The sequence below is a fragment of the Paraburkholderia sp. JPY465 genome, assembly GCF_050436725.1.
Taxonomy (GTDB): Bacteria; Pseudomonadota; Gammaproteobacteria; order Burkholderiales; family Burkholderiaceae; genus Paraburkholderia; species Paraburkholderia youngii.
Map to the genome: position 1 here is coordinate 461,372 of NZ_JBNDMT010000007.1, position 343,970 is coordinate 805,341.

A 343,970-nucleotide genomic window follows, 5' to 3' on the forward strand; every position below is an offset into this window, starting at 1 on the left:
GTTATTCTTTCCGCAGTTGCCGGAGTTGTACGAGCTGGCCAAGTCGAATCCTCATACGCCTTTCATCATCAACCATTGCGGCGGCGTTCTCCGGATCGCCAGCTATGCAAAGCAGCGCGAGGAAGTATTCGATGCGTGGTCCCGTTCAATGCGCACACTCGCCGAACTGCCGAATGTCTATGTGAAGGTGGGTGGCCTTGGTATGCGCATCAATGGCTTCGAGTTCGAAAAGGGCGAACGCCCACCCTCGTCGGACCAATTGGCACAGGCGTGGAAGCCATGGATCTATACGTGTATCGATGCATTCGGTGCGGCCCGCTGCATGTTCGAAAGCAATTTCCCCGTGGACAAGGGCTCTTATCCCTTCAGCAACGGTTGGAACGCCTTCAAGAAGTTGACTGCGCAAGCGAGTCCCGCAGAGCGCGAAGCATTGTTTCGGGGCACGGTCACCAAAGCCTACCGCTTCGAATGAGTGCGTCCGATGGATCAGCGCGGCCGGCCCGGAAGCATCGTCATCACTGTCGGCCCAACAGCTGCGTTTGACAGCCTTTGTGTGTATGACAGGACCGGCGCGATAGCCGTCTGATGAAGCCGACTTGGAAGGAACTACCGTCCTTGCCAAGGACGCCATGCTGGCAGTTCAACTGCCAGCATCGGTACGCCTCGGACGCTTTTTGTCATCGTAGCGAGAATTTTCACCATCTGCAGTAGCAGTTTTCGGGTTACTTGCCGCCCATTTCCCTTTCTGTAGCATCGGGCATGCTCAGTTCTCCGCAGCAAGCTAACGGTAAGCCTGCCCCTAGGTTCTCTCGAATCCTCTCCCGAGTTCTCAGTCTGTTATTCGGCGATCATATTCCAACCGTTCCCACCGGGCCGCATGCACGTAATGCTTAACAACATCATCTCCCAGGACATCCCGCAGCCAGGCTGAATTTGATGCAACCTCGATCGATTCTCTTAGCGTTTTGGGAATATCCGGAAGATCGCGATCACGGTACGCGTCACCATGACATGGACCGGGCAGTTCGAGGTTCTCGGTAATCCCCGCGAGGCCGGCCGCGATCAACCCCGCGAAGGCCAGGTATGGATTGAGATCCGCGCCTCCGATCCGACATTCGACCCTAGCCGCGTACGAGCCTTCGCCGCAAACCCTGAAACCAGCCGTACGATTGTCTGGGCTCCAGACCGCCTTGTTCGGCGCGAACGTCCCTTTTTGAAATCGTTTATATGAGTTAACGTATGGCGCTAAAAACAGCGTGATGTCTCTCGAATACTTCAGAAGACCCGCAAGGTAGTGGCGCATAACATTGGCCATGCCATAGGGCGAATTTCTGTCAAAAAAAAGCGGAGCTCCATCTAGTGTCCACAGGGAGGAATGAATGTGGCTGGAAGAACCTGCCAACTGGTAGTTCCACTTGGCCATATACGTAATGGCTCTATTCTCCTGGGATGCAATTTCCTTGGTGCCGTGCTTAATTAGCGTATGTTGGTCAGCCATCACTAGCGGATCGGCGTAGCGTACATTGATTTCGCCCTGCCCAGGCCCCGATTCCCCTTTCGAGCATTCGATCGCGATTCCCGCACCGTGCAATCCGTTCCTTATCCGACGCATGACCGATTCCTGTCGCGAGGTCGACAGGATATGGTAGTCTTGGTTGTACGTTCCAGAGGTTAAGAGGTCGCGAAATTTCTTCATCGATATATACTCGTAAGACTCATCGAATAGGTAGAACTCTAATTACGATGCGAAGCACGCGGCCATTCCCCTCTCGTTCAGACGACGAAGCTGCTCCTGTAGAATCTGCCTCGGCGAATGAGCAACGGGCTCCTGACACTGGTCGAAAACATCGCAAATTACCAACGCCGTCGCTTCAAGCCAAGGAATGCGCCGCAATGTCGAAAGGTCGGGCTTGAGCACAAAATCGCCATATCCAGCTTCCCAACTTGAACACGTGTACCCTGCCACCGGTTCCATCTCGATATCATTGGCCAACAAGTAATTGCAGGCATGCGTTTCCAGATAGCCATGCTTAACGAAAAAGTCCCTTGAAACCGCTTCCCGACAAGCCGACCTTGCATGTCAACCATGCAAGCGATAACTGTATCAATAGCACCCGAAGCAACATCCCGTTTCAATTCTTCGAATTTCAGATTCATATTCCCTCCCGCGGAACGTAAATAAGCTCTTCCGGCACGCGCACCCAATCCACTATGCGCGGACAAATTTGACCCGGCAAACGAGTGATCTAATCTTGATGTGGCTTGATCATGCCAATTTGTTTTATCCAGTTTCCGAAAATTATGTTGGCGTGACTGCGCCAGCAATTGCGCGGCCGAAGATCTTCGCAATCCTCCGGAAAATAATTTGCCGGAATACTTACCCGACGACCAAGTGAACGGTCTCTGAGATACTCGTCTGCCAACGTTTGCGAATCGTACTCTAGGTGATTAAATATATGCAGGGAATGATGGTTCGGGTCATCAAGCAGACACAGGCCTGTTTCCGGCGATTCGATGAGCACACAGATACCGCTGCCTGGTGGGATGTCGGCGCGTCGCATTTCCGTCCATCGGGAGACGGGAACAAAGAGATCGTCTGACAGGCCCCGCAGATACGGTGATGTGGACCCCACGCCTTGGTGCCTGAAGACACCAAAAGCCTTCTCATTCAATGTGTACTTAGGCAGACCGTGGAAATGATATAGCGCCGCTTGTGCGGCCCAGCAGATGTTGAAGCAGCTCAGAGTGTTGGTTTGAGTCCAGTTGAGAATCTGAGTTAACTCGTTCCAATACGCCACTTCCTCAAACGGGATCAACTCAACCGGTGCGCCGGTAATAATAAAGCCGTCAAATATCCGCTCCTTTATCTCTTCCCAATCCTGGTAAAACGACGCCAAATGAATTGCTGGTGTGTTCTTGGGTAAATGACTGGCTATCTTTACCAAGGTGAGGTCAACCAATATGGGCGTTGCACCGAGGAGACGTGCAATCTGGATTTCCGTCTCTATTTTATTGGGCATCAGGTTTAGCAAACCAATATGCAAAGGACGTTCAATCGGCCGATACATAGCTTCGTGCTCCATTACCTTGATGCCTTCTTTTTGTAAAGCAATTGCAGCCGGCAAACCTTTTGGAACCTTGATCGGCATGGAAGCACAACCTCCGTTTCGAAACTACGCGATACCCGCAAGACTGTACGGCATACCAACAACACCACGTCTGACCGACTGCGAGCAAGTTTAGGTCTTCACCTGTTTAAGAAGATCAAGCTGGCTGCGACGCATGCGTAAAGTGCGCCCGTAATCTTCTCAAGCATGGATCTGTTGATCAATACCACGCTTGCGCGATCTGCAAGAAACATATATCCGCAATAGACCCCGACGGAGATCGCCGTTGCCGCAGCTCCCATCGGAACCGCCTGCCCAAGGTAGGAACCGGATGGGCTGATGAAACTGGGATACGTAACTAATGTGGCCAACCACCCCTTAGGGTTCGCTAGAGAGACAATGAGGGAATCGACAAACACCTGTCTGGAGTTCCAGCGCACCCCATCTTCTGTTCTTGACTCCCGTTTCCCACAAAAAGCAATAATGGCAAGACATCCAAGATATATCGCCCCTATCCATCAGACATAAAGTAACACCCATTGGTTATCCTGTATAAAAATCCCAACACCCGACAATACGACTGCTGCGTGAACGGCCGCACCAGTACCAAATCCGATCGCGCCAGGAATTGCGATTTTGAGCCCGTGCTTCAATGTTTGAGCAACGGCAAAAATGACGTTCGGACCAGGCAAAGCCACGGTGGCAGTAAAAGTAACAAGAAACAAAACAAATAGATGAAAATCCATGAAGCCCCGCCTCGATTTGCAAATCACTCCCGAAAGGAACAACTATCGACACAAAATCCGGCTAATCTCCGCATCTCAGTGGACCGCTGCGTTATATGCCTCACAGGCTCTCCCGAAGGCGCCCAGAATCTTCTGGCTGATTACATCGCTGGAAGCATGCCATTCTGGATGCCACTGCAGCGCCAGTTGAAAGGTGCGTGAATTCCTATATGACAGCGCTTCTACGACACCGTCCCCCGCTACTGCCTCCACTCGGATTCCTTCACCAAGCTCCGCGATGCCTTGCCTATGCAACGAATTGACGCATAACTCGTCGCCCTGGATAACGGACGACAGCAAGCCGCCGGAAGCGACCTTAACCGTATGGACCGGACGGTACTGTTCGTCGCGAGGAATCTCTGGATTTTCGCGATGCGAGATCCCCTTGTGCGTCAACGATAGATCTTCGTGCAATGTGCCGCCACGGTAAACGTTCATCTCCTGCAAACCGCGGCAAATTCCCAATACTGGCATATCCAGTTCTTCCGCCACCATCAACGCAACCATCGACAGCCTGTCTCGCGGACGATCCGTCCTGCAGGCGACAATGTCGTCTTCAGCAAGCGCCCAAGCGCCACCGTTCCTGTCAAAGATCCCGGGATCGAGATCTGATTCGTCGCCAGTTAGAACAAGGCCGTCAAGACGACGCATCAGGTCGCGTAATCTCTGGAAAATCGCGTCGCAAGGCAGATCGCGGTCGATCGTCGGTAAGATGACGCACTCGACCGACGCGTGTCTAGTCAGCGCCTCGATATATCGCCGCCGCAACCAGTCGCGGTGAACGCCGTCTTGAAGATGACGATTGGCTGTGACTCTAACGACGGCGCAGCCCAGATGGCGACGTGTATCACTCATTGACCACGCCCTCCCCTGCTAACCGTCCGCGCTGGGCCTCGTACAGCCGCCTGTTCCGCTCGAGCAGCTGGTTGATGACACTTGGCTGCCCTTTTGGTCCACTAGCGAAGAGTCCTCCCCATGACTCTGCAACCTCAGCATATCGCGGATCGCGCAACCTGATCTTCTGTGCCCGCTTCAGGTGCCAGAAAGGCACGCCTGGCGAAAGATGGTGTTCCAGATGATATTCATCAAGGTTCGCGCCGACCAGCAGTCGCTCGATCAAATTGCCTTTGCGGTTACGCGTCAAGTACACATCTTCGGTTTCGGTCTCACACATTGGCGAATGCTCAGCGAGTTCAATGAACCAGCCCAAGGCTTGGAACGTGGTTAGATATGGATATGGAACAAGCCAGAACAGCACAAGCAAATCCAGCGATTGCGTCAGGGCAAAGCCGAAAACGACAATCAGCCAGAATATCGCAAATCCATAGGTGTCGATGGCAGCACCCCGCCTGTCGATGTCTTTTTTCCCCTCACGAGAAATAAGAAACCGCTCACTCCATAGATACTTGAGATAGCGTACCGTCGCTCCGCCAAACATCGCTTTCCAGACAATGGCAAACGCGTATTCACGTGGCGGGCGCACATCATACACGCCCGATGATATAAAGAACTTCAGGTCAGGATCCCTTTCAGGGTCGCCGAGATATGGATGGTGCAGATGAACATGCGAGTAGCGATAAGCCCAGTGCCGCTGAAAAACAGGATATGCGGCGAAGACAATGCCGAGCACGTAGTTCCATCCGGTGCTCCTGGCAAGCGTCCGGTGCGCGGCATCATGCGCGATAGTTGTCAGTCCGCGTTGTTGCGCGCCGATTATGAGTACTGCAAGCGGGTAGAGCCACCACGAGATTCGTATCGTCGCATAAGCACACGCAAGAATGACAAGATAGTCCTTCACAATGTAAAGTGCGCCGGTCAAATTATCTGGCCTCAATTCGGACAGCTCTCGCATAATGTCGCGCGAGAATCGCCAGGTGGTGAAACGTTTGCCTCGCAATTGCCAAGCGTCATAAATTTCCATGATCAAATTCCCTCCCAGAAAGATCGACGTCAGACAGCGTCAAGTCCGCGTTGAAGATCGGCGACGATATCATCAATGTTCTCAATCCCAACGCAAAGCCGAATCGAACCGTCGAAAATACCAGCGGCCTCGCGCTTTTCCTTGGGAACCGTTGTGTGCGTTGTCGAAACGGGATGCGTGACCAACGTTCGCGCGTCACCGACATTCGATACGTGGTACATTAGCTCGATGTTGGTTATGAATCTTCGCCCTGCCGCTTCATCGCCCAGTTCAAACATAATCATTGCGCCGTAGCCGACGCGAGCGTCAACTAACTCGTCGACAAGCTCACGTTCGTATCCTGACGACAGTGATGGATATGAGACACGTGCGACCTTCGGATGGGCGTTAAGGAACTCCGCAACCGCGACGGCATTTTCGCAATGCCGCTGCATGCGCAGATGAAGGGTTTCGAGTCCTTGTATCAGCTGAAAGCTGGCGAGGGGACTGATCGCGGCGCCGGTGTCACGAAGCCAAGTCATCCGGGATTTAAGCAAATAGGGACTTGCGCCAAGATCGCCAAGTTTCAGAACAGCTTCTTTCCAGAGGATGTCGCCATGCGCTTCATCTCCGTCGTTGAACAACGGAAAGCGGCCTGCGTCGTCAAACGCGAAGCTTCCGTTATCGACAATCAGTCCGCCAAGTGTCGTTCCGTGGCCGCATAGATACTTTGTCGCGGAATACGTGGAGATATCCGCGCCCAGAGCTTTCGGACGGCAAATCAAAGGGGTTGTCGTGTTATCTACAATAACAGGAATCCCGCGCCGCTCACCGATTTCCACCAGCGCCGGAACAGGCAACGGGACAAGGCACGGATTGGAAAACGTCTCTCCAAACATAGCAATCGTCCTGTCGTCCAACATCCGCTCGAACGATGTTACGTCTCGTGGATCCGCAGATCGTGCCTCGATACCCAATCGTTTGAATGTATTGAAGAGCAGATTCCACGTATTGCCATATAGATACTTCGATGCGACAACGTTATCGCCTGGCCTTCCGCTGCACAGGTTAGCGATAGCGAGAAAGGTTGCGGACTGCCCTGAGGCTACCGCCAGGGCGTCGCTCGCACCCTCTACTGCAGCGAATCGCTTCTCGAGGATGCGCGTTGTAGGGTTGATGATCCTGCTATACGTGAACCCATCTTGTCGGACGTTGTAGATATCGGCAATTTTTTCAAGATCGCCGTCGAGTTCATAGGCGGTAGATTGATAAATCGGTACAGACACCGCTTTGGTGACGGGGTCATGACGATAGCCAGCGTGTAGAAGTGACGTCTCGCGGTTCATTTCGGCGTTGGCATTGTTTCTTGACATGTCAAATGGCCTTTTTCCATAAGTCGGTTATACGGCGGCCCGGGTGGCTTCCGGATTCATCGAATGAAGCTGAAAAAAAGTCTTCAAATGCTATTCCCAGCAGGCGGATCCACATCGGATCAATACATCCCATGCACCCGATCCTGAAACTGCGTGTCGGAAGATGCAGTTTGGTATAGATGTAGAGGTTGTACTCCACGAGATGGGCGTACAGCGCATCGAGATCTTCTTGCGTACGAACGATATCGCGTGCCGTCAGCGCAAGGCATACCGGCGATCGATCCCGCGGGTCCAACAATGGAGAGGCGTATGGCCCAGTTGCGCGGATGACAGCGTCACGGACAGAGGCGTATCGCTCTCCACGGCGAACCACCCCTTCAATAGCCAGTTCTTCGAGGGCCTTTGCGCACGCCTGAACAACATGTGTCGGTGGCGTGGAACGCCACTCGCCAGTCTGTTCGAAGTTACGCCATTGGTCCCGAACGTCCAACACGAACGAGTTGGTCTCTGAGGTCTTGCTATCGAGCGTTTCCAGCGAGGCAACAACAAAAGACACTCCCGGCGGACCCTCGATGCACTTGTTACTCGAGGTCACAAGGACGTCAAACGGAACTTCCCTGGCACTGGTTTCCACCGCACCGAAAGAACTCATTGCGTCGATAATGGTTCTTACACCATGACGCGTTGCCAACTCTACCATTGGCCGGAGCGGATTGACGACTCCCGTGGTCGTTTCACAGTGCACAAAACAAAGATGGGTGATCCCCGAATCCCCTTCCAGGCACGCAGCGACTTTTGTCACGGGGAAGGACTGATCACTCGGGGCAACGATGCTGACGGCATTAATGCCTCGGATCTGCAGCATTTTGAGGATCCGCTCGCCGTAGTTTCCATTAATGCATACGAGAGGCCGGTCTGACGTCCCAACGAACGAAGCCAATGCCGCCTCTACGCCGTAAGACCCGCCGCCCTGTATGGGTACTGCCGAGTACCCCCCGAGCGTCCAGCAAATCTACAATCAGGCCCCTTACTCGCTCCGTTATTTTCTTGAAACTCACGTCGCGGGAACCCATGTCAAACTGCATCTCAGCCTTTACTTCGGCGTCCAACGCCAATGGCCCCGGTGTCAATAAAAATGGCTGCCGTGCGGTCATAGGTCCACACTCCATAGTCGAAAACAGTTGTTTAAGGACGCGAAAGCGCCGCCCATGCTCCACCTGACACCCGTCGCGCACAGATATCAGAGATCAAAGTAGTTGGTTACCGATGCGGCCGAGCGCATCGCATTGGACTTCATGTCAATTGACGGACTGGAACTCTTGCGCAGGCCCGCTTCGAGTTATCTGCATTCTTCCGCAGCTGATAATGATCATGCCACAGCGAACCACCGCACCAATATGAGTTCTTCTTATGCAGACCGAATAAACGCTAATACTGCCGTCGTTCCACTGAGGAACCTGATATGACCACGGCGCGAACTGGTTTGCGCCGTGGTCACACAAGGCACGTGGCACGTGGACAATTTGTGAATCGTCCATGACAGCATCCGCGACGAGACCCAAACGCCGTCGTTGTATATCAGTATCGAATATCCGTTGCTGGCAACCTTCCTCGAACCGCTATGCTCGTATTGAAGTACACGCAACTTGGCGCTAGCCCTGTGCGGCACAACGACGGTATGCGACAGATCTTCCCCGCCGTCTGTCATCAAGCATATGTGCAACCGACAACACTCCAAATGCAGCTCGGGGCCTTCGGTTGATCGTGGTCAACGACAGGCCCTCTGTTGCTGCGGCAAACTAAACCCGTATTGTCACGTTGCAGCGTGGTACACCAACCCTACATCTCGCAGTTGCTCGCTCGCACCGTACGCGACAATTTATCAAGATGTTCAGCAGCTCTCGGGCATGCATGGCCCGAGGCCGCCACTGGTAGTCAGTTCCCCATCTCTGATCTTCATGAATCGCGACACACAGTTAGTACAGGCACAGCGCTCTCCCCCGTGAGATATCTCAGGCAGAGTGACGGTCCTTGTCGCGATCGTTTTGATAGCAGCACATCGACGAACGATGCGCATACGCTGGGAGATGAGAAATCAGCGAGTGATCCGCGGCGAGGTTCGCCGTTTCCTACGTCAACTAGGCGTGGAGAATATGTGTTCGGAGAATTTTCATGCGTCTTACCGTCCAGCTCGACATGTTTAATACTACCCGTCCGATGGCATTCGCAATCCTCTGGCTCGACACAGAAAAGCGGCAATGGTCGCGCGAGGCTCACTCCGGACTGGACTTACCCGAATGGGGCTCGTTGCATGTGGATTGCGGCAACACGTTAGTGTGCGGGCCCAGCGAAAACACACTCGCGTATGTTCTCGAAGGATTGAATCTCGACTGTCGTTACAGACTTTTCGAAGGCGACTCCGGATATGCGCTGCGGTATACAGAAGGACGTTGGGCTCCATCGAACGGCCACTGGCATATTCAGTGTATAGATAACCAACGGGGACAGCCTGAACATGAACTGTTCACCACCGGCAAGGATTCCTGACACCATCTGCGTTAAGCAAATGAGGCAATCGAACGACAGCACCTGCTCAGGAATCTGACCACTGTGATCGGCATATGTCTCGAATGGAGGTTGAGCCCCAATAAGTTTGCGGCTTGACCGATCGAGGCTCCATCATCAACGATCACCACCCGTCAGCTCGCCGTACCAGTTGAACGTCTCGCATCTGCGACGGATCTTTTTTTACTCCCCATGCCGCTTCACCGTGACGACTCCCGGTGTGTACGCCAGCTTCTCGTTGATGTCTTTCCAAATATGCGCCCATCCGCAACTGCACCGGCCTGCGTCGATAGCCCCGTCTGTCGGACTTACCCCTTCGCCGTTGAGCTGCTCGTTGCGCCCGGCCAAATTGCTCACTGGAGGACAGGGCCGCTTTGCCTAACTTGATACACCGAGCTTTGTCGCTAATTCGCGCGTTGTCGAATAGCCCGTCTCGCATCGGCATCTTGCAATCCAATTGCCTATCATCACGCCGCGGCAATCTTCCGTGCTCGAGCAATATGTCGCCAGCGCGCGCGCAATGGACGTCAGGGTCGCAGCCCCCTACAACCGACGTTGCGAATTAACGCGAGACCCCACGCGTTTCACGCTTGCCAAGACAGATTGCGGATCATAGTGCAGCGAAGAAGATGCGCATCAATTTCAGACAGAGATAATTTGTCGCTCCACGCCTCGTGGTTGCGCTTTCGACAACGCAGATGCGGTGGGATGGGCCGCGTTCGTTGATCCTGTAGCGTCGTAGCTCGGGAAGAAAGAAAGGCTCAATTGTTTCAATCGTCCGACTGATGCCGCTGGCCCTCAATGACCGACCAACCTACGCATGTCGAGCTCTATTCGACGCAGACAGGCTCCGACGCGCGAACGGCTACCCAAAGCGCATCATATTGCGCCAACTGCGGACCTAGAGCGTGTTAGGAACTTCGATTGAGATCTGTTATCCTGGCGGGATGAAAAGAATAGACCGCAAAGGGTATCCGACTGATGTGTCGGATGAGGAATGGAGTTTCGCGGCGCCGTATCTGACGCTGATGGACGTCGACGCGCCCCAGCGCAAATACGAACTGCGCGACATGTTTGATGCATTGCGCTGGATGGCTCGTGCTGGCGCGCCGTGGAGGATGCTGCCCAATGATTTCCCGCCGTGGGAGCTGGTGTATCAGCAGACTCAACGGTGGTTGCAGGCGGGCTGCTTTGAGAGCATGGTGAGCGACCTGCGCTCGGTGATACGCGTGGCACAGGGCCGTCGGGGACAGCCCAGCGCGGTCATCCTCGATGGCCGCACGATACAGTCGACCTGCGAGAGCGGCCCGCGTGCGGGTTATGACGGTTATAAGCGCAAGCGCGGTAGCAAGGTACATATGGCAGTAGACACGTTGGGACAGTTGCTGGCGGTGCACGTAACCCCAGCCAATGAACAGGAGCGCGCACAGGTAGCTGAGCTTGCGCGGCGGGTCCAGCAGGTAACAGGACGAACGGTCAAGGTGGCATTTGCCGATCAGGGATACACGGGCAAAGAGCCAGCGCAGGCTGCATTCGACGAGGGTATTGACCTTCAGGTGATCAAACTCGAAGAAACGAAAAAGGGTTTCGTTCTGCTCCCCCGGCGGTGGGTGGTCGAGCGCAGCTTTGGCTGGCTCAACCGTTTCCGGCGTCTCGCACGTGACTATGAACGGCCCCCCGAAACTCTCGCCGGGCTTCATTTTGTCGTCTTCGCAATGCTCATGCTTGTCCACGCCGTGCCAGTACTTCAAAGTTCCTAACACGCTCTAACCGCATCAACGCCTTAATTCATTGGATGACTCATATCGGCCAGGAACCCGCCTCGCACACCTCGTTGCCCACGGTGATTGGGCTACGGGAGATCTCAAATCTGGCCCTTCAGCGGTCCGCTTCCCAGTGCTAGCGGCATTTCACCTTGCCAGCAGCCGCCAATCTTTGCCATGCAGAAAGCAGCGACGAAGGGTGTTGCACCAGTTCGCGAGGAATCCGCCTAATGGTAGCCGTCAAAGAGATGGTCCGGATCGCTGCTTGGAACGAATATTAGGGGATATGCTACCTGACTACTGTCGGGAATCGGGTCATTGTTCCCCGCGCGTTCTATTTCGGAACTAATGACCGCCCAACGAACGGGTGGGCGACTGGCAAGGACAGCCGGGACACAGAAAAAAAGTGACCCATCGGAGTCGTCTATACTCTGACGGGTCGTCTAAAGTCCCCACAGTAGGTCGAGCGAGACGGTTCGACCCGCTGCAACACAAGTGTACGGGACGAACGCACGGCAACCCTTGATCAAGGTCAGACCTTTCTTGCATCAGGTAAGTAGCCAACATGGTCATCAATTGCTGGCAGCATAGGCTACGCGATGGAACGAATTCAGTGAGGACGTCCCGCCCAAATTGCCAACCGGCGCTGACGCCGTTGAAAGATTTCGTCTCTGACTGTTATCCGGGCGGTTTGAAGGATACGGAAAAGGATTTTTACTTAGAGTTGCCTCCTGTCATGAGCCACTTTTGTCATAGCGTCAAAGTGCCAGCCAATCTTTAGCAAGCCTGGCATTCGACGAAGAACGTCATTGGCACGGTTGCGCGGGGATGTGCGCTACCGCCCTCCTCAAACGCAAATTGAATATTTTCATCGCAACCGCTCGATTCATGAATACAAATTAAGCGTAAACCCACGACCCACAGCGTTGAGCAATATTCACCCCTTGCAGTGATAGATATGAACGACGGCCTCAATAGAATGGGCTGCAGAATCATTGCAGCGTGAGAGGCGCCGCATCGCACCGGGCAAAGGGGCGCCCGTTCGACGGCCTTCCGGTTCTGTCACCTGGCCACGAAGACATCGACAAGCGGGGAGCTTGCTCCTCGTGCGCGAATGCCATTGTCATGCGCTGTGTCTGACAAGGGATACCTTCGAGGCTCAAATGCATGATCACGTGATCAAGAAAGGTTGACATGCATTAAGGCGAAAGACGAAAGTCGTGAATAGTATAAAAGGACAATATCCGACGAGCGCACGCATGCGCCCGGCCCGTTCGCCTCTTTTGCCGACGCGACGGCTTCGGTGCGCATCAACTGGCGAGCGATCCGCAAACGTCGGTCGACCCCAATCCCAGCCATGAGTGGATACGTCGATACACGTTGCTTGCCTCGATTTCACATGTCAGTTTTTCTGCAATATCGTGAGCATGACAAATTACGACCTACCGAAAGACATAGCAAACCGTCTGGTTGATCCGCAGTCGTATACAAACCTCGACGGGCTCCATGAGATATACGCGTGGGCGCGTGCAAACAACCCCGTTGGACGAGCAATGGCGGACGCGCATGACCCATTCTGGGTGGTAACAAAACACGCCGACGTCTCAATGATTTCCCGGAACAGTGCCCTGTTTCGCAACGGCGATTATTCCGTCGTCTGCCGTCCGCAAGCATCTATCGCGCATGTTATAGGGGCCACCGGTAGTCCAAACATCGTCCGTTCGCTCGTCCACGTCGACGGCGACGAACACAAGAGTTTGCGCGCACTGACACAGTCGTGGTTTATGCCGAACAGTGTCGTTAAGCTTGAGGCTCGCATCCGATCATTGGCACATTTGATGATCGGGGAACTTCTGCAAAAGAGCGGCTCCGTAATTGACTTTGCGAACGATTTCGCCTCGCACTATCCGCTGAACGTGATCATGGATATTCTCGGAGTTCCGCAGGAAGAATCCCCCCGTATGTTGAGACTCACACAGGAGATGTTTGGAAGCGAGGATGCCGAATACAAGCGCGATATCAGTCGCCAGGGCGACGCCGGAAGTGCGATCGGCAAGGCGCTGCTGTCAGTTGTAGCAGACTTCAAGGGTTACTTTGATCGCCTGACCGAAGATCGCCGGAAAAAACCGCGTAACGACATCGCCACCTTGCTCGCCAACGCGGTTGTCGATGGACAGCCTATTGATGAGGCAACCCGACTCGGCTACTACGTGATTATCGCCGCCGCCGGGCATGACACCGTCTCGTCTTCCATATCGGTTGCGATGTGGGCATTGTGTCAATTCCCCCATTTGCTGCCGCGGCTTAAGGCTGACCCGTCGCTCATTCCGCAATTCATCGACGAGAGCCTCCGCTACGCATCGCCAGTGCGTCATTTCATGCGTACGGCGGCAGCCGACACGAATTTGCGAGGCAGGACTATCCGCAAGGGCGATTGGCTGATGCTCTGCTACGGGTCGGCCAATCGCGATGAGGAAGTTTTCCCCGACCCTTTCATATTCGATATCGACCGAAGGCCGAATCGGCACATTGCGTTTGGGGCAGGTGCTCACGTATGTCTTGGTCAGCATCTCGCAAACATGGAGATGCGCATCCTGTTCGAGGAACTGATCCCGAAGTTGCAGTTCGTCGAACCGGTGGGAGAGATCGAATTCACGACGTCTAATTTCGTAAGTGGGCCAAAGCACCTCCCAATACGTTGCGTGTTGCAATGATCGCATCTATGTAAAATTTGAACGCCACAAAATGACCTTGATCGGGACCGTGCTTTCGTCTACAAACTCACACATGTAGCATGTGACTGCCAAACATTTCCCCGGTTGCAGCCCCCAGTTACTATCTTCCCGCCTCGATAATTGAAGCTTTGGGCAGCCAGGCCCGGCATGATTCTCGCCCCCAGTCGCAGTTTCTGATCCGGGGGGTGTTGTCACCGGGCCTGGTGGGTGGCAGGTGATCGCTAATAGGGACTCGGCTGGAATATTCCAAGGCCGTCCGTAACGTAGATGCCGAGATTTGCCACCGTTGTCGCAGGCCCACTCGAATTCAAGACCCATGGCCGTCTTCTCTTCGTTGTCGACCAGCCCGCCACCATCGGCGCATTGCCGCTGGCCGTCGCACGCGATGAAGGCGTTCTGCTTGCCGATCTGCCCGAACTGGCGATGCGCCGCATTGCCGACCTGCATGCCGGTGAGGCCCAGACAGACGCCCGCGACGCCGCAATCATCGCCGAGGCCGCCGGTTCGATGCCGCATACGCTGCGCTCGCTTCGGTTAGCTGATGAACCGCTTGCCGAGCTGCCCATGCTGTGCGGCTTCGACGACGAGCTCGCCGCTCAAATTACCCAAACCAGTAACGGGATTCGCGGCCTGCTCACCCAGATCCATCCCGCGCTTGAGCGCGTTCTCGGACCGCGCCTCGAGCATCCCGCCGTGCTCGATCTACTCGAGCGCTACCCGTCTCCAGCCGCGCTTGCAGCAACCAGCGAGAAGACGCTTGCCAACCGCCTGACCAAGCTCGCGCCACGCATGGGCACGGGATTGGGGGCCGAAATCGTTCAAGCGCTGGGCGAACAGGCCGTGACGGTGCCCGGCACGCAAACCGCCACCATCGTCATGCCGCGCCTGGCTCAGCAGCTCGCCGCCTTACGCAAGCAGCGCGACGAAATCGCCGGCGAAGTAGAGCGGCGGGGCTTGCTCACCCTCTTTGGCCGGTCCTGACCAGCATGCCGGGGAGGGCGTCAGGACCGCCGCCAGACTCCTCACCGAGGTCGCGCACCAAGCCTTCGCTTCGGCAGGTCACCTGGCGGGCCTACGCTGGCCTCGCACCAGTTACCCGGCGCTCAGGCTCATCTATCCGGGGCGAGCATCCGTCCAAGCGCGGCAACAAGGTACTCAAGCGCGCCTTGTTCCTATCGCCTTCGCGGCCTCGCGAGACCCCCCGATTCGCGAGCGTATCACGCACGCAAGGTCCAGCACGGTAAGCGACATAACTAGGCACTCATCGCGCTGGCACGGCGACGCTGTGATGTCCTGTTCGCCATCCTGCGCGATGGCACCTTTTACGAACCCAAGTCAGCCCCTAACGCTTGACGAATTAGATAGGGCCCCCCATATGATGGCGTGCCGGAACCGGCCGAGGAACTCTCGAATTGGGCTCACGTTTCAGGATGAGCCCCAAAAAAAGCAGTACCAGGTGTGTGGACCGCAGGTCAACGCCGACGTGGTCTTCGCATGCCCGTTGGATTGTGGGCGTCGCCGTGATCACTTTAGAACTTTCAATCTACCTTCGATAGCCCTTCTGGCAGCGATCCGCAGCCGCTACAAGCATCTCAGTTGCGGTCTCGCATAGCATGCGCGACCCATTTCACAGATGCATGAAACCCCCGCCCCGCATTCGTCGTCTTATCGAGCTTGCCGCCGGAGTGGCAACGACAATAGTTGCGCTGGCCGCTCCACACGGCGCACGTCATCATGTCGTGGCTTCATTTATCTTAGGGCGCCGTGCCGACGGCACCGGCCTTCGGTTACTGTCACGTCGCGACGGCAGTGCACTTTGAGTGCAGTGCATGCTATGCCTTCGACCACCTCTTGAGTCTGTATTGAGAAAGTCATTTGTGACGCGAATGCGTCTTATCCAAACAATTGATTTTTGCGATTTCAGAAAATGGCGGATAGTGATGATGCTGCCGCGGCACAGTCACCGTGTTGGGGCGCCCTCAATAGACACCTTGCACGATCTTGTGGCGTGCAATGCCCATCGCCACGGATATCGATTGGCACTCCGAGTTACTACATTGGTGTACTTCTTAAGTCACGTAACTGCATGACACCCATGAAGAAGCCGGCCATTTTGACAACCAGCTTTTCGACCCGAGATCTCCGAATTCGATCTGTTCACCGGAGCAAACAATGAATGCTGTCGATATCCACCAGATGGTCCAGTTCGCCGTCCAATCGTTCAAATTGCTTGCGATTTTTGCCACGTTATGTGCAGCTCTTGAGATCGCGTTTCCGGCTTATCGATACAGCTTCGCATCGTACCTTCGCGGCGCACGGAACTGGGCGATTCGGATTGGATGCGGCGCGCTAATCTGGCACTTGTACGCTGTGGGCTTGCAATGGTTAGGCGTCAAGCCGCTCCTGACGGTCAATCTTTCAACAGTGCTTCACTCTGACAACGCAGTTATCAAGACGGCTTTCGCCATCCTTTCAGGCGTTGTGGTCGCAATTGCCGGTGACTTCTTTTACTACTGGATGCACCGTGCACAGCACGCCGTGCCATTCCTCTGGCGCTTGCACGCTACACATCACTCGATTCGCGAACTGACGGCATGGAATTGCAATCATCACATTTCCGAGCCGGTTATCTACGCCTTGTTTGTAGCATTACCGCTCGCGCTGATCCACTTCGAGTCTGGCGTGGTGCCGGCTGCTGCCATGACCCTCATTACCTTTCAGGCGCATCTGTCGCACTCCAGCACGCGCATCAACCTTGGGCCTCTGCGATATATCATCGGAGACGGTCAGTTCCACCGAATTCATCACTCAACTCAGCCGCATCATCGGCACCGAAACTACGGGTTCTTTACGACCATCTGGGACACTATCTTCAGCACGGCACACTGGCCGAAACGGGACGAATGGCCCGAAGTGGGCCTTCGCAATCAACCCGAGCCCCTCACCGTGCGCGACTACTTTATGTTTCCGTTTGGACAAAATCGCTGGTCCAAAGCCAAATCTGACAGCATAACGCAGGAGAGTTGACGATGATTGGTCGGGGCATTCGCTTGAATTGAGCGGCACTGGTAGACAAAACATTTGCCAATACAACGTCGCCTGAAACCATCGACGGTGAAGGCGAATCGCGGGCCGTCGAACTATAGCGGTAACGCTGAGATCGGTATCACTTGGCCGTCTCGCGCGGCGCCAACGGCGCAAGATTTTATGCTCGTGTTCAAGGACGTTCGGTGTACATGCGCTCTCTCGGCAGCGCTATGGAGATACCTGACATGAGCGCCCACTGGCGAGAGCCCCCCAGTCTAAGAGTACGTCGCCCCACACACGGTTTCTCTCTCGATCGGAAGGTTGCCCAAGCCGCTGACCTTCACCGATGCCGACCAACCCCTACTACCTGACAGGAGATCAGAAAGACCATGCCCCGAATCTTGATCCGCGCGACCCGTGCCGCCATTGCCACCGCCGCGCTGATGCTTTGGACTGCCAGTGCGCAGGCCCAGCCGTGGTCTGCTACTTCCCCCGAAACGTCATCCTGCTCTGCGGAAAATCTCTTCGCTTCTCGGATCTACGGTAGGTACACGATCAACAACGACGTGTGGTCACCCTGCAGTAATGTCACCGCGGGTCCCCAGACAATATGGGCTAACAGCAAGCTCGGAGAAGACAGCGAGGTCGACTGGAGCGTTACTTCAGATCAACCCAACACCAGTGGCATCAAGTCCTATCCGCACATCGGATACAAAGTCAACAAGACCATCGGCTCACTGAACTCGCTTTCCGCAATCGTCTCGGCTACTACGCCATCTGGTGGCGCCTGGGAGTCAACGTTTGATATCTGGGCCGGACGTGAGGCGCAGCATGAAATCATGATATGGCTGAACTACACCGGAACTGCGGAAGGTTGCGGCAATGTCAAGCCCATCTCCTACAACTGGACGCAAGCCGGATGCGCAATTCCACTTTATCGAAACGTATCGCTGTCCAACGGAAGTTGGAACGTGTACGTGGGCACCAACCGCCGCAACATCGTCTACACGTTCGTCCGCACGACGAAGACTGACAACGCCGCGATCGATGTGCTGGCATTTATGAAATATCTGCGCTCGCTCAACTATTTTGATGATGATCTTGAAATCGGTGACCTGCAGTACGGGTTCGAAATCACCTCTTCGCGCGGAAACCTGAGCTTTGCGTCCAAGAAGTTCACGGTCACTGCCGAGTGATCCCTTTCATCGCGTTGGGCAGGGAGCCGTCCAGGATGCCTGTCCAGACTACAAATCTCGACCCTTCTTCAGGCGAAGAAGCGGGCGGCGCAAGAGATAAAACGCAAATAGTGCTGCAACTGCGACAGCATCACCGGCTACCCGCGCTGCTCAAGGCGGCGGAGCTGGCGCGCAGTACGTTCTGCTATCAGTCGAAATTGCTTGACGGTGGCGAACGGAACAAGGACCGCTATGGCTACCGGCGCATCGCGGAAGCGATCCGGGTGGCAGGCCAGAGGGTGACACGCAAGACGGTGCGACGTCTGATGGTGTAGCTGAAGCTGAAGTCGCCGGTGCGCGTGAAGAAATACCGCTCATGGCGCGCCGAAGCCGGGTGTATTGCGCCGAACCTGTTTAATCGCGAACTTAGTGCGCCGCGAGCCAGTTCAAACAGAGGGCGCGTGTTCATCTGATAGGCCAGAATCTCGCCATTGTACAGATTGAGCTTCCCTCGGTTTTTCGCCTTCCAGAGGTCCGGGGTTATGCAGCCGTATCCTTTGTCCGCTGAGCCGCAAGCCAGTCTTGCATGAACTGAGTTGGCGACGTGAAGCCGAGCGATGAATGACGACGACTGCGGTTATAAAACACTTCGATGTATTCGAACAAGTCCGCAACGGCGTCGCGATGCGTGCGATACCGCGTGCCGTGTACCCGCTCGTTCTTCAAGCTGTTGAAGAAGCTTTCCGTCGGCGCGTTGACGCTCCTATGTCAAGAAGCGCGGGCCGAATCGGCCAAGTCGGCCAGAATGAGCGGGTACAACTCCCTGACGATATAGCGCTTCAGGCAGCGGTGAATTTCCTTGTTCGACATGCCTTCCTTGGTTCGTCGCTCGACGTACGCCCGGGTTCTCGGATCACTGCGCATGCGCACCATGGCGATGGTCCACAGGGCGTTGTTTGCAGCACGGTCGCCTCCGCGGTTCAGGCGATGCCGGACCGTTTTGCCAGAGGATGCTTGCAATGGGCTCGTGCCACAAAGCGCGGCGAGTGCAGCATCGCTTTTCAAGCGTTCCGGATTGTCGCCTGCAACGGCAACAAGCACAGCCGCCGTTTGAGGCCCAACGCCGAATCGTTCTCGAAGCCGTCTGGCATGCTTGAGGGTCAGGCGTTCGAGCATCGCGTCGAGCGTCTTGAGCTCTTCCGCGAGCGCGAGGTAGCGCTTTGCCAGCAAGCGCAACGTGGTTGCCAGAGTCTGCAACATAGGCGTATCACCCAACGAGCGCAGCCGTGCGCAGCTAGCAACGCATTCGGCAGTCTTTGTCTTCAGAAGACGCTCGCGGATGTCCTGCGGCGCGCTCACCAGCAAGGCCCGCAACTGATTGATCGCCTGCGTCTTGGCCTTGACGGCGCTACGACGAGCAACGGAAACAGTTCGCATCGCTTCGGCCGCTCCAGATTGCTCTTTGGGAATCGCCGTTGCTTTTTCGGCGAGGACCGCTCGCGCAGCGTTTTCCGCATCGGTCGGATCGGACTTTCCGCGCGATCGACGCGCAGCCCGATCAGGACGATTGACCTCCAGCACTTCGATCTCGTGATCGCGCAACACACGGGCAAGGCCTGCGCCATAGGTGCCGGTTCCTTCAACGCCAGCGCGGCGCAGATGACCAAGAGAATTTGCCCAGGTCAGCAGCTTGAGATATCCCGCCGTTTCGGCAGTCACCGACAGGGTTCCGAGGAGCTTCCCCGTTTCGCTGATTACTGCACCGACATGCGTATCGAGATGCGTGTCGACGCCAAGAATGACTTCGTGTTGTTCCATGCGTGTTTCCGTCGAAGTGGGCGCATCGCCAACCCCATTCGCTGGACAGGACACTCACGGTGCAGGACAAAGCTCCTATCAGGTCACAAACGCTGGGCCCGGCAACGCTCGGGGAACGACGGAGCCCGATCGACAGGTCAACGCCAAGGCAGCTCGGCCAATCCCAGCACGGGTCAGATCGGTCCGACGTTCGAGGCGTATTTTGGACTGAGTGTCCCAGCAATTGCCTTTGCGACTCATCGAGCAGCGCATCCCGTACGAGGCCAGCTTGCGCTGGAAGTCGTGGCTGGCGTATTGGGCGGATTCAACCGGTCGTCGCAACACCTTTGATCGAGGAGATGTTTATGGGACGACCAGCGGGTTGGATGCATAAGTTGACAGGGCGAGGAGCGATGCGCTCGCCCGGTGCGCCGTCGCATCGGCGCGAGATCGAGCGGCGATTCTGGGAGCAAATCGCAACAGGCATTACAAGCGAGAAGGCTGCAGAGGCGGTTGGCGTGTCGCAGGCAGTAGGCACTCGCTGGTTCCGACATAATGGCGGCATGCCACTTTCCATGTTGAGCCCGATATCCGGGAGGTACCTGTCGTTCGCGGAGCGAGAAGAGATTGGACTACTTTCGCATCAAGGCGTCGGGGTGCGCGAGATTGCTCGCCGTATTGGACGCAACCCATCAACGGTCTCCCGGGAACTGACACGTAACGCTGCAACGCGTGGCGGGCAGCTTGAGTATCGGGCTTCGGTTGCGCAGTGGAAGGCGGAGCTGGTTGCCAAAAGACCCAAACCTTCGAAACTGGTGACTAACTCGCGGCTGCGCCACTACGTGCAAGACCGTCTGGAGGGCAAGGTTCGCGACGCTGATGGTCGTGAGATTTCTGGGCCACGGCAAGCACCATTCAAAGGGAGAAACAAACCGCATCGCGGTGATCGCAAACGGGTCAATGGCTGGTCGCCCGAACAGATTTCCAATCGGCTGCAGATCGACTTCCCGGATGACGAATCCATGCGCATCTCTCACGAAGCCATTTACCAGGCTCTTTATATCCAGGGCCGAGGTGCTCTCAAGCGCGAGCTGGTCAACTGCTTGCGCACTGGGCGGGCGTTGCGCGTGCCGAGGGCCCGGGCACAGGCCAAGGCCTGGGCGCACGTTAGCGAGGAGGTGATGATCTCCAGCCGGCCTGCTGAAGCGCAAGATCGTGCTGTGCCAGGGCATTGGGAAGGTGACCTGATCATCGGCCTAAACCGGTCCGCGATCGGAACGCTGGTTGAGCGGTCAAGCCGGTTCACCATGCTCGTCCATCTGCCTCGCGAGGAGGGCTACGGGCTGATTCCCAGAACGAAGAATGGTCCTGCGCTGGCTGGCTACGGAGCTGTCACGATGGCCAATGCGCTCAAGAAGACCGTGACTGACCTGCCCGCCCAGTTGTGGCGGTCATTGACCTGGGATCGTGGCAAAGAACTATCCGATCACGCCCGTTTCACGGTCGAGTCCGGGGTACAGGTATTCTTCGCCGACCCGCACAGTCCATGGCAGCGCGGCACGAACGAGAACACGAACGGTCTCTTGCGACAATACTTCCCAAAGGGTACAGACCTGTCCCGGTGGAGCGCTCGAGAAATCCAGGCCGTTGCCAATGCACTGAATACCAGACCCCGGAAAACACTTGGTTGGAAGACACCTGCCGAAGCACTGGACGAATACCTGAGGTCTGCTCAATAATCGAGTGTTGCGACGACCGGTTGAATCCGCCTTGACTGCCTCTATCCGAATGATGCAGGACGCCGGGCGCGGGCCGGCGGCGGAACCACGCCATCGTCAATGCGTCGGTCACGAGGTCCGCCGTCATGCGCGGCTTGACGGACCAACCTACGACCTCCCGGTTGAACAGGTCCAGCGTGACCGCCAGATACAGCCAGCCTTCGTCGGTCCAGATGTACGTGATGTCCGAGGTGAACACCTGATTGGGCTCGGCCCGCGTGAACTGTCGGTTCAACACGTTTGCCGCAACCGGCAGCTTGTGTCGAGAATCGGTTGTCACCCGATAACGGCGCTTGTGGCGGGCTCGGATACCGTTGGCGCTCATCAGCCGCTCCACACGTGCTTTGCTGGCCGGAAAGCCGCGAGAGCGCACCTCGTCGGTCATGCGCGGCGAACCGTAGGCGCCTCTGACTTTGGCATGAATCGTTCGAATCAACGTGAGCAACTGGACATCGGTCAGCCGCTGTCGCTCAGGCGTGCCGCCGCGCTTCCACGCGCGATAGCCATTGACGCTTACTCCAAGGACCTCGCACAGCGCCGACAGCGGATAGTGCCGGCATTGCGTGTCAATCCAGGCGAACTTCACAGGAGGTCCTTCGCGAAGAACGCCGCCGCTTTTTTTGCGATTTCCAGCTCCATCTGCAAGCGCTTGTTCTCCGCCCGCAGACGCGAAAGCTCCGTCTGTTCCGCCGTGACGACCTTCGCCCCCGGGCCGTTCAGCTTGCCGGCTTCCGACGCTTTGAGCCAGTTGCGCAGCGTCTGTATCGACATACCCAATTCGCCGGCCACGGCGCTCACGCCTTGCCCGTCCTTGACTCGTTGCACTGCAGCTTCCTTGAACTCCGCCGTGTACACCTGGTGCGGTACCTTAAACATTTCTTCTTTCCTTCCTTTCGGTCGAGTTTATATCCGACCTGCTGGAAGGCGAAATTTCAGGGGAAGCTCATTCATCCATATGCCACCAAGCCGGTTTGCAGGCTTACCGGCAGTCACTCGCAGTACGCCAATGCCGACGCTACCTTTGGACGCATCATCGTAATCCAACGGCACCTTTACCGTAGTACAACTAGCCCTAGTCGATAGCGGACCCAGCAGGTCTTTGTTCACAATTTGAAAATTGTCAGATCCGCAGGTATGCCAAGTTATTGACTGGACGTAGTATGGCGTTAGTTCATCATCCACGCTGGAACCAACTGACGCGTGAGTCGGGTCGGTGACTGAACCGCCGTCCGAGCCACCGCAACCATTCAGCGCGACCGCAATCAAAAGAGCCCCTAAAACGCGAATCTTTTTTAATGTTTTTGTCATCATGTCTATGTTCAACAAATTGTCTATGTTCAACAAATTGTCTATGTTCAACAAATGTATCGATTCTTCATCGTCCGGCCAGCTAGAATGGTGCATTATGGTGCGGCTGTCATTTATGAATTTGAATCAGATTGACATTGATCAGAAATCAATACTCGCAGCAATAAAAAACGCCGATACTCGCAAAGGCTCCATCAACCTTCCTTATGCAGACTTAAACAATATCGAGTGATATCGCGCGTCCGAATGGCGTTATCATCTCCTTGGCAGCAGAGGGATGCGCAGACGAGCTGGATCGTTCTCATGTTGGCCCTTTTGGCGACATGCTCGAAAGGTCACACACTCTATTGCAATTGAGCTGAACAACGACCTTGCGATTGCTGTTCCGGCACCGGCGACCAGTCAGCTATTTTCCGTTGGAATAATCAATGTAAAGGATGCGGACACGCGTTACTGAGGGTAGTTGTGGCCATAGCGGCGGCTTAGTTTTGCTGGCCGCAATGAGCCCGACGAGGCTTCGCTGTCGACATCCCCGTTATGCAACAAGATGCGAGAACCAAATGATGCTACCGCTGCCAGCGGCAGTCATCGGTGAGCAGTACATGCGGCCAAGCTACGTGTTGGGAATATTGCAGCGATGGACGTTTGAGGACGTCGGCCTTGGTGTACAGTCGACCCGCCGGCGCAAGCGAGCAGCAGCAGATTGAGGTCGCCGGGCACAACCGCAACGTCCGCGCTGGTCGATCAGCTCGATGCATTCTCGAAAATTGTGGCACCACTGCCGGATTGCGATGTTCGCCGATGCCAAGTCCACCGTACCGCCGCACCCTGCGCCTGATCTTTGCCTACGACGGCGACGCGCTATCGCTCGCCTCAAAGCATCTGGTCGAAATGACCCTGCCACCCTCGCATGAGCTGTGCAGCTCCGAAGGCAAGGCGGGGTTCTGGTTCGAATTGCGCGACGCCCACGGCCGGCCGTTATACCGACGGATCCAGCATGATCCAATGCCGCGGTATCGCGAAGCGCATGCGCCCGGCGCGACCCCAACGCACGTTACAGCTCTGCGGCGCGGCGTTTTCGAAATTCTTGTACCGGCCTATTGGGAAGCGGCGACACTGGTTCTGTTGGCGACAGAGCACCCGCCGGTCGCACCATTCGGCACGATCCGCGCCGAACGAGCGCGCGGCGGTGGCCCGCGGGTTGGCACGGGTGCGGCGCGCGAAATCGCCCGATTCAGTTTGGATGACATCCTGAAATGACTACCGCAGATGGCGCCGTCATCGGCGTCAGCAAGATCATCGACCACGGTCCTGATGTATCGCGTTGGAATCTTGTGATCCTTGGCGACGGCTACCAGAGGGCCGAACTGGCGACCTATGCGACCCACGCGTGGAACTTCGCAAACGCTGTCGCCGGTACCGCGCCGTTCAACGAGATGTGGTCGGCCGTCAACGTACACCGCGTCGAGGTTTTCTCGACCGACAGCGGCGCTGACGACCCCGCGGGCTTGTGCAACGGTACCGGCGCGACGGCGCGCACCTATTTCGACGCGACGTTTTGCGAAGGTGGGCAAATACGGCGGCTGCTCAGCGTCGACGCCGCTACAGCGTTGAACGTCGCGCGCACGCAGGTGCCACAGACGAACATGACGGTAGTGATCGTCAACAGCACCATCTACGGCGGTTCCGGCGGGCCGGTCGCGGTGTTTTCGAAAGCAGACGGCGCAGAGCAAATTGGTATCCACGAAATGGGGCACACGGCATTCGGCCTCGCCGACGAATATTCGACGTACGCCGGTTGTTCAAGCGGTGAAACTGGCCACGACACCTATACGGGAACCGAGCCGGCACAACCCAACATAACCGCCAACACCGACCGCGCGACGATCAAATGGGGCGCACTGATCGCTGCGGCCACTGCGCTACCGACCACCGTCAACGCTAATTGTACGCAATGCGATACCCAAGCATCGCCTGCCCCGGCCGCTACGGTTGGTGCATTCACAGGCGCAGGGTATTTCCATTGCGGATTGTATCGTCCACAATACAACTGCCAAATGCGTACGCTCGGGAAACCGTTCTGCGCGGTCTGCCTAGAAGTCATCAGGAACACGCTTAAGCCATTCCTGCCGCTGCCGCCTGTCACGAGCCACTTCACCCCAACTTCTGGCAACCCCGGTGGCGCGAACGTTGATGCAACCACAGCGGATTCATCGGCCTGACTGCGGTCCGCGCGCGGCGTCGGTAGGTAGCGAACGTCGTTATCGAGTCCGGCCCACGGATCAGCACGCTTAGCCCTTCGGGCGCAGGCAGCAAAGCGGGCGCGATTGCGGCCTAGTTCAGCTACATCATAGCGAGACTGCCGTCGATCATGAACGTCAGCCCCAACACCGGTTGGAGCGCGGCCGGCAATGCTGACCATCAGAGGAATCGGCGTCACTCATGCGAGTGACGCCAGCTTTGGCAGCAATCCCACGCTATGGCCTCGACTCGGTCGCGCAGGCAACCTCGACAGGCCCCGGACGGTCGATAAGCATCGGCGCTACAATTACTACGCCATCGGGCACGTCAGGGGCCAATAGAGCGGCATCTTCGCCTATTGTTGATCGAGCTAAAATTCACCCAGTCTGGACCGCCACTTCGCCAGCAATGGTTACGTGCATAAGGCGCTGATCGTCCGTCGATCCGATGCGATCAGGGAATCACCAGGTCGGATGCGAGCATTCGTAAGCGGCTAGCCAAGCCGCCTTGACGGATTAACTAGTGGCTGGTCGCGGTCGGTCGCCAGCGATGCGGTAGTAATGCCGCGATATCGCTGGCCTTGTGGGTCGGCAGTCACGTGAGGACATCTTTCAGATAGGCGTGCGGCTCGTGCCCATTGAGTTGTGGTGAGCGCAACAGGCCCATGATGGCGGCAGCGCGTTGGCCTGCTCGCAGCGAGCCGGCGAACAACCAGTTACGCCGATAGCAAGTTCGCGATCATTCTGCCCATATCGGGCAAGAAGTTGAAGTCCATTACCGTTGACATCCCCTGTATGGGCGTCGCGTCAAGGTACGAGACGTCGAAGAGCGGAGCGGCGGTCGCGTGGTGCACGTTGAGGCCAGCCTAGGCGTAGTGAGGGTCGTGTCGGCGTGGATGCTGGATGCGCATCTCAGCCTGACGCACGTTCTTCATGTCGAATGGAACCGGCACGAATGCCGGCGCCCGGAGTCCCATTTGCCGGAAGTAATACAGCGTCGGACGCGCAGGTTGACATTCATCAAGGCGTATGTGATTGCGCCTGCCACAATAGAAAAAAGCGTAGGCCAATTGCAACCAGAAAATTCCATGTGGACCATGAAGTACTATATAAGACCTTAGCTTGTTGCGTTTTCGCGTTTGTGCACGACTGGCACCGCGTAGCGCTTCCCAGCGCGCGCAAACACAATGAGGTTCTCTTGTCGGCTTCGACCATATACCGAACATGCCGCCATGGACGGCATCATTGGCCACCGGCTGGTAGACCTGACGTTCGAGCGCCGCTGATGACTTGTTACATCTGCCCGCGACGAACGAAGGCTTGGTGCCCTATCCCTTCGCGCTACTGACTGGTGTACCTAAGCCGAAAATGCACAACACGCTGCCTGCCTAGGAAGCAGCTCATCTGCGCTTCCGCACCTACACGACGCACGTCTACGACCGGCTAATGTCAGACCATCATTGCGATGCGTGGCTCCTCGCGATCGCGACGCCGCATCGGAAGACTTTCTGCCCATTGCACGAGGACAAGGGTTATGACAATGCTACACGCCGAGCGTTACCACGACATCTCATGCGGTCACCGCCTAGTGGGACATGAAGGCAAGTGCAAGAACCTGCATGGGCACAACTACCGCGTTCATTTTGATTGCGAAGCTTCCTCACTCGACGATCTCGGGCGCGTCATCGACTTCGGGGCGATCAAGACACTGCTTTGCAATTGGCTCGAGGATCACTGGGATCACCGCATGTTGCTGTGGATCGAAGATCCGTTCTATGTCGGCTTGCGCGACCTCGATCCGTCGGTGGTCGGCGTGCCCTTCAATCCGACCGCTGAAAACGTGGCGCAGTGGCTGGTAACCGAGCTCGGCCCTGATATCTTGCAGGGAACCAGCGTCCGGTTGGTCGAAGTGCGAATCGAGGAGACGCGCAAATGCACTGTGACGTACCGGCGCTAACTGTGCCGCCCGTTGACATCTATCCCGTCAACGAGATTTTTGAATCGTTGCAGGGCGAAGCCAGCTTCACCGGCACACCGTCGGTGTTCATCCGCCTGCAGGGGTGTCCAGTCGGTTGTCCGTGGTGCGACAGCAAGCATACGTGGGAAATGGTCCCGGAGCGCGCGATCAGCGTGGGCGCGATGCGTCTGAAAGAAGCGTCACCGTGCGACAGCTATGCGTGGTACGGCGTACAGACGTTAGCCGATATAGTGCGGGCGTCAGATGCTGAGCACGTGGTCATCACGGGCGGCGAACCGTGCATCTACGATCTGCGCCCGCTGATCACGAAGCTCGAAGCGTGGCATCACCGGGTCCAGGTCGAAACCTCCGGCACTTACATACCGCTCGTGACGCCAAGCACTTTCGTCACCGTCAGCCCCAAGTACGCCATGCCCGGTGGCCGCACGGTGCTAGATGAAGCACTGTGGCGAGCCAACGAGCTCAAATGCGCGATCGGCAAGCAGCGCGACGTTGGCATGGTGCTCGAGAAACTTGACCCGCTCCACCAAGCGCGAGACATACCGATCTGGTTGCAGCCGCTGAGCCTGTCGTCTCGCGCCACGGATATCTGCATTCGGGCCGCGCAACGCTACGGCTGGCGCGTATCGTTGCAGATGCATAAACTCATCAACATCCGATAGCATCTCCATCTTGGTCTGGCAACGCGAGGTGAAGGTCCTCCCAGTTGATCAAGAAAAATATAGGGCGTCATCAGTTGCGTAGAGCTAGCCGGAACCTCGTCGGGGCATTCCGCCATGTCCGGGCATCGCGAACGCGCCCGTGTGGAATGGCATGAGTCATGGCGGAACTTTGAGCTGAAGTGCGCTTACACCGTACCGCGTCGAGGTAGGTGTCGACGTGCATCGGCAAGGCGTCGAGCAGGCCGCCCAAAAGTGCGCGTGCGAACGGTTCGCGCGCTGTCGGGCCACTGCATGCCTTACTCGCGCGGCGGCCCCGATGGGCAGTTCAAACTCCTCCACTTGTGGGCGGCTAAATTCCCCCAGGCAGGACGAGCGGATTATGCGTCGGATTCCTCAGTGACGGCAAGCCTGGCAGCAGCTTCCCGGAGTCGATAGCTCTTGCCTTCAAACTCGAGGAGTTTGGAGCGATGCAGCAGACGATCAAGGATCGTCGAGGCCATGGTGCTGTCGCGAAGGTAGCGCCCCCAGTCCTGGACGACACGGTTGGACGTGACGAGGATGCTGCGACGTTGCTTGTAGCGTTGATGGACCAGTGTCTGCAGCAATTCGGCCGCGGCATCGGGAATGCGTTTGGCGAGGAACAGATCGTCAAGCACGAGGAGTTCGGGCTCGACCAGGGCCTTGAGCAGCCGGTCCTGATCGGCACGTGTTTCCACGGCATAGCCGGCGAACACGGTGTCGGACTCGACGTATCGCACCTTCATTCCCTGCAGGGTGGCGTTGTAGGCGATAGCCTTGGCGATATGACTTTTGCCGGTGCCGGGTTTGCCGATCAGCAGCGCGTTGTCGCTGTCGGCGACGAACTTCAGCGTGTGTAGCTCGAAGCAGGCCTGCCGGGGGACTTTCGTGTTGAAGGACCAGTCGAAGTCGCTCAGGGTTTTGCGCTCGTCCAGGCCGGACTGCTGGAAGCGTCGTTCGAGAAGCCGGGACTGTCGTCGATCGAGCTCGTCCTGCAGAATCATGGAGAAGGTTTCAAGGAATGGCTGCTGGCTGGCCTGGGCTTGCAGCACCCGGGTTTCCAGTGTCGCGCTGATGCCGGACAGGCGCAGTTCGCGCAGGGCGCGGTCGATTTCGGCAAGGCTCATGCTCAAGAGAGATCTCCGTTGGGTGATGGCATGGCGGCGCTATGCTTGGCGCCGAGGGTGAACAGGTCGGCGTAGTCGTCGCCGTCCCGGATGAGGTGATGTTCCTGAGTCAAGGGCAGTTCGCCCTGGACGGGCGCGTCCAGTTCGGCCAGCGCCTGCTCCAGCAGACGCTCGGTCAGCGCCTTGACCTGTTTGTAGCTGGGCATGCCTTCTCTCATTGCGATCTCGCAGGCCGATTCGATCAGGCGGCGGGGATAGCGCCGGACCAGGCCGACGATGCCCCAGAGCTTGCGCTGACCGACTCGCCCTTCGGTGTCGAACAGATGCTGGCACAGGCGTTCGGCCGATGGCCCGATCGTCCTGGCCTGCGCGAGGATGCGGCGCGTTTCCCGGGAGGGATTGAACGGTCGCTCGTCGTGCGGCAGGATCACTGTTCCCGGCCTGTCGGCCAGAATGTGGGTGCGCAGCAATGTCTGTGTCTGGAGGTTGCGGATTTCCAGGTGACGGGCAAATTTACGCACCAGCACCTTGCTGCCAATGGGAGCCGGTTGGGCAGCGTAACTGCTGTGGTCGACCCGTACGCACGTGTCGTCGCAGACCGTGTAGACCTTGTCGGTGAAGTATTCGAAGTTGCGCGCCGGCAAGGCACGCAGATGGGGGCGCTCTTCCTCGAACATCGCCTGAACCTGGCGACGGGTACTGCCGTGGATCCTTCTGGCCGCCCAGTTCGATTCCCATTGATCAAGGAAGGCGTTTTGCTCCTCGATCGACTCGAACCGGCGCCCCTTCAGGGCCGTGCCTTGGGTATGCTGGATAGCGTTCTCGACGGTGCCCTTGCGATTCGGATCTCGTACGCGGGCTGGGTCCGCCACCACGCCGTAGTGAGCGAGCATGGCTGCATACACCGGATTGAGCTCCGGCTCGTACAGGTCCGGTTTGATCACGCCTTCCTTCAGATTGTCGAGGACGACGTATTGCGTTACACCACCCAGCTGGCGCCAGGCCTGCTCGTGCAACTCGGCCCAGACCTGTTTGCTGGACTTCCACACAACGCGGCGGAAGCTGCGTCGCGAGTACCGAAGCGTCATGACGAACAACCGCGGCTTGCGGTAACGGTTTGTGCCCGGCACCCTGGTCAGGGCCCCCTCGCCATAATCAACCTGGGCTTCTTCGCCAGGCTGGAAATCCAGCCGGTCAAACTGGGCCGGTTCATGCTGGCGCAATGTCCGCACCAACCGCTTGACGCTGTCGTATCCGGCAGCAAAGCCAAACCGGTCCACCAGATCCTGGTAGATGGCCATGGCGTTGCGCCGCAGCCGCAACTGGGCCTCTATGAACTCCCGGTGTGACTCGCAGGCCGATATCTGGTTGCTCTTTGCCGGTGGGCAGGGTGGAGGAATTTGCAGCCCGGAGCCGGTGGGCACCGTGGGGGAATTTGCCTGCGCCGCCGCGAATTGCTCCTGGTACTTGCGGATCGTCTTACGGTCGACTCCCGTAATCCGGGCAATCTCCCGCTGACGTTTGCCCGCGGCGATGAGCGTGGCGATGGTTGTTTGCAGATGCGGCTTCAAGACATTCACTCCAACAACCCCTCTTTTTCTTCATTCGAGGGGTGTAAGGTAACGTCCTGCCAGACCGCGCCAGCGTCATGCTCCGCGTGTCTCTAGGTGGGGGATTTTAGGTGCCCACAGGTGGGGGAATTTGCCCGCCCATCGGGGGCGGGCAGCATGCGGTGATATGACAAGCGCAAAGGCCAGCGACAAGCTCGCTTCCGCGATCATGTTCAGCCGAGCAACGGCAAGCGATTCTGAACGCGTCAGCCGGCGCAGAAGACTATGGATGATGTTCGTGCGGCACTCCGCCAATAAGTTCAGATCACCGGTCGCTACACTCGCGCCCGCTTTAAGGACGTCCAAGGCGCTAGCAATTCGCGAAGCGGTACGAAAACCAGCGTCTGGCTGGTTGAGCTTGTGCCTTACGAGGGTTGGACATCATGCTCGACGTTTGGAACTAGCGTTGCATTGCCACCCCTTGAACAGCGGCGCGCGGGATCTTGCGTAACGCTCTCGGGGGCGGCCGCGTTCTGCGCAGTCTGGCGCCGCCGCATTGGCCGACGGCTCGCACCGTCCCAGCAGACTCCAGCAGGAAACAACCCGATTAGGCCAGATTTAAGCACCTTGAGCTTGAACAGGCGTCCCCAAGCTGCTTCACAGTGCGGCATTGTCTCGAGGCGCCAACGGTATCTCGCCCCTGATTGACACATGTTAAGCGCGCTTTTGACGGATACGGCTATACTAAATGCACCGTTCGTGGCAAACGTTCGCTCAAGACCCATAGGCGTCGGCCGCGTCTTCACATTTAAGAATCCGCCATGACAGTACAACCCATTACATCGCTCAATCTGTGCGCTGCAACTCTCACGCTCGCCCTGCAAATGCAGGCGAGCTACCACGAAACCCTGAAACGAAATTGCGATCTGAGGTTACAGCGTATTAGGCGCGACATTGCAGCAGTGCAAGCCATTTGCGATGTTGCTGTGGCTGCGCGTGACTGCACCGAACTAGCAGCGTCATATCTGATCATGTCACGCGACTATGTAGCAACCACCAGGGATCTTTGGCAGCAAGGGCTGTGGAGTCTGGCCCCCGACACCAAAAAGACCTGACTCGTCGGCGCGGACCATTCACGTCAGGGCGCTCTGTCGAGTGGCCGTGCATATAAGCGTTTGCCGAACTTGACGCAGTAGATGTTCTGGCAAATGGCGCCGACATAACTCCGCACTGGATCCACACGAAGATGGCACGCGAGAATTAGGACAAGGAGGACAAGGTACTACGCGCACGAATCTCGACTCCTCGTCAATATAACCAAGCGTTCTTGCGGACGCAATCCCGTTAATTGCTAGTTTTATTTGTAGCTACAGGTTTGGTGCTCTTCGACGCCTCCGCGCCGACCTCAAGGTTACTTTTTGCGACTTCAACTTCTTGCCGACCAGCACTCCGTAGGCTTTCGCATAGAGAATCGGCAGCCGAAATCGCGGAATTCAAAGCGCTCGTGACTGGAACATTCTTGGCGACGTCCTCCACCATCGTCTGCACCTGACGGCGGCAGGCGCTACCTTGCACCTGCACAATTCGTGCGAACTCGGCCTGTGTTACCAACACGATGTCGACCGCCTGACGGCTATACGTCAGCACCCTCTCGGTCATCCGCTCAGCGAAGTTGTCTTGAAGCGCGAGCCAGTCCCGGTGCTCCTTCGACGATAGCGACTTTTGCACCAGTTCGAACATATCGACAAGCGTCGTGCAGGTCCATTGATTGTTCAATGCAGCCAGTTTCCCGACGCTCTCCACTGTCTTGTCGCCGAGATCAAAGAGGTAACCTACCGTTACGTTTTGGATTGCGGCAATCTGTTCCCGGTTCAGCATGATGAAGCTCCAGTGTGCGCGATCCGGACACGAAGGCGGCGCCTTCACGATCTTGCGACAGAGATCGCATAGTGGGTCAAAAAAGCGCGCCGGATGTGGTGCGCGTCAGAATGCTCCCGGTCCGGCAACCCGTTGCTCCGGCGAGATCGGCTCAGTTGCCTACAGAATATCAGGCTCTTCTCGATTGATTTTCATCTGCTTGAATGTGTCTTGACCACCATCAAGGACTGAATCTGCGGTAGAGACTTCTCGGCGCCCACATTCGTCGGTACAGACGACGAAGCAATCGTCGATGGGGACAACTCAAGCACGTCGCTTTCGATGCTCCGCCGGCTCGTGCCGACACTCATATACCGACGGCGCGCCTGAACTCGCGCGTGGCGTTTTGCGCGCGCGCGCTGGCGTCCGGTGCGTCGGGGAGAGCAATGCACCACGCCGCGATAGCTTTGTCGGCGAGCGGCTCCCACTTGCTCACCCAAGCCGTCAGCACCGCGCGGTTCTTTTGCTCCTCGAGCGCCATGCGAACGAGTTCGGCGGCCCAACGCCGATGGCGCTGGGCGTCGATCAACTGCGCATCGGTGATGAGGCCGAGCAGCGTATCGCCGTTGTGCCGCGCAGCCACTCCGAGGCTTCGCAAAACGGTTTCTTCCACCGCCGGGCGCGCGACGAGGTTCAGCGCGGCGAAGCTCTCCGCCCAGTCCCATGCTGTGAGTGCGTGCTCGACGAGATTGCGCCAGCCCTGCCATGCCGGATCGTCCTCCCAGTAGTGCCGCTCGTCAGTGCCGAAGCCGAGGTCGCCGAACGTCTGCGACAGCTCTTTGGTGCGATACGCCGTGTGAGTGAGCCAGCGCAGCGTGTCCGCTGTCTGGTAAGCGGCGCAGTTTGAGATCGTGGAAGCGGGCGCCATCTGGGTCAGATACGCCGAGCCCATTTGCAGTGCATGGAACAGGAAGCGGGCGGGCGTGTAGTGGCGCGCGAGCGTACCCGCCCAAGTGTGTGCGAGCATGCTGTCGTGACCGCGTGCGGAGAACTGGTCTAGCAGCCCGAAGACATACGTTTCCTGCCCGTCCTGGAGCATGTTGTAGGTGCGGTAGACGAGCTCGTCAGGATCGCGGAACGCATTCCAGTCGGGCCGAGTCAGCGGGGATGCATTGCGGTTTCGCTTGAACCATTGCGCCATTTCGAAGTTCGGATCGAGCTCGAACGGCGCATCGGGATTGTCGGTCGTGTAGTGCAGATTGGTCGTGACGATCTCGTACTCGCTTGGCTTGCGCCGCCGGGCCGCCAGATGGCTCCATGTTTTCAGTGGCTTGAGGACTTCTGTCATGATTGTCTCCAGTTAAGAAAAGGTCTGCAGAGGTCGTTTTCGCAGCGGTGACTCCACACTCATCGCAGTCTGAACGGCCACGACATTCTTGTGTTGAGATTTCCCAGCAGAGTCACCCATCAGGTGCCGTGCCGGTGAAACACATGACCGCACCGGCCAGATCTTCAGCGTTTCGCAAAGCTCTGCGCAACATCCATAAATCGCTCAGAGCAGACCGCGTCGTCTGGACAGCATTTTTTCACCAAACCCATATATCGGGCCCTCGTATAGCCGAACTGTCGCTTGATGATGGGAAAGGGATGCTTAACCTTGGCACGGGTCTCTGCCTTGAGCCGGTCGATGTGATCGTGTATAGCGTCCAGATGATCGCTCTGGTCCAGTGCACGATGCCGCCGTCGAGACCCCGGAACTCGCGATACAGCGCCTCTTCCATTGCAGGGTCCGACAGAGCGAACCTGTGCTGCATAAACCGAATTTGCGGCATCGTCGCGACCGGGAAAAGTGGTCGTCCGTTTTTGCCTCGCGGATAAATGCGGCTCGATCAGCACAAATCAGCTCCGACCAAGGCACAACACGCCGCATCGCCTCGAGAAGATTCGGACTTCCACGTGGTTGAAAGATCCAGGGAACTGCGACAATACACTTCTACCCAATTAATTCGCGATGCTTCCAAGATAGCTGAACGGGCGTCAATGCTAGGACTTCGACAGACCTTCCTTAAAGCGTCTTTTCGTAGTAGAAACGCACATACTCGTCGGTCGTCTCGATGCGGCCCGCGAACGAGCTGAGATTGACTTCGAGTTCGGACATCCTGAACGGCCGACCCAGCGCTTCCTCCAACGTCGCGCGGCATAGGATCAGTTCGCCGTCCGCGTCGATGCGTACATATGCGAGCTTGTCGTCCACGCGGATCACCTTGCCGGGGTTGTCCTCGTGCGCGGCTTCGATGACGCCGGCCGTGATGCTGCTCGCGCGAAGCACGGGACCCACGCGGTTGTTACGGTAAGCTTCGGCGGTCTTGTCAACGATCATGCTGTGTTCCCCTGCCGACTCAGGAATGGGCAAAGAGCGCATGAACGCCTTCTACGGCAATCAGAAGATCGTCGCCTTGGAGCTTCACGGCATATTCGGCGAGACGACAGTCACCCGGATTGATTCCTTTGCCCGTATTTGCGTCGAAGGTCCACTGATGAGCCCGGCACGTCAGCACGCGGCCATCGAATTTTCCTTCAACGAGCCGAATGTCGTGGTGCGGACAAATGCCCTGAAAGCCGCGCGGCTCGCCGCCTTCGGGACGTACCAACACGATCACGTGGCCATCCACTTCCACCTCGGTCATCTCCGCTTCCCACAGGTCATCGAGAGTGCAAACTTTCCGAAATTTCATGTCGCCCTCAATCATCGCAAAAGATGAATTCCAGCGTTTCCATCGGCTTGATGTCGGTCTCGGCGAGTTTCGCGTTGCGCGGATAGAACTGCTTGCTACCTTGGCGGCGCACGCGGATCACCTTGTCGGGTTGAGGCGCTACTCGCCGGCCCACCGAATGATGAGATGCTGCGGCGGCGATCTCGTCCATGGAATTGTCGGTATCCACGGTTACGAGTTGCAATACAAAGTCGTACTGAAAATTGGAAATCACAGGGACAAGAGCCATATCGCCCTCCATTGAATCGCCGCTCATGCAGCCTTTTCTTCGTAAAGCTTGTCGCAGTACGCCTTGACCCACGCGTAATGGTGCGCGTCATCGCCAATTTCGCCCGGTGCGAGTTCCATGTACTTCAACGCACCCCTCAGGTCGGGTGGCTGGATCTGCCCAGCCAGTAAGCGATCAACGAGCGCGAGGTGATTGCGGTAGCGAACGGGGTCCTGCTGGAACACCCAGCGATCAATTTCCGAGTTGAAGTGATACGTGCGGCCGTTGTAGTCGAGCGGATAGTCCTTTACATTCCAGCCATTGCCAGGGATCGCGCAGATGGGCAACTGGCTCATGTTGCAGACGATCGGCAGCGTCTCGGGAACGGTGAGCTCAGGCTTGCCGGCAAGCAGGTTATCGATTATGACATCCCACACTTTGCCGAACGTGTCGTTCCAGCCGGGATATTTTTCTTCGAGCCAGTCGCGGCACTCAGGTGTAATGCCGGCAGCAGGATTCCACCACACGGTAGGCCGCCAGAACCAGATAGCCAATTGGTACGCATGGTGCTGGTAGTCGAACTCGCTAACGATCTGTTCCCAGTACCATGGCAGGTCGAGTCCGAGGTCGATCAGGGTGCGTTCGAACTGACCTACGATCCATTCCCGCATGAATTCCTTGAACGACTGCTTGCGATGCACGAGTGGCGTGGCGTAATCCATCGAGGAGCCCGTGAGCAGGCAGAACAGACGCCACGCGCGCGCGATGGCGACATCAACGAGCTTTTGAGCATGCTCTTTACGGCCGTTGGCGATCAGGATCTGCAACGCGGGACCCCCGATTTGCGCATGGCGCGACTCATCTGTCTGAATGCTGGAAATCAGGCTTGCAAAAGTGAAGTCGCCCGCTTCGGCGGCATTGGCCGCGAGGCCGAGAAACTGCATGTTGGTAAAACCCGTCTCGAACGCGAAGGTTAGCATGACTGCGATTTCGATCGCACTGCGCGACATGAACAGGTCATCGAACGCGCTGCGCGCGGCAATCGCACCCCACGCGTTGGTGTGATACGCCTTGTGGGCCCAATCGAACTGCCGATCCTTGGGACAGTAGTCGTGAGGGAAGTAAAGCTGCAACTGACCATGACGATTCTCGTCGAGCATGCCGAAGGTGGCCATATTGCGCATGCCGGGCGCACGGCCGAAACGTACCATTCGGGCCTCGGCGCTCATCGCCGCATATTCGCCGAGCGCAATTGCCCCGTAGTGCGCCTTCAGAATGGAGAGCCACCCCGGATCGGCGTCCTCGAACATGCGGCTACGCTCAAGTGCCTCCTTGACTGAATATGCGCCAGCATCCTTCTCACGCTGGATGCGCACATACTCGGGATACGACGTCTTGTAGGGCTCGTCGTAGGTTTCCCAACTCGCCATGGGAATGCCTTGCGCCCCAGACATGAGATCGGGAAAGAGCTCCGACTCCGTCACATATCTTGGGGTCCAGTTGGTGGCACGTGCAATGTCATACCATGCGGCTCGTTCCAGTAACGCCATCGTGATGCCTCCTTTTGGAATGGGCGATGCGTCTTCCCGGCACGATGCGCACTCCACCGGGCCCCTTGGGAACGCAAGATCAATGCCAATCCGCGGCGTTGCTTTCTTGGCGATCGAGGCGACAAATCTGAGAGCCGCGGCGGAGCGAAAGGGGAACCAAAATTGCGCAGGTATAGCGAGTAGGACATGTACCACCGCATACACAGCATGGCCGCATCCACTGGGTGACGACAGCGTTTGGGCACCGTGGCGGCGCTATCAAGATGCGGGGGTGAATCTTACCGCAACGCAGCGCCCTACCGCGACACTGCATTGAGATGGTAAGCCGGCAGTTGTCGAGGTCCAGGACGATGAGTGACTTCCGCCGTAAAGGAGCTTTGATCGTTTAGTCCAGCACGGCCCCACTCTGCACACAAGCGCACAACGAGCATCGAGTTGATAAGCGTCGGGCGAAGTTAAGCGGTCGTTGCGAGATAACCGCCGCCTTAATTCTCCGTTGTCGGGGCAACCGCAGTGTTGCATCTCCGACGTTGTCGGACATGCAACATCTCCCAGCGCAAGAATGATACTTCACGCAACGCTGATCAAGTCGACCGCAGAGGTACTGCGAGCGTAGATCGGGGTGGATCCGGAGGACAGAACAGGATGAAGCCGCCGACGCTATCGACGGCCGCTGAAGGTGCTGCTTTCGAGACACACCACAAACGGACGCGACGCGATAAGTTTCTCGCGATGAATGCAGATTCGTCGTGTGGGCTGAGCTTTGCGCGGTGGTCGAGCCGTATTATCCGAGGTGCGGCAATGGCCGCCCGCCGATTGACCGGGAGCGAATGCTGCGCCTTCATTCTATCCGGCACTGCTTCAACCTGGCCGATTTCGCTTGTGAAGACGCTCTTTACGTTAGTGCTAGGCTGCGTCGCTTTGCGAGAGTCTGGATTGGAAGGCAGTACCAGACTGCCACCGCACTGCTGAAATTTCGTCGTCTTTTTGAAACCCTCAAGCTGGGTGAGAAATTGATTGCCGAAGTCGGGCCAAGTGGCGAGCGGCATGAAACTCCAGAGCGTCACGGTCGTGGATGCCAACATCATCGGTGCGCCAAAGTTTGAGGAAGAATGAACAGAATTCGCGCTCCCCCAAATGCACCAGACGCGCAAGACTAGCAATGGTACTTCGGCGCGAAGCTATACATCGACGAGGATAGCAAGAGTGGCCCGGTGCACAGCGTAGTACCGGCCAACGTGCATGAAAAGCTTCCACTGCCGCAATTGCTACACGGCCAGGAGCGGAAGGTCTACGCTAACAGCGCTTACGCCAGCCAGAAGGCTAATCCACAGCAAAGCAGCACACCCACCGCGCGTGTGAAGTCAATACGGTGCAGCGCGGCGAGAACTGCCACAAGTCGAGGATCCGCGCACGCGTGGAGCATGTCTTCGCAGTGGCCAATCGATGTGGGGTTTCACGAAGGTGCCTACCACGGTTAGCGCAGAGTACGAACCTGGCTTCATAGCTTTGGCGCGCGCCAATCTCTACCTGTCGGGCACGCGATTGATGGCACAAGTGCGTCCGTAATGGACGAAAGGCGCCCCAAAAGCCGAGGTGTATCTGGAGTATGGTCGGCGTCACGACCTGAACACCTCCACAATGCCGACACGTCGCAAATTCGGCGACTTTTTCAGCCTAGCCGTAACGTGACAACGCCGACATATGTCGTCGAGAATTGGACAAACAAGACAGGGCACTCGAAGAATTTATCGAGCTTTCTCGGCAATTTTTCCAGTTTCACGCCGTGCGAAAAGGTGGCGCATAGGTTGATTCGTGAACCTCCTCCCAGATATTTTGCTTCGTTCTCTGAAGATGCCGTACTGGCTGACCTTTGTCAGACGAACGGCCCGTCGCCACTATGAGAAGGTTTTGTCGGCGCAGCACGTGGTCCTTCCCGCTTCCGCCTCAATTATGGGAAGCGCCGCGGAACATTTTTTTCGTTAGGGAGCCGCGACGCCAAGGTCGGCACGAATCTTGTTATTTTCAAAACGCTTCACCGACAGCGAGACGCCGAAGACGCGGTCGTATGCCAGCTTCGCGGGGCCGAACGCCATCAAGGGACCACATAGTGATCGAAACGTTTTATGAAGTCATGCGACGCCAAGGGATCTCGCGCCGTAGCTTCCTCAAATTCTGCTCGCTGACGACAACGTCGCTCGGCCTCGGGCCTGCGTTCATGCCGAAGATTGTCCACGCAATGGAGACCAAACTGCGCACGCCGGTGCTCTGGCTACATGGACTCGAATGCACCTGCTGCTCAGAGTCGTTCATCCGCTCGGCGCACCCGCTGGCGAAGGACGTCGTGCTTTCAATGATCTCGCTCGACTACGACGACCTCTTGATGGCTGCCGCGGGACACCAGGCCGAGGCGATCCTCGAAAACGTGATGGAGAAGTACCGTGGCAACTACATCCTCGCCGTCGAAGGCAATCCGCCGCTGAATCAAGACGGTATGAGCTGCATTATCGGCGGCAAGCCATTCGTCGATCAGTTGCGCCGTGTGTCGAAGGACGCGAAGGCTGTGATCTCGTGGGGGTCGTGCGCGTCGTGGGGCTGCGTGCAGACGGCCACGCCGAACCCGACGCAGGCGGTGCCAATCCACAAGGGGATCACCGACAAGGCGATCATCAAGGTGCCCGGCTGTCCCCCGATCGCCGAGGTGATGACGGGCGTCGTCACCTACATGCTCACGTTCGACCGGATACCGGAGTTGGATCGCCAAGGCCGTCCGAAAATGTTTTACAGCCAGCGCATTCACGACAAGTGCTACCGCCGTCCGCATTTCGACGCGGGCCAGTTCGTCGAGTCGTGGGACGACGAAGCGGCACGGCGCGGCTACTGCCTCTACAAGGTCGGCTGCAGGGGCCCGACGACCTACAACGCCTGCTCGACCGTGCGTTGGAACGGCGGCACGAGCTTCCCCATTCAGGCGGGCCACGGCTGCATCGGCTGCTCTGAGGAAGGATTCTGGGACAAGGGCTCCCTCTACGATCGGCTCACCCGGATCGATCAGTTCGGAGTCGAAGCGAACGCCGACAAGATCGGCGCTACCGCGGCCGTCGTGGTGGGCGCCGCCACTGCTGCGCATGCAGCCGCTTCGGCAATTCAGCACGCCAGGTCGAAGCAGGACTCTATGGACGACCGCGACGGCCAATAGCTACGCCTCGCGTCGGGGTGCAGCCGACAAGCACAGGAAGCCGCAAAAGAAAAGCAACCATGACAGCCATTTCGAACCCAGGATTTCAGCTCGGTAGGAACGGACGCCGGATCGTCGTCGATCCAGTCACACGCATCGAAGGCCATATGCGCGTCGAGGTCAACGTTGATTCGAACAACGTGATCCGCAACGCCGTTTCCAGCGGCACCATGTGGCGTGGCCTTGAAGTCATTCTCAAGGGGCGCGACCCGCGCGACGCATGGGCGTTCGTCGAGCGTATCTGCGGCGTATGCACGGGATGTCACGGGCTCGCCTCCGTGCGCGCCGTCGAGGACGCGCTCGACATCCGCATTCCGCCCAACGCGCACCTGATCCGCGAGATCATGTCGAAGACATTGCAAGTGCACGACCACGTGGTGCACTTCTATCACCTGCACGCGCTCGACTGGGTCGACGTGTTGTCGGCGCTCAAGGCCGACCCCAAGTTAACGTCCGAGTTGCAACAGCGCATCTCGCCCAAGCATCCGATGTCGTCACAGGGCTATTTCCGCAATGTGCAGACGCGTCTACGCAAGTTCATCGAAAGCGGCCAGCTCGGTCCGTTCATGAACGGCTACTGGGGCAACTCCGCGTACGTGCTGCCGCCAGAAGCGAATCTGATGGCCGTGACGCACTACCTCGAAGCGCTCGACATGCAAAAGGAGTGGGTCAAGATCCACGCGATCTTCGGCGGCAAGAATCCGCACCCGAACTACCTCGTAGGGGGCGTGCCTTGCGCGATCAATATCGGCAGCGACCTAGCGGCCGGCGCACCCATCAACATCGAGCGCCTAAACTTCGTCAAGTCGCTCATCGACGATGCGATCACCTTCTGCCGCAACGTCTATGTACCCGATCTGCTTGCAATCGGCACGATTTACAAAGCACGCGGCTGGTTGCATGGCGGCGGCCTGGCCGCGACCAACGTGATGGACTACGGCGCGTATCCGCTCGTCAACTACAACCCATCCACCAACCAGATGCCGGGCGGAGCCATCATCAACGGCGACTGGAATACGCTCCTGCCAGTTGATCCGCGCGACCCCGAGCAAGTGCAGGAATTTGTCGCCCACTCCTGGTATCAATACCCTGACAACTACCGCGGGCTGCATCCTTGGGACGGCATTACCGAACCGCACTACGAGCTCGGACCCAACACGAAGGGCACGCGCACCGCAATCGAGTCGATCGACGAGAGCGCAAAGTACTCGTGGATCAAGTCGCCGCGCTGGCAGGGGCACGCGATGGAAGTCGGACCGCTCGCGCGCTACATCCTCGGCTACGCACACGCGGAGCAGAGCAATCCGCATTGCGGCCGTATCAAGGAACAGATTGAGGCCTCCCTCCTTGCCGTGAACCAGGGCATGCCAAAGCTGCTCGGCTTGCCGGAAAGCTCGCTTGGCGTGAAGCAACTGCTGCCGACCACCATCGGCCGCACGCTCGCCCGCGCGCTCGAAGCGGAGTATTGCTCCGAGATGATGGCGGACGACTGGCAAAGCCTCTTACAAAACATCCGCAACGGCGATACCTTGACCGTGAACCTGGACAAGTGGGACCCTTCGACGTGGCCAGCCGAGGCGAAGGGCGTGGGCGCGGTCGCCGCACCGCGCGGCGCGCTCGGCCACTGGATCAGGATCAGGGACGGTCGCATTGAGAACTACCAGTGCGTCGTTCCGAGCACTTGGAACGGCAGCCCGCGCGACGCGAAAGGGCAGATCGGCGCGTTCGAAGCGAGCCTCATGGACATGCCCGTGGCGAACGTCGAGCAGCCCGTCGAGATCCTGCGCTCGCTGCACTCGTTCGACCCTTGCATGGCTTGCTCGACGCACGTGATGAACGCGGACGGTGCGGAAATGACCGCCGTGACTGTGCGATAACCCCACCAGACCGCCACAGCGCCTGCGCTCGCCGGCGCCGCGCGGCAGGAAAGGATGATGACGATGCAATCGTATTCTCGATGCGAAAAGGCGGCTGACTTTGTTTCGTCCACCGAGGCAATTTACGTGTACGAAGCTCCGGTACGCGTCTGGCACTGGATCAACGCAGTGTCGATCGTCGTGCTGGCGTTGACCGGCTATCTTATCGGCGCCCCGCTTCTCACACAGCCCGGCGAGGCGAGCGCGAATTTTCTGATGGGATATATCCGCTTTGTGCATTTCACCGCGGCCTACCTGTTCGCAATCGGGCTTGCGGGCCGCGCGTATTGGGCGATTGTCGGCAATCGCCATGCGCGCGAAATGTTCTGGGTGCCGGTATTCTCGCGCGAGTACTGGATGGACATGCTCACCATGCTGCGTTACTACTCGTTCCTCGGGCCCACGCCGCGCCAGTTCAGCGGGCACAATCCGTTATCGCGATTTGCGATGTTTTTCGTGTTCTTGCTGATCTCACTCTTCATGATCGTGACCGGTTTCGCACTGTATGGCGAAGGCGCGCAGGCCGGCTCTTGGCAGCAGATTGCGTTTGGTCAGGTATCCACGCTGATCGGCCAGTCGCAGGCCGTGCACACGTGGCATCGCCTCGGCATGTGGGCGATCATGATGTTCGTTATCGTGCATGTCTATATGGCGATCCGCGAAGACATCATGGCCCGCCAGAACATGGTCGGCACGATGATATCGGGCTACCGTACCTTCAGGAAGTGAGGTTGCAATGCTGACTTGCCCAAAAACCGGCGTGCCTGCCATCGTCGTACTCGGCATCGGCAACTTGCTGTGGGCCGACGAGGGTTTTGGCGTGCGCTGTATCGAGGCGCTTGAGCAGCACTTCGAGTTTGCCCCGCACGTGAGCCTCATAGACGGCGGCACGCAAGGGCTGTGTCTGGTCCAGTACGTCCAGGCGGCCGACAGTCTGCTCATTTTCGACGCGGTCGATTACGGTCTCGCGCCGGGCACGCTGAAGATCGTTGAGGATGACGACGTACCGGCGTTCCTCGGCGTGCGCAAGATGAGCCTGCACCAGACCGGCTTCCAGGAGGTACTAATGCTCGCGCGCCTGACAGGCCGGTATCCACGCCGCGTGCTGCTGATCGGCTGCCAGCCGGACGAAGTGGCCGATTTCGGTGGCAGCCTGCGACCCACCATTAAAGCATCGCTCGAGCGCGCGCTCGAACTTGGCCTCGAGCGCCTTGCCGCATGGGGCGGAGAGCCCACGCCGCGCCACACCCCGTTACATGCCGACGATGCGGTCACGCTGCCGCATCTCGCGCTTTCGCGCTACGAAGGCGAGCGGCCCAGCGAGGCCGATGCGTGCCGCACCGGCGACGAGCGCGTGCTGCTGCGCATGCGCCGCAAGAAGCCGTCGTCGTGTGTATAGGCGTGCCGATGCGGGTGGTCGAGGTGCAGGGCTTGCGGGCGCTGTGCCACGGACGCAGCGGCCACCGCCGGATCGACACTTCGCTAGTTGGTCCATGCAGCGCCGGTGAATGGCTGCTGGTTTTTCTCGACACGGCGCGCGAGAAGCTCGACGGGACACGCGCGGCAGAAATCGACGCGACGCTCTCGCTCGTGGAACTGGCGCTGGAGGGAGATGCCGCCATGGCCCGAGCGAGCCCGAATTTTGAATTGCCGTCCGCGCTCGGCGTGGACGATTTGACCCGGTTGACCTCCAACGCGCAACCGGCGCATGGCCGTCACGGGTCCTCCGAGGAATCGCCATGACAAATACGAACGGTACCTCGCTTGACGCGACGTCCGTGGTGCAGCGGCTAACTGATGGCAGACACGCCGTGTCCGTGGACGAACGAAAGGTAGGCGATTGGGTTGCGGACGCCGGCGAATGTGTAGCGCTGCTCACGGCTGCCGGGACGCGCTTTCCCGACTTCCTCGACGTGGCCGTGGTGCTGCCCGAGCTCGCGCGCCGCGTGTGGCGGTGGCCGTGGTCCACGTTGCTGTGGCTGCACGCCGGCGCTTATGTCACAAGGCTCTCCAGTATGACGGACTGGAATGACTACGTGGCAAACGTCGCACATGCGCTCGGGCAGCCGACTACGCGGACGCCATGGGTCGGCATTCCCGGCCGCACCGTCGGCGCTTCGCCCGGCTGTCACGAATTGTCGATCAATCTTTGGGGTCGTTGATCGTGTCCATGAGTCCATTTCCCATTCCCGTCGCGCCTTTCCGCCCGGGAAACCAAGCCGAGAGCGATGCGGTGCTCGACTATCTGCCGATGCCGCAAGGCATGCGCATCTATGTGGCGCCGACGCTGCCTGAGCGCTGCAATGCGCGGGCACTCGACGGCGCGCGCGGCGTGCTTCGCAACGTATTAGGCGTACTGGCGGCATACGAACCTGGTACGCCGTCCGAAGCCATCGATCTGACGCCGTACGATCGAGCAACGCTGCGCGTTCTCAACGACGTGCTGGGCGAGGGCGAGGTCAGCGCGCACGTCGACGGCGCGCAGCGGAGCGGCGGGCTGATCCAGGAGACTGTGTTTGCCGGCCTGTGGCGCGTAGTCGAGCGGAATGGCGCGCGCCCGGTCGACCGGCTCGAGATCGGCGCGGCCCCCGCGATGCTTGCCCAGCCCAAAGACCCGGCGCAGCCGATGATGCCGTTGCCGGACATGCTGCCGCTCGACGTGATGAACGCGCCGTCGATCCTGAGCGAAGTACGCGATTCCGCCGCGCGCTGGCGCGCCGGGCATGCGCCCCACATCGTCAACCTTACGCTCCTGCCATTGTCGCCGGGGGATCAGCAACTGATCGACGCCGTGCTGGGCGAAGGCGCGGTGCAGATCTTGTCGCGCGGCTACGGAAATTGCCGGGTGGGCAGCACGGCGATCGCGAACTGCTGGCGTGTTGCATATTTCAACTCGCAGGACATGATGATCCTGAACACGATCGAGATCACCGATCTGCCAGAGGTCGTGCGCGCCGCGCCGGAAGACCTCGCGGATTCGCGCGAGCGCTTGACCCAGTTGATCAACTGGATGGGTGAGGTGTGACGATGGACGAGCGAACGAAGCAATTCGAGGGCTGCCATCTCGGCGCCAGCAGCCCAATCGCGACGCACACGTGCCTCGAATGCAAGTTCTGCTGGTGGATCCACCATCCCGAACAAGGCGATCCGGTCTTGCAGATTCCTCCGCACGCGAGGTTCGCGGCGCTTCAGGCACACTGGCGCTGCCGCGTTTATGGCCGCGCGCCGGATCAGGTCATTTTTCTTGTGGGACGCGGATTGACCGTGCGTGCAATCCAGCGAAAGGTCATACACGGCGATCCAAGGGTGGCTAGGCTTGTAGCGCACTTCGAAACGGCCGCAACCAGTACGATGCCTGACATGCCGGTCGTGAAACTCGCCTTGCGTATCGAGGGGACCGGCTTTGAGCCGGTGCCCGGCGAGACCGGGGCCCGATGCGGTTGGTTCGGGATACCGATCACGCCATGGTCCATGAGGCCCCTCTCGTTACCCGGCGCGGTGCGGGACTCGGTGGAATGTCCGCGGCCGGCCGGCAAAGCGCACTTGCGCGTTGGCGACGTCGATTTCAAATGGCTCGGCGCGCACGCGCAAGACGTCGGAGCCTATGCGTGCTGCTCGCTCTTTTTGCCGATGCTCGAATTCCCCAGACAGAAGAGCGCCACATCGGGCGGTGTCCCATGCGTGTCGCGTCATGCGCTCCTGCTGCGGCCGGCCGCGTTCGGGAGCGCTCCATGACCGCGGCGATGCTGGCAGCATTGGCCGCACAGTACCGGGTGCGCCCCGGCCGGCACGACAGCATTGCGGGCGGGCGTCCACCACTGGCCGCCGCGCTGCTGCGCGGGCAACCGGTAGCAACTGCTGCGGCGCGGCTGTCGGCGCTGTTCTCGTTGTGCGGACTCGCGCATAGGCTCTGCGCAGAACTTGCCGTCGGCGCAGCGGGCGCTTCAGTGGAGCACAAACGCGACGATGTGACCAACGCCGCTCATGCCGCAATGCTCATGCGTGAGACGCTCGCCGTGCATCTTCGCTGCATGTGGACCGACTGGCCGGTGCGGCTGGCCGCCGCCGCGCCGCATACGCTGCCCGACGTCGAGTCGGTTGACTCCTCCGACTGGCTGGAGCGGCACGTTCTGGGCATGCCTGCGCAAAAGTGGCTCGCGCACTGGACGGACGATCCGCGTGGCTGCTTAGCGGCGTGGTGCGCACGAGCCGCGACGTTCCCGGCCCGGTTGCTGGCAGCCTGCCGCGCGCACGCCGATACGATGCGCGCTACGCCGCGGCCGCTCATCATCGACGAAACGCGGTTAAGCGAACTGGCCGCGGCGATTGCCGAGAGTCCGGTGTTCGCGCACGCGCCCGTACAACGCGGCCTGCCCGCGGAGACCGGCGTGTGGACACGTAGCGACGATCCGCGCGCGCTGGAATACGACACGCCTTGGCTGCGGATTGGCGCGCGCGTCGCGGAGGTGGCGCGGCTGGCAGCGGGCGACGACGGGCCAAGTGCGCTTCGCTTTGGCGCGCGAACGTGCGCGCCCGGCGAGGCGCTCGGCTGGTGCGAGATGTCGCGCGGCGTGCTGCTCCATTGGGTGCGCCTCGCGCCAGGCGATGCGGCGCGCATCGAGGACTATCGCGTGGTCGCGCCGACTGAGTGGAACTTCCACGGCCAAGGCACGCTCGCGCAAGCCTTGTCGCGACTGGATCCGGCGTGCGGCGATGGAACGTTCGCCGCGCGCGTAGGCGCGTGGATGGGCGCGTTCGATCCCTGTGTCGCCTATGTGGTCGACACGGACGGCGCGTGAGCACAAGGATCGAGACAAGGCCCCGAATACTGAGCTGAATGGAAGCCAAGGTATGCATGAAGTAAGTCTGGCCGGCGGCGTGCTTGCGTTGGTCGAAGCGGCAGCCGAGCGTGAGAGCTTTGTCCGCGTGAAGGTGCTGAGGCTTGAAGTCGGACGCCTCGCTGGCGTCGATGTCGAGACGCTGCGCTTCGCCCTCGAAGCGATCGCGCCCGGCACCTGCCTTTGCAGCGCACGCGTCGAGATCGACGAACCTTCGGGAAGCGCGTGGTGCATGAACTGCAACGCGACCGTGGCGCTGGCCACGCGGGGCGCCCCCTGCGCGCACTGCGGCGGCTACTGGCTCCAGCCGAACGGCGGCACAGAGTTGCGCATCGTCGATCTGATCGTCGACGATGCCTGACAATCATCGGATTAGCGCAAGGAGAAGCAACATGTGCATAGGATGCGGGTGCACCACCACAGGCGATCGGCAAAACACCCCTCAGCGGCGCGAGTGCGCGTATGCGCAGGGCCAGTCCGACACTCATTCCCACTCCCACCGGACGCCACCGGGCAAAGACCTGCACTACGGCCTCGGGCCCGCGGGCCTCACGGTGCCCGGCCTAGACCAGGGCCGCACCATCAAGCTCGAGCACGACGTGCTAGGCGAAAACAATCGCCATGCCGCCGTCAACCGGCGGCACTTCGCGCAGCATGGCGTGCGTGCGCTCAATCTAGTGTCGAGCCCGGGCTCGGGGAAAACGACCCTGCTGTGTGCGTCGATCGCCGCGCTGCGCGAGCGCATACCCAGCTTGCCCATCGGTGTGATTGAGGGCGACCAGCAGACGGCAAACGACGCCGAGCGCATCCGCGCGGCCGGTGCGCCAGCGATCCAGGTGAACACGGGAAAGGGCTGCCATCTCGACGCCGCGATGATCGCCGCGGCCTTCGGACGGCTTCCGTTGCACGATCATCGCCTTTACCATGACCAAAAGCACGAGCGTGAATACGTACCGCTCACGCACGACGCCCCGTGCAGCGTGCTCTTCATCGAGAACGTAGGCAATCTCGTCTGCCCCGCGCTCTGGGACCTCGGCGAGGAGGCGAAGGTCGTGATCGTCTCGGTAACGGAGGGCGAAGATAAGCCGCTCAAGTATCCCGACATGTTCGCCGCCGCGAGCCTCATGATCGTCAACAAGATCGACTTGCTGCCTTATGTACACTTCGACGTCGAGCAGTGCATCGCGTATGCGCGCCGCGTGAATCCGTTCCTCGAAGTGATCTGGCTCTCGGCCACGACCGGCGAAGGCCTCGATGCGTGGCTCGACTGGATCACGAGTGCGCGCGACTCGATTGCCGAGCGCATTGGCGTGCTGGAGAGCAACCTTGCGGCGCAGCGTGCGCGAAAGCATCGCGCCGGAGGCGAGGCATGACGGCGCGTGTGCAGAACCTACCCCATACCCTCGGCGAACGGACGGTGCTCGCCACCGGCGCATGGCTGAAGAACGCTGCGTGCCTGTGCATCGGCGGCGACGTTCACTGGTCGATGCTACACGGCGATCTCGACGATCCGGAGCACTGTGTGGCGCTCGACACATCGGTGGCGGCGCTTGTTGAGAGCGCCGAGCGCGCGGGGCAGCCCGTGCGCATGATCGCGCACGATCTGCATCCCGACTTCTACAGCACGCGCGTCGCGCTCGAATTGGGTGAGCGGCTTGGCGTGCCGACCGTCGGCGTCCAGCATCATCACGCGCATATTGGCGCGGTTGCGGCCGAGCATGGGCTGCGCGAGCCCGTGATCGGCCTCGCGCTCGACGGCGTGGGCTTCGGCACGGACGGCGCCGCATGGGGCGGTGAGCTGCTGGAGGTGGCGCCCGCCTGCTGGCGGCGCCTCGGCAGTCTCACGCCACTCGCGCTACCCGGTGGCGACGTCGCGGCGCGCGAGCCTTGGCGAATGGCCGCCGCCGCCCTGCACGCGCTCGGGCGCAGCGCCGAAATCGGGCCGCGACTCTCGGCCGCCGTGGGCGCGACCGCGGCGCGCACGGTCGGCGTCATGCTCGCGCGCGGCCTCAATTGCCCGCCTAGCACCGGTGCGGGTCGCTGGTTCGATGCGGCGGCGGGACTGCTCGGCGTGTGCCTGCGCCAGCGCGCCGAATCCGAGGCGGCCATCGCGCTCGAAAGGCTCGCGAGCGGCTACCTCGTCGCGCACGAGGCCCCCGATGTGGCGGGCCTGTGGCGCATCGCGGACAACGGCGAGCTCGACCTTCGTCCGCTCCTCGTCAAGTTGCTCATGCTCGCGGACGCCGGCGAAGCCGCGTGCGGCGCGGCCGTCTTTCATGTTGCGCTGGCCAAGGCGCTCGCCCAATGGGCCGCGCTTGCCGCGCAGGGGCGCGCCGTTCTGTTTGGCGGCGGCTGCTTTGATAACCGGCTGCTCACTGCGCATATACGGGAGTCGCTCGCCGCGCACGGCGTGCGCACCCTCATGCCCGACACGGTGCCCTGCGGCGACGCCGGGCTAGCGCTTGGCCAGGCTTGGGTTGCCGCATATGGTCCGCAGATGTTGTCGATGCCTACGACCGCAAGAGGAGTCAGTCCATGTGTCTAGCAATGCCGGCACAGCTCATCGACCGGTCCGACGCCGAAACAGGCGTCGTCGAGCTCGGGGGCGTTCGAAAGACGGTCTCACTCGCGCTCGTACCCGACGTGCGCCTAGGGGACTTCGTGGTCGTGCATGTCGGCTTCGCGCTTGGCATGATCGATCCCGAAGAGGCCGAGCGCACGCTCGCGCTGTTCAGCGAGGTCGCTCGGTCGCTCGGCGACACACCCATCGTCCAGTCGGGAACGGCGCAATGAAGTACGTCGACGAATTCCGCGACGACGAACTCGCCGCGCGCATTTCTGGGCGCATTCAGGCGGAGACGCTGACCGAACGCCGCTATCACTTCATGGAGTTCTGCGGCGGTCACACGCACGCCATTTCCCGCTTCGGCGTGGCCGATCTTCTACCCGGTAACGTGTTTATGATCCACGGTCCCGGCTGCCCAGTTTGCGTGTTGCCGATCGGGCGCATCGATCTCGCGATTCGCCTCGCGCTCGAACACGACGTGATCCTCTGCACGTATGGCGACACGATACGCGTGCCTGCCTCGTGCGGTCTATCGCTCCAGCGCGCCAAGGCGCGCGGGGCGGACATCCGCCTTGTGTATTCTCCGCACGACGCGCTGCGCATCGCGCGCGAGCATCCGGAACGCGAGGTCGTCTTTTTTGCAATCGGCTTCGAGACCACTGCGCCGCCTACCGCGCTCGTCGTGAGGGAAGCGGCAGACTGCGGCGCGGAGAACTTTAGCGTGCTGTGCTGCCATGTACTCACGCCCGCGGCGATGACACATCTGCTCGCCGAGCCGTCCGCCGACGGGAACGCGGTGCTGCTCGACGGCTTTGTCGGTCCCGCGCACGTGAGTGTTGTGATCGGCTCGGCGTCTTACGAGGCGTTCGCGCAGAGGTATCGCAAGCCGGTCGTGATTGCCGGGTTCGAGCCGCTCGACGTGCTGCAGGCGATCCTCATGCTGGTGCGTCAAGTCAACGATGGTCGCGCGGAGGTCGAGAACGAGTTCACGCGCGCTGTCACACGCGCGGGCAACGCCGCCGCGCAGGCGCTCATACAGGAGGTGTTCGAAACGCGGGAGTCGTTCGAGTGGCGCGGCCTGGGCGAGGTCCCATTGAGCGGGCTGCGCATTCGCCCGAAGTACGCGCGCTACGACGCCGAGGTCCGCTATGAACTCGTCTACCGCCCGGTCGCCGATCACCTCAAATGCGAGTGCGGGGCGATCCTGCGAGGTCTAAAACACCCGCGCGACTGCACAATGTTCGGCACGGTCTGCACGCCCGAGAATCCCATGGGCTCGTGCATGGTGTCCAGCGAAGGCTCTTGCGCCGCGCACTATTCCTATGGTCGCTCGAAGGACATTCGAGTCGTCGAAGCATGAGCCCAGTCCACACATCCCCGGTGAAGCCCGCCTACGTGCGGCCCCTAGACTTTCGCGACGGCCGCATCGACATGGGCCACGGCGCGGGTGGCCGCGCATCGGCGCAATTGACCCGCGAGCTGTTCGTCGCGAGCTTCGATAACGAATGGCTGCGCCAAGGCAACGACCAGGCCACCTTCGCGCATCTCGCGCCCGGGCCCGGCGAGCGCATCGTGATGACCACCGACGCGCACGTCGTCTCGCCGCTTTTCTTTCCCGGCGGCGACATCGGCAGCCTCGCCGTGCACGGCACCGTCAACGACATCGCGATGGCGGGCGCACGGCCTTCGTATCTCAGCGCGAGCTTCATCCTGGAGGAGGGCCTCCCGATGGCGGATCTGCTCCGCATCGTCGAGTCAATGGCTGCTGCGTCGCGCGCTTGCAGCGCTCCGATCGTGACGGGCGACACTAAGGTCGTCGAGCGCGGTAAGGGCGATGCCGTCTTCATCACCACGACCGGGATCGGCGTCGTGCCCTCGGGCATTCACATTGATGGCGCGCAGGCGCGGCCCGGCGACGTTGTGCTGCTCTCGGGCACTATCGGCGAGCACGGCGTGGCCATCATGTCGCAACGTGAGGGCCTGGGCTTCGACACGGAGATCCGCTCGGACAGCGCCGCACTACACACGCTCGTGGCGGACATGGTTGCCGTCGCGCCCGGTGTGCGCGTTCTGCGCGATCCGACTCGCGGCGGACTGGCCACGACCCTCAACGAGATCGCCAGCCAGTCGGGTGTCGGGATGCACATTCAGGAGCGCGCAATTCCCGTGCTGCCGCAAGTCGATGCGGCGTGTGAGCTGCTCGGCCTCGATCCGCTTTATGTCGCCAACGAAGGCAAGCTAGTTGCAATCTGCGCAAGCGCCGACGCGCCGCAACTGCTCGCCGCGATGCGCGCACATCCGTTGGGCGCGGCGGCGGTTTGCATTGGTGAGGTGGTCGACGACGCCCACAGCTTCGTGCAGATCGAAACGAAATTCGGCGGACGGCGCATCGTCGACTGGCTTTCGGGCGAGCAACTGCCGCGGATCTGCTGATCCGTTTGCGGCGATAGGTATCGGGAGACTGAGAGTGCTTTTTGATCGTCAGGTCGCTAGTCGCGTTGCCTTCGCGGGAGCTTTGAATGATCCATCCCCTTACGGCATCGATCAAGCAATGAGGTCTCCAGTCCCGCCCTCGCTGCAGCAGCCGTCGACCGCGCTCGTGGTCGAGCCTACGCTACATTCAGACTCTATTACGAGGAATGCTCTCCAATTCATTGTTGCCTGAGCGCTTTATCTGCAGCGGACTGTACCCGCCTCTCCTAGCCGGACAATCTCGCCTAGAGGGTGTTAGGCACTTTATGTCGGACCTGGTATCCTGGCGGAATGAAAAAACGCAGGCCCTACCCAACGGATGTATCGGATGAAGAGTGGTACTTCGCCGCTCCGTACCTGACCTTGATGAACAAGGACGCACCGCAGCGCCGCTACGAACTGCGCGAGATGTTCAACGCGCTGCGCTGGATCGTACGTGCGGGTGCCCCGTGGCGTTTGTCGCCCAATGACTTTCCGCCGTGGGAACTGGTCTACCAGCAGACGCAACGCTGGATTCAGGCGGGCTGCTTCGAGGCTATGGTGAGCGATTTGCGTTCGATCATCCGGGTCGCCCAGGACCGCCGTGGTCAACCCAGCGCGGTCATCCTCGATGGCCGTACCCTCCAGTCGACGTGCGAAAGCGGCGCACGCGCAGGCTACGACAGATACAAACGCAAGAAAGCCAGCAAGGTACATATGGCGGTGGACACGTTGGGACAACTGCTCGCGGTGCATGTGACGCCGGCCAATGAGCAGGAGCGCGCGCAGGTTGGAGAACTGGCGCGTCAGGTTCAGCAGGCCACGGGCCAGACGGTCAAGGTGGCGTTCGCGGATCAGGGATATACCGGCGAAGAGCCCGCGCAGGCGGCGCTTGACGAAGGGATTGAACTTCAGGTCATCAAGTTGCCCGAGGCGAAAAAGGGCTTCGTGCTGTTGCCGCGCCGCTGGGTGATTGAGCGCAGCTTCGGCTGGCTCAACCGCTTCCGCCGACTCGCAAGAGACTACGAGCGATTGCCCAGAAACTCTGGCTGGCTTGCACTTCGTCGTCTTCTCCGTGCTTATGCTTGTGCACTTTGCACCCCCTTAGCAAAAGTGCCTAACACCCTCTAAGCAACCGCCACGAAGCGTTTAAGCGTCCGGTTACAGAACAGCAAGTCGAGATAAAGGCCATCATTATCGATCTGGAGTCGCTTCTGCCGGGCGAAGAAGGTAAAGCCATCTCCTAGTTCGAGGAGTAACTGTTCCATTCCCGAAGGACTGCATCTCATTCATGACGAAGCACGGCGACTTAGAAGTCATCTTCCCTGCCCCATCCGCAACTGCACCCGCCGAATTTCGCCAGTGCCTTTTCCTATCGGAGCGACGCATGCGAAGGCGTCGGTATGCCACGGCAGTTCGGCCATCGGCACGGCGGAGGGGAAACAGGCAACCGAGGCCACGGAATGGATCTCCGAAGACCCGCAACGCTTCGTCGCCACTGAGTTCGGATGGTGCTACATGGTTAGGTGCAGCTGCCCAAGGAAAGGCGCCAATGAATTGATACTAAAGATTATATTGTCTGCGAGCATTTCTGCATTTTAGTGGTGGGCGCACGCGATATGGGGCTCAACGAACCGTGGTGTGCCGGCACGGGATTGATTCACTCTAGCCAGACCAAAGGCAGAGACGGCCTAATGATTTTGTCAAGCAAGCGGCAGTCGTTCGGGCATTGGATTCCTGTTGCGGAGAATTGCCGACAGCACATTCACACGCCTCCTGGCAAGAGCAATGATGATCTGATGACGGCGCTTGGCTTCTTTACGTTTAAAGGCAGCGCTCTTGGGACAGCGCATGGATGCAAATGCCGACTGATAGAAGATCCGCTTCAAACGCTTGTCGCCCTTCTGGGGCCGTTTAAGGCAACTGGATTTGCCCGTGGGACCCCAGAACATTGCTACTCCCGATGTGCCGAATGAATTCCCATAGTCGGTGGGGCGTTCGACACGTCTGCGCCTGCGTCCTCGTTCTGCGCGATAAGCGGAAACGCGACACGGTGTCGTCAGCCACCGTATATTCGCGAGCGGCCGCTAACCTGTATGCGGGAAAAATAGCCTGCTGCAAGCAGAGGAACCAGGTCTGAGGCGCAGCGAGATACGCGCGATAGCCACCGTTCCGTCAAGCCGGATCTTTGGGTATTTGAGATGGCCCGTGAAATCACCGAATGACAGCACTAGACGGCATTGAGTAACGCTTGATCGCGGTGAGCCGCCGATTTTTCAGACACTGTCTGGAAAATCTCTCCCTCGGGCGAGGCGATATGGAAGTCGCGCATGCTAGCGAGATTGGCCCAGCCGATCTCGCGGCCAAAGCGGGGTGTTAAGGAAGCTCTGCAGAAGTCGTTTTCGTAGCGGCGATTTTCCACACGCATCGCAGTCTGAACGGCGACGACATTCCTTGTGCGGAGATCGCCCGGTACAGTCACCAGTCGGAGGCTGTACCGGTGAAACATATGCCCGCACCGGCTCCATCTTAAGCGTTTCGCAAAGCTCTGCGCGCCATCCACAAATTGCTCAAAGCGAACAACGTGGTGATCTGGGCAGTGTTTTTCATCAAACCGCGATAGCGGGTCTTCGCATAGCCGAACTGCCGCTTGATGACGCGAAACGGGTGCTCAACCTTGGCACGGATACCGGCCTTGAGCCGCTCGATCTGATCGTATATCGCGTCCAGAGGATTACTCTGGTCCAGTAGTCTGCGCTTGCCCGGTCTCATCGCAACATGCCAACGAGCTGCGTCGGCCTTACAATGCTTTTCGATTCCCTGATACCCGGCGTCAGCGTAGACATCCGTCTCCTTGCCGTGCAGCAACGCCTGGGCAACGGTGGTGTCGTGCACATTGGCCGCCGTTCCAATGACTGTATGAACCAGTCCGGAGTCTGCGTCGACGCCGATGTGCGATTTCATTCCGAAATACCAGTTGCCGCCTTTCTGCGTCGAGTGCATTTCCGGATCCCGGGTGCCGGAACCGTTCTTTGTCGAACTGGGCGCGGCAATCAGGGTGGCGTCGACTGCGGATCCAGCCTTTAGCATCAAGCCCTTCTCCGTCAGGATCTCATTGACCAGTGCGAGCATTTGCGCGGCCAGCCCATGTGTTTCAAGCAGATGGCGGAACCGGAGAATCGTGCTTTCATCCGGCAAACGCACCATGCCGCCGTCGAGACCCGCGAACTCGCGATACAGCGGCACGTCGTACAGCGCCTCTTCCATTGCAGGGTCCGACAGACCGAACCACTGCTGCATAAAATGAATTTGCAGCATCGTCGCGATCGGGAAAGGCGGCCGTCCGGTTTTGCCTGCCGGATAGTGCGGCTCGATCAGCGCAATCAGCTTCGACCAAGGCACGACACGCCGCATCTCATCGAGAAATTCCCGCTTGCGCGTGCGCTTGGTTGACAGATCCAGGTGAAGACCCAACTGCGACATTACTCTTCTCCTCAACTAATTCGCGATGCTTCCAGGATAGCTGAACGGGGCGTCAATGCCAGGACTTTTGCAGACATTCCTTAAGTCTTCGGCGAGGTATGCGATGATCACTTGCCACGATATCTGCATCGATCAGCAAGGCGCTTTGAGCGCAGCTGCCGTGGAGTTCATTGAACTGTGACGGCATGCGCGTCGGCATTTCGGACAGTAAGCTCAATGAATGAATGGCAGCGGGTTAGCGTGGTGGCAATCCGGTGAGCAGGTTCACAAGGGTTCCGTAGGGCCAGAATGTTGCTGGCGCTGTATGCGAGGAAGACTCTGTCAAAGGGCCTGGTCAACAGTGACTGGCGTGACGCATTTCTTCCAATCTCGCCGACGGATGTAGGCAATGGCGATTTCCAGACAAACGGTGTACGAATGCAGACAGGCCAAGCGCTGAGAGAACTGAGCCTCAATCCGACTTTCTGGAAACATCCTTCCACCCCAAGGGCCCCAACAATCTCACAACGGTGGTCGCGAGTCAGCGAATTGAGCGGCAGCTGACGTTCCTGAAGCGACCTGTGAAGGAACGTGCTGAGGCGCTCTTGCCTCTCGTCCTTGAACAGGTCTTCAGGCTGTTTAGCTATGCCCAGTCCTGATATTACGCCTCGATGATCCGCCGAATGGGGTATCTCGGAGCGAGACCTTCGTCAAGATGGTCTCGAGTTGCTTGCAATTACCCACATCTTTGCCGCGAAACCTGGTAACCTGGCATACGTCACGTTCCATGCGTAAGCGAGATGGCCGGCAAGCGACGGGCGGATGATCGGTCTTGGAGTCCAGGGAAGCGAATTCCAGGACACACGGTTGCGCCGTCGCTTCGCAACGCTGCTGGAAAAGCTCTGGGACGGCATGGGGCAGACTATTCCGTTCGCATGTCAGGACTGGGCTTCTACCAAGGCCGCGTACAGGTTTCTGTCGAACGACCGCGTCAGCGAACACGATTTCCTGAGCGGGCATTTCCAGGCCAGCGCCGAACGTGTGAAGGCCACCGATGGACCAGTGCTTATCCTGCAGGACACGACCGCATTCTCGTACCAGCGCGAGCGTCCCGAACTCATCGGCTACACGGGCAAGACGAGCCTGCGCACAGGGAAGAATGGCATGGGCCCGCGACGACCGCTCACGCAATGCGACTTCCTGATGCATTCGAGTCTTGCTGTTACTGCCGATGGATTGCCACTTGGCCTGGCGGCGGTGAAGTTCTGGACGAGAAAGCGGTTCAAGGGGGCTTCGGAGCTCAAGCGCCATATCAATCCCACGCGCGTACCGATTGAGGAAAAGGAAAGCTGGCGATGGCTGGAGAATATGCGCCAGTCGACCGAGCTTCTCGACGATCCTGTGCGTTGCATTCACATCGGCGATCGGGAAAGCGACATTTACGAGCTGTTTTGCACCGCATACGATCTTTGCACCGTAAGCGGCCAGCAAACCCGTCTTGGCGAACTGAACTAGCGGATGGGATCCGCCGGTTGCCAGCGATGAGGCAGCAATGCTGCGATGTCGCTGGCCTTTTGAGTCGGCAATCGGGTGAGAACGTCCTTCAGGTAGGCATGCGGTTCGTGCCCATTCAGTTGCGCTGAACGTAGCAGACTCATGATGGCTGCGGCTCGTTTGCCGGCTCGAAGCGAACCGGCAAACAACCAGTTCGACCTGCCGATAGCCCAAGGACGTATCTGGTTTTCGACCCAGTTGTTGTCTATGGGCACGTGACCGTCATCGAGATAGCGGGTCAGCGCATCCCATCGTTTAAGACTGTAATCCAGCGCTTTGGCAATTGCAGAACCTTCCGACACCAGCTTGCGCTGCGCCACCATCCATTCGTGAAGTGCGCCGCAGACCGGCTTGGCCCGACTCTGTCGAAGCTTGTGGTGTTCCTCGGCTTGCAGCACTGCAGCGTCGCGCTCGATGTCGTAAAGCGGAGCAAAGAACGGCAGCGCCTGCGCGGCGATCTGACTGCTGTGATTGGCGTGCAGATCGAAGAACTTGCGTCTCGCGTGCGCTGCATATCCAATTTCAGTGATGCCCTGCTGGAATCCAGCCTTGTACCCACTGTAGTCGTCGCATACCAGTTTGCCCTGCCAGTCAGCGAGGAACGCGCGGGCATGTTCGCCTGCACGGCTGTCGGCGAAGTCGTAGACCACGGCGCGCAGCTCACTGTAGTGCGTCGGCGTATACGCCCACAGATACGCGCGATGTGTCTTGCCTTTGCCGGGACCGAGCATCTGTACCGGCGTCTCATCCGCATGCAGCACACCCTGCTGCAGGATTTCCTGATGCAGCGCGTCGACCAGCGGTTGTAGCTGCACGCCGCACGTACCGACCCATGCGCCCAATGTCGAGCGCGGTATCGCGACGCCCGCTCGCGCAAAGATCTGCTCCTGACGATACAGGGGAAGGTGGTCAGCGTACTTGGCAACCAGCACTGACGCCAGCAGTCCCGCGGTCGGGATGCCCTTGTCGATGACGTGCGCAGGCACCGCAGCCTGCATCAGTGTTTCGCAGTTTCTGCACACCCACTTGCCACGGATATGCCGCTCCACGGTGAACACGCCCGGCGTGTAGTCCAGCTTCTCGCTGATGTCCTCGCCGATGCGCACGCGCTCGCAGCCACACTGGCATACGGTGCTCTCCGGCTCATGCCGCATCTCTGTGCGCGGCAATTGCGCCGGCAGCGCTGCACGCTTCGGTTGCAGGGGTAGCGGCTCGGTTGTGGCTTGTGGCTGAAGTTGCTCGAGCTCAACTTCAATGGCGGCGAGATCCGCGTCAATTGCCTCGTCCAGCAGGTTCATCTGATCGCTGCTGAGCTGCTCGCTGCGCCTGCCGAACTGATGGCGTCTGAGAATCGATATCTCGTGGGTCAACTGGTCGATGCGGGTCTGCCGATAGCGTAATTCCCGCTCCTTCTCACCGACCTCCCGGGTCTTCTCTTCAATCTCCCGGTCCCGGTCTTCGACGCGTGCAATCAGTTGCGTGGCGAGCGCACGCAGTTGTTCGGGGCTAAGAGTGTTGAGGTCGGCGGGCAGATCCATGCAGACGAGTCTGCCAGAACCCCGGAGAGCGCGAAAGCGCGACCGTATACGTCCCGAACGTCCTCAAACGACACGGATCACGCCGTCCGCGCCGATGCGCTGCCATGGCAAACCCACCACCAGACCGGCAAGTTGTTCCTGCGTGAGCGCATGCTGCTTTGGTTCGCTACCCGCGCGCGGCCACGCGAACTGCCCCTGATTAAGCCGTCGCGCTGCCAGCCAGATGCCAATTCCATCGTGAACCAGCACCTTCAGGCGGTTGGCCCGCCGGTTGGCGAACAGGTAAGCATGGTGAGGATGCGCGGCGCCGAACACGGAGATCACCCGACCCAGTGCCGTATCGAAGCCGGCCCGCATATCCAGCGGGTCAACTGCCAGCCACACCTGATCGATGCGGATCATGCAAGCCACTCGCGCAGCCAGGCAGCGCACTGCGCTGCCTCCGAGGTTGGCCAGCTAACCGTTATCGATTGGTCCGCGCGACGCACCTCGACGCGAATCTCAGATGTCCGCGTGTTTCGCGTCTCAAGTGGCAGCGGTACAAATTCCGGTGCTGGCGCCGCTGCCAATGGCGCTGCCAGGTCGCTACGCGCCACCAGCACGCAATCGTTCGTTTCGGCCTGCTCGACCCAACGTCGAAGCAGATTGGCGTTCAGTTTGTGGTGCAACGCGATCGCCGCGAGCGACACCCCGGGCCCCTGGCAAGCTGCCACAACCTGAGCCTTGAATTCGACGCTGTAGCGCCGGCGGCGACGGCGGCCAGGTGCCGCTGCTTCGTCAATAGTGTTCACGTGTCCACCTATTTAAGTGAACACGATGCTCCCAAGACTTTCACCGTGACTCAAGATGGGATGACCGGGCGCTTACTTTGCACCCACTTCCTTGTGCGTACCTGCGTTGACAGGCTCGCGGGAGACGGTCAGCACACGATCTCCAAAGCCATGCAGCATGGTTCAGGTCAAGGGGCTCCACCGCGTCGAGCTTCGCGACGCGAAAGGCCGTCCGATGACCGCGACGCTCGAACTGCGCTACCAGCCTATGACCGTTCTGCCGCCCATCGGCAAGCAGAACCGTTACCGTGCGCTACAGCTAACAGTCCTGCACGCACAGGAACGCGATCCGCCGCCCGGGCGTGCCCGCATCGAATGGAAGCTGATCACCAACCTGCCGGTCCGCTCTCGTGCAGAGGCAATCGAAAAGCTCGACTGGTACGCAATGCGCTGGAAGATCGAGACCTTCCACAAAATCCTGAAATCGGGCTGCAAAGCCGAGGAGTCCCGGCTTCGTACAGCCGAGCGGCTAACGAATCTGATCGCAATCTTCTGCATTCTGAGCTGGCGCATATTCTGGATTACCATGCTCGGCCGATCGGCGCCGCAGGCCGGCGCCGAACTCGCGTTCACGCACACCGAAATCGAACTGCTTGAACACATCGTTCACGATACGCCCCACAACGCGCAAGCTCCGCCGCTCGTGCGCAACGTTATCAGGCTCGCTCAGCTCGGGGGTTACCTTGCGCGCCCCAACGACCCTCCGCCGGGCAATACCGTAATGTGGCGCGGGATGCGACGTCTGACAGACATCCAGATCGGCTATAAGCTTGCGCTAAAAAGAAGTGGGTAATTGCAAGCTTGAGTTGGCGCTTACTATGCCGACGGCATGAATGCTCGTTTTGGCCCCCCGCCTCCTTCGCAGGCACCGGTCCGTAGCCGAGAATCGTCCAGGATCGCATCGGGCAGCGCCTCCGGCAAATGAAAATAGCACCGCTCTTTCAGACGAGATCGCGTTTCCCTATAACCGTCGCAGTAATTTGCTTAGAAGTAGTCGTTGGTTGGCCCTGGCTGATGAATGTTCTCTCGTGGCGCGCCTGACAACAACCGCACCACACCGCACACCTCGACATGGCCAAAAATTTCGTCCTCTACCTATCGAGACTATCGGTGTTCCAGAAGTGATTTCCACCAGCGAACTGACTTTCCGTAAGGATATCTCGTCACTCCGGTAAGTCGAAGGCAAGACCATCGGCTACCCTCCGAACTCGACGGCACAATACGCGCTGGACGCGGCCATCAGGGTATACGGGCTTGACCGCAGCAAAATCATACCAGTACCTCTTGCGCCTAGTGAAATTGTCGCAGCATGGAAGGGCGGCGACATCGACGGCGCCGATGCCTGGGATCCTGCAAGTCAACAGCTTGTCGCCAACGGTGGGCTTAAGATCTTTCCACAAAAGACTGCAGAAAGACGGATACCTCATCTATAACAACTTCGTTATCCGTAGGGTTTCTGCGGAAAAATACCCGTAGATTGTGGCGACCTTCCTGTAGACCTATGGGCTACACGGCGGAGAGGACTAGAAGCTTCGCATCGTCCATCGGCTTTACTGCTGCGCCGCCGTCAGGAAATTCATGCATCGATGCAACAACCTGGAATTTAATGTCGCGATTAACACGCAAAGTCATATCAATACCACCGAACCGCACGGCTGATGACGATAACAGGGAAGCGATGACCGTGATAAAGCGGTTTTGTCTTCTTCATTACGTCATTCTACGGCCCCATTCCATTAACCTGACAGAGCCGGGAGGCCTTGTCGATCTGCCGCATTTCACTGTATAGAATAACCATAGCGATAAGACCCGCTGCCATATCGGCAGCCGCTACCGAGAACAAAAGGCCGTCTTGCCCATAAGCGTGCTGCAGCAAGGCCATCAGGGGCATCAGAAACAAGCCATGCCGCAGTACCGCTACAAGCGTTGCCCAGACTGCGTTGCCCTTGGCCTGCATGAAAAGCAGGCACACCTGTTGCACCCCTAACACCGGCAACGCACAATGGAATAGCAAGATCGCGCGGCTGCCAATCTCTATCGTCGCCGACTCGTGCGCAAACCAGCCGATGATGGTTCTCGCTTGCCACACGACCCAGCCGGCATAGACTCCGGCGAACGTTAGCGCGACGGCAACCATAGCCCGAACCGCTTGCGCCACCCGTGTCCAGTTACCTGCGCCGACATTAAACCCAACAACCGACTGCGCCCCGCTGCACAGTCCATACAGCGGAAGTGCTGCCAGCATCGCCAAGCGGCTGGCCAAACCTATCGCCGCCACCGATGCCTCACCGTAGCGAGCAGCGAACCCATTGAGCATGGACATGGCCGCTACCGCGAGCAGCGTATTGAGCGCTGGCGGAATGCCGATGCGGGCGATGCTCGCCAGCCGGCACCCGCAGCGTCCCACCGATGGCCACGATAAGACGATGGCTCCGTGCCTGCCCGCGAAATGTCGCCAATACAAAGTTAAGCCGCACAACTGGGCCAGAAACGTTGCGATGCCAGCCCCTTCGATGCCCAGCCCGAACCAGAAAATCATCACCGGGTCGAGTGCCGCGTTCATTGCGAAGGATGAAACTTGGGTCGTCATGCTGAGCACGGTATTGCCATCCGCTCTCACGATGAAACCACAGACCATATTGAATACCACTGCCACATAGCCCAACAGCAGCCAATGAAGATAAGCCACCGCCAGTGGCAAAATCGATGGTCCAGCGCCTAGCCATGTCAGCAAAGTTGGAGCCAACTGCCAGCCCGCGATAGCCGTTATGCCAGCAATTACCATCGCAGACGATAACGCGTGCGATGCATAATCGTTGGCAGAGTGATCGTCGGCACGTCCCAGGCTTCGAGCAATCAACGAGGCGGCCCCTGCACCGAAGATCTGGCCTATTGCCGTGATGCACATTGCAAATGGGAACGACAATGCCATCGCCGCGAGTGCTGCTGTTCCGAGCCGCCCCACGAAATAGGCGTTGAGCAACTGATAAGCGGCACTGACAGTGACGCCAATGACGGACGGAAGAGCCAGCCGCAGGATCAGTGGCAACAGTCGATCGTGGGCCATTGACTGCATCCGTGATGCCGCAACTGCTGGCGTGTTCATACTGTGGCCCCGTCCTTCACGCTTGTTGCGTCCACATCTTCCTGATTGTCCCTGAGCCATCCGGCATAAGCCGCGAGACAATGCAGCAACTGACGTCCCAGCATATTCGTCTCCTCTGCGGAAAAGCAAGGCAACGCACAATGCATCTGGATACGAAGTTTACCGTCCACATTATCGATATCTAACCGCAACGTGTGATGACGGTTGGGCCCCATCCCATCACCCGTCCAGATCGTCGGTTGAGCAAGGCCGAGCAGCATGCGCGTACGAAGATTATCTAACACAGCGCGATAGTTGACGACAACACGCGGCCAGTCGAAATCCACCAATGCCTTCGCCTGATCATCCGGCAGCAGATACGCAGCCGCCCGTAGCCCAATGCCATGGATCCGTGCCGAATTGCGCTGACGACGCACCGCTTTCAGACGTTCCGCCACACTGAGTCGCCCCTCACAAATGATGGCCAGCGGGACAAGTTCCGCGGTAAAGCCCATAACTGTCGACAGATCCTGACCCGGCAGGATAGGCGTGCGCAGCATGTCCATGCTGTCCAGAAACAGCCCTCGTCGCTGGTTGCCCCGTCCTGCCACCTCCGCCAAGGCGCACAGGATGACGTCGAACGCGTCAAAGCCGTGCCGGTCCGGATGCAGATCGAGCAGAATCTTTGTCGATTCCGCATCCAGATCCAGATAGCGAATCCCCTTGTGCGCGCACAAGGCCTCGAAAGCAGCATCACTGTGCATCTGCCCAGTGTGGAGCATCTCGAACAAGCGCCGGCTGGAATCAGCGCCACTATCGACTGGCTCAACCTCGAAGACTGTTGCACCATCCTCACGCAGCAGTTCCCATGGCCGGCTTCGCCAATAAGCAATGTTGCTGTCCAACGAACCGCTCACATGTTCGCGCAGCGCCTTCACCCATCGATTCACCTGCGCGCGGCCACTGAATGCGGGATCCGGTGCTTGGTCATGCTCTATCGCCAGATAGTAGCGTTCTACTTCGTCCAGCAGCAGCCGGAACCCATAGCCGTCGACCAGGAAATGATGAATTATGATAAAAATCCATCTGTGCGGCCGCCCACCGACCTCCGCCTCGATCAATTGGAAACGCGACATCCAGGTACGACCATCGAACCGGAATGCATATTGCGCTTTCTCAGCGATACCAGATGCCTCTCGCGTGCAATCCCCGAGCTCTGAGTACGAGCCCAATGCAACTCGCTCCAGATGCAACGCTCCGACTCCGGTATGGAAGCGTAGATCCGCGTCATCTCGAGAGATCCTGGTGCGCAACAGTGGGTAGTCTTTCGCCAACCTAACGATAGCGGACTCCAATATGGCCGGATCCAAACGGCAGCTATCGTCCTGCCAGATCGCGCACATGTTGAAATGCTCGTCTAAACCCATGCGCCGATTCATGAAGCGTATCGTAGGCGTTACTTCCACTCCACCGTCGATTTCGCCATCGTGGTGCACCAGTTCGCCGGAGCGGGCATCGATCAGCCCAGCCAGTTCGCGTAACACTGGATAATCGTACAACTCGCTGACAGAAAAGCGGATTTCCATCCTGGCCGCCCGCGCCACACAGCGCACGCTCAGCATAGAGGTACCACCCAGTGAGAAGAAATGCGCGTCCGCACCAATCGTCGACATACCAAGCACTTCCTGCCAAACCGCGGCCAGTGCATGCTCGGTCGCGGTAACCAGCGGCGCGAATACGCCCACCGCGGTTTGCCGTGGCAACGGCAAGCGGGAACGGTCCAGTTTACCGCCCGGCAGCTTAGGCAAAGCCCGCAAGCGAACAAATGAACGGGGAATAGTATGGGGCAACAGCGAATGACGGAGCATTTGTCGGAACCCATCCTCTGTTGACGGCAGCTTCGCCTCCGTGCCCACCACGTAGGCAGTCAACAGCGGCTCGCCATCCGCAGCGCGGTGCAAATGCACCGCGGCCTCCTCGACCCCAGGACATTTTCCCAAGACGTGCGAAATCTCATCCAGTTCAACGCGCAAGCCATGGATCTTGATTTGGTTGTCACGCCTTCCGAGGAACTCCAAGCGGCCGTCGTCGCGGTGGCGCCCCAAATCGCCAGTGCGATAAGCCACAGTTCCGAAAGGCTGTAACTCTGGCACCGGATTAGCAACAAATCGCTCGGCTGTCAACTCCCTGCTGTCGTGATAGCCATTCGCCAGGCAGTCACCCGTCACCAGGATCTCCCCCACCGCACCTTGAACCACCGGCCGCAACCTGTCATCTACGACGGCTATGCCGACATTGGCCACCGGCTTACCGATCGGGACAGTTCGTTCATCAGCGCCCACTTCGCACACCTCCCCCCAAGCGGCGTTCGAGCTACACTCCGAGGAGCCGTAAAAGTTGAACAAACGGGCCTGCGGGAAAGCCTCGAGAAAGCGCCGAGCCAACTCCGGTGGCAACGCCTCAGCGCTTGAGGTGACCAGCCGCAAATCTGAAACCGACCGTCCGTCTGTCAATTGTGCCGTCAAAATGCCGGTGATCAACGGTGGCGAGCACAGCAGATGCGTTACCCGGTAACGATCTAGCTGCAATAGCAGCAGGGATGGATCTTGCAGTTCTTGCTGACTCAGCAGCAAACTAGGAACGCCTTGTAAGAGTGGCCCGAAGATTTCCCATTGACTGGCAACCAGCGCCGCCGACTTCTGCACTACGCAGGCATCGCCTGCCTGGAAGGGGAATTGCCCCCACATCCAGTGCAAACGATTTAGGCATGCTGTAGCGGGAACCACAACGCCCTTCGGTTTTCCCGTAGAACCAGATGTGTAGACGATCTGCAGCACTTCATGCGAACAAGATGGGGAAGGGGCGGCATCTGTTTCCTCATTGCCGCATGCAACTTTCTCCGACGGCAGTAAAACTAGCCCTCTGTCACGAAATGCTTCCCGCTGCAACGGCGTGGCAACGAAGGCCTTGGGGGCGACATCTTTAGCAATCTCAAGTATGCGACTTATCGGATAATTTGCCCCGATCACCGAGTAGGTTGCGTGCAGCTTAATCGCAGCTAGAATAACGATCAACGCGTTAATGCCGCGGTCAATGCCAAGCAGCACCCTGTCGCCGGCACCAACACCGGAGGCTGCGAGTCTGTTAGCAAAACGGTTGGCCGCAGTATCCAACTCCGCGTACGAAATGCGACCGCGCTCCCAGAAATAAGCAGTATCCACTGGCGACATTTTGGCACGCGCTTCGAACATTTCGCGTAGTGTACTAGCGCCCGTATAAGCGAGCCGTCCTCCGTTGTAACGCTTAAGAAAAGCCTTTTCAGCTGGGTGCCGCAGATCCAGCTCTGCAAGCGGCGCCGCCGGCGCCGCAATGATCATCTGAATAATTTGCTGCAGGTTGAGCAGCATTCTGGAAACGAGCTCGTCGGAGAACAGCTCAGTGCAATAGGACATCTGTAAGCGGCTCAGCTGGGCCGTTCGTCCATTCGCGTGCGCGTAAGGCAAGATGGTGACTGGAACTGCCAGTCAGGTAGAGGGATCTGGCGGACTGCTTGGTGTGTGCAGCTTGTCGGCCACACGCCAAGGCAGGAGTTCGTCGATGCGATTGATTTTGTGACCGGCGATATGGGTTAGCACGTAGTCGAGGTAGGCACGCGGATCGATGTTATTCAGTCTGCAAGTGCCAATCAATGCGTACATCGCGGCTGCCCGTTCGCCGCCGCTGTCTGAACCGGCGAATAAAAAATTTTTCCGACCCAGGCTTACACAACGCAGCGCGTTCTCCGCGATGTTGTTGTCGATCTCGAGCGTACCGTCTTCGCAATACAACGTCAGTGCACTCCACCGGTTCAGCGTGTAGTTGATCGCCTTGGCCGTATCGGACTTCGACGACAGCGTTTCAAGCTTTGCCCTAAGCCACGCTTCGTAGATTTGAAGCAGTGGTCTGGCTTTCTCCTGCCGTATTCGCAACCGCTCGGCGGCTGGCCTGCCGCGAATGGAGGCCTCGATTTCGTAGAGCCCGCCAATATATTCGAGTGCCTTTTGTGTTGTGTCCGACGGCGTGCGCACGTGGATGTCGTAGAACTTTCTCCTCGCGTGGGCATGGCATGCCGCCTCGCGTATCGAGCCATCGCGGAACAATTCGTCGAAGCCTGCGTACGCGTCCGCTTGCAGAATCCCTTTGAAGCTGGCGAGATGGGTTTGAGGATGGATGCCTTGCCGGTTCGGCGAGTACGCGAACCAGACCGAAGCCGGTTGCGCCGAACCCGAGCGACGATCGTCGCGCACGTAGACCCATAGCCGGCCGGTACGGGTCTTCCTGTTGCCCGGTGAGAGCACCGGGATCGGCGTGTCATCCGCGTGCAGCTTGGTAGCGGCCACGGTATAGCGGCGCAGCGCCTCTGTTAGCGGAGCGCACAGCGCCTCACACTGGCCAACCCAGCGCCCCATACTGGCCCGGTCAAGCGTCACGCCATTGCGCGCCGCGATCGTCGATTGCCGGTACAACGGCTGGTGGTCTGCATACTTCGAGACGAGGATGTCTGCCAGCAAGCTCGGATGGGCGATGCTCCGCTCGATCGGCAGCCCAGGCATCGGCAGCTGCGTGATAGTGCTGCAGCACGGGCAAACCAGTTTGCGCCGGATCGTGCGAATGACCTTGAACGCCGCTGCAACCCGGGCGAGTTGTTCGGATGAGTCCTCGCCGAGCGCCTGCATTGGTTGACCGCAATCAGGGCAGCTTGATTCAGGCTCGAGCACATGATCCTCGCGCGGCAGATGCGCGGGAAGCGCTTGCCTGGAAGCCGCTTCGTCCGCCGTTGTGTTCGAGGTGGACGCATTTGCACCGAGGGCCTGCGCACGCTGCACATCCACAACGCCGCGCCCGGCGGCCAGATCCTCAAGTTGAGTCTCGAGCGTCTCGATTTGCCGCTGCAGCTGCTCGGACTTGCGACCGAACTGCATGCGTCTGAGCTTGTCGATCTGCGCCTTGAGCTGCTCAATCTCGACATCGCGTTCGGCAAGCAGACTACGGGCCTCGACCAGCAAGGCCTTCAGCAGTTCGATATCGTCAGGGAGATCGGCGCCGTTCGACATGCGCCGTAGTTTACGAGTCTGCCTCGCCGTTTACAACATCGATAATGCGGCGGTGCGGCGGGGCTGTCGCCAGTCGATGCCCTCAAGCAGCATCGACAGTTGTGCAGAACTCAGATGGACCTTGCCACCGTCGGCCTTGGGCCATATAAAACGGCCTCGTTCAAGCCGCTTCGCGAGCAGCCAGATTCCGTCCTCCGTTGCCCAGAGAATCTTTACCAGATCGCCGCGACGGCCCCGGAAGATGTAGACGTTGCCGCCCAGCGGGTTCTCCTCAAGAGCTGTTTGTACCTTTGCGGCCAACCCCTGAAACCCGCAGCGCATATCAGTAACGCCCGCAGCGATCCATATGCGCGTGCCTGCCAGTAGGGAGATCATGAGCGCAGACTACCCAGCACGATCCGCAGCATATCCGCGTCAACCAGGCCATCCACTTTAACCACCGCACGACCGATCCGGATCTCGATCGTGCCGACAGGTGACGCGGACTTCGCGCCTTGCGCTTGCGGCTCTACCGGAGCTGACGCAATGACCTCCGTCGGCGTGTCGCTGAGCAATACGACCGGAATGAGCCCGGCAGATCGAGCTTGCTGATCGGCCAGATATCGCCGCCGCCAGGTGAACAGCATGTTCGCGTTGATGCCATTCTCCCGGGCCAGCTTCGCGACTGATACGCCAGGCTCGCAAGCTGCTGCTGCCAGTCGCTCACGCAGCTCCCGTGGGTAGTTCGGGCGTCCCGTCCGGGAACCAGGCTTCTTCTCCGCAGACTGTGTCAAAGTGGTGCCCATCAGATTGGAAATGATGGGCATCACTTTGATGTCGCCCTCAGCCACCGTCTATAACGGCCGGCACGAGCCGCTTACGGACATCTGCAGATAGATGCCGTCCCCCTCTTCCTGACAGTAAAGAGTGAGATCGTACTTGGTATAACCGTTTTCCAATTCGCGTGCGACAATTGACACATCGTGCTGCCCCTCAGAAATCAGCTCTGCCTTCTCCGAATACATGTTGAACATCACCTGGAATACGGGAGAAAAATTGCTTCCACGTACCACGTCAACTGTTTCCAACATCCGACTGAATGGATATGCCGCGTTGAAGGCAGCACCGATGACAGTTTGCTGCGTCGTGGCCAGATGTTCGATGAATGACTTGTCAGGATCCATCTTCGCCCTTAGCGGCAACATGTTTAGGAAGAACCCCAGCAGGTGTTCCGTACCTGACTGTTCGCGTACTACATTCGGAGTGCCGACGATGATATCGTCCTGTCCGCTGTACTCTCTCAATAAAACGTAAAAAGTCGTCAGTAACACGCTGAAAAGCGTGGTGCGATTGTCCGCAGCGAGTTCGCGAAGTCTGGACGCCGCGAGAGCCGGAATTTGTATGGCGTGTGACTTACCGGTGTAACGCATCCGCCTCGGACGAGGCTTATCGGAAGGCAGGGTCAGCACCGGCAACTCACCCGACAGCTGTTGTGCCCAGTACGAGCGCTGTCGCGCCCAGCAGTCCGATCGAAACTGCTCAGACTCCCATTTAGCGAAATCCGCGAACGAAATTTCGGCTTTGAGACCGTCCTCTGAACTGACTCCCGCCTGGTAAAATTCACGCAGTTTGCGCACCATCACCGAAAGCGACCACGCGTCCATAATGATTTCATGCGTCGTAAAGATGACAACATGCCGGTCGGAGCTCTCTCGTACTAGTAGTGCGCGATACAGTGTGCCTGCGGCGAGATCAAAGGCCGGTTGAAACTCGCTCGCCTTCAGTTCAGCCAACCTGGAGGCAGGATGGTCGCCGCAAAGGTCTATAAAGCGCAAACGACCCTTCGGCGGTGAATCGAAGGTCAAATATGGATTGCCGCTCTTTTCGACGAATCGGATGCGCAGTGTGTCGAAGTACTGCACCACCGCATCCCAAGCCCGACTAAAGCGATCTCGATCAAGCTCTCCGCAGCATTCGAGCGCCGTTTGCAAGGTATAGTTGGATGCTGTTGGATCAAGCTTCCACAAAAACCATAAGTGTTTTTGAATGTGACTGGCCGGAGCCTCTCCGCCCTCATCACGGCGACTGACGACAATGGCGGGGAGCGACTCATGCCCATCCTCTTTCTCGGCCAGGAGTTCGGTCAACTCATCTATTGTGCAATGGTACAGTTCAACCACAGAAACTTCGCAGGCGAATTCGCTCCGAATACGGTTGATCGCAAGCATGGCGCGCAGCGAGTCACCGCCCATCAGCAAAAAGTTGTCGTTTCGCCCCAGCCGGTCTAGATGCAGTATCTCGGCTAAGAGCCTGCACAACCGAACCTGAAGACCGTCAGCGGGCTCCAGATATTTCACATCGGACAAAGGACGCAAATTTTCTGGAGAAGGCAATTGGTTGTAATCAAGTTTGCCATTGGCGTTTAATGGTAATTTCGCCAGCTCGAAGAAAAGATCAGGCAGCATGTAGTCAGGCAACTGACACGACATGTGTTCGCGTAAAGCGCTCCGTGTAACCTCCTCTCGAAGCTTGACGAAAGCCACGAGGCGCGGAAGTCTTTCCGCTTCCCCTGGACTAGTCAGTGTTTCCCTTGCCGTCAGTTTCACCCGATTGTCAGCGGGATAATGCACCACTACGGCCGCGGCCTCGACGGCAGTATGTAACCCCAACAAACCTTCCACTTCGTTAAGCTCAATACGGTAGCCACGCAGCTTGACCTGGCGATCTGCTCTTCCGAGACACTCCAGCAAGCCATCCTCACGCAGCCTCACGAGATCACCAGTCTTGTATAATCGATCATATCCGCGCTTATCGCTGAAAGGGTTAGCCACAAAAGCCTGCTCCGTACGCGCGTCGTCGTTAATGTAACCACGCGCAACGCCAACGCCGGCTACACAAAGTTCGCCTACGTCACCTGACGCAACAAGCGTCAGCGCCGCAGCATCTGGCCTGACCACATAGATTTCCAGATTGCCTATCGGTTTCCCGATCGGCATAAATGCCTGACCTTCCGCCGGAGAGTTAGAGATCAGTGCATGCGTGACACCGTCGGCACATTCGGTTGGTCCATAATGGTTGAGGATGGGAATAGACGGGTACATCGCCAGCCAGCGTCGGCATACGTCGGGCGGCAATGCCTCTCCGACGGTGGAAATCCTGCGCAGCGCCGGCAGCGCGCGTGCATCGATCAATTCGACTTCGGCCACAAACGAGCGTAGTAGCGACGGCACAAATTGAATGACTGATACTTGGGATTCGCGCAACTCAAGCAGCAGCCTCGACGGATCGCATACGACGTCTCTATTAATGATCCGCGTGCACGCCCCCACTTGCAGCGCCGCCATAAACTGCCACAGAGAAATGTCAAAACAGTGCGATGCGGTCTGCGCCACCTGATCAGCTTTACTGATCTCCAGATCGTGTACTTTAGCGTGCAAGTGATTGATCAAGCTCCGCTGTTCAATCATTACGCCCTTTGGGTGACCGGTGGTACCCGAAGTGAAAATGACGTAGGCAAGATCACTACCTTTGCCTCTGGGCCCGGCAAAGGCTGCGCTCGATTCTTGCGCCTCCTCAATATCAAGAAGCACTAGTTCCGGTCTGGTTGTCTGCAAGTATGCCGCCTGTTCGAAGCAGTTACGGGCGGTCAGCAGCAGGCAGCATTTACTCTTCTCCAGCATGTAATCCAAACGTTCCGCTGGATACTGGCCATCAAGCGGCATATAGGTACCGCGAATCTTAAAAACGGCAAGCATCGCAGCCAATAAATCAATTCCTCGCTCCATCAACACGCCGATGACGGGCGCCTCGCGGCCACAGCGCTCGGTCAGCGCCATTGCGATGCGGTTGGACTGCTCATCAAGCTCCCGATACGTTACCGACTCGCTGCCATGCCTCGCTGCTATATGTTGCGGATAACGCCGTGCCGCTTCACAAAAGTAGTCCGCTGCCAATAGTTTTTTCATTTAAACCTCACTCACTCGCCTAAGTGCTTGAATTAACCGACCCTATACTAAAAGCAGCTCTCTCGGCGGGCGACCGCGCAAGTATCCGTGGAATGATCGCCGAAAGGTTCATTGCGTTTGGGTTGGATAACAGGCTAACTGGCAATCTTAAAATATTGAAAATCACATCTTCTTCGCATTCTGTACGTATTCAATATTTTGATATCTATTCACTTGGGCGTGTCACTTGCTCTGCTAAATTGAACCGCATTTTCATGCGGTCACCAATGCAACGGCCAAGATCACTGGTTACCATTAAAATCCATACCTATAACTGCGAAAGATGCGGCTGGCGCAGGCACGTCACTACTCGCCCGCGTCGCGTAACGGCGCTATATCGCGCCAGCCCCGCAGTTCTTCCCGATCCTCTGAGAGCGAGTTCCTGGCACGCTTCCGAAACGGCCACGCAGCGCTCACTGGCAAAAAAAACAGTATCGCGCTCGTAATGAAGGCTTTCGGATCATCGGAAAACAAGCGAGCAATCGTGGGAGACCACACAGTGCGTGATCTGTTCATCGTTAAAGTAACCGTCCTCAATCACAATCACGACCTGAACTCAAGCAAGCGATTTCAGGTGAAGAAGGGAAATATGCAATAAGTTCGCAGCAAGAAATTCACGAGCTATTGTCGAATCTGGTGTACAGCGGGAGCGGCGGGAATTTGAGAAGGCGGTGGCGGTCTAGCGAGAATGTTGCTTGTCAAAGGCACAACCAGCGAACCCGAGAAGGCCGGACCCGACCACCATGAAGAAGATTACGCAAGAAGCGAACAGCAGTAAAGCGCAAACGAAAAGCGTGCTAGATGAGCTGATCCAGCAAGGCGCGCGGCAGATCATTCAGCAGGCAGTCGAGGTGGAACTGGCGACCATGCTCGAACAGTACAGCAACGTGAAGTCGATCGACGGCCGGCGTGCCGTGGTGCGCAACGGCTACCTGCCCGAGCGCGAGGTCGTCACAGCGATCGGTCCGGTGACGGTTCAGGTGCCGAAGGTGCGGGATCGTTCGGGCTCGGGCATCCGGTTCAATTCGACGATCGTGCCGCCGTACGTGCGCAAGTCCGCGCGCGTGTCGGCAGCGCTGCCGTGGCTGTACCTGCGAGGCATCTCGACGGGCGACATGAGCGAAGCTATGGGCATCATGCTGGGCGGCCAGGTCAGCGGCATGTCGCCGAACGTCGTGAGCCGGCTGAAGGCCCAATGGGTCGATGAGCATGAGCAGTGGAATCGGCGTGAGCTGTCGTCGGCGCGCTGGGTCTACTGGTGGGCCGACGGCATTCACACCGGTGTGCGCAGCGACGATTCCGACGGCCAGTGCCTGCTGGTGATCATTGGCGTCAAACCGGACGGGACGAAGGAACGTGTGGCCATCGGTGACGGCTACCGGGAATCGAAGGCATCGTGGAGCGAACTGCTGCTCGATCTGAAGAAGCGCGGCCTGCCGTCGGGGCCACTGCTGGCCTGCGGCGATGGCGCGATGGGATTCTGGGCCGCGATGGAGGAAGTGTTCCCGCAGACGAAGCATCAGCGCTGCTGGTTTCACAAGATGGGTAACGTGCTCAATGCGCTGCCGAAATCGCAGCAGGCTCGAGGCAAGAAGGCGATGCAGGACATCTGGATGGCGGCCACGCGCGCTGATGCACTGGCCGCATTCAATCGGCGGATTCAACCGGTCGATGCAATAGTTTGGTTAAACCGCTCGGCTGGCGTTTCGTAATTCAGTGTCTTCCTCGGACGTTCATTGAGCCGTCTCGCCACAGCATTGAGCCTAGTCTGTGAATACACCGACAGGTCGGTACCTTTCGGGAAGTATTGCCTCAACAGTCCATTCGTGTTCTCGTTCGACCCACGCTGCCAGGGATGTTGTGGGTCGCAGAAGTAGACGGCAATGTCCGTGGCAACAGTAAAGCGTTTGTGGCTGGCCATCTCAGTGCCGCGATCCCAGGTTAGCGATTTGTAGAGTTCCTGGGGCAATTTGCAGGCATGTTTGATGAGCGCATCGGCAACCACCTCGCTGTCCTTGCTGGCAATCTTCACCAGCATCACATAGCGTGTCTGGCGCTCGACGAGCGTCGCAATCTGGCTGCTCCCGCTGCCGCAAAGCAGATCACCCTCCCAATGTCCCGGCACTGCGCGGTCCTCGATCGTGGCTGGACGTTCGCTGATCGACACCGTGTCGCGGATCCTGCCGTGGTCGCCCGTCTTCTGCGTGTAATGGCGGGAACGCCGCATGACCCGGGTACGCCGCAAATGTTCGAGCAATTCCTTCTTCAAGACACCACGGGCCTGGATGAAGAGACTGCGGTAGATGGTCTCGTGTGACACGTGGTAATCCTCGTTGTCCGGGTACGCGCGCCTGAGCCATCCCGCGATCTGCTCGGGCGACCACTCCAGTTGAAGTTTGTCTGCCACGATGCGTGCCAACATCCGGTGTTCGACCAGCTTACAGACTTTGGGCCGCTGCGCCCGATCCCAGGCAAGCTGATCGGCGTGACTTGCCCGATAGCCATCCTGCCCACTGTTGCGTTTGATCTCGCGGCAGATGGTAGAGGGAGCCCGCGCAAGCCGACTGGCGATTGACTGGATCGAATCGCCAGCAACAAGCGCGCTCGATATCTCTTCCCGCTCGGCTAATGTTAGCGCCAGCCGCGAACGATGTCGCTTTGCCGGCGGGATTCCACCGGCTTCGCCGATGATCCGCTGCACGGACGAGTGGTGGCGATCGAAGAGCTGGGCGATATGCTCGAGAGACTCACCCTTTCGCCAGCGCTCCCACATCAGCGCTTTCTGCTTCTCGCTGTAGTAAATCCGGTGTCGCTGTTTCATTTGCAACACTCCCGCCGCTCATGCAGCGTTCATTGTGTTGCATCGACCGGTTGAATCCGCCATCACTTCGTCGACGCGTACTCGGCAAAGTACCCGAAGGTCGCCGAAAAGCTGACGGAAGATCGTGACGAGCTGCTCGCGTTTTACGATTTCCCGGCTGAACACTGGCAGCATCTGCGCACCACGAACCCGATTGAATCGACCTTTGCGACGGTGCGCCATCGCACGAAACGCACGCGCAACTGTGTATCGCGCGCGACGTTCCTCGGGCTGGCGTTCAAGCTGATCGAGTCGGCCGAAGAATCGTGGCGGCGCATCCGCGCCCCGGAAAAGCTCACTTCGATGCTTGACGGGATGACGTTCAAGGATGGAGAACCGGTGACCGACAGCACACCGGCTCAGCAATCGCTAGCCGCCTGATTACGCCGAGACCGCATACACCAGATTTGACTTTAACTCAATTCACTTGATACAGGTTTCGAACTGTATGCTGCAATATAAAAACCATGGTAAAGCGCCCGAAGAATTGAAGGATGATTCGGCACTCGACGCTCCTGCAGCATAAGTTCAGAAGTATTCAACAGTCACATCATGGGTTAGGAGGTGCGACGAACTCTGCTGGTCGTCCTGACCGTCGCGTTGATGTCGGTCCTCCATGCTGCTCACTTCGCCGCACAGCTTCATTCTGTGCAGAGCCCTTGTATCTTTCTTTGTGAGATACATCGTTCGTCGGATTGCACAGCAACGCAGGAAAAAACTTCCTGCTCAGGGAACGGAATGGAACTGATGATCCAGAGCGCCGGTTCGTTAATAACGCGTAGCGCGGCACCTTGAGTGGACGCGGCAATAGAATGTCGACGATCATTTTTTGCAGATCTTGTCTGTGGTTCGTGAGGCTTTGGTGTGGTGTTCACGCTTCGTTACCTCCAGCTTCAATTTCCCCGCGACAGCAGATGCAATAGTTGAGCCAACGCCACGACACACCTGAGAGATATCTCAACACATTGCTGATCGGGATGATTGATGGGCACTTACCCTCCAAAACGCTTGCGGGATCTTCCGGCAAATATCATTTGTGGGATTTGCTGTGTTGCATATCCGACAATGTTGGATGTGCAACACCACGGATTGCCGCGACGAGGGGCGACCAAAGCGGCGAACTTACTGACGAGTGCATCAAATAGTGCATAGTTGGCTACGCGGCATACCGAACGTGCTTTTCCTTGGACAGTTTCCGGATCACGTGAGGCTCTCTTTTGCCGACGATGCAGATGCGCGTTAATGGAATGGGCGCGCCCCCCCACCCAGCGGCATGGATGTGCCAAATCTGGATCCACCCCATCTTTGCAACCCTGATTTTTTCGATGGCGAGTTGGCTTGCCCAAATCTATTCGGCGTCGTTTTGGGGATCGCTCCCCGCGCCTCGAGCGGGCAGGACGAGCAGGCGCCTGACATTTTTGTTGCTCCGCCGGCTGATCCTGAGAAGATTGGTCTTGCCGCCCGTACTGTATTGCCGCGGAACGAGCCCAACCGATGCCGCAAAATCGCAACTGCATCCGTACCGTTTTGCGTCGCCCATTTTCGCGGCCAACGCGCTTGCGGTGACCGGGCTCCCCAAATACGTTTCGATCCACTACACGGAGCGTCTGGCCGAAACCGGCGTCGAATCGGCAGTCGACACAGTTGGCAATTCGTACGACAACGCACTGGCCGAGACAATCAACGGGCTGTATAAAGCGGAGCTGATTCATCGGCGCGGCCCGTGGCGCAGGCAGCAAGCTGTCGACCTGGCAACGCTTGAATGGGTCGACTGGTTCAACATTCGTAGGCTGTTCGGCCCGATCGGCGACATCCCGCCGGCGGAAGCCGAGCAAGCTTACTATCGGCAGTTTCAGAACGTCGCCAAGGCGGCTTGACTCAAACAAAAACGGTCTCCCGGAAACCCGGGGCCGACTCATCAGTGCAGCGCAGATCTGTCCGGTGTTCGGGTCCATCGCCAAGTGCGACGTTTGGACCAGCCATGCTTGCGCACCTTCCACTCGCCTTCGCCATAGACCTTGGCCCGGTACTGTCGAGCACAAGGTGCAAGGAGTCTTTGGGCGTTGTGCCGGCACCGCGACCTTCAGCGTCTGTGTGCCTCGACGTCGTGTAGTTCGGCACGGGCAGGCTCGGGAAAGCAAGTTTGCGCAGACTCTGGGCGAAGCCTTGTAGTGCTCGCAGCGGCAGAAGAAAGACCTGCTTGAGTTCCAGCAGCATCTGCATGAGCGCATCCGCATAGACGCATCGGTGGCCCCGAGTGCGCGCACCTTGGATTCCGGTGCTGCAGCGAAAAGATCAGGGTCAATCCACATCGTTACATCCCCTCGAGCAATGGGTGACAATGGCGGCTGTCGTCGTGCAATGTCAAATAGAGGAGCGCGAGGACGGCGTCGTCAATCGCTGGTGTGGCATGTTCATCGCGGTATCGTTTGGACCCGTGCGCAAAACCGTTCACGACTCGACAGAATTTCATCGGCCGACTTGCGCCAGACGAAACGCACTTGATCCACAACCTGTTTCAGGAAAAGCATGTCCATATTTTGCCGCCTGAAAAACGATGCACTATTCGATGAACTGGTCAGTAACATCCATTCGGAGCAGTTCGGCTCGGGCTTGGGCACTTCTGTTCCTCGCGCGGCATAATCGCACAGGAACTGCCTGTTACCGTCACTAACAGAGTGGATTGATTCAGTTGTGGCGATCACTAACCTGGGATCGTGGCAAGGAGCTGTCCGATCACGCCCGCTTCACTATCGAGTCCGGCGTGAAGGTATTCTTCGCCGACCCGCACAGCCCATGGCAGCGCGGTACGAACGAAAACACCAATGGCCTTCTACGACAATACTTTCCAAAGGGCACAGACCTGTCCCGGTGGTGTGCTCGAGAGATCCAAGCCGTTGCTAACATATTGAATACCAGGCCCCGGAAAACGCTCGGCTGGAAGACGCCTGCGGAAGCGCTGGACGAGTACCTAAAATCTGTTCAACAATCCAGTGTTGCGACGACCGGTTGAATTCGCCCCGACTGCCACGGTCCGAGTGGTGCAGCGCGCCGGGCGCGGGCTTCCGGCGAAACCATGCCATCGTCAGCACGTCGGTCACAATGTCGGCCGTCATGCGCGGCTTGATGGACCAACCCACGACTTCTCGATTGAACAGCTCCAGCACGACCGCCAGATACAGCCAGCCCTCGTCGGTCCAGATATACGTGATGTCCGAACTGAACACCTGATTCGGCGCAGCCGGCGCGAACTCGCGGTTCAACAGGTTCGGCGCGACGGGCAGCTTGTGCCGGGAATCAGTCGTGACGCGGTAGCGGCGTTTGTGGCGTGCCCGGATACCGTTCTTGCTCATCAAACGCTCCACGCGTGCCTTGCTGGCCGGAAACCCGCGTGCGCGAATCTCCTCGGTCATGCGTGGCGAGCCGTAGGCGCCCTTGACCTCGGCATGAATCGACCGAATCAGCGTAAGCAGTTGCGTGTCGGTCAACCGTTTCCGCTCGGGCGTGCCGCCGCGCTTCCAGGCACGATCGCCGTTCACGCTCACCGAAAGGACCTCGCACAGCGTCGACAGCGGATAGTGCCGGCACTGCCCGGCAATCCAGGCGTACTTCACAGAAGGTCCTTCGCGAAGTACGCCGCCGCCTTTTTTGCGATTTCAAGCTCCATTTGCAGGCGCTTGTTCTCGGCGCGTAACCGCGAGAGCTCCATCTGCCCGGGCGTGACCACCTTCGCTCCGGGACCGTTCAGTTTGCCGGCCTGCTCGGCCTTCACCCAGTTGCGCAGCGTCTGCTCCGACACGCCCAACTCGCGGGCCATTGCGCCTACGCCTTGCCCGTCCTTGACTCGTTGCACGGCCGCCGCCCGGAACTCCGGCGTGTACGCCTGTTTTGGTACCTTGAACATCTCTTCTTTCCTTCCTTTGGGTCGAGTTTACACACGACCTGCTGGAAGGCGAAATTTCAGGGGAAGCTCAAACAGACCTTCCCGACGACATCGACGCCCTGAAAGCGATGGTGTTCGCTCGTGATGAGATCGCGCGGAAACGCGATGCACAGGTTGCCGAACTGCACGAGCAACGTAAGCGGCTCACGAGGGCCGTTCTGGCATAGCGATTGAGGTTTTGGATAGTTTGGTATCCACCAAATTTTGGACTGACCCCCAGAAGTTGGACACTTCTGCAGGGAGTCTTGTGGGCAAGTATTCGGAAGAGACGAAGCTCGCGGTCGTCAAGGATTATTGTTCGGGAACGGCCAGGCTCAAAGTCGTTGCTCGCCGCCATGATGTGAATGTTACGTCGCTACGCAAATGGGTGGCAGGCTATCGTTCGCATGGTGCTGCAGGCGTCAGGGAAAAGGCGCGGGCCGCTTACGAAGATTGTCTTGATCCGGGCCTTGAGGTCAGCATACTTGTCGGCCGCCTGCAGCGCCTTCTGTTGATAATAGAAAGTGCTGCGCGCCAAGCCTGCTAGCTTGAGCAGATCGGCAAGAGGGTATTGGTGCCTTAGCTCGATCACGATTTGTGCTTTTTGCGCTGCGCTTGCTGCGCGGTCGTTTGAACCAAGGCATTGAGCTTTTTAGATAGGCGTTCTCCATGCGGAGGTTGTCCAGTTCCTTTATCAATTCGTCGCGAGTGCGCCTAGCGTCACCCTTTGATGATCTCGGAGATTCTGTGGTCTGATGCTTTGTCATCTTCTTGCGGCGTGAGGAAGCGTGTGGTGACAAGGCCTCCAGTCCGCCCTGATCGTAGTTGCGCTCCCACGTAGCGATAATATTGAAGTTGCGAATATCAAACAGCGCGGCGGCCTGCCGATAGGAAAGGCCCTCGTGGCGGGAGGACCGTCTTGCTTTAGCATTTGGTCTTCTGACACGAGGGCCGACCGCATGCCGCTGGAGCCACTTTACGTTACCAATCGGGTTGTCGCGATCATTCTGCCCAAGGCGCCGTTCGTCGACTGGATCAAGGCGGCCGATCCTGTTCCTTCCAATGCCATCATCACGTTCGAGGATGCACGCGAGGAGCCGTCGGCGTCTCTGATCCCCACGGATGATGCCGATGATCCGGATCAGCCAGGCAAACGATGGATTCAGCGGAACTGGAAGGCAGTTTTCGAGCAGTTGCTGGGAGATTGGTATGTCGATCCGGATTTGTGGCCGCGTAATCGAACGCTCAGATGTTCCGCGATTGGTGTGAGGTTCGCATCCACACCGTTGTCCTGGACTACGCCGATACGCCGCTCGAGTGCGACGACTGATCCAGACGCCATGGCAGCAGTTCACCGATCCTGTTGATCGGGTGATCAGCGATGCGCTTGAGCACAATTCGCAGATGCGCCTCGGGATCGACGTCATTGAGCTTAGCTGTCCCGATCAAGCTATAGATGATAGCGGCACGTTCGCCGCCCGAGTCAGCGCCCGCGAACAGGTAGTTGCGCCTCCCGATGGCTACCCCGCGCAGGGCGCGCTCGACAGGCAGGTTGTCGATCTCAAGTCGCCCATCATCGCAATAGCGCGTTAGCGCCGCCCAACGGTTCAGCGCGTAAAGAATCGCACGACTCGCATCGGATTTGCGCGAAAGCGTGTCGAGCACTTCGCTCAGCCAGGTATGAAGCTGATCGAGTAACGGCTTGGCGTGCGCCTGGCGATAGGCTCGGCGCTCATCGGGCGGCCTGCCCCGGATAACCTCTTCGATCTTATACAGTGCTCCGATTCGCTTGAGTGCTTCGGTGTTGAAGGCGTTCGGTCGAGCTGCGTACAGCTCGTATATCTGTCGCCTCGCATGAGCCCAACACGCTGCTTCGACTACGCGCCCGGTTTCATAAATGGCCTGATAGCCGCCGTAGGCGTCGGCCTGTAGCGTGCCCGCAAACGCTGCAAGATGTTGCTGCGGATGAATTCCTTTGCGGTCAGGCGTGTAGGTGAACCACACGGCAGCCGGCGTTGCGTCTCCTGACGGTCGATCGTCGCGTACGTACACCCATAGTCGTCCGGTCTTGGTGGTGCCGTTTCCGGGCGCAAGCACCGGCACTGCTGTGTCATCAGCGTGCAACTTCGTCGCCGCCATCACGTGGCGCCGAATCGCTTCGACCAGCGGTTGCAGCAGGGTCGCGCTATGGCCGACGCCAGCGTCGAGCGATCAAGTTCAACGCCTTCGCGCGCATAGATGACCGATTGCCGGTAAAGCGGAACGTGGTCAGCAAACTTCAAGACGAGTATGTGTGCGAGCAATCCAGGCCCTGCCAAGCCGCGTTCGATTGGGCGGCTCGGCGCTGCTGCCTGCGCGATGTGATCGCAGCATGAACATGCGAACTTCGGCCGTACGTGCCGGATCACCCTGAAGCTTGCCGGTACGTATTCGAGTTGCTCCGAGACGTCTTCGCCGAGTTGCTTCATCGCAGCACCGCATTGCGTGCAACGCTCTGCCGATTCCGGCAGATAGGTGCGCGTGTCGCGCGGCAGATGCTCGGGCAACAGTTTGCGCTGCGGGACTTCCGGCGCGGTGCGCGCCGTCTTCGGGATCTCGATGGGAGCGGCGCCTTCGTCGGCCTGCAGATCCTCGAGGCGTAGCTCAAGCTGCTCGATCTGACGATCCAGCTTCTCCGATTTGCGGCCGAACTGCATGCGTCGAAGCTTGGCAATGAGCAGCTTCAGGTGCTCGACCTCGGCTGCCCGCGAAGCCAGCGCTGCTTCTTGCAAATCCACCCGCTCTTGTAGTTTGACCACTTGATCCTCGCGCTCGCGAAGCGTCGATGCCTGCTCGAGTAGCATGGCCTTGAGCGTTTCAACGTCGTCGGGAAGTGGGATCGCGCGCGTCATGGGCGCAATTTACGCGCCCGCGACGACATTTACAACGCTGACGTCGGGCGCACCGTTCTCGTGGGCTGCCGCCAGTCGATGCCTTCGAGCAGCATCGACAGTTGTGCAGGGCTCAAGCAAATGACGCCACTGTCGGCTTGCGGCCAGACGAAGTGTCCCTTCTCGAGTCGCTTCATCAACAAGCACATGCCGTCACCGCTCCACCACAACAGCTTGAGCAAATCGCCAAACCACACGACATTCAACATCCCGATCGCAAATTGTGGTGATCGCATACCGCTGGCACCCCGCCTACGGCCAGGAATACAGGCTGGTCCGCCGCACTGGGCGCCGCGGGAATCAGATGGTTCACCTCGACGTCCCGCAACAGATCTCCCGCGAACTGCCAGCCTGGATGCTCGATGCGTCGATATGCTCGGCGATGTCGCTTGGCGAACCGCAAGTGAGCGCCGAGGCGCTGGCCTTCTTGTGCCGCGTCCTGTCTGATCGGAAGCGCCACTCCGCCGCAGGAGGATCATCGAAGCCTCTGTCAACGGAGGGCCATTCCGATGAGACGACTGCAAAGAGAACCCGGCGTACAGCTTCCGCTGGAACTGCACCTAGATCCCACCTTCGACGCAGCCATAGTGGGGAATCGACGGGAGGAAGTGATCGACGCGCTCGCAGCACTTCTGCTGGAAGCGCTGGGCAAGCCGGAGAACATAACCGACCCAGGAGATCGCGATGAACCAGAAGATCTCCGCTGAACATCTCTGCCGAGGCGCGGTGGTCTACGTCCGTCAATCAACCATGAGCCAGGTGGTGGAGCACACGGAGAGCCAGAATCGTCAGTACGCGCTCGCGAATCTGCACGAACCATGGGCTTTGCTTCAGTGACGACGATCGACGATGACCTTGGACGTTCGGGCTCCGGCAGTATCGAACGTCCCGGGTTCCAGAAGCTGGTCGCGTCAGTGTGTGCAGGATCCGTCGGCGCCGTGTTCTGTCTCGAGGCTTCACGACTTGCGCGCAACGGCCGCGATTGGCACCATCTCATTGATCTTTGCGCGCTGGTCGGCACGGTCGTCGTTGATCACGACGGTATTTACGAGGACACACCTTGATACCCCTGTTCGACTGCTAACTGGGCGGTCGGAGCAGGTCACCGTCACTGATCATGCCCATCCACTGTATGGCCGTACGTTTGCTGTAGTGGCGCCAGCGAGCACGGTCGGTGCATCGGGGCAAGTCACTGTCGCTTATCGCAACGACATCCTGTTAAAGATTCCGGTAGTGGCGACGTCCCTCCATCCGGCGTCTCCACGTCTACCATCGAGCAAACTATCGACCGATAGCATCCGGGAGCTGGTTCGCATAGGCAGAGAATTCGGATCGCCAGAAACGCAAATATCAACCTGGAATTCTAATAAGGACTGCTTGATAATAAACGAGGATCAGAAAGCCAATGATCTGGTTTATTCTCCGAAGGAGAGGCCATGACATCGGAACTCGTCACAGCCCAACATCTTTGCCGTAAGGCCATGATCTATATCCGGCAGTCCACACCGAACCAGGTAGTGACCAATCAGGAAAGTCTGCGATTGCAGTACGCATTGCGTCAGCGCGCAAGCGACCTCGGTTGGGAGGAGGCGAACATCGAGGTGATCGACGTCGATCTTGGGCTGAGTGGTTCGACGCTCTCGCATCGTGAGGGCTTCAAGGATGTTATTGCCCGCGTGACCCTGGGCGAGGTCGGCATCATCCTCTCCTACGAGGTGACCCGGCTTGCGCGTAACTGCACGGACTGGTATCCCTTGCTGGATCTGTGCGGATTTCGTCAATGTCTTATCGGCGACCGCGATGGCGTATACGATCCTGGTTCTGCGAACGGACGCCTGTTGCTGGGTTTGAAGGGCACGATTTCCGAGGTCGAGCTACACACACTTCGCGGCCGTCTGACGGCCGGATTGCTGAACAAGGCTAAGCGTGGTGAACTTGCGTTGCTGCTACCTGCAGGATTCGAGCGTGACACCAACGGCATAGTGCATAAAGATCCAAACCAGGAGGTGCAAGATCGCGTATCCCTGATCTTTACGACGTTTCTGGATCTTGGGTCGGTTGGCAAAGTGATGCGCCGCTTCCGGGACCATGCCTTAACCTTGCCGCGGCGTGACCGGTTTGGTGACGTCGTATGGCGCGCACCAACGGCCGGTATGCTCACGGCGACCCTGAAGAATCCTGCCTACGCGGGTGCCTTCGTCTACGGCCGCACCCGATCCTGCCATTCGACTTATGCCAACGGCAAGCTGATTACGGAGCGCTGTCCTATGTCAGAATGGAAAATCGTGTTGAAAGACCGTTATCCTATGTATCTCGAATGGGACGGTTTCGAGAGGGTCCAGGCCATGCTGCGCGATAACCATGCGGAATACCAGCGAAACCAGACACGTGGGGTGCCCCGCGATGGCGCGGCCGTACTTCAGGGCATCGTCTGGTGCGGACAGTGTGGCCACAAGATGGCGGTGCAGTACAAGAACGCCAACAGCTACGTCTGTAACTATCTGCTGCGCAGCCAGGGCGGTTCGTTATGCCAGCACCTCCCCGCTGATTTGATCGATGCGCGGGTCGTAGAGGCCTTTCTCGCGGCAATAGGACCGGCCGAGCTCGAAAACTGGGCCCGTGCAAAAGATGCGAGACAACAGACCCGTGACGCCGCCAACCGGGCTGAGGCGCAGCAGGTCGAACGGCTACGCTATCAGGCGCTCCTGGCCGAGCGCCAATACAATCGGGTCGACCCCGATAACCGCCTGATCGCAGCCGAGCTCGAGCGAAGATGGGAGGCGGCGCTGCGCGAACTGCGGCAGGCGGAGGACTCGTTCGCCCGTCGTCAGGCGGAGGAGTGTAAGCCGGAGGCCCTGAGTGATGAAGAGCAAAATGACTTTCTCGCGCTCGGCGTCCAGTTACCGGAAATCTGGCAGCGACCGCAAGTTAGTCGCGAGAGCAAGAAGGCCATGCTGCGCTCCCTTATTGATAAAGTGGTCCTGCATCGGGTCACGCGTGACCGCATCACAATCCGGGTTGTCTGGAGAGGCGGAGAAGTCTCCGAACTGGAGGTCGAACCCCGGGTGCATGCCGTGTCGGCGCTCTCCCGGGGCGCCGAAATGCTGGCTCGCCTGCTGGAACTCGCGCGGCAAGGCATCGACGATGCCACGATCGCCGCAATACTGACTCAGGAGGGACACCACTCGGCACGATGCAGCCATGTGCCAGCCAGTACGGTACGGTCATCCGACAGCGGCACCGTGTGCTGCACGATGCCAGATCAATGCGTGCTCGCCACATCTCTGGCTGGTTGACGATGGCCGATGTTGCACAATGCTTGCAGGTTTCGACCTCGTGGGTCAAGCGGCGCATTCACAGCGGCGTCATCAAGGCAGAGCGCGACCCGCACGACAAGCGGTTCCTGTTTCCGGACACCGCAGAGAGCATCGCTGCACTGCAGGAACTCAAATCAGGGGTGCGGGACCATCTCGTTATCGCCCCGCGAGCAAACAGATGAGGGCATCAACATGACTGATCGTATGACCCCAGGCTGGTCAACGATCGGCTCCTGCTTGGACTCAAAGGCACGATGTCGGAGTACGAACTCAGTCTGCTGCGGCAGCGTGGCATTGCCGCGCGTGATTCGAAGGCCCAGCGTGGCGAATTGCGCTTTGCGCTACCTCCGGGCTACTGCTGGAATGAGCTTGGGCAGATCGAGATGGATCCAGACCAACGGGTTGCCGAGTCCATCCGGGTGCTCTTCCGTAAGTTTCGCGAACTCGGCAGTGCCCGTCAGGTGCTGCTATGGGCCATACAATCCGACGTGAAACTGCCGGTGACACGGCACGGCCCCGCGGGCATCCGGATCGAATGGAGCAGGCCTGCATATCACACGGTCGTCCAGATCCTGGAGCATCCGGTTTATGCTGGGGCGTATGTGTTTGGAAGGACGACCCAGCGCACCGCGGTCGTCGACGGACGGGCTCGTAAGACTGAAGGCCACTCCAAGCCAATGAAGGACTGGAGCGTCCTGTTGCGCGATCATCACCCAGGGTACATCACGTGGGATCAGTTCGAGGAGCATCAGAGGATGATTGCCGAGAACACACACATGAAGAAGCGGGCTTCCCGTCGATCTGCTCGTGGTGGGCGGGCATTGCTTACTGGCCTGGCGCGATGTGGCCGGTGCGGCCGAATGATGCGAGTCAACTACGGCATGAGAGCCGGCCACGCGCATCGCTATTACTGCCGTGGCGACGAAGCACATGTCGGAGCATTCCGCTGTATCGGAATCGCCGGAATACGTATCGACAAAGCAGTGGCGGCCGCAATTCTCGAAGCGGTTTCGGAGCATGCGGTGGAAGCGGCCGTTCGCGCTGCACAGCGAACATCGCGCGCAGGCGATGATGCGCGTCGCGCGTTAGCCTGCGAGCTCGAGGAAGCGCGCTACGATGCCTCTCTTGCCGCACGCCGGTATGAGGTTGTCGATCCGACGAAACGATTGGTTGCACGCGAGCTTGAAGCGCGTTGGAATGCGGCCCTCGAACGTGTCGCTCACCTCGAAGAGCGCGCTGCGCTTCTGGACCGCGAGGTTGCAAGCCGGCCCGCGATCGACCAGACGCAGTTGATGACGCTCGCACGCGATCTCCCGGCGGCGTGGAATGCGCCGGGCACCGATATGCGAACAAAGCAGCGGCTGACCCGTATTCTCATTCAGGAAGTCGTGATTGATCTGGACGACAATATGAATGAAGCAGTTGCAACGGTTCACTGGACCGGTGGTCGGCACACGGAGCTGCGCGTCGCACGCGTGAATGTTGGTCGATATCCATCTGGCCAACACTTCAGTGCTGTTGAGGTTATGCGCAAGCTTGGCGGGCAGTGGCCGGACAGGGAGCTTGCGGTGACCATGAACCGCATGCGATGCAAATCGCCAGACGGCAAGACCTGGACCACGGTTCGTGTTACCGAACTGCGTGAACGGCTGGGCATTGCGCCATTCGATCCGATGGCATCGCATGCGGAGACGATCAGCGTGGAAGAGGCCTCACGGCGACTGGGAATCTACGGCAGCTCGATTCACCGCCTGATCCGTGAAGGAATACTGCCTGCGACTCAACTCATGCCCTCGGTGCCCTGGCAGGTCCCTGTTGCTGAGCTTGATTCTGAAGCCGTCAGGGAAGGTGTACGGGCTATCAAGGAAAGGCGACCGCCTCACTTCAAGGCCCGACAGGAAGCAGAGAAGTCACTCAAGTTGCCGGGCTTCTAACCAAAGGATGCACTATGTCACGAGACTCCCGCGTTTGCCCCGAAACACGAACACGTGACCACAGAAGGGATCGCGTTCAAGGACCGTTTGCACCTTCGCGGCGAGACTGTTGAAGCCGGCTCGCATATCGGTCACGCCAGCAGCCAACCACACACGTGTTCCTGACGGCAGGCCAATCACGACGGCGACCGCAACGTTGCAAGTACGGTTCGCAGTACGCTCAGGTCCAGCGGACCGTCGAAGCGTACCCGCACAGCGCCACATTCGACGACGACACTTGAGGACGGTTGTGCCGGCGAGTGCACATGCACGGGGATGAATGTCTCGGTAGGCTGGACATTCGCAGTCGATTCGGCGCGCTCATGAGCGCGCCGCCAGCGGGCGACCATGTTGGCGTTCAAGCCGTGGGCGGATTCAACCGGTCGATGCAACACAATGAACGCTGCATGAGCGGCGGGAGTGTTGCAAATGAAACAGCGACACCGGATTTACTACAGCGAGAAGCAGAAAGCGCTGATGTGGGAGCGCTGGCGAAAGGGTGAGTCTCTCGAGCATATCGCCCAGCTCTTCGATCGCCACCACTCGTCCGTGCAGCGGATCATCGGCGAAGCCGGTGGAATCCCGCCGGCAAAGCGACATCGTTCGCGGCTGGCGCTAACATTAGCCGAGCGGGAAGAGATATCGAGCGCGCTTGTTGCTGGCGATTCGATCCAGTCAATCGCCAGTCGGCTTGCGCGGGCTCCCTCTACCATCTGCCGCGAGATCAAACGCAACAGTGGGCAGGATGGCTATCGGGCAAGTCACGCCGATCAGCTTGCCTGGGATCGGGCGCAGCGGCCCAAAGTCTGTAAGCTGGTCGAACACCGGATGTTGGCACGCATCGTGGCAGACAAACTTCAACTGGAGTGGTCGCCCGAGCAGATCGCGGGATGGCTCAGGCGCGCGTACCCGGACAACGAGGATTACCACGTGTCACACGAGACCATCTACCGCAGTCTCTTCATCCAGGCCCGTGGTGTCTTGAAGAAGGAATTGCTCGAACATTTGCGGCGTACCCGGGTCATGCGGCGTTCCCGCCATTACACGCAGAAGACGGGCGACCACGGCAGGATCCGCGACACGGTGTCGATCAGCGAACGTCCAGCCACGATCGAGGACCGCGCAGTGCCGGGACATTGGGAGGGTGATCTGCTTTGCGGCAGCGGGAGCAGCCAGATTGCGACGCTCGTCGAGCGCCAGACACGCTATGTGATGCTGGTGAAGATTGCCAGCAAGGACAGCGAGGTGGTTGCCGATGCGCTCATCAAACATGCCTGCAAATTGCCCCAGGAACTCTACAAATCGCTAACCTGGGATCGCGGCACTGAGATGGCCAGCCACAAACGCTTTACTGTTGCCACGGACATTGCCGTCTACTTCTGCGACCCACAACATCCCTGGCAGCGTGGGTCGAACGAGAACACGAATGGACTGTTGAGGCAATACTTCCCGAAAGGTACCGACCTGTCGGTGTATTCACAGACTAGGCTCAATGCTGTGGCGAGACGGCTCAATGAACGTCCGAGGAAGACACTGAATTACGAAACGCCAGCCGAGCGGTTTAACCAAACTATTGCATCGACCGGTTGAATCTGAACCGCCCCGGGTTTTCCGGAGACTCCACTTCTTGAGAAAATGGAGCTATGGAAAACACGAAGAAGAAATCCCCAAGATACTCGCCGGAAGTGCGTGAGCGGGCTGTGCGAATGGTGCTGGAACATCAAGGCGACCGGGAATCGCAATGGAAAGTGATCGCGTCGATTGCGGCGAAGTTTGGCTGCTCGGGCGAGACGCTGCGTAGCTGGGTGCGCAAGGAGGAGCGGGATCGGGGTTTGCGCCCGGGCACGAGTACGCAGGAGCAGGATCGGCTCAAGGAACTGGAGCGGGAAGTACGTGAGCTTCGGCAGGTCAATGAAATCCTGCGCAAGGCGTCAGCGTATTTCGCACAGGCGGAGCTCGACCGCCGACCGAAGTGATGATCACGTTCATCGATGATCACCGGCACGTCTACGGGGTCGAGCCGATCTGCAGGGTGCTGCCAATCGCACCGTCGACGTACTACACCCATGTGGCTCGCCGCGCCAATCCTGACCTGGTGCCGCCGCGGGCCCAGCGTGACAGGATGCTCAAGGATGAGATCCGGCGCGCGTGGGAAGAAAACTTCCAGGTCTATGGCGCAGACAAGGTCTGGACGCAATTGAAGCGCGAAGGCATTGTCGTGGCGCGCTGCACGGTCGAGCGGCTGATGAAGCAGATGGGCCTGCGCGGCGTGGTGCGGGGCAAGACGGTACGTACGACAGTGAGCGATGGTTCGACGCCGTGCCCGAAGGATCTGGTGAAGCGGCAATTCACGGCCGAACGGCCCAATGCGCTGTGGGTTTCAGATTTTACCTATGTATCGAGCTGGCAGGGCTTCGTCTATGTCGCGTTCATCATCGACGTGTTCGCCCGACGCATTGTCGGCTGGCGCGTGTCGAGCTCGGCGCGCACGGACTTCGTTCTGGACGCACTGGAGCAGGCCTTGTACGAACGACAGCCGGCGCAGCAGGACGGGCTGATCCATCACAGCGACCGCGGCGTGCAATACGTATCGATCCGCTATACGGATCGGCTGGTCGAGGCGGGCATCGAGCCGTCGGTGGGCAGCGTGGGCGACTCCTACGATAACGCACTGGCTGAAACGATCAACGGCTTGTACAAGGCAGAGGTCATCCATCGCCTCGGACCGTGGCGCAATCTGCAGGCCGTTGAAATGGCGACGCTCGAATGGGTGGACTGGTTCAACAATCGTCGGCTCTTCGGCCCCATCGGCAACATTCCACCCGCGCAGGCCGAAGCCGCTTATTATGCAAATCTCGCTGGGTCTGCCGCCGTGGCATGACTCAAGCAAAATAGTCTCCGGGAAACCCGGGGCGGTTCACAAGGAGGCCGAGTCGATTCTGGGCGAATCAGGCCTGGCCGGCCAACTAAAGAAGCAACTGGCCGAGCGCATGCTCGCGGCGGAACTCACGCACCACCTGGAGAGCGAGGCCGGACAAGGCAGGAGCAGCAATCACCGCAACGGCACCAGCCCCAAGACGGTCATCACGCCCAACGGCGAGCTGAAGCTGGACATTCCACGCGATCGGGAGGCGACGTTCGAGCCCCGACTGGTCGGCAAGTATCAACGCCGCCTGCCGGGCTTTGACGACCACGTCATCAGCATGTATGCGCGCGGCATGAGCGTGCGCGAGATCCAGGGCCATTTGCTGGAGCTGTACGGTCTGCAGGTGTCGCCTGATCTGATTTCGACCGTCACAGATGAAGTACTGGCCGAGGTCGAGCAGTGGCAGCAACGCCCGCTCGAAGCGATGTATCCGATCGTGTATTTCGACGCGCTTCGGCTGAAGATCCGCGACGAAGGCACGGTCAAGAACAAGGCCGTCTATCTGGCGCTGGGCATCCGGGCCGACGGCCGCAAGGAAGTGCTCGGCTTGTGGATCGAACAGACCGAAGGCGCCAAGTTCTGGCTGAAGGTCTTCAACGAGCTGAAGAACCGCGGGTTGCACGACATTCTGATTGCGGTCGTGGACGGCCTGCGCGGCTTTCCGGAAGCGATCGAGGCGGTGTATCCGGCCGCGCAGATCCAGACCTGCATCGTGCATTTGATCCGCAATTCGCATCCTGCTCGCCCATTCGTTTGAAACGGGGGGAACTCGGCCCGCTTGTCAAAGAAGTTGGTGTAGACGTGCTCAAGGTCCTTCAAGGCCTGCTGGAGCAGATGGACTGGCGCATCGTTGAGCCACGGTGCTTCCGCGCCGTTGCGCCACTCCGTGAGCAGCTTGCACAGGCCGGCGTAGCCGAGCTTCTTATCGCCGCCCTTGTGGCGTTCGACCTGCAACGCCAACGCCTCGTTATAGACGAACCGGCACGCGCCCGCCAACTCGCGCATATTGCGTTGCGTTTCGCCGTTGGGCATCGGTTCGAACTTGAAGGCCTAGAGTCGTTGCATGGCTCACGCGTATCAGAACCGAAGCGTCGTCAAGGACGCCTTTGGCGTCCGCGCTTTCCTTCCCCGCCGTGAACGACTGAGCTTTACCCACAAGTTACGGACCTGAATTAAAGATGCGGAACATCTCGGTGATTTCGTGCAAGACGAGGAAACCTCGCCAGATGACCGTGGCGCCGGGTGGTGGATCATGACGTCGATTCAGGTAGCCGCCCAGGGCGGCAATCCATCGTATCGCCTTATGCAGCGACGGCACCGTGTCCGGTGGCCGGGTGGTTCGATGCACTCGGCAATACAGGGCTTGCCATTCGACGGGCTGGAGGACCACCTCACAAGGCAGGTCACCGTCCAGCCGCGCCAGCAGCGTGGTGTAGAGAATGCGCCAGGCAATGACCGCGAACAGGGAGGTGGCCCGAACAAAGCGTTCGAGCGTGCCGAACTGGCGGGCCTCGATGCGGCAGCCACTCTTGAGTACCCGGTGCCAGGTTTCAATCGTCCAGCGCCGTGCATACCATTGCAGCCGCTCAAGTGCCTGCCCGGGCGAGTGAGTGGGCACTGAGGTGAGCAGCATCCATTCGAGTGGCTCGATACCGGCAGGCGGTTTGTCCTCGATGACGTGCACGGCGAAGACGTCCAGCTCGGGCAAACGGGTCCGCGTCTGAGGCGGTCGCAGACGTACGCATGCGTATCGCAATGTCAGGCGTGCAGTGCGCTGGGGCGAGTCCCTTTGGCCGGCACCAGCAACTCGGTGTGACCTGCTGCGGGGGTGTCCAGTACTGCTTTCCAGAGATAGCGCTGGGGGTGCCGCGCGCAGCGGTTCCACGCCGCGCGCACCAGCCAGTCCACTCCGTCCGGGCGTTGCGCAGCAAACAGTTCATAGACATCGCTTTCGCGATCACCGATGCCAATGACTTGCGTGTGCTCACAGCGCGACTTCAGCGCCGACAGGTGCGCAAGTCCCTCGATCCACTTGATGCTTTCCTTCTCGTGGATGGGCCGGGATTTGCGCTGCGCGGCGCTGCCCTGGGTCTCTTCGCGACGCGCCCACGTCTTCATGCCCAGTACGCCGAGTGGCAAGCCTTCCGGACTGACCGCCAGCAGGCTGTGCATCAGGAACCCGCGTTCATTGCCACCGGTACAGCGCCCCAAACCATCTGTGGCAGGCAGATGCGTCAGGTTGAATTCGGTGGTGTCCTGTATCGCCAGCACCACCGGGATCTGCTCCATACGGTGCAGCGTCTGCGCGATATGCGGCGCCAGTACACCGTCGGTGTCGATCTGGTCGTTGTCAAAGAACCGGTAGGCCGCCTTCAGTTCAGCAGGCGAGAGAGCCTGCGGCAGCGACGTGTGGGGGCTGCTCGCCAGTTGACGTGCTAACACAATCAGGCGATGCGATAGGCGAGCGTCTCCGAGATTCGCTTGCGCGAATTCCTCGCTCGCCCAGTCTGCCGTGTCGTCTCCGATCGCCAATCCGCAGCCGCTACATCAATTGAATGCGCGAAAGTTAACACCGTCCGATCCAGTTTACAAGCGGACTTGTGGGTAAAGCTCAGCCGTGAACGACGAGGCTTCACGCGCATCTGGGCCAATTTCGTTCAATCTGCCAAGCCTTTAGAGAGCCCGCATCTGCGCAACAATGCGCCAACCGAAGCCCCGTTCGAATCGCCGCGACATATCGGTACCGAGCGCTTAATCAGTGCCTCGCGGTATGCCGCCCCACCCTCGCCTCCCTCCTCAATCCCTAACGCCCCCGACCGATTTCCCCGTTGGTCGCCACCATCAAGGCATTGACGCTTCGCGCATCCGCCGTATGCATGAATTCTACTAAGTTGGCGATCTCTGTGTCGGGCCCATGGGCGGCCTGCGAAGTGTCTTGTTTCGTCATACCGCCTTCCATCATTGACAGAAGTCCTCTCGGACAGCCAGCCGCGCAGAATCCGGCAAGCTACAAATTACGTAATGTTCACTACGTCCGATGCGTCCGTGCGGCGAAGGCCCCGTCCGAGCGACAGCTCTTAGTCTTTTTGCCGATCATATCGAGGACCCAGCCGTGAAACAATTGCGGTCAAAGCCGCAAGAGCGCTGACAGACGGGGCTTGGGAGCTGCCAGAAATTGTTCGGCAATGTTTCACAGAGGCGGCGCGCAATTCTGCCGCGGGAATTTCGAGTTTCCAACTAAGCCTCAGGCCAACATGACGGCAACTCCTTAGTTATGCCAGGGATTTTGCTTTGCGCCGCCCGAGGGCACATTCTGCATCGACACCGAGAGTTCGCGAGAGTGGATGAGCGAGCGCGTCGGCGAGATACTGCGTCTAGCGCGGCGTGCCGCCGCAGACCAACCATCTCGCGCTTACGAGCTCGTCTCGAGAACTGCTTGTACGTATTCGCCATCCTCCTTGGCCTGAAGGCCGGAGATTCCTGCGGCGCTACGCGTGACAAGCATCATGCGTCGTCGCTTCGGCCGGGTTCCAGTTTCCCAGAGCGACCGGACTGCCGCATCTCTCTACAGATTAGCCGGGGCATGTCCAGCTCTTCGCTGCTGAAAGCGTTCCGCCGCGGCGCGGCATGTTAATTGTGTCATGCCATATCGACAGGGTTCCCTGTGGCCGTACGCAATACAAGCGGAATTTCGCCCATGTGTTGCGGTTATTTGCTGAGACGTGTCCGCCGGAAGGATGCGTCTCGCTTTTCTGCTCGGCACGGAAGCGAGCCAGCCACCCTCTCAGTCGTGCTTTTGCTCAAGTTGACGCGGAACGTCGCCCCAGTCCTACTGGAGAATCACTGTGTTCAGGACAGAGTTGGCCTGTATGTTCTGACCAAATACCCAAGCGTGCCCGCAGTCGACTTCGCCATGCTGCGCGTCTACAGGTCCTCCATAGCAAGCGCTGCGCAAGCGCGAGACGTCTCTAGTACCGCCTGATCCGTTGAGCGCCTCAAGATGCGAAACATCGGAGAACGCGGCAAACCGGTCAATGCCCAGTAAGCCGATGGTTGATGTCGCTTGCGGATCATGCCGCTCGAGTCGCGCGGCGTTTGGAACACTCAGTGACTGACCGGAACGTTGCCCTGTGCACCTTCCATGATGCGACTCTTGGAACTCCGCGGCGTAACCCTGAAATCGACCCGGCTCTGTCTTGGTGGGTAGGGGAAGCCGTCGTAGTGGCCGCGCTTCGTGATCTGCGTGAGCGCCACACTTCTCGCAGAAGCGGGCGCAACCACGCGCCTGATCATTCAGGCTCTGTTGCAGGGGTGAACGGGGCCTCGGCCGACGATGCCGCTTCTTCGCTATCGCGCCATGCGGCTAGTCCTTGGCACATCCCCGCGTGGCCAGCCTAGCGTCTGACCGGCTACATCAGCACGTCGTTATTGACGGACCGGCTAGGACCGGAAATGCGACAGAGGAAGCACTTGGGGCCACCTTTGGCATCAGTTCGATCGGTGCGCCTGAAGTTCGTTGCATGCAGGCAACCGTATCGGTGTTGACACAATGTCGAGACGCCTTTCGCGTCCGCGCTTTCTTCTCTCGCCGCAAACGGCGGGGCTTTGCCCGCGTCCGGCCAAACTGGATCTGTTGTCAGCGGCGAAGATCACGAATGGTCGCAACCGATGCAATGATGCTCGCCACCGTTCAGGAGCAGGCAAGAGCCGACGTTTAAGTCGCTTCCCGTTGCATCCAACGATCGCTTGCAGCGAGGGCGGCGTGGCTTATGCCCTCATGTGGGGCCTTCGCCCGGCGCGGTTATGCCGCGACGCGAGCCTTCGACCGCACATGCTGCGCTGTGTAAATCAATATTGACGGCGAGAGAGTGCCCGAAAAAACACGTGTCCCAACTTGGGACACTCGCTCGGCAAAAAGGATCGTCGCTGCCACCTTCAGTCCGCGACAACTAAAGTTCCGAATCTAGGGGATATGATCCCCCAAATTGCTGAGCCTTTCTACGACGGGGGACGCGTGTCCCAAGTTGGGACACGCGCACAGCCAGAAGTTGAGCAGGGATCGCCAAAAAAAGTGCCCTCTTGGGGCACCTTTATCTTACTCAGCAGTTGCTGCCCGAAAAAAGCTCAGCGATGAGCATCCGTATCTGCCTCTCTTTTTCGTCCGTAAGCATTCCGGCTCGAATCTTCACGGTAAATCCTACAGCATCTTTCGTAATCGACCCGGCCTGGTTCTTTCCCGCAAAAATTTTCTCGATGCTACGGTCACTGACACTACGCGATCCATTGTCACCGCTTTGGATGGCTTGCTTGATTGTTCTCGCCAGTTTCGATTGATCGAGTTCCCCAGCCACCACTCTTGCCCATACCTCTCGCGCCACTTCGACCGTTTTCGGGTTCTGGTCCCGCAAGACCGAAACGAGGCCCTCTGCGGCACTCGCCCCCAGGAGTCTCGGCTGTATATCTAGATCCTTGACCACAAAGTCTGGAAGATCCGAAAAAGCGAGGAAGCGATACAGCTCCGAACGAGATATACCCAGACCTTCCGCCATACGCTTCCGGTTGGGAAACTCTTTCTCGGTGCTACGAATAGAGCGAGCGATCTCATAGTCGGACAGGTCGTCGCGCACGACGTTTTCCACAAGGGCTAACATCGCCATCTCTTCATCCGAAAGATCGATGATGACAGCCTTGATCGTCTCTTTCCCGATCATCTTGTGGGCACGCCAACGCCTCTCGCCAGCAACAATCTGATGGCCGGGCGCCGCCCGTCGAACTACGATTGGTTGAACCAGCCCCGCTTCCCGAATCGATTCGGCGAGTTGTGTCATCTTGGCTTCGTTGAACACCTTCCGTGGCTGCCACGGGTTAGGAACGATGTCCGCAACGGCTACGTCCGACGCGGTGCCTGCCTTCTCAAGTTCGACTATTCGCTGTTGTGCCTGAGCTAACGCTCCTGCCATCCCAGGGGCGGTTCGCGGGCTGGTGGGTTTTTCTTGCTGCTGGTCAAGCTTGATGTCTTTCGCTGCCCGGACCTCAGCAGTCTTGCTCATCATGCGCTCACGCAAGTTGCTCATTGTCCGGCCCTCCATTGCGCAACATACTGATCATCGATCCACTTGCAGTAGTCCAGCAGCGGTTGCTTTACCCGGGCCAAAGTCTTCGCAACAGCATCAGAACGCGATAGGTCGAAGACCGTCGAGAAGGCTAACGCGCCGTTGCTCATAACGGAACTGGCCGGAACCTCCGTTGTATTAAGCCAGTCCCCATATGCACGTTGAGACCAGGAGCGGACAACCGGCGCTGATGATGTTGTTCCATAGTCGACTCGAGACAGGAGGACAGAGATGAAGTCGTACGTCTTATCGACCTCATGCTCCACGAACCCATGCGCGACTTCGGCGAACAGAGACCAGAAAGATACCGAGGAGATAAAGTCCAAGCTCTCCGGAACCAATGGCATAACCATCGAATCTGCCGCCATCAGGCCATTAAGGGTCATGTACGAAAGAGACGGGGCGGTGTCCAGAATGATGTAGTCGTATTGGGCCCGCAGCGGTTCAACTCCCTTGCGAAGAACAGACCAGAATTCGAAGCCTGGGTTTGTCTGTTGCGCCGTAGGAAGATGAAACTCCGCGTCATGAAGGTAATTGTGTGCAGGGATAACGTCGAGGCCATCCCAATATGTACTTTGAACCTTCCCGGCGAGTCCGCCTTCGATGTTCGGGTCGTAGATGAAAGGGAGGACCGTGTCCTCCCACGTCACGTCCTTTTCCGCATACAAGCCGCAGAGTTCCGAGAGGGACGCCTGCGGATCGAGGTCAATGACAAGGACTTTGCGACCGCGCAGGCTCAAACCTTGCGCCAGGCACATGGTCGTAGTGGTTTTGCAGGAGCCCCCTTTGAAGTTCGCAGTGATCAACACGCGGCCACGATGCTCACGAGTGCCGGTGACGAGCGGAGTCTGGTAGATGTCAGATACTTGCTGTACCCACGTGCGAACATCTTTAAGAGAGAAGATGCGCGCCCTGCCTGTGCCGTGCGCCATGCCCGGCGGAAGCTCCCCACCTTCCTTAGTCGCCAGATAATTAATCTTCTGGCGGTCGATACCGCATAGCTCTGCCAACTCCCCAATCGTGAAGACGGGAGGGTTCTTGCGAGGTCGCGGAGCCAGAATCTGGTCGCGTAGTTCATTCGCCATGACTGACAGACGCTCAGCGAACTCACCGAGATTGGAGAGCTTCACGCGCCTGTCTATCCCAGGCAATTCGCTCAAGTTCATTTTGCAGTTCCTATGTTTTGTCTAGGTGAGCTGATTTCTTCACGCTCACCATCGATTTCTACGGTTATTGGTGGATCACGCGTCGAACCGTAGAATACTCATCCCACTGCAGAATTGCCATTGAAATCTGACTGGAACAGCGAGTTCAATCGTCGCCAACGTTTATTTCCTTTTATTTCAACCACTTACCCGATCTGATTAGCGGAAGACTGTAACGGAAAATCGCCAAAGGGAGAGACGACTAACGGGCCCGGAGTCGAAAAATAAAACCCGCCAACACAGAACGCCTCACCTTATCCGGACTCAAAAGCCGCCAAATTTCGGCCCTCATTTGTGCGCCACACAATTCGCCTCACCTTCGCTGAAGGCCCGGCCGACGACGTTTTTGTCAAAGATCCCAGATCCCAGGTCTGTGCGTCAGCCCAATCCCACTTTCCCATTTACAAACGCAGACTGCATCGCTCCGCGGCAGCTTGTTCGTCGCGCACATTCGGCCCGCCGTGGTTAGTGTTTACAAAATAAACAAAAACCACAAACAACTAACGTAAAGCAGACTTTCTTTAAAAAACAGGAAGTTAGATACCCAAGGTGAGGCGAATTGTGTCAAAGGTGCTGTTAATTGAGAGCTAGGGTGAGGCGTTTACCACCCCAAGGTGAACCAAATTGAGCAGCAAGGTGAGGCGATTTGGCGCGAGGGTGAGGCGAATTGTGGCGAGGGGCGGGTGAAAGGTGAGGTGTTCTGTGTGGACCGCCGAGCAAGGTGAGGTGATCTGTGTTGACTTCGCACCTTCCCATCGGTACCGTACCGCTCCAGATATCCTTGACCGCAACCTTGGAGGCCGCATGACAACTGCAGGGCAAGTAGCCACATCTCGGCAACTGGCCTTGGCTTTGTTCGACGACGCAACCGGTCAGGATCTACCGGTCGACACAGCGCGATCCGATATTGGCTTCGCGCGAAAGAACGTCCTTATTCGAATTATCGATTTAGGCGTCGCAGCGCGACGTCTGATCGATGCGGCGTATTTCATCGTTGCCCAGGACGAACAGGTGCGTAGCCTCTATGACGTTGAGCTGGATTACTTCAAATGGCTTATGCGTTACTCGAGTCGCAACAACACCCATCTCGAGCAAGTCATCACAGAAGCCCAACGAGCATTGATCCAGGCGACCACTGCTCCGGACGCCGATGGCGAAAAGCCCTTTGGCTCAGTACAACTGATCGGACGCATCTCGTACTCTGGCGGCCGCTTCCAATTTCGAGTACCTCCGGATCTCATAGACATCATTCGTGGTCCAGGCAAGTCGCATTGGCTCAGCCTGCGTATTACGTCACTCTTCACCCTCAGCTACGCACGGGTCATGTACGACCACTTGCTTCCATACGCCGATGACGGAGAAACGGATTGGCTTACGCTCGATGAATTGCGTTTGTGGCAAGGGGCAATGGGTGCCAAGGCAAACGAGTTCAAGTACTTCAAACGAGACTGGCTAGTACCTGCTATTGAGCAGATCAACGAGGTCTCCGACCTGAGGCTTTCATACGAGACGCGCAACGAGCAGGGGTCTCGGAAAATCGGTCGCCTGAAGTTCCGCATTGAGCGCAAAGAGATGGCTGAGCGCATCCTTCATACTCACGAGCAGGCGCAAGCGATCTATCAAACGTTGAAGCAGGAGTTCGGGCTATCCAGCGCTCAACTCAACCAGATCGCGGCATCGCGCGACACCTACAACGATGAACGATTGGAGCAGGCAATCGAGCGCACGCGCTTCAGCTTGAAACTGGGTAAGGTGTCGAAGAGTCCGGCGGGATTCTTCATGAAGGCACTGAAGGAGGGGTGGATCATCTCCGACGCTGAGCGTCAGATGGTAGAGATCCAGGAAACGTTGGCGCTGACAGAACAACGCGAAGTCGAAGTGCAAGAAAAGGCTGTCAATCGGGCGGCGTTGCGGCTCGCCGCCCAGGATGTGCGTGCTCAGGACCGTAGAGTCGAAGAAGTCCGGCGCGGATGGGAAGCTTATGAAGCAGCGACACCTCGACAGCGAGAGGACTGGCGACGGACCTATAAGGTAACGCCCGCCGGCAAACTCACTTTGCGTCGACTGGGCATCGATCCAACCAGCGATTTGGCTGAACCGACGATCCAGAAGTACCCCGACCTAAAAGACGGATTCGCCGGCTACGTATTCAACAGGTCAAGGTCTGGCAAGTCTCGCTAGTCTCAGTTCGATACTTGTAACGCATGTTGGCCGCAGAACGTCTTGTGTTTCCGCCGGCGTCTTTCCTGTGCGAATTTTGCGGACATGCATTCCGACCAGGCGATGAAAACGACGAAGCTCAACGGACACGTCGTCCCCGACCGGCGGCCTATCAGATAAGTTGCAACACTCCAATCAAAACCGCGTTGATTGCCCTCTCAAGACGCGGAAGATCCGACGAAATGCTGGTCAACTGCGGCGAGTACAGCCTGATGTAACCTTCCTCTTTATGGCGTGTGAGCCTCACGACCTGTTGTCGGATCGGCGCCAGAAACCCAGTAGCCAGGCCCGCGAGTATCTCGTGCACCTTGAGGTCGGAACGGGCGCCAAAGCTCACGGCGCGCGCTATCAAGAGTATACGCCCAGTCCGCTTTTCAATCTTCGCGAGTGTTTCCACGGTTTCAAAGGAAATGCGATGTGCGTCGCCAAAAGTGTGGATAACTTCGTCTGGGACTTTTGCTGCGCGCAGCAACCGACTGACGTGTGGTTTCGAAATGCCCAAGGCTGAGGCCAATTCAGACTGCGATCGCCAAATTTCCCGATTCAAAAACGAGCGGCAAAGCCGCCCGAACATGATGATCGATGTCTTCCGTTGGCGCAGGCTGTTGTATTGGGCGAGAGCCTCTCGCTGAAGAAGCGTAAGTGAATCTGTCTGCATAATGGATCTTTCCAAAATGAGTTCAGGCTAACCCGGACGCTCGAATGTCAAGGAACCTCAAGCATCAACCGGGCGATCACATGTCGCGATTAAGGAACTTGGCATTTTGAATTGGACGTCGCCAAAACTTCCGTCAGCCGGCTGACACCGAAAGCTCGACATTCTCGTTTTAAATCAATGACGTGACTGTGCGGTTCCATGTAACCCATGTAAACAGCCACGATCCTATTCGATACGCTCGCAGTCGTTGCCCCGAAAGCTACCCCAAAATCGTCATCATTTCGGCTTAAGCCCGTTAGCCGGCTGACGCGACCCATCGCCGAGCCCCACAGCCCAGAAAGCGCCCACAAATCGCACCTCTTTTGCATGAGTTGCTTCCCATGCGGCTGATTCAATGGAGTCGGTCCAAATGGAACGAGCGTCATGCCTCTTTTCCGCAGCAAAAAGCAGATAGCACTGTCTACCGCCCCTGGGGGCTACTCCGAAGACGATCCCGAGAAGATCATCTTCGATAACGGCTCGCGCCTGCGCGTTGAAGCGAACCACTGGAAGACCTTCTGCTTCATCCTCGTGTTCATTGCTGGCGGTGCAATCTACACCCGAAATCCAGCGCCGTCCGTCGTGAAGGCCTATGGTGTGTGGGGGGACGCGAACGGCCATGCTGTCGTTACCCAACTGACGGCATACAAGCCAGACGATCAGGCTATCCGCACCTCGCTTCGTGAGACCGTCGAGCGATGGTTCACGATCGAGCCGGTCCTCACCGATGACATCCAGACATCGCGCATGGCTCGCAACATCAACGGCGTGAAGGCCATGATGGTCGGCAATGCTCGCAACCAGTTCGGCGACTGGGTCAAGACGGATGCACCGTTCCAGCAGATCACGCTCAACCCGAAGCTGGTGCGGGAAGTGCGCGTGACCAACGTCGCGATGCTCGAAGACTCGACCGCGGTGGTGGAGTTCACAACAAGCACGACGCAATCGCCGGCCGACAAGCCGGTGGTGCAGAAGTACGCGCTGACGTTCCGCTACCAGATCATTCCCCCGACTTCGGAAGACGCGCTCGGTACGAACCCGTTCGGCGTTTTCTATCCGTTGTTCTCCATCCAGAAAACGCAATGATGATCGACTCCCGCACGCTCGCCTCGTGGGTCGCGGCTCTTGCCTGCGTCACGGTGGTCTGCTCGCCAGTGTCTGCTGCAGGGAAGGGCAGCCCGGCTCCGTCCGCACCCTTCGATATCGCTACTGCGATTGGCGATCCCATGAGCCCGGTGAATCCCTATAACGCCGGTACCGACCCGATCACCATGCCGGGTGTGGTAGACGCCGCTCATCCACGCGTAGGCGATCCGCTGTACGCCGCGCGGCGCTCATGCAGAAGCATCAGGAAGGCCTCATCACCTACCGTCAGATGATCGACGAGATGTCTGCACTGCCTCACTGACCTTTCAACTCATTAACCCCTGTGGGAGCCGCTCCCGTAGGGGAGAGGGCTCCATTAACCCGGAGCAATCATGTTTGACGAGATTCTTCAAAAGATGGAGGCCGCGATCGCCGTTCTCATGGGCCTGATCTGTGCCGGCCATCCGTTGTGCGGCACGGCCAGCGGCAAGGACTCGACGTGCGCGACGATTCTCATGCTCGAAGCCGTGCGCCGCGTCGCGGAAAAAGGCCTCGCCCAACCCGCGCACTACATTTCATCGGCCAACACCACGATCGAAAACAGCAGTCTTGCGCGACATACCGAGACCATGCTGGAGGAGGTCGACGATCACGCGGCCGCACATGGGCTCGGCGTGACGACGCACATTGCCACGCCGTCACTGGCCATGCAGTTTGTCGTTTCCACCATCGGCCGCGGCACGCTGGTGCGCACCGTCGAAAACGGCGTGCGTGCCGGTAAACGCACGAGAGCGTGCGCGACGGACTGGAAGCTCATCCCACAGGGGCGGTTGCGCGCGGCGCTCGAGCGCGATGCGACGGCCCGGGGCGACCGCGAGATCTGTACCGTTCTCGGCAATCGCATCGCTGAAAGCGCCTCGCGCGGCGTTGCCATGCTGGCCCGAGCGGAAAGCGCGACTGCGCCTACGCGTGACGCCAACGATGCACTGTCTATCTCACCGTTGCGCGACTGGTCGGTCGATGACATCTGGCTGAAGCTGACGATGTTTGCTGACGAAGCGAAGCGTCCGTTTCCCTGCGCGTTTTCGGTGCGATCCATCGAACGTCTGTCGGACCTGTACCGCGCCGGTAACGATGGCATGTGCGGAGTGGTTCTCGGCGAAAGTGGGCAGCGTACGGCGTGCGGTTCGCGATTCGGATGCGTGTTCTGCTGCGTCGTTGGCGATCGGGACAAGTCGCTGGAATCCATGATCCGGGAGCCGGAGCATGCGTACATGGCGGGCCTCAACGATTTCCGCAATTACCTGCTCGCGACACAGTGGGATCTGAAGCGCCGCGAGCTGGTGGGGCGCTCGCTGAATTCTGCCGGATATGTGCGTGTGCAGCCCGATGTGCTGTCGTTTCGGGAGCGTATGAACCTGTTGCGCTACCTGCTCACGCTCGACGCGCTCGAAATTGAACGCGCCGAACAGCACGACGCGGATCTCGCGGCCGGTCTCATTCCTGATACGCCCGAGAACCGCGACCTCTGCGACGTGCAGTTCGAAATGATCACGCCGTCACAACTGGTCGCGATCGACTTCATGCTGTCCATGCACCACTACGCACCGCATGCGTTTCCAGCGGTATCAGCCTGGTACGAAGTCCACAGACTGGGGCGCCGATACCGCATCCCCAAAGTCGACACGTTTCCGAAGGTACCCATCACGAATCACGGATGGTTCCGCGTCGGACAGTTCGACGCGGAGGCGCCGGCCGAAGGTCTTCGGGATTTTGGCGCAGAGCAGTGGAATCGCTACCGGCATCCCGGTCGCGTGTCCACCTATGCACAAACGACTGCTGGTGAACGCGTTGTGTATTTCGAGCAAAGCGATCACCTCGACGTAGATGCGGGAAGAGCCTGTGAGTTCGTGACCTGCTCGTTTGATTACGAGTGGTATGCGCGTGTGCAGGCCAACGCAGGCATCGAATCGGCGCGCTTCTGGCTCAACGAGACGATCCTGACACTGCCTACCGGGAAGTCCCAGCGATATCAGGAGATGGCCGTGCGCGGGCAGTATTTCGCTCGCCTCGCCGAACGTCTGAACCTGACGCCGGCGGAGATGGATCAGTACCTGATCAGGAATTCGGTCAAGGAAGTGCAGCAGCTCGATCTCTTCTCGATGGCCGCGTGAGTCATCTCATTCACCCTTGCGGGGCACGCCCTCACAAGGGGCTGCTCCGCGCATCCATCTGGAGTAGCTTATGTACCTTGAAGCAGCTGAACCCGGCATGCCGGTTCGCCAGCGCAACGCTCATGTGGACGAAGGCCTGCTCGTCCGTGTCGGTATCCCGCACAGCGGCGGCCGACTCGCATACCACGCGTTCAATGAAGGCTACGCGGGCATGGTCTCCGCTTCTGCCTTCTGGAATCCGAAAACCGGGCGCTTCCGCGTCCCCGAAGCGACAGACCTGACAGAGATGGATTTCGCTCTGGACAGTGCGGGATTCACCGCCATGCGGCTCTTTCAACTGAAAGGCCGGCAGCGCGGCATCGCTGGCGTCTATCCCTGGACGATGGAGCAATTCGTAGAGCTCGCCTCGTTTTCCGGGGCGACGTGGGTCTCTCAGCCCGATTTATGCTTATGTGTTTTTGGTTTTGTCTGTCCGGGGTTGAACAATATCTCTCTCGAGAAGGGAGGGGGTGTGGGGGAGGGAGGTTGACCTGCGGACTTGAGCTAGCCAGTCGCATTCGTAGCTGCCGATAGGTGTCCGTATCGCGAGGCTTTCTTCGGATGCGGCCACTTTCTGCCGCTCGCCTGAGCCATGCGGTGGTCGCTCGAACGGCCGGCCCACTCCGAAACCCGCCCAAGGCTCAACGCGCAGTTGTCGGCCAGAGCCGACGGCGGCCGAACAGGAACGTTTGGCCGTTTTAGGGATATCAACAAGGTAAGCGTAAATCCCTATCATAAGCCTTGTAGTTATAAAGACTGCGCCGGTTATTACGATTTGTGCAGTAACGTCTGATTTTTCTTGCGCTAATCTGAGCGGCCCTCTGCGATCCGGACGATCCGCAATGGCTACCCTCGAACGCACCGCGTACCCGCGCTTCCCCGAGGTCCTGGCACCCCGGGAACTGCAAACCTGCTACACGCCACTGCCCGACGAGCTCGAATGGGCACGCCGGTCAACGCGCGGCGAGCGACCTTGACTGGGCCTGCTGGTGCTGCTGAAGGTCTTTCAGCAACTGCACTATTTCCCTCCGCTCGCTACCATTCCAGCCGGCGTCGTTGAACACGTTCGGGCAGCCGCCGATATCGGCGACACCGTGCAATTCGGCTACGACACTGAGACCTCCCCAACGCTGTTCCGGCATTACGCGGCGGTTCGCACCTGGCTCGACGTGAAACCGTATTACGGCACCGACGCGAACGCGATCGCGACACGGGCAGCGCATACGGCGTCGCTGACGATGGACCAGCCGGTGGACATCATCAACGCGACGATCGACGAGCTGATCGCGCGCGATATCGAGCTGCCGGCGTTCTCGACGCTCGACCGGCTGACTGAACAGATCCACGCCCGGGCGCAGTCCCGACTGTTCAAGCGCGTCACGCGACGCTTGACCGATGAACAAAAGCTCGCGCTTGACCGGCTGCTCGCGCGGGATCTGTCGACAGACTGCCTACCACAGGATCAAGCGTCATGCGAAACGCCCGTCGCGCCAGCATCTGGAGCTGCTGATCGACCAGATTGCCTGGCTCGATGAGCTCGGCGATTTTTCACTGGCCATCGCCGGGATTCCGGCCTCGAAGCTGCGCTCGCTCGCCAATCAGGCGATGGCGCTCGACGCGTCCGCGCTCAGGAACGACACTTTGCCCGAGAAGCGCTACACATTGATCGTCGCGCTGCTCAACCGCATGCGTGTACGCGCCCGCGACGATCTCGCCGACATGTTTGTCCGGCGCATGGGTGCCATCCACAAGCGCGCAAGCGACGAGCTGGACGCCATTCAGCGCAAACAGCGTGATCAGGTCGAAGACCTCGTAGGCTTGCTCGACGGCGTTGTCGACATCCTTGCCGACGAATCCGATGAGACGGCTATCGCCCGAGCGGTCAGGAAGCTGCTCGCGCCGAAAGGCGACCTGGAGCCGTTGCGCGAGAGCTGTGCGGCGATCCGCGCGTTCAGCGGCCGCAACTATCTACCGTTGCTCTGGAAGCACTTCAAGGCGCACCGTTCGGTCATGATGCGTGTCGCTCGTACGCTCGAATGGGATTCGACAAGCCCGGTCCGCTCGCTGCTGAACGCACTCGATGCGGTGCTGGAGAACGAATCGCTGCATCGTGAGTGGATCGATGCGGACGTCGACCTGAGCTTCGCCGCGCCGCGGTGGCGCAAGCTCGTGCGGCGCTCGCACGGCGACGGATCGCCGACCAATCGCCGGTATCTCGAGCTCTGCGTGTTCTCGTACATGGCCGAGGAACTGCGGGTCGGCGATCTGTGCGTATCGGGCTTTGACGCGTACGCCGACTATCGCGATCACCTGTTGCCGTGGCGGCAATGCGAGCAGCAGTTGCCGGACTATTTCGACAAGCTCGGCATGCCCACAACTGGCAGTGACTTCGTGCGCCAACTGCGTCAATGGCTGACAGACGCTTCCCACAAGCTCGACGCCGAATTACCGCGCAAGCGCGAGCACGTCGTGATCGACCGTCATGGCGAGCCGATACTGCGCAAAACCGTCGCCAAGGAGATTCCGCCGAGCGCCATCGCTTTGCCGGAGCGGCTCAGCGCCCGACTGCCGACGCGGAACATGCTGGACATCCTCGCGAACATCGAGCACTGGACCCATTTCACGCGGCACTTCGGGCCGTTGTCCGGGAGTGATCCGCAGATTCGCAAGGCTGCCGAGCGCTACCTGCTGACCATTTTTGCGATGGGCTGCAATCTCGGTCCGACCCAGGCGGCCCGCCATCTTGATTCCGATGTCACCGCGCACATGCTGTCGTTCGTGAATCGCCGGCATATGAGCCTGGACAAGCTCGAAACCGCACAACGCGAGCTGATTGAACTGTACCTTCGGCTCGATCTGCCGAAACACTGGGGCGATGGCAAGACGGTGGCGGCCGATGGCACGCAGTACGACTTCTACGACAACAACCTGCTGGCTGGCTATCACTTTCGCTACCGGAAAATGGGCGCGGTCGCATACCGGCACGTCGCCGACAACTATATCGCGGTTTTCCAGCACTTCATTCCGCCGGGCGTGTGGGAGGCGATCTATGTGATCGAGGGCTTGCTTAAGGCCGGCCTGTCGGTCAAGGCAGATACCGTTCATGCCGACACGCAGGGGCAGTCCGCCGCCGTTTTTGCGTTCACGTACCTGCTCGGCATCAACCTGATGCCACGGATTCGCAACTGGAAGGATCTCGTGCTGTACCGGCCGGACAGCAAGGCCAAGTACATGCACATCGACAAGCTGTTCACGGCGACCATCGACTGGGTGCTGATCGAGCAGCACTGGCAGGAGCTGATGCAGCTCGCATTGTCGATTCAGGCCGGTACCATCTCGTCGCCGCTGCTGCTGCGCCGGCTCGGCTCCGAAAGCCGCAAGAACCGGCTGTATCTGGCCGCGCGCGAGCTCGGCAACGTCGTTCGCACGGTATTCCTGCTTGAGTGGATCGGCAGCGTCGAATTGCGTCAGGACGTCACCGCGAACACGAACAAGATCGAGTCGTACAATGGCTTCTCGAAGTGGTTGTCTTTCGGCGGGGACGTGATCGCCGAGAACGAGCCAGAGGAGCAGCAGAAGCGACTACGCTACAACGACCTCGTCGCGTCGGCCGTGATCTTGCAGAACACGGTGGACATGATGCAGGCGCTACGCGAGATGGCGGCAAACCGCGAGAAAGTGCGCGCCGAAGACATTGAGTTTTTGAGCCCGTATCCGACCCACAACATCCGGCGCTTCGGCCACTATAAGCTACATCTAGATCGTCGGCCGGAAGCCTGGATCCGGGACCCGCTGTTCGGTCAAACTGCCCGTACCTACGCGTCCTGCTCATGACTGCACGCCCGGCCACAACTACGACTTACTTTGGCGACGTCGACACCGCTGCGCTGGAGCGGCTCGAATCGAGCTACGACACAACCCGCCTGCTGGCTGCAGTTGATATCGTCGATCGCATCCGCACCCAACTCCATGATCCCGAGGGGTTACGAGACGACATCCTGGAGATCCACAGCATGGCGCATTCCGTGTTGAATGGCGCACCATTGGTGCCGTCGCACCGCGAAGGCACACTGCCCGATCGGGTGCTGGACGCGCTCGATCGGATTGACGAATTTGTCGTGGAGTTCACGCGGGTGAGGACGAGCCTCGAGGCGCTTGAAGCGCTGCGCCCGGACGACGGGTTTGGCGAGGGTTGAACGGCGCCCGTCCAGTGATCGAGACCATGGGGGCTGGTCCCGGCAGGTGTTATGCGGCCGCAGACGGCCTGGCCAGAAGGCGACGTTCAACACCGTTCTCAACTAGCCGAACTTCCGGCTGGGTTCAGCCGGCAATGGGACATTCGAACCACCGCAGCAAAACTGTTAGCGAACACATGTGTCGAACAAATCTGTAGCAGTCGTCTTAAGCTCAATATCGAGGTATCCAGTGGATTCCACGATCTTGACCAGCCAAGCAACCTAGGTCCGCATGCGAGCTACCGATTCGAGTGCTTCCATGACCATGGTCTGCAGTGTTGCCTTGACCTGCTTTGCACGAGGAGAAATAAGCCTGAAAGGTGCGCTTTCTTCCATGTATGTTCTTTGGCTCATTTCAAGCTGGATTGCGTGGATGCCATTGCTCGGCGCTCCATAGTGGCGCGTGATGTACCCCCCCCTTGAACCTGAGCTTTACCCACAAGTTACGGACCTGAATTAAAGATGCGGAACATCTCGGTGATTTCGTGCAAGACGAGGAAACCTCGCCAGATGACCGTGGCGCCGGGTGGTGGATCATGACGTCGATTCAGGTAGCCGCCCAGGGCGGCAATCCATCGTATCGCCTTATGCAGCGACGGCACCGTGTCCGGTGGCCGGGTGGTTCGATGCACTCGGCAATACAGGGCTTGCCATTCGACGGGCTGGAGGACCACCTCACAAGGCAGGTCACCGTCCAGCCGCGCCAGCAGCGTGGTGTAGAGAATGCGCCAGGCAATGACCGCGAACAGGGAGGTGGCCCGAACAAAGCGTTCGAGCGTGCCGAACTGGCGGGCCTCGATGCGGCAGCCACTCTTGAGTACCCGGTGCCAGGTTTCAATCGTCCAGCGCCGTGCATACCATTGCAGCCGCTCAAGTGCCTGCCCGGGCGAGTGAGTGGGCACTGAGGTGAGCAGCATCCATTCGAGTGGCTCGATACCGGCAGGCGGTTTGTCCTCGATGACGTGCACGGCGAAGACGTCCAGCTCGGGCAAACGGGTCCGCGTCTGAGGCGGTCGCAGACGTACGCATGCGTATCGCAATGTCAGGCGTGCAGTGCGCTGGGGCGAGTCCCTTTGGCCGGCACCAGCAACTCGGTGTGACCTGCTGCGGGGGTGTCCAGTACTGCTTTCCAGAGATAGCGCTGGGGGTGCCGCGCGCAGCGGTTCCACGCCGCGCGCACCAGCCAGTCCACTCCGTCCGGGCGTTGCGCAGCAAACAGTTCATAGACATCGCTTTCGCGATCACCGATGCCAATGACTTGCGTGTGCTCACAGCGCGACTTCAGCGCCGACAGGTGCGCAAGTCCCTCGATCCACTTGATGCTTTCCTTCTCGTGGATGGGCCGGGATTTGCGCTGCGCGGCGCTGCCCTGGGTCTCTTCGCGACGCGCCCACGTCTTCATGCCCAGTACGCCGAGTGGCAAGCCTTCCGGACTGACCGCCAGCAGGCTGTGCATCAGGAACCCGCGTTCATTGCCACCGGTACAGCGCCCCAAACCATCTGTGGCAGGCAGATGCGTCAGGTTGAATTCGGTGGTGTCCTGTATCGCCAGCACCACCGGGATCTGCTCCATACGGTGCAGCGTCTGCGCGATATGCGGCGCCAGTACACCGTCGGTGTCGATCTGGTCGTTGTCAAAGAACCGGTAGGCCGCCTTCAGTTCAGCAGGCGAGAGAGCCTGCGGCAGCGACGTGTGGGGGCTGCTCGCCAGTTGACGTGCTAACACAATCAGGCGATGCGATAGGCGAGCGTCTCCGAGATTCGCTTGCGCGAATTCCTCGCTCGCCCAGTCTGCCGTGTCGTCTCCGATCGCCAATCCGCAGCCGCTACATCAATTGAATGCGCGAAAGTTAACACCGTCCGATCCAGTTTACAAGCGGACTTGTGGGTAAAGCTCAGCCCTTGAACCGACCGTTGGCGACCCAGGTGTATCCGCTTTCACTCGCCGCGTGGACAGCCGCTCGGAATACTGAACTGTCGCAGGTTCGGCCGTCTTGATTGCCCAGATTGAGTTCGTGAAGCGTTCCATCGAACAGTCGAGGCAGACAACTTGCGATGGAGTGCGCCTCCCATAACAGCACCTGTTGGTGCCGGTCACATAGCCTTCTGATCTCTTCAGCGAGGCACTCATGGTAGGGTCGCCAGTAAGTCCGAAGCCTGCGCGCTTTTTCATGCGTATCAGGAGCACGGCCGTCGCGGTACACCGATTCCCCTCGGAAAGTATGAACCGGATAGAGGCCTGTCGTTACTTGGCCGGGATATAGACTTTCATCAGACGGCGGTCTATTGAGGTCAATCACGTAACGCGAGACCTTCGCCGTAACGATGGTCGCGCCAAGGTTGTGTCCGAAATCGTATAGCTGGTCGAGATGCCAGTCCGTATCAGCCAAAGTAAGCGCAACATCTGAAAAGTCGTCGCGCAGATCTTCGGGGATGGTTATGCCGAGATGAGGGATGGAGATGATGAGCGGGGCGCCGCCGCGCACCAGTGAAAATATATCAGTCAATTTAAGGGCTCTGGTTCGTCGATCTTTGAAGAGCGGTAGCGGGCATCTGGGGGAAAAATCGCGTGAGTGCTGGCCGAATCAGACCGTCGATTACACGACCTGTAAGCGCGGCGACGTTGTCTACAAGGTCATGCCATTCTCCGCGGCGATGTAAGATGAAAAATTCCCTCCGGCTGAGGCTTCCCGGTGGTAGCGGGAGCACCACCAAGTCGTTGAGATAGTGACGTGCCTGCCATAAGCAAAGTGGAGTTGAGATGGCGAATCCCAAATTTGCGCTTACGAGGCTAAGCAATGGATCTGTTGCGTCGAACTCGTAGCGTCGGGGGCTATCGATGTTGAGATGTCGGGCAAGCCGCTCGACCTGTTGTCCGATCACAGAGCGCGCTGTATAGCGTATCAGCGGCAAGTCTCCAGATAAATGCGTCCACGCTGTGCTATCGCCTTTCCTGTTTTCAAACCACCGACGTGAGGCCACGGCCAGAAAAGCTTCCGACATCAGCGGCATCTCAGAGAGCCTTGTGTCGGTGATCGGCGTCTGCGTGCAGACGACAACATCAACCTCACCACGATGAATCTGCCCGGCGAGCGTCGGGGTGAGTCCTGACCAGAGCTCGATCTGACGAGCAGAATTAGACATGGCTCGAATCAACTCCGGTCCGACCGTCGCGGCAAAGGAATCAACACATCCAAGTCGGACAGGAAGCATCTCGCCCTGCGCCGCATCTTTCAGCCTGCTGCTGATATCTTGCGCCTGCTGAAGAAGCGGGCCGGCCATCTGTAGTAGGACTCGTCCTGCACGATTTGGCCGTGGGGGTCGGCTCTCCCGATCAAAGAGCTCTGTATTCTGCTCGCGTTCAAGAGACGCTATCGATTGACTTATCGCACTCTGACTGACCGCCAGCCGTTTGGCAGCCGCTGTCATCGTTCCTGTTTCGCAGACGGCGACAAACGCTTCAAGAGCGCGCAGGTCGATCGGCGGACGAGGTCGAGCCATGTGAGTTCCCATGCCTCTAAAAATGATGCGATGGAGGTACATCTGGCATGTAAAGAACGGGCGCAGGAGGTGCATCTTTTACCGATGGGGCTGGGAAGACTACCTCCTATGCTTGATCAGTGCTCGGAAAGAAGACGGCCAAACCCGTTCAGCCGATCCTCCATACCTGCGAGTCGCATGACATCCCATGCAACCGCCTGATTGCTCGTAATGACGGGTTTGCCGGTTAGTTTCTCGATCTCTTCGATCACCTCAATTGAACGAAGCGCGCCACAGCTGATGAAGATCGCATCTGCTTCCGGCTGATCAATGAAAAGCGCCATCTGCACGATGCTTTCAGGCGTCACTCGCACCATGTCGCTGTCTTTTTCCAGTTGCAAGCCATGGATTGCAAGAACCTCGAAGCCCTCGTTTTCGAGATAGACCTTTTCCATCTCGTTGATTTCATCAAGGTACGGGGTCCCGATGACGATCCGTTTGGCGCCTACAGCGCGCAGGCCACGAATGACAGCCGTTACCATGCTCGTGGTTTTTGCGTTGGGTGCGCCACGCGACAACTCTTCGAATACCTTCTTCTCGCCAACGACCAGACTTCCAGATGTGCAGCCATAGCAGATCACATCGAGGCTGCCGTCCGGAAGGATCCGTGCGGCTGATTCCGCGAGACTCGATGCGATGTTATCGAGCGATTCTCGTGTGATGCTATCGGGATTAGGGACTCTCGTGAAGTGGATCCCAACACCCTTTGGGAGAAGGGTGAACATGTCATCTTCGATTGTCTGCTCTGTGGCAAGCAAGACAAAACCCGCCTTGGCGCGATCATGTCGGCCCGCGTCAAAGTAAGGTCGAAACTCTGCCATTTCGCTCATAATAAGATGTCCTATTCATTTAATTTCATGTACCTACCCGGCACAGCTTGAATCAATTCGATTAACCGGTTATGAATCGAGCGATGCGCGCGAGGCCAAACGAGATGTAGTTGCGCTGAACAAGCCCCAACGCGCGCATATCGGCAGCTCGAAGAGCGCGACAGCACTCTTCGAGCTCTCGATTCAGGTATTCGACCTCTTCATCCCATAGGTCAGTGACAAAGTTGTACCAGACGCGAGACGCCTGAAAATAACACCGGTCATGTGTCTGGCGCAGTTCACGGTTTCTTATAAGTTCATTGATGGCGAAGTGGAGCTCGTGAAGGATCGACCAGAACTCGTCGTAATTCTTCGGTCCGCTCGACAGCTTCGCGGCTCGAGGAATCAGACGTTCGATCCGTTCAAGCGCTTGAGGGGCGTCGCCTGGCGAGCAGAAGTCGCCCAACATCTCGCTCAATCTCAAGCGAAAGTTGTATGTGTCCCGATACTCGCGAAACTCGACGCCGCTGACAATCGTCCCGACGCCGTTCTTGGTTTCAACCAAGCCTTCATATTCGAGCCTCTGCAGCACTTGGCGGATCGGGGTACGACTCACGTCGAACTCCTCAGCCAGAGCGCTCTCACCCAGCAACGTGCCTGGGGGGTAGTGAAGGCTGCAGATGCGATCACGCACGGACCGATAAATGTCCGGCGTCTGGCCACGGATCGACGGAGCTTTTGCTGTCGACCGAGACGATTGCTCCTTCAGCTTGACCACACGTGCCATTGATATTCCCCCGTAGAACGATGTCGCTAGCCCGGTGAGATCGCCCACTCAAGTTCCATGAAGAGGTGCACTCGATTGTAACGCCACCGTACGGCTATGTGCAACCTGTACACAGCTCTGCGACGAGCCCCTGTTTTCCCGAGGTAGCGGGCGTGGATTAATATGTCCCAGTGAAAAATGAAACGATGCAATTTTGAACGAGTTTTAGTAAATAGATATAGGAAAAATCGCCGAAATTGAGACTCGGGAGGGCAAAGTGACGCCACGCTCCTTCTGCGACAGGCCAGGCTAATTCCGCACTTGACAACAAAAATTGTCGTTCCTAAAGTGGACCTGTGTACATGCTGCATACAGCTAACCAAGAGGAGTTATTGTGGGCGAATACGAGAGTCGGGTAAGCAAGCTGCGCGTCGCACTGCGCGCAGCAAATGTCGATGTGGCGCTGATCAGTGACCCGGATGCGGTCGCATACTTCGCCGGCTTCTGGAACTACCTGGGTATGGATTTCGGTCGGCCGACCCTGCTGGTCATTCCACAGGACACGGACCCGGTTCTGATCACGCCTCTGATGGAATCGGAAATGTGCTCGCTTATGACGTGGATCAAGGACATCCGCCCGTGGGCCGACGGTATCGATGATGAGTGGCGCAAGCCGCTGCGAGAAGTATTGGAAGCGTCGAAAGTGGAACGCCTCGGTATTGAACGCGCAAAGATGCCACCGCTCGTGAGGGCTGCGTTGCCGGTTGACGCGGATCGCCTGACTGATATCGGACAGATCATTTTCGATCTACGTATGATCAAAAGCGAGAGCGAGATCACAACGATGAAGCAGGCCGGCCAGGTTGCCGTTGCGATGGTAAAGGCTGCGAAAGAAGTGATTCGCGAAGGCGTACCCGAGTATGAAATCGCGCTCGCAGTCATTGCCGGCGGTACGCGCAAGGCGGCGTCCTTTCTGGACGAACACGTCGATCGATTCGTGTCTCCGACGATCTATAACCTGCAGATTCTCCAATCGGGTCGAGACGTATGTCTCGTGCACCGTCGATCCTCCGTTCGCAAGCTACGGCGCGGGGACCCTGTATATCTGTGCTTCTGCGGCATCGCCAACTTCAAGAACTACAAGCTTGGATTTGACCGCGAATTTTTTGTCGGGTCAGTCACTGACGAACAGGCTCGCATATATGAAGCTGCGGTAGCAGCACAGCAAGCTGCCCTCGCGCAGATTAGGCCAGGCGTGCGCTGCGATGATGTTAATGCGGCGGCCGAACAGGTTTACAAGGACGCTGGCTTCGCACCCGGATACCGCACTGGTCGTTCGATCGGCTATTCGTTCCTCGAGACCCCAGAGCTCAAGCGCGGAGAGCAGCGCACCCTCGAAGCTGGCATGACGTTCGCAGTCGATGGTGGCATCACGATCGAAGGCGAGTTTGGTGGCCGAGTCGGCGATTCAATCGTCGTTACAGCGGACGGGTTCGAATACCTGACTGACTATCCGCGCAGCTTGGCGGTGGTGTAAGAGGCCATGACCGACACGATTTCGCTGAGAACCCTGGTCGCGGTGAACCGAGAATTTTTCGGCGGTCGCTGGACTGAAGGCGACCTTTCTGAACTCGTCGACCCGCGGTTTGGAGTCGTTTCCGACCTATCCAGTCTGGTCGGGCGGCTCGCCGCGATCCGCACGATAGACCTGGGCGACGTGGCGCCGCCTTGGGCTGAGGGCAACCGACCATGATGAGCGTAAAGAGCCAAAGCCTGAGAGGCATGTCTCAGGCGCTTGCGCGCGGCGACGTGTCGTCGTCAGGGATTGTTGAGCATAGCCTCGCGCTGGCCGAAGCCACTAACTCATGGATGAAGAGCCTGATTACGTTGACCGGCGAACACGGACTGGTTAAGGCCGCGGCGGCGGATGATCGCCGCCGCGGTGGAAAATCAATCGGGCTGCTTGATGGTGTTCCGTACGTTGCAAAGGATGCGTTTAAGACCGCAGGAATCCGAACAACGGCTGGAAGCAGAGTGTTGTCGGAACACTTTCCTGCCGAAGATTCCGCGGTGATTCGGAAGCTGGCGGACGCGGGCGCTGCCTTGGTTGGCAAAGCCAATATGCACGAATTTGCCTACGGGGCCACCGGCGAAAATCATTTCACTGGAACGACGGTTAATCCGTGGGATAGGGGACGGCTTGCGGGTGGCTCCAGCGGCGGGTCTGCAGCCGCAGTCGCTGCCGGGATTGTGCCGTTTGCATTGGGCACGGATACAGGCGGCTCGGTGCGCGTCCCGGCAGCGTTGTGCGGTGTCGCAGGATTCAAGCCGTCGTTTGGGTTCATCGACTCCAGCGGTGTCATTCCCTTCTGCTGGACGCTGGATCACGTCGGGGTCATTGCAACTAGCGCAGACGATGTATCAATCGTTTGCGAGTGCCTGACAGGGATCGATGTGTTCGAAGAAGCCGACTCAGCAGCATCGCTCCGTGTCGGCGTCCTGCCTGGTGCGGCGCTGACGCTCGAACAATCGGTCAGATCCGGCTACGAAAAGACTTTGGCTGCGCTTCGGGGGCTAGGAGCCACGTTTCATGAAATCGAGTTGCCGGACGCTGCGGAGTCGAGAACGGTGTCGCTCACAATACAGCTCGCCGAGGCGTTGGCTTACCACTCGCCGTTGATCGAATCATCTGGAGAGAAGTACGGCGCAGATATCAGGAGTGGTTTTGTGCTGGGGCAGCAACTGTCCGCCGAAAGTTACGTTCAGTGCCAAAGATTGCTGACGGCCTATCGGAGATCTTTCTCTCGTCTATTTGACATCGTCGATGTGATTGTCACGCCGACTTGCCCGATTGTTGCCCCAGAAATCGGAAGCACCAGAGTTCCAATCGGCGAGAGTCTTTATCCGGTTGGGAACGCATTAACGCTATACACCTCGTTTTTCAACGTCGTCGGAGCGCCAGCGATCGCCCTGCCTGCAGGGAGGGATGACAGAGGGCTACCGGTAAGCGTTCAAATCGTAGGTGCGGCAGGTGAAGACAAGTGGATTCTTCAGCTAGCCCAGCGATTGGAAAAGGACTTGCTGTAGAGGGTGCCCCGAAGGCCCGGCTGTATTCGAACTCTAACCTATCGTCAAGAGGAAATTATGCAACTCCGAAATACTTCAAAGCAAGCCCGGGCGTGTCTCTTCCTGCTGCTGAGTGCGGTCTTACCCACGACCTCGGCATATGCGCAACAACTGGTTGTAGCATCGTTCGGCGGCGCATACACGGCAAGCCAGTCCAAGGCGTTCTTCGAGCCGTATTCTGCAAAGACAGGCACTAAAATTCTTCCCGCCGACTATAACGGTGGCCTCGCGGAATTGCGCTCGCAAGTACAGGCCGGCTCCGGAGCATGGGACGTCATCGACCTCGAGTTTCAGGATGCTGCCCGAGCCTGTGATGAAGGGTTGATCGACCCTATTAAGGCTACCTCGCTAACTCCCGCGCCGGACAGCAAACCGGCGTCCTCAGACTTTGTGGAAGGCTCACTACTCGACTGCGGTGTCGGTACTATCCTGTGGTCGAATGTGATCGCGTACGACAAGCGAAAGTTTGCTGGCGCACAGCCCACAAGCATCGCCGACTTCTTCGATCTAAAAAAGTTTCCAGGGAAACGTGGCCTGAGCAACAAACCCAACGGGAACCTGGAGTGGGCATTGATGGCGGATGGTGTCCCCCGCGACAAGGTCTACGCGACGCTGCGGATGCCCGGCGGCCTTGAACGTGCATTCAAAAAGCTCGACACCATCAAAGCGAACGCGGTCTTCTGGGGCGCACAGGCGCAGTCGGTACAGCTTCTCGCAGATGGAGAAGTCGTGATGACCGAGGGCGGGAACGGTCGATTCACCGATGCAATCACCAAGGATAAAAAACCGTTCGGAATCATCTGGCAGGGACAAATCATCAACGGCGACGTCTTTGCAATTTCGAAGGCCAGCAAGAACAAGGCAGCCGCGCTCGACTTCATCCGTTACGCGACTTCTGCGCAGCAGCTTGCCATCCAAACGAAGTACATCAGCTATGCGCCCGCACGACGCTCGGCGCTCCCGTTTGTCGATGCTTCGTTACGCAATAACCTCCCGACGTCGCCAGCGAACCTGAAGGTTGGCCTTACAAGCGATATCGGGTTCTGGAATGATGAGCAAGATGAAATCAATCGTCGTTGGGCCGCCTGGATGGCTCAGTAAGGAGCAAGGTAATGCAAACGCTAAACGATTCCCAGCACCGGGCCCGTGCAACGTCAAGGGCAGTCGACGGCGATCACGTTGTTTTTTCTCAGGTCGAAAAGAGCTACGATGGGACGACGCAAGTAGTTAAATCACTTTCTCTTGCAGTCAGACGAGGTGAGTTTTTGACGTTGCTGGGACCATCAGGCTCGGGGAAGACGACAACCTTGATGATGCTCGCGGGGTTTGAGGCTCCGACTGCTGGGACGATTAGCATCGACGGCGTTAATTTGACCACGACTCCGCCCCACAAGCGGGGCATCGGCATGGTCTTCCAAAACTACGCCTTGTTCCCGCACATGTCGGTTGCCGACAACGTGGCCTTTCCGCTTTCTGCTAGGAAGGTCCCGAAAGCCGAGATCGCCAAGAAGGTGGCAAAAGCTCTGGAAATGGTGAAGATGCAGGACTTCGCGTCGCGCCGGCCGGCGCAGCTTTCCGGCGGACAGCAACAACGCATCGCGCTGGCTCGAGCGCTAGTTTTTGATCCTTCTCTCGTTCTGATGGACGAGCCGCTCGGTGCGCTGGACAAACAGCTTCGCGAGCATATGCAAACCGAGATCAAGCACCTTCACAAGATGCTGGGCGTGACCGTCGTCTATGTCACGCATGACCAGGACGAAGCGCTCGCGATGTCTGACCGGGTTGCCATCTTCAACAACGGCATCATTGAGCAAATCGGGCCGCCAACAGAGATCTACGAGTCGCCAAACACCGCGTTCGTGTCGCGATTCGTGGGCGATAACAATCTGTTGGACGGCATTGTGCACGCATGCTATGCGTCGGCCGATGGGGATTACCGCGCAAAGGTTACCCATGGCGAATGTCAATTCGAGGCTCTGACGTCAAAGCCGTTGACGTGCGGAGCGCGTGTCTCCCTCGTGTTGCGGCCCGAGCGCGTAGCAATTGCGTCTCAGGGAGCCATCCTCGAAAACCAGGTGAACTCTGAAATCATCGAGTCTACCTATTTCGGGGATCACGTCCGACTTACGTGCAAGATCCCGAGCGGCAACGAAATCTCGGTGAAGGTCGCAAACACGTCTAGCCTCGGATCGTTGCGATCGGGACAGAGCCTTCCCATTGGATGGCGCTCGGTCGATAGCCGCGCGCTGGCAGCCGCAGGGGAGCTGCGATGAGCCCAGTGACACTCGCCGAAGGTCAGACCGAAAGCACCAACGCGGACCGTTGGGGCGCAACGCTGAAGAGACGCGTCCAGAAGGCGAGGCGCCAGGAGACCCATAAATCGCTGCTCCTGGTTTTGCCAGTGATCTTGTTTCTGCTGCTTACGTTCCTCGTACCGATTGCGAAAATGTTCGAGGTCAGCATCTACGACTCGACACTACGCGATCTTCTTCCGGCTACTGCGCAAGCGCTAGACAGCGGCGGGAAGGGATCAAACGGCCAGGTCTGGACGGGGCTCGCTCGTGACCTCGTCTCCGCACGGGAGAATGGCAAGCTCGGCATGGTGGCGAGCAGGCTCAACGCTGAACGATCTGGACTCCGATCGGTTGTCGAGCGTACCGCAAGGCGCGCAGCTGCAACGGAACAAACGCCTGATCAGCAGTGGTTCGCTTCTGTTGACCCGGCCTGGAGTGACCCAGGCCTTTTGCCGATGCTCGCGCGCGCGACACGTCCGTTCACCTTCGACAACTACCTCGCTGCTCTCGATTTCCGCCGGGATGAGCACGGAAGTGTCGTCTCGCAGCCACAAGACAGCCGGGTCTACAGGTCGTTGTATCTCAAGACATTCTGGGTTGCCATCGTGGTGACCATGTTGTGCGCAGTATTGGGTTATCCGATCGCATACCTGATGGCGACGAGTTCGAAATCGACCGCGAACAAACTGATGGTCCTCGTTCTGGTGCCGTTCTGGACGTCCATGCTTGTTCGTGTAACTGCCTGGATGGTTCTCCTGCAGTCCCAAGGCGTGATCAACGATCTGCTCGTATTGGCGGGCGTCGTCAACGACCATAACCGGGTCATGCTGATCTATAACCTGACCGGTACATTGATCTCCATGACACACATCCTGCTGCCGTTTTTCATTTTGCCACTTTACAGCGTCATGGTTGCTGTTCCGCCCAGTTATATGCGAGCGGCCCAGTCGCTCGGCGCAGGGCGCTTCAGCTCGTTCTGGAAAGTTTACTTCCCGATCACGTTGCCGGGTGTTGGCGCCGGTGGCCTTCTGGTGCTCATTCTTGCGCTGGGCTTCTACATTACACCGGCGCTTGTTGGCGGCCAATCTGGCCAGATGATTTCTAACATGATTGCGTTCAACATTCAGGCGTCGTTGAACTGGGGACTGGCGGCCGCGCTGAGCATTGTTCTTCTCGTGGTCGTGTTGTCGCTTTATTTTGTGTACAACCGGTTGGTTGGCGCTGAAAATCTCAAGATGGGGTGAGCATGAACGTCCATAGCCAGCCATTTCGTTCTCCCCTTGAAAAGGGATGGAGCATTCTGTTTATCGTGATTTGTGCAGCGATCTTCGTTTTCCTCATTGCACCGGTGCTTGTCGTCATTCCTCTTTCGTTCAACTCGGAGCCATATTTCACGTTCTCCCGTGCCATGCTGCATTTACACTCTGATGCGTGGTCGCTGCGATGGTATGAATCGTTTTTTGACAATCCTCGATGGCTCTTGTCGGTCAAGAACAGTCTCATTGTCGGTGTCAGCACAACGATTCTTGCAGCGTCCATTGGCACGGCCGCAGCTCTCGGTCTTAGACAGCGCATGTTGCCCGGTAGGTCACTGATGATGAGCTTCATTCTCGCGCCGATGGTCGTGCCAACCATTGTGACTGGTGCCGGAACGTACTTTGTATTCGCGAAGGTAGGATTGGTGGATAACCTGTGGGGCTTGATTGCAGCCCACACCGCACTTGGGATCCCTTTCGTAGTTGTTACGGTTCTTGCGTCTGCGAGCGGGTTGGATCGCTCCTTCGAACGCGCCGGGGCGATCATGGGAGCCCCTCCATGGATGGTGTTTCGCCGGGTCACGCTTCCGTTGATCATGCCAGGGGTGACTGCGGGCGCTGTGCTCGCGTTCATAACCTCATTTGACGAGGTGGTGTTCGCGCTCTTCCTTCTCCCTAACCCGCAGTACTTCACTTTGCCGCGTCAAATGTGGTCCGGGCTCCGGGAACAGATCAGTCCCGCAATCTTAGCCGCGGCCACTTTATGGATCGCGTTGTCGCTGGTTCTGATGTGGGTGATGAGTGCGTTAAGAAAAAGAGCAGCAAATGTCCGCGCCGCGTCATAACGAGTTCCGGGAAGCGGGGCACGAGGCTTGTAGCATCCGGCACGGATCGACCCCGCTTTTGATCGTCCTGCCACATATCGGAACGAAGGTTCCACTTCATAGGAGCGGCGAGGGGTGGGACTCGCTTCGCTCCGGATGGGCCGATCCAGCCGCACACTTGGTGCTTAGCATCGCGCATGATATGGATGTGTCCACGATCGAAGGGATTTACCAACCCTAAGCTGATCGACCTGAACGTTGACGCCGAAGGTCCGCTGACCGATTCGTTCCAACGAGAGCATCTTTGTGCCCGAAGCAACCCATCGGGACTGCAACTGCGGGACCCTCTCGATTACCACGAGGTGCTAGGTCTCGTTACTAATATCTGGCAACCCTTTCACGACGCGGTGAGCTCTGAAATCTCTCGCCTTTCGATGTTGCATGACGAAGTTGTAGTCCTCGTCATTCACGCTGAGCAGCGTCTGAAAGGCTGGAATTTCGATGCATTCGAGAGTAGCTGCATTATCGCAACGGACTTGGGACAATCTACTGGTCGTCCTTTCCTAGAAGCGTTTATAGCGCCGCTGAACGTGAGCGGACATTCATGGGTGGTGAATCCCTGGTACTCTCGGGCTGCGACGGCGCATCGATATGGCGCTCCGGCGAATGGAGTTCACGTGATCGAAGCCGAGATAGGTGCCCGGCTGAGGAACCAATGCGAACTTACCGAGCGCTCACCTAGGAAGTGGAGCAATAGTGACGGCTATTTTGCCGGACATCTGCTTTTCAACATGCTTCATTCGATTTGCGCTGCCGCGGCAGCGTCACGGATGCCAGGTGTCTCTAGATTGCGTTTCCAGTTTATCGTTTGGGCGAACGCATATGCAGTGCGCCGTGTATGCCTATCAGGCCAACCGCGAGCCAGATGGGCGCATAAGTAGCGAGCTTCTGCTGAGTAAAAGATTCCCCCAACAACCCCAGGGAGACAAAGAGCAGCAACACAGGCTCGACATATCCTAAGAGCCAAAAAAGGCTCTGAACCGCCCCGGGTTTCCCGGAGACTATTTTGCTTGAGTCATGCCACGGCGGCAGACCCAGCGAGATTTGCATAATAAGCGGCTTCGGCCTGCGCGGGTGGAATGTTGCCGATGGGGCCGAAGAGCCGACGATTGTTGAACCAGTCCACCCATTCGAGCGTCGCCATTTCAACGGCCTGCAGATTGCGCCACGGTCCGAGGCGATGGATGACCTCTGCCTTGTACAAGCCGTTGATCGTTTCAGCCAGTGCGTTATCGTAGGAGTCGCCCACGCTGCCCACCGACGGCTCGATGCCCGCCTCGACCAGCCGATCCGTATAGCGGATCGATACGTATTGCACGCCGCGGTCGCTGTGATGGATCAGCCCGTCCTGCTGCGCCGGCTGTCGTTCGTACAAGGCCTGCTCCAGTGCGTCCAGAACGAAGTCCGTGCGCGCCGAGCTCGACACGCGCCAGCCGACAATGCGTCGGGCGAACACGTCGATGATGAACGCGACATAGACGAAGCCCTGCCAGCTCGATACATAGGTAAAATCTGAAACCCACAGCGCATTGGGCCGTTCGGCCGTGAATTGCCGCTTCACCAGATCCTTCGGGCACGGCGTCGAACCATCGCTCACTGTCGTACGTACCGTCTTGCCCCGCACCACGCCGCGCAGGCCCATCTGCTTCATCAGCCGCTCGACCGTGCAGCGCGCCACGACAATGCCTTCGCGCTTCAATTGCGTCCAGACCTTGTCTGCGCCATAGACCTGGAAGTTTTCTTCCCACGCGCGCCGGATCTCATCCTTGAGCATCCTGTCACGCTGGGCCCGCGGCGGCACCAGGTCAGGATTGGCGCGGCGAGCCACATGGGTGTAGTACGTCGACGGTGCGATTGGCAGCACCCTGCAGATCGGCTCGACCCCGTAGACGTGCCGGTGATCATCGATGAACGTGATCATCACTTCGGTCGGCGGTCGAGCTCCGCCTGTGCGAAATACGCTGACGCCTTGCGCAGGATTTCATTGACCTGCCGAAGCTCACGTACTTCCCGCTCCAGTTCCTTGAGCCGATCCTGCTCCTGCGTACTCGTGCCCGGGCGCAAACCCCGATCCCGCTCCTCCTTGCGCACCCAGCTACGCAGCGTCTCGCCCGAGCAGCCAAACTTCGCCGCAATCGACGCGATCACTTTCCATTGCGATTCCCGGTCGCCTTGATGTTCCAGCACCATTCGCACAGCCCGCTCACGCACTTCCGGCGAGTATCTTGGGGATTTCTTCTTCGTGTTTTCCATAGCTCCATTTTCTCAAGAAGTGGAGTCTCCGGAAAACCCGGGGCGGTTCACTCATCGGCAGAATGCGTCCCGCCATCAGATAACTTGCGAGGGCTGCCGTTGACAACGCTCCGAGGCCCGGCAATAACACGACCAGCAGGTTAATGTTGCCCGACACTGCTGTAAGGCCACGATGATCGAGCACCTGCCAGATCGCGACAGGAAGCAGTATCAGCACTTCGGCTGCGAACGAGGTTAATGCGTCCGCGTCGATCTTTCGCCTTAGGACAAAATATGGAGGGTAACTAAGCACGATAAGCGCGGTTGGCCATGAAAATGCCCCAGTGGACCAGAGTTCGTGGGCAACCCCAATCGCTGCACATCCGACAGCAGTCCATTGCATGCAATCGAGGCGTTCATGATAATAAAATCGCCCAACGAGCACCATGGCCAAGGGTAATAGAAAGTAACCCAGCGAAATTTCGAGCATGCGTCCATGTAGGTGCCCACATGAACACCCACAGTTGAACTCCAAGCAACGTGGTGTTGATGAGCATCGCCACGCCAAGCATCGGATGCTTCAGGCCTCGCTGTGCGAGGTCCCTGAGGGCGTGCAACCTTCCGGATAAAAGGAGGAGGATCACAGCAGCTGGGGCTGTCCAGATCAATCGCCAGGAAAAAATCTCCATCCCGGACAGGGGACAGAGAGGAATATTCGGAAAGAAAGCTTAGTACGACCGGTTCCGTAGCTTTGAGAGTTCGCTGGTAATTGTCGAGCCGCTTCGTTATTCATTCAATCAAGGAACAGGGAACCCGGTCCAGTTCACGGCGGCTACACATTTTCTCTTTTCCCGTCGGACAAGCGGAGGCGGGCTGCTGTGACTCTCAGGCAGCCCCAACGGTTAAAACGCCACTAGGAGACGTTACAGTGCGGCAGTCAATTGCGGAAGTACGGTGAACAGGTCCCCTACAATTCCGTAATCCGCTACGCCAAAGATAGGCGCCTCGGCGTCCTTGTTCACGGCGACAATCACCTTGGAGTCCTTCATTCCGGCCAGATGTTGGATCGCCCCGGAGATGCCGACCGCTACATAGAGTTGCGGCGCGACAATTTTGCCGGTCTGGCCGACCTGCCAGTCGTTCGGCGCGAAGCCAGAATCGACCGCCGCGCGCGACGCGCCGACCGCTGCGCCAAGTTTCTGTGCGAGTGGATCTAGCAGCGCGAAATTCTCCGCGCTTCCCATGCCGCGTCCGCCCGACACAACGATGCGCGCTGAGGTCAGCTCGGGGCGATCGCTATTTGCCACTTCACGGCGCACGAAGCGCGCGCGGCTGCTGCCTTCCACGGCGGAGCGCGTCTCGACCGACGCCTTACCGCCGGTCGCGGGCGAGGCATCAAACGCCGTGGTACGGATCGTCGCGACCTTGATCGTGTCGTCACATTGCACGGTAGCGATTGCGTTACCGGCATAGATTGGGCGGTCGAACGTATCGGCCGCACGAATGGCGATGACGTCGGAAATCTGCGATGCGTCGAGCTTCGCGGCGACGCGCGGCGCGACGTTCTTGCCCGCGGCCGTCGCGGCGAACAGCACATGCGTGTACGACGGTGCGAGCGTCAGCACCTGCGCCGCGACGTTCTCCGCGAGACCGTCCGCAAGATGCGCCGCGTCGATCAGGATCACCCTATCGACACCTTCGATGGACGCCGCTGCTTCTCCCGCTGCGCGCACGTCGTGGCCCGCGACTAGCACGTGCACGCCGTTATTCAACTGACGCGCGGCGCCAACTGTGTGCAGTGTCGCTGATTTGAGCACGGGGCCTTCATGTTCGGCAATGACAAGCGTGGTCATCAGATCACCTTTGCATCGTTCTTGAGTTTGTCGATCAGCGTGGTGACATCCGCCACGCGCACACCGGCCTTGCGCACGGCCGGCTCAATGACTTTCAGCGTCTTCAGACGCGGAGTCACGTCCACGCTGAGATCAGCGGGGGTGACGGTCTCCACCGGTTTCTTCTTCGCCTTCATGATGTTGGGTAGCGTGACGTAGCGAGGCTCGTTAAGACGCAGATCCGTCGTGACGATGGCGGGAAGATCCAGTTCAATCACTTCAAGGCCGCCGTCCACTTCGCGCGTAACGGTGGCTACATCACCCTTGATGTCAATTGCGCTCGCGAAAGTAGCCTGTGGCCAGTCGAGCAGCGCCGCGAGCAATTGACCGGTCTGGCCAGCATCGTCGTCAATGGCTTGTTTCCCGAGAATTACCAGTTGCGGCCGTTCTCGCTCCACGGCGGCCTTCAGCAGCCTCGCGACGGCGAGCGGCTGCAGCTCGGCGTCCGTTTGGATGTGCAATGCACGGTCTGCACCGATCGCAAGGGCGGTGCGCAGCGTTTCAGCGCTTTGCGTCGGCCCGCACGTAACGGCAACGACGTCGCTGGCGTGACCGCTCTCCTTTAGACGGGTCGCCGCTTCGACGGCGATCTCGTCGAATGGGTTCATCGACATTTTCACGTTGCTGATGTCGACGCCCGTTTGGTCCGCTTTCACGCGGACCTTCACGTTGTAGTCGACAACGCGTTTGACTGCTGCCATGACTTTCATATGCTTTCCTTGATACGCGGAAGAGTCTTTGCGCGGCGTATCAGCCGTGCGTCGTTGATCTTATGAGCACAAGCGCGGCATACGGCCTGTGCTCTTTGCTAGGCGTGGAAGAGTCAGATGCGTCGTCTGCTTCACGCTGTGCAGGCGATAGATCGAATGCCGCGCCGCTGGCGTTACGGGTGGCGACATGTGCTTCGGCAAGCGTGGTCGACGCCTTGGAGGCGGCGTCTTGTTTTGTCGGCAGCACAACGGTCGCGCCGTGCAACGTCAGCAGGAGCGCGAAACAGTCGGACGGCACGTGCCGTTCGGCGAACACCGGCACGATGCACGCAGAATAGCGCCCGCGGGTCACCATCGCGTTGAGCTTCATGACTGGACCATTGTGCAGGCTCGCGCGCCAATCGGCGTCGCCGTCGTAGGCCGCGGCGCGAGCAGGCAGAAGTTCGATGCGTGCCGAGCCGCTGTCGAGGGTAACGCCCGCACCATCTACGACGAGCGACACGCGCGTCATGTCCGCGAAGCGCGAGTAATGACCGTCGAGAGCGACATCCGCGAGACTGATACGCCAGCTGCCCGCGTCGTCGATGTTTTCCGCAAGTAATCGGGTGGTGCCGCCATCGTTGCGCCACGGCTGCGGCGTGAATGACGCCAGCGGACGAATCGCGAGGTGAGCGGACCTCATCGCATCAAGAAACTGCACCGAGGCCGTATTTTCCCGTCAAAAGCTCGCCGGTGGCGAAACGTTCGATTGAGTACGGCTTGAGCGAAACGTCGGTGGGCTGGCCAAGGGCTGCTTGCGCCAGGATTTTGCCGACCGTCGGCGACAGTTTGAATCCGTGGCCCGAGAAGCCGTAGCCGACCACCAGCCCGCTGATGCCGGGCAGTGTACCGAGCACCGGGTTCCAGTCTGGTGTCACGTCGTACACGCCGGTCCAAGATGACGCAATGCCTGCCGTCTCATACGCCGGGAAACGCTTCGCAACCTGCGCTCCGACATCGATAACATAGTCCATCGGAATGTCGCCCTGTTCGGTGTCCGCTGTAGTGAGCTTTTCGCCGACCACGCCCTCGCTCACGAGCATCTGATTGCCGCCGTAGCTACGGTAATACAGCATGCCTTGCGACGCGAGGTCCTTGAACACCGGCATCTGGAACGTGTAAGGCGCTTCCGCGCATTCGAGCGCGAGCACTGCGTGCCGCTCCGGAGCGATCGGCAGCGTCTTACCGGTCCAGCCCGCGAGCTCCGGTGTCCAGATGTTCTGCGTGCTGATTACGGTGCCCGCCGCGAAGTCGCCCACGTTCGTTGATACGCCGATCACCTTGCTGTTCTCGATCAGCAGCCGGTTGACGGTGACGTTCTCACGGATCGTCACGCCGCCGCGACGCGCAGCACGAGCGAAGCTGGTGGCGGTGAGGTACGCATCCGCGAAGCCGGCTTCCGGCTCGTAACCAATCAGCGCGGCGTCGTCGAAGGTGGCAATCGGCATGCGCTCCTTCGCCTGGCGCGCGTCCAGTAATTCGAGCGGTATGCCCTGTTGTTGTTGCTGGTCAAGAGCGGCCCGAAGCGGCTCGAGTTTGTCGTTGTCCGCGGACAAGATCATGTAGCCGCACTTCACAAGGCCGCTGGAGGCTTCGTCGTCGCCGACATAGTTGGCGAAATTGTTGAACACCGACCACGACTTGCGCGCGAGTTCAACGTTTTCCTTCACCGAGTAGTGCGTGCGCAGAATGCCCGACGACTGAGAGGTAGTCCCTGCGCCGATTGTTGCCCGATCGAGCACCAATACGTTTTTTGCGCCGAGCATCTGCAGGTGAAACGCGACCGAGCTGCCGATTACGCCCGCGCCGATCACGACAACGTCATAAGTGTTCACGGAAAGTCCTTGGATGAAGTGATGACTGGAGTCTGCGCTCGCGATGCGGATCCACGGTCTCAATAAGCAAATCTGATCGCAGTCCATAAGAGTCGCGAAAGCCGATAGGGCTGGCCCGCGTCGTGTCACCATTACCGAAATGATCGGTTTAAGACACATGCAGATCCAATGGCTCGCCTTCACAGATGGCGCTTTTGTGGCCGCTATTTCGATCGGCGTCGCTTTTTTGGCCGGCTTCTCAACACGATGCGCGCTGCGGCTGTTTATGTCGAAGGCCCCTGCGACAGCGCTCGGCGAGGTCGTGGGAATCCTCACGCTGATTGCGGCGGTTGCGTATTTTTATACTGGCTTCACCGTGTAAACGCCAGGCGCGCAGTGGCGGTCAGCCATCGCTTTTCTTCCCTGAACAACGATACCGCTGAGTGTCGTAGGTCGTAATCCCCGAAGATTTTCTTACTATGAATACTCTGCTTGCGCGTGCGCAGCCGCGCGAATCAATGGAATACGACGTCGTGATCGTCGGCGGCGGCCCGGCTGGCCTGTCCGCAGCGATCCGCCTGAAGCAGCTCGCGGCCAACAAAGGCGTCGAGTTCGGCGTGTGCGTACTCGAAAAAGGCTCGGAGATCGGGGCTCACATCCTGTCGGGCGCGGTCATGGACCCCCGCGCCATCACCGAACTGATTCCAGACTGGAAAGAAAAAGGCGCGCCGCTCACCGTCGACGTGACCGAAGACAGGTTTCTGTTCCTCACCGAAACCGGCTCGAAAGGCGTGCCGACCTGGGCGCTGCCGGATAACTTCAAGAATCACGGCAACTACGTCATTTCGCTCGCGAACGTGACGCGCTGGCTCGGTCAGCAGGCCGGGGCGCTGGGCGTCGAAATCTTTCCGGGCTTTCCGGCTGCAGAAGTGCTGTACAACGACGACGGCTCGGTCAAGGGCGTCGCGACCGGCAACCTCGGCATCGGCAAGGACGGCGAGCCGACCGAGAACTTCCAGCTCGGCATGGAACTGCACGCGAAATACACGCTCTTCTGCGAAGGCGCGCGCGGCCACCTCGGCCGTCAGCTGAACGACAAGTTCCGTCTGCGCGACGGCGTCGATCCGCAGGTCTACGGTATCGGCATCAAGGAACTGTGGGAAATCGATCCGTCGAAACACAAGCCCGGTCTGGTGATGCACACCGCCGGCTGGCCGCTGGAAAACGACACATATGGCGGCTCGTTCCTCTATCACATGGATAACAACCAGGTGGTGGTCGGCTTCGTGGTCGGCCTCGGCTATTCGAATCCGTATCTGTCGCCGTTCGAGGAATTCCAGCGCTACAAGACGCATCCGGCGATCCGCGCGATCCTCGAAGGCGGCAAGCGCGTGTCGTATGGCGCGCGGGCGATCACGGCGGGCGGGCTGATGTCGCTGCCGAAGCTGCTGTTCCCGGGCGGCGCACTGGTCGGCGACGATGCGGGCTTCCTGAACGCATCGCGAATCAAGGGCTCGCACGCGGCGATCAAGACCGGCATGCTGGCCGCCGAAGCCGCGTTCGACGCGGTGCAGGCGGGTCGTCAGAGCGACGAACTCACCGCGTACCCGGAAAGCTTCAAGACGTCGTGGCTGCACACCGAACTGCATCGCGCGCGCAATTTCAAGCAGTGGATGAGCAAGGGCCTCTACCTCGGCACGCTGATGGTCGGCATCGAGCAGAAGCTGCTGGGCGGCAACGTGCCGTGGACGCTGCATCATCAGCATTGGGACCATGAAATGCTGAAACCGGCGTCGCAGTGCAAGCCGATCGTGTATCCAAAGCCGGATGGCAAGCTCACGTTCGACCGTTTGTCGTCGGTGTTCATCTCGAACACGAATCACGATGAGAATCAGCCCGCGCATCTGACGCTGAAAGATCCGAGCGTGCCGGTGAAGGTGAACTGGCAGACGTACGCAGGTCCGGAATCGCGCTACTGCCCCGCCGCCGTGTACGAATTCGTGAAGAACGACGATGGCAGCGAGCGCCTCGTGATCAACGCGCAGAACTGCGTGCATTGCAAGACCTGCGATATCAAGGATCCGACGCAGAACATCGTGTGGGTCACGCCGGAAGGCGGCGGCGGGCCGAATTATCCGAATATGTAGCCAGGACCAGGGCTTCCGATAGGCTGCAAGCACCTGAAGTTCTACCCGGGTACCGATATCAGGCAAGAGCAGTTACAACCTCCTGAGGAACGCGAACATCGTGATCCTGTCAGGCTGTGTGGGCGGGTCTTCATTTCTGTGTTGATGCATTTTCGAATTACAGCATGGCGGCACCGACCAAACTACACGACCTGTCCGGCACACTATGAGATCAACCGAGCGATGCGTGCGAGACCGAACGAGATGTGGTTGCGTTGCACAAGTCCAAGAGCGCGCATGTCCCCAGCGCGCAGCGCCAAGCAGCATTCGTCCAGCTCCCTATTAAGACTCCTAAGTTCGTCGTCCCATAAAAGTTCCACAATATTCAGCCTGAGCCGTGAGACTTGCACGTAACAGCGGTTATGCGTTTGGCGCACTTGTCCGTTCGTTATGAGACCGTTGATTACGGAATGCAACTCATCGAGGACCTGCCAGAATGCTCCTGGATTCGGTGGCTTGTGTTGCAGCGTCGTCGCTTTAACCGCCAGCTGTTGCATCCGCTCGAGCGCGTGCGGAGCGTCTGCTGGAGAAAAAAAGTCGCCAAGGATCTCGCTCAACCTTAGCCGGAATGCGTAAGTGTCACGATATTCCCGGAGATCACCGCCCGTGACTATCGTACCGATGCCATTTCTTGTTTCCACGAGGCCTTCATATGCGAGTCTCTGAAGATTCTGCCGAATCGGTGTGCGACTGACGTGGAATTCATCCGCAAGCGCCGTCTCGCGCAGTACGGTGCCGGGGGGATAATACAGCGTGCAGATCCGATCACGTAACGTCTGGTGGATCTTCGATATCGGATAGCGGGTTGCCGGCGCTTTGTCCACGGTGCCAGCTCTTGACAGCCTTGTTTTTGCAACGTGTGACATCAAAGACCTCCCTCGGCGCCAGGCATTAAGACCGTCGCCTGCCGCACTTTAAAAAGCGTCTGCATCCGTTTCCGTGAATTGGGCTCCGCGGAACTGCTAGATTCGAAGGTGGTTGTGCCAACCGTGTGTATTTTCACATCCCACGGCGAAGCGTAGCCAACGGTCCCGCCCATCATGCGCTGTCGCAACGTAGTTAGCCTCTGGTTAAGGGGGCGGCAGCCAACTACCGAATTCTCAACAGCGAGGGGAAGCAAGAACGTTATGCGCGCCCCCGGCGCTCGCCCTAGGTCTCGATTATGTGAGCCGCAGCGTCGTCGATTGGTCGCTCAGATGACGACAATCTCGCTTGCGGAACAACAGATTCGTCGTCGCTGCGAATGACCCTGCTCAGGTCATGACGCAAATAGCCTTCATGACTCTTGGGAGCTATTCCTCGTTTCGATAACTGAAACGAAAGATATTCTTCCCACGAGAACGCATCAAGTCCAAGGTGATGATTAACGTGTTGCTGGTCCTTCATATGTGTTAGAACAACCCATTGATGCCCTAGTGGGTGCGGCGCATCGAGGAGGACGAGCTCTAATCCACATTCCTCCGCGAGCAAACGAAGAGTTGAAACCTTATAATACTGAACCTCCGGATACGTCCAGTGTGCGCAGCTGCTGTCTGAACCTCCCGACAGAAAAGCCGCCACAAATTTACCATTAGGTCGCAAACTCCGCGACACTGATTTTAAGCACCTTGTAATTTGCGTTTTACTCGCGTGCATGAATATGCCGGCGGCAATTATGTAGTCAAACTGGCAATTGAAACTGGTTGTATTCAAATCAGAACTGAATAAAAATCGTGGTCGCTTCAAAGTGACAAGTGCGGAGCCAACCTCCGCCTCGATGCCTTGCCGAAGACACCATTCTTCCGGTTCAATGCCGAAATAGCGATCGGGATTGAGGTACATCAAAGGGAACCTGCCTCCACGCAGTGAACCGCATCCGATATCCAATAAAAAGTGTTCCTCTCTCAACCCCAGCAGAAGCAATGTAACGAATTGCACGGCACCCAAGCGGTCGAAATAATCAGGTGGACCCACCCAGGCGCGATGATCCCTGTCCCCCATCACGTGCCGTTTACTTTGCATTTTGTAGTCCTCAGGTTATCCAAAACTGTTTTCGGCTTGCAGCCAAACGAACGGGTTCAATCGGCAAGCGGGTGTCATCGCGCGGCAACGCTATTACCGCAGTCTGGAGCGATATTCCACAACTCACGCATGACGCCAGCGAACACGCAAGAGACGTGCCGCGATGGTACGGGCAGGCAGGCGATTGCCAGATCGTGTCGGTATTGTCAGGTGTATGCCAACTCGCCATGTCAGTGTCGGAAAAGCGCCCAATGCGAGCGTCGCCGGGTGATTGCGCCAACTCTGTCTGCGGCGAGACTGACGGCCACGGTCGCTAGCACGATCACACCGGTTTTTGGGGCGGCGCCCGGGCTGACCGTGCGCGTTTTACGCACGACGTAAAAGACATAGACCGACCACTCCGGCCGGCATTGTCAACTTGTCGGCAGTGGCACGGACTACTGCGAAGAGTCAATCTCGCTCAGGAGACAGCCGACGGATTTTGAGCGATGCCGGTGAATTCGCGCCACGCAGCGAATCGGGATGCGAGTTGTTTGCGATAGCGTGAAGCCCGTAGCAGGTGTCGCTTGAGCGCGAAGTGCTGCCGGATCAGGCCGAAGCTGGAGAGAAAAGCCTGCGTGCGCTTCGGGTCACGAAATCCGCGCATGCGCCGCTCACGTTCACGCGCAGGCTGATGACTATTCTCTGCCCGGTTGTTCACCCGAACCGCAGCCTTGACGAACACATGTTTGACGTTCGCCAGTTCGGGGATGTCGGCCTTGGCTGCCGGGTGGCTGCGAAGCTGCTCGGTGACAATCCTTCGTGGCGCGTCGGCACAGGCGGCCAGCACGCGGTTGAAGAAGGGCTTTGCTGCGGCCTTATCGCGACGTTTCTGCAGCGGGATGTCGAGTTCGGCGCCGTGCTGGTCGACCGCCCGCCAGAGCAGATTAGGCTCACCGCGGCGCAACGTAACGAAGACTTCGTCAAGATGCCATGTGCGGCCAGGTTTGCGGCGAGCAGCTTTGACGCGACGTGCGAAGCCCGCGCCGAATTTGTCGCACCAGCGGCGTAGACCGCATTAAATGTGTCACCGTTGCGCTAATAATTTTGTCAACTCGCCGCGGGAAACCGTGTCCGTGCCGGCTCAGCCTTGAGGGGCAAGGATTCCCCGAAGCGAAATAATTGTGTCACCAGCGAAGGTTAGTTGGCAGGGTTGGGCGGCGGGCAGCACAGCAAGGTCTCAGTCCGGCCTATTTTGTTGAAAAACTCCCCTCTTCCGGTGACGGGGAGTGTCTGAATTTTTGTGTGCAAGGCGTCTGAACATTTCAGGCGTGGCAGGCGATCAATTTCATTCTAGCTGTTGGGTCGTGTGAAGCGATCCTCGTAGAGGATCGCGAACTGCCGCATGGCGGCCTTCCAGTCGTGGGCCGCACGGTGCCAGTCGCTGGTGATTTTGCGCAGCGCAAGCCAGAGCAGTTTGGTCGCCGCTTCATCGGACGGGAAGTGTCCGCGCGTCTTTATGATCTTGCGCAGCTGTGCATTCACGCTCTCCAGCGAATTGGTAACCGGCATGATATAGCCGGTGCCTCGCGTTCCCGCGCCCAGCGGTTTGAGCGTATGGTGTGACCATCCGGGACAGGGGCACTGGGGAGCACTTCGGGTGGGCAGGCCGTTGTTACATGATGAGCCGCGAGCTCGTGTTAGTAGTTGGCCGCCCCTGCGACCCGCCCGGTTGCGCTGTGAGCGCGAATCCGTAGTTGTCGTGCTGCCCCACCGGCTCCCAACAGTGATCTGATACGGGAGACGGTTATGCGAATCGTGGGATTTGATGTTTCGCGCTCCGTGGCCGAGATCGCGTACCTGGAGAATGGCCTGATGCATGCCGGCGGCCGTACCGGGTTGCGACGCGACCAGCTGGAACGCTTTGCCGAGAACCTACGTGCCACCGATCACGTGGTGCTCGAGGCAACCGGCAACACTGCCGCCATCGTCAACGTGCTCCGCCGTCACGTCGCGCGTGTGGCGATTGCGAATCCGCTGCAAGTCCGGCTGATCGCCGAAGCCCGCGTCAAAACGGACAAGATCGATGCGGCCGTGCTGGCACAACTGTATGCAAGCGGCTTTCTGCCGGAAGTCTGGATGCCAGACGAGCGCACGCTGGCGTTGCGTCGGCAGATCTCGCGCCGTTCGCAGCTGGTGCGGCAACGCACGCGGCTGAAGAACGAGGTTCACGCCGTGCTGGCGGCGCATCTGATCGAGCGGTGTCCTGCCACCGATCTGTTTGGCAGGAAGGGGCGTGCATGGCTCAGCGTTCAACCGCTGCCGCTGGATGAACGCCTGGGCATCGAGCAGCGACTGCGCGAACTGGACCGCCTCGGCGAAGATCTGCGTGAGGTGGAGCAGGCACTCGCGCAAGCGACCATCGACGACGCGCGACTACGCGTGATGCTGACGATTACCGGCGTCAATACCACGGTGGCGATCGGGCTGCTATCGGCCATCGGCGACATCGAGCGGTTTCCGAATCCGGAGAAGCTGGTGAGCTACTTCGGGCTCAATCCGTCGGTCTATCAATCCGGCCCAACACCGGCCAGGCACGGCCACATCACCAAGCGCGGCCGCTCTTACGCACGGGCGATGCTGGTCGAGGCTGCCTGGGGCGCCACGCAGGCGCCCGGGCCACTGCGCGCCTTCTTCCTGCGCGTGCGCGATCGCCGCGGCCAACAAATTGCCGTCGTAGCGACCGCTCGCAAGCTCGCCGTGATCGTCTGGTATGTGATGACACGTGGCGAACCGTTCGCGTGGGATCGTCCCGCGTTAACCGCGCACAAGCTGCGCGCGCTGGAACTGCAGGCTGGAATGCCGGCGCAGCATGGCTCGCGCAAAGGTTCGGCTGCCGCCTACAGTCTGAAGAGCGTCCGCCAGCAGGAGCGAGCCATGGCCGAGCAGTCCGAGCGAACCTATCAGAGACTGTTTAACCGATGGAAGCAGTCGCGCCCCAAATCAGACAGCGCGCCGATACGGTGGCCGGAAGCGCGGACATAGCGAACGAGCGAAGTACGGCGTGAGGGCTTGTGTATTTCATCCGTGGTGTAGATGACCTTGCGCACCTCAGGCGGAAACGCGAAGAACGGAATCACGCGAACCCATGCGCGGCGCCAGGCTGCCATGACCGTCGGGAACCTGCTTGCCCACGGGCCCCGTTCCAGGGCAAGCAACTCCGCCTCGGCTGCAGCAGCACTGGCCGCCGTGTAGATTGGACGCAGGGCTGCGGCCAGCTCCCGACGCTCCTTCCAGCCGGCATAGTCGAGCGAATTGCGGATGAGGTGCACGATACAGGTCTGCAGCGTGGTCGCCGGGAAGACCGCTTCAAGCGCGTCGGACATGCCCTTCAGTCCGTCGGTGACGGCAATCAGGATGTCCTGCACGCCGCGTGTCTTCAGATCGCTGAAGACCTTCATCCAGAACTTCGCGCCCTCGGTGTTCTCGATCCACAGTCCGAGAATGTCACGCGTGCCGTCGGGCAGGATCCCCAGCGCCAGATAGATCGCCTTGTTGCGCACCATCCCTTCGTCGCGGATCTTCACACGCAGCGCGTCGAAGAACACCACCGGATACATTGGCTCGAGCGGACGGCCCTGCCAGGCTGTGATCTCCTCAGTCACCGCATCGGTGACACAGCTGATGAACTCCGGCGATACTTCGGTGCCGTACTGTTCGGCCAGAAAGCCCTGTATCTCACGCACGGTCATGCCTCGCGCGTACATCGCAATGATCTTGTCGTCGAAGCCGGTAAAGCGGCGTTCGTGCCGTGGTATCAGGATCGGTTCGAAGCTGCCGTCACGGTCGCGCGGAATGTCTACCCGCAACGGGCCGTCCTCCGTCAACAGGGTCTTGCCGCTCCTGCCGTTGCGCTGGTTGGTCGACTCCGGCGGGCGTTGGCCTCCGCTCGGATAGCCCAGGTGATGTTTTAGCTCGGCGCCCAGCGCACGCTCGATCAGCGCCTTCTTGAACGCCATCGAGGCTGCCTGCACCGCTTCCGCCGTCATCGGACCCTTCACGAACTCATCGATGAGCTCCTCTGGAATCGCGGGCAGCTCAGGCGGGGGCGCAGACCCTGCTTTTGGTTTGCTTGGCATACATGCTCCTTTGGGTACATGTTATGCCTTGAACACAAAATTTCTGACAGGCTCCGGTGACGTGACCGGTTCGCGAAAAATCGACCTCTCAGATCGCTCCACAAACCGCTCGTGAGCCTCGGTTAGGGCTAAGAGGACCCCTGCAAACCTTGCCAAATTATTGAACGGAGAGTTTTTCAACACAATAGGCCAGAACCGGTCATTCGACATGCGACGACGGATCGTTGACAATTGTGCTCGGTACACAGAAACTCAATGCTGCCTTCAATATGCGCACCAACCTGTCAGTCTCCAATCCTTCCGCCCAATATCAAGCAATCGCTCTCGTAGTCGTTTCGATGTTTTGTTTCGCGGTCGTCGATGCGCTGGGCAAAGCGGTCGCACTGAACTATCCAGCGAACGAGGTGACTTTCTTCCGCATGTTGTTTGGCGTCGTCCCAGCGTTGTTGGTAAGTCTTCGTGGCGGGCCGTTAGGCAAGCGTATTCGAAACGTCGATCTTCGCGGACAAATGGCGCGTGCGATCACTCTTCTCGGCGCCTCTGCACTGTTTTTCGCGGGCTTGCCGTATCTGCCTCTAAGTGAGGCGGTGGCAATTGTCTACTCAGAGGCAATCTTTGTCGTCCTTCTCGCGCCCATTTTGGGGGTATGAACATGATAAGCGCGAATTCCTATCATAAGACTTTTTGTAATAAGGATTCGCCATATCATTACCATTTAACCTAGTAACGCCCGATTTTTCTTGCGCTAATCTGAGCGGCCCTCTGCGATCCGGACGATTCGCAATGGCTACCCTCGAACGCACCGCCTACCCGCGCTTCCCCGAGGTTCTCGCACCACGGGAGCTGCAAGCCTGCTACACGCCGCTTCCCGACGAGCTCGAATGGGCGCGCCGGTCCACCCGCGGCGAGCGACCTCGATTGGGTCTGCTGGTGCTACTGAAGGTGTTCCAGCAGTTGCATTACTTCCCCATACTCGGCAGCATTCCGGACGCTATCGTTGACCATGTGCGTGCCGCCGCTGACATCGGTGACTCCGCTCGATTCGGCTACGACACCGCATCGTCGCCCACGCTGTTCCGCCATTACGCGGCGGTGCGCGCCTACCTGGACGTGAAGCCGTACTATGGCACCGACGCGAACACAATCGCGACACGGGCGGCGCACACGGCATCGCTGACGATGGACCAGCCGGTCGACATTATCAACGCGACGATTGACGAACTGATTGCGCGCAATATCGAACTGCCTGCGTTTTCGACGCTGGATCGGTTGACCGAACAGATTCACGCCCGCGCGCAGTCGCGGCTGTTCAAGCGCGTCGCGCGACGCCTGACCGACCAACCGAAGCTCGCGCTCGACCGGTTGCTCGCGCGTGATTTGTCGAACCGGCAAACGGCCTACAATCGGATCAAGCGCCATGCGAAACGTCCGTCCAGGCAGCACCTGGATCTGTTGATCGACCAGCTCGTCTGGCTCGACGAACTCGGCGATTTCTCGCTCGCCGTCGCCGGCACTCCCGCGTCGAAGCTGCGTTCTCTCGCGCAGCAGGCGATGGCGCTCGATGCGTCGGCGCTCAAGAACGACATGCTGCCCGAGAAGCGCTACACGCTGATCGTCGCGCTGCTCAACCGCATGCGGGTGCGCGTTCGCGACGATCTCGCCGACATGTTCGTGCGGCGCATGGGCGCGATCCACAAGCGCGCGAGCGACGAGCTGGAGGTGATTCAGCGCAAACAGCGCGATCAGGTCGAGGACCTGGTGGGCTTGCTCGATGGCGTCGCCGACATCCTCGCCGAGGAATCCGACGAGACGGCCATCGCCAAGGCAGTCCGGAAACTGCTCGCGCCAAAAGGTGATCTCGAACCATTGCGCGAAAGCTGCGCGGCGATCCGCGCGTTCAGCGGCCGCAATTACCTGCCGCTGCTCTGGAAGCACTTCAAGGCGCACCGATCCGTCATGATGCGCGTCACTCGGGCACTGAAGTGGGATTCGACCAGCCCGGTGCGCACATTGTTGAACGCGCTCGACGCGGTGCTGGAGAACGAATCGCTGCATAGGGAGTGGATCGATGCCGACGTTGACGTGAGTTTCGCGGCACCGCGATGGCGCAAGCTCGTGCGGCGCTCCCACGGCGAAGGTTCGCCGACCAATCGCCGCTACCTCGAACTTTGTGTGCTGTCGTACATGGCCGAGGAACTGCGTGTTGGCGATCTTTGCGTGTCCGGCTCCGATGCATACGCCGACTACCGCGACAACCTGCTGCCTTGGGGCCAATGCGAGCGGCAACTGCCGGATTACTGCGAGAAGCTCGGCATGCCGACGACGGGCAGCGAATTTGTCCGCTACCTCCGGAAATGGTTGGCGGACGCCGCCCGCAAGCTAGACGAGGAATTGCCCTGCAAGAGCGAGCACGTCGTGATCGATCGCAACGGCGAACCGATCCTGCGCAAGACGGTCGCGAAGGAGATTCCGGCGAGCGCGATCGCGCTGCAGGAGCGGCTGAGCGCCCGCTTGCCGACACGGAATATGCTGGACATCCTCGCGAACATCGAGCACTGGACGCACTTCACGCGACACTTCGGGCCGCTCTCCGGGAGCGATCCCAAGATCCCCAAGGCCGCCGAGCGCTACCTGCTGACGATTTTCGCGATGGGTTGCAATCTGGGGCCGACCCAGGCGGCTCGCCACCTCGACTCGGACGTGACCGCGCACATGCTGTCATTCGTCAACCGCCGGCATATTAGCCTGGACAAACTCGCGACTGCGCAGCGCGAGCTGATCGAGCTGTACCTGCGGCTTGACCTGCCGAAGCATTGGGGCGACGGTAAAACGGTGGCGGCCGATGGCACACAGTACGATTTCTACGACAACAATCTGCTGGCCGGCTATCACTTCCGGTACCGGAAAATGGGCGCCGTCGCCTACCGGCACGTCGGGAACAACTATATCGCGATGTTCCAGCATTTCATCCCACCGGGCGTGTGGGAAGCGATCTACGTGATCGAGGGATTGCTGAAGGCGGGTCTGTCAGTCAAGGCCGATACGGTTCATGCCGACACACAAGGCCAGTCGGCGGCCGTGTTTGCCTTCACGTACCTGCTCGGCATCAACCTGATGCCGCGGATTCGCAACTGGAAGGATCTCGTCCTTTATCGCCCCGACAACAAGGCGAAGTACCAGCACATCGACAAGCTGTTCACGGCGACCATCGATTGGACCCTGATCGAACAGCACTGGCAGGAACTAATGCCGGTCGCACTGTCGATCTAGGCCGGCACGATTTCGTCGCCGCTACTGCTGCGCCGTCTCGGTTCGGAGAGCCGCAAGAACCGGCTGTACCTCGCCGCACGCGAGCTCGGCAACGTGGTGCGCACCGTGTACCTGCTTCAGTGGATCGGCAGCCTTGAGCTGCGACAGGAAGTGACCGCGAACACCAACAAGATCGAGTCGTACAATGGCTTTGCGAAGTGGCTGGACTTCGGCGGCGACGTGATCGCCGAGAACGAGCCGGAGGAGCAGCAGAAACGACTACGCTACAACGACCTGATCGCGTCGGCCGTGATCCTGCAGAACACCGTGGACATGATGCAGGCGTTGCGCGAGATGGTCGCGAACGGCGAGAAAGTACGCGCCGAGGACATCGCGTTTTTGAGCCCATACCCGACCCACGATATCCGGCGCTTCGGTCACTACAAGCTGCATCTCGACCGTCGACCGGAGCCCTGGATCCGAGATCCACTCTACGGCCACGCGCCTCGTCATTATTCCCCTCGCCCATGACTGCACGCCCAGCTACTACGACCACGTTTTTCGGCGACGTCGACACGGCGGCGCTCGCGCGGCTCGAATCGAGCTATGACACGACACGCCTGCTGGCCGCCGTCGACATCGTCGATCGCGTTCGAACTCAGTTGCACGATCCAGAAGGGTTACGCGATGACCTGCTCGAAATCCATTGCATGGCGCACTCGGTGCTGAACGGCGCGTCGATCGCGCCGGCGCGCGGCGACGGCACTCTGGCCGAGCGGGTGCTGGATGCGCTGGATTTAATCGACGAGTTTGTTGGCGAACTCATGCGTGTGCGGACGCTCCTTGAACCCCTCGCGGCGCTGCAGCCCGACGAGGATTTTGGCGAAGACGGAGCGGCCCTAAGCTGATAAACCGCAACGGCAATACAATCTTGCGGCATCAGGCTGAATTTACTTGGGGCGCAATTCCCTGCAGCCGCCGCGCGGGCTCGGTTTGATGAAGATAGACGGCAAAAGTGTCCCAGGGCGGAGTAATGGAAATCTGCCACAAAATTCGGCCAACCTCGCCCCGATGATAGCCGCTATGGACCACAACATGGGTCAGCATTTCGTCTCTGCTCATGTAGCCCTTGTCGCCGTCGGTGAAAACAAACGGGATGGTCTCGGATAGGGAGGTCGATGATGCGTTCCGGAGGTAGTCCAGATACCATTGATCGGTGGATGCGACGAGAGCGCGAAGTTCATCCAACGAAGGGATTTCGGTCGTATTGTCGGCCGTGTATTCATGTTGCGTGCCACTACGGTGTGCAACGAAGATTCGTGCGACCACACAAGAGTGGTTAATCAACCGCAAGATCGCATGCAGTTCGGCCTGATGCTTCTCCCTGTCTAGAGCTCCCAGCTTTTCAAATAGGTCGTTGTTGGCCCAAGCCTGATAGCTGTAGAGTTTATTGAGCAACGTGTTCAGGAGATCGATCCTTTCGTGCAAGAGAATGCGAGTAAGCTGTTTACATTTTATGCAGGAGACCTCCGTTGTCTACTCGCATTGCAAAGCAGCAGCCGAAGATGCGCAAGCAACCACGCCAAGCACGTTCCCGTGCCACGGTTGAGACGATCTTTCAGTCCGGTGCTCGCATTTTGAGCGATGAAGGATGGGCGGGATTCACGACCAACAAGGTAGCGGACCTGGCCGGCATTAGCATCGGCTCGCTGTATCAGTATTTTCCAGACAAGCTCTCGCTGGTTGATGCGATTCGTCAACGGCATCTCGACGACTGTCTTGCCGTCATCCGAAAGTCCAACATCAATCAACAATCGTCTGCAAAGTTCGTTGCGCATCTCGTTCATGCGATGGTCGCTGCCCACAGCGCTTACCCTGGGCTGCATCGGGTCCTGTTGGATGAGGCGCCGAGCTCAGACGAGTATCGGAATCCAAACAGTCAGTTTGAGATTGAATATCTCGCTTACTATGCAGAAGCCGTGGCCATCTTCCGAAATCGCTGCTCGCGCGAGACCGACCACATTGCAGCGATGGTCATGTCGGATGCTATTGACGGCGTGATTCACAATGCCGCGCGGCGCGGTACGTTGGACAGCCCTGCAATCCAAAGCGAGCTTATCCGGCTGATTAGCCTATACATCGAGGACGGGGAGAAGCCAGTCACGACGGGAAAAGCGCGTAGGTAGTGCACAGGGCTCTGGTCCAAGGTATGTGGATTTCGTTGGTAATGGGCGGATAAACTTTACTATCAGTCCATCACTGATTTTGTTCTAAACCGGCGATCGTGAAAACGCGTCAGACCGAACTCCTTGCCTTTCCCGACGACGCCGAACTGGCGGCGCTGCGCGCTTGGTACGCCGGGCTCGACGCCCGAGCAGCCGTCGCCCGCTCTCTGCGACCGCAAGGCGCCAGGAGCATCCGCGCGCGGCGTCCTCGGCCGTATCCGACGCGGCCTGATCGCATATGCGGCAAGCCGCCATCGCGACGATCTCGCGGAGGTATTCGGCGAAAGGGGTGGCGCGTCGGCCGACACCGTTGCGCGCGCGATCGAAGCGTTGCGCAGCCTGACAGTACCGATGCCACACATTGCCGACGAGATTGACCGGTGGTTGCCACCGCGCGCGGTGGCCGCCCTGCGGGCGCATGGCATCCGCACGCTTGCCGAGTTGACCGTGCGGATTCCGCGCCGGCGCCGCTGGTGGGCAGGCATCGCCGGGCTCGGTGTCGCCGGCGCACGCCGAGTGGAGGCGTTTTTTGCCGCCCATCCGGCGCTGACCGAACGGGCGCGGGCGTTGATCGTTGCGGCACCATCCGGGCACATCGTGCCGTGGGAGCAGTTGAGCGTGCCGCACGAAGTCGACGGTTCGCACGGGCAGTTCCGTGCACCGCGGGCCGCCTGCCTGCTGAATGCATCCAACGACTACGAGGCGATCCAGTCCTGGCTGTCGATGCATGAATCGGCCACGACGCAGCGCGCCTACCGCAAGGAAGCGGAGCGCCTGATCCTGTGGGCGATCATCGAGCGAGGCCGCGCGCTGTCGTCGCTCACCACTGACGACGCGATCGCGTACCGGGCATTCCTGCGCCGTCCCACGCCGCACGAGCGTTGGGTCGGGCCGTCGCGGCCGCGGCACAGCGTTGAATGGCGACCGTTCATCGGCGCGCTGTCGCCCCGATCGGTGGCGTACGCACTGAATGTCCTGTCGGCGCTATTTCGCTGGCTGATCGAGCAGCGCTACGTGCTGGCGAATCCGTTTGCCGGCGTGAAGGTCAAGAGCCATGCGCCGCGCGCGGGATTGGACGTGTCGCGCGGTTTCTCCGAGGGCGAGTGGCTGCTGATCCGCACCGTTGCCGACGGCCTCGAATGGTCCTATGGCTGGAGTGTGCCGGCCGCCCAACGCGTGCGGTTTCTGCTGGACTTTGGCTATGCGACGGGCCTGCGCGCCAGCGAGCTGGTCGGCGCGACGCTCGCCGACATTCGCCGGGACGAACACGGCGATCACTGGCTACACGTGCTCGGCAAGGGTGGCAAGCGCGGTAAGGTCGCGTTGCCGCCGCTTGCGCGAACCGCACTTGACCAGAGTCTCCTGCAGCGGGGGCTGCCGGTCACGCCCGCGCGCTGGAACCCGGCGACGCCGCTTGTTTCAAGCCTTGAGGAGGACGGCGCAGGCATTGAGAGCACGCGGCTCTGGCGCGTGCTGAGGCGATTCTTCGTGCTGGTGGCCGATGCCATCCAGGACGAGCGGCCCGGGACGGCCGAGAAATTGCGCCGCGCTAGCCCACATTGGATGCGTCACACGCACGCGTCACATGCGCTGGCGCGAGGCGCCGAGCTGATCATGGTGCGCGACAATCTGCGCCATTCGTCGATCTCCACGACGTCAGTTTGCCGCACGGGATTTCAAGCAGTAGGCCGTTTATACGGAGATCCACATAAGCGTACCAGTTTTCATAACTTCACCGCTTATGATAGGAATTTACGCTTACCTTGTTTGCCCCCCTTTTAGATCGGCGGACATTCGCGACCCGGCGTCGGCGAGTGTCAGCATTCCCTATTTGCGAACGAGTCTTCACGACCCATTGCGGTAGGTCGTCAGATCGCGGTCCCTTCGTCGCTTCTTGAAGTACTGCGGTCATCCGACGGCCGGTCTTGTCGGTCGGGCATCGGCCAACACAGTCAACAGCGCCGCAGAACCTTATCGACTTGGCGTACGCCAAGTTCCGAGTCATTGGATTTGAGGAAGCCGCGTCAGAGAGAGATTGGGCCGGAAGCTGCTTGTATTGCCGCAGCAATCTCGACGGTCACACCGCGCTCGAAGAGCAGTTCCTCGATCTCGCGCAAGCCCAACTGAAAGCGGAAATACCAGCGCAAGCCCAACTGATAACCTCGCCTGGGAAACGGTGACCGTGATCGAGCGATTTGGATTTCTTCATCATGCCACAACGTGAAAGCGCCGTCCGGCGCACTGCTGAAGTGTTTTAGACGATGATTTTTTTGGACGAGACGGCGTTGCGCCAGAAACAGGTTGGATCGGGTTTGCCACAGCGGCATCGATCGCCCCTTTAGCCCCATGATCCGCACGGACTAACGTTGCACCGCTCATGGAGACGACCAGGCCGGGAAATGTTTGATCAGGCGCCTCGGCAGTGTTCATCGAGATTCCTTTTACATCGAATTCAACGTTAAGTACCCAATGACCTTCATGAATATGCTGACTACGCAGTACACCAATTAGTAATTCCTGGAAAGAAAACTTGTATTCATTGTTCGACATCGTTATCCCCTGAAAAAGCCGTCCTTGCATAAACGAGGGAAGGTCGCCGAGTACATTTTCTTACCAACTGTAGCGTACGCCGAAATCACCCTTAACACCATTACGTCGAACGTTGCTGTCTCCACTTACGGCGAATTGATAACCGAACTGTGCATAGAGGTTCAGGCGCCCGGTAATCTTTGCAGTAACGCCACCGGCAAATTCCAAGCGCGTCGCCTGCATGATCAACGGCACTTGGTCACCACCAAACGTCGTGGTCGCCTGCGCGTTCCAATCCCGCCACAAGTTGGCACGCACATACGGCTGCCATACAACATGATTGCCGCCTTCGATGGTCCATTGTCCACGCACGCCGAGCCGGCCAGTAGCCCCAGACGTCGAACCCAATGAGACACTTCCAAGACTGTCATTCGTGTCGCTGAATGATACATGCTGCCAGATGATCTGCGCTTGAGGCTCGATCACGAAGCCCGGACCTAACGCAAGCGGTATTGGGTAGCCTGCCTCCAGGGATGTCACGAAACCAGAACCTTGAACCGATAGGCTGGCCGATTGTGTACTGGCGTCGCCATCATAGTGCGTGCCCTGCAATACGGCGTCAAGATACCAACCACTTGGTCCATAGTGCGTCCAGTATCCGGCGCCTGAATATGCATTCAGATTCATTGAACCAGTGCGACCGAATATATACTCGGTTGCGGCTGCGTTCGTCATGATGCCATCAACATCCGCACTACCGTGGCCATACGCAAAGTACACACCAGCGATGTCACGATGACCGGGCCAGAAACTGCCTCGCCAAACGTCAAGACCAGTCTGGACGCCGACCACTGAGCCGCTCGCGCGTGGATTGGCAAAAGCCTGATAGCGGTTATCGATTTGCGAACCAAACACACGCCCCCACGCGGAAGATGCCAATCCTGAACGATCCGCACCACCAGCCTGCGGTGTAAGCGTGTCGCCGATGCGCTCATGCAGCGTACCGAGCATTTCAAGACCTATTTGCCGAGCGATCGGTTGCATAACACCATAAGTGGCAAGCTCCGGGCCGATGATTGGATACGTTCCAGGCGGCAAAGGGCCAACCGCAGGCGGATCGGGAGGCACGACTTCGGGCTGCACTGGGGGTACAGGCGGCACAACTGGCGGTACAGGCGGCACAACTGGTGGGATGGGCTCCTCTGGAGTCGGAGGCACCACGAAATGCGAACGCAGGAACCAGTCTTCAGGATTACTACCATTGACGCCACCCCGGAACAGGTCGTAGGTAAATGCGCCGCCGCGTGCTTCGCCCGCGAGCGTAAAGGCGTCCCCATTCGTCGTGCCGCCGTTCGTGACGATCACGACCGGAATGCCATCGGCCCGCGTCAGCGCACCGGGACCGCCCGCGTTCCTGATCGCGAGCTTCGACGCTCCCGTGGCCGTGCCGGTGTCGATGACGAGCCTGTCCGACGGCGAGTTGTCCGCGCCCAGAAACGTGTCGAGCGCGATCGTGCCGTTATTGCCGACGTACTGCGTCGTGGTGAGCGTGGTGCCCGGATCGCCAGCGGTATGAATGAGTCCCGCGTTGACGACGCTGGCAATGCGCTGGTCGAAGCCGCGCAGGTCCATTTTCCCGGCCGATGCGATGTGATAGTCCGAATTCGCGCTGAAGACCTGGGTAGCGCCCGCAGCGAGCGTTCCGCCCTCGATCATGGTCGGGCCGGCATAGGTGCTGGCGCCGGTCATCACCGTTTCACCGTTCAGCACGTTGGCCGTGCCCGTGCCCGCGATGGCGGCGGGAAACGTGTAACTGCCGCTGTTATCCGTGTGGTTGAAAACGACATTGCCCGTGCCGGCGCCGAACGTCAGCGTGTTCGCAACGAGTGTGCCGGGAGCGACTGGCGCAGAGCCAGTGGGCGCCCCGATGTTCAGTGTCCCGGTCGAGCCGGCATTCTGCGCAACAGAGACGGCGTTCGCAGCAACCTGTGCACCGTTTTCGATTGTCAGGTTTCCCGTGCCAGATTGACCGACGGCGAGCGTTGCCGCACTAAGCACGGAACCCGGATCGGTGACCGTGGCGTTGCCCACCGCTCCTGCGGAGGCACCGATAATGGCGTTCCCGCCGACCGTCACGGTGCCGTTCGACTGCACGCGCATATCCGCCGTGCCACCCTGGGCGATCACCAGATTCGGCGAACTCATCAACCCGCCGTTCGACACGGTGACTGTTCCGCTCGCACCGGGATTGAAAGCGAGGTAGATCGTGGTTCCACTGCTAGCCATGCCACCATCGGTGACCGTCAACGCGCCAGCCGTGGCGATGCCGACGCTCAGACTGGTCGTGGAGCGGAGCGTGCTGCCGGGGCCGCTGACCAGCGCGGTAGCCGTCGTGCTGCCTCCGATCTGCAAACTTGTGCCCGTTGAAACCGAGCCACCATCAAGCACATTGATTTGTCCCGTCCCGCCATTCCCGGCGATAAACTGGCCGTCATTCGTGTACGTCGAGCCGTGCCCTTCGACTGTCAGCACACCGGCGGAGCCAGCGCGCTCCCCTAGGCGGCTTATAAACAGGCTGTGCACGCTACCGCCATCGCTCACCGTGAGCGTTCCCGAACCCTCAAAGCCGATGTAGTACTGCGATTCGGGGTTGGTGGTGTTGATCGACCCGCCGTTTACGGTGATGAGCCCCGTGCTTCCAGCGAACTGCCCAATCTGGATACCGGACAGTACAACGTTTGCGCCAGTCGGAACAATGAATGTCCCGCCCGGAGCACCTCCTCCATTATTCCCGCTGCTGGCGCCCGCGACGACATTCGTGAACGAACTCGGCCCGGCGGGTGCGGTCACGGTGGTGTTGCTGTCAATATTGAGGGCACTCTGTGCGAACCCAATCCTGGGAACAGACATCTCTCCGCACGCAAGCGCCACGGCCACAGCAGCGAGCCACAATTTACGATGGTTTGCACGTCTGGGACAACGCTTCATCGTGAACTCCAGAGAAACGGCAGTCTGGGAACTCCATTTATCGAAACAGAATCCGGGGCCATGGAAACGGGCTGCAGGGCGTTTCGCATTCGGATTCGTTCATCGGACGCACGAGTGCCTCTCCCTGCAAAACGGGTGACCAAGCTACAAAGCTTTTTCTATCAGCATGCCGCATGCACATAATTAGCAATCCTGCACACAACGCATTGGATTCAAATAATGCAAGATGAGTCGGTACGAAACGGCGCGCTATTTCGTCGGGTATGCCAGCTTGCTAGCGTACTGTTCGTCCGTTTGAAGGCGCATCATTCGCCTCGTTGCCGGACGATACATGCCATTCCACGTGCGACATCAATGCGACGTACCGTCCTGCCATCTCCGGACGACACACCGGAAAAGTTCTTGGCAAATAATCGAGTTTTAGGTTATACAACCTGTGAAATTTTTCAAGAAAACGCGCGGATCATTTCATAAAATGCCCAGTCCGATGCGGTTAATTAACCTATGTGGCGTCTGACTATCGAGATGCAGCTGTGAGTTACTCCAGGGCGGTAGAATTGGCATGAATGAAAGCCTACCAAGAAGAACGAAAAGAAGCGCTTCTCCGGTCGCCGGGGTGCGAGCACATAACGCAAGTTAGATAAAACTCGCGCTTTTCGGCGACTACCGAACTTCACATTTCAGTAGTCGTTCTTTCTTTCAGTGGTCGTTCTTCTGCTTGATAGGTATGCGTAATCGTTAGCATTCAGGCAAGGGAGGACGTATGCCAAGGGAATTCGCAACGGCTGTTTCGGAATATTGTCGTGCAGAACAATCGTCACTGCGATTCCTTGCCGTTGCCCACGCAACGATGGGTCATGGTGAAGACTCCAACGTGACCGCTAGCAGCGTACGACGACTGTCGTCAGCTCGACTACCCTGTCTGGTGTCTGTCGCTGGCTCTTCGGCGCCCTCCCCGGCCATCACCGTAAGCGAGGGAAATCCCGTTGTTTCGCCAGACTCGCTACCATGCCGGCTGATCGTCATCACATCCATCGCGTTCAATCGGCCCTGCGTTTACGCGACAGGCGGTGCCGTGAAACCTGAAAACGTCCTGATTGCAGTTTCTGCGACCGCAGCTGCATCCCTCACGCTGTGGATGAGGAACATCGATGTATCCACGGATTGACGTTTTGTACGCCGATCAGTGTCTGACCGAAAGTGCCTAACATGCTCGACCCTTAATTTATGAAGATGTCATGGGAGCATCCGGGAACATTCAGCAACGCAAACGACCGTCTAATGTATTGGCCTTCCGGTATCTGACCGGTTTCCGGCGCATCAAACCAGGTCATGCATTTCGGCTGAATGCGATCGCGGTTGCAACGCAGCTCCTGGCGGTTGCGCATGCGCAGACGACTATCAACCCGGGCACCATCACAACTTCGCAGATCCTGAATGGTCAGACCGTCACCGTCGTCGGCGGTACGAGCATTAACGTGCCCAACGTTCCGAATAACGGCTGGGCCATCCTCGCGCGCGAGGGTTCCCACGTCACGTTCGATCCCACTGTCGGCCCCGCTGCCGGTCCGATCCAGCTGATCGGCAACACGGCGTTGGGCCACGCGCTGCAGGTACAGCAAGAGTCGTCCGCGCAGGGCTCGGGGCTGGAGATCACGACCAACGGCCCCGGCGAATATGGGATCGAGTTGCATCAGAACGGCTCGGTCAACCTGAGCAACACGAACATCACGACGAATGGCGCCGCGTCCGGTGGCATCGGAGCCTACGGACTGGGGGTTTCCGATACGTCGTCCGCCACGCTGTCAAACAGTTCGGTCACGACCAAAGGCGACGTCGGCAATGGCGTGATTTCGTTCGGGGGCACCATCACGCTGATCAACGTCCCGGTGCGCACGGAAAGCAGCAGTACAACCCTGAGTGCGTATGGCGTCAACGCCCAGAGCGGCGGACAGATCACGATGAATGGCGGTTCTGTCCTGACCAATTCGTAGAGTGGCGTCGGTCTGCGCGCGTCCGGGTCATCCGCGCCGAACTCGGCCATTGTTGCCACCGATGTCGCAGTCGAGACGCACGGCAATACGGGCTATGGCGTGCTGGCCCTCGCCGGCGGCGCCAGGGTCGATATGACGGGAGGCAGCATTACCACCACCGGCCAGTCGGGTGCGGGTCTCATAGCACGCGAAACCGGACAGGTCAGGACGTCGGGTACCCCGATCAACACCAGCGGGCAAACGGGATACGGTGCCTATGCCTATGCCTATGCCTATTCCGCGGAGCGAATCAGCATGACCGGAGGAAGCGTCACCACGATTGGCCGGTCAGGCCGCGGGCTGACAGTCACGGACGCCAATTCCCTGCTCAGTGCCACCGACGTTCCGGTCCAGACGGCCGGCCTCTACGGCTACGGCGCTTATGCGGGCAATGGCTCGGTCCTTGACGTTACGCGCGGCAGCTTCAATACCACCGGCGATAGTGCGATCGGCGTTGTCGCGGTAGGCAGCAACACGTCGGCGACGTTGAACGGCACGACAATCGGCACCAGCGGCACGGGATCGGAAGGCATCGACGTTGAAAATGGCGCGACGTTGACGGCGTCGAATGTCACGGCCCGCGCCACTGGAGCCAGCAGCGCGGCACTGTACATGGGCGACAACACAGGTGGCGGTGCCCGTGTGAGCTTCACCGGCGGCAGCGTGACGAGTGCCGCGGTGCCGACCGTCACGATCGCCAGCGGGCTCTCGCACCTCTCGCTGACCGATACGACCGTGCATGGTGACGCGCTCTGGCTACGCGTCGCCGCCACCGATGCCTACAGTGCCCTCGCCCGCACACGCGTTACGCCGGGCGTGCAGCCCTCCGCCGACGCCGCAGCCGGACCCGAGGAGGCGGAGGCCACTGTGCCGCTCGCCCCGGATGTGGAGAGCGTCAGCGACAGCACGACCGGCGGGCAGGCGACCAGATGGGCGATGCGTTGCAATACTCGCTCGGCATCAACGGCACGTATACGCAGAGGCTCTCGCTCTATGGGCGCGTGTCGTACCAGCAGCAGATCGGTAGCGGCGGGTTCCGGGGTTGGCTCATCAATGGCGGGGCGCGGTACGTGTTCTAGCTATCTGCTGGACTTCCGGTTCATCCCGTTGGACCAACGGCGACTCGGGGGCGGCCGACAGCAGTAGGCGCGGCGGACCTTGCCCGAGGAAGGGCCACCACCCAGATTCGCGAATTGCGTAGCAGTCTGCATGCGGCTAACGCCCTGCTGGTGTCGGCCGCCCAGTTTGTATCGAAAGATGACCTGGCGCGGTTCGAACGGATGAAGGAGACCCGTCTGGCGGGAATGCGCACGTCACGCTTGGAGCACATCTTCGCCAGATTGCCTAACCTGCATACTGGCTGAGGCACAAAAATGGCAGTTGGCTGGCAACGCCTGTCGTCGGCGGCCACGATGTTTCTCAAGCCAACTAAATGTTTGCACCGCGCGTAGCTCAGCGAGTTAGACGTCGTGTTTTCTTGTTTCGTGCGCAGATACGCGCGCACGAAGTGTCCTCAATTCCAGTTGCAATTCAAGGCACAGGTACATCAACGCCTTTGTCAACCTGTCTGCTCGTGCTTTTGTCGCGAATCGCGCGTCTGCGTCAGAAGGCGTGCACGGAGTGGCCTGCGATGCCTTTTCGGACGCAAGAAGCTCGTCGACAAGGCGCCTGTGGTGGGCATACAACCCGGCCCGGCTCACACCCGCCAAGCGGCATACTTCGCTGATCGAGAGCCTTTCGCATGGGTTCTCATCTCGTTTCGCCCTCACGACGGCGCGAACCTTGTCTTCGACACTCAGACCTTCCTTCTTCATCTTCAACATCCTTCGAGCCAGTAACGCCATCTCCACGACCGCCTTCGTTGAGACCGCGGAGCAATCGAGCGGTGTTTTCTCGACGACGGGAAACCCACTGAACGGTTTGTTCCGGAAGATCTGTCCGTCTCAAAAACTCGTCGTCCCCAGAGAGCCGGCGCTCCCACGAGGCGCGGTGATGCTCGGTCACGGCAAAGTTCGAGCAGGTCGAGCAGATGTCTGGGGAACGCCTCGTTTCATCCGGCCCCTTTGCATCGCCACGACATGGAGACTCGCTTTGTGAATACACACAATACCCCCAATCGCATGGTGCCAGCTTTACCCCAGCATCGATCAGCTTCTCCGCCACAGCATTTATTCCCTTTTTTCCGCGGTAGTGTGTCGCGCCAGATCCCTTTAATGCTAGAAGTGCAGAACTCGCCCTGCCGCCGACGTGCGATGCCGTGAGAAGGTCGGTGAGCCCCTTCATAAGGTCAATCCGAGCTTCCTGATGGAGCAACTTCTGTGAGGCAGCTCGACGGCCGAATGCTGAATCAGCAGAGGAGGAGATAATGAAGCTCGTGACACTTATGTTGGCTGGTGCGGTTCTGACATGCACGTCAACGGCCTGGGCGCAGAACCAGTCGGCAGCGTCGGCACCCGTGCCTGCGAATGAAGTCGTCAGCAATGACGCGATCGCCCGGATGCGCGAGAACGAGGCGACCGAGGATCATGTTGACAGAAGGAAAGCGGAAGCGAAGAAGGAACGGGATGTGGCGATCGCTGCAGCGCGATCTGGAGCGACAGTGGAACCAATAGTCAGGAAAATAGATCGAGCTCCGCCTCTTGCGGTCAATCGTTCGAAAGCGGTGAGCCGGATGCTGTCAAAATTCAGCGCATGCAACGTCGCGACCAGATGTGTGCTGACGTCTGGTGCGAACGGTACTTTCCAAGGTACCGGAGCTCGCCAAGATGAAGGCAGACGCAGATCGTAAGCGATCCATCTTCGACGTCTGGCAGTTAGCGACCGTTGCGAGGAGTATAGGTGTCCAATTCGAGGTGGACACCTATGACTGGCAAAGACTCAGAGTTGGCAGTAGTGCGGCGTAGCAGCGATGGCCGTCGGCGCTATGACGAAAAAAGTAAGTGCGTTTTAATTGAGGCAACCTCTGGGCGCAGATGACCGGTTCGGGCGTCCCCATCCGCTGCTTTGCGGCGTGTCGCCCAGCCCTACTAATGGAATTAATGAGGTTCGGACGTGAACACTAATGGCTGGGACACCATTTCGGTTCTCGACATCAAGCAAGTCAATGCTCAATTGCAGAAACGGCTTGCCGAATTGGTGATGAAGTTCGATACGAGTTGGACGGACGCATTCGCCGGCCAGTTTGAGGCAAAGGGCAATTTCGGCCCATGGTCGATAACCGGTGGGTCCGGCGCGGACATCTACCTGACGCTTCCAATCAGGTCCGGAACGCTCAGTCAAAAAAACGTCACGGGGAAGATTATCGATATATCCGGAATGACCGTCGAGGTCGAAGTCAATCTTGAGTGGATCCCTTCGAGCGTTACGGCTGGCGTCACTAATTTGCAATTCGATCTTGGTGCAATCACGCCGCAAGGCGGCCAGCGCAAGCCGGGCGACATTTTTGTCAAAAACGTTTCCGATCCGAAGAAGACAGGCTTCGGCCTGGACGTCGGCAACGGGATCGCGAACGCGCTCCTCAGCAATCAGGACAAGATCTCCTTTATCTTCGCCCAGACCGGCATTGTGAATGCGCAAACGGCCACCTGGCTCTTGCCGAAGCGGTCGACCTACAGCTACCACACGCCGCAAGGCGGCAGCGAAAGCTATCTGGCGATCCTGAGCGTCACGACGGACCGAGACATTTCGCAGCTCAACTCGAACATCGATTCGGGAATCGTAAGCAGCCAGTATCCCTTGGCTTTCGTCATTTCCGGCGACCTGTTTCTTCAGAATGCGATCTTGCCGGTGCTGCCCGGCATTTTCCACACTCGAATGCGGGCAACTTCTCCTACGCGAACGGAAAGATCAGTCTCGTGAGGTCCTTCGACCTCGATTCGATCCGGGAAGGGGCGATCGACTATACGCCGACGATCGAATCACTCACCATCGAGATCGACGCCAACGCGCTGAACAGCTCCGCCTCGGGTAGCTGCGGGCTGCACCTGCCCCACGCTTACCTAAGCTTCTCCGCCGTCACCAACAACGTACTGGTGTACAACACGACGAACCAGACGTTCTCGTTCCAGAAGGACCCGAACCCCGTCAGCAATTCCCACAACCATGTACCGTGGTACGACTATCTGATCGGCCTCGGCGCGCTGGGCGCCGCGATCATCGCCATCGTGCTCGCGGCCGTCGAATCCGGCCTTGGCGACAGCCTCTCGGGCTCGAAGCTCGCGGGCAGCCTGTCCGCCGCGCCGGCGTCCACCGTGAAATGGGTGGGGCTGGACCAGGTCCGCATCCAGAATGGCGAACTCAACGACTGCTTGCTTTTCCACTCGGACGTCGCTTGACCGCGGCGAGCCGCGCGCCGCAGGAAAGGGCGCGACCAATCGCACATCACGCCTATCTGTGGGACGAACGACCAAAAAGAGGCCCTCACCATGGCACCGCTTTGCAAGGACAACACTACGCCGCCTTCGGCCGGCAGGGCATCCACCAACAACTGGGACACGGTTTTTGCCCTCAATTTTCTCAACGCGAACAAGGCGATCAAGAACCAGAAGTCCTCGCCGCCGGCCTTCGACGGCACCAAGCCGGGTGGCGGATTCAGCGGTCCGGCAATCAAGGTCGACGGCAAGTTCGGCGACTGGCAACTGAGCGGCGGCAGCGGTTCTATCGCGGAGTTGGGCCTGCCGGTTTCAGGCACCGCTACCGCCGAATCCACACCGCCTCAGAGCATTCAGTTCAACGGGACCGCCGTCATTCAGGTCTCGCTCGACTACTTGCCTCAGCCGGGCCAGGACGGCTCGTCCAAGTTCTCGGGCGGCAAGTCGAACGCACTGAAGGTCAAGACGACGACCCCGGACCCCAACACGCAGCCGATCGTGTCGATCATCAGCCTCACGCTGAACAAGGAGGCGAGCGATGCGCACGACGCCATCAGCGACGTGCTCGAGCAATGGCTGATCGCTAACCTCGGCAGCTTCAACCACACCTTTGCCGCGATCGACCTCGGCGCGGTGGCTGACCAGGGGCAGTTCCAGTGGCTCGTGCCTACGCATGTGGGATACGGGATAAACAATCCGGAGAATGCACCCGTCGACAACTATGTGTTCGCCGTCATGGCGATGACGGCGAACCGTCAGGGCGTCAATCTGGGCCACGAAGTCTCGCCCAACGTTATTCCCCAAGGTTGCAATGCCGGCTTCCTGATCTCCCAGGAACGCTTCATGACGAAGATCATGCTGCCTGGCATCGAGAAGATGTTCAAGAACGCCTCGGACAAGGACTTCCAGGTGACAGGCGATGGATCGACGATCAGCAACGTCAATGCGATTACGTTCCAGAACTTCGAGACATCGAACAAGGACGGCTCCGAAACGGTTGAGATCACTGGCGCGACACTCGATCCTGAGAAGTTCTCCCTGATCGCAGACGTCACGACGCTCAAGCTGAATTTCACGGATCTGCACCTTCCCTGGAAGGGCGGCCGCTACACCGTGCACATGCTGTACGACTCGGAGTGCGAACTCTACATGGATGCGAATAAGCACTTCCAGGCCTGCGTGGTCGGAACGCCATCGCTCTCCGTGGCGGTCACGGAATCCTCCGCGGAAAAGTGGACCAACATCATCGTCGGAATCGTCGAGGGAATCGGGTTTGCCGTTGCCGGTGCGGCAATCGGCGGCGCGCTCGGCCCGGCAGCCGAGGCGACGGGGGAGGGTATCGAGGGGGAGGCGACTGGTGCGGCAGAGGCTGTGGAGGGGACGACCGACACGCTCGAGTTCTCCTCGGATCTGGTGTCCGACACCGACATCGTAAATCTCGACGACGTGAATGCAGAGGACGACGCCGACGCAAGCGACGATATTGAAAACACCGAAGAGGAATCGTACTCGTCCAAATTCAAGGGCTTCCTAAGGCGTAACTGGCGAAAGATTCTCGGCATGGCGATCGGCGGCGCCGCGGGTGCGGTCACGGCCAAGCTCCCAGACATCCTGGAAGCCTATTCCGAGCAGGATCTCGCGAAGATGCCCACGCTCGACGAATTCGCGGATTACTCCGTCTCCCCCATCGCATGGCCCGGACAGACCGGCTATACGCTCGTGAGCATCGCGCTCAACGAGTCGCTGCAGATGGGGCTTAACGTCAACATCGCGGATTGAGGAGGCGCCAATCATGAGCACCTTGTCAACGGAAAACTGGGACACCGCCTTCGGCATCAAGTACAAGGATGCCAATGCCGCCATGGCGAGCGGGGGAAGCTCCCCACCAAACTTCTCGGGCTCGCACCAGGTCGTCGGCAACACGTACAAAGTGAGCGCCAGCTTCGGGACGTGGAAGATGACCGGAGGCTCGGGGTCCCTGCTTATCATGGCCCTGCCGCTGAGCAATGGGCGCGTCTCGGGCGGCGGGCAGGCCGAGGAGTCGTTCGAAGGCACGGCGCAGATCCAGGTGAGCCTCGGCTTCATACCCCAGCCGGGCTCTACCTCGTCGCGGGAACTGCGCCTCGACAATCAGCAGGCCGTCAGCGTGTTGCAGGTGACGCTTTCGTCGGGGCCGCCGTCCGCTCGGGATACGATCAAGGGCGCCTTGCAGGACTGGCTGAATGCAAATGTCAGCGAGTTCAACCATGTCTTCGCCGTGGTCAATCTTAACGAGTTCATCGACAAGAGCGACGCGTTTGCCTGGGTCAAGCCAACGCATGTGGGCTATGCGATCTATACCGAGAACATAGCGTCGGCCGATGACTATCTATTCGGGATTCTCGCCATGACGGAGAACCGGCCCGGGAGGAACCTCTCGCCTGTGATGGATCCAGGCATCGCATGGAAACTACTCGGCATCGTGATTGGCGCGGTGATAGGTGCGGGCATCGCGGGGATTGTCACTGCGCTCCAGGCCTACGCCGAAGAGAACACCGAGAAGCTCCCGACGCTTGACGGCTTTACCGACCGCTCGACAGGGAACGTCAACTGGGCGGGAGGCACCAGCTATAAGCTGAAATCCGCGCAATTGCGCGGCCCGATGCAACTGGGTCTCGTCAAGTCAAGCTGAGCCATGGCCAACTCGGATACGGATGGCCGGGACATGGTCCTCGCCACCCGTGCGAGCGTGCTCAACAAGGCGCTCGCCGGGCGAGAGGAAAGCCTGGGCGAGACGATCCCCCAACCGCAACGGGGCGGTAACCGTAAAGGGCAGCCTGAGCATCTGCCAGATTGCGACCGGAGGATCGGGAGCGCTGGTGAAATTCCTCATCCCCTGCAGTACGCTTACGCTCAGTCAGAAAGAGCAGTCGTTCACGTTGACCGACGGTTCGTTCCTCGTGAAGGCGACACTCGCGCTTGCGCCGCCGCCGGACCCGGCTGACTCCGATGCGCGTGCACGAACCATCAAGGCAGGAAAAGGGACGCTCACCGTGCAGTCATCGAGCTTCGACGATCCGCAATTCGGGGCTTCGAGGTCATGGCCGTGACCGTGTTGCAATCTTGGCTCGATGCGCGAGCGTCTTTTCCCTACACATTGGTCGCCATCAAGCTGACCATCGTGAGCGATCGCGGCCCGGTCGCGGCGCTCGTGCCCGTGAGCGCAAGCTACGCCTATGCCGACGCGGCCGGAGGCGACGGCGTGCTGGCACTGCTTTGCCGCGTTGCCGCCGGCGCCGACAACGCAGGGCAGCTTCTGCCGGAAGTGAACCCTTCTGCCCTTGGCGGCGGCGCAAGCGCGATGTTGCTGGGCAAGGATGTCGTGCTCAGGTTGGCGGATCTGGCTTTGTCGAGAGCGAGCTGGGCGGGCGCGGCCAAGGGCCAGTTCACCAGTGCACTCCTGATCCGGAGGGCGTATGATCGCGCAAAACGACGAAGGCCTGAAGGCCGATACCTATGGCTGGGACACGGTATTTGCCATTCGCGTCGACGACGTCAACGCGACCATCAAGCGCAAGGGAACCTCTCCGAACACTTTCGCCGCGTCCACGCAGGATCCTCACACCGCTATCGCGGTGGACGTATCCGGCACGTTCTCCGATTGGCAGATCACGCTTGGCGGCAGCGGCAAACTCATTCACATGCAGACGCCCGTGACCGCGCTGAAGGCGAGCGGCACCATTCCTGGCGCGGGACCTGTCGCGTTCACGTTCGGCGCCGGATCGTTCGAGATCGAGATCCAGCTGCAATACGTGCCCCATACCGAAACGCCCGCCACGGGCTCTGGAACGTTCCACGACCTCAAGGTCCGCCACACCGGCGCAAGCCCGCAAGAGCAGGTGGTCACGGTTCTTGACGCCTATGGCTTCGGCAGGAGCACCGATCCCTCGGCCACTCCGTTCGAGAGCGTAGTGGACGACGTCAAGGCTGCCATGCAAAACTGGTTCAACGCCAACCTGATCGATTTCGAGCACGTCTTCGCCACGGTGAATCTCAACCGTACCGCGGACCAGGGGCTGTTCGCGTGGCTGTTGCCGACCTATTCCAGCTACGCGTATGTGGACGGTCCGACGCTCGACTCAAGTGTGCTCGGCATTCTCTGCATGACGGAGAACCGTTCGGCTGACGGGCTCGACCAGGAGATATCTCCCAATGCGATTCCACAAGGGGCGCGGGCCGGCTTCCTGATCGCGCCCGAGCGTTTCGTGACCGAGATATTGTGGCCGTCTATGGCGATCGTCTACAAGGGCACTCAGCCCGGCAACTTCGCGCTCAACAGCGACAAGACGGGTCTCGACCTCGCCAACGGCGAAGTCACGATCGACTCGCTGAAAGACGGCGACGGCAACAGTCACGAGACTGTGCTGCAGAATTTCGAGCTGACCACCTCCGACCAACTCCTGACGGTCGATGCGACGACACGCGTGCAAGTGTCACCCGGCATCCACGCCTTTACCCATGCCGTGTCGTCCTACGGTCTCGCCCTGCACAATAACACCAGCTCGGGCAAGCAAAGCATCTACTACGTGGACAAGAGCAGCATTCCACCGGCGCACTGGCCGGAGGAGAGCGAGGGCGTAGAGATCACGAAGATTCTGGAGGGCGTAGCCGCGGCGCTGAGCACCCTTGCCATCGGAGTGGCGACTGACGGGGCGGCCTTCGCCGCAGCCGCAATCGTGATGGGCATCCTGTCGGGCGTGGGATCGAAGATACCGGACCTCATCGCCGCAGCGAATACGGATGACTCGCCTTCGATCGATCTTCTCGTGTTCAATTCGGTCGGCCCGCTGCAATGGACGGATCAGGCGGACTTCAACCTTGTGAACGTATCGCTGAATTACTCGGTCCAGATGGGCGGGACCCCGAACTTCAACGGATAAGGCTACGGGTGAACCGAAGATCCCAGAAAGGCCGCGTTAGCTAGTCCATTGAACCGGATGAATTGCACCGGATGCGTCGAGTTGGATCGGAATACTTCCATTTCAATGGGACAGCCCCCGGTTTCCGGGAGACCGTTTTGTTTGAGTCAAGCCGCCTTGGCGACGTTCTCAAACTGCCGATAGTAAGCTTGCCCGGCTTTCGCCGGCGGGATATCGCCGATCGGGCCGAACAGCCTACGATTGTTGAACCAGTCGACCCATTCGAGCGTGGCCAGCTCGAGGGCTTGCTGGCTACGCCACGGGCCGCGCCGATGAATCAGTTCGGATTTATACAGCCCGTTGATCGTCTCAGCAAGCGCGTTGTCGTACGAATCGTCCACCGTGCCGACCGACGACTCGACGCCGGCTTCGGCCAGCCGCTCCGTGTACCGGATCGCAACACCCCCGAAATCGAAGGGGGTGGAATGGGGAAGAAACACGGGCGGTGCCGCCGGGGAATCCGGCCGTTGGTAGGCTCTATCGGGCGCGCCCTGGCGTCAATCAGAAGCAGAACCTGCAAAGGTTCTGGAAAGCAATTGCACAGGGTCTGTCAAGCGAGGAAGCGGCAGTCATAGCCGGTGTGTCTTCTGCGGTCGGAGCTCACTGGTTCAGGCAAAGTGGCGGTATGCCCAATATCAGCCTTGCTCCGCTTTCAGCCCGGTTTCTCGCTCTTCAGGAACGGGAGGAAATCGCGCTCTTACGCGTCCAGGGGCATGGCATTCGCGAGATTGCCCGACGTGTAGGACGACATCCATCGACTATCTCGCGGGAACTGAGCCGCAATGCTGCGACGCGTAGTGGCTACGTTGAATATCGGTAAGCGGTCAATAAAAGACGCCCTTCCATCGAGGGGCAGAAGGTCAGAAGCTAGGTGTCCACGTGGACACCTGCACACTGACACCGATGACAGGGAACAAAGATCTCAAGAGCCGCCTGGTGATTGGCGCAAAACGCGACGGCCGTCGCGAGTATGACGAAGGCGCACGCGACGAATTGGTGAGGATGTGCCTGAAGCCCAGCGTGTCAATCGCGCGCACAGCAATGGAACATGATGTAAATCCGAATCAGCTTCGCAAGTGGATCACTCGTTACCGTCAGCAGCGAATGGCGCAGGCTCAGCAGATCTCGCCATCAGGAGTCACGGGTGGCGTGCCGATCGATACTCCGACACCATTGCGCCCGAGCGAGGCGCCGCCATTCATCCCAGTCGTCACCGCACCATTGCCACCGCCGGCTGTGCCTCAAGGGCCGTCGCAGTCGCCGCCACTGATGGTGGTCGCGTTTCATGTGCGGTTGCCGAATGGCGTCGAATTTGGGCTCGGCAACGCGAGTCTCGAGGAACTGGCGACGATCGTCCAGATGCTGGGGAGGCTGCCGTGTTCCGGTTCGACGATGGGCTGAAGGTCTACGTTCACCGCGATCCCGTTGACTTCCGGATGGGCATCAATGGTTTGTCGATCCTCGTCGAGCAGACGATGTCGCTAAACCCGCTGGACGAGGCACTGTATGTGTTCGGCAACCGGCGTCACGATCGTATCAAGATCATTGCCTGGGATGGCAATGGGTTCTGGCTTCTTCTGAAGCGGCTTGAGGGTCATGATCGCTTTGCATGGCCCAGCGATGCGGCGATCGTGACATTGAGCATCGAGCAACTACGCTGGCTTCTACAGGGCGTCGATCTCGCCGCCATCAAGAAGCACCCGAAACGATATTACGTCCGTGTGAGCTGAACGTCGGCGCAGCATGCCGGGTTTGTCGAGGAACGTACCGCGCTGGTGAATCGCCTGCGCGGACTGCTTGCCGAGTTTGGTGTGTTTCTGGCGCAAGGCATCCGCACATTACACCAACACATCGTCGACCGTATCGAAGACGGCAGCAACGAACTCGCTGGTCCCACACGCCAGGCCCTGATGCGTGGCTGGGCACAATGCCAGGCATTGGATCAGGAAATCGCGTGGCTTGACAAACAGATTGCCGAACCCGCCGGTCATGATCCTCAGGCACAGCGGTGCATGGACGTGTGCGGCGTGGGCCCTCTGACTGCATCCGCCGCTGTTGCGACCATCGTTGATGCGCGACAATTCAAAAACGGCCGGCAGATGGCTGCCTGGATCGGCACCGTAAAACAGCGGCTCGGACGCATCACCAAGCAAGGCAACGACTATCTCCGAACCCTGCTGTTTCAGGGCGCGCTCAGCGGTCCTGACGGCACACCGACGTGACGACCGGCTCTCGCGCTGGATTGTCCAGCTACAGGCGCGCGTCGGCTACTACAAGACGCTGGTCGCCGTCGCCAACAAGCATGCGCGTATTCTCTGGGCGTGCTCGCGAAAGGCGAGAAATTCGATCCATCGCACGTATGTATTGCTCCGCGCGCGGTGATTTGCGCAACAGACAGCTGAGTCAGCCATCAACCACGATCCACTTTGCACTCGAAGACGCAACAGGTAAAGGATAGCGACAGGTCAGACCGGCAGCGGGCGAACTCGATGAACCGTAAGGCGCCAAATCGCATCTATTCGCCGTCCCAGGGATGGAGTCCCGCTGCGCGGTTACTATCCGGGCCCGGGCGGAACCACAGCGCCCAGTAAGGCCGTTTATGGGCATGCAGTCTGTCTCGCCGCCGTCCGCACCACCAACGTCTCGAACGACACCGAAGCTTGGTCAGCGACGCATTAAAACCCGCTTGTCAAAATGGGGAGGTCCTTATAGGCGGGTCAGGCCTTCAGAACCTTCGCAACGCCAGCCGCCAACGTCTTTCGCAAAATTCGTTCCTTCTCCACTGGCTCTTCGGGCGAATTCTTCATGCCCTGCTTTTACAGTACCTCCTTAGCGCGACGGAGCCGGAAAACGAGGGTGTCGTCATCGCCAACCTCGTCAACCTGTGGAACGCGTTCGGCAAGTGCGTGTGCGTAAAAGATCTATAGTTGCGTCTGCAACAACATACGGGAATGTCTGGTGCCGCAAGAGCGGGACTGTTTTTGTAGCACCCCTCGTTTGGACTTTCTGTCCAGCCGGCGGGGCATGGACTAGGTTTAGCCATTTTCAGCTTAGCTAAATCGTCTTTATTTTTCAGCAATATCCAATCTTGAATAAATATTTGCGGCCCCACGGGAACTTGACCTTGAGGCCCAGGCTCCGAATTCGGAAGGTCAGGTGAATAAACGGATTGCTGCCACACTCGACAATCCGAATGAAATCCATTCTGTGCGCAATAGGCTGGATTATCGGCGGAATTAGTATTAAGTTGAAGCGAATAACCGCTCGCAGGTTTCGCTAAGCCGCTTACAACGGTTCCCGGGAAGCTCCCAATTGCCGAGGTCGTGAGCCGGTCGTCTGTGCGATATAATCGGGGTTCTGTCGCGCCAAGGTGCCGGGTTAAAATTTGGTTCATCGAGGATTACCGGGGAACGCGGCGCGGATTTTGAGGAAGAAGTACTCCTCGTCGCGGTACCCGTAAGCCCGGCGCTTGATGACCTTGATTGTGTTGTTGATCCCTTCAACGACACTGGTGTTGAGTGGGTGGCGGCAGCGCGCCAGGATTCCATGCCAGTAGCCTTGCAGGCGCTGTGCGAACAGTTGCAGGGCGGCGATACCGCTTTGCCTGGCCTGCTCAAACCACTGCTCCCAGGCCTTTTGCGCCCAGGCAGGCTTGCGGTAGAACCAGAGCCGTTTCAGTTCGTCGCGCAGCACGTAGACGCATAACAACGGCTGGTTTGCTGCCAGCAGTTCCTTCAGATGCACCGACTGCTCGGGTTTCAGGTTGCGGCGGTTGCGCAGCAGCAGCCAGCGACTGGACTTCAGGACCTTGCGCGCTGGTCTGTCATGGCGAAGCTGGTTGGCCTGATCGACGCGCACGCGATCGATGACTTCACGCCCGTATTTGGCGACGACGTGGAACAGGTCGTAGACAACTTCGGCCTGTGGGCAATGCGCGTTGATCTCCAGCTCATAGGCCGTCGTCATATCGATGGCAACTGCCTCGATGCGCCCAGCGACGCCTTCAGGAAGCTGCTCGAAGAAGGCCCGGGCCGTTTCGCGCGAGCGCCCCGGCCCGATCCATAGCACCTGGCGGCCGATCGGATCGACCACCACCGTGGCGTAGCGGTGGCCCTTATGCAGCGCGAACTCGTCCATCGCCAGATAGCGGATCGCCGACCAGTCCGGGTCGGCCACACGGGCACGCAGGCGCATCTTGTCGATCGACTTGACCGTGTGCCAGCCCAGATCGTAGAAGGCGGCCACCGCCTGTACGCTGGCCGCCTGCAACAACTTCTCGCACGCCTTGGCAAAGCGCTCCGTTACCCGCTGGTAGCGGCCCAGCCACTCCAGCTTCTCCAGCCGTGGACCACCACAGCTCTCGCACCAGACCCGGCGGCGGGGCACGTGCAGCACTACCCGATATTCGAACAGTGGCAGATCACGCACGCGTCGCACTGTCGTCTCATGAATCTGCGAACAACGCGCTCCGCATTGCTCACAATGCATGACCCGGCCCACCGGTTTCAGATAAAGCGAAAGCGTGTGGTTCTCGCCCTGTGGCCACTCTACGCGTTCCAGCCGGTAGCCCTTCCAGCAACCCAGCGCCTGCAGTGCCTTGCGATCGAGCAATCTCCCCCCTGATGTCCCCTGAATTCAGGTATCAGGTTACGCAATTGGTGAAAATCGCTCCACGCTTTTCTACGAAGAACCTAAAATTTGCGTTCGATCCTGAGTGACGAACAGCATGGGCCAGACGAAGAAGACACCACGCGCGACGTTGCCTCCGGGCATCGGCAAAGGTCTCAAGCGACTGCACTATCCGTTGGACGTGATCCTGCTGTGCGTACGCTGGTATGTGGCTTACTCGTTGAGCCCGCGAAATCTCGAGGAGATGATGGCAGAGCGAGGCATCGAGGTCGACCATTCGAGCGTGCACCGCTGGGTTATCAAGCTCGTACCGCTGTTTGAGAAGGCGTTTCGCCGCCACAAGCGCCCGGTGGGCAAGAGCTGGAGGATGGACGAGACGTACGTCAAGGTCAGAGGCCAATGGAAGTATTTGTACCGCGCTGTCGACAAGCAGGGCAACACAGTCGATTTCCTGCTGCGTGCCCATCGAGACAAGGCCGCTGCGCGCCGCTACTTTGAGAAGGCGACTGACCAGAACGGCGAGCCCGAGACGATTACCGTGGACAAGAGCGGTGCGAATCTGGCTGCGCTCGAGGCTCTCAACGCCGGGCGCGATACGCCGATCAAGATCCGCCAGAACAAGTATCTGAACAACATCATCGAGCAGGACCACCGAGCGATCAAACGCATCATCAAACCGATGATGGGATTCAAGGACTTTCGCTGTGCCCGCATCATTCTGTCTGGCATCGAAGTGATGCATATGATCCGCAAGGGACAGATGCAAGACGATCGCGTCGCCCGAACGGTTGCCGGGCAGTTCTACCTGCTGGCTATGTAAGCAATCCTATGTACATTCACTCATTTGATCTGCCATCGTTATCGCGACAGAACCCTAGCGATTCGTGACGCACTGTTCCCGCGTTAGGCTTACCGCAGAACCTGGGAGCAACTCGATGCCCGCATGTCACAACGCGACGCATGCAAGACGATGTCAGCCTGCTTGAGCTCGCGGGCCTGCACGGGGTGGGGCCGTACTGGCAGGGAAGCTTCATGCGAATGACAACTACCCCGTTGGGCCGCAGTCGAATTCAATGCCCGCGATCGTGCGAGTTTTGAGATGCGGAGCGGTACGCGTTCGGACAAATCGCAGCAGGTTGCGCGGTGGCCATTCAGTGAGCCTGTGCACGAGGTAGACGTACGGCTCAAGGTCTGAACCGCCCCGGGTTTCCCGGAGACTATTTTGCTTGAGTCATGCCACGGCGGCAGACCCAGCGAGATTTGCATAATAAGCGGCTTCGGCCTGCGCGGGTGGAATGTTGCCGATGGGGCCGAAGAGCCGACGATTGTTGAACCAGTCCACCCATTCGAGCGTCGCCATTTCAACGGCCTGCAGATTGCGCCACGGTCCGAGGCGATGGATGACCTCTGCCTTGTACAAGCCGTTGATCGTTTCAGCCAGTGCGTTATCGTAGGAGTCGCCCACGCTGCCCACCGACGGCTCGATGCCCGCCTCGACCAGCCGATCCGTATAGCGGATCGATACGTATTGCACGCCGCGGTCGCTGTGATGGATCAGCCCGTCCTGCTGCGCCGGCTGTCGTTCGTACAAGGCCTGCTCCAGTGCGTCCAGAACGAAGTCCGTGCGCGCCGAGCTCGACACGCGCCAGCCGACAATGCGTCGGGCGAACACGTCGATGATGAACGCGACATAGACGAAGCCCTGCCAGCTCGATACATAGGTAAAATCTGAAACCCACAGCGCATTGGGCCGTTCGGCCGTGAATTGCCGCTTCACCAGATCCTTCGGGCACGGCGTCGAACCATCGCTCACTGTCGTACGTACCGTCTTGCCCCGCACCACGCCGCGCAGGCCCATCTGCTTCATCAGCCGCTCGACCGTGCAGCGCGCCACGACAATGCCTTCGCGCTTCAATTGCGTCCAGACCTTGTCTGCGCCATAGACCTGGAAGTTTTCTTCCCACGCGCGCCGGATCTCATCCTTGAGCATCCTGTCACGCTGGGCCCGCGGCGGCACCAGGTCAGGATTGGCGCGGCGAGCCACATGGGTGTAGTACGTCGACGGTGCGATTGGCAGCACCCTGCAGATCGGCTCGACCCCGTAGACGTGCCGGTGATCATCGATGAACGTGATCATCACTTCGGTCGGCGGTCGAGCTCCGCCTGTGCGAAATACGCTGACGCCTTGCGCAGGATTTCATTGACCTGCCGAAGCTCACGTACTTCCCGCTCCAGTTCCTTGAGCCGATCCTGCTCCTGCGTACTCGTGCCCGGGCGCAAACCCCGATCCCGCTCCTCCTTGCGCACCCAGCTACGCAGCGTCTCGCCCGAGCAGCCAAACTTCGCCGCAATCGACGCGATCACTTTCCATTGCGATTCCCGGTCGCCTTGATGTTCCAGCACCATTCGCACAGCCCGCTCACGCACTTCCGGCGAGTATCTTGGGGATTTCTTCTTCGTGTTTTCCATAGCTCCATTTTCTCAAGAAGTGGAGTCTCCGGAAAACCCGGGGCGGTTCAGTCGCTGGCGCTGCATACGAGCACGACTTAGTCAACGGGGGGGCTGGCCATCTCCGTGTGCAGTGACGCATTTCCGCCAATCGGGCCGACGGTTGTAGGAAATGTTGGGTTGCGGACAAACAGAGGTGGCGCCGAGAATTCGGACAGTTCGTTGAGTGGAAAAGCAGGGGCGTGAGTCGGTCATAATGGGCGGCAACAAGGAACCAGAAGATGACGAAACGAAACCGACGGACACACTCAGCAGCGTTCAAGGCAAAGGTGGCACTCGCGGCGCTCAAGGGCGACAAGACGCTGGCAGAGCTGGCCCAGCAGTTTGATGTCCATCCGAATCAGATCACGGACTGGAAGAAGCAACTGCAGGAGCGGGTTGCCGATGTGTTCGAAGCGGGCAACTCGGCGCCAGCGGCACCGCCAGTCGACGTGAAGGTACTGCACGCGAAGATCGGGCAGTTGACGCTGGAGAATGATTTTTTAGAAAGCGCGCTCAGCAAGGCCGGGATTGCTGGGCGTAAGGCGATGATTGATCGTGGCGGCTGGTAGGCATCAGCCGGGCGAGCGCCTATTACCAATCGCGTGGGGTGCTGCGTCGCGAAGGCAGCAAGGTCGGGCGCAGGCACGCCGGCACCTTGATGAAGCGCATGGGCGTCGAGGCGTTGTATCGCAAGCCGAACACGAGCCGCAAGCATGCAGCCCACAGGATCTGGCCATACCTGCTACGCAACCGGAAGATCGACCGGGCCAATCAGGTCTGGGCACTCGATACGAGCTATATCCCGATGGCGCGCGGCTTCGTCTATCTGACGGCCGTCGTGGACTGGGCGAGTCGTCGGGTGCTGGCATACCGGGTGGCGATCACGCTGGAGAGCTGCCACGCTGTCGAGGCGCTGGAGGAAGCGTTTGCGAAATACGGGCTGCCTGAGATCGTCAACACGGATCAAGGCAGCCCCGTTCACCGCAACCGATTTACCGACGCGGTGCTTAGCCGGAACGTTCCTCTGTCCATGGATGGAAAGGGCGCCTGGCGTGACAACGTGTTCGTCGAACGGGTGTGGCGCAGCGTCAAATATGAAGAGGTCTATCTGAAAGCCTATGACTCGGTCAGCCACGCCCGCAGCTCAATCGGGCGATTACCTGAACGGGTATAACCAGAACCGGCCTGATGCCAGGCTGGCCGACCAGACACTGGATGAAGCATACTTCGCCACGCTGCCAGCGATAAAATCGGCAGCCTGATTGCCTCAGCGATTCCACTTAAAAACTCGCGGATCCTGTCTGAACGAACGAGGCCACCTGTCGCGGCGTCTTCGCTGGCTTATTCATCTGCCGACTTGCAGTTTCCAAGACCGGCCACTCTACTTCCCGTTATCGCGACAGAACCTCACCGGTCGCCTCGCTTGCGATCAGCGGACACTGATCATACCCACTCGCATTCACTGATGGCATAAAAATTGCAGCAAGGTAAGCCGACGACGTAACCTACATACTCAAGGCCAAACATTCATGCAACAAAATTGTCACCATCTTTCTGCTTCTAGTTTCCTACTGCACGTTGCTATCGGCTGCTGACAACCAGGGGAACGGAACCATGCCCCCCCCCTTTGCTCTTACCCCCTCAGACTTTCAGCGGGCTCTTAGAGTTCGTTATCAATACTCGGATAAAATTGTCAATTTCGTCGATACCCCCCCTTTCTGGCTTTCGCCCGAGACGTTTGCCTACCGACGGACGACACATGGCGAGCGCCAGTTCATTAAATTCAATGTCAAAACTGGGAAGAAGCAACCGGCTTTCGATCATAGTCGCCTTGCCGAAGCATTAAATAAGGCGGCCTCCTCCAATTTCCGAGGCACTTCGCTGCCCTTTGACCGCTTCGAAATCGGACAAGACGGCAACCAGTTGCTGTTCTCCATTGATTCCGTTCAGTGGAGTTGTGATCTTTCAAGCTACATCTGCACTAGGATCTCTCAGGGCGAAATCTTGTCATTTCATAACGACTTCACGCCAACGGCTGAAAGCGATAGTCGAATGACAAGCGATTCGCCGGACGGCAAGTGGAAAGCATATATCAAAAACTACAACGTCTTTCTAATGAGTAAGGACGGGTCAGTAAATGTACCGCTAAGTTCGGACGGGACAGAAGCGAACAATTACGTCTTCTCATCCCTAAAGTGGTCCCCTGACTCGAATCACCTCGCAGGTTACCGTGTCGCCGTCGGCCAACCGCGTCAAATCATGCTTGTCAATTCCTCAGCAACAAACCATCAAGCCAGGTATGAGCCATTAGCGTATCCCAAAGCGGGAGATATTCTTCCGCGACCGCAACCGGTACTATTCGACATAGTCAACAAGCGCACGGTCAATATCGACAATGCCTTGTTCCCGAATCCTTTTGACCTTTCCCAAATTAATTGGTGGAAGGATGGGAAAGGCTTTACATTTGAGTACAACCAACGCGGCCATCAGCTCTACCGAGTAATCGAGGTGGAGGCAGCCACCGGCCGTACGCGGTCTTTGATCGATGAGGTCAGCTCCACGTTCGTCGATTATAGAGATTTAAGAAATAACCAAAGAAGTGCCGGAAAGCGCTTTCGTTACAATGTTAATGATGGAGAGGAAATTATCTGGGCATCCGAGCGCGATGGATTTGAACATCTGTACCTATTTAATGGCCGTACCGGTGTTTTAGAAAACCAAATCACCAAAGGTGAGTGGATTGTCCGCGGGGTGGCCCACATCGATCCAGTTAGAAGGGAAATCTGGTTTGAAGCAAGCGGAATGAATTTCGGTGAGGACCCTTATTTCGTTCATGCCTACCGAATTGGCTTCGACGGAAAGGGGCTGACATCACTTACGCCAGAACCGGCCAATCATCACATCGAGTTTTCTCCGGACGGTAGATTCTACGTCGACCTCTGGTCGCGTATCGACCTTCCCCCACGCATGGCGCTTTTCCGATCTAGCGACAACGCTAAACTGATGCAGATCGAGAGCACCGACCTCTCCCAACTCGAATCTAATGGATGGAGAGCACCAATCAATTTTGTTGCCAAAGGGCGCGATGGTAAGACCGATATTTGGGGAATCATTCATCTACCAGATAGATTCGATCCACATCTGAAGTATCCTGTGGTGGAGCATATATATGCCGGCCCGCAAGGCTCTCACGTCCCAAAGTCATTCACAACCACAACAGAGCCCCTTACCCAGTTAGGTTTTATCGTTGTGCAAATCGACGGAATGGGCACTAACAACCGTTCACGCCTTTTCCATGATGTCGCGTGGAAGAATCTGAAAGATGCAGGTCTTCCCGATCGCATTCTGTGGCATAAGGCGGCTGCCTCTGTATATCCCTGGTACGACATCTCGAATTTGGGAATCTTCGGTACATCAGCTGGCGGCCAGAATGCCATGAATGCACTGCTATTCCATTCGGACTTCTATAAGGTTGCGGTAGCCAACAGCGGCTGCTATGACAACCGTATGGACAAGATATGGTGGAACGAACAGTGGATGGGCTGGCCCGTCGGCATTGAATACTCACAGTCCTCCGCCATCGACAATGCCGACAATCTGCACGGCAAACTTATGCTTGTTGTGGGCGAAATGGACCACAATGTCGATCCGGCCTCCACCTTTGCGCTCGCCGACAGTCTCATTAAGGCGGGAAAGGAATTCGAAATGGTCTATGTGCCCGGTGCTGATCATGGAGCCCCCGGTATCTTCACCGAGCGTAAGCTCATGGATTTCTTCGTTCGCAATGTTTTCGGGCAAGATCCGCCTAATTGGAATGCCACATCGACGCATTTTCCGTCGAGTTGATTTCCCTTTATACTGATCGCCGTGACATTGAGTTCTTAGGATTTTTCTATAGTCACATTCAATCGTTTACGTTGGGCTCAGGACTGCTATTGTTTGCCTTCGTTGAACGCAAGCCCGCAAGATTCGTGTGGGAGACCGGCGCAGTGTCATCGCCGGTCGCTGAGCGTCGCCGTCGTTCAGGCGCTACGCCGAAAGCAGTGGGGTCAATGCCGTTGCGCGTTGGCGATCGTACTCGCTCTGGCGCTTGAAAATTTCTCGCCTCAGCGGTCGTGGACCTGAGGATTGAAAGTGGCACGGCCATTGGGATGCCAACGAGATCATTCGCTTGTAGGGGTTATAAGCTGGAACCGCCGATTTTTTCGAAATTCTTCCAATTCAATAGTCGGCCCTGAACAATTCATTCTTCGATGCACCCGCATCAGGCCGGCGCAATGCTGCGGTCGAGCAAAGCAGCAAGAACGTATGCAAAAAAAAGCCGCAGCTTCCTGGCTTTGTTCAGCAGGGCATGGCTGCAGTTGGTTGCAGACGCAACTAGGCATTTTTGACGCAAACGGCCTTGCCGAAGCTGTTCCACAAATTCACGAGGTTCGCGATAATCACGCCCTCGCGCTGCTGAGATTCGGTTTTGCGCGTCAGTAGTCGGGTCTGAAAAATTCGAAGAGCCGTGTGCAACAAGGGTTTAAAGAGGAAAGTGGTTGATGCATTTGCAGGAACCTGGCATTTTATGGGTAATTTCCTGCAAATTCTGTCGAGGTCTGGATGGGTCCGAAGGCAGTGGTGAGCGAAGGCGATTTGTTCCGGCATCCTCTGCGCGAGCAGATCAACCTGAAGCATCCGCTGGTGCGTCTGACCGATCTGATCAACTGGGATGGATTGAATGCGTCGATGAGCGCGAGCTTCGTCTCACGCAAAGGTCGGCCGGCCACCTCACCGAGGTTGATTGCTGGTTTGTTGTATCTGCAGCATGCGTTCGATCTGTCGGACGAGGAAGTGGTCTGGCAATGGGTGGAAAACCCGTATTGGCAGGTCTTTACTGGCGAAACGTTTTTGCAGACGGAGCCGCCGATCGATCCGTCGAGCCTGACCCGCTGGCGCAAGCGCCTGGGTGAGGCCGGAGTTGAAGAACTGCTGGCCGAGACGATCGAAGCGGCGAAGCGCGCGGGCGTGATCAAGGCTTCAAGCGCAAAGCGCGTCATCGTTGACACGACGGTCATGCAAAAGGCGGTCGCCCATCCAACCGATTCGCGTCTGCTCGAACGGTGTCGCGAACATCTCGTGAAGGCTGCGGCACGGCACGGGTTGAAGCTGCGGCAGAACTACAACCGCGAGGCGCCGCACCTGGCGCGTCAGATTGGCCGCTACGCGCATGCGAAGCAGTACAAGCGCATGAAGAAGGCGCTGCGCACGTTGCGCTCGCGCGTTGGGCGGGTGATGCGTGATGTCGAGCGTCAGCTCGATTCAGTCGCCGACACTGGGCGCATCGCGCTGCAGGAATTGATCAGCCGCACGAGGCGGATCCTGTCTCAGAAGCAGAAGGATAAAAACAAGCTGTACGCACTGCATGCGCCAGAAGTTGAATGTTTGGCGAAAGGCAAAGCCCGCACGCCCTACGAATTCGGTGTGAAAGTGTCGATCACGACGACACACAAGGAAGGGCTTGTTGTTGGCGCCCGCTCGATGCCCGGTAACCCATACGACGGTCACACGCTGGCTGAAGCGTTGGAGCAGGCGGCGATCTTGAGCGATGTGAAGCCCGACGTCGCCATTGTGGATCGCGGTTACAAGGGTGTCGCTGTCGAGGGAGTGAAGATCTACCACCCGGGATTGCGACGCGGAATCACGAGGGGCCTGCGCGCGATGATCCAAAGGCGAAGCGCAATCGAGCCTGCCATTGGTCACATGAAGGCCGACGGCAAACTCGACCGGAACTGGCTCAAAGGCGCACTCGGCGATGCAATACACGCAGTGCTGTGCGGCGCTGGCCACAACCTGAGGATGATCCTCAGAAAGCTGAGGCTTTTTTACGCCCTTGTTCTGATCGCCTGGCTTAGCCGATCAATCATCGTCGCCTTCCAGGCTTGAGGGCAAGCGCCGACCAAAACGAATTATTCAGACCCGACTCAGTAGCCGCGCACCGATGCAACGCTTGATTCGCGAGATCTGCGCCTCGACCAGCGCACGCTGGCCATACCCGTATTTGTTGCGGAACGCATGGATGCCCTCGTCCTTGATGTACCGAACGAGATGGTCGCGCCAGCGCGTCGCCGGCTGATTGTGAACGACCGCATTGGCCGGTGGGGGAATCACCGGCAGCACGCCGCAGGCTGACCACGCCTCGGTCTGCGCAATACTGTAGTACGCGCCGTCGGCGATCATGCAGTCGGCGATCACGCAGTCGACGTTCGCGTCGACTGCCAGCATCGCATTCAGGCCCGCCTCGTCGGAGACGTTGTCCTCGGTAATCGCGATCCGGTGGACATTCATCTCCGGGTCGATCGACAGATGCATCTTGCGCCACGGCGTCTGGCTCGCGTCGCGCCCGTACTTTTGCCGATGCCATTCGCTGGCCCGGCCAAAGTTCATGCCGCTGCTGTCGACGATCAGGCTGATGGCTTCGCCGTTGCGCAGGCGTTCGGCCACGCGAGCGCAGCGTTGCTTGACCTGAACCTCGAGCGTACGGAACCGCTCGCTCAGAAGCCCGAAACTCGGTACCCCGATGTCGAGTCCGCGCAGCGCCCAGAATTCGTGCATGTGGCCGGTGATCTGCCGCATGCCCCAGCCGAACAGCCGGTAGAAGATGAAGATCGGTTCGAGGTACGCATCGCTGTACGTCCGGGACTGACCCGACACGCCCTTCTGGTAGGGCGTGTCGTTGATCAACAGCGCCTTCAGGTCTCCGTCGGGACAATACAGGCTGAGTTGCCCGCGCCGCTTCAGGCTTTCGTTGTACTCGTGCGCGTTTGTTACCGCATAGCCCGGCTTCGCTCGTTTGCGCGGTTCGCCCGTCTTCAGTCTTGTCTTGTAAGGCATGAAAGCTCGCTCGTCGGATAGATCACCGGACTCTTTCTACCCGACCCACGGCCGCCGCGCAAGCGGCCCTCTTGAACAAAGCCTGTCGATGTGAAGCCTTTCAGCTCGTCGAAACGCCGAGGATCGGGTTCACCTCGCAAGGTGGTCGACCAGATAAGGGCTTCGGCGCAGGTTGGCCGAGCAGAAAATGCGGAACTCGACGGGCCCGGGAGGCGCGGGCGCGTCCACCACGCCGCACGCATTGAGCGCATGCTGCAATGCTGAGATCACCTGCCCGTCAGGGTCCTGGTCGATGGCGATATCCATCGTGCCTTGCTCAATGTATTGCCTGTGGCGGTCGAGCATTTCATGGCCGACCCACACCGTCTTGCCCGCCGCGCCCACCCTGCGCAACGCCGCTTCGATCCCTTCCGATCCGTATCCGCTGTTGTAGATGCCGACCACGTTGCTGCGCTTGAGTGCGTTCAGTACGGCACGATGGCAACGGTCTGGGTCATCCAGCGTTTCCATCTCTTCGTGTTCGCAGACGAGGTGCGGAAACGACTCGACCAGCGTCGCGCGGCATCCGCTGATCCGGTCGACGTGCGCGCGGTAGTCCTTGTGCGAGCAAAGCAGCAGCACGCGACCGGGCTGCGTCGCGAGCCGTCCTACGAAATACCCAGCCGTGCGGCCTGCGCTTGCATTGTCGATACCGGCGTAATGCAAACGGCCGATGTCGGCGATATCGGTCACCATCGTGACCGCGGGGACGCCCTGGGCGATCACTGCGCGCAGCGCATCGCGCACCGCGGGTGTGTCGTGCGTCGTGACGATCAGCCCGGCACGCTTGTGATTCGGTCGAAGGATCGCATGCGTGATGACTTCGTCGTCGGCCTCCGGAACGATTTGCCGATGCAGGACGATTCTCCGATCGAGCATTTGCATCGACCGTTGCAGCGCGAGATTAATCCGCTGAAAGAGGGGCGTGTCGTTGCGCGGGATCAGCACGTCGATATGCAGGAGTCCGTGCCTTGGATTGGGCAGCACGCGAGGCACGCCGAGTTCGCGTGCGGCCGCCACAACGCGTGCCCGCATCGCGGCGGACACGCTGCCCCGTTCGTTCAGCACGCGGTCCACCGTTGCGGGGCTCACGCCAGCGGCTTCGGCGATATCGAGGAAGCGGGGCCCGCGCTTGCGGCGTGGTGAGGTTGGGTTTTGCATGACCCTGTATCCATGTTTTGCGTGTATGGCTGCGCTGTCGCAGCGTCCGGCCTTTGCTCATTGCAGCATGTCGGCTTTGTCCGGATGGGGGTATTGCAAAGATGCTGCGGGTTGTGTAGAAGCGCAACATCATGAAGCCAGCGTTGAATAATGCCATATAAAGCCAGACTAAAGACGGGTGAACCGCGCAAGCGCAAGAAGCCGGGGTACCGGGTGACGAACGCGCGGGCGTATAACCAGAGCCTGAGAAAGGGCGGCATGATCAGCCTGTATGTGCCGGGCGGCGATCTGAAGGCGCAGCTTATCAACGCAAAGATCCGTACGCCGGGCGTGTCGGGGCGTGAGCCGACCTACACCACGGCGTACATCGAGCTGATCTTTACCTTCTACCGGCTGTTCGGTTGGGGGATGGGGCAGATCACCGGCTATATGGAGGACTACTGGGAGACTCGCGGGCTGGACATCCCGGTGCCCAGCGCCAGTCAGCTGGGCGAACGGTTCGCTTCACTGGAGGTGAGCGTCACGCAGCGTTGCGAACAGCTGGCCCGACGTCTCGCGCGCGGCGGGACGATCAGTCTCATGGTCGACAGCACGGGATTGAGCTTTGGGCGGGCGAGCCAGTGGTACGAGGCAAAGTACGCCCAGAAGGCCGCGCGCACGCCGTGGCGCAAGATGCATCTGTCGATCGACGCTGACATGAACGTACACGCGATCCGCATCACCACTACAGAAGTATCGGACAGCGAACGAATGGACGCCGTGCTGCCCGCTGACGTGCCGATGGATCGGGTGATTGTCGATGGCGCGTACTACAGCATCGAGCGTACCGAAGCGCTTTCAGGCGCGGGCGTGACGCCCGTCATCCCACCGCCAGCTCACGCTGTCGTACACGGCGAGGAGCGAACCCGCCGGCATGACCGGATCGTCAGATACATCGAGGACAAAGGCATCTATGCATTTCACAAGAAATACGGCTACGGTGTGCGCTCGCTGGTCGAGGCACAGATCTCGCGCATCAAGCGCTGCATCGGCGAGCGCCTGCTGACGCAGGGGCTTGCGTCGCAGGAAGGTGAAGGCGTAATCATCGCCAACCTGCTGAACCGGTGGAACGCCTTCGGCAAACCGGTTTGCGTCAAAAATGCATAGTCGCGTCCATAGCACGGGAACTTGTACCCATCCGGACAAAGCGCGTTGCGCAGCAGGTACTGGAATGCTCCTTTTTCAACTGCCTTGGAACGGCCACGCGATTGCCGGCCATCTCGCGCTTACAGGACGATTGACGATATTTCATCAACGTTTCCGTTGATCCGACCGAGCCCGGCGCTTAACTTCGGGGTCGTGCCGTTGGCGATAACCGATCGATACGGAGTCAGGATGGCGCAACGACTGCTGGGGTTCGCCTTCGCTGGAAGAAGCATCTTCGCGGGCGGATCGCAAAAATAAACCGTTTAGAGCATATGTCCATAACCAATAACTACGAGAATTCGGCGGATACCGCCTGCATCGATCCCAAACTAACGCTCAGATACACGGGTGCGCTATGCGCGCAAGGTAAGTCAGCACAGGCGAAGTCAATGTGCCGTGCAATTTTCGCCGCCGACCCAACTCGTGCGATGCGCTTACTCTTCTCGCGACGATTGCCTTCCCGATGAAGGAACTACCGGTTTGCCCTTCCCCTTCCGTCGCCCCGCCGCCTTGCGTGCGCGGTACCTTTCGTGTTCGCCGCCGCTGCGGGGCATGCGACGACCGACTGGGTCGACACACCCACACGAAGGCCTTTCTGACCGGCCCGCAGCTGATGGCGCGCAACGCGGTGCCATTGCTCGAACTGGCCGACGGCGAGATCACGGACATCGTCCTCGGTCATCCGCGGGGAGCCATAGGCGCCTTTGACCTCGGCATGGATAGACCGGATCAGGGCGAGCAACTGTGCATCCGTGAGCCGCTTGCGCCCGGGCGTGCCGCCGCGCTTCCACGCCCGATAGCCATTCAGGCTGACCGACAGGACCCCGCACAGCGCCGACAGCGGATAGTGACGGCGATGCGAATCAATCCAGGCGTACTTCACAGGAGGTCCTTCGCGAAGGACGCCGCCGCTTTTTTTGCGATTTCAAGTTCCATCTGCAGGCGCTTGTTCTCGGCCCGCAAGCGTGACAGTTCCATCTGCTCCGGCGTGACAACCTTTGTCCCCGGGCCGTTGAGCGTGCCTGCCTCATCGGCCTTGACCCAGTTGCGCAATGACTGGTGTGAAATCCCCAGCTTTCGAGCGACGACCCGCGCGCTTTGCCCGTCTTTCACTCGCTGCACCGCGAGCGCCCTGAACTCCGCGGTGTATGCCTGCTTCGGTATTTTGAACATCGATTCTTTCCTTCCTTCGGGTCGAGTTTACACACGACCTGCTGGAAGGCGAAATTTCGAGGGAAGCTCATCATCGCCAACCTGCTGAACCGGTGGAACGCCTTCGGCAAACCGATTTGCGTCAAAAATGCATAGTCGCGTCTATAGCACGGGAACTTATACCCATCCGGACAAAGCCCATCGGCAGCAGCGCATTCCAAGGCGGTCTTACTCCCTATGCCACGAAACTAGGCGTCTAATCTGGTGCTGCGGGCACGCATCGCACTTGAGCGTCTTCGACCCGGGCGACGGTAGCCAATTGCAGGTTTTGACTCTGCAGCCGTCATTGGCAAACGACCGATTCTACCTGACCGGGAAGGACCGAGAGGTAAGCTGCGCTGTTTTCTGGCAGTCCTCCCAGCAAATCATGTAAGGGTAAACCTGCCGTTTCGTTGCTCTCACATGGAATGTGACCAGAACCAAACACATTTGGATGGCAAATACTATGGCTTTTCTCGCGTCGCAACCAGCATTGCTGCTGGCTGCACGGATCACCGCGCAAACTGCACACGCGCTCGTGTCCGAAAATTCGGTGCCTCAGGATCAGGCGCTCAAAACCCTGCAGTCCGCGCTGCGGATGCAGGGTTTCGCGCCCGTGCAGGATCATGGCGTGCTGAAAGTGGTGCCCGAGGCCGACGCCAAGCTGCAAGGCGTGCCGACCTACGTCGGCAACGCGCCGACTGCGCGCGGCGACCAGATCGTCACGCAGGTCTTCGCGCTGAGGAATGAGTTGGCCAACAATCTGCTGCCCGTACTGCGTTCGCTGGTCTCGCCGAACAACACGGTCGCGGCCTACCCCGCCAAAAATACGATCGTCGTCACCGACTACGCCGACAACGTGCGGCGCATCGCCCGGATCATCGCCGATTTCGATAGCGCGGCCGGCCAGGGGTTTGCAGTCGTGCCGCTGAAGAACGCGAACGCGATCGACATCGCGCAGCAGATGAACAGGATGCTCGATCCGGGCTCGATCGGCAGCACGGACGCGACGCTCAAGGTGTCGATCTCGTCCGATCCGCGCACCAACTCGCTGCTGATGCGCGCGTCGAACACCGCACGCCTCGCGGCGGCCAAGGAACTCGCGAAGCAGCTCGACATGCCGACCACGATGCCGGGCAACATCCACGTCGTGCCGCTACGCAATGCCGACGCGACGAAGCTCGCGCGCACGCTGCGCAGCATGCTCGGGAAGGACGGCGACGAGGGTTCGTCAGGCGGTTCGAACGATGCAAACTCGTTCAATCAGAACAGCACTGGCGGCGGTCTGTCGAACAGCAGCAGCTCGACGGGTACGTCGGGCTCGCCGCCGTTGCAGTCGGGCGGCCTCGGCAGCGGCTCGATGAACTCTCCGATGGGCGGCGGCGCTTCGGGCTCGAACAGTAATAGCGGCGGCTTTCTCGGCGGCGATAAGGACAAGGACAAGGAGGAGCACCAGGACCAGGGCGGCGGCATGATCACCGCCGATCCCACGACCAACTCGCTGATCATTACCGCGCCCGAAGCGATGTACCGGAACTTGCGCGCGGTGATCGACCAGCTCGATGCGCGTCGCGCGCGGGTCTATATCGATGCACTGATCGTCGAGCTCAACTCGAATACGAGCGGCAATCTCGGCATTCAGTGGCAGGTCGCGAACGACAACCTGTTTGACGGTACTAACCTCGCGGCTGGCACGGGCAACAGCATCATCAACCTGACGCCGGCCGCGGCCGCTGGCGCCGGAAAGGGTCTGCTCACGGCTCCCGCCACGAGCGCAGCGCCTGGTCTGGCCACGGCTCCCGCCTCCAGCGCAGCGCCTGTCCAGCAGGGTCCGAACATCGGCTGGCTTCACAACACGTTCGGCGTGCAGGGTCTCGGCGGTCTGCTGCAGGCGCTGTCGCAGACCGCCGATGCGAACGTGCTGTCCACGCCGAACCTGATCACGCTCGACAACGAAGAGGCGAAGATCATCGTCGGTAACAACGTGCCGATCCAGACCGGTTCCGACTCGAACCTGACGAGCGGCACGACCAGCGCGGCGTTCAACACGTTCGACCGCGCCGACATCGGTCTGACGCTGCACGTGAAGCCGCAGATCACCGACGGCGGCACCCTGAAGCTGCAGCTCTACACGGAAGGCTTGGCGATCGTGGACGGCACGAACAACGCGGCGACGAACCCGGCGGGCCCGGAATTCACGAAGCGTTCGATCCAGTCGACCGTGCTGTGCGATAACGGCGAGATCATCGTGCTCGGCGGCCTGATGCAGGACAACTACCCGGTCAGCAACAGCAAGGTGCCGCTGCTCGGCGACATTCCGTGGCTGGGCCAGTTGTTCCGCTCCGAGCAGAAGACGCGCAACAAGACTAACCTGATGGTGTTCCTGCGCCCGGTGATCCTGAGCGACCGCGACACCACGCAGGCCGTCACGGCGAACCGCTATGACTACATTCAGGGTGTGCAGGGCGCGTACCGTTCGGACAACAACATCATGAGGGATCGCGACGATCCGGTCGTGCCGCCGATGCCGCTCGGCCCGAGCCAGGGCGGGGTGCCGGCGCTGAACCTGTTCGAGCTGAATCAAATGCGCCGCCAGCAGATGATGCCGCAACAGGTGCCTCAGCAGGTACCGCCGCAGGCCGTGCCGCAAGCTGGCGCGCAGACCACCACCGAACCCGTGCCGCAGACGATGCCGCAAACCATGCCGCAACCGGCCGTCGTCGAGCCGGCAAGCGGCCCGGTGTCGAGCACGGTGTCGCCGGGAGCGCGTCCGTGACGCAGATGCCCGCGCAAACCGCGCCCTCGCAACGTCCGCTGAACGGCGATGCCGCGGCCGGCGAGCGCGCAGCGGCCAGATCCTGGTCGCGCATCAGCATGCCGATAGCCTCGAAGTCTGGATCAGCGAGCGCACGAGCGAAGCCGCGCTTGCTGAAATCGCACGCAACTACGGCGTGGTGTCGGTCGTGCGCGTGCCCGCCGACGATCTCGCGCAGGCCTATGCGCGCCAGGACGGCAGCGCCGCGCAGGTGGTCGGCGAAGTGGAAGGCGCAGTCGATCTGTCGCGGCTGATGCAGGACATCCCCGAGGTCGAGGATCTGCTCGAATCGGAAGACGACGCGCCGATCATCCGTATGATCAACGCGCTGCTCACGCAAGCCGCACGCGAGCAGGCATCGGATATTCATATCGAGCCGTTCGAGAATGCGTCGGTGGTGCGTTTTCGCGTCGACGGCACGCTGCGCGACGTGGTGCGGCCTAAAAAAGCGCTGCACGGCGCGCTGATCTCGCGGATCAAGATCATGGCGCAGCTCGACATCGCGGAAAAACGTTTGCCGCAGGACGGCCGCATTACGCTGCGCGTCGGCGGTCGTCCGGTCGACGTGCGGGTATCGACGCTGCCCACCGGCCACGGCGAGCGCGCGGTGCTTCGTCTGCTCGAAAAAGACGCGGCGCGGCTCAATCTCGAAGCGCTCGGCATGGCATCCGACACGCTCGGCCAGTTCGACAAGCTGATCGGCAAACCGCACGGCATCGTGCTGGTGACGGGCCCGACCGGCTCAGGCAAGACGACGACGCTATATGCGTCGATGTCGCGACTGGAGACGGCGACCACCAACATCATGACGGTGGAAGACCCGATCGAATACGACCTGTCCGGCATCGGCCAGACCCAGGTCAACGAGCGGATCGGCATGAGCTTCGCGCGCGCATTGAGCTGATTCTGCGTCAGGACCCGGACATCATCATGATCGTTGAAATCCGCGACCTCGAAACCGCGCAGATTGCGGTGCAGGCGTCGCTGACCGGCCACCTGGTGCTCGCGACGCTGCACACGAACGACGCGGCATCGGCCGTCACGCGTCTGACCGACATGGGTTACGCGGGACGCCGCGGCGTCTACGAGCTGTTGCTGATCGACGAAACGATCCGCTCGCTGATCCACCGCAACGCGGCCGATGCCGAAATTCTCGAAGCGGGCCGCGCCCAGGGCATGCGCACGCTGCGCGAGGATTCGGAGCGCTGGCTCGCGTCGGGACTGACGTCGCTCGAAGAAGTGATTCGCGTGACGGGCGGAGCATAAGCGCAGGCGGCATTCCGTGGAGAATGACATGAGATTCTCTTTTTCTGATGCGCGCCGTGCGGCTTCTGCGTTGCCTGCGGGACGAGGCTCCCGCCGGAAAGTGCAGCTACGGCAGCGCGGCGCCGCCATCATCAGCGCGTTGCTGGTGGTGACGCTATCGGCAATTCTCGTCTCCAGCATTTTGTGGCGCCAGCAGGTGCAGGTTCGACGGATCGAAAGCCAGCGTCTGCTCGCGCAGGCGCAATGGGTCGCGCGCGGCGCGCTGGACTGGACCCGGCTGATCCTGCGTTCCGAAGGCGATACGTCGGCGGGCATCACCTATCTGGGTGGCGTGTGGGGCGAGCCGATCGCGAAAACGCGGCTGTCGGATTTTCTCGGCCAGATCGGCGAGGTGCGCGCTGAGCAAGGCGCGGCCACGTACCTGTCGGGCTCGATCGAGGACGCTCAGTCCAGATTCAATCTGCGCAATCTGGTCGCGAGTCCGGCACCCGGCGTGACGCAGATCAGCGCCGAGCAGATGGCCGCGTATCAGCGCCTGCTGGTCTCGCTCGGCCTGAGCGGGCAGCTCGCCAAAGTGACCGCGCTGCACGTGCGCGCGGGGCTGTCACAATCGGCGACGCGCTTTCAGACCGGCACGTCGATCAGCAGCTCGCCGCAGGTCGGCGGCGGCGGGATGACGGGCGGCAACTTCACCAACCAGCCCGCCATCGAGGACGGCGAGGACAACGTGGCGGTCGCGCCGCTGCTAATGACGGGCGTCGATTCGCTGCTCGACATTCCGGGCTACACATCGGAGATCGTCGCAAAGCTGCGGCCGTTCGTGACCGTGCTGCCGACCGTCACCGCGATCAACATGAACATCGCGTCGGCCGAAGTGATCGCGGCGGTGGTGCCGGGCATGACCGTGTCGCAGGCGCAGGCGTTGGTCGCGCGGCGCCAGACCGTGTTTTTCCGCAACGCCGGCGACGTGCAGCTCGCGCTGACCGCCGCCGGCGTGCAATCGGCGTCGATCGATCCGAATCAGTTCGACGTCAATTCGAGCTACTTTTTAGTCCACGGCAGTGTGCAGCACGAGCGCGCCGAAGTGGATCGCACGACGCTCGTCTATCGCGATCCGCTGACTCACACTACGCGTATCGTGCGGGTACAAGACCAACTATGAATAACGCAATCCACAGAGAGAGTGGCCTTTGAGCACGCTGATCGTCCTATTGCCGCCGCGTGATCCGGCGGTGCCCTCGCAGGAGTGGCAACTGCCCGAGCTACCGTTCGTGCTGCTCGATAAGGCCGGGCGCACGCAGCGCGCCGGCCGCTCGGCGCTCGCGCTGCTGCCGCGCGCGAACACGACGGTGCTGACCCGGTGGTCGTCCGCAAACTGACCTCAATGAAGGTCGGACGCCACGAAAGTCAACGACTCTACAACTAACCTTGGCAAATCTGCCACGTTTGGGCTGAAAATGGTCATCATCGTCGAGCGCAATCGGCACGGCGGGAGAATCAGGTCGCGAACGGCCGGCGAACGACGCTTGGTTCGACGCAAGAATTGAACAGAATCAACTCGAACGCCGCCCCACCATCAGCATTGCCGCTGTGCCCCCGATCGCCCGTCCGCTGGGGTCCAGACGCGCGCGCAACCCGGACGCATAGGTGTGTGCGAAGAGAATCGTGAAGCCCAGCAACGCTCCCGACGCGGAATAGACCGAGAAGTCCACCGTATCCGTGATGTCAATTTCGAATACCGCCAGCAATAGAGGCATGACGGATATGACGGTGGTCGCGATAACCTTCCATTCGAGCAGCGCCGCGATCGGCGACGGAAACAGCGTGACGATACCGTACAGCACCAGAACACACGTCCAGCTTTGGCCGTGACGGAGGCCGCGCGCCACACAGATACGTTATAGACATCAAGGTAATGCCGGATCGCCTCTTCAAGTTGCCGTGTCGAGCGATGCGTGCCACGTCGAATGTACTTCTCAGTGAGCGTGGCGAACCAGCGTTCGCCCTGATTGAGCCACGACGCGGAAGTTGGCGTGAAGTGAACATGGAAGCGCGGATGACGAGCGAACCAGTTTTTAATCGAAGGCGTCTTGTGCGTACCGTAGTTGTCCATCACCAGATGCACGTCCATTCCGGCGGGCACGCTGGTGTCGATCGTACGCAGGAACTGCAGGAATTCGCTGCTGCGATGGCAGCCGATGCAATTCACCGATGACTTCGCCCGTGGCGATGTCCAGTGCAGCGAACAGCGTCGTTGTGCCGTGGCGCATGTAGTGGTGAGTACGGCGCTCGGGAATGCCAGAGGCCAACGGCAGTATGGGTTGTGTGCGATCCAGCGTCTGGATCTGGCTCTTCTCGTCCACGCACAACACCATTGCTTTCAGGGGTGGATCGAGGTACAGGCCCACGATATCGCGAACCTTGTCAACGAACAGCGGATCGCTCGAGAGTTTGAAGGTCTCCTGCCGATGCGGCTGCAGACCAAAGGCCCGCCAGATTCGGGACACGGCTGTCTGCGAGAGGTCCATCTCGCGAGCCATCGTGCGCGTACTCCAGTGCGTCGCTCCCGTAGGTACCGACTCGAGCGTCTTTGCAATAACAGCATCGACGCGCGTATCGTCAATCGTTCTCGGCGCGCCGGGACGCGGCGCATCGAGCAAACCATCGGGCCGATGCGCCACATAGCGCGCACGCCACTTCGATACCGTTTGCTGGGTGACCCGCAGTTTCGCCGCGACCGTCTTGTTGTCGATGCCGTCGGCGCAGGGCCAGCACGATCCGCGCTCGCAATGCCGCCGCCTGTGCTGTCTTGCGGCGCATCGTCAGGGCCGTGAGTTGCTCGCGCTCAGCTTCGCTCAGCACGAGCCCCGCCTTGGGTCTTCCGCTCATCGCCGCCTCTTCGAGTCCGTGGCATTCATTACACGGTACTACAGGCAGCAAATTATTTAACGAATTTTAAACTCACGAGACTAGTGTTCCGTCCCGGAAATAACTTTGCATAGCCGAGCCACTTTCTGAAGGATGGAATCGGCGGCTGCCGTCCAGACGAACGGACGGTTGTGCTGGTTGTACTGCACAACATAGCGCTCAATGCTGGCAATGAGCTGGCGTACATTTCTGAAGGAGCCGCGCCGGATAGCCTGCCGCGTGATCAGGCCAAACCAGCGCTCCACCTGATTGAGCCAGCTCGAATACGTCGGCGTGAAGTGCATGTGATAACGGGTGTGCTTCGCCAGCCATGCCTTGACCTTGGGGTGCTTATGCGTAGCGTAGTTATCGACAATCAGATGCACGTCAAGCTCCTCCGCAACAGCCTGATCAACGTGCTGCAGAAAGGCCAGAAACTCCTGATGTCGATGACGCGACTTGCATTGCGCGATGACTTCGCCCGTCACCGCATTGAGCGCAGCAAACAAGCTTGTCGTGCCATGCCGGATATAGTCGTGCGTAACACCTTCGAGGTAACCAGACCCATCGGCAACACCGGTTGCGTTCGCTCGAGTGCCTGGCACTGGCTCTTCTCGTCGACACACAACACCAGAGCGTTGGTCGGTGGGCTCAGATACAAACCGACAATATCGCGCACCTTCTCAACAAAGTACGGATCAGTAGAAAGCTCGAAGCTCTTCGAGCGATGAGGCTGCACGCCGAACAGCGACAGGTACCGGGCTACCGAGCTCTTCGAAATACCCGTTTGCGCAGCAGCAGAACGCACACTCCAGTGCGTTGCCCCGCCCGGCTTCTCATGCAGGACCTTCGCCAGCAACTCGGCCACCGCTTCGTCGTCATGCGCGCGCGGTCGCCCCGGGCGCGCTTCGTCATGCAGGCCGGCAAGCCCCTGGGCGACAAAACGCTTTTTCCAGTGCGTGATCGCAGGAGGCGTTACTTCACATTGCATCGCTATTTCCTGATTCGTATGGCCGTCAGCGGCCATTAACACAATTTTTGCCCGGCGCACCAGCGAATGAGGCAGCGACCGCGAGCGGCTCATCGACCGCAATTGCTCCCGCTCCAGTTCCGAGACCACCACCTCGATTCCCTTGCGCCCCATGATCGCCTCCACTCAACATCACTTGATCATAGAGCAACATAATTAAATGCAAAGTTATTTCTGGGACAGAACACTAGATAACAACGATCTCGCACAGACCACCTATTTGCACCATGTATGGACGACTCCCTGTTGTCAAGCAGTCTCAGTTTTCTGGCATCAGGTCGAGGTCGCAGCCATGTATCCGGGCTCAGTTGGCAGCACTCGCTGCGGGCCCACGATGAATATCCGCGAATGGGTACCCGATCAGAGCCTCGGGCTTGGTTGCCCTTGGTGCAAAGCGGGTTCGGCCCACCACGGTCCGACCGTTCTGCCATCGAATTGAAGTCTGCTCAAGCAACCTCTGGAAGTGAACGCTGTTTCACTGCTAATAGCGGGACCTGTCAATCTGTCACGCTGGTTCGCGTAGGCACATGGTCCGCCTGAAAGGGCTGATTTCGTATCAGCATGGCCCACGCCGTCCGTGCATTCTTTGCCGCGAGCGCCGCAGCAGCGATATTTTTGTGCCGGCGTCGACACAGTTTCATCACCCAGGAATCAGCCATTTCGGGTTTGCTGGCTGCCATACGAATAACCGCGCGGGCGCCGTGAATCAGAAGTGTTCGTAATGCCGTATCGCCGCGCTTGCTGATGCCCAGCAGACGCGGCGTGCCGCCCGAAGAATGCTGACGCGGCACCAAACCCAGCCATGCAGCAAGTTCGCGGCCGCTGCGAAAAGATCCGGCGTTGCCGATCGAGGCTGCGAGGGCCGACGCGGTAAGTGGCCCGATCCCGGGTATTGTTTCGAGAAGCCGACCGGGCGCATCCGTGCGATGGATCGCGCGGATACGACCTTCGAGCTCAGCCACCTTGCTGCCAAGTTCGCGCAAGTGCTTGACGAGCATCTGGATTAACGCCCGGAACGGCTCAGAATGCCCATCGTCAGAAGTGGAAAGAGCGGCCATGGCCCGTTGGCCAAGCAGTTGGATACCCTGTGGCAGCACGATGCCGAATTCGCCAAGAAGCCCGCGGATCTGGTTGGCAAGTGCTGTGCGTGATTTGACTAGGCCAGCGCGTGCGCGATGCAGCGACAGCACTGTCTGTTGCGCTGCGTCTTGAGCGGTACAAAGCGCATGTTCGGTCGCGTTATCGCCTCGCAGATTGCTTCGGCGTCGGCCGCGTCGGTTTACGTAAGGCCGGAGGAACTGCGGGGCGATCAGTCGAACGGTGTGTCCGAGCTTGGTGAGCTCACGGCCCCAGTAGTGCGACGAGGCGCACGCTTCCATGCCGATTACACACGGTTCGAGCGTAGCAAAATACCGAAGTACATTCGCGCGTCTGAGCTGTTTGCGTACAACGATTTCGCCTTGCGAATTCACTGCGTGAACCTTCATCACGCTCTTGGCCAGATCCAGTCCAACAGTCGCTATATTCATGATGAACGCTCCTTTGCCGTGGACGTCACGACTTCTCCACTTTGGCATAAACCGCTCGCTGGGTAGCGGGAGTCGTCCATCACATCAGAGCCCCAATCAGCGCTTCAAGGGTTTCACCGGCCAGCGCCCTGCTGGTGCCGGTCTTAGCGGCGACCGCATCGACGAATTCCTGCTTGTTCATGGTGGCTTCCGCAGACGTTGTGAAGATGCCGCCACGCTACCTGATCCACCGGTGTGTGCGCAATCGGCAGGCACCTCGACGCAGCTCGCGCTGTTTTCCCTCCGTCCGAGCCTGGCCCGCTGCCGGACGCGGGCGAAAGCTTGCGGGTTGCGCGGCCCCGGCTCGATTGACGCCGCGGCGCGAGGGTCAATCGGGCCGTCAACGACATCAATGCCGGGAACTGGCCCGATCGGGCGAACCTGCGAATCGCGCCTCCTTCAGCCGCACTCAGCCGGATGACCGTCGTGCACGACCCCGACGCCTGAAAGTCCGGTGAATTCGGAAACCGACGGACATACTGTCCCGAAATGAAGGCCCGGATAGCCCCAACTATCCGAGCCTCAATTTGCGGAGTATTGTTGACGCCCCGTTAGCCGGCCCCACTGTTTGAGGGTTCGTGGACAGCGCTGCGATGCCATTGAGGTGTGGCGCGGTCTACGCGAATTAGGTGCGCTACTGGGTTTGAACGGCACCCTCGAGGCGGCACACCCACCCGCCCCGAACCCATTCATTTGCGATGCGAATCAGTGTTATCCAAACAATCGATTTTGTAGCTTGAGGCGACATGCCGCATAGTTGCTTCCTGCGACGCGCGGCACAGCTTTCGACTATCCGCGCCAGAAAGAGAGCTTTCCTGACGTGCCCCGATGCAAGCGACTCCATTGGAGCGGGTATCCATCCGAACGTCAAAATTAATTTTCTGCGTGAGCGGATACGAGCAATCATCGGAGCCGTGGCAATGACTGTATCGATCGTGATAGTGGGTGCCGGCTTTTGCGGGACGATGACGGCCATATGGCTACTGTCGGATCAAACCGCGAAGCCCCTGTCGATCGCACTGGTCGATGACAGCTATAGCGTTTCGCGCGGTATTGCTTATCGGTCAGACGAAGAGGGCTGGCTCCTGAACGCCCCCGCACGGACCCTCAGTGTTGAGCGGGACAACGGCAACGGCTTTGTCGATTATTGCCGACTGCGGGGCCGTCCTGCCGAACCCGACGATTTCCTGCCACGTGCGTGGTACGGTGATTATCTTGCACATCTGCTAAAACAAGCCGTCGAAAACCCCGGGAAGCATCAGTTTTCTCAACATGACGGATACGCCGTCGCGCTGAAACCCGTCGAGGATGGCCGAACGAAGGTTCATTTGCACACAGGTGTGGAGATTTCTGCCGATCACGTCGTCCTTGCGACCGGGCACAGCGATGGCCGCCGCTCCATCACTGTAGCAGCGACCGGTGGCGCTTCACTCGATCAACGTTTCCTCGCGAATCCCTGGGACGCAGTTAAACTGCGGACCGTGCCGGATGACAGCCATTTCTTCATGTGCGGGTCCGGTCTAACGGCACTCGACGTTGTTTACGCGCTGCACCGGCGCAGCGAAAAGTTGCGCTTCACGCTTATGTCCCGCCGTGGTTTGTTGCCCCAACACCACTGCCAGTCACCGCCGAGACTTCAGCCAGAAGCGCGGCGGTCGCTTCTCGATCAACTGACTGCCGGCCCTAGGCATTGCATCACCGTCGTACGCAAAGTCATTGCTGAACATCGCGCGAGAGGCGGTGACTGGCGCGAGGTGATCGATAGCCTGCGTCCAGCGGTACCGCAGATCTGGTCAAACTGGTCTGAGGCCGACCGGCGCGCTTTCGTGCGCCATATTGCGCCTTACTGGGACACACATCGTCACCGACAGCCAGCTTCCACGGCAGCGCTTGTCGCGTCACTCAGGATGAGTGGGCGTCTCTCGCTTATGGGGGGGCGAATCGAGACAATCAGCGCACATGGCGACGGGCTGCTGCTGGCTATTCGCCCGCGCGCAGCAACGGGCTCGCGCGTTGTGCACGCATCGTATTTCGTGAATTGCACCGGTGTCGGGATGGCTCCGGCTCATCGAGCTACGGCGTCAGATACAGAACTGCATGCAGATTGCATACACCGGCCTATAGCACACGCGTGTGATTCTCTTTTCGATCAGTTACGGCGCGACGGGATTGCAAAATTTGACTGGGCGGGGTTGTGTGTTGATGAGTCTTACCGCGTGGTTCGAGTCAGTAGCTGTACGAATCCATCTCTGTTTTATATTGGCCCTGCGCTTAGAAGACGCTTTTGGGAGGCGACGGCGGTGCCCGAATTGCTAATGCATATCGAGCGGATGACGGAGATCATAATGCGGCAGGTTTCTGCACATTAAACGCGAGCGCATTGCTTGACAGGGGCGGGGATGCAAGCGGGTTCTGTCGCAGTAAGACCGAGAGGTCGGTCAAGACCGATATGGCATGGATTCCTTGTCCAGCCAGCGAATAGAACTGATGTGCGGGAGTTTGCCAAACGCCGCCATCGTTCACTTTCCCCTTGACGATCATGTGCATGACTTCGATGCCACCTAGATGCTATGTGGGAGGGCAGTGGCAGTAAGCCGGACTGGAGTAAAACGGGATTTCCAGACTCGTTTTCTCCGAGGGAGCACGCAAACGGGCACGCCTGACGCAGCCCTTCCACACAGCATCTAGGGGCCGTTTACATTCGATGAAATGTGCTTACATCTTGTCTTTTGCGCGAGCAGGCCAAGATGATTCGAACGTTATTGAGCGATGAAACGTCTTGCCGGGCAAGGAAGGCGATCCAGAGGACGGCTTCGACAATCGTTCGTCAGCGTAGACGGCCCGCCTTGGATCATTCGCCAGACATCGCTTCGCAACGACGCACGTTGGCTCGCATGCCATCATGCGCGAAATGGCGTGATGCGTTTTCAATAAGCGTAGGCACGTCAGGCGATACCAGCCGGTGTACGACGCACCTGCGTCGGACAAACTCTTGATGCCGCGTCCGGAGGCATGCATCAACGATCTGGTGACGACATGGACAAGAATGGGGTGATGACGGAAGAGGACGGCGGTGCGCCGCTTTCGCCGGGGGAAGCGGCCATCCTTGAGGAAGCATGCTGGCTGGCCGACTCGGGCCGCTACGCCGACTTCATAGACATCGAGAACGTGCTGCGTTTTGGTTACGGGCTGACCAATGCGCGGGCCCTGCTTGACCGGTATCCGGTTCGCAGGATGCTGAACCGCCGCTGCGCGGATGCCCGCGACGAGCGGCTGGTAGGGCGGTGCAGCATGACGGAGCTATTTCCTTTACTTCCTTAACAATTTCGCTATATTCGGGATAGGCTTGGCCGTTCCTTGGGAGAGATTGTATGTCTACGGCAACCATTCAGGCGTCTGAGTTTTCACGGCTGCTTGTGCGTGCTGCGAAGATGCTGGATCGTACTGGTGCGCGAACTCCGGAAGCGATCCGCAAGGTCGTGGCGAGCTCAATGCAGGCGGATATCGGTCAGCTTCCCGCTAAAAATCGCAGAGATTCGCACAGTCGATCGCGCTGTTCGCACAGGGCTTCGATGATGCGCTGACGGCCGTCGCCGACGCGGCGGGCGAGCTGACGCCGGCCACGAAGTCCGGAACGGGATCCAGCCGCCGTGTGCCCGCACAACGTGCTCGCTCGGCGCTGCATCACAGGGCCGGGCGCGATGCAGCCATGTCCTCCGTCGAAGCGGAAATGTTTACAGAGGCGATGGCCGCCCGCGCGAAGCTCGCAAAGGAAGGCTCATTGCTTGAGCCTGCGGAATTCATGCGACGTGCGGGGGTCACGCGGCAGGCAATCAACCAGCGGCTGAAGACGGGATCGTTGTTCACCGTAGACGGTCCGAACGGGGTCAGCTATTACCCGGCCTTTTTTTTGGACGAGAGCCTCGACCGGCGCACGGTTGCTCGCGTGTCTAGGGCGCTGAAAGAGCTTCCGGGCGCCAGCAAATGGGCATTCTTCACGAATCCGCGGCGCTCGCTGGGTGGCCTTACCCCGCTGGAGGTGATCGGCGGCAAGCAGCCCAAATGCAAGCAGGGCGGTGGCAGCACCCCGCTCGAGAAGGTCAACCTGTCGATGGTTCTGCGGGCCGCAGCCGGCTACGCGGAGGAATAGCGTTTGGCTGCTCGTGTCCTCAAGAATCCGGCAAGGAATTTCAGCACGCTTGAATTGCCAATCGTAATGATAAAAGCAAAGCGACTGGTCCGTATCTCGAGCTACAGCTCGGGTGAGCCGCATTTTGGGGGCAAGGCGGTGGCGGTCAAGACCGAGGCGCAGCAGGCCGTGCTGGCGCTGCACCGGATGCGACAGCAATTAGTGAAGTTCCGCACGATGCAGATCAACAGCATACGGGGTTTGCTGACCGAGTACGATGAAGTGATGGCTAAAGGTCGGTCCGCGTTGGATAAAGCGTGGAGCGGCCCCCTGAAACTCCGGACAGTCTCCCACTTACAATAGCGGGTAGGCATACGACTGTGTTTTTGACTAACAACAAGCAAGAATCTATGGTCCGCCCCAGTTTTGCAACCCTGACGCTTGATGCTGTGTTGGCTTGCTCGAATCTATCCGGCGTCGTTGTGGGGACTGTTCCCCGCGCCTCGATGAAGTTCGCGCCCGCGGCCCCCATGAAGTTGTGCGGCTTCAGGAGCCTCTTTGCTTGCCGGGGTGTTCCGCAGGCCGGTGTGCCGTTCACGTCATCAGGTTTCAGTCGTCGCAAAAGCAGAGAGGGTTAGCCTGCGTTGATTCAAGCCGATGCTGTCGCAACCCTTGGATCAAAGGTGGTGTGACGTGCCACGATAGCCCAGGCGGTGCGAGCCAGCTTGTTGGCCAGCGCGCACGCCACCACGTTTGAGTGGCGTCGCATCAGTAGTGCACGTGTCCAGTCCGCGAGGTGGCCGGCTCGCTTCTGCAGGCATCGCATATAGGCCCGGGCGCACTGGACGAGAAGACTGCGGATCTTCTTGTCACCCCGTCGGCTGATGCCGAGAAGTTTGGATCTGCCGCCTGTGCTGTACTGGCGGGGAACAAGGCCAAGCGAGGCCGCGAAATCGCGACTGCATCTGAACTGCTTGCCATCGCCGATTTCTGAGGCAAGCACACTTGCAGTGATCGGCCCGATACCAGGAATGCTCAACAGTCTTTGTCCGACGTCGTCGTCGGCGAGCTGCTGCGCCACCTCGCGATCGATCTCACCGATCTGCTGCTGCAGGTACTTGTAGTGCTCGTGAAGCCGCTCAAGGATCGCGACAAGCCGGGGCGGCAACGGATGGAAGCTGAGAAGCTCCGACAGTCGCTCGACGCCAGTCTTGCCGACCGGCAGACTGATGCCGAATTCGAGCAGAAAGCCATGCATCTGGTTGATCGTTCTCGTGCGATCGCGCACCATCGATTCACGCACGCGGTGTAGCACCGAAAGCGTTTGCTGTGACTCGGTCTTCGGCGTTACGAACCGCATGGCCGGGCGCGATGCAGCTTCACAGATCGCTTCGGCATCGACGAAGTCGTTCTTGTTTGACTTTACGAATGGCCTCACAAACTGCGGCGAAATCAGTCTGACTTCGTGGCCGAACGTGGCCAGCTTGCGTGCCATGAAGTGAGAACCTGCACACGCCTCCATGACGACCGTGCAGGTCGCATAGGTTGCAAAGAACTCGATCAGTTGCTTGCGCCCAAGCTTCTTCCGCAGCACAGCGTTACCCTTGCTGTCCTGACCATGGATGTGAAAGCTGTGTTTGCCAAGGTCGATCCCAACGAGCGTCGCATGGTCCATGATGGTCTCCAGTTACGAGTGAGCTCCTTCAGCGTAACCTGCCCGGTGAGGCGGGGCGGACCATGTCATTAGTGATGGAAGTGTTGACGGGGCCGGAGCGCCGGCGGCGATGGTCAGGCCAATCATCGGAGGACCCGCTCAAGGACCGGCGCAAGATCGTCGCGTCGGGCACGCCTTCGATCCGAAGTGACGTATTGCCATGCTGAAGCTGAATACTGCCATTTGCAGCCACGGCAGGTGCAGGCGTGTGTGGCGCATCCGGCTCCTGAGGTATCGCCCGTTCGGACTGTGCATCGACAACGACAGGCAACGTCGTCTGCGCCTGGGAGTCGTCCACCAGCAAACCCTGAGCGTACAGTTTGCGCCACGCCCACACCTGGTTGGCGTTGATGTTGTTCTCGCGGGCGATCCGGGCGACGGCGGCACCGGGTTCAAAGGTCTGCTCGACGACCGATCGCTTCCACTCCAATGGATGTCGTTGGTTCTGACGCCTGGCAGGTAATTCGACTGTCTGAGACACCGTGTCCATTCTCCGCTGTTTGTGGACACAGTCAGTCATTCGTGTCCGTTGCAGCCGATGATTGCATCTTCTACGCAAGGCGGGGAACGGTACAGATCAGATGCTTACGTTTGCTCAAGTGTTTTCGAACGAGCATTTGCGCATCGATACCATGCCGCTAGAAGCGGCCATTCCCTGTTAATCAGAAAGGAGTTAGTGCGATGCGCACGATCGGGCATTACACCGGGTTTTTCGGCGCGGACGATGTATTGAGCAACTGGCATCCGTGCCGTCTCGACTACCGCGGTGTCACCTTCACGTGTGCCGAACAGTTCGTGATGTACGCGAAGGCAAAGCTGTTTGATGACGAGACGTCCGCCGCGAAGATTCCCGCGACGACTGATCCGATGACGCAGAAGAAGCTCGCCCGTAAGGTCGCCAACTTCGTTCTGGATACATAGGTCGCGCGGCGCGAATCGATTGTCTTCGTTGGCTGTCGCGAGAAATTTGCGCAAAGCCATAAACTACGCTCCGTGTTGCTCGCGACGGCGCCGACGGTGATGGTTGACGCCAGTCCCTATGACCGGATCCGGGGCGTCGGCCTTGGCGAATGGGGAGTCGGCCCGTTGTTTCAGTTTTGCTGTTGGCAACGCAACATCTCATCGGCCCACACCGCGGTCGAAAACAGGAGTCTGCGCGGCGTATCGAGCTCGCGCGGTGGCTCAAGCAGGCGGAAGTCACCACGAATGCTCCGGTGCAAATAGATAGGGTGGTCGAATCTATCTTTATAGATCTGGATACAGAACACGATAGACGGGAAGTGTCGCACTTACGACATTTCGTATCTTCATTGTCGACCTTGTTCGTCGTTTAAAAACGAGGAATATCGATCCACGCGGTTATCTGGCTGTTGGCACGATCATCGCTGTTCGACCCCCGGGATTTTAGAGGCCCAGTTCCACACCTTCTGCATCCAGCAGACGGGAGAACAGCCAAAGGAGCTAAGAGTGAGTTCGCTTATCGAACCGAGCGGAATTTTTCCGACCCGGCTGCCGTACCCTCTGCGACGCTTGAGGAGGCCCTAGCTTGATACCCCGCTGGCGCAGTTCTGGACTGCGGGAATCGGAATCGTAGCCGCGATCGCGTAGAGGATCTTGGACGTTTGAAACGGACGACTGCCCTGCCTTGTGGTTCCGCTGTTCAGATGGCAAAGGTTATGGCTTTCCTAGGAAGTCAACGTCCTCTCGACGGATTTTTGACTTATCTCCAAAAAGTGTATTTGCTTTAATATGTTTGAACAGTCCGAAAGGAAGGCACATGATGAGCGTTAGACGTGCGGCATCCCATTTTCTGACGACTGCCATCTTCGCGACCGCACTAACGATGGCGGGGCCAAGTTCATGCGGCTTGAGAAAGTGGCGATGCATTCGTCGTACTGAAATACATTGAAAGCGTGCTCGAAATTGGTTCTCTAGGGCCAAGCATGGAACATAAGGGAGGCATGACAAGAGCGAAAAGTAAAGCCTATCCGACAGACGTTTTTCGACGAAGAAAGGAGCTTCGTGGCAGCGTCTAACGTTGATGGATGAGAGTGCACCACAGAGTGTACGAGGTGCGCGAACGGTCAATGCGTTGCGCTGGATGGCTCGCGCTGGGGCTGCGTGGCGAGTGCTGCTGACCGTTTTTTCGTCGGGAAAACTCGTGTACCAGCAGACGCACGATGGCTGGCGGCGGCTGTTTCGAGTGCATGGTGAGTGACCTTCGTTCGATTGTCCGTGTGGCGCAAGGGCGGCATGGGCAGCCGAGCGCGGTTATCGTTGATGGCCGCACGTTGCAATCGACATGTGAAAGTGGCCCACGCGCAGGCTATGACGGCTACAAGCGCAAGCGTGGCAGCAAGGTACATATGGCGGTCGACATTCTGTCAGTTGCTCGCCGTACACGTGACACCGGCCAACGAGCAGGAACGGGCGCAGGTGGCAGAGCTAGCGCGTCAGGTGCAGCAGGCAATGGGAGAAGCCGAAAAAGTGGTCTTTGCCGATCAGGGGGACACGGGCAAACATCCTGCGTAGGCTGCGCGCGCCTAAGGAATTGATCTCCAGGTGGTCAAGCTGGACGAAGCGAAAAAGCGTTTCCTGCTGTTGCCGCGGCGATGGGTAGTCGAGTGCAGCTTCGGATGGATCAACCGCCTTCGACGCCTCCCACTTGACTACGAACGCTTGCCCGAAACACTCGCAGGTCCGCATTTTGTCGTCGTAGCCGTGCTTGTGCTTGTCCGTGCAATCCTGGTACTTCGAAGTTCCTAACACCGTCTAATCTGTACAAGGACCAAGATGAAAAAATCGCTTCACCGCAACATACGTATCCGTCTACTAAGGACGTCCGTTTTTTCGACGGTAGCGTGCGCACTCGCACTGACAATGCTGAATGCGGCTGCACAGACCTGCCTCCCACCGGCGAACGGCAACTGGGCGCAGTGGCTTGGCCAGCAGGAATCCGCTGGTGGTCACGCAGTTAGGTGTCACGTCGGAAAATCAGAAAGCGGCTTAATCGGCCGCATCATCAATCGGGGCGGCGGTAAGGGTGACACTTGCGCGCCATATCCCGAAGCGGCAAGCTCCTTCACAGACGCGAAAACAATGCTCAGGGCGATATCCGACGCGATAAAGACAAGCGCTCCCGGCGCGGTGACCGGCCCCAACGGAAGAACCACCTTAACCGGGCGAAGCGAACAAAAAGTTGGTCTGGTAGTCGAGACGTTCACTGGAAAAGACCCCAGTAAGAACCGCTCACCGTGCAATGCAAACAAGGGCTTCGTCTGCCAAGGGACACGAAACTGGGTCGCAGTAATCGAGAAAAACGACGCTGACTGCTTTCTACTTACCGCATACCCGAAATAGCGTCTTCGTTAGCTCGAGCAAGGTGACGGATCGACGCGTAGTTTAAGGGACGAAATCAAAAAGACTCGTTGGGGCTGTATGCCTTTGCGGCAGGCAGTTCGCGACGAGGTCGTTGTACTTGATCACCTTGCGCTGCCAGTGACGGACGCTTTCGGCTATCGCGCCTTCGCCACCGAACATCAGCCACTTCGCGAAGTCGTTGAACTGCTCGCTCTTGTTGGTCGCGGCGTGAATCGTGCGACGCAGGTCTGGTTCACTGAGATATTTCAACCGGAACAGCGTCTGCGTCACTTGCTCCAGCTCACGGAATGTGAAGCGGAGCTTGTTTTTCGTGCTCTCCGATCCCAGGCGGCGCAGGACCGTCGACGGCGTCATCTTGCCTGCCTTGATCGACACTGCAACGCGCATCATGTCGGCATAGTGACGTTCGATGAGTGGCCAGTCCACCGGCTGACGGCACAAGCTGTCGATGTGCTTGTATTTGCGCAGCCGGTCCGCCTCGTACAGCACGAGATCCTTGATGTTGCGCATCTGCGGCATCAGGGTAAGCGCCCGGTCATCCCATCTTGAGTCACGGTGAAAGTCTTGGGAGCATCGTGTCCACTTAAATTGGACTGACCCCCAGAAGTTGGACACTTCTGCAGGGAGTCTTGTGGGCAAGTATTCGGAAGAGACGAAGCTCGCGGTCGTCAAGAATTATTGTTTGGGAACGGCCGGGCTCAAAGTCGTTGCTCGCCGCCATGATGTGGATGTTACGTCGCTACGCAAATGGGTGGCAGGCTATCGTTCGCATGGTGCTGCAGGCGTCAGGGAAAAGGCGCGGGCCACCTATAGCTTAAAATTCAAGCTGTCTGTGTTGCGACGCATGCGTGACGAGGGCCTTTCCTATCGGCAGGCCGCCGCGCTGTTTGATATTCGCAACTTCAATATTATCGCTACGTGGGAGCGCAACTACGATCAGGGCGGACTGGAGGCCTTGTCACCACACGCTGCCTCACGCCGCAAGAAGATGACAAAGCATCAGACCACAGAATCTCCGAGATCATCAAAGGGTGCCATCCCTAAAGGACAGGTCGAAGCGGCGAAGTCTCTTCAGTTGAGCCGCATCGACACGATAGCCTTCGTTGTTGCACCACAAATGCTGCGCAGCATCGCTGCGCCGATGGGCAGCTACTTCGTATCAATTCTGAAAACAACGCCGACGCTGGCCGTTCTGGCAGTTCCGGAAATGTTGGGTAGCGCATTCGATGTCGCATCAGAGACATACCGCTATGCCGAGCCGATGCTGGTGGCAGGAATCGCGTTCCTTGGGCTGGCGTTGCTTGTGACTGCGCTAGTGCACAGGCTTGAGAAGCGGCTGTTCCTTTCGAGCCGGCGCTAACAACCATCTAGGGGACATGATGCAAACACTTAGGAAGATTGAATTCGAAACGGCTCCGACTAACGAAGCCACAGGTCGACCTGCAATCCAGATTTCTGGCCTGAGTAAGTGGTACGGGAAATTCCAAGTTTTGAGAGATGTAAATCTGACCGTGACCACGGGCGAGCGCATCGTCATTTGTGGGCCGTCCGGTTCGGGTAAGTCAACACTGATCCGCTGCATCAACCAGCTTGAGAATCACCAGGTCGGTCAGTTGATTGTCGACGGAGCGGAGATCGGAGCCAAGGGCAGAAGCCTGACGGCAATCCGGCAAGATATCGGCATGGTGTTTCAACAGTTCAATCTGTTTCCCCACCTTACCGTACTTGGCAACTGCATGCTTGCACCAGTGCGCACAAAGAAGTACTCCAAGCATCAAGCGAGGGAAGTTGCGCTTCGCCATCTGGACAAAGTCCGTATTGCAGACCAGGCGAACAAGTATCCGTCGCAATTGTCAGGTGGACAGCAGCAGCGAGTAGCGATCGCTCGAGCGCTGTGCATGGAGCCCAAGATCATGTTGTTCGACGAGCCGACTTCCGCTCTCGATCCTGAGATGGTAAATGAAGTGCTTGAGGTAATGACAACGCTTGCCCGCGACGGTATGACGATGCTATGTGTAACACATGAGATGGGGTTCGCCCGGAGAGTGGCGGACCGGGTGATCTTCATGGACAAGGGCGAGATTGTCGAAGACGCAACGCCGCAAAAATTCTTCGACAACCCAGACAACGAGCGTAGCCGACGGTTCCTCTCGCAGATCCTCCACTGAGCGGGAGCTGTCGCCCAGAGGTTATGCAGGCATTAAGGATATAGGGTTAATTGCGATGGCTATGGCCACAGAGAAAACAGCGAGCCCAAAGGGCATGACTTCGTCAAGCTCCTCGCTTCACGAGAGCGTCAGAGCCGAGATCAGCAAACGGATCGAAAACGGCTTTTATAAGCCTGGCGACGCCATTGCGTCCACTGCTCAGATGAGCGAGGAGCTCGGCGTTAGTGCGATCACGGTCAAGCGCGCTGTACGCGATCTTCAGTCGGCAGGCGTGCTCGAATCTGTGCCGGGAAAAGGCACGTTTGTCAAGGAGAAGAGACGTTTCATCCGGGAGCTGGACGTCTGGATGTCCTCGATGGACAACGCGCGCCGACTTGGCTTTGAACCACGCATGGAGCTTGTCTCGATCACGAAGGAGAGGATCGCAGATCCCACCCTTGCACTCTTTGGACCTCCCGACAACGTCTATCTGTGCGTGAGGAAGATCATCTATGCCGACGGGCAACCCATCATGTACGACGCCGCATACGTTCCAACGTCGGTGCCAGATGAAATCGTCGACGAGTTCGGAGAGCACTTCATTGTCACCGCCCTGAACAGGCATGACGTAGCGGTAAAAGACATGTCCCTGGTCATCGATGCTGCTCCTGCATCGTCGGGCGCACAAAAGATCTTCGCTATCCCGAACACATATCCTATGTTGCGTCGCCTGTATCACATAAGTACGGAGACGCCAGGAATCGATGTATTCGGAGTTGTCGAGTCACCCTTTGATCGGCTCGCATGTTCGATCAACCTGTCCAAGGAAGCGATTTCTCGAATGGAGAAAAAATGATGACGGAAGCTACCCATGATACTGCCACTAAAGTTGGCATGGCGTTGCGGCCTGCCCCCGATGTGCCGTTAGCCGAACTGGAAGGGCGGCTCAGCCGTGTCCGTCGCGAGATGGAGCGCAGTCAGTTAGACGCGATCGTGCTAACAGACATCAAAAACGTCCAGTATGTTACGGACTTCTTCACGCTCTCGTGGATGTACAAGGCAAGGCCGGTGTTCGCATTGCTGACAGCGGACGATCTAATCGTGATAGGCAGCAAGACAGAACAGAAGAACGTCAGCTACAAGCCCCGTACGTTCAAAGCCGTCTACTACCATGGATATCTGAGTGAGGGTTTAGCTGCTCTGTCGGAAACCATTCAGGCGCATTTCAGCGGACGGACGGTTCGCCTTGGAATTGACTACGGTCAGGACATGACCGGCCTTGGCTCGCTTGAAATGATCGCCACGTTGAGCGGTTTGAGCGCGGGAGGGAAAGTAACCGATGCAACGCCCGAGTTGTGGAAGGTGCGGCTGATCAAATCGGACTTCGAAGCGAATCTGAAGAAGACGGCCTTCGCCATTGTGAATGACGCTTTCGATCGAACAATTGCCGACGCGTATCTTGGCATGACGGAAATTGAGCTATATCGTCGGATGCAGGCGCAGATGTTTCTGAACGGTGCCGAAAGGGCCGACCCGATAGCCATGCTTTTCGCGAAGGGCGATTTCGTCTATAGCCGGCCGCCGAGCGAGCGGAGATTAGAAGAAGGTCACTATATCTGGACAGACTTTCGAGCGACCTACGGAGGTTACCCGGCTGACAGAAACCGCACCGCTCGCGGCGGTCAGCCGTCGGACTGGGAGATAAAGACGTACTCGGCTGTCCGCGAACTGACCCATACACTGTGCCGCTTTGTAAAGGCTGGTATGACGTGCTCAGACGTCTACGCTAACTTTGCCCGTATGTGGAAGGAACTGGATGTGGGACAGGTGTACACGGCTGTAACCCGGATTGGCCATGGCGGCGGCTTCGACGTGACCGAACCTCCTTCGCTGTCAGCGACAGATACAACGGTGATCGAGCCGGGAATGATTTTCCACATCGAACCGAAGCTGGAGCGCGACGGAGCTGTTTTCCAGTTCGAAGAGGTAGTTTATGTCCGCGAAAGCGGGATCGAGTTTCTCAGCGATCTGTCACCCGCGGCCATTCCTGTCATCAGCTAATCAAGTCAATAATATGTCGACTCCCACCCGTATCTGGTCGCCTATCAGCTTTGAAAAGGAGGGCAAACAGGCAGGCTCGTTGCGCCTGCCGATTTCCAGTGATCTCTCAGCGTATGGCTGGATCCCGATTCCGGTAGTCTGCGTGAAAAATGGGAAAGGACCTACCGCTGTCTTGTTCGCTGGAACTCACGGAGACGAGTACGAGGGTCAGATAGCGCTGCTTGAACTTGCCCGGGAAATCTCTCCAGACGATGTCAATGGCAGAATCGTTATCCTTCCCTCGCTCAATTTTCCGGCGGTTGAGGCGGGACGGCGTGTGTCCCCCATGGACGAAGGCAATCTCAACCGTGTCTATCCAGGCAAGGCTCACGGCACGCCGACAGAGATGATCGCGCATTATGTGACGTCGGTTCTGCTGCCGATGGCGGACCTGGTTGTCGACCTTCACTCCGGTGGAAGGTCGCTGGAATACGTTCCATGTGCGCTGATCCGCCCATCGGCTGACGCCGAGCGGCACGCGCGATTGATGCAGCTCGTCAGTGTATTTGGCGCGCCAGTTAGCTATCTTACTGACGGTAAAGGTGGCGGAGGAAATACGACACTTCCCGCTTCCGCTGAAGCGCAGGGAGTTCCTGTCATTACCGCTGAACTAGGCGGCGGTGCGACGCTCCAATATGTCGGGAAGCAGATTGCCAGCAACGGGGTTCGTCGCCTCTTGCATCATATGGGCATCTACAGAGAAGACTCGCTTCATGTACCAGCGCCTACGAGATTCACGGAGGTGCCGACGCGTGACTACTTTGTTTATGCAGATGACGGCGGGCTATTCGAACCCGCCGTTGCGGTTGGAGCTGACGTGGTCGCGGGGCAGCTGGCAGGGTATCTCCACTCCATCCATCGTCCTACGTCCGCTCCGGTAGAGCTGTGTTTTCCTGTAGACGGCATGGTGGCATGTCGGCGCTTTCCCACGCTGACGAGGCGGGGGGATTGTCTTTTCGGTCTAGGCTATTTTTACCCATCCCCCGAAAACTGAAAATCCTTTCTAACCCATGCTGGGCAAGCTTTTCGGGGTTCCAAGCCGGAACCGCAGAAATTTTGGAAGTTCTTGAATTTCAGGTAGTTACAGGAGATCGAGGCCAGCGAGCATGGCGGCGATGTCGATCGGGTTCTCGTTGCGAAACGTGTAATGCCCAAGGAGGTGGATGTGCTGCCAGGCCACCGGAGAAATCTTTTTCAGCATCGCGAGCGCCTTCTCGTTACCCTCTCGCCGATAGCGTTCGAGTAGTTGAGAAAGCAGCACCGAGTTGAAGGCGGTTACGACGTTAGCCAGAAGCCGGCCACACTCGTTGTTGATCGCAATATCGTGATCGGTCTTGCCGATCAGGTGTTTCTTGCCACCGACCTCAGCGATGAATCCGCGCAGTGCGTGATACGCCTCGATGCGGTTCTGCGAACGATGGACGTTGCGCTGCAGCTGGGGGTCGCGCATGTAGCGCAGCGTGTAGATGCTGCACACGAGCTTGTCGAACTCGAAGACCGCACGGCGCGTGCGGTGATGCGGAGACAGCGCGCAAAGCTTGCGGACCAGTGCCTGCTGGCTCATTTCCTTCACGCTGAGCGATGCAATGATCTGTTCGATGGCGGACGGATCATCGCAGATGGCAGACCGGTCGATCTGTCCGGCGGGTTTGATCAGAAAGTTGCTGTACTGCCCGATGTCGTCGCCGCAGAACAGATGCTTCAGTTGCGCCTGCAGGTTGGTGAACCGCGGAGCGAAACCCATCTCGAACCAGTGCATGGCCGCGAAATTCATCTTGTTGATGCTATGCATGTCACCGGTGATGATCGTTGGTGCGATATCGGTCGTGTTGCGGTAACAGAGATCGAAGACGTAATGGCTTTCGTGCTCGTGCGCCCCGATGAGGTTGGTGAGCGTGGCGACGTGATTGGTGAGTGACGTAAAGGCGACGACACGCCGTTCGCGACCGAAATATTTGCGCGAGTGCCGTGCCTTTGCGGTAGGCGTGGCGGCAGCGAACTTCTGTCCGTCGACGGCGCCGAAGAGTGCGCCGAGATCGGACGAGTAACACTCGAAGATCGGTAGCTGTGCGATGAAGTTGGCAATCCGGTCGTTGGCGGCCCGCAGTGTCGCCAGACGGCAGTACTGCCGGTACGTCTCGTCGAACACGTGATACGGGATATCGCAGGTCTGGGACATGGCGAGATTGCCGAGGTTGGTGGCCTGCGCAATAATCACCGCCATCAGGCTGTCCGCGTCGGCAATCTTCTTCGCGTAACGGGGCTGCAGGGGCGTCATCGCCGACAGGAAGCCACAACGGTCATTCACGAACCGGATGATGTCCGCAATATCGCGTAGCGGCAGCTTCGCGTAGAAGCTTTCCTGCTGCGTGGCGTTTCTGTCCGCTTTGGGTTTGCGCCAGGTCAGGGTGCTGCGTTGCGCGTCGTAGTCGAGGTGTTTGAGCTTGCCCTGCCGCAGTTCACGATCAAAGCGCTGCCAGAGGTCGCGAAGCTCGTCGCACAAAGCGGCGACGGTGACTTGTACCGGTTGGCGCAGCCAGGCGAGATCCAGTTCGCCGAGGACGGCGGCCGTCCGATCGGCAGGAACAAGATGGTCGCTGAACTGTCGATGCTGGGTGCTGTCGTTCAGATGCAATTCTCCGCTATCGACGCGCTTGCGCAGTTGCCGGTAGATCCAGAATTCGTATCGGTCGCCACGCAGGCTGACAGGCTGGCCCTTGTCATCGAAGGTGAGCAGATACGGGCGCAGCCGCTCCGGGAGTGTATCGGGTGGTATGTCCGCGAGCGGTCGCCGTTCGAGCCGCTGCCTGCGTGAAAACACGCCGCGCATCTAGTGCAGGGCCGCAAGCCATCGATCGTCGTTGCGTGCGCTGGAGAATTCGAGTGCCATTGCCTGCGGCCTGAGTCGCGTGCGAATCTGCCCGGCGACCTCGTCAACGGCCCGCCAGCGCAGCTCCATCTGGCTGACGGGTTTGTTGCTTAACAGACCGGCGACCTGCTGCAGGTCAGCCCTGGGCAGGACGCTGAACGCCTGGCGTCGCACGGTTCCGAACGGCGTGACATCGTCGAGCGAGTCATCGACGTAGAGCTGCAGGAGCCTGCCGACCTGCGGAGTATCTTTCTGCCGCTGGATCTGGGCGTGTATGAAAGCGTCATCGGCACTGGCCTTGCTGTCGTCCTCGAACTTCTTCGTGTGATGGCGCAGGGCGTCGACCAGATTGTCGTTCAGTTGCCGGTAGCGTTGCCAGGCGTAGCACAGCAGGTACAGGAATGACTGCCCGGGTTGAAGCTGACGCAGGTCGTAGATGGTGTAGAAGTGTGCAAGGCTCGCGTAGTACGCGATATTCTGCTGGGAGATGCCGAGCTGGGGCAGGATTGACCGGGCGGCGTTGTAGACGGGTTCGAGCGTGGCGCGCTTGCGGCGTTCGCGGCCCATCATGTGAGGTCCGAAATATTTCGCATCCTGCTTGATCGCGGCCAGTTCGGACAGGGACTCATCGCGTACGAGCAGGCGTTGCAGCGCGGCCCTGACGTCATCGGTAACGCCCGCCTCGACCAGTGCGGCCAGTCGTTGCCGTTCTTCACGGAGTGCGGTACTGACGATCGTCTGGAAGGTGGTGGCGGATTCAACCGGTCGATGCAACACAATGAACGCTGCATGAGCGGCGGGAGTGTTGCAAATGAAACAGCGACACCGGATTTACTACAGCGAGAAGCAGAAAGCGCTGATGTGGGAGCGCTGGCGAAAGGGTGAGTCTCTCGAGCATATCGCCCAGCTCTTCGATCGCCACCACTCGTCCGTGCAGCGGATCATCGGCGAAGCCGGTGGAATCCCGCCGGCAAAGCGACATCGTTCGCGGCTGGCGCTAACATTAGCCGAGCGGGAAGAGATATCGAGCGCGCTTGTTGCTGGCGATTCGATCCAGTCAATCGCCAGTCGGCTTGCGCGGGCTCCCTCTACCATCTGCCGCGAGATCAAACGCAACAGTGGGCAGGATGGCTATCGGGCAAGTCACGCCGATCAGCTTGCCTGGGATCGGGCGCAGCGGCCCAAAGTCTGTAAGCTGGTCGAACACCGGATGTTGGCACGCATCGTGGCAGACAAACTTCAACTGGAGTGGTCGCCCGAGCAGATCGCGGGATGGCTCAGGCGCGCGTACCCGGACAACGAGGATTACCACGTGTCACACGAGACCATCTACCGCAGTCTCTTCATCCAGGCCCGTGGTGTCTTGAAGAAGGAATTGCTCGAACATTTGCGGCGTACCCGGGTCATGCGGCGTTCCCGCCATTACACGCAGAAGACGGGCGACCACGGCAGGATCCGCGACACGGTGTCGATCAGCGAACGTCCAGCCACGATCGAGGACCGCGCAGTGCCGGGACATTGGGAGGGTGATCTGCTTTGCGGCAGCGGGAGCAGCCAGATTGCGACGCTCGTCGAGCGCCAGACACGCTATGTGATGCTGGTGAAGATTGCCAGCAAGGACAGCGAGGTGGTTGCCGATGCGCTCATCAAACATGCCTGCAAATTGCCCCAGGAACTCTACAAATCGCTAACCTGGGATCGCGGCACTGAGATGGCCAGCCACAAACGCTTTACTGTTGCCACGGACATTGCCGTCTACTTCTGCGACCCACAACATCCCTGGCAGCGTGGGTCGAACGAGAACACGAATGGACTGTTGAGGCAATACTTCCCGAAAGGTACCGACCTGTCGGTGTATTCACAGACTAGGCTCAATGCTGTGGCGAGACGGCTCAATGAACGTCCGAGGAAGACACTGAATTACGAAACGCCAGCCGAGCGGTTTAACCAAACTATTGCATCGACCGGTTGAATCCGCCGGTATAACCCGGGCGCACGATGTGCTGCTGGTTCAGCCAGAGGATGAGTTCGGTGACTACGAACGCGGGCGTCACATCGCGTCGCACCAGTTGTGCCGCGCGTTGCATGAGCAACGGGCTGTCCTGCTTCGACTAGAGGCGAAAGCGGAACAGCGAAAGGATTTCGCGGCGCTGCGCGTAGATTTCTGCGGAGCGGATGGGTCTTGGCGAAAGCGCCTGTTGAGGAAAATAGCGTTCGCGCAGGTAGCCAGCATCTTCTGGCGGAAGTTCCGTGAGCGTGAAGAATGCGCGCGTGGCCTTGAAATAGCCGGTCTGCAGCAGGCACAGGATCTGTTCGGGCAATCCTTTGCGCTGGTGCGCGATGGCCAGCTCATCATCGGTGAAGGCGAAGTACTCTGCGCGCTGGAAATCGTCAACGCGTCAGACCCGGCGGCCAGCCGCAACGCCTGCCGAACCCGGGTTCCCGGATGCCGATTCGCTGGCCGCGCTACGGGGCTGGTATGCAGGCCTTAGCTCCCGTGCCGCCGTCCTGCGCTATCTGCCCGATCACAAGACGTCGGGCCAGTCCGCGCGGGGCATGCTCGGCCGCATCCGCCGGCAGCTCATGGCGTTCGCGCAAAGCCGCCACCGGCCGGATCTGGCCGCAGTATTCCAGCACCTCCCCGAAGAGCGGCAGCGTCGGGCCAGCGCAGTCGAGCGCGCAATCAGAACATTGCCGTCGCTGACTGCGCCCCAACCCCAGATCAGCGACGACATCGACCGGTGGCTTGTGCCCCGGACTGTGAATGCCCTGCGCGCGCACGGCATTCACACGCTTTCCGAGCTCACCGTACGTGTCCCGCGTCGGCGCGGCTGGTGGCGAGCAATCGAAGGGCTCGGCGAGACTGGGGCGCGGCAGGTCGAAATCTTCTTTGCCGTGCATCCTCACCTGACCGAGCGCGCCCGTGCCCTGATTGCCGTTACGCAGCCCGGTGGCATCGTGCCGTGGGAGCAGTTGCGTCTGCCGCACGAGGTCGATGGTTCCCAAGGTAGCTTCCGGGCCCCGCGCGAAGCCTGCACGCTGAACGCGGTGAACGATTACGAAGCCTTACAGGCGTGGCTTGCGCTGCACGAAACTGCGGCGACGCAGTGCGCCTATCGCAAGGAAGCTGAGCGGCTGATCCTGTGGGCCATCGTCGAACGCGAGCGGGCGCTGTCGTCACTAACGACCGACGACGCGATCGCGTACCGGGCGTTCGTGCGTCGGCCGACGCCGCGCGAGCGCTGGGTCGGGCAGCCGCGACCGCGTGATTCCGTCGAGTGGCGACCGTTTGCGGGCGGCCTCTCGGCACGCTCGGCGGCGTACGCCCTCACGGTGCTGTCGGCGCTGTTCCGCTGGCTGATCGAGCAGCGTTACGTGCTCGCCAACCCGTTCGCCGGCGTCAAGGTCCGCGGCCACACCACGCAGCCCGCGCTCGACACGACCCGGGGTTTTACCGAAGGCGAGTGGCTGCTGATACGTGCGATTGCCGACGGCCTCGAATGGTCCTACGGCTGGTCGGAGCCAGCCGCGCAGCGGCTGCGCTTCCTGCTCGACTTCGGTTACGCGACGGGTTTGCGCGCCAGTGAACTGGTCGGTGCCATGCTCGGCAATATTCGTGTGGACGAGCACGGAGATCACTGGCTGCATCTGGTTGGGAAGGGCAGCAAACCCGGCCAGGTGGCGCTGCCGCCGCTCGCCCGTACCGCCCTCGACCAGTATCTTGTCCAGCGGCAATTACCCGTCACGCCGGCACGCTGGAATCCGAAAACGCCACTGGTCGCGAGCCTCGGCGAGGACAGAGCCGCCGGCATTGTGGGTTCACGACTGGGGCGCGTGATGCGCCGCTTCTTTATGCAGGTCGCCGACGTGATCCAGACCGACCACCCGGTCGCCGCCGACAAGCTGCGACGCGCGAGTCCGCACTGGATGCGCCACAGTCATGCGAGTCATGCGCTCGCCCGCGGGGCTGAGCTCACGAGCGTGCGCGATAATCTTCGTCATGCTTCGATCGCGACGACGTCAATGTACCTGCACGGCGACAAGATCCAGCGGGCACGGCAGATGAATCAGGCCTTTGCCGCCCGGAAATAGCGGCTAACCTGCTGAATCAAAAAGACTTCGAAAATTTCTGCGGTTCCGGCTTGGGACCCCAACTCATCGACCACGAAGTCGAACAGCATCTGCCGCGTGGCCAGCACCGGACCCGCCAGCGCCAGAATGTCATGACTGAGCCACTGGGTGAGTGTGCGCACGTCACGGGCCAGTTCATCGGCGTGCGCCTGAGCGTGGCGCGCCTGCCTCAGCGCGGCAGCGAAGCGGCCCGCCCGTCCCCGCGCGCGGGCGCGATCTGTCCCGGCTTCGAGCTGCTCGCGCCGTGTGCGGGCACCCCGGGCGAGCTTGCCCAGCGTCTCGCACTGGTGCTGGATGTGAAACACATCGCCATGGCAGGGCGTGTCGCCCCAGGCGGCTTTCTGTCCGGCGCGCAGACCCTGGGCGGCATCGGCAATCGTGTAGTCGGGTGCGAGCCCCTGCCTTGACGTGTCGAGCAGGTTCACGCCCCAAGTGTCGGCGTCGCGATGTTTCTCGCCGGCAAGCAGGTAACAGTAGGTCGATTCGGCATCGACGCCGGTAAGCACCGGCTGCGAGCCCTGGAAGATCTCGTCGTGCAGGCCCACGCGAATGCCAGAGAGGTCCTGCTCGCGGTTGATCGCCCTGGCCTGCTGCGCGGCCCATTGCTGCAGGTTGTGAACGCTGCCCACACTGACGCATACGCCCAGCAGATCGCGCATGAACTCCACCACGCCGCGATACGAACTGCGACAGATCAGCGTGAGCCCGAGCATCACCTGACGCAGCCAGGGCCGGGTGACCGGCAACTGGAACAGAACCTCGTCATCGGGCGCCGTCAGAGAGAACGCAACATCGAGCGCGTCGCTCGCCTTGCCCCGTTGCGCGTAGACAAACTTGCGACTCACGCCGAGCCTGGCAGACAGTTCACTGATCGTTTCCGATCCCGCCAGCGCCTGAACGGCCAGTTGCTTGCGTTCACTCTCAGGCAGCCGCTTCGCTGCCACGCCAGCCGATTGATTCATGCATCCACCACGACTGAAAAAATGGGCTGTCATTATCGGCCATGACAGCGCCATCAGGTGGCTCGCGTGTTACCCTGGTTTGAACCTCTGCCCATTTTTTACTATTGGCAGAAACTCGAGCAAAATCTGAAGGAAGGACCGGTCGGGTATTTCGGCTCGAACAATACAAAAATCCTGGAGCTGACACAGCGATTGCCTAAGCGTATCTGGGTCTTCAAGACCCCGAGAGGAATGAAGGGCTCCATCCAACTAGTCGGGTCACTCCTTGTCAGCGAGACACCGTGCGTCGCAGTCAAGACTGACTATCCCAACGTGATTTACTACGACCCGTTCTCTTCCGAGTCGGTAATGTACATCGACTCGGGCACACCACAGCGCATCCAGGAGGTCTCTGGATACTTCCAGAACCGGTTTCACTCTGCCTTTAGCTCGAACTTTCAGGGAGACGCCGGTCTGCAGGCTATGGAGTCGAACGTCGCGCGCGGGTTCGAAGCGCTGGTCGCTGACTGGGACACATGTCAGATGCTCGACCGTGTTAAAAATCGCGAAAGGTTCAGCCCATCAATCCTTTCGCACAACATTCAGCGTAACAGAGGCTTTGTTGCGTGACCTGTCCGGTAGCTGAGTTGGCATGGCTAGCCGCACTTTCCCATATTGCCCAGCGAACACAGCATGTCGCACTGAAGCGATCACGCTTGCCGCGAGCATCGTGCTTTATCTCACGCGCGGCCGGCTTCGATTCATCTGCCCGTGCCCGCGGAGATGAATCGAAGCCGGGCGCTTTCATAGGCGCTCGGTCGTCAAATGAAAGCGCCGGTCGACCGTGGCGAGCAGGCGCTTCGACAGGCGAGTGGCGCGCCCCTGAATCAGCCGGTCCGACACGCGCGACAGACCGTAGGACACGAACAGCACTGCAATCAGCGTCGCCCCGAAAAGCATGAGCGACGTCTCGCCGTTCTCCTCGCTGAACAGGCCGTCGAAGAAATGAAAGGTCATATAGACGCAGATGAAGTGCCAGAGATAAATGCCATAACTTTCGCGCCCGAGGGCCGCGGCGCAGCGTCGAACCAAGGGCATGCTCGGCGTCGCATGCCCTTTCCCGCGCTCCTTGCGGGCATGGCGCGAGCACACGAACAGCAGGAACGCCACCGCACTGCACGCGGCGAATACAGGCGCGAGCGCAGGTGCCTTGTCGAGCCATACACCGAGCGCGGCCGTGACGAGCGCGAAGCCCAACGCAAGCAACAGATAGAGCCACGACACGCGCCCGGTCACATCGGATGCGCCGAGCAAATGCGAGCGGAACGCGTACCACGCCCACATGCCGACGATGAAGCACGGCCCCTGTACCGGCGGCCAGAAGTAGCTGAACGTATTGTTGGTCACATTGCATTCAAGCGTGCCGTTGCAATCGCTCATCGACAGTACCGCGAGCGACAGGCCCAGCATCAGGATGGTGGCCAGCAACAGGCGCGTGCGGTTCATCGCCAGAAAGAACAGCAACGGCGCGATCAGATAGAAAAGCATCTCCACGCCGATCGACCAGCCGCCCGGCACGACGTTGTTGATCGCGGTCGGCGACAGCGCATGAAGGAAGACCATGTTGAGCAATACGTCCATCGGGCCATGCGCGCCCAGAATCCATGCACGCTCGATGCCTGAGCGCATCGCGCCGTAGCTGATGAGGCCATAGACCGCGATCGCCGCGTAATACAAGGGCGCGATACGGAAGAAGCGCTTGATATAGAAGCGCAGCGTGACGTGACCCGCGCCCGCGCGCCGCTCGTGATCCATTTCGAGAGTCATGAAGATCGTGATCGCGCTGATCACGAAGAAAAGCTGCACGCCGTACTGGCCCATGTGCGCAAGCAGTGTCACGCCGCCCGGCAGATTGGGAAACTGAAACGACAGGTGTACTGCAACGACCCCGACGATCGCAAGCGCCCGGCCTGCATCGAGCGCGGCAACACGTTCCTTCTGCATCGATGATCTCCTTCGCGGTTGATTCCGACCTTCAAAGGCTCCAACCTCCAAAGGCCGAGAGGCCGGTGGACAAAGACGCTACCGGCGAAGTTCCGGCCAGGCCGTGTTTGATGCCCAAGTCTTACAAGAAGAAACGCGATACACGCATGGATACAATTTCCGGGCGTGGTTCAAAAAGCGCCGATTTGGGGTAACGCGGGCGAGCTGAGTCGCACCGCTCGCAGAACGGCGGGATTTTGATTTGTAATGAGCAGTCCGACCAAGGTGGAGGTCTTGAGTATCGACCTCCCACGCTCAGGCCTGCCGCGGTTGAAGCGGTCCGAGTCCCAGCATCGTGAGCCAGTGCGGGTGGTCCTGAACGGTCATCAACTCACACGGACTCCTGCCTTGACGCTCGGCCCGGCGGCTGCGCATGAAGCGCCGATGGTTCAGGAAGAAGCGCAGCAGGTCAAGATAAGGGGTGCCCAGATGGCGCCGCAGCGTGAAGTAGTTGCGCAGTCGCGAGTTGAGGTTTTCCACCAGCGAACTGCTGCGCGGCGTGTGCTCCGTGACCTGCGCCACGGCGGCGAAGACGGCGTGGAACTGGTCGCCCAGTTGGGATCGCAACCGGCCCCAGCCTTGCCAGTACGCGCCCGAGGTGGCGGGTTTGCGGTGCAGCACGCACGCGGCGCGCACGAGGACGCCGGGTACGTTCGCAGCCTGCGCGATGGTGGCGAGTTTTGCATTGAGCACGCCGGCGAACGCCAGCAGGTCATCGCGCTGGTTCTGCAGCGCCACGCGCACCGGGCGGATGCGGCGTGGATCCTGGCGTTCACGCTGTCGCAACTCATCGACCACGAAGTCGAACAGCATCTGCCGCGTGGCCAGCACCGGACCCGCCAGCGCCAGAATGTCATGACTGAGCCACTGGGTGAGTGTGCGCACGTCACGGGCCAGTTCATCGGCGTGCGCCTGAGCGTGGCGCGCCTGCCTCAGCGCGGCAGCGAAGCGGCCCGCCCGTCCCCGCGCGCGGGCGCGATCTGTCCCGGCTTCGAGCTGCTCGCGCCGTGTGCGGGCACCCCGGGCGAGCTTGCCCAGCGTCTCGCACTGGTGCTGGATGTGAAACACATCGCCATGGCAGGGCGTGTCGCCCCAGGCGGCTTTCTGTCCGGCGCGCAGACCCTGGGCGGCATCGGCAATCGTGTAGTCGGGTGCGAGCCCCTGCCTTGACGTGTCGAGCAGGTTCACGCCCCAAGTGTCGGCGTCGCGATGTTTCTCGCCGGCAAGCAGGTAACAGTAGGTCGATTCGGCATCGACGCCGGTAAGCACCGGCTGCGAGCCCTGGAAGATCTCGTCGTGCAGGCCCACGCGAATGCCAGAGAGGTCCTGCTCGCGGTTGATCGCCCTGGCCTGCTGCGCGGCCCATTGCTGCAGGTTGTGAACGCTGCCCACACTGACGCATACGCCCAGCAGATCGCGCATGAACTCCACCACGCCGCGATACGAACTGCGACAGATCAGCGTGAGCCCGAGCATCACCTGACGCAGCCAGGGCCGGGTGACCGGCAACTGGAACAGAACCTCGTCATCGGGCGCCGTCAGAGAGAACGCAACATCGAGCGCGTCGCTCGCCTTGCCCCGTTGCGCGTAGACAAACTTGCGACTCACGCCGAGCCTGGCAGACAGTTCACTGATCGTTTCCGATCCCGCCAGCGCCTGAACGGCCAGTTGCTTGCGTTCACTCTCAGGCAGCCGCTTCGCTGCCACGCCAGCCGATTGATTCATGCATCCACCACGACTGAAAAAATGGGCTGTCATTATCGGCCATGACAGCGCCATCAGGTGGCTCGCGTGTTACCCTGGTTTGAACCTCGCCCCCATCCGAACAAAGCCCATTCGCACTGGCTGACGCAGCTCGGACTCGGCCCGCTTCAACCCCGGCAGATCTGATGCCGGGAGGTCGTTGCAGGCCTCCAGTTTGCATCGCATTCCTTACCAATTCTGCATTTTTATGCAGGACGGTTCAGCTCGTCCGTGTAACGCAAAAAAGCGGGCTTTTGAACCACGCCCGAAGCGATGGCCGGAGGGCCCTCTGCAGCGGCCAACCCTCATGATGACTATAGCTATCACCAACAAACGCCGGAATTTCGCATCCCGGCGGCATTCACTTTGCACCTTAATGGCGAATTCGTGGTTCTTCCCGATGAGGTCGCGTATCTCGGTCAGCAACTCAACTACCTTCTCGTTTTCCATTACTTTTCCGTAGCGTGATGACCGAAGCAGCTCTTCGATCATCACGATTTGATTCTCGTCGACTTCGCTTGCCAGAGTGGTTCAAGGGGGCCCCAGCGCAAATCGTCGCGTTGCTTTCCTACGCAATGCGGTACGCTGCGACGATTCTGACAAGTAGCCACGCGCCGATGCAACCGCAAATAGCAGCGGGCATATGCCATGACAGCGGCAGAGAAATGGGATCGCCCCACGTCTCAGGGCCGGATCGATTCGCCAAAAGAACGCCCGCCGTGTTGTAAGACATGTGTATCAGGATACAAGGTAACAATGAGCGTGTACGCTGATACACAGCACCCAACAGTACCCCGATGGTAAAACCGCCGAAGAACTGGTACACATTCAGATGCGCCAAGCCGAACACTGCAGCCGAATGTACGACGGCCACCCCAGGCGTGTATTGCCGGAGAAAGCCGCGCAGTATGATGCCGCGAAACAGCATCTCTTCGACGACCGGTGCAATGAAGCACACCAACAGGACGGATCCGAGGCCACTCCCGATCATGGTCTGCATGGCATCGGCCATCGACTGGGTCATAGGGAAAAATACAAGCACTAGGCGCTCAATCATGATTTCCACCAGCACCAGTCCTGGTATCAACAGCAGTACTGGTAAGGCAAACGACAGGATTGTGTAGGTCCAGGAGTGCAGGTTGTCATGCACCAGTTCGCGATACGTGTATCGCCCATAGTGCATCAGCACGGGAAAGACCAGCCCGCATGCCAGCACTCGCCCGATGCTGTCAATTTCAATCTTCTGCAACCCCGCGTCGCGGCCGAAATTCCATATCAGTGCATCCACCAGATATTCCGTAAAGAAGAGCATGAGCACGATGATAAAAGCCTCGTACAGAAACGGAAAAGGGCGTCGGGTTGGCATCTTGAACAGGTAAAGAAATTTTAGTGGCCGCTAATGTTTAGCGTTTCCTGCGCCTGTAGTATCCCGACCAGTTCAGCGTCGCTAACACGAATCGCCATATCGACGGGCAAAGTCGGCGCTGGCTCTGAGATGAGAACCGGATCTTGATGGTCTTCGTAGAACTTCTTCACCCTTTCCAGAAGCTGCTCGCGTGACGACGTAGTAGCTCGCCCGCGATCTCCGTGGCTGAAATGGATGACATATTCGCTATGGAGCAGTTCTTCCAAACATCCTGAACATCCGTTGTTCGCCCCGCTCTCCTAGAGCCGGTAGGCATCGACCCAACGTCCATCCATGTTGGCTGCCTTGGTTGTGTCGCGATAAGGGAGTTGGGATGCGGAAGTTTCACTATGGTTAGGAGCACTTATATCACCAGTGAATAGAACTGCGCGGCAACCGTTCGGCTGACGCCATCGCCGTCACCTTTCATCTGCCCCTTGCGGATCATGTGCATGAGTTCGATGCCTGAGAGGATGATGCGCGCGCACCGGATTTCTTGAAGCCCATCATCGGCCGGATGATGCGTTTGGTGGCGCGGCGGTCCTGCTCGATGAGGTTGTTCAGATACTTGCTCTCGCGGATCTTGATGGGCGTTTCCCGCTCGGCGTTAAGCGCTTCAAGCGCGGCCAGATTGGCGCCACTCCTGTCCACCGTTATCGTCTCGGGCTCGCGGTTCTGGTCAATGGCCTTCTCGAAGTAGCGGCGCGCAGCGGCCCTGTCACGATGGGCGCGCAGCAGGAAATCGACCGTGTTGCCTTCCTTGTCGACGGCGCGGTACAGAAATTTCCACTGGCCTTTGACCTTCACGTAGGTCTCCGTCCATTCTCCAGCTCTTGCCTACCGGTCGCTTGTGCCGGCGAAACGCCTTTTCGAATAACGGCACGAGCTTGGTGACCCAGCGATGCACGCTTGAGTGGTCGACCTCGATTCCGCGTTCCACCATCATTTCTTCGATGGTTGCGCAGACTCAGCGAGTACGCCACGTACCACCGCACGCACAACAAAATCACGTCCACTGGAAAATGCAGGCGCTTCAGAACCTTCGCAACGCCAGGCGACAACGTCTTTCGCAAAATTCGTTCCTTCTCCACTGCTCTTCGGTCGAATTCTTCATGCCTTGATTTTACAGTAACTCCTTGGCGCGACAGAGCCAGATGTATCGCCTCTTCAGGCAAAACGAATAGCACGATCAGTCAACTTGTGGGTAATCCTAGGCCTCTGCAGGGGTGGGCGTTATTGAATAGATTCGGCAAGCGAACACGTTGAGGCTTCACACGAAACAGAGAGGCGCATGCCGCTGTAAACAATTAACATTCGGTTTGCTGCGTAGAATCTCGAATCCGATTCTATCGGAAGCACTCCGACGGCCCGAGAATTCATCCCTACCGCCCTGCTCCAGCCAAACTACCGCTCAAGCATTGTTTACGCCGGCCGGCGGCGTAACCAGACCAGCGCGACTACTTTGACAAACCCGGACAAAGCGCCTGATCCTCTAGGGAAGGTCCTTCCAACTAGTTTTCAGAGCGCTGATCTTTTGCCACTTGCGGCATATCAGTCGTAAGAGTTTGTTGGCAGGGTGGTCGCCCGGCTTTCCAACCATGACGACCTCCGTTTGCCGAGACCGATGGGCTTTTCACGTTTCGCGTAAAGCCTTGCGCGCCGTCCAACGGTTGGCCAGTGCAAACAGTGTCGTGATCTGCGCGGTGCTCTTCATCAACCCTCGATACCGGGCCTTCGTCTATCCAAGCTGCTGCTGGTTCCTTCTTCATCTGGTGCCTCTCCGGGCCCCGTGCATCAGAGCCGTTCTTTGTCGAACTGGGTGCCGAAAGCAAGATCGCATCGACCGCCGATTCAGCATCAAGCCTTGCTCGCTCAGGATCTCATTGACCAGTGTGCGCATCACGCGGCCAAGCCGTGTGTTGCGAGGAGGTGACGGAACCGGAGAATCGCACTCTCGCCAGCCAAACGCGTCATACCCTTGTCTAATCCCGAAAACCCACTGTGCGCACACAAGCAAAGATCGAGACTGCAGGCGCTATGGGATTGCTGCCATCATGCCACCGATCGCCCATCACATAGATATAAAATGTTTTTTTGATGTCCGCGTGATTCTCTAATACCTCCCAGGCGGGGCTTTGTTCAGCAGGGTATTCGCCCATTGGGTTGCGGGCGCAACTATGCCGTCCTGGCGCAGACCGCCTTGCCGAAGCTGTTCCACAGATTCACGAGGTTCGCGATAATCACGCCCTCGCGCTGCTGCGATTCGGTTTTGCGCGTCAGTAGCCGCGCGCCGAGGCAGCGCTTGATGCGCGAGATCTGCTACTCGACCAGCGCGCGCTGGCCATACCCGTATTTGTTGCGAAACGCATGGATGCCCTTGTCCTTGATGTACTGAACGAGATGGTCGTGCCAGCGCGTCGCCGGCGGATTGTGAACGACCGCATTGGCCGGTGGGGGAATCACCGGCAGCACGCCGCAGGCTGACCACGCCTGGGTCTGCGCAATACTGTAGTACGCGCCGTCGGCGATCACGCAGTCGACGTTCGCCTCGACTGCCAGCATCGCATTCAGGCCCGCCTCGTCAGAGACGTTGTCCTCGGTGATCGCGATCTGGTGGACGTTCGTCTCCGGGTCGATCGACAGGTGCATCTTGCGCCACGGCGTCTGGCTCGCGTCGCGGCCGTACTTTTGCCGATGCCATTCGCTGGCCCGGCCAAACTTCATGCCGCTGCTGTCGACGATCAGGCTGATCGCCTCGCCGTTGCCCAGGCGTTCGGCCGCGCGCGAGCAGCGTTGTTTGACGTGAACCTCGATCGTGCGGAATCGCTCGCTCAGAAGCCCGAAACTCGGCACCGCGATGTCGCGTCCGCGCAGCGCCCAGAATTCCTCCATGTGGCCAGTGATCTGTCGCATGCCCCAGCCAAACAGCCGGTAGAAGATGAAGATCAGCTCGAGGTACGCATCGCTGTACGTCTGGGACTGACCCGACTCGCCCTTGCGGTAGGGCGTGTCGTTGATGAACAGCGCCTTCAGGTCGCCGTCGGGACAATACAGGCTGAGCTGTCCGTGCTTCTTCACGCTCGCGTTGTAGTCACGCGCATTCGTCACCCGGTAGCCCGGCTTGGCTCGTTTGCGCGGTTCGCCACTCTTCAGTCTTGCCTTGTAAGGCATGAAAGCTCGCCAGTCGGATTGATCACTGGACTCTTTCTACCCGACCCTCAGCCGCCGTGCAAGTGACCCTGCTGAACAAAGCCCGGTAGAAGGTAAAGATCAGCTCGATGTACGCCGTGGTGTAGGTCGGCTCACGCCCCGACACGCCCGGCGTACGGATCTTTGCGTTGATAAGCTGCGCCTTCAGATCGCCGCCCGGCACATACAGGCGGCTCTGTCGCATTAACGCGAGGGAGGTAAAATTCGAGGCTGACGAGAACGCTTTGGCCAAACGATGAAGAAGATACTGACGCCACGAACGACGCTTGCTCCGGGCATCGCCAAGGTTCTGAAGCGGCTGTACTATCCGCTTGAAGTGATCCTGCTGTGCGTGCGATGATACGTTGCTTACTCGCTGAGTCTTCGCAATCTCGAGGAAATGATGGCTGGGCGCGACATTGGCGTCGATCATTCGACGGTGCATCGCTGGGTTGTCAAGGTGGTACCGCTGTTCAAAAAGACGTTTCGCAAGCACAAGCGGCCGGTCAGCAAGAGCTGGCGGGTTGATGAAACCTATATCAAGGTTAAGGGCTCGTGGAAGTATCTTTACCGGGCAGTGGATAAGGCGGGCAACACCATCGATTTTCTGTTCAGGGCCAAGCGGGACAAGGCTGCTGCTCGGCGCTTCTTCGAAAAGGCAATCGGTCAGAACGGCTCGCCCGAGTCGATAACCATCGACAAAAGCGGCTCCAATCTGGCTGCGCTTAACGCGGTGAATGCCGAGCGCGAGACGCCCATCAAGGTTCGTCAGATCAAGTATTTGAACAACATCGTCGAGCAGGACCATCGGGCCATCAAACGCCGGATCCGACCGATGCTCGGGTTCAAGGATTTCAACTGCGCGCGCGTCATTCTGAGTGGCATCGAATTGAATGAAATGAACACGTCCCACCTGTGAACGTGAGAGCAAAAAAAGGTGGATCCTCACGGGCCCAGCGGCATCGATGTGCCCAGGTGGAAAATAGACGCTTTTCCAAGTAACCGGAGAGTCCATCGTGAAGCCTACCCCAGTTGGAGTCGATACTGCGAAAGCCGTCTTCCAGGTCCATTACGTCGATCAGGAAACCGGCGAGATCGTGAACAAGCCGATCAAGCGGGCAAAGTTTCTCTCGAGCACTTCGCGAACCGGACACCGTGCCTAATCGGAATGGAAGCGTGCGGCGGCGCCCACCACTGGGCCCGGCAACTGACGAAGATGGGGCATCAAGTCAGGCTGATGCCAGCCGAGTTCGTGAAGGCATTCAATATTCGCAACAAGAATCTATGGTCCTCCCCGTTTTTGCAACACTGACTTTTAATGCTGTGGTTGGCATGCTCGACATGCTGCCCGAACTGATCGAGGAAGGTCGTCGTATCCTGCTGTTCTCCCAGTTTACCGGCATGCTCGAGCTCATCGCCGCCGCACTGGAGGCCGCCAGAATTCCATACGTAGTCCTGACCGGTGAGACAACTGATCGTGTGACGCCCGTGCAGCGTTTCCAGCAGGGTGAGGTGCCGCTCTTCCTGATCAACCTGAAGGCCGGCGGCGTCGGCCTGAACCTGACGGCGGATACATGTCGGGAACAACCACATAAACAAGCGTGAGCGTCGTTCGCGCGACCGTTGCCCGGCCATTCTGCATGGACGGTTCCGCGTATTTGACGCGAAATCCTTCCAGCCAGCTCACCAGCGCGGGATGGACGCCGGTGGCGGGCGCAGCTGGCAGATGCGCGAGTCCCGCGATGGGCAGCGCGGCCATGTGCTTGCAACGGTAGCCGACCGGACAGGTGCAGTCTCCTTCGATCTGCACACTGCCGCCCATCCCGACAAAATGGATCTCCGTTTCATAGAGTCGGCGCTGTGAGCCTTGCACCTTCCCGCTCAGAACGTCGTCCCGCCAGTTCAGGTCCGACACTGCATGCGTATATGGCCGTGCCTTGAGCACGGTATGCGGACCCAGCCAGGCTTCGATCTGTTGACGGTTGTAGGAGACAGGCATGCGGAGAAATTCTGGTTGAACGGGCAGCGCCCATTTTACGCAGGGTGTTCGTCAGGCGGGATGATCGCGTCCGACCTGGGCATCATGTTCGTCGTCTGCGTGTGACGTCGATCGTCCTCGGCGTGCAGATAGATGCCGGTCGTCTCGATCGACGCATGCCGCAGGTTTTTCTGGATGAAGCGCAGATCGGTGCCGGCGTCCGCCTGATGCGAGGCCGCGCTGTGGCGCAGCCAGTGGGTCGAGGCGCGACGTAGCGTGGTGGCGCCAACTGGATCGATTGCATTGAGCGCGTCAGCGGCCCGACGAAAGACGTCCCTGACGATCAGGTAGATCGCCGCGGGTGTCAGATGCCGCGCATCGTCACCGGCGATGCTCATCACGGCAGGACCGGTCTCGCTCGCGGCCGGTACCGGCGACAGGCCGTGAAAGGCCCGATAGCGCGCAAAGTCGGCCATCAACGCATCGCCAACCGGCACCTCGCCCTCGGCGCCGCCCTTGCCGACGACGTGCAGCCACCATTTGCCACGGCGCTGATAGAAGTCCGCTGCCTTCGCGTGGGCGGCTTCCGAAACACGCAGCGCGGTGTGATACAGCAGGCGGATCAGCCAGCGGCTGCGCTCGTAGTGCTGCTCGTCGCGTTCGGTCAGACGCGGCCACTGTTCCACGCTCGCGAGCACGTGATCCCACAGCGTGTGATCGAGATACCGTTCGACCCGGCGGGTTCGCCTGGCTGAAGTCGTTCGCCCGCGGCGCAGCGCGAGCGGATTGCCGGCCAGATAGCCGGCGCTCACCAGGTACGTCATCAGGCCCGAGAGGATGCCTAGAGCCTGATGCCGGCTACGCTCCGATAGCGGCCCCTCGAACAGTCGCCTCGTGCTTCCTTTGCGTGGCCGGTCGGGATCGGCCCAGTCGCCAGTTGGCGCCACCAGAAAGCGCTCGTAGAGCAGGAAGTCTTCGCGCGTGAGGCTCGACAGCGGCTTGCCCAGCGCCTGCGTAGCCCACAGCAGCAGGCGTACCGCCTCCTTGCGATAGCTGCGCAGCGTATGCGGTGACGCGGTGTATTCGGCAAGCCACAGGCGCACGGCCTCGACATCGGTGTCAGCGGCGATCTGACGGTGTCGGCCGCTCGCGCGGTTGGTGCCAAGGCTGCCGTCGAGTACGGCCGGCAGCGCGATAGTCAGAACGGGGTCGACGGGCGTGACAGGCAGGTTCATGGTGTGACGCGTTTCGAAATCGGGTTTTCGCAGCGTACAGCAAAGTAACTTGCGATTATGCGAATTATCGTAAATTTCAGGCCAATATCGTTACATATATAACGTGATACGATGATATACAGTTCTGCAAGCCCCCGAAAACCATTTCCCTCGACCAATTTCACGGTGAAAAAGCCGCCCATGAGTCGCATCAGCGATACCCGTTTCCGTACCCGCGAAGCCGCCGCGCGCATCGTTGCCGCCGGTCGGCTCCCGCATGAGCTCACCGTCGACCTGATCTACGCCGAGATCCGGCAAGGCAGCCGCACCACCATCAACGACGAACTCAAGCTCTGGAAGGACGAGCAGGCGCGCATCGACGCGCTGAGCGCTGCGCTGCCGCCGGCGGTTGCAAACGCGATGCTGTCGGTCTGGGCGCTCGCGGTCGAACACGGCGAACAGGTTTTTGCGCAGCGTGGTGAAGAGCTCGAAACTGAAGCGACGGGTGCGGCGATGCGCGCCGAGTCCCTGGCAACAGCCAACGCAGGCCTTCAGGCCGAAACGCACACCCTGCGCGTCCAGCTCGAGGATCAACAGACGCGCCTTGCCTCGGCGCTGGCCGATCTTGCACGAACCCAGGCAGAGCGCGATGCTGCCGCCCGGCAAAGCGAAGCCGCCACAGCCGAACGCGATACCCTGCGTGCGCAATCGGAGCAGGTACTGCGCGATGCACAACAGGCCCATGCGCGCGAACTTGAGGCGCTGCATGCAGCCCGCGCCGGGCATGAGACCACCTTGCGCGCGGAAGTCGACCAGGCGACCGCCCGGCTCGAAGGCGTACAAAAGCGCGTCATGATGCAGACCGATGAAGCCCGCGAAGCGCAGCGTCGCGCCGAAGCTGCGCTTGCAAAGACCCAGCAGCGCAACGAACAGCTCGTCGGTGATGTCCAGCGCCTGTCAGCCGACGCCGCCGAGCAGCGACGGCTCGCCGAGCGGCACGAAAAGCAGCTCGCCAGCGTCATGGACGAAGCACGCGAGCTGCGGCGGGAGCGCGATACGCTCGCCCAGCAGGTCGCATCACTGCAAGGTCAGATCAGGACGCACACCGGTCCTTCGTCAACACGCCCGACGAAACGGCCGCGCTAAACGCCAGGTATCACGTCAGCATAGCTGTGCGCCGCGGCATGCCCAAACATCGAAGAACAAATACACGCTTCCCATGGCAGCCAACTCGCATCGCCTGTCGATCCTGACCCGCCACGAAATCGACGAACTGTACGCACTCACACGCTTTACCGATGAAGACCGGCACGCGTACTTCGAGCTGGGCGAGGCCGAACAGACGCTCGTTCATTCACGTACGGCCTCGGTCGCCGCGCACCTGACGCTGCAACTCGGCTACTTCAAGGCAAAGAACCAGTTCTTCGACTACGACCAGGATACCGTCCAGGACGATTTGCGCTACATCCTGACCCGACACTTCCCGGACAAGGATGTGGCCTCCATCAGCCCACCTTCAACTCCGACCCGACGCGCATTGCAACACAGCATCCTCGATCTGTTCGGCTTCCGGCTTTGCGACAGCGCTGCCAAAGCGGACCTCGAGCGCCGCGCGCAGCACCTCGCCAGGCTGTCCACGCAACCGATCTACATCCTGCGCGAGAGCCTTCAGTATCTGAAGCAGCAGCGTATTGTCGTGCCGATTTACACATTCCTGCAGGACATGGTCGGAAGGGTCGTGAGCGCGGAACGCCGGCGCGTTTCGAACCTGCTCAGTGACGCACTCACCACGGACATCTCGCAGCAACTCGACGCGCTGCTATGCGCCGACGAGTCGATGTACCGGGTCAGCATCCTCAAGCACGAGCCGAAGGACTTCAGCTACAAGGAACTTCGCCAGGAGTCCGAGCGCCGGCAGTTCTTCGCACCCCTGCATGAGTTCGCCCGGCACTTTCTCGAGACCACCGGCATTTCCACGGACAGCGGCCGGTATTACGCGTCGCTCGTGAAGTTCTACACCGTCTACAAGCTGCAACGCATGCCGGTCGCGATCACACGTCTGTACCTGCTGTGCTTTGCCTACTACCGGTTTCGCCAGATCAACGACAATCTGATCGAAGCCTTCATTCATCTGGTCGACCAGTATGAGCAGTCGGCCCGCGAGGTCGCCGAGGCGGCCGCGCAAAGCGCGCTTACCGACGCCAGCACTCATCTGAAGGCCGCTGGCCAGGTTCTCCATCTCTTTGTCGACGACTCAATCCCACGCAACGCGTCGTTCTCCAGCGTCAGAAAAAAGGCCTTCGCACTGCTCCCGCCCGAACGTTTCGAGCCGGTCTCCAGCTATATGCGCAACGTCACGTTCGACAAGGTCGGCTTCGAATGGTCGCACTACACCGCGTTGTCGCCCGTCATCAAACGCAACATCCGGCATCTGTTTTTCCGGCATCGAGTTCGCCGGCCGCATCGAAGATGCGCCGTTGCTGGGGGCCGTTGCTTTTCTGCAGGAACTGTTACGCAATGGCAAATCGCCCCGGCAGAGCAAGCCGTTCGCGTTTCCCACCGCGTTCATTCCAAAGAACCTGCAACCCCACCTGTATCGCCCCGAGGCCGGAAAAAAGAAGCAGCTCGACGTCGATCGCTACGAATTTCTCGTCTATCGCCTGCTGCGTAACGCGCTCGAGGCTGGCGATGTGTTCAGCAACGACAGCACCGAGTTCCGCCGCTTCGAGGACGATCTGATCAGCGATGCACGCTGGCAGCACAAGGACGATATCCTGCGAGAGATTGGGTTGCCGGTTCTCCTGGCACCAATCGAAGAAACGCTCGCCATCCTGCACGACGATATCGAAGCGCAGTTGAAGCTCGTCAACCATCACATCGAGCAGCGCGACAACCCACATATCAAGGTACGCCAGCAGGGCGACAAACGCCGCTGGAGCCTCGTATATCCCGCTCCCGACGAATCAGTCAACCATTCGTTTTACAGCCAGTTGCCCGGGATCGACATCGCCAGGCTGCTGTGGTTCGTCGCCGAACGCACGGAGTTCCTGAAGGCCTTCACCCACGTGCTCGATCGCTATGTGAAGCATGCCGCCGACCCGCGCGAAATCCTTGCCTGCGTGGTCGCCATGGGCACCAACATGGGCCTGCAAAAAATGGCCGAAGTCTCGGGCATCAGCTACGCTTCGCTCGCGAGCACCGCGCGCAACTATCTGCGCCCCGAAACCCTGCATGCCGCCAATGACGCGATCAGCAACGCAACTGCTGGCCTGCCGGCGTTTCATCTGTTCGACGTCGGCGACCAGATCCATTCGAGCAGCGACGGCCAGCGCTTCGAAACCCAGATCGACACCTTCCAGGCGCGGCACTCGCCCAAGTATTACGGCCTCGGCAAGGGTATCAGCGCCTGCACGGCCGTCGCTAACCACGTGCCGTTCAACATGAAAGTCATCGGCGCACACGAGCACGAAAGCCATTACGTGTTCGACCTGCTCTACAACAATACGTCCGACATCCGTCCGCAGGTCCATTCCACCGACACGCACGGCGCCAACCAGCTGAACTTCTTTACCCTGCTTACGTTCGAGTATCAGTTTGCGCCGCGCTATCGCGACCTGCACAAGAAAATCGCCAGCCTCGTCGGCCGGCACAACCCGAGTCACTACGGGAACTGGCTGATCAAACCTTCGCGAAAATCCCACGATGAACGGATCATCCGGGAGTGGCCCAACGTCCAGCGCATCATGGTTTCACTCGCACAAAAGGACGTCACGCAAGCCACAATCGTGCGCAAGCTCAGCAGCTACGTGCGCCAGAATAAAACCAAAAAGGCGCTCTGGGAACTCGACAACCTCTGCCGCACGCGCCATATTCTCAGGTTCATCAACGACGTCAACCTGCGTCAGGACGTGCAGAAGGCCTTGAACCGCGGCGAAGCGTACCACCGGTTGCGCCGCGCGATCGCCTACGTCAACGGCGGCAAGCTGCGTGTGCACACCGAGGCCGAACAGCAGATCTGGAACGACTGCTCACGGCTGATCGCCAATGCAATCATCTACTACAACACGGCGCTGCTTTCCCGCGTATATGAGCAAAAACGTGCGGATCGCGACCTCGCTGCAACGGCGCTGATCGCTGGCATGTCACCCGTCGCGTGGCAGCACATCAACCTGTTCGGCTCCTTCGAATTCGGCCCGGAGGGTTCTTCCATCGACATTGACGTGCTCGCCGCATACTACGCCGATCCGGCATACTGGACCCGGATTGTGCAAGCTTAATCCCAACCCGGCGAGCCGTAATCCTCCCTTCCTGAAAGCGCTCTGCCCGGATCACTTCCACTCGTTTTATACCCCGTAAAGCCAATACTGGCGTGGGTTTTGAGAAGATTTTCTGTTTTCGGGGGATGGGCAAAAATAGCCGTCTAGTGAAAGATTTGTATTGAATCCGTAGGATTACTAAAAGTTGAATTCCATGGGATAACGCACTGGACGCGCCCATGGAGCCAAATCGCAGAGAGGGATGAGATGAAAAATGATTCCAAATGGCGCTGTGCTTTCCTTGTTGCAGTGTTTGCTCTTGCGTTGAGCGCGACCATTAGCTCGGCCCGAGCTCAGACGCTTGGTGACAAGGTAAAAAACGATGGAACCGTTACAATCGGGGTTCACAATCGTTGGCCGTGGGGATACGAGACGGATTCGGGGGAAGTCACTGGGCTTTATCCTGATGTATTTAAGGCTGTGACAGACGGCATGGGCGTCAAAAAAGTGGACTTCATCGTGATGGATTTTGGCGCGCTCATCCCGAGTCTGCTGTCCAGGCGGATCGATGCGGTCGCCTCCGGTATGGCTATCACGCCTGCACGCTGCAAGCAGGTCGCCTTCTCAGACCCTTTTCAGGCTAATGGTGACGCGTTACTAGTGAAGAAGGGAAATCCGCTCAAGATCCACAGCTACGCCGACATCGCGAAGAACCCGGCCATTCGTATTACTGACATCAGGGGGGCTTCTACCACTGAGAACGCCGTTGCTGCAGGCATTAAGCACGATCGTATCCAGCTCTACCCGGACATCGAATCGGGTTTAGCTGCACTTCTTGCGGGGCGCTCTGATGCGCTAATGATGGGGCAGGCGACCGCGATCGGCCTGCTTCGCGATCGGAATACCACTGGCGTCGAACGCGCGATGCCTTTCACTGGGTACGTCGAACCGAATGGTCAGGAAAAAAAGAACTATGGAGCGATCGCGTTCAGGCCAACTGACGCGAATTTTGTGAAGCTTTTCAACGAAAGTCTCGCGAAGCGGAAGGCTGACGGAACTATCGCAAAGATTATGGAAAAGTATGGATTCAGCAAGGATGACATTCCGTCAATTAATGTCAAGGCTACGGCTCTTTGCGAAGCGTCAGAGTGACGAACGAGTGAGTGAGCTGAAGCATGACCCTGCCTCAACTTCTAAGCACGCGTGGTATTGAATGACGAATCAATCTGAATCTCAGGCGCGGCAGTGGGTATCCGTACCCTATGAGATCACCACCGGAATCGGCAGTCGCGCGCACATAGGGATGGTGGTGATTTCTAATGATCAGACACTCTCTTACGAAGCGAGAGCAATGCTGTCCCTTCCCGGTATCGCATTGTATGAAAGCCGCGTTCCGACCGCCCGGGCCAGTGGCCAAGCCGTCTCAAAGGACACGCTGAGGCAGCAGGCGGATAAAATCGGGACGGCGATCAAGCTGATAAATTCCATGCGCCCATCTGACGTCATTGCGTTGGGCTGCACATCGGCTGCAATGGTGATCGGGCAGTCGGAACTCGAACGTCTGGTGCGCGAGGTTCACCTAGGTGCACTCGTAACAGACCCTTTCCGTGGAATTAAGGCTGCACTGAAGGCACTAAAATCCAGGAGGATTGGATACGTCTCTCCATATCCCCATGACGTTGCATCAGATATGGTGCACGCATTGGAAAACATGGGAATGGACGTCACCTCAGTTTGTACGTTTTCCAATCCGACCGGTTTTATCGGTGATGAAGCACCTTTCATTTCGCCGGAAAGCGTTGCTGACGCTATTCGAACGGCAGTCCGTACTGGGCGGATTCAACCGGTCGATGCAATAGTTTGGTTAAACCGCTCGGCTGGCGTTTCGTAATTCAGTGTCTTCCTCGGACGTTCATTGAGCCGTCTCGCCACAGCATTGAGCCTGGTCTGTGAATACACCGACAGGTCGGTACCTTTCGGGAAGTATTGCCTCAACAGTCCATTCGTGTTCTCGTTCGACCCACGCTGCCAGGGATGTTGTGGGTCGCAGAAGTAGACGGCAATGTCCGTGGCAACAGTAAAGCGTTTGTGGCTGGCCATCTCAGTGCCGCGATCCCAGGTTAGCGATTTGTAGAGTTCCTGGGGCAATTTGCAGGCATGTTTGATGAGCGCATCGGCAACCACCTCGCTGTCCTTGCTGGCAATCTTCACCAGCATCACATAGCGTGTCTGGCGCTCGACGAGCGTCGCAATCTGGCTGCTCCCGCTGCCGCAAAGCAGATCACCCTCCCAATGTCCCGGCACTGCGCGGTCCTCGATCGTGGCTGGACGTTCGCTGATCGACACCGTGTCGCGGATCCTGCCGTGGTCGCCCGTCTTCTGCGTGTAATGGCGGGAACGCCGCATGACCCGGGTACGCCGCAAATGTTCGAGCAATTCCTTCTTCAAGGCACCACGGGCCTGGATGAAGAGACTGCGGTAGATGGTCTCGTGTGACACGTGGTAATCCTCGTTGTCCGGGTACGCGCGCCTGAGCCATCCCGCGATCTGCTCGGGCGACCACTCCAGTTGAAGTTTGTCTGCCACGATGCGTGCCAACATCCGGTGTTCGACCAGCTTACAGACTTTGGGCCGCTGCGCCCGATCCCAGGCAAGCTGATCGGCGTGACTTGCCCGATAGCCACCCCGATGGGCAGTTCAAACTCCTCCACTTGTGGGCGGCTAAATTCCCCCAGGCAGGACGAGCGGATTATGCGTCGGATTCCTCAGTGACGGCAAGCCTGGCAGCAGCTTCCCGGAGTCGATAGCTCTTGCCTTCAAACTCGAGGAGTTTGGAGCGATGCAGCAGACGATCAAGGATCGTCGAGGCCATGGTGCTGTCGCGAAGGTAGCGCCCCCAGTCCTGGACGACACGGTTGGACGTGACGAGGATGCTGCGACGTTGCTTGTAGCGTTGATGGACCAGTGTCTGCAGCAATTCGGCCGCGGCATCGGGAATGCGTTTGGCGAGGAACAGATCGTCAAGCACGAGGAGTTCGGGCTCGACCAGGGCCTTGAGCAGCCGGTCCTGATCGGCACGTGTTTCCACGGCATAGCCGGCGAACACGGTGTCGGACTCGACGTATCGCACCTTCATTCCCTGCAGGGTGGCGTTGTAGGCGATAGCCTTGGCGATATGACTTTTGCCGGTGCCGGGTTTGCCGATCAGCAGCGCGTTGTCGCTGTCGGCGACGAACTTCAGCGTGTGTAGCTCGAAGCAGGCCTGCCGGGGGACTTTCGTGTTGAAGGACCAGTCGAAGTCGCTCAGGGTTTTGCGCTCGTCCAGGCCGGACTGCTGGAAGCGTCGTTCGAGAAGCCGGGACTGTCGTCGATCGAGCTCGTCCTGCAGAATCATGGAGAAGGTTTCAAGGAATGGCTGCTGGCTGGCCTGGGCTTGCAGCACCCGGGTTTCCAGTGTCGCGCTGATGCCGGACAGGCGCAGTTCGCGCAGGGCGCGGTCGATTTCGGCAAGGCTCATGCTCAAGAGAGATTGAAGCGCCCCGGGTTTTCCGGAGACTCCACTTCTTGAGAAAATGGAGCTATGGAAAACACGAAGAAGAAGTCCCCGAGGTACTCGCCGGAAGTTCGTGAGCGGGCTGTGCGAATGGTACTGGAACATCAAGGCGATCGCGAATCGCAATGGAAGGTGATCGCGTCGATCGCAGCGAAGTTTGGCTGCTCGGGCGAGACGCTGCGTAGCTGGGTACGCAAGGAAGAGCGGAATCGGGGTTTGCGCCCGGGCACGAGCACGCAGGAGCAGGATCGGATCAAGGAACTGGAGCGGGAAGTGCGTGAGCTTCGGCAGGTCAATGAAATCCTGCGCAAGGCGTCAGCGTATTTCGCACAGGCGGAGCTCGACCGCCGACCGAAGTGATGATCACGTTCATCGATGATCACCGGCACGTCTACGGGGTCGAGCCGATCTGCAGGGTGCTGCCAATCGCCCCGTCGACGTACTACACGCATGTGGCCCGCCGCGCCCATCCTGAGCTGGTGCCGGCGCGGGCCCAGCGCGACAGGATGCTCAAGGACGAGATCCAGCGTGTGTGGGAAGAAAACTTCCAGGTCTACGGCGCAGACAAGGTCTGGAAGCAATTGAAGCGCGAAGGCATTGTCGTGGCGCGTTGCACGGTCGAGCGGCTGATGAAGCAGATGGGCCTGCGCGGTGTGGTGCGGGGCAAGACGGTCCGCACGACAGTGAGCGATGGTTCGACGCCGTGCCCGAAGGATCTGGTGAAGCGGCAGTTCACGGCCGAACGGCCCAATGCGCTGTGGGTGTCAGATTTTACGTATGTATCGAGCTGGCAAGGCTTCGTCTATGTCGCGTTCATCATCGACGTGTTCGCCCGGCGCATTGTCGGCTGGCGCGTCTCGAGCTCGGCGCGAACGGACTTCGTTCTGGACGCACTGGAGCAGGCCTTGTACGAACGACAGCCGGCGCAGCAGGACGGGCTGATCCATCACAGCGACCGCGGCGTGCAATACGTATCGATCCGCTATACGGATCGGCTGGTCGAGGCTGGCATCGAGCCATCCGTGGGCAGCGTGGGCGACTCCTACGATAACGCGCTGGCTGAAACGATCAATGGCTTGTACAAGGCAGAGGTCATTCACCGCCTCGGGCCGTGGCGCAATCTGCAGGCCGTTGAAATGGCCACGCTCGAATGGGTGGACTGGTTCAACAATCGTCGGCTCTTCGGCCCCATCGGCAACATTCCACCTGCCGAGGCAGAAGCCGCTTACTATGCAAATCTCGCTGAGTCTGTCACTGTGGCATGACGCAAGCAAAACGGTCTCCGGAAAACCCGGGGCGCTTCACTCGGTCAGCGCCTTGACCTGTTTGTAGCTGGGCATGCCTTCTCTCATTGCGATCTCGCAGGCCGATTCGATCAGGCGGCGGGGATAGCGCCGGACCAGGCCGACGATGCCCCAGAGCTTGCGCTGACCGACTCGCCCTTCGGTGTCGAACAGATGCTGGCACAGGCGTTCGGCCGATGGCCCGATCGTCCTGGCCTGCGCGAGGATGCGGCGCGTTTCCCGGGAGGGATTGAACGGTCGCTCGTCGTGCGGCAGGATCACTGTTCCCGGCCTGTCGGCCAGAATGTGGGTGCGCAGCAATGTCTGTGTCTGGAGGTTGCGGATTTCCAGGTGACGGGCAAATTTACGCACCAGCACCTTGCTGCCAATGGGAGCCGGTTGGGCAGCGTAACTGCTGTGGTCGACCCGTACGCACGTGTCGTCGCAGACCGTGTAGACCTTGTCGGTGAAGTATTCGAAGTTGCGCGCCGGCAAGGCACGCAGATGGGGGCGCTCTTCCTCGAACATCGCCTGAACCTGGCGACGGGTACTGCCGTGGATCCTTCTGGCCGCCCAGTTCGATTCCCATTGATCAAGGAAGGCGTTTTGCTCCTCGATCGACTCGAACCGGCGCCCCTTCAGGGCCGTGCCTTGGGTATGCTGGATAGCGTTCTCGACGGTGCCCTTGCGATTCGGATCTCGTACGCGGGCTGGGTCCGCCACCACGCCGTAGTGAGCGAGCATGGCTGCATACACCGGATTGAGCTCCGGCTCGTACAGGTCCGGTTTGATCACGCCTTCCTTCAGATTGTCGAGGACGACGTATTGCGTTACACCACCCAGCTGGCGCCAGGCCTGCTCGTGCAACTCGGCCCAGACCTGTTTGCTGGACTTCCACACAACGCGGCGGAAGCTGCGTCGCGAGTACCGAAGCGTCATGACGAACAACCGCGGCTTGCGGTAACGGTTTGTGCCCGGCACCCTGGTCAGGGCCCCCTCGCCATAATCAACCTGGGCTTCTTCGCCAGGCTGGAAATCCAGCCGGTCAAACTGGGCCGGTTCATGCTGGCGCAATGTCCGCACGAACCGCTTGACGCTGTCGTATCCGGCAGCAAAGCCAAACCGGTCCACCAGATCCTGGTAGATGGCCATGGCGTTGCGCCGCAGCCGCAACTGGGCCTCTATGAACTCCCGGTGTGACTCGCAGGCCGATATCTGGTTGCTCTTTGCCGGTGGGCAGGGTGGAGGAATTTGCAGCCCGGAGCCGGTGGGCACCGTGGGGGAATTTGCCTGCGCCGCCGCGAATTGCTCCTGGTACTTGCGGATCGTCTTACGGTCGACTCCCGTAATCCGGGCAATCTCCCGCTGACGTTTGCCCGCGGCGATGAGCGTGGCGATGGTTGTTTGCAGATGCGGCTTCAAGACATTCACTCCAACAACCCCTCTTTTTCTTCATTCGAGGGGTGTAAGGTAACGTCCTGCCAGACCGCGCCAGCGTCATGCTCCGCGTGTCTCTAGGTGGGGGATTTTAGGTGCCCACAGGTGGGGGAATTTGCCCGCCCATCGGGGATAGCCATCCTGCCCACTGTTGCGTTTGATCTCGCGGCAGATGGTAGAGGGAGCCCGCGCAAGCCGACTGGCGATTGACTGGATCGAATCGCCAGCAACAAGCGCGCTCGATATCTCTTCCCGCTCGGCTAATGTTAGCGCCAGCCGCGAACGATGTCGCTTTGCCGGCGGGATTCCACCGGCTTCGCCGATGATCCGCTGCACGGACGAGTGGTGGCGATCGAAGAGCTGGGCGATATGCTCGAGAGACTCACCCTTTCGCCAGCGCTCCCACATCAGCGCTTTCTGCTTCTCGCTGTAGTAAATCCGGTGTCGCTGTTTCATTTGCAACACTCCCGCCGCTCATGCAGCGTTCATTGTGTTGCATCGACCGGTTGAATCCGCCCTGCAGATGCGGACACTATTGTTGTTGCGTGTACCCAGATGCGCGCTGCACACGTCATCGACGCGCTCGAACGAGAAACGGGAAAGCGAATCATTTCCTCGAATCAGGCGTTGTGCTGGCATGCCCTGAGACTTGCTGAATGCGACGATGATGTCCCCGGCTGGGGCCAACTCTTTCGCCTGGGGATAGGAGATTAAGCGCTGATCGAAATACAGAGTTCTGAGCTGTGACAGATGTCTGGCTAGTTGCTTCAGTGTCGTTTGCGAATATCCAGCGCAGGAGCCGAAAATCCGCGCCGTTCGACTCGGCTCTTACGCTTGCAGTCGACGTATGAGTCGCGCTGGGCCAGCCGAGCTTGCGGGGCCACCCAAGGCGTGGTTTCTTTGAGATTCAATAAGGACTCTTTTCTTTCGAGGCGCGAGACTGATGCCCCGCAATGCCACGTCTTTTCCCGAGACTGCGGGCCCCGCGCATCCTGTAAGCGAGAACGCGGGAGAAGTCCTGTTTTCGTTTGCGATTGCGCAGAGCTAAGTCTTTCGATTGTCGTGAGGCTCACTTGATCCGGAGACCGCTTTGCCGTAACACACTGCCGGCATCCAAGGATCGAAGTAGACGAATGGACATTCGATGCAACCTCTCTAGCAGGCTGTTGAAAAGCGCCCCGTCATGAAGATCGAAGCTGTGTTCACGAGGTTTCCGCATGCGATTTGCTGCTGAATTGCGGGTTCGCCGGCTGATTTTTGCGGGCAACGCACCCGGTTGCTGCGCGGGCGCAGCATCATCGCCACGCCGTCGGGGCTCATCGCGTCGCTCCCTGCAGCACCACAGCTGGCATTCGCGCCATGCGGGTCAGATTGCTCGCCACCATCGTCAGCTTGAAGTGCTGGTCGACGCGCCTGAGGCCGCGATAGACCGTCTGGCGGATCCGTCCGACCGTTTTACCCCAGCCGAAATGCTCCTCGATACGCTTGCGGATGATCTGGCTGACCCGGTAGCCCGCATGCCGCGAAGTGCGACCGTCGATTGCGCTACCGCCAGCGCGCTCATCGTTGCGCGCGACGTGCGGCGTCACGTTGCGAGCCCGGCAATCGCTCACGAAGTCGCGCGTGTCATAGGCCTTGTCCGCACCCACTGTCTTCGCATGCGTCCCCGGTACGCAGTCGAGCAGCCGCAAGGCGCTGGCCCGTTCGGCGAAACCATCCGCATGACTGACCACAGCGCCGACCACCAGCCCGGAGCGGTTCTCCATCAGGATGTGGCCGTGGTAGCACAGGATGGCTGGACTCTTTTTACTCTTCTTGAACAGACGTGCGTCCGCATCCGTGCTCGACTCATGCGTATCGTTGCTGCGCCGCTTGCCTTTCCAGTCCGTGTCGGCATTGCGCCCGCCGCCTGCTGGCGGTCCATCGTCCGAACCGTCCTTTGCACGGAAGCTCTTGTGACTGGCCCACGCCTGAATCAGCGTGCCGTCCACCGAAAAATGATCCCTGGAAAGCAGGCCACGTTTGTCGGCCAGACTCATGACTTCGGTAAAAAACGCTTCTACCACTTCATGCTCCAGCAGCCGGTCGCGGTTCTTCGAGAACACCGAGTGGTCCCACACGGCGTCCTCGATCGCCAGCCCGACGAACCAGCGGAACAGCAGGTTGTAGCGCATCTGCTCCATCAGCATGCGCTCGCTGCGCACCGAGTAGAACACTTGCAACAGCAGGGCACGCAGCAGTTTCTCGGGTGCAATCGAAGCCCGGCCGCTGTCCGCATAGATCACGCTGAACAACCCGTTGAGCCGCTTCAATGCTTCATTCACCAGCTGCCGGATCGGTCGCAATGGGTGATCAACGGGGACGAAGTCGTCCAGCTTGACCCTCGTAAACAGCCGCTCCTGCATCTCATCAATCCCGCGCATCGCACTCATCGCCCAATCTCATGAACACGATATCCATAACGGCTGTCCTTCGAACCCCGTTTACACGCGACCCAAATTCAACAGCCTGCTAGGTCCATTCCTGACGGACCTCGTCGCCGCTCGGGAGCATGAGGCCTGCAGTCGGAAGCGGCAGCGCGGTCTTATAGCGCACTTGCTTGAGCGCAAAGCTGGAGCGGATGTTCGACACGCCAGGTATTTTCGTGAGCCATTGAACGATGAAGTGCTCAAGGCTTTGCATGTCCGGCACGACAACCCTCAGCAGATAATCGGCATCGCCTGTCATTAGATAGCACTCCATCACTTCTGGCCGATCCGCGATCTCCTTCTCAAAAACACGTAGCGCGTCTTCGACCTGTTGTTCGAGGCTGACCTGAATAAAGACGTTGATACGCAATCCGAGCGCGCCGGCGTCGAGGAGGGTGACGTGTTGCCGGAACAAGCCGAGATTTTCAAGTGTGCGTACGCGATTGAAACAGGGAGTGGGGGAGAGGTTAACAGCGCGTGCGAGCTCAGCGTTTGTGATACGCGCATTGTCCTGCAACTGCCGCAGGATCGCGATGTCGGTGCGATCCAGCCGGCGGGTTGGGAGCTTTGTTTCAGACGTCATAGTATGGAAATCTCACGGGAGAATGCGTTCCCAGAATTTATACCCTATCTGCAGCAAAAACTACCAGCAAAAGAGACGCATATTTTGTGAGGCGCTAGTTAAGCTCTTCTTATCCCATCGGACCGCGCAGTTCGACCTGCACGAGTCTCGAAGCTCAAGAATCTCACTGTTCAGCCTGGAGTCGCCATGACCGATTTATCGAGCGGTGCCAAACCCGTTCTTGCCCTCACTCAGACCCGTATCGACGGCGACCCGCGGGAGACTGCCGAGTGGCTCGCCGCGCTGGATGGCGTGGTGGAGCATGTTGGACTCGAGCGCGCCCAGTATGTTTTCGACCGCCTGGCCGCGCATGCGTTGTCGAGCGGCATTGCAACGGCGCGCGCGAATGTCACGCCCTATACGAACACCATCCCGGTCGACCAGCAGTCGCCGTATCCAGGTGACATCGATACGGAAGAGCGACTTGCCGCCGCGTTGCGCTGGAATGCGCTCGCGATGGTGGTGCGGGCGAACCGGGCTTATGGCGAACTCGGGGGACATATTGCGAGCTACGCATCGGCGGCGGATCTTTTCGAGGTAGGGTTCAACCACTTCTTTCGCGGCGCGAACGATGCGCATGGTGGTGACCTCGTCTATTTTCAGCCCCATTCGTCGCCGGGGGTATACGCGCGCGCATTCCTTGAAGGTTTCCTGAGCGAGCAGCATCTGGAGCACTACCGTCGCGAGATCGCGGGTCCGGGTCTGTGTTCATATCCGCATCCGTGGCTGATGCCTGACTTCTGGCAGTTTCCAACGGGATCGATGGGCATCGGCCCTATCAACTCGATCTACCAGGCGCGCTTCATGCGTTACCTGCAGAACCGTGGATTGCTCAAAACGGAAGGTCGGAAGGTCTGGGGTTTTTTTGGCGACGGCGAGATGGACGAGCCCGAATCGATTGGGGCGTTGTCGCTTGCGGCCCGTGAGGGACTCGACAATCTCGTTTTCGTGATTAACTGCAATCTGCAGCGACTTGACGGCCCCGTGCGAAGCAACGGCCGCATTATTGACGAGCTCGAGGCGCAATTCACGGGAGCGGGCTGGAACGTCATCAAGGTCGTGTGGGGTTCTGATTGGGATGGTCTTTTCGCGCGCGATCGCACCGGCGCGTTGTTGCGCGCGTTTGCTCATACCGTCGATGGACAGTTTCAGACCTTCTCGGCCAATGACGGCGCCTACAACCGCGAACGCTTCTTCGGACAGAACGAGGAACTGGCTGCGCTCGCCGCGCATCTGAGCAACGACGACATCGACCGTCTGCGACGGGGCGGGCACGACGTGCGCAAGCTGTATGCGGCGTACGACCAGGCACTGAAACATGGCGGTCAGCCCACGGTTATTCTCGCGAAGACAATGAAGGGCTTCGGCATGGGGTCGATCGGGCAGGGCCGGATGACCACGCATCAGCAGAAGAAGCTCGACGTCGAACAACTGAAAGCGTTTCGCGACCGTTTCCGCTTGCCTCTCTCCGACGAGGACGTCGAGCAGCTGCGGTTCTACAGGCCGGCGGACAACAGTCCGGAAATGCGGTACCTGCATGCCCGGCGCGAAGCGCTTGGTGGTTATCTGCCCCGCAGAAGGACAGCCGCGTCGCAAACGCTGCCCGTCCCGGCGTTGTCGGCGTGGGGGCAATTCGCCCTCGAAGCCGGCGGTAAGGAGATGTCGACGACGATGGCGTTCGTGCGGATGCTCGGGAGCCTTCTGAAAGACGCGTCGCTCGGCCGTCGCATTGTTCCCGTGGTTGCCGACGAGGCACGCACGTTCGGTATGGCGAACCTGTTCCGGCAGGTTGGGATCTATTCGCCGCTCGGGCAGCTGTACGAGCCCGAAGACATGGGCTCAATGCTGTACTACCGGGAGGATACGGGCGGGCAGATACTGGAAGAGGGCATTTTGGAGGCGGGCGCCGTGTCCTCGTGGGTCGCCGCCGCCACTTCATACAGCGTGCACGACCTGCCCATGCTGCCGTTCTACATCTACTACTCGATGTTCGGTTTCCAGCGCATCGGCGATCTGATCTGGGCCGCGGCAGACCAGCGTGCACGTGGCTTCCTGATCGGTGCGACGGCGGGCAAGACGACGCTCGGTGGCGAGGGGCTTCAGCATCAGGACGGCACGAGCCATCTGGCGGCTTCGACGGTACCTAACTGCCGCGCCTATGATCCCGCGTTCGCATACGAGGTGGCCATGATCGTCGACGAAGGCATGCGCGAGATGATCGAACGTCAGCGCGATGTCTTCTATTACCTGACGGTGACGAACGAGAACTACGCCCAGCCTTCGCTTCCGGCTGCGCCTATCGAAAGCGTTCGTGATGGTGTGCTCAGGGGCATGTATCCGCTTGACACGACATCGCTCGAACGCGCACAGGTCCAGTTGCTCGGTTCGGGGGCGATTCTTGGGGAAATTCAAGCCGCCGCGCGCCTGCTGAAGGAAGACTGGAGTATCGCAGCGTCGGTGTGGAGCGTCACCAGCTTTACCGAGCTGCACCGGGACGGCGTGGCGGCCGAACGCACCGATCGCCTGTTCGACGAGGATTGTGATCCCTCTCCGTACGTGGCGTCTGCGTTGTCTCGCACTCACGGGCCCGTGGTTGCAGCGACGGACTACGTGCGTGCTGTTCCTGAACTGATTCGTGCGTATGTGCCGCGACGCTATGTGACGCTTGGCACCGATGGTTTTGGACGCAGTGACACCCGAGCGGCTTTGCGAGCGTTCTTCGAAGTCGACCGGTATTCGATTGCGATTGCCGCGCTGAAAGCGCTTGCGGACGACGGTGCAATCGCGGTCGAGGTCGTCAGGCGTGCCGTGGATCGCTATGGCAGGCGTGACGCGAACCGGGCCGCGCCGTGGCAACAGTGATGGGTGGGGCACTACCAGGAGCTAATAATGAAGATTGCGGGTTCTGAGATCCAACAGGTTGTGAAGGCCGGCGCTTCGAGTGGTTCGGGCATGGACGGCCATGCATCGGGCGCACAGATTGTCCTGTCAGTTCTGCGCGGGGAGGGCGTTGATACGGTCTGGGGGTATCCAGGCGGCGCCGTCCTGCCGCTTTACGATACGTTCCAGGAGTCCGGCCATATCACCCATTTGCTGGTTCGCCATGAACAGGCAGCCGTGCACGCGGCGGATGGCTTCGCGCGTGCAACGGGAAAGGTCGGCGTAGCGCTGGTGACATCGGGCCCGGGCGTGACGAACGCGGTGACGGGCATTGCTACGGCGTATTTCGATTCCATCCCGATGGTGGTGGTCTCCGGTAACGTACCCACACACTCCATCGGAACCGATGCGTTTCAGGAGTGCGATGCTGTCGGGATCACCCGGTCTATCGTCAAACATAACTTTCTCGTGCTGGATGTCTCTCAGTTGGCGAAGACGCTCAAAAGCGCGTTTCATATCGCTCGCACCGGGCGCCCGGGACCTGTACTGGTGGATATTCCCAAAGACGTGCTTCAGGCGAAGACGCCCTTGCGCATACCTGAATCCGTCACGCTGCGATCGTACCGTCCACGCACGGATCCTCATGTCGTTCAGGTGCGGCGCGCCGCCGAAGCGCTCGCGCGCTCACGCCGGCCATGCATTCTTGTTGGTGGCGGAGCGGTCGCATCGGCTGCAAGCGAAGAGATTGCGGAACTCGTGCGGCGACTCGATGCCCCGGTGACGAACACGTTGATGGCGCTCGGCACCTTTCCCGCCTCAGACCGGCGGTGCCTCGGAATGCCAAGACTGCATGGAACGTACGAAGCCAACATGGCGATGCAGCATTGCGACGTACTGATCGCGCTCGGTGCGAGATTCGATGATCGGGTCGTCGGGAACACAGGAGCGTTCCGGTCAGATCGAAGGACGATTATTCATGTTGATATCGACCCCGCGACGATCGACAAGCGGGTGCAGGTTGACGTTCCGATCGTGGGAGACGTAAAGACCGCGGCGCGCGGGATACTGGAGCAGCTCCGGGCGCAGCGTATCAACGATGGGAATCGCAACGACTGGTGGAAAGAGATAGAGAACTGGCGTGAGAGGCGCTGCCTCGCCTATGAACCGGACGCTGATGTGATCAAGCCACAGTTCGTCATTCAACGGCTTTGGGAAGTCACTGGAGGCGATGCCTATATCTGTTCCGACGTCGGACAGCACCAGATGTGGGCTGCGCAGCTGTATGGATTCGACAAGCCTCGTCGATGGATCAACTCGGGCGGCCTCGGGACGATGGGTGTCGGACTGCCCTATGCGATGGGCGTCAAACGCGCACTTCCTGACGCGGATGTGGTCGCAGTGACCGGGGACGGCTCGATCCAGATGTGCATCCAGGAGCTGTCGACCTGCAGGCAGTACGACCTTGGCGTGAAAATTGTCTCCCTTAACAACGGCTACCTCGGCATGGTAAGGCAGCTGCAGCACGTCAACTATCGCGACCGTTACTCCCACTCGTACATGGACGCGTTGCCTGACTTTGTCGCGCTCGCCCGTGCATACGGGCACGTCGGCTTTCGCATCGAGCGACCGTGCGATGTCGAGCCGGTCCTTCGCGAAGCACTTTCCATGAAGCAGCGTACCGTATTCATGGACTTTGCCGTCGATCCGTCCGCGAACGTCTGGCCTATGGTTCGAGCTGGCGCGGGACTGACGGACATGCTGATGAATTCGTGCGATGTCGACCGCTAGTTCAACATGACCAGAATTTCTGGCACCGCGGTGCCTGCTGCCTGTTCCGGCCTTGAGACATTCATGAGACACACTACGAATCGATCGTTGCTCTCGCTTTGGAACGCGATTGGGAGAATACAGAAGTGCATGTAACAGAGATTAAGGTGCCTGACATCGGCGACTACAAGGGCGTCCCCGTCATCGAGGTGCTGGTTGCGCCGGGTGATGTAGTACGGGAAGAGCAATCGCTGGTTACGCTGGAGTCGGACAAGGCCACCATGGATGTGCCGAGTCCTTTTGGCGGCGTCGTTCGTGAAATAAAGCTCAGGGTCGGAGATGCCGTGTCGGAAGGCTCGGTCATCCTGCTCATGGAGCCGCACGGCGCGTTGGCCGAGGTGGTGACCAGTGAGGCGGCCTCCCGGGCGAGCTCCGGGCTCCATGACCGTCCACACATTGTTAATGAACTGCCTGAACCTGCAGCCCGTCCTTCCACGCCTGGGTTAGCGGCTGTAATCGCGGAGAAGGACGCTGGGCTGGGCGGATCAAGCCATGCTTCGCCGTCGGTGCGTAAACTGGCGCGCGATCTCGGCGTGGACGTTGCCCGCGTTACGGGTACGGGTCCGAAGGGCCGTATCACGCAGGACGACGTCACCGCGTTCGTGAAGGGCGTGATGGCGGACCAGCTCGCAGCACCGGCCGGCGCGGCAGCCGCACCGGCTGCGGGCGGCTCGGGCCTGAACCTGCTGCCCTGGCCGAAGGTCGATTTCACGAAGTTCGGCCCGATCGATACGCAGCCGCTCTCGCGCATGAAGAAGATATCCGGCGCGAATCTGCACCGCAATTGGGTCATGATTCCGCACGTTACGAACAACGACGAAGCGGATATCACGGACCTCGAAGCGCTGCGCGTGCAGCTCAACAAGGAAAACGAGAAGGCGGGCGTGAAGTTCACGATGCTCGCGTTCGTGATCAAGGCGGTGATCTCGGCCCTGAAGAAATTCCCGACCTTTAACGCGAGCCTCGACGGCGATAACCTCGTCTTCAAGCAGTACTACCCCATCGGTTTTGCCGCGGACACGCCGAACGGCCTCGTGGTTCCGGTGATTCGCGACTCGGACAAGAAGGGTCTCGTCCACATCGCCAAGGAAATGGCCGAGCTCTCGAAGCTAGCGCGCGAAGGCAAGCTCAAGCCGGACCAGATGCAGGGCGGCTGCTTCTCGATCTCGTCGCTCGGCGGCATCGGCGGCACGCATTTCACGCCGATCATCAATGCGCCGGAAGTCGCGATCCTCGGCCTGTCGAAGAGCGCGATGAAGCCGGTGTGGGACGGCAAGCAGTTTGTGCCTCGCCTCATGCTGCCCCTGTCGCTTTCATGGGATCACCACGTCATTGATGGCGCAGAAGCCGGCCGCTTCAATGCGTATCTCGCCACGATTCTGACCGACTATCGACGGGTATCGCTTTGACCCGCGACAAGCCCCGGGACAACCGCACGGAAGAAACTAATAAATGATGCTTATCCAAGTAAAAGTGCCGGACATCGGCGACTTCAGGGACATTGAGGTCATCGAAGTCAACATCAAGGCCGGTGATGTGATCGAGAAGGAGCAGACGCTGCTCTCGCTCGAGTCGGACAAGGCCACGATGGAAGTGCCCAGCGACGTCGCGGGCACCGTCAAGGAAGTGAAGATCAAGGCCGGCGACAAGGCTTCGCAGGGCACAGTGATCGCTCGCCGAATTCCATCGCCTATGCACTATCAGTTCCGGTGTATTGTTTCGCTGGCTGATCGAGCAGCGCTACGTGCTGGCGAAAATTCGCTTCCCATCGCAACTTTCGGACGCGGTAGTCCCAGTTTTCTCGCAATGACGATCGGGCCTGCTAGACCCGTTCGTCATGGATCGCATCCACTGTTGGCGTGCGGTCAGACGCTTGACCGCGGTGCAGGAGGTAGCACCGTAGCGGCGTCTCGCACCTCCACCGCGATCGACCGCAGTGGCGCCTCGGCAATAAAACGGTCTAGCAGTTCGCGCACGTCGTGGTCGATGAAGTCGGCGCGGGTTGTGTCGACGATGAGGGTCGCCCGATCCGGGATATGCGCTAGCATCTCCTTGAGCGCCACCTTGCCGAGAAACGACACATCCTTGCGAAACGAAAGCAGGAAATGGTCGTCGTGTCGCGCGAGGGCAATAGGCCGATGCAGATTCGCCCACAACGCGAGCGCGGCGCTGCACAGCACACCGAGAACAATTCCAGTGAGCAGATCGCTGGCGAGCACCCCGGCGATCGTTACAATGAATGGAGTGAACGATGCCGCTCCCTGTTTCGCGAGCGTAATGAACAGCGACGGTCTGGCGAGCTTGTAGCCGGTTTGAATGAGAATGGCCGCCAGACTCGCGAGCGGAATCAGGTTGATCGCATCCGTGAGCGCGAACATGCTGACGAGGAGCAGCACGCCGTGCACGATTGCGGAGAGCCGGCTTCGCGCGCCGGCGTGGACGTTGGCCGAACTGCGGACGATGACGGATGTGATGGGCAATCCCCCGATGACACCTGCCATCATATTGCCGACCCCTTGCGCTTTGAGTTCGCGATTCGGTGGTGCGACGCGACGCTGCGGGTCGATCTGCTCGACGGCTTCGAGGCTCAGGAGCGTTTCTAGACTGGCGACAACGGCAAGCGTCAAGGCGACGATCCATATTTCCGGATCCACAAGGCGCGCGAAGGTCAACCCGAACTCAGGTAAATGCAAGGCGTCCCCGAGCGCCGCGAACGATTTGATGGCCGGCAACGCTACGCGGTGCTCAGGTGGCAACGCGAGCGTGGCGCCTAGCGCGCCGCACACCAGCGTCGCGCTTACGCCCGCAACTACGACGACAAGCGGCGCAGGCACGAACCGCACTAGCGCGAAGCGTCTCAATGTATGCGTGTCCCAGGCCGCAAGGATGGCGAGCGAGATGGCGGCGACAGTACAGACGATGGGCGAGATGGATGCAAGCGCGCCTGCCAACGATTCGGTGTTGCGACCCGACGTCAGACCCACTGCAAGTGGGATCTGCTTGACGATCAGCAGCAGTCCGATGGCGGCGAGCATTCCCTTGATGACGGGTGTGGGCACATACGAGGCGAGCTGGCCGGCCCGAAGCGTCCCGAAGCCGAACTGGATGACACCCGACAGCAGCAATGCAATAAGGAATGCAGAGAAACTACCGAGACGCCCGATGCCGTCGACGACGATCACGACGAGGCCCGCGGCGGGGCCGCTCACACTGAGGGGCGATCCGCTGAGCAAGGCAACGACGATGCCACCAACGATGCCAGACACTAGCCCGGCTAGCGGCTCTGCGCCGGAGGCTTCTGCAATGCCGAGACACAACGGCAGCGCGACGAGAAAGACTACAGCGCCGGCAGCGAGGTCACGTAGAAGCGCAGACGGGAAAACTCTCGAAGTCATGATGGAAGCGAAAAATAGTGAAGGGTGGATACCCCGACGCCAAATTTGTGCGACTGCGATTTTTTGGTGAACGAGGTAAGCGGAGCGATCTGGAGAGACGGGTCAGACGGGGGCGATTGCCTTCGTTGTTTCAGGCTCGAAGCCCGACTCGAGTTCGCGCAACTGGCCGTCGTTCAGTGAAAAGATCCAGCCGTGCACAAGGGGAGAGGGTGCACGCTCACGCACGAGCGGATGCTCGCGCAGCAGGCGTACCTGTTCGAGTACATTAAGTTCGACGAGCCGGTTGATGCGTGCCTCTTCCGATGGCAGGCGAGCGAGCGCCGCGTGATGCGTGTGTGCGAGTGCGCAAAGCGGCCTGATGCGGCGGTTGAAGTGCGGCAGGGTGTCGGCTGGTGGAAGTAGCGAGGCGCGCACGCCCCCGCATCCGTAATGCCCGCAGACAATGATGTGCGCGACCCGCAGCTCACACACAGCATATTCGAGCACACTCATGGTGTTGTCGTCGTCGAGATGAAGAAGGTTAGCGATGTTGCGATGAACGAACAGATCCCCCGGCGCGCAGTGGGTGATGGTTTCGGCGGGTACGCGGCTATCTGAGCAGCCAATCCAGAGCACTTGCGGTTTCTGCCCCATGGCTAGCGCGCGAAACAAGTTTGGTTCGCGCCGTCCCATTTCTTGGGCCCACGCGACATTGGCGACGAGCATGCGTTTTGGAAGATTCACGAGTCGAGACTCCAATCAGATTGTTGGCTTCGATCAAGGCTTGCGAATAGCCTTCTATCAAGAAAATGGCCGGTCGCTCGAAAAAAAGGAAACCGGAACGATGCCAATACGTAGCGCGGACTTCGCCGTCTCCCGTCAATCAACCTAAGCAGTGCGCGCGTCCCGGCCGGCATACACTAGGAGAGTGCTCGCACATAGGGAAAATCAGCGGGCGACCGCTCTGGAGCTGGAGACGGGCTACTGCGCAGGAAACGTTCTCCGCGCCTTGCCGTGATCCGATGGACTGGTCTTGATATCCCCTGGCATCTATCTATCACGACGACGCGCCGGCCATTCGGCCGCGCGGGGTCGTCCCGTGGCAGTATGCATGAGCGTCCGAAAGGTATTTCGAGCGTCCTCTCCGATCGCCCACGCGAGGCGTTTCATTTCCAGCGTTTCCTTGCTAACCGGGTGTTACAACTGAAGAGGTCCTTGATGGGGGCTGAGAACACCGATGCCGACAGGACTGGCTCAGCAGCTTGTGCTAGCGCCCAAAGTGTTTTCGCGAGGTTCCTTGCCAGCCAAAAATTTGATCGACGGACGCCGTGCCGACTTCCATTTGTCCTCGCTCCGGCAGAAGATTCCTCCATGATGGCGATCTCATACAGTGTTGTGCGCCAACAGTTGGTGTTGAGCTTGATGAGAATTTCGATGCATTTGGTCCAGTCATTAAGGTTTCCTTAACAAAAAAGTCTACTGGATATTGTAGGCGAGTCATTGTGTCGCAATTGTGTCGTCAAATGCCTTAGGAAACCAACTGCGCTTTAGATATATTGATCAGATATAGCAAAACAGACCTCAATAGGCCTGCGAAGCATAAATTAATTTGATGGCCTGCTTCTCAGTAGTCTCGCTTGGTCGGCGCTGTCACGTTGCCGGGATGGTCGAGTAACGTCGTGGGATGAAGAATGCAAAGTCGCTTTACCACGATCACCGCTTTCCGGTGGCGGTCATCAGCCACGCAGTCCGGTGGTACTTCCGATTTCAGCTCAGCCTGCGCGACATCGAGGCACGCTCATTCCGATCCCGATCGACCCCTTCCGGAAGAGGCGTTTTGCTGCGGCCTTATCGCGCCGATTTTGCACCAGCACGTCGAGTTCAGCGCCGTGCTCCGCGCAACAGATACCGCTTGCCGCGCAGCGTCACGAACATCCCGTCCGGATGCCCTCTGCCCGGCTTGGACAGCGCTGCTTTGGCGCGCTGGGCGAATCGAGCGCCAAACTTCTCGCGCCATCAGCGGATCGTCTCATAGTGACCGCGACACCCCGTTCGAGCCACACCTCGTCGACGTCCAGAAGGCTCAGGCTGACCCGAAAACCTCACCGACCCGCCCAGCTGATGACGATGGCAGGGAAGCTGTGCCCGTGATGAAGCGATTTCGTTTTCTTCACCACTTCATTCTGTCGCTGGCCTACCGTCAACCTGACAATGCCGGTGCAAGTTGAGAGGCGCCACTAAGTGCAGCGTTCCTCTGTGAGGACTAAAAAATTCCCATATAACCCATCAAAAAATTTGATGGCGGGTAGCCGGTCTACTGGTTATCAAATTCGGCGCAGGGTTCGCAGATTGCGTCAAAGCGGCTCGTCGCAAACCCGGCCGCACATAGCATCTTGACGAAGTCTTCGTTACGTTGCTCGGCGAGCGCTATCTGCTCCCTGGCGGGCAGTCGGCCAGCACGGCGCCGAACTCGACATCCTGCTGCAGAAACGTCGCGATAAGGCCGCGTAGCAGAGCGCTTGTTCAACCGCGTGCTGGTAGCCTGTCCCGACGCGCCACGAAGGATGGTCATCGAGCAGTTGCGCAGCTATCCGGCCGCGAAGGCCGAAATTCCCGAACTGGCAAAGATCAAACGCGTCTTCGTCAAAGCCAGTGCTCGGGTGAACTACTGCGCCGAAGACAGCCATCAACCTACGGGTGAGCGCGAGCGCCGGATGCGTGGTTTCCGCGATCCTGATCGCACACAAGCGTTCTTATCGAGCTTAGCTCCGATTCGTCAGCACTTCGCGCTCAAGCGGCATTTACTGCGTGCATCAGTGTATCGCGAACAACTCGCCGCACGCTTTACCGGGTGGCATCGCTTCACTGGGCCCACCCACGATCCGTCCAATTTCTGAGGAAATGTACCTCCTCTGCGCTCTTGCGTCTAGAATGCCTTGACGTGACAGCGCCTGCGAAGCTGCCAAGATCTAAATTCGCGGCAGCCCCGGGATATGCAGCCGTATCCCTTGTCCTCTGGGCCTCAAGCCCGTGTTTTATGAAGTCGGCAGGCGACACGAAGCTACGCGGGCTGAGGTGCAAATAGGAGTTCTGTCACGACAAGGAAAGTGCGAACGCGCTCTATACGGCGGTGCGTAACGAAATGAACGGCGCGTCGGTCTGGCAGGCGGAGCTGGGTGGCATGTGGGTGATGGCGCCAGAGTGGGTGTTGAGTGGGGCGTATATGTACATGAAGGGCAATCAGGTAGTCGACAACAACCATGCACATCAGCTCACCGGCACGCTGAAGTACTTCCTGTCGAAGCGAACCAGCGTCTACGTGGCTGCCGTCTACCAGCGGACAAACCAAGGGGCGAACGCACAGATCAACGACGTGATGGTCGCGTCGAGCGGTCCGTCGCAGTTCATCGGTCGCGTCGGCTTGCAGACGAGGTTCTAAACGACATCTGGACGCCCTCTATGCTGATTGCAACGTCAACGCGGGGTTAGAGCGTGTTAGGAACTTTGAAGTACTGGCACGGCGTGGACAAGCATGAGCATTGCGAAGACGACAAAATGAAGCCCGGCGAGAGTTTCGGGGGGCCGTTCATAGTCACGTGCGAGACGCCGGAAACGGTTGAGCCAGCCAAAGCTGCGCTCGACCACCCACCGCCGGGGGAGCAGAACGAAACCCTTTTTCGTTTCTTCGAGTTTGATCACCTGAAGGTCAATACCCTCGTCGAATGCAGCCTGCGCTGGCTCTTTGCCCGTGTATCCCTGATCGGCAAATGCCACCTTGACCGTTCGTCCTGTTACCTGCTGGACCCGCCGCGCAAGCTCAGCTACCTGTGCGCGCTCCTGTTCATTGGCTGGGGTTACGTGCACCGCCAGCAACTGTCCCAACGTGTCTACCGCCATATGTACCTTGCTACCGCGCTTGCGCTTATAACCGTCATAACCCGCACGCGGGCCGCTCTCGCAGGTCGACTGTATCGTGCGGCCATCGAGGATGACCGCGCTGGGCTGTCCCCGACGGCCCTGTGCCACGCGTATCACCGAGCGCAGGTCGCTCACCATGCTCTCAAAGCAGCCCGCCTGCAACCAGCGTTGAGTCTGCTGATACACCAGCTCCCACGGCGGGAAATCATTGGGCAGCATCCTCCACGGCGCGCCGGCACGAGCCATCCAGCGCAATGCATCAAACATGTCGCGCAGTTCGTATTTGCGCTGGGGCGCGTCGACGTCCATCAGCGTCAGATACGGCGCCGCGAAACTCCATTCCTCATCCGACACATCAGTCGGATACCCTTTGCGGTCTGTTCTTTTCATCCCGCCAGGATAACAGGTCTCAATCGAAGTTCCTAACACGCTCTAGGCATCATCAGTTTCGGCATAGGTCTGATTCTTTTAATGAGTTCGCATGCCGTTTGCCGGCAACAGATAGAATGCGACGGTGGTCAGTTGCGTGCCTTACGTCGTTATAAGCCAACATTATGCTCGCGTGCCGCCTCTTGCTATTGACAGCTCGTTGGACGGCTGAGGTCGAAATGCCGGTGGTTCTGTGCCAGACAGCGCGTATTTGTGTCTGCCGAAAGCATCGAGCGTGGCCGTTGGCGCGAGCGCTGAGTCTAACCATGGATTTCTCCTATTGTTTGCGTGGCGTGAGATGCGCAAGTGTCGTACCAATCCAAAAATGCTTGCCCAACAACGAGATCATCTTCAACGCGTTGTTTCATTCCCGACATTGTCGAACATCTGACAAGGTCGCACACGCGCGCGGTTGTTACCATATAGCGGCCTTCCAATCCGCTGACGTGAGATAGGACCAACGCGAACAACTTTGATGTCCATGTCGCGGTCCATAGTGGAGGCGAGGCCCGCGCCCTTTGCGGTGTCGAGGGTCGTCGCCGTCGAATTGAATGTAGTTGGTGACGTTCACGCTTTTCACTCTTCTTTAGTGGTAGCGATGTTCGTCCCAAAGGCACGGCGGAAAGCGGCGCGCACCGTAGGCTGGAGCGTGAGCGGCAAAGGCGACTACGAATTCCGACGTGAAGGCGAGCGCCATCCCGATCAAACGCCGGACAGCCCGACAACGAAAAGGCTCACCGCGTCGGCGCCAAGTCGTCCCGTGAGGATAACGTCGAGGTGTCGGCATCTGAAAGAAAGAGAACCAAGGCGGCGATCGCGACTACACCCTCTCGATCAGTAAGCTTGCCACTGTCACGTTGCTGAATTGGTCGAGTAAGATCGCGTGATGAAGGATGGAAAATCGCTTTATCACGGTTATCGTCTTCCACTGCGGTCATCAGCTGCGCGGTGTGCTGGTACTACCTGTTTCAGTTGAGGCTGCACGACATCGAGGAACTGCTGTTCGAAGCCGAGCTTATCGTCAGCCACGAAACGGTCTGCACGCCGGTGCGATAAATTCGGTGCGTGTTTCGTGCACCGTGCAAGCGGCGCGTCGTGAGCCTTAGCCTCTCGAACTCGCGTGCCCAGTGATGCGCGCCGGATCAGCTGCCCATCCCGATAAGACAAGGAGGTAAAGATGCCACACCTTCAAGCAACCGAGTGCGGCGAATTTCCGGGCGTACCAATTCGGGCTTGCCGGTCGCCGGCAGCGCACAGACATTCGTGGCCAGATCAAAATCCTAGCTTTACGATCGCCGTGGACTGCCCCTTCGAGGGAGTTGATAGGTGCGAGAACCACATCGTGGCGCCTTGATGCCATCGCCCGCAACAGGCACCTGATTGCGGACGAAGCCCCTTTCATTCGGACTTGGCCTCCGTGGGCATGCCGCGAAATGCCTTGAGTGCCCGCACGTGAGAAGCCAGCAGCGTTTCGATACGCAATGTCGGCGACGACCCGCGCAGCTGACGCGGCTGTAACTCGACGTCGCAACGAACGCTGCAATCGTATCTGATTGAAGTCGGGCCTGAACCCCGGACCGCCGACGCCCGTCGCCTAAGGCCCCTAAACCCGTCAACCGTCGCGGAAGATGAAGCTGTACGCGCTCAACGCCGGCACGCCGCCCAGGTGCGCATACAGCACGCGCGAGCCGGCCGGAAATTCGCCGTTACGGACCTTGTCGATCATGCCGTGCATCGACTTTCCCTCGTACACCGGATCGGTCAGCATGCCTTCGAGCCGCGCGCACAAGCGGATCGCCTCGAGCGTGCCGTCGTTGGGCAGACCGTATTCCGGGCCGCCGTAGCGCTCGTCGAGCACGATGTCCTTCGCGGTGATGTCGCGGCCCAGTTCGACGCTCTCGGCGGTCCGCTTCGCGATGCGCGTGATCTGCTCGCGCGTCTGCGCCGGTTTCGCCGAGGCGTCGATGCCGATTACCCGCTCGGCGCGGCCGTCGGCGGCGAAACCGACCACCATGCCCGCCTGGGTGCTGCCCGTCACCGAACACACGACGATGTAGTCGAATTTGAAACCCAATTCGGCTTCCTGCTGGCGAACCTCTTCGGCGAAGCCGACGAAGCCGAGCCCGCCCAGCGGATGATCCGAGCAGCCCGCAGGAATCGGATACGGCTTGCCGCCGGCAGCGCGCACGCTGTCGAGCGCGTCTTCCCAGCTCTTGCGAAAGCCGATGTCGAAGCCGTCCGGCACGAGCCGCACGTCGGCGCCCATCATGCGCGACATCAGGATGTTGCCGACACGGTCGTACACCGCATCCGAGTAGTTGACCCAGTTCTCCTGCACGAGCACGCACTTCAGGCCCAGATGCGCGGCAACCGCCGCGACCTGGCGCGTCTGGTTTGACTGGATTCCGCCGATCGACACGAGTGTGTCGCAGCCCTGCGCGAGCGCGTCGGGGATCAGATATTCGAGCTTGCGGGTCTTGTTGCCGCCGAACGCGAGGCCGCTATTGCAGTCCTCGCGCTTGGCATAAAGCATGACCTTGCCGCCGAGATGCACGCTCAGACGGTTCAGCGGCTGGATCGGCGTCGGCCCGAAGGTGAGCGAGTAGCGGGGGAATCGTTGCAGGTTCATCGAGGCTCCGTGGTAGGTGATTTCCGAGAGTTCATGGTAAGAGGCCAGTTCAAAGATGTGACTCCTCTCCTTTGAATATGTTCCAGTAGATGAGCGAGCAAGCAAAAACTGACGAACGCTTGCTTCATAATATAGCCGCGACGGTCGATGCCGATACGACGACGTCGGACGTTGCAGAGCCACGCGTGAGTCCGTGCTGCCAACCAGCGGAATTTGCTAAGACCGTTACCATCGTCGGTTCTTCGCTGTGCAATCACTGGCTTTATGCCACGATCATGCAAGTGTTGGCGATTTGTCGGTGAGGTAGTCACGATCGCCGCAAATGACCGCGGGCCTGCGAAATGTTCTGCCGCACGCGATGCGTCGGGTATGGCCTGATTTCGCTGCCTTCGTCCGCAGTCCCTGCATTTTCGCCATCATGTGTGTTGTACGTTTCGAGTCCAACGAGGCGGGCACCAGAAATTGTGCTACAGCCTTTTGACAGGTTTTTCTCGCTATCGCTCCCGGCGTCGACGGGCATCTTACGTGTTAAAGCGACGATGGGGCGCGGATGACATGCGCATCGGGAGTTACACTGTTTCCCATTTCGAACGATTGATCGTTTCGCTATATGCGAATTGTCGCCTTATCCACGGGCGCAGACGGAGAAGTCCGTGTTTTTGAATAGCCAAAGGTATTCTTTTCAAGGTGTATTAAGTCGGCAAGCCGTGCAATGCTGTTTGTGTTCGCTGGGCGATATGGCATAGTGCGGCTTACTCATCCTATCCAAAGGAAAACAAGCATGGCTACGCTGGAAGCCGTCCAGGCAAAAATCGCAAAGCTCCGAGCCCGGGCAGCAGCGTTAGAGAAGAGAGATTCGGCAACAGCGATCGGGAAAATCCTCAGTATGCTGGAACAGCACTCTCTATCTATTGCTGATATTGAGGCGTCTTTGGGCAGACGACGCGGCCGCAGACCCGGCGCGACCGCACTGGCGGAGCGGGAGGCCTCGGCAACGAAGTACGCCGACCCAAAGACGGGGGCGAACTGGTCCGGTCGTGGCCGAGCACCGGCTTGGATCGCTAAGGTGAAAGACCGCACCAGGTTTCTGGTGACGAACACTACGACGAATTCAACAGCGACTGCTCAGAAAACGCTTAAGTCTGAGAAGAAAGTCAAGGAGCCGCAGCCTCACATCTATCAGGACCCTAGGACAGGAGCGACTTGGAGCGGGCGTGGTCGTACGCCGTCGTGGATCGCAGGTGCCAGAGACCGCACGAAGTTCCTGATCTCCGCGGCCGAGACACCCGCACATTCTCGAAAGGTGGCAAAAGCAGTCCATTCCAGCAAGACAGCTGCTGCGAAGAAAGCCGCAAGCAGGAAGGCAGCAACAAAAAGCCGGCGGAGCAATAAGGCGGCGGAGCAATAAGGCGGCGGCGAGGAATACCTCAGCACCGATGCGGAAAGAGTGCCTCGGAGACTGGTGGTGGCGATTTGTCGGCTATCCTCCGGCGAGGTGTGCATCGAATCGCTCGGCGAAGTCGACGACCGCTGCTGCGGACGTTGCGCCGCAAACGGCAGCAATCGTCAGTGCACCTGCTCAGATATATCTAGGAGACCGACGGGGCTGCGGGATATACCTCCGCAGCCAAGCGTTGTTCTTGCACTCGGCTGCAGTTCCTCCAATCGGGCGTCGTGCCAGTCTCCGACCCTTTCCTGTGCAATTGCTCCGGGATGAGCGATTTGCCGCACTCGCAATGGGGAATGCTGTCGTAGAACTGACCACCCGTTGGGTAGGGGTGGAAATGTGCCGGGCCCGCTGACCAAAGGTCTAGTGATGCCGGGGAGGGAAGGACGTAATGGCAGTTGCTTAGAGCGCGTAATGCCCTTTTGCCAAGGGATGAAAATTGGATGAGCATAGGCACGGAGAATATAACGAAACGCGAGTCAGCGAGGGTCTCGGCCGATCGCCCGTAGTGTCTGGCCAGCCTGTGGAAGCCGTTGAGCCAGCGGAAGATGCGGTCGACTACCCCGCGCGTGGCAACAAGACAAAGCCCGTTTCGCCTCCGGAACCTTGATGACCTGTAGCTCGATCCTTCCAGTGCAGTCTGTGCAGGTCCTGCGCCGGTGTCTCCTTGGTCGGGGCGCCATCTTGTCAGTCTGGTCCTGTGGCCTGCTGAAGGGCGATCGCGTTGGACGAGGCCGCGCTTGAGCGCTTTTTTCCGCCGCAGTCGTTGAGTCCGCCGGATGCCTAACTGGCCGCACCATTAGCTCGGTAGGAGAGGCGTCGCCCAGGAGCCCGAAGACTCCAGCTGTAGCTGTTTCTGCGAAACAGTAGGTGCGATGGGCAAAGGACTGTCTGTCGCGCAGCGCCAGACACCCCCGTTACTATCTTCCCGCCTCGATAATTGAGGCTTTGGCCAGCCAGGCCCAGCATAATTCTCGCTGCCAGTCGCAGTTTCGATGCAAGAATTCCAACAACATGACGTCGTCGATGTCTTCATCGGTGTCGACGTCGGTAAAGGCCAGCATCACGCCGTGGCACTAGCTCGGAATGGCAAGCGCCTGTAGAACAAGGCGCTCCCCAACGCAGCATGGCGAACAGGACATCACAGCGTCGTCGTGCCAGCGCGATGAGTGCCTGGTTATGTCGCTTGCCCTGCTGGACTTTGCGTGCGTAATACGGTCGCGAAACGGGGGTCTCGCAAGGCCTGCGAAGGCGGATAGGAACAAGGCGCGCTTGAGTTGGCATGCCGCCTCGCGTATCAAGCCATCGCGGAACAATTCGTCGAAGCCCGCGTAAGCGTCCGCTTGCAGAATCCCTTTCAAACTGGCGAGATGGGTTTGAGGATGGATGCCTTGCCGGTTCGGCGAGTACGCGAACCAGACTGAGCAGGTTGCGTCGAGCCAGAGCGATGATCGTCGCGCACGTAGACCCATAGCCGGCCGGTGCGGGTCTTCCTGTTGCCCGGTGAGAGCACCGGGATCGGCGTGTCATCCGCGTGGAGCTTGGTCGCGGCCATCGTATAGCGGCGCAGCGGCTCTGTTAGCGGAGCGCACAGTGCCTCGCACTGGCCGACCCCGCGGCCCATACTGGCCCGGTCAAGCGTCACGCCGTCGCGCGCCGCGATCGCCGACTGCCGGTACAACGGCTGGTGGTCTGCATACTTCGAGACGAGGCTGTCTGCCAGCAAGCTCGGATGGGCGATGCTCCGCTGGATCGGCAGACCGGGCATCGGCGGCTGGGTTATGGTGCTGCAGCAGGGGCAAACCAGTTTGCGCTGGATCGTGCGAATGACCTTGAACGCCGCCGCGACCCGGGCGAGTCGTTCGGATTCGTCCTCGCCGAGCACCTGCATTGGTTGACCGCAATCCGGGCAACTTGATTCAGGCTTCAGCACATGATCCTCGCGCGGCAGATGCGCGCGAAGCGCTTGCCTGGAAGCCGCTTCGTCCGTCGTCGCATTTGAGATGGACGCATTTGCACCGCGGCCCTGCGCACGCCGCACATCCACAACGTCGCTCCCGGCGGCCAGATCCTCAAGTTGAGTCTCGAACGTCTCGATTTGCCGCTGCAGCTGCTCGGACTTGCGACCGAACTGCATGCGCCTGAGCTTGTCGATCTGCGCCTTGAGCTGCTCAATCTCGACATCGCGTTCGGCAAGCAGGCTACGGGCCTCGACCAGCAAGGCCTTCAGGAGCTCGACATCATCAGGAAGATCGGCGCGGTTCGACATGCGCCGTAGTTTACGAGTCTGCCGCGCGGTTTACACCATCCATAATGCGGCAGTGCGACGGGGCTGTCGCTAGTCGATGCCCTCAAGCAGCATCGACAGTCGCGCAGAGCTCAGACGGACCTTGCCACCGTCGGTCTTGGGCCATATAAAACGGCCTCGTTCAAGCCGCTTCGCGAGAAGCCAGATTCCGTCCTCCGTGGCAGGGAGAATCTTTACCAGATCGCCCCGACGGCCCCGGAAGATGTAGACGTTGCCGCCTAGCGGATTCTCCTCAAGCGCTGTTTGCACCTTCGCTGCCAACCCCTGAAACCAGCAGCGCATATCGGTGACACCAGCAGCGATCCAGATGCGCGTGCCTGCCGGTAGGGAGATCATGAGCGCAGACTACCTAGCACGATCCGCAGCATATCGGCATCAACCAGGCCGCCCACTTTAACCACCGCACGACCGATCCGGATCTCGATCGTTCCTACGGGTGGTACAGGCTTCGCGTGAACCGCCCCGGGTTTCCCGGAGACTATTTTGCTTGAGTCATGCCACGGCGGCAGACCCAGCGAGATTTGCATAATAAGCGGCTTCGGCCTGCGCGGGTGGAATGTTGCCGATGGGGCCGAAGAGCCGACGATTGTTGAACCAGTCCACCCATTCGAGCGTCGCCATTTCAACGGCCTGCAGATTGCGCCACGGTCCGAGGCGATGGATGACCTCTGCCTTGTACAAGCCGTTGATCGTTTCAGCCAGTGCGTTATCGTAGGAGTCGCCCACGCTGCCCACCGACGGCTCGATGCCCGCCTCGACCAGCCGATCCGTATAGCGGATCGATACGTATTGCACGCCGCGGTCGCTGTGATGGATCAGCCCGTCCTGCTGCGCCGGCTGTCGTTCGTACAAGGCCTGCTCCAGTGCGTCCAGAACGAAGTCCGTGCGCGCCGAGCTCGACACGCGCCAGCCGACAATGCGTCGGGCGAACACGTCGATGATGAACGCGACATAGACGAAGCCCTGCCAGCTCGATACATAGGTAAAATCTGAAACCCACAGCGCATTGGGCCGTTCGGCCGTGAATTGCCGCTTCACCAGATCCTTCGGGCACGGCGTCGAACCATCGCTCACTGTCGTACGTACCGTCTTGCCCCGCACCACGCCGCGCAGGCCCATCTGCTTCATCAGCCGCTCGACCGTGCAGCGCGCCACGACAATGCCTTCGCGCTTCAATTGCGTCCAGACCTTGTCTGCGCCATAGACCTGGAAGTTTTCTTCCCACGCGCGCCGGATCTCATCCTTGAGCATCCTGTCACGCTGGGCCCGCGGCGGCACCAGGTCAGGATTGGCGCGGCGAGCCACATGGGTGTAGTACGTCGACGGTGCGATTGGCAGCACCCTGCAGATCGGCTCGACCCCGTAGACGTGCCGGTGATCATCGATGAACGTGATCATCACTTCGGTCGGCGGTCGAGCTCCGCCTGTGCGAAATACGCTGACGCCTTGCGCAGGATTTCATTGACCTGCCGAAGCTCACGTACTTCCCGCTCCAGTTCCTTGAGCCGATCCTGCTCCTGCGTACTCGTGCCCGGGCGCAAACCCCGATCCCGCTCCTCCTTGCGCACCCAGCTACGCAGCGTCTCGCCCGAGCAGCCAAACTTCGCCGCAATCGACGCGATCACTTTCCATTGCGATTCCCGGTCGCCTTGATGTTCCAGCACCATTCGCACAGCCCGCTCACGCACTTCCGGCGAGTATCTTGGGGATTTCTTCTTCGTGTTTTCCATAGCTCCATTTTCTCAAGAAGTGGAGTCTCCGGAAAACCCGGGGCGGTTCAGTTCGCGCCCTACGGATTAAATGGTGTCACGGATTTTCCTCGCATGACGGATTTCCTGACGCGATAAAGCGATCCGCAATTATCCGGTTGGAAGCAGCTGCAAACGCGCACGCCATGATTGCGTGTTCAATATAGGCGTATCGGTCAACAGCGGGCTTAACATGGATCAATCATCGAAGAGATACCGTTGCCGCACTCGGGAGTGTAGTGTTCCGACCTTCCCCGCACGCTATTCGTCGGGTTCTCTCGGGGGTTCATCTGCCCCGCACGGCTGGTAAATAGGGGGGCGCAGCTAGGTTGTGTTATGCCCCTTTGTCAAAGGCTGCAATGTGGATGAGCACAAGCACGGAGAATACGACGAAACGCAACCAGCGAGGGCCTCGCGCCATCGCTCTGTAGCGTCTGCCGCTTTCTGCGGAAGCGGTTGAGCCAGTCAAAGCTGCGTTTGACCAGCGGCGCCAAAAATACACGGAGCGCCTTTTCGCCTGCGGCGGCTTGACGACTTAGAGGTCAATGCCTTCGTCGAGTGTAGCGTGCGCAGGTTCTTCGTCTGTGCACCTCCGGTCGTCGAAAGGCAGTCCGACCGGCGGCCTGCAGAACCCGATGCGCCAGCTTCCCGACCGGGGCGCGCTCCTGCTGGTTGGCCAGCCCCACGCGCACGGCAAGCGACTGCCCACGGTATCAACCGCCGTGCGGGCCAGTATCAGCTCGACTGAGGTGCGCGCGTCGAGAATGACCGCGCTGTGTTGACGGCGGTGTTCCTGCGCAACCCGGATGATCGAACGCAGGTCATTGACATAGCCCCGAAGCAGCTTGCCTGGATTCAGCGCTGCGCTGCGTCTGCTGGTAGACCACCTCCCTCAGCTATTGGGTAACAAATGCGACGCTCCACCCGCTCTCATAATCCAGCGCAACGCGTTGAGCCCTTCGCGCAGCATGTAGCAGCGCCGTGGTGGGCCCTTACTCATCAAGGTCAGCGTACGGAGCGGCGAGGTACCAGTGTTCATCTGTTGCATCCGTTGGGGTCTGGGTTTCTTCTTCTTGCCATGGGTACCAAGCCTGACGGAAAGGTCATAACGGATTGTAAAGAATATTGAGTTTGAGAATGTTCTCTCTTACTGATGAGGACTACATAGTAATCAACATGGCGGTCTACTCAAGTAGAAAGCTGCGCCGGACGTTGTGAGCGCATCGCAAACGAGCTTTTAGAGCGTGTTAGGAACTTTGAAGTACTGGCACGGCGTGGACAAGCATGAGCATTGCGAAGACGACAAAATGAAGCCCGGCGAGAGTTTCGGGGGGGGCCGTTCATAGTCACGTGCGAGACGCCGGAAACGGTTGAGCCAGCCAAAGCTGCGCTCGACCACCCACCGCCGGGGGAGCAGAACGAAACCCTTTTTCGTTTCTTCGAGTTTGATCACCTGAAGGTCAATACCCTCGTCGAATGCAGCCTGCGCTGGCTCTTTGCCCGTGTATCCCTGATCGGCAAATGCCACCTTGACCGTTCGTCCTGTTACCTGCTGGACCCGCCGCGCAAGCTCAGCTACCTGTGCGCGCTCCTGTTCATTGGCTGGGGTTACGTGCACCGCCAGCAACTGTCCCAACGTGTCTACCGCCATATGTACCTTGCTACCGCGCTTGCGCTTATAACCGTCATAACCCGCACGCGGGCCGCTCTCGCAGGTCGACTGTATCGTGCGGCCATCGAGGATGACCGCGCTGGGCTGTCCCCGACGGCCCTGTGCCACGCGTATCACCGAGCGCAGGTCGCTCACCATGCTCTCAAAGCAGCCCGCCTGCAACCACCGTTGAGTCTGCTGATACACCAGCTCCCACGGCGGGAAATCATTGGGCAGCATCCTCCACGGCGCGCCGGCACGAGCCATCCAGCGCAATGCATCAAACATGTCGCGCAGTTCGTATTTGCGCTGGGGCGCGTCGACGTCCATCAGCGCCAGATACGGCGCCGCGAAACTCCATTCCTCATCCGACACATCAGTCGGATACCCTTTGCGGTCTGTTCTTTTCATCCCGCCAGGATAACAGGTCTCAATCGAAGTTCCTAACACGCTCTAGGGCAACCTCATCAATGAGTTACTCTCGGGACCAAACAAGGGAGGTGTTAAGGAAGGTCTGCAAAAGTCCTGGCATTGACGCCCCGTTCAGCTATCCTGGAAGCATCGCGAATCAGTTGAGGAGAAGAGTAATGTCGCAGTTGGGTCTTCACCTGGATCTGTCAACCAAGCGCACGCGCAAGCGGGAATTTCTCGATGAGATGCGGCGTGTCGTGCCTTGGTCGAAGCTGATTGCGCTGATCGAGCCGCACTATCCGGCAGGCAAAACCGGACGGCCGCCTTTCCCGATCGCGACGATGCTGCAAATTCATTTTATGCAGCAGTGGTTCGGTCTGTCGGACCCTGCAATGGAAGAGGCGCTGTACGACGTGCCGCTGTATCGCGAGTTCGCGGGTCTCGACGGCGGCATGGTGCGTTTGCCGGATGAAAGCACGATTCTCCGGTTCCGCCATCTGCTTGAAACACATGGGCTGGCCGCGCAAATGCTCGCACTGGTCAATGAGATCCTGACGGAGAAGGGCTTGATGCTAAAGGCTGGATCCGCAGTCGACGCCACCCTGATTGCCGCGCCCAGTTCGACAAAGAACGGTTCCGGCACCCGGGATCCGGAAATGCACTCGACGCAGAAAGGCGGCAACTGGTATTTCGGAATGAAATCGCACATCGGCGTCGACGCAGACTCCGGACTGGTTCATACAGTCATTGGAACGGCGGCCAATGTGCACGACACCACCGTTGCCCAGGCGTTGCTGCACGGCAAGGAGACGGATGTCTACGCTGACGCCGGGTATCAGGGAAGCGAAAAGCATTGTGAGGCCGACGCAGCTCGTTGGCATGTTGCGATGAGACCGGGCAAGCGCAGACTACTGGACCAGAGTAATCCTCTGGACGCGATATACGATCAGATCGAGCGGCTCAAGGCCGGTATCCGTGCCAAGGTTGAGCACCCGTTTCGCGTCATCAAGCGGCAGTTCGGCTATGCGAAGACCCGCTATCGCGGTTTGATGAAAAACACTGCCCAGATCACCACGTTGTTCGCTTTGAGCAATTTGTGGATGGCGCGCAGAGCTTTGCGAAACGCTTAAGATGGAGCCGGTGCGGGCATATGTTTCACCGGTACAGCCTCCGACTGGTGACTGTACCGGGCGATCTCCGCACAAGGAATGTCGTCGCCGTTCAGACTGCGATGCGTGTGGAAAATCGCCGCTACGAAAACGACTTCTGCAGAGCTTCCTTAACAACCGATGCACGTTTCCATGATTTATCGACCGAGCGAGGTTCTTGAAACAGTGACTTCAAGGTAGCTTGGGTGTGTATTTTGCTGAAAGCAGCCTAACGCGCCATGTCTGTAAGAACCTTATTAACGGTTGACGATTTCTAGATATTTGTGCGCTCCCGCTCATCGCCAGCGGTGAAGTCTGGCTATCGCCAGTGTCATCCGCGTGGATATTCGACTAATTCCGCGACTCATCATTTGCGGTAGACGTGCGATTGATTACCGTACGGCCTGACGGTCACCCCCGCGGAGTGGGCGTAGATCACTGTCCGAGCAAAGCTTGTCCAGGTAGTTACTCGCGCGCACTATGATCTCCATGCGGGTGACGCAGATCTGGCGATCGTACTCGTTGATCACCGCAGTGAGGTCATCGATTAACTCTCGGGGAACGCTCCACCTTCCGCTGTTGTCAGCCTCGACGATGATATCTTCGAGGCCACGCTTAACGTTTTCAAGGAATTCGATGTCAAGCTTCCCATGTCCTGCCCGAGTGATAAAGCTCGTGATAATTGTGACCTGCAAGGCTACGTTGATCAGAGGACGGTCCCGCTCGCCATTGCGTAGACGCTCAAGTGCGATGCGTGCTCGCAGCACCAGATCAGACGCCTGTTTTCGTGGCATAGGGAGTAAGAGTGCTTTGCAATGCGCTGCAGCCGATGGTGTCAGCAATGACTGGTGATTTTTGTTGTTGGGCATGTTTGGAAAATCCACAGATTCAGTTCGAGACGGATGTTGGGATGAATCGCCGGTGATCAAGAGTGATTGTCGGACTTGCCCCTGCGTCATTGTATTGCCTCGTGAAGTCCGCGCGCCCTGCAGCGTTAGCTCGCAGCAACATTCATGTGTGAGAGAGACGGGCCGTTTTGATACCAGTGCGAACCGCGGAATGGATCAGGACTCGTACGGTGCTTACCTCTAACCGGAAATAGAGTCGCTCGATAATCGCGAGCCATCCTCTTTCCCTTCCTTGACAATGTCGCCGGAATCGGGGTAGGCTTGGACGTTCTCTCGTGCGGTCGCCTAGGAGTTCATATTTTCGCAGATCGGCGCAACGGGCCGGGCCTGACGATCTGGTGGTGGCCTGTCGGCGGACGCGGTTAGACACGTGCTCGTCAGCAACATCACAAAATCCCTCGTTTCGGGTGCAGCTGAGATTGACATCTCGCGCACGGTGCCGACGGCGCCTGCCAAATGCGCGTTTCTGCCTAAACGCGTGATCCGGCCTCATCGAAGCACATCGACTGAAGACGATTTGCGACAGATGGTGATTCGGCCAAATTCTTCCGGTTTGAGCGACAACGACAACGGTTTTTATGGTCCCCCCAATCGAGCTTATATTTGTTTATGTCGGCGAGTTCTCAATGGATCAAACTTGGCTAAAAGGCAATAAGTTTCGTCCCATCTCGGGGACCATTTATTTGCGAAATGTCAAACTGACGAAGGCTCCTCATCTTGACGTCCACGTCAATTTGACCTTCGAGAACTATAATTTCAACGCTGTGACGTGCACCGAACCATTCGGATCCTTGAGGATGCCGATCGGCTTTGGAAATCGCCCGATCCTGAGGCAGTAGGTCGGGCGATCTGGGTCTATTCCGACATGAATTGGTGCAGTACATCCAGTCTTAAACGCTGGCTCGCAAATGGCGGAATGACTTTTCAAGCCTGAAATCTGCATGCCGCGAACTGGCTGGGATCATAGAGGAGTGGGAATACGAGGTTGGTCAGGCAGGTTGCGAGGTGTTGGAAGTCTCGAAGGCGACTACACACAAGATCGATTTGATTGGCGTCGGCAATCTCGATGAGCCTCCACAAACCTGACGGCCGTCCCTGTCTGCGACAACCCTTCGGGTGCCGGCAGATGCGGCTAGCAATGCGACCGATGTGGCAAAACGTTGTGGTAGATTGTCTCGATCAGAGTGCGTTTGCTGCGAATCGAATGCAAGACGCTCTGATCGATTCGAGCGCTTCGTTCAGTCGCAGTCCGATTTGTCACATGCGTGATTGGTTGGAAAGACGTCATCTAGCCGGAACATTGTGAACATCGATCGATATAGCCGTCTACCTGACGTATTTATGTCCAAGCTTGTCAGACTATTGTTCCAACGTTGACTCCGCCGTTATGACGAGGCTGGGAGGAGGCATTTCCAACAGCCTCCTAGATGTTGCTCGGATTTGCTCGGCACTTCGACCCGACGGCATGCAACTGTCAGTGGCAGCTTGCGTTGGACTCAGTATCTCGGGCGCCCGGGCTTCCTCACACCGTATGGAAGTAAGCTAGATGCCGGCTGCGGGACGGGCAAGCGGACCAGTCGCTGCAATTCCGCGATGGAGCCGTTAAAAATATCGAAGTCAGCCGGCACGGGACTGTTGTGGAAGTGATCTGATCGCTGCCAGAATGTGAAATCCGACCATGCCGGGGGCAACTTCGGCGAGCTTGCGTTGGTCCAGTCGGCAATCCATAAGGGAAACCGGCCGAATTCGGGGGCGCTAAGATACTCGTGGCCAGTCTCCCAGTCGGTGTAGATGATGGGAATGCATTTCATGGTTTCTTGTACCCGCTGGAGTGCCACCGCAAAAATGCGATCGGCCGTCGCAATGTCCGGAACGGAGGCGTGCAGCGGAAAACCCGCGCGTTCGATATCTATCGTAAGGCAGAGGTCGCGCATCGCCGGTGCCCCTATAGTGCCGACCGCGACATCAACTTGTTCGATAGGGTCTTGGTCTGGACGGAAAAAAGATATGCGCCTCGGTAGACGCCCTGCTTCTTCATGATTTTCCAATTCTCGAGGAACTCCGGATCGGGCCACTTGCCGTAGGCGACACGTGCAAATGCGAAATCGATACGAGGAGCGACTGCGAACACCGCCTCCGCTCCTGACTTGCCTCTGCCCGACCACTTTGAGACATCGAGCCCCAGTGGACGCTGGGGCAAATCGACAATGGCAGCCTCCTTCTCATTGCCCTCAGGAATGAATGCACCGATCGTCTCCGCCATCCGTGGTGCCTCGCTGGGCCCGGTTTGCAACATGGCATTAAATGGTCCTGCGCGCCAGAGGTCTCTGGATAGAGCACTCTCGGTCAGCGGGCTTGCCGCGCTGTTGTTGACGGCGACCGTCGATTTCAATTTGCCGTAGCTCTCGACAGCAGGCGCTGGCGCTTGTAATGTGGGTTCGCTCGTTTTCGGCGCTTCGCCCTCACTCTTATGCGCCGCGTGATTGCAGTTGCGATTTGCAACCGTGAATTCAGCCGCTAGGACGCAAAGAAGAGCGAGTATGGACAATATGACTAACCAATATCGGGGCCATCTTGTCGGAGTGCTCGGGGCGCGCATCCGCGCGGTCTGCGACTGTTTCTGACCGCTGTTCTCAATTCGAGAGCCAGCAACTGCCTGTGGTTCTCGCCGGCTCGGATGCTCTTCTGTATGTAGAGCATCCACGCTCGGTATACTGCGGCGCGCTTGCGTACGTTCGTCATCGTCTCGGTCGTCGGTGACCTCCCCAACGTCAGTTTGATTCAGTGCATGGCCTCCTTCGGGAAAACTCACCATTTCGTTCGGGCGGTCCGGTACCCCGATAGCAGCGAGCAATGCAGCCCGCTCGACGGGTTGAATTTGCAACATCCCGTGGGTCGCCTCTTCAAGAAGATCAAAAGCGTCCTGCCCGAGTCGCGCGCTGCGGTACAGAACCTCTCCGGCGCAGTTAACTATCGTAGTTGGGTCCTCTGTGTAGTCTCCGGCTTGATTAATCACGATGCGTGGCTTACCGCGCACGACTTCCATACGCGGCTCGCTGAAGATGGCCCCAATGCAGCGGATGACGCTCCGCGACGTCTCGCGTGAATGGTGTACCTGCATGAGACCTGCTGTGAGGAGCAGGTCAAACAACATCGCCACTTTCAACGTCCGCTCGATCTCACGCGCGTGTTCGGACCACGCGCGCGCTGGCACGTAAAAGAAGGCAGCGGCGAAGGGGGGATGGATGATCAGTCCCCGCGCGGAGGATGCGCTGAACCATGCTTCAGCCCAGATATCATGGAGAGACGCTGGGCCACGCGCGCTTGTGTCCAGCACGGCATTCAACCAGTCGCGCTCGACTTCGGTGAGCGACTGGATGACGCGGGCGATGCGATGCATATCCATAGCTAGAGTCCTAGTACGATCGATATCGGGGCAGGCAGGACGTGGCCTATCCCGATACGAAAATGTTCCCGAGGTTGCAGCCGGCGATTGCGCGGTCCTCGATCCCTTCACGACCTTACAGTGGCTAGAGCGTGTTAGGAACTTCGATTGAGACCTGTTATCCTGGCGGGATGAAAAGAACAGACCGCAAAGGGTATCCGACTGATGTGTCGGATGAGGAATGGAGTTTCGCGGCGCCGTATCTGACGCTGATGGACGTCGACGCGCCCCAGCGCAAATACGAACTGCGCGACATGTTTGATGCATTGCGCTGGATGGCTCGTGCCGGCGCGCCGTGGAGGATGCTGCCCAATGATTTCCCGCCGTGGGAGCTGGTGTATCAGCAGACTCAACGGTGGTTGCAGGCGGGCTGCTTTGAGAGCATGGTGAGCGACCTGCGCTCGGTGATACGCGTGGCACAGGGCCGTCGGGGACAGCCCAGCGCGGTCATCCTCGATGGCCGCACGATACAGTCGACCTGCGAGAGCGGCCCGCGTGCGGGTTATGACGGTTATAAGCGCAAGCGCGGTAGCAAGGTACATATGGCAGTAGACACGTTGGGACAGTTGCTGGCGGTGCACGTAACCCCAGCCAATGAACAGGAGCGCGCACAGGTAGCTGAGCTTGCGCGGCGGGTCCAGCAGGTAACAGGACGAACGGTCAAGGTGGCATTTGCCGATCAGGGATACACGGGCAAAGAGCCAGCGCAGGCTGCATTCGACGAGGGTATTGACCTTCAGGTGATCAAACTCGAAGAAACGAAAAAGAGTTTCGTTCTGCTCCCCCGGCGGTGGGTGGTCGAGCGCAGCTTTGGCTGGCTCAACCGTTTCCGGCGTCTCGCACGTGACTATGAACGGCTCCCCGAAACTCTCGCCGGGCTTCATTTTGTCGTCTCCGCAATGCTCATGCTTGTCCACGCCGTGCCAGTACTTCAAAGTTCCTAACACGCTCTAGTTGATGCAATACCTTGCGCGATTAGGTGTCGCCGCCATCGCCGCTTCCCTTGCCGCCACTGTTACCCCCCGACGCCTCCCTGGCACCACCGTCGCGACCTGTGCCGGAATCATCAGCCGGCAAGCTGATGAACTTTGCCGGGAAGTACTTCGCCATCCATGCTTGCGCAAGTTGCGAGGCAGTGATCCTTTTGAGGTAGTAAGTGATCGGAGCGCCCATATTGCCCGCAAGACATTTCTGGATGTAGTCGTCAAGAGCATTCATCATTGAATTCGTATCGATGATCTTGTTCCTGCCATCATCGATGTCCGAGAGCGCGGACAGTGCGCTTTCGACCTGGCTCGACTTCATGGCCAGCAATTCCTGGCCGGTACGGGCGCGAGCGGCTGCCGATGAGACCGATTCCTGGTCCGTCGCCGTAGCTCCTTGCAGCTTGAGCAGCGCTGTCATCGACTTGGCGCCATCCGCATCGGCGAATTGCTTGACCCCCATCTGCACTTCGTTCGACTTGATCGAAGGAATAGAACCGACAGTGACGAGCGTGCAGTGGGAAGTAACATTCTGCGCGGAGAGCAGCGATTTCGCGTCCTTGCTGAACGAACTGTTTACGCCGAAGCCACCCGAGGCGTTTTCAAACCAGCTCGCGATTTTGAATTGCGTTTGAAGCGACGCAGTAACGCTCTCCATGGCTTGGCGGTTTCGCGTTTCAGTTGTGTTTAGCACGTGGACCATGCCAATAAAGCACGAACCCATCGTCGCGCCGGATAGAATGGTTAGCGCCTTTTCGTCCTTGGTGTCGGACTGGGCTGCAATCTTTTGCATTGAGGCGATCGAGTCAGTCTTAATCATCGCATCAGGGAAAGAGGAATTGAACGCACGGATGCCTTTGTCCACATCTAGAATGAACGGTGCTAGGAGTGCGGCATTCTTATGCGAACATGTCACGCTGATGACGAGCGTACCGGCGATGTCGTGGTTCTGGAGTTGACTGATAACCTGGCTCGTGGCAGCGCTGGAGGTATGTGTCGCGAACTCATCTCCGAAAATACCGACCTGACCGCTGACGAATGAGCCAATTATGGACGAATGTGTCCCTGATCGGAAGTCGCTTGCATCATTGGAAAAGAACTGAACGTTCATCTTGAGACTGTCAGCTGACAGTGGTATCTGCTTGATCTGCGAGCGATCGAAGTCGACCGGACTCTCCGCCGAGTCGCTGATACTGGACATTTTTTTCTTGAGCGGCTGGACTGACTTGATCGCAGCAACTTTCGCTTTTGCAAACTCCTGCGCTGCGGCGGCGAGATCCTTGCCTACCGCTACGGACTCGGCATCGACATGAGAGGTGTCGATACCCATCCCCGCCAGTTCCTGAGACGTCATGTCAAGCGAGCGCTTGGCGGAAATTAGGGAATTGAGAGTGTCTTCTGCGGCATCGGCAGGCGCACAAGCAGCCACAACCTGCTCGAGCAAATGCAGGCGCTCTATACTGACGAGATTTCCGAGCGCAAGCGCGGGATCGTAGGGAATCGCCGAAGGCATGATGGGATACTCCTGTGTCTACGGGTATTAGGGGTCTGTTCGTTAGTGCGACGGTAAAGAAAATCCACTGCTCATCGCAGTGGGCCTACGGGTGCCACATCGGCGAAATACATCGCCCGCCTGAGAGAAACTAGGACGGTGCCGTCTCGTATTCGTCGAGAAGATAAGCCTTGATTTGACGACGGGATATGCCAAATGTTGAGTGCAACGCGTCTGGAGACCAGCCGCGCGCGAGCGCCGTTCGGATAGCGGCACGCCTAAGTGCCTGGAGCAGCCCCCAAACGTTGGGGATATCGATCTGGCCGTTCACGTCGGCAGTATCGCGCCACCGGATGTATATTGGTTCTGGCACGTACAGGCCGGTTCGGTGAAAGAACTTTTCGTGGCGTGTTGGTAGGTAAAGTCGACACCCACCATGGGCTTGCACCAGATCAAGCATCATGCCAAAGCTGGTTGGACGCACCACGTCAGCCAACGAGTTGGGCAGACAACTTAACACGCGGTCGCGATTGCGCTCGCAAAATCGGATACACGGTTCGCGAGATTTCTCTGCGAACAGGCCCGCGCCTCCGATGGAGTGAATGAAACCTTCCTCCTCTGGTATCGCGGCGGGGTCTGCATCATTGATCGGGTGATGATTGATTTGCCACACTGGATTTCTCCTCTTGTCCAACGAGTGCAGGTTACCCAACGGAACTTCACCAAAATAGGGGAATTGCCTTCCCTGGTCGCACAAAGTCCCACTTCTTAATGCTGTTAGGATGTGCGGGGGAGGACATTCAGGGCGTGATTGACGTCTATTTGGGGAGCCGTCCGACGCGGATTGCGCGGGTCGATAGATCGGTCCCCTCTCTCCACACGCAATTTCGCGGGAAACTCGTCCGCCGCAGATGTAACGTGGCATAAATGCCAAACGGGGGTCTGTGTTCCTCAGTGGACGGTTTTAGTTCAATGAGTGTCGCACATGGCGTAACGTGTCAAGCCTTGTTCGGTTAATCGACTAGAGTGAGATCTGTTTTTCTTTTCGCCCGGATTTGTTGGGGATCGACTCCTTAGGAAATTGGAGCGGCGCCTACGTGGATGAGGACGCAAGGACTCTTTAAAGAGGGATTGTATTGTGCCCATCAGTAAAACCTAGTCATTACGTGGAAAGCATTGAAATTTTGACCGAGCGCGGAGTGCCGCAATCAGCGCGCGGCGCAGGAAAAAAATCGCCATGTGCGGGAAACGCTGGAACTGGGAGCTTCGGTGTCGTCCGTGGTTCATCGGCACGGCGTCAACGCCAATCAGTTGTGCGGCTGCCGCAAGCAATGCCAGGAAGGAAGTCTGGCGGCGGAGAGTGTGCGGGAGGCTTTGTGCCCGCATCTGAGCTGGCCGCCGTCGAACAGCGCCTCGGCACAACACAGGCTACGCAGCCGTCGAATGGCTGTCGGTCAATGGCTTGGCCAATATCGACCACCGCACGCGCAGCCTCGCTCGCCAACTGGGTCTTGAGCCGTCGTCCACCCTTGTGCGGTCGCCGCAGAGCAAATGGCATGACTGAATCGTTCGTGAAGGTTGTGAAGCACGACTACGTCGCTTCGTTGGACAAGCCTGACGCACAACCGGCGCTCTCGCGTCTGGCTATCGCCTTTGAACGCTACAAAGAGGCGCCGCACAAAGCCCTGAAAGAGCCCTCGCGTCGCGAGTTCAGGCATGCTGCGGCGTCATCAACCTAACGGTGCCCACGTGTGCTGAATTTCAGGAGCCACTCCAAAAATAACCCCCCGCAGAAATTAGGCTCCGGGAGCGAGCAAGGTGAACGATGAATGATAATCGACACGGTCTTGCTATGACCGCAAAACGCTGCCGGCGAAACAACCGAGTGAGATGTTGTGACAGTCCGGTGGCTAGTTACTGCAACTACAGCGCGGCTGCCATCATGGCCAGTGCCGCGCACCAGGCGTGGCGCCGCGCGCGGGCGCGAACGACCGTGGTCGTGGTGGTTCTGCCCTTAACGGCATCCAATTCGCTGACCCTACTGCGTCGTCAGTCAGCGAAACTACAAAGGCATTGAGCAAGTTTTGGCTGAAGCAACGCGATACAAACTACCGATGCTTTGAGACTGATCAAACCGGCACGATAGCGCGTTCGCTATATTCAATTGCATTCGCGAGGAGGCGTTCGCGCGTCCAGCGGTCGGTTCAATGTTCCGGATTCGCCCTCGTATGGCGGGTGCGCAGAATCGACGGAAAAAATGGATGTATCGGACCGAGCGGCGATCCGAGAAGTGATGTGAGCGAGCAGCACTATGCAGTGCGCTGTGGACGATTGCGTTATTGAAAACAGAGCTGACAGAATGGTAAAGGCGAACCAACCTGTGCATTTTCACACTCCGAATATCGGAAAGCTGCCGGAGCACGCGTGAAAAGTGCGACATATTGCAGGAATTCACGCAAGCGTATCACCAGCGTGCGACGGGCTTTAGAGCCTATCGCACAGGTGTCGATCTCATAGCGGAGCGCTGGGTCGGTGCCAACACACGGCAAGATTCAATAGCGCTGATGCAAGCCGCCTGTTATGCACCAATAGAATTTCGAGTGGGGTTCTCGCTTTGTCAAAAAATGCCGACACCGCTGCCGATAATCCGCTGATCCGCGTCGCAATGAAAGCACATCACGAAACAGCGATGCATATGAACCGGTCCGCATTCGCCTGCTTACAGGCAGCGCCGGATTCCGTTTGTGGACGAATTCCTACGGGCACCGCACACCCGGTCGCTAGTTCAGAGCGCGATGCAGTAATAGAGAAACAACGGTTCGCTGCGTGCCGGAACGAACAACTGGCGACGCAAGTGGAATTGCGTAGGGAAATCCTCATGCTGCGCGAAGCACTTACTGAAAGTGACGATCTGATCGCCCTTCATAAGATTTATCGAGAGAGCGCGGAGAAGCGCGCTGCGGCCGAACGTGAAAGCACACGTGCAATGCGAGTACAACTGAGCAAAATGGATGTACTGAATAGAGCGTTGCAAGCGGAAGCAAGTGCGATGGAGCGGGTTTTGAATAATCCCTCATCCTACTTATCGGGTCGGAAGGCCCATCCGCTCGCGGCATTGCAGGGCAAGCGCGTTCTGTATGTCGGGGGGCGGCCCGGATCTCTTTCTGCAATCCAGTGGCTCGTGGAAGCCTCAGGTGGAACGATGGCGTGCGGCAGCGACACGGTGGACTGTACCGGTTTGCTGGCCGCCGCGTTGCCGGATGTGGACATGCTCATGTTCCCTGCCGACTGTATAGACGACGATACCGTGAAGATGTTCGAGTGGATCTGTGAGCGCAATCGTATCGCGTGCTATCAACTTCGCACGGCAAGCTTGGCAAGTTTTGTGGAACTCATCGACCGGCTCAGCGCATTTGCGAAAACGGGTGCTGCTGTGCGCTCCGCGCGCTTTTGCCCGAGGCACGGCTAGGAAGCCCAATGGCAGGCAGCCGAGTTTAACATGCAGCGAAAGGAACGGTGCTGAGGACTGTACGAAAACTCCTGCTATGGGCCAGCCCTGTCTGGCAGGATCTTTTGCTACCCACACACTAAACGAAACTCGAAGGTCACTGAGCGATCACAAAAGGAGAATTGCTATCACGTGACATCGGCGGGCTGCATTATCCTCCGTCGCAACGCCACTTTGGACGTAAGCGTGGCCCCAGCGACGTCTTGACTGGAGACTGAGATCTTTAGACTGCGGTGCGGAGCTGATCGGCAACGACCCACGGTACGAGTTCATCAATGCGGTTGATCGCATGCTCGGCGATGCGTGCGAGCACGAAGCGCAGATACGCCTCTGGATCGATACCGTTGAGTTTTGCGGTGCCAATGAGGCTGTAGATCGCGGCGGCACGGTCGCCGCCGGAGTCTGCCCCAGCGAACAGATAGTTGCGTCGATTATGCTGAGATCAGCATAATCGACGTTATGCGCACTTCAGGATTATGGGGAGAACAATCCGTCCCGCGAGTCTCCGCCGAGCTCCAAGGCGTCTAGAGAGCAGCGCCGAGGGGTTCTAACTCAGCATAATAATCTGTGGTCTGATGAAGTTCCGCGAACCCGCCTGCGGAGACCATCATGTCCACCGATGCATGCCTGAAACGTCTCGCTCGCCGAGACTGGTTGATATACGGGCCGCTGAGCCAGTTCATCGATTCGTACATTGGTGAGCTGGAACGGCTACGTTATGCTCAAGGTACTATCGGAGCATATCTCCGATGTCTGGCTCATTTCAGTTATTGGATGAGGAGCCAGCGGCTATCTGCTTCCGACGTTGATGGGGCGCTTGTCGAACACTTTGTCCGGCATCACCTTCGAGTTTGTCGTTGCCCTGAACCCCGCCGATCCGTTGTGTCGGAGACACGCGCAGCGCTGCATCATCTTTTGGCATTGCCACTTTACGCGGATGTCGTGCCCGCGATCGCGCCAGGGCTGCTGGCAGACGAGTTGCACAACTTCCATGAGTATTTGCGCGACACGTGCGGCCTTGCTCCTTCGACGTGCGTCTATCGTGCTCGGCACCTCGAAGCATTTTTCGCTAGCCGCACGCCAGATGGGTTCGCTGCGTCCATCAATCTGACTACGCCGGCCGTCGACTCGTTTCTGACCAGCCTTGCCGGACAACACTGGAAACCCAGCTCACTCGGACTCGTCTGTACTAGTCTGCGAAGCTATCTGAGATTCCGTGCGTTGCAAGGTGACGATACTCGCCTTGCTGTTTTGACTTTGCCGGTGATCGCCAACTGGCCAAACCGGAAACCGCCGAAGGTACTCTCGGATATCCAGCTCGAGCATTTCCTGCAGGCCTTTGATCTCAACATCCCGTCCGGCATGCGCGACTATGCCATTGCTCGCTGCATTCTTGATCTTGGCCTGCGCGGAGACGAGGCCACCCGCCTGACACTTGACGCAATAGACTGGCGACGTGGCATCGTGACCTTACAGCACACCAAGAGCCACCGTGCGCAACGTATGCCGTTGCCTGAACAAGCGGGTGCTGCTTTAGCTCGATACCTGCGAGGGGGGCGGCCGCCAACCGACAGTCGATTTATATTTGTACGCCACCGGGCGCCGTTCGGCGTTCCGTTAAGCGTCGCGGCGATTCGCAGCGCTATGAATCGGGCGTTCGCACGCTGCAACCTGGACGATCAGTTCTGCAATACGCATGTGCTGCGGAGGTCAACCGCCACTCGTCTGCAGAGGGCGAACGTCTCGATCAAGGAGATCGCTGATCTGCTACGGCACCGGAGCTTGGACACGGCCCGCGTCTACGCTCGTGTGGATCTTGAACGCCTGCGCGAGGTTGCCCTGTCATGGCCGGGGAGCACGGCATGAACATCACCGGCGGTTGGGCCGCCCGTGTGGCGGCATATCTTGCGTATCGACGCAGCTTCGGCTTCGAACTAGCAATTGATGGCAGGCAGCTCGAATCCTTCGCCCGCTTCGCCGATCGGCGTCGCGCAGAGCATCTGACTCTGGATCTCGCGGCGGACTGGGCTCGCGATTCGAAGCGTGCCTCCTTGATTGGCTGGGCTCGCCGTATCGAAACACTGCGCGGCTTCGCCAAGTTCCAGATGCGTTCAGATCCCACAACGGTCATCCCACCGAGGAATTTGCTAGGTCGCGGACACCGTCGGCTGGTGCCACATATCTTTACTGAGCAGGAGATTCGAACGTTGCTGGCCGAAGCCAGCCTGCTTGGGCCACCTGGAGGTTTGCGCCCGGCAACGTGTTGCGCGTTGTTCGGCTTGCTGTTGACGACAGGATTGCGGATCTCCGAAGCGATTCACCTGACTGTTGCGGACGTCGATCTCGATGCTGGTGTTCTTAACGTCCGCAACTCCAAATGTCATCAGCATCGCTATGTCGCCATGCACGATACAGTCACCAGGCAGTTGCGGGAGTATGCCAACTTCCGGGACCGATTTGTCCCTGATCGATGTTCGGATCGCTTCTTTCGGAGAGAAGGCGGTCAGCCGGTAACCCAACGCCAGATGTTGTACACGTTGCACGCAATATGTGAGAGGCAGCTCGGCTGGAAACCTCGCGGAGACTACCGTCGTCATCGTCTGCATGATCTACGACATACCTTCATCGTGCGCAGCGCGTTGCGCTTCTACCGAGAAGAGGAGGACATAGGGAGATGTCTGTCAGCATTGTCGATCTATGTAGGACACGCCAAGGTAGTCGATACCTATTGGTACTTTACTGGCATCCCTGAACTGATGAACATCGCGGGCGAACGCTTCCAACGCTACGCCGAAGGGGTTCCAGCATGAACAATACCCTGTTGGCTCGACCTGCCGAATTCGCCGCTTTGGTCCAGCGCTTCTTTACCGAGCGTCTGATGCAACAACAGGCTGCGAGCCCGGGAACCGTCGCGGCATATCGCGATGCATTCCGTCTTCTGCTCGGCTACGCCGAAGAACAATGCCGCAAATCAGCTGCACAACTTACGTTGCTCGACATCGACGCAGACCTCGTAGTTGGATTCCTCGCCTACCTCGAAGTGGAGCGCCACAACTCAGTACGAAGTCGTAACGCGAGGCTCGCCGCAATACGCGGGTTTGCGCAGTATATGGCGTCCCAGTGCCCGCAGGCTCTCTTTATCGCACAGCGTATTCTGGCCATCCCGATGAAGCGCTCCGACAAGCCAATGCTGGGATTCCTCACCCGTGACGAGGCAAAGGCGCTCCTGGATGCCCCTGATAGAGACACCTGGTATGGCAGGCGTGACAGGGCACTCCTCAAAGTGCTCTACAACACCGGTGCTCGGGTCTCAGAACTGACTGGCATCCATGTCAGCGATCTTGAGTTCGATGTCACTCCGAGCGTGCGCTTACACGGGAAAGGGCGCAAGCAACGGACAGTACCGATATGGAAGGATACGGCTGTCGAACTTCGGCGCTGGATCGAATATGCAGGCCTGCGCGCCGAACAACCTTTGCTACCTAACCGCTGGGGAAGATCGATGACGCGCTCGAACGCTGCGGAGCGGATTGCCGTCGCGGCAAACGCAGCCGCGACACGCTGTCCGTCGTTGATCGGGCGATCGATCTCGCCGCATACGCTTCGACATACGACCGCAATGCACCTGTTGCAGTCCGGCGTCGATATCACGGTCATTGCACTCTGGCTCGGACATGAGAGTCCTTCGACAACGCACGGTTACGTTGAAGCAGATCTCGCCATGAAGGAGCGTGCCCTGGCAGCGATTGCCCCACTGAAGACGCATCGATCCCGCTACCGGCCGCCAGACACGCTTCTAAAGTTTCTGGAGGCCCTTTGATTATGTGGAATCCTACGTGGCGAGCTCCGCCTGCTGTCCGGCTCGCCACACTTACCTGGCATAATCCCGAAGTGCGCATAACGTCGACCGATGGCTCCCCGCGTAGCGCGCGCTCGACTGGCAGGTTATCGATTTCGAGCTGGCCATCATCGCAATAGCGTGTGAGCGCTTCCCACCGGTTTAGCGCATAGAGGATCGCCCGACTCGTATCCGATTTGCGCGAGAGCGTCTCCAGCATCGTTGTGAGCCACGCGTGGAGTTGATCGAGTAGCGGCCGCGCATGCTCCTGGCGATGCACACGGCGCTGGTCGGGCGGCTTACCCCTGATTGTTTCCTCAATCCTGTATAGCGCGCCGATACGCTCAAGCGCCTCGGTGTTCAGCGCATTCGGGCGCGCCGCGTGCAATTCATAGAACTGGCGTCGAGCGTGCGCCCAGCAAGCCGCCTCCGTGACGCGCCCGGTTTCGTAGATGGCCTGGTAGCCGCCGTACGCGTCGGCTTGCAATGTACCCTTGAACGACTCGAGATGCTGTTGGGGATGGGTGCCCTTGCGATCTGGTGTATAGGCGAACCACACCGCCGCCGGCGTCATGTCGGCCGAGGCACGATCATCGCGCACGTACACCCACAATCGACCGGTCTTCGTTTTGCCGTTACCCGGTGCAAGCACTGGAACCGGAGTGTCGTCGGCGTGCAGCTTCGTCGCCGACATCACATGACGACGCAGTGTTTCAACGAGCGGCTGCAGCAGCGTCGCCGCGTGACCGACCCACTTCGCAAGCAGCGAGCGATCCAGCTCGACACCTTCTCGCGCATACATGACGGACTGCCGGTAAAGCGGCAGATGGTCTGCGAACTTCGAGACCAGCACGTGTGCCAGCAGCCCTGGTCCGGCCAGACCGCGTTCGATGGGACGACTCGGTGCAGGCGCCTGAGCGATGTGGTCGCAACACACGCACGCAAACTTCGGGCGCACATGACGGATGACCCGGAAGCTTGCCGGCACATACTCGAGTTGTTCTGCGACGTCTTCGCCCAGCGACTTCATCTGGCCACCGCACTGCGTGCACTTCCCGGCGGATTCGGGCAAGTGCGTATGGATCTCGCGCGGTAGATGTTCGGGCAGTGGCTTGCGGGGTGCCTGTTCCACGGCCGTGCGCGGCGTCTTCGGGATTTCGACTGGCGCCGCGCCTTCGTCGGCCTCAAGCTCTTCGAGGCGCAGTTCGAGTTGCTCGATCTGATGGTCCAGCTTCTCCGACTTGCGACCGAACTGCATACGGCGCAGCTTGGCAATGAGCAGCTTCAGGTGTTCGACTTCGGCTGTACGTGCAGCCAACGCGGCTTGTTGCGAGTCGACCGTTTCCTGCAGTTTGATCATCTGCGCGTCGCGCTCGCGCAGCGCCGCCTCCTGGCTGAGCAGCATCGCCTTCAGCGTTTCGACATCGTCGGGAAGTGGGCTCGCGCGCGTCATGCAGGCAGTTTACGCGCCGACAGCGACGTTTACAACGCTGAGGTCGGTCGCGCCGTTCTCGTCGGTTGCCGCCAGTCAATGCCTTCGAGCAGCATCGATAGTTGCGCCGGACTCAGGCAAATAACGCCACCGTCGGCTTGAGGCCACACGAAGCGCCCCTTCTCGAGTCGCTTCATCAGCAGGCACATTCCATCGCCACTCCACCACAGCACTTTGAGTAGGTCGCCAAACCACACGACATTCAACATACCGATCGCAAATTGTGGTGATCGCATACCGCTGGCACCCCGCCTACGGCCAGGAATACAGGCTGGTCCGCCGCACTGGGCGCCGCGGGAATCAGATGGTTCACCTCGACGTCCCGCAACAGATCTCCCGCGAACTGCCAGCCTGGATGCTCGATGCGTCGATATGCTCGGCGATGTCGCTTGGCGAACCGCGAGTGAGCGCCGAGGCGCTGGCCTTCTTGTGCCGCGTCCTGTCTGATCGGAAGCGCCACTCCGCCGCAGGAGGATCATCGAAGCCTCTGTCAACGGAGGGCCATTCCGATGAGACGACTGCAAAGAGAACGCGGCGTACAGCTTCCGCTGGAACTGCACCTAGATCCCACCTTCGACGCAGCCATAGTGGGGAATCGACGGGAGGAAGTGATCGACGCGCTCGCAGCACTTCTGCTGGAAGCGCTGGGCAAGCCGGCGAACATAACCGACCCAGGAGATCGCGATGAACCAGAAGATCTCCGCTGAACATCTCTGCCGAGGCGCGGTGGTCTACGTCCGTCAATCAACCATGAGCCAGGTGGTGGAGCACACGGAGAGCCAGAATCGTCAGTACGCGCTCGCTGAATCTGCACGAACCATGGGCTTTGCTTCAGTGACGACGATCGACGATGACCTTGGACGTTCGGGCTCCGGCAGTATCGAACGTCCCGGGTTCCAGAAGCTGGTCGCGTCAGTGTGTGCAGGATCCGTCGGCGCCGTGTTCTGTCTCGAGGCTTCACGACTTGCGCGCAACGGCCGCGATTGGCACCATCTCATTGATCTTTGCGCGCTGGTCGGCACGGTCGTCGTTGATCACGACGGTATTTACGATCAGTCATGTTGATGCCCTCATCTGTTTGCTCGCGGGGCGATAACGAGATGGTCCCGCACCCCTGATTTGAGTTCCTGCAGTGCAGCGATGCTCTCTGCGGTGTCCGGAAACAGGAACCGCTTGTCGTGCGGGTCGCGCTCTGCCTTGATGACGCCGCTGTGAATGCGCCGCTTGACCCACGAGGTCGAAACCTGCAAGCATTGTGCAACATCGGCCATCGTCAACCAGCCAGAGATGTGGCGAGCACGCATTGATCTGGCATCGTGCAGCACACGGTGCCGCTGTCGGATGACCCGTACCGTACTGGCTGGCACATGGCTGCATCGTGCCGAGTGGTGTCCCTCCTGAGTCAGTATTGCGGCGATCGTGGCATCGTCGATGCCTTGCCGCGCGAGTTCCAGCAGGCGAGCCAGCATTTCGGCGCCCCGGGAGAGCGCCGACACGGCATGCACCCGGGGTTCGACCTCCAGTTCGGAGACTTCTCCGCCTCTCCAGACAACCCGGATTGTGATGCGGTCACGCGTGACCCGATGCAGGACCACTTTATCAATAAGGGAGCGCAGCATGGCCTTCTTGCTCTCGCGACTAACTTGCGGTCGCTGCCAGATTTCCGGTAACTGGACGCCGAGCGCGAGAAAGTCATTTTGCTCTTCATCACTCAGGGCCTCCGGCTTACACTCCTCCGCCTGACGACGGGCGAACGAGTCCTCCGCCTGCCGCAGTTCGCGCAGCGCCGCCTCCCATCTTCGCTCGAGCTCGGCTGCGATCAGGCGGTTATCGGGGTCGACCCGATTGTATTGGCGCTCGGCCAGGAGCGCCTGATAGCGTAGCCGTTCGACCTGCTGCGCCTCAGCCCGGTTGGCGGCGTCACGGGTCTGTTGTCTCGCATCTTTTGCACGGGCCCAGTTTTCGAGCTCGGCCGGTCCTATTGCCGCGAGAAAGGCCTCTACGACCCGCGCATCGATCAAATCAGCGGGGAGGTGCTGGCATAACGAACCGCCCTGGCTGCGCAGCAGATAGTTACAGACGTAGCTGTTGGCGTTCTTGTACTGCACCGCCATCTTGTGGCCACACTGTCCGCACCAGACGATGCCCTGAACCGCCCCGGGTTTTCCGGAGACTCCACTTCTTGAGAAAATGGAGCTATGGAAAACACGAAGAAGAAATCCCCAAGATACTCGCCGGAAGTGCGTGAGCGGGCTGTGCGAATGGTGCTGGAACATCAAGGCGACCGGGAATCGCAATGGAAAGTGATCGCGTCGATTGCGGCGAAGTTTGGCTGCTCGGGCGAGACGCTGCGTAGCTGGGTGCGCAAGGAGGAGCGGGATCGGGGTTTGCGCCCGGGCACGAGTACGCAGGAGCAGGATCGGCTCAAGGAACTGGAGCGGGAAGTACGTGAGCTTCGGCAGGTCAATGAAATCCTGCGCAAGGCGTCAGCGTATTTCGCACAGGCGGAGCTCGACCGCCGACCGAAGTGATGATCACGTTCATCGATGATCACCGGCACGTCTACGGGGTCGAGCCGATCTGCAGGGTGCTGCCAATCGCACCGTCGACGTACTACACCCATGTGGCTCGCCGCGCCAATCCTGACCTGGTGCCGCCGCGGGCCCAGCGTGACAGGATGCTCAAGGATGAGATCCGGCGCGCGTGGGAAGAAAACTTCCAGGTCTATGGCGCAGACAAGGTCTGGACGCAATTGAAGCGCGAAGGCATTGTCGTGGCGCGCTGCACGGTCGAGCGGCTGATGAAGCAGATGGGCCTGCGCGGCGTGGTGCGGGGCAAGACGGTACGTACGACAGTGAGCGATGGTTCGACGCCGTGCCCGAAGGATCTGGTGAAGCGGCAATTCACGGCCGAACGGCCCAATGCGCTGTGGGTTTCAGATTTTACCTATGTATCGAGCTGGCAGGGCTTCGTCTATGTCGCGTTCATCATCGACGTGTTCGCCCGACGCATTGTCGGCTGGCGCGTGTCGAGCTCGGCGCGCACGGACTTCGTTCTGGACGCACTGGAGCAGGCCTTGTACGAACGACAGCCGGCGCAGCAGGACGGGCTGATCCATCACAGCGACCGCGGCGTGCAATACGTATCGATCCGCTATACGGATCGGCTGGTCGAGGCGGGCATCGAGCCGTCGGTGGGCAGCGTGGGCGACTCCTACGATAACGCACTGGCTGAAACGATCAACGGCTTGTACAAGGCAGAGGTCATCCATCGCCTCGGACCGTGGCGCAATCTGCAGGCCGTTGAAATGGCGACGCTCGAATGGGTGGACTGGTTCAACAATCGTCGGCTCTTCGGCCCCATCGGCAACATTCCACCCGCGCAGGCCGAAGCCGCTTATTATGCAAATCTCGCTGGGTCTGCCGCCGTGGCATGACTCAAGCAAAATAGTCTCCGGGAAACCCGGGGCGGTTCACCGCGAGTAATTGCTTCAACCTGTCCACCGCCGTATGCACGCGCTTGGTTGACCTCGACGATCCTGAGCAACCCGAATGATGGAACGCAGGTCGCTCAGCATGGCCCCGAAACAGCTTGCCTGAATCCAACGCTGCGTCTGCTGATTGACCAACTTCCACGGTGGAAAGCCGTCGTAATGCTTCAGCCTCTACTGCGACAGCAGCGGGCGTTTGATATACCGGCCAGGGTAGTTCACGTTGCGGATATGGCTGTCCGACGATGGCGCAAAATGGACGATCCATGGCTTGCCGTAGTGACGATCCAGCCAGCGGCTCCACGCCACTTTTGTCGGGCACTACGTTTTCAGCTCCTGCGGCGGAACCAGCGCGTCGTACGACTGCCGCAACAGATCGACGATTGCGTAGCGCCACATCGGCATGACCTGTGCCTTCACGAAATACATCGACTTCCACTGCTCGCCGTCGGGCGTTAAGCCCCCGCAGGTCACGCTCAGATGGACATGCACGTTCCATTGCAGGTCGCGCCCGAACGTGTGCAGCGCCGTGAAAAACACCCCAAAGGTTGGATCCGTGTCCAACTTTTGGGGTGCAGTTCAGTTTGCGCGCTGGGCGCCTTCAGCAGCGCGCGGTTCAGCCTGAATACCTCCCACAGCGCCGAGGGCATCGTCAGCCTGATGTGCTGCCAGCGCGTTTGCGGCGGCCTCGCCGTTTGCGTGGCGATCCATTGGTCCGTCGCCTTCTTGCCGCACGTGGGGCAGAACCGGCTCTTGCAGCTGAAGCACACGTTCTTGCGATGCGGGCAGGCTCCGTTCGAGCAGCAGGCGCACCACGTTGTCCACCACCGCCGAGCGGATCTCATGCTCATGCTTTTTGAAATACCGCCACCAGTTGTCACGGATCGGCGTAATCGAGCCGGGGATGATCGGCGTAATGAGGCCACCTGGAATGGCCCCGAAACGCGATTTCGAAGGGACTCAAGAATGCGTTTTTTTGCCTGATTTTGCAACCGCGTTTTCGCTGTTTTCGGGCATCGGTTTCGGCTTGCGGAAGCTTTCACCTTCTATGACGACACGGTAGGCGCCATGCCGTATCCGATCGAGCGTGGCAGCACCGAGGATGCGGTTGTCGGGGAACGCGTCGCCCCATTCGCTGAAGTCAAGATTCGACGTCAGGATCGTCGCCGCGCGCTCATACCTGGCGGCAATCAGATCGTGGAAGTCTTCGTCGTGGGGTGCACGCAGGGGTTTCAGCGCGAAGTCATCGACGATCAGCACCGGAACGCGCACGAACTGCTGGAGCTTGCGTTCATAGAGCTTAGTCGCCCGTGCTGCATGCAGCTTCTTGAGCAGTTCGGTTTGCGTGATGAACAGAACGTCGCGGCCCTGGCGTGCGGCGCAGTGGCCCAAGGCCTGCGCGAGATGCGACTTGCCGACGCCGGTTTGACCGACCATCAGCACGCAGACCTTCTCGTCGATATAGCGGCCGGCGGCAAGATCATGGATGTGAGCGCGGTTGAGTTTGGGCACGCGGTCGAAGTCGAAGTTCTCGAGGGTCTTGCCCAGGGAGAAGCCAGCGCGGGCGAGCCGCACGCCGAGCTTCTTCTGCTCTCGCCGTGCAACCTCGTCGTGCAGAAGCGTGGCGAGGAACTCCGTGTAGGCAAGTTGGCCGTCGATGGCCTGACGGTTGCGTTGCTCGAGCGAGTCGAGGATGCCCGAGAGGCGCAACTGCTTGAGGATCGTGTTCAGTTCTGGACTGGGATGCATGGGCGTTCAATGGATCAGAAGGGAATGGAGGTCACGGCCGAAGCGGCCGCCGTTCAGATAGGTGTCGGCAGGCGCCGGCGCTGGTGCTGCGGTGGGCTGGCTGTCCAGCCCCTTGTCGAGGATCGTCTTGACGGTGCGGTACCTGGGGCTGGCAAACACGAGCGCACGCTCGCACGCAGCCTCCAGCCGTTGATCGCCGACCTTCTCGCGAAGCCTCACGACGCCCTGTGCTCCGCGCAGGTTGACGAGCACCTTGTCGTTGAACATCGCGAGAACGAGCGCGTGGCAGGCTGGCCCGATATCCTTTGCCCGCGCCAGGCACCACTGTGGCTCGTGCTCGAGCCACGCTTGCGTTTCGGGCGGCTGGTGGTCACGCACCGTGTGGCGATCGCCGGGCTTGCGCAAGCGCGGATGGGTCGCGACGAGCTCATGGCGGTGGAACACCTGCACGACCGTGTCGGTCGCCTTCAGCCACAGCTGCTTGCCGACGAGCGTGAACGGCACCGAGTACAGTGCCTTCTTGTAGACGACGTGTCCGTCGGTATGCACCTTGACCTCGCACCATACGGCCAGCACTGGCGGCACATCGGGCAGTCTGGCGAGCAGTGGCTTCTCGATGGCGAAACGTGCAAGCGGCTGCTCGCGCGTCGTGCCGTGCTCGCGCGTGCCGGCCTGCTGCATCACCCAGTCGCGCAATTGACGGTTGGCGTCGGCGAGATCGCGGAATTCGCGCAGCGGCACGAAGGATCGTTTGATGTATTTGACTCCGGCCTCAACGATGCCCTTCTTCGCAGGATCGTGTGGAGGGCATGCATCGATCCGGAAGCCGTAGCCTTCGGCCAGCGCGGCGTACGAGCGCTGTACCTCGGGATCGTACATACACGCCTTTGTGATCGCGCATTTGGCGTTGTCTATGATGACGCGCTCCACGCGGCCGCCGAACCATTCGAAGGCACGCCGGTGGCAGGCCAGCCACGTCTCGACCGTTTGATCGAGGACGATCTCTGCATACTGGTGCCGCGACCAGCACAGCGTCATCACGAAGAACCGTGTCTTGAGCACAAGCCCGGACTCATGCATGAGCACCGGACCGGCTCCGAAGTCGAGCTGCGCTGCGTCCGCCGGGGCGAACTCCAGGATCGTCGTCGCTCTCGCGCCGCGCTCGGCCTTCAGGTGCAGCAGGAAGCGCCGCACTGCAGAATAGCTGCCCGTATAGCCGTGATTGCGCTGAAGCGCGTTGAAGATCGTCGTGCCCTGCACGTCGGCGTCATACCAGCCGCGCACCAGATCGCGAAACGGTTCAATCGTGGAGACGCAGCTACGCGGCAGCTTCGGATTGCGTCCGAAGATCGCTGCCAGTTCGGCGTCGTCCGGCAAGGGCCGACCGGGATCGAGCCAGCCCCGAGCGAGCGCGAGCTGCCTGACGGTCTTCAGCTTCCCACGCCCCATCAGGCGCGCGCTGGCAATGTCGCGGTCGGAATCACCTGACGCATGCGCGCCAGTACCTGTCGATACTCAAACACTTCGAACCTCCTTCGACTCATCGGCCCTCCGGGCAAAAAGCCTGAAGGTACCGGGTTGCGGAAATTCAAAATGCGTTTCGGGCTGGCACCCGACAGAACACTGAGCCTGCTACGTGGCTCGATTACGCCGATCCTGCGGTGGCTCCAATACGCCGATCATCGAGTGGCCCGATTGCGCCGATCATGCACTGGCTCGATTGCGGCGATCATCCGGTGGCTCGATTACGCCGATCTCGGAATGGCTCGAATATGCCGGTCAGTGACACCAGGCCTCGCCGGTCTGCAGCAGCTGTTTGATCGGACTGACGGTTCTGATGATCAGTATCTCCCCGCGAGACCTCCGACTCTACCATCCCCCGCTCGCGGGCAACGGCGCGCTTGCCAGCGGCGTTGGCCTTCGCATACCGACGGTTCTAGTTGCCGCGCAGCGGCTTACCTTGTTATGTAAGGGACTGCTGGGTTTTTGTAGGGGCGACTCAACCACATAGCAAAGCGCCGCACGGAGGCGGCGCTTTGCTGACTGAAAAGCTACTCCCACTACCCACACGGAATGCGGACGACATAGGCCGACGTCATGAACGGCGACCCGCTCGGCTTCATCGGGCAGTGGGCCGCGACCGGCCACCTCACTCGTCGCCGGCCGGCGCCAGTTCCCAACCGGCGTTTTCACCGTTGCGGGATAGCGGATTAGCTTCGCCGACATCGGTGGGTAGGTCGGCCGGGGCGAGGGTGTAGCTGTAAAGCTCGTACAGCACCTGTTGCATTGGCGTGTAGTAGACGATGGAGCGGCCGATAGGCTCGCCGGAGGAGATGATCCCGATCAGTTGCCGTTCGTAGGTGACGACCGGTCCGCCGGAGTCGCCGTTGTCAATGCTGCTGAGCTCGGACGAGTGCGCGGCATTGATGTGCTCATAATTCGGTCTCCAAACTCCCTCCTCGAGAGACATGCCTTGCCACACGCAGCGGACTCCGGTGCGCCAACCGCTTGTGCAGAACCGTTCATACGGCGCGTCCGACCACCCGGTAACAGCAAGGCGCGCTTCCTGCCCGGCGCGCGGCATGAAGACCTGGTTATTCGCAAGGGGCGTATAAGTCTGGACCGGACTGCAGAAGGCTGCGCTGTGGTGAGAGGCGCATTGCAAGGACATCGGATTCGGCTTCGGCGATACCCGCACGAGCTCGATGTCCGAGGTAGCCGACTGCCACACGACGTTGCCGATGGCAACGGTACCCACCTGGATGGTCGCGTACATCGGCGCGCAGTGCTTGGCAAGCACGAGCCATCGTGTGGCACGTTGGTAAGGCGTCAGTCTGAAGAAGAAGCTCTTGGGCACCAACACCGCCCCTACGCTGCATGATCCACCGGGAACGCTGACCTTCGAGCCAGAGATGACCGGCAGGACGGCGCGGTCGGGATTGCGAGGCTGCACGACGTCCGGGGTTTGCGCCGTGGCTACCGAGGATGCGAGGGTGGTGGCGATGGCCATCGCGAGGGATGCCACACGCTTTCGTGGTGATAGGGTTTTCATCAGGGATTGGGTCCTCTCAGGGATGTCAGGATCGGGGAAAGTGGTGGTTCGCGAGGCTCATTTCAGGCCTCCGGCTCGCCTTCGTCGGCACCATGTCGGCCGGGGCGGCGTCGGGGCCCATCTCGGGGGCCTGGGTTCAGCAGATCAGTTCGTTCGGGTTCGTCTGCATGTCTCGCTCCTCAGGGACATGGATTTTTGCCACTTTTATCGGCGTTGTTGCATTTAGTCCCCACGCAGCGGCTTACCTTGACGACGAAGGTAGGCACAGCGCTCCAGCACCCCCGTTCGGTGGAAACGTACCTTTGGTGCAAAAAATGGCGGTTGGGTCCGAAAAGATTCAAAAAATCAAAGGTCCTGAGGCCCGGCGCTGTTATGCGTCTACGCGCTGCGCGACGAACTGAAACAGCTGTGCTTCTGCCGCAAACCCGCCTCGGCACAAAAGGCCTACGAGCGGTGGTTCAAGCAAGCCCGGCAAAGCGGGATTGCCGCTCTGACATTGTTCGCCCAGCGTCTGCAAGGCTATTGGCAGGGCTTGGCGGCCCGTTGCCGGCGTCCGTTCAATACCAGCGTTGTCGAGGACATCAACAACACCATCAAGGTCATTAAACGTCGCGCTTACGGGTACCGCGACGAGAAATATTTCTTCCTCAAAATCCGCACTGCGTTCCCCGGTAGTCCTCGAGGAACCAGAAACTTGCCAGTAAGTCCCTGCAATTCCTACACCCCGATTTCCACCGGAAGCCTGAATGTTCAACATTCCGCGGATTGTTATGAGCCAACTGGATAGAAGCACTGCGTAAATGCGCGGGTCGTGCAGAATACGTCCGCCGAGGACTGCTGGCTCCAGCCTCAGCAATCTCGCTAAGATAAACATCGACTTGGTGAGTCAGTTTGGCCAGCGCACCTTCGCTTCGGACATCGGCCAATGTCACATTTCACCTCGCGCCGCTGAGGAATGTGGGATTTCATTTTGTCATGGCCTAGTTTCTCGTAGGCATTATGCGAAGCTCAATGACCAGTCGCTTTGCTCCGCGGCGTGACTCCCATGCCCATTTTCCCCGCCGGGCCCGCAGTAGTAGGTAGAAGTATCGAAAGGGTCCGCAGGACTTGGAATTGAGTACATTTCGATCGGAACCTCAGTAGCCTGCGCCGCCACCCCCGTTAGAGCAATGGACAGCAGGACACCACATAGCACTCGCTTCATATTTTTCATAGGCACTCCATATTGGAACACGTTAATACACCGTAATTTATTTGCCCTCGCGGCACTGGCCGCCGCAGGTTGCGCATCTTACGAAATTTTCTACGCAATCACTAGAAGGAAGGGACATCAAATATATTGATGCCGATGCTGCTCATCATGGAGGTCGGTGCTGAGAGATCGTGGCGCGAGCTTGTCGTTCGAGGCATGAGGAAAACCAAAGGTATTCGTACGTCCCGCATCCACGTCTTTGCAGTCTTGGCGGTCCTTTTCCATGATCTTCGAGGTGCCATTGCCTGCACTAATTGCTGGCTTAGGCTCCTGCCGCTCTCAGTATCCGGCTGTCTGAATTGCTCAGGCACCTCTTCGCGATGCTTCCCGGGCGGCGGAACACGGCCCCTACTACACGACTCTCGCATACCATTCATAACGCTTGTGAAGTCGGGGGGGGCTTGAGATCCCCATCAAAGATTTTCCTATAGGCATAAATTGTCTTTATTTGATATCGCCCCTGCTATTGAGGTATAACTTACGGCAGCGATTTATTGGGGATCAGAAAATGTAGTCTATTCGAAGAAATAGGCCATTGTTATTACCTAAGCAGTGGTCACTTTCCTCAGAAAAACGTAGCATTGAATGTCTTATTGCGCGTTTTTGTGATGCATATCTACATGGCAGTTTGCAACATAGAGGAATGCAGGCAATGACGAAGAGCCGGCCAGTTGCTGTCCAGCATTAACCCTGAAAAAGGGAGTTTCCACACGATCTCGCCCCTCAACTGCCGATCGAGTAGCCTGCGTTGCAAAGTTGGGGATATTCGAGTGGAATAGTCGTTCTCAACTGCTGCCGCGGCACATCACAGCGGCTCATCGGCCATTCCGTTGGAGCGCGGGAATCCTCGCTGGTCAGTGCCTGATTGTCATATCCAACGGCAGGCACTACGATCACCGAAACTTGGGATCCCGCGATTCTTCTGTTGTTCCGTCGACAGTGTGCATCGCCGTTAGTGACCAAACGATAACTACATTTTTCCATCGAGCGAAAAGGGGGCAGCGCGGTCGCGTCACTGTGTCTGTCCTGGCATTCTCCTGCCTGTGGCAGGAGTCAGATCTCTTTTCGTTCCTGTATCGGACAAACCGGGGTGCGAAACCCCACGGAGCCGCACATGAACGTCACAGTCACCTCCTTGCGCCAGCCTTTGCGGCTGGCAACATCATCCGGATCCCTCCGTCAATCGATCTGCCGATCTGACTGGCTTCGATCCGTCGGCACTTTACCGGCAATCTCGCGTGGCACCCGTGTGCCTTGAGCGCATTGGTGCGTTCGGTATTTTCCGCCCCACTACTCCTTCGATTTGATCATGAACCAACTTCACTACTGCTCGTTGGCCGGCGCATTGCTAGCGCCCCTCAGTTCTACCTGCTCAGCCCAAAGCGTCACGTTATACGGTGCACTCGATGCGGGCCTCACCTACGTCAGCAACGTGGATGGACATGCGCAATATCGCGCGACGTCGGGATTGATAGATGGCAGTTTCTGGGGGTTGCAAGGTGCCGAAGATCTGGGCGGCGGAGCCCGAGCACTTTTTCGCATGGAGCGAGGCTACTCGGTGACCTCGGGCGAAGGATTCAACGATCATCCGATGTACGTGGGACTTCAATCCGAGACCCTCGGGACGCTGACCCTCGGCCACCAATACGACCTGATTCACGACTATTTCGCGCCGTTCACGCTGACAGGGGGAACCGGCGGTACCGCGCTCGCGCATCCGTTTGACAACGACAATGCCAACAACTCCTACCTAGCCGCGAACTCCGTCAAATATGCAAGCGCCTCTCTGAACGGGTTCAGCTTCGGCGGCATGTATGCATTCTCCAACACTGCAGGCCGGTTCGCGCAGAACCGTGCATACGGCATTGCTGCGAACTACGGCAATGGCCCATTCAATGCCGGTGTCGCATGGATGCACAACAACGGACGCGGCCTCAACGAGGTCGGTGCCTACTCGCCATCGGCATTGCCCGGCAGCGGTCAGACAATAATCGACGCCAGTGTGCAAAAGCAGGATGCGGTCGCCGCCGGCGCGAGTTATGCGCTCGGCGATGTGACTCTGGCAGGGGCGTGGTCGCGTTCGATCTACACAGGCGTTGCCGATGCGGACAGCGGCAGCGTTTTGCCGTCGATCGGGTTCAGTAACTACGAGATCAGCGCGGTCTGGCAAGCTTCGCCCGCCCTCTCGCTAGCGGGTATGTACGTGTTCTCCGACGCTTCTTCGGCGCATTGGCACCAGGGCGCGCTGCAGGCCGTCTATCAACTGTCGAAGCGTACGGACGTGTACGCGGAAACGATCTATCAGCACGCGTCATTGGGCGCGCCTACCGTGATCAACACCAACGATCCGTCAAGCAGTCAAAACCAGTTGCTCGTCGGCACGGGCATCCGGCACCGCTTCTAGGGCTGGATGATGTCGGCTTACGACGCCGCGAAGCGCGCAGCACACGACGCTACTCCGCAACCAGTTGTTCGTTTTGAGCTGAACCGGCCGCTTGCCGGATAGAACGGACGCTGCATATGCGGTCAACGACTCGGCGCGCCGCGCTGAATTCGCCCGTCAAGGCATCGACTTCCGTGTTGAACGGCCGGCCGCTGCCGATATCGAAGCGCGGCGCAAACGCCGCTGCGGTGTTCCCACTTTGCTGGCCGCTGTCGTCAAATGAATTGAAAAGATTGCGACTTACACGAAGTTGTCTCTAGATCTTTGGGCGTTGTCGCCGGTTTTGCATAGCCGGGGTGGCCGGTTACTGCTCGATGAACATGCGCCACTCCGGGAACTGCTCGAAAAAGCTCTCGCCCACATAGACATGATAGACAACGGGCGAATTCGTGCTCGACAAGGTATGGGGCGTACTGAAGGTGGAAAGCCCTAGGTCAATGCCGCTGGTGCTCGCCCATGCAGTCAAATCGTCCAGCAGGTTGTCCGCTTCGTCGCGCGATACTCGCAATTTGATCGGCTTCATCGCCAGTTCCGCAGATGCTCAAGATCGTCGGATGGATATCATAATCGAAGCGCCGGGTAAGTCATACGCGGGGCAACCGGGAGATGCCCGTGGGGCTCGATCGCGCGCTTTCCGGCATTAGCCTACCTCAGGCAGGTCCGCCGGGTCCTCATTTGATCGCGGTCCGTGCCAGCCGAACAAATCGCGGGATTGGAGTGGTGCAGCAGATGGTGTTACATTGCTACCCTTTCCTCCTCGTGCGCCGCGTTTTGCGCTTCCCTATCGCACGCTGGTTCTGCGGGCCGTGTTCATTGCCCGTTGCGATCCTTCATCTCGTGCCTGCCCCGCAGCCGGCAACCGCTGGTTTCGCGATCGCCGGGCAAACCCCTTCAGGAGAATGTATGGCAAAGGTTGATCCGTGCAATTCAGGTCCAGATACAGCTGCATCAGCGCCGAAAGCGTCGGCCCGGCGCGCATCGAAGAGCAAGGCAACCGCAGGCCTGCTGCCGGTGGATACAGTGTCGCCGGACGAAGAGCAGCAGCGTCAGATGCGCGCACTCATTCAGCTCGGAAAGAAGCGCGGCTACCTGACTCATGCCGAAATCAACGATCACCTGCCGGATAACTTCGCGCAGACCGCTGCCATTGAAACCATTGTCAGCACCTTCAATGACATGGGCGTCGCGGTCTACGAACAGGCGCCTTCAGCGGAGGTGCTGCTTATGAACGATGCGGCGCCGGCAACCATGTTGGATGACCAGGCCGACGAGGAGGCGGAAGTGGCGCTTTCCACCGTCGATTCGGAATTCGGGCGTACGACCGATCCCTTCCGCATGTATATGCGTGAAATGGGCGCGACCGGATTGTTGACTCGCGCGGGTGAGATCGAGATTGCGAAGCGAATCGAAGGCGGCCTCCAGGAAATGATCCGGACGATTGCTGCGTGCCCGGTTACCGTCTCCGCGCTCCTTCTGAGCGCGAAGCAGATTGAAGCCGGTGAACTGCGCATCGACGAACTGATTGACGGAATCAATGAGGAAACCGAATCGGTCGAACAGTCGTCGACGGATTTCGCTGAAGCGCCGCACACCGAGCAGGCCACAGCTGACGATGACGACGACGGCGATAAGCACAGCGAGATTGAAGACCGGGACACGGCGAGGGCGAACGAAGCGCGCCTGAAACAGCTCACGAGCGACAGCCTCGTTATTTTTGCCCGGGTGCGCGAGCTGTTCGAGCAGATTTCTTGTTCCCATGCTGTGCAGGGTATGGGGCGGGTAGCTGGCGCGGACCTGCGTGAAGCGATCCAGCGCGAGTTGGCGCCCATTCGCTTCACGGCGCGAACGATCGATCGGCTATGTAACGATGTGCAACAGCAGGTCGCACAGGTGCGCGCAGTCGAGCGCCATATTCTGCAAATTGCTGTTGATCGATGCGGCATGCCGCGCGAGAAGTTCGTCGAGTCGTTTCCGGGACGCGAAACTGATCTCGCGTGGACTGAAAGCACGGCGGCAGCGTCGCGCGAGTACGGCGCCGCCCTCGAACGTAGTCTGCCGGCGATTCAGGCTGAACAGCGGAAGCTTCTCGATATCGAAACGAATGTCGGACTGCCGTTGCAGCAGTTGAAGAATATCAACCGGCAGATGATGGCGGCGGAGTCGAAGATGCGGCAGGCAAAGCGCGAGATGATCGAGGCCAACCTGCGCCTCGTGATCTCCATTGCGAAAAAATATGTGAACCGCGGCATGCACCTCCTGGATCTCATCCAGGAAGGAAATATCGGCCTGATGAAAGCCGTCGACAAATTCGAATACCGACGCGGCTGGAAATTTTCAACTTATGCGACCTGGTGGGTGCGGCAGGCAGTCACGCGTTCGCTTGCGGATCAGGCTCGCACGATCCGGATTCCTGTTCACATGATGGAGTCGATCAACAAGCTGAACCGGATTTCCCGTGAGATCCTGCAACAATCCGGACGCGAGGCTCATCCTGCGGTGTTGGCGCAGCACATGGAACTATCGGAAGAGAAGGTTCGCGCCATGTTGAAGATTGGGAGGCAGCCCTTATCGCTTGAGACGCCAGTGGGTGACGATGCTGATGCGACACTTGGCGATATGATCGAAGATCCGACGGCGACGTCGCCCGCCGATGCGGCCGTGCAGGCGAATCTGCGCGCCGCGATCAATACGGCGCTCGACGCATTGTCGCCGCGTGAAGCGAAGGTGTTGCGGATGCGTTTCGGGATCGATACCGCATCTGACTGTACGCTTGAGGAACTGGGCAAACAGTTTGACTTGACGCGCGAACGGATCCGGCAGATCGAAAGCAAGGCGATGCGAAAACTGACGCATCCGAACCGCACCGCCAAGCTACGACCATTTCTCGACGATTAAGGCGCTGACGCGTGCATTGGAGGCTTGTGCCGTTTCGAAGGGGGCTTGAGCAGTCAATTGTCGACCGGATAGTTGCGGTCCGATACCTCTGGGTCAGGGCGGGCCCGATGCGCGTCGGGCTCCGCGGGACAGTGGGTCATCGTCCGCTAGCGCCGACTCACAACAGGACTGCCTGCTGCAAAAGTTCCAGAGCCTCCAATTCGTCCAGCCGTCCTGTGCGCGCCTTTCCTGCCAACGTCTTGATCAATGCTTCCGCGATTGGTGCGATGCCGTGGAGATTTTCCAGGCTGGTGACCGAAGCGGGGAGCGGGACGAGGTTTTGCTGGGAGATTGCGGCGGGCTCAAGTGCCTCAGGGGTTGCCGATATGACTGTAGGCAGCTCGCCGTCATTTCCTTCAGAAGAGCGACCGGCGGCCTCGGCATGCGCATCGCTTATATGATCATGCGGACCGACGACGATTGCCGTGTTCTCATCTGCGACGTCCGCTGAAGCTGGCGAGACATTTTCCGGCTCGACCGGGACGCCCGTCCGCGTGCGTCGCGTGTGCGCCTTCGGATATGCGGGTTTGCCTGGCGCACCTTTCTTCGTCGCAGGCTCGACCGACTCCTGTTGTGCAACGGATCCCCGACTGCGCGAAGCAGGGGTCAGCAAACGTAACACCGACTCGGGAATTTCCATTTCCGAGCGCGGTGTGTCCAGCCAGCCAGTCGGCAAACCAAGACGCTCCGTGAAACGGTTCGCCTCGGCATCGTCCATGCGCTTCTTGCCATATAGCCGATGGGCGGTATTGGACTTAGTCATCGACATGACGACACCGAGGCGCGCCTTGGAGCCGTTGCGACCCGTGAGAACCTGGAGGTTCTGCCGTCGAATGTTTTCAAGCGTGGCGCTGTCGTTTAACGCCAGCGGTTGCTGCCGGGTCGCTTGAGAAGAGGCTCTGGGTTTCGATGATGAGCGTTTTCCTGCCGCATGGGCGCCTGTCAGTCTGGTCAACTGGCCTCGACTCTTTTTGACGGTCACCGGCGACCCGCCCGTTGCTTTCTTTGGCATTTCCGTTTCCTCGGACAGGTTGTCTGCAAGAATGGATTGTTGGCCGCCGTTCGGGGCGGAAGCCGGTATGCGCGTTTGAGACGCAACCTCGGGCTCGCTGTCTGTTTTGATAAAGTCGAGCGGTGACTTCAGACGGGCGATGGTTTCGGGCGCGAGGGCAGGATGGGGCTGGTCAAAGAAACCATGCGGCAGTCCAAGCGTGGTTTCCATATGAAAAGCGGTCTCGGGCGTGAATCTTTCACCCTTCATCAATTCAGCAACTCGCGTCATGTTCGAGTCGAGTCCGAGCGCGATATTCTCTGCACCCACCGCATCGACGAGAAACTGGAACGACCGTGTTTTGAAGATTGACGCAGTCTGAGTGGAGTCTCGAGGAGGCGCCTTCAAGTAGGGTTGTCCCGGCCGGTTGGACGGAGACGTTTTCGCGTGGCGAGGTTGGCGTTGTCCGCTGTCCCGAGGTCCCGCAAATCGTCCGCGGGGTTGACACTTTGCCCTCCAGGCGCTCCTGTACATATTGACGCAGCCGTGCATTAGTCGCCAGCTTCGCTGGCTTTGGTCGTTTAGCGAACCGTTCCGCCTTCCACTGCGCGACCGAAGCACGATACTCGAGGCACCCACCACGGGTCGCCGCATTGCGCGTGAGTTCCCGCGAAACGGTTGATGGATTGCGTCCGATACGGCGGGCGATCTCGCGCACCCCGAGGCCCTGGGCAGAAAGCAATGCTATCTCTTCTCGCTCAGCGAACGACAAGTATCGACCCGCAATAGGTTTCGACATGAATAGTGGCATGCCGCCACGATAGCGGAACCAGCGCGAGCCTACCGCTTGAGATGCGCCTACCGCCTCCGCTGCTTTCTCGCTTGTAATGCCAGTCGCGATCTGGTGCCAAAACCGACGCTCGATCTCATGTCCAAGTGATGGCGCGCCCGGCGAGTACATCGCTCCTCGCCCCGTCAACCGATACACCTGCTTTACACTTCGTCCCATGCAACACCCCTCGATAGAAGGTGTTGCGACGACCGGTTGAATTCGCCCTGATTGTTACGGTACGACAGCATGGACGTCGCGTGCACATAGACGATCGGTCCAGCGTGATAGGGCCTTGGCCGATACGTCGTCATCGCTACCCGCAACGTCTCGCGCACCGTCCGTAGTGCCGGCGGCATCATCGCGTTGTGGCTATTTGGGCGGTGTGCCATGCGTCCATTGCGCATGCGCAAATAATCTACGACATTCGCGAGTCTGTCCTTCACGTAGTGCGTAAGTTGCGCCTTGGGGACGGCGCGCAGCCTGCGCCAGTGCCAGCCGAGGAAGTCACGGTTGTGCCGCAGCCAGGCCCGCCACGGGAGGCAACGCTCGTGCGCATAGGTATCGATCAGGCACAGCAATTCCATTTGCTCGCCGGCGCGGCTTAGCTGTTGCGCAATCTCGACCGCAATCAATCCGCCGAACGAGTAGCCCGCCACCGCGTAGGGTCCCGTCGGCTGCACGCTGCGCATCTGTCCGATGTAGCTGGCCGCGATTTCGTGAACGCGCCGTTGTGCCGGCTGCTCGCCGTCGAGGCCTCGTGCCTGCAGCCCGAACATCGGGCGCGGCGTCTGCATCGCCGCGATGAGCGCCGAGCATTCCATGACGGTGCCGCTCACCCCGTGTACCAGGAAGAGCGGTGTACCCGTGCCTGCTCGTATCGGTACGACCGTCGGCGAAGATTGCGGCACTCCGGGCTCGTCGATTGCCGCGGCGAGGCGCGCAATGGTCGGTGCGATGAATAGTGTCGCGAGCGGCAGCGTGCGCCCCGTCGACTCATTCACACTGGCAAGTAATCTCGCCGCCAGCAACGAATTGCCACCTAGTTGGAAGAAGTTGTCGTCGCGACCGATCGGAGCTATGTCGAACAGTCTTTCCCAATGCGACTGCAAGTGCCGTTCGAGATCCTCCCGGGACTGGCCCACCGGCGCCAGTTCGCGCGTTGCCGAGTTCAGCGCCGGGTGACGCCGAATCGCGTCCAGACACTCGGGATTGCGCAGCGCCGCCGTGTGGCGCACCGGCAGGCCGCTGATCGCGTTGCGTGCGGCCGCTTCCGACGGCTTGCCATTGTGCGTAACCGGCAACGCATCGACGGCGATGATGCGGTCGGGCACGTGCGCCGGAGATGTGCGACGTGCAAGGTCGCGGCGCACACGGGCGGCCAGCGCTGCGTTCAGCTGGAAGCCTTCGCGCAGCACGAGCATCAACACCGTACGCTGATCCGTTGGGGCTGCGTTCGAAGAGCCAGCCGTCATATTGCGCAACGACTGCTGAACGACCATCGCGTCGCGGATTTCCTCGATGTCATCCAGTACGCGATAGATCTCGACCGGCCCGACGTTGAAGCCGCGCACGTTCAGGACGCCATCGGTGCGGCCATGCAGTCTCGCAGTGCCTTGCGGCGAAAACTCGATCAGATCGCCGTGAGTCCAGACGCCCGGATTGCTCGCGAAATAGGCGGCGTGAAAGACGGTGCCGTCCGTGTCGCCGAAGAAGCCGAGTGGACGTGACGGACACGGGTTCGCGCACACCAGTTCGCCGATCCCGTCGACGGACTCGCCCTGCGAGCGGGCCTGAACGTCAAGCGCAAGACTCTTGCATTGGGCTTCGCCTGCGTAGACCGGCAGGTTGGGATTGCCTAGCACAAAGCAGCCGATGATGTCCGTGCCGCCCGAAATCGACTGCAAAGGCAGCGGCTTCACGTGATCACGCACCTAGGTGAACTGTGGGTCGAACAGCACTGCGGCCGTCGACATCATCGCGCGCAGGGCGCTTAGATTGAACTGCCGCCCTGGCATCAGCCCAGCGTCTTCGCTCATCTTCAGATAAGCGGCACTTGTGCCGAACACCGTGGCGCGCTCGTCGGCAACGAGGCGCCATAGCGTATCGACCGTCGAGATCGGGCCATCATAGGTGACGATTTCGACGCCGGACGCAAGCGCCGACAACTGCCAGTTCCACATCATCCATGCGCAGGTGGTATGGAAGTACATCCGGTCGCCGGGCCGCAGATCGCTATGCAGCCGATGCTCCTTCAGGTGTTCCAGCAAAGTGCCGCCCGCACCGTGCACGATGCACTTGGGCTTCCCGGTGGTGCCCGACGAGAACATGACAAAAAGCGGGTGGTTAAACGGGAAGCGCCGCCATTCGAACGATGCGGCGTCGCTGTGCTCGACCAGTTTATCGAGCGAATAGATTCGTTGCTTGACCGCATCTGGTAGGGCGAGACGGACAATACATTCCAGCGACGGCAAAGCAGCCGCCAGCTCGCCGATCTTGGTCGCGACCGGTACGCCCGTGTCGAAAGTCTGCGCCGCTGCGTGCGCGAACAGCAGGCGCGGCGAGAGCGGTGTGAAACGATCGAGGAGCGTCTCGACACCCATCTCCGGTGCAGCCGTCGACAGCGTTGCACCGAGCGCGGTGACCGCCAGCGCAGTGACGACCGCTTCAGCGTCGTTGCGCATCACACACACTACGCGATCCCCTTGGCGCAGTCCCAATTCCGTGAGTGCATGCGCGAGACGCGATACGCGATCGCGCAGCTCACCGCGAGTCAGATGCACTCGCCGGCCATCGGCGTGACAGGCTGTCAGCGCAGGTGCCTCGGCCCTTGCTACCGACAAGCTCAAGAGGTTGTCGGCGTAATTCAGTTCGAGTTCCGGGAAGAACTGTGCGTGCTCGCATTCGTCGCCGACGCACACGGGTTCGAGACTGCCGGACCAGTCAAGACCTTCAGACCATTGCACGAAGACTTGCCAGAACGTTCGATATGCCCGTCCCGAGAAATCGTGCAGCGTTTCGTAGCTGTCGAAGATCTGGCCCGTGTGCGCCTGCAAGGCTGCGGTGAACGCGGTCATTTGAGAAGTGGCGGCGCACTCGGGGGTATTGGTGAAAATGGGGGCGCGTTCCGGGATTGCACCGGGGTTAGGCGACGCACAGGGCAATTGCAGGCGATCCATATTTCCTCCATGCAAATGCAGAAAGAGACGGATTTAAGATGCCCGTTTATAGTCAAATTAATGCTATTGAGCCGCCTTCTTTTTCTATTTGCGAAAACGTACTTTTAGAAGTGTTTATTGGGCACCTGAACTTTGATGAAAGCACTGTAACCTGGCACGCCGGAGAACGATGCTAAAAGGTAAATTTGCCAACGCTTTTCGCGTACGTGTTGCTTCAGATCAATCTTCCCGTACGCTCTCAAACGGGCAAGCACGCGGGAAAATGCGCCGGCCATCTGAACCCAATTGATCCATTTAGCATGGAGGCCCGGATGCAGCGGCTCATAGAAGGTGACGATCACAGGGAGGTGGCGAGGCCAATCCAAAGGCGTCTCAATTGCCCAAAGATAGCGCTGTATGACCATCCCCCCGATTGGGACGCGGTGTAAGCGGGTGTCAACGGGAGATGAAGTGGTGACACAACTGGCTCAAGCACGCGACGAGTCTTGTCCAATTCAATTTTCGGCGCTTGCGCCGCTTCCAGTACGCGAGGTCGAGCGTACTCGCCAAATCTGTCAGCAAACGAATCTGTATTATCCACCGACGAGATCCTTGGATTAACCTAAAAACCGCAGGTAAAAATTCGTTATCCATCACCTTGCGTTTTCCCGGACGGAACGGGTCTAAACGTTGACTTAATGAAACAATGGATGCATCCAATGCGTCGTTGCAGTGAGGAAGACCGATTATGATCGCGTTGGAATAATCTTTGAACTGTTGCTATTATATTGGGTCGTTACGTTATTGACTTTGGCCTGACCCACGAAGAGTTCCTGAGGTGTTAGTGATATCAAAGTCAACTACATGTTCGCGCAGACATCGGCAGGGTGGAGCTTGCCAGAGTGACGAAGAGCGCGGGCTTTCACCAAGGCCAAGGAGGAATTTAGCCAGCTACCTCAAGGACTAAATTAACTGCCGCTGTGCCCGATTCACAACTGAATGGAGACGCAAGTGCTCTGAAGCGAGCAATTAGGGCCGCTGCGGGCATGGCTTTGCCATAGAGGTAGCCTGCAAGTAGTCGATGCCCATGTCCTTCAAAGCGTGCGCCACCGAGGCGGTCTCAACGCCTTCAGCAACCAGACGAAGGTTGAGTGTCTTGGCCGCTCCGACCAACGTTTTGACCACGACTCGCGAAGTCTGGTCGACCTCAATTGCCTGGACGAACGAACGGTCCAGCTTGACCGTCGATATTGGGAAGGACGTCAGGTAGGTCATGTTCGCAAAGCCGGTGCCGTAGCCATCCAACGAGATGCGACCCCCGTGGCCACAATCCGGTGCAGAATACGCTGGGTCTCCTCGACATCTAGCACCATCGCGCCTTCAGTCAATTCCAGTGAGAGCCGCCCGGGATGCACACCCGTTTCGGCGAGCGCGCGCGAGGATGTCTTCGACATCATCGTGCTCGAGCTGGCGTGGACTGACGTTCACGCTCATGAAGAGTTTGTCCAGCCCTGCCTTTTCGAATTGCTGCAACTGCGCGAGTGCTTCGCGTAACGTGAACGAACCCAACTCAATGATAAAGCCACTGCGCTCAGCCACTGGAACGAAGTCTACCGGCGAAACAAAGGTGCCGCTGGGCTGCCGCCACCGCATTAGCGCCTCGCAACCCTTAAGCTCGCCGTCGGGGCTCACCAAGGGTTGGTAGTACACCATGAACTCGCCGTTCCGGTACGCCGCCGCCAAGGCTTCATGCTCGGCCACCGCGCCCTGCGGCTCGTACTTAGCCAGCTTGTCCGTTTTCGACAGGTCAAGCCCGACTATCCAAAGTTTGTGCGAGTCGACGGCCCGAAACACCTTCGCCTGAAACGGCACCCTGCCGCCATTTTTCGCGCGGAACGCCACCATTATTTCCGCCAGTTGGCCCGTGCGGGCGCGGCGAATCGCGTCCCGGAAGCGGGGCGCGCTGCTGACCTCGACGAGCGACACGACGTCGCGCCGCCGTGCGAGGGCGCCGGGCGCCATCATTGCAAATGCTCCTGCGCTGGCTTACTCAATTGCACCCTTTTCGGAGACGAGAAAGGCCGCGTCCGCCGCACACTCCGAGAAGTGACAGTGAACGTTCAGTGCGCCGACACAGGAGCGCTCCACCGAAAGCCGGCCCGCAGCGGGGCACGACCAGATATGAGTACGGTTCACGGGTGGCTTCCGACCGTTGATTTGTCTGACATAACCCATTTCATCACTGTACCGCACAGAGCGGGGCCAATTCGCTGTCCGCCGGCCTGAGTACAACCAACGGCAACGTGGCATCACTGTCGACGTTGAAGTTGGCGGAGCAGGTGTGATTCAGAAAGCGGGCGCTGTTGCCACCCCGGTTGCCGTCGATCACACGCCTACAGACCGAACGCGAACATGTGCCCAGTCTCAGAGCGTTGACGAAGGGCGGTGCGCGGCCAACTGGTCAATTCCCCCTTGTACTCGATGACCCTGTAGCTCGCGGCGAGCGGTTGCAGCGCGAACAGTCCTCTGCCATGCATGGGAGAACGTCGCGCGGGGATGCGGCGCAATCGCATGGTGTCGCCTCCGTCGGGTGCGTCGGTCAGTCAGGGCGATTGGTGGCGCGCGGAACCACATCGCTTTGCCCATTCTCATTGATTGTCCTTTCTGTCAATAGTGCAACTAACGGTCAAGACCCCCATACCACCATGTTCGGGCTTCGCCGCAAGACCCAGCTGACAAAAAGATCACCAAGCCGGGTTGCAGTCGCGCCGGGATGCACGTGGTTAGCACCAGTTAGCGAGACCTGATTGCTCAGGTCGGGCGGCCGAAGCAACGAGAAGGTCGCACGTCACTGCGCGCACGCCTAGCGGTTCATCGACCGTAAGCCGTAGATCTTCTCGACCGCCAGGAGAAACACGATTGGTATCAGCATCTGCACGTACTGATCGCGGCGATGGAAGGATCGAACTGGTTTTGCAAATACGACAGCATGACGACAGGCAGCGTCGTTGTGTTGGCGCTGCCGAAAAAGTAGGACACGCCGAGGTTGTCGAGCGAAATCAGCACCGAGAACAGCGCGCCGGCGAAGACACCCGGCGAGATCAGCGGCAAGGTCACGTGCCAGAAGCGTCGCCAGATGCTTGCGCTCAGCACCGACGCCGCTTCGCCGAAACCGGGGTTCAGGTTCTTGCATGCGGCGATCGTCGTGCGCAGTACATACGGCACTGACACTCACGTGTGCGTGATCAGCAACGCGGCGAACGAATTGCCGATGCCGAGCTCCGACAGGTAGTACAGCGACGACAGCCCGACCACCAGCGGCGGCACCGCGATCGGCGACAGCAGGACCGGCGTCGCCGCATGACCGATGCGTGAGCGCGTGTTCGCAAGCCCGAGGGCGGCCGGCACCGCGAGCATGATCGCGAGCGCGGTCGATGCGCCGGCCAGCAGCAGGCTCGCGATCAGCGAATCGGTGAACGGCTTGTATTCGATGAAACGCCGATACCAGCGTAGCGACAGTCCGCCGACCGGCACCGCGACCGATTCGCCAGTGTGAACGACGCCAGCACGACGATCACGATCGGCGCCAGCAGGAACACGACGAATAGCGCGATATACAGCGCCAGCGCGCCGTTGCCGAGCTTTTCGAACAGTCGGGAGCTAGGTGAGCGTGCTCATCGACCTGCCGCCTTGCCCCGGCCGATCAATCGTCCCTGCGCATACAGGCAGATCAGCACGATGATCAGCAGCAGATTGCCCGTCGCGCTCGCGAGTCCCATGTCCTGCGACTGGCTGAACTGCTGGAAGATCAGAAGCGGCAGCGTCACGCCGCCGCCCAGCAGTAGCGCACAGATGAAACTGCCGTTGACGATCATGAAAACGGTCAGACACCCGGTGATGATCCCCTCGACCGACAGCGGCAGCGTCACCACCACGAACGCGCGTAACGCGCCGGCGCCGAGCACGCGCGCCGACTCTTCCAGACGCTGATCGGCCGAGCGCAGCACCGGGATGATCGACAGCACCATGAACGACACCATCACGTGCACACGATGATCCCCAGCGCGAGCAGCGTGTCGTTGATGAGGCCGTGGCGCGCGCGCAGCACGTTCCAGCCGAACGTGCGCATGATGCGACGTGAGAAGCGGCATGATGAGCACGAACATCAGCGGGCTCGCGAAGCGCGCCGCGCGCCGCGCCATGAACCACGCGACGGGGTAGCCGATCACCAGACACCACAGCGTCGTCAGCACGCTGACCCTCAGCGTTTCGATCATGATGCCCACGTAGTACGGATCGGTGAACAGCTTGTGGTAGTACGCGAACGTGAAGGCGGAATGGGTGCCCTGAATCGCCGAGATGCCGACGCTGCGCATCGCGTTTTCGTAGAGCGGCATGCCGAAGAAGGTCGCCAGCACGAGGAGCGCCGGCGCGCACAGCATCGCGTACGGCGATATCCATCGACGCGTGCGGTGGCTCGCGTGCGGCAGCGTGGCGAGCGTGCTCATCGGGCGTCCCCTTCGCCGGGTTCGCATTCGAGAACGACAAGATCGTCGGGGCCAATCGACACACTCATCGGATGACCCGCGTCGAGGGCCGCTGTGCACGCAGCCTGCTGATAGACGCTGACGGTCTGCCCGAGCGAGGGCGCATCGATGCGGTACGCGTGCTGCGAGCCGCGGAACGCCGCGCGGCGACGACCCCATCGAAGCGGATATCGTCGGGACGCGGGTCGCCGACGCGCAGCTTTTCCGGCCGCACCGCGACTTCGCCGCTCGCGCCCGCCGCGAGCGGGCGGTTCAGCGCATGCGCGACGCGACACGTAGGCGTCGCAGCGGAGCGCACGTCGCCGGGTGCGTCGCGGATCGCAATATCGAGCCAGTTGCGTTCGGCGCGCACGACCGAAAACGGCAGGATATTGGCCGCGCCGAGAAACTCCGCGACGAAGCCAGTGCGCGGCCGGTCATACACTTCGTTCGGCGTGCCCGATTGCAGGATGCGCCCGTGATTCATCACGACCACACGGACGCTCATCGTCAGCGCTTCTTCCTGGTCGTGCGTGACCATCTCGCATCGTGATGCCGAGCTTGCTCTGCAGCGACTTGAGTTCGAACTGCATGTTCTCGCGCAGATTCCTGTCGAGCGCGCCGAGCGGCTCGTCGAGCAGCAGCACCGATGGATTCGTCACGATCGCCCGTGCGAGCGCGACGCGCTACTGCTGTCCGCCCGACATCTGCGCGATGCGGCGCTCGCCGTAGCAGATACGGTTCAGCGCGCAGTATGACGCACCTCTCGTCAAGGTGCTAGGTTGAACCGGGCTTGCGCCGCGCGGCTTTCACCCGGTGCGCCAAGCTCTTGCCGAATTTCTCGCACCAGCATCGGATCGTCTCTTAGCTCACGGTCACCCCGCGCTCAAAGAGCAACTCCTCGATATCGCGCAAGTGCTCAACTGAAAGCGGAAATAACAGCGTACCGCGCAACTGATCACTGCGGTGGGAAAACGGTGGCCGTGATAAACCGATTTCGATTTCTTCATCGCACTATCTAACCGGTCACCTCGCTAACCTGACAATGCCTCCGCCTGAGCTGCGTAACTAGTTTCGCAATGGCTCCAGGGGTTTTCACGATTTCGCCTACATACCGCACCTCGCCAGCCGTGTCGGCAACCCGCCACGGCAATCGTTTCCTGATGTACATCCAAGCCCACGTACTTGCTAAACTTGTTCATGACCTATACCCTCAATGCGGCTTTGAGCCGCCGTGTAACCCACCTCAAGCTTAATCCGCGTACCTTGAGTGCGGCAGGTCCATACCTGATGTCTAGGCGAAGTTTTGCGCCTCCTCGAGTAAGATCTCGCGCATCCAGATGCTTGCAGGATCACCATTGTGTAGCGAAGGCCATTGAATTGCTTCGGTAAATGAAGAAAGTGGCAGAGGCACTTCTGCGATCCGCAGAGGGGTTAGTTCTGAAAAGTGCTCGGCCAATCTCAAGGGGAGCGTAGCGATACGGTCGGTACGCGACAGGATGGAAGGGACGACACTGAACGTGGGCACGACAACCTCCTCGCGCCTTTTCAGACCGAGATCGAGCAGGAAAAACTCTTCGATCGAGGGCCTGCGCGCCCGCCCGAACCTCACCGTTACGTGTCCCATCGACATGTACTTCTCCAGCGCAATGCGGTGCGATAGCTGTTTATTTGTCGGACAGCCTACGCAAACGAGCCTCTCCTCAAAAAGAGCTGTCTTGGGATGGGTATCTGCCAGCAGCAACTCCGGCAGGAGCAGAAAATCGACTTCGCCGCGCCCAAGTAGGACACCGGGTTCATCATCTGGGAAAACGAACTCGAAGCTAACAGAGGGCGCCTCCCGCGCAACGCGTTCGACGACCTTCCGGAAATAGACGAGCGTCATAAAATCGGACAGGCAGACCTTGAAGCGGCGATGAGATTTGCTGGGCTGGAACGCGTCGCGCGAAATGATGGAAAGCTGTATGTGCGATAAGGCCTCCCGAACCGGTGCGACGAGTTCCGCCGCCCGCGCTGTTGGGACGAACTCGCGGCCCCTCATGACGAACAGGTCATCTCCGAAATAGTCACGTAGCCGTGCAACGGCAGCGCTCATGGCAGGCTGGCTCAGATTGACGTATTGGGCCGCGGCCGTCAGATTGCGCTCTGTCATGAGCGCATCCAGCGCAACCAGAAGATTGAGATCCAAGCCCTTGAAACGCATATTCAAAAATCCGTCTTATGTGTGACCTAGGTCGGAGCACTCGATAACACTCTTCCGAAGGCCGCAAAGTTGCTGCATTCAAACTTAAGACAATGCTGATCAATTCCACCGCTACCGATTGCCATGCGTTATAGCGTGGACATACAACGGTAAAATGCAGAAACGATGAAGCAACTGACCGTGGCGATGGCGGTCGATCAATCCGCAGGATTCGGAGCGCAGCGCTCACCTACGCGACGCGAACCGGAACATGTCGTTTCTGAAGGTTTGCAAAGTTTACGTTCGCTTTGCCAAATTCAGCCGCATTTACGCTGCTTGTCCCAGCGTAGCCTTAACGTCCGTGTGTGCAACGACCAAGCGAGGGGGAATCTCGGCGCGATTCCGTCAGACAACTGGACCGTCCGAGGCTCCATGCGCGCCTCAATAGCGAATCCGCGATAACGGCCGACGATATGTTTCACTGGTTGACCCCCCACACGATTTCGCGAGCAAGCATCTTTAGCACGGAATTGCCGGGCTCGCCGAGACCGCTGCGACGATTGCCGCGATCGACCGGTGCCAGGTACCCGGCGTTTTCTTGCCGATCGCCTCAGTGGGCAACGGAGCAACTGCGGCGACCGCAGGTGTCTTCGTGTGCGTCAGCGTCCGTGACCATCGACATCCGGACGTGCACTGAAGCGCGGCTCGTCGATCCATGCGGCGAGCCAGTCATGGAGTTGTCCCCAATCGTCGGCAAGGTCGAGTTCAAGTGCGTGTAATCCGCTGTGACTACCGTCGTCGCCCTTGCCAATGCACGCATAGATTGTCCGTGCGCCATTCCACCAGGCGATCAGGCCATCGTCCCGGCGGGTATCAAGACTCGCAGGTGCGACAGGCGGGCATCGAACTCTTCGAACCTCATCGCTCGCGTCTCAATGCACGGAGCCGAAGAACGCCATCGCGCCTTCGGCTGGCATCAGGCCCGCCCTGAAGTACCCCTCAAGCCGGTCCGCGATCGCTTCGTCGAGCGTGAAGGGCGGATGGATGTAGCCCACATTGAACGCATGGTCGTACCAGTCGCTAAGCCACGCGCGCAATTCGATCACATATTGAGGTAATGTATTCAAAGCGTCGTCGTGCATGCAAGTCTCCCTTGGCTGCGGAACGATCAGGCTGCCTTGCGGCCTATCCCCATCTCCGGTCAGCGCCTGTCCGGCGGAAACACATGCCACAAAAAGAAGAGGGAAAGCGCCCCAGTTGGCCGCTCGATCCGAATGCGCACACGGCACGTTTCGCCCGAGCGGGAGCGTTCCTGCAGCACGCTCGCTGTCCGGTCACGCGTCGAGCAGGCAAGTTTTTCGACCTGAGAGCGTAGCGATGTGTTGCCCGCCATGATTTTCCCGACAATGCATGATGAATTGATGCTACGGTCGATCGATGCGCGCGCCCAATCGGCGGCGGCGGAATGTTGCCTCAGGAAGCGCTGATTTCAGCCGTCAGGGTTTTCCGAATTGGAACAGCGTGAAGGGGTCGCTTCACGAAACGGAAAAAAGCACTTTAGTCTGAGCCAGGGGCGGCGAACCCGATCAAGCACCAGGGTGCTGCGTTGCAGGGAACGTACAAACTAGGTCCGGGATTTCCCGCGAACTAGCGGCCTTCGTCGCGGACGAATGGAATGATGCCCTGTCGGTAAGCGCTGTGATCTCGTCACACGGTCTTGCATGGCGTCCGGCACTTGCTCGCCGCGAAAGGTTGGCTTCATGGGATTCGTGCAATCCGTATGAGTCAGTTGCCCAGTTCGGCGAGTCCATGAACATCGCCCTCGCGCTCGACCAGGCGCAGACACGTGTCCAGCTTCTCGCTGCTGCCGTCAAGCAACCGGTCACCCAAGGCCCGGTCGTTCGACTTGCCCAGCAAGTTATGTAGTACATGGTATGCCACAAGAAGGTGGTACATGGAGCAGCGCAAATCATTCGCTCACCCTGACAGCGACGGGCACGGCGATGCAGATCCGCAATGGCCAGCCCGAGTTTCTCACCGACATACGAAAGCGGTATGCCGTCAGGGGGCGCTTCAGAAAACGGAAATAATCTATGATCGCCCCCGTTTTTGCAACGCTGAATGGATGCATGGTTGGCTTGCGTAAATCTATTCGGCGTCGTTGTGGGGATCGCTCCCCGCGCCACGATGAATTCGCGCCTGACAGTCCTAAAAAGCACGTCGGCTTTGCGGTAAGCCGATATTTTCCACAGGGTGTCCGTCAGGCCGGTGTGCCGTTCATGTCATCAGCTTCAACAGTCGCAAAACCAGGTGGGACGGTTCAAATTGAGGTCTCAGGCCTCAACATGGTGGTGTTTAGAGTGAACGAGGCATGGTGCGCCGACAATGCCCACGCGATACGCGCGAATTTGTTGGCCAGTGCACAAGCGACCACGTTGGAATGCCGCCTAGCAAGCATCGAACGGACCCACTCGGCCAGTGGACCAGCCTTGTTGGAAACCCTGTGCATGTAGGTCCGTGCGCATTGAACGAGGAGTCTACGAATATTCGCGTCCCCCCTCTTGCTGATACCCAGCAGGTTCGTGCGGCCGCCCGTGCTGTATTGTGGGGGCACGAGTCCAATGGACGCTGCGAAGTCCCGACTGCTCGCATACTGCTTGCCGTCGCCGATCTCGGCGGCAAGCACGCTTGCGGTGACAGGACCGACACCCGGAATGGAGAGAAGACGTTGACCTAGATCGTTGTCGGCCAGCTGCATCGCCAGTTCGCGGTCAATCTCTCCGATCCTGATACCAGGATCGTGCACGACATCGACTTCGAGATTGCGCGCGGCGAGGTGCTCGCCTTGATCGGCGAATCGGGCTCGGGCAAGACCACGATCGCGCTGTCGCTGATGGGCCATGCTCGCAGCGGCTGCCGCATCGCGGGCGGCTCGATCCGGGTCGGCGACACCGACGTGCTCGGACTCTCGCCGAAACAGCTCGAGGGATTGTGTGGCCGCAAGGTTGCCTATATCGCGCAAAGCGCGGCGGCCGCGTTCAACCCGGCGCGCTCGATCATGGACCAGGTGATCGAAAGCGCGCTGATTCACGGCACGCTCAGCAAGCGCGCCGCGCAGGCAAAAGCCGTCGAACTGTTCCGCGCGCTCGCGCTGCCGGACCCGCAGAAGATCGGCCAGCGTTACCCGCACCAGGTGTCGGGCGGCCAGTTGCAGCGGCTGATGGCGGCGATGGCGCTGATCACCGACCCCGCCCTCGTGATCCTCGACGAGCCGACCACGGCGCTCGACGTCACGACGCAGATCGACGTGCTGCAAGCGTTTCGCGGCGTGATCCGGCAATGCGGAATGACCGCCGTCTATGTGTCGCACGATCTGGCGGTGGTCGCGCAGATGGCCGATCGGATCGTGGTGCTCAGCAACGGTGAGATTCGCGAAACGGGCCGCACCGAGCAGATTCTGCATGCGCCGGCCCATCCTTATACGCAGAGCCTGATAGCCGCGGTGACGCCAGTCGCTCCCGCTGCATCGACCGCGGCCGCGCTGGACGCGTCGCAATGCAATGCTGGGCCGCTGCTCGAACTGCGCGGGCTGACGGCCGGCTACGGCGGCACCGACGCGCACGGCTGGCCGCACAAGATCATTCTGCGCGACGTCGACCTCGCGATCGGCCGTGGCCAGACGGTGGGCGTGATCGGCGAATCAGGTTCGGGCAAGACCACGCTCGCGAAGGTGATCGCGGGGCTGGTGCCGATGGCGCGCGGCAAGCTGCTGCTCGATGGTGAGCCGCTTGCCGCCAACCTGAACCGTCGCAGCCGCGAACAGTTTCGCTGTATCCAGATCGTGTTCCAGAACGCCGACACGGCGCTCAACCCGACCCATACCGTCGAGCGCACGCTGGCGCGCCCGTTGAAGTTCTATCATGGCATGAAGGGCGAGGCGGCGCGGCGCCGCGTCGCCGAACTGCTTGGCCTCGTGCGCCTGCCTGCCGAACTGGCGCAACGTCGCACCGGGGAGTTGTCGGGCGGGCAAAAACAGCGCGTGAATCTCGCGCGGGCGCTGGCCGCCGAACCGAAGCTGATCCTTTGCGACGAAGTCACTTCCGCGCTCGATACGGTGGTCGGCGCAGCCATTCTCGAACTGCTGCGCGATCTGCAGAAAAAGCTCGGCGTGTCGTATCTGTTCATCACGCACGACATCGCCAAGGTGCGCGCGATCAGCGACGACATCGTCGTGCTGTACGCAGGGCACCGCGTCGAGGCGGGTAACCGCGACGCGTTGTCGGCGCCGCCGTACCACCCGTATTCGCATCTGCTGGTGTCGTCCGCGCCGGAACTTCGCGCCGGCTGGCTCGAAGAAGCGGGCGAGCGCTGTCATCAGACGCTGCCGCCGATCGGCGAGCCGGCCAATGAGCCGCAGCTATGCACGTTTCTCGCACGTTGTCCGATGCGCATCGATGGGGTCTGCAACCGCACGCCGCCGGCCGCGCGCACGCTCGAGAGCGGCGCGCAGGTGCTGTGCCATCGCAGCGAAGCGGAACTGCAGCAGTACCAGAACGGACCGCCGGACGGCGCTACTGCGGCTGGTGGGCTCGCGCAGTCCGTCACGCTGCGCGTCTGATGGCCAACTCGCGCTTCGCGATGACGGCATCCGCCGTGTCGAATCGGTGTCGTCGGAGCGGCGCGCATGATTTTGTGGCCCGAGGGGATACGACATGACTGGAATCTTCGACTACACCGCCAGCGGCACGACCGTGGTGATGTCGCGTGCGATCAGGCGGGCCGTGGCTTTTATCGAAAGCTCGTTCGCGCAGCCCGTCAGTCTTGCGACGCTCGCGGCGACGGCGGGCTTGAGTGTGTCGCGCTTTGCGACGCTGTTCCGCAAAGAAGTGGGAATCTCGCCGCATCGTTATGTGTGTTTGGTGCGGATCCAACACGCCAAGCGGCTATTGCGCGACGGCGTCCCGCCGTGTGAGGTCGCGACCGAGGTCGGGTTTTTCGATCAGAGTCACCTTGGCCGACATTTCCGGCGCGCGGTCGGCGTGACGCCGGGGCATTTCGTCGCTTCGCCGGAGGCGGTCAGCGCGTGCGATAAAGCGATCGCGCAACGGCAATTCTGTCGGTCAGTGGAATCGCGGGCCGTCTCGAACTTGTGCAACCTACGACGTCACAAGGCTAAGCCGACCCAGTTAGACCGGTTGAGCATGGTGGACCTCGCGTTCGACCCCATACTGGTCTCACTATCTGTACGAAGCGCTGGGGCGATGCCTCCCCTGCTAGCCCAAGCCATTGAATCGTCTGGGAGATTGCCTGGCTGGCCGCACTACACGCGCATTTTCGCACGGCTCGCCTGTGTGTCGACCGAATCGAAACGAAGTGAGCGCAACGGGAATTTGATGAGGAGCATTCAGCGGGACAGCCTATACCTGTAACAGGAACTCGTCCTCGGTCGCCGTCGCCACAGACGGAAACCGGTGTCTCATGGGCGCGAGAAATCTGCCAGCGTCAGCTCAATTCCTGCTGCGGGATGGGCAAGCAACTTTCGTTCGGCTATCGCCTGGATGCGGCCGTACCATCGCGAAGGTTTGAGGATGCGCGCGTCGCCTGCGCGCGGCTCGAGGCACAAATACGCTTGGAGCGCCGTAATCGTGATCATGCATTCGATCGCGCGGTTCTGGAAGGCAGAGAAAATGCCACGCCGAGGCGACTGGCGAGCACCTGCGGTTCAAGTTCGACGGTTGCCATTGGTGACGAGTACGGCTGCACGGGTTACAAATTCGTTAGACTGCGTCACCTTATTAACCACTAACGAATTCGATCGACCAATTTTATTGGATCGTTTCCTGTTTCCGAGACCGCCGACGTTACATATCTAAAAGGCCGCTTTGCCGGTTTCAAGGCACCGCGCCACTTTCCGGCGGTCTCTACTGTTCCTGACTCTTCCACATAGCGGTGGTTATTGTCGCCGGTCCTTCCTCTCATGCCGAACCACGCGTTCCAGCGTCGACAAGCCCAAGATCAGAGTGTTCGAGTTCGACTCGACAAAAATGGAAGGTTTCCCGCGTTTTTAGCCAGCAGAGCTCTTTGTTCTCTTCGCTGTGAAAGTACCGATAGAGGAACTCAGCGAACACAAGGAACGCTACGTTAGGACGCAGCGAGGAATCGCAGTCAGAGTCACATCCATGAAGCTCCTCAGAATGCCAGAGTTGCAAGTCCCGCGATCACGTCAAAGCCAATAAAAAGGCCGCCGACCGGAGTGTAACCGATGTCGAGTCTCTGATTCGTTCATGGATTTTTTGAACATGTCGTTGTGGCCCCGCTCAAAAGGTTTGTCTGCTTTCGCTGCCGAACGATAGCAGCAGACAGGACCAGTCGTTCCACTTGCACCACTGTCTGAATTCCCGGCGCCCCCTATCGGTAGCGACACAAACTGTCGGAATTGTCCGGTTTGTTTGTTGATGCTATCGGTGAATGGGCTTTAAGGGCTTTCGAGCTTCTACTTGCTATTGGCGTTGGCTTGTTGGCATAGATTTAGCAATTGAGTATGTGGTTAGGCTAATCTTGTGGGAGTGGGGCTATGCGTAAGTAATCCAGCTGCTAGGCTCATCCAATGTCGGCGTGCCCCTGTATTTGCGCAAATTGATAATTGGCGCCGCTATGTGAAAAAGGCCGCCTCAGTTTTGAGTGCATTTATGCGATTTTTAGATAAAATTGATTGTGCTTAATATGTGGCAACTTCGCTTAATAAGCAAAGGGGCATCAGGATCGCGAATTTCGTTTTGAGATGACGCGATATAACGGTGGAGTTTTGATGAAAAAAGTCATGAAGGTCATTTTAATTTCGTGGTGTTTTTCGACCTGTTCATTTTTATATGCTGCCGAATTCAGGGTCGATTTTAGTTCCCCGCAAAAATATGTTCAATCGTTGGGTGCAATTAGAACTGCAATGGGCGATGCGATGTCGCTCGCGAATATCCCTGGCAATAAAATTTTGTATCAATTAAGGCCCGATGCGTCAAATATTGTAGAGGGGATTACCATTGAAATAATTGGAGTTGGTCCCAATGACCCATCCTCAAATACAGATGTTAGGTTTGTGATGAACCCATCCGATTTGTACCTGGCAGGGTTTATCGTTGCGCGTATATTTTACCGATTTTCTGATTTTTCGGATACAGCCAGCGGAAGAGTACAGGTGAATGCGCCACGGCGTTTGGCAGATTTCACGGTAAATATGACAGGAGATTCTAGCTATCTCTCGTTGGCAAGGAGTGCCGGAGTAAGCGCGGATAGAACAGATTTGTCAATCGATAGATATTCACTGATGAAGGGGTATAGGAACCTAATGAATCATGTTTCTTTGACTAGTGCGATAAACGGAGCGGAGGCAAGGGCCTTGCTATCGTACGCAACAGTGCTATCAGAAGCGGTAAGGTTTCGTAGTATCCAAGGGAGTTTTGCATCGACTGCATTAGGCGATGATGCTTTCACTCCATATCGATTGAGTCTCGAAGATTCAAATAGAACTACGCGGTGGGATCGGCTAAGCGATGAGATACGTAAGGTTCAGTACGGCGCAATAAAAATTGCTACGCATGGCGTGGCCCCGATCTTACTAACAAACGTCAGAGACGTTTTCGGAATGACGACCAGCACGGGCAAGAAGATCGTATCAAAGACTCCATCCCTTCCATATAACGATTGTGTTCAGGGTAATATCGGGCGGTGTAATATGGGATTCTGATTGTCTTTCGCGTGTTCTTGCGTAGTCGCGATTTGTTTGAATTCGGTAGATGGGGGCGCCTGTCGGGCTTTTGCGTGGTGATTTTTAATGGGCAGTTAACTTTGAATTTTTACTAGGATGTGCGAAATGTGGGCCAAAAAATATGTTCTTTGTATTTCGATGGCAGGTGTGATGTTGCCATCTGGTTTGGTATTTGGCGGGGGATATTATCATGAGGGGTATATTTCTAGTCCAAAAGTAAATCTTCAGGGTGGGGAGTGTGAGATTGGCCTCGCAGGCTATCAATCTTCCTCCCGTTTCAATGGGGGAAATGGTCGTGCGACGCAAGTATTCGTCACCCTATGCTAGATATCGCCAGGCACGCTCACGCAATCGAATCGAGGGTCAATGTGACATATGCAGGGCGTGGGACCTATTCGAAGCCCATTTATTCGAATTTTGGAAAACCATAGTAGCGCACGGCATCAGACCGGTAATGCCGCACCTTGGATCGCCCGGCGCGGACTTTGTCAAATTGAAGGTCGAGTCCATTAGATCGGCAGGATGAAGAAGAGTCAATCGTCTTCCAAGGTTGCGCTTCCCGGCCGCGGTGATCGGCTCCGCGGTACGCTGTATCACCGCTTCAATCTGAGCCTGCGCGAGGTCGAGGCGCTACGTATCTGTAAGCGATGCCTCACCCTTGCAATTACCCGCACCCATTAGCGGGTAGGTGTCACGCGACCAGTACTTACCATGGCCGCGTGAGGCCAGCCTCAACTTCATCCCGATCACAGCAGCCGAGTGCCTCCGTTTCTTCGATTCGGTGGCTGCGACGGATCGCGCCACATACCCATAAGGATCAAGCGAGACTGCCGTCGCCTTGGCGGCCCCATGTCGCCCCAAAAGAACGTTGGCACCTTCGCGCAGTGACGGGTCTTGGATTTCAGCTTGAACGACGCCTGGAAGAAGTTGATGTAGAGCGGCGAGACCTGCTAAAGGGGGCAAGGATTTCCGTGGCCCTCCAGGCCTCGGCGCCTTCCGTAGCCGACCAAGCGGTGAACGATAGCGCCATTTTTCTGCTAGACCCACGCCTCGTAGTTCTTCTTGTATGCACGCGACCGAGTAAGCTCGATACCCGTTGGTTTGCAGAAGTAGCACACCGTCTCGTTCATGAAGGCGCTATCGTTGTCGCAATCTAGACCGCGCAGGGGAAACGGCAATGCACTGCGGACCTGCCTAATATGCTCCAGAACGAATGCGCCTCTGCGACACGGCCTGACCAGGCATTCGGTCCATCCCGTCGCGATATCAGTCATCACAAGCGTGTGCACGAGCTCGCTGTCGACCTTGCCGCCACCACAATGCGGCACGAACTCGATCTCGAAATAACCGGATAGATGACCTGCGACCGGACTCCGCTTTCTCACGTTCGCAGACACCCCACGGACGGCGCTGCTGAACCGCCCCGGGTTTCCCGGAGACTATTTTGCTTGAGTCATGCCACGGCGGCAGACCCAGCGAGATTTGCATAATAAGCGGCTTCGGCCTGCGCGGGTGGAATGTTGCCGATGGGGCCGAAGAGCCGACGATTGTTGAACCAGTCCACCCATTCGAGCGTCGCCATTTCAACGGCCTGCAGATTGCGCCACGGTCCGAGGCGATGGATGACCTCTGCCTTGTACAAGCCGTTGATCGTTTCAGCCAGTGCGTTATCGTAGGAGTCGCCCACGCTGCCCACCGACGGCTCGATGCCCGCCTCGACCAGCCGATCCGTATAGCGGATCGATACGTATTGCACGCCGCGGTCGCTGTGATGGATCAGCCCGTCCTGCTGCGCCGGCTGTCGTTCGTACAAGGCCTGCTCCAGTGCGTCCAGAACGAAGTCCGTGCGCGCCGAGCTCGACACGCGCCAGCCGACAATGCGTCGGGCGAACACGTCGATGATGAACGCGACATAGACGAAGCCCTGCCAGCTCGATACATAGGTAAAATCTGAAACCCACAGCGCATTGGGCCGTTCGGCCGTGAATTGCCGCTTCACCAGATCCTTCGGGCACGGCGTCGAACCATCGCTCACTGTCGTACGTACCGTCTTGCCCCGCACCACGCCGCGCAGGCCCATCTGCTTCATCAGCCGCTCGACCGTGCAGCGCGCCACGACAATGCCTTCGCGCTTCAATTGCGTCCAGACCTTGTCTGCGCCATAGACCTGGAAGTTTTCTTCCCACGCGCGCCGGATCTCATCCTTGAGCATCCTGTCACGCTGGGCCCGCGGCGGCACCAGGTCAGGATTGGCGCGGCGAGCCACATGGGTGTAGTACGTCGACGGTGCGATTGGCAGCACCCTGCAGATCGGCTCGACCCCGTAGACGTGCCGGTGATCATCGATGAACGTGATCATCACTTCGGTCGGCGGTCGAGCTCCGCCTGTGCGAAATACGCTGACGCCTTGCGCAGGATTTCATTGACCTGCCGAAGCTCACGTACTTCCCGCTCCAGTTCCTTGAGCCGATCCTGCTCCTGCGTACTCGTGCCCGGGCGCAAACCCCGATCCCGCTCCTCCTTGCGCACCCAGCTACGCAGCGTCTCGCCCGAGCAGCCAAACTTCGCCGCAATCGACGCGATCACTTTCCATTGCGATTCCCGGTCGCCTTGATGTTCCAGCACCATTCGCACAGCCCGCTCACGCACTTCCGGCGAGTATCTTGGGGATTTCTTCTTCGTGTTTTCCATAGCTCCATTTTCTCAAGAAGTGGAGTCTCCGGAAAACCCGGGGCGGTTCACTGCCGGCACCGAATTGTAGCCTGTCCTCCATCAGAATATCGCTGCTGCTTGTTTCCCAAAGGCGGCACGGAGAGAGCAAGAATGATTGAGAGATTTTCTGGGGAAACGGGCAAACGCCTGCGTGTTGAAGCGTTCACGGGCCAGAAGCTCGTCGGCGGCGACAAAGATCTGGCCGCGGAGTTGGCCGACATGGCCGAACTGATTCAGGTCAAGACTTGCGACGTTATCATCCAGCAGGACGCCACCGACAACGACGTGTATTTCATCATCACCGGCGCGTTCGACATCGTCGTCAACCCTACGCCGATCCGCCGGCGGTTCCCCGGCGATTCGGTCGGAGAGATGGCAGCCGTTGAGCCGATCCAGAAATGGTCTGTGACGGTTCGTGAGGCAGAGGATGCCCTTGTCGCGAAAATCACGGAACAGCAACTGAGCGAGCTCGGCAGCTGCTATTGCAGACCTCTGACGCCGGATGGCAAAAGAACTCTGGAAACGCCTGATCGGGGCGCAACCAGATCGTAAACGCGAAGTGCGACAAAATCCGCGTTTTCGTGATTTCGAGCGCTGAGGCGCTTGATGTCTCGCACCTGCTGCAATCCATGTTCGCACACGACAAGTTCCTGACCGTGAATGGTAGTCTTTACCGGCGACTCTAAGAATACGTCCGCAGCCGGATGTGCGCTAAAATTTCCGCTACCGTCCTCGACATTACAACTCGCATCACCGCCGATGTCTACAACATGTTGGCTGACCAGTCGAAGTAGACGAATGGCGTTGACATGTGGGCTCCAGAGTATTGGGGGGACATGGGAGTCTGGACATACACATCGACGTGTAAAGGGCAGTCCAGCCATTGCTAGCATGTCATGGTTGGCACGTGCCATACGGGCAATTTCAATTTTTGGTATTTCTGGTCTCAGGAAACGGGCCGAATCTCACCAATTCCTTTTCTCTGCAACGGCGCTTTTGATCAGATCACGATGATTTTTGCACAGGTTATGCATTTCGGATGCGCCGACCGGCTGCTTTCGCTTCGCGCTAGCGCAAACTTTGGTTGGAGTTAAATTCTCGAAACGCTCAAGCTACATTGTGCCTACGCATCGCACCAAGCGGCGTCGCGCGACCACACGACACACGCGGCATAACCGTTCAGGGCACGAAGCCAAACTGCGTCGAGATTCGCAATCAGGTCGCGATTGCACACACTCTCCTCGGAAACTACGATGCTTGGCTCGTGCTGCCCGTCGCCAAGGACAGAAAACCATGTCATGCCTCCTCCGATGCCGACGCCACGCGCCTTCAACACCGCTTCCTTTGCCGTCCATACGTCATAAAATGCGTCGGTTCGTCTGTGCATCGGCAATGCGGTTACGTGTGCTTCGTCGCGCGGCGCAAACACCGCTGACGCGAGTTTCCTCCAGTTGAGGTCATTGCGAGCAAATTCGATATCTACACCAACCGTCCGTCGCCGCGCAATTGCGACCAGACCATACTGCTCAGAATGCGAAACGTTGAAGTCGAGTTGCCGACCGGGGCCCCCTTGTATCGACTTATCGAGACGCGGTCGACCACCGGTGTCTAGCTCGAAACGCAATTCACTTGCCTTCAAATCTGTTCGTTCGGCCAGCAACTGACGCAGCACGACGCGCGTGATGGCACAACGCAGCGCATCGTCGCGGCGTCGGAAGCGCGCGACCTTTTCACGCTCATCGTCCGAGAGTGGAGCGAATGCGGGACAGTCGAGCGTCGCGCGAAAATCGAAGGTGATGAAAAAGATCTCAATATCTGCTGCCGAAGCACGTGGTACAGCGAGCTCGCGCACATCGAAAGCCGACGTTGCTGGGACAGTCATCAATTCGCTCCGATAGTGACGGTACTCTTGACGAGCGAAGCCGCGCCGCAGCGCCGACATGTGATTCGCGATATTTTCAACGCGCTGCGCTGGATGGTGCTGGCCGGTGCATCTTGGCGCATGCTCTCGACCAGTTTCCCGCCGTACGAAATGTGCGAGTGCACCGATTGCAATCCGTCGCGCGCGGCGATTGGGGGCCGTGCCAGCTGTTCGCTGCGAGAACCCAATACGTCAATGACGCTCTCTGGATGATAACGGATCCACGCCCATGCCGTCTCGATCCGTAGTGCCCGCACTCTCCGATTGCCTTGATTGCTGATGGCCTTGGCGACCTGGCTCTCACCACTGTCACGAGGCTCAAACCGCCGCCAGAACAGTTCCAGTGCCAGTCGCGAGCCACCAACGGCCCCAATGCCACTCAGGGCGTTTGAGGCGATCGATTCGCTTCCGCTCGGCTTCGGGAGGCTCCCGAGCGTCTCCTTTTCCAGTGTCGCCAGTTACTGCTTAAGGAGCACCAGTTGTTCGCATTCGCGCAACAGCCGTCGCTGAAGTTCCAGTGGTAGTGGCGTACCGTCGTGGCACCGTACCTCGCCGCGTGCACAGACGTGCGGTGAACTTCCGGCTGTCGACTCGACCCCAGTAACCGAGGGGGACCAGTAGCTTGCACGTGCGCCGCCGGTGTTGTGGGACTTCCCTCTGCAGTTGCCCACGGTCGCGTATGACGTTGCACGACGTCTCATCGGGCAGCAACGGCACACGGATCGCGTGCACGCGATCCCGTTTACCATGCGGCCAACACACGCAGGTTGATGGCCAGCACGATTACTTCCATTCGGTGCGTCTTGTCGCGCTACTTCTGGCGTTCCACAGAGATGCTTGTGGGATCGACAAGACAGCATTCGATCCCGCGACCTTGCAAGGCATGACAGATCCAGAACGCGTCTTGGCCGGTCTCATAGCTTGGGCAATCCATAGTTCATCTGGCAACGCCCATTTCTGCCGCTGCTGTCCAATCAGGGACAGCGCCGGCTACAGACGTGATGCAGCCCGTTACTGCGTGACCGTATGCACGGCTGGCCGATCTTAGCTAGCTGGCCACCTCATCTCAGCGTTCGATTGCTTGAGAAACTCTTTCAGACTGCAATCTGCGACAGCTTGTCGTTCCATTCTTGCGCGAGTGTGTCGGTGACCGGTCAGTTACTTGGATGGACCAGCATGAAGCGCCGTTGCGCAAGATCTGCGTCGACCTGCGCGCGTTCTATAGCGCGCAGGCGTAACCGATCGGCTTCAGCGTGACGCGCTTCGATTTCCCTGCGCATCTGCCCTGCCAACTCATCGGCAGCGGGAGTCATCGACGCGACGATCAACGCGTAAACTGTTTCACCCGATCGGCGCTCCGTCAATTGACTGGCAGCAAGGTTCTCCAAGAGCGTCTTGTGCTTGATCGCAGACATATTAGGCTTCCTGTCTTCCGCGTAGCGTAACGGAGTCGGAAAAGCGACCACAACGACTGCAGATGGCGCCTCCCTGCAGAACTGGCGCACCCTCGCCAGGTGGCAACGATCGCGCGACTTCAAACCCGCGACCATGCATCTTGGGCTCGGTGCACTAGATAATCGGCCGACCTCAGCCAGCGCCGCCTCGTATTCGCACTCCTCCTCTGATCCGCCCGCAGAAGTCGTTCGATTCATGCTTCTGGGTCGGGCACTACCGGATGAATAACTCCCCACGCTCTGGAGCTTCCGCCAAATTCGGTGCCGCTCAAAGCCTCAGAAACTGGGGGATATTAGAAAATCGCTAGGACATCGAAAAAACATTTGATATCAATGCGGTGCACGAACGGTGGCATGATAGTACCCATTCCGTACCGGCTGCAGTGTCTGATTTGCTTTGCGTGCACAAGGTTTTTCACTGATAGGGGCGCATTCGTGCGTTGGCAGGCGAATTCCAGAAGGTCGGGTACTTTATTCGGGTTTGCAAAAAGTAGTTGCGTTGTCTTGGCTACGTCGCCGATCGGCGCAAACGCAAATGCATGAGCGGTAGTTTGGGCTGGAGCAAAGGGGGCAGAGATACATCTGCGGGCGGGAATCGTGATGAAGCGGTGCGCTCAGCTTCTGCTCGCAGTAGGCGTCGACGTGATGCGGATGGGAACGCTTGCCATTCTGACGTGTACGGGAGAAATCGCGACATCAGCAGCACCGGATCTTTGTTCGTGAGTCGCAGGGAGCTCGTCAACGCGCCGGCTGTGTCAAATGGCGGGCGCGTGTTCACGAACCCGCATTCAGCGGCAGCATTGCGTTCGATGCTTTCCGTGGCGGTGTCGTCGTAACGGCGGCACGCTTGGCCAAATGACTTCGGTCTTGGCTGGGAGATTAAGATGTTAAATCGTATTTCCTTGGCGCGCCCGGATCATGGGGCGAATAAGCGGTTAGCCTTATCAAAGGTGTCTAGCGTTATTGTCGGTAGCGGTACGCTAGCCATTAGGTGTGCTCAGCTAGCCCAAGAAAGGGGGCACGTGATCCGCGCGGTACTTTGTGCGGACTCCCGGTTTTCCGAGTGGGCCACCGGTGCCAATATCCTATGTTGTAGCAGCGTCGACGAGCTCTCGACATTTATAGATATTGAGCCCGTTGAATATATATTTTCTGTCGCCAATCCGTTCATATTGCCAGTGGGTATGCTTAGGCAGGCACGTCAAGGCGCTTTCAATTATCACGATGGACCCCTCCCTCAATATGCGGGAACTCATGCCACTTCTTGGGCCTTGCTTGCTGGTGAAAGCGAATATGCAATTACGTGGCATTGTATGGATCAAGGCGTCGATACTGGTGATGTGGTCGTTCGGCGTCAGGTTTTAATAACGCCGACCGACACCGCATTCACCCTAAACATTAGATGTTATGAAGCTGCTATCGAGGGGTTCCGTGAGTTGCTAATTGGATTGACCGATGGGGCCCTCGATATACGTCCGCAAAGGATGCTGGACAGGAGCTACTTTCCGAGATATCGAAGGCCCGATGTTGGGGGCTGTTTACGTTGGGATCGATCTGCGGAAGATTTGTCTGCAATGGTGCGGGCCTTGGATTTCGGAGCAAATTATCCAAATCCGTTGGGAATGCCAAAGGTTATCTTGGTCGATGATCTTGTGGCAGTCAAACGCGTAAAGGTTCTGGATCGATGCTCGGATGAGCTTCCGGGTTCCTTGCTGGGGATCCACCGTTGGAATTGGCGTGTCGCGACAGCTACGCAAGATGTCGATGTTTGGTTTTCTGGTCCGGACGGTCAATCTATTGACGCGTCGGCGCTCGCGAAGCATCACGGTCTGGATATCGGAGACCGTCTTCACATATTCGGTGTAGAACAGGCGTCGAGCATTACTTCCGAGCTCGAAATGTTAGCCGTGCAAGAGTCATTTTGGCGCCAGCGGCTTGCCGGGTTCAGATCGTTGCAGCTTCCCTTTTTTTTGTCGTCGGCTTTGGCCATGACGAAATGGCAGTCCAGTTCGGAGAATGCTTTTAGCGTTTTGGCTGAATTGGCACCGATCGAGCGCATGGTACACATAGTGGTCGGCTGGCTAATCTATCTTTCCCGCATCTCAGGTGAATCTGAGCTTCAGTTGGGATGGAGTCCTACGCTCAATGTATCGGGAGTTGCATCGGAAGCAACAGGGTTGCATATTGCCGCAGTCGTGCCGATGAAAATTGTAGTTGATCTCGATGATGCTTTTGCAGAGGTGCGTAGGACAGTTGAGACCGAATTCGCTCTGCTTCGAGCACACAAAAGTTTTGCTGGGGATCTCGTTGCACGCTACCCGGCGTTAAAGAACATAGAGGCACTTCGATCGCGGTGCCCGTGGCCGATTGGTATCACGATAAGGGAAGGTGCTTCTTCGCATGAGCTGGGATCAGCGCCGAATTCTGGAATACTTCGCTCGGGCAACGTGCTGACGCTTGAAGTGTGCTCTTTGGACGGTAGCTTTCGATGGCACTTCGACAGAAGCCGCTTGGCACCGGAGAATGTCGAACGTATTACACAGCATTTGGAAAAATTGTTGGGTGCTGTGATGGCTGAGCCTCGGCAGCCGGTGGGCCGCATCGACATCCTGCCGGCGGCGGAGCGCCGGTATCTGCTGGAGGAGCTGAACCGCACGGAGGCGGCGTATCCGTCGGAGCGGTGCATCCATGAGCTGTTCGAGGCGCAGGTGCGACGGGCGCCGGAGGCGGTGGCGCTGGTGCATGAAAAGGAGAGACTGAGCTATGGGGAGCTCAACGCGCGGGCCAACCGGCTGGCCCATCATCTGATCGCACTCGGAGTCAGGCCGGATCAGCCGGTGGGGATCTGCGTGGAGCGCAGCCCGGCGATGGTGGTGGGGCTGCTGGCGATCCTGAAGGCGGGGGGCGCGTATGTGCCGCTGGATGCGGCGTATCCGGGCGCGCGGCTGCGGCAGATTCTGGGGGAGGCGGCGCCGCGGCTGGTGCTGGCCGATGCGGCGGGGCGTGCGGCGCTGGGCGGGGAGGCGCTCGCTGGGGTGGGGCTGGTGGAGCTGGAGGCGCAGTCGCCGGCGTGGGCCGGGCAGCCGTCATCGGATCCGAATGTGCGCGCGCTGGGCCTGGGTCCGCACCATCTGGCCTATGTGATCTACACGTCGGGCTCCACCGGCACGCCCAAGGGCGTCATGGTCGAGCACAGAAACCTGTTGAATTATTTGCAATGGTCACATCGCAGTTATTACGAAGAAGCGTTGAATGGTTCGCCGATATTACATTCGTTGAGCTTTGACGGCATCGTTACAACTTTATTCGGGCCCCTGTTGGCAGGTGCAGCGCTGTATCTTCTAAAACCTCCTGTTGAAACTGATTTACTTTCTCCTGCTAACGATGGTCGGGTCTACGATTTGATCAAGCTGACGCCTTCGCACCTGAGCCTGTTAAACCGGCAACTGGAGTGTTACGAAGGTCCGGCTCCGACGAAGGTACTGATGGTTGGTGGGGAACCGTTAGTACCTGCGGATATTCAGTTTTGGCGAAAGCGTTTCCCGAATGTGCGTCTGATCAACCACTTCGGTCCTACAGAAGCGACAGTTGGAAGCGTCACATTTGAAATATCCAAAGTTATCGATGGATCCGCCTCTATCCCGATCGGCCGTCCGATTGCGAACACGCGGGTGTACGTGCTGGACGGTCATGGCGAGCCGGTGCCGTTCGGGGCGGCTGGGGAGCTCTACATTGGCGGGGCGGGCGTGACGCGTGGCTACCTGAACCGCCCCGAGCTGACAGCCGAGCGGTTCATCGCCAGTCCCTTTGTGGAGGGCGATCGGCTGTACCGCACGGGGGACCTGGCGCGGTACCTGCCGGACGGCAATCTGGAGTTTCTGGGGCGCACCGACGAGCAGGTCAAGATCCGGGGCTTTCGCATCGAGCCGGGCGAGGTGGCCGCGCACCTGTGCGGACATGCGTGGGTGCGCGAGGCGGTGGTGGTAGCGCGCGAGGAGCGGGCCGGCGAGCCGCAGCTGGTGGCGTATGTGGTGGCCGCAGCGGAGGCGCAGGAAGCGCAGCTTGCGGCGACGCTGCGCGCGCATCTGGTGGGGCAGCTGCCGGACTACATGGTGCCGGCGGCGTTCGTGCCGCTGGCGGCGCTGCCGCTGACGGTGAACGGCAAGCTGGACCGCCGGGCGCTGCCGGCGCCGCAGGACGATGCGTATGCGCGGCGGGGCTACGAGGCGCCGCGCGGGGAGCTCGAGACGGTGCTGGCGCAGCTGTGGGCGGAGCTGCTGGGGCTGGAGCGGGTCGGTCGGCATGACCACTTCTTCGAACTGGGCGGTCATTCGCTGCTGGCCGTGCAACTGATGGAGCGGCTGCGGCAGCGCTCGCTGGGGATGGAGGTGCGCACGCTGTTCGCGCGGCCGGTGCTGGCCGATCTGGCGGCCAGCCTGGGGCGCCATCAGGAGGTCGCGGTCCCCGCCAACCTGATTACCGCGCACAGTACGGCGATCACCCCCGGGATGCTGCCGCTCATCGGGCTGAGCCAGGCGGAGATCGACCGTGTGGTGGCCACGGTGCCCGGAGGGCTGGCCAACATCCAGGACATCTATGCTCTCTCGCCGCTGCAGGAGGGCATCCTGTTCCATCATCTGCTGGCCAGCCAGGGCGATCCCTATCTGTTGGCCCGGGAGATGGCATTTGCCGGTCGTGACCTGCTGGAGCGCTATCTGGCGGCAGTGCAGCGGGTGGTGGACCGGCACGATATCCTGCGCACGTCGTTTGTGTGGGAGGGGCTGTCCAGTCCGGCGCAGGTGGTATGGCGCCAGGCGCGGCTGGAGGTGGTGGAGGTTGAACTGGACGAGGCTGAGGGGCCGGCTCCCGAGCAGCTGCGGCGCCGGTTCGATCCGCGCGGGCAGCGCATCGATCTGGGGCGGGCGCCACTGATACGGTTTGTGACGGCCCGGGAGCCGGGCAGCGGGCGCTGGCTGCTGCTGGCGCTGCAGCATCATCTGATCGGCGATCACACGACCTCAGAGGTAATGCATGCGGAGGTGCGGAGCGTGCTGGCGGGACGCGGGCACGAGCTGGCCGAGCCGCAGCCATTCCGTAACCTGATAGCGCAGGCGCGGCTGGGTGTGGGAGAGCAGGCGCATGAGCAGTTCTTCCGGGAGATGCTCTCGGGGATTGACGGGCCGACGCTGCCGTTCGGGCTGGGCGAGGTGCGCGGCGACGGCAGCGGGGTGGACGACGAGGCGCGGCGGCAGTTGCCGCAGGCGCTTAACGACCGGCTGCGGCAGCAGGCGCGGCGGCTGGGGGTGAGCGTGGCCAGCCTGTGCCATCTGGCGTGGGCGCAGGTGGTGGCGCGCAGCAGCGGGCGCGAGCAGGTGGTGTTCGGCACGGTGCTGTTCGGGCGCATGCATGGTGGCAGCGGCGCGGACCGGGCGATGGGCCTGTTCATGAACACGCTGCCGGTGCGGCTCGACGTGGATGGAACCGGGGTCGGGGAGAGTGTGCGTCGCACCCACGCGCGGCTGGCGGAGCTGCTCACCCACGAGCATGCCCCGCTGGCGCTGGCGCAGCGCTGCAGCGGCGTTGCGGCGCCTGCGCCATTGTTCAGCGCGCTGCTGAACTATCGCCACAATACGCTGGCGGCGCTTCAGGGCGCCGCCGCGGACGATGTCCCGGGCGGCATCGAGTGGCTGGGTGCGCAGGAACGCACCAACTATCCCCTGAGCCTGTCGGTGGAGGACTGGGAAGAAGCACTGGGCCTGACGGCGCAGGTGAGCGGGCCGGTTTCTGCGGAGCGGGTGTGCGGCTACATGCAGTGCGCGCTGGAGCATCTGGCGGAGCTGCTGGAGCGCTCGCCGCACACGCCGGTGCGGGAGCTGGAGATCCTGCCGGCGGCGGAGCGCGGGTATCTGCTGGAGGAGCTGAACCGCACGGAGGCGGCGTATCCGTCGGAGCGGTGCATCCACGAGCTGTTCGAGGCGCAGGTGCGGCGGGCACCGGAGGCGGTGGCGCTGGTGCATGAGAACGAGAGACTGAGCTATGGCGAGCTCAATGCGCGGGCCAACCGGCTGGCGCACCATCTGATCGCACTCGGAGTCAGGCCGGATCAGCCGGTGGGGATCTGCGTGGAGCGCAGCCCGGCGATGGTGGTGGGGCTACTGGCGATCCTGAAAGCGGGGGGCGCGTATCTGCCGCTGGATCCGGCCTATCCGTCCCAGCGGCTGCGCCAGGTGCTGGGCGATGCCGCTCCGCAGCTGCTGCTTTGCGATGCGGCCGGCCGCGCCGCACTCGGCCCCGAGGTGCTGACCGATGTGATAGCGGTCGATCTGGAGACGGCCACGCCGGTCTGGGGCGAGCAGCCGCGTTCGGACCCGGAGCCGCGCACGCTTGGCCTCACGTCCCGCCATCTCGCCTATGTGATCTACACCTCAGGCTCAACCGGAACTCCCAAGGGGGTACAGAATGAGCATCGGGCTATCGTTAATCGCCTGATCTGGATGCAAAAGGCCTATGCACTCAATACGGCTGATGTCGTCTTGCAGAAGACCCCGTTTAGCTTCGATGTCTCTGCCTGGGAATTCTTCTGGACCTTGCTTGAAGGGGCAACCCTGGTGCTGGCGGTTCCTGGTGTACACAAAGACCCGGATGCGCTTGTAAACCTGATAGTCGGCCAACGCATCACCACCGCACACTTTGTACCATCCATGCTGGCCAGCTTCATGGACACGAAGGGCGCTGATCGCTGCACCTCCCTGCAGCGTCTCGTGTGTAGTGGAGAGGCGCTTTCTGCTTCCCTCACGCAGAAGGTTCGGTGCGTATTACCTTGGACCGGTCTGCACAATCTATATGGTCCCACGGAAGCTGCTATCGACGTAACGGCCTGGAATTGCCCGGCTGATTTTAATGGATCAGTGGTCCCGATCGGCCGTCCGATTGCGAACACGCGGGTGTACGTGCTGGACGGTCATGGCGAGCCGGTGCCGTTCGGGGCGGCTGGGGAGCTCTACATTGGCGGGGCGGGGGTCGCGCGTGGCTACCTGAACCGCCCCGAGCTGACAGCCGAGCGGTTCATCGCCAGTCCCTTTGTGGAGGGCGATCGGCTGTACCGCACGGGGGACCTGGCGCGGTACCTGCCGGACGGCAATCTGGAGTTTCTGGGGCGCACCGACGAGCAGGTCAAGATCCGGGGCTTTCGCATCGAGCCGGGCGAGGTGGCCGCGCACCTGTGCGGACATGCATGGGTACGCGAGGCGGTGGTGGTGGCGCGCGAGGAGCGGGCCGGCGAGCCGCAGCTGGTGGCGTATGTGGTGGCCGCAGAGGAGGCGCAGGAAGCGCAGCTTGCGGCGACGCTGCGCGCGCATCTGGTGGGGCAGCTGCCGGACTACATGGTGCCGGCGGCGTTCGTGCCGCTGGCGGAGTTGCCGCTGACGGTCAACGGCAAGCTGGACCGGCGGGCGCTGCCGGCGCCGCAGGACGATGCGTATGCGCGGCGGGGCTACGAGGCGCCACGCGGGGAGCTGGAGACGGTGCTGGCGCAGCTGTGGGCGGAGCTGCTGGGTCTGGAGCGGGTCGGTCGGCATGACCACTTCTTCGAGCTGGGCGGTCATTCACTGCTGGCCGTGCAACTGATGGAGCGGCTGCGGCAGCGCTCGCTGGGAGTAGAGGTGCGCACGCTGTTCGCGCGGCCGGTGCTGGCCGATCTGGCGGCCAGCCTGGGGCGCCATCAGGAGGTCGCGGTCCCCGCCAACCTGATTGCCGCGCACAGTACGGCGATCACCCCCGGGATGCTGCCGCTCATCGGGCTGAGCCAGGCGGAGATCGACCGGGTGGTGGCCACGGTGCCCGGAGGGCTGGCCAACATCCAGGACATCTATGCCCTCTCGCCGCTGCAGGAGGGCATCCTGTTCCATCATCTGCTGGCCAGCCAGGGCGATCCGTACCTGCTGGTCTCGCAGATGGCATTTGCCGGTCGTGACCTGCTGGAGCGCTATCTGGCGGCAGTGCAGCGGGTGGTGGACCGGCACGACATGCTGCGCACCTCGTTTGTGTGGGAGGGGCTGTCCGTTCCGGCGCAGGTGGTGTGGCGCCAGGCGCGGCTGGAGGTGGTGGAGGTTGAACTGGACGAGGCGGAGGGGCCGGCTCCCGAGCAGCTGCGGCGCCGGTTCGATCCGCGCGGGCAGCGCATCGATCTGGGGCGGGCGCCACTGATACGGTTTGTGACGGCCCGGGAGCCGGGCAGCGGGCGCTGGCTGCTGCTGGCGCTGCAGCATCATCTGATCGGCGATCACACGACCTCAGAGGTAATGCATGCGGAGGTGCGGAGCGTGCTGGCGGGACGCGGGCACGAGCTGGCCGAGCCGCAGCCATTCCGTAACCTGATAGCGCAGGCGCGGCTGGGTGTGGGAGAGCAGGCGCATGAGCAGTTCTTCCGGGAGATGCTCTCGGGGATTGACGGGCCGACGCTGCCGTTCGGGCTGGGCGAGGTGCGCGGCGACGGCAGCGGGGTGGACGACGAGGCGCGGCGGCAGTTGCCGCAGGCGCTTAACGACCGGCTGCGGCAGCAGGCGCGGCGGCTGGGGGTGAGCGTGGCCAGCCTGTGCCATCTGGCGTGGGCGCAGGTGGTGGCGCGCAGCAGCGGGCGCGAGCAGGTGGTGTTCGGCACGGTGCTGTTCGGGCGCATGCATGGTGGCAGCGGCGCGGACCGGGCGATGGGCCTGTTCATCAACACGCTGCCGGTGCGGCTCGATGTGGATGGAACCGGGGTCGGGGAGAGTGTGCGTCGCACCCACGCGCGGCTGGCGGAGCTGCTCACCCACGAGCATGCCCCGCTGGCGCTGGCGCAGCGCTGCAGCGGCGTTGCGGCGCCTGCGCCATTGTTCAGCGCGCTGCTGAACTATCGCCACAATACGCTGGCGGCGCTTCAGGGCGCCGCCGCGGACGATGTCCCGGGCGGCATCGAGTGGCTGGGTGCGCAGGAACGCACCAACTATCCCCTGAGCCTGTCGGTGGAAGACTCCGGGCAGGCGCTGGGCCTGACGGCGGAAGCGGTCGAGCCGGTTTCAGCAGAGCGTATCTGCGGTTACATGCAACATGCGCTGGAGCACCTGGCGGAGCTGCTGGAGCGCTCGCCGCACACGCCGGTGCGGGAGCTGGAGATCCTGCCGGCGGCGGAGCGCGGGTATCTGCTGGAGGAGCTGAACCGCACGGAGGCGGCGTATCCGTCGGAGCGGTGCATCCATGAGCTGTTCGAGGCGCAGGTGCGGCGGGCACCGGAGGCGGTGGCGCTGGTGCATGAGAACGAGAGACTGAGCTATGGCGAGCTCAATGCGCGGGCCAACCGGCTGGCCCATCATCTGATCGCACTCGGAGTCAGGCCGGATCAGCCGGTGGGGATCTGCGTGGAGCGCAGCGCGGCGATGGTGGTGGGGCTCTTGGCGATCCTGAAGGCGGGGGGCGCGTATGTGCCGCTGGATGCGGCGTATCCGGGCGCGCGGCTGCGGCAGATTCTGGGGGAGGCGGCGCCGCGGCTGGTGCTGGCCGATGCGGCGGGGCGTGCGGCGCTGGGCGCGGAGGCGCTCGCTGGGGTGGGGCTGGTGGAGCTGGAGGCGCAGTCGCCGGCGTGGGCCGGGCAGCCGTCATCGGATCCGGATGTGCGCGCGCTGGGCCTGGGCCCGCACCATCTGGCCTATGTGATCTACACCTCGGGCTCCACCGGCACGCCCAAGGGCGTGATGGTTGAACATCGTGGAGTGGCCAATTATCTTGCGTGGGCCTGTGAAGCTTACGCGCCACGATCATCCTCGATCGTTTCTTCTTCCCTGGCGTTCGATGCGACGATCAACAGCCTGTTTGCACCGCTGATCTGCGGTGGTCATGCACGGCTGGTACGGGAACGCGATGAGGTCGCGGGACTAAAGGTACAGGCCAGTTCGGCATGCGGGCTGGTCAACGTTACCCCGAGCCATCTGGACGCGCTTGGACAACAGCTGCTGGCGGGCCCGATGGCCAGCCAGGTTGACCTGCTTGTTATCGGTGGTGAAGCGCTGTCGCATTCAACAGTCGAGTTGTGGCGCAGGGTTCAGCCTGGCGCCAGGATGGTGAATGAATACGGGCCGACCGAAACGGTTGTGGGTTGCACCTTTTACGAAATTCCGAGCGAATGCGCTGTATCGACGCACGTTCCGATCGGCCGTCCGATTGCGAACACGCGGGTGTACGTGCTGGACGGTCATGGCGAGCCGGTGCCGTTCGGGGCGGCTGGGGAGCTCTACATTGGCGGGGCGGGGGTCGCGCGTGGCTACCTGAACCGCCCCGAGCTGACAGCCGAGCGGTTCATCGCCAGTCCCTTTGTGGAGGGCGATCGGCTGTACCGCACGGGGGACCTGGCGCGGTACCTGCCGGACGGCAATCTGGAGTTTCTGGGGCGCACCGACGAGCAGGTCAAGATCCGGGGCTTTCGCATCGAGCCGGGCGAGGTGGCCGCGCACCTGTGCGGACATGCATGGGTACGCGAGGCGGTGGTGGTGGCGCGCGAGGAGCGGGCCGGCGAGCCGCAGCTGGTGGCGTATGTGGTGGCCGCAGAGGAGGCGCAGGAAGCGCAGCTTGCGGCGACGCTGCGCGCGCATCTGGTGGGGCAGCTGCCGGACTACATGGTGCCGGCGGCGTTCGTGCCGCTGGCGGAGTTGCCGCTGACGGTCAACGGCAAGCTGGACCGGCGGGCGCTGCCGGCGCCGCAGGACGATGCGTATGCGCGGCGGGGCTACGAGGCGCCACGCGGGGAGCTGGAGACGGTGCTGGCGCAGCTGTGGGCGGAGCTGCTGGGTCTGGAGCGGGTCGGTCGGCATGACCACTTCTTCGAGCTGGGCGGTCATTCACTGCTGGCCGTGCAACTGATGGAGCGGCTGCGGCAGCGCTCGCTGGGAGTAGAGGTGCGCACGCTGTTCGCGCGGCCGGTGCTGGCCGATCTGGCGGCCAGCCTGGGGCGCCATCAGGAGGTCGCGGTCCCCGCCAACCTGATTGCCGCGCACAGTACGGCGATCACCCCCGGGATGCTGCCGCTCATCGGGCTGAGCCAGGCGGAGATCGACCGGGTGGTGGCCACGGTGCCCGGAGGGCTGGCCAACATCCAGGACATCTATGCCCTCTCGCCGCTGCAGGAGGGCATCCTGTTCCATCATCTGCTGGCCAGCCAGGGCGATCCGTACCTGCTGGTCTCGCAGATGGCATTTGCCGGTCGTGACCTGCTGGAGCGCTATCTGGCGGCAGTGCAGCGGGTGGTGGACCGGCACGACATGCTGCGCACGTCGTTTGTGTGGGAGGGGCTGTCCAGTCCGGCGCAGGTGGTATGGCGCCAGGCGCGGCTGGAGGTGGTGGAGGTTGAACTGGACGAGGCTGAGGGGCCGGCTCCCGAGCAGCTGCGGCGCCGGTTCGATCCGCGCGGGCAGCGCATCGATCTGGGGCGGGCGCCACTGATACGGTTTGTGACGGCCCGGGAGCCGGACAGCGGGCGCTGGCTGCTGCTGGCGCTGCAGCATCATCTGATCGGCGATCACACGACCTCAGAGGTAATGCATGCGGAGGTGCGGAGCGTGCTGGCGGGACGCGGGCACGAGCTGGCCGAGCCGCAGCCATTCCGTAACCTGATAGCGCAGGCGCGGCTGGGTGTGGGAGAGCAGGCGCATGAGCAGTTCTTCCGGGAGATGCTCTCGGGGATTGACGGGCCGACGCTGCCGTTCGGGCTGGGCGAGGTGCGCGGCGACGGCAGCGGGGTGGACGACGAGGCGCGGCGGCAGTTGCCGCAGGCGCTTAACGACCGGCTGCGGCAGCAGGCGCGGCGGCTGGGGGTGAGCGTGGCCAGCCTGTGCCATCTGGCGTGGGCGCAGGTGGTGGCGCGCAGCAGCGGGCGCGAGCAGGTGGTGTTCGGCACGGTGCTGTTCGGGCGCATGCATGGTGGCAGCGGCGCGGACCGGGCGATGGGCCTGTTCATCAACACGCTGCCGGTGCGGCTCGATGTGGATGGAACCGGGGTCGGGGAGAGTGTGCGTCGCACCCACGCGCGGCTGGCGGAGCTGCTCACCCACGAGCATGCCCCGCTGGCGCTGGCGCAGCGCTGCAGCGGCGTTGCGGCGCCTGCGCCGCTGTTTGGCGCGCTGCTGAACTATCGCCACAATACGCTGGCGGCGCTTCAGGGGGCGGTGGGCGACGATGTCCTGGACGGCATCGAATGGCTGGGTGCGCAGGAGCGCACCAACTATCCCCTGAGCCTGTCGGTGGAGGACTGCGAAGAGGCACTGGGCCTGACGGCACAGGTGAGCGGGCCGGTTTCAGCAGAGCGTATCTGCGGTTACATGCAACATGCGCTGGAGCACCTGGCGGAGCTGCTGGAGCGCTCGCCGCACACGCCGGTGCGGGAGCTGGAGATCCTGCCGGCGGCGGAGCGCGGGTATCTGCTGGAGGAGCTGAACCGCACGGAGGCGGCGTATCCGTCGGAGCGGTGCATCCATGAGCTGTTCGAGGCGCAGGTGCGGCGGGCACCGGAGGCGGTGGCGCTGGTGCATGAGAACGAGAGACTGAGCTATGGCGAGCTCAACGCGCGGGCCAACCGGCTGGCCCATCATCTGATCGCACTTGGAGTCAGGCCGGGAGATCGCATTGCGACAGTGCTTGACCGCTCCGTCGCTCTTGTGGTGGCGCAGCTGGCGATCCTGAAGACGGGCGGAGTATATGTGCCGATCGATCGCGGCCTTCCCTCTGCACGACAGGAATGGCTGTTCGCTGATTGTGCTGCCCGTCTGGTGCTTGGCCAGATTGACGGCGACAATCTGGTTGAGGCGACGATACCGGTTCTGGCTATTGAGCCGCTCATAGTTGGAACGGGATGTAGTTCCGATCCTGGCCTGGCATTGACCGCTGAGGCTGCCGCATACGTAATGTACACCTCCGGCTCAACCGGCCTTCCCAAAGGAGTTCTTGTCTCTCATCGTGCCGTCAACCGGCTCGTGATCAACAATGCATATGCGAAGATCGAGGCGGGGGATCGTGTGGCATGGGCCGGCAATCCCGCCTTCGACGCAAGCACATTCGAAGTGTGGGCACCACTACTTAACGGTGGTTGCATTGTTGCAATGCAAGCTGTCGCAGACCCTTCCAGCTTTGCCCGGGCGCTTAAACAGCACCGGGTGACGTCACTTTTTCTAACAACAGCATTATTCAATCAATTTACATCATCGATTGCTCCCACGTTAGCCCAACTTAAGTACCTCCTCTGTGGAGGGGAGCCCAATGATCTCCGCTCATTTCTGAGATTGCTGAAAGAAGAAGGCCCCGTACGTCTCGTTCACTGCTACGGCCCGACCGAGACGACGACCTTCGCGACAGTCTGGAATTGCCCGGCTGATTTTAATGGGTCAGTGGTCCCGATCGGCCGTCCGATTGCGAACACGCGGGTGTACGTGCTGGACGGTCATGGCGAGCCGGTGCCGTTCGGGGCGGTGGGCGAGCTCTACATTGGCGGGGCGGGGGTGGCGCGTGGCTACCTGAACCGCCCCGAGCTGACAGCCGAGCGGTTCATCGCCAGTCCCTTTGTGGAGGGCGATCGGCTGTACCGCACGGGGGACCTGGCGCGGTACCTGCCGGACGGCAATCTGGAGTTTCTGGGGCGCACCGACGAGCAGGTCAAGATCCGGGGCTTTCGCATCGAGCCGGGCGAGGTGGCCGCGCACCTGTGCGGACATGCATGGGTACGCGAGGCGGTGGTGGTGGCGCGCGAGGAGCGGGCCGGCGAGCCGCAGCTGGTGGCGTATGTGGTGGCCGCAGAGGAGGCGCAGGAAGCGCAGCTTGCGGCGACGCTGCGCGCGCATCTGGTGGGGCAGCTGCCGGACTACATGGTGCCGGCGGCGTTCGTGCCGCTGGCGGAGTTGCCGCTGACGGTCAACGGCAAGCTGGACCGGCGGGCGCTGCCGGCGCCGCAGGACGATGCGTATGCGCGGCGGGGCTACGAGGCGCCACGCGGGGAGCTGGAGACGGTGCTGGCGCAGCTGTGGGCGGAGCTGCTGGGTCTGGAGCGGGTCGGTCGGCATGACCACTTCTTCGAGCTGGGCGGTCATTCGCTGCTGGCCGTGCGGCTGCTCAGCCGGCTGTCGCAGATTGCGGGTGTGGAACTGTCGCTGGCGATGCTGTTTGCGCGGCCGGTGCTGGCTGATCTGGCCGCAGGCGTGGCCGGAGCGGTGAGCGGCGCGGCAGCGCAGGCGCTGCCGGCGATTGTGGCCGTATCGCGCCAGGCGCCGCTTGAGCTGTCGTTTGCCCAGCAGCGGCTGTGGTTTCTGGCACAGCTGGACAAGGACAGCGCCCGCTACCACGTTCCGCTGGGGTGGCGGCTGCAGGGCAGGCTGGATCGCGCGGCGTGGCGACGCAGCCTCGATCAGCTGTATGCGCGCCACGAGGCGCTGCGCAGCGTCTTCGTTGATGCGGAGGAGGGGCCCCGGGTTGAGATCCTGCCACCCGGCACGGGCCTGCCCGTGCTGGAGCACGACCTGCGGGAGCGGCCGGATGCGGCGGCGGCGCTTGTGGCGCTGTGCGCCGAAGAGGCGTGCATGCCTTTTGATCTGGCGCGCGGGCCGCTGGTCCGTGGGCGCCTGATCCGGCTGTCGGAGCAGGAGCATGTCTTCCTGCTGACGCAGCATCACATCGTCTCGGACGGCTGGTCGGTGGGGGTGCTGGTACGGGAACTGGGCAGCCTGTACCGGGCGTTCGTGGCCGGACAGGCCGATGCCCTGCCGGTGCCGGCGATCCAGTATCCCGATTATGCGGCCTGGCAGCGGCAATGGCTCTCCGGGGAGCGGCTGCAGCGTCAGGCGCAGTACTGGCGCGAGGCCCTGTCAGGCGCACCGTCCATGCTCGCGTTGCCGACGGACCGGCCGCGCCCGGCGCGCCAGTCGTTTGCCGGCGCCACGGTGCCGGTGGAGATCGATGCGGAGCTCACGCGGGAACTCAGGCGGCTGGGCCGTGAGCATGGCACGACGCTGTTCATGACGGTGCTGGCGGGCTGGGCGGCGGTGCTCTCGCGTCTGTCGGGGCAGGACGACATTGTGATCGGGGTGCCGAGTGCCAACCGCGGCCGGCGCGAGATCGAGGAGCTGATCGGCTTTTTTGTGAACACGCTGGCGCTCCGGGTGGACCTGTCGGGCGGGCCGGACGTGGCGACGCTTCTGGAGCGGACACGGCGTACGGCCCTGGGGGCGCAGGAGCATCAGGACCTGCCATTCGAGCAGGTGGTGGAGATCGTGCAGCCGCCCCGGGCGCTTGACCACACGCCATTGTTCCAGGTGATGTTGGCTTGGGAGAACCACGCAGGTCCGTCGTTCGACCTTCCCGGACTGAGTGTGGAGGCTGCCGCCGACGGGCTCGATCAGGTCAAGTTCGATCTGGAGCTGAGCCTTAGCGAGCATGGCGAGGAGATCGCTGGAACACTGAGCTATGCCACGGCACTTTTTGATCAGGCGACGATCGAGCGGCAGCGTGGTTATCTGCTGGCGCTGCTGCGGGCGATGGTTGCGGACGCGGGCCAGCCGGTGGAGCGCATCGATATCCTGCCGGCGGCGGAGCGCGGGTATCTGCTGGAGGAGCTGAACCGCACGGAGGCGGCGTATCCGTCGGAGCGGTGCATCCATGAGCTGTTCGAGGCGCAGGTGCGGCGGGCACCGGAGGCGGTGGCGCTGGTGCATGAGAACGAGAGACTGAGCTATGGGGAGCTCAATGCGCGGGCCAACCGGCTGGCGCACCATCTGATCGCACGCGGAGTCAGGCCGGATCAGCCGGTGGGGATCTGCGTGGAGCGCAGCGCGGCGATGGTGGTGGGGCTCTTGGCGATCCTGAAGGCGGGGGGCGCGTATCTGCCGCTGGATCCGGCTTATCCGTCGGCGCGGTTGCGCCAGGTGCTGGGCGATGCCGCTCCGCAGCTGCTGCTTTGCGATGTGGCCGGCCGCGCCGCACTTGGCCCCGAGGTGCTGACTAATGTGATAGCGGTCGATCTGGAGACGGCGACGCCGGAGTGGGCGAACCTGCCGTTCTCCGATCCGGACCCGCGTGCGCTCGGCCTGACCTCGCGCCATCTCGCTTATGTGATTTACACCTCCGGATCCACCGGCACGCCCAAGGGGGCACAGAATGAGCATCGGGCTATCGTTAATCGCCTGATCTGGATGCAAAAGGCCTATGCACTCAATACGGCTGATGTCGTCTTGCAGAAGACCCCGTTTAGCTTCGATGTCTCTGCCTGGGAATTCTTCTGGACCTTGCTTGAAGGGGCAACCCTGGTGCTGGCGGTTCCTGGTGTACACAAAGACCCGGATGCGCTTGTAAACCTGATAGTCGGCCAACGCATCACCACCGCACACTTTGTACCATCCATGCTGGCCAGCTTCATGGACACGAAGGGCGCTGATCGCTGCACCTCCCTGCAGCGTCTCGTGTGTAGTGGAGAGGCGCTTTCTGCTTCCCTCACGCAGAAGGTTCGGTGCGTATTACCTTGGACCGGTCTGCACAATCTATATGGTCCCACGGAAGCTGCTATCGACGTAACGGCCTGGAATTGCCCGGCTGATTTTAATGGATCAGTGGTCCCGATCGGCCGTCCGATTGCGAACACGCGGGTGTACGTGCTGGACGGTCATGGCGAGCCGGTGCCGTTCGGGGCGGCTGGGGAGCTCTACATTGGCGGGGCGGGGGTGGCGCGGGGCTACCTGAACCGTCCCGAGCTGACAGCAGAGCGGTTCATCGCCAGTCCCTTTGTGGAGGGCGATCGGCTGTACCGCACGGGGGACCTGGCGCGGTACCTGCCGGACGGCAATCTGGAGTTTCTGGGGCGCACCGACGAGCAGGTCAAGATCCGGGGCTTTCGCATCGAGCCGGGCGAGGTGGCCGCGCACCTGTGCGGACATGCATGGGTACGCGAGGCGGTGGTGGTGGCGCGCGAGGAGCGGGCCGGCGAGCCGCAGCTGGTGGCGTATGTGGTGGCCGCAGAGGAGGCGCAGGAAGCGCAGCTTGCGGCGACGCTGCGCGCGCATCTGGTGGGGCAGCTGCCGGACTACATGGTGCCGGCGGCGTTCGTGCCGCTGGCGGCGCTGCCGCTGACGGTCAACGGCAAGCTGGACCGGCGGGCGCTGCCGGCGCCGCAGGACGATGCGTATGCGCGGCGGGGCTACGAGGCGCCACGCGGGGAGCTGGAGACGGTGCTGGCGCAGCTGTGGGCGGAGCTGCTGGGTCTGGAGCGGGTCGGTCGGCATGACCACTTCTTCGAGCTGGGCGGTCATTCGCTGCTGGCCGTGCGGCTGCTCAGCCGGCTGTCGCAGATTGCGGGTGTGGAACTGTCGCTGGCGATGCTGTTTGCGCGGCCGGTGCTGGCCGATCTGGCCCGTATGACTGCTATCGCTTTGATCGAACGAGAATTCGATCCTGATGAACTTCGGAACCTGCTTTCTTTGGGAATGCGGACATGACAGATCTAACTAGGATCGAGTTAGAAGATCTCGATATTGATGACTTAACCAAGCTTGTCTTACTTGCCAAAGACAGAAATCGTAATGACGGTGAGCGAAAGCCTAGATTGATACAGACCATAGGCCGCGAAGACGTTCTATTGTTGTCGTTTGCGCAGCAGCGGCTGTGGTTTCTGGCACAGCTGGACAAGGACAGCGCCCGCTACCACGTTCCGCTGGGGTGGCGGCTGCAGGGCAGGCTGGATCGCGCGGCGTGGCGACGCAGCCTCGATCAGCTGTATGCGCGCCACGAGGCGCTGCGCAGCGTCTTCGTTGATGCGGAGGAGGGGCCCCGGGTTGAGATCCTGCCACCCGGCACGGGCCTGCCCGTGCTGGAGCACGACCTGCGGGAGCGGCCGGATGCGGCGGCGGCGCTTGTGGCGCTGTGCGCCGAAGAGGCGTGCATGCCTTTTGATCTGGCGCGCGGGCCGCTGGTCCGTGGGCGCCTGATCCGGCTGTCGGAGCAGGAGCATGTCTTCCTGCTGACGCAGCATCACATCGTCTCGGACGGCTGGTCGGTGGGGGTGCTGGTACGGGAACTGGGCAGCCTGTACCGGGCGTTCGTGGCCGGACAGGCCGATGCCCTGCCGGTGCCGGCGATCCAGTATCCCGATTATGCGGCCTGGCAGCGGCAATGGCTCTCCGGGGAGCGGCTGCAGCGTCAGGCGCAGTACTGGCGCGAGGCCCTGTCAGGCGCACCGTCCATGCTCGCGTTGCCGACGGACCGGCCGCGCCCGGCGCGCCAGTCGTTTGCCGGCGCCACGGTGCCGGTGGAGATCGATGCGGAGCTCACGCGGGAACTCAGGCGGCTGGGCCGTGAGCATGGCACGACGCTGTTCATGACGGTGCTGGCGGGCTGGGCGGCGGTGCTCTCGCGTCTGTCGGGGCAGGACGACATTGTGATCGGGGTGCCGAGTGCCAACCGCGGCCGGCGCGAGATCGAGGAGCTGATCGGCTTTTTTGTGAACACGCTGGCGCTCCGGGTGGACCTGTCGGGCGGGCCGGACGTGGCGACGCTTCTGGAGCGGACACGGCGTACGGCCCTGGGGGCGCAGGAGCATCAGGACCTGCCATTCGAGCAGGTGGTGGAGATCGTGCAGCCGCCCCGGGCGCTTGACCACACGCCGCTGTTCCAGGTGATGCTGGCCTGGCAGAATAACGCGCTGGGGCGGCTCGATCTTCCCGGGCTGGGCGTGGAGGAGGTGGTGGACAATGCGCCCGGGCAGATCCGGTTCGAGCTGGAGCTGAACGTAGGCGAGTGTGACGGGCGGATCGTGGGCACGCTGGGCTATGCCACGGCGCTGTTCGAAGAGTCGACGGTCAGGCGGCAGCGGGATTATCTGCTGGCGCTGCTGCGGGCGATGGTTGCAGACGCGGGCCAGCCGGTGGAGCGCATCGATATCCTGCCGGCGGCGGAGCGCCGGTATCTGCTGGAGGAGCTGAACCGCACGGAGGCGGCGTACCCGTCGGAGCGGTGCATCCATGAGCTGTTCGAGGCGCAGGTGCGGCGGGCGCCGGAGGCGGTGGCGCTGGTGCATGAGAACGAGAGACTGAGCTATGGCGAGCTCAATGCGCGGGCCAACCGGCTGGCCCATCATCTGATCGCACTCGGAGTCAGGCCGGATCAGCCGGTGGGGATCTGCGTGGAGCGCAGCGCGGCGATGGTGGTGGGGCTGCTGGCGATCCTGAAAGCGGGGGGCGCGTATGTGCCGCTGGATGCGGCGTATCCGGGCGCGCGGCTGCGGCAGATTCTGGGGGAGGCGGCGCCGCGGCTGGTGCTGGCCGATGCGGCGGGGCGTGCGGCGCTGGGCGCGGAGGCGCTCGCTGGGGTGGGGCTGGTGGAGCTGGAGGCGCAGTCGCCGGCGTGGGCCGGGCAGCCGTCATCGGATCCGGATGCGCGCGCGCTGGGCCTGGGCCCGCACCATCTGGCCTATGTGATCTACACCTCGGGCTCCACCGGCACGCCCAAGGGCGTGATGGTCGAGCACCGCAGCACCGTGAACCTGCTGCACTGGAGCCGCCGCGTGTTTGCGGAATCCGAGACCAGCCGCATGCTGTTCTCTACCTCGATCGGCTTCGACCTGTCGGTCTATGAGTGCTTCGTTACGCTGTCGCAGGGAGGCACACTCTATCTTGTCGAGGATGCGCTGGCACTGACGCAGACACCCCTAGATGTCTCGCTGATCAACACGGTTCCCTCGACGATGGCGGCGCTGCTCGACCAGCAGGCCGTACCGGCATCGCCGCGCGTAATCAACCTGGCGGGTGAGCGGTTGCCCGCCAGCCTGATTGGCAGAGTGTTCAGCAGCAGTGGCGCAGAGAAGATCTGCAACCTGTACGCTCCGTCCGAAACGACGACGTATTCGACCTGGACCTGCATGGCAAGGGCGGAGGCGGTCGTTGAAACGATCGGCCGTCCGATTGCGAACACGCGGGTGTACGTGCTGGACGGTCATGGCGAGCCGGTGCCGTTCGGGGCGGTGGGCGAGCTCTACATTGGCGGGGCGGGCGTGACGCGTGGCTACCTGAACCGCCCCGAGCTGACAGCCGAGCGGTTCATCGCCAGTCCCTTTGTAGAGGGCGATCGGCTGTACCGCACGGGGGACCTGGCGCGGTACCTGCCGGACGGCAATCTGGAGTTTCTGGGGCGCACCGACGAGCAGGTCAAGATCCGGGGCTTTCGCATCGAGCCGGGCGAGGTGGCCGCGCACCTGTGCGGACATGCGTGGGTGCGCGAGGCGGTGGTGGTGGCGCGCGAGGAGCGGGCCGGCGAGCCGCAGCTGGTGGCGTATGTGGTGGCCGCAGCGGAGGCGCAGGAAGCGCAGCTTGCGGCGACGCTGCGCGCGCATCTGGTGGGGCAGCTGCCGGACTACATGGTGCCGGCGGCGTTCGTGCCGCTGGCGGAGTTGCCGCTGACGGTGAACGGCAAGCTCGACCGCAAGGCACTGCCCGCGCCGGCTGACGATGCGTATGCGCGGCGGGGCTACGAGGCGCCGCGCGGGGAGCTGGAGACGGTGCTGGCGCAGCTGTGGGCGGAGCTGCTGGGTCTGGAGCGGGTCGGTCGGCATGACCACTTCTTCGAGCTGGGCGGTCATTCGCTGCTGGCCGTGCGGCTGCTCAGCCGGCTGTCGCAGATTGCGGGTGTGGAACTGTCGCTGGCGATGCTGTTTGCGCGGCCGGTGCTGGCTGATCTGGCCGCAGGCGTGGCCGGAGCGGTGAGCGGCGCGGCAGCGCAGGCGCTGCCGGCGATTGTGGCCGTATCGCGCCAGGCGCCGCTTGAGCTGTCGTTTGCCCAGCAGCGGCTGTGGTTTCTGGCACAGCTGGACAAGGACAGCGTCCGCTACCACGTTCCGCTGGGGTGGCGGCTGCAGGGCAGGCTGGATCGCGCGGCGTGGCGACGCAGCCTCGATCAGCTGTATGCGCGCCACGAGGCGCTGCGCAGCGTCTTCGTTGATGCGGAGGAGGGGCCCCGGGTTGAGATCCTGCCACCCGGCACGGGCCTGCCCGTGCTGGAGCACGACCTGCGGGAGCGGCCGGATGCGGCGGCGGCGCTTGTGGCGCTGTGCGCCGAAGAGGCGTGCATGCCTTTTGATCTGGCGCGCGGGCCGCTGGTCCGTGGGCGCCTGATCCGGCTGTCGGAGCAGGAGCATGTCTTCCTGCTGACGCAGCATCACATCGTCTCGGACGGCTGGTCGGTGGGGGTGCTGGTACGGGAACTGGGCAGCCTGTACCGGGCGTTCGTGGCCGGACAGGCCGATGCCCTGCCGGTGCCGGCGATCCAGTATCCCGATTATGCGGCCTGGCAGCGGCAATGGCTCTCCGGGGAGCGGCTGCAGCGTCAGGCGCAGTACTGGCGCGAGGCCCTGTCAGGCGCACCGTCCATGCTCGCGTTGCCGACGGACCGGCCGCGCCCGGCGCGCCAGTCGTTTGCCGGCGCCACGGTGCCGGTGGAGATCGATGCGGAGCTCACGCGGGAACTCAGGCGGCTGGGCCGTGAGCATGGCACGACGCTGTTCATGACGGTGCTGGCGGGCTGGGCGGCGGTGCTCTCGCGTCTGTCGGGGCAGGACGACATTGTGATCGGGGTGCCGAGTGCCAACCGCGGCCGGCGCGAGATCGAGGAGCTGATCGGCTTTTTTGTGAACACGTTGGCGCTCCGGGTGGACCTGTCGGGCGGGCCGAACGTGGCGACGCTTCTGGAGCGGACACGGCGTACGGCCCTGGGGGCGCAGGAGCATCAGGACCTGCCATTCGAGCAGGTGGTGGAGATCGTGCAGCCGCCCCGGGCGCTTGACCACACGCCATTGTTCCAGGTGATGTTGGCTTGGGAGAACCACGCAGGTCCGTCGTTCGACCTTCCCGGACTGAGTGTGGAGGCTGCCGCCGACGGGCTCGATCAGGTCAAGTTCGATCTGGAGCTGAGCCTTAGCGAGCATGGCGAGGAGATCGCTGGAACACTGAGCTATGCCACGGCACTTTTTGATCAGGCGACGATCGAGCGGCAGCGTGGTTATCTGCTGGCGCTGCTGCGGGCGATGGTTGCGGACGCGGGCCAGCCGGTGGAGCGCATCGATATCCTGCCGGCGGCGGAGCGCGGGTATCTGCTGGAGGAGCTGAACCGCACGGAGGCGGCGTATCCGTCGGAGCGGTGCATCCATGAGCTGTTCGAGGCGCAGGTGCGGCGGGCACCGGAGGCGGTGGCGCTGGTGCATGAGAACGAGAGACTGAGCTATGGGGAGCTCAATGCGCGGGCCAACCGGCTGGCGCACCATCTGATCGCACGCGGAGTCAGGCCGGATCAGCCGGTGGGGATCTGCGTGGAGCGCAGCGCGGCGATGGTGGTGGGGCTCTTGGCGATCCTGAAGGCGGGGGGCGCGTATCTGCCGCTGGATCCGGCTTATCCGTCGGCGCGGTTGCGCCAGGTGCTGGGCGATGCCGCTCCGCAGCTGCTGCTTTGCGATGTGGCCGGCCGCGCCGCACTTGGCCCCGAGGTGCTGACTAATGTGATAGCGGTCGATCTGGAGACGGCGACGCCGGAGTGGGCGAACCTGCCGTTCTCCGATCCGGACCCGCGTGCGCTCGGCCTGACCTCGCGCCATCTCGCTTATGTGATTTACACCTCCGGATCCACCGGCACGCCCAAGGGGGCACAGAATGAGCATCGGGCTATCGTTAATCGCCTGATCTGGATGCAAAAGGCCTATGCACTCAATACGGCTGATGTCGTCTTGCAGAAGACCCCGTTTAGCTTCGATGTCTCTGCCTGGGAATTCTTCTGGACCTTGCTTGAAGGGGCAACCCTGGTGCTGGCGGTTCCTGGTGTACACAAAGACCCGGATGCGCTTGTAAACCTGATAGTCGGCCAACGCATCACCACCGCACACTTTGTACCATCCATGCTGGCCAGCTTCATGGACACGAAGGGCGCTGATCGCTGCACCTCCCTGCAGCGTCTCGTGTGTAGTGGAGAGGCGCTTTCTGCTTCCCTCACGCAGAAGGTTCGGTGCGTATTACCTTGGACCGGTCTGCACAATCTATATGGTCCCACGGAAGCTGCTATCGACGTAACGGCCTGGAATTGCCCGGCTGATTTTAATGGATCAGTGGTCCCGATCGGCCGTCCGATTGCGAACACGCGGGTGTACGTGCTGGACGGTCATGGCGCGCCGGTGCCGTTTGGTGCGGTGGGCGAGCTTTACATTGGCGGGGCGGGGGTGGCGCGGGGCTACCTGAACCGTCCCGAGCTGACAGCAGAGCGGTTCATCGCCAGTCCCTTTGTGGAGGGCGATCGGCTGTACCGCACGGGGGACCTGGCGCGGTACCTGCCGGACGGCAATCTGGAGTTTCTGGGGCGCACCGACGAGCAGGTCAAGATCCGGGGCTTTCGCATCGAGCCGGGCGAGGTGGCCGCGCACCTGTGCGGACATGCATGGGTACGCGAGGCGGTGGTGGTGGCGCGCGAGGAGCGGGCCGGCGAGCCGCAGCTGGTGGCGTATGTGGTGGCCGCAGAGGAGGCGCAGGAAGCGCAGCTTGCGGCGACGCTGCGCGCGCATCTGGTGGGGCAGCTGCCGGACTACATGGTGCCGGCGGCGTTCGTGCCGCTGGCGGCGCTGCCGCTGACGGTCAACGGCAAGCTGGACCGAAAGGCACTGCCCGCGCCGGCTGACGATGCGTATGCGCGGACGACCTATGAGGCGCCGCAGGGCGCAGTCGAAACGGCGCTGGCAGAGATCTGGGCCGAGCTGCTGGGTCTGGAGCGGGTCGGACGCCACGACAACTTTTTCGAGCTCGGCGGCCACTCGCTCCTCGCGGTACAGGTGTCGAGCCGGCTGTCGCAGGCTGTTGGGGTCGAACTGCCGCTGTCGACGCTGTTCGCCAGACCGGTGCTGGGCGATCTTGCGGCAAGTATCGTCGAGGTATTGAGCCGCTCCGGTCCCCAACACCTGCCGGCGATTGTGGCCGTATCGCGCCAGGCGCCGCTTGAGCTATCGTTTGCCCAGCAGCGGCTGTGGTTTCTGGCACAGCTGGACAAGGACAGCGCCCGCTACCACGTTCCGCTGGGGTGGCGGCTGCAGGGCAGGCTGGATCGCGCGGCGTGGCGACGCAGCCTCGATCAGCTGTATGCGCGCCACGAGGCGCTGCGCAGCGTCTTCGTTGATGCGGAGGAGGGGCCCCGGGTTGAGATCCTGCCACCCGGCACGGGCCTGCCCGTGCTGGAGCACGACCTGCGGGAGCGGCCGGATGCGGCGGCGGCGCTTGTGGCGCTGTGCGCCGAAGAGGCGTGCATGCCTTTTGATCTGGCGCGCGGGCCGCTGGTCCGTGGGCGCCTGATCCGGCTGTCGGAGCAGGAGCATGTCTTCCTGCTGACGCAGCATCACATCGTCTCGGACGGCTGGTCGGTGGGGGTGCTGGTACGGGAACTGGGCAGCCTGTACCGGGCGTTCGTGGCCGGACAGGCCGATGCCCTGCCGGTGCCGGCGATCCAGTATCCCGATTATGCGGCCTGGCAGCGGCAATGGCTCTCCGGGGAGCGGCTGCAGCGTCAGGCGCAGTACTGGCGCGAGGCCCTGTCAGGCGCACCGTCCATGCTCGCGTTGCCGACGGACCGGCCGCGCCCGGCGCGCCAGTCGTTTGCCGGCGCCACGGTGCCGGTGGAGATCGATGCGGAGCTCACGCGGGAACTCAGGCGGCTGGGCCGTGAGCATGGCACGACGCTGTTCATGACGGTGCTGGCGGGCTGGGCGGCGGTGCTCTCGCGTCTGTCGGGGCAGGACGACATTGTGATCGGGGTGCCGAGTGCCAACCGCGGCCGGCGCGAGATCGAGGAGCTGATCGGCTTTTTTGTGAACACGCTGGCGCTCCGGGTGGACCTGTCGGGCGGGCCGAACGTGGCGACGCTTCTGGAGCGGACACGGCGTACGGCCCTGGGGGCGCAGGAGCATCAGGACCTGCCATTCGAGCAGGTGGTGGAGATCGTGCAGCCGCCCCGGGCGCTTGACCACACGCCATTGTTCCAAGTGGGGCTGGCCTGGCAGAATAACGCGCTGGGGCGGCTCGATCTTCCCGGGCTGGGCGTGGAGGAGGTGGTGGACAATGCGCCCGGGCAGATCCGGTTCGAGCTGGAGCTGAACGTAGGCGAGTGTGACGGGCGGATCGTGGGCACGCTGGGCTATGCCACGGCGCTGTTCGAAGAGTCGACGGTCAGGCGGCAGCGGGATTATCTGCTGGCGCTGCTGCGGGCGATGGTTGCAGACGCGGGCCAGCCGGTGGAGCGCATCGATATCCTGCCGGCGGCGGAGCGCCGGTATCTGCTGGAGGAGCTGAACCGCACGGAGGCGGCGTACCCGTCGGAGCGGTGCATCCATGAGCTGTTCGAGGCGCAGGTGCGGCGGGCGCCGGAGGCGGTGGCGCTGGTGCATGAGAACGAGAGACTGAGCTATGGCGAGCTCAATGCGCGGGCCAACCGGCTGGCCCATCATCTGATCGCACTCGGAGTCAGGCCGGATCAGCCGGTGGGGATCTGCGTGGAGCGCAGCGCGGCGATGGTGGTGGGGCTGCTGGCGATCCTGAAAGCGGGGGGCGCGTATGTGCCGCTGGATGCGGCGTATCCGGGCGCGCGGCTGCGGCAGATTCTGGGGGAGGCGGCGCCGCGGCTGGTGCTGGCCGATGCGGCGGGGCGTGCGGCGCTGGGCGCGGAGGCGCTCGCTGGGGTGGGGCTGGTGGAGCTGGAGGCGCAGTCGCCGGCGTGGGCCGGGCAGCCGTCATCGGATCCGGATGTGCGCGCGCTGGGCCTGGGCCCGCACCATCTGGCCTATGTGATCTACACCTCGGGCTCCACCGGCACGCCCAAGGGCGTGATGGTTGAACATCGTGGAGTGGCCAATTATCTTGCGTGGGCCTGTGAAGCTTACGCGCCACGATCATCCTCGATCGTTTCTTCTTCCCTGGCGTTCGATGCGACGATCAACAGCCTGTTTGCACCGCTGATCTGCGGTGGTCATGCACGGCTGGTACGGGAACGCGATGAGGTCGCGGGACTAAAGGTACAGGCCAGTTCGGCATGCGGGCTGGTCAACGTTACCCCGAGCCATCTGGACGCGCTTGGACAACAGCTGCTGGCGGGCCCGATGGCCAGCCAGGTTGACCTGCTTGTTATCGGTGGTGAAGCGCTGTCGCATTCAACAGTCGAGTTGTGGCGCAGGGTTCAGCCTGGCGCCAGGATGGTGAATGAATACGGGCCGACCGAAACGGTTGTGGGTTGCACCTTTTACGAAATTCCGAGCGAATGCGCTGTATCGACGCACGTTCCGATCGGCCGTCCGATTGCGAACACGCGGGTGTACGTGCTGGACGGTCATGGCGAGCCGGTGCCGTTCGGGGCGGCTGGGGAGCTCTACATTGGCGGGGCGGGGGTCGCGCGTGGCTACCTGAACCGCCCCGAGCTGACAGCCGAGCGGTTCATCGCCAGTCCCTTTGTGGAGGGCGATCGGCTGTACCGCACGGGGGACCTGGCGCGGTACCTGCCGGACGGCAATCTGGAGTTTCTGGGGCGCACCGACGAGCAGGTCAAGATCCGGGGCTTTCGCATCGAGCCGGGCGAGGTGGCCGCGCACCTGTGCGGACATGCATGGGTACGCGAGGCGGTGGTGGTGGCGCGCGAGGAGCGGGCCGGCGAGCCGCAGCTGGTGGCGTATGTGGTGGCCGCAGAGGAGGCGCAGGAAGCGCAGCTTGCGGCGACGCTGCGCGCGCATCTGGTGGGGCAGCTGCCGGACTACATGGTGCCGGCGGCGTTCGTGCCGCTGGCGGAGTTGCCGCTGACGGTCAACGGCAAGCTGGACCGGCGGGCGCTGCCGGCGCCGCAGGACGATGCGTATGCGCGGCGGGGCTACGAGGCGCCACGCGGGGAGCTGGAGACGGTGCTGGCGCAGCTGTGGGCGGAGCTGCTGGGTCTGGAGCGGGTCGGTCGGCATGACCACTTCTTCGAGCTGGGCGGTCATTCACTGCTGGCCGTGCAACTGATGGAGCGGCTGCGGCAGCGCTCGCTGGGAGTAGAGGTGCGCACGCTGTTCGCGCGGCCGGTGCTGGCCGATCTGGCGGCCAGCCTGGGGCGCCATCAGGAGGTCGCGGTCCCCGCCAACCTGATTGCCGCGCACAGTACGGCGATCACCCCCGGGATGCTGCCGCTCATCGGGCTGAGCCAGGCGGAGATCGACCGGGTGGTGGCCACGGTGCCCGGAGGGCTGGCCAACATCCAGGACATCTATGCCCTCTCGCCGCTGCAGGAGGGCATCCTGTTCCATCATCTGCTGGCCAGCCAGGGCGATCCGTACCTGCTGGTCTCGCAGATGGCATTTGCCGGTCGTGACCTGCTGGAGCGCTATCTGGCGGCAGTGCAGCGGGTGGTGGACCGGCACGACATGCTGCGCACGTCGTTTGTGTGGGAGGGGCTGTCCAGTCCGGCGCAGGTGGTATGGCGCCAGGCGCGGCTGGAGGTGGTGGAGGTTGAACTGGACGAGGCTGAGGGGCCGGCTCCCGAGCAGCTGCGGCGCCGGTTCGATCCGCGCGGGCAGCGCATCGATCTGGGGCGGGCGCCACTGATACGGTTTGTGACGGCCCGGGAGCCGGGCAGCGGGCGCTGGCTGCTGCTGGCGCTGCAGCATCATCTGATCGGCGATCACACGACCTCAGAGGTAATGCATGCGGAGGTGCGGAGCGTGCTGGCGGGACGCGGGCACGAGCTGGCCGAGCCGCAGCCATTCCGTAACCTGATAGCGCAGGCGCGGCTGGGTGTGGGAGAGCAGGCGCATGAGCAGTTCTTCCGGGAGATGCTCTCGGGGATTGACGGGCCGACGCTGCCGTTCGGGCTGGGCGAGGTGCGCGGCGACGGCAGCGGGGTGGACGACGAGGCGCGGCGGCAGTTGCCGCAGGCGCTTAACGACCGGCTGCGGCAGCAGGCGCGGCGGCTGGGGGTGAGCGTGGCCAGCCTGTGCCATCTGGCGTGGGCGCAGGTGGTGGCGCGCAGCAGCGGGCGCGAGCAGGTGGTGTTCGGCACGGTGCTGTTCGGGCGCATGCATGGTGGCAGCGGCGCGGACCGGGCGATGGGGCTGTTCATGAACACGCTGCCGGTGCGGCTCGACGTGGATGGAACCGGGGTCGGGGAGAGTGTGCGTCGCACCCACGCGCGGCTGGCGGAGCTGCTCACCCACGAGCATGCCCCGCTGGCGCTGGCGCAGCGCTGCAGCGGCGTTGCGGCGCCTGCGCCATTGTTCAGCGCGCTGCTGAACTATCGCCACAATACGCTGGCGGCGCTTCAGGGCGCCGCCGCGGACGATGTCCCGGGCGGCATCGAGTGGCTGGGTGCGCAGGAACGCACCAACTATCCCCTGAGCCTGTCGGTGGAAGACTCCGGGCAGGCGCTGGGCCTGACGGCGGAAGCGGTCGAGCCGGTTTCAGCAGAGCGTATCTGCGGTTACATGCAACATGCGCTGGAGCACCTGGCGGAGCTGCTGGAGCGCTCGCCGCACACGCCGGTGCGGGAGCTGGAGATCCTGCCGGCGGCGGAGCGCGGGTATCTGCTGGAGGAGCTGAACCGCACGGAGGCGGCGTATCCGTCGGAGCGGTGCATCCATGAGCTGTTCGAGGCGCAGGTGCGGCGGGCACCGGAGGCGGTGGCGCTGGTGCATGAGAACGAGAGACTGAGCTATGGCGAGCTCAATGCGCGGGCCAACCGGCTGGCCCATCATCTGATCGCACTCGGAGTCAGGCCGGATCAGCCGGTGGGGATCTGCGTGGAGCGCAGCGCGGCGATGGTGGTGGGGCTCTTGGCGATCCTGAAGGCGGGGGGCGCGTATGTGCCGCTGGATGCGGCGTATCCGGGCGCGCGGCTGCGGCAGATTCTGGGGGAGGCGGCGCCGCGGCTGGTGCTGGCCGATGCGGCGGGGCGTGCGGCGCTGGGCGCGGAGGCGCTCGCTGGGGTGGGGCTGGTGGAGCTGGAGGCGCAGTCGCCGGCGTGGGCCGGGCAGCCGTCATCGGATCCGGATGTGCGCGCGCTGGGCCTGGGCCCGCACCATCTGGCCTATGTGATCTACACCTCGGGCTCCACCGGCACGCCCAAGGGCGTGATGGTTGAACATCGTGGAGTGGCCAATTATCTTGCGTGGGCCTGTGAAGCTTACGCGCCACGATCATCCTCGATCGTTTCTTCTTCCCTGGCGTTCGATGCGACGATCAACAGCCTGTTTGCACCGCTGATCTGCGGTGGTCATGCACGGCTGGTACGGGAACGCGATGAGGTCGCGGGACTAAAGGTACAGGCCAGTTCGGCATGCGGGCTGGTCAACGTTACCCCGAGCCATCTGGACGCGCTTGGACAACAGCTGCTGGCGGGCCCGATGGCCAGCCAGGTTGACCTGCTTGTTATCGGTGGTGAAGCGCTGTCGCATTCAACAGTCGAGTTGTGGCGCAGGGTTCAGCCTGGCGCCAGGATGGTGAATGAATACGGGCCGACCGAAACGGTTGTGGGTTGCACCTTTTACGAAATTCCGAGCGAATGCGCTGTATCGACGCACGTTCCGATCGGCCGTCCGATTGCGAACACGCGGGTGTACGTGCTGGACGGTCATGGCGAGCCGGTGCCGTTCGGGGCGGCTGGGGAGCTCTACATTGGCGGGGCGGGGGTCGCGCGTGGCTACCTGAACCGCCCCGAGCTGACAGCCGAGCGGTTCATCGCCAGTCCCTTTGTGGAGGGCGATCGGCTGTACCGCACGGGGGACCTGGCGCGGTACCTGCCGGACGGCAATCTGGAGTTTCTGGGGCGCACCGACGAGCAGGTCAAGATCCGGGGCTTTCGCATCGAGCCGGGCGAGGTGGCCGCGCACCTGTGCGGACATGCATGGGTACGCGAGGCGGTGGTGGTGGCGCGCGAGGAGCGGGCCGGCGAGCCGCAGCTGGTGGCGTATGTGGTGGCCGCAGAGGAGGCGCAGGAAGCGCAGCTTGCGGCGACGCTGCGCGCGCATCTGGTGGGGCAGCTGCCGGACTACATGGTGCCGGCGGCGTTCGTGCCGCTGGCGGAGTTGCCGCTGACGGTCAACGGCAAGCTGGACCGGCGGGCGCTGCCGGCGCCGCAGGACGATGCGTATGCGCGGCGGGGCTACGAGGCGCCACGCGGGGAGCTGGAGACGGTGCTGGCGCAGCTGTGGGCGGAGCTGCTGGGTCTGGAGCGGGTCGGTCGGCATGACCACTTCTTCGAGCTGGGCGGTCATTCACTGCTGGCCGTGCAACTGATGGAGCGGCTGCGGCAGCGCTCGCTGGGAGTAGAGGTGCGCACGCTGTTCGCGCGGCCGGTGCTGGCCGATCTGGCGGCCAGCCTGGGGCGCCATCAGGAGGTCGCGGTCCCCGCCAACCTGATTGCCGCGCACAGTACGGCGATCACCCCCGGGATGCTGCCGCTCATCGGGCTGAGCCAGGCGGAGATCGACCGGGTGGTGGCCACGGTGCCCGGAGGGCTGGCCAACATCCAGGACATCTATGCCCTCTCGCCGCTGCAGGAGGGCATCCTGTTCCATCATCTGCTGGCCAGCCAGGGCGATCCGTACCTGCTGGTCTCGCAGATGGCATTTGCCGGTCGTGACCTGCTGGAGCGCTATCTGGCGGCAGTGCAGCGGGTGGTGGACCGGCACGACATGCTGCGCACGTCGTTTGTGTGGGAGGGGCTGTCCAGTCCGGCGCAGGTGGTATGGCGCCAGGCGCGGCTGGAGGTGGTGGAGGTTGAACTGGACGAGGCTGAGGGGCCGGCTCCCGAGCAGCTGCGGCGCCGGTTCGATCCGCGCGGGCAGCGCATCGATCTGGGGCGGGCGCCACTGATACGGTTTGTGACGGCCCGGGAGCCGGGCAGCGGGCGCTGGCTGCTGCTGGCGCTGCAGCATCATCTGATCGGCGATCACACGACCTCAGAGGTAATGCATGCGGAGGTGCGGAGCGTGCTGGCGGGACGCGGGCACGAGCTGGCCGAGCCGCAGCCATTCCGTAACCTGATAGCGCAGGCGCGGCTGGGTGTGGGAGAGCAGGCGCATGAGCAGTTCTTCCGGGAGATGCTCTCGGGGATTGACGGGCCGACGCTGCCGTTCGGGCTGGGCGAGGTGCGCGGCGACGGCAGCGGGGTGGACGACGAGGCGCGGCGGCAGTTGCCGCAGGCGCTTAACGACCGGCTGCGGCAGCAGGCGCGGCGGCTGGGGGTGAGCGTGGCCAGCCTGTGCCATCTGGCGTGGGCGCAGGTGGTGGCGCGCAGCAGCGGGCGCGAGCAGGTGGTGTTCGGCACGGTGCTGTTCGGGCGCATGCATGGTGGCAGCGGCGCGGACCGGGCGATGGGCCTGTTCATGAACACGCTGCCGGTGCGGCTCGACGTGGATGGAACCGGGGTCGGGGAGAGTGTGCGTCGCACCCACGCGCGGCTGGCGGAGCTGCTCACCCACGAGCATGCCCCGCTGGCGCTGGCGCAGCGCTGCAGCGGCGTTGCGGCGCCTGCGCCATTGTTCAGCGCGCTGCTGAACTATCGCCACAATACGCTGGCGGCGCTTCAGGGCGCCGCCGCGGACGATGTCCCGGGCGGCATCGAGTGGCTGGGTGCGCAGGAACGCACCAACTATCCCCTGAGCCTGTCGGTGGAAGACTCCGGGCAGGCGCTGGGCCTGACGGCGGAAGCGGTCGAGCCGGTTTCAGCAGAGCGTATCTGCGGTTACATGCAACATGCGCTGGAGCACCTGGCGGAGCTGCTGGAGCGCTCGCCGCACACGCCGGTGCGGGAGCTGGAGATCCTGCCGGCGGCGGAGCGCGGGTATCTGCTGGAGGAGCTGAACCGCACGGAGGCGGCGTATCCGTCGGAGCGGTGCATCCATGAGCTGTTCGAGGCGCAGGTGCGGCGGGCACCGGAGGCGGTGGCGCTGGTGCATGAGAACGAGAGACTGAGCTATGGCGAGCTCAATGCGCGGGCCAACCGGCTGGCCCATCATCTGATCGCACTCGGAGTCAGGCCGGATCAGCCGGTGGGGATCTGCGTGGAGCGCAGCGCGGCGATGGTGGTGGGGCTCTTGGCGATCCTGAAGGCGGGGGGGCGCGTATGTGCCGCTGGATGCGGCGTATCCGGGCGCGCGGCTGCGGCAGATTCTGGGGGAGGCGGCGCCGCGGCTGGTGCTGGCCGATGCGGCGGGGCGTGCGGCGCTGGGCGCGGAGGCGCTCGCTGGGGTGGGGCTGGTGGAGCTGGAGGCGCAGTCGCCGGCGTGGGCCGGGCAGCCGTCATCGGATCCGGATGTGCGCGCGCTGGGCCTGGGCCCGCACCATCTGGCCTATGTGATCTACACCTCGGGCTCCACCGGCACGCCCAAGGGCGTGATGGTCGAGCACCGGGGGGTGGTGAACTTTCTATCGGCGTTTTCAGAGATATCTTCAATTTCTGACCGCGATACTTTTTTGGCTTTGACCACCATCTCGTTCGATATTGCGGGGCTCGAACTGTTCCTGCCTTTGAGCACTGGGGCCGCAGTCGCCCTTGCAAGCCGTAAGGATGCAATCGACGCCATGGCCTTACGCCATTACATAGCACATCACAACATTTCTTTCATGCAGGCGACTCCGGCAATGTGGCGCCTGCTCTTAGATGGAGGCTGGCAAGGAACACCAGCGCTGAATGCGGTATGTGGGGGAGAAGCGTTACCTGCAACTCTGTCACTTCGCCTAAATGAAGCGG

Annotated in this window: 225 protein-coding genes, 88 pseudogenes and 7 other annotated features (1 of these 320 cut by a window edge); of the genes and pseudogenes, 153 read left to right on the forward strand and 160 right to left on the reverse strand. The window is 59.8% G+C overall.

Features of this window, described 5'->3' with window-relative positions; translation table 11 throughout:
• Positions 1 to 472: the end of an amidohydrolase family protein gene (locus tag QFZ94_RS42795; RefSeq protein WP_026228592.1), read on the forward strand. 659 nt of this gene lie to the left of the window's left edge; only the last 472 of its 1,131 coding nucleotides appear in the window; its start codon lies beyond the left edge, outside the window; its stop codon occupies positions 470 to 472.
• Positions 473 to 829: 357 nt separating this feature from the next.
• Here QFZ94_RS42795 and QFZ94_RS42800 read toward each other — a convergent pair whose 3' ends face one another.
• The 7 genes and pseudogenes from QFZ94_RS42800 to QFZ94_RS42830 all read right to left on the reverse strand — a co-directional run bounded on the left by QFZ94_RS42800 (position 830) and on the right by QFZ94_RS42830 (position 8,030).
• Positions 830 to 1,696 (reverse strand): glutamine synthetase family protein, encoded by an 867-nt coding sequence (locus QFZ94_RS42800; RefSeq protein ID WP_429464057.1) that lies wholly within the window; start codon positions 1,694 to 1,696, stop codon positions 830 to 832.
• Positions 1,697 to 2,246: 550 nt separating this feature from the next.
• The gene (locus QFZ94_RS42805; protein ID WP_368587787.1) at positions 2,247 to 3,149 is read right to left on the reverse strand and encodes a homoserine O-succinyltransferase; all 903 of its coding nucleotides are present in this window, start codon (positions 3,147 to 3,149) and stop codon (positions 2,247 to 2,249) included.
• A 98-nt stretch (positions 3,150 to 3,247) separates the two neighbouring features.
• Positions 3,248 to 3,853 (reverse strand): annotated as a pseudogene (locus QFZ94_RS42810) (LysE family translocator).
• Between the two features lie 75 nt (positions 3,854 to 3,928).
• Positions 3,929 to 4,747, reverse strand: a complete 819-nt coding sequence (locus QFZ94_RS42815; RefSeq protein ID WP_429464059.1) for a gamma-glutamyl-gamma-aminobutyrate hydrolase family protein — start codon at positions 4,745 to 4,747, stop codon at positions 3,929 to 3,931.
• The gene (locus QFZ94_RS42820) at positions 4,740 to 5,813 is read right to left on the reverse strand and encodes a fatty acid desaturase (protein WP_429464060.1); all 1,074 of its coding nucleotides are present in this window, start codon (positions 5,811 to 5,813) and stop codon (positions 4,740 to 4,742) included. The genes QFZ94_RS42815 and QFZ94_RS42820 overlap by 8 nt, the downstream gene beginning before the upstream one ends.
• A 29-nt stretch (positions 5,814 to 5,842) precedes the next feature.
• Positions 5,843 to 7,165: an O-acetylhomoserine aminocarboxypropyltransferase/cysteine synthase family protein gene (locus QFZ94_RS42825; protein WP_429464062.1), complete on the reverse strand. Its 1,323-nt coding sequence runs from the start codon at positions 7,163 to 7,165 to the stop codon at positions 5,843 to 5,845.
• A 1-nt stretch (position 7,166) separates the two neighbouring features.
• Entirely contained in the window at positions 7,167 to 8,030 is an 864-nt protein-coding gene (locus QFZ94_RS42830; RefSeq protein ID WP_429464064.1) for an aminotransferase class V-fold PLP-dependent enzyme, read from the reverse strand.
• Between the two features lie 1,307 nt (positions 8,031 to 9,337).
• On the opposite strand from QFZ94_RS42830, the gene QFZ94_RS42835 reads away from it, so the two are divergent.
• From QFZ94_RS42835 to QFZ94_RS42865, 7 genes and pseudogenes are all read left to right on the forward strand, one after another.
• Positions 9,338 to 9,712, forward strand: a complete 375-nt coding sequence (locus QFZ94_RS42835; protein WP_176383507.1) for a DUF3564 family protein — start codon at positions 9,338 to 9,340, stop codon at positions 9,710 to 9,712.
• A 974-nt stretch (positions 9,713 to 10,686) separates the two neighbouring features.
• Positions 10,687 to 11,490, forward strand: coding sequence for an IS5 family transposase (locus tag QFZ94_RS42840; protein WP_429464323.1), 804 nt, complete (start codon positions 10,687 to 10,689; stop codon positions 11,488 to 11,490).
• Between the two features lie 1,424 nt (positions 11,491 to 12,914).
• Complete coding sequence (locus tag QFZ94_RS42845) at positions 12,915 to 14,207, forward strand: cytochrome P450 (RefSeq protein WP_429464066.1); 1,293 nt, start codon at positions 12,915 to 12,917, stop codon at positions 14,205 to 14,207.
• Between the two features lie 324 nt (positions 14,208 to 14,531).
• Positions 14,532 to 15,581: pseudogene (locus QFZ94_RS42850) on the forward strand (IS110 family transposase); the annotation flags it as partial.
• An 819-nt stretch (positions 15,582 to 16,400) separates the two neighbouring features.
• Positions 16,401 to 17,255: a sterol desaturase family protein gene (locus QFZ94_RS42855; protein ID WP_410853308.1), complete on the forward strand. Its 855-nt coding sequence runs from the start codon at positions 16,401 to 16,403 to the stop codon at positions 17,253 to 17,255.
• Between the two features lie 389 nt (positions 17,256 to 17,644).
• Positions 17,645 to 18,451, forward strand: coding sequence for a GH12 family glycosyl hydrolase domain-containing protein (locus QFZ94_RS42860; protein ID WP_429464068.1), 807 nt, complete (start codon positions 17,645 to 17,647; stop codon positions 18,449 to 18,451).
• Between the two features lie 197 nt (positions 18,452 to 18,648).
• On the forward strand, positions 18,649 to 18,765 hold the full coding sequence (locus QFZ94_RS42865; protein ID WP_429464325.1) for an IS3 family transposase: 117 nt from the start codon (positions 18,649 to 18,651) through the stop codon (positions 18,763 to 18,765).
• Positions 18,766 to 18,970: 205 nt separating this feature from the next.
• On the opposite strand, the pseudogene QFZ94_RS42870 reads toward QFZ94_RS42865, so the two are convergent.
• Positions 18,971 to 19,186, reverse strand: a pseudogene (locus QFZ94_RS42870) (IS3 family transposase); the annotation flags it as partial.
• Between the two features lie 12 nt (positions 19,187 to 19,198).
• A complete protein-coding gene (locus tag QFZ94_RS42875; protein ID WP_368587999.1) occupies positions 19,199 to 20,248 on the reverse strand; it encodes an IS110 family transposase in 1,050 nt (349 codons plus the stop codon).
• 365 nt (positions 20,249 to 20,613) lie between these two features.
• Here QFZ94_RS42875 and QFZ94_RS42880 point away from each other — a divergent pair, with 365 nt between their 5' ends.
• The gene (locus QFZ94_RS42880) at positions 20,614 to 21,966 is read left to right on the forward strand and encodes an IS30 family transposase (protein WP_429464301.1); all 1,353 of its coding nucleotides are present in this window, start codon (positions 20,614 to 20,616) and stop codon (positions 21,964 to 21,966) included.
• A gap of 31 nt (positions 21,967 to 21,997) precedes the next feature.
• Here the strand turns inward: QFZ94_RS42880 and QFZ94_RS42885 are convergent.
• Positions 21,998 to 22,881, reverse strand: a pseudogene (locus QFZ94_RS42885) (IS3 family transposase); the annotation flags it as partial.
• 27 nt (positions 22,882 to 22,908) lie between these two features.
• Positions 22,909 to 23,409, reverse strand: a complete 501-nt coding sequence (locus QFZ94_RS42890) for a hypothetical protein (protein ID WP_429464070.1) — start codon at positions 23,407 to 23,409, stop codon at positions 22,909 to 22,911.
• Between the two features lie 567 nt (positions 23,410 to 23,976).
• Here QFZ94_RS42890 and QFZ94_RS42895 point away from each other — a divergent pair.
• Positions 23,977 to 24,573, forward strand: coding sequence for a hypothetical protein (locus QFZ94_RS42895; RefSeq protein ID WP_429464072.1), 597 nt, complete (start codon positions 23,977 to 23,979; stop codon positions 24,571 to 24,573).
• Complete coding sequence (locus QFZ94_RS42900) at positions 24,570 to 25,535, forward strand: M64 family metallopeptidase (RefSeq protein ID WP_429464073.1); 966 nt, start codon at positions 24,570 to 24,572, stop codon at positions 25,533 to 25,535. The genes QFZ94_RS42895 and QFZ94_RS42900 overlap by 4 nt, the downstream gene beginning before the upstream one ends.
• A gap of 538 nt (positions 25,536 to 26,073) precedes the next feature.
• Here the strand turns inward: QFZ94_RS42900 and QFZ94_RS42905 are convergent.
• Positions 26,074 to 26,277 (reverse strand): annotated as a pseudogene (locus QFZ94_RS42905) (transposase domain-containing protein); the annotation flags it as partial.
• 810 nt (positions 26,278 to 27,087) lie between these two features.
• Here QFZ94_RS42905 and QFZ94_RS42910 point away from each other — a divergent pair.
• A complete protein-coding gene (locus tag QFZ94_RS42910; RefSeq protein ID WP_410852667.1) occupies positions 27,088 to 27,510 on the forward strand; it encodes a 6-pyruvoyl trahydropterin synthase family protein in 423 nt (140 codons plus the stop codon).
• Between the two features lie 47 nt (positions 27,511 to 27,557).
• Positions 27,558 to 28,193 (forward strand): 7-carboxy-7-deazaguanine synthase QueE, encoded by a 636-nt coding sequence (gene queE, locus QFZ94_RS42915; protein ID WP_410852666.1) that lies wholly within the window; start codon positions 27,558 to 27,560, stop codon positions 28,191 to 28,193.
• Between the two features lie 377 nt (positions 28,194 to 28,570).
• On the opposite strand, the gene istB (QFZ94_RS42920) is transcribed toward queE, so the two are convergent.
• Positions 28,571 to 29,338 carry an IS21-like element helper ATPase IstB gene (istB, locus tag QFZ94_RS42920; protein WP_429455436.1) on the reverse strand — a complete coding sequence of 256 codons (768 nt, stop codon included), beginning with the start codon at positions 29,336 to 29,338 and terminating at the stop codon, positions 28,571 to 28,573.
• Positions 29,339 to 29,340: 2 nt separating this feature from the next.
• The gene (gene istA, locus QFZ94_RS42925; protein WP_429455387.1) at positions 29,341 to 30,918 is read right to left on the reverse strand and encodes an IS21 family transposase; all 1,578 of its coding nucleotides are present in this window, start codon (positions 30,916 to 30,918) and stop codon (positions 29,341 to 29,343) included.
• Positions 30,919 to 31,709: 791 nt separating this feature from the next.
• On the opposite strand from istA (QFZ94_RS42925), the gene QFZ94_RS42930 reads away from it, so the two are divergent.
• Positions 31,710 to 32,003 (forward strand): hypothetical protein, encoded by a 294-nt coding sequence (locus tag QFZ94_RS42930; RefSeq protein ID WP_410852665.1) that lies wholly within the window; start codon positions 31,710 to 31,712, stop codon positions 32,001 to 32,003.
• A gap of 229 nt (positions 32,004 to 32,232) precedes the next feature.
• Here QFZ94_RS42930 and phaP read toward each other — a convergent pair whose 3' ends face one another.
• The 8 genes and pseudogenes from phaP to QFZ94_RS42970 all read right to left on the reverse strand — a co-directional run bounded on the left by phaP (position 32,233) and on the right by QFZ94_RS42970 (position 37,277).
• Positions 32,233 to 32,766 (reverse strand): TIGR01841 family phasin, encoded by a 534-nt coding sequence (phaP, locus tag QFZ94_RS42935; RefSeq protein WP_410852664.1) that lies wholly within the window; start codon positions 32,764 to 32,766, stop codon positions 32,233 to 32,235.
• 346 nt (positions 32,767 to 33,112) lie between these two features.
• A complete protein-coding gene (locus tag QFZ94_RS42940; protein WP_410852663.1) occupies positions 33,113 to 34,093 on the reverse strand; it encodes an aromatic/alkene monooxygenase hydroxylase subunit beta in 981 nt (326 codons plus the stop codon).
• Positions 34,094 to 34,205: 112 nt separating this feature from the next.
• Positions 34,206 to 34,428: pseudogene (locus QFZ94_RS42945) on the reverse strand (hypothetical protein); the annotation flags it as partial.
• Positions 34,429 to 34,490: 62 nt separating this feature from the next.
• Positions 34,491 to 34,732 (reverse strand): annotated as a pseudogene (locus QFZ94_RS42950) (hypothetical protein); the annotation flags it as partial.
• A gap of 78 nt (positions 34,733 to 34,810) precedes the next feature.
• A complete protein-coding gene (locus tag QFZ94_RS42955) occupies positions 34,811 to 35,125 on the reverse strand; it encodes an MmoB/DmpM family protein (RefSeq protein WP_013094443.1) in 315 nt (104 codons plus the stop codon).
• A gap of 19 nt (positions 35,126 to 35,144) precedes the next feature.
• Complete coding sequence (locus QFZ94_RS42960) at positions 35,145 to 35,480, reverse strand: Rieske 2Fe-2S domain-containing protein (RefSeq protein ID WP_176112225.1); 336 nt, start codon at positions 35,478 to 35,480, stop codon at positions 35,145 to 35,147.
• Between the two features lie 7 nt (positions 35,481 to 35,487).
• Positions 35,488 to 35,748, reverse strand: a complete 261-nt coding sequence (locus QFZ94_RS42965; protein WP_013094441.1) for a toluene-4-monooxygenase system B family protein — start codon at positions 35,746 to 35,748, stop codon at positions 35,488 to 35,490.
• 23 nt (positions 35,749 to 35,771) lie between these two features.
• Complete coding sequence (locus tag QFZ94_RS42970; protein WP_410852670.1) at positions 35,772 to 37,277, reverse strand: toluene monooxygenase; 1,506 nt, start codon at positions 37,275 to 37,277, stop codon at positions 35,772 to 35,774.
• Positions 37,278 to 37,922: 645 nt separating this feature from the next.
• Here QFZ94_RS42970 and QFZ94_RS42975 point away from each other — a divergent pair.
• The 17 genes and pseudogenes from QFZ94_RS42975 to QFZ94_RS43055 all read left to right on the forward strand — a co-directional run bounded on the left by QFZ94_RS42975 (position 37,923) and on the right by QFZ94_RS43055 (position 53,394).
• Positions 37,923 to 38,846: pseudogene (locus tag QFZ94_RS42975) on the forward strand (IS5 family transposase).
• A gap of 544 nt (positions 38,847 to 39,390) precedes the next feature.
• Positions 39,391 to 40,476, forward strand: coding sequence for a hydrogenase small subunit (locus QFZ94_RS42980; protein WP_429464326.1), 1,086 nt, complete (start codon positions 39,391 to 39,393; stop codon positions 40,474 to 40,476).
• Positions 40,477 to 40,535: 59 nt separating this feature from the next.
• On the forward strand, positions 40,536 to 42,392 hold the full coding sequence (locus QFZ94_RS42985) for a nickel-dependent hydrogenase large subunit (protein ID WP_429464076.1): 1,857 nt from the start codon (positions 40,536 to 40,538) through the stop codon (positions 42,390 to 42,392).
• Positions 42,393 to 42,449: 57 nt separating this feature from the next.
• Positions 42,450 to 43,160: a Ni/Fe-hydrogenase, b-type cytochrome subunit gene (cybH, locus tag QFZ94_RS42990; protein WP_410852661.1), complete on the forward strand. Its 711-nt coding sequence runs from the start codon at positions 42,450 to 42,452 to the stop codon at positions 43,158 to 43,160.
• Positions 43,161 to 43,167: 7 nt separating this feature from the next.
• Positions 43,168 to 43,830: a HyaD/HybD family hydrogenase maturation endopeptidase gene (locus tag QFZ94_RS42995; protein WP_410852660.1), complete on the forward strand. Its 663-nt coding sequence runs from the start codon at positions 43,168 to 43,170 to the stop codon at positions 43,828 to 43,830.
• An 8-nt stretch (positions 43,831 to 43,838) separates the two neighbouring features.
• Entirely contained in the window at positions 43,839 to 44,174 is a 336-nt protein-coding gene (locus QFZ94_RS43000; protein ID WP_368586334.1) for a HypC/HybG/HupF family hydrogenase formation chaperone, read from the forward strand.
• Positions 44,171 to 44,593 carry a hydrogenase gene (locus QFZ94_RS43005; RefSeq protein WP_429464079.1) on the forward strand — a complete coding sequence of 141 codons (423 nt, stop codon included), beginning with the start codon at positions 44,171 to 44,173 and terminating at the stop codon, positions 44,591 to 44,593. The genes QFZ94_RS43000 and QFZ94_RS43005 overlap by 4 nt, the downstream gene beginning before the upstream one ends.
• Before the next feature lie 8 nt (positions 44,594 to 44,601).
• On the forward strand, positions 44,602 to 45,456 hold the full coding sequence (locus QFZ94_RS43010; RefSeq protein ID WP_368586332.1) for a hydrogenase expression/formation protein: 855 nt from the start codon (positions 44,602 to 44,604) through the stop codon (positions 45,454 to 45,456).
• Positions 45,457 to 45,458: 2 nt separating this feature from the next.
• Positions 45,459 to 46,166 (forward strand): [NiFe]-hydrogenase assembly chaperone HybE, encoded by a 708-nt coding sequence (gene hybE / locus QFZ94_RS43015; RefSeq protein ID WP_429464328.1) that lies wholly within the window; start codon positions 45,459 to 45,461, stop codon positions 46,164 to 46,166.
• Positions 46,163 to 47,230, forward strand: a complete 1,068-nt coding sequence (locus tag QFZ94_RS43020) for a nickel-dependent hydrogenase large subunit (protein WP_176112233.1) — start codon at positions 46,163 to 46,165, stop codon at positions 47,228 to 47,230. Before hybE ends, QFZ94_RS43020 begins: the two co-directional genes overlap by 4 nt.
• Before the next feature lie 52 nt (positions 47,231 to 47,282).
• Entirely contained in the window at positions 47,283 to 47,630 is a 348-nt protein-coding gene (locus QFZ94_RS43025; RefSeq protein ID WP_018435798.1) for a hydrogenase maturation nickel metallochaperone HypA, read from the forward strand.
• A gap of 31 nt (positions 47,631 to 47,661) precedes the next feature.
• Entirely contained in the window at positions 47,662 to 48,642 is a 981-nt protein-coding gene (gene hypB, locus QFZ94_RS43030) for a hydrogenase nickel incorporation protein HypB (protein WP_429464081.1), read from the forward strand.
• Positions 48,639 to 49,814 carry a carbamoyltransferase HypF gene (locus QFZ94_RS43035; RefSeq protein ID WP_410852657.1) on the forward strand — a complete coding sequence of 392 codons (1,176 nt, stop codon included), beginning with the start codon at positions 48,639 to 48,641 and terminating at the stop codon, positions 49,812 to 49,814. The genes hypB and QFZ94_RS43035 overlap by 4 nt, the downstream gene beginning before the upstream one ends.
• The gene (locus QFZ94_RS43040) at positions 49,805 to 50,062 is read left to right on the forward strand and encodes a HypC/HybG/HupF family hydrogenase formation chaperone (protein ID WP_368586326.1); all 258 of its coding nucleotides are present in this window, start codon (positions 49,805 to 49,807) and stop codon (positions 50,060 to 50,062) included. Before QFZ94_RS43035 ends, QFZ94_RS43040 begins: the two co-directional genes overlap by 10 nt.
• Entirely contained in the window at positions 50,059 to 51,195 is a 1,137-nt protein-coding gene (gene hypD / locus QFZ94_RS43045) for a hydrogenase formation protein HypD (RefSeq protein WP_410852656.1), read from the forward strand. The genes QFZ94_RS43040 and hypD overlap by 4 nt, the downstream gene beginning before the upstream one ends.
• Before the next feature lie 71 nt (positions 51,196 to 51,266).
• Positions 51,267 to 52,268: a hydrogenase expression/formation protein HypE gene (gene hypE / locus QFZ94_RS43050; protein ID WP_368586324.1), complete on the forward strand. Its 1,002-nt coding sequence runs from the start codon at positions 51,267 to 51,269 to the stop codon at positions 52,266 to 52,268.
• A 330-nt stretch (positions 52,269 to 52,598) separates the two neighbouring features.
• Positions 52,599 to 53,394 (forward strand): annotated as a pseudogene (locus QFZ94_RS43055) (IS5 family transposase).
• 19 nt (positions 53,395 to 53,413) lie between these two features.
• On the opposite strand, the gene QFZ94_RS43060 reads toward QFZ94_RS43055, so the two are convergent.
• The 4 genes from QFZ94_RS43060 to QFZ94_RS43075 form a co-directional block, all read right to left on the reverse strand.
• Positions 53,414 to 53,554: a PDDEXK nuclease domain-containing protein gene (locus QFZ94_RS43060; protein ID WP_410842538.1), complete on the reverse strand. Its 141-nt coding sequence runs from the start codon at positions 53,552 to 53,554 to the stop codon at positions 53,414 to 53,416.
• 435 nt (positions 53,555 to 53,989) lie between these two features.
• Entirely contained in the window at positions 53,990 to 54,238 is a 249-nt protein-coding gene (locus QFZ94_RS43065; RefSeq protein WP_368586323.1) for a hypothetical protein, read from the reverse strand.
• Positions 54,239 to 54,516: 278 nt separating this feature from the next.
• Positions 54,517 to 54,708: a hypothetical protein gene (locus QFZ94_RS43070; RefSeq protein WP_429464083.1), complete on the reverse strand. Its 192-nt coding sequence runs from the start codon at positions 54,706 to 54,708 to the stop codon at positions 54,517 to 54,519.
• A 107-nt stretch (positions 54,709 to 54,815) separates the two neighbouring features.
• Positions 54,816 to 55,769, reverse strand: coding sequence for an IS5 family transposase (locus QFZ94_RS43075; RefSeq protein WP_429462112.1), 954 nt, complete (start codon positions 55,767 to 55,769; stop codon positions 54,816 to 54,818).
• An 846-nt stretch (positions 55,770 to 56,615) separates the two neighbouring features.
• Between QFZ94_RS43075 and QFZ94_RS43080 the strand changes: the two genes are divergently transcribed.
• The gene (locus tag QFZ94_RS43080) at positions 56,616 to 57,263 is read left to right on the forward strand and encodes an IS4/Tn5 family transposase DNA-binding protein (RefSeq protein ID WP_429464085.1); all 648 of its coding nucleotides are present in this window, start codon (positions 56,616 to 56,618) and stop codon (positions 57,261 to 57,263) included.
• On the opposite strand, the gene tnpC (QFZ94_RS43085) is transcribed toward QFZ94_RS43080, so the two are convergent.
• From tnpC (QFZ94_RS43085) to tnpA (QFZ94_RS43095), 3 genes are all read right to left on the reverse strand, one after another.
• Positions 57,260 to 58,840 (reverse strand): IS66 family transposase, encoded by a 1,581-nt coding sequence (tnpC, locus tag QFZ94_RS43085; protein WP_429464087.1) that lies wholly within the window; start codon positions 58,838 to 58,840, stop codon positions 57,260 to 57,262. The two genes, QFZ94_RS43080 and tnpC (QFZ94_RS43085), sit on opposite strands and share 4 nt — an antisense overlap.
• 63 nt (positions 58,841 to 58,903) lie before the next feature.
• Complete coding sequence (tnpB, locus tag QFZ94_RS43090) at positions 58,904 to 59,242, reverse strand: IS66 family insertion sequence element accessory protein TnpB (protein WP_429464089.1); 339 nt, start codon at positions 59,240 to 59,242, stop codon at positions 58,904 to 58,906.
• The gene (gene tnpA, locus QFZ94_RS43095; RefSeq protein ID WP_429464091.1) at positions 59,239 to 59,631 is read right to left on the reverse strand and encodes an IS66-like element accessory protein TnpA; all 393 of its coding nucleotides are present in this window, start codon (positions 59,629 to 59,631) and stop codon (positions 59,239 to 59,241) included. Before tnpA (QFZ94_RS43095) ends, tnpB (QFZ94_RS43090) begins: the two co-directional genes overlap by 4 nt.
• A 157-nt stretch (positions 59,632 to 59,788) precedes the next feature.
• On the opposite strand from tnpA (QFZ94_RS43095), the gene QFZ94_RS43100 reads away from it, so the two are divergent.
• Complete coding sequence (locus QFZ94_RS43100) at positions 59,789 to 60,463, forward strand: IS4 family transposase (protein ID WP_368599685.1); 675 nt, start codon at positions 59,789 to 59,791, stop codon at positions 60,461 to 60,463.
• Between the two features lie 445 nt (positions 60,464 to 60,908).
• On the forward strand, positions 60,909 to 61,103 hold the full coding sequence (locus QFZ94_RS43105) for a hypothetical protein (protein ID WP_410852937.1): 195 nt from the start codon (positions 60,909 to 60,911) through the stop codon (positions 61,101 to 61,103).
• 203 nt (positions 61,104 to 61,306) lie between these two features.
• On the opposite strand, the pseudogene QFZ94_RS43110 reads toward QFZ94_RS43105, so the two are convergent.
• From QFZ94_RS43110 to QFZ94_RS43140, 7 genes and pseudogenes are all read right to left on the reverse strand, one after another.
• Positions 61,307 to 61,381: pseudogene (locus QFZ94_RS43110) on the reverse strand (IS6 family transposase); the annotation flags it as partial.
• A 9-nt stretch (positions 61,382 to 61,390) separates the two neighbouring features.
• Positions 61,391 to 62,776, reverse strand: coding sequence for an MATE family efflux transporter (locus QFZ94_RS43115; RefSeq protein WP_429464093.1), 1,386 nt, complete (start codon positions 62,774 to 62,776; stop codon positions 61,391 to 61,393).
• Positions 62,773 to 66,162, reverse strand: a complete 3,390-nt coding sequence (locus QFZ94_RS43120; protein WP_429464095.1) for an amino acid adenylation domain-containing protein — start codon at positions 66,160 to 66,162, stop codon at positions 62,773 to 62,775. Before QFZ94_RS43120 ends, QFZ94_RS43115 begins: the two co-directional genes overlap by 4 nt.
• 117 nt (positions 66,163 to 66,279) lie before the next feature.
• Positions 66,280 to 67,848 (reverse strand): IS66 family transposase, encoded by a 1,569-nt coding sequence (tnpC, locus tag QFZ94_RS43125; RefSeq protein WP_429461527.1) that lies wholly within the window; start codon positions 67,846 to 67,848, stop codon positions 66,280 to 66,282.
• 30 nt (positions 67,849 to 67,878) lie between these two features.
• Entirely contained in the window at positions 67,879 to 68,223 is a 345-nt protein-coding gene (gene tnpB, locus QFZ94_RS43130; protein ID WP_429463999.1) for an IS66 family insertion sequence element accessory protein TnpB, read from the reverse strand.
• Complete coding sequence (tnpA, locus tag QFZ94_RS43135; protein WP_429459834.1) at positions 68,220 to 68,678, reverse strand: IS66-like element accessory protein TnpA; 459 nt, start codon at positions 68,676 to 68,678, stop codon at positions 68,220 to 68,222. The genes tnpB (QFZ94_RS43130) and tnpA (QFZ94_RS43135) overlap by 4 nt, the downstream gene beginning before the upstream one ends.
• A 3-nt stretch (positions 68,679 to 68,681) precedes the next feature.
• Positions 68,682 to 71,792 carry an amino acid adenylation domain-containing protein gene (locus tag QFZ94_RS43140; RefSeq protein ID WP_429464097.1) on the reverse strand — a complete coding sequence of 1,037 codons (3,111 nt, stop codon included), beginning with the start codon at positions 71,790 to 71,792 and terminating at the stop codon, positions 68,682 to 68,684.
• A gap of 782 nt (positions 71,793 to 72,574) precedes the next feature.
• On the opposite strand from QFZ94_RS43140, the pseudogene QFZ94_RS43145 reads away from it, so the two are divergent.
• Positions 72,575 to 73,495: pseudogene (locus QFZ94_RS43145) on the forward strand (IS256 family transposase); the annotation flags it as partial.
• Here the strand turns inward: QFZ94_RS43145 and QFZ94_RS43150 are convergent.
• Positions 73,492 to 74,652, reverse strand: coding sequence for an IS30 family transposase (locus tag QFZ94_RS43150; RefSeq protein WP_429455971.1), 1,161 nt, complete (start codon positions 74,650 to 74,652; stop codon positions 73,492 to 73,494). The pseudogene QFZ94_RS43145 and the gene QFZ94_RS43150 overlap by 4 nt on opposite strands.
• A gap of 66 nt (positions 74,653 to 74,718) precedes the next feature.
• On the opposite strand from QFZ94_RS43150, the pseudogene QFZ94_RS43155 reads away from it, so the two are divergent.
• A pseudogene (locus tag QFZ94_RS43155) lies at positions 74,719 to 75,072 on the forward strand (transposase); the annotation flags it as partial.
• A 1,003-nt stretch (positions 75,073 to 76,075) separates the two neighbouring features.
• Here QFZ94_RS43155 and QFZ94_RS43160 read toward each other — a convergent pair.
• A pseudogene (locus QFZ94_RS43160) lies at positions 76,076 to 76,261 on the reverse strand (transposase); the annotation flags it as partial.
• Positions 76,262 to 76,268: 7 nt separating this feature from the next.
• Between QFZ94_RS43160 and QFZ94_RS43165 the strand changes: the two are divergent.
• A pseudogene (locus QFZ94_RS43165) lies at positions 76,269 to 76,568 on the forward strand (integrase core domain-containing protein); the annotation flags it as partial.
• Positions 76,569 to 76,589: 21 nt separating this feature from the next.
• On the opposite strand, the pseudogene QFZ94_RS43170 reads toward QFZ94_RS43165, so the two are convergent.
• Positions 76,590 to 77,024: pseudogene (locus QFZ94_RS43170) on the reverse strand (transposase); the annotation flags it as partial.
• A 356-nt stretch (positions 77,025 to 77,380) separates the two neighbouring features.
• Here QFZ94_RS43170 and QFZ94_RS43175 point away from each other — a divergent pair.
• Positions 77,381 to 77,704 (forward strand): annotated as a pseudogene (locus tag QFZ94_RS43175) (IS30 family transposase); the annotation flags it as partial.
• 7 nt (positions 77,705 to 77,711) lie between these two features.
• Here the strand turns inward: QFZ94_RS43175 and QFZ94_RS43180 are convergent.
• Positions 77,712 to 78,595 (reverse strand): annotated as a pseudogene (locus QFZ94_RS43180) (IS3 family transposase); the annotation flags it as partial.
• Between the two features lie 286 nt (positions 78,596 to 78,881).
• Between QFZ94_RS43180 and QFZ94_RS43185 the strand changes: the two are divergent.
• Complete coding sequence (locus QFZ94_RS43185; RefSeq protein ID WP_429464098.1) at positions 78,882 to 79,160, forward strand: transposase; 279 nt, start codon at positions 78,882 to 78,884, stop codon at positions 79,158 to 79,160.
• Here the strand turns inward: QFZ94_RS43185 and QFZ94_RS43190 are convergent.
• From QFZ94_RS43190 to tnpB (QFZ94_RS43205), 4 genes and pseudogenes are all read right to left on the reverse strand, one after another.
• A pseudogene (locus QFZ94_RS43190) lies at positions 79,062 to 79,335 on the reverse strand (IS3 family transposase); the annotation flags it as partial. The gene QFZ94_RS43185 and the pseudogene QFZ94_RS43190 sit on opposite strands and share 99 nt — an antisense overlap.
• 60 nt (positions 79,336 to 79,395) lie before the next feature.
• A pseudogene (locus tag QFZ94_RS43195) lies at positions 79,396 to 79,515 on the reverse strand (helix-turn-helix domain-containing protein); the annotation flags it as partial.
• A gap of 394 nt (positions 79,516 to 79,909) precedes the next feature.
• Positions 79,910 to 81,504: pseudogene (gene tnpC, locus QFZ94_RS43200) on the reverse strand (IS66 family transposase).
• A 29-nt stretch (positions 81,505 to 81,533) separates the two neighbouring features.
• Positions 81,534 to 81,779 (reverse strand): IS66 family insertion sequence element accessory protein TnpB, encoded by a 246-nt coding sequence (gene tnpB / locus QFZ94_RS43205; RefSeq protein WP_429464100.1) that lies wholly within the window; start codon positions 81,777 to 81,779, stop codon positions 81,534 to 81,536.
• Positions 81,780 to 82,052: 273 nt separating this feature from the next.
• Between tnpB (QFZ94_RS43205) and QFZ94_RS43210 the strand changes: the two genes are divergently transcribed.
• From QFZ94_RS43210 to QFZ94_RS43235, 6 genes are all read left to right on the forward strand, one after another.
• Complete coding sequence (locus tag QFZ94_RS43210; RefSeq protein WP_429464102.1) at positions 82,053 to 82,250, forward strand: hypothetical protein; 198 nt, start codon at positions 82,053 to 82,055, stop codon at positions 82,248 to 82,250.
• Positions 82,228 to 82,380 (forward strand): hypothetical protein, encoded by a 153-nt coding sequence (locus QFZ94_RS43215; protein ID WP_429464103.1) that lies wholly within the window; start codon positions 82,228 to 82,230, stop codon positions 82,378 to 82,380. The genes QFZ94_RS43210 and QFZ94_RS43215 overlap by 23 nt, the downstream gene beginning before the upstream one ends.
• A complete protein-coding gene (locus QFZ94_RS43220; protein WP_429464105.1) occupies positions 82,362 to 82,607 on the forward strand; it encodes a recombinase family protein in 246 nt (81 codons plus the stop codon). Before QFZ94_RS43215 ends, QFZ94_RS43220 begins: the two co-directional genes overlap by 19 nt.
• A 372-nt stretch (positions 82,608 to 82,979) precedes the next feature.
• Positions 82,980 to 84,839, forward strand: a complete 1,860-nt coding sequence (locus tag QFZ94_RS43225; protein ID WP_429464107.1) for a recombinase family protein — start codon at positions 82,980 to 82,982, stop codon at positions 84,837 to 84,839.
• A gap of 2 nt (positions 84,840 to 84,841) precedes the next feature.
• Positions 84,842 to 85,042 (forward strand): hypothetical protein, encoded by a 201-nt coding sequence (locus QFZ94_RS43230; RefSeq protein ID WP_429463886.1) that lies wholly within the window; start codon positions 84,842 to 84,844, stop codon positions 85,040 to 85,042.
• Positions 85,043 to 85,114: 72 nt separating this feature from the next.
• On the forward strand, positions 85,115 to 86,794 hold the full coding sequence (locus tag QFZ94_RS43235) for a recombinase family protein (RefSeq protein WP_429464109.1): 1,680 nt from the start codon (positions 85,115 to 85,117) through the stop codon (positions 86,792 to 86,794).
• Between the two features lie 12 nt (positions 86,795 to 86,806).
• Here the strand turns inward: QFZ94_RS43235 and tnpB (QFZ94_RS43240) are convergent, their stop codons facing one another.
• Positions 86,807 to 87,058: an IS66 family insertion sequence element accessory protein TnpB gene (gene tnpB / locus QFZ94_RS43240; RefSeq protein WP_429464111.1), complete on the reverse strand. Its 252-nt coding sequence runs from the start codon at positions 87,056 to 87,058 to the stop codon at positions 86,807 to 86,809.
• A gap of 204 nt (positions 87,059 to 87,262) precedes the next feature.
• Here tnpB (QFZ94_RS43240) and QFZ94_RS43245 point away from each other — a divergent pair, with 204 nt between their 5' ends.
• The 3 genes and pseudogenes from QFZ94_RS43245 to QFZ94_RS43255 form a co-directional block, all read left to right on the forward strand.
• Positions 87,263 to 88,423, forward strand: coding sequence for an IS30 family transposase (locus QFZ94_RS43245; protein WP_429455971.1), 1,161 nt, complete (start codon positions 87,263 to 87,265; stop codon positions 88,421 to 88,423).
• 53 nt (positions 88,424 to 88,476) lie between these two features.
• Positions 88,477 to 89,714, forward strand: a protein-coding gene (locus QFZ94_RS43250) for an IS3 family transposase (RefSeq protein WP_429458928.1) whose coding sequence is annotated in 2 segments (ribosomal slippage) — positions 88,477 to 88,780 and positions 88,780 to 89,714 — 1,239 coding nt in all. Because the reading frame shifts where the segments join, the coding sequence is not laid out codon by codon here.
• Positions 88,767 to 88,883, forward strand: a sequence feature (AL1L pseudoknot). It overlaps the preceding gene by 117 nt.
• Positions 89,680 to 90,492, forward strand: a pseudogene (locus QFZ94_RS43255) (IS256 family transposase); the annotation flags it as partial. The gene QFZ94_RS43250 and the pseudogene QFZ94_RS43255, both read left to right, overlap by 35 nt.
• Positions 90,493 to 90,743: 251 nt before the next feature.
• Here QFZ94_RS43255 and QFZ94_RS43260 read toward each other — a convergent pair.
• The 4 genes and pseudogenes from QFZ94_RS43260 to QFZ94_RS43275 form a co-directional block, all read right to left on the reverse strand.
• Positions 90,744 to 90,791, reverse strand: a pseudogene (locus QFZ94_RS43260) (hypothetical protein); the annotation flags it as partial.
• A 127-nt stretch (positions 90,792 to 90,918) separates the two neighbouring features.
• Positions 90,919 to 92,291: pseudogene (locus tag QFZ94_RS43265) on the reverse strand (IS4 family transposase).
• A 2,567-nt stretch (positions 92,292 to 94,858) separates the two neighbouring features.
• A complete protein-coding gene (locus QFZ94_RS43270) occupies positions 94,859 to 95,833 on the reverse strand; it encodes a ParB/RepB/Spo0J family partition protein (protein WP_410852902.1) in 975 nt (324 codons plus the stop codon).
• Positions 95,830 to 97,038, reverse strand: a complete 1,209-nt coding sequence (locus QFZ94_RS43275) for a ParA family protein (RefSeq protein ID WP_410852903.1) — start codon at positions 97,036 to 97,038, stop codon at positions 95,830 to 95,832. The genes QFZ94_RS43270 and QFZ94_RS43275 overlap by 4 nt, the downstream gene beginning before the upstream one ends.
• An 843-nt stretch (positions 97,039 to 97,881) precedes the next feature.
• On the opposite strand from QFZ94_RS43275, the gene QFZ94_RS43280 reads away from it, so the two are divergent.
• Entirely contained in the window at positions 97,882 to 99,258 is a 1,377-nt protein-coding gene (locus tag QFZ94_RS43280) for a replication initiation protein (RefSeq protein ID WP_429464114.1), read from the forward strand.
• 151 nt (positions 99,259 to 99,409) lie between these two features.
• On the opposite strand, the gene QFZ94_RS43285 is transcribed toward QFZ94_RS43280, so the two are convergent.
• On the reverse strand, positions 99,410 to 99,955 hold the full coding sequence (locus QFZ94_RS43285; RefSeq protein ID WP_410852905.1) for a hypothetical protein: 546 nt from the start codon (positions 99,953 to 99,955) through the stop codon (positions 99,410 to 99,412).
• Positions 99,956 to 100,378: 423 nt separating this feature from the next.
• Between QFZ94_RS43285 and QFZ94_RS43290 the strand changes: the two genes are divergently transcribed.
• The 5 genes and pseudogenes from QFZ94_RS43290 (at position 100,379) to tnpC (QFZ94_RS43310) (ending at position 107,489) form a co-directional block, all read left to right on the forward strand.
• Complete coding sequence (locus QFZ94_RS43290; RefSeq protein WP_410852906.1) at positions 100,379 to 101,080, forward strand: type IV secretion system protein; 702 nt, start codon at positions 100,379 to 100,381, stop codon at positions 101,078 to 101,080.
• A 392-nt stretch (positions 101,081 to 101,472) separates the two neighbouring features.
• Positions 101,473 to 103,254 (forward strand): hypothetical protein, encoded by a 1,782-nt coding sequence (locus QFZ94_RS43295; RefSeq protein ID WP_429464116.1) that lies wholly within the window; start codon positions 101,473 to 101,475, stop codon positions 103,252 to 103,254.
• Between the two features lie 70 nt (positions 103,255 to 103,324).
• On the forward strand, positions 103,325 to 103,783 hold the full coding sequence (locus tag QFZ94_RS43300) for a hypothetical protein (RefSeq protein WP_429464118.1): 459 nt from the start codon (positions 103,325 to 103,327) through the stop codon (positions 103,781 to 103,783).
• 352 nt (positions 103,784 to 104,135) lie between these two features.
• A pseudogene (locus tag QFZ94_RS43305) lies at positions 104,136 to 107,127 on the forward strand (Tn3 family transposase).
• Positions 107,124 to 107,489, forward strand: coding sequence for a Tn3 family transposase post-transcriptional regulator TnpC (tnpC, locus tag QFZ94_RS43310; RefSeq protein ID WP_429464120.1), 366 nt, complete (start codon positions 107,124 to 107,126; stop codon positions 107,487 to 107,489). The pseudogene QFZ94_RS43305 and the gene tnpC (QFZ94_RS43310) overlap by 4 nt, the downstream one beginning before the upstream one ends.
• 261 nt (positions 107,490 to 107,750) lie before the next feature.
• Here the strand turns inward: tnpC (QFZ94_RS43310) and QFZ94_RS43315 are convergent, their stop codons facing one another.
• From QFZ94_RS43315 to QFZ94_RS43340, 6 genes and pseudogenes are all read right to left on the reverse strand, one after another.
• Positions 107,751 to 107,936: a hypothetical protein gene (locus QFZ94_RS43315; RefSeq protein ID WP_429464330.1), complete on the reverse strand. Its 186-nt coding sequence runs from the start codon at positions 107,934 to 107,936 to the stop codon at positions 107,751 to 107,753.
• A 35-nt stretch (positions 107,937 to 107,971) separates the two neighbouring features.
• Positions 107,972 to 109,344 (reverse strand): annotated as a pseudogene (locus tag QFZ94_RS43320) (IS4 family transposase).
• 79 nt (positions 109,345 to 109,423) lie between these two features.
• Positions 109,424 to 110,035: an N-formylglutamate amidohydrolase gene (locus QFZ94_RS43325; protein ID WP_429464121.1), complete on the reverse strand. Its 612-nt coding sequence runs from the start codon at positions 110,033 to 110,035 to the stop codon at positions 109,424 to 109,426.
• 1 nt (position 110,036) lies between these two features.
• Entirely contained in the window at positions 110,037 to 111,029 is a 993-nt protein-coding gene (locus QFZ94_RS43330) for a LysR family transcriptional regulator (RefSeq protein WP_429464123.1), read from the reverse strand.
• A 116-nt stretch (positions 111,030 to 111,145) separates the two neighbouring features.
• The gene (locus QFZ94_RS43335) at positions 111,146 to 111,898 is read right to left on the reverse strand and encodes an arylmalonate decarboxylase (protein WP_368719002.1); all 753 of its coding nucleotides are present in this window, start codon (positions 111,896 to 111,898) and stop codon (positions 111,146 to 111,148) included.
• 61 nt (positions 111,899 to 111,959) lie between these two features.
• A complete protein-coding gene (locus QFZ94_RS43340; RefSeq protein ID WP_429464126.1) occupies positions 111,960 to 112,664 on the reverse strand; it encodes a GntR family transcriptional regulator in 705 nt (234 codons plus the stop codon).
• 373 nt (positions 112,665 to 113,037) lie between these two features.
• Here QFZ94_RS43340 and QFZ94_RS43345 point away from each other — a divergent pair, with 373 nt between their 5' ends.
• The 8 genes from QFZ94_RS43345 to QFZ94_RS43380 all read left to right on the forward strand — a co-directional run bounded on the left by QFZ94_RS43345 (position 113,038) and on the right by QFZ94_RS43380 (position 121,084).
• Positions 113,038 to 114,180, forward strand: a complete 1,143-nt coding sequence (locus QFZ94_RS43345) for a M24 family metallopeptidase (protein ID WP_429464127.1) — start codon at positions 113,038 to 113,040, stop codon at positions 114,178 to 114,180.
• A gap of 6 nt (positions 114,181 to 114,186) precedes the next feature.
• Complete coding sequence (locus QFZ94_RS43350) at positions 114,187 to 114,396, forward strand: hypothetical protein (RefSeq protein ID WP_368719005.1); 210 nt, start codon at positions 114,187 to 114,189, stop codon at positions 114,394 to 114,396.
• Between the two features lie 29 nt (positions 114,397 to 114,425).
• Positions 114,426 to 115,730 carry an amidase gene (locus tag QFZ94_RS43355; RefSeq protein ID WP_368719006.1) on the forward strand — a complete coding sequence of 435 codons (1,305 nt, stop codon included), beginning with the start codon at positions 114,426 to 114,428 and terminating at the stop codon, positions 115,728 to 115,730.
• A gap of 57 nt (positions 115,731 to 115,787) precedes the next feature.
• Positions 115,788 to 116,870, forward strand: a complete 1,083-nt coding sequence (locus QFZ94_RS43360; protein ID WP_429464130.1) for an ABC transporter substrate-binding protein — start codon at positions 115,788 to 115,790, stop codon at positions 116,868 to 116,870.
• 11 nt (positions 116,871 to 116,881) lie between these two features.
• Positions 116,882 to 118,042: an ABC transporter ATP-binding protein gene (locus QFZ94_RS43365; protein WP_429464132.1), complete on the forward strand. Its 1,161-nt coding sequence runs from the start codon at positions 116,882 to 116,884 to the stop codon at positions 118,040 to 118,042.
• Positions 118,039 to 119,307, forward strand: coding sequence for an ABC transporter permease (locus QFZ94_RS43370; RefSeq protein WP_429464134.1), 1,269 nt, complete (start codon positions 118,039 to 118,041; stop codon positions 119,305 to 119,307). Before QFZ94_RS43365 ends, QFZ94_RS43370 begins: the two co-directional genes overlap by 4 nt.
• 2 nt (positions 119,308 to 119,309) lie before the next feature.
• The gene (locus tag QFZ94_RS43375; RefSeq protein WP_429464136.1) at positions 119,310 to 120,164 is read left to right on the forward strand and encodes an ABC transporter permease; all 855 of its coding nucleotides are present in this window, start codon (positions 119,310 to 119,312) and stop codon (positions 120,162 to 120,164) included.
• A gap of 185 nt (positions 120,165 to 120,349) precedes the next feature.
• Positions 120,350 to 121,084, forward strand: a complete 735-nt coding sequence (locus QFZ94_RS43380; RefSeq protein ID WP_429464138.1) for an N-formylglutamate amidohydrolase — start codon at positions 120,350 to 120,352, stop codon at positions 121,082 to 121,084.
• Here QFZ94_RS43380 and QFZ94_RS43385 read toward each other — a convergent pair.
• The 7 genes and pseudogenes from QFZ94_RS43385 to QFZ94_RS43415 form a co-directional block, all read right to left on the reverse strand.
• Positions 121,005 to 121,178 (reverse strand): annotated as a pseudogene (locus QFZ94_RS43385) (EamA family transporter RarD); the annotation flags it as partial. The gene QFZ94_RS43380 and the pseudogene QFZ94_RS43385 sit on opposite strands and share 80 nt — an antisense overlap.
• A gap of 40 nt (positions 121,179 to 121,218) precedes the next feature.
• Positions 121,219 to 122,456 (reverse strand): IS3 family transposase gene (locus QFZ94_RS43390; RefSeq protein WP_429458928.1). Its coding sequence is split into 2 segments (ribosomal slippage): positions 121,219 to 122,153 and positions 122,153 to 122,456, totalling 1,239 coding nucleotides; the frame shifts between segments, so codons are not numbered across the junction.
• Positions 122,050 to 122,166, reverse strand: a sequence feature (AL1L pseudoknot). It overlaps the preceding gene by 117 nt.
• A gap of 49 nt (positions 122,457 to 122,505) precedes the next feature.
• Positions 122,506 to 123,148: pseudogene (gene rarD / locus QFZ94_RS43395) on the reverse strand (EamA family transporter RarD); the annotation flags it as partial.
• A gap of 210 nt (positions 123,149 to 123,358) precedes the next feature.
• Positions 123,359 to 124,288, reverse strand: coding sequence for an electron transfer flavoprotein subunit alpha/FixB family protein (locus QFZ94_RS43400; RefSeq protein WP_429464139.1), 930 nt, complete (start codon positions 124,286 to 124,288; stop codon positions 123,359 to 123,361).
• On the reverse strand, positions 124,288 to 125,037 hold the full coding sequence (locus tag QFZ94_RS43405; protein WP_429464141.1) for an electron transfer flavoprotein subunit beta/FixA family protein: 750 nt from the start codon (positions 125,035 to 125,037) through the stop codon (positions 124,288 to 124,290). The genes QFZ94_RS43400 and QFZ94_RS43405 overlap by 1 nt, the downstream gene beginning before the upstream one ends.
• Before the next feature lie 40 nt (positions 125,038 to 125,077).
• Positions 125,078 to 125,737 carry a HutD/Ves family protein gene (locus tag QFZ94_RS43410; protein ID WP_429464143.1) on the reverse strand — a complete coding sequence of 220 codons (660 nt, stop codon included), beginning with the start codon at positions 125,735 to 125,737 and terminating at the stop codon, positions 125,078 to 125,080.
• Positions 125,724 to 126,911, reverse strand: a complete 1,188-nt coding sequence (locus QFZ94_RS43415; protein ID WP_429464144.1) for an NAD(P)/FAD-dependent oxidoreductase — start codon at positions 126,909 to 126,911, stop codon at positions 125,724 to 125,726. The genes QFZ94_RS43410 and QFZ94_RS43415 overlap by 14 nt, the downstream gene beginning before the upstream one ends.
• A gap of 157 nt (positions 126,912 to 127,068) precedes the next feature.
• On the opposite strand from QFZ94_RS43415, the gene QFZ94_RS43420 reads away from it, so the two are divergent.
• Together QFZ94_RS43420 and QFZ94_RS43425 are read left to right on the forward strand one after the other, a co-directional pair.
• Entirely contained in the window at positions 127,069 to 127,272 is a 204-nt protein-coding gene (locus tag QFZ94_RS43420; protein ID WP_368718786.1) for a hypothetical protein, read from the forward strand.
• Positions 127,273 to 127,369: 97 nt separating this feature from the next.
• Positions 127,370 to 129,037, forward strand: a complete 1,668-nt coding sequence (locus QFZ94_RS43425; RefSeq protein ID WP_429464146.1) for an electron transfer flavoprotein-ubiquinone oxidoreductase — start codon at positions 127,370 to 127,372, stop codon at positions 129,035 to 129,037.
• Positions 129,038 to 129,240: 203 nt separating this feature from the next.
• Here the strand turns inward: QFZ94_RS43425 and QFZ94_RS43430 are convergent, their stop codons facing one another.
• The 4 genes and pseudogenes from QFZ94_RS43430 to QFZ94_RS43445 all read right to left on the reverse strand — a co-directional run.
• Positions 129,241 to 129,942 (reverse strand): GntR family transcriptional regulator, encoded by a 702-nt coding sequence (locus QFZ94_RS43430; RefSeq protein WP_429464148.1) that lies wholly within the window; start codon positions 129,940 to 129,942, stop codon positions 129,241 to 129,243.
• Positions 129,943 to 130,225: 283 nt separating this feature from the next.
• The gene (locus QFZ94_RS43435; protein ID WP_429464150.1) at positions 130,226 to 131,077 is read right to left on the reverse strand and encodes an SAM-dependent methyltransferase; all 852 of its coding nucleotides are present in this window, start codon (positions 131,075 to 131,077) and stop codon (positions 130,226 to 130,228) included.
• Positions 131,078 to 131,537: 460 nt separating this feature from the next.
• Positions 131,538 to 132,128: pseudogene (locus QFZ94_RS43440) on the reverse strand (IS6 family transposase); the annotation flags it as partial.
• Between the two features lie 281 nt (positions 132,129 to 132,409).
• A pseudogene (locus QFZ94_RS43445) lies at positions 132,410 to 132,619 on the reverse strand (transposase); the annotation flags it as partial.
• A gap of 246 nt (positions 132,620 to 132,865) precedes the next feature.
• Here QFZ94_RS43445 and QFZ94_RS43450 point away from each other — a divergent pair.
• Positions 132,866 to 134,101: an IS110 family transposase gene (locus QFZ94_RS43450; protein WP_429459802.1), complete on the forward strand. Its 1,236-nt coding sequence runs from the start codon at positions 132,866 to 132,868 to the stop codon at positions 134,099 to 134,101.
• Here the strand turns inward: QFZ94_RS43450 and QFZ94_RS43455 are convergent.
• A pseudogene (locus tag QFZ94_RS43455) lies at positions 134,080 to 135,195 on the reverse strand (IS256 family transposase); the annotation flags it as partial. The gene QFZ94_RS43450 and the pseudogene QFZ94_RS43455 overlap by 22 nt on opposite strands.
• 269 nt (positions 135,196 to 135,464) lie before the next feature.
• Here QFZ94_RS43455 and QFZ94_RS43460 point away from each other — a divergent pair.
• The 3 genes and pseudogenes from QFZ94_RS43460 to tnpC (QFZ94_RS43470) form a co-directional block, all read left to right on the forward strand.
• A pseudogene (locus QFZ94_RS43460) lies at positions 135,465 to 135,836 on the forward strand (EamA family transporter); the annotation flags it as partial.
• A 142-nt stretch (positions 135,837 to 135,978) separates the two neighbouring features.
• Positions 135,979 to 138,975: pseudogene (locus QFZ94_RS43465) on the forward strand (Tn3 family transposase).
• Positions 138,972 to 139,352, forward strand: coding sequence for a Tn3 family transposase post-transcriptional regulator TnpC (tnpC, locus tag QFZ94_RS43470; RefSeq protein ID WP_429464152.1), 381 nt, complete (start codon positions 138,972 to 138,974; stop codon positions 139,350 to 139,352). Before QFZ94_RS43465 ends, tnpC (QFZ94_RS43470) begins: the two are co-directional and overlap by 4 nt.
• Positions 139,353 to 139,383: 31 nt before the next feature.
• On the opposite strand, the gene QFZ94_RS43475 is transcribed toward tnpC (QFZ94_RS43470), so the two are convergent.
• The gene (locus QFZ94_RS43475; protein ID WP_429464154.1) at positions 139,384 to 139,902 is read right to left on the reverse strand and encodes a DinB family protein; all 519 of its coding nucleotides are present in this window, start codon (positions 139,900 to 139,902) and stop codon (positions 139,384 to 139,386) included.
• 74 nt (positions 139,903 to 139,976) lie between these two features.
• On the opposite strand from QFZ94_RS43475, the gene QFZ94_RS43480 reads away from it, so the two are divergent.
• A complete protein-coding gene (locus tag QFZ94_RS43480) occupies positions 139,977 to 140,630 on the forward strand; it encodes a TetR/AcrR family transcriptional regulator (protein WP_429464156.1) in 654 nt (217 codons plus the stop codon).
• Between the two features lie 98 nt (positions 140,631 to 140,728).
• Positions 140,729 to 142,331: pseudogene (locus tag QFZ94_RS43485) on the forward strand (phage integrase family protein); the annotation flags it as partial.
• Between the two features lie 410 nt (positions 142,332 to 142,741).
• Here QFZ94_RS43485 and QFZ94_RS43490 read toward each other — a convergent pair.
• The 3 genes and pseudogenes from QFZ94_RS43490 to QFZ94_RS43500 all read right to left on the reverse strand — a co-directional run.
• Positions 142,742 to 142,878: pseudogene (locus tag QFZ94_RS43490) on the reverse strand (IS6 family transposase); the annotation flags it as partial.
• Positions 142,878 to 143,219 (reverse strand): hypothetical protein, encoded by a 342-nt coding sequence (locus QFZ94_RS43495; protein ID WP_429464158.1) that lies wholly within the window; start codon positions 143,217 to 143,219, stop codon positions 142,878 to 142,880. The pseudogene QFZ94_RS43490 and the gene QFZ94_RS43495, both read right to left, overlap by 1 nt.
• A 60-nt stretch (positions 143,220 to 143,279) precedes the next feature.
• Complete coding sequence (locus tag QFZ94_RS43500; protein WP_429464160.1) at positions 143,280 to 146,186, reverse strand: autotransporter outer membrane beta-barrel domain-containing protein; 2,907 nt, start codon at positions 146,184 to 146,186, stop codon at positions 143,280 to 143,282.
• A 1,238-nt stretch (positions 146,187 to 147,424) separates the two neighbouring features.
• Between QFZ94_RS43500 and QFZ94_RS43505 the strand changes: the two genes are divergently transcribed.
• The 9 genes from QFZ94_RS43505 (at position 147,425) to QFZ94_RS43545 (ending at position 157,508) form a co-directional block, all read left to right on the forward strand.
• A complete protein-coding gene (locus QFZ94_RS43505; protein ID WP_429464162.1) occupies positions 147,425 to 148,180 on the forward strand; it encodes a hypothetical protein in 756 nt (251 codons plus the stop codon).
• Between the two features lie 99 nt (positions 148,181 to 148,279).
• On the forward strand, positions 148,280 to 149,365 hold the full coding sequence (locus QFZ94_RS43510) for a hypothetical protein (protein WP_429464164.1): 1,086 nt from the start codon (positions 148,280 to 148,282) through the stop codon (positions 149,363 to 149,365).
• 1,219 nt (positions 149,366 to 150,584) lie between these two features.
• Positions 150,585 to 151,007 carry a hypothetical protein gene (locus QFZ94_RS43515; RefSeq protein WP_176112286.1) on the forward strand — a complete coding sequence of 141 codons (423 nt, stop codon included), beginning with the start codon at positions 150,585 to 150,587 and terminating at the stop codon, positions 151,005 to 151,007.
• A 263-nt stretch (positions 151,008 to 151,270) separates the two neighbouring features.
• A complete protein-coding gene (locus QFZ94_RS43520; protein ID WP_429464165.1) occupies positions 151,271 to 152,077 on the forward strand; it encodes a TULIP family P47-like protein in 807 nt (268 codons plus the stop codon).
• Positions 152,074 to 152,553, forward strand: coding sequence for a hypothetical protein (locus QFZ94_RS43525; RefSeq protein ID WP_429464166.1), 480 nt, complete (start codon positions 152,074 to 152,076; stop codon positions 152,551 to 152,553). Before QFZ94_RS43520 ends, QFZ94_RS43525 begins: the two co-directional genes overlap by 4 nt.
• A gap of 90 nt (positions 152,554 to 152,643) precedes the next feature.
• Entirely contained in the window at positions 152,644 to 154,368 is a 1,725-nt protein-coding gene (locus QFZ94_RS43530; protein WP_429464168.1) for a TULIP family P47-like protein, read from the forward strand.
• A gap of 13 nt (positions 154,369 to 154,381) precedes the next feature.
• The gene (locus QFZ94_RS43535) at positions 154,382 to 155,260 is read left to right on the forward strand and encodes a TULIP family P47-like protein (RefSeq protein WP_429464169.1); all 879 of its coding nucleotides are present in this window, start codon (positions 154,382 to 154,384) and stop codon (positions 155,258 to 155,260) included.
• 187 nt (positions 155,261 to 155,447) lie between these two features.
• Positions 155,448 to 155,678, forward strand: coding sequence for a hypothetical protein (locus tag QFZ94_RS43540; protein ID WP_429464171.1), 231 nt, complete (start codon positions 155,448 to 155,450; stop codon positions 155,676 to 155,678).
• 366 nt (positions 155,679 to 156,044) lie between these two features.
• Positions 156,045 to 157,508 carry a TULIP family P47-like protein gene (locus QFZ94_RS43545; protein WP_429464173.1) on the forward strand — a complete coding sequence of 488 codons (1,464 nt, stop codon included), beginning with the start codon at positions 156,045 to 156,047 and terminating at the stop codon, positions 157,506 to 157,508.
• Positions 157,509 to 157,654: 146 nt separating this feature from the next.
• On the opposite strand, the pseudogene QFZ94_RS43550 reads toward QFZ94_RS43545, so the two are convergent.
• A pseudogene (locus QFZ94_RS43550) lies at positions 157,655 to 157,948 on the reverse strand (integrase core domain-containing protein); the annotation flags it as partial.
• Positions 157,949 to 157,992: 44 nt separating this feature from the next.
• Here QFZ94_RS43550 and QFZ94_RS43555 point away from each other — a divergent pair.
• The 4 genes and pseudogenes from QFZ94_RS43555 to QFZ94_RS43570 form a co-directional block, all read left to right on the forward strand.
• Positions 157,993 to 158,364 (forward strand): annotated as a pseudogene (locus tag QFZ94_RS43555) (helix-turn-helix domain-containing protein); the annotation flags it as partial.
• Positions 158,365 to 158,450: 86 nt separating this feature from the next.
• The gene (locus QFZ94_RS43560) at positions 158,451 to 158,948 is read left to right on the forward strand and encodes a transposase (RefSeq protein ID WP_429464175.1); all 498 of its coding nucleotides are present in this window, start codon (positions 158,451 to 158,453) and stop codon (positions 158,946 to 158,948) included.
• On the forward strand, positions 158,924 to 159,277 hold the full coding sequence (gene tnpB, locus QFZ94_RS43565; RefSeq protein ID WP_429464177.1) for an IS66 family insertion sequence element accessory protein TnpB: 354 nt from the start codon (positions 158,924 to 158,926) through the stop codon (positions 159,275 to 159,277). Before QFZ94_RS43560 ends, tnpB (QFZ94_RS43565) begins: the two co-directional genes overlap by 25 nt.
• Positions 159,278 to 159,322: 45 nt before the next feature.
• The gene (locus QFZ94_RS43570) at positions 159,323 to 159,769 is read left to right on the forward strand and encodes a transposase (protein ID WP_429464179.1); all 447 of its coding nucleotides are present in this window, start codon (positions 159,323 to 159,325) and stop codon (positions 159,767 to 159,769) included.
• Between the two features lie 1,168 nt (positions 159,770 to 160,937).
• On the opposite strand, the gene QFZ94_RS43575 is transcribed toward QFZ94_RS43570, so the two are convergent.
• On the reverse strand, positions 160,938 to 162,158 hold the full coding sequence (locus tag QFZ94_RS43575; RefSeq protein WP_429464181.1) for an ISL3 family transposase: 1,221 nt from the start codon (positions 162,156 to 162,158) through the stop codon (positions 160,938 to 160,940).
• A 115-nt stretch (positions 162,159 to 162,273) separates the two neighbouring features.
• On the opposite strand from QFZ94_RS43575, the gene QFZ94_RS43580 reads away from it, so the two are divergent.
• The gene (locus tag QFZ94_RS43580) at positions 162,274 to 162,996 is read left to right on the forward strand and encodes an IS6 family transposase (protein WP_429464182.1); all 723 of its coding nucleotides are present in this window, start codon (positions 162,274 to 162,276) and stop codon (positions 162,994 to 162,996) included.
• Between the two features lie 54 nt (positions 162,997 to 163,050).
• Positions 163,051 to 163,213 (forward strand): annotated as a pseudogene (locus tag QFZ94_RS43585) (IS21 family transposase); the annotation flags it as partial.
• A gap of 194 nt (positions 163,214 to 163,407) precedes the next feature.
• Here the strand turns inward: QFZ94_RS43585 and QFZ94_RS43590 are convergent.
• Positions 163,408 to 164,645, reverse strand: a protein-coding gene (locus QFZ94_RS43590; protein ID WP_429458928.1) for an IS3 family transposase whose coding sequence is annotated in 2 segments (ribosomal slippage) — positions 163,408 to 164,342 and positions 164,342 to 164,645 — 1,239 coding nt in all. Because the reading frame shifts where the segments join, the coding sequence is not laid out codon by codon here.
• Positions 164,239 to 164,355: a sequence feature (AL1L pseudoknot), on the reverse strand. It overlaps the preceding gene by 117 nt.
• Positions 164,646 to 164,905: 260 nt before the next feature.
• On the opposite strand from QFZ94_RS43590, the pseudogene QFZ94_RS43595 reads away from it, so the two are divergent.
• From QFZ94_RS43595 to QFZ94_RS43610, 4 genes and pseudogenes are all read left to right on the forward strand, one after another.
• Positions 164,906 to 165,928, forward strand: a pseudogene (locus QFZ94_RS43595) (IS3 family transposase).
• A gap of 352 nt (positions 165,929 to 166,280) precedes the next feature.
• Entirely contained in the window at positions 166,281 to 168,512 is a 2,232-nt protein-coding gene (locus QFZ94_RS43600) for a DPP IV N-terminal domain-containing protein (RefSeq protein ID WP_429464184.1), read from the forward strand.
• A 462-nt stretch (positions 168,513 to 168,974) separates the two neighbouring features.
• The gene (locus tag QFZ94_RS43605; RefSeq protein WP_429464186.1) at positions 168,975 to 169,151 is read left to right on the forward strand and encodes a hypothetical protein; all 177 of its coding nucleotides are present in this window, start codon (positions 168,975 to 168,977) and stop codon (positions 169,149 to 169,151) included.
• Positions 169,152 to 169,271: 120 nt separating this feature from the next.
• Positions 169,272 to 170,594: an IS5 family transposase gene (locus tag QFZ94_RS43610; RefSeq protein WP_429462130.1), complete on the forward strand. Its 1,323-nt coding sequence runs from the start codon at positions 169,272 to 169,274 to the stop codon at positions 170,592 to 170,594.
• Positions 170,595 to 170,621: 27 nt separating this feature from the next.
• Here the strand turns inward: QFZ94_RS43610 and QFZ94_RS43615 are convergent, their stop codons facing one another.
• Both QFZ94_RS43615 and QFZ94_RS43620 read right to left on the reverse strand, forming a co-directional pair.
• Complete coding sequence (locus tag QFZ94_RS43615; RefSeq protein ID WP_429464188.1) at positions 170,622 to 171,542, reverse strand: IS5 family transposase; 921 nt, start codon at positions 171,540 to 171,542, stop codon at positions 170,622 to 170,624.
• A 129-nt stretch (positions 171,543 to 171,671) separates the two neighbouring features.
• The gene (locus tag QFZ94_RS43620; RefSeq protein ID WP_410853104.1) at positions 171,672 to 172,742 is read right to left on the reverse strand and encodes a LacI family DNA-binding transcriptional regulator; all 1,071 of its coding nucleotides are present in this window, start codon (positions 172,740 to 172,742) and stop codon (positions 171,672 to 171,674) included.
• Between the two features lie 150 nt (positions 172,743 to 172,892).
• Here QFZ94_RS43620 and QFZ94_RS43625 point away from each other — a divergent pair, with 150 nt between their 5' ends.
• The gene (locus QFZ94_RS43625; RefSeq protein WP_429463914.1) at positions 172,893 to 173,888 is read left to right on the forward strand and encodes an IS5 family transposase; all 996 of its coding nucleotides are present in this window, start codon (positions 172,893 to 172,895) and stop codon (positions 173,886 to 173,888) included.
• A gap of 700 nt (positions 173,889 to 174,588) precedes the next feature.
• On the opposite strand, the pseudogene QFZ94_RS43630 reads toward QFZ94_RS43625, so the two are convergent.
• Positions 174,589 to 175,100: pseudogene (locus tag QFZ94_RS43630) on the reverse strand (transposase); the annotation flags it as partial.
• A 484-nt stretch (positions 175,101 to 175,584) separates the two neighbouring features.
• Here QFZ94_RS43630 and gspD point away from each other — a divergent pair.
• The 4 genes and pseudogenes from gspD to QFZ94_RS43650 all read left to right on the forward strand — a co-directional run.
• Positions 175,585 to 177,894, forward strand: coding sequence for a type II secretion system secretin GspD (gspD, locus tag QFZ94_RS43635; RefSeq protein ID WP_429464331.1), 2,310 nt, complete (start codon positions 175,585 to 175,587; stop codon positions 177,892 to 177,894).
• A 355-nt stretch (positions 177,895 to 178,249) separates the two neighbouring features.
• Positions 178,250 to 179,199, forward strand: a pseudogene (locus QFZ94_RS43640) (ATPase, T2SS/T4P/T4SS family).
• A 28-nt stretch (positions 179,200 to 179,227) separates the two neighbouring features.
• On the forward strand, positions 179,228 to 180,361 hold the full coding sequence (gene gspK, locus QFZ94_RS43645; RefSeq protein ID WP_429463717.1) for a type II secretion system minor pseudopilin GspK: 1,134 nt from the start codon (positions 179,228 to 179,230) through the stop codon (positions 180,359 to 180,361).
• A 28-nt stretch (positions 180,362 to 180,389) separates the two neighbouring features.
• A pseudogene (locus QFZ94_RS43650) lies at positions 180,390 to 180,554 on the forward strand (type II secretion system protein GspL); the annotation flags it as partial.
• Between the two features lie 198 nt (positions 180,555 to 180,752).
• Here QFZ94_RS43650 and QFZ94_RS43655 read toward each other — a convergent pair.
• From QFZ94_RS43655 to QFZ94_RS43670, 4 genes and pseudogenes are all read right to left on the reverse strand, one after another.
• On the reverse strand, positions 180,753 to 181,088 hold the full coding sequence (locus tag QFZ94_RS43655) for a hypothetical protein (RefSeq protein WP_410852913.1): 336 nt from the start codon (positions 181,086 to 181,088) through the stop codon (positions 180,753 to 180,755).
• Positions 181,049 to 182,088: pseudogene (locus tag QFZ94_RS43660) on the reverse strand (IS630 family transposase); the annotation flags it as partial. The gene QFZ94_RS43655 and the pseudogene QFZ94_RS43660, both read right to left, overlap by 40 nt.
• Before the next feature lie 80 nt (positions 182,089 to 182,168).
• A pseudogene (locus QFZ94_RS43665) lies at positions 182,169 to 183,250 on the reverse strand (IS630 family transposase).
• 383 nt (positions 183,251 to 183,633) lie between these two features.
• Complete coding sequence (locus QFZ94_RS43670) at positions 183,634 to 184,665, reverse strand: IS110 family transposase (RefSeq protein WP_429464190.1); 1,032 nt, start codon at positions 184,663 to 184,665, stop codon at positions 183,634 to 183,636.
• Positions 184,666 to 185,624: 959 nt separating this feature from the next.
• On the opposite strand from QFZ94_RS43670, the gene QFZ94_RS43675 reads away from it, so the two are divergent.
• Positions 185,625 to 187,073, forward strand: a complete 1,449-nt coding sequence (locus QFZ94_RS43675; protein WP_184228631.1) for an FAD/NAD(P)-binding protein — start codon at positions 185,625 to 185,627, stop codon at positions 187,071 to 187,073.
• A gap of 100 nt (positions 187,074 to 187,173) precedes the next feature.
• On the opposite strand, the pseudogene QFZ94_RS43680 reads toward QFZ94_RS43675, so the two are convergent.
• Positions 187,174 to 187,269, reverse strand: a pseudogene (locus tag QFZ94_RS43680) (IS6 family transposase); the annotation flags it as partial.
• Positions 187,270 to 187,740: 471 nt separating this feature from the next.
• Here QFZ94_RS43680 and QFZ94_RS43685 point away from each other — a divergent pair.
• The 4 genes and pseudogenes from QFZ94_RS43685 to QFZ94_RS43700 form a co-directional block, all read left to right on the forward strand.
• Positions 187,741 to 188,025: a hypothetical protein gene (locus QFZ94_RS43685; protein ID WP_429464193.1), complete on the forward strand. Its 285-nt coding sequence runs from the start codon at positions 187,741 to 187,743 to the stop codon at positions 188,023 to 188,025.
• Positions 188,026 to 188,075: 50 nt separating this feature from the next.
• Positions 188,076 to 188,288 (forward strand): hypothetical protein, encoded by a 213-nt coding sequence (locus QFZ94_RS43690; RefSeq protein ID WP_429464195.1) that lies wholly within the window; start codon positions 188,076 to 188,078, stop codon positions 188,286 to 188,288.
• A 125-nt stretch (positions 188,289 to 188,413) separates the two neighbouring features.
• Positions 188,414 to 188,854 carry a hypothetical protein gene (locus QFZ94_RS43695; RefSeq protein WP_429464197.1) on the forward strand — a complete coding sequence of 147 codons (441 nt, stop codon included), beginning with the start codon at positions 188,414 to 188,416 and terminating at the stop codon, positions 188,852 to 188,854.
• Positions 188,855 to 188,983: 129 nt separating this feature from the next.
• Positions 188,984 to 189,151: pseudogene (locus QFZ94_RS43700) on the forward strand (IS110 family transposase); the annotation flags it as partial.
• Positions 189,152 to 189,482: 331 nt separating this feature from the next.
• Here the strand turns inward: QFZ94_RS43700 and QFZ94_RS43705 are convergent.
• Together QFZ94_RS43705 and tnpA (QFZ94_RS43710) are read right to left on the reverse strand one after the other, a co-directional pair.
• The gene (locus tag QFZ94_RS43705; protein WP_176137999.1) at positions 189,483 to 190,508 is read right to left on the reverse strand and encodes an IS110 family transposase; all 1,026 of its coding nucleotides are present in this window, start codon (positions 190,506 to 190,508) and stop codon (positions 189,483 to 189,485) included.
• A gap of 28 nt (positions 190,509 to 190,536) precedes the next feature.
• On the reverse strand, positions 190,537 to 191,037 hold the full coding sequence (gene tnpA / locus QFZ94_RS43710) for an IS66-like element accessory protein TnpA (RefSeq protein ID WP_429464199.1): 501 nt from the start codon (positions 191,035 to 191,037) through the stop codon (positions 190,537 to 190,539).
• A gap of 191 nt (positions 191,038 to 191,228) precedes the next feature.
• Here tnpA (QFZ94_RS43710) and QFZ94_RS43715 point away from each other — a divergent pair.
• From QFZ94_RS43715 to QFZ94_RS43725, 3 genes and pseudogenes are all read left to right on the forward strand, one after another.
• Positions 191,229 to 191,771 (forward strand): annotated as a pseudogene (locus QFZ94_RS43715) (NADAR family protein).
• 737 nt (positions 191,772 to 192,508) lie between these two features.
• Positions 192,509 to 193,313 (forward strand): annotated as a pseudogene (locus QFZ94_RS43720) (IS5 family transposase).
• A 114-nt stretch (positions 193,314 to 193,427) separates the two neighbouring features.
• Complete coding sequence (locus QFZ94_RS43725) at positions 193,428 to 193,907, forward strand: RNase A-like domain-containing protein (RefSeq protein ID WP_410853147.1); 480 nt, start codon at positions 193,428 to 193,430, stop codon at positions 193,905 to 193,907.
• A gap of 96 nt (positions 193,908 to 194,003) precedes the next feature.
• On the opposite strand, the pseudogene QFZ94_RS43730 reads toward QFZ94_RS43725, so the two are convergent.
• Positions 194,004 to 194,456, reverse strand: a pseudogene (locus tag QFZ94_RS43730) (Tn3 family transposase); the annotation flags it as partial.
• 103 nt (positions 194,457 to 194,559) lie between these two features.
• Between QFZ94_RS43730 and QFZ94_RS43735 the strand changes: the two are divergent.
• The 5 genes from QFZ94_RS43735 to QFZ94_RS43755 all read left to right on the forward strand — a co-directional run bounded on the left by QFZ94_RS43735 (position 194,560) and on the right by QFZ94_RS43755 (position 199,169).
• Positions 194,560 to 195,288 (forward strand): helix-turn-helix domain-containing protein, encoded by a 729-nt coding sequence (locus QFZ94_RS43735; RefSeq protein WP_429464201.1) that lies wholly within the window; start codon positions 194,560 to 194,562, stop codon positions 195,286 to 195,288.
• Between the two features lie 19 nt (positions 195,289 to 195,307).
• Positions 195,308 to 196,096, forward strand: coding sequence for an amino acid ABC transporter ATP-binding protein (locus QFZ94_RS43740; protein WP_429464203.1), 789 nt, complete (start codon positions 195,308 to 195,310; stop codon positions 196,094 to 196,096).
• A gap of 61 nt (positions 196,097 to 196,157) precedes the next feature.
• Positions 196,158 to 196,931 carry a GntR family transcriptional regulator gene (locus tag QFZ94_RS43745; protein ID WP_429464205.1) on the forward strand — a complete coding sequence of 258 codons (774 nt, stop codon included), beginning with the start codon at positions 196,158 to 196,160 and terminating at the stop codon, positions 196,929 to 196,931.
• Positions 196,880 to 198,136, forward strand: coding sequence for a M24 family metallopeptidase (locus QFZ94_RS43750; RefSeq protein WP_429464207.1), 1,257 nt, complete (start codon positions 196,880 to 196,882; stop codon positions 198,134 to 198,136). Before QFZ94_RS43745 ends, QFZ94_RS43750 begins: the two co-directional genes overlap by 52 nt.
• Before the next feature lie 13 nt (positions 198,137 to 198,149).
• Positions 198,150 to 199,169, forward strand: coding sequence for a succinylglutamate desuccinylase/aspartoacylase family protein (locus QFZ94_RS43755; protein ID WP_429464209.1), 1,020 nt, complete (start codon positions 198,150 to 198,152; stop codon positions 199,167 to 199,169).
• 87 nt (positions 199,170 to 199,256) lie between these two features.
• On the opposite strand, the gene QFZ94_RS43760 is transcribed toward QFZ94_RS43755, so the two are convergent.
• Positions 199,257 to 200,996 carry a Tn3 family transposase gene (locus QFZ94_RS43760; RefSeq protein WP_429464211.1) on the reverse strand — a complete coding sequence of 580 codons (1,740 nt, stop codon included), beginning with the start codon at positions 200,994 to 200,996 and terminating at the stop codon, positions 199,257 to 199,259.
• A gap of 9 nt (positions 200,997 to 201,005) precedes the next feature.
• On the reverse strand, positions 201,006 to 201,821 hold the full coding sequence (locus tag QFZ94_RS43765; RefSeq protein WP_429464213.1) for a hypothetical protein: 816 nt from the start codon (positions 201,819 to 201,821) through the stop codon (positions 201,006 to 201,008).
• Positions 201,822 to 201,855: 34 nt separating this feature from the next.
• Here QFZ94_RS43765 and QFZ94_RS43770 point away from each other — a divergent pair, with 34 nt between their 5' ends.
• Positions 201,856 to 203,016, forward strand: a complete 1,161-nt coding sequence (locus QFZ94_RS43770; RefSeq protein WP_429455971.1) for an IS30 family transposase — start codon at positions 201,856 to 201,858, stop codon at positions 203,014 to 203,016.
• A gap of 139 nt (positions 203,017 to 203,155) precedes the next feature.
• On the opposite strand, the gene QFZ94_RS43775 is transcribed toward QFZ94_RS43770, so the two are convergent.
• Positions 203,156 to 203,392, reverse strand: coding sequence for a DUF4158 domain-containing protein (locus QFZ94_RS43775; RefSeq protein ID WP_429464333.1), 237 nt, complete (start codon positions 203,390 to 203,392; stop codon positions 203,156 to 203,158).
• Between QFZ94_RS43775 and QFZ94_RS43780 the strand changes: the two genes are divergently transcribed.
• Positions 203,385 to 205,136: a phage integrase family protein gene (locus QFZ94_RS43780; protein WP_429464215.1), complete on the forward strand. Its 1,752-nt coding sequence runs from the start codon at positions 203,385 to 203,387 to the stop codon at positions 205,134 to 205,136. The genes QFZ94_RS43775 and QFZ94_RS43780 overlap by 8 nt on opposite strands.
• On the opposite strand, the gene QFZ94_RS43785 is transcribed toward QFZ94_RS43780, so the two are convergent.
• A complete protein-coding gene (locus QFZ94_RS43785) occupies positions 205,112 to 206,137 on the reverse strand; it encodes a hypothetical protein (protein WP_429464217.1) in 1,026 nt (341 codons plus the stop codon). The genes QFZ94_RS43780 and QFZ94_RS43785 overlap by 25 nt on opposite strands.
• Before the next feature lie 66 nt (positions 206,138 to 206,203).
• Between QFZ94_RS43785 and QFZ94_RS43790 the strand changes: the two genes are divergently transcribed.
• Positions 206,204 to 206,746, forward strand: coding sequence for a hypothetical protein (locus QFZ94_RS43790; RefSeq protein ID WP_429464218.1), 543 nt, complete (start codon positions 206,204 to 206,206; stop codon positions 206,744 to 206,746).
• Positions 206,747 to 206,920: 174 nt separating this feature from the next.
• Here QFZ94_RS43790 and QFZ94_RS43795 read toward each other — a convergent pair whose 3' ends face one another.
• The 10 genes and pseudogenes from QFZ94_RS43795 to QFZ94_RS43840 form a co-directional block, all read right to left on the reverse strand.
• Positions 206,921 to 208,120, reverse strand: a complete 1,200-nt coding sequence (locus QFZ94_RS43795; protein WP_429464220.1) for an acyltransferase family protein — start codon at positions 208,118 to 208,120, stop codon at positions 206,921 to 206,923.
• Positions 208,121 to 208,414: 294 nt separating this feature from the next.
• Positions 208,415 to 209,938, reverse strand: coding sequence for a hypothetical protein (locus tag QFZ94_RS43800; protein WP_429464221.1), 1,524 nt, complete (start codon positions 209,936 to 209,938; stop codon positions 208,415 to 208,417).
• 153 nt (positions 209,939 to 210,091) lie between these two features.
• A complete protein-coding gene (locus QFZ94_RS43805) occupies positions 210,092 to 210,352 on the reverse strand; it encodes a hypothetical protein (protein WP_429464223.1) in 261 nt (86 codons plus the stop codon).
• 118 nt (positions 210,353 to 210,470) lie between these two features.
• Positions 210,471 to 211,268 carry a CPBP family intramembrane glutamic endopeptidase gene (locus QFZ94_RS43810; RefSeq protein ID WP_429464224.1) on the reverse strand — a complete coding sequence of 266 codons (798 nt, stop codon included), beginning with the start codon at positions 211,266 to 211,268 and terminating at the stop codon, positions 210,471 to 210,473.
• A gap of 20 nt (positions 211,269 to 211,288) precedes the next feature.
• Positions 211,289 to 211,534 (reverse strand): hypothetical protein, encoded by a 246-nt coding sequence (locus QFZ94_RS43815; protein ID WP_429464226.1) that lies wholly within the window; start codon positions 211,532 to 211,534, stop codon positions 211,289 to 211,291.
• A 137-nt stretch (positions 211,535 to 211,671) separates the two neighbouring features.
• Positions 211,672 to 212,380: pseudogene (locus QFZ94_RS43820) on the reverse strand (IS6 family transposase).
• A 560-nt stretch (positions 212,381 to 212,940) separates the two neighbouring features.
• Positions 212,941 to 213,042 (reverse strand): annotated as a pseudogene (locus QFZ94_RS43825) (IS5/IS1182 family transposase); the annotation flags it as partial.
• 25 nt (positions 213,043 to 213,067) lie between these two features.
• Positions 213,068 to 213,302 (reverse strand): annotated as a pseudogene (locus QFZ94_RS43830) (IS5/IS1182 family transposase); the annotation flags it as partial.
• Between the two features lie 324 nt (positions 213,303 to 213,626).
• Entirely contained in the window at positions 213,627 to 214,478 is an 852-nt protein-coding gene (locus tag QFZ94_RS43835) for a transposase (RefSeq protein ID WP_429464228.1), read from the reverse strand.
• A 22-nt stretch (positions 214,479 to 214,500) separates the two neighbouring features.
• On the reverse strand, positions 214,501 to 214,701 hold the full coding sequence (locus QFZ94_RS43840; protein ID WP_429464230.1) for a hypothetical protein: 201 nt from the start codon (positions 214,699 to 214,701) through the stop codon (positions 214,501 to 214,503).
• 51 nt (positions 214,702 to 214,752) lie between these two features.
• On the opposite strand from QFZ94_RS43840, the pseudogene QFZ94_RS43845 reads away from it, so the two are divergent.
• The 3 pseudogenes from QFZ94_RS43845 to QFZ94_RS43855 all read left to right on the forward strand — a co-directional run.
• Positions 214,753 to 215,397: pseudogene (locus tag QFZ94_RS43845) on the forward strand (IS6 family transposase); the annotation flags it as partial.
• 115 nt (positions 215,398 to 215,512) lie between these two features.
• A pseudogene (locus QFZ94_RS43850) lies at positions 215,513 to 215,778 on the forward strand (IS110 family transposase); the annotation flags it as partial.
• Between the two features lie 50 nt (positions 215,779 to 215,828).
• Positions 215,829 to 216,065: pseudogene (locus tag QFZ94_RS43855) on the forward strand (helicase-related protein); the annotation flags it as partial.
• On the opposite strand, the gene QFZ94_RS43860 reads toward QFZ94_RS43855, so the two are convergent.
• Together QFZ94_RS43860 and QFZ94_RS43865 are read right to left on the reverse strand one after the other, a co-directional pair.
• The gene (locus QFZ94_RS43860; RefSeq protein WP_429464233.1) at positions 216,025 to 216,495 is read right to left on the reverse strand and encodes an SWIM zinc finger family protein; all 471 of its coding nucleotides are present in this window, start codon (positions 216,493 to 216,495) and stop codon (positions 216,025 to 216,027) included. The pseudogene QFZ94_RS43855 and the gene QFZ94_RS43860 overlap by 41 nt on opposite strands.
• Positions 216,496 to 216,530: 35 nt before the next feature.
• Positions 216,531 to 217,709 carry a tyrosine-type recombinase/integrase gene (locus tag QFZ94_RS43865; RefSeq protein WP_429464235.1) on the reverse strand — a complete coding sequence of 393 codons (1,179 nt, stop codon included), beginning with the start codon at positions 217,707 to 217,709 and terminating at the stop codon, positions 216,531 to 216,533.
• 180 nt (positions 217,710 to 217,889) lie between these two features.
• Between QFZ94_RS43865 and QFZ94_RS43870 the strand changes: the two genes are divergently transcribed.
• The 4 genes and pseudogenes from QFZ94_RS43870 (at position 217,890) to QFZ94_RS43885 (ending at position 223,835) form a co-directional block, all read left to right on the forward strand.
• Complete coding sequence (locus QFZ94_RS43870) at positions 217,890 to 218,834, forward strand: DNA-binding protein (RefSeq protein WP_429464335.1); 945 nt, start codon at positions 217,890 to 217,892, stop codon at positions 218,832 to 218,834.
• A 73-nt stretch (positions 218,835 to 218,907) separates the two neighbouring features.
• A pseudogene (locus QFZ94_RS43875) lies at positions 218,908 to 221,965 on the forward strand (Tn3 family transposase).
• Positions 221,966 to 222,211: 246 nt separating this feature from the next.
• Positions 222,212 to 223,096, forward strand: a complete 885-nt coding sequence (gene ehuB, locus QFZ94_RS43880) for an ectoine/hydroxyectoine ABC transporter substrate-binding protein EhuB (RefSeq protein ID WP_429464237.1) — start codon at positions 222,212 to 222,214, stop codon at positions 223,094 to 223,096.
• A gap of 61 nt (positions 223,097 to 223,157) precedes the next feature.
• Positions 223,158 to 223,835, forward strand: coding sequence for a maleate cis-trans isomerase family protein (locus QFZ94_RS43885; RefSeq protein ID WP_429464239.1), 678 nt, complete (start codon positions 223,158 to 223,160; stop codon positions 223,833 to 223,835).
• Here QFZ94_RS43885 and QFZ94_RS43890 read toward each other — a convergent pair.
• Both QFZ94_RS43890 and istB (QFZ94_RS43895) read right to left on the reverse strand, forming a co-directional pair.
• Positions 223,784 to 224,623 (reverse strand): annotated as a pseudogene (locus QFZ94_RS43890) (IS30 family transposase); the annotation flags it as partial. The gene QFZ94_RS43885 and the pseudogene QFZ94_RS43890 sit on opposite strands and share 52 nt — an antisense overlap.
• Before the next feature lie 70 nt (positions 224,624 to 224,693).
• Positions 224,694 to 225,461, reverse strand: a complete 768-nt coding sequence (istB, locus tag QFZ94_RS43895; protein ID WP_429455436.1) for an IS21-like element helper ATPase IstB — start codon at positions 225,459 to 225,461, stop codon at positions 224,694 to 224,696.
• A 63-nt stretch (positions 225,462 to 225,524) separates the two neighbouring features.
• Between istB (QFZ94_RS43895) and QFZ94_RS43900 the strand changes: the two genes are divergently transcribed.
• Positions 225,525 to 226,762, forward strand: a protein-coding gene (locus QFZ94_RS43900) for an IS3 family transposase (RefSeq protein ID WP_429455868.1) whose coding sequence is annotated in 2 segments (ribosomal slippage) — positions 225,525 to 225,819 and positions 225,819 to 226,762 — 1,239 coding nt in all. Because the reading frame shifts where the segments join, the coding sequence is not laid out codon by codon here.
• Positions 225,815 to 225,931: a sequence feature (AL1L pseudoknot), on the forward strand. It overlaps the preceding gene by 117 nt.
• A gap of 39 nt (positions 226,763 to 226,801) precedes the next feature.
• Here QFZ94_RS43900 and istA (QFZ94_RS43905) read toward each other — a convergent pair.
• A pseudogene (gene istA / locus QFZ94_RS43905) lies at positions 226,802 to 228,211 on the reverse strand (IS21 family transposase); the annotation flags it as partial.
• Positions 228,212 to 228,349: 138 nt separating this feature from the next.
• Positions 228,350 to 228,673: pseudogene (locus QFZ94_RS43910) on the reverse strand (helix-turn-helix domain-containing protein); the annotation flags it as partial.
• A gap of 54 nt (positions 228,674 to 228,727) precedes the next feature.
• On the opposite strand from QFZ94_RS43910, the gene QFZ94_RS43915 reads away from it, so the two are divergent.
• Positions 228,728 to 228,931: a hypothetical protein gene (locus QFZ94_RS43915; protein WP_429464337.1), complete on the forward strand. Its 204-nt coding sequence runs from the start codon at positions 228,728 to 228,730 to the stop codon at positions 228,929 to 228,931.
• Between the two features lie 441 nt (positions 228,932 to 229,372).
• Here QFZ94_RS43915 and QFZ94_RS43920 read toward each other — a convergent pair whose 3' ends face one another.
• The 3 genes from QFZ94_RS43920 to QFZ94_RS43930 all read right to left on the reverse strand — a co-directional run bounded on the left by QFZ94_RS43920 (position 229,373) and on the right by QFZ94_RS43930 (position 231,268).
• Positions 229,373 to 229,537, reverse strand: coding sequence for a hypothetical protein (locus tag QFZ94_RS43920; protein ID WP_410852599.1), 165 nt, complete (start codon positions 229,535 to 229,537; stop codon positions 229,373 to 229,375).
• The gene (locus tag QFZ94_RS43925) at positions 229,534 to 230,640 is read right to left on the reverse strand and encodes an IS5 family transposase (protein WP_429464339.1); all 1,107 of its coding nucleotides are present in this window, start codon (positions 230,638 to 230,640) and stop codon (positions 229,534 to 229,536) included. Before QFZ94_RS43925 ends, QFZ94_RS43920 begins: the two co-directional genes overlap by 4 nt.
• 88 nt (positions 230,641 to 230,728) lie before the next feature.
• Positions 230,729 to 231,268, reverse strand: coding sequence for an Lrp/AsnC family transcriptional regulator (locus tag QFZ94_RS43930; RefSeq protein WP_410852598.1), 540 nt, complete (start codon positions 231,266 to 231,268; stop codon positions 230,729 to 230,731).
• Positions 231,269 to 231,454: 186 nt separating this feature from the next.
• On the opposite strand from QFZ94_RS43930, the gene mdeB reads away from it, so the two are divergent.
• The 4 genes and pseudogenes from mdeB to QFZ94_RS43950 form a co-directional block, all read left to right on the forward strand.
• Positions 231,455 to 234,169, forward strand: coding sequence for an alpha-ketoglutarate dehydrogenase (gene mdeB / locus QFZ94_RS43935; protein ID WP_429464241.1), 2,715 nt, complete (start codon positions 231,455 to 231,457; stop codon positions 234,167 to 234,169).
• Between the two features lie 27 nt (positions 234,170 to 234,196).
• Positions 234,197 to 235,975 carry a biosynthetic-type acetolactate synthase large subunit gene (gene ilvB / locus QFZ94_RS43940; protein WP_429464243.1) on the forward strand — a complete coding sequence of 593 codons (1,779 nt, stop codon included), beginning with the start codon at positions 234,197 to 234,199 and terminating at the stop codon, positions 235,973 to 235,975.
• Between the two features lie 137 nt (positions 235,976 to 236,112).
• A pseudogene (aceF, locus tag QFZ94_RS43945) lies at positions 236,113 to 237,423 on the forward strand (dihydrolipoyllysine-residue acetyltransferase); the annotation flags it as partial.
• A 43-nt stretch (positions 237,424 to 237,466) separates the two neighbouring features.
• A pseudogene (locus tag QFZ94_RS43950) lies at positions 237,467 to 237,688 on the forward strand (biotin/lipoyl-containing protein); the annotation flags it as partial.
• A 191-nt stretch (positions 237,689 to 237,879) separates the two neighbouring features.
• Here QFZ94_RS43950 and QFZ94_RS43955 read toward each other — a convergent pair.
• The gene (locus tag QFZ94_RS43955) at positions 237,880 to 239,409 is read right to left on the reverse strand and encodes a SulP family inorganic anion transporter (protein WP_410852594.1); all 1,530 of its coding nucleotides are present in this window, start codon (positions 239,407 to 239,409) and stop codon (positions 237,880 to 237,882) included.
• Positions 239,410 to 239,511: 102 nt separating this feature from the next.
• A complete protein-coding gene (locus QFZ94_RS43960; RefSeq protein WP_026229228.1) occupies positions 239,512 to 240,132 on the reverse strand; it encodes a carbonic anhydrase in 621 nt (206 codons plus the stop codon).
• A 940-nt stretch (positions 240,133 to 241,072) separates the two neighbouring features.
• Between QFZ94_RS43960 and QFZ94_RS43965 the strand changes: the two are divergent.
• A pseudogene (locus tag QFZ94_RS43965) lies at positions 241,073 to 241,187 on the forward strand (IS6 family transposase); the annotation flags it as partial.
• A 24-nt stretch (positions 241,188 to 241,211) separates the two neighbouring features.
• On the opposite strand, the pseudogene QFZ94_RS43970 reads toward QFZ94_RS43965, so the two are convergent.
• A pseudogene (locus tag QFZ94_RS43970) lies at positions 241,212 to 241,562 on the reverse strand (IS6 family transposase); the annotation flags it as partial.
• A 152-nt stretch (positions 241,563 to 241,714) separates the two neighbouring features.
• Here QFZ94_RS43970 and QFZ94_RS43975 point away from each other — a divergent pair.
• Together QFZ94_RS43975 and QFZ94_RS43980 are read left to right on the forward strand one after the other, a co-directional pair.
• A pseudogene (locus QFZ94_RS43975) lies at positions 241,715 to 242,285 on the forward strand (DDE-type integrase/transposase/recombinase); the annotation flags it as partial.
• Between the two features lie 224 nt (positions 242,286 to 242,509).
• A pseudogene (locus QFZ94_RS43980) lies at positions 242,510 to 242,827 on the forward strand (porin); the annotation flags it as partial.
• 56 nt (positions 242,828 to 242,883) lie between these two features.
• Here QFZ94_RS43980 and QFZ94_RS43985 read toward each other — a convergent pair.
• From QFZ94_RS43985 to QFZ94_RS44000, 4 genes and pseudogenes are all read right to left on the reverse strand, one after another.
• Positions 242,884 to 243,696 (reverse strand): IS5 family transposase, encoded by an 813-nt coding sequence (locus QFZ94_RS43985; RefSeq protein WP_410852996.1) that lies wholly within the window; start codon positions 243,694 to 243,696, stop codon positions 242,884 to 242,886.
• Between the two features lie 773 nt (positions 243,697 to 244,469).
• Positions 244,470 to 244,673, reverse strand: a complete 204-nt coding sequence (locus QFZ94_RS43990; protein WP_157646550.1) for a hypothetical protein — start codon at positions 244,671 to 244,673, stop codon at positions 244,470 to 244,472.
• A 207-nt stretch (positions 244,674 to 244,880) separates the two neighbouring features.
• Positions 244,881 to 245,006, reverse strand: a pseudogene (locus tag QFZ94_RS43995) (IS110 family transposase); the annotation flags it as partial.
• Positions 245,007 to 245,347: 341 nt separating this feature from the next.
• Positions 245,348 to 246,364: a 1-aminocyclopropane-1-carboxylate deaminase gene (locus QFZ94_RS44000; RefSeq protein WP_429464246.1), complete on the reverse strand. Its 1,017-nt coding sequence runs from the start codon at positions 246,362 to 246,364 to the stop codon at positions 245,348 to 245,350.
• Between the two features lie 781 nt (positions 246,365 to 247,145).
• Between QFZ94_RS44000 and QFZ94_RS44005 the strand changes: the two genes are divergently transcribed.
• Positions 247,146 to 247,772, forward strand: a complete 627-nt coding sequence (locus tag QFZ94_RS44005; RefSeq protein ID WP_184228781.1) for an H-NS family nucleoid-associated regulatory protein — start codon at positions 247,146 to 247,148, stop codon at positions 247,770 to 247,772.
• A 481-nt stretch (positions 247,773 to 248,253) separates the two neighbouring features.
• Here the strand turns inward: QFZ94_RS44005 and QFZ94_RS44010 are convergent.
• The 6 genes and pseudogenes from QFZ94_RS44010 to QFZ94_RS44035 form a co-directional block, all read right to left on the reverse strand.
• Positions 248,254 to 248,484, reverse strand: a pseudogene (locus tag QFZ94_RS44010) (IS5/IS1182 family transposase); the annotation flags it as partial.
• A 440-nt stretch (positions 248,485 to 248,924) separates the two neighbouring features.
• Positions 248,925 to 249,091, reverse strand: a pseudogene (locus QFZ94_RS44015) (IS110 family transposase); the annotation flags it as partial.
• Positions 249,092 to 250,080 (reverse strand): annotated as a pseudogene (gene tnpC, locus QFZ94_RS44020) (IS66 family transposase); the annotation flags it as partial.
• 69 nt (positions 250,081 to 250,149) lie between these two features.
• Positions 250,150 to 250,455 (reverse strand): IS66 family insertion sequence element accessory protein TnpB, encoded by a 306-nt coding sequence (tnpB, locus tag QFZ94_RS44025; RefSeq protein WP_429464248.1) that lies wholly within the window; start codon positions 250,453 to 250,455, stop codon positions 250,150 to 250,152.
• Positions 250,456 to 250,611: 156 nt separating this feature from the next.
• A protein-coding gene (locus tag QFZ94_RS44030; protein ID WP_429458928.1) for an IS3 family transposase occupies positions 250,612 to 251,849 on the reverse strand; the annotation gives its coding sequence in 2 pieces (ribosomal slippage) (positions 250,612 to 251,546 and positions 251,546 to 251,849; 1,239 coding nt in all).
• Positions 251,443 to 251,559 (reverse strand) — a sequence feature (AL1L pseudoknot). Its footprint overlaps the gene before it by 117 nt.
• A 1,265-nt stretch (positions 251,850 to 253,114) precedes the next feature.
• Positions 253,115 to 253,929, reverse strand: a pseudogene (locus tag QFZ94_RS44035) (IS5 family transposase).
• Positions 253,930 to 254,105: 176 nt separating this feature from the next.
• Between QFZ94_RS44035 and QFZ94_RS44040 the strand changes: the two are divergent.
• Entirely contained in the window at positions 254,106 to 255,059 is a 954-nt protein-coding gene (locus QFZ94_RS44040; RefSeq protein WP_429464250.1) for an IS5 family transposase, read from the forward strand.
• 410 nt (positions 255,060 to 255,469) lie between these two features.
• Here QFZ94_RS44040 and QFZ94_RS44045 read toward each other — a convergent pair whose 3' ends face one another.
• The 3 genes from QFZ94_RS44045 to QFZ94_RS44055 all read right to left on the reverse strand — a co-directional run bounded on the left by QFZ94_RS44045 (position 255,470) and on the right by QFZ94_RS44055 (position 259,391).
• Positions 255,470 to 255,946, reverse strand: coding sequence for a hypothetical protein (locus tag QFZ94_RS44045; protein WP_227717801.1), 477 nt, complete (start codon positions 255,944 to 255,946; stop codon positions 255,470 to 255,472).
• A gap of 1,535 nt (positions 255,947 to 257,481) precedes the next feature.
• Positions 257,482 to 258,033, reverse strand: coding sequence for a GH25 family lysozyme (locus tag QFZ94_RS44050; RefSeq protein WP_429464252.1), 552 nt, complete (start codon positions 258,031 to 258,033; stop codon positions 257,482 to 257,484).
• Complete coding sequence (locus QFZ94_RS44055; protein ID WP_429464254.1) at positions 257,931 to 259,391, reverse strand: hypothetical protein; 1,461 nt, start codon at positions 259,389 to 259,391, stop codon at positions 257,931 to 257,933. The genes QFZ94_RS44050 and QFZ94_RS44055 overlap by 103 nt, the downstream gene beginning before the upstream one ends.
• Before the next feature lie 170 nt (positions 259,392 to 259,561).
• Between QFZ94_RS44055 and QFZ94_RS44060 the strand changes: the two genes are divergently transcribed.
• Positions 259,562 to 260,374, forward strand: a complete 813-nt coding sequence (locus QFZ94_RS44060; protein ID WP_429464256.1) for an IS5 family transposase — start codon at positions 259,562 to 259,564, stop codon at positions 260,372 to 260,374.
• 31 nt (positions 260,375 to 260,405) lie between these two features.
• On the opposite strand, the gene QFZ94_RS44065 is transcribed toward QFZ94_RS44060, so the two are convergent.
• Positions 260,406 to 261,926, reverse strand: coding sequence for a hypothetical protein (locus QFZ94_RS44065; RefSeq protein WP_429463848.1), 1,521 nt, complete (start codon positions 261,924 to 261,926; stop codon positions 260,406 to 260,408).
• 130 nt (positions 261,927 to 262,056) lie between these two features.
• Entirely contained in the window at positions 262,057 to 262,578 is a 522-nt protein-coding gene (locus QFZ94_RS44070; RefSeq protein ID WP_429464258.1) for a hypothetical protein, read from the reverse strand.
• A 560-nt stretch (positions 262,579 to 263,138) separates the two neighbouring features.
• On the opposite strand from QFZ94_RS44070, the pseudogene QFZ94_RS44075 reads away from it, so the two are divergent.
• The 3 genes and pseudogenes from QFZ94_RS44075 to QFZ94_RS44085 all read left to right on the forward strand — a co-directional run.
• Positions 263,139 to 263,252 (forward strand): annotated as a pseudogene (locus QFZ94_RS44075) (transposase); the annotation flags it as partial.
• Between the two features lie 38 nt (positions 263,253 to 263,290).
• Positions 263,291 to 263,644 (forward strand): annotated as a pseudogene (locus tag QFZ94_RS44080) (IS3 family transposase); the annotation flags it as partial.
• A gap of 875 nt (positions 263,645 to 264,519) precedes the next feature.
• Entirely contained in the window at positions 264,520 to 265,374 is an 855-nt protein-coding gene (locus QFZ94_RS44085) for a hypothetical protein (protein WP_410853250.1), read from the forward strand.
• A gap of 262 nt (positions 265,375 to 265,636) precedes the next feature.
• Here the strand turns inward: QFZ94_RS44085 and QFZ94_RS44090 are convergent.
• Positions 265,637 to 265,843, reverse strand: a pseudogene (locus QFZ94_RS44090) (transposase domain-containing protein); the annotation flags it as partial.
• A gap of 179 nt (positions 265,844 to 266,022) precedes the next feature.
• Here QFZ94_RS44090 and QFZ94_RS44095 point away from each other — a divergent pair.
• From QFZ94_RS44095 to QFZ94_RS44105, 3 genes and pseudogenes are all read left to right on the forward strand, one after another.
• Positions 266,023 to 267,279 carry a site-specific integrase gene (locus QFZ94_RS44095; RefSeq protein ID WP_429457814.1) on the forward strand — a complete coding sequence of 419 codons (1,257 nt, stop codon included), beginning with the start codon at positions 266,023 to 266,025 and terminating at the stop codon, positions 267,277 to 267,279.
• Positions 267,276 to 268,223 (forward strand): tyrosine-type recombinase/integrase, encoded by a 948-nt coding sequence (locus tag QFZ94_RS44100; protein ID WP_429464259.1) that lies wholly within the window; start codon positions 267,276 to 267,278, stop codon positions 268,221 to 268,223. Before QFZ94_RS44095 ends, QFZ94_RS44100 begins: the two co-directional genes overlap by 4 nt.
• Positions 268,220 to 269,068: pseudogene (locus tag QFZ94_RS44105) on the forward strand (tyrosine-type recombinase/integrase); the annotation flags it as partial. The gene QFZ94_RS44100 and the pseudogene QFZ94_RS44105, both read left to right, overlap by 4 nt.
• Here QFZ94_RS44105 and tnpC (QFZ94_RS44110) read toward each other — a convergent pair.
• Positions 269,067 to 270,656: an IS66 family transposase gene (tnpC, locus tag QFZ94_RS44110; RefSeq protein WP_429464340.1), complete on the reverse strand. Its 1,590-nt coding sequence runs from the start codon at positions 270,654 to 270,656 to the stop codon at positions 269,067 to 269,069. The pseudogene QFZ94_RS44105 and the gene tnpC (QFZ94_RS44110) sit on opposite strands and share 2 nt — an antisense overlap.
• Before the next feature lie 77 nt (positions 270,657 to 270,733).
• Positions 270,734 to 271,222, reverse strand: a complete 489-nt coding sequence (gene tnpB, locus QFZ94_RS44115) for an IS66 family insertion sequence element accessory protein TnpB (RefSeq protein WP_429464342.1) — start codon at positions 271,220 to 271,222, stop codon at positions 270,734 to 270,736.
• A gap of 30 nt (positions 271,223 to 271,252) precedes the next feature.
• Between tnpB (QFZ94_RS44115) and QFZ94_RS44120 the strand changes: the two genes are divergently transcribed.
• Both QFZ94_RS44120 and QFZ94_RS44125 read left to right on the forward strand, forming a co-directional pair.
• A complete protein-coding gene (locus QFZ94_RS44120; RefSeq protein ID WP_429464261.1) occupies positions 271,253 to 271,450 on the forward strand; it encodes a hypothetical protein in 198 nt (65 codons plus the stop codon).
• Positions 271,428 to 271,808, forward strand: a complete 381-nt coding sequence (locus QFZ94_RS44125) for a recombinase family protein (RefSeq protein WP_429464263.1) — start codon at positions 271,428 to 271,430, stop codon at positions 271,806 to 271,808. Before QFZ94_RS44120 ends, QFZ94_RS44125 begins: the two co-directional genes overlap by 23 nt.
• Before the next feature lie 5 nt (positions 271,809 to 271,813).
• On the opposite strand, the gene QFZ94_RS44130 is transcribed toward QFZ94_RS44125, so the two are convergent.
• Complete coding sequence (locus QFZ94_RS44130) at positions 271,814 to 273,019, reverse strand: zinc ribbon domain-containing protein (RefSeq protein ID WP_429464265.1); 1,206 nt, start codon at positions 273,017 to 273,019, stop codon at positions 271,814 to 271,816.
• On the opposite strand from QFZ94_RS44130, the gene QFZ94_RS44135 reads away from it, so the two are divergent.
• A protein-coding gene (locus tag QFZ94_RS44135) for an IS3 family transposase (protein WP_429458928.1) occupies positions 272,942 to 274,179 on the forward strand; the annotation gives its coding sequence in 2 pieces (ribosomal slippage) (positions 272,942 to 273,245 and positions 273,245 to 274,179; 1,239 coding nt in all). The two genes, QFZ94_RS44130 and QFZ94_RS44135, sit on opposite strands and share 78 nt — an antisense overlap.
• Positions 273,232 to 273,348 (forward strand) — a sequence feature (AL1L pseudoknot). (Overlaps the previous gene by 117 nt.)
• 72 nt (positions 274,180 to 274,251) lie before the next feature.
• On the opposite strand, the pseudogene QFZ94_RS44140 reads toward QFZ94_RS44135, so the two are convergent.
• From QFZ94_RS44140 to QFZ94_RS44165, 6 genes and pseudogenes are all read right to left on the reverse strand, one after another.
• Positions 274,252 to 274,386, reverse strand: a pseudogene (locus QFZ94_RS44140) (IS5/IS1182 family transposase); the annotation flags it as partial.
• Between the two features lie 168 nt (positions 274,387 to 274,554).
• Entirely contained in the window at positions 274,555 to 274,797 is a 243-nt protein-coding gene (locus tag QFZ94_RS44145; RefSeq protein WP_410853251.1) for a transposase, read from the reverse strand.
• The gene (locus tag QFZ94_RS44150) at positions 274,710 to 275,084 is read right to left on the reverse strand and encodes a transposase zinc-binding domain-containing protein (RefSeq protein ID WP_429464344.1); all 375 of its coding nucleotides are present in this window, start codon (positions 275,082 to 275,084) and stop codon (positions 274,710 to 274,712) included. The genes QFZ94_RS44145 and QFZ94_RS44150 overlap by 88 nt, the downstream gene beginning before the upstream one ends.
• Before the next feature lie 109 nt (positions 275,085 to 275,193).
• A complete protein-coding gene (istB, locus tag QFZ94_RS44155) occupies positions 275,194 to 275,982 on the reverse strand; it encodes an IS21-like element helper ATPase IstB (protein WP_429463893.1) in 789 nt (262 codons plus the stop codon).
• A 6-nt stretch (positions 275,983 to 275,988) separates the two neighbouring features.
• Positions 275,989 to 277,505: pseudogene (gene istA / locus QFZ94_RS44160) on the reverse strand (IS21 family transposase).
• Positions 277,506 to 278,131: 626 nt separating this feature from the next.
• Positions 278,132 to 279,034, reverse strand: coding sequence for a trypsin-like serine protease (locus QFZ94_RS44165; protein ID WP_429464267.1), 903 nt, complete (start codon positions 279,032 to 279,034; stop codon positions 278,132 to 278,134).
• Between the two features lie 367 nt (positions 279,035 to 279,401).
• On the opposite strand from QFZ94_RS44165, the pseudogene QFZ94_RS44170 reads away from it, so the two are divergent.
• Both QFZ94_RS44170 and QFZ94_RS44175 read left to right on the forward strand, forming a co-directional pair.
• Positions 279,402 to 279,716, forward strand: a pseudogene (locus tag QFZ94_RS44170) (transposase); the annotation flags it as partial.
• Positions 279,717 to 281,595: 1,879 nt separating this feature from the next.
• Positions 281,596 to 282,690, forward strand: coding sequence for a porin (locus tag QFZ94_RS44175; protein WP_429464269.1), 1,095 nt, complete (start codon positions 281,596 to 281,598; stop codon positions 282,688 to 282,690).
• A 343-nt stretch (positions 282,691 to 283,033) separates the two neighbouring features.
• Here the strand turns inward: QFZ94_RS44175 and QFZ94_RS44180 are convergent, their stop codons facing one another.
• Positions 283,034 to 283,252, reverse strand: coding sequence for a hypothetical protein (locus tag QFZ94_RS44180; protein ID WP_410852939.1), 219 nt, complete (start codon positions 283,250 to 283,252; stop codon positions 283,034 to 283,036).
• A 380-nt stretch (positions 283,253 to 283,632) separates the two neighbouring features.
• Between QFZ94_RS44180 and rpoD the strand changes: the two genes are divergently transcribed.
• Positions 283,633 to 285,624 carry an RNA polymerase sigma factor RpoD gene (rpoD, locus tag QFZ94_RS44185; protein WP_429464270.1) on the forward strand — a complete coding sequence of 664 codons (1,992 nt, stop codon included), beginning with the start codon at positions 283,633 to 283,635 and terminating at the stop codon, positions 285,622 to 285,624.
• A 157-nt stretch (positions 285,625 to 285,781) separates the two neighbouring features.
• Here the strand turns inward: rpoD and QFZ94_RS44190 are convergent, their stop codons facing one another.
• The 10 genes and pseudogenes from QFZ94_RS44190 to QFZ94_RS44235 form a co-directional block, all read right to left on the reverse strand.
• Entirely contained in the window at positions 285,782 to 287,062 is a 1,281-nt protein-coding gene (locus QFZ94_RS44190) for a hypothetical protein (protein ID WP_429464272.1), read from the reverse strand.
• 97 nt (positions 287,063 to 287,159) lie between these two features.
• A pseudogene (locus tag QFZ94_RS44195) lies at positions 287,160 to 287,642 on the reverse strand (transposase); the annotation flags it as partial.
• A gap of 95 nt (positions 287,643 to 287,737) precedes the next feature.
• Positions 287,738 to 290,662, reverse strand: a pseudogene (locus QFZ94_RS44200) (acetoacetate--CoA ligase); the annotation flags it as partial.
• A gap of 104 nt (positions 290,663 to 290,766) precedes the next feature.
• Entirely contained in the window at positions 290,767 to 291,003 is a 237-nt protein-coding gene (locus QFZ94_RS44205; RefSeq protein ID WP_429464273.1) for a hypothetical protein, read from the reverse strand.
• A gap of 667 nt (positions 291,004 to 291,670) precedes the next feature.
• A pseudogene (locus QFZ94_RS44210) lies at positions 291,671 to 292,666 on the reverse strand (EAL domain-containing protein).
• Between the two features lie 301 nt (positions 292,667 to 292,967).
• Positions 292,968 to 293,214: pseudogene (locus tag QFZ94_RS44215) on the reverse strand (SET domain-containing protein-lysine N-methyltransferase); the annotation flags it as partial.
• A 352-nt stretch (positions 293,215 to 293,566) separates the two neighbouring features.
• On the reverse strand, positions 293,567 to 293,872 hold the full coding sequence (locus tag QFZ94_RS44220; protein ID WP_429464275.1) for an ABC transporter permease: 306 nt from the start codon (positions 293,870 to 293,872) through the stop codon (positions 293,567 to 293,569).
• The gene (locus tag QFZ94_RS44225) at positions 293,873 to 294,175 is read right to left on the reverse strand and encodes an ABC transporter permease (protein WP_429464277.1); all 303 of its coding nucleotides are present in this window, start codon (positions 294,173 to 294,175) and stop codon (positions 293,873 to 293,875) included.
• Between the two features lie 140 nt (positions 294,176 to 294,315).
• Positions 294,316 to 295,149, reverse strand: coding sequence for an ABC transporter permease (locus QFZ94_RS44230; protein WP_429464278.1), 834 nt, complete (start codon positions 295,147 to 295,149; stop codon positions 294,316 to 294,318).
• Positions 295,150 to 295,213: 64 nt separating this feature from the next.
• Entirely contained in the window at positions 295,214 to 295,708 is a 495-nt protein-coding gene (locus tag QFZ94_RS44235) for a hypothetical protein (RefSeq protein ID WP_429464280.1), read from the reverse strand.
• Here QFZ94_RS44235 and QFZ94_RS44240 point away from each other — a divergent pair.
• Positions 295,701 to 295,925: a hypothetical protein gene (locus tag QFZ94_RS44240; RefSeq protein WP_429464350.1), complete on the forward strand. Its 225-nt coding sequence runs from the start codon at positions 295,701 to 295,703 to the stop codon at positions 295,923 to 295,925. The two genes, QFZ94_RS44235 and QFZ94_RS44240, sit on opposite strands and share 8 nt — an antisense overlap.
• Here QFZ94_RS44240 and QFZ94_RS44245 read toward each other — a convergent pair.
• The 7 genes and pseudogenes from QFZ94_RS44245 to QFZ94_RS44275 all read right to left on the reverse strand — a co-directional run.
• Positions 295,881 to 296,177: pseudogene (locus QFZ94_RS44245) on the reverse strand (IS6 family transposase); the annotation flags it as partial. The gene QFZ94_RS44240 and the pseudogene QFZ94_RS44245 overlap by 45 nt on opposite strands.
• A 23-nt stretch (positions 296,178 to 296,200) precedes the next feature.
• A pseudogene (locus tag QFZ94_RS44250) lies at positions 296,201 to 296,369 on the reverse strand (IS110 family transposase); the annotation flags it as partial.
• Between the two features lie 92 nt (positions 296,370 to 296,461).
• Positions 296,462 to 297,370, reverse strand: a complete 909-nt coding sequence (locus tag QFZ94_RS44255; protein ID WP_410852768.1) for a LysR family transcriptional regulator — start codon at positions 297,368 to 297,370, stop codon at positions 296,462 to 296,464.
• 911 nt (positions 297,371 to 298,281) lie between these two features.
• The gene (locus QFZ94_RS44260) at positions 298,282 to 298,491 is read right to left on the reverse strand and encodes a hypothetical protein (RefSeq protein WP_410852767.1); all 210 of its coding nucleotides are present in this window, start codon (positions 298,489 to 298,491) and stop codon (positions 298,282 to 298,284) included.
• Positions 298,492 to 298,550: 59 nt separating this feature from the next.
• Positions 298,551 to 298,742: a hypothetical protein gene (locus QFZ94_RS44265; protein ID WP_429464283.1), complete on the reverse strand. Its 192-nt coding sequence runs from the start codon at positions 298,740 to 298,742 to the stop codon at positions 298,551 to 298,553.
• Positions 298,743 to 299,134: 392 nt separating this feature from the next.
• Entirely contained in the window at positions 299,135 to 299,266 is a 132-nt protein-coding gene (locus QFZ94_RS44270; protein WP_410842613.1) for a hypothetical protein, read from the reverse strand.
• 403 nt (positions 299,267 to 299,669) lie between these two features.
• Positions 299,670 to 300,824: an IS110 family transposase gene (locus tag QFZ94_RS44275; RefSeq protein WP_429464285.1), complete on the reverse strand. Its 1,155-nt coding sequence runs from the start codon at positions 300,822 to 300,824 to the stop codon at positions 299,670 to 299,672.
• Here QFZ94_RS44275 and QFZ94_RS44280 point away from each other — a divergent pair.
• Both QFZ94_RS44280 and QFZ94_RS44285 read left to right on the forward strand, forming a co-directional pair.
• On the forward strand, positions 300,741 to 301,967 hold the full coding sequence (locus tag QFZ94_RS44280; protein WP_429464287.1) for an ABC transporter ATP-binding protein: 1,227 nt from the start codon (positions 300,741 to 300,743) through the stop codon (positions 301,965 to 301,967). The two genes, QFZ94_RS44275 and QFZ94_RS44280, sit on opposite strands and share 84 nt — an antisense overlap.
• A gap of 94 nt (positions 301,968 to 302,061) precedes the next feature.
• Positions 302,062 to 302,418 (forward strand): annotated as a pseudogene (locus QFZ94_RS44285) (helix-turn-helix domain-containing protein); the annotation flags it as partial.
• A gap of 407 nt (positions 302,419 to 302,825) precedes the next feature.
• On the opposite strand, the pseudogene QFZ94_RS44290 reads toward QFZ94_RS44285, so the two are convergent.
• A pseudogene (locus tag QFZ94_RS44290) lies at positions 302,826 to 303,091 on the reverse strand (DUF1488 family protein).
• Positions 303,092 to 304,157: 1,066 nt separating this feature from the next.
• Between QFZ94_RS44290 and QFZ94_RS44295 the strand changes: the two are divergent.
• A complete protein-coding gene (locus QFZ94_RS44295; protein WP_429464289.1) occupies positions 304,158 to 305,090 on the forward strand; it encodes a ribosome-inactivating family protein in 933 nt (310 codons plus the stop codon).
• Between the two features lie 126 nt (positions 305,091 to 305,216).
• Complete coding sequence (locus QFZ94_RS44300; protein ID WP_429464291.1) at positions 305,217 to 305,438, forward strand: hypothetical protein; 222 nt, start codon at positions 305,217 to 305,219, stop codon at positions 305,436 to 305,438.
• Between the two features lie 1,126 nt (positions 305,439 to 306,564).
• Here QFZ94_RS44300 and QFZ94_RS44305 read toward each other — a convergent pair.
• A protein-coding gene (locus tag QFZ94_RS44305; RefSeq protein WP_429458928.1) for an IS3 family transposase occupies positions 306,565 to 307,802 on the reverse strand; the annotation gives its coding sequence in 2 pieces (ribosomal slippage) (positions 306,565 to 307,499 and positions 307,499 to 307,802; 1,239 coding nt in all).
• Positions 307,396 to 307,512: a sequence feature (AL1L pseudoknot), on the reverse strand. Its footprint overlaps the gene before it by 117 nt.
• A gap of 132 nt (positions 307,803 to 307,934) precedes the next feature.
• Here QFZ94_RS44305 and pycTIR point away from each other — a divergent pair.
• Positions 307,935 to 308,482: pseudogene (gene pycTIR / locus QFZ94_RS44310) on the forward strand (Pycsar phage resistance system effector protein PycTIR); the annotation flags it as partial.
• A gap of 464 nt (positions 308,483 to 308,946) precedes the next feature.
• Here pycTIR and QFZ94_RS44315 read toward each other — a convergent pair.
• Positions 308,947 to 309,705, reverse strand: coding sequence for a 4'-phosphopantetheinyl transferase family protein (locus QFZ94_RS44315; RefSeq protein ID WP_026228739.1), 759 nt, complete (start codon positions 309,703 to 309,705; stop codon positions 308,947 to 308,949).
• Positions 309,706 to 309,732: 27 nt separating this feature from the next.
• Here QFZ94_RS44315 and QFZ94_RS44320 point away from each other — a divergent pair, with 27 nt between their 5' ends.
• Positions 309,733 to 309,957 (forward strand): hypothetical protein, encoded by a 225-nt coding sequence (locus tag QFZ94_RS44320; protein WP_429464293.1) that lies wholly within the window; start codon positions 309,733 to 309,735, stop codon positions 309,955 to 309,957.
• A 941-nt stretch (positions 309,958 to 310,898) separates the two neighbouring features.
• Here QFZ94_RS44320 and QFZ94_RS44325 read toward each other — a convergent pair.
• Positions 310,899 to 311,159 (reverse strand): hypothetical protein, encoded by a 261-nt coding sequence (locus QFZ94_RS44325; protein ID WP_429464294.1) that lies wholly within the window; start codon positions 311,157 to 311,159, stop codon positions 310,899 to 310,901.
• Positions 311,160 to 312,082: 923 nt separating this feature from the next.
• Between QFZ94_RS44325 and QFZ94_RS44330 the strand changes: the two are divergent.
• Positions 312,083 to 312,616: pseudogene (locus QFZ94_RS44330) on the forward strand (formyltransferase family protein); the annotation flags it as partial.
• 431 nt (positions 312,617 to 313,047) lie between these two features.
• Here the strand turns inward: QFZ94_RS44330 and QFZ94_RS44335 are convergent.
• A complete protein-coding gene (locus tag QFZ94_RS44335; protein WP_429464352.1) occupies positions 313,048 to 313,257 on the reverse strand; it encodes a hypothetical protein in 210 nt (69 codons plus the stop codon).
• Between the two features lie 388 nt (positions 313,258 to 313,645).
• Here QFZ94_RS44335 and QFZ94_RS44340 point away from each other — a divergent pair, with 388 nt between their 5' ends.
• From QFZ94_RS44340 to QFZ94_RS44355, 4 genes and pseudogenes are all read left to right on the forward strand, one after another.
• Positions 313,646 to 328,690, forward strand: a complete 15,045-nt coding sequence (locus QFZ94_RS44340; RefSeq protein ID WP_429464345.1) for an amino acid adenylation domain-containing protein — start codon at positions 313,646 to 313,648, stop codon at positions 328,688 to 328,690.
• A pseudogene (locus QFZ94_RS44345) lies at positions 328,687 to 341,283 on the forward strand (amino acid adenylation domain-containing protein); the annotation flags it as partial. The gene QFZ94_RS44340 and the pseudogene QFZ94_RS44345, both read left to right, overlap by 4 nt.
• Before the next feature lie 189 nt (positions 341,284 to 341,472).
• Positions 341,473 to 343,275 (forward strand): annotated as a pseudogene (locus QFZ94_RS44350) (condensation domain-containing protein); the annotation flags it as partial.
• 70 nt (positions 343,276 to 343,345) lie between these two features.
• Positions 343,346 to 343,970 (forward strand): AMP-binding protein (locus tag QFZ94_RS44355; RefSeq protein WP_429464296.1); only part of this gene is annotated, 625 nt, incomplete at its 3' end.

Bases quoted from the DNA above. Each gene is read 5' to 3' on its own strand.
- QFZ94_RS42800 (WP_429464057.1), bottom strand. From the start codon at position 1,696: ATGAAGAAATTTCGCGACCTCTTAACCTCTGGAACGTACAACCAAGAC.
- QFZ94_RS42805 (WP_368587787.1), bottom strand. From the start codon at position 3,149: ATGCCGATCAAGGTTCCAAAAGGTTTGCCGGCTGCAATTGCTTTACAA.
- QFZ94_RS42815 (WP_429464059.1), bottom strand. From the start codon at position 4,747: ATGAGTGATACACGTCGCCATCTGGGCTGCGCCGTCGTTAGAGTCACA.
- QFZ94_RS42820 (WP_429464060.1), bottom strand. From the start codon at position 5,813: ATGGAAATTTATGACGCTTGGCAATTGCGAGGCAAACGTTTCACCACC.
- QFZ94_RS42825 (WP_429464062.1), bottom strand. From the start codon at position 7,165: ATGTCAAGAAACAATGCCAACGCCGAAATGAACCGCGAGACGTCACTT.
- QFZ94_RS42830 (WP_429464064.1), bottom strand. From the start codon at position 8,030: ATGCTGCAGATCCGAGGCATTAATGCCGTCAGCATCGTTGCCCCGAGT.
- QFZ94_RS42835 (WP_176383507.1), top strand. From the start codon at position 9,338: ATGCGTCTTACCGTCCAGCTCGACATGTTTAATACTACCCGTCCGATG.
- QFZ94_RS42855 (WP_410853308.1), top strand. From the start codon at position 16,401: ATGAATGCTGTCGATATCCACCAGATGGTCCAGTTCGCCGTCCAATCG.
- QFZ94_RS42860 (WP_429464068.1), top strand. From the start codon at position 17,645: ATGCCCCGAATCTTGATCCGCGCGACCCGTGCCGCCATTGCCACCGCC.
- QFZ94_RS42875 (WP_368587999.1), bottom strand. From the start codon at position 20,248: ATGGAACAACACGAAGTCATTCTTGGCGTCGACACGCATCTCGATACG.
- QFZ94_RS42880 (WP_429464301.1), top strand. From the start codon at position 20,614: ATGCATAAGTTGACAGGGCGAGGAGCGATGCGCTCGCCCGGTGCGCCG.
- QFZ94_RS42890 (WP_429464070.1), bottom strand. From the start codon at position 23,409: ATGCACCATTCTAGCTGGCCGGACGATGAAGAATCGATACATTTGTTG.
- QFZ94_RS42900 (WP_429464073.1), top strand. From the start codon at position 24,570: ATGACTACCGCAGATGGCGCCGTCATCGGCGTCAGCAAGATCATCGAC.
- QFZ94_RS42910 (WP_410852667.1), top strand. From the start codon at position 27,088: ATGACAATGCTACACGCCGAGCGTTACCACGACATCTCATGCGGTCAC.
- istB (WP_429455436.1), bottom strand. From the start codon at position 29,338: ATGAGCCTTGCCGAAATCGACCGCGCCCTGCGCGAACTGCGCCTGTCC.
- QFZ94_RS42930 (WP_410852665.1), top strand. From the start codon at position 31,710: ATGACAGTACAACCCATTACATCGCTCAATCTGTGCGCTGCAACTCTC.
- phaP (WP_410852664.1), bottom strand. From the start codon at position 32,766: ATGCTGAACCGGGAACAGATTGCCGCAATCCAAAACGTAACGGTAGGT.
- QFZ94_RS42940 (WP_410852663.1), bottom strand. From the start codon at position 34,093: ATGACAGAAGTCCTCAAGCCACTGAAAACATGGAGCCATCTGGCGGCC.
- QFZ94_RS42955 (WP_013094443.1), bottom strand. From the start codon at position 35,125: ATGATCGTTGACAAGACCGCCGAAGCTTACCGTAACAACCGCGTGGGT.
- QFZ94_RS42960 (WP_176112225.1), bottom strand. From the start codon at position 35,480: ATGAAATTTCGGAAAGTTTGCACTCTCGATGACCTGTGGGAAGCGGAG.
- QFZ94_RS42965 (WP_013094441.1), bottom strand. From the start codon at position 35,748: ATGGCTCTTGTCCCTGTGATTTCCAATTTTCAGTACGACTTTGTATTG.
- QFZ94_RS42970 (WP_410852670.1), bottom strand. From the start codon at position 37,277: ATGGCGTTACTGGAACGAGCCGCATGGTATGACATTGCACGTGCCACC.
- QFZ94_RS42985 (WP_429464076.1), top strand. From the start codon at position 40,536: ATGACAGCCATTTCGAACCCAGGATTTCAGCTCGGTAGGAACGGACGC.
- cybH (WP_410852661.1), top strand. From the start codon at position 42,450: ATGACGATGCAATCGTATTCTCGATGCGAAAAGGCGGCTGACTTTGTT.
- QFZ94_RS42995 (WP_410852660.1), top strand. From the start codon at position 43,168: ATGCTGACTTGCCCAAAAACCGGCGTGCCTGCCATCGTCGTACTCGGC.
- QFZ94_RS43000 (WP_368586334.1), top strand. From the start codon at position 43,839: ATGCGGGTGGTCGAGGTGCAGGGCTTGCGGGCGCTGTGCCACGGACGC.
- QFZ94_RS43005 (WP_429464079.1), top strand. From the start codon at position 44,171: ATGACAAATACGAACGGTACCTCGCTTGACGCGACGTCCGTGGTGCAG.
- QFZ94_RS43010 (WP_368586332.1), top strand. From the start codon at position 44,602: ATGAGTCCATTTCCCATTCCCGTCGCGCCTTTCCGCCCGGGAAACCAA.
- hybE (WP_429464328.1), top strand. From the start codon at position 45,459: ATGGACGAGCGAACGAAGCAATTCGAGGGCTGCCATCTCGGCGCCAGC.
- QFZ94_RS43020 (WP_176112233.1), top strand. From the start codon at position 46,163: ATGACCGCGGCGATGCTGGCAGCATTGGCCGCACAGTACCGGGTGCGC.
- QFZ94_RS43025 (WP_018435798.1), top strand. From the start codon at position 47,283: ATGCATGAAGTAAGTCTGGCCGGCGGCGTGCTTGCGTTGGTCGAAGCG.
- hypB (WP_429464081.1), top strand. From the start codon at position 47,662: ATGTGCATAGGATGCGGGTGCACCACCACAGGCGATCGGCAAAACACC.
- QFZ94_RS43035 (WP_410852657.1), top strand. From the start codon at position 48,639: ATGACGGCGCGTGTGCAGAACCTACCCCATACCCTCGGCGAACGGACG.
- QFZ94_RS43040 (WP_368586326.1), top strand. From the start codon at position 49,805: ATGTGTCTAGCAATGCCGGCACAGCTCATCGACCGGTCCGACGCCGAA.
- hypD (WP_410852656.1), top strand. From the start codon at position 50,059: ATGAAGTACGTCGACGAATTCCGCGACGACGAACTCGCCGCGCGCATT.
- hypE (WP_368586324.1), top strand. From the start codon at position 51,267: ATGGGCCACGGCGCGGGTGGCCGCGCATCGGCGCAATTGACCCGCGAG.
- QFZ94_RS43060 (WP_410842538.1), bottom strand. From the start codon at position 53,554: ATGGAACAGTTACTCCTCGAACTAGGAGATGGCTTTACCTTCTTCGCC.
- QFZ94_RS43065 (WP_368586323.1), bottom strand. From the start codon at position 54,238: ATGTTCTGGGGTCCCACGGGCAAATCCAGTTGCCTTAAACGGCCCCAG.
- QFZ94_RS43075 (WP_429462112.1), bottom strand. From the start codon at position 55,769: ATGTCGCAGTTGGGTCTTCACCTGGATCTGTCAACCAAGCGCACGCGC.
- tnpC (WP_429464087.1), bottom strand. From the start codon at position 58,840: ATGGATCTGCCCGCCGACCTCAACACTCTTAGCCCCGAACAACTGCGT.
- tnpB (WP_429464089.1), bottom strand. From the start codon at position 59,242: ATGATCCGCATCGATCAGGTGTGGCTGGCAGTTGACCCGCTGGATATG.
- QFZ94_RS43100 (WP_368599685.1), top strand. From the start codon at position 59,789: ATGGTTCAGGTCAAGGGGCTCCACCGCGTCGAGCTTCGCGACGCGAAA.
- QFZ94_RS43115 (WP_429464093.1), bottom strand. From the start codon at position 62,776: ATGAACACGCCAGCAGTTGCGGCATCACGGATGCAGTCAATGGCCCAC.
- QFZ94_RS43120 (WP_429464095.1), bottom strand. From the start codon at position 66,162: ATGCTGCTCAACCTGCAGCAAATTATTCAGATGATCATTGCGGCGCCG.
- tnpC (WP_429461527.1), bottom strand. From the start codon at position 67,848: ATGTCGAACGGCGCCGATCTCCCTGACGATATCGAACTGCTGAAGGCC.
- tnpB (WP_429463999.1), bottom strand. From the start codon at position 68,223: ATGATCTCCCTACTGGCAGGCACGCGCATATGGATCGCTGCGGGCGTT.
- QFZ94_RS43140 (WP_429464097.1), bottom strand. From the start codon at position 71,792: ATGAAAAAACTATTGGCAGCGGACTACTTTTGTGAAGCGGCACGGCGT.
- QFZ94_RS43150 (WP_429455971.1), bottom strand. From the start codon at position 74,652: ATGAAACAGCGACACCGGATTTACTACAGCGAGAAGCAGAAAGCGCTG.
- tnpB (WP_429464100.1), bottom strand. From the start codon at position 81,779: ATGCGATCACCACAATTTGCGATCGGGATGTTGAATGTCGTGTGGTTT.
- QFZ94_RS43210 (WP_429464102.1), top strand. From the start codon at position 82,053: ATGAGACGACTGCAAAGAGAACCCGGCGTACAGCTTCCGCTGGAACTG.
- QFZ94_RS43215 (WP_429464103.1), top strand. From the start codon at position 82,228: ATGAACCAGAAGATCTCCGCTGAACATCTCTGCCGAGGCGCGGTGGTC.
- QFZ94_RS43220 (WP_429464105.1), top strand. From the start codon at position 82,362: ATGGGCTTTGCTTCAGTGACGACGATCGACGATGACCTTGGACGTTCG.
- QFZ94_RS43225 (WP_429464107.1), top strand. From the start codon at position 82,980: ATGACATCGGAACTCGTCACAGCCCAACATCTTTGCCGTAAGGCCATG.
- QFZ94_RS43230 (WP_429463886.1), top strand. From the start codon at position 84,842: ATGGCCGATGTTGCACAATGCTTGCAGGTTTCGACCTCGTGGGTCAAG.
- QFZ94_RS43235 (WP_429464109.1), top strand. From the start codon at position 85,115: ATGTCGGAGTACGAACTCAGTCTGCTGCGGCAGCGTGGCATTGCCGCG.
- tnpB (WP_429464111.1), bottom strand. From the start codon at position 87,058: ATGTGGCGCTGTGCGGGTACGCTTCGACGGTCCGCTGGACCTGAGCGT.
- QFZ94_RS43245 (WP_429455971.1), top strand. From the start codon at position 87,263: ATGAAACAGCGACACCGGATTTACTACAGCGAGAAGCAGAAAGCGCTG.
- QFZ94_RS43270 (WP_410852902.1), bottom strand. From the start codon at position 95,833: ATGAGCAACTTGCGTGAGCGCATGATGAGCAAGACTGCTGAGGTCCGG.
- QFZ94_RS43275 (WP_410852903.1), bottom strand. From the start codon at position 97,038: ATGAACTTGAGCGAATTGCCTGGGATAGACAGGCGCGTGAAGCTCTCC.
- QFZ94_RS43280 (WP_429464114.1), top strand. From the start codon at position 97,882: ATGACAACTGCAGGGCAAGTAGCCACATCTCGGCAACTGGCCTTGGCT.
- QFZ94_RS43285 (WP_410852905.1), bottom strand. From the start codon at position 99,955: ATGCAGACAGATTCACTTACGCTTCTTCAGCGAGAGGCTCTCGCCCAA.
- QFZ94_RS43290 (WP_410852906.1), top strand. From the start codon at position 100,379: ATGCCTCTTTTCCGCAGCAAAAAGCAGATAGCACTGTCTACCGCCCCT.
- QFZ94_RS43295 (WP_429464116.1), top strand. From the start codon at position 101,473: ATGTTTGACGAGATTCTTCAAAAGATGGAGGCCGCGATCGCCGTTCTC.
- QFZ94_RS43300 (WP_429464118.1), top strand. From the start codon at position 103,325: ATGTACCTTGAAGCAGCTGAACCCGGCATGCCGGTTCGCCAGCGCAAC.
- tnpC (WP_429464120.1), top strand. From the start codon at position 107,124: ATGACTGCACGCCCGGCCACAACTACGACTTACTTTGGCGACGTCGAC.
- QFZ94_RS43330 (WP_429464123.1), bottom strand. From the start codon at position 111,029: ATGGCTCGACCTCGTCCGCCGATCGACCTGCGCGCTCTTGAAGCGTTT.
- QFZ94_RS43335 (WP_368719002.1), bottom strand. From the start codon at position 111,898: ATGAGCGAAATGGCAGAGTTTCGACCTTACTTTGACGCGGGCCGACAT.
- QFZ94_RS43340 (WP_429464126.1), bottom strand. From the start codon at position 112,664: ATGGCACGTGTGGTCAAGCTGAAGGAGCAATCGTCTCGGTCGACAGCA.
- QFZ94_RS43350 (WP_368719005.1), top strand. From the start codon at position 114,187: ATGACCGACACGATTTCGCTGAGAACCCTGGTCGCGGTGAACCGAGAA.
- QFZ94_RS43355 (WP_368719006.1), top strand. From the start codon at position 114,426: ATGTCTCAGGCGCTTGCGCGCGGCGACGTGTCGTCGTCAGGGATTGTT.
- QFZ94_RS43360 (WP_429464130.1), top strand. From the start codon at position 115,788: ATGCAACTCCGAAATACTTCAAAGCAAGCCCGGGCGTGTCTCTTCCTG.
- QFZ94_RS43365 (WP_429464132.1), top strand. From the start codon at position 116,882: ATGCAAACGCTAAACGATTCCCAGCACCGGGCCCGTGCAACGTCAAGG.
- QFZ94_RS43370 (WP_429464134.1), top strand. From the start codon at position 118,039: ATGAGCCCAGTGACACTCGCCGAAGGTCAGACCGAAAGCACCAACGCG.
- QFZ94_RS43375 (WP_429464136.1), top strand. From the start codon at position 119,310: ATGAACGTCCATAGCCAGCCATTTCGTTCTCCCCTTGAAAAGGGATGG.
- QFZ94_RS43380 (WP_429464138.1), top strand. From the start codon at position 120,350: ATGTGTCCACGATCGAAGGGATTTACCAACCCTAAGCTGATCGACCTG.
- QFZ94_RS43400 (WP_429464139.1), bottom strand. From the start codon at position 124,288: ATGACCACGCTTGTCATTGCCGAACATGAAGGCCCCGTGCTCAAATCA.
- QFZ94_RS43405 (WP_429464141.1), bottom strand. From the start codon at position 125,037: ATGAAAGTCATGGCAGCAGTCAAACGCGTTGTCGACTACAACGTGAAG.
- QFZ94_RS43420 (WP_368718786.1), top strand. From the start codon at position 127,069: ATGCAGATCCAATGGCTCGCCTTCACAGATGGCGCTTTTGTGGCCGCT.
- QFZ94_RS43425 (WP_429464146.1), top strand. From the start codon at position 127,370: ATGAATACTCTGCTTGCGCGTGCGCAGCCGCGCGAATCAATGGAATAC.
- QFZ94_RS43430 (WP_429464148.1), bottom strand. From the start codon at position 129,942: ATGTCACACGTTGCAAAAACAAGGCTGTCAAGAGCTGGCACCGTGGAC.
- QFZ94_RS43435 (WP_429464150.1), bottom strand. From the start codon at position 131,077: ATGCAAAGTAAACGGCACGTGATGGGGGACAGGGATCATCGCGCCTGG.
- QFZ94_RS43450 (WP_429459802.1), top strand. From the start codon at position 132,866: ATGCGAATCGTGGGATTTGATGTTTCGCGCTCCGTGGCCGAGATCGCG.
- tnpC (WP_429464152.1), top strand. From the start codon at position 138,972: ATGACTGCACGCCCAGCTACTACGACCACGTTTTTCGGCGACGTCGAC.
- QFZ94_RS43495 (WP_429464158.1), bottom strand. From the start codon at position 143,219: ATGTCGAACAATGAATACAAGTTTTCTTTCCAGGAATTACTAATTGGT.
- QFZ94_RS43500 (WP_429464160.1), bottom strand. From the start codon at position 146,186: ATGAAGCGTTGTCCCAGACGTGCAAACCATCGTAAATTGTGGCTCGCT.
- QFZ94_RS43505 (WP_429464162.1), top strand. From the start codon at position 147,425: ATGGGAGCATCCGGGAACATTCAGCAACGCAAACGACCGTCTAATGTA.
- QFZ94_RS43515 (WP_176112286.1), top strand. From the start codon at position 150,585: ATGAAGCTCGTGACACTTATGTTGGCTGGTGCGGTTCTGACATGCACG.
- QFZ94_RS43530 (WP_429464168.1), top strand. From the start codon at position 152,644: ATGGCACCGCTTTGCAAGGACAACACTACGCCGCCTTCGGCCGGCAGG.
- QFZ94_RS43535 (WP_429464169.1), top strand. From the start codon at position 154,382: ATGAGCACCTTGTCAACGGAAAACTGGGACACCGCCTTCGGCATCAAG.
- QFZ94_RS43545 (WP_429464173.1), top strand. From the start codon at position 156,045: ATGATCGCGCAAAACGACGAAGGCCTGAAGGCCGATACCTATGGCTGG.
- QFZ94_RS43560 (WP_429464175.1), top strand. From the start codon at position 158,451: ATGACAGGGAACAAAGATCTCAAGAGCCGCCTGGTGATTGGCGCAAAA.
- QFZ94_RS43580 (WP_429464182.1), top strand. From the start codon at position 162,274: ATGGGCCAGACGAAGAAGACACCACGCGCGACGTTGCCTCCGGGCATC.
- QFZ94_RS43600 (WP_429464184.1), top strand. From the start codon at position 166,281: ATGCCCCCCCCCTTTGCTCTTACCCCCTCAGACTTTCAGCGGGCTCTT.
- QFZ94_RS43605 (WP_429464186.1), top strand. From the start codon at position 168,975: ATGCAAAAAAAAGCCGCAGCTTCCTGGCTTTGTTCAGCAGGGCATGGC.
- QFZ94_RS43610 (WP_429462130.1), top strand. From the start codon at position 169,272: ATGGGTCCGAAGGCAGTGGTGAGCGAAGGCGATTTGTTCCGGCATCCT.
- QFZ94_RS43615 (WP_429464188.1), bottom strand. From the start codon at position 171,542: ATGCCTTACAAGACAAGACTGAAGACGGGCGAACCGCGCAAACGAGCG.
- QFZ94_RS43620 (WP_410853104.1), bottom strand. From the start codon at position 172,742: ATGCAAAACCCAACCTCACCACGCCGCAAGCGCGGGCCCCGCTTCCTC.
- QFZ94_RS43625 (WP_429463914.1), top strand. From the start codon at position 172,893: ATGCCATATAAAGCCAGACTAAAGACGGGTGAACCGCGCAAGCGCAAG.
- gspD (WP_429464331.1), top strand. From the start codon at position 175,585: ATGGCTTTTCTCGCGTCGCAACCAGCATTGCTGCTGGCTGCACGGATC.
- gspK (WP_429463717.1), top strand. From the start codon at position 179,228: ATGAGATTCTCTTTTTCTGATGCGCGCCGTGCGGCTTCTGCGTTGCCT.
- QFZ94_RS43670 (WP_429464190.1), bottom strand. From the start codon at position 184,665: ATGAATATAGCGACTGTTGGACTGGATCTGGCCAAGAGCGTGATGAAG.
- QFZ94_RS43675 (WP_184228631.1), top strand. From the start codon at position 185,625: ATGACTGTATCGATCGTGATAGTGGGTGCCGGCTTTTGCGGGACGATG.
- QFZ94_RS43685 (WP_429464193.1), top strand. From the start codon at position 187,741: ATGGACAAGAATGGGGTGATGACGGAAGAGGACGGCGGTGCGCCGCTT.
- QFZ94_RS43690 (WP_429464195.1), top strand. From the start codon at position 188,076: ATGTCTACGGCAACCATTCAGGCGTCTGAGTTTTCACGGCTGCTTGTG.
- QFZ94_RS43695 (WP_429464197.1), top strand. From the start codon at position 188,414: ATGTCCTCCGTCGAAGCGGAAATGTTTACAGAGGCGATGGCCGCCCGC.
- QFZ94_RS43705 (WP_176137999.1), bottom strand. From the start codon at position 190,508: ATGGACCATGCGACGCTCGTTGGGATCGACCTTGGCAAACACAGCTTT.
- tnpA (WP_429464199.1), bottom strand. From the start codon at position 191,037: ATGGACACGGTGTCTCAGACAGTCGAATTACCTGCCAGGCGTCAGAAC.
- QFZ94_RS43725 (WP_410853147.1), top strand. From the start codon at position 193,428: ATGCTGAATGCGGCTGCACAGACCTGCCTCCCACCGGCGAACGGCAAC.
- QFZ94_RS43740 (WP_429464203.1), top strand. From the start codon at position 195,308: ATGCAAACACTTAGGAAGATTGAATTCGAAACGGCTCCGACTAACGAA.
- QFZ94_RS43745 (WP_429464205.1), top strand. From the start codon at position 196,158: ATGGCCACAGAGAAAACAGCGAGCCCAAAGGGCATGACTTCGTCAAGC.
- QFZ94_RS43750 (WP_429464207.1), top strand. From the start codon at position 196,880: ATGTTCGATCAACCTGTCCAAGGAAGCGATTTCTCGAATGGAGAAAAA.
- QFZ94_RS43755 (WP_429464209.1), top strand. From the start codon at position 198,150: ATGTCGACTCCCACCCGTATCTGGTCGCCTATCAGCTTTGAAAAGGAG.
- QFZ94_RS43770 (WP_429455971.1), top strand. From the start codon at position 201,856: ATGAAACAGCGACACCGGATTTACTACAGCGAGAAGCAGAAAGCGCTG.
- QFZ94_RS43780 (WP_429464215.1), top strand. From the start codon at position 203,385: ATGGCCAGCTCATCATCGGTGAAGGCGAAGTACTCTGCGCGCTGGAAA.
- QFZ94_RS43785 (WP_429464217.1), bottom strand. From the start codon at position 206,137: ATGAATCAATCGGCTGGCGTGGCAGCGAAGCGGCTGCCTGAGAGTGAA.
- QFZ94_RS43795 (WP_429464220.1), bottom strand. From the start codon at position 208,120: ATGCAGAAGGAACGTGTTGCCGCGCTCGATGCAGGCCGGGCGCTTGCG.
- QFZ94_RS43800 (WP_429464221.1), bottom strand. From the start codon at position 209,938: ATGGCGCTGTCATGGCCGATAATGACAGCCCATTTTTTCAGTCGTGGT.
- QFZ94_RS43805 (WP_429464223.1), bottom strand. From the start codon at position 210,352: ATGGAAAACGAGAAGGTAGTTGAGTTGCTGACCGAGATACGCGACCTC.
- QFZ94_RS43810 (WP_429464224.1), bottom strand. From the start codon at position 211,268: ATGCCAACCCGACGCCCTTTTCCGTTTCTGTACGAGGCTTTTATCATC.
- QFZ94_RS43835 (WP_429464228.1), bottom strand. From the start codon at position 214,478: ATGCCTTACAAGGCAAGACTGAAGAGTGGCGAACCGCGCAAACGAGCC.
- QFZ94_RS43840 (WP_429464230.1), bottom strand. From the start codon at position 214,701: ATGCGACAGAGCCGCCTGTATGTGCCGGGCGGCGATCTGAAGGCGCAG.
- QFZ94_RS43860 (WP_429464233.1), bottom strand. From the start codon at position 216,495: ATGCCTGTCTCCTACAACCGTCAACAGATCGAAGCCTGGCTGGGTCCG.
- QFZ94_RS43865 (WP_429464235.1), bottom strand. From the start codon at position 217,709: ATGAACCTGCCTGTCACGCCCGTCGACCCCGTTCTGACTATCGCGCTG.
- QFZ94_RS43870 (WP_429464335.1), top strand. From the start codon at position 217,890: ATGAGTCGCATCAGCGATACCCGTTTCCGTACCCGCGAAGCCGCCGCG.
- ehuB (WP_429464237.1), top strand. From the start codon at position 222,212: ATGAAAAATGATTCCAAATGGCGCTGTGCTTTCCTTGTTGCAGTGTTT.
- QFZ94_RS43885 (WP_429464239.1), top strand. From the start codon at position 223,158: ATGACGAATCAATCTGAATCTCAGGCGCGGCAGTGGGTATCCGTACCC.
- istB (WP_429455436.1), bottom strand. From the start codon at position 225,461: ATGAGCCTTGCCGAAATCGACCGCGCCCTGCGCGAACTGCGCCTGTCC.
- QFZ94_RS43920 (WP_410852599.1), bottom strand. From the start codon at position 229,537: ATGAGCCCCGACGGCGTGGCGATGATGCTGCGCCCGCGCAGCAACCGG.
- QFZ94_RS43925 (WP_429464339.1), bottom strand. From the start codon at position 230,640: ATGCGCGGGATTGATGAGATGCAGGAGCGGCTGTTTACGAGGGTCAAG.
- QFZ94_RS43930 (WP_410852598.1), bottom strand. From the start codon at position 231,268: ATGACGTCTGAAACAAAGCTCCCAACCCGCCGGCTGGATCGCACCGAC.
- mdeB (WP_429464241.1), top strand. From the start codon at position 231,455: ATGACCGATTTATCGAGCGGTGCCAAACCCGTTCTTGCCCTCACTCAG.
- ilvB (WP_429464243.1), top strand. From the start codon at position 234,197: ATGAAGATTGCGGGTTCTGAGATCCAACAGGTTGTGAAGGCCGGCGCT.
- QFZ94_RS43955 (WP_410852594.1), bottom strand. From the start codon at position 239,409: ATGACTTCGAGAGTTTTCCCGTCTGCGCTTCTACGTGACCTCGCTGCC.
- QFZ94_RS43985 (WP_410852996.1), bottom strand. From the start codon at position 243,696: ATGAAAAGAACAGACCGCAAAGGGTATCCGACTGATGTGTCGGATGAG.
- QFZ94_RS43990 (WP_157646550.1), bottom strand. From the start codon at position 244,673: ATGACCGCAGTGGAAGACGATAACCGTGATAAAGCGATTTTCCATCCT.
- QFZ94_RS44000 (WP_429464246.1), bottom strand. From the start codon at position 246,364: ATGAACCTGCAACGATTCCCCCGCTACTCGCTCACCTTCGGGCCGACG.
- QFZ94_RS44005 (WP_184228781.1), top strand. From the start codon at position 247,146: ATGGCTACGCTGGAAGCCGTCCAGGCAAAAATCGCAAAGCTCCGAGCC.
- tnpB (WP_429464248.1), bottom strand. From the start codon at position 250,455: ATGATCTCCCTACCGGCAGGCACGCGCATCTGGATCGCTGCTGGTGTC.
- QFZ94_RS44040 (WP_429464250.1), top strand. From the start codon at position 254,106: ATGTCGCAGTTGGGTCTTCACCTGGATCTGTCAACCAAGCGCACGCGC.
- QFZ94_RS44045 (WP_227717801.1), bottom strand. From the start codon at position 255,946: ATGCCCAACAACAAAAATCACCAGTCATTGCTGACACCATCGGCTGCA.
- QFZ94_RS44055 (WP_429464254.1), bottom strand. From the start codon at position 259,391: ATGGATATGCATCGCATCGCCCGCGTCATCCAGTCGCTCACCGAAGTC.
- QFZ94_RS44060 (WP_429464256.1), top strand. From the start codon at position 259,562: ATGAAAAGAACAGACCGCAAAGGGTATCCGACTGATGTGTCGGATGAG.
- QFZ94_RS44065 (WP_429463848.1), bottom strand. From the start codon at position 261,926: ATGCCTTCGGCGATTCCCTACGATCCCGCGCTTGCGCTCGGAAATCTC.
- QFZ94_RS44095 (WP_429457814.1), top strand. From the start codon at position 266,023: ATGTCCACCGATGCATGCCTGAAACGTCTCGCTCGCCGAGACTGGTTG.
- QFZ94_RS44100 (WP_429464259.1), top strand. From the start codon at position 267,276: ATGAACATCACCGGCGGTTGGGCCGCCCGTGTGGCGGCATATCTTGCG.
- tnpC (WP_429464340.1), bottom strand. From the start codon at position 270,656: ATGCTGCTCAGCCAGGAGGCGGCGCTGCGCGAGCGCGACGCGCAGATG.
- tnpB (WP_429464342.1), bottom strand. From the start codon at position 271,222: ATGATCCTCCTGCGGCGGAGTGGCGCTTCCGATCAGACAGGACGCGGC.
- QFZ94_RS44120 (WP_429464261.1), top strand. From the start codon at position 271,253: ATGAGACGACTGCAAAGAGAACGCGGCGTACAGCTTCCGCTGGAACTG.
- QFZ94_RS44125 (WP_429464263.1), top strand. From the start codon at position 271,428: ATGAACCAGAAGATCTCCGCTGAACATCTCTGCCGAGGCGCGGTGGTC.
- QFZ94_RS44130 (WP_429464265.1), bottom strand. From the start codon at position 273,019: ATGTTCCAGCACCATTCGCACAGCCCGCTCACGCACTTCCGGCGAGTA.
- QFZ94_RS44150 (WP_429464344.1), bottom strand. From the start codon at position 275,084: ATGAGCATGAGATCCGCTCGGCGGTGGTGGACAACGTGGTGCGCCTGC.
- istB (WP_429463893.1), bottom strand. From the start codon at position 275,982: ATGCATCCCAGTCCAGAACTGAACACGATCCTCAAGCAGTTGCGCCTC.
- QFZ94_RS44165 (WP_429464267.1), bottom strand. From the start codon at position 279,034: ATGAAAACCCTATCACCACGAAAGCGTGTGGCATCCCTCGCGATGGCC.
- QFZ94_RS44175 (WP_429464269.1), top strand. From the start codon at position 281,596: ATGAACCAACTTCACTACTGCTCGTTGGCCGGCGCATTGCTAGCGCCC.
- QFZ94_RS44180 (WP_410852939.1), bottom strand. From the start codon at position 283,252: ATGAAGCCGATCAAATTGCGAGTATCGCGCGACGAAGCGGACAACCTG.
- rpoD (WP_429464270.1), top strand. From the start codon at position 283,633: ATGGCAAAGGTTGATCCGTGCAATTCAGGTCCAGATACAGCTGCATCA.
- QFZ94_RS44230 (WP_429464278.1), bottom strand. From the start codon at position 295,149: ATGAGCACGCTCGCCACGCTGCCGCACGCGAGCCACCGCACGCGTCGA.
- QFZ94_RS44235 (WP_429464280.1), bottom strand. From the start codon at position 295,708: ATGGTCACGCACGACCAGGAAGAAGCGCTGACGATGAGCGTCCGTGTG.
- QFZ94_RS44255 (WP_410852768.1), bottom strand. From the start codon at position 297,370: ATGCGTTTCAAGGGCTTGGATCTCAATCTTCTGGTTGCGCTGGATGCG.
- QFZ94_RS44260 (WP_410852767.1), bottom strand. From the start codon at position 298,491: ATGCACGACGACGCTTTGAATACATTACCTCAATATGTGATCGAATTG.
- QFZ94_RS44265 (WP_429464283.1), bottom strand. From the start codon at position 298,742: ATGGCGGGCAACACATCGCTACGCTCTCAGGTCGAAAAACTTGCCTGC.
- QFZ94_RS44280 (WP_429464287.1), top strand. From the start codon at position 300,741: ATGGCCGATCGGATCGTGGTGCTCAGCAACGGTGAGATTCGCGAAACG.
- QFZ94_RS44275 (WP_429464285.1), bottom strand. From the start codon at position 300,824: ATGGGCCGGCGCATGCAGAATCTGCTCGGTGCGGCCCGTTTCGCGAAT.
- QFZ94_RS44295 (WP_429464289.1), top strand. From the start codon at position 304,158: ATGAAAAAAGTCATGAAGGTCATTTTAATTTCGTGGTGTTTTTCGACC.
- QFZ94_RS44300 (WP_429464291.1), top strand. From the start codon at position 305,217: ATGTGGGCCAAAAAATATGTTCTTTGTATTTCGATGGCAGGTGTGATG.
- QFZ94_RS44315 (WP_026228739.1), bottom strand. From the start codon at position 309,705: ATGACTGTCCCAGCAACGTCGGCTTTCGATGTGCGCGAGCTCGCTGTA.
- QFZ94_RS44325 (WP_429464294.1), bottom strand. From the start codon at position 311,159: ATGTCTGCGATCAAGCACAAGACGCTCTTGGAGAACCTTGCTGCCAGT.
- QFZ94_RS44335 (WP_429464352.1), bottom strand. From the start codon at position 313,257: ATGCGCTCGATCGGTGCCAATTCAGCCAAAACGCTAAAAGCATTCTCC.